Genomic DNA, 461,373 nt, shown 5'->3' with positions numbered 1-461,373 from the left:
TTTGCTCCAAGCGCCCATTGAATGTGGGTTGTTTCGTGCATATTCTTTCACTGAACTTGGTGCACGACGGTCAGAGTTACCCTCACGAAGTACAGGGTTTACTGCACTGCCTTTGATTTTGTCGTAAGCGGCTTGAATTGCTTTTTCTTCATCATTTTTAGGCTCAACAGGGTATTCAGGTAACGCATAACCTTTAGCCTGAAGCTCTTTAATGACTGCGCGAAGTTGTGGCACAGACGCACTAATGTTTGGTAATTTAATAATGTTAGCTTCTGGTGTTTTTGCCATTTCGCCAAGTTCTGCAAGTGCATCATCAATGCGTTGTTCTTCAGTTAGGTAATCAGGGAAGCTTGCAATGACACGACCAGCTAAAGAAATATCGCGTGTTTCAACTTCAACACCTGCCGCGTTTGTGTACGCTTGAATAATTGGTAACAACGAATAAGTTGCGAGTGCCGGAGCTTCGTCCGTTTTTGTATAGATAATTTTTGATGTCATCATCATTCCTAAATAGTGGGCCGCATTGGCCAAATTCAATAATGCAAAGATACATTGCTTAACGCCTCACAAATGAAGCATTAACATATGCAATGAGTAGTCTGTTAGGTGTTGGTACTCGTATAACCTGATGAGGTAAAAATAATCACACCTGACGGACTCGTGTTTTTTGAACTAAAGTCAAACTAGCCATTAGGCTAACGTAAATATGTTTTACATGCTAAAGAGTGTAACAAGCTTGGCTAAAAAGGGCTAGGGTAACAAGCCAAACGCCAACAGTTAAACATCTACTAATGAAATAATTGGGGTAGATAAAATAAAATCAAGGAGAGGGGTTGAATTAACAAACAATGAAACAACTTATAAAGATGAAACGTGTGGTTTTAGGTAGATTAAGCGAGGATCTAAATAGGTCGCTCGCTTTAGTCTCATATTTACAGTCACTCTATAATATCGCCGTTGGGGGCTATATTAGTAGCGTGTAGACCTTTAGGGCCTTGTTGTAATTCGAAGGTAACATCTTGACCAGCTTTAAGTGTCTTGTATCCGTCCATTACAATAGTGGAGTAATGAGCAAAAATGTCGTTCTCGCAACCGTCTTCTACGATGAAACCAAAACCTTTGGCGTTGTTGAACCATTTGACTTTACCACAAGCCATACTTCTACATCCTTCTATAAGTTGACTAATTTAGTTATCCTAAACAGTATTGTTTGCTAGACTGACTAAGGTTTAATCAATCACCATTTGACTGTAGTTTATTTAATCAAGCAGTCAAGTGTTTTGGGTTATTTTTTAACATTTTATTTATTTTTTATTCAAGTTTGCTTGAGTTACTAAGACAAGACTATATTTAATTATGAGTGGTATGAAAGATTCTGGTGTTATAGACACCGTTCGCGATAGTGAAAAGCAAAAGTTGCAGCCACCGCGAAAATACAAAGTTGTGTTAAACAACGATGATTATACGCCGATGGATTTTGTCATAGAGATCTTGATGACGTTTTTTAATATGGATAGCGATAGAGCAACTGATGTGATGCTGCAAATACATCAGCAAGGTAAGGGCATATGCGGTGTTTATAGTGCCGACGTAGCACATACTAAGGCTGAACAAGTTAACCGTTACTCAAGGGATAACGAGCATCCACTGCTATGTAGTTGTGAGCAGGAATAAATACCTCAAAGGTGAACTTTCACCTTTGCTGTGCGGTATAAAATTATTATCTCTGTAAGGGGTTGCCAATGCTAAATAAAGACTTAGAACTAACTTTGAACACCGCGTTTCGTGAAGCGCGTACGCGTCGTCATGAGTTTATGACTGTGGAGCACCTTTTATTGGCTCTACTAGACAATCCATCAGCAGGTGAAGCACTTAATGCGTGTGGTGTTGACGTCTCTGGATTAAAAACAGAGTTACTTGAGTTCATTGATGAAACCACGCCGGTTATTCCCGATTTAGAAGAAGAGCGCGAAACCCAACCAACACTTGGCTTTCAGCGCGTGTTACAACGCGCCGTATTTCATGTGCAGTCATCAGGTAAAAACGAGGTCACTGGTGTGAATGTATTGGTGGCTATTTTTTCTGAGCAAGAAAGCCAAGCGGTTTATTTACTCAAAAAGAATGACATATCTCGTCTTGATATCGTTAACTTTATTTCTCATGGTATTGCTAAGGGCGAGGATGAACTCGGTGATGACACCGACGACATACATGAAGAAGTACAAGAAATATCAAACGAAGAGGCAAGTAAGCTCGACAGCTTTACCACTAATTTAAATGTGCAAGCTAAAGAGGGTAACATTGACCCTCTTGTTGGACGTGACAGTGAAGTTGAGCGCACAGTGCAAGTGTTGTGCCGTCGTAAAAAGAATAACCCATTACTGGTTGGTGAAGCAGGCGTTGGTAAAACGGCCATAGCAGAAGGGTTAGCGTACCGAATTGTTAATGATCAAGTGCCTGAAGTGATTGCCGATGCGGTTGTTTACTCTTTAGATATGGGCGCGTTGTTGGCGGGCACAAAATACCGAGGTGACTTTGAAAAACGCTTTAAAAGCTTATTAAAAGAGCTACAAGCAAAACCTGGGTCAATTTTATTTATTGATGAAATTCATACTATTATTGGTGCAGGTGCGGCATCGGGTGGGGTCATGGATGCCTCAAACTTAATTAAACCGCTACTTTCGAGTGGGCAATTACGGTGTATGGGTTCTACCACTTACGGTGAGTACAAAAACATTTTTGAGAAAGACCGAGCCTTAGTTCGTCGTTTTCAAAAAATTGATGTACTTGAACCGAGTGTTGAAGACACCACTAAAATTCTTAATGGCCTAAAAGAGCGTTATGAAGCACACCATGGTATTCGTTACACGCAAAAAGCGTTAAAGGCCGCTGCTGAATTAAGCGCCAAGTATATTAACGAGCGGCACTTGCCTGATAAAGCAATTGACGTTATTGATGAAGCGGGCGCGAGTCAGCGTTTGTTACCTGTTTCAAAACGTAAGAAAACCATTGGCGTTGCCGACATTGAATTAATTGTTTCTAAAATGGCGCGTATTCCGCCACAAAATGTATCGTCTTCTGACAAAGAAACCTTGAAAAACTTAGACCGCAATTTAAAAATGTTGGTGTTTGGGCAAGATCAATCTATCGATGCACTTACTTCAGCAATACGCTTATCGCGTTCTGGTTTGGCTAATGAGAACAAACCTATTGGTTCGTTCTTGTTTGCAGGGCCAACCGGTGTGGGTAAAACGGAAGTTACTAAGCAGTTAGCTAAGTGTATGGGGGTTGAGTTTATTCGCTTTGATATGTCTGAATATGTAGAGCGTCATGCGGTGAGTCGTTTAATTGGTGCACCGCCTGGTTATGTTGGTTTTGAACAAGGCGGTTTATTAACAGAAGCGGTGATTAAAAACCCTCACGCAGTGGTATTATTGGATGAAATTGAAAAAGCCCATCCTGATATTTACAACATCCTTTTACAAGTTATGGACCACGGTACGCTAACCGACAATAACGGCCGTAAAGCCGACTTTAGAAATGTGGTGGTGGTGATGACCACCAATGCGGGCGTACAAGAAACCACACGTAAGTCGATTGGTTTTAGTGAGCAAGACCATACACACGATGCGATGGGAGAAATTAATAAAGTATTTTCACCTGAATTTAGAAACCGCCTCGATAACATTATCTGGTTTAACCACCTAGATAAAGAGGTTATTTTACAAGTGGTCGATAAATTTGTGGTTGAGCTTCAGGCGCAGCTGGACAAAAAGTCAGTTAACCTTGAGCTTACCTCTAAAGCACGTGAATGGTTGGCTGACAAAGGCTATGACAAAGCAATGGGTGCTCGCCCTATGGCACGCGTTATCCAAGAAGATGTTAAAAAGCAATTGGCTAACGAAATACTGTTTGGCGAGCTAATGTCTGGCGGTACGGTAAAAGTATCGGTTAAAGATAAAAAGCTGCGTTTTGATTTTGAGAGTGATTTAACCCCTGCTTAATGTTTCAAATTTAGGTTAGTCACACAAAAAGCCTGCTTCGCGCAGGCTTTTTTGTTTTCTAATGAAATAGGCAACAAAAAACCCAGCAAAGGCTGGGTTTTTTGTTTATTAAATGTAATTACTGGTAAGTATCCATTAATTACATTTAATAAACGCTTTAAGCTAGTTTGCACTAGCCAAAAACTAAATCTCGTTTACGCACTTACTTAGCGAGCACGGAATACGATACGTCCTTTCGATAAATCGTAAGGGGTCATTTCTACCGTTACTTTATCGCCGGTTAAAATACGGATATAGTTTTTGCGCATTTTACCTGAAATGTGAGCCACTACTACGTGACCATTTTCTAGCTCAACTCGGAACATTGTATTTGGTAAAGTATCAAGGATTGTTCCTTGCATTTCGATTACGTCTTCTTTCGCCATGTTTAGCGTAACACCTCTTTAATAGTTAAACGCTGCAGATTTTGCCCAAAATACGCCAATAAGTAAAGGCGAAGGCGCTATTTTTGTAAATTAAATAGCCACCCACTGGTCATTGAGTTGTTTTTGAGCAGGTAAAAACTGCGTTTTATAGTTCATTTTGTCGCATTCATCTATTTGATACCCTAAATAAACAAACTGCTTATGCTGTTGTTTAGCAAATTTAAGTTGCTGCAAAATCATTACAGTGCCTAAACTAAAGTGTTCATAGTCAGGGTCAAAAAATGTATAAATTGCCGAAATAGCGTTGTCCATACAATCAGTTACGGCAACAGCGACTAAGTTATCTTGATCCCAAAGTTCGATAAAGGTAATGGTTAACCAACTACAAAATAAAAAGCTTTGAAATTGTGATTTATCAGGTGGGTACATAGAACCATCTTGATGGCGTAAACTGATGTACTTGCTGTAAAGCGGGTAGTATTCTTGGCGTTCAACTTGTGAATACTTTACTTCAAAGCGGTTTTTTGCTTTGTTAAGTTTACGTTTTTGCGATTTTGTAGGCATAAATTCATTCGCTAAAACACGCACAGAGCTACATGCGCTACAAATTGGGCAATGCGGGCGGTAAATTTGGTTTCCACTGCGACGAAAGCCTAATCCTAACAATGACTCAAATTTAGCGCTGCTGTAACAACTCGGATCAAGTATTACCAGCAGTTGCTCTTGGCGGTCAGGCAAGTAACTGCATGCAAATGCTTGGCTTAGGCCAATACGGGTTGGCAGTTTTTCATTCATAAATCGCGATTAGCTCCTGTGGTTGCCACATATTTTCAGCAGGGGTATAGCTTTGTGCTTTGTTGAGTTTAGTTAAAAATTTGTCACGCGAAACAACACTGGCACCTAACGACATTAAATAAGGATTTTCTAATTGGCAATCTATAAAATGGGCATTATGGCGTTTAAGCCAATTAACTAACGCCCACATAGCCAGTTTGGAACAATTAGGTTGATGATGAAACATTGATTCGCCACAAAAAACACCGGTTTGCATAATCCCATATAAGCCGCCTGCAAGCTCTCCCTCGCGCCATACCTCCAAACTATGAGCTATTCCATTGTGATGGGCATTTATGTACGCCTGTTGCATTTGTGGGGTGATCCAGGTGCCATCGGTATCAAGACGTTGATCGCGACACGCCTCAATCACTTCTTCAAAGGCATGATTAATGGTTACGGTGACCGGGTGTTTTTTTAAATGCTTACGTAAGCTTTTGCTAATGTGAAAGTCATTAAGCTCAACAATACCGCGCTCACTAGGCGACCACCACATAATCGGCTCGTTTTTACTAAACCACGGAAAAATTCCTTGGCTGTAGGCATTTTTTAATCGCGTTACCGATAAGCATCCACCAATGGCAAGTAAACCATCTGGATCATCCAAGGCATGCTCAGGGTTGGGAAATGTAAAATGGTTTTGAGATAGCTGATAAAGTTGTTTAGTCATAACACCGATTGAATAACTGAATGGTCAAAAGAAAGTGTAACCTGTTGCTTTAAATTCACAAACCACAGATTATAGTGTTATCGCATAGCATTGAATAGGGCTTACATTCTAAAAGTTGTTTTTGTTAGGCAAAAAAAAGCGCGTTTAAAACGCGCTTAACTGAACCATTAACTCATCAAATTAGCTAACCACTTTTACGGGTACTGCTTGGCCCGCGTTGAACTTAGTTGTCATTGCTTCTTCAACAGGTGTAAACGATGTAAGGTCAATACCTTCAACGGCTGACTTATACTCTTCGATAGTCGGGAAACGACCAAGCACAGTAGACAGTACTACAACTGGCGTAGAGCCTAGCAGTGATTCACCTTTTTTCTCAGATGTATCGGCTACTACACGGCCTTGGAACAGACGTGTTGAGGTTGCGATAACGGTGTCACCAGGTTCTGCTTTTTCTTGGTTACCCATACAGAGGTTACAACCAGGGCGTTCTAGGTATAAAATATTTTCATACTTAGTACGTGCCGCTGTTTTTGGTTTTGCATCGTCAAATTCAAAACCGGCGTATTTAGCAAGGATATCCCAATCGCCTTCTGCTTTAAGCTCATCAACAATGTTATATGTTGGTGGCGCAACAACTAAAGGCGCTTTAAATTCAATTGAACCATTTTTCTTCTCAAGGTTACGAAGCATGTGAGCAATAATTTTCATATCGCCTTTATGAACCATACACGAACCAACAAAACCTAAATCAACAGATTTGTCGTTGTAAAAAGACACAGGGCGGATCACATCGTGAGTATAACGCTTAGACACATCGTCGTTATTTACGTCTGGATCGGCAATCATTGGCTCAACGATTTGGTCTAAATCAACCACCACTTCTGCGAAGTATTTGGCGTTGTCATCAGGTGCAAGCGCTGGCTCTTCACCAGATTGAATACCTGCAATACGTTTATCAGCTAAGTCGATTAGACCTTGCAACGTTTGCCCTTCGTTATCCATCCCTTTGTTGATCATGATTTGGATACGGCTCTTAGCAAGCTCAATTGACTTAATTAACGTCTCGTCGTTAGAGATACAGATTGATGCTTTCGCTTTCATCTCTGCAGTCCAGTCAGTGAATGTAAACGCTTGGTCAGCCATTAGTGTGCCAATGTGAACTTCAATAATACGGCCTTGAAATACGTTCTCACCACCAAATTGCTTAAGCATTTGCGCTTGCGTTGCATGTACTACATCACGAAAATCCATGTGCTTAGCCATTGCGCCTTTAAACGTTACTTTAACAGAGTCAGGAATTGGCATCGCTGATTCACCGGTTGCAAGTGCAACTGCAACAGTCCCTGAATCGGCACCAAAGGCAACGCCTTTAGACATACGTGTATGCGAATCACCACCAATAATAAGCGCACGGTCATCCACGGTAATATCGTTCAATACTTTGTGGATTACGTCAGTCATTGCATGGTAAACACCCTTAGGATCGCGTGCTGTGATCAGACCAAACCTATTCATAAACGCCATGAGTTTAGGAATGTTCGCTTGCGCTTTGCTATCCCATACTGACGCGGTATGACAACCAGACTGGTATGCCCCGTCAACAAGTGGTGAGATAATAGATGCAGCCATTGCTTCAAGTTCTTGAGCCGTCATCGGCCCGGTTGTATCTTGTGAACCAACGATATTTACTTTCACGCGAACATTTGAGCCTGCGTGCAGTGGCGTGTCAGACAACACACCTACCGCATTACGATTAAAGATTTTTTCAACCGCTGTTAAGCCTTGTCCTTCATGCGAAATTTCTTTTGAAGGGGCATACACAAGTGGGGTTTCTATGCCAAGTGTTTCAGCAGCAAACGTTTGTAGCTTCTTACCAAATACAACCGCGTAAGAACCGCCAGCTCGCATAAATTCAACTTTTTGTGGCGTAAATGCTGATGAAATATCAGCCAGTTCTTTATCACCGTTATAAAGTTTTTTCTCTTTGGTATTGATTGTTAATACAGTGCCTGTAGCAACTGAATAGGCCTCTTCAAGAACAGCATCACCATTTTTATCAGTGACTGTGTTGCCATTTTCGTCTACTTTTTTCACCCAGTTTTTAAGATCAAGCCCAATACCACCGGTAACATCAACCGTCGTTAAAAAGATTGGTGCAATACCATTGGTACCGGCAACAACCGGTGCAATGTTAATAAAAGGAACATACGGACTTGCTTGTTTACCAGCCCAAAGTGCTACGTTATTTACACCTGACATACGCGATGAGCCAACGCCCATAGTGCCTTTTTCAGCAATCAGCATTACTTTAGCGTGTGGGTGTTTCTTTTGAAGTGCAACAATTTCTTGTTGTGCTTCTTCAGTGATCATGCATTTACCGTGTAATTCACGATCAGCACGTGAGTGTGCTTGATTACCAGGAGAGAGTAAATCAGTTGAAATATCGCCTTCACCGGCAATGTAGGTGACTACGTCGATTTTTTCTTCAATGTCAGGTAATTTTGTAAAGAACTCAGCGTGTGCAAAGCTTTCTAGCAACTCTTTAGCAATAGCGTTACCTGCTTCGTAGGCCGCTTTTATGCGAGCCATGTCAGCTTCGTATAAGTATACTTGTGTTTTAAGAACTTCAGCGGCTTGGGCTGCGATTGCTGCATCATCAGCAAATGCTAAATCAAGTAGCATTTCAATTGACGGGCCGCCTTTCATGTGTGAAAGCAGTTCAAATGCGAAATCTGCATTGATTTCTGCCACAGACTCTTCACCAAGAATGATTTCTTTTAAAAACTGTGCTTTAACGCCTGCAGCACTGGTTGTTCCTGGTAAGGTGTTGAAGATAAAAAAATGCAGTGAATCTTTACGATGCTCGTTATTTGTATCTTTAATTTGAGTAATTATTTCAGATAGTAACTCAGCGCTGTCGATTGGTTGTGGGTTTAATCCAAGTTCCGTTTTACGGGTTTGGATTTCTTCGATATATTGTGTATACAAACTCATAGAAAACTCTCGGTATATTTACTTGATATGAAGTTGAACATTTTAACTGATTTACAGTGTGTAGTAATGTCCAGATGAACAAAGCATTATGCTTTACTGCAATTATAGTTAATTTACTTGCGATATTTTGACGATACCTATTGCACGGTTTTAGATCCTATTGCAATTACACCATTACTTGTATTTATAATATGAATTTTCACTATAAAAGCTATTTATAATGGTGTTGCTCAGAAGTAAAAAGGCTCTGATAACAAAGTATAGATGGCATATTAAAAAAGGGCTGATAAATCAGCCCCACTATTTAATTATAAATTATCGAGGAAGCGCTCAGCGTCTAAGGCAGCCATACAGCCTGTGCCTGCTGAGGTAATAGCTTGACGGTAAATATGATCAGAAACATCGCCGGCGGCAAATACACCGGGTACGCTTGTTTGCGTTGCATTACCATGCAGGCCAGACTCAACCACGAGGTAGCCGTCTTTCATTTCTAGCTGACCTACAAACATATCGGTGTTTGGTTTGTGGCCAATGGCAATAAATACACCGGCTAACTCAAGTTCTTCTGTGGTATTTGACGCAACATCTTTAATACGCACGCCTGTTACACCCATTTCATCGCCAAGCACTTCATCGAGTGTACGGTTGTAGTGCATTACAACGTTACCGTTAGCTGCTTTTTCAGTAAGGCGGTCAGCAAGAATTTTTTCACTACGAAAGCTATCACGACGGTGAATAACATGTACTTCATCCGCAATGTTCGACAGGTATAACGCTTCTTCAACCGCGGTGTTACCACCACCAACAACCGCTACTTTTTGACCTTTATAAAAAAAGCCGTCACAGGTTGCACAAGCAGAAACACCACGACCTTGAAAGTTAGTTTCTGACTCTAAACCTAAATATTTAGCCGACGCGCCCGTTGCAATAATTAAGGCATCACAGGTGTAAGTACCTTGGTCACCGGTTAGTGTGAAAGGGCGCTTTGATACGTCTACTTTATTGATGTGATCAAACACAATTTCAGTTTCAAAGCGCTCTGCATGCTCTTTCATACGATCCATTAATGCAGGGCCTGTTAAACCATGTGCATCACCAGGCCAGTTTTCAACTTCTGTGGTGGTTGTTAGCTGGCCACCTTGTTGAATTCCTGTAATTAATACTGGATTTAAATTTGCACGTGCAGCGTAAACTGCAGCTGTGTAGCCTGCAGGGCCTGAGCCTAAAATAAGTAACTTACAATGTTTTGCTTCAGTCATGGTATTTTCCTAAACGTTTAATACTGTTTTAATGCGCCCGATTCTAAGAAAAACAAGCAAGAAGTAAATAAAAGGTGAGATTATTTTTTTTTACAAATTTTAAAGCTGTTCATTAATGTGTACTAATAACAATGCTCGCTTAATAAGTAGGCTGTTAACCAATAAAACAACGTTAATTCATGACCAGCCTGATTTTTTTTGTTATCTTTTAATTAATTTTGATTTGTCACTGCTTAATTATGTGACCTAAGTGAATAGGCAACTATGTTATTTTGGCAAGAAAAACCCGCATTTGGGTTGACTTCAAAAGACCTTAACGTCTTAACCAATGCGCAACAATACCGTACGCAATTGTTAGATTTAATTGCCAACGCAAAAAAGCGAATTTATATCACCACACTTTATTTACAAGATGATGAAGCGGGTCGTGAGATTTTAGCCGCACTGCATAGTGCCTCTTTAGCTAACCCTGAACTTGAAATAAAAGTATTGGTTGATTTTCATCGTGCGCAGCGCGGTTTAATTGGTGCAAAAAAGTCAGAGGGCAACGCATGCTTATATTGCGATAGCTTAGAGAAGTTTAATTCAAACGTTCAAGTGTATGGTGTACCCGTTAAAGCAAAAGAGCTATTTGGGGTGTTGCATTTAAAAGGCTTTGTTATTGACGATACACTGCTTTACAGCGGGGCCAGTTTAAACAATGTGTACTTACAACATGATGAGCGATACCGACTCGATCGCTACTTTTTAATTAACCAGAGCGAATTATGTGACTCAGTGGTCGATTTTATCGAATCAACTTTATTGAGTTCTGAGGCAGTCCCTCGCCTTGATACGCGTCCGCTTAAGCGCATGGCTGATTTTAAGCTTGAGCAAAAACAATTAATGCGAGAGCTTAAAACGGTAAGTTATAAAAACGCACATCACATTAATACGCAATCGCTGGGTATTCGCTTATTTTTGGGCCTAGGGCGTCGTAACAACGAGCTTAATCGTTTAATTAAAGCGTTATTTGATAACACTGAACGAGAGCTGGTGTTGTACACACCGTATTTTAATTTTCCGGCGCCACTAATGCGCTCATTACGGCGTTTATTAAAGCAAGGTAAACAAGTGACGATTGTGGTGGGTGACAAGACCGCGAACGATTTTTATTTACCGCCCAGTGAGCCGTTCAGTAAAATTGGTGCGCTGCCTTATTTGTATGAAACAATTTTGCATAAGTTTGTAAAATCGCAAAAACGCCATATCGATAACGGTAATTTAAATGTATACCTGTGGAAAGATGGCAGCAACTCGTTTCATTTAAAAGGGATTTGTTGTGACCGTAAGGTACATTTACTCAGTGGCCATAACCTAAACCCGCGGGCATGGGGGCTGGATATCGAAAATGGCATCCTCATAGAAGATCCTGAGCAAACTATAATGCAAGATATTGATAACGAAAGGCAGGAAATTTTAAAACATTGCAGTCGTTTAACTGGGCCTGATGATTTAGAAACCATGGACGATTACCCGCAGCCAGTTAAAAAACTGCTTGGCCAAGCAAAACGCGTAAAAGTGGACTTTATTATTAAACGGTTTATATGATACCTAAACCCGTTTATAAATTTAAAATTTAGATACAAAAAAGCAGCTAATTAGCTGCTTTTTTAATCGCTATACTTAAATAATAACTTAGGTATAAGTGGTAACTATTATCGTTACGCGTTTTCTACCGCAGTACGTGGGTCAACATATTCCATGTTGAACGCTTGTGCTACTTCTTTATAAGTTACTTGGCCTTTAATTACGTTTAAGCCATTTAAGAAGTGCACGTCATCAAGTAGTGCCTTTTTGTAACCTTTGTTTGCAAGATTAATAATGAACGGCAATGTTGCATTGTTAAGTGCAAATGTAGATGTACGTGGTACAGCACCAGGCATGTTGGCAACACAGTAGTGAACAACTTCATCAACGATGAAAGTAGGATCAGCGTGCGTAGTTGCTTTAGAGGTTGCAATACAACCACCTTGGTCAATCGCAACATCAACAATCGCAGCGCCCGGCTTCATTGCTTTAATGTGTTCAGCCGTCACTAGCTTAGGTGCAGCAGCACCTGGGATAAGTACGCCACCAATAACTAAGTCAGCTTCTAGTACGTGCTTTTCTAATGCGTCAGCTGTTGAGTAAATAGCTTTAACTTTGTTACCGAACTGTGCATCTAATGCACGCAGTACGTCGATGTTACGGTCAAGTACTACAACTTCTGCACCTAGGCCAACTGCCATTTGCGCAGCGCTACGACCTACCATGCCGCCGCCAATAACAACCACTTTAGCTGGCTCAACACCCGGAACGCCACCGAGTAACATACCACGGCCGTGGTTTGCTTTTTCTAGCGCTTGCGCACCTGCTTGAATAGACATACGACCCGCTACTTCACTCATTGGTGCCAATAGTGGTAAACCGCCGCGTGCGTCAGTGACTGTTTCATACGCAATACAGATTGCTTTACTTTTAACAAGGTCTTCCGTTTGTGGAAGATCTGGCGCTAGGTGAAGATAAGTGAAAAGAATTTGGTCTTCACGTAACATTGCACGCTCTACCGCTTGTGGCTCTTTTACTTTAATGATCATTTCTGCTTTGGCAAAAACATCAGCAGCCGTTTCTAAAATTTCAGCACCAGCTTGCACATAATCATCGTTAGTAAAACCAATGCCCATACCTGCATTTGTTTCAACACATACTTGGTGGCCATGATTCACAAGCTCGCGAACACTCGCAGGAACCATACCAACACGGTACTCATGGTTTTTAATTTCTTTAGGTACACCAATAATCATAATTTTGCCTTGTTAGAACGGGATAAAATTTTCCACTATTATATTCATGCTAAGGTAGTGTGTCCCACCTTTTTTTAAGTGCTTTATAGTGTTAATATCTGATTAAAGATTTAAAACAGAATAAAAAACTAAAAAGCTATGCATAACTTATTAGACCGTATAGATCGCAAAATTTTAGTGGAATTACAACTCGATGGCCGCTTGTCAAATGTTGAACTGGCCCGACGAGTTGGCCTAAGCGCTACGCCCTGTCTGGAGCGAGTTAAAAAGCTCGAACGAGAAGGGTATATTTTAGGCTATAAAGCAGTGGTCGATCCTGCCAAGCTAGGCCAAGGGCTTTCTGTGTATGTTGAAGTGACGATTACAAAAACATCACCTGACGTATTTGAAGAATTTAGTGCCGCAGTTAGAAAGCATGAAGAAATTATAGAATGCCATTTAGTGTCGGGTAATTTCGATTTTTTATTAAAAACGCGGGTTAATGATATGTCAGAATACCGAGGCGTGCTTGGTGATATATTATTAAAGCTACCCAATGTAAGTGAAAGTCGTACCTATGTGGTAATGGAAGAGGTAAAAGGTGAGGAGGGCGTGGTGATCCGTCCTTTTGTTGCCTAACGATAGAGCAACACTGTGTAAAATGCTTTATTGTTGCAGCAAATTTTGTTTTATTTTAATTAAAAAAATAAAAACCTGTTCATAATCAGGCCATCATAGCTAAGATAAAGTGCATCAAAATACATTTCCTGCTAAGGTATTCTACTGCTTGATATAAGTGTAAAAGTGAGTGTAAAAAATAATAATGAGGGATAGCTAATTATGCGCCTAAACGGTGTACAAAGACTATTAGAAACAGGGCTTATCGTTAGCACCTTTGCAGCGGTATTTATTTTATGTGCGTTAATTAGCTTTCATCCCGCTGATCCTGCTTGGTCGCAAACGGGTGAATTTACCAATGTACAAAATATAACGGGCACCGCAGGCGCGTGGGTCGCCGACATACTGTTGCTTACCTTTGGTTGGCTTGCTTATTTTGTGCCAGTGGCGATTCAGCTGCTTGGTTATTTAGTTTTTAAGCAGCCGCACCGTATTTTGCAACTCGATTACACCACCCTTGGATTACGTATTATTGGTTTTGCGCTGTTTATTACCTCAGCCACCGCGATTAGCAGCATCAATTTCGATGATATTTATAACTTTTCATCAGGTGGGGTGGTGGGCGATGTGATTGCATCGGCGATGATGCCAGCGTTTAATTTTACCGGTACTTCTATTTTACTGCTGTGTTTCTTTTTTGCAGGGTTAACCCTGTTAACGGGTGTGTCTTGGGTGCAATTTGTTGATTACTTAGGTGATTTAATTGTTAGGAGCTATCGCTTTTTGGCTAATTATGCTCGTGGTTGGCTGCAACGCGAACGTATAGCAGGTAAACTGCAAGAAGAGCAAGGCGATGCGTATTTTGACGACGATACTGACGAGAAAGAACCAGAGCTTAACAATAAAAAAGTAGCAACCCCAAAAGCGCTCGATAAACCCGCCACCCAAGTGAACGCACCGCAAGATGATGAGTTTATGCCGTTTGACGAGCTTGACCAAATACTCGATCAAGAAATTAGTTTTAGCGCTATTGATGATGAACCTATGGACACTGAGGCCGCGCTTAATGCGCTTGATCAAAGCCCGGTTGTTGAACCTGAAAAACCAATCACGACGGTGGTCTCCCCCGCAAGGCCGATGAATAAGTCAAAACAGGGATTTCAACCGCCGCCAACAGCAAAGCAAAAGTTTGAACAATTATTAACGCAAGAGCCACCACCCGGGCCATTGCCATCGCTGGATTTACTTGATAGACCAGACAAAGCTAAAAATCCCATTTCGCAAGAAGAGCTCGACAGCGTATCGCGCCTAGTTGAAACAAAACTATTGGACTTTAACGTGCAAGCTAGCGTTGTTGGCGTTTATCCTGGGCCGGTTGTAACGCGGTTTGAACTTGATTTAGCACCGGGTATAAAAGTGTCTAAAATTACCGGCCTTTCAAAAGATTTAGCCCGCTCGCTGTCAGCAATTAGCGTACGCGTGGTTGAAGTTATTCCGGGTAAAACCTTTATCGGGATCGAGCTGCCGAATAAATACCGTGAAATAGTGCGTTTATCAGAAGTAATTAATGCCCCTAAGTTTGAGCAAAATCCATCGCCATTAACTATGGTGCTCGGTAAAGATATCGCAGGGCAACCCGTGTGTGCCGACCTAGGTAAAATGCCACATTTACTCGTTGCTGGTACAACGGGCTCAGGTAAGTCAGTAGGCGTTAATGTCATGATATTAAGCTTACTATATAAGTCGGGCCCTGATGATGTACGCATGATAATGATAGACCCGAAAATGCTTGAACTTTCAGTGTACGAAGGTATTCCGCATTTACTCTGTGAAGTGGTGACCGACATGAAAGAAGCCGCCAACGCACTGCGTTGGTGTGTAGGTGAAATGGAACGTCGTTACAAGTTGATGTCGGCATTAGGTGTGCGTAACTTAAAAGGGTACAACCAAAAAGTATTGGAAGCCAAAGAAGCGGGTTACCCGATTATGGATCCACTGTTTAAAGACACCGATGGCATGCAAGAGGGACCCGATGAGCTTGGTAAGCTTCCTAGCATAGTAGTCGTGATTGATGAATTTGCCGACATGATGATGATTGTAGGTAAAAAAGTAGAAGAGCTTATAGCGCGTATTGCACAAAAAGCCCGTGCGGCAGGTATTCACTTAATTTTGGCAACACAGCGCCCATCGGTTGATGTAATAACCGGTTTAATTAAAGCGAATATTCCTACGCGTATGGCGTTTCAAGTATCAAGTAAAATAGATTCGCGTACCATACTTGACCAACAAGGTGCAGAAAACTTACTCGGTATGGGTGACATGCTTTATTTACCACCAGGCACTAGCGTACCTGAGCGTGTACATGGCGCGTTTGTAGACGACCATGAAGTGCATGCGGTGGTAAATGATTGGAAAGCCCGTGCTAAGCCCAATTATATAGATGAAATTTTAAATGGCGATGCCAGCGAAGATATTCTATTACCAGGGGAAGCGAGTGAAAATGGCGATGAAGAATCCGATCCGTTATACGATGAAGCAGTCAGTTTTGTAATTGAAACTGGAAAAGTATCGGTATCGTCAGTGCAGCGTAAGCTACGTGTAGGTTATAATCGTGCTGCACGACTGGTAGAACAAATGGAAACATCAGGTATCGTAAGTGCCCCAGGTCACAACGGCGCACGCGATGTATTAGTACCTAATGGAGCAAATTAATGAAAAAATTAACAAGTGTATTCGTTGTACTGGGCAGTTTAATTGCTATGCCGAGCTTTGCTGATGATAGCCAAGCATTACAAGATAAGTTATCGACCTTAAAAAGCTTTAAAGCGCAATTTAAGCAACAGGTAACCGATGGAGAAGGCCAAGCAGTAATGCAAGGCGAGGGCAATATTGCGCTGCAACAGCCATTAATGATCCGCTGGCAGCAAACAAAGCCAGAAAACACATTATTTGTATCAAACGGCGATAAAACCTATTACTTTGACAGTTTTGCCGAGCAAGTAACCATTATGAAAACCAGTGGTATAATTGACTCTACACCGTTTATATTGCTTACCTCTAAAGACCCAGCCCAGTGGGAAAAATACAGCGTACTCGCTACCGATTTAGGCTTTAGTATTACCCCAAATAAGGGGGTTGAAAGCCAAGTAGAGCAGCTTGATATTAGCTTTGCCAGCAACGAGCAAGGGCTTGCAAAACTTGTGGTTAAAGATAACTCAGGCCAGCTGTCTGCGTTTACATTTAGCAATGCACAGGTTAATACTGAGCTTGATAAAACAACTTTTGAATTTACCCCGCCAGCGGGCGTAGAAATAGACGATCAGAGTAACGGTGAGTAACTTAGGTTTTAACTTTGGGCCCGATGTACGCCCACTCGCTGCCCGTATGCGCCCTTTATCGCTAAACGATTACATAGGGCAGCAACATTTACTCGGTGCGGATAAACCGCTGCATCAAGCCATTATTGCTGGGCGCTGCCATAGTTTAATTTTATGGGGCCCGCCAGGGGTAGGTAAAACCACGCTGGCGCAAATTATTGCCAACCACGCCGATGCAGAACTGATTCAAATGTCGGCAGTCACCGCAGGGGTAAAAGATATACGCGATAGCGTAATTCAAGCACGCGATAACCTACAAAGCCGTGGCCAACGCACCTTAATGTTTGTTGATGAGGTACACCGTTTTAACAAATCACAGCAAGACGCGTTTTTACCCCACATTGAAGATGGCACTTTTATATTTGTTGGTGCAACCACTGAAAACCCGTCATTTGCATTAAATAACGCAATTTTATCTCGCGCACGGGTGTATGTATTAAAATCTTTGCAGGAAAGCGATTTATACACAGTAATAGAGCGCGCACTTAAACAAGACGAGCAACTAAGCCAAAAACACATCGTGATTGCTAACAACGCCAAACAGGCGCTGTGCCAAGCCAGTGGTGGCGATGCGCGCAAGGTGCTTAATTTATTAGAGCAAGCGGTCGATTTATCCACCGAGCAAAACGGCCAATTTAATGTAGATGAACAAGTACTGAGCCAAGTATTACCGACCCATTTAGCCAAGTACGATAAAGGCGGCGATGAATTTTACGACTTAATCTCGGCGTTTCATAAATCAGTGCGTGGCAGCTCCCCTGATGGCGCGCTTTATTGGTACTGCCGTATTTTAGCCGGTGGCGGCGACCCACTTTATGTTGCAAGGCGCTTACTGGCCATTGCCACCGAAGACATTGGCAACGCCGATCCGCGAGCCATGGAAGTCGCTTTAAACGCGTGGGATATATTCCAACGTGTTGGCCCAAGTGAAGGCGAACGGGCCATTGCACAGGCCACCTTGTATTTAGCCAGCGCGCCTAAAAGCAATGCGGTGTATATGGCGTTTAATCAAGCCAAAGAAGATGCTAAAAACGAGCCAAGCTACCCAGTGCCAGAGCATTTACGCAATGCGCCCACCAATTTAATGAAAGAGTTAGGTTACGGTGCAGAGTATCGTTATGCGCATAACGAAGAGGGTGCGTTTGCTGCCGGTGAAAAATATTTACCACCAGAAATACAGAGTAAACACTATTACCAGCCAAGTGATCGTGGACTTGAGCAAAAAATTAAACAAAAGCTCGATTATTTAAAAGAGCGCGACGCACAAAGCCCAATAAAACGTTATGAGCATGATTAAACTTTACATGATGATTGCCCTCGGTGGAGCTTCTGGAGCCTGTTTACGGTTTTTTATTAGCGAAACCATGCTAAAACTCCTCGGTAGGGGATTCCCTTTTGGCACGTTGGCAGTTAATATTCTGGGTTCATTGTTGATGGGGGTGTTATACGGCCTAATCGAAAAAGAGATAATTGCTGCCAGCCCCGCTAAAACGCTGATCGGAATTGGCTTTATAGGCGCATTAACCACCTTTTCAACATTCTCAATGGATTCGTTGTTGTTATTACAACAAGGTCACTTTTTTAAAATGGCCCTCAATATCATCTTAAACGTGATGGTGTGTATTTTTATGGCTTGGCTGGGCCTTCAGCTAGTAATGCAAAAAGGTTAAAAACTAACATGTTAGATTCTAAATATTTACGTCAAGATGTCGAACAAACTGCCGCACGTTTAGCCGCCCGTGGTTATGAGCTCGATGTGGCACTAGTGACTGAACTTGAAGAAAAACGCAAAACATTACAAGTAAAAACGCAAGAGCTTCAAAGTCAACGTAATGCCAGTGCTAAAGCCATTGGCCAAGCAAAAGCAAAAGGCGAAGACGCACAGCCATTGCTTGATGCCGTTGCAAACCTAGGCAGCGAATTAGACGCTGCTAAAGCTGAGCAAGACCAAGTGTTAGAAGCAATTAAGCAAATTGCTTTAGCGATCCCAAACTTACCGGACGAATCCGTACCAGTCGGCGCTGACGAAGACGACAACGTAGAAATTTTAACGTGGGGCACCCCTAAAAAGTACAATTTTGAAGTAAAAGATCACGTTGATGTAGGGCAAGACCTAAACGGCCTAGACTTTGAAATGGGCGTTAAAATCAGTGGCGCACGTTTTACAGTAATGCGCGGCCAAATTGCGCGCATGCACCGTGCTCTGACGCAATTCATGCTAGACACCCACACAGACAAAAACGGTTACACAGAAATGTATGTACCGTATTTAGTCAATAGTGCAAGCCTATATGGTACTAGCCAATTGCCTAAATTTGCGGGCGATTTATTCCACACATTAGGCCTTGTAAATGACGATGGCGAGCAACAACCAGGCTTTAGCCTTATTCCTACGGCAGAAGTACCGCTTACCAACAGCGCACGTGATGAAATTTACGAGCAAAGCGAGTTACCTATTCGCTTAACAGCGCACACTCCTTGTTTTAGAAGTGAAGCAGGCAGCTATGGTCGCGATACACGCGGTTTAATTCGTCAGCACCAGTTTGATAAAGTAGAGCTTGTACAACTTGTAAAACCTGAAGATTCAATGCAAGCACTCGAAGAGCTAACAGGTCATGCTGAGCAAATCCTGCAAGCGCTTGAACTGCCATACCGCAAAGTAATTTTATGTATGGGCGATATGGGCTTTGGCGCAGCAAAAACATACGATTTAGAAGTATGGTTACCGGCACAAGACACGTATCGCGAAATTTCATCATGTTCAAACATGGGTGATTTTCAAGCGCGCCGTATGCAAGCACGTTTTCGCCGTGAAGGCGCTAAAAAACCAGAGCTTTTACACACCCTAAACGGCTCGGGTTTAGCGGTTGGCCGCACGCTTGTTGCTATACTAGAAAACTATCAACAAGCCGACGGCTCAGTAGTCGTACCAGAAGTACTTCGCCCATACATGGGTGGTTTAGAAGTAATTGGTAAAATGTAAAATAATAGCTGTCAGTTTTTAGCTATAAGCTTTAGAAAGAAAGCCGCTGTTTTAACGAACAGCGGCTTTTTTTTATTGTAGATATAAGAAAAAAGTTACAAGGTTCAATAATGTAAATTTAGCGAAAGCTAAGTTTTGAGCCTATGATTCTTGCAAGCATCATCTAGCGGGCGGCTTTAGCCAGGATTTATCTTACGCTCACATGGATCTTCATTTTGTAACCACTGTCAGCGCAATATTTAATGTAAGACGTGCTTTAGCGCGTTAAATTTAAAAAATAGCTGCCATAAAAAATTACCCACAAATCACGTCCAGCTTACTGTACAAGTATAATTGCAATGGCTATACTTGTTCCATATCACGTACATGTGGAGGTTGTATGAGAATCGTATCTTTTACAGAAGCTAGAAATGGTTTAAAAGCAGTATTAGACGGTGTGGTAAATGATGCTGATACAACGGTAATTACGCGCAGAGACTCAGAAGATGCAGTTGTGATGTCCTTGGACTATTACAATAGTCTGATGGAAACTGTTCACCTACTTCGCTCACCTGAAAATGCAAAGCACTTGAATCGTTCAATCGCACAGTATCGAGCAGGTCAAACAACGGCCCGAGAGCTGATAGATGAGTAGTAGTCAGCGTTTGTTATCCTGGACTGATGAAGCTTGGGGTGATTATTTGTATTGGCAAACCCAAGATAAAAAGACGCTTAAACGTATCAACAAGCTCATTAATGACGTAAAGCGTTCGGCATTCGAAGGTATTGGTAAGCCCGAACCATTAAAAGAAAACTTATCAGGTTTTTGGTCACGTCGAATTGATGACACAAATAGGGTGGTTTATGCGGTTGATAATCAGGCAATTACGATAATTTCATGTCATTACCATTACTAACTTTATCACCTGAGACGGGCAGCTAAAAAGTGATATATGGACTCGCCTTTTTTTCTTTTGAGTCCGTATGTCACACTATTAGTACCTTAGAGGAAGCCGATGAGATTTGAGTTTCAACAAGCAACAAAATCAGATCGCGATTATCTACTAGCTCTGCGCAAGTTAACTATGGTTGAGCATTTAGAAAAATCTGGACAATTCTTGTCTGATAAAGAGCATGAAATTAGGCTTGATGATAAATATCATTGTTCGTATTTGGTGCATTATAAAAACGCATTAGTCGGTACTCTCAAATACGAGTCAACTGAACTCGAAGTTGAGATAATGCAAATTCAAATACACCCTGACCATCAAAATAAAGGTTATGGGCGAGGCATTATTCAGCAAGTATTGAATGGTGCTGAGTCAAAGATCGTGTCACTCACAGTGTTAAAGGATAATCCTGCATTGCAACTATATTTACGATTGGGTTTCATAACTGTCTGTGAGGATATGTATGAGTATCATATGAAAATCAAGCACTAACAAGTTGTTCAAACTGGATTCCATAAACTGTGGCGAGTAGTGTGTAAAAACAAAGATGAGGTTTATTACATTGAGAGAAGTACTTAATTTTTTAACAAAAATATATGCCTGTCCTTTTTCTTTTCTTGTTCAGTTAAAGCTGAAGTACGCACTTTATCTAACGCAGATTTAAAAATACGTAAATCTTCGTCTGTCGCTAAGTTGATATATTGGCTGCCATCAGGAGTAGTTGATATTACTTAAAGCTTCACGTTTAACATTAGTTTTTTCTATATTACTTGATGATTCCGTATATGGAGTAATAGCGAACTGGTCGACAAAGATTGCTTTTTCTTTCATTAATACATCTGCTGCAAATGAGCTTGATGTAGATAATAATAATGCGAAGTAAACCGTTTTATATTTCATTGGTAATCCTTTTTATATTTTATATATATCCTTTCGGTATTGTATGAAAGTGTTGAGTAACATAAACCGTACCGACTTTTAAAAAATATCATCGATATTAAAAATGTTCAACTGCTTATTTTACGCTCTCTTATTTTGATTTTTTGTTGCTATATAGTTACTTTTATGTATGCTTTGGGTTGATTAATTTAAAAGGAGTTTTAATGAAATTTAATAAAAAATTTTTACTTCCACTTTTTCTTGTGGGAATTTATGCCGTTCCATCTCAAGCTGCTGTATCTGCCTTTAGTCGTTCTAATTGCTATGTTCCCATTGCTGAAGTTGGTTGGGAAAGCCTTACGTGGGGCTGGCCTCAATCCTCTAGAGCAACTAGTTCATGGCATTTAAGATTTGGTGAAAATCGAGATAGTGCTCATAATATAATTGCAGGAGATAACTGGGAAGTTCAATGGCACTCCATTGCATCTGATAGTCATGGTGCTTTAGGCTTAACCGGAAAATACGAAGTCAGAGGCAAGCATTGGTGGGGTAAATCACCAGGTCTTTACCACTACAAGAATTCTTACGCGATTGATTGCAATTTAAGTGAATTTTAAAAGGAAGAATAGTAAATGAATACTTCAATAAGAAATATTGTTTTTAGTGGCTTATTTATTAGTAGTGGACTCACTTTTGCTGAACCATCAATTATTGTAGATGAGAATAACCCTTTCCTAAATGAAAAGAGCCAGAAATCAATAAATGAACCCAATGGTGTTTCCATATACTCATTTTCAAAAGAGGAAATGAGTATAGCTAATAAAAATGAAAGTAAGTCTTATTTGAATGATATCGAGAGTACGAATAACTTTGGTTATGTTGAAGTCGACTCTTCAGAAATTAGGGATTTTAACAAATTAATTGCTGAATATATTCAGCATGATTCTGACTTTAAAATTTCTAAAATGAGAAGCCTGCTTTTAAAACAAGCTTTATCGGATAGAGCAACTTTATCAGCCATAGTTCCAAATAAAATATCAAATGTTAACTCATTCAAAAAGGCAGACTTAACCTCGATCATTACTAGTGAAAAGAGTTTGGTTTTAGAGTCCTCTAGTGGTAACTTTATTAAAGGTAAGGGCTGGGACTCTCTGACCCGAATTGTAAAAAATCCAGAGTTTGGTATTTTGGTTATTGATGAATGGGGTTTTTCAGATGAAAGTAGTGGCGTGATAATGGACAGAGATGCTATTAATATTCATATCAATGGTAATCCTGGTATCATTATTGTAAAGCAAGATGAACATGGTAACGCAGAAACCTCTTTATCATGGGTAACTGATAGTAAATCATATTCCATTTTATTAAATAAAAATGTTTATCATGAAGGGTTGATAAATTCTTTGGTTCTATTAGCTGAAAAATTTCCATCAGGGAACGTGAGTTATTAATATCTAAAATAGAGCATGGCTTTAAGTATGCTCATCACATTACTGGAGCAAAGAGTGCCTGGAGATACACAGGGTCAGGTCCTGTGGGAACCCCACATTTTTTATCCAAGCTATAAGCACTCACGGCAATCCTTATTTAGTTGGTTGAGTGCTTTTAAAAACGTTTTCAATTTTATTTTATAGCCAAATTTTTCGAAGTATTGCGTTCCTAAACTAAAACAAGACAGCACGTTTCTATCTTTTATCGTATTCGCCTGAAAGCTTCTATGCACATTCAATATTTTTGCCGTTAAACCTGCTAGCCAAAGGATAAAATTAGCAATTAATGCAATCAATAATGCGACATTCAAGCGGCCTTTTTCATAGCTACGACAATGACGTAAGTTCAAGCCATCACGTGTGTTTTTTAAGTCTCTAAAGGACTCTTCTATCTGTTATTTCGCACCCTAAACTTGAATTAAAATTGTTCGTTAATCGACCACTCAAACTGTTACTGTTAAAAAAATACTTGACGGCGATCCCCATATTTGATCTATTACTCTCTTTTGAGAGCGCGTATTTATGTCTATCCCTTATGCCCAAAAACTCGAACACCACGGCTTAGTTGCTGGATTTTGTCACGATCTAGGTTTTGTCGATATTATTGATAACGCACTCGGTGGCGTGGCGCCTGAGCGCAACATCAGTTGTGGTCAATTAGTGTTGGCTATGGTGCTAAACGGCCTAGGTTTCACTGGCCGCACACTGCATATGTACAGCGAGTATTTTCAAGGCAAGCCGCTTGATAGATTAATTGGTGAAGGCGTATTACCTGAGCACATCAACGACGATGCGCTCGGTCGCTGTTTAGACACCTTATATGAATACGGCGTATCGAAGCTGTATCAGCAATTGGGTGAGGCAGTGGTAGAGAAATTAGGGTTGCAAACCCAAGCCTTACATCTTGATTCGACAAGCTTTCATTACGATGGCAAGGCGACAAGCGAGCCTGATGATGACGAACCAAAACCTATCCGTATCGCGAAAGGTTATTCGCGCGACCATCGCCCTGAGCTCAACCAAGTGATACTCAATCTTATCTGTGAGAACCAATCCGGCATACCGGTTTATATGAAGCCTGCCAGTGGCAACAGTAATGACATGGAAGGCTTTAAACAGATTGTAAAAGCGCATATTGGCAGTTTAAAAGCCGCGCAAGCCAGCCGCTACTTGGTCGCCGATGCCGCCTTGTATGTGCAAGAAACCATTAAAGATTTACATACTCAAGGCCAACTGTTCATTACGCGGGTACCGCAAACCCTCAAAGAAGCCAAAACCCTTGTTAAGCAAGCGCCTAACTTGAATTTCACCCCTATCTCACCTGGCTATGAAGGCGTCAGTTATGACAGTGAATACGGGGGGGTGAAACAAAAATGGCTACTCATTCGCCGTGAGCAGGCGTATAAGCGAGAGCAGCATAACCTGAACAAGCGTATGCTAAAAGCCGGAGAAGTTGCCCGCAAAAGCTTTAAAAAACTGTGCCAACAACGCTTCGCTTGCGAAAAAGACGCACAAAGCGCCCTCATAAAATGGCGAGGTAAACAAGCGGTCTGTGATGTGGATGCACATGTTGTTGAAGTAGCCATTTTTAAGGGAGCAGGACGCCCTAAACTCGGACAATCTCCTGAGCGTATCGAATACCAGATTACGGGTGCATTATGCACACCACTGGCATCCAGAAAAGCCGCTTTACAACAACTGGGTTTGTTCATTATTGCCACCAATGATGTTAGCGACCATCTTGACATGGCAAACTTGCTGAGCAGCTACAAAGCGCAGCAGAATGTAGAAAAAGGCTTTCGATTCTTGAAAAGTCCCGACTTCCTTACGAGCGCTATTTACCTGAAAAAGCCTGAGCGCATTGAAGCGTTACTCATGGTAATGACTTGCTGCCTAATGGTGTACGCGGGGTTAGAGCATCAAATTCGCAAAACCTTGGTCGAGAAAAACTGCTACTTCCCCACAATGAAATACAAGCCGGGCCAACGCCCCACGGCACGCTGGGTGTTCGAGCATATCATCATCATGTACATACCAGATAAACCACCCATAGTGGCGAATATGCAACCGCGCAATCAAACCATTATTGATTGCTTGGGTGAAAAATATCAGCGGATTTATTCTTAAAATGGGTGCGGAAGATCGGGTCAACGTCAATCGGCGAAAAGCGCCTGATTGGCCTGACGATGAAGTCATTAAACGCTGGTATCAACTTTATAATGGCCCATTTTTTAGTTGATCGCTATTTAAGTGGTGAGCGATTAGATGAGGCAAGTTTACTTTTTTTAAATGAGATCATCGCTAAATGGCGAGAAAGGTTATATGACATAAGTTGGTAAAAGTAGTCACAAGCATTATTAAATCAAACCGCCGTGCTTAGTTGCATGGTCTATGTTGATTTGAATCAATTCAACATTTCAGACAGCAGTATTCAAATTTTGCAGGCAGCAAACAACGATTAAAGCAGCACGCCGCCATCAACGATGTAAAATGGTACAAAGGTGCAGGTTAGCAGCATTTTGCATTAGTACATCAGTAATTAAAAAATAGATTCTTCAACAATATTAATCACCTAGCTTTCTTTGGTTTTGCCTAAAACTCTTTTCAAGCAATTAAACTCAACACACTGTGGCGAGTCGTGTGTAAAAACAAAGATGAGGTTTATTACATTGTAAGAGGTACTTAATTTTTTAACAAAAATATATGCCTGTCCTTTTTATTTTTATTTTTAAGATCATTACAAAAAGTAACTTTAGTAGCGCAGTTTTGTTCGTTCAATTAAAATAGCCGTCCGTTTAAATAGGCAATTCGTTCAATAAAGATAACAGGGAGACTGAGTATGATTGAAACGTTAAAGATAAAATTACTTGATGGTATGCACGCTTATAATGAATGGGAATGTGTTTTAGAAATCCCTATTGACTATAGCTTGGATGAATTACACCAGACAATTTTGTGTGCTGTAGGCTTTGATGACGATCATATGTATGATTTTTGTATTGGTAACTCTTATTATTCTAGAAGCGCGCAACATATAGTATGTAATGATGATAATGTAACCCAAGAAACAATTGATAGCATACTCTCACAAGTTAAGGGTAAAAAGCTTTATTATATGTTTGATTATGGTGATAGCTGGTTATTTCAAATAAATAAAAGCAGAAAAAAACGCTTTAGTGAAAAGCCTGATATCTTTTATCCTAGAGTGGTGCTCGAAAGTGGTACAAAACCGAAGCAATACCCTGATTGGGATGAATGATTTTATCGAATCTGGTAGCCCAAGTTCGCAGCGGCCAACTAATATTGACCACTGATTAATATTAAATACGTACCATTACTCAAACATCACTTGATGTTAATAACGGTTATAATTATGGTACTAAACTAATAACACTAATTACATTGGTGTTATTAGTGTTAGTTTTGCCTCTTTGCCATCGGTTAATATCGCTAAATTACCTTCAGTAGTAACAAACACATCTCTTAATCGACCAGACGCCTCTGGGGAAATATGCGATTGGGTGAACTCACCATTCGCTAAATTCACACTGTAGAGCTTTTTATCGACCAGAGTAGTGATTAGCACATGCTGTTGCAAAGAAGGGAAGGCTGCATGCTTAGAGCCATAATACGCCATGCCTGATGGGGCGATTGAAGGCGTCCAATCTACAGTTGGTTTAGCCATTCCGGGGTAGTCTCGAAACGGTGAAATACGTGCTTGCGAGTAGTCATCTCCGTTAGTGATTACCGGCCAACCGTAATTGGTGCCAGCCGTTAAATAATTGAGTTCGTCGCCACCCGCGGGGCCGTGCTCATGGCTAACAATTTGCTGTGTATCGTAATCATAAACCAAACCTTGTAGATTACGATGTCCGAGTGAGTATACAGCATGTGCGTTGAGGTTTTTATGGTTAATAAACGGGTTGTCGGTAGGTATTGTTCCGTTTAAGTTAATCCGTAATACTTTACCCAATTGACTGGTTATAACCTGTGCTTGCTCGCGGTAGTCAAAGCCATCACCACTTGAAAATAATACGCTGTTATCGGGCAGTACAAGCGCGCGGCCAGAGTAATGCTGTGGAGTGTCCTTATCGGTGGTGATCTTGTAAACAACTTTTGGCTTTGAAAAATTTTCCCCATCAAAGGTGGCTTTGGCTATTACCAGTCGGTTAGCATCAAGATTACCTTGGGCATAAGTGAAAATAATTTCTTTTGAGTCATTGTAATTAGGTGCCAATACCACATCGAGCAAACCACCTTGGCCTGCCACGTATAAACCTTCTAAATCTAATTTAACTCTGGTTTGTTGGTTATTTTTAATGATAACGATATCGCCATTACGTTCTGTGATTAACCAGATTTCGTTTGGGAGTTTTACCATGCTCCAAGGTGAATTAAGCCCAGTTGCCAAGGTATTGATAGTGTATTGCTCTTTGGGTAGTGCGGCATGAGCGTGAACAAAAAACGCTAAAAGTGATAATAGCATAATACAATTTATAGATTGTTTACCCTGCAAGCCTTTGCTAGTGTAAAGAAAAAGTTTGATTTTAAGTTGAGATAACCATGTCGTTTTTAACACGTATACTCCCGTCATTTTTAGTTTCTTGGTTACTTACATTTACATTTGCTAGCTTGTTTCATAGTCAATACGTTGTCAATCAATTAGTGAATGTGGGTGTTGTGGTAGGCTTTAATGATCGTGTTAAATTAACCCTTGAGGACTGGTTAGGGTTACTGCCCACCTATGGCGCTATTATTGCCATTGCCCTGATTATCGCTTTTTTAGTCACATGGTTTATTGTTAAAAAGCGGCAAAAACAAGGTACTCAGTTATTTGTTACTGCTGGCATTGTAGCATTTGCGACAGCTTTAATAGCGATTGAGTCGATTATGAATATTACCATTATAGCCGGTGCGAGAGGTTGGGGGTTTTATGCGCAGTTGCTTGCCGGAGCAATTGGCAGTTATACCTTTGCAAAGCTAATAAAAGCCAATAGCGGTAAGGGCGAATGTAACGAGCTTTAAAAAGCTATACACGATATAATAAAAAGCCGCTGTTTGTTCAAAGCAGCGGCTTTTATGTGTTTATCTATTTACTATTGTTGTTAAAAAATTAAGCTTATTAGTTTGTAACCACTTAAGCCAAAAATAAGTATTAACACCGGTAAAATCAGTAAGTTTACTAACAGTGAGTTAGTGTATTTACCCATTACTGAGTTTTGGTTAACTAGCCAAACAAGGTAGGCTGTGACTATGGGCAATAATAAGCCATTAGCCGCTTGGGCAAATATAATTACCGCAACAGGGTCTAAACCGAGTGAGGCGACTGCTGCACCAAACAATAAAATAACAATAGCGACGCTTTTAAAGCGGGTGTTATCCATTTTATTTGACCAACCTAACATACCGCATACGGCATATGCACCCGCAAGTGGTGCTGTAATGGCACTGGTTAAGCCAGCGGCAAATAAACCGATAGCAAAAAAGTAATGAGCAGCATCGCCAAGTAATGGTTCAAGCTGTACGGCCATGTTTGCAGCGCTAATTTGCCCTGCATCAGTGCCATAAAAGGCTACTGAGGCAGTCGATAGTATTGCCAGAGTAATAATACCCCCTAGGGTGATAGAGACACCGGTATCGATATTGGTCTCTCTAATCATTTTTTCCTTATCACTTTTGCTGTCATGGCGAGCAGCCAATATCCCCGAATGCAAAAACAAGTTATACGGCACTATAGTTGTGCCTACTAATGCTAATACGGTGGTAATTGAACCCTCAGGCATACTTGGAATGAATCCCGCTAGTACTTCACTCAGCGATGGTGCCGCCATTACCAAAGTAGAAATAAACACTAGGCTCATTAAAATCACTAGTAGAATAAGCGCGTTTTCAACCACTTTATGTTTACCGCTATACAGTAATACCGCACTTAAAAAGGCAATTAAGGGTGTCCAAAGCTGGGGATTAACGTGAGGGAATATTTCAATTAATCCCATACTGGCACCACTTAAGTTACCAGCTTCGTAGGCAGCGCTACCCACACCAATGGCGCTGATCACTAAGAAAATAGCAAGGGTTTTAAATAAGGGGGTTTCAATGTTAGCTCTGAGTGCTTGCGCTAAATCTTGCCCGGTGGCTACACCAAGGCGCGCCGCCATAGATTGTAATAATATGGTGGCAATAACTGAAAACAGTAATGTCCATATTAATGCAAAACCAAAGTTTGCACCCGCCACGCTGGCGGTCGTTATTGTCCCTGGTCCAATGAAGGCAGCGGTGACGAGTAGTCCTGGTCCTAATCGCATAATTGACCTTAATAGTACTTTTGCATATTGCTATTTAAAGTTACATCTAACGTTTTATAACGCGATGCCTGTATTATTGCTGCCACTTATATTAAGTGCCTTGCAGCGTTAGCCGCCCCTTGGCTTTCGTACCAATTTTATTAAAAAAGGCCGCGTAGCATACCAACTTGTATATAAATTTAAAGGGGAGGTAGTGCGTTTGCATGAAATGTATACAAACATTAAAAATCGTTTAACTAAAAATGCTTTTAAGGGTTTATTTATAGCGTTATTATTAAAAACATTAATTGCTTAGATTTTTGTATACTCATTAGGGCAGCCTTATCAACAACCATGAATCACAAACAACAACACCTTTAAAAGCCACAGTAGACGACTTGAATATTACTAATACAACGCTGAAAATAGCCACATTTAACTTATTTAATTACCTTGAGCCACCCAATGCTTATTATGAGTTTGAGCGTATTTATACCGCAGTGCAATGGGCTAAAAAGCAGCGCTGGATTGTTGATTACCTAACTGAGCATCAGCCTGATGTGGTTGGTTTTCAAGAAGTATTTAGTATTGAATCATTAAAAGAGTTAGTAAAAGCGCAGGGATACAGTCATTTCGCGGTAGTTGATGAACCTGAAGTAATTGACGACTTTATTTACAAACGTCCGGTGGTGGCTCTTGCCTCTAAATATCCTCTTGTCGAGGTTATGAGTGTTGAGCACAATAGCGAGCTTGCAAATACCCTTGGCCTTAATGATTTTACATTTAGCCGCAAGGTACTCAGAGCAACGCTAACTTTGCCTCATATAGGTAATACCGACTGTTACGTCGTGCACTTTAAATCAAAGCGATCGATGATTGAGGTGGATGAGCATAATAAAGATCTCACACCTGAAAAAAACATTATCGAAATACTAAAAGCAAGTGTAGCCGGTAGCTGGGGCTCAACTATTCAGCGTGGCAGTGAAGCTGCGCTATTAATGGTTGAAATAATTGCTCGGCGTGAAACTACGCAACAACCAATGATATTAATGGGGGATTTTAATAATGACTTAGCCGATGGTGTATTAAGCCATTTACTAACGAATACGCTGCGTTTTGCTCCTGCTTATGATTGTAAAAGCTATCTTGCTAAATATTGTTTGAACGATGCATGGCAGTTATTTCAAAAGTTATAACTAAATATACCTGATACAACGCCTGAAACCTCTACTGAAACAACACAGCATACGCACTCACAATCGGATAGCTTGATTCCCCCTGTGCGTAAAGCAACGCATTACTTTGGTGCGAGTAGTTCGGTGCTAGATTATATTTTGTTATCTTGCGAGTTTGACTCGGGCTACGATGACAGCTTTTTTGAAGTCAAAGATTATCATAACTATGATAGGCACCTAATTAACCCAGAGTTTGAACGTGACGACTTAAGTACAGATCATGGCGTTGTTGCTATTACACTTAAACTGCGGGAATAATGATTAATAGTTAACCACTGCTTGGACAAAAGTGCCAAACAGTGGTTAGTTGTTTTACTGACGTGGGTTAATTTCCAAAGGCGATACACTAATGGTGGTATTACTGCTTGCACCTTTGTAATCAATATAGTCTTTATTTTCAAAAAGTGTATAAAAAACATCTATATAATCGTCGTTATTTATAAACCACTTATCTGGCATAGCTTGAAGTAGCTCATTGGTCAGTTTAGGTATAACGGTGTATCCCTGCGCTTGTATGTCAGGAATACTTGCCAAAACATGCTCTGAAATTTCTAATAATTTCATTGCTAAGGTTTTATAGTTGGTGTTGTCATCTTGCTCCATTAAAAGCAAATCAACGGCCTGCCAACGATAACGCTGCCAATGAATTAGCACTTGGTTAGGAGTGTAATCGATGTTGTCATGATCTAAATAAGGTAAATCAACGACATCCAGTATTGGTTCATCTCTGGTAGGGTCGATGCCAGTTACAATGGCGTAAACTTCAGCACTTCCTGAGATCCAAGGTTCTTTGTCATCTTCTAAGCGTATTTTTTTCAACACACTTGTTTGTAATGGCTGCTCATTACGCATCTGATTTAACGAACTCAATGTATCTTTTTTAAACTTTTCGGCAGACAAAATACTTCTCATCACTGCTATACCAGCGTTTTGTACTTTTTGTTGATTTAACTCAATAACAAATACAGGTTGACTCGGCATTTCATCGGCACTGAGGTAATGAACATCACCAAATTGATCGAATGCTTCAATCTCGGCCCATTGTTTATCATCGCCTTTTGGAGCATATGCAAATAAAGGGCTTTCGCCGTGTTGCCAAGCCGCTAACATTTTATCGCTGGCTAAACGAACTTGTAACAAATTGCCTGTATTTTCTGGTAATCCTTTAAGTTGTTGCAGCGCACTATTTGCCATGCGTGAATTATATTTAGAATGCATTCCCAAAGCAGGTAATTGATCAGCATCTAAAGTGAGTTTGTATTGGTTGAGTGTTTGTTTAATATCGTAATTTAATACACTGTAATTTAACGCTACTTCTTTGGCAAAATTACGTTTAATGGTGGTTACGTCTTTATAATTGGGCAATTGCGATAAATTTTCAACTTGCCCTATATGTGGGGGAGCTGCCAACACCGGTGATGATACAAAGCTCACAAGAGCAATACTTGCTAAATAGTTAGCTACTTTATTAGTCATGTTAATTCTACCGTTCAGTTACCAATAGCTATATAAGACAATAATTAGAATAAATACTCAAATAAAATTTTTAAAATACGCTATTAGTATTGGTTTTTAGATTTGAAGCGGTTCATACTTATATCGTAAGTTTTATATCAATAAGTTAAATTTGGCTTAATAATTGCTGAACTAGTTACTCCAATAACAATGAAAAGGAAAAAACCATGACAGATATCGCTCACTCTGCGTTTTTAGCATTTTACCTCTATTTAATTATGATATTAGTTCAATGGGCTGTGGCTACTTTTAGCAAAGCTAAACAGCCAAATGCAGTGCCAGGGAAAATAGATAAAGGCTTATCTCATGAGAGTTTTATATTTAGGGCACATCGTACCTTTCATAACACATTAGAAAATAGTGCGTTATTTATAGGAACGGTTTTATTTGCTTTTGTAATTAATTATCACAGCTCGGTTTTCGCAATCTGTATTTGGGTTTACGTTATTGCACGTTTACTTCATATGGCACTGTATTACGCTATTGCCACTGAGAAAAACCCAAGTCCACGCAGTTATTTCTTTTTAATTGGTGTGATTGTGAATGTTGTTATGCTTGTGATGTTAGGTTTAAGGTTAGTGAGTTAAACGCCTAAAAAGCGAAAAGCCCATTGGCTTTTCGCTTAAACAACACCATAGGTTATCGGCAACCCGAACTATTAAAGTCGACCACTAAACTTGCGCCTTCACTGTTTCCAGATACTTTTAGGTACCCCCAAAACTGTTTTTGATCGCGAATAAAAATACACTCATTATTTGTACTATTTACAGAGTGGGCAATTTCGTTACTGCCATTAGGCCAAGTACTGTTAGCGTAACTTAAATCAATATTACCCGACCCATTAGCTGTGGTAATTGTAATACCCGACTGGCTATTTACATCAGCAATAGCAAACCATCTAGGGCCGCTGTTACTTAAGCATATAACGTCACCATCGTCGAGACGGCCATTGCTTTGCCCTGATGAAGTTGCACAAGCATCGGGCAGAGTGCTTTGAGCTTCTGTATACGATGCGTTGAGCGATACATTGTTATAGTTATTATAACCATTTACCATAACGTGATAGCGTCCAGCACGGGTAGGGTTAAAAATACATTGCTCGTTATTTCCCTCAAGATATGGACGACAGTCATAGTCTGACAATGTTGGCTCAGACCCATAGCTAATGTATAAATCGGCATCGCCAGTACCGTCACTTAAGCTGAACGTTAATTCGCTAGCGCCAATGGGTACATCAAAATCAAAAAGTAATTTTTCGTTTTGCGCTTGAGAAATAGTAATCGTTTGACCATTTATAAGTGTTTGTTTATTCCCTTGAGTATTTTCCTCTACGGTTGCAATAATTGTGGCCATATCAATGTCGCCATCGTTATCGGTGACGGTCAACGATACGCTATATTGGCCAGGCAAAGCGTATGTATGCGTTGGATTTGCAACTGTACTGCTTGTGCCGTCGCCAAAATGCCATAGATAACTAACAATGCTTCCGTCACTATCGTAACTATTCATACTTGAAAATTTAATCGGTAAGTTTTCTAAGCTTGAATATGGCCCGTTTATGTTTGCACTCGGTGCAATATTTAACGGCGTACCATATACTAGCTGATCGCACCATTGCACAAATTCACTTTGGTAGGCATTCGCCCATTGTTGCGTTTTATTTTTATATGTTAGCCAATTGCCTTGGCGTGTATCTGTGAGCATGGTGCTAAGTTGTTCTTTGTGGCGTTCAAACATAAAACGCACCGCTAAGTAGCCCCAACGATAAATTCTATCTTGGTCAAAACCTTCATAGTTGGTGGAAAATATTTGCGTTAGGGTAAAACGTTGTCCGTTTTTAATGGTATTTATTGCCGCTTGGTTGTCACTTTGATTAGCAATGTATTCTGCAACACCCTCAGACCACCATACAATATCTTCGGTTGGCGAATTAAAATTGCTATACAAGTTATAGCGGCCATCTAAATAATGAACGTACTCGTGTTCTAAGTTCCAAACAAAATGATCCGCTTTTGCATAGCTTGCTTCATACGCTACAAAGTTGGCTTGGTTATCGGTATTAGCTGGATCACCTTCTAAATACATACCCCCGTTATTAGTATCAATGCCAAAAATGGCTTTCGCATATTTGCTGTAGTCATTGCTGCTATCAAAAATATTGACGAATAAAAAACGGTTAAAGTCATCGGCTACAGGTATGCGGTTTGTGGCTAACTCATTATGAAAGAGCGTTTCTTCAGCTTGCATTGCATCACATGCCGCTGCGTGTTGATCTGCGCTCATTGCCTGTGAGCGTATTTTTATGGTGCTGCTGCAATTATACTGCTGCGAAAGCACTTGTTGAGTGAGTGTATCGACAAAATTACAAATGCCAAACTTACTGCAATTAGAATAATAATTGACAATATCGGCAGCAGCGAGCCATACGGCATCGCCATACCCAAAACTTTCATAGGTATTAAAAATAGCAATTAGGCCTGCGTCAACATCAGGTTGAATAGCTGCTTGAGAATATTTTTTAAGACGTGCCAGTTCGCTTGCGGCATTCACAATTAAAAACTCACCGTCAGAGTCAATTAACCATTGTTTTTGCGTAAATTCCGTTAATGTTATCGCCAAGGCGCTATCGTTTGCTATTAACATTGTAAATTCATCATTCCACTGACCGCGGTATAATAACGTGAAAAGACCATTAACCGCATTACGCATATTCCAGCTACTGGCATAATGTGTATCAAAACGTGTTAGCCATTGTTTAACAACACTAAGGTAGCGATGTTGTTGCTCGGCGCTGTCCATAGTAATTATAACTTCAGAGAGCGTTTTACCGTGATCATCATTGTTATCGTAAAAGTGTTGATTGTTTACAAACGCATCAATTGCCTCTACGACTGTCGGTGTTACTGAGGCAGGAAAATCAACAGCGTTGTTATAAAACTCTGCATAAAAACCAGCGCGCAAATATAAAAATACCGCCTCTATTCGTTCATCGCCACCACCATTGTACTGTTGTGAAAGTGATTTAGCGTGATTAGCCACCGCCATCATATTATCGGCGGTAAAAATTTGCGGTTGCAGGGCCGTAGCCGAGAACAATTCGTTAATACAGCGAGTGCCTTGATGCTTAACTTCATCAATAATCGTAATGGTGTTTGCCATAGCAAGTGCATTTAAATCACAACTCACAGCCATTATTTGGCTGAGCATTCTTTTCGTTCTAGTGTGTGGCTGTGGTGCTTTATGGGGAAGCTGTTGCGGTTTTTGTAGTGATTTTGCCACCGGTGCGTTGCTATTATTGTATTGGTTTACACCATGATGTTGCACTCGCTCTACAATAGCAGGCTGCGGTTTAAACGTGCGTTCTTGTTGGGGATGCGCAGTTGCAAACGTGGCGACACCTAAGAGCGGTAAAGCCAAAATAAATGTATTTAAATTCATAACGTTCCTTTGATAATGATTATCTCAATTTGAGGTACACAATTGAGGGACAGGTTTATAACATTTATTTCTGTGTGCAATCAATTAGTTTTATATAAAAACTAAATAACAGTACTTTTTAATTATTTTTACGATTAAACAGCTTGGATGAGTTGTAAAAAATTGGTTAAGCCGTTCAAAAAAGAGCCGGTGTTTAAAAAAGATTTAATTGCGAAATGTATTTGAATATGAGGTTTTAAATACAGGTACAAGGTGGGGGTTGTTAGTACCTAATCAGTAACTTAAATAGTTATTTAAAATAAACAAATAATAAAACCTAGTAAACGAGGGCAAGCTATTATTTAATTGCCTGCCCTTTTGACATTTACAGAGAGTCGATATAAAACTCTAATCTACACCAATAAAACCACCGGTTTGATGTGCCCATAATGCTGCATAAATACCGCCTTGAGCAATTAATTCATTATGGCTACCTTGTTCAACAACGCCGCCTTCATCAAGTACAATGAGTCTGTCCATTTGGGCAATGGTTGATAATCGATGTGCAATAGCAATTACGGTTTTACCAGTCATTAAATCATCTAAGCTTGCCTGAATGGCGGCTTCTACTTCAGAGTCTAAGGCGCTGGTGGCTTCGTCAAGAATAAGAATAGGGGCGTTTTTGAGTAACACTCGAGCAATGGCAATCCGTTGGCGCTGCCCACCAGAGAGGGTTACCCCGCGTTCACCTACTTGCGCGTCAAAACCTTTATTACCTTTGCTGTCTTCTAAGTCGTTTATAAAATCGAGGGCTTTGGCTTGTTTAGTGGCATCGAGCATTTCAGCTTCGGTGGCATCAGGCCTGCCGTATAAAATATTATCTTTTACTGAACGATGCAGTAATGAGGTATCTTGAGTGACCATCGCTATATAACGACGCAGACTTTCTTGGCTAACATCGGTTATGTTTTGGCCGTCAATAGTAATACTGCCTTTATCGGTGTCATAAAAGCGCAACAACAAGTTAACCAGGGTTGATTTACCTGCACCAGAGCGACCGACTAAGCCAATTTTTTCACCAGGTTTAATGTTTAAGTTTAAACCGTTTATTACAGGAGTGCGGTTATTTTGATTGGCGGTTTTGCCATAATTAAAATGCACATTAGTAAAGTTTATTGCCCCTTGGGTTACCTTTAACGTACCCGCGCCGGGTTTGTCATCAACAGCAATCGGGTTGGAAAGGGTACGCATACCATCGGCAACGGTCCCAATATTTTCAAATAAGCTGCTTATCTCCCACATTATCCACTGCGCCATGCCATTGAGCCTTAATGATAGGCTCAGTGCCACTGCAATCGCTCCTGCACTTATTGCGCTTAACGACCATAAATACAAAGAAACGGCCGCCACCGAAAATACTAATAAATAGTTTAAACTTTGAATAACCACGTTCAGGCTTGTAACCAAGCGCATTTGTTTGTAAACAGGTTGTAAAAATACATCCATACTTTGTTTGGCATATTGTTCTTCGCGTTGGGTATACGAGAACAATTTAATAGTTGAGATATTTGTATAACTGTCGACGATGCGACCAGTCATTTCTGAACGAGCATCGGCTTGTGAACTAGCGATGCTTTTTAATCGAGGTACAAAGTAAATTTGTACGCATACATACAAGGCTAACCAAACTAATAACGGTAACATTAAACGCCAGTCTGAAGCGGCAACTAAAAATACCATGGAGCCAAAATAAACGCTAATGTACATTAAAACATCGAGTAACTTAGTGACTGACTCACGTACTGCTAAGGAGGTTTGCAAGACTTTAGTGGCTATTCGCCCAGCAAATTCGTTTTGAAAAAAGCTCACGCTCTGACGCAATAAATAACGATGAGCCAGCCAACGAATTGACATGGGGTAATTGCCTAATAGGACTTGGTGTAACAGTACGGATCTAAAAAATACAACTACAGGCAATACAACAAGTAGCATAATTGCCATTTTGATTAGCTCGGATTGTTGTTGTGAAAACAGCGCTTCGGGTGTGTATTCACTAAGCCAATCAACCAATTGACCCATATAACTAAACAGAGACACTTCTAATATAGCCAACAATGCTGCGCTTAACGACATAAGCAGTAACGACACGCCCATTCCTTTGGTGTAATGCCGGCAAAATGCAAATAAAGTATTGGGGGGCTGAGTAGGTGAATGTTCAGGGAATGGATTTGTCATTCGTTCGAATAGTCGATACATATTAACTGCTTAATAATTTATTGTTTATATAGGCTCACTATACCCAAACCACCTTAAAAGGCACAGTGGAGACAAGAAGAGTTTTGTTTATGAAGCATTTTGTACGTTTAATATGTTCAAGGTGATTAATATTATTTTATTAATACTCAAGAGAGATGCCTAATACTGTTAATAATATGTAATTAAGCGTGCGCAGCTTAGCGTTTATCTCAAAAGGTTTGCGGTTAGTACAGTGCACTGGCATGTGGAAAAGATTCATCATGGGAGTCAAACTAATATGCCTAATTTACCTTTAACGTTAACTAATCGATTTATAAAATGTGCTCTGCTCACATCATTATGCTCGGTAACACTCACTAGCGTCGCTGGCGAGTCAACACAACAAGCATCATTGCATAAAATAGCACAAGACATTTCGGCGCAGCGTATTGAAAGTGATATACAAACGCTGGTGGGCTTTGGTACGCGTCATACATTATCAGAGACTCAATCTGACATCCGCGGCATTGGCGCAGCGAGACGCTGGATAAAACAAGAGTTTGAAGCGATTTCTGCACAGTGTGGCGGTTGTTTAGAAATACTAGAGGTAAAAGAAACTATCTCGGGGGAAAAGCGTATTCCTAACCCTGTAGAAGTGGTTAATATAGTCGCGATTCAACGTGGCAATACCGATCCTAATCGCATGGTAATGATGTCAGGGGATATAGATTCGCGGGTAAGCGACGTAATGGACTTTACCAGTGATGCGCCAGGTGCCAACGACAATGCATCTGGTGTTGCTGGGATTATTGAAGCAGCGCGTGTGTTATCACAATACCAATTTAACGGCTCCGTGGTTTATGCTGCACTTTCGGGCGAAGAGCAGGGGTTATTTGGCGGTAAAATTTTAACCGCTTATGCACAAAAAAATGATTGGCAGGTTCATGGTGTTTTAAATAACGACATGATTGGTAACATAATCGGTATTAATGGCGTAACCGATAACACCACTGCGCGTATTTTTTCTGAAGGCACTCGTGTGGTTGAAACCAAAGAGCAAGCACGTACGCGTCGTTTTACTGGTGGTGAGGTAGACTCAGCAAGTCGTAATTTAGCACGATATATTGATACTGTTGCCGACAAATACATTCCTAATTTAGATACTATGCTGGTATACAGACTCGACCGATTTGCTCGAGGCGGACATCATCGTCCATTTAACGACGCGGGTTTTGCTGCAGTGCGTATAATGGAAACAAACGAACATTACGATCGTCAACATCAAGATTTACGCACCGAAAATGGTGTTGTTTATGGTGATACTATTGAAGGTGTTGATTTTGATTATGCAGCAAAACTCACATCATTAAATGCGGTTAGTTTAGCGTCAATGGCGTGGGCACCTGCGCCGCCTAAAGAGGTTAAAATTAGCGGTGCAGTGCGCGCCGATACAACGCTTTCGTGGCAGCCATCAGATGACAAAAATTTAGCGGGATACCGTATTTATTGGCGTTACACCAGTGAGCCACAGTGGCAATACAGTCAATGGGTCGCTAATGTGAATGAATTTACATTAGAGAATGTGGTCATTGACAATTATTACTTTGGTGTTGCCAGTGTGAGTAAAAGCGGTATTGAATCACCGGTGGTGTTCCCGGGTGATGCTGGGTCATTTGATCATAATATTAAATAATCGGTTTGCTTAAAAACACAGCAAATAACTAACATTATGGTGTTAAGCATGTTCTTTATGCTTGCACCTTATTTGTTATGCCCTTAAAGTGTAAAAAAAGAAGTAACAAGGTTATTAATATGCAACAACAAGAACAACAACCATTAACGCCAGAGCAACAAGCTGAGCTACAGCAACAAGAAATTCAATGGCAGCGCGAATGTTTTCAAAATGCGCAAAAGCACCTCGCTGAAAAAGGTATTATGCCAAAAACACTGCTTGAAAAAGAAAGCCGCTTTTTAGCTCCATTGTGCGCACTTTGGAAGTTTAAAGCACAAAATGGTAAAAGCTATTGGGTGATCACCGGCCGTTTACCTACCGATCATGTGGAGGCGTCTGCAGCAAAAGATGCCCGCGATGCAATGCGTTATTTTTCATTGCAGTGGCAGTTAAAAGCCGATCAAATTATCACCGCGGGTGCGCGTGATAAAACCCAAGCTGACTTTGCCAATTTACTGATCAATCGTGCTCATGGCTTATATGAAATGCACGAAAATGAACAGCTTTGGGCAAAACAACCCGCTTAGTAAATACAAATGAGTAGACAAAAAAAACCTAACCGAGTTACCTAAGTTAGGTTTTTGTCTTTAATACGCGCTATCTACGCGCACTGTGTTATTAGTTAAATAAATTAGGCGTACGTTATCGCCTTGATGAAAACGCATCGCGGGATCATGGTCTTGAATCACCATAAATTGTTCACCACTTTCTACTTGTATCAGTAATTCAACGAGTTGGGTCTTTTCATAGCGTTGTGATTGCTGTTGGTTATGCGCAACATTACCACCAATTACCGAACCTAGAATAGTTGCTACCGTGCGGCCGCTGCCGCCACCAAATTGGTTACCAATAACGCCACCTAGTAAGGCACCCCCAAAGGTTTTCCAACCGTTAGTTTTGTCTTGTACCAGTTGTTGCTCACTAATGGTGCGCATCGATTTTACTTTACCAAAAAGTACTTGCTGTACCGGGACTGCTTTATTTCGCTCGTATTTGGCAAAAGTAGGCGCACTAAATATAAATATAGTAAATAAAATTAAGCTGAGCGTTCTCATGATCACTCCTTTTCGTTACCAACCAAAGGTTGATTTTTCACGTGTTTTACGGATTTCGGTTTCGTCAGCCCATTCCACAAGACCGCTTTGCATGTCCATTAAGCGCATTGTAAATTTGTAGTACACATCGGCTTTATCGGCGTTAGATTTAACAATGCTCGATAAGTTGCCGTACAACATATATTGCGCGCCAATTTGTTTACCAAAGGCAACCGCTGTGCTTGGATTGATCAATGCATCTTCGTTTTGAAATGTTAGTTGCTCACGAACCGCTTCTACACGGGTCATATCAACAAATCTAAATTTACCACTGCGAAGTAGTTGAGTCGAAATTGAGTCGGTAATTGATTCTGTGTCTATGTGTTCACTGGTTTTATTTTTAATGCGCTCAACAAATACCACAGGGCGGGTATTGGCAGTCATAGTACCAACCACTGGCGAGCCCAGCAGTGAGTCGGTCATTTGCGAGGCTACTTTTTGTAAGTCAGTAGAACCAAAATTAATGTCGGTGGTTTCTACTGCTTGTGCATCCCCATAACTAACTACGGCTTTATTAGCACAGCCTGAAAGTGCCAGCGCAGCTAAGCTTAAAATTGCATAGCTAGAAAGTGATTTTAATGGTGTATTGATCATTATAGTTTCCTTTAATCTTTAAATTCTTGTGCGTTAGTTGATACTTCTCTTACTGCTAAAGAAAAGCTAACGGCATCAGGAGTAGGCGCAAGTCCTGCGAGTTGCGTTTTAGCAAAGCCAAATAATGTAATAGCTTGCCACGGCGAGTGGTTGCCTTTAATTATAAAGCCATCTTTATCAAACCAGTTAAATTGATACTGCAAATATTGCGACTTTTTATAGTTACTCGCTAAGGTGACAACTACATCCGTTAAGTTGTTTGTTTGACGCGTTTTTACATCACTAATTAATAGTTTTTTAGCTAACTGTGGGTTGTTAACACTGAGTTGCTTTTTGTAGGCGTTGGCAGTTTGCTCAACCCCAATGCCTGATGTCACAGGGCGGGTGGAACATGCACTAAGCATAAGCAACGCAATAAGGGGAAGTATGTATTTCATGATGGCTCCTAAAGCTGCACGACATGGAAGTTAAAATAGTTATTAATAGAGGTTAAGTAAATTAATGTTAACCTTTGCTTACTAACGGTGAAATTTATCGGTGGCTGTGAGCCAATATTTAAAGTATGTTCGCCCGCAGCCACTGCGCTGCGAGCAAGGCTTATTTGGTTGGGTAGGGTAAGCCAACTGCGTGTATCTGCTTGCTCAGAGGCTAAGTTATATAGGTTCGCTAAAATATTTCCTACATCACCGGCACTACGAGCAAGTTCAGCGCGCATTTTTTCTTTCGCCACGAGGCGTAATATTTGCCTCGATAGGCGCCCAGGTACTTGTTGCTCTAATGTTTTAGCGGCCAATGATTCTAGATGTACTAATGGACTTAATGGCAATGATTGCTCATTAATTTTTATGTTGTTAACGGTGCTAGTGTAGGCGTTATTTATATATACTGGCATGGCGAGACTATAAAAGCGTGCATCCCCCTGTGAGGTATAAATGGGCAGCCGTAATTTAAATTCGTGTTGCTTTGGTATCAGGCCTTGCTCAAATAATATAACCACTTCGCCTTGGTTTTTATTTAAGGCGTTAGCCTCATCAAACTGCTGTTTAAATTGGTTATAATCATCAACGAACCCTTGCTTTTTAGCTAAGCGCAGTAAATCTTGCTGTAAATATTGGTTATTCGGCTGTATTTCGAGCGCTTTTTTGTAATCTATGTAGGCATCATCAGCTTGGTTTGCCACTTGGTACAATAATCCTGATAAATAAAACGTAAACGCATTTTGAAAGCCGTTTTTTACCGAGCGAATTAAGTTGTCCATATTAGGGTAATGCTGTTGTGCTTGAGCAACGGTATTATCAAATTCACTTTGATTATCCATAAGGGCATCAACTTGTACTTTATTGGCGCGGCGTACTTCAACCAATGCGCTTTCTACATCGTAGTTATAAACATAATTTAGTGCTTTATAGCTGTGAAGCATACTCATTTCATAGGCGGGTGGTGTGTAGCTAATGGCTGAGTCGTTGGTTAGCAATGCGTTACTTTGCTCAAGCCCAGCACTTAGTTGTATTTTTGCAGCCTGACGCTTAGTTTGCATTTGTTGATAGACAGTTTCAAAATGAGACTGCGCGTTAGCAGAGTTATTTGCTAGGTCAGCGATACGGCCAAGCTCTAGTTGATTTAATAAATAATTACTGTGTGATGAATTATTGTTATTTATTAAGCTGCGCGTACTTTCTAAATCGTTACTGGCTATTGCTTGCCTTATTGGGGTGGTATTAGTGGCGTAATCATTAAATAGATCGTCAAAGCCAATGGTGCTGCAACCACTTGTTAAAAAGCAAAGACTGAAAATTAAAATGTAGCGCACACGGACTCCTTTATTTATATTTTATAAGATTAACACACTACTTATAATTCCAACTGTGAAAGAGTGTAAAAAAGCGTAGTGTATAAAATAAAATGAGATTTTAATTGTATCGTACTTTATTGCGCGACCTATTCATCAATATTACGGGAATTTATTTGAAAGCCACTTTGTTTACTATTATTGCGTTAGTTGCCTTTGCTGCCAACTCGTTATTGTGTCGGTTAGCGTTGGCGCAAGGCTACATTGATGCGTGGAATTTTACCGTTATTAGGTTACTAAGCGGGGCAGTGTGTTTGAGCATTATTATGCTGCTGTATACTAGGCAGTTAAATAAAAAACCGCAGTTAAGTAATCCTATTATTAACGATACAGGTAGTTGGCGTAGCAGTGCTAGCTTATTAGTGTATGCGCTGTGTTTTTCTGTTGCCTATATTGAGCTTGATACCGGCATGGGGGCGCTTATTTTATTCTCGGCGGTGCAATTTACCATGATAGGCTGGGGCATTTATAAGCAAGAGCGCTTAAGTGTCGTGCAATGGCTTGCATTTATAGTAGCGTTTGCGGCATTTGTTTACTTAATGCTGCCCTCGCAAACAGCACCGCCGCTGATGGCTGCATTATTAATGAGTGTAAGTGGCATTGCGTGGGGAATTTACAGTATTCGTGGCAAGGCGTGTGTTTCGCCACTGAGGGAAACTACCTTCAACTTTATCCGCAGTTTATTAGTGCTGCCTATTTTAATCGTGGTAGGAATGAGCCAGCTTAAAAATATACGTATCGAAGGGGCGTTACTTGCAATAGCCTCAGGTGCCATCGCATCTGGCGTAGGTTACAGCATTTGGCATGTGGCTATGCCACTATTAAAGAGCACGCATGCAGCCATAGTGCAGTTATGTGTGCCCGTTTTGGCGGCTATGGCAGGATCGGTGTTTTTATCAGAGACATTAACTGTACAATTTATGCTCCCCAGCAGTATCATTTTACTAGCGGTATTGGTTTTTACGTTAAATAACAAGACTAAAACCGCTTAGCTGGTGGACTTACATTGATCACAAAGCGTTTATACAATGCAGGTAAGTGGGTTAAAATAGCGTCTTTACCTAATAAATCACTGTGCTCAATACAGTTGTGTAACACTTCTGGCGTAAGGTGACCCATTAGCTGCGCTGATTGTGCAATATGGCTAATATGCCAAAGCTCAGGCGCTACCCCACCTAAATCATGTTGGTAAGGTCGATAAAACCCAAATTCAGTTAAGTGAGTATCTAACCACTGACTTAGTTTGGCAAAGGGCCCGCCTTGCTGATACTCACAGGGGCTTAGTTGCAACACATAGTTATCATTCACTGCGCCTTTATCGTAAATATCCAAATCAGTCCCTAAGTGATGGCGACTCGCTCCCGGTAGCGCCGAATACAGCATAATAGCAATGCATTTTTCGATATCACTGAGTGAATTTATATCAACCACTTGTTGCGCTTTGTTTAATACCGGCCGCTTAGCGGAAAATTTAGCATTCCAAATAGCCGATTGGCGGTTAAAATCCCGAAAGCTTGATGCAATACATAAATCAAAGCCTGCTGAGGCCGCAGCCGTTTGCAGTGCAATAAAGTCATTGATAATATTGCCGTGCAAATAGTGATTTTGTAGGGCAACTAAGTGTTCATCACTTTGACCCGTAATGCATTGAGTGAGTTCTATTTTTGCAGTCATTAACTTAACAGTTGCTCTAATATTTGCTCGTAAATATCGGCCAGCGCGATTAAATCGTCAGTGCTGACACATTCGTTTACTTTATGAATTGTGGCATTACGTGGCCCCAGCTCAATTACTTTAGCGCCTGTTTGTGCTATGAAACGCCCATCTGAGGTGCCGCCGGTGGTTTCTAGGTTAGTGGTTAACCCTGTTACCGATTTAATTGCTGCTACTGTGGCATCAACCAACGGACCATGCTCGGTTAAAAAGGGCAGGCCATTTACAATCCAGTTGAGTTCATAATTTAACTTGTGCGTTTGTAAAATCGCATTCACTTTTTGTTGCAGCTGCTGATGAGTCACTTCGGTACTAAATCGAAAGTTGAACTGCACTTCCAGTTCCCCTGGAATAACATTGCCAGCGCCTGTGCCACCATTAATATTAGAGATTTGAAAGCTGGTGGCAGGAAAAAATTCGTTACCTATATCCCACACAGTTTGGCTTAACTGCGTTAAAGCTGGGGTGGCTAAGTGAATCGGGTTTTGCGCTAAATGCGGATACGCTACATGCCCTTGCACCCCGGTTATGGTTAAAAAGCCAGTGAGTGAACCACGACGGCCATTTTTAACCACATCACCAAGCACATCGCGCGATGAAGGCTCGCCAACAAGGCACATATCAATTTTTTCACCGCGCCCTTCTAAGGTGTCTATCACGCGAGTAGTGCCGTTGATAAAAGGGCCTTCTTCATCTGAGGTGATCAAAAACGAAATAGAGCCTTTATGATTAGGATGCTTAGCTACAAAACGCTCGGTGGCCACAACCATAGCTGCGAGTGAGCCTTTCATATCGGCAGCCCCCCGGCCATGTAATAAACCGTCTTCAATGAGCCCTGCAAAAGGTGGGTGCTGCCAGTTTTTTTCAGGTCCGGTGGGCACTACATCGGTATGACCTGCAAAACAAAAGTGCGGTGACTGCGCTCCTTTACGCGCCCATGTATTAAGGGTGTCGGTAAAAAATAGCGATTCTATATCAAAACCAATGGCGCTTAGGCGCTCATTTATCATGTGTTGGCAGCCAGCATCTTCAGGGGTCACCGATTCTCGCTGAATTAAAGCTTGAGCTAGGGTAATTACTGGATGGGTCATTATTTAAAAATCTCATCGTATTGGGCGGCTTTAAAACCTAAATGGTATTGCCCGTTATTTATTAGGACAGGGCGTTTGATCATCGCAGGGTGTTCAACGAGTAAATCTATAGCGGTTTGTTTGGTTAAATTTTGTTTTTGCACCTCAGAAAGTGCTTTGTAGGTTGTACCACGTTTATTAACCAATTGTTCCCAGTCAATATGTTCTGCAAAGTCGCTTACCATATCGTTATTAACGCCGTCTTTGCGATAGTCATGAAAAGTGTATGCAATGTTGTAATCGCTTAAATACTTTTTTGCTTTTTTAATTGTATCGCAGTTGCTAATGCCATAAAGGATGATCATAAATCTACTTCTTTTTAATTATCGTTAATAAGGTATCTACACCCGCTTTAACCAACGGGTGAGAATAATGAAATGTGCCTAGGTCATGGCCATTAAGTAAAATAAGGCTGGCTAAGATAGGCGAGTCGAGCTCACGTAAATCAAAATAAGCAAGCCGCTGACCTTTAGTGATTTTACTGTCGTTAAGCTGTGCAATATGGGTATGCATAATTGTTTGAGATTCAGGAATGGCTAAATTAATTAATACGGTGAGCCCGTTATTAGCCCTTAAAACAAACTCGGTGCCTGCGTTTCTCACTTGTAACAAATTACCATTAAAAGGCGCGAGTATATTATGGCTCGATAATGTCACTGTAACGCCGGGCCCGAGTGTACCATAGCGAAAAAAAGGATCCGGGTGTGCTTTTAATGAGATTACTTGGCCGCTAAATGGGCTAGTTATTTGCATGGCACTACGGCTAATTTTGTTTTTAGTTAAAAAGCTAACATCTTGAGATTTCATTGTTTTGACATTAAGCGCATCGCCAGTAACAAGGTCATGGCTTTATAGTATAGAGTATTGAAACTAAATTAAAGGCTCAAACCTAGCCTCTGCTAATATTTTTATTAGCGTTGGAAAAATTGTCCACAATTTCTGTGGATAAGCTTGGGGGTTGCAAGGTATAAATAGCCTAACTATATAATTAATAATTAAAAAATAGTTAGGCTATAAAAAGGGCATGTTAGTTTTAGGCGTTAATTAAGTGCTTCTGTTTGCGCCGCTTGAATGGCTGTTAGGGCAATGGTATACACAATATCGTCAACTAATGCGCCACGGCTTAAGTCGTTAACCGGTTTTCGCATGCCTTGTAACATAGGACCAATACTGATCAAATCGGCACTTCGTTGTACTGCTTTATAGGTGGTATTACCGGTATTTAAATCGGGAAAAATAAACACCGTTGCTTTACCAGCTACAGGACTGTTTGGTGCTTTTTGAATAGCCACACTTTCCATAATAGCGGCATCGTATTGTAATGGCCCATCGATGATGAGATCAGGGCGTTTTTGCTGGGCAATTTTTGTTGCTTCGCGCACTTTTTCTACATCTGCACCACTGCCTGAGTCTCCGGTGCTGTAACTTATCATGGCCACTCGAGGTTCTATACCAAATGCGGCAGCGGAGTCAGCAGATTGAATGGCAATGTCAGCAAGTTGTTCAGCATTAGGGTCGGGATTAATAGCACAATCACCATATACAAGCACTTGATCTGGCAACAGCATAAAAAACACTGACGACACTAATGACGAGCCGGGCGCGGTTTTAATTAATTGTAATGGTGGGCGAATAGTGTTTGCGGTGGTGTTTACCGCACCCGATACTAGGCCATCTACTTTACCTTGCGCTAGCATCATAGTACCCAGTACTACGTTATCTTGCAGTTGTTCTTGAGCGACGACCTCTGTAAGGCCTTTACTTTTGCGAATTTCAACCATAGGAGCCACGTAGTCAGTAATAATACTACTTGGTTCTATCACGGTCACATGTTCGTTTAGTTCAATGCCTTGCTGCTCTGCAATGCGTAATATTTCTTCACGATCGCCAAGCAGAACGGTTTTAGCTATGCCACGCTGGCCACAAATAGCAGCCGCTTTAATAGTGCGAGGCTCGTTCCCCTCAGGCAGGACAATTGTTTTATCGGCTTTTCGTGCTTTTTCGGTTAATAAATACCTAAAAGCAGGGGGAGATAGCTTACGCATTTTCCCCACACTTTTTGCTAATGTGTCTAACCAATCAGAATCGATATGCGCAGCGTTATGATCTTTTACTTTTTCAATTCGCTGTTCATCATCGCTGGGCACTTCTAGGTTAAAATTATGCAACAATAAAGAGGTACGCCATGTATCCCCCTCAGTTGCTAGGATGGGTAGACCTGTTTGCATTGCTTGTTCGCACAGCGTCATAATTCGAGGCTCAGGCTCAAAACCCCCAGTGAGTAAAATTGCCCCTAGTTTTGTCCCATTCATGGCTGATAAACAAGCCGCTACCAGTATATCTGAGCGATCGCCAGGGGTGACCAACAAAGCACCGGGAGTAAAATAATTTAAAATGTTAGATACCGTGCGCGCACAAAAAGTAATGCGCCTGAGTCGACGGTGCAGCATATCGCCTTCGTTGATTATGGTGGCTTTTAAATAAGCACTTAAATCTTTAACGCGCGGAGCAACCAGTTCAAAATCCCATGGAATAGCGCCAAGTAACATAAATGGATTTTTTCTGAAGATAGGTAAAGAAGCTAATCGGTTTAGCTCGTTATTAAGCGCTTCAGGCTTGTAGGTGTCGACTAAATCAGCACGGGCACGACCCTCTTCATCAAGCGGTGCATTTACTTTATTAAAAATACAGCCCAATACACGAGGGTGATCAATGCCACCGTAGTTACCCGCGGCTATTTCAAGACGATCTTCAATTTGAGTGATACTGTAATTTCCAGGAGTAAGCACAAATACTATCTCGGCCCCTAAAGTTTGGGCTATTTCACGATTTATTCGACCTGCATAAGGTTGGCGACGAGTCGGCACCATACCTTCAATTATAGCCACTTCGTCATCGTTTATTTTGCTTTGAAAACGTTCAACAATTTCTTCTAATAGGTCATCACCTTTGCCATCACCAATCATTTGCTCTGCGTAATCAAGTGCAAACGGCGTTGGTGGATCAATGGGTGAGCCTTGAGTGACTATTTGGGTCGATTTCTCAGGGCCTGTTTCACCAGAGCGAGGTTGAGCGATAGGTTTGAAGAAATTAACTTTAACCGTTTTTTGCTCCAACGCTCTTACCAGTCCAACTGATACAGAAGTTAGACCAACCCCTGTAGATACAGGGACCAACATAATTCGACGAGCCATATTATAACTCCTTGGTAATGTTTGCGGCATCAAGGGCAATAACCCACTCTTCGTTTGTTGGCATAACCACGGCTTTGCTTGTTGAATCAGTCGTCGTGATTAAACCTGATTGACCAAAACGCGCATCTAGGTTGGCTTGAGAGTCTAAACTTAATCCTAAAAAGGTTAATTGCTCGAGTACTTTTTCACGGATAATATCTGAGTTTTCGCCAATGCCGCCAGTGAAAATAAGCGCATCAAGTCGTTGTAGTGGCACCATGTAAGCGGCTATTTGTTTTGCAAGGCGATAACAAAATATATTAAGTGCTAGCATCGCTTGCTGGTTGCCTGCCATAGCGGCTTCTTCTATTGTTCGACAATCGTTAGACAGCTCGCTTATTCCTAGTAAACCACTTTTTTGATTGAGTAAGTCATCAATTTGCTGAGCAGTGTAATCGAGTTGCGTGGTTAAAAAGTTAAACAAACCAGGGTCAATGTCGCCACAGCGCGTACCCATAACAAGCCCTTCAAGCGGAGTTAACCCCATACTGGTATCAACACTTTTGCCATTTTTGATCGCACACACTGAACAGCCGTTGCCCAAGTGGGCGCTAATAAAGTTACTGTTTTCAATAGGAAGTGCCAATAACTTCGCAGTTTGCCCTGCCACATAAAAATGGCTGGTGCCATGAAAACCATAGCGCCTAACACCAAAATATTTATAAAGCTGATACGGAAGTGCATACAGATAAGCCACTTCATCCATGGTTTGATGAAATGCGGTATCAAACACCGCTATTTGCGGTAAGTTTTTAAATGATGCTTGTGCTGAGGATATCCCCAGTAAATTCGCATGACCATGTAACGGTGCTAAGGTCGCGGCTTGAGTAATACCGGCAATAACGTTTTCATCAATTAATACTGATTGGGTAAAGTGCTCGCCACCATGAACAACACGATGACCTACTGCAATTAACTGCTCATCAAGGTTGTGATCTTTTATTAAATTAACCAACGTATCAATTGCGTGACCGTGCGCTTGATTAGGGGCAAGCTCAATGGTGGTCTTGCTTCCCTTAAACTTATACTTTATTAAAGGAGCATCAGCGCCTAGGCGCTCAGCCAAACCTGAGATAATATCGTTTCCTGTATTTGCATCAATAATTGCAAACTTAAGACTTGAGCTTCCACAATTGAGTACCAAAACATGGCTTGGTTTATTAGGGAGTGTTGGCATAGGTTCATTTTCCATTTAAGTTTTAATCAGTACACTTGGATGATATAAGCTTCGATAGCCTAAATGGGTATAGACTAAAGTGTCGTTGACTTTATTGAAAGTGATTTTGCTCGATTGCACTGGTAATTTATGTTTTTATTGTAATTTAGTGGTGAAGTTAAGCATTATTACCGATAAAGTATAAATAGTTTGAATTGTGTTACACTTTTATAAAGACATGAAGGTTATATTTTTTAAAGTATTAATACCGTGACAGTGAGGATTTATAATGCAAAAAAGTGTGATGTCGCAAGTGCAATTAGGGCGTTCTTACGCTAAAACATGGCCAATGCGTAAAGAGACAGCGCCACTCTTTGCAGAATTTAAAGTGATTAAAGCTACTGAGCTTGCTATTACCGTAATGCCAATATTGGCAATGTTGACATTGTTTTTTCAGATTAATTATTTAGGCTCAGATTTTTTACCTCAAGCGATTGCCAGTAGCCTTTTTTTTATTTCGCTACCGTTGCAGGGTTTTTTGTGGCTTGGCAGGCGTGCACAAACAGAACTAGAGCCTGCAATGCTACACTGGTACAACGAGTTGTTTGCAAAAATGGTTGCTAACGGTTACGACGCGCAAATGGGACAAAAAAAGCCCCGTTATTTGGAGCTTGCACAATTGCTTAAAGATATGTTTGATAAAATGGACAAAACGTTCACTCAGGAGCAATTTTTGTAAATTGGGTAATATAAAATGACAAGGTGACAGTATGCTGCTTTTTTTGTTCTAGCATCTGCCAGTGCTTAGCTCTAAATTTCCAAGCAAAGGGTGTCATCATGATCAAGTTTTTTATATCTATAAATGTCAGTTCCACTTGCTCTGTGAGCAACTGTGTTGAGCCCGTTACAAATCCTGTAGGTGCAACGATTTCAGTATGATCATTAACATTATGATAAATATAATTTTTCAACTCTTTTAAGTGGGTAGGACCTGGGCTTGCTACTATTAACTTACCACCATTTTTAACTAGGCGTGCAAGTTCACTGTCAAATAAAGGTGCAAACACGCTAATTAACACATCAGTAAGGTGATCATCAAACGGGGCTTGGCTAATTGACGCTACGCTAAAATGGCATTGTTTATAGCGTTTTGCTGCGTATTTTACTGCCGATTTTGATATATCAACGCCGTATACCGTTGCTTGGCTGCTATTTTCTATTGCCTGAGTGTAAAAACCTTCTCCACAGCCTAAATCAATGATGATGTTTGCATTTAAAGATTTAACAATATTCGCTAAGGCGGTTTGTAAAAAACCATAAAATCCTCGCTCTAAAAAAGCGCGTCTAGCTTGCACCATTTCTAAAGAGTCACCCGGCTGTTTGGAGTTTTTGTTTTGCACTGGCAGTAAGTTTATGTAACCTTCTTTAGCAAAATCGAAGCTGTGATTATTATCACAACATAATGTTTTATCACTAAGCACTAAAGGGTGTTTGCAAATAGGGCAGTGGTAATGAAGACTCATGGGCCTAAATAGTCCTTATCAAAAAAAGTTTTTACCCAGTGCGGGCGATAGGTGATCAGTACTGTTATTGCCATGCCATTTAACATAGCCTCAGGAAAAGCCAAAATAGGACTGAGATAAATATAGTTTTCGGTTAGTTGATGCCAATTATATTCGCCTATTGCATAATAAAAAGTACCGCCGAGTAAAATATTAACGCAGGCAACAACACCCGCCGTTAAAAAACTACAAATAAATATGTATATAAAAAAGTGCCTTGCTAAATAGTGATAACACAGCATAAACACAAAGTAGCTTAATAAAACCGGTATAAATGCACTGATCACTAACTTTAACGCCACTAATTCCAAGGCAATTTGGCCAAAAGCAGTTAATAGTGTTGTTGCTAATAGACAGCTTAAAATAGCAAGACGCCAACCCAATATAAGCGTGACAGCAGTAATACCTAAAATATGTAAATCGAGGCCGGGTAAAATACCGGCCTTGATACGCCATAATAAAGCGAGCACCAGCGCACAAGCAAACACGCCTGTTTGCCTCGCAGGGGTGTTAAATAAATGGCTGTATGTTGTTTTGTTAATGCTCAAAAAGCCAATAACAATGACAACTACCCACAGTAATATTTGTAACTGTGTGCTTAACATAATCGTTAATTAAACTCAGACCAGATGGGTGCATGATCGGACGGTTTTTCGATGGCACGTAATTCGTAATCTATACCTGTGTCGACACAACGCGCTGCTAAATCGTGCGTTGCCAGTACCACATCGATTCGCAGTCCTCGGTTATCAACAAAACCTTTAGAGCGATAGTCAAACCAGGAGTATTGATCATCGGTATCAGGGTTTTTCTCTCTAAAGGTGTCTTTAAATCCCCAGTTTAATAAAGTTGCTAGCCACTCACGCTCAATGGGTTGAAATGAACACTTTCCGGTTTTTAACCAGCGTTTTGCGTTTACATCACCAATACCAATATCTAAGTCGGTTGGGGAGATATTAATATCGCCCATTACAATGACATCTTGTTCAGGGTTAAAATGGCTATTAAGGTGGGTCATTAAGTCTTGATAAAATTGACGCTTATAAGGAAATTTAGTGTCGTGATTAATGTTATCGCCCTGTGGGAAGTAGCCATTTAAGACATGCAGGTCGCGGCCATTATCTTGTTCAACAGTCACGCTGATCATACGCTTTTGCGATTCATCGGTGTCAGTGGTAAACCCTTTCAATACCGACTTTGGCTCTTTTTTGCATAACATTGCCACACCGTAATGCGCTTTTTGGCCATGAAAATAAACGTGATAACCCATTTTTTGCACATCATCTAGCGGGAACGCTTCATCATGCACTTTGATCTCTTGAAGACCAATAATATCTGGCTGGTGTTTATCAATAATAGCTTGTAACTGATGTAGGCGAGCACGCAGGCCATTGATATTAAAAGAAATCACTTTCATAAAGTTTACCTTTAAGTTTATTTTCATTACTGGCTAAATTGTATCAGCATTTAGAGCGACATAACATGACTGAAATGAGAAAATAACTGCACAAATGTTGATCAATAACTGTTTAATGTTTAAACATTGTAAATGCATTATTAAATAATAAAATAAATAAAATATTCAATTGATATGTTAAAAGTTGTCTATATAATGCGCGAAAATCGTTTGTTTAACTCGTTCAAATAGGATTATCTGATGAAAACTCAATTACTTTTAGCTGCCTCTCTTTTTGTTTCTGTAACCGCTACTGCACAAAGCAGTACTTACTTCAGTAAAGACAACAAATTAGAGTCTAACTTGTGCGTAGTGAGCGCCAATGAGGGATTTTCTGCGGCACGTAAAATGGCAGCACAGCATGGTGTAACCTTGTCGCGTTTTTCAAAAAGTATCCTATGTAACGGTCAAGACATTCGTGACATTGCAAAAAAAGAAACCGCAGTGCAACCTGCAGTATCTAAAATTGAAGTGTTTGCAAAAGACTCACATCAAGAAACACAATTATGTATCACTGCATTAAAGCAAGGTTTACAACCCGTACGTAAGCAAATTGGTAACTTAAGCTCGTTAAAATGTAATGGCCAAAACGTCACTGATTTTGTTAAGCGTTACCAAAACGCAGCAATCTAAATTAACGTGTAAAATACCTTATTCTTAAGCCTAGCAATTGCTGGGCTTTTTGTTTTTTAACAGCAAGACGCATTTCATAACCAGTAATATTTAATTCATTATTGAGTTATTTACACAATATGTTTTCCTAGTTTGGTGTTGTTCTGTCATAATAGATGGCTGTGTATTTTTATTAACTTAAGAGTGGGTATGGTCGGTCGGCGAATTAGTGATGAGCAATTAATTGAAATCATTGAAGCGGCGATTTTTGTGGCAGACAAGCCCATCTCGAAACGCCATCTTAAGGACACCGTTTTAAATGATTTAACCATTTCTATGGTGCGAATTAATGAAGCTATAGAGGCAATTCAAATACATTACCAAACGCGTGGCATACGTTTGGTGGAAGTAGGAAGTGGTTATCGATTTCAAGCGTGCAGTAGTTTAAGCCCATGGTTGAGTAATTTATGGCAAGAACGAGCGCCTAAATACTCGCGAGCTTTGCTCGAAACGCTATCGTTAATTGCGTATAAACAACCCATTACCCGCGGCGAAATTGAGCAAGTACGCGGCGTAGCAACTGGCTCAAATATTATTAAAACCCTACTCGAAAGAGAATGGGTTAAAGTAGTAGGGCATAAAGAAGTACCCGGTAAACCGGCACTTTATGCAACGACTAAACAATTTTTAGATTATTTTTCGATAACGGGACTTCATGATTTACCCGCATTGCCAGCGCAACAGCAAAGTAAAATTACCCAGTTATTAAGTGATCCTTCTGTGAGAGAACCATCCAAATGAGTATACAAGGTGAAAAGTTACAAAAAGTCCTAGCCCGTGCAGGCGTGGGCTCACGCCGTGAAATGGAAAAATATATTGACGGTAATCGTGTGAGTGTCAACGGTAAAGTGGCAAAACTAGGTGACAGAGTTGAAGAAACCGATTTAATTCGTGTTGATGGCCATACTGTTAAAATAGAAGAAAAAGCCGACAGAATTTGTCGTGTAATTATGTATAACAAACCTGAGGGTGAATTAAGTACCCGTAAAGATCCAGAAGGGCGCAGAACCGTTTTTGATCGCTTACCACGCATTGATGGCGATCGCTGGATAGCGGTAGGCCGATTAGATGTTAATACCTCAGGATTAATGCTGTTTACTAATGATGGTGAATTAGCAAATCGTTTAATGCACCCAAGTTATGAAGTTGAACGCGAATATTCAGCCCGTGTATTTGGTGAAGTGACTGACGAAACACTAAAAAACTTACTTCGAGGTGTAGAGCTTGAAGATGGCCCCGCTAAGTTTACGGGTATTAAACCTATGGGCGGTGAGGGTATTAACCGTTGGTATAACGTAACGCTTAACGAAGGTCGTAACCGTGAAGTGCGTCGTTTATGGCAATCACAAGATGTGGAAGTATCACGTTTAATTCGTATTCGCTATGGCAAATTAGAACTTGATAAGCGCGTACCACAAGGTGGCTGGATTGAGTACGATTTAGACACGGTTAACTATCTACGTAAAACAGTAAAGCTGGGTAAAGAGACACAAACTAAACTGTCGGTTATGCCTGAAAAGCGTAAAGATAAACGCGCTAAAATAAACCAAATTCGTAAAGCGGTTAAAAAGCACAACCAACGTGTAAAACCGACTAAACGTAAGTAATTACGGTATTAAAACAACAAAGCCGCTTTTTATAGCGGCTGTTTAACATCTTTAAATAACTAAGCGTTATTTTTTAGCTTGTGCATCTAAGGATTGGCCATTGATATTTTGTGAGTCATCACTCATTAAATACAAGTAAGTTGGCATTAAATCTTCCGGTGTTGTAAGTAAATTTCTGTCTTCGCCTGGGAATGCACTTGCTCGCATTGATGTGCGTGTTGCACCTGGATTAATACAATTAACACGGATTGGCGTTTTTTCAACTTCACATGCCCATGTTTGCATCATACCTTCTACCGCAAATTTAGAAATGGCGTAAGGTCCCCAAAATTCTCGTCCTTTTCGCCCTACACCCGATGATGTGAATACCACCGACGCACTTTTAGATTTACGCATTACAGGGAACAACGCTTTGGTGATCATCGCTTGTGCAGTAACGTTGACTTTCATGACATTTTCGAATGTTGATGAACAAAAGTGCTCCAACGGCCCTAAAGTACCTAAAATACCAGCGTTATTTAATAGTCCATCTAGGCGGCCAAATTGGCTTTCGATAGTGGCAGCAAGGTCGCGGTAGTTTTGCTTTGTTGCGCCTTTTAAATCCATAGGCACAATAGCGGGTTGCGGGTAGCCCGCGTTGACTATTTCATCGTACACACATTCTAGCTTATTAGTTGTTTTTCCTAATAAAATAACGGTTGCACCATGTTTAGCATAGGTAATTGCTGCAACACGGCCAATACCATCACCTGCGCCTGTTATTAAAATTACTTTATCTTTAAGTGCGTTTTCAGTTGCTTGATAGGTATGCATAAAAGTACCAATGTTTAGTTTTTTTTAATTTTAACATAGCAAATCAGCAAGTAATCGAATTTATTAAAAATTTAAGTGGCGAAACAAGAAAGTTTACGTTAAGTTTAACTGGTCTAATGTCTCATTAATAAATTAGCTACATTATTTTAACTTGATTACACTGATTATACACACACGATAAAAATAAAATTTGTGCGGAGAACACTATGAAAAAAATGCTACTCTCGCTCTGTATTGCTGCAGCTTTAACTGGCTGTGGCGGCGGAGAAACGTTAGAAGATGTTAAAAATGACTCGGTTACCGTTATTCCCAACGCAACGGTAAAATTTGATCCTGCTAACGGTGTTATTTCGGTCCCTAATGACTTACTAATGAGTGGCACGCGCGACGGCACACTCAATATCCCAGGGGAGCTAAATGACGACAATGTTTCTATCCCGCGTGCAGCTTATGCAAATCCCCAATTAGCAATAGGTGCACTTGATGGCTGGTCTACACAAACGCCTTTTAAAATAGATTTAACATTTCCACCGAATGTAAGTTTAGATGAAACATCTGCGGCTTCACCGGGCTCAGTGCGTATTTTTGAAGTGATCATGGGTGCAAGCCTAACCGATGCCGAATGCTCACAAGCACCTGCCGGTGCTGCTTGTAAATTAGTGGGTGAACTAACCTTTGGTGTTGATTTTATAACCCAGCCTTCTGGTGATGCGGTTGCGGTTATTCCACTTAAGCCATTTAAAGCGGGCAGTTCTTACATTAATGTATTAACGACCGGCTTAAAAGATTCACAGGGGCGTTCAATTAAGCCTTCTTCTACTTACGCCACAGTTAAACAAGAAGCGCCATTAGTGACACCAGCACAATTAGCACTGCAAGGAGCCGTTAATAGCTACGAAAATGTAGTAGTAAGTTCAGGCGATATCACCAAAGAGGATATTATTTTTTCGGCTGCCATGACTATGCAATCGGCAGGGCCGGTACTTGGGACGATAAAAAAAGTACTTGCCGCAAGTTTAACTGAGCCGAGTATTCCAACGCCTGCGTTGCAAATTCCAACTCAGCCTATGTTTAATGTTCAACAGGTTTTTGCATCACAAGGTGTAACCGTACCTGATATTTTTCAAGTGGCACAATATCAAAAAGGTAATATTCAATTACCTATGTATTTAGGCACGCCTACTGGCAAAGAAATAAGTGATTTAAACGACACATACTGGCAAGGTATGTGTGATAACGCAGTGGCAATAATGGGCTACAAAGCACAAGCCGGTGATGCATTTCCAACTGATCCAATCAGTACTAATGATGCAATGTGTGCAGCGTTGAGCAATGGTCAACTTCGTGATTTAGGGCTAGACAGTACTCGTCACTTAACTAAGTACAACGTTATCCCTAAAGTACAAAGCATGGCTAATGTACCGGTGCAAATTACTAAACCTGTTTTACCGGTTGTTAATAATATTAGAACAACACAACTAAATTTACCTGCCATTGAGATGCCTGCAAACGGTTGGCCTGTGGTGATTATGCAACACGGTATTACCACACAAAAAGAAAGCATGCTAACCCTAACTGCGCAGCTTTCACTGCAAGGTTTTGCAACCGTTGCCATTGACCATCCTCGCCACGGTGAACGTGGTGTAGATGTTGACGTTGATGGCACCGATGACTTTAATGCAACCACAGGCTCAGTACTTAGCTACATGAACCTAAGCTCGCTGCTTGTAGCACGTGATAGCTTACGTCAATCAAGTGCCGACCTACTTGGTTTGCGCTTGGGTTTAAACTTTAGTGGCGATAGTGCTCTTAACTCACAAGATGTGACTTACATTGGTCATTCGCTGGGTTCAATTGTAGCACCTGCGTTTATCGCGCAAGCGAATAGCCCATTGGCTGACCAAGTAGACCCACTCTTTAAAGTGAACGCTGTGGCACTGGCTAGTGGCGGCGGTGGTATTGCGAGCTTCTTGTTAGAGTCGGCGGCGTTTGGTCCATTTATTCAAGGCTCTGTACTTTCTCAAGCTGGAACGCCAGAAGCTGACGAGTTTAATGCATTCTTAAATGCTGGTGCGTTATCAAACTGTGGTGCCTTGTTACCAGACATGCAGGACTTCTTAAGCTGTGGCTTTAATGAGTTTGCAACATCACTCACAATGGCGGGAGAAGCTGATAAACTGGCTAACATTAAGGGCGTGATGACCCAGTTTGTATTTGCAGCACAAACGGCATTAGATAGCGGCGATCCAACTAATTATGCAGCTACAGTAAAAGCACTAGAAACACCCGTGTATATGAACGTTGTTGTTGGTGATGGCACAGACAATAATAAGCCCGATCAGGTTATTCCGCCGATGACTGCTAACAATCCATTGGCAGGTACTATTCCATTGGCAAACTTTATGGGTTTAGAAACCGTAAGCACGACACAAGCACCAATAGAGATGGGCGCTAGCTATTTAGTTAAATTTAACACAGGTCATCATGGCTCGGTGCTAACGCCGGCGCAAGATGAAAGACAGTCATCCACAGCAGCAGGTAGTGCTGCTGCCAATGCAGAGATGCAATTGCAAATTGCAACTTACTTAGCATCACGTGGACGTCTCTTGATGGTGAAAGACACTGAGATTGTGACTAATTAACAACCAACCATGCAATTAAGTTTAAAAAGCCACTGTTAAGTGGCTTTTTTTTGCTTTAAAGCATGCTAAATTGACTGAAATTTATAAACGGAGATCACAGTTGGAATTTTTATACGAGTACGGTTTGTTTTTTGCAAAAACCATTACCTTTGTTATTGCTATCGCAGTCATTTTAACCTTAATTGTAAGTGCGGCTGTTAAGCCAAAAGCAAAAAAAGGTGAGATTGAAATCGATGATTTATCAGAGCAACTTACTAATATTAAAGAAAGCTTTTTAAATAATACGCTGGCTAAAAAAGAGTTAAAGGCGTATCAAAAACAACAAAAAGCAGTGCAAAAAAAAGCCCAGCAAGATGCCCCTAAACCACGACTTTACGTTATTGATTTTAATGGCAGTATGGACGCACATGAAGTAGAAAGCTTGCGAGAAGAAGTGACCGCAATCATTTCAATTGCTGAGCCTAACAAAGATAAAGTGCTTGTTCGCCTTGAAAGTGGTGGTGGCGTGGTGCATGGTTATGGGCTTGCTGCATCGCAATTACAGCGCATTAAATCAGCGGGGATTGAACTAACTGTATCAATAGACAAAGTCGCTGCCAGTGGGGGTTACATGATGGCGTGTGTGGCCGATCATATTATTGCCGCACCGTTTGCAATTGTTGGCTCTATTGGCGTGATTGCACAAATTCCAAATTTTAATAAAGTTTTAAAGAAAAATGATGTTGAACTTGAGCAAATTACGGCCGGTGAATTTAAACGCACATTAACCTTATTTGGTGAAAACACTGATAAAGCCCGTGAAAAGTTCAGGCAAGAGATAGAGCAAACCCATGTATTATTCAAAACCTTTGTAAGCACTCAACGCCCCAGTTTAAATATGGATTTAGTGGCTACAGGAGAACATTGGTTTGCAACCCAAGCCATTGAAAAAGGCTTAGTCGATACTATTAAAACCAGTGATGATGCACTACTAGAGCAGCAAAATGAGCGTCAAATTTACAAGGTCCAATACAAGGTTAAAAAAGGCCTAAGCGACAAACTTGCCTTGGGTTTAAGCCATGGGGTAAACAAAGTGGGTGTTAGTTTAATGTCTAAGTTTAAGGCGTTAAATCCATAGCGTAATAATTTCATAGCTTAGCAATAGCTAACAGATGTTATATCCAATAAAAAAGCCTTGTTACTTATAAAGTAGCAAGGCTTTTTTTATGACTATTGTCAGAAACACTAATCAATAGATTTATGGTAGTCTTCTAAATCTTTTGCGGCATTAGGGTCGTTGAAGATGCTTTCATCAAGCTCGCCTTCACTCTTAGCAACAACACAGGTAACCATACAGTCACCCGTTACGTTTACCGCAGTTCGGGTCATATCAAGTAGCCTATCTACACCAATAATAATCGCAATACCTTCAACGGGTAAGCCTACTTGGTTGAGTACCATGGCAAGCATAATGAGGCCTACACCCGGTACACCTGCCGTACCAACCGAGGCAAGTGTTGCCGTTAGTATTACCATTAAGTAATCAGAAATAGTTAAATCTACACTAAATACTTGAGCGATAAATACCGTAGCTACACCTTGCATAATGGCTGTGCCATCCATGTTGATGGTGGCACCTAAAGGAATAGTAAACGAGGCAACAGAATTGTTAGCACCGAGTTTTTTTGTCGCTGTTTCAAGAGTAATAGGCATAGTTGCACTTGAGCTTGAGGTACTAAATGCAAATAAACAAGTGTGTTTCATTTTAGCTAAAAAGGTCAGTGGGTTTAAACCCGTGAGTAATTTTAGCAGCAAGGTATAATTTACAAATGCATGTAATAACAGCGCTAAAACAACCACACCAAAGTATTTAGCTAAGCTAACAATTAAATTAAGCTCAATCGTGGTAAATAATTTAGCCATTAAGAAAAATACACCGTATGGGGCAATATTCATTAATAAAGTAACCAGTTTTAAGATAACCGTGTTTAAGTCTTCAAATACGGCGGCTACGCGTTTACCCGTTTTACCGCTGAGCGCCATTGAAACGCCGAATAATAAAGCGAAAACAATAACTTGAAGCATATTACCTTTAGCCATTGCTTCAAATGGATTGGTAGGGAACATATCAATAATAACCCGCGCTAGGGTAGGCGCTTCTTTTGCATCGAAGCTTGCTTGAGAGGGAAGGTCTATTCCTTCACCTGGGTTAAATAGTAACGCTAGCGTAATGGCTACTGTTATTGCAATTGCTGTAGTTACTAAATATAAACCAATTGATTTACCGCCTAAACGACCCAGCTTTTTAGGATCGCTTAAACTACATGTGCCACAGACAAGTGATACAAATACTAAAGGCACAACGAGCATTTTTAAGCTTGCTATGAATATTTGCCCACCAACATGAAAAAGACCATCTACAAAAAAGGCTTTAATTGGTAAAGAAAATAACCCAAGAGGAATTAGGTAATCGTCTTCACCAGCTAAAATAGCCTGAAACATAAAGCCTACTACTACACCCAGCACCATACCAATCATAATGCGAGTGGTTAAACTCATTGAACGGATTTTAGACATATTTTCAATCTGCTTTTTATAAATTTGGCATAGACTAACAGCATGTAATTTTTTTTACAGAAAAAACGTCAACTTTTTAAAATTATTTACTAAAAAAAAGAGTAAAAAACTGAGATTTTAAACTAGGTTATAGGTTAACATTAAGTAAATAAGTTTAACTTAGTAATAGCGCAATGGAGAAAACTATGCCTCTAACTCGTTTGCTGGTCATTATGTGGCTCAGTACATTCCTCATCGCTTGTGGCGGTGGTGGCTCACTTGAAAAAGAAGGTGGAACTGTTGGTGGTAATACAGGTGGTACCGGCGGGGGCGGGGAACAAGCAATTCAAGTTGAACTTAATTTTGAAGATAGAATTGTTACCGCCGATAACCCGTTAGAAGTGGTTGCAACAGTGACAGGTAGTGATGGACAACCGGTTGTCCGTCAAGAGGTAAGTTTTACTACAACACTTGGCTCTTTTATACCAGCTACAGCAAGCGCATTAACAGATGCTAGTGGTGTTGCGACTATCGAACTTAGTGCCGGCAGCGTTGAAGGAGCAGGAACCATTGTTGCCAGTTATGAAGATGCCACAAGTAAGCTTGGCTTCTACACTGCGGGTGATGAGCCACAATCAAATGACTCTACTGCAAATATTGATATCAAGATTTTACAAAACTGTCCTGATAGCTGGTTAAATATTGACAGAGATTCTATTGAGCTTAATCCTTCAGACTGTTCTCAAAACAGCAATTTACTTGGGCAACAAGCCATTGTTTACGCAAAAATTACAAAACCTGGTAGTAATACTCCAGCCAGTAATGTACTAGTTCAAGCGACAACCACGCTTGGTATTTTATTACCTGAAAGCTTAACGGCGAAAACTGATGCGTTTGGTGTTGCTATTTTGAATTTATTGCCTGGCAGCAGCTCAGGTGTTGGCCAAGTTGAGTTAACCGCACAGGGCGGAGTTTCGAGTGCTTTATTTGAAATTAACGCTGTTCAAGTAAATGTAAATTTAAGCGCAGGTATTGCTACGGGTGATGTGCTATCTGCCGGCTCTACCACTATTATTACAGCTCAGATTGTAGATGGTAGTAATAATGTATTTACTACACCGCTGGAAGTGCAATTCACTTCTGCTTGTGCAGAAGAATCTACTCCTAGGGCTACTATCGATAATGTGGTAACTAGTATTGGTGGTACGGCAAGCGCAACTTATAAAGCTGATGGATGTAATGGTATAGATACGATTACCGCGACTGTGGTTACTGGTGGTAATGTTGCAACAAAAACTATAAACATTAATGTAGCTGCGGCTCAAACAGGTTCAATTGCGTTTATGGGGGTGACTAATCAAGTGTTAGCTATTAAAGGAGCGGGCGGCCAAACCTTGACTGAAAATTCAGAGCTCACCTTCAAGCTCCTTGATGTTAATGGAAATCCGGTGGGTCAAAAGCAAATTGATTTTGCACTTTCACAAAATCCAGGTGGGGCTTTATTAGACAGCGCATTTCAATTTACCAACAATGAAGGATTAGTGACTGTAAACGTCCGCTCGGGAAGAGCAGCAGGTGTTTTATCTGTTGTTGCCTCTCATCAAATTGAGAGTGGTGATACCTCACAAAATAGTGTGATCTCTATTGTGTCTAATGACATAACCATTACTACAGGTGTTCCAGATCAAGACAGTTTTACACTTGCAGTGCAAACGTTTAATACCGAGTCCTTAAACGAAGCCGGAGTAACTACAGACTTAACCGTATTTGCAGCCGATCATTTTAATAATTTTGTACCTGATAACACAGCAATTTATATTGCCAGTGAAGGTGGTGCCGTTGGCACTATTGATGATCAACAATTTACACCTTTATTGCTTTGTCGAACAACTGACGGTGTGTGTAAAGCACAATGGCGTAGCCAAAACCCAATTCCTTATCATTATACAATTTATAAAAATTCAGTTGCTGATAAATGCGATCGTTACTTTGGTGAAGCAGCTCCGTGCTCTTTGGGCATCAGAGAGTCACAACTAGACCCCAACGGTAATTTAGTCACTTATCTTAATAGTAGTGGAACGGCTATATCACTTATTGATGCGCCAAACAATGCGCCAATAGACTATCCATTGGGTGGGCGAGTAAGTTTGCTTGCTTATTCTGTCGGTGAAGAATCATTTAATGATGTATCTGCCAACGGTGAATTTAATCAAAATGAGTTTGACTCAACTTTACAAGATTTATCTGAAGCATTTATAGACTTTAATGAAAATGGAGTGTTTGACGGAAATTTACCCGCACCTGCTAATCCTATAGATTCTAATGGCGGTGAAAATGAGTGGTATGTGGAACGTTCTGGTGCACTCAATAATGGTCAGTTTGATGCTGGCGATGGCATTTACAATGGTTTGTTATGTAGTGACGAGGCGCTTGCTGCAAATGCATGTACCCGTGAAACAGTAAATGTACGCGATCGCTCAGAGTTAGTTATGTCTGGAAGTACACCTTACATTAGAGCTGTAACGGCTTTAAATGACTGTAGTTTAAGTGATGGTATTCGCTTAGAAGCATCTGATATGGCGGGTATGTGTGACATAAACCTAATTGATATCAGTGATTCAACGCCTTACAGCGCGATTTCAGTGACGATTTTCTTCAGTGACATTCATAATAACCCATTACCTGCAGGTACTACTGTTACTGTTACTGCCGACAATGGCGTATTGAGAGGGTTAACAAATTACACTGTGGTTAATACTGCCCAACGAGAACCTATCTCTGTTTCAGTAAATATTACTAAAGAGGCTGAGCCAAATGATGTTGATTCTGGCTTTTTATACATCGAATTTGAGACACCAGGCGGTGTTAAAACACAATACACAGTGATGTCGATATTGGACGAGCCTAAGGTTTAAAATTAACCAAGTATAGAAAATGCCAACCAATAAGGTTGGCATTTTTGTTTCTATTCTATATATTCCACATCAATTATTCAAAAAACGCTGGTTTGTTTAAATTTACAACAGAAATTGTTTGTTTATTCAGTAAATACTGAAAAGTTTGTATTAAAAGCTTGTAAGAACTAGTGTTTGTAGATATACCTATAAATATTCGCGCCGCATGAGTCGGCTAAACACATTTAAAAAACTAGGTTAGAAATAGGCAACTATGGGCAAATCGCTAGTAATTGTAGAGTCACCTGCTAAGGCTAAAACAATTAATAAATACTTAGGTAATGATTTTATCGTTAAGTCCAGCATTGGACACGTACGAGACTTACCTACATCAGGCTCGAGTAAAAATAAAGTACCTGCAAGCAAAACACCTGCTGAGGTTCGTAAAATGCCACCTGATGAGAAAGCAGCTTATAAACAGCAACGTGACTACACTAATTTAGTCGCGCGTATGGGAATCGATCCTGAAAAAGGCTGGGAGCCACATTACGAAGTACTACCAGGTAAAGAAAAGGTTGTTCAAGAGTTACAAAAGCTTGCCCAAAATGCTGATCAAATCTACCTCGCAACGGATTTGGATAGAGAAGGGGAAGCCATTGCTTGGCACCTCCAAGAACTGATTGGTGGCGAGCCAGAAAAATATAAGCGTGTTGTATTTAACGAAATTACTAAAAATGCAATTCAACAAGCGTTTGAAACCCCTGGTGAATTAAACACCGATATGGTTTATGCCCAGCAAACCCGACGTTTTTTAGACCGCGTAGTCGGTTTTATGGTATCTCCATTATTGTGGGCTAAAGTCGCACGTGGTTTATCTGCAGGGCGTGTTCAGTCAGTGGCTGTGCGCTTACTGGTTGAGCGTGAACGTGAAATTAAAGCGTTTATTCCGGAAGAGTTTTGGGATATTCATGCAGATGTTAAAAATAGTGAGTCTGACCTGCGTTTAGAAGTCACTAAACAAGCAGGCAAGCCATTTAAACCTGTAAATGAAGCTCAGGCTAGTGCAGCGGTTAAAAGCCTTGAGAATGCCGAATATAAAGTTATAAGCGTTGAAGAAAAACCAAGTAAAAGCCGCCCAAGTGCGCCATTTATTACCTCAACGATGCAACAAGCCGCCAGTACTCGACTCGGTTATGGCGTTAAAAAGACCATGATGCTTGCTCAGCGCCTGTATGAAGGTGGTTATATTACCTATATGCGTACCGACTCAACTAATCTATCAAAAGATGCGGTTGAGATGTGTCGTGAGTATGTAACCAATGAGTTTGGTGCCAAGTATTTACCTGCTGATCCAATTAACTATAGCTCTAAAGGCAATGCTCAAGAGGCACATGAAGCGATTCGTCCTTCAAGTGTCTCTGTGCTTTCTGGGCATGTTGAAGGCGTTGATGCCGATGCTAAAAAGCTCTATGAACTAATTTGGCGTCAGTTTGTGGCCTGTCAAATGGTGCCTGCTGAATATGATTTAACGACATTAAGTGTAGCTGCCAACGATTTCACATTAAAGGCAAAAGGCCGTGTGCTGCGTTTTGATGGTTGGACCAAAGTACAACCGGCCGTTCGCAAAAAGAATGAAGAAGATCAATCGCTCCCCGCTGTCAAACAAGGTGAAGTACTCACTTTAGTTGAGCTTGATCCAAAGCAGCATTTTACTAAACCACCAGCCCGTTTTAGTGAAGCAAGTCTCGTTAAAGAGCTTGAAAAACGCGGCATTGGTCGCCCATCTACGTATGCCTCTATTATATCAACGATACAAGACCGTGGTTATGTACGCGTAGAAAGTCGTCGCTTTTTTGCTGAAAAAATGGGTGAAATAGTCACCGACCGCCTTGTTGAAAACTTTACCGATTTAATGAACTTTGACTTTACCGCTAAAATGGAAGGCCGCCTAGATGATATCGCTGAGGGTGAGCGTGTTTGGACGCAAGTGCTTGATAAGTTTTATGCGGATTTCTCAACCCAGTTAAATATTGCCAAAGGTGAACCCGATGAAGGCGGTATGCGCCTTAATCAAATGGTAGAAACCGACATTGACTGTCCAACCTGCGGCAGAAAAATGGGGGTTCGCACTGCTTCAACGGGGGTTTTCTTAGGCTGTACCGGCTATAACTTACCACCAAAAGAGCGTTGTACAACCACCATGAATTTAGTGTCAGGTGATGAAGCGGTTGCTGCTGATGTTGAAGACGTTGAAACAGAAACACTCATGCAAATGAAGCGTTGTCCTATTTGTGAAACGGCGATGGACTCCTACCTTATTGACGAAACTCGTAAATTACATGTATGTGGTAATAACCCAGCGTGTCAGGGGCATGTGGTTGAACAGGGCACCTTTAAAATTAAAGGCTACGACGGCCCTATTATCGAATGTGATAAATGTGGCGCTGATATGGAATTAAAATCAGGTCGATTTGGTAAGTACTTTGGCTGTAATAACGAAGACTGTAAAAACACACGTAAGTTACTGAAAAATGGCGAAGCGGCTCCTCCTAAAGAAGACCCAGTTCATATTCCTGAATTAGAATGTGAAAAGTCAGAGGCCTATTTTGTCTTGCGTGATGGCGCGGCGGGTATTTTCTTAGCAGCAAATACTTTTCCTAAATCACGCGAAACACGCGCTCCTAAAGTAGAAGAGTTACAACGCTTTCGAGATCGTATCTCGCCTAAGTTTTACTATTTAGCCGATGCACCACTGCAAGACCCCGATGGTAATCTTGCTGTTGTACGCTATAGTCGCAAAAATAAAGAGCAATACGTGATGACCGAAGTTGACGGTAAAGCGACCGGTTGGACGGCTCATTACGAAGGCGGTAAATGGGTAGAAGAGGCAAAGAAAAAAGCAGCGCCTAAAAAGAAAGCCGCCACTAAAAAAGCGCCCGCTAAAAGTAAAGCGAAAGCAAAACCGAAAGCTAAAAAAGACAATGAATAATTAATTAGTCATTGTTTTAAATAATAAAAAACCGGAACGCACAATCTGTGACAGTTCCGGTTTTTTTAGCAAATTAAACCTCTCGCAATGGCGTTGTTAGAAGGTTCAATTCACTAAATTATTCATTAAATTTTAACAGCAGTGACTTTATTATAGCCTTCAGATGTTAGCTCATCATTTACGCACTTTAAAACGTAGTTATAAAGTTCTTCATTGCTCACGTCGTCTTCTTTAGCCCAACTTACACACATTTCGGTGAACTCTTGAATTGTTTCAGCTGAAGCGTCTGTTGTATCGTTTGCAACTGCATAAGCAGCTGAAAAAACGAAAAACGGTGCAATAATCAACCCTAGTAATGCTTTATTCATTTTTTTATTCCTAAAAATGGAGTAACAATTGAGTTATGCACTTAAATAAATGTTTACATAAAACAACTGTAACCAAGCCAGAACACCTCTGTTGGTGCTTTAATTCTTAATCACAATTGCCACAAATGAAAACAAAATATTTTTATCGTCAGGATGAGCGTATTGAGTAAAAGTGTTTATTAGTTCTGCAAATTATTCTAATGATGAATTACTTTGGAAAGTCCTTATCCACGTTACGTTTGTTGTATCGGGTGTACTGTTTGCATTTACCGATTACTTAAACAGTAAAACAATTAACCATTAAAAAATGCCATAAGAAAACCCGAACAGTGCTCGGGTTTTCTTTTGTAATAATGTAAATATTAACTGCAGCGAGCGTAATAACAGCCAAATGGCTCAACAGTCAGTGTCTCATTATTAAGCTTTGCGTTGTGATGAGAAAGGCCGTTATGCTCTTTTTCAACACTTATATTAATAGCAAGCTCTGCTTGCGAAGCACTCAAATTGAATACGCACAACATTTTTTCACCGTTAAGAGTACGGTAAAACGCTAAGATTGGCTCTTCGGTTTGTAAAAACTCAATGTCACCTTCAAGTAATACCCGCTGCTTTTTACGCCATGCCATAAATTCACGGTACGCGTTTAATATTGAGTTTGAATCATTCTCTTGCTCAGCAACTGCTTGTAGCCTATGTTGTTGATCAACAGGTAGCCACGGTTTTACTTCACTAAAGCCCGCATTGTGAGCATTGGCATGCGAGCTATCAAGGTTTTCCCATGGCATTGGCGTTCGACAGCCATCGCGGCCTTTAAAATTTGGCCAAAAGGTGATGCCGTATGGGTCTTGTAAATCTTCAAAAGCAACAGTTGCTTCACCTAAACCTAGTTCTTCACCTTGGTACATGCACACGCTGCCACGCAATGAGGCAAGTAAAGCGGTCAGCATTTTACATTGCGTAGAGTTTACTTCACCTGTTTTGCTCCAACGGCTGGCAACACGTTCTACATCATGATTACTAAATGCCCAGCAAGGCCAACCTTCAGTCATACGCTGTTCTAATGTTGTTACTGTGTTTCGGATATATTCACTGGAATAATCGTCTGTTAATAGCTCAAAGCTATAACCCATGTGCAGTTTATCGCCGCCCTGAGTGTACTCTGCCATGGTGGCTAATGAATCTTCAGATGAAATTTCACCCAGTGATACGGTACCAGGGTATTTATTGAGTAAGGTGCGAATATCACGCATAAACTCAATGTTTTCTGGCTGGGTGTTGTTGTAATAATGGTATTGAAATGCATACGGGTTATCTTCGCTAAATCCTCGGCCTTGGCGCTTTTCTTTTGGTTTTGCAGGGTTATCACGAAGTTGTGCGTCGTGGTAGCAAAAATTAATAGCATCTAATCTAAAACCATCAACGCCTTTTTTCAGCCAAAATTCAACGTTATCCAATACCGCTTGACGAACATCAGGATTATGAAAGTTAAGGTCGGGTTGTTCAGTAAAAAAGTTATGTAGGTAATATTGCCCACGGCGCGGCTCCCATTGCCATGCACCACCACCAAAAATAGATAACCAGTTGTTTGGCGCTGTACCATCTTCTTTAGCATCGGCCCACACGTACCAATCTGCCTTGTCATTCGTTGTGTTTTCGCGGCTATCAATAAACCATTGATGTTGATCTGAGGTGTGACTAAGCACCTGATCGATGATAATTTTAATGTCGCGTTGATGCGCCTGCTCAATTAACTGATCAAAATCAGCTAAATTACCAAAGAGGGGATCAATATCACGATAATCGCTAATATCGTAACCAAAGTCTTTCATTGGCGATTTAAAAAAAGGCGAGATCCAAATAGCGTCAACCCCTAGGCTTTTAATGTAATCGATACGATTAATTATCCCTTGCAAGTCACCAATACCATCGTTGTTGCTATCTTGAAAGCTGCGCGGATAAACCTGATAAATAACCGCACCTTTATACCATTGCTTTTGGACCATGCCTTTCTCCGTTTTCACACTGTTTTTGTGTTGTTCTTTTTTTAGAGGTAATAATCCTCGATAATTTGAAAAAGCATACTTGAAGCCTGTCATACTGTAAAAAGTCTGCATACGTATGCACACAAAACAGAGCAATCGAGGTAACTAAATAAATTTATTATTGCGTTGATTTTAGGCTTGGTTTAATGGTGTTTTCTTTACCAATTTTAATAATCGGATTGTTAATTTATTGTTTGCTCTATTTGGGTGCATAAAAACAAAGGGGCGCACTAAGTTGGTGAGTTTTAATGTTGGTCTTACCAATTAACAGCTGAGTGTTTATCCTGATCAGCAATAAAACAAAAAATAAAATAGCGGCAAACCACGTTATTAATAATAAGTGACAAGCTTTTTTATAAGAAATAAATAGTGGTTATCTTTAAATCTAAAAAATAACAATTGCACTATAATATATCAAATAAAAACAGCTATTTATAAAAATTGATGTAAATTTAATGTTAAGTTTGTCCTTGTGTCGTTGTTTTGAATACGTATGCATAAAGTTGTTAATAAAATATGTCGAGCGTTAATATCTACCCTGACAACAAAATAAGCTCGCAGGCTTAACTATCACTTAAGCAAGTAAGCGGGTATCACATTATGGGTAACGGGAAAACATTATGGCTATGTTCAAACCAAGTATATTAACGCTAGCATTCACTGCAGCCGGATTATCTAGCTTTGCCACTTCTGCGGCACAAGAACAAACAATAAAAAATGAAGACGTAGAGATCATAGAAGTAAAAGGCTTTCGAGGCAGTGTAGTTGAATCAATTAACACTAAGCGTTTTTCAACTCAGGTTGTTGAGTCAATTTCTGCAGAAGATATTGGTAAACTTCCTGATTCGTCAATTGCTGAATCAATCGCCCGTTTACCTGGTTTAACGGCGCAGCGCTTAGATGGGCGTGCAAGTCGTGTCAGTGTGCGTGGTTTTAGCGAAAATGAGAGTGCAACCACCTTCAATGGTCGTGAGCAAGTGTCTATAGGTGACAACCGCGGGGTAGAGTTTGATCTTTACCCATCAGAAATTATGAGTGGTGTCACTGTTTACAAAACACCGAATGCCAGTATTGAAGCTGAAGGCATTGCCGGTGTTATCGACATGCAAACGGTAAAGCCTTTAAGTAAAAGTGAGCAGGTGATCATGTTTAATGGTCAATTAGAGCAAACGGGTTTTGATAAATTAAACCCTGATGGCGACGATAAAGGCTACCGTGGTACATTTTCATATATTGATCAATTTGCAGATGACACCATAGGCGTGGCATTTGCGTACACGACCATGAGTTCACCAAATCAAGAGAAACGTTGGAATTCTTGGGGCTACCCAGAGTTTACAGAAGACAGTGGTGAGACATACTCTATATTAGGCGGTGCAAAACCATTCGTGCGTTCATCAACCCTTGAGCGTGACTCTGCAATGCTTGTTATAGAAGCTGCGCCAACAGATCGTTTAAATATGACCTTTGACGCACTTTATGTTGATTTTAACGATGAAAAAATCCTCCGTGGTATTGAAGTACCTTTTGCATGGGGGCAAGGGTCAATAGCACCGAGTTCAGTGACCATTGATGAGCAATCAGGCTTTATTACCAGCGCTACAACACAAGGTCAACGTGTTGTTGTACGAAACGATTATGAAGATCGAAAAGCTGAGCTAACGCAGTTTGGCTTTAATACTAAATACGATATAAACGATGAGTGGTCAGTTGAATTTGACGCAAGTCGTGCAGAAGTAGACCGCACTATTTGGAGTATAGAAAGTTATTCTGGCACTGGCCGTGGTGACTCAAACGGTATAGCCGATAACATTGGTTATGCGTTTAACGGTGGGAACACAGGCGCGCAATTTACTCATGAGCTTGATTACAGCGACTATGACTTAATTCAATTAGGTGGCCCATTATCTTGGGGCGCGAGTAAAGCACTTAATAACAAATATGGTTTAAATGACACAGCTTATCAAAATACAGCACAAGACGGCTTCATCAATGCACCAGAGATTAGTGATGAGCTTTCAACGTTTAAGCTAGCGGCAAGTAAAGTGCTTGATAACGAATATGTTAGCCGTATTAATTTTGGTATGTCTTACCGTGACCGAGAGAAAACAAAAACGTCTGAAGGTTACTTTATGACCTTAAAAGATTTCTCTTTAGATAACCCAGGTATGCTATCAGTACCTGAGCAATACCGTTTAGGCTCTGCTAATTTAGACTTTATTGGCATGGGTGACATGATTGCCTATGATACCAATGGCCTAGTAAACGATGGTTACTACGATTTATTACAAGAGAGCCTAACGGATCAAAAACATTTAACGCGCTCGTGGACAGTGCAAGAAGAAGTAACCGCCGCATTTATTCAAGCAGATATTAACGCTGAGATTGGCGGTATACCGGTAACAGGTAATGTGGGTGTACGCTATGTTCGTACAAAGCAATCGTCACAAGGCTTTGAAGCGTCAAATATTAATGATTTAGTCGTTGCATCAACCACCAATATTAGTCATGACTACTCAAACGTATTACCAAGCTTAAACTTATCGTTTGCAATCGATCAAGAACAAACCATTCGTTTTGGTGCGGCTAAAACCATTTCGCGTGCCCGCCTTGATGAAATGCATGCATCGATTGAAACGAGCTACAATACCGAAAAACCCGATGACAGCGGCAATTACTGGTCTATTTCTGGTGGTAATGCCCAGCTTGAACCAAAAGAAGCAACAGGTTTTGATTTAACGTACGAAAATTACTTTAACGTAGAAGGCTATTTTTCAGCGGCACTTTTCTATAAAGACATTAATCAATGGACTTTTGATGAGCGTTACGATGTTGATGTAACAGGTAAAAAAGACCCAGCGACAGGTGAAGTCCCTCCAGCGGATAGAAACACCGCAACCCGTTCAAGTAAAATCAATGGCGGCGATGGTAACTTATGGGGCTATGAGCTGTCATTATCATTCCCGTTTAGTGTATTACATGAGTCTTTAGAAGGCTTTGGTTTAATTGCAAGTCATACAGGGGTTGAACAAGACCTAACAGATCAAAATGGTAATGATTATGAATTACCAGGTCTATCAGACAAAATTGATAGTTTAACTGTTTATTACGAGCGTTACGGCTTTCAAGCACGTACTAGCATGCGTAAGCGCAGTGACTTTAAAGGGGATATATACGGTTCAGGCTTTGCAACACAGCAAGTAGATATCCTAGGAGAAACAATTTGGGATGCACAAGTTGGTTATGACTTTAGTGATGCTGGTATCATTGGCTTAGAAGGGTTATCAGTGCAATTCCAAGTACAGAATATCACTGAAGAACCATTCACATCATTGCAAGGTGATAACGCGCTTCAAGTACGCGACTACCAAGACTATGGCCGTACTTTTTTGTTAGGTTTTAGTTACAAGCTATAACAACTAACGCAATACAACAGCCCTTGTGATTTTTTTACAGGGGCTTTTTTATGATGATATTACCTAATAATTTAAGCACACAGGTTAAAATTGTCCGTGTGGGCGATGAGTTATTTGTCCAAGAGGCATGGCAGCAAGTCATGGTAGGTCAAGGCTTACTGCTCTTATGATGAAAGGAGTAAACGGGCCTCTAAAATGCGGATTAATTGGCACTGAATAGACCTGTGAATACGTATGCAGCAACTGTAACCAAGCGCTACTTAGCTTTAGTATAAACCCATAACAACACTGAAATAAAAATGACACACACAATGAAAAAAAGAGTTTATATACCACTGCTGTTATCTAGCCTATTACTCGTGCAAGGTTGCAATGATGATAAAAGCGCAGCATTAAAACCGGTTGTTAATCAAACTGAGCCGGTAAAACCTGTCGTCTACCAAGTGTTTACCCGATTATTTGGCAATACGCAAACCGCCAATATTCCATGGGGTACTAAAGAGCAAAATGGCGTAGGCAAATTTGCTGACTTTAACGACGCTGCGCTAAGTGGCATTAAAGATCTTGGCACCACTCATATTTGGTACACCGGCGTATTACACCATGCTCTTGTAGGCGATTACACTCAATATGGTATAAAACAAGACGACCCAGATGTAGTAAAAGGCCGCGCAGGCTCGCCTTATGCAATTAAAGATTACTATGATGTAAATCCTGATTTAGCTGTTAATGTGACTAACAGAGTGGAAGAGTTTAGCGCACTTATTGAGCGCACCCATGCTCATGGCATGAAAGTAATTATAGACATTGTACCTAACCATGTTGCACGAAATTATCATTCAGTGGCTAAACCCCACGGTGTAAAAGACTTTGGTGAACAAGATGACACCAATGTAGAGTATGCGCGCGACAATAATTTTTACTACGTTACAGGCCAATCATTTAATGTACCAACGAGCGAAAATTACCAAGTACTTGGTGGTGATTCACATCCACTCGCTGACGGTAAATTTAATGAAACACCGGCCAAATGGACCGGTAACGGTGCTCGCGCTGCTAAGCCCGATATTAACGATTGGTACGAAACAGTTAAAGTAAACTATGGGGTTAAACCCGACGGCAGCTTAGACTTTCCTAGTTTACCAAAAGGGTTAGAAAATCAAGATTACCGTGCGCATTACGCCTTTTGGCAAGGTAAAGAACTGCCTAATAGCTGGTACAAATTTCGAAACATTGCCCTTTATTGGCTAGATAAAGGCGTTGATGGATTTCGTTACGATATGGCCGAAATGGTGCCGGTTGAATTTTGGAGCTTTTTAAATTCATCAATAAAAATGCATAAACCTGATGCATTCTTACTTGCCGAAGTTTACAACCCATTGATGTATAGAACGTATATTCATCAAGGTAAAATGGATTATTTGTACGATAAAGTAGGCTTTTACGATACCTTAAAAGAAATAATGCAAGGCAAACAACCCGCTAAAGCCTTGTTTAGTGCGCAGCAAGCTGTGGCAGATATAGAGCAGCACATGCTGCACTTTTTAGAAAATCATGACGAGCAGCGCATTGCCAGTTCTGACTTTGCGGGTGATGCCGCATGGGGAAAACCTGCCATGGTGGTCTCTAATTTAATCAGTCGTTCGCCAACCTTACTTTATTTTGGTCAAGATGTGGGGGAAGATGGTTCAGAAAACGCGGGCTTTGGTAGCCCAACGCGCACCAGTATTTTCGATTATATAGGTGTGCCTGCACATCAAGCGTGGATGAACAACGGCAAGTTCGATGGTGGACAATTAACGGCTGAACAAAAGCATTTGCGTGAGTATTACATCGCAATTATGGCACTGAATAACTTGCCGGCTATTGTGGCTGGCGATATGGCACCGCTGCTTGTAACAGGAAGTGATAAGGTTGTTGGTTTTGTGCGTACTTTGGGTCAGCAATCACTTTGGGTACTAAGTAACTTTAGCCAACAGGCGCAAACAATTACTGTGACACTTACGCCAAACCAAGCAACCACCTTTCAATCAAATTCAACGTTACACGACCTATTAGAATCACATAATGGTATTTTGGTTAGCACTGATCAACAAAACGCCACCTTTACACTGACCCTTGATGCACTCAGTAGTGCGGTTTTAACTAATAAGGCTGAAAATGAATAATAATAAAAACAAGCCAGATTTAAGTTTTTGGCAAATATGGAACATGTGTTTTGGTTTTTTAGGCATTCAATTTGGTTTTGCATTGCAAAACGGTAATGTAAGCCGAATTTTTCAAACCCTTGGCGCTAATGTCGACGACATCCCCATTTTATGGGTTGCAGCGCCGCTAACCGGTTTAATAGTGCAGCCAATTATTGGTTATTGGAGTGATAAAACATGGGGCAAGTTAGGTCGTCGTCGTCCGTTTTTTTTATATGGCGCAATATTGACCACGCTATCGCTATTTATTATGCCAAATTCTCCTACGCTTTGGATTGCAGCGGGGATGTTGTGGATTATGGATGCTTCAATCAATGTCACTATGGAGCCATTTAGAGCACTTGTAGGTGATAACCTGCCAAAAAAACAGCGTGCTACCGGCTATGCCATGCAAAGCTTTTTTATTGGTGTGGGCGCAGTGGTTGCCTCAGCACTCCCTTGGATGATGACCAATTGGTTTGATATAGCCAATACCGCACCGGCGGGGCAAATTCCTGATTCGGTCAAATATTCGTTTTATTTTGGTGGTGTTATTTTATTCATTGCTGTTGGTTGGACAATATTAACCACCAAAGAATATTCACCAGCGCAACTCGCTGGTTTTAACGAGCAAGACGACCATCAAGCACGCGAAGCTGTAGCCAATAACGTTAATTTTAATAAAGGGGGGGTTATTTTCACCTTTTTAGGTTTAGCAGTATTAGGGCTTGTAACAGGGCTTAATTTTGAAAAAGAACTTTACTTGCTGGCTGGTGGTTTAGTGAGTTTTGGCGTTATTCAATTTATTGCTGGGCTACTTAGGTCAAAGCACGCCACTAGCGGCGGCTTTTACCAAGTTATTAACGATGTATTCACCATGCCTGAGACCATGAAACAACTTGCATGGGTGCAATTTTTTAGTTGGTTTGCGTTGTTTGCTATGTGGATTTATACCACCTCAGCGGTAACCAGTTTTCATTATGGCAGCAGTGATACCAGCTCGTTAGTTTATAACAACGGTGCAGACTGGGTGGGTATTTTATTCGCCGCTTACAACGGTTTTGCTGCATTGGCTGCTTTATGTATTCCGATCATCGTAAAGCGTATTGGTATAAAGTTAGCGCATGCGCTTAACCTAATTTTAGGGGCATTGGGGCTTTTTAGTTTCATGTTTATAAACGATGCCAGTTTACTTATTTGGCCCATGATAGGAGTTGGCTTTGCGTGGGCATCTATTTTATCACTGCCTTATGCCATGTTAAGTACCTCAGTGCCTAGCCATAAAATGGGAGTGTTCATGGGAATATTTAACTTTTTTATCGTTATTCCACAATTATTAGCTGCCAGTGTACTGGGCTTAACATTACGCCATTTCTTCGATAATCAACCTATTTATGCACTGATGTTAGGTGGTGTATCTTTTGTACTGGCTGCGATTGCTGTACTGCGTGTTAAACAATCTTAATTGAGGGTATAAAAATGAAAAAATATAACGTAATCACCGCGACAATCTTGGCAACAGGTTTAGTCGGGTGTGGCGTAAAAAACGCGCAAACCAACACCGCAGTGCAAACACTAATAACTGCCCCAGGTGCACCTGGCACCGAGCCATTTTGGGCATACGCGGGTAAAACGGGGATTGGCACGTCTTTTGAGCAATACCAAAATAACCAATATAGTGAACAAGCGCCAACTGGTAAAGTCTCAAAAGTGTGGTTTTCGATTGCTAAAGGCATGATCACCGAAACCATGTTTGGGCTTATTCACCAAGCGCAAATTAAAGACATGCAATTTGTTGTAGTTGGAAAAGATTTTACCGTCACAGAAACCGATGAGCTCGATGTCACAATCGATTATTTATATAAAGATGAAGCAGGTCGGCCATTATCGCTTGCTTATAAAGTGGTAAGCAAAGATAAGCAAGGTCGCTTTAGCCTCGAAAAACACATATTTACTGATCCAGATGGGCAAAGCTTATTTGTACGCAGCATTTTTAATACCCAGCTTGACGGTGTAAGAGCGTATGTAACAGTTAACCCATATATAAACAACAACGGCTTAGATGACTTTGCAAAAACCACCGAGCAAGGGCTGGTAGCGTGGCAGGGCGATAATTACTTGTCATTGCAAGGTGCACAGCCATTTAAACAAACAAATGTTGGTTTTACAGGCGTAAGCGATGGTTTAAGCCAGCTTAAAACAACTCAGCAGCTTACCCGCGTTTATAAAACTACCGGTGAACAATCGGGGAATGTTCGTTTACTAGCAGAGTTGGGCGAAATTGGTGAAAATAGTCAGTTTGATTTAACCCTTAGCTTTGGCAAAAGCGAGCAAGCCAGCTTTAAAGAAGGCCAAGCAAGTTTAGCGCGAGGGTATCAATCGGTACTTGATAACTACAATGGCAAAGGCGAAGCAATGGGTTGGCAAGATTACTTAACCTCGTTAGCGCCTATTAATAAAATGACAACGCAAACGGCTGACAACGGCAAGTTACTTTATACCAGCGCCATGGTACTCAAAGCCCAAGAAGATAAAACCCATGCCGGTGCGCTTATTGCCTCTTTATCTAACCCATGGGGTGAAACCGTATCAGCTAAATCAGGCTCTACTGGTTACAAAGCGGTATGGGTGCGCGACTTTTATCAAGTTGCCATGGCGTTTATGGCCATGGGCGATAACGCCACAGCTAAAACCGCATTCGAATACCTTGAAAAAGTACAAGTAAACAGTAAAACCCCAGGCAACAACGGCGATACAGGGTGGTTTTTACAAAAAACACACGTTGACGGCGAACTAGAATGGGTAGGCGTACAACTTGATCAAACTGCAATGCCACTCATGCTGGCGTGGAAACTGCACCAAGCGAACGTATTAAGTGATGCCGAATTAACTGATTGGTATACCCGCATGTTAAAACCGGCCGCTGACTTTTTGGTAGACGGTGGGCGCGCTAAAATCCTTTGGAACGATATGCAAATAACCCCACCGGCCACACAACAAGAACGCTGGGAAGAGCAAGAAGGGTATTCGCCATCAACGAGCGCTGCGGTTATAGCAGGATTAATTACCGCCGCTGATATTGCAACACTCGCTGGCGATGATAAAAACGCAAAACGCTACCTTGCAACGGCTAAAAATTACAACAATGATATTGAAAAACTGATGTTTACCACCGCAGGTAATTTAGAATCAAACGCCTCAGATGGTGAATATTTTATTCGCATCGGCCAAGATAAAAACGCCAACTCAAATACCAAAATCAACGCCAATAACGGCCGTGAAGGCTTTAATAAAAAGCAAATACTCGATGGTGGATTTTTAGAGCTGGTACGCTATGGTGTGCGTGATGCACTAGCGCCGAGCATAGTAAAAACCCTCCCCGAATACGATGACGAAAGCTTAATAGATAACCTACAAGTTAAATACAGTTTTGAGTTTAGCGATGGCAGTGGCTCATTCCCGGGCTTTCGCCGCTATGGCAACGATGGTTACGGTGAAGACGAAGTAACCGGCGCAAACTACGCAGAAGGCGAACAAAATACCCCAGGCCAACGTGGTCGTGTATGGCCGTTTTTTACTGGCGAACGGGGCCATTATGAAATAGCCGCAGCAAATGCTACGCAGTCATTAAACGCAGCAAAACAGCAGGCTATTAAAAATAGCTATGTAAAAGGCCTAGAGCAATTTGCTAACCAAGGCATGATGCTACCAGAACAAGTATGGGACGGCGTAGGCAACAATAAAGCAGGGTACACGTTAGGCGAAGGCACTAACTCGGCCACACCGCTGGCGTGGACACACGCAGAATACGTGAAGCTAGTGCGCTCATTAAGCGACAAGCAAGTATGGGATCACTACCCAGTTGTTACCAAAGCACTAAAATAACTGCAAACTAATTATCCGCAGTTCAGGTTAATTAACATAGCCGTAGTGAAATACGGCTATGTTATTTATAACAATAACAAGAGGCTGTAATGAAAACCTTTACCTTGAGCGCGTTGGCACTGGCACTTATGCTAACAGGCTGCCAAAGCGCACCATCATTAAATAACAACACGAATAACACCGAAACATCGCAACTTAACACTGAGCAACACGCAACGCCTTGGTGGCAAAATGCGATATTTTACCAAATTTGGCCACGCAGTTTTTACGACAGCGATGCTGATGGCCATGGCGATTTTAATGGTATGACCCAAAAGCTCCCGTATTTACAACAGCTCGGCGTAAATGCACTGTGGTTAACCCCGATGTTTGAAGCACCGTCGTATCATGGCTATGACTTTACTGAATTTTACCAAGTAGAAAACGACTACGGCAGCATGGCCGAGTTTGAAGCCTTTATACAAGCTGCTGATGCTAAAGGCATGAAAGTTATACTCGATTTAGTGATTAATCATATATCAAGTAACCATGAATGGTTTCAGCGTTCAGCAAAACAACAAGCCCCTTATGCAGATTACTTTATTTGGCGCGACGATATGCCAAAAGCAGGAAGTGGTTGGGGCCACGCATGGAGTAATAACGACCAACCCGATGCGGTATGGCATTGGAATGAAACACGCCAGCAGTATTACTATGGTGCGTTTGGAGCAAGCCAACCTGATTTAAATTTACGCCACCCTGATGTTGTTGCCGAAATGGAAAAAATGGCTAAGTTTTGGCTTGATAAAGGTGTTGCTGGCTTTCGATTAGACGCTGTGCGCTTTGCCATGGAAAGCGGCGGCAATCAACAAGCCGATACTGACGAAACCATAGCATATTGGCAGCACTTTAACCAATACGTAAAAAGCGTTAACCCAGAGGCGTATTTAGTAGGTGAAGCTTGGGCTGACATTCCCGTTGCGGCAAAATACTTTGGCGCAGGCAAAGGGCTCGACCAAGGTTTTGACTTTGAAGTGGGCTATAAAATACTGGGCTTATTAAAACCCGATGCCAGTGGCGAAGCGCAATTTGGCACTATGCAATCTAACCAACAAGCGAGCACCGTTGATGCCAATGTGCTTAAACAAAATTTACAACAGCGTATTGATTCAACGGCGCCGCTTGATTTTTTTGCACCGTTTTTAACTAATCACGACCAAGAGCGTGTGGCTTATCAACTTGCAGAGCACGACGATAAAGCAAAACTGGCCGCCACCATGTTATTTAGCTCCCCAGGCACGCCGTATATTTATTACGGCGAAGAAATAGGCCTAACACAAGGTGGCACAGGTCACGATGTGTATAAACGCGCGCCAATGCAGTGGGACAACAGCAATCAAGCCGGCTTTACCACAGCTAAAACGAGCTGGGTTGAACACAGTGAATTATTTGGTAAAGATTTTGCAAGCTGGTGGCCAGCATTTTTAGCCGAGCAGCTTGATGCAGGTGATCGCAATGTTAAAGTACAGCAAGCACAACCTGACTCACTTTGGCGCTTGTATCAGCACTTAATCGCGCAGAAAAAACAACGTCCAGAGCTCGGCATTAAAGGCAGCTACGCGTTAACTCAACATACCAACGGCCTTGTTGAAATAACCCGCGAGTTAAACGGCAGTAAAAGTGTGTTCGTGCTTAATTTAAGTGCTAACCCTCAAATTGTTGCTAACATCGCTCGTGACGGTTTAACCGCCAGTTGGCAACACGACCTCAATGGCGAACAACTCGCCGCCTATGGTTTGTTGTTACTAAACAACACACTGTAAATAAAATACACACAAAAGGGGCTAACATACGTTAGCCCCTTTTAGTGAATATACTTCGTGTTTTAAAAGAATCACCTCATAGCTACATTCTAGTTAACCACCACTTACTACTTAGTACGGCGTTTTAAATACACACATTAGTTCGGCAATCACAGTTAAAAAAGGTGATTTCATAGGATGAATCTTTAAAAAGAAATTAACTGTACACATAGACAGTTTTTTGGGTTTTGTCCAATATTACTGAGCTCCACTATTTTGGTGTATTTGTACACTTATAAAATATGAGTCGAAGTTTACTAATTGTTTACAGTTGCTTATTTGAGGGCTAATATAAATTCAATGTAATATATGAGCATTCTTCGGTTTATAAAACGACATATGTCGTAGGCAAAATTGTTATATGCCACGGAGGTTTAGACTATTGGATTTAAATTCACATACCTATCAATTAGAAAAGCAAAATAGAAGAATGTTTGGCTCAGTCCACTTTCTTTTATTATGTATTATATTTTCAGCAGTTATTCTGGCTTTACTGATTTACACTGAGCCTGTCATTGCAATTGGTGCTTCTGGCTTTATTGCTTTTCTATTGCACTTTTTTTATGCTCAAATTGCTTTTAAAAAGCTTAATTCACGTATTACATTGCTACAAACAAAAATAGAGCAAAGTGGCTTATAACAAGCTAATAAACAAGGACAAAAAACAGTTTGCTGTTTTCGTCCCTCAACATTTTAGCAAACAATTTTTTTCCCATTATTAGGGCGTTGAGGCTGTAGAATTGCTCTTTTTTAAGAAAAACAGCCTGTTTTATGGGTTCCAAAAATGCATTACCTAATGCTTTAAAAACGCTTAGAGTTAATTACAGGATCTCGTTTTTTAATTGAATTTTTGGCTGTTGGAGTAATCCTACAGTCTCGTTAGGCGAAACATGGAAAAAAATCCAGAAGCATTAACCATAACTGTTGACTACGGCCTTGCCGAGTACAAACAGATAGTTCGTGATTTCACACCAATCCACCTGGAAGCTAAGCATCCGGATCGCAATCCGTACTTTCCTTGGAACTGGGCCATTTCCGAGAAGGTGATATTCGCGGTTTTGCTTCCCCTGGTTTTTAGATGGAAGAAAGCAAAGGTTGGAGTCTGTGAGTTTACGTTCAATAAAGAGGGATTTACGCGCGTCTCTAAGGGCGGTTCAGCCTCGAGCGGCTGGGAAGAGGTCTCGGTAGTACGTCACTTGTCTACTGCATATCTTATAGAACTAGCCGCCGGAGGAGCTATGCCAATTCCCTATCGCGTATTCGATCAGAATCAGCTGAAACTGTTTGAATCCTTTGCCTCGCAAGCGCCTAACAAAGCATTCAACTCGGACGCCGGTAAAACCGGCGCCGGTTAATGCAACGTTAGGAATACCAATGGACTTGGTGAAATATTCACAAGATTTGTCAAGGTGGCTTCATCTGAAGCTAGACGGTTTAACTATTCCCGCTGACGACACTTCACGGGCAGCTGCAGCTTGTTTGGATATGGCGATGGAACATCAACTTGCGGTTTTCATCTTGGTAGATAATAAAGTATATGGTTCGGCTTTTTCGTTAGCTAGATGTGCATTAGAAGCTTATGTTCGAGGAACTTGGCTGAGTAACTGCGCTAACGAAAAACAAACCAGACTTTATTTGAAAGACAAGCTTGACCTCACTTTTCAATCATATATCGATGATATAGAAAAGTTAGATGGATATTCTGGCGGGCTCTTAAGCACTGTAAAGAAAACTAACTGGAAACTTTTTAAGAGCTTAACCCATACAGGGGCTCATCAAGCATTTCGTAGAAATACAGACAAATCAATTGAAGCAAATTATAAACCTGAAGAAATTAAGGAAATTGTGTGGTTTGTTAATGCTATTAGTATCATGGCAGGCTATGAGGTTGCTGGTATGGCAACTGACATGAGCAAAGTAAACGCACAAGACTTTGTTGATAAAATGCAAGAATGTGCAAAGAATTCATAACAAGCTCCGGGTGAGTAGGATCAGGTCTTTCTTTTTGCCTCTTATCGTAAAAGGCAAGATGCAAGACCTGACCCTGCTGGTGTATTTTGTCGGGCTTAGGTGGGATTATCACCATGCCGGTAACGTTACCAGCAAATATAACAAGCGTGCTATATGTGCAAATAAGAATGATCGCTGCTATTGCTCATATGGGCGGGCATGACGTGCAAGACGACCAAGTAAAGTCATTGGTTTATGTGTGCCTCACTGGAAACTCAGCTAAAGATATAATGAAGGGTGCTGGCATTACTATTGGAACTAAGCTTACAACGAATGCGATTAAGTCTATTTCTGGAAAGACTATTACAGCCATCAACCAAAAAGTTGGATTCAGGCTCGTTACTAAGTTCGTAAGCGTCTAGCAAAGTGCACCTGCCAGTCACTCGTCAAACCGATTAAGCTATTTCTGAATATCAATGAGGAGATAGCCATGAGAAAAACACGTAACCTTGAGCAGTGGCGCAGTATTATTGAAGAACAACAAGCCAGCGATTTAACGATTACTGACTATTGCCAGCAACATGCTTTATCAAAAACAAGCTTTTATGCCGCACGAAGTAAGCTTAATGAATCATCAGGCAGCTTTGTTCGCGCTAAAGTAGCTAAACACGTTGACGCCACCGAACAGCAACGGTCGATTACCCTCGAAGTCGGAAAAGTAAATGTCAGTTTGCCTCCCACAACGCCTGCATCTTATCTAGGCCAATTATTACGCGAGCTTGCCTGATGAAAATGTTTGTTGAACCTAAGTGTATTTACTTGCATCGTGACGCCGTGGATTTTCGAAAATCGATTGATGGTCTGGTTGCACTCGTTGAAGGTGAGCTTGAACGTGATGCCTATACTGGCGCTTTATTTTTATTTTGCAACAAAGCGAAGGATAAACTCAAGTTGGTTTATTGGGATAAAACGGGGTTTGCTTTGTGGTACAAGCGGTTAGAAAAACAAAAGTTCAAATGGCCAAACAAAGCCAATCTGCAAGAATTTGAACTCAGTCCTCAGCAACTGAATTGGTTGTTGTCGGGATATGATGTGCTTGGCCATGAAGAACTGCGGTATCAATCAATGATCTAATCGAGCATATTGGCAGTAAATGATCGTTGCCACACCGTTTGTTTTATCTTTGCGCCAAGCAAGAAAACACCGTCAAATTCTGTTAAATTGCGAACATGAAAATTGATGCACACTCACTTCCTGACGACCCAGAACAACTCAAGCGCATGGTGCTTGAGTTGCAACGAGTCGTTGCTGAAAAAGACGCGCACATTCACGAATTGCTACACGCTTATAACGCGAAACTAGCCAAAGAGTACGCCAAGAAATCTGAAAAGATGCCAGGTGCAGGCGAAGTATTCAATGAAGCAGAAGATATTCTCGATGAACATGATAAAGCGCTATTGGCCACATCAGCCTCAGTAAAGAAAGAAAAAGCCAAACCGAAACGCCGGCCACTGCCAGCGCAGTTGCCGCGAATTGAGGTGGTTATTGACCTCGAAGAGGATGAAAAAATGTGTGATTGCTGTCAAAGCCCCCTTCACAAAATGGGTGAAAGCAGCAGTGAAGCACTCGAGTTTGTGCCAGCGCATATCAAAGTCATCAAAACCATTCGCCCAAAATATACGTGCCGTCACTGTGAGCGTGAAGGCATTGAAAGCGTGGTAAAAACTGCCCTTATGCCCGCAACAGCCATCCCAAAAAGTATTGCAACGCCCAGCCTGCTGAGCCAAATAATCATGTGTAAATACCAGTTTGGCTTACCACTTTATCGCCAAGAAACCATGTTAGGCGATATTGGTATTGAGTTGAGCAGACAAACCATGTCGAGCTGGATATTACGCTGCGCAGACCTGTTGTCCCCCTTGTATCAACGCTTAAAAGACGTGTTGCTATCTCAACCGGTTATTCACGGCGATGAAACCCCGTTAAACGTCATTAATGCAGATAAAGCAACCAGCTATATGTGGCTGTATTGTTGCGGCGATGATAAACCAGGTAGAGGCACTAATATTGTCTTGTTTGATTACCATAACAGTCGCGCAGGCCAATGTGCGGTTGATTTCCTTGATGGTTACGAAGGCTACATGCACGTTGACGGTTACAAGGCTTACGAGCAAACGAATGCAACACTGGTTGCGTGCTTAGCCCACATACGTCGTAAATTCATCGAGGCTAAAGGCAATAATAAAAAAACCGTTAAAGCGGATGTAGCACTAAACCTTATTCGTAAGCTCTACGGTATTGAGCAAGCCATCAAAGATAAATCGCACGATGAAAAATTCAAGATTAGGCAGAGAAAAGCCAAACCAATCGTTGATGAATTGTATCAATGGTTACTCAAGCATAAAGATAAAATCCCACCAAAAATGGCGTTAGGTGAAGCAATTACCTATGCGATAAATCAGTTTGATAAATTCAAGCGTTACCTCGATGATGGCAGGCTCAGTATTGATAATAACCGAGCAGAGCGAGCCATAAAACCGTTCGTAATAGGGCGAAAAAACTGGTTGTTCTCAAACACCTGCAATGGCGCTCATGCCAGCGCTATACTCTATAGTCTTGTTGAAACCGCAAAGGTAAATGACCTTGTGGTGCATGACTATATCTCTACTTGCTTACAGCACCTTGCTGAGCAGCCAGGAGACCTTGAATCGCTATTACCTTGGAATATTAAGCAAGGCTAGGTGTCGTTAGCTAGACGCTTACCTAAGTTCGGAGAGAAAGGTGCTATTAACCTTGGTAAAGCGGTCCCTTTAGTTGGGGGTATAATTGGTGGCAGTTTTGACTCGATCACAACAAATACAATCGGAAATGTTGCGAGAGATACATTTATTCAATAAATAAAAGGAGAAGTTAACATGGGATTTTGGGACAAAGTTAAAAGTGTCGCGAATTCGGCGAAGTGCATGACAGGTTGGCATACAGGTGAATATTCACATATACAAGGAAAGCCTGAGTGCCATTTAGAGAAAACATGTCCAGATTGCAATGAGTATGTTACGAAGAAAAGTCATAAGTTTTCAGATTGGAAATATACGAATAACAGCATGAACAATCCTTGTGATTCAGTTCGAAACTGTATTCACTGTGATCATCAAGAGCAAAAAGTTATTCACCAGCATGAGAAGAACGGAAAAGACTCTAGCTGCAGAATGATAGAAAAATGCAAAAGATGCGGGGATGAACAGTTAGGTAGAGAGTCACACAACTGGATAAGCATTATGGGTCATGAAATTAAAACCCAAGGAAAACGCAAGTGTAGAGATTGTGGGGCAGTAGAGTAGATAGCCTAATAAATAAGGATAGGTTGCGCGAAGCCGCAACTTAATCCTATTGTTGGACAAGCCCGTTGCTGATGTTGACACTTATTTATAGTAAATAAATTGATAGAAGCTTTGGGGAACAGCTTGATTATGTTTTTTCAGGCCGAGTGAGCCTAAGGCTGCGTATCGCTTAAAAAATGTTTATAAAAAACCTTAAAACAAACAACGCAGTCTACTTAATTTTGCCGTGTTCTTACTTACCTGTTTTGTAACAAAGCGCTGCTGTCGGACAAATTTTACGCTACGCTTCAAATTTGCCGCAGAGCGCGACGTCAGGGTCAAGCGCGGCGTCAGGGTCAGGTCTATCTTCTTGCCTTTTTGTTGGTTACGGCTAATATTTAGATATTAATTCTCTGTGGCTCGGACAATAATCTAAAATTAGATCTTCACGTTGGTGATGGAGTCCCTTTGAATTTTGATGGCTATCAAGCTTGGAACCGAGAATTGAGGCAAGCACTGAGCAAAGCGTTATGTGCCGTAATGGTATCGCAGCTGTGCGATTGAAATCGTGTCATCTTGTTGTTTATAAACGATCCTATGCTCATCATTTATACGTCGTGACCAATACCCAGATAATCCATGTTTTAAAGGCTCGGGTTTACCAATACCTTCTTGAGGGGTTCTTTGAATATCTTTAATGAGTAAATTAATACGTTTAAGTATTTTTTTATCGGTAGTTTGCCAGTAAAGGTATTGCTCCCAAGCTTTTGTTGAAAATGTTAACTTCATTCAAGAAGTTCTCTTTCAGTACCTTTGCCTGCTTCAAGCTCGGCGATCGATTCTAAAAGGTTTCTAGCATTTGCAGGGGATCTTAGTAAATATGTAGTTTCCTGCATGGCGTTGTAATCTTCTAACGACATCATAACAACAGGCTCTTCACTTTTACGTGTAATAATAATTGGTGCGTGATCATTGCAGACATGCGCCATTGTATTTGCTAAGTTTGCTCTAGCGGCTGTGTAACTTATAGCATCCATAGGTAACTCCAAAGTGTTCATGTACATTAATTGGTACAGTATAGCGCGCTGGCATATAACAAGTCACTCAAAAAGACAAAAAAAAGTTGGCTTTTGCTCCTTCCTCACTTATTTTAGCCAACAATTATTTGCCTCTTGGTGGGGCGCTATATTATCTCGTCTTCCGGTATTTCTCCGTACACATTGAATTGGTTCATTAAGTGCACTATAATCTGTTTATGATTACGGAATGGTTCCGTACATAGGAGGCATTATGGCAACTGCGCGCTTAGATATTCGTCTTGATGAAGAAATTAAGGCAAAAGCAGAAAAGGCATCGGCGTTACTTGGTTTAAAAAGTTTAACTGAATATGTAGTTAGGTTAATGGACGAAGACGCTACGCACGTAATTGAAGAGCATGAGAGTATCGTTGTTAAGGACAGCGTTTTTGATGAATTTATGCATGCGTGTGATAAAGCTAAAGCACCAAATCAGGCTTTGCTTGAAGCGGCGAGATTTACAGATGATAGTAGCATTGAGTGAGTTGGGGTAAAGAGTTCGTTGAACTGAGTAAATCGAAACATGATCGCAACTCTTTTGATTGTGGTGAGCAAGAGTTGAATACGTTTATCAAAACTCAAGCGGCTAAACATATGCAAGCGGGTATTAGCCGAACAATGGTGTTACCTAGTGTTCAGCCATTGCTGAATCAAAAGTATGCGATTTGTGCGTTTTACAGTGTGGCGGCAAGTTCAATTAGCCGCGAAACCTTACCTGTACAACTCGCAAAGAAGCTCCCTCGTTATCCCATACCTATATTCTTACTTGCTCAACTTGCCGTACATAAGGAGTATCACGGTTGTGGTTTGGGAAAGGTTAGCCTAGTTCGGGCACTTAAGTACTTATGGGAAGTGAATCACCACATGAGAGCGTATGCGATTATGGTTGATTGTTTTACTAGCTCTGCTCAAGCCTTTTACAATAAATTTGGCTTTGAAGTTCTATGTGAGCATAACGGTCGAATTCGTATGTTCTTGCCAATGAATACGGTAGAACAGCTTTTTACTCAATAAGTTACGAATATAACAAAGCGTTATAGCTCTGGTCAGATCCGCACTTCAAAATTTAATAAGTGAGTAGGGTCAGGTCCTGAGGGATCCCCACATTTTTTATCCAAGCTACAAGCACTCACGGCAATTCTTATTTAATTGGTTGAGTGCTTCTAAAAACTTTTTAAATTTTATTTTATAGCCAAATTTTTCGAAGTATTGCTCCCCTAAACTAAAACAAGACAGTACGTTTCTATTCTTTGTCGTATTCGCCTGAAAGTGTCTATGCACATTCAAGCGACCTTTTTCATAAAACTTCAAAGCCAACGCCTGATTTAATTGCTTATTGTGTGCTTGCTATATCCCTAGTTAACATTTGATAAATACTTATTAAATAAGTCAAAACGATAACGCAAGAGATAGCTAAAATACTACTGTTAGGGAATAAGTACCAAGCGGCTAAAATTAATATACTTCTTAGTACGGCATGAATTAAGCCAACAGGATGGTTAACGATCCAAGAATATACTATCCAATGAAGCCCTAACCCAACGCCTAAACTCAAAGGAACAAATTCAGGTGCATTTAATAGTAATGGTATATGAACTACCCAAAGTAGATTAACCATTAAAATGCATTGACCCATTAGTTTTGCCAAAGGGTTGGATGAGGAAACTAAGTTCTCTTTCCTAAATTTAGCAATTAATAAAGCTATTGGAAAAATTCCACCTGTTGCAAAAAGCAAAATATATATAGAAATATCTGCGCTAAACTGTGTACTAAAAAGACCAACTAAAGCCCAAATAATGGTTCCAGCAAACGGCATTGAAATAGATCTGTTTGAAGATTGCTCAAATTCTTTTCTGTATTCATCTAGTGTCAAAATACGCTCTCCTTTGCATTAAGTAATGCCCAGACTTGTTGAAATACACAACGGACCTATAGATTAACTCGTTTTTTTTAATAAACAAAGCCTAACTAAGTTCCAAAACAATAAACACACTTTGGGTAACTGCGAGTGTTTAAAGCATCTTGAAATAGCCTTTTATTCACGTGGGGGGAGTTTATATTTTTATAAGTTCGTCTATGTTTATTTAGGGTCTGTTTAGTTATTTAACACACTAATTATGGGTTTAGCTTTAAATGTAGCTAACGCAGTGAGTGATAATTATGCCTATGTAAAATTGATAACAAAACTGGAGAAAGGAATGAAAAAATATGCAGCTGAGTTTGTAGGAACGTTTTGGTTGGTTTTTGGTGGGTGCGGTAGTGCAGTGCTTGCCGCGGGATTCCCTGATGTTGGCATTGGTCTGTTGGGTGTATCGTTGGCTTTTGGCTTAACGGTGTTGACAATGGCTTATGCGATCGGACACATATCAGGTTGTCATTTAAACCCTGCTGTTTCTGTTGGCTTATGGATTGGTGGACGTTTCCCCGCAAAAGAACTCCCTCCTTATATTGCAGCGCAAGTGCTGGGGGGTATCTTTGCTGGGGGCGTATTGTATTTGATTGCAATGGGTCAGGCTGGCTTTGATGTGGCAAGTGGATTTGCATCGAACGGTTATGGTGAGCATTCGCCTGGCGGTTACACCATGCAAGCAGCGTTGATCACTGAGGTTGTAATGACAATGATGTTTATTTTGATAATACTCGGTGCCACTGACAAGCGCGCCCCTACAGGTTTTGCACCGCTTGCGATTGGACTCAGTTTGACGCTGATCCACCTTATTAGTATCCCCGTTACGAATACTTCGGTTAATCCTGCACGAAGCACAGGCGTTGCGCTTTATGTTGGGGACTGGGCCACAGCGCAGTTGTGGCTTTTTTGGTTAGCCCCACTGGTAGGTGCTGCAATTGGTGCGATGCTGTATCGATTTATCGCAAAATCTGAAGACTGAATTAGTTAGGCTTCACTTTTAACTTAGAGCACTTAAGCTGTGTTATATTAATGAATCAATATGATGTATAAAGCAATCAACGAAGGCTTTAATAGTTTAATATTATTTAAAGCCTTTTTTATGCGTCAGTTAATTAATGAGGGCTTATTTTTGACACGAGAGACACTTGAAAAGTATCAAGTATTTTTTTATTTAGCTGGAATTGTTTTAGGCTTAATAGTAGGAATATACGCGCCTTCAGGCGCTCATTTTTTTGATTTGGTTTTATGGCCTTTGCTTGGCATACTTATGTACACAACGTTTACGCAAGTTCCTCTGGCGCAGCTGCGAGAAGCCTTTACTAGTTCGCGCTTTATGTGGGCTGGCGTGATCGGTAATTTTGTTATTCTCCCTTTTATTGTTTGGGGCCTTATGTTTATTGGCCCCGATTTGCCCGCTGTTAAGTTGGGAATACTACTGGTATTACTTGTTCCATGCACCGATTGGTTTATAACCTTCACTCATTTGGGGGGAGGAGACACCAAACGTGCAATCGCTTTTACACCCGTTAGTTTGTTGCTCCAGTTGTTGTTGCTACCAGTATATATATGGCTTTTTCTCGGCTCAGAAATAACAACCAGCCTATTACAACAAGAGCTGATTTTAGCTTTTTTTGGGTTAATTTTATTGCCTTTAATTGCTGCATTTTTAACTGAAAAATGGCTTGAAAACCGAAAAGATAAAAAAGCTGTGTTAAATAGCCTCGGTTGGTTTCCTGTTCCGCTATTAACGCTCGTTGTTTTTTCTATTGCAGCGGCACAAGTAACGCTTATTGGTGATTTTTTGGAGATACTGCCAAGTTTATTTTTAGTATTTTTTGTATTTATTTTAATTTCTAGCTTTTTATCTGTGGCACTTTCTAAACTATTTTCACTGCCCACAACCCAAGGTAGGGTACTTGCTTTTAGTTTGGGCAGTAGAAATTCATTTGTGGTACTGCCTTTAGCACTTGCATTGCCTTCATCATTTGAGCTTGCGGTGGTGGTTATTGTATTTCAATCTTTGGTGGAATTATTTGCAATGGCTATTTACATATGGTGGATCCCTAAAAAATTATTTACTGATACTTGCTTGAAAACCAGCGACACTGCTGGTTAGCGTAAGGTGTAGCTGATGGCGATCGGCAATCGCTTTAACGGTGGCTAAACCCAGACCAAATCCTTCATGTTGTCGAGCCGGATCGCCGCGATAAAAGCGTTTAGTAAGTTGGTTTAAATCGCTTTGTGAAACACCTTTGCCTGTATCGGCAATAATAATGCTGTGTGTGGTGAGGGTGACGGTGATTATTGCCTGACGACCTGCATATTTTATTGCGTTATCGAGTAAGTTAAACAGTGCTTGAAATAGTAAATTTTTATCGCCATGAATTTGCCAATGGCCTTGCAGGTTAAATTGTATACGTTGTTGCTGGGCGTCAGCACTGGGTTGCAGTATTTCAATAACATCATTCAATAAATGCTCGCTATTAATTGCTTCGAGTTGCAATGGAAATTTGCCATGTTCTAAACGGGTTAATTTTAGCATCGCATCAAAGGTATTGATTATTGTATCGAGTTGTTCTATTGCCAGACCAAGCTCTGGCTCGGCTTCAGCGTGGTACTCTAGGCTTAATCGTAAGCGTGTTAACGGTGTTTTTAAATCATGAGCGATATTGTCGGTAATGCCTTGCACAAGAGCAAAGTTTTCTTCTACGGCATCGAGCATAGTATTGATATGGGCAGCAAGGCGATCAAATTCATCGCCTGTTTGACGGTGCGAAAGTCGCGCGCTTAAATTACCGTTTTGTACTTGCTCAGCGGTGTGATTAAAGTAGTTTACTCGGCGTAAATGACGCCGCGCAAATAAGTAACCAAAAAGGCAGGTTAATAGTAGTCCGGCGGCACTTGACCAACTTGCAATGGTTTTAAACTCAGCCATTAAGCGTTGCAACTGCTCGGTGGCGGTGGCGATCACAATATCGCCGTGTGGGGTGCGAATTTTACCGGTGGTGAGTAAGCGTATTTGCCCGCGTTCGGCGTCGAGTACCGGAAATACCACAGTATCGGGTAAATAGGGGATATCGTTGGGTAAAAAGCTCAATTGTTGCGATTGCTGATGATCACTTTGCCAAAAAATAAGGCTGTCGCCTTCGCTGCGAAAAGCCACTAACTGTTGAAAAAAGCTGTGTTTATCAAACTCACTGGCTAGGCCTTCAATACGCATTTGCTCGGCGGCTAAACGCCGATCAACCTGACGGGTTTGCTCGCCTAACAGTAATTGGTAAATAAGCACAACGGTTAATATTAAAGTAATTGAGGTAATGGCTGCAAAGGCAAGCGTTAGACGCCACACTGAGCTTACGCGCGGATCGAGTAAACGCCAGCTGTTTTCGTTAACTTGCATTAGGTTTAACTCGTTGCAGACGATAACCGACACCGCGAATCGTTTCAATTTCTATGGCGGCATGGTGCTCTGCGAGTTTTTTTCTTAGGCGCGCAATATGCACATCAATGACGTTGGTGCCAGGATCAAAATGGTATTCCCACACTGATTCGAACAACAGGGTGCGGGTTACTAATTGGTTTTGATGTTCTAGCAAGTAACGTAACAATTTAAATTCTTTGGGTTGTAGCTGTACCGGGCGGTTTGCAACCTGAGCTTTATGATTACCGTAGTCTAGAGTGAGATTGGCGAGTGTTAACGTGGTGCTTGCCGGTTGTTGCACGATGCCACGTTTTATCAGATTAGCAACTCGAATGGCGAGTTCAGAAAAAGCAAACGGCTTGACTAAGTAATCGTCACCACCAGCTTGTAGCCCACTAACGCGGTCGTCGATTTTATCAAGCGCCGACAAAATTAATACTGGGGTCGTTTTTTTGGTAGCGCGAAGCGCCGCTAATACTTGAATGCCATCGAGTTTTGGCAACATTCGATCAAGTACAATTGCATCGTACTGCTCGCAGGTTGCTAACATAAGTCCTTGCTGGCCGTCGGCGGCAGTATCAACAATGTAACCTTGCTCGGTGAAAGCACGATATAAAAATTCGCGGTTTTGTTGATCGTCTTCCACTAACAAAAGTTTCATTAATTGCCCCAGCGTAGTAATGGTAGGTGTTTACCTGTTTCTAAATCGATGGCTTTCTCGTGCTTACCCTCAGCGGTGACAAAAGTTGCGACCATGTAGCTGATCCCCATATCTTGTTCTAATTGCGCCTCAATTAAATAATGCTGTGGGTTGTTATCGAGTTGCTGCACTAATTGTTGCATGCTGAGTTTTTTTCGTTTCATTATTGCCGCTGCAGCGACTTCTTCTTGTTCGTCAAGTTCTGGGTTTTTATATTCTAGCGTAATAACTTGGCCGTTATGATCCAGTAATAATTCAATAAAGCGCTGTTGAGCAGCTTGATACAGAGTGACTTCGTAGGTAGCTTTACCCTGTTCAATTTCTAATTCAAACTCGACAATAATAGCTTGATCAGCATAACGTTGTTCTATCTGGCTTAACACTTTTCGGGGAGCGGGTGTATCACTTGTGTCAAGCATGCTAAAAATAGCTGAACTGGCGGCTAAACTGATGCTGGAAAAAATAACTAAGCAGATAATAACTAGTTTTTTCATGGTGTTCCTTTAACGCTGCAAACAGCCCTAGTTAAAATAGGGCTGTTAGCTTTTAATTAATTATCTAATTGGCAATTACGCATTTGTTGTGCGGCAACCCATTGACATTCAAGCTCCACATATTGAACACTAAACTTTTCTAAGCTGTTGTCTTCACTGGTATAACCAAATATAGAAGCGGTTTGCTGGCTGTTGTTACTTACCATACCTGTTAAGTTTAACGGCTCGTTGCTGTCCATTAATTCTATTTCATTAATGATGTAGCTACTGTTAACAATGGTGCCTTCAAGTTCAAGCCATAAACCATTTGCTGATGCGACGCTAAGGCCGTCATCAAAAACAGTGTGATTGTTAAGTTTAAATTCTATGTTATTGATGCGCACAATACTATCGTTTATCTCAGCCAAGCCTGAAACCGAAAAGTGCGACTGCGGCAGAGTTCCTGTGTGGCTTTTTTCTAACTCGATTAGCTGTGCTAAAAACCAGCTATTAGCTTGTTGCCACGTGGCATCAACTTCAATAATATCGCCTACTTGTAATTGTGTGCGGGTGATATCTTCAAAACGGGTGCTGTCTGTTATTTTAATTTGCCACTGACTGTTTAACGTCAATAAGCTGGCATCGTTATTAATAAAGGTCACTTTACCAGAGAGTTCAGTATCGATGTTGTCGTCAAATTGAGCATTTGGCTGGGCATCAATTTCGCTTGCCAGTAGTTGCTGGTTGCTCATAAAGCCTTCAACTTCAACAAAGTGACCATTTTTAAGTACACCGTCTAGCTCGGCTTGCTGAAAGTTAACGATAATATCACCGAGTAAAAACGTGTTGTTAGCTGGCTGATAATTGCTGATCACTCCCTCAAGTTCAAGCTCTGTGTTGTCACTCAGTGGTTGTTGGTAAGTGACGGTAAATTCATTATAGGCGCTGTGATAACCGCTTAATTCGAGTAATTGACCGCTGTTAATATTACTTTTATCAAGACCAACCACGCTTACGCCTGCAATACTTGCATTGTTATCACTAAATGTTATTGGGCCTTTAAAACGTGGATCATAATCAATTTCGGTAGCCTCGCGACCATTTGTCTCGACTTCAACCATCATGCCTACTTTAATGGCTGTCAGTGAACTGTTTTGGCCATCTAATTCAATATCGGCATTACGGGCACTTACTAACTGTTGATTGACCATTAAGCTATCGGCTGTCACTTTGGTTACTTGGCCTATTAATACACTTGGTAGAGTGACGGTATTGGCGTCATCTGTTTGCTCAATTGCGTTATTATCGCTGCTACCGCAGGCTGTTAACGACAATGCTAGGGCGCTGGTTGCTACTAATTTATACATAATGATTCCTTAATTGGTTTAGTGGGGATAAGTGTAACTAAACTGACGTATCGAAAAGGTGGAGAGAACATTAATATTTGTTAATGTTATTTTTGAATCAAAATAGTAATTAAGCTAAGGTTGGAACTAAGCTAACCCCGATAACTTTAACAATAAAAGTGTATTTATGAATATTTATTACCAACCCACCACTGATTTAATGGCATCTGCAATGTTAACTTATAATAACATGCGCATTTATTATGATTTTTTTGGTAGGATTGGCAGCCTGCTCAAATATATGAGCAAATTTCAACGCTTGATAATTGGGATATTGTATTAAATGGTGACATTGTTGGCGCAATACGTTTGGCTTTTGATGATGAGGGCTGTTTTATTCGTGATTTACAAGTAAATGCCGTTTTTCAAAATAAAGGGGTTGGTGCTGCGGCAATTGCAGAATGTGAGCGTTTGGCAAAAATTGCTGGCACTAATCAACTTCGGTTACGTGTTTTCAAAATAAGCCCTGCTCATAAATTGTACACACGAACTGGTTTTAATATTTCTCAAGAAGATGACCGATTTTATTACATGGCTAAAAATATAGCCTGATGAGATGCACTTTCATGTTTTAGTTTATTACTTACAAGTATTTTATAGTAGCGCTAAAAAGAGATCTATCATAAGAAAATCATAAGAAAACCACTGTGGTATGTTAATACAAAACAGCTTTTTTATTTAATTATGTGTATCAGTATTTACCGACACACATGATCAACAGGCGCTAGTTCTCACTTTTTAATCTTTCAAATAGCAAACCTTTAGCGGTGCGCTTTTTAAAACCAGGCCAGTAAGTGTGCTCTGTTTTTGGGTTGTTTAATTCATCTATAGCCCATACTGAGTCGTTTGAGTTTGGAATTATATTTAAGTATTTATCCATTTTAATGTTTTGCTTTAAATAGTTGTTTAGCCATGCGCTGACAAAATGTTGTGCAATGTTATTCATACGCGCACTGTCCCAAACGGCATCAAGATAATGCTCACTTATATTAAAGCCAAGTGTTTGGTCAAAGAAATAAGCTTCTTTTGGTGGCGGCATCACAGCCCCTGCATTGTGATTAGCATTAATAAAAGTAAGTAATGCTCGTTCACTGTTAGTTGCCGCTTTGAACATTGCACGCACGCCTGTTTTATACCCTGATACGTCATCTTCAGAGCCACTAATAAAAAATACTGGCATCGTAATTTCTTGCAGTGTTTTTTCATCCCAAAGGCCGTAGTTCATTCCCCAAGGGGCAAAAGCAATGACAGTTTTAATGCGTGTATCTACAGGTGTTTTTTTACCTGATTGATGGCGGCTAAGTGTTGAAAAAGCAGGGCTTTGTTGATTATTGACGGCTTGCGCTGTTACTCCTGCACCGGCATTTATAATTGCACCATACCCGCCCATTGAGTAACCAATTATGGCGGTATTTTTCGCATCAACTAATTTATTTAAGAATGAGTCGGTACGGGTTGACATTTTATCGAGCTGGTCAAGCACAAATAATTGATCAGTGGGCCTATTTACCAGTGTAGATGCAAATGCGGCCTGCGTTCTATAGGTAGAATCAGTGTGGTCAATAGATGCAACAACATAGCCTTTCGATGCTATGTTTTCTGCAAGATGTGCCAGCAGATAGCGATTACCCGGATACCCATGAGATATAATAACAAGCGGGTAAGCCTGCGTTTGTGTAAGCGCAGTAGCGTCTCTTATTGCTTTACCATGTAAGGCAACAGACGTTTTACCATCTCGTATAAAACTGTTCAGTGTTGTTTCACCTTTGCTTGTTGCTTCTGCCGGGTACCAAACTTCAATTGTGAGCGGGCGATTGTAACGGGGTAATTGTTCAGGTTGTGCCAATGTGGGGTTAAGTTTTAAAATATCTATTTGATTAGGGTTAACAACATTTAAAGTGCGCACTCCCGTGGTGTAATTCCCGTATGCTGCAAGCTCTGGGGCATCAGGTCGTTGTGTGTCGATACGATTTTCGGCCCAGGCTATATGACTAGTATTGGCGGTGAGTAAAAGAAATAAAAACGAAAAACTTTTTATGCGCATGGTAACGTCCAATTTTTTTATTAAGTAAGCCGTGCTTGCAAAATAGCGAGTACGGCTTGGTATAAATGGTGAGTTTAGTTTAACCCTAACGCTTTTATCATGCGTTGCGCTATTTCAACGTGATGCGACATAGTAGAAAATTGCTGGGTTATTGCCTCTGGGCCAAATGCGTATACGGGGACAGGTGTCGAAGTGTGGGTGCCTGAGCCCCACACTATATTTTGATCGCCAGCTAAAGCGCGCGCTATTTTTGCACTATGATCATCATCGGCGTAAACGTAAAATTCTTTAAAGTCAGCAAAGTGAGGGACTATTTTTGCATTTTGATAAGGATGATCAGCTATGTAGTATTCGTTTATTTCTCGTTCACCAATTTTGCTTGCTTGAGTAATATCAATTTTATATTGACTGTACTTATTGACAGCTGTCATCCAATCTTTGGGGGTCGTTGTGGTGAAATCTCGTTTTGGGCTGGCGGCATTTATCATATCGAAAAAAGTCCCCGTTTGTGCATACAGCTTGTCTAGGTGTGACAATTCACCAAAATTAAAGTTTGGTTTATGCGCTGTGCCTTGCATACCGCTGCCTTTAAGTAGTTGTGGTTGTGGGATATTTTTGCGTGAATAACTAAAGCCAAAGCTGCCTGTTTCATGATCTGCGGTTATTACAACTAATGTGTCGTTACGCGCTTTAACCCATTCATAAACAGCTTCCACTGCTTCGTCAAATTTAAGAAGTTCACTTAACATCCACCCTGCATCATTCGCATGGCCTGCCCAGTCAATTTGGCCTCCTTCAATCATTAAAAAGAATCCATTTTCGTCTTTTGATAAAATTTCAAGGGCTTTTATTGTCATTTCTTTAAGCGAGGGTTGGCTACAGTTATTATTGGTTTTACAGGTTTTATAGGCTATGCCGTTGTTCATACCTGAGTTAGCAAATAAGCCAAGTAGTTTAGTGGCATGGGTATTTTGCATTTGAGATTTGTTAAAGGCAAGGGAGTAACCATGTTGCTGGTGTGCTTCGATAATAATATTGCGATTATCTTTACGATTTGATTTTTTATAAATATTTGCTGGTGCGCCTAATGTTGCTAGTGCGTGTTGTTCACTAGGATTGGCGGTTATAGATGTAGGTAAAAATTCTCTAGCTCCTCCAGAGAGCATTACGTCAACCATACCCGAGCTAACTAACTCTTCAGCAATTTGCGCTTCTAAAGAGCGATGTGGTTGATGAGATGCAAAAGCAGCCGGCGTTGCATGGGTGATCCGAGTATCTGACACTAGCCCGGTTGCTTTACCTGCTTTTTTTGCTTTTTCTAAAATAGTATCAACAATATTGCCATGTTCATCAAGCCCTATCATTTCAGAACCCGCAGCTTTACCCGTGGCAAGTTGTGTTGCTGAGCATGCTGAATCGTTAACTAATTTACCGTTTTTGCCATAGGGCGCATTAAGCGCCAACCCCATGTGACCTGCTTGGGCAAATTTAGATAATGCGGTTATGTTACCTGTAATATTATAGGTAGAATTAGGGGCGCGGCGGGCATATTCTTCTAATAATCCCACTTGTTGTGGGCCCATGCCATCGCCAATCATTAAAATAACGTTTTTAACGCTCGTATTGCTGGTTGGTGTAGTGGGGGAAATATTGTTTTTTGTGGAATTACAGGCAGTGAGTAAAAGCATTGATATAGTCAAAGCGATGATGTTTTTATTCATTTTTTTGTTATCTCTTAAGCTTAGTAACTTTTAAAAAGTATAAAATTATTAGGTTATAGTAGGCATAAACAATGACCCTAGTATGTCACTCTTGTGACAATTTAGGGACAATGATTATGCTCAATCCATTAGAACACTTGATGAAATTGTGGTTTTGGCTTAAAAACGGCTGCTGTCTGGTTAGAATGCCCCCGTTTTCATTACTGCCTTAGATGATGATTTTTTAGAGAGCCTAGGTTTTGTAGGACTAGATAAACAAGGTGACAACGCGAGTACTTTGTTTAAAAGTATGTTCTTAGCGAAGATGTGTGACATTTTTATACATATTTTAAACCTAGAATATTAAACCGGGTGAATTGTTTTAGGCTGAGCCTCTGGCAATTAAACGTGGAGCGAGTAAGGTGCTTTGCACTTGCTCACCACGGATAAGTTTTAATAGATTATCAACTAGCATTTGCCCTGCAATGGTGGTGTTTTGTTCTATGGTTGTAAGTGGCGGATTGATATAACTTGCAATAGAAATATTATCAAACCCGATGACGGCGACATCTTTTGGCACATTAATATTCGCTTCTTTTAACGCACGTATTGCACCTATTGCAATAAGATCGCTGGCAGCAAAAAGCGCATTAAAGGTGATATTATTAGCGATTAAAGAGCGGGTAGCATGGTAGCCAGATTCTTCAGTGGAGATAGCATTAGCTATTTTACGGTCATTTAATTTTATACCGTTTTGCTGTAACTCATCTTTAAAGCCGTTAAAGCGAGCAAAAAATTCAGGACTATGGTCAGAGGCATCACCAATAAAGGCACAGTCGTTGCGATTATGGGCAATAAAATGTTCAGCTGCTAACTTTCCACCACCATAGTTATCACAACTTATGGTTAAATCAGCACGGTTATCAACACTTGCTCCCCAACACACAAATTTGGTATTTTGCGCTAGTAACGTTTTAAACTTTGGCTGAAAATCAATGTAGTCGCCATAGCCCAATAAGATGATTCCATCTGCACGGTGGCTGTCTTCGTAGTCTGCTTGCCAATCGGCACTTGCTGATTGAAACGACACCAATAAATCGTAGCCTTCTTTAGCGCAGGCGCGAGTAATACTGCCAAGCATAGCTAAAAAGAATGGGTTAATTTGCGATTCATCCGAGGTGGGGTCTTCAAATAATAGTAATGCCAAGGTACAGCTTTGTTGAGTGCGTAAATTGCTGGCGTTTTTATCCACTTTATAGTTTAGCTTTTTGGCAATGTCAAAAACTCGCTTTCGAGTCTCATCATTTACCAGCGGGCTATTTCGTAAAGCGCGAGAAACGGTAGATTGAGATACCCCTGCATAGTGGGCTATATCAAACGAGGTGGCTTTACCTTTCATTATTATTACTTACTTAAGAGGACAATAAGGAGCTATTCTCGTTTATTGATGAATTTTTTCAAGCTTATTTATCAATAAAGGCATTTTTTTATTGATTTTGCTATGACACCGGTGTCACAATATAGACGTTTTATCATTTTGTTGTCAAAACGTATTCGCTCCCTTTACTATTAAAGGGGGCTTTTTTACAGTGATAGCTGCTTTGAGGTGATAGCTCAAAGTATATAAGTATCAATGGATACCCCATTAAAATAATAAGTACTGATTACTTAAACAAAAGAGATAACACTATGGGTTTACATTCTAGCACACATTTTGAGCCTATTTTAGTTGCCGATATTGGTGGCACAAATGCTCGCTTTGCGTTGATCACGGGATTCGATGAATCAAGTAATCAATTTACCATTGAACACAATCATACTTTCCCAAGCGCTAATTATGGCTCGCTCGAAAGTGCTGCCGCGTATTACTTATCAACAGTGCCTCATGTAAACCCTAAGCGCGCATGTCTTGCTGTTGCAGGCCCTATTAATGCCGGGCAAGTTCATTTAACCAATTTAGGTTGGCATTTTAGTGTTAATGATTTTAAACATCATTTCGACCTTGTTCAGTTGAGTGTTATTAATGATTTTGCAGCCTTTGCTTATGCCGCTCCTTATTTAGATCCCTCACAAAACGTCATAGTCAAACCAGGGCAAGCAGATGAATTTGCTAACATTGGTGTAATGGGGCCAGGTACAGGCTTTGGTGCAGCATGTTTAGTAAGAACCCCACATTCGTGTGCAGTAATGAGTTCAGAGGGCGGCCATATTTCGTTAGCAGCGGTGAGTGAGCTAGATACTCAACTTATTCAAGCGCTTAAAAGAGAACACCCTCATGTATCGGTTGAAACTGTATTTTCTGGCCCAGGCATTGCGCATTTATACAAAGCTATGGCGAGCGTTAAAGGAGTTACGGCTAAAAATTTAGATGCGGCACAAATTAGTAGCTTGGCAAACAGCGGTGAATGCGAAGTATGTGAGGCAACGCTCAATCAATTTTGTGACTGGATTGGCAGTGTGGCAGGCGATTTAGCGCTTGCTTATGGTGCCTTAGGCGGCCTTTATATTGGCGGTGGCATATTACCAAGAATGCAGACGCGTTTACTTCAAAGCCGTTTTATTGAACGATTTTCACAAAAAGGCATTATGTCACAGTATACGAATCAAATTCCGGTCACATTAGTAACACAAGACAACATTCCTTTAATTGGTGCTGCCGCGTGTTTGCATACGAGTCAACAGGGTTAATTACGTTGCATACATTTGGAAAATAAATAGATGAAAAAAGTCACTATAAATAGCGTTGCCAGTCATGCAGGCGTATCCAAAAAAACAGTATCGCGGGTTTTAAACAACGAGCCAAATGTGAGTGCAGCAACACGCGAAAAAGTGCTTGCCGTATTTAAAGAACTTGATTACACACCTAATCCTATTGCGCGAGGGTTGGCACAAAATCGAAGTTTTATTATTGGCTGCCTGTACGACAATCCGAGTAAGAGCTACATTACCCGAGTACAAACCGGGGCGCTTGAAGCCTGCCAAGAAAATCACTACAACTTGCTTATTCACCCGTGTGAGCTCAGGGGGGAGGCGTTGATCAACAATATTGAACAGTTATTGCAGTCATCGCGTCTTGATGGATTGGTGCTTACTCCGCCGTTTTGTGACTTTGGTGAATTAGTTGATTTTTTAAAATCAAAAAAAATTCCTTATGCTCGGGTTGCTTCAGCCATTTTAGACGATGATTCTATTTCTGTGACCAGTAATGACGAGCAGGGGGCATTTGAAATTACCGAGCATTTAATTCATCTTGGGCATAAATCGATTGCGTTTATTAAAGGTCACCCCGATCACAGCGCAACAGAGCAGCGTTTTAAAGGCTACAGGCGAGCATTGGCAAGCCATGGAATCGAATTTAACGAGCGTTTAGTTGAAGAGGGTAATTTTAGTTATCATTCAGGGGTTAATAGTGCGCGTAGTATTTTAGATTCATCACCACGTCCTACTGCTGTATTTGCCTCAAATGATTATATGGCCGCGGCTGTGCTTAAACTTGCTACACAGCGAAACCTTCGCGTTCCAGATGATATTTCCATAGCGGGCTTTGATAACGCGCCTATAGCGCGTCATATCTGGCCTGGGCTGACCACCATAGCGCAACCTGTGGAAGAAATGACAAAACAAGCGGTTACGCAATTAATTACCCACATTATTGAACCGCAACAGTCACCTTATAAAGTAATTTTAGAGGCTAAACTAATCACCCGAGAGTCAACCGCCGCTGTAAAATAACTCTACCTTTAGAATAACCCGAGATAACTTGGGTTTTCCCCCTGTATTTTTACTCCTACGGTATTTGTTTGCGGGTATTTTACAAAAAATGAATAGACGTGTTAAAAAAATAGGGGTATTTTTATTTGTCAGGGTTGACACCGGTGTCATTGTCATGCGTTAATACAGTGACACCGGTGTCAAGGTTGTTGTGAGAGGCTCCTTGGTAGCGTACCTTTGAACGGGTAAGTCAAAGATGCTCAGTGCAGTTATTTTCGTGGAGTCTATAATTGTCACTGAGCCTTTATCCTCTAACTAATAGAGATGAGTAAAATTATGTTGCACCCTCGAATTAAAGAAGTCACAGAGCGCGTTATTGAGCGCAGTAAACAAACCCGTCAAGCCTATTTAGATCGTATTTCGCACGCAAAAAAACAAACAAGAGTCCGTGCTGGTTTAGGTTGTGGCAACATTGCCCATGTTATGGCTGCGTGTAGCAGCGACGATAAAGCACGTTTAAAAGCAGATGAAGTGCCAAACCTTGCCATTATCAACGCTTATAATGACATGTTATCTGCGCATGTGCCTTATAAAGAATACCCCGATTTAATTAAAAGTATTGCCACAAAATTTGACGCTACAGCGCAAGTTGCTGGTGGTGTTCCTGCGATGTGTGATGGCGTTACGCAAGGGCGTGATGGTATGGAGCTGTCGCTTTTTTCTCGTGATGTTATTGCTATGTCTACCGCGGTATCACTATCGCATGACGTGTTTGACGGTGTTTTTTGTTTAGGCGTATGTGACAAAATTGTCCCAGGCCTATTAATTGGTGCACTATCGTTTGGCCATTTACCTGTGTATTTTTTACCAGCAGGGCCTATGCAATCAGGTATTCCAAACAAAGACAAAGCACGTGTTCGTCAAAAGTTTGCCCAAGGCTTAGTGTCGCGTGAAGAATTATTAGAGGCAGAGAGTGCGTCTTATCATAGTGCGGGTACATGTACGTTTTATGGTACTGCTAACTCAAATCAAATGTTGATGGAAATAATGGGCTTACACTTACCAGGTAGCTCGTTCATAAACCCATACACAGAGCTGCGTGATGGTTTGACTGCAAACGCAGTGGAAACCATGCTTAAGCAGCTTACTGAAAACAAACATGGCCCGTGTTTAGCGGATGTGATCAGTGAAAAAACCATTATTAATGGCTTGGTTGGCTTGTTATCAACAGGTGGCTCAACCAATCATGCAATTCATATTGTGGCTATTGCAAAGGCTGCGGGTATTCAAGTTACGTGGAAAGATATGTCTGATTTATCGGCAGAAGTTCCGCTACTTACGCGTATTTACCCTAATGGCTCTGCCGATGTTAATCACTTTCAAGCAGCCGGCGGAATGGGGTTTTTAATGCGTGAATTAGCCAGTGCAGGCTACTTACACACAGATGTAACCACTATTTTAGGCGATGGCCTTGCACCTTATATGTGTGAGCCATTGTTAGATAAAGACGACACCCTAATTATGAGTGATGCGAATGGCCCAAGCAAAGTTAAATGGGTAGCGTGTCCAGAAAACTCACATGATGAGGAAGTACTTCGCCCTGTTACTAATCCATTTAGTAAACAAGGTGGTTTACAGTTACTTACGGGTAACCTAGGTAAAGCGGTTATTAAAGTATCAGCGGTGGCAGAGTCTCATCAAGTGGTATCGGCACCGGCTAAAGTATTTAGCTCACAAGGTGAGTTACAAGATGCCTACAGCCGCGGCGAACTTAACCAAGACTTTATTGCTGTACTTAAAGAGCAAGGGCCAAAAGCCAAAGGCATGCCTGAGCTTCATAAGCTCACACCGGTAATGGCCACATTACAAGATCAGGGCTATAAAGTGGCGATTGTTACCGACGGGCGTATGTCGGGTGCGTCAGGTAAAGTACCTGCAGCAATTCACTTAGCGCCAGAAGCGGTTGAAGGTGGCATTATTGCTAAAATTCATGAAGGCGATATTGTTACTTTAGATGCGCCAAATGGTATTTTAAAACTGCATGTGAGCGATGAAGAGCTTGCAGCGCGAGAGCCGCAAATTAGCCAAGCAAGTCAAACGTTTGGTACAGGTCGTGAATTATTTACTGGATTTAGAAATATCGTAAGCAGTGCCGATTTAGGTGCAAGTGCTTTTGGACTTGAATAATAATTAGCCATATTGGGTAATGAGGAACAAGTAATGAGTATTGAAAAAATCTTAGCATCGGCACCGGTTGTGCCAGTGGTGGTGATCGAAAAATTAGAAGATGCGGCACCACTTGCAAGAGCGTTATACAACGGAGGTTTAAAAGCACTTGAAATTACACTGCGTACACCTATTGCGGCAGAAGCTGTAAAGCTAATGAAGGCCGAAGTCCCCGAGGCTTATGTAGGCACTGGCACTGTTATTGATAAAGCAAGCTTTAATGCATCTGTAGAAGCGGGCGCTGATTTTATGGTAAGCCCTGGCGTTAGCGATGAACTTTTAGCGCTGGCAAAAGAGTCGACAATTCCTTTTTTACCCGGTGCAGCGACCCCAAGCGAAGTAATGAACTTAGTTGCGCATGGCTTTAAGTATTTAAAGTTTTTCCCTGCAGAAGCTGCAGGCGGTACTGCCATGCTAAAGGCTATTGGCGGCCCCTTACCCGATATTACTTTTTGCCCAACCGGCGGCATTAGTTTAGCTACAGCGCCTGACTACCTTGCACTTAACAATGTAATTTGTGTGGGTGGTACGTGGATGTTAGACAAACAACTTATTGAAAACAAAGACTGGCAAGCCATTGAAACGCTTGCTCGCCAAGCATGTGAAGTTAACAGGAGTCAAAAATGATTAATGTAGCAATTAATGGCTACGGCCGAATTGGTCGTAATATACTACGCGCACTGTATGAGTCAGCGCAAAATAATGAAATTAAGATTGTGGCTGTTAACGATTTAGCCCCTGCACATGTGAATGTTCACTTAACTCAGTTTGACTCAGTACACGGTCGTTTTTCACACCAAGTCACGCTTAAAGACAATAGCATGTTAATTGGTGATGATGTGATCACACTAACCCAAGAGCGTGACCCTGCTAATTTACCGTGGAAAGCGTTAAATGTAGACATTGTTTTAGAGTGTACGGGGTTATTTACCACACGCGAAGCGGCTAATAAGCACATTGAGGCAGGCGCGAAAAAAGTAGTGGTATCGGCACCGGGTACTGACATGGATGCAACGGTAGTTCATGGTGTAAATAGCGAAGTTATTAATGCCAACACACATATTATTTCAAACGCGTCGTGTACTACAAATTGTTTAGCGCCAGTGGCTAAAGCGATAAATGACACGGTAGGGATTGAACAAGGTAGCATGACCACCATTCACTCTTACACCAACGATCAAAATTTATCTGATGTATACCACCCTGATTTATATCGTGCGCGAAGTGCTACGCAATCTATGATCCCCACTAAAACAGGTGCTGCAAAAGCGGTTGGTTTAGTGTTACCTGAGCTTGCGGGTAAACTAGATGGCATGGCAGTACGCGTACCAACAATTAACGTGTCATTGGTTGATTTAACCTTTATTGCTAAACGCGACACTAGCATTGAAGAGATTAACCAAGTGGTGAAGGCTGCGTCACAAGGCCCAATGAAAGGTATTTTAGAGTATAACGAGCTGCCGCTTGTTTCTATCGACTTTAATCATAATCCTGCCTCATCTATTTTTGATGCAACCCAAACCCGTGCCGATGGTAAACTAGTAAAAGTAATGGCGTGGTACGACAACGAATGGGGTTTCTCAAACCGCATGTTAGATCAAGTTAAAGCGCTGGGTGCTTATTTATAAATTTTCCGTGTAGTTAAATTTTGCTTTATCCAGCCAAGCCACGCACTGCGTGGCTTTTTTGTTTAATTATTAATATTGTATTGGCAGTATGTTTAAGCCGATTAAGTGGTCAAAATATGGGGTTTAGCTTTTCTATAAAAAAAGGCCAACGAGGTTGGCCTTTAAATACTATTAAGCGTTAGAACTTAAAACTGTGCGTTGTGGTATACGTTTTGTACATCGTCACAATCTTCAAGCATGGCTAAAAAACGCTCCATTACTTCAACGTCTTCGCCTTCAATCGGTGCCTCTACTTGGGGTACAAAAGCAATCAAGTCTTCGTCAAATTCGGTCACGCCCATTTCTTCAAGTGCGGTACGGGTGCTGTTATATTCAGTATGTGGAGCAAACACGGTGACTTTGCCGTTTTCTGCTTCTACGTCGGATACATCAACATCCGCCATCATCAATGCCTCAAGTACAGTTTCATCGTCGTCACCATCAAATACAAAAATAGCAAGGTGATCAAACAAATGTGATACTGAGTTTTGTGCGCCAATTTTAGCATTTGCTTTGGTAAAACATACACGTACGTCGGCAAAGGTACGTTTGTTATTGTCGGTTAAACAGTCAACAATAATCATGCAGTTACCTGGGCCGTAACCTTCGTAGCGAGTAGCTGCATAATCTTCGCCGCCGCCGCCTTTCGCTTTATCAATTGCGCGGTCAATTACGTGAGCGGGTACTTGATCTTTTTTAGCGCGTTCAATTAAACGACGCAGTGCTAGGTTACCGTCTGGATCGATTCCGCCGTTCTTAGCACATATATATATTTCTTTACCGTATTTTGAATAAACTTTAGTTTTAGCACCCGCAGTTTTAGCCATTGAATCTTTTTTGTTTTGGTAAGCTCTTCCCATCTGCGTTTCGCCTTAATATCTATAAATAATTGAAAAATTTGCAAGGGCATATTCTAAAGGTAAATGCAGGGCAGGGCTAGTAATACCCATTTTATTAATAGGCAAAAATAAAACAACCCGCCTAAGCGGGTTGTTTAACACGTGACAATCAATGAACGATTGTAACGAAATTACCAGATACGAACGCGTTCGTCTTCTGGTAGGTATAACTCATCCCCTGGTTTTACATCAAAGGCTTTATACCATGCATCGTGGTTGCGTGGAGCTTGCGCTCTAAAGCGACCAGGTGCGTGTGTACCGCCACGTAATTGATTTAACATGCTTTGCTCGGTGCGTTTTTCTTTCCATACTTGGGCCCATGCTAAGAAGAAACGTTGATCGCCGGTTACACCATCAATCACCGGTGCTTCTTTGCCATTTAAGCTTAGTTTGTAGGCATGGTAAGCCATGGCTAAACCACCTACATCACCAATATTTTCACCTAAGCTGTTACGACCATTTACAAAGTTACCTTCAATTGGCTCATATTTGCTGTACTGAGCGGCAAGTTTGTCGGCTTTAGCATCAAAAGCGGCGCGGTCTTCATCAGTCCACCAGTTACGTTGTATACCGTTGGCGTCTGATTTTGAGCCTTGATCATCAAAACCGTGGCCCATTTCGTGGCCAATCACAGCACCAATACCACCGTAGTTTACCGCAGGATCTGCATTAGGATCGAAAAACGGCGGTTGTAAAATAGCGGCAGGGAATACAATTTCGTTAAACGAACTATTGTAATAAGCGTTAACACGTTGTGGTGTCATGCCCCAACGGTTACGGTCGGTTTTCTTAAGCTCTTTTTCAACACTGTCGGCTTGGAAAAACTCACGCATATTTTTTACATTAGCCATTAAGTCATTGTTACTAATGTTTAAGCCTTCATAGCTTTGCCATTCATCGGGGTAACCAATTTTTGGCACAAACGCGGCTAATTTTGCACGCGCATTTACTTTTGTTTCTGCGCCCATCCAATCTAAATTGTCTATACGCTCACCCAGGGCAGTGCGCAGGTTTTCAACTAATTCAGACATTTGTTGTTTAGACGACTCTGGGAAGTAACGCGATACATAAATTTTGCCAATAGCAAAGCCTAATGAACTTGTGCCTGACATTTCGCTAATAGCACGTTTCCAACGAGGGCGCGGTTCTTGCTGACCATTCAACTCTTTACCAAAAAAGGCAAAGCTGGTGTTAAATATATCTTCAGATAACAACCCCGCATTACCATTAATAGCGTGATACGTTAGGTAGTCTTTCCATATGTTTAATTCTTCATTGTTGATTAAGTCAATCATGGCCTTAATAGGTTCAGGTTGCGACATGTTTAACTGTGGCACTTTGTAACCTGTTTGCGCAAAGTATACATCCCAGTTAAACCCGGGGTACTGAGTACTTAACTCATCGCGCTTTATTTGGTTTAGGGTTAAGTCACGATTACGGCGTTTTTCGCGAGGCCAATGCCCCTGTGCAATTTTTGTCTCTAACGCTAAAATTGCTTCAGCGCGCTGTGTGGTGTTTTCAATTCCTGCAAATTTAAGCATATCGGCAATATGTGCAACGTATGCTTGACGGGTTTTTACAAAACGTTCTGCGTCTTCAAGGTAATAAGAGCGATCGGGTAAGCCTAACCCGCCTGCACCAAGTGACATTTCATACTTATTAGGATCTAAGCGGTTAAACCACATACCGCCCCCAATGGGGGCGCGAACACCTGTTAACCATGATTGGCCAAAGATTTTTGCTAAGTCATCAGTTGACGCTACTGCGTTAATGTCGTTAAGCAGTGGCTTAATGGGGGTTACACCGAGTTTATTAAGTGTGTCGGTATCCATGTATGAATTGTAAAAATCGGCGACGAGTTGCTCTTCAGCGTTTAAGTTTTCACGCGCTGCAATCTCTTCAATAATTTCTTTTACACGGTCTTCACTGCGCTCAGCTAAGGCTGAAAATGCACCATAGCGAGTTTTATCTGCTGGCATTTCATAATTGTCGTACCATGAACCACTGGCGTACATAAAGAAATCATCGCCTGGTTTTACTGCTTCGTTACGCGCGCTTAAATCAACCCCAAAGGTGCCAAGCTCTGCTTTCGCAGTTGCGTGTGGTTTTTCAGCTGTTGCTACTTGTTGTGTTTTTGTTGTTTGTGGCTCTGAGCAGCCAGTAATAAACGTGGCAGCGAGTGCGGCTGCAATTAAACTCTTTTTCATTATTGTTTCCTATGTATTCATTGTATTTAATGCGTTATATTTTTGTTATAAAAATAGCCACTCGATTGTATTGATAACTTCACTTCAAAGAAACCTTTTGAGGTGAATAACCGTTCAGATCGATAAAAACCAGTATTTGGCATATCTTTCACCTCAAAAAGCCTGATATGTAGCCTGTTAGTTTACTGGTTTTGATTGTTTTTGTTGTAAGGCCCACATGTGAGCATAGTCACCATGTTGAGCAAGTAATTGGTCATGTTTTCCTTGTTCTACCACTTCGCCCGCTTTAAGTACAATAATGGTATCGGCATCGGTAATGGTTGATAAGCGATGTGCAATAACAAGACTGGTGTGATTGGATGCCACTTCTTGCATGGCTTTTAATATTGCTTGCTCCGATTGCGAGTCGAGGGCAGAGGTTGCCTCGTCAAAAACTAAAATGGGTGATTGTTTTAAAATTGCTCGGGCAATGGCAATGCGCTGCTTTTCTCCACCAGAAACTTTTAAACCGCGCTCGCCTACTAAAGTGCTATCACCTTTATCTAAGGTTTTTATAAAGTCGGTTAAGTGCGCCATTTCAATAGCTTTATTAACTTCATCATCAGTAGCTGAGGGTCTGCCGTAAGCAATGTTTTCTCGTATGGTGGTATTAAACAGCACTGTGTCTTGGGGGACTATCGCAATGGCTTTACGCAGGCTTGAAAGTGTCACAGTATTGATGGCTTGTTTATCTATGCAAATAGATCCGGATGAGAGCTCATAAAAGCGATACAATAATCGGGCTAACGAGCTTTTACCTGCGCCACTGGCGCCGACAATGGCCACTTTTGAACCCGGGGCTACTTCAAAGCTGACGTTTTTTAAAATGGGTCGGGTGTTATCGTAACTAAAACTGACATTTTTAAAGCTAATTGCGCCTTGTTTAATTTTTAATGCTTGTGCATCGGCGTTATCGGCGATTTTTGGCGAGGTGTTTAATAAACCGAGCATGTTTTCAAGGTCGGTAAGGGCACGGCGTATTTCCCGGTACACAAAGCCTAAAAAATTCAGCGGTAAAAATAGTTGAATCATATACGCATTAATCATTACCAACTCACCAATACTGAGGTTGCCCGTGACGACTTCACTTGCACCTAGCCACATTAATGCGGTTATTGCGCTGGCAATTATCAGTGCTTGACCTGAATTAAGTGCTAATAAAGACATCCGATTTTTTAATCTAGCGTGTTCCCATTTAGCTAAAAAAGTATCGTAGGTACTAGCTTCAAACGTTTCATTATTAAAGTATTTAACGGTTTCGTAATTTAATAAGCTATCAATGGCGCGAGTGTTGCTTTGGTTATCAGCAGCATTAGACTCGCGAATAAAGCGGTTTCGCCATTGAGTAACCGTCACAGTAAAAAAGATATAAATAGCCACAGCAAGTAAAGTAATAAGTGCGAACCAAATTGAAAACACAGTACCAAAAATAATCGCGACGGTTATTATTTCAAATAAGGTAGGCACAATGTTAAACATTAAAAAGCGCATTAAAAAACTTAACCCACTCGTACCACGCTCTATATCTCGACTAATGCCCCCAGTTTGCCTATCTAAGTGAAAGGCTAAATCTAGCGAGTGTAAATGCTTAAATACTTTAAGACCAATGTCACGCATGGCATGCTCGGTTACGCGAGAAAATACAGCATCGCGTATTTCACCTAAAAACACGCTGGCAAAACGCAGCGCGCCATACATAACAAGCAACAATGTGGGAATAAGCAACACCGGGTTAATGGATTGATCAACCGAATCGATAATTTCTTTAAGTGCCCATGGCATCAATAATGTTGCACCTTTAGCGCCCACTAATGCACAAACGGCAATAAATACTCGGCCTTTAAATTTAGTGATATAGGGCCAAAGTGTTTTAACACTTTGTTTTAGGTTCATTGCATCGTGGCGTTTTTCAGATGATTGTCTAGCGCGCATCGAGGATCTCAGTATGTGTTTTTGTATAAATGAAATTAGCTTAAGCTATTGTATTTTAATTAGCTGCCCTAATACCGATCTTCCGCACCCATTTTAAGAATAAATCCGCTGATATTTTTCACCCAAGCAATCAACAATGGTTTGATTGCGCGGCTGCATATTCGCCACCATGGGTGGCTTATCAGGCCAATACATTATGATGATATGCTCGAAGCACTGGAACACCCAGCGTGCCGTGGGGCGTTGGCCCGGCTTGTATTTCATTGTGGGGAAGTAGCAGTTTTTCTCGACCAAGGTTTTGCGAATTTGATGCTCTAACCCCGCGTACACCATTAGGCAGCAAGTCATTACCATGAGTAACGCTTCAATGCGCTCAGGCTTTTTCAGGTAAATAGCGCTCGTAAGGAAGTCGGGACTTTTCAAGAATCGAAAGCCTTTTTCTACATTCTGCTGCGCTTTGTAGCTGCTCAGCAAGTTTGCCATGTCAAGATGGTCGCTAACATCATTGGTGGCAATAATGAACAAACCCAGTTGTTGTAAAGCGGCTTTTCTGGATGCCAGAGGTGTGCATAATGCACCCGTAATCTGGTATTCGATACGCTCAGGAGATTGTCCGAGTTTAGGGCGTCCTGCTCCCTTAAAAATGGCTACTTCAACAACATTTGCATCCACATCACATACCGCTTGTTTACCTCGCCATTTTATAAGGGCGCTTTGTGCGTCATTTTGGCAAACGAAGCGTTGTTGGCACAGTTTTTTAAAGCTTTTGCGGGCAACTTCTCCGGCTTTTAGCATACGCTTGTTCAGGTTATGCTGCTCTCGCTTATACGCCTGCTCACTGCGAATGAGTAGCCATTTTTGTTTCACCCCCCCGTATTCACTGTCATAACTCACGCCTTCATAGCCAGGTGAGATAGGGGTGAAATTCAAGTTAGGCGCTTGCTTAACAAGGGTTTTAGCTTCTTTGAGGGTTTGCGGTACCCGCGTAATGAACAGTTGGCCTTGAGTATGTAAATCTTTAATGGTTTCTTGCACATACAAGGCGGCATCGGCCACAAAGTAGCGGCTGGCTTGCGCGGCTTTTAAACTGCCAATATGTGCCTTTACAATCTGTTTAAAGCCTTCCATATCATTGCTGTTGCCACTGGCAGGCTTCATATAAACCGGAATGCCTGACTGGTTCTCACAGATAAGATTGAGTATCACTTGGTTGAGCTCAGGGCGATGGTCGCGCGAATAACCTTTCGCGATACGGATAGGTTTTGGTTCGTCATCATCAGGCTCGCTTGTCGCTTTGCCATCGTAATGAAAGCTTGTTGAATCAAGGTGTAAAGCTTCGGTTTGTAACCCTAATTTCTCTACCACCGCCTCACCCAATTGCTGATACAGCTTCGATACGCCGTATTCATATAAGGTGTCTAAACAGCGACCAAGCGCATCGTCGTTGATGTGCTCGGACTTTACGCCTTCACCAATTAATCTATCAAGCGGCTTGCCTTGAAAATACTCGCTGTACATATGCAGTGTGCGGCCAGTGAAACCTAGGCCGTTTAGCACCATAGCCAACACTAATTGACCACAACTGATGTTGCGCTCAGGCGCCACGCCACCGAGTGCGTTATCAATCATATCGACAAAACCTAGATCGTGACAAAATCCAGCAACTAAGCCGTGGTGTTCGAGTTTTTGGGCATAAGGGATAGACATAAATACGCGCTCTCAAAAGAGAGTAATAGATCAAATATAGGGATCGCCGTCAAGTATTTTTTAACAAAATTCGATCAACCGCTCATTTAATGAACTAATTTAATTCAGATTTAGGGTGCGGAATGACAGCTAATATACTCACTATCCTTTATTTTAGTTTTAAATGACAGATGTTTAAATTTCGCGTTTTTATAGCTACTTGCTTGTTTTTTGTTGCGCTATTTAGTGTGCAAAGCAATGCTGTGGATGTAAAACACAATTTAAACAATAGCGAAGGCATGCATAGCGACGTTATAAATTTAGATCATTTGACTAAAGCCCCTGCACCCGTGCATTTGCCAAAAAGTGTACAACATAAAAATTCGCAACCTGCCGATTTTGATGCCCATCAACCAAGGTTAACAGCCAATAACTCATTTTTATTTTTACACAGTGCGCAGGGCGACCCTGAGTACGATGTAGTGTATGAGTTTTTTGCACTGACTGACTGCAGGCATATTTATCTGCGCCCACAAGCGATAATAATTAGCCAGCCTTGGTATACGTGGGTAACTAAAAGTAAAAAGTCACGCTTAAGTGGCTGGAAAGACGCCAACCTGTTATATACCGCCTTAATTACTTACCACGCTTAATGTTTCTTATTTAAAGTTAATTGGTTTGAACGCCTAGCGTTTTGACTTGTAAATTAATTGTGCCTAATAGGTACGTTACTGGATTGTGTCCGGTAATAAGGAACAACTATGTTAAGTTTAAAAAAACAAAAAAAGCCAGTTATGGCTAAGTTTAAATTGCGCTATGTAGCCATGCTGGTTGTATTGGTTCTACTGGCAATAAGCGCTTTGCCTAATTTATACCCGAATAAGTCGTGGTTGCACATTAGTGCTACGGCTGAGGTTAAAACTCAAGCAATACTCAGTACTCAAACGTTAGTAAACTTTTTAAATAACCAAGGGTTTGAGGTCAGCCAAGGTGTACAAAACCAAGCAACTATTAATGTGCTTTTAAATAAGCCAACGCAAAGTGCGAAGGCTCAAGCAGCAATTAAAGCACATTTTCCAAGTACTCAGGTTAAAATTGTTGAACACGCCACGAGTCCATTGTGGCTTCAAGAGTTTGGCTTATCGCCAATAAAGTTAGGGCTTGATTTAAACGGCGGGGTATTGTTTGTACTCGATGTTGATTTAGACAAAGCCATTGATGAGCAATTACTCAGTGCTTATCAGCAAACCAAAGCCATTATTGTTAAACAAAAAGCCTATGGTGTTAAAGCACAGCAAACCAACCAAGGGTTTGAAATTACCGCTTTAGGAAATGCCACAGATAACCTTCTGCCTGTGATTAGTGAACTTAAAAGCCGTTTTGCAAATTTAGCCACAACAACATCAACCAATGGTAATTTACAGTTAGTGAAAGTGAGTTATTCTGATCAAGGACGCAGCGCATTTGATCAAGAGGTGATGAGTCAAACACTCACTACGCTTCGCTCCCGCATTGAAGAGCTGGGTATTACCGAGGCGGTAACACAGCGCCAAGGTAAGCAGCGTATTCGCATTGAGTTACCCGGCGTGCAAGACCCAGCCGAGGCAAAACGTATTATTGGTGCTACTGCGTCATTGGGGTTTTATCAACTTAAAAATAATGGCGGGCAAACGTTTAATCTGCAATCGGGTGGGACTATTAAGCTCGACCCTGTGCCTATTTTTACCGGTGAACATATTAATAATGCCAATGTTGGCCGTGATGATTGGGGTAAACCATTAGTACAATTGAGCCTTGATAGCCAAGCTGGAGAAGCTATGTCGGCGTTTTCAAAAGCTAACATTGGTAAACCTATGGCAACGCTCTATTCAGAGTATTCGCAAAATGCTAAAGGGGAAGTGGTTAAAAAAAGTGAAGTAATAAATGTTGCTAATATTGCTCAGCATCTAAGTTCGCGCTTTAGTATAACCAATATGCAAAGTCCACAAGCCGCGGCCGATTTAGCATTGTTACTGCGTGCTGGCTCACTCACTGCGCCCGTAACCATAGTACATGAACAAACCATAGGTCCAAGCCTAGGACAAGAAAACATTAATAACGGTTTAGCCGCGTTAATGTTAGGCATGGGCTTAACACTTGCTTTTATGGCGCTGTGGTATCGCCGTTTAGGGTTTATCGCAAATGTGGCATTAATTTTAAATTTAACCTCACTCGTAGGGCTAATGTCACTCCTACCAGGCGTGGTTTTAACGCTTCCTGGTATTGCCGGTTTAGTGCTGACCATAGGTATGGCAGTTGATACTAACGTGATCATATTTGAACGGATAAAAGAGGAACGTCGCAAAGGGCGCCCTCCATATCAAGCGATACAAGAAGGCTATAAGCAGGCGGCTAATACTATATTTGATGCCAATATTACCACCATGATCACCGCGATTATTTTATACGGCATAGGGTATGGGCCGGTTAAAGGCTTTGCCATAACGTTGGCTCTTGGGCTTATTACGTCGGTATTTACTGGTGTGTATGTATCAAAGTATTTAAGTCAAAGCGTATATTTAAAGCTAGGTAAAAAATCAGGAGTAAATGAACATGCTTAACACTTTTTTAAACTGTGAGTCAGGGACGCGTATGCGTTATACCGGTATGTTTATTAGTGCTATGTTAGTGTTGTTATCGGTGTTCACTATTGCACAAAAAGGACTAAATTTTGGCCTTGATTTTACGGGCGGTTATTTAACAGAATTTACCACCAGCCAAGGTGTTGAACTAAAGCAGCTTGAGTTGTTTATTACTAAAAATCATCAGGGTGAGTTTGAACTCACAGCGCTAGGCAATAATCAGTTTCAATTAACGCAAGGTCCAAATAAAGGAGCAAATAATGACAAGTGGAAAACGGCAATTAGCCAAAACCCAACTATAAATGCTGAGATTTTATCATCCGCTTATATTGGATCCCAAGTGGGGGATGAGTTATTTGAGCAAGGCTGCTTAGCATTATTTGCTGCTATGATGGCGGTGATGCTTTATTTAGCGGTTCGTTTTGAATGGCGTTTGGCATTGGGCTCTGTAGTGGCTTTACTGCATGACTTAGTGCTGGTGGTAGGCTTATTTTCATGGTTGCAAATAGAGTTTAATCTAACCGTTTTAGCCAGTTTGTTGGCGATTATTGGTTACTCTCTTAATGACTCAATCATCGTGGGGGATAGAGTACGCGAGCTGTTACGCATACCAACAAACATCACGCTCAAACCAAGCAGTATTATTAATAGCGCGATTAAAAGTACCTTAACGCGTACGCTTATTACCTCAGGGACGACGCTCGCAACAGTAGCCAGTGTTTGGTTGCTAGCCGGCGCACCCCTAGAAGGATTTGCTATTGCCTTGTTTACTGGCATCGTTGTCGGTACGCTTTCCTCTATTTGTATTGCTGTTACCTTACCTGAACTACTTGGGCTAAGTGCTAAAAACTATGATAAGCAGGTTGATGAACAAACACAGGCATTAATGAATATGCCATAAACATGAGAGAGCACAGTTGCCACATTGCAAAGGGATAGTGTTCGATGTGGCAACAATGCTAAAATGGTAAGATTATTTTAGCATTGAGTAAATACCCAAAATGAATAAAAACCATGTAATTGAGCACCTGCGTTTTGCCTTAGAAGCGCAACTTAATACCGCCAAAATAGCAGCAAAAACTGCGCATGACACCGCTACCCACGAACAAAGCGTTGCTGAAACTCAATACGATACTCTTGGACTTGAAGCTGCGTATTTAGCGCAAGGTCACGCAGATCGTGTGAATGAGTGTTACAAACAAATACAACTATTTGAAGCCACATACAACAACACAGTGACAGGTGCAATTGGTGTAAATTCGCTGGTGTGTTTAGCAGATGGCGCTGGCATACAAAAATGGTTTTATTTAGGCCCTGCCGCAGGTGGATTAACGGTTGACGTTAAAGGTATAACTATTCAGGTGGTCACCTCAGCTGCACCACTGGGTAAACAGTTATTAAGTAAATACATTGATGATGAAATTAGCCTAACCATAGGTGATGTTAAGCATAACTACGATGTCGTAAAAGTGCTTTAAATTTAGGTATTAGTTATTTATGAATGTAGTATTGGTTAGTGATATTTTTGGAAAAACCCCCGCTTAATAGAGTTAGCACAAAGGTTAGATGTTCATACCATTGTTGACCCATACAGCGCAGTGGATATGGCATTTAAAAGTGAAGCTCAGGCCTATGCTTACTTTACAGAACAGGTTGGTGTTGATAACTACACATCCATTTTACAGCAGGCAATAGAACCGCTTACTGAAAAGGTTACACTCATTGGGTTTAGTGTTGGGGCATCGGCAATTTGGTCTGTTGCTGCAAAGCCGTTAATAAACAATATAAGTCGTGGAATTTGTTATTATGGTTCGCAAATTAGGCATCATGCTCATTTAAATCCACAGTGTGAGGTAGAACTAATATTTCCTTGCAGTGAAACTCACTTCGATGTGCAAGCATTGAAAAATAGTTTGGCAACAAAGCCTCTCGTTAAAACCAAGCAAGTTGACTACTTGCATGGTTTTATGAATCCGCATTCGAATAATTTTAATCAAGCGGGTTACGACGAAACATTAAACGCATTAGCGAAAAAGTTAACCCTAATACAAGCAATAAAGTAACCCCTTGTTATTTTATGTATTTACTAAAAACAAAGCGTGTCTTGGTCATTTTAGTGTATTAATAATTTTAATTAGAGCTGATTTTTTGCTGTTTTAAAACACAAATTAACGAGGGGGAAGTTAATCAATAATTTTTATCTTGACGCTAAAAATATCTCGTTTGTCACTTTTAATAAAAGGGCATATAAAGCGTATGTCGCTTAAGCAATTTAAGCGCTAACGTTTATAGTAGATACTCGTTAAAGCACCTATCGTATTAAGTGATTTGCTAAATGCTGCACTTAGTGCGATAGGTGTTTCTATTTTGTAGTTTAACTTGCTGATCTCATAAATTATATCAGCACACTTTATATTGACTTAACTAGGAAAAGTCGTGTTTAAAACCTTAATTGTGGTTGATAACAATGAGCAAACCCTTGCTCTTTCATTTGAAAATGTCATTACCTTTAATACCTATCTACGTGATTATCCAAAACGTAACGAGCCAAAAACGCGCATTATTAATTTATGTGACTCTAGTCAGTATTTGAGTAAAGGTTATTATTGTTCGTTGTTAGCTGAGGCACGCAAGCACCAAGTATTACCCAGTGTAAAAACAATAAATGCGCTTCGCAGTCATCAGGCGGCTGTGCAAAATATTGGGCAAATTGAAGGTGCCATTTATTTTGGCCACACCGAGAATGAAACACAAATTAAAGCGGTGAAATCGGTATTTAAACAATACCCAGCGCCCATATTATTTGTTGATGAACAAGGGCTGTTACAGCAAGGTTCATTAGCGTCGTTAAATGAGCAACAATATGCCGACTTTTTATCTAAACTCAGTGAATTTACTCAAACGCAATGGCGAATTGGTAAAGTAGAGCGTCGTTTTCGCTGGGATATGGCCATTTTGGTTGATCATAACGAGAAAGTACCGCCGAGTGATAAAGAGGCCATAGCGCGCTTTATTAAAGCAGCCGCAAAGCATGGTATTAACGCAAAAGCACTCAGCTTTGACGAAATAGATAACATAGCGCAATTTGATGCGCTATTTATTCGTCAAACAACGGCGATAGATCACCCTACGTATCGCCTCGCGAGCAAAGCACAGAATTTAGGGCTGGTGGTGATTGACGATGCAGAGTCTATTTTACGTTGCTGTAATAAAGTGTATTTGCATGATGCCTTTAATTATCAAAAAGTGCCGAGTTTAAAAACTGTGGTAGTGGCTGATCAATCCAGCGACACCATAACGCAATTAGAAGCATCGTTTAGTTATCCGCTGGTATTAAAAATGCCGGAAGGATCATTTTCTAAGGGTGTGTACAAAGTGGTGAACCGTGAAGAGCTTGAAGCTAAACTTGCTGAGTTATTTGCAATAAGTGCATTAGTATTGGCGCAAGAATACATGTACACCGAATACGATTGGCGTGTAGGTGTGCTTAATGGCCGCGCAATTTATGCATGTCGTTATTTAATGGCACGTAATCATTGGCAAATTTATAACCATGACGCTAAACGGTTTTTCTCGGGTGGATTTGAAACATTGCCAACCTTTGAATTACCAAAAGCGGTGTTAGATGCGGCGTTAAAAGCCTGTAAAACAGTAGGTAAAGGCTTATATGGTGTGGATGTCAAGGAACATCAAGGCCGAGCCTATGTATTGGAAGTAAATGACAATCCAAGTATTGACCATAAAGTAGAAGACGGTTATTTAGGTGATGAGCTATACATGATCATCATGGACGAATTTAAGCAACGCCTTGAAGCACGAGGTCGTGGTTAATGTCTAACGCACAAGCTGATAAAAAGGCTTTGATAGAGGCAAGTAAGGTGTTTATTCGCCTTGCAACCATAAGCGACTTAAAAGCGTTAGTGATACTTGAAAACAGCTGTTTTAAAAACGATAAGCTGAGCCCTCGCAGCTTAAAGCGCTGGATAAGTGCCAAACATGGTATTTTGATAGTTGCTCAAAGTAGCTATACAGAACAGCTTTACGGCTACGGGCTAGTGTGGTGCCATAAAGGCACGCGCTTAGCGCGTTTGTATTCGTTGGCAGTCTTACCGGCAATGCAAGGCAAAGGCATTGCTAAAATGTTACTTAATTCGCTTGAAGAGGCGACTTGTGAACGTGGGCGTCTATACCTACGTTTAGAAGTTGCTGTAAATAACGAAAGTGCTATTGGGCTTTATGAGAGGTTGGGTTACAGGGTATTTGGTCAGTATAGTGATTATTACGACGATCACAGTGATGCTTTGCGTATGCAAAAAAATATTCGCCAAAACAGTGAGTTAAAAGTAGCACGATTAACACCTTGGTATCAGCAAACGACAGATTTTACCTGCGGTCCTGCAGCCTTATTAATGGCATTAGCTTCACTTGAGGGCAGCACTGAAATGAGTCAATCACATGAATTGGCACTGTGGCGTGAAGCCACTACTATTTTTATGACCTCTGGGCATGGTGGTTGCCATCCATTTGGACTAGCACTGGCTGCAAATAAACGTGGTTTTAAAAGTGAAGTGATTATTAATACCGCAGCACCATTATTTTTAGATGGGGTACGTAGTGATAACAAAAAATCAGTATTGGCCACGGTACATCAGCAGTTTGTTGAAGGGATCGCTGCGGCAAATATCACAGTCAAACAAAAAGATGTTGAATTAACCGATATAGAAAACTGGTTAAGCCAAGGATTTAGTGTGTTGTTATTAATTAGCACCTATCGGTTTGATGGTAAAAAATCACCGCATTGGGTGTGTGTAACGCATTTAGATGAGCATTGTGTTTATGTTCATGATCCGTTTTGTGAGCCTGTAAATGACAAACAGCTTGCAATAGATTGTCAATATGTACCAATTGCACGCAGTGACTTTAGTAAAATGTCGGCTTTTGGTAGTCAAAGGCTTAGAACAGCAATCGCCATTAGCAAAGTATAACGTAATTATAAACTAGGATAATCAGTGACATTTTTAGATTTTATCGATGTAGCGCCATACTCTTGGGCGGCCATTGGCACCGCCGCTTTTTGTGGTGCTATTATTGGTATTGAGCGCCAGCTTCGTGGTAAGCCCGTGGGTATTCGCACCTCAGCACTTATTACCTTAGGTACTTACTTGTTTTTATCAACCGCGTTTAATTTACAAGGCGATGTAATAGATCATTCTCGTGTAGTTGGACAAATAATTACTGGCATTGGATTTTTAGGTGCCGGTGTTATGCTGGCAAAAGATGGCGCCGTTGTAGGGGTTACCTCTGCTGCCACTATTTGGGTTCTTGCCTCTATTGGCGTGATGATAGCAACTGAAAATTTAGGTGCCGCGATTAAACTTTCAGTACTGGTGGTCGGTATTTTATATGGTGTTGATGTCCTTGAGGCCAAATTTAAGAGCTTAAGTAAAGGCGTGCATGCCAAGGTAAAAAGTTACCATAAACGTTATTATCGAAAAGAGACGATTGATACAGAGCGTCACTAACCTCAGATCACAGGCGTTATGCTGATAATACCCTTTTTTCGAACCCGATTGCCTCATCAATCGGGGCAGGGCGACCAATAAAATAACCTTGTACACTGTCTACATTAAGCTTTCTTAATGCGTTGAGTTCTTCTTGTGTTTCAATCCCCTCTGCAACGATGGTGCAATCAATTGCTTTTGCAAATCCACACAGCGCTTTTGCAAGTAAAAATTTACGTGCGTCGGTGTTTATATTCTGTGTAAGGCTGATGTCTAATTTAATGATATCAGCTTCCAGCTCCAATATGTGTTGGAACGATGAAAAGCCGGCGCCTACATCGTCAATTGCTAAGCGCAGCCCTTTGTTTCTAAGTGGGGTGAGTGCATCGCGCATTTTAGTGTAGTCTGAGATTGGAGAATGTTCGGTTATTTCTAAGACGAGTCTGGTGCAGTCGGCTTTTTGTAACGTGTGTTCAAGCGCCCCACTGATAATGTGTAAAGGCGAGCTTATTATAAATCTATCATTATTTTTGTACGGCAATTTAGCCAAATAACTTTCGTCTCACTACTTTTCTATACTCGCTTGGGGTTTGGCTCAAGACTTTTTTAAACACGCGGGTTAAGTGTCCTTGATCGTTATAGCCAACCTCTAATGCAATCTCTTGAATTGATAAGTTAGAAGAGGCTAATAATTCTTTAGCGCCCTCTACGCGTAATTGTTGCCAATATTCGATTGGACTTTGGTTGGTAGCGTTTTTAAAACGCCGGGTGAAGGTACGATAGCTTAAACTAAATTGGGCGGCGACCGCTTGTAAGTTCAGTTCACTGGCTAAATTCGTTTTTAACCAAAACTGTATTTGTGCTATGAGCTCATCTGGGTGACGGTCAACTGCTCCTTCTAGGTAACGTTGATCTTCGTAAGGTTTTCGTATTTCATGAGAAAAGTTGCGCTCCACATGTTGCGCTGCCTCCTTACCATAATATTGACTAATAATATGCACAATAACATCAGCGAGTGCATTGAGACTGGCTACGGTGTACATTCGTTCTGATTGCGTGATAAAAAAATCGGGTTTTAAACTGACATTGGGATAGTCATGCTTAAATTGTTTAGCATAATGCCAATGGGTAGTCGCAGGGTGGCCATCTAGTAAACCAGCTTCTGCAACAAAACAATTACCTGTGCCTACGCCAATAATATGGCTTCCCATAGTAAAACTTTCAGTTAACCAATTTACTACAGACTGATTAGCAAGAAGCACAGGTCGAGGATTACGCCAAATACCGGGCACAATGACTAAGTCGCAATAAGGTGTGTTTTCACAATCACAATCAGCAACAATTGAAAGCCCCGTACGCGTTTTTATTGGGGTCGTGTCCTTAGCAACTAAATGTATGGTCAGTGGTTTAAACCCACGTTTTTTGTTATGGCCTTTAGCATACGCTTCACCTGCGCGTAACATCTCAATGGGGAGGGTTAAGCTAGTAACCAGCAGGTGCTCAAATACGGCAATACCAATATTAATAGGGTACAGTGGTGATGTATTACTCATTATGAATGCTCCGACCAGTTGTTTTTGGCCTTTTATGCCGCTTATTTGGCTATTAAAGCACAAAGCTGTACTCGTAATCCAATTAAACTGAGGTATATTCTAAACACAGGTATTTCAAAGGTACGTTATGACTGCATTACCCGTCATTGTCGGCATGGGAGGCATTAATGCCGCTGGCCGAACTTCTTTTCACCAAGGCTATCGTCGTATTGTGTTAGACAGTTTAGAGCCACAAGCGCGCCAAGAAACGTTTTTAGGCCTTGCCACATTAATGAACTTAGTGACTAAAGTTAACGGCCAGTTGCAAGATACCCAAGGTAATCATGTTGAGCAAAGCGACATTGAAGCACGTTTTGGTGAGCAAATTATTGCCGGTACATTAATTCGTAAAATAGAAAAACAACACTTTGATGTAGACGCGACACCTTGGCAGCAAAAAATGACGTTAACGGCTTCAGATGATAGCGCAATTATATTTGAAACTCGCCGGCGTGACTTACCCTCACCGTTACCAAGTAATTGGCAAATTGATGAACTCGATAATAAAAAAGTAAAAGTGACGATTACTGCAAAGCTTGATGTAAAACACGATTCAACCCGTGATAATCCGATTAAATCGGCAGGGCAATTTCCTACAGGGTTCGATCCGGCAATAATGTACAACAGTCGCTACCAGCCTCGTGGGTTGCAGGCTACAATTTTTGCTGCCACCGATGCAATTAAATCAACCGGATTCGACTGGCAACAGATCATCAATAGCGTAGAGCCTGACAAAATTGGTACTTATTCAGCGTCTGTTATTGGTCAAATGGATGATAAAGGCTTAGGTGGGTTAGTGAAAGCGCGCCAACAGGGAGAGCGTGTCAGCACTAAACAGTTAGCGCTGGGTTTAAACACCATGTCGACTGATTTTATTAATGCTTATGTTACGGGTAATGTCGGTACTACGTTTTCAACATCGGGTGCGTGTGCTACTTTTTTATATAACCTGCGTGCTGCGGTTAATGATATTCAAGCTGGGCGCACCCGCGTAGCCATTGTTGCCAGTGTAGAATGTGCTATAACCCCTGAAGTTGTTGAAGGCTTTGGTAATATGAGTGCGTTGGCTAACGTTGAAGGGCTGCGTCGTTTAGATAATTTAAGCAATGATGATGAGCCAGATTATCGTAGAAGCAGCCGCCCATTTGGCGAAAACTGTGGTTTCACGCTAGGCGAAGGCGCGCAAGTCGCTATATTAATGGATGATGCGCTGGCACTAGAGCTCGGTGCGGATATTTTGGCGAGTGTTCCCGATGTGTTTGTAAATGCAGATGGAGTTAAAAAGTCAATTACCTCCCCAGGCCCTGGTAATTATATTACGATGGCTAAATCGGTTGCACTTGCCAGTAATTTACTGGGTAAAGAAGCACTGCAACAACGTAGTTTTATTTTAGCCCATGGTTCAAGTACACCGCAAAACCGCGTAACAGAGTCGTTAATTTATCATAAAGTAGCGCAAACATTTGCTATTAATAACTGGAAAGTTACTGCGCCTAAAGCGTTTGTTGGCCACACGATAGCCCCAGCTAGCGGCGACCAACTTGCCATTGCCTTAGGTGTATTTAGTCATAATATTATGCCGGGTATTACTACTATTGATAAAGTGGCTGATGATGTTCACGCTAACTATTTAGATATTCGTAATACTCACTATAACTGTGGCGATATGGATATTGCGTTTATTAATTCAAAAGGCTTTGGTGGTAATAATGCAACCGCTACTGTGCTTAGCGCAAAAGTAACCATGCAAATGCTTGCGAAACGCCATGGCGATGCTGCAATGAATCACTACGCTGAAAAACATAAGCACGTAAAAGCGGCGCAGCATAATTACCAAGCACAAGCTGATTTGGGTGAGTATTCGTTAATTTATCGTTTTGGTGATGGCTTAATTGAAGAAAATGAAATTGTGTTAGATGAGCACAGTATTACGCTGCCAGGCTTTGAGAAATCAATTAGTTTTAATACAACAAACTCCTATCAAGATATGTTCTAAGCACACATACTTGTTAGCAAGGCGCTTTTTAAGCGCCTTTTTTGTTTGCCCAGCGAAGCTGGCAAACCCGTCAGGTTGAAAGAAATCTGAATCACCCCGACTGAGGGGAAGATAATCCGAATCGTAAGGGCGTTGCTGGCCAACGGCAGGGTCTGAAGGAAGCGATAGGAAGTTAACAGTACACAACGCAAGTGAACCTGTTTCGGCAGTGTAGGTGGGTAAGCGTGCAAAATAGCGCAAAGCCCGATACTCAGTCAGACCTATACTGTGTTTGAGGGTGGGATTGTTAACAGGGAGCCAGCACAGTAACTGGGGAAGCCTGGCATCTAAACTTAGTGTAAATAAGTGGCCTAAACTCAAGGGGAAACCCAAGGTTTAACGTCGGTGTGAGGTGGCAGATGAACCCGTAGTAGTGAGTAAGGCTAGGCCGATGAAAGCCAGTAATGGTGTGGAGGGCAAAACCAAGCCGACTATCAGCAGCGTGTCTGATAGGGTCAATTTAAATCAAAAGTTTTAATTGATTGCGAAGGGGGGAAGTATTCTTTAAGAGTATGAAAATCAGGAATATCGACGTATAGGCTCACATGTATTTCGACGGAAATAGGCAAGAGATGACGGCTAAGCAGGAATGTGGACGCTGAGAATTAAAGGCCGAGCACGGGAGTAATGATTGACCACTTAGGCAGATTGCCACTGGGCTAGCACACCTAATGTCATCATGAAGGACACCACTATACATCAATGTGAAACGACAGACATACCGCAAGCAAAGGCAATTGATGACAGTTTACTACAGCTTGTATGGGCAATTATTAGATATTAATAACCTGTACAAGGGATTCAAAAAAGTGAAAGCAGCAAAAGGAGCCGCCGGAATAGATGGGCAGTCCATAGCCGCGTTCGCCTTGAATTTAGAAGAAAACTTGAAACAACTGCAACGAGAACTGCAAAGCAAGCAGTATCGCGCGCAGCCGGTCAAACGGATAGAAATACCGAAAGACGATGGCGGCGTGAGATTGCTGGGCATTCCAACAGTTCGCGATCGCATAGTACAACAAGCGCTATTGAACATTCTCCAACCGATCTTCGACATCGACTTTCACCCATCAAGTTATGGGTACAGGCCGAAACGAAGCTGCCATGATGCCATCAGCAAAGCCACGGTATTTATTCGTAAATATCAGCGTGAGTGGGTGGTTGATATGGATCTGTCGAAGTGCTTTGACCTGTTAGATCACGATTTAATTATTAGCAGCGTCAAACGCAAAGTGACAGACGGTAGCATTTTAAAGCTGCTCAATCAGTTTTTAAAAAGTGGGGTAATGATAGGCAATCACTGGGAAGCGAGTGAGGTAGGGAGTCCACAAGGAGGGGTTATCAGTCCATTGTTGGCGAATATCTACCTAGATGCGTTCGATCAAGAAATGAAAAAGCGAAATCACAGAATAGTGAGGTACGCCGACGACATTTTGATCTTATGCTGCACAGAAAAAGCAGCGAAACATGCACTCACTGTAGCAACTCAGATACTGGAGAAAGACTTGAAGTTAACAGTCAACCAAAAGAAAACCCACATAGCGCATAGCAGTGAAGGGGTAAAATTTTTGGGAGTGGAGATAGGATGTAATTGGACACGGATCCAAGGGTCAAAACTCAAAGGCTTCAAACAAAAAGTTAAACGATTAACAAAACGAAATAGCGGCATGAACTTAGTTGAAATAATAAAAAGACTAAACCCAGTGGTGCGTGGTTTTGTAAATTATTTCAGTATAGCCAATTGTAAACGAGCATTAACTCAGCTGGCGGGGTGGTTAAGACGCCGATTAAGGGCCATTCAGTTAAGGTTGTGGAAAAATCCAGCGAGATTGCATAAACGACTAAAACAATTAGGGAAAAAGCCGCCATTTAAGTTTATAAAAATGAACTCATGGCGAAACTCCCTAAGTCCATTATCGAGTGTAGCAATGCCAAACCAATGGTTTGAAGAGCTAGGTTTATATTCAATGGAAAAAGTAAGTACAGGATGGCTTGCTCAATCGGCGTTTAGTAAATAAGCCGAAGGGATAGAAGAATACAGGAGCCGTATACGAGGTCCGTACGTACGGTTCTGTGAGAGGGATGAGGCAAAAGCCTCACCCTACTCGATAATGCTTTCAGTTTGCAGAGAAGTTTATAGCGTGTACACATTTTTACAGTTTTTACTCTATAAGTGATTAAACTAAGTTTAAGTAAAAAACACACTGGCATATTATGCGCTTCGTTATTATTTTAATTGTTCTTATAAGCTTAACTGGTTGCACTGTGGCAGGGGTTATTTTAGATGGTCAGGCACATTCCGAGATGCTTGAAAAACAAAGTACCAGTAATTTATCTCGCTCTGAACCTTTTAAAGACACATTAACGGCGGGTCCTAAAAACAAAGAGGGATTAAGCTTTTCTAACTTAGGGTTGAAAATAGACACTGCATTGGTAAATCTAGTGAAAGTAGGTATTTCTGATAGTCCGCGACACATATGCCGACAGATCACAAAAAACTTAAAAGAATGTGTAGAAGTAGAAGAGTCTACTCTACACAACAAAGAACCTAAGCAGTTAAAAACTGATGATGAAATAATAAGTGTTGGTCTATAAAACTACTAATGAAATAGTAACTATGATCGTAGCCAGCGTGCATTTCGAGCTGCAGCGGATACGCTTTTTTACTAGCGATATCGACCAAGTTTTGCGGCTTAAGCTGCGCTTCTAGAAAGTTATCAGCATCACCTTGGCTTACCAACATAGGTAAATAGTTTGCTTGCTCGGCTTGTTGCATTAATTCGCAGGTATCGTATTGTACCCACGTTGTTTTGTCGTCACCTAGGTAGCCTGTAAATGCTTTTACACCCCACGGACACGCCATAGGGTTAACAATAGGGCTAAATGCAGTGGCACTGGTGTATGACTTTGGATTTTTAAGTGCAATCATTAATGCACCATGCCCGCCCATAGAGTGCCCAGAAATTGCTTTTTTAGCCGTTACTGGAAAATGCTGCTCTATTAATGCGGGTAGCTCCTTCACCACATAGTCGTACATATTGAAATGAGTATTGTAAGGTGCCTGCGTCGCATTGATGTAAAACCCTGCACCTTGCGCAAAATCGTAGCTATCTTCGTTGGGCACGTTTTCACCACGTGGGCTAGTATCGGGCGCTACAATAGCAATACCTAGCTCCGCTGCTTTTTTAAATGCGCCGGCTTTTTGCATAAAGTTTTCATCGGTACAGGTTAAACCTGACAACCAGTACAGTACCGGTACTTTATTAGTTTCACTGGCACCTGGCGGTAAAAATACCGCAAAACGCATAGTACAACGAGTGCTTGAAGCGCTATGGCTGTATTGCTTATGCCATCCGCCAGCCACTTTTGTTGTTGAGATATTTTCTAACATAACAATCCTTAAAAGCCGTTACTTAATAGCAACGGCTTGTAATGGTAATTTAAATAAATTAGTAATGAATGACAGTACGAATGCTTTTGCCTTCATGCATTAAGTCAAAGGCATTGTTAATTTCTTCTAGGCTCATGGTATGAGTGATAAAGTCGTTTAGCGCAAATTCACCTGCCATATAGCGCTCTACAATCTCAGGTAACTGCGAACGACCTTTAACACCACCAAACGCACTACCACGCCATACGCGACCCGTTACTAATTGAAATGGGCGGGTTGAAATTTCTTGGCCTGCACCTGCAACACCAATAATCACCGACTCTCCCCAGCCTTTATGACAACACTCAAGGGCAGAGCGCATTACATCAACATTACCAATGCATTCAAATGAGTAATCAACACCGCCATCGGTCATTTCAACAATGACGTCTTGAATTGGCTTATCAAAGTCTTTTGGATTAATTAAGTCCGTTGCACCGAGTTTGGTCGCAAGTTCAAACTTAGCAGTATTAATATCAATACCAATAATACGACTCGCACCGGCCATTTTTGCGCCAATAATGGCAGATAAACCAATACCGCCTAGGCCAAATATTGCCACAGTATCGCCCGCTTTTACTTTAGCCGTATTGGTGACAGCGCCCATACCGGTAGTAACACCACAGCCTAATAAACAAATTTCTTCTAACGACGCTTCTTTATTTACTTTAGCCAATGAGATTTCGGGTAGTACTGTGTATTCAGAGAACGTAGAGGTCCCCATGTAATGATAAATTGGCTCACCATCTTTGAAAAAGCGAGTGGTGCCGTCTGGCATTAGGCCTTTACCTTGCGTTTCGCGAACCGCAGAGCATAAGTTGGTTTTACCTGAAGTACACATTTTACATTCACCACATTCTGCGGTGTATAAAGGAATAACATGATCGCCAACTTCTACGCTGGTAACGCCTTCGCCCACAGCGTATACAACACCTGCGCCTTCATGGCCTAAAATAGCGGGGAAAATGCCTTCAGGATCTTCACCCGACAAGGTAAATGCATCAGTATGGCACACACCGGTTGCGGTGATTTTTACCATTACTTCGCCTTTTTTAGGCATCATCACATCCACTTCTTCAACGCTTAACGGTTGATTTGGACCCCAAGCAATTGCAGCTTTCGATTTTATAAATTCAGACATGTGTTTATCCTTTATCGTAATTAGATAATAATTGTAGACCCAATTTATTTGGGCGATGAGGTTATTGTATTTGTTTCTCAGATAATGATAATCTTCAATTTAATAAAACACTTTTACAGTATGGTAATAATTATGCGCTGGGAAGGAATTGATGAGTTTATTGCTGTTGGTGAAGAAGGAAGCTTTACCCAAGCAGCACAGGCGTTAGGTTTATCGGTTGCGCATATTAGCCGCCATGTTACTAAGCTTGAGCAAAGACTAAATACGCAATTATTAACCCGTACCACTCGCAAGGTGGTATTAACTAAAGAGGGTGAGCAGTTTTTACACCAAGTAAAACACTTACAACACGCTATGGATGAAGCCACTCAAGGCTTAGCATCGGTGCAAACCTCACCTAAAGGTAAAATTAAATTAACGGCGCCGGTTATGTATGGTGAAAGTTTTATTATGCCCATTGTGCATTCATTTATGCATGATCACCCAGAGGTAGAAGTAATCGCAACGCTTTCTAACGAGCAAGAAAATCTACTAGAGGGCGGCTTTGATTTAGCCATACGATTAGGCCATTTAAAAGACTCAAGCTTAAAAGCGCGTCGCTTGAGCTCAAGGCGTTTCATTATGTGTGCCGCGCCGAGCTATTTAGCGTGTTTTGGTCAGCCCCATACTTTGGGTGAGCTTAATCAGCACCAATGTTTAATTGGTAACAGTAGTTATTGGCGAGTCAATGAAAATAATCGTGATAAACATATTAAAGTAGCGGGGCGATTGCGTTGCAATAGCGGGTGGGCACTGGTTGATGGTGCTAAAAAAGGCTTAGGTATTGTTCAGTTGCCTGACTATTACATTGAAAATGAGATAAAAACCGGTCAGTTAGTGCCGGTACTAACGCCATACCAACCCCAACAAGAGGGTGTATGGGGGGTTTATCCGCCGCGGCAATTTGTTGCTACTAATGTACGTGTTTTACTTGATTACTTAGTGACAGGGCTAAAAATATAGCAGCACTGCCTGTTTGTTTAAAATATGGGCAAGTATCAGATTTATAAATTATTTCTTACATTTATGGTGATATTCAATTGTGCTAAGTTCATGCTACTATAGCGCCACACTTTTAGCATTAATGTTTTAATCAATATGTTTCAACCTGTTAGCTTGTTTATCGGGCTCAGATATAGCCGATCATCAAAAGGCAATGCGTTTATTTCGTTTATTTCTTTTTTTTCTATTGCAGGTATAGCGATTGGTTTAATGGCGCTATTTACGGTAAGCAGCGTCATGAACGGCTTTGAAAGTAGTTTAAAATCCAACATGCTGGGGCTTATTCCGCACGTTGAAGTGCAAGCCAAAGATCACACTAAAGCGCAAATGAATACCCTTAAATCAGCTCTTGAGCAATCGCCGTATGTTAACCATGTTAGTTTGTACCGCCATGGTGAAGCTATATTGCAAACTAATAAAGATCTTCACGGGGTGTTATTACAAGGGCTGTATGATAACAACGGCTCACTTTACAAAATCACCGACAAAATAGTACAAGGTAATTGGCAAAGCGTATTAAACGATAATTACAACATTGCAATAAGTCGCTATTTAAGCCGAAAACTTGGCGTTGGCTTAAACGATAAATTACGAGTTATTATGCCTAACGCATCTACCTATACACCACTTGGGCGCATGCCAAGCCAACGTTTATTCAAAATTGCGGCTATTTATGAAACTGGCTCTGAAATAGACATGGGGTTGGCTTTTACCAGTGGCGAATCACTGCAACGAGTATTAAAGCAAAGTAGCAATACAGCCCCTAATTTAAGCGTGTCACTGCATGAGCCATTTGCGCTCGATGAGTTTACACAAGACAGCCAACACATACTCAATGATTTTAAATACACCGATTGGCGCAGCAGCCAAGGCACTTTATTTGCCGCCGTTGCAATGGAAAAACGTATTATGTCTATGCTACTGGGTTTAATTGTGCTGGTGGCGGTATTTAATATTGTATCGGCACTCACCATGATGGTCAGTGAAAAACAAAGCGAAGTCGCAATCTTGCAAACATTAGGACTCACACCCAGCCAAGTGCAAACCGTATTTATGGTACAAGGGCTCTATAACGGGGTAATTGGAACGGCAGTCGGTGCCTCGTTAGGTATTTTATTAAGCTTATATATTAATGAACTGTTCGCCTTGGTTGGCTTAAATTTATTATCGGGGATGTCACTGCCGGTCAAATTTGATGTGGTGAGTTTGAGTGTGATTGCTGCTTTGAGCTTAGTAATGAGCTTTATAGCAACTTTATATCCTGCGCGCCAAGCGGCTAAAGTAAATCCAGCAGAGGTATTACGTTATGAATGATTTAGTAATTAGTTGTGAAAAAATAAGTAAAGTGTACCAAGACGGGCAAAATCAGGTTGAGGTATTAAAAGGAGTTGATTTAGCGCTAACCCAAGGTGAAATGCTGGCCATTGTAGGCAGCTCGGGTTCAGGTAAAAGTACGTTATTGCATATTTTGGGCACCTTAGACACGGCCAGTGCCGGTAGTGCAAAAATAAAAAACCAAGACGTGGCTAAGTTATCTCGCTCTCAGCAAGCGATGTTTAGAAATAAAAACTTGGGGTTTATTTATCAATTTCACCACTTATTAATGGAGTTTAGTGCACTTGAAAACGTTGCCATGCCATTACTTATTAAAGGCTTGAGCGCAAAAGAAGCCAATAAAAAAGCACTTAACATGCTAGATAAAGTAGGCCTTGCACACAGAAGTAGCCATAAACCCTCCGCGCTTTCTGGTGGTGAGCGCCAGCGTGTTGCCATTGCGCGTGCTTTGGTGACAGAGCCTGCCTTGGTACTTGCCGATGAGCCAACGGGTAATTTAGACAAACAAAACGCAATTAAAATTTACGATTTAATTAATCAGCTCAATAAAAGCTTAAACACCAGCTTTGTAGTAGTAACGCATGATTTAGAGCTGGCCGATAAGTTAGGTAAAATAGCCTATTTAGATGATGGTAAATTATCAATAAAAGAGTCTAGCCATGTTGCTTAGTGCCTTTATTAGCAAACGTTTTAGAGCCTACTCAGGGCATAAAGATGAAAAAAATGCCTTTGTTAGTTTTATAGCAAAAGCATCAACTATCGGCATTTTACTCGGTGTGGCGGTATTAATTGTGGCGTTGTCAGTGATTAACGGTTTTGAACAACAACTAGTGCACCGCTTATTGAGTGTAGTACCGCAAGTTGAATATGTAGCACCAAGCAGACCGATTGCTGATTGGCCCGCTAAAGTCAAAAAATTAAAACAGCAACCACAGGTAATTGGCGCGGCCCCGTTTATCGCGGTTAATGGTATGGCGCAATTCAAAAGCCAATTAAAAGCGGTTGAAATTCGAGGTGTTGAGCCTTCACTAGAAGGCGATGTCTCAGCTATTAACCAATTTACACAAGGTAAATTAGTCAGTCAGCTAGCAGGTGATGATGTTATTTTAGGCAAGCAAATCGTAAAGCAACTTAATATTGCATTAGGTGATAATGTAACCTTGTTAATTCCACAAATTAGTGAAAATAACCAATCATTACTTGCGCCAAAACGGATAACATTGACGCTTGCAGGTATTATAGAAATGGGTGGGCCACTTGATAGCAGCGCCGCGTTTATCCATCTTAGTAAAGCACAACAAACCTTAGGCTACGATCAAAGCCAAGTAACAGGTTTACGCTTACGTGTTGATGATGTGTTTTCGGCGCATCAAATAGCACTTAATGTTGGGCAAACTATTACCGATTATGTATATATTTCCAGCTGGTTTAGAACCCAAGGTAGCTTGTATCAAGATATTCAAATGGTACGCACTATTGTTTATATTGTGGTGTTTTTAATTATTGCGGTCGCCAGTTTTAATATTGTGTCATCACTGGTGATGGAAGTACGTGAAAAAGAGGGCAATATTGCTATTTTAAAAACCATGGGTGCCAAAGACAGTACCATATTGGCTACTTTTGTAATGCAAGGCTTAACTCAAGCATTTGTCGGTGTACTTTTAGGCTCAATTATTGGCGTTGTATTAGCCATTAACATCAGCGAACTATTTACCTGGTTAAGTATGTTACTCGGGGCTAATCCATTAGAGGGCGTGTATTTTATCGAATTTTTACCCAGTAAATTGGTATGGCAAGATATTGTACTGACTGTAATCGCTACCTTTGTGCTCGCTATATTGGCGACACTATACCCTGCTTGGCAAGCAACGCGTGTTGATCCCGCAAAAGTATTGGGTAATTAAACACAGTATTTAATAGGGCACTTAACCTAGTTCTGATAAACTATCCAGCTATTAATAGCCAACAGTTTTGTTTGCTGAGCATTTATTTACCCTAGGATTTACTTTGACAAATAACGATATTTTACGCCGTATTCGCTATACCTTTGATTTAACTGATTCAGCTATGGTTGACGTTTTCGCCGCGGCAGCGCATACCGTAAGCACTGAGCAGGTAATTGCATGGTTAACTAAAGAGGGTGAGCCTGGGTATACCTCAATAAGTGATACCGAATTTGCTGTGTTTTTAAATGGTTTTATAAACACTAAGCGTGGTAAGCGTGAAGGCGAGCAGCCAATACCTGAAAGCAAATTAAACAACAATATTATTTTTATGAAGCTACGCATTGCTTTAAACATGAAAGCAGAAGATGTAATTGCTACGTTGGCATTGGTTGACTTTGATTTAAGCAAACATGAGCTAAGTGCATTTTCACGTAAAGTTGAAAATAAGCATTACCGTGTGTGTAACGATCAAGTGTTGCGTTTATTTTTAACCGGTGTACAGCGTAACACAGCATAAATTTACAGCTCAGAGGGCGCTATTAACTCTTTGTGCCTACAAATTAGCAGATAAGTGGCGTGAGCATATGCGAACGCTTTGCTTGTCTTACTTAGTCCACCTAAGTTACTCATGTTGCGCTGCGATTTAATCGTCACTAGTGTAAAAGTTAAATAGCTTCCGGTAAAATTGCCTCTAAAATACTGCTTTAAATTTATTTTTATATTTTATGTAAGAATACCTATCACAATTGCGACTAATAAATATCATCATTCATTAAGGCGCAAATTATGTGTTCATCACCTAAATCAAATATGTCAGCTAGGGCCAAACAAGCGCCCACTAAAGGTATTCTTGAAGAGTTGACGATTGAACAAAGACACCATTTTGCTGAAGTAGCAAATCGTGCTGATCAACAAAGACAGCAGAGATTAGCAACGCAGCGCCGTTATGCTCAAAAGCACGGTAATACCACTAGCAAGACTAAAACAGTAAGTTTTTGGCGTTTTCTAACAGGCTATCTATTTTCTTAATGCTACATTTATTTATTATTGTTAAATGTAAATAATTTGTTTGAGTAGTTAGGTTTACTGTTATAGTTAAACAATTAAAATTTAGAGACGCCATACAATGACACAAGATTTGTCTGATCAGTACACGTTTGACGATCCGGCTCTTATTAGCAAAATAAGACAAGAAATGTTGAAATTTGCGATATTGCAGCTTAAAGATAATGGGCTAGCAGAAGATGCTGTGCAAGAGGCGCTTATTGCTGCTCATCAAAATAGCGCATCTTTTGGTAAAAAATCAGCTTTCAAAACGTGGGTATTTGCAATATTAAAAAACAAAATTATTGATATTTTGCGCAAACGTAATCGTGAAACCAATATTAGCGACCTGATGAATGAAGACAATAATGATGTTTCAGATATATTGTTTGATCAACGCGGCTTTTGGCAACAACAAGAGCGACCCGCTGGTTGGAATACACCTATGGAGTCGGTAAAAAATACCCATTTTTGGCGAATATTTGAAACCTGCTTAACGGGATTACCAGAAAATTTAGGTAGAATATTTATGATGCGCGAAATGTTAGAACTTGAGAGCAATGAAATATGCGAAATGTTAAATATTTCTACGAGCAACCTCCATGTTATTTTGTACCGAGCCAGAGTGAGATTGCGAGAGTGCCTAGAGAATAAATGGTTTCAAGAGGCTAATTAAAATGATGAATTGCAAACAGGCAACGCGACTTTTATCAGACGCACAAGAACGTAAGTTAACATTAATGGAAAAAAGCACCCTAAAAATGCACACTGCAATGTGTTCAAGCTGTCGTAACTTTGGCAAACAAATGGGTATTATTCGCAGTTTAAGCCGTGAATATTTAAAAGGCGATCACCGCTCGTAAAGGTTTTTTAAACAGTATATTCAGCCATCCATGATATCAATTTATCAAGCGGCATTGGCTTGGCTATATAAAAGCCTTGTACTTGATCGCACTGCCAAGTTGTTAACTTATTTAAGTGCTCTGCGGTTTCAACGCCTTCAGCGATGACGGTTAATGACAAGGGACCTGCCATGGCAATAATGGTCTCTGTTACATTACACAATTTAGTATCAACCAACATATTACGAATAAAAGACTGATCTATTTTTAGTTTATTTAAAGGTAATTGAGTAATGTAACTAAATGATGAATAGCCAGTACCAAAGTCATCCATAGCAAGGTTTAATCCGTTACTTTGTAACTCGGACATAACAGCAATCGCTAAATCAATGTCATATAAGGCAGCACTTTCTGTTACTTCTAACTCAATAGCCTCTGGCGCGAGTTGATACTCAGCTAATAGCGCTAAAACATGCTGGCAAAATCCAGGACTCAGTAACTGCACGGGAGCAATATTAATAGCCATAACAAAATGCGGCTCCGTAATTTGACTTACTAGCTCTGCCCGTGTTTTTATTGCTTGGCGCAATACCCAGTTACCAATTTCTATAATTAAATCTGACTCTTCAGCAATAGCAATAAAATCGCTTGGGGGATCCAATTACCGTCATCATTTTGCCATCTTAGTAACGCTTCTACCCCTACTATATGTTGATTTTTAAGACTTAATTGTGGTTGAAAATACAATGTTAACTGATTTTTCACGATTGCACTGCGTAGTGCAGTTTCTATTTCCATTTTATGTTTTATTTGTGTTTCTAATTGATCGGTATACAGGCAAGCGCCGCCTTTTTGCGATACTGAGCGTAAAGCAATATTGGCTTGTTTTAATAAAGTATCAAATGAGGTAGGAGTAAAATAATTTGTCGCGCCAATCGCAAGATGTATAAAAAAGTCAAGGCCATTAATAGTGATTGCTTGGTCAAAAGATGTTTTAAGTGCATCTAGCACATAATAAAGAGTATTTTCTTCAGCGGTATCGAGTGTTGCTGCAAAACGTTCATCGCCCAAATGATATAAATAAGCCCCATGTGATTGGCAAACCTCGTTTAATTTTTTGGCACATAATATAATAGCGTCGTCTGTGGCACTGTGGCCAAGCCGTAAAGTGACTTGTGAAAGGGTAGTTATATCGATGAGTAAAATAGCGCCTGTGCATTTTTTTTGCACAGAAAAATCACGATGCAGTGATGCTTTATTATTCAAATTAGTTAATTCATTGTAGTACGCTAAATGCTTGAGGTTATTTTCAGCGACTTTACGTGCGGTTATATCAGATAGGTAAAGTCGATATTCATCAAGATCAGGTAAACGTTGCAAGCCATATTCATAAACATGGTGTTCTAAGTCATACTCACCCTCTAAATAGTTATTTTGTTGTTTGCATTGCTCGAGTAAGCCATCTAATTGAGGAGGAAGTAGCTTATAAAAATCAGCCGAATTAAAGAGTGTTTTACATAATGTTAATGAGGCTGGATTAACGTAATCTATTTTCCCTAATGCTGTTAATGCCATGACCGGTCTAGGATTTCGCTCTGGAAAACCGGCAAAGCGTAATAATTGTTGTTGGGCACGCTTTCTTTTATTATCTAGCCAAAGCAGCATACCCAATACTACAAGCAGTCCAATATTAAGTAGTAAAGTCCAAAATAAACTCTGCTCAATTTGTAATAGGCTCTGTTTAGCTTGCATGATGACTTTATTTTCAATATCAGTGATGAGTGTACCGATGAGTTTGTTGGTTGATGTGGTAATAGACTCAAGTTTAGCTAATACTAACCTTGCACCGTCCCAATCGGTAGGCGCCATCATTTCTGAACTCATTTGCTGTGCAAGGATGGCTATGTGAGTCATCTCCTGTGTTAATTTTTTTAAGTTAGTATTTTCACCAAAATCTTGGTTAATACTATCAATTAACTGAGCTGTTTCGTTGTTATAGTGTGTAAAAGAAGACGTAAATTCAGCGTCGTCGTTAGTTAAGTAATAATTATGAAAGGTCAGGTTTTGCATGGCTAACACTGATCTAAGATGATGTGTTTTTTCAAATAAAGGAAGCTGAAATTGAGCAAGTTGTGCATTGCCTAATTGCACAGCTTGCACACTATAAAAGCTTTTTAAACCAACAAATACACAGCAAGCAATAACCAAAAGAATTAAAACCAAATTAAAAAGCGGTTTTCGTGCCATTATTATTTTTCCTTTGGCTATGATGCTATTATTCGAACGCTTTGAAGGCCTCATCTACAGGTGTGTTAGCAAAGTGATTAATATAGTTACTCATCACTTTTTGAGAAACAAATAAAATAACTTCAAGCACATGTTGTTGACTGTAGCCTATGTTCATAAAGTCATCAAGTTGTTGTTCCACTCTTCCTCTATTTCTGATCACAGCTAAAGTAAACGAGCGTAACGCATTTAATTTTTCGCTCGGTAACTGAGTGCCGTTGATAATTGCATTACTGATCTGGGCAGATACAGCCATTGATTGAGCAATTGCGCTATGTGCAGGAATGCAATAATGACAGTTATGTTCAACGTTAATGGTTTGCCAAATCACGGTTTTTTCGTCATTGTTAAAACTACTTGCAAGGGCTAAATTATGCAGATATTTATAGGCATCTAAAACAATGGGGGCTTGCGCCATTACCCCGTGAAGGTTAGGGAACATCCCAAATGACGCGAGTGATTCTTGCAGTTGTTCAGCCGCTTCTTGGGGAGCGCTTTGTAAAGTGTGAACAGTAAATTTTTGCATTAATTAATTCCTTATTGTGTTGATGTTTTTGGGTGTAAGTACTTTTGAGCTAGCCAGTAATCAATACTGACAAAACGTCCTGCGCCACTTATTAATAGCATTAGCAACATAATTAAATACGTAGCGGCAAATTCAATCCCATTTTTAAGCACCGTAAAATTTCCCGCAGCAGTTAACCAATCGTAATTACCATGTTGTTTAAGGAGTGAAACCGCTGCGGTTTTACGTTGTTGGGCTTCGTCTATTAAGTCTGTTCGCCACTCCCAAGGGACCGTCAGGGTGCTCTCTGGCAGTGCATGCCAACCATTATCCCAATGAGCGGTACCTGCGGCCACAGCCATAGTAAACATCATAGGTATTGCCATAATCCTAAGCGCAACCCCAAATAACAATGATAACCCGCCAATAAACTCGGTGAGGCCTGCAAGTGTTGCCATTAACATCGGCGCAGGCATATTAAGGTATTCGCCAAAATAATAAGCGGTATCTTCAAGGCCTGTTAATTTATTCCAACCGGCAATCATAAATATTGGCGCAAGATAAATTCGCAGCGCTAATGGGCCTAAAAAATCAATTTTTTTAATAGTAGACAAGCCTGTATCTACCATTTGAGAAAGTAATGTTATGGTTTTCATAGAGAGTCCTTGTAATACATAAAGTTAAATATTCCTAAGGTTAAAAGATAAATTAAATAACTACGCTATAGTTATAGTCGTCAGCGCGCTATTTTTCTTACATATTTTTGTAAGAAAAATAGTTTACCTTCGACAAACAAGAATGAAGTTAGTTGTATAGGAAGAAAAATGGATAAATCTAAGCAAGCAAGGCAGCAGCAAATAATCTCTGCTTCGGGTGGTAATAAACCTACAGCTGCAAATACAAAAGTGATGTCATTTTTTGAATTTTGGCCTACCTGGTTAATGTACTTGCCAGTGGGCATTATGTGGTGTGTGTGGGCTATTCGTTATCGTTCTTTTACTTTGCCTTTGATAGCCAATCCTAAAATTTATTTAGCCGGTATGGTGGGTGGTTCAAAAGCTGAGTTAATGTCACAGGCTACAGGTAAATGTAAAAAGGCAATTTTACCTTGGTTAAAAATAACCAAAACCAACGAGAGCATAACAAAGCAAGTCACAGATGCACTGTTACTTTTAGAGCAGCACCGTATTTTATTGCCATTTGTATGTAAACCAGACACGGGATGCCGTGGTGTGGGTGTAAAACTCATTAAAGACGTTATGTCATTTACAAATACCTTATCTCAATACCCGCAGGGTGCAGGTATTATTTTGCAGCAATTATCCCGTTATAGCGATGAAGTAGGTATTTTTTATGTTCGTGATCCGCAATCTAGTAGCGACGAAGTTGTTTCAATGACATTTAAACAGCGGCCTGAAGTAATCGGTGATGGTATACATACAGTGGCCGAATTAGTCCTTAAAGATGCTCGGGCAGCTCGTTTACTGTCGTTATATGCAACGCGAAATCAATCTGTCTGGCACTGTATATTGCCAAAAGGGCATAAACATTCATTGCTATTTTCTGCAAGTCATTGCCGGGGTGCAATTTTTGTTGACGCTAAAGATCACATAACGCCCCAATTGAACCAAGCCATTAAGTTGATTATGCAAGACTTACCTGAGTTTAATTATGGGCGTATGGATGTAAAGTACCGGGATCTTACAGCACTAGAAAATGGTGAACACCTAGAGATTGTTGAAATAAACGGTGCCAGCTCTGAGTCTATCCATATTTGGGATAAAAATGCACGACTGTTCGATGCTTTCAAAGCATTACTTTGGCAGTACAAAACACTATTTGCAATAGGTCATCAAGTTCGAAAAACAGGTAAACGGCCACCCTCCGTCATGTCATTGTTGAAAGCGTGGCGCTACGAAAAAAAATTAAGTGCATCTTACCCGGAGAATGACTAAATGAATTCATACTCACCGTTCGACTTTGCGGCTGTGCCCGTTATATTACGGCCTATTTTGAAGCTAATTATTAATGAACCAAAAATGTCATCTTGGTATTATCTATGGCAACAAACTGATGAACAAACATTAGAAAAGTTTCTTGCTTTTGTGCTTAAAAAGCTAAAAGTAAATGTTAGTTTTATCAATCAAGACAACACCGGCGCTATTGCGCAAACAGGGCCGTTAGTTATTGTGGCAAATCATCCACTCGGTGCTGTAGAGGGGCTTATTTTGTCGCACTATCTGTTGACATTTAGGCCAGATTTAAAAGTGCTGACTAACAAGTTACTATTGTGTTTTCCTGAATTTAAAGAGCTGTTTATTGGTGTTGATATTCTAAGCAAACACCGGCGTAATAAATCGGCAGTGTTAGCTATGAAGCAGCATTTAGCAAATAAAGGCGCACTGCTTATTTTTCCTGCGGGCACTGTTGGTGAATATAATACCAAAACAAACCAAGTAGACGATGCACCTTGGCAACATACGGCTGCTAAACTCGCCCTTAGGTATAATGCACAATGTTTACCGATTTATATTGACGGTTGTAATGATCAACGTTTTTATTTCGCTAAACGTATTCACAAAAGGCTAAGAACGTTATTGCTGCCCCGAGCTATGATGCAAAGCGACAAACACCCCATTTTAGTGCACCTAGGTAAGCCATTCAATTTGTCTGACGTTAAAATTGATAATGTGCAAACGGCAACAGACTATTTAAAAGCAAGTTGTGACATAGTTGGTGCAGTAAAAAATGTGCCAATTACAACAAGAATAGAACAGTCGATTACTGAGGTTGCAGCGCCAGACTCATTAGAATATTTAGCGCAATATGTGTTACTCAAACAAAGAAACGTTACGATATACAGCGTTCCTTTTGCTGCATTGGGGCCCCTAGCTGATCATTTAGCCACAGAACGCGAAAAAACGTTCAGAAAGGCAGGTGAAGGCACCGGAAAATCAATTGATTTTGATGTGTATGATGAACATTATCAGCATATTCTTGCCTGGGACAATGAAAAAAACAGGCTGATTGGCGGTTACCGTGCCTGTCGTGTAAACGGCCCGTCTGATACATTAGCTTCAAAACCTTTATTATATAGCCGTTCTTTATTTTATTATGACGATCGTTTTTTAAACCAATACTCAGGGGCGATTGAGGTCGGTCGTTCATTTATTTGTGAAGAATATCAAGGTGATCCCAGAGCGCTCGATACTTTATGGCAAGGGCTGGGGGCCTATATGTTATTGCATCCCGATTGTCATACATTTATAGGTTGCGTTAGCATTTCACAGAGTTATGCGCCGCTGATCAGAGAGTTATTTTATGACACGCTGCTCGCAGGTTACAGTGTTGATGCGAGTATCAGTGAGGGGGTTTTACCTCACAAGCCATTTAAATCCAAGCAAAGCCAGTGGAGCCACAAGCTTGTAAAGCAGCTCTCTAGTGTGGGGGCAATTAATAAATTATTAGGTTTTTCGGGGCTTGATATACGTGTTCCTGTATTAATTCGCCATTATCTCTCGCTTAACGGTCGTTTTATTGATTTTTCAATTAATGAAGGCTTTAACAACTCACTTGACGGGCTAATAGTTGTTGATTTACGCAATGCCCCAGACCGCTACCTAAAACGTTACTTAGGTAACGAAGGAAAACAGTTATTTTTACAACGATGGAGAAAACACCATGCTGCTTGATTCAACCGGTGTTGCACTGCAGCAGATCACCGCAATTTTAACGTTATTAGCATCGCAGCCTAAAGTGCAGCAACAGCGACTTTTTGTTGAACAGCGCATTGGTGCGCATATCAGGCATGTGCATGATCACTTTAGAAGTCTGTTTATTGGTCTAGATTCAGGCATTATTGACTATAATATAAGAAACCGAGAAAGCTCAGAAGAACGTGAGTTGCAACTATGTGTTTTTGAAAATAACAAAATAATCAATCAGCTAAATACATTAGAGAGCCAATATCCGCAGATTGAAATTGTGTCAGAAATAAACTGCCATGCCACCGAAAACCTGAAAATTAGCTCCAGTGTTGAACGTGAACTGTTGTATTTAATCAATCACACTATTCACCATGCGGCGATAATTAAACATATTATGAAAATGGAGGGCTTAACTTGCGCTGATGAAATTGGCCTAGCACCAAGTACAGCAAGCTATTACAGAGCACTCCCTAAGAAGGTTTTGTCATGTGCACAGTAACCCTTGTTAAAGTCGATCAGCAAACGATTATTACGATGAATCGCGACGAAGCCATTACCCGGTTAGAATCTCAGCCAAGAATGCATGCATTAAGTAATGATGTTTACTGTTGGTATCCGGTTGACGAAGACAGTAATGGCACTTGGTTTGGGGTTAATAATCATGGTTTAGTTTTGTCTATTTTAAATTTTTATCAAGCCCATAATCCAAGTGCTTTTGAGTCAAGGGGTCAGCTGATCCCGCATTTATTAAAATGCACCAATATAGTTGCTGTTATTAGGGCGTTAAAGCACTTACAGCTTGCGCATTTTTCACCTTTTACACTGCTTATTTATCAACATGGTACATTGCATAAATGTTGTTGGAATGGTGCTTACTTACAGCAATGGGATGAGTGCTTGACAACCTCTTATTTTATAACCTCATCCTCTATTGATATTGCTGCTGTAACCGCATGGCGAAGTTGTGCATTCACTGAGCATTTACATAACAATAGCGTATTAAATAGCCAAGCAATGATTGATTTTCATTTTATGGTATGTCAAGAAAACCCATCATTTGGGGTCAATATGACAAGAAAGGGAAGACACACTAAAAGTATATCGCAGCTGGTTCTTGTACCTGAAAAAGTGCAAGTTAGCTATTACACAAGACGACCAGATAAATATCTAGCACAACCCTTTGCTATCCGAGATTCAATTTATTTTGCATTAAATAAGGATGCATTATGTACTTAATTGGTCAATTAGCAAAAGCAGTTGGAATTAATATCGAAACAGTCCGTTACTATCAACGCATTGGATTGATTGCGCAACCAGAAAAACCAGCGGCAGGTTTTCGACGTTATTCAGTTACAGTTTTAAACCAGCTTCACTTTATTAAGCGTGGCAAAGAGCTTGGACTTACGCTGGAGGAAATTGCACATCTTCTTCATCTTGACGATAGTCCTTGTCATCAAGTACAAGATATAGCAGAGCATAAACTCAGTGCCGTAAAAGAAAAAATAGCGGATTTGCGGCGTTTAGAAGCGGCTCTTGAACGGTTATTAACCCAATGTCACAACAACAATAAGGATGATAACCATTGTCCTATCATAGATTCCTTACAACCGTAATCGTTTTATATTTTCTATAAAATCAGCTTGACTCTGTACTTAGGTACGGCATATATAGTTGCTTTATTAATATTATTTTAATGGAGTGAGTATGCCTGTAGAAGATAAGTTCAAAGCAAATTCAGCTGATAGCTATTCGTTCACCGCCCTGAAAACACGGCATAATATTCGCCCCGATAATAAAAAAATACCTGGTTTCAGAATGTCTATTATCGGTGGCGTTGTTGCAAGTTTAGGCGCTGGTATTTGCTGTGCTGGGCCTTTAGTGTTGTTGTTACTCGGCATCAGTGGTTCATGGATTGGTAGCTTAACCTTGCTAGAGCCGTACCGCCCCATTTTTATGCTGCTAGTATTTGCTTTGTTTGCGGTTACTGGTTGGCGGATTTATCGCCCTATTGAGGTCTGTGAACCAGGCTCTAACTGTGCCATAGCGCAAGTGCGTAAAAGGCGGCAGGTTATTTTTTGGTTAGCTGTACTAATGGCACTCCTGTTAGTTACCAGTAATTATTGGATTATTTGGCTCATTGAATAATATAAACTTATACCCCTACAAATTAAATCACGATTATTGTAAACCATGGAGAAAATTATGAAAAAATTGATCTTTGCAGGTCTTTTAGCGCTGGCAAGTATGGGAGCATTAGCTGAGCAGCAAACAATAACGCTACAAATTCCAAGCATGAACTGTGTAACTTGCCCAATTACGGTAAAAAAGGCCTTACGAAATATTGATGGTGTCAGTGAGGCGGAAGTCATTTTTGATACAAAATTGGCACTAGTGACCTTTGATGATAAAAAAACTAACATCAAAGTACTCACAGACGCCACCACGAATGCCGGTTACCCATCTACGATTAAGGAATAAAACATGGCCATGCTAGTAAGTTTACTAACTCGATTTGGTGATAAAATTGGCTCATTGGGTGCGCTGGTTTCGGCCATGGGCTGTGCAATGTGTTTTCCGGCTATTGCTAGTTTAGGAGCAGCCTTAGGATTAGGTTTTCTCAGTCAGTGGGAAGGGCTGTTTGTTAATACTTTGCTTCCCGTATTTGCTTGGTTAGCACTAATACTCAACACATTAGGCTGGTTTAGTCACAAGCAATGGCTGCGAAGTGTGTTTGGTATAATAGGCCCAATATTGTTGCTGTTATCGCTTTACCCTTGGTTTCAATATGGCTGGAGCACATATGTTACTTATTCTGCATTAGGCTTGATGGTTATTGTATCACTTTGGGATATATTTTCTCCTGCCAACAAACGCTGCGATGATGACAGTTGTGCTGTTTAACATTATCAATTACCAGACTTAATTTGAGGAAAAAAATATGATTTTACTATCGATAACAGGAATGACCTGTGCAAGTTGTGTCTCCCATATAAAACAAGCGCTTGATTCAGTCGAAGGTGTTATTAAGTCAGAAGTATCGTATGAAAACGCCAGTGCATTGATCACTACAAGTGATGACGTTAGTGCGGCAGTTCTTATTGATAAAGTTATAAAACTGGGCTATGCCGCGAAAGAGGACCCTATACCTAACGCCCGCTATAACAAGGAAGATACAAACAGTAAGAAAAATAGCAGCGCTCAACATGTAGTGATTATTGGCACTGGTTCCGGAGCGTTTGCCTGTGCTATAAAAGCTGCTGAAGGCGGCGCCAAAGTGACGCTTATCGAAGGCGCTGATGTGATTGGTGGCTGTTGCGTTAATGTTGGCTGCGTGCCCTCAAAAATTCTTATTCGTGCTGCGCAATTGGCCGAGCAGCAACGCAATAATCCTTTCACTGGTCTGGAAAATCATTCGCCGGTGCTTAGCCGAAAACTACTGGCGCAACAGCAAGCTGAAAGGGTTGCGGAGCTTAGAGCGGCAAAATACCAGCATATTCTAGCGACAAACCCAGCGCTTAGTTTGCTCAATGGCTGGGCACAATTTAAAAATGCCAACACGTTGATCGTTAAAAATAATGATGGTACTGAGCGAGAAGTACATGCGGATAAAATCTTAATTGCCACAGGATCTACACCAACTATTCCTACCTTAGCTGGATTGATTAAAACGCCTTATTGGGACTCTACCAAAGCGCTATTCGCCACAGAGCTTCCGCAGCATTTGTTAGTGATTGGTTCATCTGTCGTTGCGCTAGAAATTGCCCAAGCGTATCGCCGCTTAGGCAGCGAAGTTACATTGCTAGCCCGTAACACCTTGTTATATCGCGAAGATCCGCTGATAGGTGAGAAACTGACGGAATACTTTGAAAAAGAAGGGATCCGTGTACTTAATCATACTCAAGCGAGCAGGGTGAGCCTCGATGGCAAGCAATTTACTTTGCAGACAAACGTAGGAGAGCTGCAAGGTGATCAACTATTAGTAAGTACCGGGCGCCATGCAAATACTGCACGGCTGAATTTAACAGCTGTTGGTGTAGAGACAGATAAAAATGGCGCGATAGTCGTCAATGAAAAGATGGAAACTAATGTATCCGGTATTTATGCTGCTGGTGACTGTTCCACTATGGCACAATTTGTTTATGTTGCAGCAGCGGCTGGTAGTCGTGCGGGGATCAATATGACTGGCGGGGATGCCAAGCTGGATCTGTCTTGCATGCCTGCGGTGATTTTTACTGATCCGCAAGTGGCAACCGTCGGATTAACTGAGCAACAGGCTATAGCTCAAGGGATAGCAATAAATAGCCGCGTGTTGGGAATGGAAAACGTACCGCGAGCGCTGGCTAACTTTGCAACCGATGGTTTTATTAAGTTGGTTGCGGAACAACAGACAGAAAAATTAATTGGTGTTCAAATTTTGGCTCATGAAGGTGGAGAAATTATTCAAACAGCGGCACTGGCTATCAGCAATCAGATGACAATAACTGCGCTGGCCGAGCAGCTATTTCCGTATTTAACTATGGTGGAAAGCTTGAAAATTTGTGCTCAAACGTTTAATGCAGATGTGTCACAATTGTCGTGTTGTGCTGGTTAGTGCTATTCATCTAAATTTAATAAGGCATGTAAAAGGTTATCTTGAAAGCTAGGATTGCTGGGTAATTTGTCATGGCGTTCACACAAAAAGAGTGAATAGTCTATGGCAAAGTAACTAAACTTATGCCTAGGTACTGACGGGTTAAGCGCTTCACGAGCCAATAATGATGCTTTAGTGACGGTGCCATCGCCCGGCTCTAGCATCAACTGTTGATAATCTATATTTGTTAATGGATAGCGAATATCGCTTGGGAATAGGCGTACTTTTGATTCGTTATTGACTTCTTCAACCACTAGTCGAGCGGGTGTCATATGACAACTACCACCAAATACGATGAGTTGGTAACTGTCTTGTGGTAGCGGTACAGTTAATGACCAAACGAATCGCCGAGCTCGCTCTAAATGTTTAGCAAAATAGCGCTCTAGTATAGCAAATTCTTTATGTGCTTGCTCTAAGGAAGGCGCCTTACTAAAAATAGCTTGTTTAATTTCAGGGTTAAAAATAGACCACTGAAATTGCCGCCAAATATTGATATCAAATAAGTCGCGTTGTAATGGGCGGCCATCAATGGTTACAATCCAATCATTAAGCGCATGAGGAAAAAGCTGGTACAGGCTCGGAAAAGTTGCTAATGTTTCTGGCGCAATGGTTTTCATACCCACTGAAATGCCTTTCATAAAAGCATGTAAAGACGTGATTGAACCCAGATTAGGCGTGCCTAACAAAATGCTGCGGCGCACACTTTTAGTTCCTTGTAAATTGACTGGAAAGTTATTGCTATTTAGTACATCACTATCACCATAACGTAAAAAGTAGCGAGTGAGTAAGCCCCCCATACTATGGGCAACAATATCTACTTTTAACGCAGGGTTTGCATGGTCTTTTCGGATCTGTGCAATAAACTTTTTTAATTTACCTGCGCTGACAACATTGTCTTGACGCCAGTCATAGTAAAAAATGTAAAGATTACGAGTGCCTATTTGTTGAGGTTGCCCTAATTTAGCTAGCTGATAGCGTCCAGCGACAGTTAGTGTAGTAATTATCTCTTCGTAGTAATCAACGCCTAACACTTTGCGGGTAACATCTACGGCTACCAGATCATCAGACATAGGCAATAGTGTAGTAGGGTCAATCTTCAGCGCTAAGTCTTGATAATCAGATGAGATGATTTTGATTAAGTCACCAGGCCATGCTTCTTCTTTTGTAGCACTATTGTGTAAACGTGCCCCCATAACACCATGGATCAACACAACAGGTGGTTGCTCTAGATTATTACTGTGTGAATAGAGCCTTTTAAGATCGGGCTTGACAACTACTTCGCACGCGCTGAGCAATAGTAATACGCACAAAATTAAACTTAGTCGAGTCGAGTTTTGCATGCAAATTACCTTTAGATTGATTTTGCTATTAAATAAGCACTGATTGCTGTGTTAAATCCTTTACAATTGCTTCGCAAAACCCTTTAAATTGACTGTTTAATGGGCGTTTTAGCGCAGCGGCTAAGTGTGCATACAGTGTGTCTTTTGCCAAAGGTTGCTTTTTTAACATCTGTAGTAACAAAATGGTTGCTGGATTTGTTTCAATAAAATTAACCTGATTGTCACTATTTCGATAAACAATAATGCAGCTTTGTTGAGGCGTGTTTGGTTGATACTCTTGGCAAATTTGGTGTACTGGCCATTGATAAATAAGCGCAAGCAGCGGTTGGTTAAGTGTTACCTTTGTCGCTTGGGGTAGCGGTATTTTTACATCGGCTGTATCGATGTAAAGTTCAACCCACTCATAATGCGCTAATTCAAGAAACCAAGGGGGGAGTTGTTCAAGTGCAGCGCTTTGTTGCAAATATTGTAAAAACTCTTCGGGAATGTCTTTAAACAGTGGCGATGTGGCTCGCCATTGTTTAAAAAAGTCACGAATTAGATTGTTCCAGTCGGTGGCCTTCGTTAGGCTCTTTAACACAGGAAAACAGCTATTAATAAAGCCACTGACGTTTTTGAACAATAATTCTTCGTATACTCTGGCGCGCCTAGCGTCAATACCCAAGGGCAGGTTTTCGGTGCTGGGTGAACGTAAATACTTGCCTAATGTTAATTGAAATGCTCTAAGCTCGTTTGGCGCAATCATAATCACTCCTACTTTGCTTATTAATCATTTGTATTTTTTTGATCATCGCAACTTCTTTCATTAATGCTGTTATACCAGGGTAATTAAAATCGCGCTCTAGGCAAGTGGCTATTTTAGGTTCAGCAAGCAAGGTATAGCTGTGTTTTAGCAATGCCCATACAGGGTCAATTACCTCAGCGCCATGACTATCTATGATCAGCCCATCGGGTTCGGTATAGTGCCCGGCAACGTGCATATAAGCTGTTTTATCAAGTGGCAATGCGCCCATATATTGATAGGGATCAAAATCAAAGTTTTGGCTATTAACATAAATATTATTAACATCGAGGTGTAAAAAACACCCTGAGCGCTTAACTATTTCAGTAATAAATTGTGTTTCTGACATTTCACCATTGGGTGGATTAATATAATAAGAGGCATTTTCAATGCCAATTTGCATGCCTAATAACTCTTGCGTTTGCTGAATACGACTAACAACCCATTCAATAGCTTGCTCGGTAAACGGAATAGGCAGTAAATCATATAAGTGACCATCATCGGTACACCAAGATAAATGTTCTGTATATAAGGCAATATTGTGCGTATTTATAAAGTCTTTAATATTATGTAATAGGCGGGTATCTAGCGGCTCAGTACCCCCCAGAGAAAGCGATAAACCATGGCAGGTAAAGGGGTACTTTTCAGTAAATGCACGTAAATCACTTTGGTATTGGCCACCTATATTTAGCCAGTTTTCAGGGGCGACTTCAAAAAAATCCACATCCAGTGTGTCGAGTTGTTTTAAGTCCTCTAGCATTTCTCGGCGAAAGCCTAAGCCTGCTCCGAATAGTTTTTTCATAAGGTTACTCTATTTATATAGTGTGGGCGTGCCGCAGAATATGACCTGTTATTCTGCGGAACCAATTAAACAATTAATAATTTTTTAGCTACCGCATTTACCCTCGCCACATTTACCTTCTTTGGCTTTTTTCTGCTCGCCTTTGGCACCGCATTTGCCCTCACCACATTTACCTTCTTTGGCTTTTTTCTGCTCGCCTTTGGCACCGCATTTGCCCTCGCCACATTTACCTTCTTTGGCTTTTTTCTGCTCACCTTTGGCACCGCACTTGCCTTCGCCACATTTACCTTCTTTGGCTTTTTTCTGCTCACCTTTGGCACCGCATTTGCCTTCGCCACATTTACCCTCTTTGGCTTTGCTATCTGCTTGAAAAAGCTGATAACCAGAGTCTAACGCGTTTGCAGAAAATGGATTGTCATTTGCCATGGCGGCACCTGACGCTAATGCAATAGATGAACTTAACGCCAAACTTGTAATTAATGAAGTTTTCATAATGTATTCCTTAAAAGTGATTAAATATTAAAAGTGATTAAATAAAATAGCAGGTTAGTGTTAACACTGCATTTATTAAGTAGTCGTTTAAGTATAGTGATTTCTTACAATTAATTTAAAATTATTTTTATTAGCTATTTTTATCAATAAGCATTGGTAAAAATTAAATTTCATAAAAGTAGGCTAAACTATGTAAGAGTTTTAGCCAAACGAGCGACTAAAGTGGCTAAGTGAAAGTGTTTAAAATAAATTTAATATACTTTAATAGTGATGCTAAGGAGATAAATAAATGATTGGTGACTCAATCAGTAAAAAGGTGATGGCGGGTTATGTTGTTATATTACTGGCGGTGTTAGTGGCTGGCCTATTTATGTTTCAAAAAAGCAGTTACATTGGAAAAACTAATCGGGTATTTACAAATGAATTGCTACCTGAACTTCAATCTATCGAATTTATTAGCAAAGAGGTAAGTGAGTTACAGCTTTTTGCATACGCGCTTTACGGCACAACAATTTCAACCAAGCAGTTTGCACAACATTACAAAAACTCGAAAGCTAAACTCACTAAAGAGTTGCCTCAACTTGGCACAAGTGTATTGTCAGTCGATTCTTTGTTTGTTGAGCTTTTTCAAGTGATCGATTCACTTAATACAGCAATGCAAAATAATCAAGTTGATTGGGATGAAGCCAGAGAACACCTTGAAGTACTGCAATCCATTAAAAACAAGCTTGATACACAGCTCACTGAGGTGGAAAATAAAATACAGAAAAAGGCACTGAATGATTCAAATTATATTCAACAACAAATAGTAGGAATGCACCGTTCTATTGTGTTAGTTGGTATATTTATTTTGTTTATTATTGTGGTAGCTTTTTATATTTCGCGTCGTGGGATTGTCATCCCCGCCAGGGATTTGTCACAGCAATTGGCAGCTATTACATCTTCAATGGATTTGACCAAGCAGGTTAATATTTTTAGTAAAGATGAATTATTAGACATTGCTAATGCATTAAATATTTTAATTGTTACATTTAAATCTAATACTCAAACAAGTAAACACTCAGCAAAAGCATTAGCAGTTGCTGCCGAGTCTTTAGAACAATTATCCAGCACAGTTAAACAAGAAATAGCAAATTTTACAAATGATATAAACGTACTTAATCAACAGGTTAATTCGGTTGAAAGTAGTATACTAGCAGCATCAGAAAAATCTCAAGCAGCATCCGATATTGCCTTAACAGGCGCAGAGCAAGCTCAATCAAGTGCCCAACGAGTTAATCATGCCGCGCGTGGAATTGATGAGCTCAGTCAAGACCTTCAGCTTTCAAGTGATATGTTAACAGCATTAAAGGTGTCGGGAGATCAAGTCGGTGCGGTTGTAAAAACAATTGCAGATATTGCAGAGCAAACGAATCTATTGGCACTTAACGCAGCAATTGAGGCTGCACGAGCAGGTGAGTCAGGTCGTGGCTTTGCTGTTGTAGCTGATGAAGTTCGCTTATTAGCAACACGTACTTATGAGTCGACGCATAAAATAAATGAAATTTTGGCAACGATCGTACAATCAATTACCGAAGCGGTAAGTTCAATGACTTCAAATCAAGACAAGGCAAAAAGAACGGTTGACGCTGTACATCTTAGCGTTGAGTCTTTGCAGACTTTGCAGCGTACAATTTTGAAATTGAGCGACGATAATCAAGACTTAGCGCACTTAACACACAGTAATGAGGCCGTTATTATTCAGATGCGAGATAATATTGCAAAGGTTGTGTCATCAAATCAAACTGTAGCAAATAGCGGTGATGAACTTCATGAAGCATCCAATCAATTAATGAATTTAGCGGGTTCTTTGCAAGCTGATGCAAATAAATTTACTACATAAATTTTAATGATTGAAATTTATGTAGTAAAAAATGTATTTTTTTTGTACGGCAATAAAGACACTTACTAAGGGGATTAATAGTGCGACTCTTACCCTCACAGTTTTACTTTTCACGTGCTATAGAACATGACTTTCAATACCAATTAAATAAAAGTACGCTTCATATTGCTAATGTAACACTTTATTTAGTTACGCTATTTTTGCTGTCCTTTATTTTTGTATCTTGGTTTGACGATGAAAAAGACAGCAGCTCTATTATAAATATTCTGCGTTTTATAATGATTTGCTTATCAGTGGTTTTAATTTATATAAACAAAAAATTAAAACCAAAAGAATTGCATACGCGCTATTTTTTTTACGGTATTTTGTTTTGCTTTTTATTTGGTTATTTTTTTTGGTCATATGTAAAGCTTTACGGTGAGCTAAATGAGGGCGGGCCAATGTTAGTGGTTGCGGCATTTATGGCTATCCCAATGCTGCATTTAGGCCACAAACTTGTTTTATCGGTCATTATAGGTATTGCACTTGTGTTGATTGAGTTTTTTTCCTCAACTTCAATTATATGGACGCTTTATTTTTATTTCAGTATGGTTATTGTAATGGGCATTGTGCAATATCAATTGGATATTTTATTAAGAAAACAATACAAAGCTGAGTTATTTGAAACAGAAAAAGCGAATATTGATCAGTTAACGGGTATGCATAATAGGCGCAGTTTTGACAGGCATTGCAAAGCATTAATAAATAAATTGAAACCCTCTCAATATTTAACCCTAGCAATGATAGATATTGACTACTTTAAAAAATATAACGATAACTATGGTCATTTAGAAGGGGATATTGTTCTTGTTGAAGTCGCAAATCGACTTAAAAGTTGTGGAGCCGATATTGCTGTTCGCTTTGGAGGGGAAGAATTTGTTTTAGTAAAAACAGTCGAAGAAAATGAACTAAATTGGTTAAGTGATTTACCCGATAGGTTTGCGAATACGCCTATTCCTCACGCGTATTCTCCGTTTAACCAAATAACGCTTTCAGCAGGGGTGGCTTATGATCAATTTTGCCAACAACGCTCGTCGATTAAGGCCTTATTAGCGACGGCTGACGCAGCAATGTATGAATCAAAGGCAGCAGGAAGAAATAAGCTCACGTTCAAAATAGTTGATCTTAAGTCTATTGTTGAAAAGCACTAAATACAATGCAACGCTCAACAGTTGCATTGTACTAAAAGAAACGTTAATTATTACGAAAATGCAGACTCGGCGAGTTCTTCTTGCATTTGTTCACGCATTTTAAATTTTTGCAATTTGCCGGTTACCGTCATCGGGTAATTTTCAACAAAGCGGATATATTTAGGCTGTTTAAAGTAGGCGAGTTTGTCTTTCAAGAACAGCCGAATTGCATGCTCATCAAGTACTTCACCTTCTTTAGGTTGGATCCAAGCACACACTTCTTCGCCAAATTTTTCATCACTGATACCGAAAATAGCCGCATCTTGTATGCCAGGGTAAGTGTAAAGCATTTCTTCAATTTCACGTGGATAAATGTTCTCCCCACCACGAATGATCATGTCTTTAATTCTGCCAACAATACTGACAAAGCCTTCGCTGTCCATCACCCCTAAATCGCCTGAGTGCAACCAGCCTTTATTATCAATAGTGGCTTTGGTTTTCTCTTCATCGTTCCAGTAGCAACGCATTATGCCCGCACCACGGCTGCATACCTCGCCAGGTTGGCCTATTTGTTGAATTTCACCCACCTCATTAATAATTTTCACCTCAGTATGTGCAAGTGCTCTACCAACGGTGGTCACTTGTCGGTCAATCGATGAGTCGGTTTCGGTAATATTATTGATTGGGCTGCATTCTGTTTGGCCATAGCCAATCACAATTTCTTTCATATGCATTAGCGTTTGAACTTTGCGCATCACTTGCTCTGGGCAAGTTGAACCTGCCATAACGCCCGTTCGCAGTGTACTTAGGTCATAATCATTAAAATTATTAAGTTCTAATTCGCTTATAAACATAGTAGGCACACCATGAAGCCCTGTGCATTTTTCTTGCTGCACAACCGCCAATGTGGTTTTGGGATCAAATGAATCACTTGGATAAATAGCAGCAGCCCCTTTACTAACACATAATAAACTACCTAATACCATGCCAAAACAGTGATATAACGGTACAGGAATACAGAGCTTATCGTTATGAGTAAAATGTATAGCGTGTGCTACAAGTAGGGCATTATTAAGAATATTTTTATGGGTTAGTGTTGCCCCTTTGGGATTACCTGTGGTGCCAGAAGTAAATTGAATATTAATATCTTGATTGCAATCGAGCGTTTTCGCCACCGCTTGAAGTTCGAGTTCATGTGCATCTGATGGCATATTTAAAATGTCATTAAATGAGAACATGCCATCGACGGGCTCGTCACCTATACAAATTATATTTTTTAATGAGGGTAATTTAGCGGCCTTTAAATTGCCTTTGCTACCATTATTAAGCTCAGGGGCTAAACTTTGCAGCATCTTAATATAGTGGCTGCCTTTAAATTCAGTGGCGGTAATAAGCGTAGAACATTCAACACTATTAAGTGCATATAGTAGTTCACTTGGTCGATAAGCTGGATTAATACACACCATGATTGCCCCTATTTTAGCTGTTGCAAATTGGGTCAAACACCACTGTATGTTATTCGGTGACCAAATACCGACCCGTTCACCGGGTTTGATCCCAAGCGCCAATAGCCCCATGGCGAGTTGGTTAACCTGTTGCTGAAATTGCTTGTAGCTTAAGCGAATATTTTGGTGAGTAACAACGACTGCAAGCGCCTCGGGGTTATTGTCGACAATTGAGTCAAAATAATCCCCAATAGTTTGCTCCACCAGTGGTGTACTCTGAATCCCTTTAAAATCTGACGAATCCCCACAAAATAAAAATTAATGGTAGACTCTCATGATTATTTGTGATCAAATTTTTTCACTATAAAAAAACTCACTCATAATCATGAAAGCCACCGAAATATTACACAAAGATATTGCCATTGCCTACCCTGAAATTCATAAAACACGTTTAAATACAGTCTTTACGTTTGTTAACTCAGGCTTGCGTGACCAGCGCGTTACTGTCACTTACCTAGGCCGCGGATTAAAATCATTTTCTAATACCGATAAAAAACATGATATTAAACGCGCAGACCGTTTGATTGGTAATGCTAACCTGCATCAAGAACGTCTTTGTTTCTATGAACATATGACCGAATGCTTAGTAGGCCAGCAACAACACCCACTTATTATCGTTGACTGGTCACCTATTAATGGCGGCGAAATATTTCAAGTGCTCAGGGCAAGCATACCAATGGGGGGAAGAGCGTTAACGCTCTATGAAAAAGTGTATCCTGAAAGCGAATTAAATACCGAAGCGGCTCATCAACACTTACTCGATAGCTTGGCACAGTGTTTACCTGCAGATTGTCAGCCTATTATTTTATCTGATGCTATTTTTAGAACGCCATGGTTTAAAGCCATAGAAGATAAAGGCTGGTATTGGCTTGGGCGCGTCAGAGGCAATGTGACCTTATCTAGCGACCTTGAGACATGGCGAAATTGTAAATCATGGTTTGAGCAAGCAACAGATAAACCACACCTTCTGACACAGATTTACTACGGAAAAACAGTTCGTTTCGCGTGCCAAGGTGTTTTGTTTAGAGGGAAAAACAAGGGACGTAAAAAAATCAAAAAACGGGGTGGGCAATCTCAATGTACAACGGTTAAATACCAACAACAAAAGGCCAAAGAGCCTTGGCTACTTGTGTTTAATTTACCTACACAATTTACAGATAAGCCTCAACGGATTGTGACTTTATATAAACAACGTATGCAAATAGAAGAAAGTTTCAGAGACACTAAGAATGCAAAACTTGGCATTAGTTTAGCCTTTGCAAATTCAAGAAGCGCAGAAAGGTTTGATAATTTATTGCTCATAGCGGCGTTAATGTTGTTTGTCTTATGGTGCATAGGGTACACCGTGTCGGCACAACAAGGGGATGCGGCATTACAAGCGAATACAGAGAAAAAACGACGAGTATTGTCCTATATTTATCTTGGCAAAGAAGTGGTTGATGATCCTAGGTATGAGCCTGATGGGCAGTTCATTATTTATGTGTATAGCCAGTTGTCACTTCTGACTATACAAATTGATAATTTAGGCTAAATTCGTGGGGATCTCTCAGCTTTAAAATAACTATTTGATAGCGGTATAGTGTTTATTTTTTCTATTTCGGTTAGCACTTTTTGTGTCGCTTTCATGACATTCTCCGTGTTTTTATCAATCCAAGGCCTGTTGATTAAATAAACACAAATTGTCGACAAAAGGAAGTGGGGTAGACTAATGTAGTATAATTTTTTGAGTAAAAATTGAAAAATTCAGGCATAAAAAAACGCGTGATATCGTACCTGCACGCGTTTTTATAAACAGACGATTCAATTACAGCTCGTCGCTGCGGTAGGTTTTTTTCATTATGTAAACATACGCATTAACGAACGCATTTTCTTGATATTTTTTAAGACCGGTATCTTCGAACGCAATAGGGATCGGGTTACGCTTTACCTGTTCTTTAATTTCACTGGTTGAAAACACACGTACATCAAGGTTGTCGATTAACTGAATAGCCGTTTCCATTTTGAACCCTTTAGCGCTGCCTGCAAATTTACCTTTAGGTTGGCGTTCACGAATAGCTACCGAATCAATTTGATAATCTTGCATTAGTTTTGCAAAATCAAATTGAAACTTACGCATTACTTCAGTGTCGTTACCATTACCTAAGGTAAAGCGTGTTTGGCGCACGTCACGAATATCAAAAACGTCATTATCTTTACTTAAAATACAAAGTAGTACATCACTACCGGTAATTTCTACACCACATGTTCTCATTGCTAATCTCTACTATAACCTAATTACTGGTTATTATACGCAACACGCATTAAAATGCGAGCTTAAGCGCCTTGAGTACGGCTTTAACAGGGTGCTAGGGTTAATTTTTTATTGTGATAATTTAAAACAAGCCACTAAAAATTATTAATCTGTCATTCCGCACCCTAAATCTGAATTAAATTAGTTCATTAAATGAGCGGTTGATCGAATTTTGTTAAAAAATACTTGACGGCGATCCCCATATTTGATCTATTACTCTCTTTTGAGAGCGCGTATTTATGTCTATCCCTTATGCCCAAAAACTCGAACACCACGGCTTAGTTGCTGGATTTTGTCACGATCTAGGTTTTGTCGATATTATTGATAACGCACTCGGTGGCGTGGCGCCTGAGCGCAACATCAGTTGTGGTCAATTAGTGTTGGCTATGGTGCTAAACGGCCTAGGTTTCACTGGCCGCACACTGCATATGTACAGCGAGTATTTTCAAGGCAAGCCGCTTGATAGATTAATTGGTGAAGGCGTATTACCTGAGCACATCAACGACGATGCGCTCGGTCGCTGTTTAGACACCTTATATGAATACGGCGTATCGAAGCTGTATCAGCAATTGGGTGAGGCGGTGGTAGAGAAATTAGGGTTACAAACCGAAGCTTTACACCTTGATTCAACAAGCTTTCATTACGATGGCAAAGCGACAAGCGAGCCTGATGATGACGAACCAAAACCTATCCGTATCGCGAAAGGTTATTCGCGCGACCATCGCCCTGAGCTCAACCAAGTGATACTCAATCTTATCTGTGAGAACCAGTCAGGCATTCCGGTTTATATGAAGCCTGCCAGTGGCAACAGCAATGATATGGAAGGCTTTAAACAGATTGTAAAGGCACATATTGGCAGTTTAAAAGCCGCGCAAGCCAGCCGCTACTTTGTGGCCGATGCCGCCTTGTATGTGCAAGAAACCATTAAAGATTTACATACTCAAGGCCAACTGTTCATTACGCGGGTACCGCAAACCCTCAAAGAAGCTAAAACCCTTGTTAAGCAAGCGCCTAACTTGAATTTCACCCCTATCTCACCTGGCTATGAAGGCGTGAGTTATGACAGTGAATACGGGGGGGTGAAACAAAAATGGCTACTCATTCGCCGTGAGCAGGCGTATAAGCGAGAGCAGCATAACCTGAACAAGCGTATGCTAAAAGCCGGAGAAGTTGCCCGCAAAAGCTTTAAAAAACTGTGTCAACAACGCTTCGCTTGCGAAAAAGATGCTCAAGCAGCCCTTGTCAAATGGCGTGGCAAACAAACGGTCTGTGATGTGGATGCACATGTTGTTGAAGTAGCCATTTTTAAGGGAGCAGGACGCCCTAAACTCGGACAATCTCCTGAGCGTATCGAATACCAGATTACGGGTGCATTATGCACACCACTGGCATCCAGAAAAGCCGCTTTACAACAACTGGGTTTGTTCATTATTGCCACCAATGATGTTAGCGACCATCTTGACATGGCAAACTTGCTGAGCAGCTACAAAGCGCAGCAGAATGTAGAAAAAGGCTTTCGATTCTTGAAAAGTCCCGACTTCCTTACGAGCGCTATTTACCTGAAAAAGCCTGAGCGCATTGAAGCGTTACTCATGGTAATGACTTGCTGCCTAATGGTGTACGCGGGGTTAGAGCATCAAATTCGCAAAACCTTGGTCGAGAAAAACTGCTACTTCCCCACAATGAAATACAAGCCGGGCCAACGCCCCACGGCACGCTGGGTGTTCCAGTGCTTCGAGCATATCATCATAATGTATTGGCCTGATAAGCCACCCATGGTGGCGAATATGCAGCCGCGCAATCAAACCATTGTTGATTGCTTGGGTGAAAAATATCAGCGGATTTATTCTTAAAATGGGTGCGGAAGATCGGATTAATTACTCATTTAAGCTAAAATTACGTGGTTTTTAATAGCTTAAAACTTGTAATTAGCGCTGCAGCACGCGACAATAACTTTTTTGTAGTTGAGCAGACTCAACATCTACATTAGCCATCTATGGCGAAAAATAGTCAATGCTTATTCGTAAAAGCGTTGTCGAGTCATTCTCATTTAATTAATTAAAAATACACGTGATACATTGTAGGTGTCACCACTGTATGTAAGGATTTATAATGCCAGTTATTACCCTCCCTGACGGTAGTCAGCGTAGTTTTGAAAACCCGGTAAGCACACTTGATGTTGCCAACGATATTGGTCCTGGTCTTGCTAAGGCAACCATCGCCGGTCGTGTTAATGGTGAACGGGTGGATGCATGTGATTTAATTTCAGTTGATTCTCGTCTTGAGATCATTACTGTAAAAGACGACGATGGTTTAGAAATTATTCGCCACTCTTGTGCACACTTAATTGGTCATGCCGTTAAGCAACTGTTCCCAGAGGCTAAAATGGCGATTGGTCCGACTATCGATAACGGATTTTATTACGATATTGATATGGAACATTCGTTATCTCAAGATGATCTTGATGCCATTGAAAAGCGTATGCTTGAACTTGCAAAAACAAACTACGATGTAGTGAAAAAAACCGTTAGCTGGCAAGAAGCACGTGACACATTTGCTGCACGTGGCGAAACATACAAAATTGAAATCCTGGATGAAAATATTGCTCAGGATGACCGTCCGGGGTTATACCACCACGAAGAATATGTAGATATGTGTCGTGGCCCACACGTTCCGAACATGAAGTTTTGTCAAAACTTTAAAATTATGAAGGTGGCAGGTGCGTACTGGCGCGGTGATTCAGACAATAAAATGTTGCAACGCGTTTATGGCACAGCATGGGGTGATAAAAAGCAACTCAAAGCGTACTTAAAGCGTTTAGAAGAGGCTGAAAAGCGCGATCACCGTCGTATTGGTAAAGCACTTGATTTATGGCACTGGCAAGAAGAAGCGCCAGGCATGGTGTTTTGGCACAACGATGGGTGGAGCATTTACCGCGAATTAGAAGAGTTTGTCCGTGAAAAACTCCGTGAGTACCAATACGAAGAAGTAAAAGGTCCAATGATGATGGACCGTTCGTTATGGGAAAAATCAGGTCACTGGGAAAAGTATTCAGAGGCGATGTTTACCACTGAATCGGAAAAGCGTGAATACGCAATTAAACCAATGAACTGCCCAGGTCACGTACAAATATTTAACCAAGGTTTAAAATCGTACCGTGATTTACCACTGCGTATGGCTGAGTTTGGTTGCTGTCATCGCAATGAGCCATCAGGTGCGCTTCATGGCTTAATGCGTGTGCGTGGTTTTACTCAAGATGATGCGCATGTATTCTGTACCGAAGAGCAGATCATGGATGAAGTATCGGCCTGTATTAAAATGGTTTACGATACATACGAAACATTTGGTTTTGAAAAGATTGTAGTTAAACTTTCAACTCGCCCAGAGCAACGTATTGGCGAAGATGAAATGTGGGATAAAGCAGAGCTTGCACTTGCTGATGCACTTAAAGCAAATGACATTGAATTTGATTACCTACCAGGTGAAGGGGCGTTTTATGGTCCTAAAATTGAATTTACTTTGTACGATTGCTTAGACAGAGCGTGGCAATGTGGTACAGTGCAGTTAGATTTTGCATTACCTGGTCGTTTGGGCGCAACATATGTTGCTGAAAATAACGAACGTCGTACACCTGTTATGATACACCGTGCTATATTAGGCTCTATTGAGCGTTTTATCGGTATTTTAACAGAAGAGTATGCTGGTTTATTCCCAACGTGGCTTGCACCTAAGCAAGTGGTGATTATGAATATCACCGATAAACAAGCGCCCTATGTGCAGGAAATAGTACAAAAATTAAATAAACTTGGAATTAGAGCCGCTGCTGACTTGAGAAATGAAAAGATTGGCTTTAAAATCCGAGAGCATACACTTAAGCGTATTCCCTACTTATTGGTTGTTGGCGATAAAGAAGTTGAACAACAAGAAGTGGCAGTACGAACTCGTACAGGCGAGGATTTAGGCAAATTTAATGTCGATGATTTTATAGCTAAAATTAGCGAAGAAATCAAAAGTCGACAGTAAAAATCGAGCGTGTAGAGCATATTAAATTAGCTAACTACACGCTTATATTATTGATATTCTTGGAGGAACGTACTATTAGAGGCGGCAAGAAAGGGCAACAAACAGCTCAAAAAAATCGTATTAACGAAGAAATTACAGCGCAAGAAGTTCGTTTAATCGACATCGACGGCGAACAGGCTGGAATTCAGACATTAAAAGACGCGCAAGCCATGGCTGATGCGGCGGGTGTTGATCTTGTAGAGATCAGTCCAAATGCTGAGCCGCCTGTTTGTAAAGTTATGGATTACGGTAAGTTCATCTTTGAAAAAAGCAAAGAACTAAAAGAGCAGAAGAAGAAGCAAAAGCAGATCCAGATTAAAGAAATCAAATTCCGTCCGGGAACGGATGAAGGCGATTATCAGGTCAAGTTGCGCAACTTACGTAAGTTCTTAGAAGCTGGCGATAAAGCGAAGATAACTATCCGCTTCCGTGGTCGTGAAATGGCTCACCAAGAAATTGGTATCGAATTATTAAACCGCATTAAAACCGATTTAGAAGAGTTAGCAGTTGTTGAGTCTTTCCCAAATCGTGTTGAAGGCCGTCAAATGGTTATGATGATGGCGCCGGTTGCTAAAAAGTAATAATTAGGCGATAATGCGCACCGAATTTAGCTCAGGTTTGCAAGTGGTGTGAAAGTACCCACCTGAGTTAACCGGTTTTAAAGTAAAACTGCGGTATTTATACTGGGTTTTCACCGGAACATAGCAGTAAGTTAGGCCTTTAAAGTGGAGCTATAGCAATATATCTCACGCCTGCTCACTAATTTTTAAGCAATACAATTGGAGTTATTGCAATGGCTTACAAGCTAAAAAGTCACAGAGGCGCAGCTAAGCGTTTCAAAAAGACTGCTTCTGGCGGTTTCAAGCGTAAACAAGCGCATCTTCGTCACATTCTGACCAAGAAAACTTCTAAGCGTAAGTTACACCTACGTCCTAAGATGATGGTTCATAAAAATGACCATGGTCTAGTTTCACGTATGTTACCGTTCGCTTAATAGGGGTTTTTAGAAATGGCAAGAGTTAAACGCGGCGTTGTCGCACGTGCACGTCACAAAAAAGTTTTAAAACAAGCGAAAGGTTACTACGGAGCACGTTCACGTGTTTACCGCGTAGCTTTCCAGGCTGTTACTAAAGCGGGTCAATACGCTTACCGTGACCGCCGTGCGAAAAAACGTACTTTCCGTCAATTATGGATTGCACGTATTAATGCAGCTTCACGTCAAAATGGTCTGTCTTACAGCCGTTTTATTAATGGTCTTAAAAAGACATCGGTAGAAATCGATCGTAAGATCCTTGCAGATATCGCTGTTTATGACCAAGTTGCATTTGCAGCGCTTGTAGCAAAAGCGAAAGAAGGCCTAGCGGCAGCTTAAGTTTTTGTATAAGTATTGAAAAGGAGCCGATGGCTCCTTTTTTTGTGCCTGTAATTTGAGTTTCAATAATTTATATCGAGCTTAAACGAATCGGTCGTTGAGGGGATTTTTTTGTTGAATCACCGCAGTTTTGGCAACTAAAAATGTTTAATTGCTATAATTTTCTTATTAATGCGTTTGTTAGAGAAGTATATGTTTATAAGTTTATTGGTTTTATCTGCAAGTATGGCAAATAGTAATTATTTACCGCCATTATTACCATGGGAAGGTAGTAGTACCTCATTACTGCAACAACAAGGACCCTTAACCACAGACTTTGAAATTTCAGCTGGGACATCATCACCTAATTATGCCGATACCATGGCTTTTGTCGATAGGTTAGTTGCAGCGAATCCTACGCAATTTAAATCTAAAACAATAGGCTACAGTAACAGTAAACGCGCTATAAAAATGTTGATTGCCAGTGAACAAGGCTTTTTTGATGCGGGTCAAATGGCCAATAGCACCAAGCCTACCGTACTTATTCAGGCGGGGATTCACGCAGGTGAAATTGATGGAAAAGATGCGATGTTTATGCTGCTTAGAGATATTGCTACAGGTAAGCGTCGAGATATTTTAAAAAGGGTGAATATATTATTTATCCCAATTTTAAACGTTGATGGGCACGAACGTAGTAGTGCGTTTAATCGTATTAATCAGCGTGGTCCGGTAAAAATGGGTTTTAGAACAAATGCCAATAACCTTAATTTAAATCGTGATTTCACCAAACTTGATACTCCCGAGGTTAAAAGTGTACTGGCAGTTATCAACAATTATAATCCGAACTTATACATAGACGTGCATGTTACTGATGGGGCTGACTATCAATACGATGTGACCTATGGTTACAACCCAGTATTTGCTAGTGAGTCGCCGGCTATTTCAGATACGCTCAATCGTTATTTTAAACCGCTAATTGATAAAGCGTTAACTAAACACGGGCATATACCAGGACCTTTAATTTTTGTTAAGGATAAGCAAGAATTTAAATCAGGGCTGGCTGGCTGGGTTGCAACACCGCGTTTTTCAAACGGGTGGGGGGATTTAAGATCATTGCCTACCATTTTAGTTGAAAATCATTCTTTAAAGCCATACAAGCAACGCGTGTTAGGGACCTATGTGTTTATTGATGGTGCTATTGAGGCTTTGGCATCACACAAAGACACACTTGCTAACGCTGTTAAAAAAGAACAGCAATTTGTTCCTCAGCATTTAGTAGTAAAACGTAGTTACTCGCAGCAAGCTGATCATATTGAATTTAAAGGTATTGCCTACTCTAAAACCTTAAATAAGTTATCAAATCAGCAAGAAGTAAGTTATTTAGGTAAAAAACAGAATTATGACAACCTCCCCATTTTTTGGCAAAAAGAGGTACAACATACAGTTAAAGTACCTAAATCATTTTTTATTCCGCCAGTTTACACGCATATAATTGAAAAATTAGCTTTGCATGGGGTGTCAATTAATAAGTTAACTGGTGCTAATACCCAGCCTTTAAAAATGGCTAAAGTAGCGCAGTATAGTTTTGACAAAGCACCGTTTGAAGGACGCTTTAGGGTCTCTGCCAGTTTTGAGTACGTCCCTGCTACGAATGTAGATTTAGACGGTTGGTTTGAAGTGAGTACGCAACAAAAATCAGGTGAACTTGCCGTGCATTTACTGCACCCTGAAGCACCGGACTCTTTTTTTGCATGGGGTGAGTTTAATACTATTTTTCAGCGTACTGAGTACATGGAGAATTACGCCTTGCTCCCGTTTGCTGAAACAATGCTCGCCAATAATCCAAAACTGGCGGAAGCTTTTAATAACAAAATTAAGCAAGATAAAGCGTTTGCTGATAATTCAGACGCGCGTTTAAATTGGTTATATGAGCACAGTCCATTTTATGACCATGCTTATCTGAAATACCCAATTTTAATGTCATATGAAGAGAATATAGTTATTCCAGCGCAAAAAGATAAAGAAATTTAAAATGAAAATAATCACTATTCCCGTAACCCCGTTTATGCAAAACTGCCGCATTATAATATGTGAACAAACCCAGCACGCTGTGGTGGTTGACCCCGGTGGTGATGCTGACAAAATTAATGCAGCGCTTAAACATCATAACTTAACCTTGTCGGCAATTTGGTTAACCCATGGGCATTTAGATCATGTGGGCGCTGCAGATAAACTGCGCGAGCAACACAAAACTAAAATAATTGGTCCACATCAAGACGAACGTTTTTGGTTCGATAACATACCAATGCAAGCCACTATGTTTGGTTTTGAGCCGATTAATGCTTTTTATCCAGATACATGGTTAGCGCATGGTGATAGCATAAAAGTTGGGCTGCTTGAATTCAAAGTGCTCCATTGCCCAGGGCATACGCCAGGCCATGTGGTGTTTTATCAACAAGCACACAGCACCGTTATTGTAGGCGATGTTATATTTAAAGGCTCAGTAGGGCGCACGGATTTCCCTAAAGGCGATAGTAAACAGCTTATTAACTCGATACAACGACATATAATGACGTTACCACAAAGCACCGCAATTTTGAGTGGCCATGGTGAAGACACTAATGTCGCCCATGAACAGGCAACTAATCCCTTTGTAAGTAGTCAGTTTGGCTGATGCGTATATTTGTTAAAAATAAGCAGACGGCTTTTTAAAAAAGCTGTATAATTTAACCAATTTATTAGATAAATAAGAAATAAAATGTCTCTAAATAACGTAGATCGCCAAATATTGGCACTTTTACAACAAGACGCAAGTTTATCAACCGCTGAAATTGCAGACAAAGTCGGTCTATCTCAATCTCCTTGTTGGCGTCGGATTGCCAAATTAGAACAAGATGGTTACATCAAAAGCAAAGTTGCTTTACTTGATGAAAAAAAGCTTGGTTTTGACATGTTAGTTTATGCCCATGTTCGCTTATCGAACCACGGTAAAAAGAATTTAGCTGAGTTTGAAAAGCTGATACTTAGTTATGATGAAGTAACTGAATGCTATACGATGGCGGGCACCATGGATTTTATGTTGCGTATTATTTCTAAAGGGATTGAAGGTTATGAACATTTTGTACGCGACAACCTGCTTAGCCTAGAGTATGTACAAGAGGTGCATTCTAATGTCACCATGACTTGCGTTAAACGCAGCACATCACTGCCACTTTAAATAGATAAAATCAAAACTATATCGTCATCAATGTACTGTTAGAGTAAAAATGAATAAGCGAAAGGTAGATACTTTCGCTTTTTTTATGCGCAATGTTGCGATAGGGACATAAAAAAGTAAGACAGTCGGTAGTGATATGATTGATGATAAATCGATATAATAGTAACAAATTTACAAGGTAATGATTAATTTTGAATTGGCAGTCTTTAATTGATAACAGGCAACGTTTTTTTTGGCTTTTGCAAATTGCTGGCTGGATAGGGTATGCGCTAGTTAACTATATTGGTTCTAAAGTATTTGAAATGCGGGATATTTACGTATTTGTTATTTTACTCAATGCGTATGCAGGTTGTTTAATGACCGTCCCATTGCGTTATATCTATCGTAAGATTTGGAATGCTTCGCCTTGGGTATTAATCATTGTTGTATTTGGGGCATCGTATGTCACAGGTACACTGTGGGCTGTGGTACAAAAATTTAATCTGTGGGAAATTTATCGCCATGGATATCGTCCTGAAGAATGGTTTTATTATTTTCAACAAGGCCTCGATTCGGTTTATATTATTTTATGCTGGAGTGGTTTGTATTTTGGCGTTAAATATTACCAATTATTGCAAAGTGAACGGCAAAAAGCATTAAAAGCAACCACAATGGCACACGAAGCCCAGTTGAAAATGCTTAGATACCAGTTAAACCCGCATTTTCTATTTAATACGCTTAATGCTATTTCAACCTTAATTTTGGTTAAAGAAAATAAAGATGCTAACCTAATGGTCTCTAAATTGAGTGACTTTTTGCGCTATACGCTCAATACTGATCCAATTAAAAAAGTGCCGTTGGAGCAAGAGCTACATGCACTAATGCTGTATTTAGAAATTGAACGTGTGCGCTTTGACGAGCGTTTACAAGTTAATGTCGATGTGAGTGAGCAGGCTCAACAAGCGTTAGTACCGAGCTTAATATTACAACCGATCATCGAAAATGCGATAAAATATGCCATTGCCCATATGGCTGAAGGTGGCGTTATTGATATTAAAGCGCAAGTATTTGCGAATGAACTATTGCTTGAAGTGGGTGATAATGGCCCAGGCACCGACATTATAAATGGCCAGTTAGTTAATGCACAAGGCGTCGGGGTAGCAAACACCCAAGACAGATTAAAAACGCTCTATGAAAATAATTACTCGTTTGTATTATCACATAATACGCCAAGTGGATTGAAAGTTAATTTGCGAGTCCCGTTTGAGAAGGCTGTGAAGAAATGACAAGAATAAAAACGCTTATTGTTGATGATGAACCATTAGCACGAAAAGGGCTGGCCGTCAGGCTTGAAGAGTTTTCTGATATTGAAGTGATCAAGTTATGTAGTTCAGGTTTTGATGCAATTGAGAGCTGCAAAAATGAAAAAATTGACCTTGTATTTCTAGATATTCAAATGCCGGGGATGAATGGCTTTGAAGTAGCACGTGCATTGAGTGAAAGCAGTAAAGATTTACCCGCCATTGTGTTTGTAACTGCGTTTGATCACTTTGCTGTTAAAGCATTTGAAATTCATGCCTTAGATTACATTTTAAAACCCGTTGATGATAACAGATTAAAACAGGCGGTAGAAAAAGTGCATACTTATTTAAAAACTCAGCAAGATAATATTCATAAGAAAAAACTAGCGAGCTTCGTAGCAGGGATAACAGGTAATAACTGCGAAGAAATTTTAAAGAAGTTAGCTACGGGTGATACCTTTAGCGATCGCCGTTACCCTGAGTCACTTGCAGTAAAAGAGCAGGGTGAAATTGTAAGAGTACCGGTTGCCACTATTCAGTGGGTAGATGCCGCAGGTGATTACATGTGTTTGCATTGCCAAGACGGGCAAACGCATATATTACGTAAAACCATGAAAGAGCTGGAACAGGAACTCGACCCAAGTTTATTTGTTCGGGTGCACCGTAGTGCAATAGTTAATACTAAACAAATTAGTAAACTGGTTACCCAAGTCAGTGGTGAATATTTATTAGTGTTGGATAACGGACAAGAACTTAAAGTAAGCCGCAGTTACCGCGATAAAGTAAAAGCAGCACTGGCCAGCTAGGTTTTGTGTACCTTTTGAGTTAAATTTAATTAATAAAAAACGCGAACTTAACGGCTCGCGTTTTTTATGGTCATTACTTTTAAGAGATAGTCACTTTTAAGAAACAGTCACTATCTTCATCGTATTAGTCGCGCCGATAGTTTCCATTGCATCACCGTGAGTAATAATCACAGTATCGCCTGCTTGTAGAGAGCCCGCAGCCACTAAAGTACTCAATGCATCTTTAATCATGCTATCTTTTTCACATTGTGTAGAGTCAAAAAATACCGGATAAACACCACGATATAGTGCCGTTTGACCTAGTGTACTAGCATGGCGTGAAAGTGAGTAAATAGGCAAGCCAGAGCTAATACGCGACATCAGTTTTGCAGTGCTACCTGATTCAGTCAGGGTGATAATCGCTTTTACTGAGTCCAAGTGATTAGCAGCATACATCGCTGATAAAGCAATTGACTCGGCATTAGAGGCAAAGCGACTGTCTAAACGATGTTTAGAGACATGGGTTTCTTTTTGCGACTCTGCACCTAAACAAACACGTGCCATAGTTGCCACCGTTTCTTCTGGGTAATCGCCTGCAGCTGTTTCGGCAGAAAGCATTACTGCATCGGTACCGTCAAGCACAGCATTGGCAACATCCATAACCTCTGCGCGTGTAGGCATAGGGTTATCGATCATCGATTCCATCATTTGTGTGGCTGTTATAACGGTACGATTAAGTGAGCGAGCACGACGAATGATGAGTTTTTGTTTACCCATCAGTGCAGCATCACCAATTTCAACACCTAAGTCACCACGTGCTACCATGACGGCATCAGACGCTAAAATAATATCATCAACTGCTTCTTGTGTTTCTACCGCTTCAGCACGTTCAATTTTAGCTAAAAGCTGGGCATTGGAGCCTGCTGCCTCTGCAAGTGAACGTACATAACGCATATCATCGCCACTGCGTGGAAAAGAAACCGCTATGTAATCAACACCAATGTCAGCGGCGGTGATTAAATCTTGTTTGTCTTTGTCAGTAAATGCTGGAGCGGTTAACCCCCCACCCAAACGGTTAATCCCTTTATTGTTAGATAGCACGCCCCCTACAGTGACCACTGTGTGTACTAAATGACCTTCTACGCTTTCTACTGTGAGTTGAATTAAACCATCATTTAACAGCAGTAAATCACCAGAGGAGACATCTTGTGGCAGCTCTTTGTAATCAATACCAACGGCGTTAATATCGCCTTGGCCTTTTTCCATTTTGGCATCAAGTATGAATTTAGCGCCGACGACTAAAGATACTTTGCCTTCTTTAAAAGTTGAAACGCGGATTTTAGGGCCTTGCAAATCAGCAAGAATGGCAATGTGCTTACCGAGTCTACTCGCTATATCTCGAACGGCTTGAGCACGGTCTTTGTGATCTTGTGCAACACCATGTGAGAAATTTAATCGAACCACATTAGCGCCTGCACGAATGATTTTTTCTAAGTTATTATCTCTGTCTGTTGCAGGTCCAAGTGTCGCGACTATTTTTGTACGTCTTAACATTAAATTCTCCTGTGCACGTATTTATATACAAAATGAATATCTAACCATTATGACACCGGTGTCAAAAGGCGTCAATGATCTAAAAATTTAAATAGTACTGCTATTTCTTCCCCTGTGGCCGCGGTTGTTTGATATAATTATCACGTTCATTTTAATTTACTAACCAAATAGTTGTTACCGAGGAGGGCACTAAATGCAAGTTGCATTAGTAGGGTTAGGCGTTATGGGAAAAAATCTCGCCCTGAACTTGATAGAAAAAGGGATAACGCTGGTCGCTTATGATAAAAACCCAAATGCGGGTGAAGAGTTACTAAGTTGTGCTAAATCACAAGGCATGGCTGATAAGCTTCACATTGTTGCTGATCTTGGGGATATGGTTAGGCGTTTAGAAGCACCGCGTTCTATTTTATTGCTTGTGCCGGCGGGTGAGTTGGTTGATACGGTTTGCAACGAGCTAATTGAGGCGGGTGTACAATGTAGTGACATTATTGTTGATTGTGGCAACAGTAATTACAAAGATGGTATTAATCGTAAGCTAAAATACCAAGATAAATTTGAATTTGCCACTATGGGCATTTCAGGGGGGGCCGAGGGTGCACGTCACGGACCTGCAATGATGGCCAGTGGCTCTGAAGGTGGTTGGGAGCGTGTTGAGCCATGGTTTACAAAAGTTGCTGCAAGCTACCAGGGTGAATCGTGTTTTGCACGTGTAGGTCAGTCAGCCAGCGGTCATTTTGTAAAAATGGTGCATAATGGAATTGAGTATGCCCTGATGCAGCTTATTGCAGAAATGTATCAGTTGCTTCGCCATGGTACTAACCGCTCACCAAAAGACATTGCAGAGATATTTGACCAATGGTCACAAGGCCAGTTGAATAGCTATTTACTGTCAATTACGAGCCATATTTTATCGCTTGAAAATGCGCAAAATGTACCGCTTGTTGATTTAATTGACAACAAAGTAGGCGCAAAAGGCACCGGTTTGTGGACAGCACAAAATGCACTGGAATTAGGCATCGCGGTACCGTCTTTAGTGGCTGCTGTACAAGCGCGTCATTTAACCAATGCGTGCAATACCACAGCTGCGCAAGAAATGAGCTACAGTGCACAAGATACATCGCAAGCTGATATTGATCTAGACGAGCTAAAAGATGCGTTTACTCTTGCAAGTTTACTGGCTTATCGCCAAGGACTTGCATTAATTAAAGGGGCTTCTCGTACTCATCAATGGAAAGTTGATTTAGCTAAAACACTACAAACATGGCGTGCAGGGTGTATTATTCGCGCCGATTACTTAGACAGTGTAGCGCAAGGCGTTGAATTTATTGATACGCTTGAAAAAGAGTCGCGGGCACTGCGTAAAGTAACGGGTCAAGCGGTTATGACTGGTTTGGCGTTTCCTGTGCTTAGTGCAACACAAACCTATTTAGCAACGTTAACAACACCGAGTAATGGGCATTTAGTGCAAGCCCAGCGTGATTATTTTGGTGAGCATGGCATTAAAACTCACAGTGGTGAAACGTGTCATTTGACAGATCTCGTAGATATTGACGCAAAGGTGCGTTAATAAAATTTGAGTAAACTAGGGTCTGTTGATCTTTCAAGGTTAAATTTGCAGCAGTCTGTTTGGTATTTAGGCAAGGCAGAGCCTATGTAAGGCAGAGCCTATGTAATGTGGTTATTCCCCATAAATAGGCGATAACGCAGCATCAATGCCAAACAGGCGCTGCCCTTCGGGTTCTGCCTAGGGGCGATTTACTCTTTGTTGCTCGGTTTTTACTTAGCCCACTAGGTTACAAACCTCGCGCCGCGATTAAATCGCCCCTAGTTTGAACAAATTGTAATCCGCAAAGGTCAACAGACCCTAAAAAGGACGCTAAATAGTGTCCTTTTTTGTTATTCATCTAACTCATTATTTAACGGGTCAATTCACCACGCAAATTATCTTGCATTAAATGACGAATAGTCTCGACTTCAAGATTTTGACTGAACAAGTAATGAAGTTTAGTCAAACAGGCTTCTAGGGTCATATCAAATCCGCTGATCACCCCTATGTTTAATAACGCGTTACCTGTTGCATAGCCGCCCATATTTACTTGGCCTTTTAAACACTGGGTCAGGTTGGTGATCACCACGCCGCGTTTACTTGCTTCATCTAAAATATTTAAAAATTCAGGATCTTGTGGTGCATTACCTACACCAAAGCTCAATAAAACAAGCGCTTTGATATTGCCATTGACTAAACTTTTTACCACGTCTTTGCTGATCCCAGGGTATAAATACAGTACACCAATAGCTTGAGGTGTAATGGGAGTAACTTGTAATTCATTTTCAACATACGGACTCAACTGACCTTTGATCAACTGAATATTAATCCCTGATAACGCGAGTGGCTCTAAATTAGGTGAAGCGAATGCATCAAATCCATCAGCATGGGCTTTGGTTGCGCGGTTACCTCTAAATAATTGATTGTTAAAAAACAAGCTGACCTCGGCTATGGGGTAGTTAGCCGCCAAATACATAGCATTAAGTAGATTTACTTGACCATCTGAGCGCAATTGAGACAGCGGGATTTGTGAACCGGTGACAATGATAGGTTTAGTTAAATTTTCAAACATAAACGACAGAGCGGATGCCGTATAGGCCATAGTATCTGTCCCATGTAAGACCACAAACCCATCGTAATCTTGGTACTTACTTTTTATGTCATTTGCGATAAGTTGCCAATGCGCAGGAGACATATCTGAAGAATCAATAAGCGGGCAGTATTCATGAATATCAAATAATGGCATTTCTTCACGATTAAATTCTGCGTTGTTTACCACAGTGTCAGTTAAAAACCCTTCGGCAGGAATGTAGCCGCGAATTGATTTTTTCATTCCTATGGTACCGCCAGTGTAAGCGATATAAATGCGTTTACGTTTCATAAAAAAAGCCCAGTAAAAAAACTGGGCTTAGTATACCCAAACCAACTCAAGATGCGAGCGTCGTTGGAGCTAAAAGCGATTTAGCAGGTATTATTGTGCAATGGTACACGCTAAACAGCGCGCATAAACACCTTGTGGATCGTTATAGTCTTTCAAGTTTTCTACTTCGCTACTTAACCGCTTAATAACACTTTGCAGGTTAGCTTGTCTAGCTAATACAGCTGAGCTTTGAGTATCAACCCCAAAAACTGATTTAACCGCGTTGCTGCCGAAAATTTCTTGGAGCATTTGTTCTTGCGGGCTCAGTGACTGCTTAATGGTTGTCACTTCATAAAAATTCAGTTTAGCCAGCTCTGCAGCTGCTTTTATTGCGTCTTGTTTATTACCTAGTTTATCGATTAGGCCAAGCTCTTGAGCTTGAGAGGCAATCCAAACACGCCCTTGTGCAATGTTATCTACTTGCTCTGGGGTCATATTACGGGCATCAGCAACGACCTCTAAAAAGCGTTTATACGCTTGTTCAACACTCATTTGGATGATTTTTGCCATTTTTTCATTGAGTGGGCGAGTGATAGAGAAACCGGCCATTTCTGTTGTGGCAACGCCATCAGAATAAACACCGATTTTAGCTAAGGTATCTTCAAAAGTCATAAAAGTACCAAATACGCCAATAGAGCCGGTAATAGTGCTTGGCGCGGCCCAAATTTCATTAGCTGCTGATGCAATCCAATAACCACCTGATGCAGCTACTGAACTCATTGAGGCAATAACAGGCTTGCCCGCAGCTTTGAGAGCCAGTACTTCAGCACGGATTACTTCAGAGGCAAACATACTGCCGCCACCAGAATCAATACGTAACACCACCGCCTTTACTTTTTCATCAAGACGCGCTTTACGAAGTAGCGCAGCTGTTGAATCGCCCCCAATCTCACCAGCGCGACGTTCACCGTCAACAATAGTGCCTCTAGCAACGACCACTGCTACCTTTTCAGTCATTGGATTATCAAATTGTATCGGCGGTTTTACTAGGCTTAGGTATTGACGAAAAGAAACCTGCTTAAATGTTTTACCCTCTTCTTCGGCACCGACCAAGTCAATTAACTGCTGGCGCATTTGTTGGTTGGTTTTTAGTGAATCAACCCATTGATTATCAAGGGCATATTTACCAGCGTCGCCATCAGCTGCTTGCATTTTAGCTAAATATGCATCCATAGTTTCATCAAAGTTTGATTCGTCAAATGGGCGTACTGCACTAACATCTTGCTTGTACTCATTCCACAAAGCGCTTAACCAAACTCGGTTCGCTTCTTTTGCAGCCTCTGACATATCGTTTCTGATAAACGGTTCAACCGCTGATTTAAACGTTCCTACACGGAATATATGTTGAGTGACTTCCAGTTTTTCTAACGCTTCTTTAAAGTAAAGCGGGTACATACCGTAGCCTTCAATTAGCACACTACCATAAGGATGCATGGCAATTTCATCTGCATGGGCAGCAATGTAGTATTGAGCTTGAGTGTAGTAATAACCTGAAGCAATGATTTTTTTACCCGCTGCTTTAAATGTTTCCAGCGCTTGGGTAATTTGCTTGAGCTTATTTAAATGTGCTGTTGGCATTTCTTGCAAGTCAAGCAAAATAGCACTGATGCGTGAGTCTTGTGCCGCTTCATTTATTACTTTTACAATATCATCGAGTAATATTTCTGTTGGCGTGTCGGCACTGGCGGTTGCATCGTTAATAGCGGCTTCAATTGGGTCTATGTAGGTTTTTTCTTCTACAATGGGGCCATTTAGGTTGAGTCGCAGCACTGAGCCGTCTGCGACAGTGATTTTATCACCATCGCTGGATATCGAAACAATAAAAATAATAACCAAAAATAAAAATAATAAGTTGAGTATTAAACGACGAGAAAAGTTAATTCCCGTCCAAATACCTTTAAAGATCTTTGCTATCAAAATAGCTCCTCAAATTGGTACAGCTAAAACGTTATTGCCATAGTAGCTTAGAATAAAAATAATTTTAACTGCTAAATCGTAACGAAACATTTATAAATTCAATTACTCTGATGTTTAAACAAATATTTATGTCACTTTTAGCCACTTAGTATTGTTAACAGTTATACCTAAATTGACCGCATTTAGGTTATTTTAAATTAAAAAATTCAAGTTTAAACTGCTCTTATATTGCTTATTGTTCGTCATTAAAGCAAAATTGATTAAACACACAGGTTAGACCAGTCATTGGGGCACAGGATGTTAGAACAAAAATTAGAACTAAAACACACACAACTTCGCAACCGTTTAGTAATGGGATCAATGCACACTGGCCTTGAGGAAGGGTGGCACAATCGCAAACGCCTTCGCGCTTTTTATGAAGCGCGTGCAAAGGGGGGCACTGCCATGCTGATCACCGGAGGTTACAGCCCAAACCTTCGCGGTAAGTTAACGCCTATCTCATCATCATTTAATAGTTATTACGATGTTTTTAAACACCGTGCTTATACGCAGGCTGTTCATCAACATGGTGGTAAAATTTGTTTGCAGCTATTGCATGCAGGGCGCTATGCGTATCATCCGTTTAATCAAGCACCGAGTGCTATAAAAGCACCAATAAACCCTTACAAACCCAAGGCGATGTCATTAAGTTCAATCAAAAAAACCATTAAAGATTTTGCCCACTCTGCTTATTTAGCACAAAAAGCGGGTTACGATGGTGTTGAAGTGATGGGCTCAGAGGGCTATTTGATCAATGAATTTATGGCACCGCATACCAATAAACGAGATGATGACTTTGGGGGAAGCCTTGAAAATAGAATGCGTTTAGCCGTTGAGATTGTCAAAGCGGTAAGAGCCAAAGTGTCAGATAAATTTTTAATTATTTTTAGACTCTCTGTGATTGATTTAATCCCTAATGGTTCAACACCTGATGAGGTAACACAACAAGCAATTGCACTTGAAAAAGCAGGGGTTGATATTTTTAATACTGGCATTGGTTGGCATGAAGCGCGCGTACCAACAATAGCCAGTATGGTTCCACCAGGTGCATTTAAAGAAGCATCTAAACGTTTAAAAGAGGTCATTAATGTGCCTGTTATTGCGGTCAATCGGATCAACACGCCACAGATTGCCAATGACATTTTAACAGCCGGTGAGGCTGATTTAATTTCCATGGCGCGCCCTCTACTTGCTGATCCTGAATTTTTTAATAAATATCAAGCTAAGCGCTCTGAACATATTAATATTTGTATTGGCTGTAATCAGGGCTGTTTAGATCACGTTTTTAAAGGGAAACGTGCCACTTGTTTAGTTAACCCACAAGCGGGTTTTGAACTTGATTACCCGTTAGAAAAAGCAGCAAAAGCTAAAAATGTATTAGTCGTGGGTGCAGGCCCCGCGGGATTATCATCTAGTTGCTACTTAGCGCAAAAAGGCCACAATGTAACGCTTATTGATAAAAAACAGCACATGGGTGGGCAGTTCAATTTAGCCATGCAAATACCCGGTAAAGAAGACTTTAACCATACCTTGGCGTACTTTACCAAGGAGTTAGAACGTTTAAACGTAACTATTGAATTAGGTAAAGTATTTGATGACAGCATGCTGAGCCAGTTTGATGATGTGGTATTTGCCACAGGTGTCAGACCACGTGAAGCCACTATTAAGTGCAGCGATGAAAAACGTGTATTTGCTTATGATGAAGTTATACGTGGCGAAGTAGAGTTAGGTAATTCAATTGCTATTTTAGGGGCAGGTGGTATTGGTTTTGATATGGTGGCATTTCTAAGTGAGCATAAATCGCAAAGTATTAGCGATTTTAAAACTCAGTGGGGTATAGAATGTGAACCCCAGCCTCATAAAGACGAGCGCCAACTTTATATGCTTAAACGCAGTGAAGGACGTTTTGGTAGTGACTTAGGTAAAACAACGGGGTGGATCCACCGTCAAGTTGCAAAACAACATGGTGTTAAGCAAATTGCCAATTGCCAATACCATAGTTTTGATAAAAATGGTTTAACCATCAGTGTGGCAGGTGAAACACAAGTATTGCCAGTTGATACGGTTATAGCGTGTATTGGCCAAGTGTCGAATGACGAACCATTTAAAGCGCAATCAGATAACGCTAAGGTGCATGTCATAGGGGGGGCTAAATTGGCCGCCGCCATTGATGCCAAACGTGCAATTTTTGAAGCGTTGCAAGTGGCACGCAGTATTTAATAGGCAATTTAATTAAGTGCACATTATATAGCTAATCAAAATAGGGCGGCGCTGCTTACCATGTTAGTAGCAAAGCCAGTCCATTATATTTTAACCTAAGGGTTTCAATGCTATGCTGTCGTTTTTGTTTTTTGAGTAATTGTAATGGATGCTATTGAGCTATTATTAACCCGTCAATCAGATGCCAAACTGACTGAGCCAGGCCCGAATGAAGAACAACTAACCATTATTCAGCAGGCGGGCCTTAGAGTCCCTGATCATGGCTGTATTGCACCGTGGCAATATATTATTGTTCAAGGAGAGGCTCGTTATAAGTTGGGTGAAATTTATTATCAAAGTGCGTTAGCTGAGCAGCAAGCTGAAAAAGTAATTAATCGTGCTAAAGAATTACCCTTTAGAGCGCCGGTAATTATTATTGCCATTGCAAAATATCAACAACACCCCAAAGTGCCAAGAATAGAACAAGTGCAAAGTGCAGGCTGTGGGGTTTTTGCTATGCAACAAGCCGCTTTTGCACAAGGTCTAGGGGGTGTTTGGCGTACAGGTTACTTTGCACAAAGCCCAAGTGTTAAACAAGCGCTTAATTTAAACGAACACGATGAAATTGTCGGTTATTTGTATTTAGGGACGCCTGCAATTGAGTGTAAAAAGTCAGCGCGACATAAACCAGAAAACTTTTTTAGTTTTTTATAAAAGCAGTATGAACTTTTTACATTCAATGTAATCATAATTCATTAAGTTAATCGTGTTACACTATAACGGTTAATATTGTAGCTGCGAGAAGCGCATGGAAGCATCATACGCAATAAATCTTCTTCAGTTTGTTTTTTAATCGGTTGTTTTTTGGTAGTGTATGGAAAGTCTTACTAATAATAACGATAAAGAAGACGAAAATGATGGGAAATTTATTTTTACGCGAGAAAGAAAACTGGTTTGCTTGGTCAATTTGGGGCGTTGTTGGCGCATTGGCAACATTTTATGTTGCAATGAATACCCAAGCCGCCCATTTTATTGCTGCAACAGCAATGGGGGTATTGGTTCTACTAACATGGTGGATGCAACGCGCTAAACGATTTGATTTTGGCAGAGCTTTTAAAATATGTTGTTATGTTTTGCTCATTGCTTTGTTACCTTCGTTTGTGTTGGTTGTGATCCCAAGTGATGATTTAAACCGCTTCGATTTGATATTCCAAAGTATTGCATTTTTAACTGCCAGCCTATTAGTATGTTTAGTTTGCTCTTGGATTGCTCGAAGGCCTAAACAATACTATTAGCGTTTAGTCTATAACCAGAGCGGTTGATATTTAGCTTGTAACGCCCTATTTATTAAATTAAGGCTTTACAAGCTAAACGTATAATCTTATTATGCGCGCCTTACGGAGAGATGGCAGAGTGGTCGAATGCACCGGTCTTGAAAACCGGCAGGGGTTTATAGCCCCTCTAGGGTTCAAATCCCTATCTCTCCACCATTATTTAAAAAACCGCCTCGTGGGCGGTTTTTTGCTATCTGGAGCTTTATTATGTCACAGTCCCCGGAGTTATCCTTTGCTAAACGTTTACTTAAGCACATTCTATTATGGACTGTATTTGGTTATTGTTACCAAAGTGTCGTAAGCCTATTAGAAAAAATGGCTCTAGATGCTTATCCAGAGAATGCCCTGCTAATGACTCTTTTATATGGCATCGGGTTTAATCTTTTATCGGGGCATTTAATTACAAAGTACGATCACTATTGGCCTGTATGGGGTGCATTTTACATTGGCCTTGTTGGTTTAGTGGCAGTGCCACTTTTATTAACCGGTATGGCTGGCTTGTTATCAATGGGCTTGCTTGCTGGAATTTTGCTCAGTTTACCTGTTTGTACCTTTGCTATTGGTTTAATTAAAGAAAAACTCAATCAAAACTAGCCCCAAACAGCTTTTATTTTGTGATAGCATATACGCGTCTTTTAACTAACAAAACGTGAATAACACATTATGTCAGATAATTTTACTACAGATGCTGAAAAAGCAAGTTACGGTATTGGCTTACAAATGGGTGAGCAACTTAAAGCTAACCCTTTTGAAGGTTTAAACTTAAATTCAGTATTTGAAGGCATGAAAGATGCGTATGCAGGCAGTGCTTTTCAAGTAGAGATCCCTGAGATCCAAGCTGCGTTTGAGAAAATTAACGAAGAGATCCAAGCTCGTCGTGAAGAAGAAGCTAAAGTATTGGCAGCTGAAGGTATTGCGTTCTTAGAAGAAAATGCAAAACGTCCTGAAATCACAGTCACTGAGTCAGGTCTTCAGTACGAAGTACTCGCTACCGGTGAGGGCGATAAGCCAACTGCAGAGTCTACAGTACGTGTTGATTACCACGGTACTTTAGTTAACGGTACTGTTTTTGATAGTTCATACGAGCGCGGTCAACCAGCTGAATTTCCAGTGGGTGGCGTGATCAAAGGTTGGACTGAAGCATTACAAATGATGCCAGTAGGCACTAAATGGCGTTTATACGTTCCTCATGAGCTTGCTTACGGTGAACGTGGTGCCGGTGCTGCAATTGCACCTTACTCAACACTTGTATTTGACGTTGAGTTACACGCAATTCTTTAATTAGAACGCGCATAACATTTTAGTTATAAAAAAACCGCGTTCATTTTTATGAATGCGGTTTTTTATAATCTTATTTAAAGTGAGTAACGTTTAAAAGTAACCTCTAACCCCAAATTGAAAATTACGCCCAGGAAGAGGAGCAATATCTTTAATAAATGAGCTATGCACAAAGCCAAGCTCATCGGTAATGTTATCAACACTTAAGTAAAGTTGAGTATCAACAGCGCCTAAATCAAGCTGATAATTAGCTTGTAAATCAACCAATGTATAGCCATCCATTGAGTTTTCGTAAGCACTAATATCATTTTGCTCAAAATAATGCGTTCCTGTTAAGGTAAATTGCGCATTACCTAAGGTGTATTGTAGTTCTGAGCCTAATTTATTAGCAGGGATACGCGGTAAGTTACCCTCATTATCTTTTAGCTTAGCACGAGTAGAATCACCAAATACTTTTATCATGGCACTGGGATTTATTTGATAATGTACATCAAATTCAAACCCATACAGCTGGGCATCTTTGCTGGTAAATTGATAAACATCAATTGCTTCATCGTGTGCACCTACAGCAGACTCAAAACCATCTAGCTCATCAAACACTAACCCGGTGTTTTGTTGATAATAAAAGTTTTTAATATCGTTATAGAAAAAGTTGATTGTGTAACCTAAGTCACCACTAAAACGACGCAAACTGATATCAAAGTTAGTTGAGGTTTCTTGTTTTATCTCCTCAGGTTTGAAATGTGCTTCATTGTCTTCAATATGATAGCCAAGCCCAAGTTCGTAAGTGCCTGTAGCAATATGGACTCCATTAGAGAGTAACTCTGCTGAAAGTGGTGCGCGCTCTGAATGAGATAGGCTAACGGCTAAGTTATGGCTTGGTATGTACTCCCAAATCGCACCTACTGAGGCGCTCAGATTAGTAAAGCGTTGCGCATAATCAATCGTCTCATCTGCTGATAAAGGCTCATCATCATGGCTATGATGGTGTGTATCTACATTACTTTTAATATCATAATCTTCCACACGGGCGCCAAGTTCTAAAGTAATATCGCCAAATGTGCGCTCTTCAAGTAAATATAAAGCGTGGGTGGTGGTTATGCTTGCAGGTGTAAACGCTTCTTCGCCAATGGCATCATAATCAGATTCACTATAGTGATAGCCAATCATGCCATGCCATTGGCCTAACTGGTGCTCTAGGTTTAAACGTGCTTCAGTGGTTTCATTACTAAATGTGGTGCCAATCGCGCCATCTTCTATTTCACTGTGAGTATAATCGGTATAACCAAGGCGCAAATTAATCGATTCAATCCAGTTGTCATGAAACGCGTAACTCACAAGTCCTTGCCAACGATCTTGCTTTAAATGAGCATAAACGGGTGTTTCTGCATGTTCTTCACCAGCGTGCTCTTCATGCTCATCCTCTTCTTCATGGTCATGCCCGTGATCATGTGAATGGCCAGGAATACCATACTTGGTTTCAATATTACCGTATGAAAAGCCAACCGTTAAATGCTCACTGACATAGCTAGTACCAAAGTTCACTGTTTCACTGTCGATAAAGGTATTTTCAACTGAAGTGGCCGTTTCTTCATCGCCCTTAATGTGTACTTCACCTTCTTCATGTTCATCGGGTAGGTTAAAGCGAGGCGTTTGATAGTCGTCACCACTGCGCTTGGTACCATCAAAATGGAAGTTAAAATTGTTACTGCCTGTTTCTAACTTTGCCGCATAGGTATTCGCATTTGAAACAGTATCATGAGTGTACTGTACGGCCCCTGATAGTGCGTCAAGATTATTGGTTGGAATACGGTTATCTACCACATTTACCACACCACCTATTGCACCAGAGCCAAAAAGTAGGGTGCTTGGGCCGCGAAGTACTTCAATTTGCTCTGCAGCTAAGCTATCGCTTGAAGTCGCGTGATCTGGGCCAATGCGTGATGCATCGCTGCTATCTAAACCGTTTTGAGTAATTTTAACGCGGGGACCCCCTAAGCCGCGAATAATTGGGCTTGAAGACACAGGGCCGAAGTAACTGGCATTAACACCGGGTATGCCTTTAAGTGTTTCACCGAGCGTCGGTTTCGCTTTATTTTTAAGCTCATCCCCTGACAATACACTCACCGGTGAAATCATTTCTAAATTATTTTTATGCAGTGCTGATGCATATACAACAACGGTTTCAACCGAAGACGGCGTTAATGTCACGTTGATTGTATCGTCTACATTTTCAAGCGATATACGTGAATCTAGGTAGTTATCTTTACTAATATGTAGTTGGCTTTTAGCATCTATATCAATACTAAATTTGCCTTGTTGATTACTTTGTACGCTTTGTGATTTACCATGAACATGGATTGTTGCATTGGCAATAGGTTGCTTGTTTGCATCTGTTATAGTGCCATTAATAGTTGCTGCCAGTGCAGAATGAGAATATAAAACAGACAATAGTGCTGATGATATGAGTGTTAACTTGGTCATAATTACTTTAATTCGTGGTTGTTATGTTGTGATATAATATAACACCACAAAGTAATGCCATCAATGATGTTATACTATAACTTTGTACATTTGCGTTGAATAACAAAAATAGCGCGTTTATTAGTTTAAGAACGGCTGTCTATCATTAGCAGGTTTAACTGTTTTTGTGCTTTAAAAGGATTTTGCTTATCGCTTGGTTCAAGCATTTCACAGTTATCGTTTATCATTTCCGAAACTAAACTTGGATAATGCCGGCAATCTTGCGGGCGGTCATGGTAAATACTGCAGGTATATTTATCTTTTTCTTGCGCGTTTTTTTTACTGGCCATTGCCAAAAATGGGCATTGTGTTAATTGTTCGCCCGATTTTGGGTCAAACCATAACTGATTGTTTTTAACATATTGAAATATTTCAGGGTTGAATAATGCCCACATGTCAATTTCATCTTGGTTTGCATCTAAATCTGCTGCGCCATATTTAGTGCAGCACTTACCGCATTGATTGCAATTTTGCATAGGATGGATATTTATTTTAGTTATTTAAATTAGGTGTCAAGTGTATCACCCTAATATCGGCGTCATTAAATTAAACAGCTCTTTTTATCACTTATTATACTTTTGTAACACCGCAGTACTTGATAATAATGTACTATAAGAAAATATATGTTGAATACGATGCCCTTAATAAATTAAAAAGGGCGTGTTAATAAGGTAACAAGTAATTATGAATACTAAACTATACAAAGCGGTACATGATTTAGCGGAAAAGCTGATGGCAGCGGCTAATAAAAATGACACGACACAGTTTGAATCTTTATATGCAGAGCTTAAAGCCATTTGTATTGAAAACGAAAATACAACTAAAGATCACCCTGTACAGTGGGAAACACTGGCTGATTTTACCGAAGAGTTAGAAGAAGCGATTGAGACCTATGAAAAAGCACTGCAGAAGTCGATTGAAATTAACAACAAAGATCATATGTCATCAGTTGCATTTTCTATGGCTACTTTACAGCTTGAGCTAGGTGATAAAGAAGCGGCAATTAAAAACCTGCAAGATGCCAAAATCAGTGCTAATAAAATTGAAGATAAAGAGTTAAAGTCTGAAATCCATGAGTTATTAGAATCACTGGTTGAAGAAGAGGGATAACGAGTAAAACCAAAAGCGCGGTAATACAGAATATCTGTGTATTTTATTGCTGCGCCATAAGCTTGCTGTTCACTTTAAATTTATACTAATATCACCATTGGGCTTGCAGCAACACAATAGTATTTCACCATCACGCACAAATGCCAGTGGTTCTTCATTGTAATTCACTTGGCCAGAGATAAGCGTTGCACGACATGCACCACAATATCCTTCGCGACATTGGTAAGCAGCGTCAATGTTATTTGATTCTAGGCAATGTAAAAGAGAAGGGCAGCCAGCGGTAAAGTCTAACCGTTGGCTGTTATCTGCAAGCGTGACACTTGCAGTGGCTCTGTCAGTCATTATAAATCAAAGTCACCAAATTCATCAGCATCAACTTGCGAATCAATTTGACCTACAAGGTATGAGCTTATCTCTGCCTCTTGTGGCGCAACTTGCACGTTATCAGAGACTAACCATGAGTTAATCCATGGAATAGGGTTACTGTTATTTTCAAATTGTGCAGGTAGGCCAATTGCTGTCATGCGTGCATTAGTAATATATTCAACATATTGACATAAAATATGTTTATTTAGGCCAATCATTGACCCATCCTTAAATAGATACTCTGCCCATTCTTTTTCTTGCTCAGCGGCTTCAACAAACATTTTAATCGCCTCTTCACGGCACTGAGCTGCAACAATAGCCATTTCTGGATCGTCTTTGCCATCTTGCATAATATTCAAAATATGCTGTGTACCTGATAAGTGAAGTGCTTCATCACGGGCAATAAGCTTGATAATTTTAGCATTACCTTCCATCAGTTCACGCTCGGCAAACGCAAACGAACATGCAAAGCTGACATAAAAGCGAATAGCCTCTAAAATATTCACCGACATCATTGCCAGATACAATTTCTTTTTCAGCTCAAATAAGTTTACCACAACGGTTTGACCGTTAATTTCATGTTTGCCTTCACCGTACAGGTTGTAAAGTGACACAGAATTAATTAAATCATCGTAATACGTGGTTACCGCATCGGCACGTTCACTAATTTTGTCATTACTAACAATGTCATCAAAAATGAGTTCAGGGGCTTGGGTTACGTTACGTATAATGTGAGTGTATGAGCGGCTGTGAATAGTTTCACTAAATGCCCATGTTTCTATCCAGGTTTCTAGCTCAGGAATAGACACGATAGGCAGTAATGCAACGTTAGGTGAGCGGCCCTGAACACTATCAAGTAACGTTTGATATTTTAAATTACTTAAAAATATGTGCTTTTCGTGATCGGGAAGTGCTTGAAAGTCTAAACGGTCTTTACTTACGTCAACTTCTTCAGGGCGCCAAAAGAACGACAACTGTTTTTCAATCAGCTTTTCAAAAATAGGGTATTTTTGTTGATCGTAACGCGATACGTTAACGGTTTGACCAAAAAACATTGGCTCTTTCATTTGATTATTATGATTTCTGCTAAAAGTAGTATAAGACATGTTTATCACTCAAAAAACTATCACTAAAACTATCAGGATAAAACGGGCACAGTGCCCGTTCTAAGTTTAATTATTAAATTTTACACGCGCCGCCTGCACAATCATCATCTTCCACTTCAGGTGCGTCTTCTTGTACATCTGATGCGCCATCGCGGGTGTTGTGGTAGTACAGCGTTTTAATACCTAGCTTGTAGGCACTGAGTAAGTCTTTTAATAAGACTTTCATAGGTACTCTACCGCCTTCGTATTTATTTGGATCATAATTAGTATTCGCTGAAATCGTTTGATCGATAAATTTCTGCATTATACCCACTAATTGTAAGTAACCATCGTTTGATGGAATATCCCACAGTAACTCATAACTATCTTTAAGGCGTTCATACTCAGGAACTACTTGCTTTAAAATACCGTCTTTACTTGCTTTAACACTAATGTGGCCACGCGGTGGTTCAATACCATTGGTCGCATTTGATATTTGCGATGACGTCTCTGATGGCATTAATGCGCTCAGTGTTGAGTTACGCATACCGTACTCTTTAATGTTGGCACGTAATGTATCCCAATCAAGGTGAAGGGGTTCATCACACACTTTATCTAGATCACGTTTGTAGGTATCGGTAGGCATGATCCCTTGTGAATACGTGGTTTCGTTAAATTTAGGACATGCACCACGCTCTTTAGCCAGCTCGTTTGACGCTTTCATCAAGTAATACTGAATCGCTTCAAATGTTTTATGAGTCAGTGCATTGGCACTGCCATCTGAGTAACGTTTGCCGTTTTTAGCTAAGTAGTAAGCATAGTTAATAACGCCTATACCTAGAGTACGACGTCCCATGGTGGCATTTTTAGCCGCAGGGACAGGGTAGTCTTGAAAATCAAGTAAGTTATCTAGTGCGCGAACGGCAAGCTCAGCTAACTCTTCTAATTCATCCAAAGACTCAATGGCACCTAAGTTAAATGCTGATAACGTACATAAGGCAATTTCACCTTCTTCGTCATTCACATTACTAAGTGGTTTAGTCGGTAACGCAATTTCTAAACATAAGTTAGATTGGCGAATAGGCGCAACTTTAGAAATAAACGGGCTGTGCGTATTACAGTGGTCAACATTTTGTAAGTAAATACGCCCCGTACTCGCACGCTCTTGAGCAAACATAGAAAATAGCTCAATCGCCTTGATACGTTTTTTACGGATTGACTCATCTTGTTCATACTGTGTGTACAGCGCGTCAAATTCATCTTGGTCTTCAAAAAATGCATCATAAAGGCCAGGGACATCTGATGGACTGAATAATGTAATGTAATCGTCTTTAATTAAGCGTGAATACATTAACTTATTGAACTGCACACCGTAATCTAAATGACGTACGCGGTTATCATCAACACCACGGTTGTTTTTAAGTACCAGTAGGTTTTCTACTTCTAAGTGCCAAAGCGGGTAGAACAAAGTAGCTGCGCCACCGCGTACGCCGCCTTGCGAACAGCTTTTTACCGCTGTTTGAAAGTGCTTATAAAACGGAATACAGCCAGTGTGATAAGCCTCGCCATTACGAATAGGACTTCCTAATGCACGAATGCGACCAGCATTAATACCAATACCAGCACGCTGAGAAACGTACTTAACAATAGCTGATGACGTCGCATTAATTGAATCTAAGCTGTCGCCACACTCTATAAGTACACACGAGCTAAACTGACGGGTAGGCGTACGAACACCTGACATAATTGGCGTAGGTAAAGAAATTTTAAATAATGAAACGGCATCGTAAAAGCGTTTGATATAGTCAATTCGGGTTTCGCGAGGATAATCAGAGAATAAGCTCGCTGCGACTAAAATATATAAAAATTGGGCACTTTCGTAAATTTCACCAGTAACACGGTTTTGAACCAAGTATTTACCTTCAAGTTGCTTAACGGCTGCGTAGCTAAAGTTAAGGTCGCGGCCATGATCAAGATAAGCATCTAGTTCATCAAGTTCTTGTTCCGTGTAATCAGCCAATAAGTGGGCATCATAGCGTTTTTGTTCTACCATTTTTGTAACATGATCAAACAAACGTGGCGGCTCAAACTGACCATACGCTTTTTTACGTAGATGGAATACAGCTAATCTAGCGGCTAGATACTGATAATCGGGTGATTCTTTAGATATCTGATCGGCAGCGGCCTTGATAATCGTTTCGTGAATGTCTTTGGTACGAATACCGTCATAAAATTGAATATGTGATTTAAGTTCAACTTGTGAAACCGAAACGTTATTTAAACCTTCGGCGGCCCATTCAATAACGCGATGGATCTTATCAAGATCAAGTGGCTCTTTACGGCCGTCACGTTTGCTTACAGATAACAGTTGGTTCATAGCTTTGCCTGTATTCCTTGGGAATTAAATATTTTTGACCAATGCGTGCACTTAAAAGCCGAGCACCTATTTTTTTATTGTTATTTCACCCGTTGGATGAATTTGATTGAATAACATTTAGCCACAATATCTGGTGTTGTTTAAATTAGAGATCACAAGATAGTGTGGTCTGGTAACTTTTGCAAGGGATAGAAATCGCCCTCATTGTGGATAACGTTGGGATAAGGCAATTGTGTTAGTAGGCATTAACCTTTGATCATTCGGTTAAGTTGAAATTTGTAAAAATCAACTGAGGAAAGATTAAATTTACGCTTTTTAAAAATAAATTTTGTCTGCTTTTTTTATCATCAAGCTTTGCGTAAAAACTAACACAATCACAATATGTAGTGTTTATTAATTAACATGGCACTATATATGGTTAAATGCATCTATAGGACTATGCCAATTAAAATCCGCATTCCAAGCCAATGCTTCGTCATTACTAGGGATATATCCCCACAATGCAGTTGCAGTGTGCATATTAGCTGCTTTACCAGCTTGAATATCACGCTGTGCATCACCTATGTACAAGCAACGTGAAGGGTCTACATTCATCTGCTCAGCACAATACAATAAAGGTAAAGGGGAGGGCTTTGACTCTGCTAAGGTATCACCACTGACCACAATACGGGCATTTTTTAATACAGGAATGGCTTTAATTAATGGCTCGGTTAGAAAACTGGGCTTATTAGTCATAATGCCCCAAGGGATTTCTTTATTGTCAAGCGTAATAAGTAATTGCTCAACGCCCAAAAAACACCGAGTATGCGTGGCTATATTAGCTGCATATTGAGTAACTAGCTCGTTTAATAGCTGCTGTTGAGGCTGTTTTTCCCAGTATTCTTTAAAACCGGCAGCCAATAATGCTGCAGCTCCATTTGAGGCCGCTGGGCGATATATATCACTGCTTACTTCTGGCTGTTTATGATTGCGCAGCACCGTATTGAGTGCTGCGCCCAAATCATCAGCGGTATCAAGTAAAGTGCCGTCTAAGTCAAACAGCAATGCTTGATATTCAACCGCAGCAGTGGGTGTTTGAGAGCGTGCCACTACGCTAACTTCTCAAAATGCAGCATATAATTTACGCTTACATCATCATTAAGCGTATATTGTTTTGAAAGCGGGTTGTAACTTAACCCCGCACTGGCACGTACTTTTAAGCCTGCTTGTTCTGCCCATGCAATCAATTGCGCTGGTTTAATAAACTTCTTATGATCATGAGTACCTTCTGGCACCATTTTTAACAGTTTTTCAGCGCCTACAATGGCGTATAAATAAGCTTTTGGGGTTTTATTGAGGGTAGAGAAAAATACCTCGGCCCCAGGTTTTGCCAATTTAGCCACCGCATGAATAATAGAAGCAGGGTCGGGGACATGTTCTAGCATCTCCATACAGGTGATCACGTCAAAGCGTTCTGGGTGCTCATCGGCAAATTGCTCTGCGGGTACTTTTATATATTCAACCGGTACATCGGTTTCTAAACTATGTAACTTGGCAACGGTTAAAGGCTCTTGGCCCATATCGATACCGGTTACTTTTGCGCCCATTCGCGCCATACTATGGCTCAAAATACCGCCACCACAGCCTACATCGAGGGTTTCTTTGTCAAATAATCCTTTGGTTTTGTCTGCGATGAAATCTAATCGTAATGGATTAATTTCGTGAAGCGGCTTAAATTCACCTTCTAAATCCCACCAGTGCTCTGCGATGGCTTCAAACTTTGCTATTTCTGCGTTATCTACATTTTGATGTTCGGTCATAAAATACTTCCTCGTCAATCTGAGGCCATTATATAGGCCTAAATTGATAAATCGCAAAGTTTTGCGCCTGTAAATTAAAATTAATTGTGATAGCATAGCTGCTTAGAAATAATAACAAACACTCTTACTACCTAATACTGGGTTGTTGAGAGCTGATACTGAAGGAATGTGATATCAAATGACTGATCTCGCCAATGAAATTCTGCCAGTCAATATTGAAGACGAGTTAAAAAACTCCTACCTAGATTACGCCATGAGCGTAATTGTAGGACGTGCATTACCAGACGTACGTGACGGCTTAAAACCTGTTCACCGCCGCGTTTTGTTTGCAATGAACGAGCTTAGTAATGACTGGAACAAGCCTTACAAAAAATCGGCCCGTGTGGTCGGTGACGTAATCGGTAAATACCACCCACACGGCGACAGTGCAGTTTATGACACTATCGTACGTATGGCTCAGCCATTCTCACTGCGTTATATGCTGGTAGATGGTCAGGGTAACTTTGGTTCGGTTGATGGTGATTCAGCAGCGGCAATGCGTTATACAGAAGTCCGTATGGCAAAAATGTCGCATGAATTACTAGCCGATCTTGAAAAAGAAACGGTTGATTTTGTGCCTAACTATGACGGCACAGAGCAAATTCCTGATGTGTTACCGACTAAAATACCCAATTTATTAGTGAATGGGTCGTCAGGTATTGCCGTTGGTATGGCAACAAATATTCCGCCACATAACCTAACAGAAGTTGTGAATGGCTGTTTGGCGCTGATTCAAAACCCTGAATTAACCATAACAGAGTTAATGGATTACATTCCTGGTCCAGACTTTCCAACTGCGGCCATTATTAACGGTAAAAAAGGCATTGAACAGGCCTATCAAACCGGGCGTGGTAAAGTGTACATGCGTGCACGTGCTGATGTTGAAACCGATGAAAAAACCGGCCGCGAAACCATTATTGTTCATGAAATCCCTTACCAAGTTAACAAAGCGCGGCTGATTGAAAAAATCGCTGAGCTAGTTAAAGATAAAAAAATTGAAGGGATCAGCGCATTACGTGATGAATCAGATAAAGACGGTATGCGTATCGTTATCGAGATCAAACGCGGTGATGTCGGTGAAGTTATTTTAAACAATCTTTATGCACAAACTCAGTTACAAACTGTGTTTGGTATGAATATGGTTGCATTAATTAATAACCAACCTAAGTGTTTCAACTTAAAAGAAATGCTTGAAGAGTTTATTATTCACCGTCGTGAAGTTGTTACTCGTCGTACCGTGTTTGATTTACGCAAAGCTCGCGACCGTGCACACACGTTAGAAGGCTTAGCGATTGCACTGGCAAACATTGACCCAATTATCGAACTTATTCGTAAGTCGCCAACGCCTGCTGAGGCAAAAATTGCACTAACAGCACGTCCGTGGGAATTAGGTAATGTTAAAGCCATGCTTGATAAAGCAGGCGAAGATAACGTTGCACGCCCAGATTGGTTAGCAAGCGATCTGGGTATTCGTGATGGTCAATACTATATTTCCGAGCAACAAGCCCAAGCAATATTAGATTTACGTTTACATAAACTAACCGGTCTTGAGCACGAAAAAATTCTTACTGAATATCAAACGTTACTTGATTTGATTGCCGAGTTATTATTTATTTTGGCAAATCCATATCGCTTAATGGAAGTTATTCGTGATGAACTGGTTGAAATTAAAGAGCAATATGGTGATGAGCGTCGCACGGAAATAAATGCTGCAGCACACGATATTAGCCTTGAAGATTTAATTAACGAAGAAAACGTCGTTGTTACGCTGTCACACGAAGGCTATGTTAAGTACCAAGCATTAACTGATTACGAAGCGCAGCGACGCGGTGGTAAAGGTAAATCAGCAACCAAGATGAAAGATGAAGACTTCATTGAACGTCTGCTTGTTGCTAATACCCACGATACCATTTTATGTTTCTCTACAGCGGGTCGTTTATATTGGCTTAAAGTATACCAGTTGCCACTTGCCAGTCGTGCAGCGCGTGGTAAGCCAATTGTTAACCTATTACCACTTGAAGCCGATGAGCGTATTACTGCAATCTTGCCAGTACGCGATTATGAAGATGATAAATATATCTTTATGGCAACGGCCTTTGGTACGGTTAAGAAAACGCCACTAACAGCATACAGCCGCCAACGTGCTAGCGGTATTATTGCAGTTAACTTAAACGAAGGTGATAGCTTAATCGGTGTTGATATTACCGATGGTAGCAACGAAATTATGTTGTTCACTGATGCGGGTAAAGTTGTTCGCTTTAAAGAAGCTGAAGAAACCACCGTTGTTGATGAAAATGGTAACCCAGTACTAGATGAAGCTGGCAAACCTGAGATCCGTTTCAAAGGTGTACGTCCTATGGGCCGAACTGCAACGGGTGTTCGTGGTATTAAGATGCCAGACAATCAACGTGTTGTATCGCTTATTGTGCCAAAGAATGATGGTGCAATATTAACGGTGACAGAGAATGGATATGGTAAGCGTACTCAACTTGAAGATTACCCATCGAAGAGTCGTGCTACACAAGGGGTTGTATCGATTAAGGTGAGTGAACGTAATGGTGCTGTTGTTGGCGCTGTTCAGGTTGATGATAACGACGAGATAATGATCATTTCGAATCGTGGAACCTTAGTACGTACTCGCGTTAATGAAGTTTCTACTGTTGGACGTAACACCCAAGGTGTTATTTTGATCAGAACTATTGACGAAGAGCAAGTAGTTGGTTTACAACGTATAGAAGAAATTGAAGTGACTGAAAGTGACTTGATTGATATCGAAGACGTTGAAACAGTAGAGTCGGTTATTGAAGAAGTGGCGGATGATAATCCTCCTTCAGAATAATTGATATTGAAAAAAGCGGCCTTGGCCGCTTTTTTTATATGATAAAAAACAAAGTTTTGTTTAAGTTAAATTACTGGAATGAGGAAAAGGTAATGAGTATATATAATTTTTGTGCAGGTCCCGCCATGTTACCACCGGCCGTTATGCAAAAAGCCCAGCAAGAATTTTTAGACTGGCAAGGTATGGGCGTTTCAGTCATGGAAATAAGCCACCGCAGCAAAGAGTTTTTAGCCTTAACCGCAAAATGTGAAGCCAGCTTACGACGCTTAATGAATATTAGTGACGAGTTTGAGGTGTTGTTTATGCACGGTGGGGGTCGAGGTCAGTTCAGTGCTGTCCCTTTAAACCTTCATGTTGATGGCAAAAAAGCGGTGTATTGTGAAAATGGCGTTTGGTCAAAAAGTGCAACCAGCGAAGCCGATAAGTTTACGCAAACTCACGCTATTGACGTGCGTAACGATGATAACGGGCAGTTCTCTGTTAAGCAAGTAGCCGATTGGGTGCTACCTTTTGATGCATCTTACATTCACTATTGCCCGAATGAAACCGTAGACGGGTTAGAAATTTTTGATGTACCAAGTCATCCCACAGCGCCGATTGTGGCCGATATGTCATCAACTATTTTATCGCGCGAAATTGACGTTAATCAATTTGATTTAATTTATGCTGGCGCACAAAAAAATATCGGCCCATCGGGCATAGCGATTATTATTGTGCGTAAAACGCTTTTGGAGCTTGAAGGACTTGCCAAGCCGGGTATTTTAGATTACGCCCTTGAAGCAAAACAAGGTAGCATGTTTAATACTCCCCCTACTTTTGCTTGGTACTTAGCCGCTGAAGTATTTGCATGGCTTGAACAAACTGGCGGGGTAAAAGCCATGCAAGCACAGAACATTGCTAAAGCGCAGCTGCTTTATGACTTTATAGATAATTCAGATTTTTATACTAATAAAGTGGCTCAGCATTGTCGTTCACGCATGAACGTGCCTTTTTGGCTGGTTGATGAAAGCTTAAATGATAAGTTTGTTAAAGAGTCAAAAGCCGCGGGGTTATTAGCACTTGAAGGTCACCGTATTGTGGGCGGAATGCGCGCCAGTATTTATAATGCGATGCCACTTGAAGGTGTTCAGGCCTTAGTTGACTTTATGGCTCGCTTTGCCAAGGAGAACGGTTAATGGAGCAACTTTTTTTAGCCCCTATTTCACAAGTTAATGGCAGTGTGACGTTGCCAGGTTCGAAAAGTCTGTCAAATCGCATTTTATTATTAGCAGCATTATCTAACGGCACCACAATTGTTGAAAACTTGCTCGACAGCGACGATATTCGCCATATGTTGGGCGCATTAGCGCAGCTAGGCGTAAATGTTACACTTAATGATGAGCGCACCATCGCGACTGTAGAGGGCGTAGGTGGGGTATTTAATACCCCGAGTGAGCCATTGTTTTTAGGTAACGCAGGTACAGCGTATCGGCCATTAACGGCCGTATTAGCAGCCATTGTTGGTGAGTACGAGTTAATTGGTGAGCCGCGTATGGAAGAGCGCCCAATTGGCCACTTAGTAGATGCCTTACAAGCGCTCGGTGGTAATGTGAGTTATTTAAAAAATAAAGATTACCCACCGCTTAAAATCATTGGTGGGCAAATAAAAGGTGGTGAGGTAGAAATTGACGGCAGTATTTCAAGTCAATTTTTAACGGCACTGCTCATGGCCGCACCGTTATTTAAAGGCGATACCAAAATAAAAATCAAAGGCACTTTAGTGTCAAAGCCGTACATTGATATTACGCTTGATGCTATGGCGCGCTTTGGTGTGAGTGTTGAGCATGATAATTACAATACCTTTGTTGTAAAAGGCGCTCAGCAATACCAGGCAGTTAAGCGCATAATGGTTGAAGGCGATGCCTCATCCGCTTCTTATTTTATTGCCGCAGCCGCGATTGCTGGCGGTGAAATAGAAATCAAAGGAGTAGGGGCAAAATCAGTTCAAGGCGATATTGGTTTTGCTAAAGTAATGGAGCAAGTGGGTGCCAAAATAGATTGGTATGATGAGCGTTTAGTTGTTCGTAAAGGCGAGCTTAATGGCATAGATATCGATGCTAACGCAATACCTGATGCTGCAATGACATTGGCTACCGTTGCCTTGTTCGCAAAGGGGCCAACCGCTATTCGCAACATTTATAACTGGCGCGTAAAAGAGACTGACCGTTTACATGCAATGGCAACTGAGCTTAAAAAAGTAGGCGCTGAAGTCGTTGAAGGGCACGACTTTATTGAAATTACACCACCAAAACAATTTAATAATGTGACTGTAGATACCTACGACGATCACCGTATTGCCATGTGCTTTGCGCTTGTTGCAGTAGGGGGCAAACCGATAACGATTAACGATCCGGCCTGTACCTACAAGACATTCCCAAAATTTTTCAAAGTGTTAGCATCCGTTAGTCAGTGATGATTTTTTAATTTTTTATAAAAAGTTATCTACTAAAAGCAGATAATTTTTATTAGTTGGCTTATAATATGGCGGTTTATTTTGGTGTGCATTGAAGGAGGTTTTAAATGCCGGCGTTATTAATGCCCGTAATCACCGTAGATGGCCCAAGTGGTTCTGGTAAAGGAACTATTTGTCGCTTATTGGCTGAAAAATTAGGCTGGGATGTGTTAGACAGCGGGGCAATTTACCGCGTATTATCACTGGCAGCACTTCATCACCAAATTGCGTTAGACAACGAAGAAGCACTGGTTCCATTAGCTGCCAACTTAGATGTACAGTTTCTGATAGACAGCGGCACTAATGCAGCAAAGATAATTTTAGAAGGTGAAGACGTATCGACCACTATTCGTAATGAAGAAGTGGGTGCTGCAGCGTCTAAAGTGGCCGCATTGCCGCGTGTTCGTGAAGCACTGCTTCGTCGTCAGCGTGCGTTTAGAACTGAAAATGGCTTAATTGCCGATGGTCGTGACATGGGGACTGTGGTATTTCCTGATGCGCCATTAAAAATATTTCTAACCGCTAGCGCAGAAGAACGTGCTCGCAGGCGCTTTGTTGAGTTGAATGAGCGCGGGCTTGATGTTACACTAAGTGGTCTATTACAAGACATTAAAGCACGTGATGATCGCGATATGAATCGTGCCGTTGCGCCGCTTGTGCCTGCAAAGGATGCGATTGAGATTGATACTAGCGAACTCAACGCGCAGCAAGTGTTTGATAAAGTTATAACTTTATTAGATGCCAGCCTCTTTGAAGGTAAGCTTCCTAAACGAAGCTAAACACATTTTATGCACCAACAGGATGTCAGTGCTATTTTAACAACCCCATGCAGCATGGTTGCTTATTGGTATTAATATATGAGACGTATATTCGTATGTCAGAAAATTTTGCGCAGTTATTTGAAGAAAGCTTAAAGGGTTTTGAAGCAGAGCAAGGCTCTATCGTTAAAGGTACAGTCATCTCAATCGAGAACAACATTGTACTTGTAGATGCGGGTCTTAAATCAGAAAGTGCTATCCCTGCAGAGCAGTTCAAAAATGCTGCTGGTGAACTAGAAGTTGCTGTTGGCGACGTAGTAGATGTTGCACTTGATGCAATGGAAGACGGTTTTGGTGAAACTATCCTTTCTCGTGAGAAAGCGAAGCGTCACGAAGCATGGATCCGTCTTGAGAAAGCATGTGAAGAGCAAGAAACTGTTACTGGTATCATCAACGGTAAAGTTAAAGGCGGTTTCACAGTTGAAGTTGATTCAATCCGTGCTTTCCTACCTGGTTCACTTGTTGATGTTCGTCCAGTACGTGACACAACTCACCTTGAAGGCAAAGAGCTTGAATTTAAAGTTATCAAGCTTGATCAAAAACGTAACAACGTTGTTGTTTCACGTCGTGCAGTTATCGAATCAGAGAACTCACATGAACGTGAAGAGCTGCTTGCTAACCTTGTTGAAGGTCAAGAAGTTAAAGGTATCGTTAAGAACCTTACTGACTACGGTGCATTCGTTGACCTTGGTGGTGTTGATGGTCTACTACACATTACTGATATGGCGTGGAAGCGTGTTAAGCACCCTTCAGAAATCGTTAATGTTGGCGACGAAATCGCAGTTAAAGTTCTTAAATTCGACAAAGATAAAACGCGTGTATCTTTAGGCCTTAAACAGCTTGGCGAAGATCCATGGGCAGCTATCGCTGGTCGTTACCCAGAAGGTTCTAAACTTTCTGGTCGTGTAACAAATCTTACTGATTACGGTTGCTTCGTAGAAATCGAAGAAGGCGTTGAAGGTTTAGTACACGTTTCTGAAATGGATTGGACTAACAAGAACATCCATCCTTCAAAAGTTGTTTCACTAGGTGACACTGTTGAAGTTATGGTGCTTGAAATTGACGAAGAACGTCGTCGTATTTCTCTTGGTCTTAAGCAATGTATTGCTAATCCTTGGCAGGAATTTGCTCGTCTACAAAACAAAGGCGACCAAGTTACTGGTAAGATCAAATCAATCACTGATTTTGGTATCTTTATCGGTCTTGACGGTGGTATTGATGGTCTTGTACACCTTTCAGATATTTCTTGGAACACACCTGGCGAAGAAGCTGTACGTGAATTCAAGAAAGGCGACGAAATCACTGCTATCGTATTGCAAGTTGACCCAGAGCGTGAACGTATCTCTCTAGGTGTTAAGCAAATCGAAGCTGACCCATTCAATAACTACCTTGATGCAAACAAAAAAGGTGCTATTGTTAAAGGTAAAGTGACTGAAGTTGATGCGAAAGGCGCAACGGTTGAACTTATCGAAGGCGTTGAAGGTTACATCCGTGTAGCTGATATCGCTCAAGAGCGCGTTGAAGATGCAACCACTGTTGTTTCTGTAGGCGACGAAATTGAAGTTAAATACGTTGGTGTTGATCGTAAGAACCGCACTTTAAGCTTATCTGTTAAAGCTCTTTTCGAAGCAGAAGAGAAAGAAGTACTAGAGAAGCTTAAGAAAGAAGAGCCAGTGTTTGAAAACGCAATGGCAGCTGCTTTCGCAAATGCACAAAAAGACTAATTAACTCTAGTCTTTTAATTGGAGGGGCAGTTTATGCCCTTCCATTATTTCTTCTAAGGAAACGCTATGACTAAGTCAGAACTGATAGAAATACTTGCTGAACAACACGCACATATCCCTATGAAAGATGTTGAGAATGCTGTTAAAGAAATTCTTGAACAAATGGCCGGCTCATTATCTTCTTCAGATCGTATTGAGATCCGAGGTTTTGGAAGTTTCTCTTTGCATTACCGAGCACCTCGCACAGGGCGTAACCCTAAAACGGGCGAAACTGTTGAGTTAGATGGTAAGCATGTACCTCATTTTAAACCAGGCAAAGAATTACGTGATCGTGTAAACGAGAGCATTGCTTAGTAAACTAATTGGAGTGGTTACTTGTTTAAGGTATTTAAAATTATTCTGGCGGCACTTTTTTTTATTGGTGCATTTGTACTGGGTTCTCAAAACCCACAACTAACACAAATTAACTACATAATAGCCAGTAATACGTTACCTTTAGCCGTTATAATAAGTATCTGCTTTTTACTGGGTGTTGTCGTGGGCTGTTTTGTAAGTTTTAAATTGTTCACACAATTAAAGTGGCAAAATTACCGTTTAAAAAAGCAATTAACGCCTGATAAAGACAATAAAAAGCGCATTGTCAATAAAGACACCTAATTATGATTGAGCTGTTATTTTTACTGCTTCCTGTTGCTGCCGGCTATGGTTGGATAATGGGGAAAAACAGTGCTAAAAATCAAGCTCATCAATTTAATCGACAAATTACCTCTGAATACAGTAAAGGATTAAAATTTTTACTAGACAGAGAGGAAGATCAAGGGCTCGAGCATTTAATAAATTTGCTTGAAGTTGCCGCTGATTCTGTTGAACATTACTCTACATTGGCGAGTATGTTCCGCCGCCGTGGTGAATTAGACCGCGCGATAAAAATCCACGAATTACTATTAAAACACCCAAGCCTTAACGAAAAACAAGCTGCTAATAGTCGTCTGGAATTAGCCGAAGACTATATAATGGCTGGTTTACTCGATAGCGCAGAGGAGCATTTAATCTGGCTGGTTAAGAATAACCATGTTGAGGCACTCGATCCAATTATTTCTTTGTATTCACAAACCCGTGAATGGCAAAAAGGCATTAATATGTTTGCAGCTCACAGTGAGCTTTTTTCAAAAGAACAACATTTTAAAGCCATCGCTAATTTTTACTGTGAATATGCCATCGCTAGCAATGACTCACAACTTATGCGCAAAGCCATTGGTTTAAACGTTAAAACAATCAGGCCCTTATACGAGCTAGGGCTGAGGGCTTATACTAAAGAAGATTACGTAAAAGCAATTTATTATTGGCGGGAGTTGATCTGCCAATTTACCTTTTTTGCCCCCCTATTTATTGATAAGTTAGCGCACAGTTACAAGCAACTTAAATTAACTCACCAATTTCATGAACTCATTACTGAGTTACTCGAAAAGGGGGGGGTGATGATAAAAATACAACATTGCCAAGCTTTACTTGAACAAGGACACACTAAACAGGCATTTGAGTTTTTAACTGATAATTTAAAACGTCAACCCACTATACGTGGTTTTAGCTTTTTACTTCAGTTAATGAGCGCTGAAAATAAAGATACTAAAGATGTGCTTAATCAAATAGATAAATTAGTTACCTCATACATTGCCACTAAACCCGATTTTCAATGTCAGCATTGCGGCTTTACAAGTTATACCATTTACTGGAATTGCCCTTCGTGTAAACACTGGGAAACCATTGTGCCTAGCAGAGGCTTAGACGGATTTTAATCTCTTAGCATTAAATTATACTTTTCGCTCACTAGTAGGATAGTTATGTCTTTCGAACAATCAAAAAAAATTCTTATCGCCCTTGATTATGATGATCAGCAAACTGCTTTAGCATTTGTTAAACAGTTATCACCAGATACCTGTCGATTAAAAGTGGGCAAAGAAATGTTTACTTATTTTGGTCCTGCATTTGTTAAAGAACTGGTCGATTTAGGCTTTGATGTATTTTTAGATTTAAAATTTCACGATATTCCAAACACGGTGGCGAAAGCAGTGATCGCGGCTGCCAAAATGGGCGTTTGGATGGTTAATGTTCACGCCAGTGGCGGTGTTGAAATGATGATTAAAGCCAAACAGGCGCTTGAGCAATTTGGTGATAAAGCGCCATTATTAATTGCCGTTACCGTTTTAACCAGTATGGATGAAATTGAGCTTAAGCGTTTGGGTATAAACAAATCAGCTCAAGAACAAGTAATGCATTTAGCAAAACTTGCAAAAGAATCAGGCCTTGACGGTGTGGTGTGTTCGGCGCAAGAAGCGCAAAGTTTAAAAGCGGCTTTAGGTAACGATTTTAAACTAGTGACCCCAGGTATTCGCCCAGCGGGCAGTGATGTTGGCGACCAAAAACGTATTATGACACCTAAACAAGCCGTAGAAGCTGGCAGTGACTACTTAGTAATAGGTCGTCCTATCACTGAGGCACAAAATCCTATTGAAGTATTAGCTGATGTGAATAAATCAATAGCTTAAATTTTAAATTAGCATAATGTGAAAGAGTTTCTATAACTAATTTTCTTTGTGCTACATTTAAATCATGGGTGTACAGTGGAGAACTAACTTTGCGAATAATCTTTTTTTTAGTTGTTATCATTTTTAGTGGTTTTGCAGTTAATAAATATGTGTTGTCTAGCAAGATGTATCAGGGTGTTTCAAATGTTACAGATTTAGTATCTGAATATCCCGTTGATTTATTTAAGTTTAAAAAAATGGCTCAAAATTATGCCCAACATTTATGTTATAAAAATGAAGCCGCTTTAGAGGATAAAAATGTCAGTGCAAGTGATTGCGTTGCAGCTCACGATGAAATGCAAAAAGAATGTACAGACAAGGTATTTAGGTTAGCACCGCTAAATATCAACTCTAAAAAAGAATTGATTGAATACTCAAACCACTATTCACGTTGTGCTTTACCTTATAAAAATATTAGCTTATAAATATCAGATACTAAAAAGCCACTAAAATTTAAATTCTAGTGGCTTTTTATATTTAATTATTTTAAACGAATAGCCTTAGCTTCAATATCAATTAAGCCTTGCTTAAACAAGCCGCCAATGGCTTTTTTGTAGTTTGCTTTGCTGGTAGAAAATACTTTTTTAATCAGCTCAGGATCTGATTTATCACCTATGGCTAATATGCCACCTTCATCTTTTAGTTTTGTCATAATTTTTTCACCCAGTTCGCTCACTTTTCCCATACCTGGTTTTTCTAGGATAACGTCAATCTTGCTGTCTTCGCGTACTTTTTGAACATAACCAGTTAAGCGCTGGCCAACAAACAGGTTTTTAAATACCATGTTATAAAAGATCACCCCAAAGTGCGCTTCTTCAATAATAACTTTGTAACCAATGTCTGTTTTTCCTGCCACAATAAGTTGCACTTCTTGCAGTGGTGCATACTCAGGCTCTGCTTTATTCAGGAAGCGATTAAAGTTAGTAGATGCACAAATACGGCCGCTGGCATTATCTAAATATAAACGCACGAGGTAAGAATACCCTTCCTGCATTCTTGGTTTTTGTTCGTTAAATGGGGCAAGCACGTCTTTTTCTAAGCCCCAATCTAAAAAAGCACCAATACTGTTTATTTCTTTAACACGAAGTAGGGCGTATTCACCCACTTGAGCTAACGGCTTTTTCGTTGTGGCAGTGGCGAGATTAGCGTTATCTAAAAAGATAAATACGCTGACACTGTCACCCGCTTCAAGCTCATGTTTTATTTCTTTTTTAGGTAAAAAAACTTCACCTAAGTCATGGCCATCTAAATAGGCACCTTCGTTGCTGACTTCTTTTACAAATAGGGTTTGGGTCGTTCCTAGGTAACTCATAATTATTCCTGCTCAGGCTTTTTTTTACGACGCATCGGGGTGTCACCATCAATATTAAGGGGTGCTTTAATGGGGACTGATGGCTTTTTAGGTTTCGCTTTGCGTTTTTGCTGTGGTTTTTTATCAGCCACTACTTTTTTAATCGGTTTAACTGGCATCATTTTTTTCTCTTTGATGCCTTTAAATTTTGCTTTTAAACCGTCAACAGAAGCAAACGATAACTCATCATTTAAAAATGATTTTATAGCTAGGTAGCTTGCCCAATCTTTTGGACCAACCAGTGATAGCGCATTACCTTTAAAACCAGCACGACCAGTGCGACCAATACGGTGAACGTATTCTTCTGCGTGTTTTGGTAAATCAAAATTAATAACATGGGTTACGCTGAGTAAATCTAAACCGCGCGATGCCACATCAGTGGTAATTAATATTTTGAAATTTTCGCGGCTGAATGCATCCATAATATCAAGACGCTTAGTTTGGGTTAAATCGCCTGCTAATGCGACAGATTTAAAGCCCTTGCTATTTAATGCTTCACTTAAACGACTCGTATCAGCACGCGTTGCAGTAAATATAATGCACTGACCAACATTATCTTGCTTTAAAAAGTGTTCAAGCAGTGCTTCTTTATGATCAAGGTGATCAGCTAAATACAATGTTTGTTTAATGTCACTGTGTTGCTCATTAGCAGCACTTAGCATAATTTTTTTCGGTTTTTTTAATAAATTACGTGAAAGCGCATCGACTTGAGCATGATCAAGTGTTGCTGAAAACAATAAGGTTTGACGTAAACGATGATCGGCCAGTTCATTAATTAACTTCAGCTGCTGAGTAAAACCTAAATCTAAAATACGGTCGGCTTCGTCAAATATAAGCAGTTCTAGACCACTTAACTGTAATGACCGTTGATTTAAATGATCCGCTAAACGCCCTGGTGTCGCCACCAAAAAGTGGGGGTCGTTACGCAAAGCTTTAATTTGGTCATTAAAGTTTTCACCACCGAGAATTTTTACTGCCTTGATATTTGTACCGGCAATAAGTAAGCGTAGTTGGGTAAACACTTGGGTTGCAAGTTCACGAGTAGGAGCAACAATAAGTACACGAGGGTCACGTTTACTGAGGGCTTTTTGTTTCATCACACGTTGTACAGCGGGTAATAAAAACGCTAAAGTTTTGCCTGACCCCGTTTTTGACTGAGCAAAAATGTCATGTCCAGCAAGTGCCGTTGGCACAGCGTGAGCTTGAATATCGGTAGGCTGGGTGATCCCTTGGTGCGCTAATTGTGTTTCTAGGCGAGTATCAATCCCAAGATCAGTAAAGTGCAATGTTTGTTTCTCCATATGAGCAAGTCTTAATTTATCCGCCATTATAGCCCACTGAGCGACTGCGCTAACAGCAAAAAGCGCATTATCAGCCATTTTTTTGCATTTAAACAAAAAAAGCGTAAAATAAGCGCCCCACATGCGCCGGATTTACGATTCGGTAAACGCCCTTACGGGTTTTAAAAGCAAAATAGGAATACCATATGACTACTGTCCATAAAGATAATGCAACCAGCGAACACTTTGTTGTGTGCGCGCTGTATAAATTTGTTTCTTTACCTGATTTTGAAGCACTTCGCCAACCTTTACTCAATGTCATGGAGAAAAACGAGGTACGTGGTACTTTGTTAATTGCCGCAGAGGGGATTAATGGTACTGTCTCTGCAAAACGTGAAGGCATAGATAATTTACTTGCGTGGTTAGATACCCAGCCAAATTTAGACAATATTGTTACCAAAGAATCATTTGATGATGAATGTCCGTTTTATCGCACCAAAGTAAAACTTAAAAAAGAAATTGTGACTATGGGTGTTGAAGGCGTTGATCCATTAAAAGTGGTGGGCAGCTATGTTAAACCTTCACAGTGGAATGCATTAATCTCTGATCCAGAAGTCATCCTTGTGGATACCCGTAATGATTACGAAATTGAAATTGGTACGTTTCAAAACGCAGTTGATCCAAACACTAAAACGTTCCGTGAATTCCCGCAATGGGCTAAAGAAAACCTAGATCCGGCCAAGCATAAAAAAGTAGCTATGTTTTGTACAGGTGGTATTCGCTGTGAAAAATCAACAGCTTACATGAAAGAGCAAGGCTTTGATGAGGTTTACCATTTAGAAGGTGGTATCTTAAAATACTTAGAAGAAGTACCAAAAGAAGAAACCATGTGGGAGGGTGAGTGCTTTGTATTTGATAATCGAGTAGCGGTCAATCACGATTTACAAAAAGGCTCATACGATCAGTGTCATGCGTGTCGTATGCCAATCACAGAACAAGAAAAGCAAAAACCAGAATATATGGAAGGCGTATCGTGTCACCACTGTATTGATGAGGTCACTGATGAACAACGCGCTCGCTTTGCCGAGCGCCAAAAGCAAATAGAGCTTGCTCAAGCGCGCGGTGAAGGACACATTGGTAACGAAGCTCAGACTGTTTTAAAACAACGTAAAGAAGCTAAAAAAGCACAAAAAGACGCGCAACGAAGTAAATAATTAGCCAGTGCCAATAATAAATAAAACCTCAGTGATCACTGAGGTTTTGTTATTGTATCTCATCTCACCTAATTTCATCTTATAGTTTTACCACCTTATCGTACTAAGCTACTTATTGATCACAGAGCTGTTAAACTACGTACTTAATGGAAATAATAATTAATTAGGATATTTTTTTGAAATCGAAAATTCTTTTAATAGGCGTTATCGCTTTATTTTTATCAATGAGTTTGCCAGTTAATAGCGCCAATGTTGTCGTTGAAAAAATAACCATGGAAAGAGCACAACAGCAAGTTCAAGCTGTTGGTAACGCGGAGGCTATTCGCTCAGTTATCTTATATCCCGCAGTTGGTGATAAAGTTGTTGCAGTGCATTTTAAGCCAGGCGATCGCGTGCAAGCGGGTGATATTTTACTCGAACTTGATTCACGCCGGCAAAAAGCGGCCCTTGATGAGGCAAAAATTAAACTTGCTGATAGTCAAAGGACACTTACACGTTTAAAACAAAGCCAAGCAAAGGGCGCTGTTGCACAAAGTGATGTTGATGATGCAAAAACAATAGTTGAACTTGCTAAAGTTACTTTAACGCAAGCAGAAAATGAATTTGAAGACAGACAAGTCCGTGCGCCTTTTAATGGCACTATGGGACTGACCGACGTCGAAGTGGGTGACAGAATAACAACGCAAACAACAATAGCCAGTATTGATGATACCAGTGAGCTATACATTAATTTTAATGCACCTGAATCCGCCATCGATATGCTTCGAAATAAAGGCAATATTAAAGTTATTCCTTGGCAATCACAAACGCCAGTAACTGCAGAAACGGCCTATTTAGATTCGCGAATAGATCCTCAAACGCGCACTTTGCGCGTAAAAGCAAAAATAAACAATGATAAGCAACAATTCTTACCAGGCATGAGCTTTCGAGTTTACGTAGAAGTACTTGGTCAGCCTTATGTAGCTATACCAGAGGCGGCTTTGCTATGGGGAGCAACTGGCCCATATGTGTGGATGAGTGTTGATAAAAAAGCAACCCGTGTTGATGTGAAAATAGAGCAGCGTTTGGCAGGGCGTTTATTAGTGTCGGGGGCGTTAAATTTAAACGACACACTGGTGGTTGAAGGTGTACAAAGGTTGCGGGCAAATCAAGATTTAAGCTTTTCTACGCCAATAGCAAGTTCGCAGGAGTCGCCATGAAACAGCAACCTATGATGCAAGACTTGCCATCAATGGCTATCCGTCGGCCCGTGTTAATTGTGGTGCTTAATTTACTGATCATTATAGCGGGTATCGCAGCTATTGCGGGCATTGAGGTTCGTGAGTTACCGGATGTAGACAGACCGCGAATTACTGTTTCTGCATCTTTTCCAGGTGGTTCACCTGAAACAGTCGATACCGAGGTAACCAGTAAGTTAGAGGGCGCTGTAGCCCGTGTTAGTGGTGTTAAATCTATTCAAGCACAAAGTGAAGAGGGCAGTTCACGAATTGTGGTTGAATTTAGGCCTGGGATTAACCTTGACGATGCGGCAAATGAAACGCGTGAGTCAGTTGCACGGGTGCAAAGAGAGTTACCAGAAGAGGTTGAGCGCGTTTCAATAATTAAAGCCGATAACGACGCCGAAGCGGTGGTGTCTTTAACAGTATCAAGTGAAAGCTTGTCGTTAGAGGCATTAACTGAACGGGTTGATGTTGATTTAGCCCCGCAGTTTTTAACCATTCCCGGTGTTGCCGATGTGCGATTAAACGGTGACAGAGAGCGGGTACTTAGAGTACGCATCGACCCATTAAGGCTTAGTAGTTTTAACTTAACTATTCCTGATGTGGCTAATGTACTTAAACAAGCGCCATTTGATGTACCAGCAGGCAGCTTAAAATCTAATGATCAGCAAATTATTGTTCGTGCTGATGCCACCTCAGTTTCACCTGAACAAGTAGGTGATATTATTATTCGTGGTGACACCCGAGTGAGTGATATTGCCGCGGTGTATTTTGGACCCGCTGATCCTCGTTCTATGGTAAGACTTAACGGCAAACCTGTTATTGGCATGGAAATTATTCGCCAGGCACAATCCAACACCATAGAAATTTCCGATGAAGTGCTAACCCTCATAGAAAATATGCGTGAGCGCTTTCCTGAAATGGAATTTACGCTTACTTCAGACGATGCACAGTTTATTAGAAGCTCTGTTGATGAAGTTATTAACTCTTTACTGCTTACGGTACTGTTAGTTGTAATTACTTTGTGGGTATTTATTGGCTCATGGCGAGCGACCCTAGTGCCTGCATTTGCAATTCCTGTTGCATTAATTGGTTCATTAGCGCTTATATGGGCACTGGGGTTTTCAATCAATATTTTGACCTTATTAGCGTTGGTTCTTGCTACAGGTTTAATTGTTGATGATGCCATTGTGGTCAGTGAAAATATTCAGCGTCAGCGTGGATTAGGACTTGGCAGGCGCGCTGCTGCAGTAATTGGAACTCGAGAAGTGTTTTTTGCGGTTATAGCGACTACAGCAGTATTAGCGGCTGTGTTTGTACCCATTGCGTTTTTACCCTCAACGGCTGGGCGGTTATTTAGGGAATTTGGTGGTGTACTTGCAGGTGCTGTGATCATATCAAGTTTTGTGGCTTTATCTTTGGTTCCAGCATTAACTTCAAAATTAAAACTAAAACCAGGGGGCTTTCACCCATTCGCTAAGTTTGGCCATGCACTTGCTAGGTTTTACACTAAGACAATTCATAAAGTACTCGATCACGCCTGGCTTACTTTTGTTGCTTGTTTATTGGTAGCCGCAGGCTCTGGTGCCTTGTACATGAACTTAAATAATGAGCTATTACCAACAGAAGACCGCGGTAAAATTAGAATTTTTGCCAGTGGCCCCGATGGCGCTGGCTTAAACTTTATGAATAGACAAGCCATTAAAATGGAAGATACATTACTTCCTTTTGTAGAAAGTGGTGAAATTGAATCTATTTACACCGTCGTTGGCCAATGGGACCCAAATATTGTATTTATTACAGTGCCATTAAAACATTGGGATGAGCGAAATTTTAGCCAACAAGAAATAATTGATAAAATTCGTGAGCCGTTAGGTAATATTCCAGGTGCACCCGCTTATCCTGGAGGGGCGAACAGTCTAAATTTACGCGGCCAAGGGGGCGGCATAGAAATCGCTTTATTGGGGCAAGATTACCTTGAAATATTTAAAGCGGCGCAGCTGTTTTCAGCAGCCTTGGAAAAGGCGGTACCGGAGGTTGCACCAGTCCGAGTGTCTTATCAGCCTTCACAGCCCCAATTGCGGGTTAATATTGATAGACGTCGTGCTGAAGAGCTGGGTGTGTCGTTAAGTGATATTGCAATTACCCTAAGAGCCGCAATTAATGGCGATGATATTGCTGATTTAAATATTGGCGATCAGTCGATTCCGATTATAGTGCAAGCACAAAATCAGACGATTAACGATCCCAGCGATTTAGCAAACTTATACGTTAGTGCGCGTGGAGGTCAATTAGTTCCACTTAGCAGTGTTTCAACTATTTCTGAGGAGGGGGTAGCCGCTGAGCTTGAACGCCATGCTCAACGCCGTGCCATTGAATTAAGTATGGAATTACCTCAAGGGTTAACCATTGCCGACTTAGTAGAGCAAATAAAGCAAGTGTCTGAACAGACACTGCCAGCAGGTATTACTTTAGCGTTCAAAGGGGAAGCACTGACATTTGAAGAAACGTCAAATGAGGTATTCATGACTTACATATTGGCATTTTTAATCGTGTTTTTAGTGCTGGCTGCACAGTTTGAAAACGTCAATAGCGCCATTGTGGTAATGATCACTGTACCATTTGGTATCACATCCGCTATTTTAGCACTGTATCTAACCGGCACATCGCTAAATATTTATTCGCAAATAGGCCTAGTGATGTTAATTGGTTTAATCGCTAAAAATGCGATATTACTGGTTGAATTTGCTGATCAATTAAGAGATCAGGGCTTAGCTGTTCGTGAAGCAGTTGAGCAAGCAGCATTGGTGCGTTTAAGACCTATTACCATGACTTTAATATCCACTTTATTGGGGGCGTTACCCCTTATTATTTCTACTGGTGCAGGTGCAGAAGCAAGAAACGCGATTGGTTGGGTTGTTTTTGGTGGTTTAGCCTTAGCAGTATTGTTTACTTTGTATTTAACCCCGGTGATTTATTTAGGATTAGCGCGTTTTACTAGCCCTCGAGGTGATGAGTCAAAGCAATTAGCACAGGAGTTAGCACAGCTAGAGTAAATAAATTGCTTAAATGGCTATTTTTCTTTGAAAAAATAGCCATTTAAGCTCACAATTGTATCTAATTGATGCAATTAGGAATAACCATGCAGGCCGAGCAAGTTGAAATAGCACAATTTTTAGTTGAACACCCCCCTTTTAATTCTCTTCCTACAGACGCATTGAACCAATTAGCCATACAGATTGAGGTTAGTTATTTTCGTGCGCAAACAGATATTTTAAATGCAGGGGAAGATATAAGCGACTTATACATAATTAGAAGCGGTTCGGTAGAAATATCAAGGCGTAATGGTGAATTATATAATCGACTTGCAATAGGAGGCATTTTTGGTCAAATGGGCTTATTAATGAACCGTAAAGTTCGCTTTCCTGCCCGTGCACTTGAAGATACGCTGGCCTATTGCATTAATGTTGAAATTTTTAACGATTATTGTGATAAGTATGAATCCTTTGCTGATTTTTTTGAAGTTGATGGCAACGTACGCTTACACCAAGCCATTGTGGAGCAAGCTGATAGTAACGATTTAACCACAGCGAAAGTAAAATCATTATTGCACAGAGATGTCGTGACGGTTACTACACAAACAACCATTCAAGAAGTCGCGTTTCTAATGAGCGAAGAATCCGTGTCTTCGGTGTTAGTGACTGACATAGAAAAACAAATCAGTGATGATCCAGAAGAAGATGACGGCCAAGTAGTAGGTATTATAACCGACAGAGATATCCGCACCAAGGTAGTCGCTCATGGCTTAGCCTTTGATACGCCAGCGGCAGAAGTCATGACATCTAGTTTAGTATTACTCGATAGTAACGCTTATGTGTTTGAAGCCGTATTAGCCATGCTAAGAGATAACTTACATCACCTTCCCGTGGTTCACAAAAAGCGCCCAATTGGGGTAATATCCTTGTCCGATATTTTACGTTATGAATCGCAAAGTAGCCTATTACTGGTACGAGGTATTTTAGCGCAGCAATCGGTTGATGATTTAGTTCATTATGCACGCCAACTCCCTAACGTATTTGTGCGCATGGTTAACGAAGATGCAAATTCACACATGATAGGCACAGCCATGGCAGTAATAGGGCGTACCTTTAAACAGCGCCTGCTGGTATTAGCTGAAGAGAAATTTGGTGAACCGCCAATTCCTTATTGTTTTATTGCTTTGGGCTCTATGGCACGCGACGAGCAACTGATTGTTACCGATCAAGATAACGCACTCATTTTAGATAATAGTTTTGATGATGCATTGCATGACGAGTATTTTCAAAACCTATCCGATTTTGTTTGTGATGGCCTTGCAAAGTGTGGTTATACCTATTGCGATGGTGAAATTATGGCATCGTTTAAAAAATGGCGTATGACACGCAAACAGTGGAAAGAAAAATTTGCCAGTTGGATGGCGGAACCTAAACCGCAAGCGTTATTAGATAGCTCAATATTTTTTGACCTAGATGGCGTGTGGGGCAGGCTAAAATGGGCAGACGAACTGAAAACGCTAGTAGCAAAAGAGAGCAAATTAAATAAGCGATTTTTAGCCAACCTGGCCGCCAATGCGCGTAACAGAACACCGCCATTAGGGTTTTTTAATGGTTTTGTACTTGAGCATAATGGCCAACATAAGCGTTCAATGAACTTAAAGCGTCGAGGAACAGCGCCTTTATCTGACGTAGTGCGTGTTCATGCCTTAGCCGTTGGTTCACGTAAACAAAACACATTTGAACGCCTAGAAGACATAATAGAGGCAAAATTACTGCCTAAAGGCAAAGCACAAGATTTGCGGGATGCTTTTGAGTACATTGCTACCATGCGTATTCGTCACCAAGCGTGGCAAATAGAGCAAGGCGAAGCCCCTGATAACGACTTAGATCCGCATTTACTGTCGCCATTTGAACAAAGTAATCTCAAAGATGCGTTTGCTATTTTAGAAAAAGCGCAGAGCTTTTTAAAATTTAGTTATTCTGCGCACTCAGGTGTTAAATAAGTTATGCTTAAATCACCATTAGATTGGCAACAACGTTACCAGCAGTTATTACAAAGTGTTAAAAGCCCTTTGTTAAAAGGCTACTATCAACAGGCATTTACAGATAAGCTAACACCGTTAAAAGACGTACCCTTTGTTGCACTCGATTTTGAAACAACCGGCTTAGATGCCAATACGGATGATATTGTGAGTGTGGGTTTAGTGCCTTTTAATGTAAACCGTATTTACTGCAAGGATAGCCGTCACTGGATAGTGCAACCACGGCATGATTTAAGCGAAGAGTCGATTGTTTTCCATGGAATTACGCACTCAGAAATAAACGAAGCCCCAGATCTCAATCACATTTTAGCGCCATTACTCGATGCGCTTAAAGGTAAAGTGGTGGTGGTACATTACGCAGCAATTGAGCGTCACTTTTTTTATAACGCACTTATTTTGCGAATAAAAGAGGGAATTGAGTTTGCGTTAGTTGATACCATGGAACTGGAAAGGCGGGCGCTCAAAGCGCGTCAGGGTCTGCTTGGTAGGCTGTTTAATTCAAAACTAGGGTCGCTCAGACTCAGTGATACAAGGGAGCGTTATTCGTTGCCACTGTATCAAAACCATAATGCACTCACTGACGCCTTAGCCACCGCTGAACTACTGCAAGCACAACTACGTTATCATTATCGATTAGACACACCAGTAAGCGAAATTTGGCTTTAGTTATATAAAACCTGCTTAAGTAAAAATAGAGTATAAAAAACGCCGCAATTTGCGGCGTTTTTATTATTTTATACGTGTTATTTCACTGGGCGAGGCTCAGTTCGTAAGCCTAAAATTAAGCTTACACACATCAATAATAATACAATAGTAAATGGCAAGCCGGTTGAAATAGCCCCTGCTTGCAGTGCTTCAATTGCTTGTGTGCCACCAATCCAAAGTAGTGCAGCCGCAATAGCGCCCTCAACAGTGGCCCAAAATATACGTTGCGGTACAGGCGCATCGATTTTACCACCCGCTGTGATTGAATCGATTACCAGCGACCCAGAATCAGAAGAGGTAATAAAAAATACTAACACTAGAACAATGGCGATAAAAGACAGCACACTTGCCATCGGTAATTCATCAAACATTTGGAACATCGCCAAAGGCACACTGGTTAAACCGTCGGTGCCGAGTGCGCCAACACCTTGCACTACTTGATCAATTGCAATTCCACCATAAATTGACATCCATAAAATAGTCACTGCCGTAGGAATAAGTAATACGGCCGTTAAAAACTCACGAATAGTACGACCACGTGAAACACGGGCAATAAACATACCTACAAACGGTGACCACGATATCCACCAAGCCCAGTAGAATACGGTCCAACCGTGCATCCATGTTTCATCTTCACGGCCATGCGGGTTACTCAACGGAATAATATTTTCTACATACCCCATCACCGTGTTAGGAATATTACCTAAAGCAACAGCAAATCCAACTAAACATACAAATACTAATAAAACTAACGCTATTAACATGTTTACATTACTGAGTAATTTAACACCGCCATCAATACCTCTAATTACAGAGACGATAGCGAGTAAAGTAACACCTGCGATAACTAATATTTGTGAACCAATACCTCCTTCAAGTCCAAATACGTGGTTAATACCCGCTGAAGCTTGTTGTGCACCTAATCCTAGCGAGGTCGCTAAACCAAATAAGGTAGCCAGAACCGCTAAAATATCGATAATATGACCCGGCCAGCCCCATGCTTTATCACCTAAAATAGGGTAAAAAATTGAGCGCATAGAAAGCGGTAAGCCTTTGTTATAAGTAAAAAATGCTAATGAAAGCGCAACAACGGCATAGATAGCCCAAGGATGAAGGCCCCAATGAAACATGGTTGCTCCCATCGCCATCTTTGCAGCTTCAGGTGTGTTGGCAGCCACATTGAGTGGCGTTTCATACCAGCCAGTGTAATACGCAACCGGTTCAGCAACTCCCCAAAACATAAGGCCAATGCCCATGCCAGCTGCAAATAACATTGCCAGCCAAGAAATTCGAGAATGTGATGGTTTCGCATCATCGCCACCTAAGCGGATATTGCCATAGGGCGAAAAAATTAATACTAAACAAAAAATAACAAAGAAGTTGGCAGCCCACATAAACAGGCCATCAAAATTATTAATAATATCGGTTTTAATGCCATCAAGTGTGGATTTTGCCACTTCGGCATCTGATACTAATACGGCAATTAAAAAAAGTGCGATTAACCCTGCACTTATGCCAAATACAGGGTTATGTATATCAAACCCCCATTTTTGTACGTTGTCTTGACCTACGGTGTAATCCGTATTGTCAATACTGTACTTGTCATGATTCTCGCTCATGCAATACCTCATTGGTTAATGAAACAGGCTGGTTTAATACCCGTTTGTTATAGTTCACTGCATTCGTCTTATTAGATTTTTAACTAAAGCTAATAACACGAATAATTAGAAGACTAACTAATTTAATTGCCCATCATACCTTTACTCATAGAGGAGTTAAATATTAAATGCAAAAGAATTAACACTTTGGCAAAATTTTAAGCTGCTTTTGTTGTTTTATCGTACCAGCATTTAGGCTCACTAATTAATTGTAAACACATTAGTCATTTAGTTTTATAGCCTTAAACAGGAATGAATGCAAAGCGAATGAATATTCAACTAAATAGAGTGTGGTAAATAAATTAATAACATTCACGTTATAAGGCGATTATGTACAAAGAGAGTCAATAGATGCTGCAGTTTTTAAGCTGCAGCGTAGAAAACAATTTAACTATTTTTTATAGGCCTCGTTGTGAACGCCTGCCGCGCGACCTGATGGATCGGCATTATTTTGAAATGATGCATCCCATGCTAGGGCTTCAGGGGTTGAGCAGGCAACCGATTTACCATGCGGTACACACTTAGCCGAGGCATCGCCTGGGAAGTGCGACTCAAAAATACGGCGGTAAAAATACGCTTCTTTAGAGTCTGGCGTGTTAATTGGGTATTTAAATTTGGCATTCGCCAATTCGTTATCGGTTACTTGCTCATTAACAAATTCTTTTAAGGTATCTATCCAGCTGTAGCCAACGCCATCAGAGAATTGCTCTTTTTGACGCCACAATACTTCATCGGGAAGGTAGCCGTCGAAGCCGGCACGTAAAATGTGTTTTTCAATTTTGCCGTCTTTACACATTTTAGCTTCAGGGTTGATGCGCATTGCCACATCAACAAACGCTTTATCTAAAAATGGCACGCGTGCTTCAACCCCCCAGGCAGCCATTGATTTATTAGCACGTAAACAGTCAAACATATGCAGTTTTGATACTTTGCGGTTCAGCTCTTCATGAAATTCTTGTGCATTTGGCGCTTTATGAAAATATAAATAACCGCCAAATAATTCATCAGCACCTTCACCCGAGAGCACCATTTTAATTCCCATGGCTTTAATTTGACGCGCCATTAAATACATGGGGGTTGATGCGCGAATGGTGGTTACATCGTAGGTTTCTATGTGGTAAATCACTTCTTTTAGCGCATCAATACCTTGTTGAATAGTAAAGATAATAGGGTGGTGAATGGTCCCTATCATATCCGCCACTTTTTGTGCGGCTGCTAAATCGGGTGAGCCTGCTAAACCCACCGAGAAGGAATGCAGTTTAGGCCACCATGCATCACTTTCATCGTTATCTTCAACACGTTTTGCAGCAAAGCGCTGGGTAATAGCGGAAATAACCGATGAATCTAAGCCACCCGATAGCAATACGCCATAGGGTACGTCACACATAAGCTGGCGCTTAACCGCTGCTTCTAAGGCATCTTTTACATCTTCAGCTTTAGCGTCGTTGTTTTTAACCGCGTCGAAGCTTTGCCAATCACGTTGATAGTAAGGGGTTAATTTGCCGTCTTTGCTGTAAAGGTAATGCCCTGGCGGAAACTCTTCAATGTGCTTACAAATAGGCGAGAGTGCTTTGAGCTCGGACGCTAGATAAAAGTTACCATGCTCATCGTGACCTGTGTATAGCGGAATAATTCCAATATGGTCGCGACCAATTAAGTAGGCATCTTGTTCTTCATCGTATAAACAAAAAGCAAAAATACCATTTAAATCATCTAAAAAAGCCGGCCCTTTTTGCTTATACAGGGCTAAAATTACTTCACAATCTGACTGAGTTTGAAAATCAAAGTCGACCTCTAAATTAGCGGCTAACTCTTTGTGGTTATAAATTTCACCATTAACCGCTAAAATATGGGTTTTTTCTGGATTGTAAAGAGGTTGAGCACCGCTTGATACGCCAACAATGGCTAAGCGCTCATGCACTAAAATTGCTTTATCAGATGAATACACACCAGACCAATCTGGCCCGCGATGGCGTAACAGTTTAGACATTTCGATTGCCTGAGTGCGTAACTGGCTGGGGTCCGATTTAATATCGAGTACGCCGAATATTGAACACATAATTTTTCCTCATTCCTATTAAGTGTTTGCAATAGCGAATTTGCTAAAGACTAACCTTGTTTTATCAGAAATAAATACCTAAGTCACACGGCTTTTATAAAATAATAAGAATAATTTATGCAACAAGTGGAGCAAATACAATCGTTAAGTAAACAAAATTTTTATGTTACTTAGCCCAATAGCGGTTTAAACTCAGTTTAAGCTGAGCTAGATGCGCATCGAGTTTAGCTTTTGCTGCGCTTGCTTGTTCAAGCGTTACAAATTCAAAGGTAATAGAATCGGCGGTTCTAAATTGCGCAAATTGATGTAAGTCGGCTTCTATTACATGCGCGATTAAAGGGTAACCGCCGGTTGTTTGCCCGTCATTTAATAGCACAATAGGATTGCCGTCGGGTGGAAGCTGTACGCTCCCCGGTGCGACCGCTACTGAGGGCAGCGAAAGCGTGTGTTGCATAATATCAGTGTTTTTATGATCTAAGCGCACGCCCATTCGATTACTATTGGGGTTAATACTAAATGAGGTATCACAAAGCGCATTGATACACTCAGGTGTGAGCAGCTGATGATGCGGGCCTTGATGTAGCCGAATTACTTTTCGTTTAGGCGGTGTTAATGCGCCTTTATTACATAGCCAAGGCTGAGTATATGGGGTTATTTTTATAATATCGTCGCTTTGCAGAGCTCGGCCATTAAAACCGCCAATGGCTGCCCCTAAATCAGTTGATTTAGATCCCATCACTTCAGGGCATTCAATACCACCCTTTATGGCTATGTAAGCTCTAGAGCCACCGCGGCCTGTACTAAATTTAAGTGTTTGTTTTGCTTTTACAGGGTAGCTCCAGCCTGGGTAAAGCGGGTGTTCGTCTAGTTTTGCTTTTAGGTCGGCACCATGAAGGGCAATAACCGTATCACACTGAAATTGTAATTCGCATAAGCCAACGGTTAACTCTAGCAGTGCAGCATTATCATGATTATTTACTAAGCGGTTGGCAATAATGTGCGCATACGTGTCTAAGCTACCAGAGCGGCTAACCCCTAAATGGCGAAAACCGACACGACCTAAATCTTGAATGGTGAGCTGTATACCGGCTTTGATTACTTTAATCATTGTTCACTCCTTTAACAGGCATAAATTCAAGGGTGTCACCGGGTTTAAATAAACAAGGGTTTGAGGCGGTTGCATCGAATAAGCAGGCATCAGTATGAGCAATAATATGCCAACCACCGGGTGAGCCTTCAGGGTAAATGCCAGTTTGCTCTGACCCAATCGCAATCGAGCCTTTAGGCACACTGACTCGCGGGTTGTCTCGCCGTGGGGTAAACAGCTGGGGATTAAGCCCATGTAAATAAGCAAAGCCGGGCACAAAACCCAAAAATAACACATGGTAAATTTCTTTACTGTGCAAATTAATCACCTCATCAATCGTCAGCTGATGATAATTAGCCACGTAGTCTAAATCTTCACCCTGATAATAGGTGTTAATTTGATGATGCTGACTTTCAAATGGGTAATCATTAACCTCACCCCATAACTTGGCCAACGTATTGTGCCATTTATGTAAATTATTGGCTGATTTTAAATATAAGGTTAATGAATTCATCCCTGGTACTAAATCTATAAATTCATTGGTGTTTTTACAATACTGTGACAGTGCCCAGAGTTTTTTTTGGGTAGCAAGTGTGTGTTGTTCGCTGTAGTGAGAAACATCAAAAAGCAGACTAGAATTTGTTAATATTTTTATACTTGGCAAAGTGCTCATACAGATAACTTATTAATATTGTTTGTATTAAAGCTATCACAGTCATTGTGCTATTACGATAATAATAGACAAACTTGGATCGATAAGATTAACGTAGCCGTAAACTTTAAACGTGAATGAAATTTATTTTCGCGTTTAAAGGTCTGCTGTAATTAATATAAAGAGGTCATCGTATGTTTAAGCGGGTAATACTATCGGCGTTTGCCATTTTAGGCTTGTTGAGTGCAATGGGTGCCATATCGTCAGATGAAATAATTAAACCAGCTGATTTAGATGCCACCATGCATGTTGAAAAAATAGTGCTGGGATCAGGCTGTTTTTGGGGCGCAGAAAAACGCTACGAAGCCCTTAATGGTGTGCTAGACGCTGAATCGGGTTACGCCGATGGCCAAGGATTTAAGCCAACCTACAGAAATATTACCAAGTTATCCCGTCGCTTTGATGAAGATAATTACGCCGAAGTGGTGCAGGTTACCTTTAATAGTAATATTATTTCGGCAAAAGAGCTGTTGCAAAATTACTACGAGAGCCACGATCCAACGCAAAAAAATCGTCAGGGTAATGATGTAGGCACGCAATATCGCTCTATTATTTTAACCACTACCGATCAGCAAGCGAGTATCGCAAAAGCGGTCACGAGTGAGTATCAGCAATTATTAAGTAAAGCCGATTATGGAAAAATAGTGACGCAAATAAAGCCACTTGAGGGTTTTTATTCGGCTGAAGAGTATCATCAAGATTATCTTGAAAAAAATCCAAACGGCTATTGCCCTGATCATTCTACCGGCGTTGTATTTACTCAAAGTGAAAAACAACAGGTAGATAACACGGCATTATTAAATGGCAAGCAGATTGTCATTTTAGACTCGCAAAATTATTGCCCTTACTGCGAAAAGTTTAAAGCGGCCGTTGCCAATGACTATAAAGGCACCATTCCCATGACATTTCGCCATGCAGATCAACTTAATGGGTTAACGATTAAATCGGCGACATGGGCAACGCCGACCATATTATTTTTAGAAAATGGGGTTGAGGTTTATTCTCGTCAAGGCTACATGGACGCAGCGCAATTTTATAAAGCATTAGGCGCGTTTAAGCTTGGCAACAGTGAAGCTTATAAAGTGGCATTTAATGCTAAAACCGACAGCCCATACTGTAAAGAATATGCTATTTTTAAAAACACTCCCGATGGCATTTTTATTGATAAACTCAGTGGTGAGCCATTATTTGACACTAAAGATAGATTTAACTCTGGCACTGGCTGGCTTTCGTTTACCCACCCAGTAAAAGATAGTGTTACCCAGCATGAAGATAACAGCTGGGGAATGCAGCGCATTGAGCTCAAATCTAAAAGTACCGGTATTCATTTAGGGCATTTATTTCCTGGTGAGGGACCAAAAGGGCAAGATAGATACTGTATTAATGCCACTGTTTTAGAATTTGTAGCCAGAAAACAGTAAATTCAAGCAAAAAAAAGCAGCGAAACTTAAGTAGATACTTAACGGTCGCTGCATTTCAATTGACAACATCTTCACACAATAAAGATTCGGGGGGTGTATTAGTACAAAACTAATTCTGGGTTATTGTTGCTGATGAAAATGTAAATAAAAACAACTCAAGCTCAGTCACCACCGGACTTGAGTTGTTTTTTACACTGACAACATCTTCACACACAATAAAGATTCTTTTTTACTAGCTCGTTGTTACAAACTAATGAAATCTGATTTAAGTAACACGTTTTATAATTTTTAGCGTGTTGCCTTTTGGTTGGGTTAACTTTAGAGCTTTTACTCAATTTCGACAAGCGATAAAAACGAAACTAATAAGTGAAAAAAACTAATCTATGGGGTTTTAGATTTTTATAACAAATAAAGTGCTGATAAATATGCGATTTTTATTTTATTGCGGTAGGGGAATATTTAATATATAAAAGTTGCACACTTTAAATTTAGCTAAAAAGCGCCCAATAAGGAGCGCTTAATTAAAGGTGCTATTTAGTTTGCCTAAAGGTGTTAATCACCCATTTTGCAAATAAATCGAGCGGGTGATTGGTGGTACTTGAGCCATGCTGCACTAAATAATATTTATCTTTGGTAGTGAGTGGTTGTTCAAACAGTTTATAAAGCCATCGCTCATCCAGCCAGCTTTGGCTTATTGGTAAAGGAATAAGTGCAATGCCCATTCCTTGCTGCGCAGCCCGTGCTACGCCAAACATGCTGTCTATTTGAATAATTTGCGCAGGAGAAAAGTCAGCAATACCGACTTTTTCAGCCCACTGGTGCCACGCCCAAGGGCGTGCTTTGTGTACAATAAGCGGCACTTGGTTCAGTGCCTTACAGTGATCGTTTTGCCATTGGTCAAGCAATTTTTTATTACACGCCGGAATATACTCTAAGTTAAATAACTCAGTGGCGAGCCCATCAAGCGGTTTGCTTGAAGATAAAATAATAGATAAATCACTTTGACGAGTTAGCTCTTTGCGCGTTTTAAGGGTATCCATATGTAAATTTATATTAGGGTGCTCGCTGGTCCACTCACTCAGTTTTGGCATTAATAATTCACTGGCAAAAAATTCAGGTAAGGTAATAGTTAAGTTTACATTTTGCTGTAATTGGCTGAATTCGTTAATAGTGCTTTCTAGCATATTAATGATAGGGTAAATCGCTTCAAAAAAATTTTTACCGGCAGGGGTTAAGCTAATGGAACGGGTTTGCCGTTGAAATAAATCAATACCCAGCTGCTCTTCTAGCTGTTTAATTTGATGGCTGACCGCCGAAGGGGTCAAATACAGTTCTTTAGCGGCATGTTTGAAACTGAGACTTTTTGCGGCAAAACAAAAAGATCGAAGGCCGCGAATAGGTGTTTGCATGGTATCCAATATAAAGTTATTTCAATCGCCTTATAACAGGCAAAATTTAAACCAAAAATAAACGTTAACTATATCAGTTATTTACTTTTTTAATTAGGCAAAATTCACCTAAATGGTGCGTTAAATTGTCACTATAGTGCAAAAGCTTAAAGAAAGGCAAAAAAAATCCCTCTTGCGAGGGATTTTGGGTAACTCAGCGCCATTGGCACTGGGAATGAGGTCGGTACAGGGTGAAATAATGAGTGGTTTAAAAAACCATTTCAGGAATATCACCATCAACAAGTAATTTACCTGCTGTTTTACTAATAATTTCATCAACAGACACGCCCGGGGCACGTTCTAGCAAATGAAAGGCACCGTCTTTAACTTCAAGAACAGCTAAATCGGTGACTATTTTTTTAACACAGTTAACGCCGGTAAGCGGTAACGTACAGTTTTCTAATAACTTAGAATCGCCGTGTTTGCTGGCATGGGTCATGGTAACAATAATGTTTTTTGCACCCGCGACTAAGTCCATCGCGCCGCCCATCCCTTTAATTAACTTTTTAGGGATCATCCATGAAGCGATAGAGCCGTTTTGGTCTACCTCAAACGCACCCAGAACAGTTAAGTCTACATGACCACCGCGTATCATGGCAAAACTATCTGCACTATTAAATATAGCGGCCCCAGTAGCTGCGGTCACGGTTTCTTTACCCGCGTTGATCATATCCGCATCAACAGTGTCTTTAGTTGGGTACTCGCCCATACCTAAAAGGCCATTTTCGGACTGTAACATAACTTCTATGTCATCGGGTACATAGTTTGCGACGAGTGTCGGAATACCTATGCCTAAATTAACGTAGTAACCATCTTGTAGCTCTTGAGCTACGCGCATTGCGACTTGTTCACGTGATAATGCCATTTTAGTGCTCCTGCTTAATCTCGTGTGGTAACACGTTCAATGCGTTTTTCAAAGTGACCTTTAATAACGCGGTTAACAAAAATACCAGGGGTATGAATTTGGCTTGGCTCTAGTTCGCCGGGTTCAACAATTTCTTCCACTTCGGCAACGGTAATTTTACCTGCTGTTGCGGCCATGGGGTTAAAGTTCATCGCGGTGTGGCGAAATACTAAGTTACCATAGCGATCAGCTTTCCACGCTTTTACAATAGCAAACTCACCCGTAATTGACTCTTCTAAAATATAAGGGCGGCCATTAAACTCTTTTACTTCTTTCCCCTCAGCCACTGGGGTGCCGTAACCTGTGGCAGTATAAAAAGCAGGTATACCCGCACCACCGGCACGCATTTTTTCGGCTAATGTACCTTGCGGGGTAAGTTCTACATCAATTTCGCCACTGAGTAATTGCTGTTCAAATAAGGCATTTTCGCCAACGTAAGAGGCAACTACTTTTTTAATTTGTTTGTCTTGTAATAACAGCCCTAAACCAAAGTCATCAACACCGCAGTTGTTCGATACAACTGTTAACTCTTTGGTCTGCATTTTTTTAATTTGAGCAATTAATCCCTCTGGAATACCACATAAACCAAACCCTCCGGCTATTATAGTATCGCCATCCTTTAAACCTTCCATTGCAGCTTCGTAACTCGAAACTACCTTATCAAAACCGGCCATGAGTGACTCCTCATTCTGTGCGATTGCAATTATTGTGTGTGTAATGCCACTGATACTTTACTAACAGGCTGTTTATTGAGCGCATTAGTGATTTGCCAACCTGCTTGCGCAAGCCTTTTTAAATCAATTCCATGCTCAATGCCAAGCCCTTGCAGTAAGTAAACAACATCTTCGGTGGCAACATTTCCTGACGCACCCTTAGCATAAGGGCAGCCACCAAGGCCTGCAACAGCAGCGTCAACCGTTGAAATACCTAGGCTTAAGGCAGCGTAAATATTTGTTAGCGCCTGACCATAGGTATCATGAAAGTGCACTGCAAGCTTATTTTTATCAATATGCTTAAGTAGCAATGTCAGCAGTTCAGTTACTTTACCGGCAGTGCCAACGCCTATGGTATCGCCAAGGCTAATTTCATAGCAGCCCATTTTTAATAGCTTTGCAGCAACAGCTAAAACGGTATGAGGGTCAACATCGCCCTCATAGGGGCAACCTAGCACGCAGCTAACATAGCCGCGTACACGAATGTTATGTGCTTTAGCATAGTCCATAACGTCACTAAAACGTTCAAGGCTTTGTGCAATAGAGCAGTTTATATTTTTTTGGCAAAACGCTTCGCTGGCTGCGGTAAAAATAGCAAACTCTTTAATACCTGCCGCATGGGCGGCCTCAGCCCCTTTTAAATTAGGGATGAGGGCACTTAAATTAACATCGGGTAACTCAAGAGCACTAATTACCTCACTTGAGTCTGCCATTTGTGGCACCCATTTAGGGGATACAAACGCACCCGCTTCTATGTTTTTTAATCCTGCTGCGGCGAGCGCATTGATCAGAGTTATTTTATCTTTAGTGCTCACCGTTTTTTCGTTTTGTAAGCCATCGCGGGCACCGACTTCAACAATGCGTACTTTTTTTGCAAAGGCATTCATTACGCAACGTCCTCGGCAGTCGTGTCTTCAACAATGGCTAATAGCGCGCCATGTGAGACTAGTTCACCTTCCGCAAAACAGTAGCTTTGTAAAATACCATCATGCGGTGCATTCAGTGTGTATTCCATTTTCATGGCTTCAATAATGATCACCGCATCGCCTTTGTTAATCGTGCTACCTACTTCAATTAAATGTTTTACTACAGTGCCATTGAGGGGGGCGGCAAGCGGCAGGGCGTCACTTTCGTGAGAGCTAATAAAATGCTTATCAACACGTTCAAACTTAGTTTGCAGTGCTTTATTCATTACCGTAATTGCATTTTCGCAAATGCTGACATGCACACTGTGTTTTTCACCATCAATAAATACACTATACACACCGTTATTTAACGTCCCTTGTAAACTGTATTCGCCGGTGCTGTGTATCACATTATAGCCCTGCGCTGTTTTAATAGCGCTTAGCTGTAAATCTACAAATGGGATTTTAATTGCGTGCGGTGCATTTAACATAAAGCCGCTAAGCTGTTGCCAAGGGCTGGCACTATCAATCTGTGCTTGCTGCGCGTTTAACGACTCTAAATAAGCAAAGGCGGCAATAAGCTGACTTGATTGTAATAATGACTCATTGATTGAAGCTAACGCTTCACCTTGCTCAGCAATAAAGTGGGTACTTGGCGCGCCTTGTTTAAAACGTGGATGCGTGGCTAAATTATATAAAAAACCTACATTAGTACTAAAACCGGCTAAATGAAACTGCTCAAGCGCTTGCTGTAAACGGCAAAGTGCTTGGTCACGGTTATCATCATGAACAATTAACTTTGCGATCATGGGGTCGTAAAATGGGCTTATTTCATCCCCTGATGCAATGCCAGTATCAATTCGCACATATTCACTGTTAGTCGGGGTGTAAAGGGCTTCAATGGTGCCAGAACAGGGAATGAAGTCATTAGCGGGGTCTTCGGCGTAAATACGCGCTTCAAAGCTGTGACCTTGCAGTTGAATATCCGATTGCTGTAATGGCAGTGTTTGCCCACCCACTATATTAATTTGCCAATTCACTAAATCTACCCCAGTCACCATTTCGGTTACTGGGTGCTCTACTTGCAGGCGAGTATTCATTTCCATAAAGAAAAACTCATTATCGCACAGTAAAAACTCAACGGTACCGGCACCACGGTAGTTAATAGCTAATGCACAGCGTACCGCAGCTTCACCCATTTCTTTACGTAGTTCGTCAGATAAACCTGGAGCAGGGGCCTCTTCAATCACTTTTTGGTGTCGGCGTTGCAATGAGCAATCACGGTCGCCTAAATAAACACAGTTACCGTGATTATCTGCAAATATTTGTACTTCAACATGGCGAGGTTGGTTAACGTAGCGCTCAAGCAGCACTAAATCGTTACCAAATCCGGCGATGGCTTCACGTTGTGCGCCCTCAAGTGCGCTTATAAAATTTTTTGCTTTTTCTACAACGCGCATTCCTTTACCGCCGCCGCCAAAGGCTGCTTTGATAAGCACAGGGTAACCAATTTTTTCGGCCTCAGAGTGTAAAAATGCAGGCTCTTGCTTATCACCGTAGTAACCCGGCACTAAAGGCACGTTAGCCGCCGCCATTATTTCTTTAGCACGGGTTTTTGAGCCCATGGCTTCGATACTACTGGCTGGTGGGCCAATAAACGCAATGCTATTGGCTTCACAAGCTTTGGCAAATTCACTGTTTTCAGATAAAAAACCATAACCTGGGTGAATACAATCGGCGCCACTGGCTTTAGCAACCTGCAAAATTTTATCTGCGACTAGGTAGGAGTCTTTACTTGGCGCAGGTCCAATATGATAGGCTTCATCAGCCATTTTTACATGTTGTGCGTTTTTATCTGCATCTGAATAAACGGCAACCGTGGTTAAGCCCATTTGCTTTGCGGTGCGCATAATGCGACAGGCAATTTCGCCTCGGTTAGCAATCAGAATTTTTTGTAATTGTACTGTGTTCATAATGCGTCCTAGAGTTGCCATTGGGGAGGGCGTTTATCAAAAAAGGCACTCAGTCCTTCTTGGCCTTCAGCTGATACACGAATTTTGGCAATACGCTCTGCGGTTAGTGCTATTAGCTCATCGTTTATCTCTTTATTGACAACCTCGTTAATAAGTGCTTTTGCGGCTTTAACTGCTACAGGGCCATTATCAATCAATGTTTGCAGCAAGTTATCAAGGGCACAGTCTAAGTTACCGGTAATTTGATGGACTAAACCCAATTGCTTTGCCGTGTGGGCATCAAAAATTTCAGCGGTTAAAAAGTATCTGCGTGCCGCACGTTCACCAATAGCCTTAATCACATAAGGGCTGATCACAGCAGGTATAAGCCCTAATTTAACTTCACTTAGGCAAAATTGCGCATCGTCTTTACACAGTGCAATATCACAGCAGGCAATTAATCCTAGTGCCCCCCCAAAGGCAGCACCTTGTACCGCACAAATAGTAGGGTGCGGGCTTTGTGCTAATACCTGCATGAGCTTAGCCAGTTGCATTGAATCAGCCAGGTTATCGTTATAATTGTTATCCGCCATCGACTTCATCCAGGCTAAATCGGCACCGGCTGAAAAATGCTTACCTTCTGTTTTTAATACTAAAGCACGAATATCGAGCGTATTAGCATGCTCAATACATTGAATAAGCTCATGAATAACGTCGCTATCGAATGCATTGCGTTTTTCTGGGCGACTTAAAACAAGTACAGCCACATTAGATTTTGATATGTGTAGTGTTACTGACATTTTAAACTCCCATTACATTCTAAATACGCCAAATTTTGATTCACGCTGTGGTGCATTTTTAGCTGCAGTTAATGCAAGCCCTAATACATTACGTGTATCGACGGGGTCTATAATGCCATCGTCCCATAAGCGGGCACTGGCATAATATGGATGACCTTGTTGTTCGTATTGACTAATAATGGGCTGTTTAAAATCGCTAACTTCTTGCTCGCTCATGCTTTCGCCTTTACGGGCTAATCCATCTTGTTTAACTTGTGCCATAACACCGGCCGCTTGCTCACCCCCCATGACTGAAATGCGGGCATTGGGCCACATCCACATCATGGTCGGTTCAAACGCACGGCCACACATACCATAGTTACCTGCGCCGTATGAGCCACCAATTAAAACAGTAAATTTTGGCACATCGGCACACGATACGGCCATCACCATTTTAGCGCCATGTTTAGCAATACCTTCGGCTTCGTATTTTTTTCCGACCATAAAGCCGGTAATGTTTTGTAAAAATACCAATGGAATGTTGCGCTGGGCACACAGTTGTATAAAGTGCGCGCCTTTTTGCGCCGACTCGCTAAATAAAATGCCGTTGTTAGCCACAATACCCACCGGATTGCCATAAATGCTGGCAAAACCTGTTACCAGTGTTTCACCAAAGTAACGTTTAAATTCATCAAACGATGAATCATCGACAGTGCGGGCTATTACTTCACGTACATCAAATGGCTTTTTAAGATCAGTCCCCACAATGCCGTAAAGCTCGTTAATATCATAACGAGGGGCTTTTACGTCATCTAACATGGGGGCGGTAGGACGTGTGTAATTAATTCGCTCAATACATTGGCGAGCAATCGATAACGCATGGGCATCATTTTCAGCGTAATGATCGGCCACACCCGATGTTTTACAGTGAACATCGGCACCACCAAGCTCTTCGGCGGTAACTTCTTCGCCAGTTGCTGCTTTTACCAGCGGGGGGCCGGCTAAAAATATAGTGCCTTGCTCTTTTACAATAATGCTTTCATCGGCCATGGCGGGTACATACGCACCGCCTGCGGTACATAAGCCCATTACCACTGCAATTTGTGGAATGCCTTTACCCGACATTCGCGCTTGATTGTAAAAAATACGCCCAAAATGTAGTTTATCTGGAAATACATCGTCTTGCTCTGGTAAGTTGGCTCCACCAGAATCAACTAAATAAATACACGGTAAATGGCAACGTTCAGCAATATCTTGTGCGCGTAAATGCTTTTTAACGGTGAGCGGAAAATATGTCCCGCCTTTTACGGTTGCATCGTTTGCAATCACCATACATTCAACGCCTTTTACGCGGCCAATACCGGCAACCACACCGGCACAAGGTATCTCTTGTTCATACACACCAAATGCCGCAAATTGCGATATTTCTAAAAAGGGTGAGCCTTCGTCTAACAATGTGGTAATGCGGTCACGAACAAATAATTTACCGCGACCTTCATGGCGCTCTTTAAGTGCAGCGCCACCGCCTAAACTAATGTTGGCAACTTTATCGCGTAAATCGTCCACTAGCGCCGACATATTCTTATGATTTTGCACAAAACTAGGGTCGTGGGGATTAACGCTCGATTTTAAAATCGTCATAACTAATCCTTAACGGCTTTCAGTAAATAATTCACGGCCAATCAGCATGCGACGAATTTCAGAAGTGCCTGCACCAATTTCATACAATTTAGCATCACGCAATAAACGACCCGTTGCATATTCGTTGATGTAACCATTGCCGCCTAAAATTTGAATGGCATCAAGCGCCATTTTTGTTGCCAGTTCTGCAGCATATAAAATGGCACCTGCAGCGTCTTTACGGGTTGTTTCACCGCGGTCACACGCTTTTGCAACGGTGTATACATAAGAGCGGGCTGCATTCATTTGCGTATACATATCGGCAATTTTGCCTTGAATTAGCTGAAACTGACCAATCGGGCTATCAAATTGTTTACGCTCATGAATGTAAGGCACCACAATGTCCATACACGCTTGCATTATGCCAAGAGGGCCTGCAGCTAACACAACTCGCTCGTAATCAAGGCCGCTCATCAATACCTTAACGCCTTCGTTTAAGTTACCTAAAATGTTTTCTTCGGGTACTTCGCAGTTTTCAAATACCAGTTCACAGGTGTTTGATCCGCGCATACCAAGTTTGTCGAGCTTTTGCGCGGTAGAAAAACCAGGAAACGTTTTTTCTACAATAAAGGCTGTGATCCCTTTCGCGCCGGCGTTTAAATCTGTTTTTGCATAAATAATAAGCGCATCTGCATCAGGGCCGTTAGTGATCCACATTTTATTACCATTTAAAATGTACTTATTGCCTTGTTTTTCTGCTTTGAGTTTCATTGATACAACATCAGAGCCCGCGTTAGGTTCGCTCATTGCAAGTGCACCAATGTGCTGGCCACTAATAAGTTTAGGTAAGTATTTTTCTTTTTGTGCTTGCGTCCCGTTACGGTTTATTTGATTAACACACAGGTTTGAGTGGGCACCGTAGCTTAAACCGATGGATGCACTGGCACGGCTAATTTCTTCCATGGCAATAACGTGCTCTAAATAGCCTAAACCGGCACCGCCAAATTCTTCATCAACGGTCATGCCAAGCACGCCCATTTCACCCATTTGCGGCCAAAGTTGATTGGGAAATGCATTATCAAGGTCTGTTTTTTCAGCTAGAGGGGCAATTTCTTGACTGGCAAAACTGTTCACGTGATTACGGATCATATCCGCTGTTTCGCCAAGGCCAAAGTTCATTTCTTTATATAGTGAAATAGTGCTCATGATTAATTCCTGTGTGTTGATGATATTATTATGTGTTATTCATCTATTTTGTTAAGCGTGTCACGACAGCGACGTTCAGCGGTGACCAGTTCCATAAGAACTACTTTAATGTCATCCATCTGTTGTGAAAGGTCGGCTTTTTTCTCACTAATAAGATCAAGCATGGTAACTAATTGCTTAGCACTTGATTTATCAGCGTCATACAGTTCAAACAAACGGCCTGTTTCAGCCAAGGTAAAACCTAAACGTTTACCGCGCAGTATTAGCTTAAGGCGCACTTTGTCACGCTTTGAGTAAATACGTGTTTGGCCATTACGATCAGGCGATATAAGCCCTTGGTCTTCGTAAAAGCGGATTGAGCGGGTAGTAATATCAAATTCTTTAGCCAGTTCGCTAATGCTAAACGTTTGTTCATTTTTAACCGGCTCATTGCCCGAGTTTGCAAAGTTTGTTTGATTATCTGATTTCATTGTCATGTTTACCTCATTCGAATAACCCCAATATAAGTGAAGTTTACGTAAAGGTAAAGTGCGATCTGGTTGTTATACTTTAGACGTATAAAATTAAGGCGCATTTACAGCGGAAGTTGAGTGTTTATAAACGTTATAAGCCATTTTTGCAGTAATAAATAATTTTTTATCAAGCCAGCTTTACAGTTTTTACACTAATTATAAAGTTGATTTTAGATTAACGTTGGCGTAAACGTAAATTTTATGTATGCTCGTATTTATCAAAACAGATTAATCATTAAGCTAAACATAATAAAACATGTTGGCGTTAATTGAAAATGGAGCCTTTTATGTCTTTAGAAAGTGTTGTAATTGTAGCGGCAAAACGTACCCCAATGGGTGGCTTTATGGGCGCACTAAGTGATGCGCAGTCTACCGAGTTAGGTGCAACGGCCATAGCAGGTGCGCTTGCTCAAACGGGTTTAAGTAATAATGCAATTGATGAAGTAATTATGGGGTGTGTATTGCCAGCCGGCTTAGGTCAAGCGCCTGCGCGTCAAGCTATGCTCAAAGCCGGGCTTGCACTGAGCACCGGCGCTACCACTATTAATAAAGTTTGCGGCTCGGGTTTAAAAGCGGCGATGCTGGCGCATGATCTTATTAAGGCAGGCTCTATTAATTCTGCGATTGCTGGTGGCATGGAAAGCATGACCAATGCACCGTATTTTATCCCTAAAGCGCGCGGCGGCATGCGAATGGGCCATGGCGAAATTAAAGATCATATGATGAGTGACGGTCTTGAAGATGCTTACGATAATAAAGCCATGGGTTGTTTTGCTCAAGACACAGCCGATGAATACGGCATTGGCCGCGAGCAAATGGACGCGTTTGCATTGGGTTCGTTAAGTAAAGCAAATGCAGCTATAGAAAATGGAAGCTTTGACAACGAAATCGCCCCTCATACTATTAAAACCCGCAAAGGCGATGTAACAGTTTCAATTGATGAGCAACCTGGCAACGCACGCCCTGAAAAAATCCCAAGCTTACGTGCAGCATTTAAAAAAGACGGCACTATTACCGCTGCTAACTCATCGTCTATTTCAGATGGTGGTGCTGCGCTAATACTTATGAGCGAATCAAAAGCAAAAGCAGAGGGCTTAACACCGCTGTGCAAAATTGTGGCGCACAGTACCCACTCGCAAAAACCCAGTGAATTTACCGTAGCCCCAGTGGGCGCAATGAACAGCGTTCTCGAAAAAGCTGGCTGGACAACCGCTGATGTTGACTTATGGGAAATTAACGAAGCGTTTGCCATGGTGACCATGCTGGCAATAAACGAATTAAAGCTTGATGAAAGCAAAGTAAACGTTAATGGTGGTGCGTGTGCACTAGGCCACCCAATTGGTGCCAGTGGTGCGCGTATTTTAGTAACACTTATCCATGCGCTTAAGAATCGTGGCCTTAAAAAAGGGGTGGCGTCTTTATGTATTGGTGGCGGTGAAGCGGTTGCTATGGCCATAGAAGCACTTTAACTAATAACAAAGCCGCAGCAATTATAACAATCACAGCGCTGCGGCAATTAAATTAATCAATAGGATTTTATTATGCACCAAGTACCCTTACTCATAAACGGCGAGTTTGTTCAATCAACCTCAAATGAATTAATTGATGTAGTAAACCCCGCTAATCAAGAAATACTCGCGCAAGTACCCTGTGCGACAGATGCTGAAATGGATGCTGCGATTGCCTCAGCCAGTGAAACATTTAAAACCTGGAAAGACGTACCAATCACTGAACGTGCGCGTATTATGATGAAATACGCCGCACTGTTAAAAGAGCACCATGATGAACTTGCTACCATTATTTGCCACGAGTTAGGTAAAACCTTTGAAGATGCTAAAGGCGATGTGTGGCGTGGTATTGAGGTAGTTGAACAAGCCGCGAATGCGCCGTCGTTAATGATGGGTGAAACCATTGAAAACGTAGCGCGCAAAATCGATACGTATTCTTACATGCAACCACTTGGTGTGTGTGCGGGGATTACCCCGTTTAACTTTCCGGCCATGATCCCGCTTTGGATGTTTCCATTGGCAATTGTATGCGGTAACACCTTCATTTTAAAGCCATCAGAGCAAGATCCGCTCACGCCAATGCGTTTAGCCGAACTATTTATAGAAGCCGGTGCACCAAAAGGGGTGTTACAAGTCGTGCATGGCACAAAACCACAAGTAGACCGCTTACTGGAAGATAAAGCCGTTCGTGCTATTTCGTTTGTTGGCTCATGTGGTGTGGGTGCCTATATTTATTCTAAAGGCACACAACACTTAAAACGTGTGCAAGCCTGTGTGGGCGCTAAAAACCACATGGTGATTATGCCTGATGCGAGTAAATCGCATGTTGTTAATAACCTGGTAGGTGCCTCTGTAGGTGCGGCGGGTCAGCGCTGTATGGGTATTTCAGTGGCGGTATTTGTTGGTCAAGCCAAAGACTGGGTTGATGAAATTAAAGCTGGCTTTGAAGGTGTACGCCCGGGTGTGTGGGATGATGCAGATGCTGCTTATGGCCCGCAAACATCACCTGCTGCAAAAGCACGTATCTTATCACTAATTGCCGATGGCAAAGCCCAAGGGGCGACCTGTTTAATTGATGGCTCTGACTTTACAGTAAAAGGCTTTGAGCAAGGTAACTGGGTAGGTCCTACGTTATTTACGGATGTAACCAAAGAAATGAACCTGTACAAAGAAGAGATTTTTGGCCCAGTACTGGCGTGTATGTTTGTCGATACCCTTGAAGAAGCTATTGCCCTTATTAATGAAAGCCCTTACGGCAATGGCACCTCGCTATTTACCTCAAGTGGTGCGGCTGCGCGTAAGTTCCAACATGAAATTGAAGTGGGTCAAGTAGGGATTAACGTACCAATTCCTGTGCCGCTGCCGTTTTTCTCGTTTACTGGATGGAAAGGCTCATTTTATGGCGATACTCACACCTATGGTAAGCAAGGTATACGTTTTTATACAGAAACTAAAACCATTACCTCACGTTGGTTTGAAGATGACATTGCCTCAGGCCCTAATATGAGCATTAATCTTAAATAACATGTGCACCAAATAATTAATAAAAAAGAGGGGCACAGCATACTGTGTTGTCGCTCCTCACTAACAGTTCCCTCTAGGGATGCTCTGACAACATACAAACACACTTAAAGAGGTCTACCATGGACTTTAACTTATCTGAAGATCAACAAGCCTTTGCGCAAACGGCGCGCCAATTTGCAGAGTCTGAACTCGCCCCTCATGCAGCAAAATGGGATCGTGAACATATTTTTCCTAAAGACACCATTAAAGCCGCGGGTGAGCTTGGTTTTTGTGGTTTATACACGCCAGAAGAAGCGGGTGGTTTAGGGCTATCCCGCCTTGATTCAAGCATTATTTTTGAACAGCTTGCGATGGGCTGTACGGCCACCACAGCCATGTTGACCATTCATAATATGGCAACATGGATGATCGCAAGCTTTGCTACCGATGTTGTTAAAAACAAATACGTTGAACAGCTAGTAATGGGTGAATTACTGGCATCATATTGTTTAACTGAGCCAGGCTCTGGCTCTGATGCCGCTGCATTAAAAACGAAGGCAGTGCGCGATGGTGATGAGTATGTCATTAACGGCTCAAAAATGTTTATTTCGGGCGCCGGCGAAACAGAAATTTTAGTGGTTATGGCACGCACCGGTGAAGATGGCCCTAGTGGCATTTCAGCGTTTGTTGTTCCTGCAGATGCTAAAGGTGTCGAATACGGCAAAGCAGAAGAAAAAATGGGGTGGAACGCTCAACCTACACGTTTAATTAGCTTTGAAGATGTGCGTATTCCTGCTGCAAATTTATTAGGCCAAGAAGGTGAAGGCTTCAAGTTTGCCATGCAAGGCTTAGATGGCGGGCGTATTAATATTGCCACTTGTTCTATTGGTACAGCGCAAGCGGCGCTTAATACTGCCCGTGATTATTTAAAAGAACGTACCCAGTTTGGTAAGCCTTTGGCTGCTTTTCAGGCATTGCAGTTTAAAATTGCTGATATGAACACCGAATTAGTTGCTGCCCGCCAAATGGTGCGCTTAGCGGCCTTTAAACTTGATACTAACGACAGTGAAAAAACCACTTATTGCGCCATGGCTAAACGCTTTGCTACCGATGTTGGGTTTACTGTGTGTAATGAGGCACTGCAAATTCATGGTGGCTACGGTTACATAAAAGAATACCCACTTGAGCGTTATGTGCGCGATGTTCGTGTTCATCAAATTTTAGAGGGCACAAACGAAATTATGCGTGTCATTATTGCGCGTCGTATTTTAGCCGAATCAGCCAGTGACGTTTTATAAGGAGAGTGTTATGTCTAATCCTAGCATTGAATTAACTATTGAAGGCCATGTAGCCATTTTAACTATGTCGAATCCGCCAGCGAATACTTGGACCAAAGACACTTTAGTGGCACTTAAAGACACCGTTAATCAACTAAACAGCAATAAAAATATATATGCGTTAGTACTGACTGGACAAGGCGAAAAGTTTTTTAGCGCCGGTGCCGACTTAAATGTATTTGCCAGTGGCGATAAAGGCGTAGCCGCAGACATGTCGCGAGTATTTGGTGAAGCGTTTGAAGCGTTAACTAATTTTAGAGGCGTATCGGTTGCGGCCATTAACGGTTATGCAATGGGTGGCGGCCTTGAAGTAGCGCTTGCCTGCGATATTCGAATTGCCGAGGCGCAAGCACAAATGGCATTGCCTGAGGCAAAAGTGGGTTTATTACCGTGCGCGGGTGGCACACAAAATTTAGCATGGCTTGTTGGTGAAGGCTGGGCAAAGCGCATGATTTTATGCGGTGAGCGCTTAAAAGCCGATAAAGCCCTACAAATTGGCTTAGTTGAAGAAGTAGTTGCACAAGGTGAAAGCTTTGCAGCAGCATTAAAATTAGCTAATCAAGTAGCAGAGCAAAGCCCATCGTCGGTTGCTGCGTGTAAAACTTTAATTCAAAAAGGGCGTCATCAACCAATGGCGACCACATTACCCCTTGAGCGTGAACTGTTTGTTGGTTTATTTGATACCGAAGATCAGCAAGAGGGCGTGAACGCCTTTTTAGAAAAACGCTCTGCAAATTGGGTGAACCGCTAATGAGTGAATTAACATCTTTAAACTCAAGCGATGCCCCTGTTGTATTTGAAACCGCAACAGCGCACAACGGCAAACTGATTGGTTTTGCTACCCTAAATGCCCCTAAGTCGTTAAATGCCCTTAATTTTGAGATGATCAAATTGCTAGAACCACAACTACAGCAATGGGACAAAGACGAAGACATAGCACTAGTGGTACTTAAAGGCGCAGGCGATAAAGCATTTTGCGCTGGTGGCGATGTAGTGAGCTTACACAAAGCCATGAGCGAAGGTAAACCAAGCTCATTGGTTGAAACATTTTTTACTCAAGAGTATCAACTTGATTACCTTATTCACTGCTACAACAAACCCATTTTAGTGTGGGGTAACGGGATTGTAATGGGCGGCGGATTAGGTTTAATGGCCGGTGCGAGTCATCGCGTGGTTACCGAAACATCACGCATTGCCATGCCTGAGCAAACCATTGGTTTATACCCTGATGTGGGCGGCAGTTATTTTCTACACAAAATGCCATCAAGCGTTGGCTTATTTCTAGGGTTAACATCGGCCTCTATTAATTGTGAAGATGCCAAGCTTGTATCGCTTGCTGATCATTTTGTTAATGCGGATAAATACCCAGAGCTTGTTGAATCATTACTCAATACTAAATGGGGAAAAACAGCAAGTTTAAACCACGACAAGCTCAGCTCAGTGCTTATTGAGTTAGACAATAATTCAACCCGTATGCCCAAAGGTAATTTAAAAGCGAATTTACCGCTCATTCAAAAACTAGCTGAGTTTGATACGCTACAGCAGCAGGTTGACTACATTTTAAATTTAAACACAGACGATAAGTGGCTACAACGTGCACAAAAATCATTGGCGCATGGTTGCCCGTTAAGTTGGGCGTTAGTCAGTGAGCAACTTACGCATAGCAAAGGCAAAACGTTGGCAGCGTGTTTTAAAATGGAACTAGGCATGTCAGTTCGTGCTGGTGAAGTAGGCGAGTTTCAAGAAGGTGTACGCGCCTTACTAATCGATAAAGACGGTGCGCCACAATGGCAGTTTAAAACGTTAGCAGATGTACCAAACGAAGTAGTAGAGAGTTTTTTTGCTAATAGATTTGGCGAAAATCATCCGCTAGAGTCGTATTTTTCACAACTAAATTTACAAGGGTAAAGCGATGAGTAAACTAAATATAGGATTTATTGGTTTAGGCAATATGGGCGGCCCAATGGCAGCTAATCTTGTTAACGCAGGTCATCAAGTTAAAGTATTTGATTTAAACCAGTCGGTCGTAAATGATTTGGCGAGCAAAGGTGCAATTGCAGCTACGGATGCCAAACACTGTGCAACCGATATTGATGTGTTGATCAGCATGTTACCTGCCAGTAAGCATGTTAAATCGCTTTACCTTGGTGATACTGGCCTTGTTAATGTATTAGCTAAAACCACACTGGTTATTGATTGCTCGACTATTGACGCTGCATCGGCACGTGAAGTGGGAGCAGAGCTAAGTGAACACGGCATTGCCTTTGTTGATGCACCGGTATCGGGTGGTGTAGCAGGCGCAACCGCGGGCACATTAACTTTTATTGTTGGCGGCGAAAAAGCCGCGTTTGATAAAGCGCATAACGTATTAGTTGGTATGGGAAAAAACATATTCCATGCCGGTGATGTAGGGGCCGGGCAGGTCGCTAAAATATGTAACAATATGCTGTTGAGTATTTTAATGGCAGGGACCAGTGAAGCGCTGCAAATGGGGATTAATAACGGCCTCGACGCAAAAGTACTCAGCGACATTATGAGCGCAAGTTCGGGTCGTAACTGGACGTTAGAGCTTTATAATCCCTGCCCAGGTGTTATGGATACTGCGCCTGCAAGTAACGATTACAAGCCCGGTTTTATGGTTGATTTAATGGCCAAAGACTTAGGCCTTGCGATGGAAGCGGCGCAACAAAGTAATTCTTTAACCCCAATGGGCTCAATGGCTAAAAATTTATACACTATGATGCAGCACCAAGGTGCAGGCAGTGATGATTTTAGTGCCATTTTTAAATTGTTTTCGAAGTAGGAAAGTATCGTGGAAATAAAAAATAATACCGTAGTGATTACCGGTGGCGCACAAGGCTTAGGTTTTGCAATGGCGCAAAAGTTTGCCTTAATGGGCGCTAACATTGCATTAATTGATATGGCGCAAGCACAGTTAAATGACGCAACCGAGCAGCTATCCGCATTAGCAGGCGTAACAGGCACTATTAAAGGCTACAGCGCCAACGTAACCGTTGAGAGCGAAGTAGAAAGTGTATTTAATACCATTAACAGTGACTTTGGCCATATTGGGGTATTAATTAACAACGCCGGCATTTTACGCGATGGCATGTTTATAAAAGCCAAAGACGGTAAAGTGGTTAAAAAAATGTCGCTGGAACAATTTCAATCAGTGATTGACGTTAACCTAACCGGCGTATTTTTAGCAGGGCGCGAAGCGGCAAGCCACATGATTGAATCCGGCAAAGGCGGCGTAATTGTAAATATGTCAAGCGTAGCGCGCGCGGGTAATATTGGCCAAACAAATTACGCCGCCTCTAAAGCCGGTGTTGTGGCATTAACCACCACATGGGCCAAAGAGCTTGGCCGTTTTGGTATCCGCGTTGGCGCCATTGCCCCAGGCGTTATTAGCACAGCCATGACCGATGTAATGAAGCCAGAAGCCAAACAGCGCATGCTAGCTGTAACACCCGTAGGGCGCTTAGGTGAAACCACTGAAATAGCGCATACTGCACAATATATTATCGAAAACGACTTTTTCACTGGCCGTGTAGTAGAGATTGACGGCGGTATACGTTTGTAAAACGAACTGAATTAAGGTTTATTTAAAAAGCATGGCTACTTTAGCTGTGCTTTTTTTTGTTTTAAATCGGGAAGTTTATAATCTTGAAAAAGGTCTGATAACGGCGTTGGCGCCTTGCTGTAAAACATGCGTAGGATACCCGCTGAATCAAAACGTTGAACATTTTAGCGTTCTAAATAACTCATTAACTGCGTTAAAAACTTCTCATATAGACAAACAATATAACTAAATTTTTGCCTTGTTACTGAGATATTTATCTGTTGCTATAATTGCTCACTAATTCAATACAGAGGGTATTATTTGTGTAGTCCGAATATCACTATGACCTAGCTGTGTTTGTACTGTGCGGATATCAGCGCCGCTTTGCAGCAAATGCGTAGCGAAAGAGTGACGCAAAGTATGTGGTGTAACGTGTTTATTAATTTCAGCTTTTGTTGAAGACAGTTTAACTGCCTTTCTTACCCCTGAATGATCTAAGTGGTGACGTCTTATTTCTCCTGTTTCAGGGTCTGTACTTAATTTATGTGATGGGAACAAAAACTGCCATTGTAAAGACTTATTAGCGCTTGGGTATTTTTTACTAAGTCGATGAGGCATCCATACACCGGCGTACGCATCATTTTTTAAATCTAACTGTAAATATTCATCAACTTGAATTATTTGATTTCTTAGCATTGGTATTAATTCTTCAGCAAATGTCACAATACGATTTTTATTACCCTTACCGTTCCAAATGCGTATGTTTTTATAGTCGAAGTCAATATCTTGAACTCTTATTTTTACTGCTTCCATCAGCCGTAAACCACTTCCATATAGCAGGCTTGCTATCAAATAATGTCGTTTATTTATATTTCTAAAAAATAGCAATACCTCAGTTTGTGTAAGTACGACAGGAAGTTTCTGTTGGCGGTTACTTTTAACGAAATTTAAATCTAATGAGAGCTCATTCTTAATAATATGTTTATATAAAAAAGCAAGCGCATTTAAAGCGGTTGCTTGGGTTCTCGCTGCCACTTTTTTAGTGACTGTTAAGTGATTTAAAAATATTTCTACTTCATTATTGCCCATACTGGTAGGGTGCCGCTTATTATGAAAATGGATATAGGCAGTAATCCAAAATACATAAGTTTCGATAGATTTTTTAGCATAGTGATGGCTATACATATAGTTGATAATACTATTAAGAAAAGGGGATTTAGTTTTCATTTTAAATCTCAATTAACTGTATTTATATACAGTATTGTCGTTTTTCCTCCTAAGTCAAGAAATGAGGACATTTTCCTCTTTTCTGCATTTTAATAAAAGAACAGCCTGACTTAAAGTTTAAAGCTGGTAATGTGTTACAGGATTTGTTATTAATATTAAAAATAATTAAGAGGACATACATTGCTCATAAAAAGAGGAAAGTGTCCTCTGATAAAGCTGTTAGTTTTACTAGGAGGTATCGTGCAAGATGACATTAAGCGAGCAGCTCAGTCTTTTAAAGATCAAACAAGTTCTCTCACGCATGAAGAGTTGGCGGCGCACTTCGAACAACAAAGAGAAAACTATGAGAAAGAATACTCAGCTTTCATAGAAAGCTACAATTCTGATGAGTGTTACCTTTGTGGAAAGTCATTTAAAACGATAAGTAAATCTGAACCATGTGTTCACTGGTTATTAAGGCGGGGGAAATTCAAAAAGAAAGACTTCAGTAAAATTACTGACAAATTTGATTTCTACAATATATCTGCATTTTTGAGATGGGTTGCCAATGCTGAGGCTGGCGTGAGAAATATAAACAACCTTAAAGAAGAAAGCTGTGATAGGAAGTTGTTTGAAACAACTATAAAGTGGAAAAATATTGAATGGACATTAGATTGCTCGAAAAACGATTTTGAGGGGCATGCGGGTAGTAAAACGGATTTTCCACATTGGCACTTTCAAATGAGAATAGATGGCAATCAATTTATTAATTTCAATGATTATCACGTCCCCTTCTCAAAAGATGATCAGCTAAAAATTACATTAGAGAACGATCCAGAATCAGGGTTCTTGCACACTTTTGGTCCAGGAGGGCAAGGTATGCAGGAGCATATGGGTCGTTTGGCAGATGACCCAGATGAATTCATCGAAAATGTATTAACAACTGACAATCCTGAAAAAGGCACCGTTCATATGCAGTCCATCGTGAGAGGGCCCGAAGGTGGTATTTCTGGCGAAAAAATCAATGAAGCACTAGAAATGGCCAGAAATACAGGAAAATCACTTGCCCATTGCTTTAGAGAGACCTTATCAGATGACGAAGGTGTATCAATATCAACCATTGCAAGCCCTGCTGAAAGTGTTCCAGAGATCGCTAAACGTTCAGAGCGCAAGAGAAGATAAAACTAACAAGGCGCTGCTACGGAAAATTTACTCGCTGGCGCTCCCAAATTTCCGCAGAGCGCGGCGTTAGTTTTTAAAGGAGTCGAGTGCCCATTAAAATCTTAGGGTGGTTATCAATAATCATAGCAACTCTTGCTCTTGCACCAAGTGTTGTTCCAGGATCTATGTCAATCTTGGCTTTTTATCTGTCTTTGGGCGTTTTAGTTATTTCTATTACAACTATAAAGGCGACAGGGGTTTTCTACTTCAAAACTACTGCAATTATTGTTTGTGTGGGAATGTTAATTATTAATGATTATCTTCGCTTTTATGGTTTACTTCCACAAGCTACGTGGGGTGAAAAAATAGGACTATATGTTTTTTATATAGTAATTTGTATTACAGGATTTTTTAAAACTAAAAAGTATGTCAAATAATAAAAACTAACAAGTTGCCTAAGTTCGCCGCAAAAAGCGCGGCTGGGACAAATACTCACTGGGCTTCGCCAACAACGTTCGCATTTGCCCCTTGGCAAAGCGTTATATGTTTTTATCAATTTAGGAGTTATTTCAATGTCTTATTCTGAGGCTAGCTGCCTTTGTGGTTCTGTAAAAATTACGGCAGAAAACATCAATCCCAAGTTTACAGTTTGTCATTGTCAATCATGCCGAACTTGGGGCGGAGCTCCTTTCTTTGCGGTGAAATGTGGCACTCAAGTGAAACTAGAGGGGGAAGATAAAGTAAAAATGTACAAGTCATCTTCTTGGGCATCACGAGGCTTCTGTATAGAGTGTGGAACGCATCTATTTTATAAATTCAAAGAAACAGGTGAGTACAATATGCCGGTAGGTTTATTTCCAAACCTAGAGGGGTTAGAAATGGATATGCAGTATTTTAGTGACATGCGACCGAGCTATTATTGCTTTGCCAACGAGACTAAGGAGATGACTACAGAAGAGATCATGGCCTATTTTGCGGACAAGGTGTAACCAAACATATAATAAATAAGGATAGGTTGCGCGAAGCCGCAACTTAATCCTATTGTTGGACAAGCCCTTTGCTGATGTTGACACTTATTTATAGTAAATAAATTGATAGAAGCTTTGGGGGACAGCTTGATTATGTTTTTTCAGGCCGAGTGAGGTTAAGGCTGCGTATCGCTTAAAAAAAGTTTACAAAAAATCTTAAAACAAACAACGCAGTCTACTTAATTTCGCCGTGTTCTTACTTACCTGTTTTGTGCGTATTTACCTTTCTTTGATGGCTTTAATTCACGCATCAGCTTTTGCTGTTACGTCGACTCCTGCTCCTTAGAATAAGATCACATCCGTGTTTTATATCGTCAGCCCGACAACCTGATTTTGCCCAATAATATGACCGCCAATACGCGCGAGATACAACGTCATGTGCGCTTTGCAGTGCGGGCAGCACACGGGCGCTTTGGCTGTACTTATTAATGGCGGTAGCTGCATCTTAAGGGGGATCCCTCAGGGTCAGGTCCTGAGGGATCCCCACATTTTTTATCCAAGCTACAAGCACTCACGGCAATCCTTATTTAATTGATTGAGTGCTTCTAAAAACGTTTTCAATTTTATTTTATAGCCAAATTTTTCGAAGTATTGCGTTCCTAAACTAAAACAAGACAGCACGTTTCTATCCTTTATCGTATTCGCCTGAAAGCTTCTATGCACATTCAATATTTTTGCCGTTAAACCTGCTAGCCAAAGGATAAAATTAGCAATTAATGCAATCAATAATGCGACATTCAAGCGGCCTTTTTCATAGCTACGACAATGACGTAAGTTCAAGCCATTACTTGTGTTTTTTAAGTCTCTAAAGGACTCTTCTATTTGCATTCGTTGACTGTAAATTTTAACAATATCTTGTGCTGAATAATTAATATTGCACAATGAGGTAAATAATAACCATGGCTCCGTCGCACCTTTAGCATGTTTCAAGCTTACGCTGCTGCGAATAGTTTTTCCTCGAAGATTTTTCTTCTTTCTTTGTTTAGGTTTTGATTTAAATAAGTAAAAGTGACCACTCAATGAATTGGCTTTAGCGAGTTGTGTTTCAAATAAATAAGCGGGTCTTGCAGTTGCTTTTGAGTAAAGTGTTTTGACTGGTGACCAACATGTATCATCTTCTGGCTTTTGATATTGTGTTTGATGCCTCACTCTGCCTACAAAATCCCAACCAAATTTAAGCACTAACTTAAACCAAGGATTGCGAAATCCTGCATCGGTAACGATGATCGGCTTGCACTCAGAAGGCAATATTGATTTAAGTGTTTTGAGGAAATCCTTATGCACGCTTTGCTTCATGTATTCACATTCACGAAAACTTTGCTCATAGATTGTCATTGCTCGACCTTTAACTGGGACTGCTGCTCGTAATAAATGAAACTCGCCACAGGGTGTTAACCCAGACCAATCAATCGTCACGCATGGACGTCTAATTTGACCAATCACGCGGCGAGTGATTTCTTGGTAATAGTGGTAGCGGGCGTGCTGGACGCGGGGGTTGCCAAATAACCTATCCATTCGTTTAATAGTGTGTTTAACCTTCGCGTTGCTCTTTAGTTTTCGCCCTAAAGCAGCAATGGATAAGAACTTATGTTGGCAGAGTGTTTCTACCGCTTTCATTAATGTGCAGTGGTTACGCTTATCAATAATACCCGCTGTATTAGAAAATGTTTTATGTAATAATTTACTCAAGTGCATAGTCGATTTACTTTGTAATTTCTTTGGTCGGAAAAAACATATAAGATCAAAATTGGCTGTGCACTTCAACTATTTTTTACATTATCTTATTGATTTATATTATCAAATTGTGGGGATTCGTCAGGGTCAGGTCTTTCTTTTTGCTTCTTATCGTAAAAGGCAAGATGCAAGACCTGACCCTGCTGGTTCTTCTGGACCCTGCTGGTTCTTCTGCTGGTTCTTCTGCTGGTTCTTTCCGAAGATTATTATGAACTTAGAGAGCAGGATGATAAGCGTTTACTCGTTCCTGTCAGTATTTACCGGGGTGAGCGAGCGCCTTTAGTTAGAGTGGAAATATAACAATCGCCACCAAAGACGCGCCCGTTGGGCGCTCGGCTCGCAACAAGTTGCTCGCGTTTGTGGCGGGCGGTATAGTCAATTAATCTGGGAATGGTCTTCAGATGTGGTCAATTAACCTACAACATTTTCTCGATGAGAAAGGCAGCACAAGCTCTACGCCGCCCGAAGCAAGAGAATTAGCCGATTATTTCGGCGCAATTGTTGCCACGGTGACACTCGACTTTTCAGGCCTGGAAACCGTTGTGCCTACCCTTGCATGTCGTGATCATCAATTTTGCGGTTGCAATGGCGCGATAACCGGTTATATGGCTGCCCGCGAAGAACTGGATGCAGTTGAATGGTATTGCACTGAGTGCGACAACAGAGGGGTGATCACAGGATGGGAAGGAACGATTTGGGATTGTACGGACCAAGCGCTGGCGAACCTTTAAACTATAACAAGGCCAGTTACGGCGATGTCTACTTCATTGCGGCTTCGCCTTTATTCCGAAGCCGCGCCTGCTGGCAGCGTTATATTTTTCTAGAGTGCGGAGTTAACATCCATACTTTTATGTAATATTCTCACGATAAATATTTGACTGTTTTTATACTCTTTGTAATAGATAACATGGCTAGCTTGTGGGTATTTGCTGTAACCCTCTCTTATATAATCACAGTTAATACCTAGCTCGTAGTCACCAGCTAATAAATGGAACGTGTTATCTAATACTTTTAGGTAATCATTCCGTTGAGCTAGTCCCCAAGTTTTTTGGGTATATTTAGCTATTTTAATTAAGTCTGTTTTGGCTTTCGAAGATAATACAAACTTATTCATTAATGGTTATCTTTATCTAATTCAGTCAATAAGCTTTCATAGCTGTACTCGGCAACACCGCTTTGTTCGCCTTGGATTAACATATTACGTAAATTTAAAAGCTTAGCTTCTTGATCTTCTAAGGCTCTTAATCCTGCTCTAACGACTTCACTTGCTGAGCCATAACGACCAGTGTTAAGTTGTTGGTTTATAAACTGATCAAAATGATCGCCTAGTGTAACGCTTGTATTTTTAGCCATGATGTAAAACCTCATAAGTACCTATATATAATATATTATGGTACAAAAAATATATCAAGTCACTCAAAAGGACAAATAACAGTTGGTTTTTGCTCCTTCGTTGCTTATTTTAACCAACTATTATTTGCCTCTTAGAAACCAATGATTATCAGATCTTGACTTCAGACATCAAATTTACAAAAGAACCTTATGAACCGCTTTTAAAATGCTGGTGGCTTACACGTTATTAACTTATATAGTAATTTAAAGAAAAGAAAGTATTTATGTAAGGTATTAAAGGTATTTGATTTACGCGTAATTTTTAGTATTGATTTGAGTGTGTATAAAACCGGTTTTTAAATATTAAACCAAGCTTCAGTTGTGACTAATACCAAGTGAGGGTCATTTATGCCCGCTGATTAAAACACAATCAATATTTCGTTGCGATGGCCGCTAATGTTGTGGCCAAATTACTCTCTATCCAGAGACGTTATTTTTCATTTAACTTTACCAAATGTGTAATGGTCTAATGAAACTGGAGAGAGATAAAGATAGCGGACCCTGTGAGCGGCAGGTTGGGAATAGGTAGTTATTTTCATCTATACCCAGCCTAATATAAAATTGCTGTTACAAACTTTGCGCTAAAGCGCTTCAAATATAGCTGCAATGCCTTGCCCGCCGCCGATACACATTGTGACTAGCCCATATTTGCCATTAATTCGTTTGAGTTCGTACAAGCATTTGGTGGTTAGTATAGCGCCCGTTGCGCCAACAGGGTGGCCTAAGGCAATGGCACCGCCATTGGGGTTTACTTTATGCGCAGGAAAGTTTAACTCGTTAGCAACGCACAGTGCTTGTACTGCAAAGGCCTCGTTAGACTCAATCACATCTATATCGTCAATAGTTAAACCCGTATTTTCAAAAACCTGCTTTACTGCAGGGATAGGGCCGATACCCATTAAAGTAGGATCAACGCCCGCTCTGGCATAGCCCACTAAACGAGCGAACGGTTTTAAGCCTTGCTCATTGGCTTTTTCTTCTGACATAAGTACCAACATGGCTGCACCATCGTTTATACCTGATGAGCTTGCAGCGGTAACGGTGCCATCTTTTTTAAAGTAGGGCTTTAGTGTAGCGAGCTTCTCGGCTGTAGTATCGGCGCGAACATGTTCGTCAGTATCAAAAATATGGCTGCCACTTTTTGATTTGATTTCAATAGGGAGTATTTGCTGTTTAAAATGGCCTGCAGCAATGGCTTTTGCTGCTTTATGGTGGCTTTTTGCTGCATAGGCGTCTTGCTGCTCGCGGCTAATAGAGTAGTTGCTTGCGATGTTTTCAGCGGTTATTCCCATTGGATTACCATCCCATGGGTCTTGTAAGGTAGTTGTGAGTTCATCGACCATGGTGCTGTCACCCATTTTTTGCCCCCAGCGGTTACTTTCGAGGGTATAGGCTGAGCTACTCATGCACTCTGCGCCGCCAGCAAGCGCTGCGTTTACATCACCTAATTGAATTTGTTGTGCTGCTTGTATGATTGCTTCAAGGCCCGAGCCACATAATCGGTTGAGTGTAACTGCGTGGCTGCTAATTGGTAGGCCTGCGTCTAAGCCGATGACTCTTGAAAGGTAAGCGTCTTTAGGGCCGTTATGTATTACTTTACCAACAACACAGGAGCCAACTTGATCGGGTGATAGTTTAGCCCTAGCTAGTGCTTCTTTTGCACATAATGTGCCTAGTTCAGCAGGGCTGAAATTTTTAAGGCTGCCCCCAAAGCCGCCAATGGCGGTACGTACAGCACTGAGTATTACTACGCTGTTATTATTATTTTTTGTCATTATTTTCTCTAATTATTTATTGTGTGTTATCAAAACATGATTTTTAAATAAACAAAAGGCGCAGCGTTCATTTGCTCTATTTGTACACAGTTTACTTGAAACAATCAGTAACATTTTACTGCAATGGTACAATAGACACACAACAGGCTAGTTATTAAGATGAAGCATTAAAATTATTCTTTAAACAAAAACTAAAAAAATGGAGACTTATTATGGACAATAAATTAGCACAGAAGAGTGTGTTTAGTTCTTTTTTTGGCGAATATTCATGGATGTTTAAGGCTTGTAGCATTGTTGCTTTTGTAATGTGTGTGTACATTAGCTTTAATGCTAAAGAGCATATATGGACGCTACTTATTGACGGTGGTTTTAATTCTGCGATGCTGGTTATGGTACTTGGTTATTTATCTGAATTTAGGTATCGCTTTATTAAAGAATCACGAAATAACTAATTGACGCTAATTATTTAGGAGAGAGTATGAATCAGTTAACCGAAAAATCGATTAGTTGCCCTTATTGCGGTGAAACCATTGAGGTGTTAATTGATTTAGCCGATATAGGTGAGCAATACATAGAAGATTGCCAAGTGTGCTGTAAACCTATTAATTTTTTGGTGTTTGGCGATGAAGACGAGCTTAATGTAAATGTATATAGCGAGGATGATTCCTTTTAAAAGGAGTCTATGAGGCAAATAACATTACAGCCACTAAATAAAGCACACATAACCGAACTAATGAGTTGGTTTAATAATAAACAAGTTTGTTTATAAAGATAACTTACCAGCCTTATCCGCTTATAAAAAACTAGGTTTTACTGTTGAAAACACCTCAGCGAGTCAAGACACTAACCCGCTAATAGCTAACTGTGCGTATATGGTTAAGAAAGCTATATAAAATTTACTTTAAGCGCTTTTATAACCAAAGCAGAAATTATTAGTAGTTATTTATCTTGTTGCTCACGGGCTAATTGATTAGGTAATAACTGCTCTATAATTTCACGTGCTGGCAAAGTGTAACGCACGCCATCAAACATAACCGAAGTAAACTCGTTAATATTTGTAATACCAGTTAAGGTCCAACCCTCGCCACGTTTTGGGCAGTAAACGGTTGTAGTAGGCTGTATTACTTTAAAATTGTCGCTCATGGCTGTACTCAATTAATGCTTGTGAATGCGATATGGTATGTTAATAATAGCGTTATATAAAGTGCTATTTAAAGCGCAGTCGTTATTTATAGAACTGCAGCAGTAAAGCGCGTTTACTTTGTTTGGTATGGGCATGTTTAAAACTATAAAATTACCGCGTGTTACTTTGCGTTTAATTACCCACAAACATGGGGCTGCGCTTTTAACTATTCTAAATAATCCTCTCGTGTATGAATTTAACGATTACCAAACGCCGCTTAATAAAGAGCATATTAAACAATTAATTCAAGATGATATAAACGGATATTATGAGGGCGAAGTGATTAGATTAGCCATTGAACATAATTTATCAGGTAACTTAATTGGTACTTGCGGTTTGTATAATATTAAAAAACAAACAAAAAGTGCGTATTTGGGCTTTGAATTAGACCCACTATATTGGCAGCAAGGTTTAATGCAAGAAGTGCTGCATGGTTTGATGAGTCAAATGCCTAATACATTAAATATTGAGCAATTATATGCTGAGATTCACGGACATAACGTTCGTAGTTATAACTTACTTACTAAGCTTGGGTTTGTGTTTAATAAACAATTAAACAATGGTATTTGGCACAAGTACTTGATACGCAAAAGCCCATTATAATATTTGCAGCGCTTATATTTCCACCCAAAAGAACACATCATACTCAATTTTGATGAAAAATAAACTTAACAACAGCATAAAACACAACATAAGTTTGACAAATAAATGTTAATGGTGAGTTTGTTGCTTTTGGTTATCTGGGGGAGTTAAATGAAAGATTTAAATAACAAAACTAAAAAGGTGGGCGCTTTTATCAATATCAGTGCCGCTTTATACACTTTTGGCTTAAAATTACAAAAGCGCTATTTTGTTACTTAACTGCCTCAGCATGTTATCGGCGTTTGGGAGTTTCTCGTTTAAGCCTGATATAAGGGTCATAAAATAGCAGTCCATCATCACACTAGCTTTTGTTTCATCAAATTCTGGTTGCTCGCTAAAAAGCAGCTTTTTAAATTCACCTGTTTGCGCGTTAAAAAAGTCCGCCCGCCAAATAATGTCGCTAATTAAAAGCTTACTAAATTCACTATTTTCACAATAAAAAGAATAAAGTGGATGAGCATAGTGACGTAGCTTTAATCGAGGAGAGTGTTGCGTATCTAATTGCTTAGCTTGGTCAATTATAACCGCTATTTGTTGCTGCATACCGGCCATTAATAAATCAATTTTATTTTCGAAATGGCTGAATACAGTGCCAACAGCAACATTCGCTGTAACGGCTATTTCTCTAGTAGATGTATGATCGTAGCCTTGTAGTAAAAACAGTTCCCAGGCTGAAGCTAAAATTTTATCCCGTGTTTTTTCTTTTTTACTCATTATATTCAATGCTTTATAGTTTAGTTGGACGTTGGGCTTAAATCAGCGCTTGATTGGTTGAGCGCGCTCAATCAAATTTATGAGCATGCTCAATTAATTAAAAGGTGTTAGATGGAGTTTATCAAACGTGTTATTGGTTATGTACTTTTTATTCCACTTATTTATTTTTATTCTTATATTCTCGGGCCAATACTTAAAGCCGTTTTAGTCTCAGATGGGTTGCCTTTTTGTGGCTTATTTTAGGGCCAAAAAAGGGGACTCGTGCGTTAAAAAAAGCATTTAAGAAAAAGTAGTTAAATCTTCAGCAAGACAAATAAAAAGCCCTGCTATTTTGCAGGGCTTAAGTACTAAGCTATATTAAAGTACGTATCTAAAACCAAATGCGATACCGTCATCTTCTGATTGTTCCATTTGTGCTTGTTGCTGCTTATTATTACTTTCAAAATCACCAAAGTCTTTACGTGCTTCTACGTAAAGTTGGCTGTTTTGATCAATTAAGTAATGCACACCAATTACAGCAAATTGACGTTTAAATACGTCATTAGGATCAGCGTTAAAGTTTGGCTGAATAACATAGTCATCACCGGCGTCAAATAAATTGTAAGCAAAAAATGGTCTAAAATCGTTTTCAAAACGGTAAGAAACAAATGTTTCAATACCAATGGCATCTTTAATTAAACGACCAATATTATCGGTATCGTGGTTTTCGTTTTTATTTATATTTGCAGCTACGTATAAACCGGGGGCATCAATGTTGCCCCAAATAATACCCGCGCCATAAATTAAATCGTCAACTGAACGCATTGTACCGTCGCCAAAGGTTAACTCGAACTCGCCACGGTTAACACCGGCGGTAAGTTTTAGCTTATTGGTTACATTGTAAGTTATTGCGCCGCCGAAGGTGTAATTAAACTCAACTTGTTGTGCATCTACATTGCCTGATTCAAAATTTGCTCGACACTGTGATTCTGTAATATCACTAACGTCACAGGTGTAAAAGGCACTATTTTTTAACTGTGTTTGTACGCTAAAGTCAAAGTCGTTATAGCTATTACGGTATTGTAGTGTTTTATCACCACGGCCAGTCCCATTGACCGCACCGTCGTCTTTATTATAAGTGTAAACACCTGCGGCGTTACCATCCCACACATAGCTGTAATTAGTTGCATATACTACGTCAAACCATGCACCCCATTGTTTACCAATAGTGATTTGGCCGTATTTATCGTGTTTGAGACCTACGTAACCTAATCGATTGTATAAAAACTCATCTTGAATAGATTCAAAGCGGTTGTTGTATACAATGTCGCTGCTGCCAACAGGGTTTACGCCCCATTCAATTAGAGCCATTGCCTGCCAATCTTTTTTTAGTTGACGTTTAAAGTCAAAATTAATTCGTGAGGCACCATTAACTATTTCATTTTGACCTTGAGTATTAATTACTCGCGCATCTATATAACCGCCAATTGCGACTGTGTTTTTTTCATCCTTAAAAACTTCAATTGCTGAAACACTTGGAGCAGCTAAAATCCCCGCAATTGCTAGCGATACTAATTTTCTTTTCATTGTGTGTGCCTTGCCTAAATTAAAGACGTTTTTTAAGTTACTAAATTCGAAGTGGTGCAGACTAGCAAAGCAACAAAAGGCTCAAAAGTGAAAAATTATCAATACAAAATTGAAACAAAAGCTAAGTTTGTTCATTTTAAGTTAATGCTGTTTTTAATTTGTATGGGTATTTGTTGATGTCAAATTTTTAAATTAGACATAAGGCTTAAATAGAGAGGTTGTTGTGATGAGTTTTTTTCATAGTTGCCAGTGTCGGCATAGGTAGAGCTAAAACTCTAACAGCATAAAAAACGTTAATATATCCAGATTAAATGTTAATAAAAGTAAAATGCGACCAATTAGCGTTTTAACACGTTTAATTTAGTTTTTGGTGTGTAATGCCGTTTTTTGTAAATTATATTTTTACTGTGCACTAATTATGGGGGTGTTTACGCTTTTTTAAACTGGTTATATCCACTTTTAAATCCGCTATTTGGTTGTGCTAGCCCCTTAAACTTTCATAGAAAAAATCGCTTATTTGGTTTAAACTGCACGCAATTTAAATACTTCAGTCTCCCTTGGAGGGTAGCGCTATTATTAGTACAGCTAACATCACCATGCAATTTGGTGCTAAACCGTTATTTGAAAATATCTCAGCTAAATTTGGCGAATCAAACCGTTATGGTTTAATTGGTGCCAATGGGTGTGGTAAATCAACGTTTATGAAAATCTTAAGTGGTGAGCTTGAACCATCTTCGGGTAATGTAAGCACGGATCCTAATGAGCGTGTTGCTAAACTAAATCAAGATCAGTTCGCCTACGAAGAATACTCTGTGATTGACACGGTTATTATGGGTCATAAAGAGCTTTGGGATATAAAACAAGAGCGTGATCGTATTTATAGCTTACCAGAAATGAGTGAAGAGGACGGCATGAAAGTGGCCGACCTTGAAACTGAGTTTGCTGAAATGGATGGTTACTCGGCTGAGTCTAAAGCCGGTGAGTTATTGTTAGGTGTAGGTATTGCTACCGAGCAACACTACGGCCCTATGTCAGAAATTGCACCGGGTTTTAAACTGCGCGTGCTATTAGCTCAAGTGTTGTTTTCAGACCCTGATATCATGCTGCTCGATGAGCCAACTAATAACTTGGACATTTACACCATTAAATGGCTTGAAGATGTATTAAATCAGCGTGACTGTACTATGATCATTATCTCGCATGACCGTCACTTTTTAAACTCTGTATGTACACACATGGCCGATATTGACTACGGTGAGCTACGTATTTACCCGGGTAACTACGATGAATACATGTTTGCAGCTACTCAAGCACGCGAACGTTTATTAAGTGAAAACGCGAAAAAGAAAAGCCAAATTGCAGAGCTTCAACAGTTTGTATCGCGCTTTTCTGCCAATGCGTCAAAAGCCAAACAAGCAACCTCTCGTGCCAAACGTATTGATAAGATTCAGTTAGATGAAGTAAAAGCGTCATCTCGCCAGTCGCCGTTTATTCGCTTTGAGCAAGAAAAACAGTTGTTCCGTAATGCACTTGAAATGACCAGTTTATCGCAGGGCTTTGAGCAAACGTTATTTTCAGGCCTAGAAGGTTTAGTAGAAGTAGGTGAGCGTATTGCTATTATTGGTGAAAATGGTGTGGGTAAAACCACACTATTAAACACCTTAGCAGGGCGTTTAGCACCAAAAAGCGGTGAATTTAAATGGTCAGAAAATGCGAATATTGGTTACTACGCACAAGATCACGCTGATGAGTTTGCTACCGATATGAACCTGTTTCAGTGGATGGAGCAATGGCAACAAGAGGGCGATGACGAGCAAGTTGTGCGCAGCTTCTTGGGCCGTATGTTGTTTTCTCAAAATGATATTAAAAAATCAGTGAAAGTGATCTCAGGTGGTGAACAAGGGCGAATGTTGTTTGGCAAAATTATGATGCACAAGCCTAATATCTTGTTAATGGATGAACCGACAAACCATATGGACATGGAGTCTATCGAGGCGCTTAACTTAGCACTTGAAGCGTACGAAGGGACTTTACTGTTTGTTTCTCACGATCGTCAGTTTGTATCATCGGTTGCTACCCGTATTTGGGAAATTAAAGACGGTAATATTATCGATTTTAGAGGAAATTACTCAGAATACTTGGCAAGTAAAGAAGCATAATCGCGAGTATTTTCTACTGTTTTAAAAAGCCATATTTAACATGGCTTTTTTATTGCCTGCTGGTCGCATTATTGCGGTGTTTAAGTATATAATACCCGCCATAAAACCGGACATAAGTCCGCTATTTTAAAATACATTACTGAGGAGTATTTATGACTGTTGGCATTATTATGGGTTCTAAATCAGATTGGCCAACCATGGAACACGCTGCGTTGATGCTAGAAAAATTTGGCATTGCCTACGAAACTAAAGTGGTTTCTGCACACCGCACTCCTCAATTACTTGCCGATTATGCAAGTTCAGCTAGTGACCGTGGTATTAAAGTAATTATTGCAGGCGCCGGTGGCGCGGCGCACTTACCGGGTATGGCTGCAGCATTTACCTCTTTGCCTGTTTTAGGTGTTCCTGTTAAGTCAAAAGCATTAAATGGCGTTGATTCATTGCTGTCTATTTGCCAAATGCCAAAAGGTGTTGCAGTAGGCACACTTGCTATTGGTGAGCCTGGCGCTGCCAATGCGGGTTTATTGGCGGCACAAATATTAGGCTGTCAAAACCCTGAAATTTTCGCCAAAATTGAAGCGTTCCGCAAAGAACAAACTGAGACTATTTTAGCTAACCCAAATCCTGCAGAGTGATCATGACTATTTTAATTTTAGGGGCTGGGCAGCTAGCGCGAATGATGAGTCTAGCTGGTGCACCGCTTAATTTAAATGTGGTGGCCTATGATGTAGGCAGTAAAAAAATGGTACATCCGCTGACCAATGAAGTGTATTCAACCACATTAGAACAAGCGATTAATGATGCTGATGCGATTACCGCTGAGTTTGAACATATCTCAGATGATGTATTAACACTTTGCTGTAATAGCAATAAGTTTTATCCGGGTAAACAAGCCATTAGAATCGGTGGCGACCGTGCGCTTGAAAAAGCGCTCCTAGATAAAACCGACGTGGCTTGTGCGCCATATCAGTTAATTACAGAAAAAGCGCAGCTTGAACTTGCAGTCCAAACACTCGGTAAGCCATTAGTCATTAAAACATGCCAAGCGGGTTACGATGGTAAAGGCCAATGGCGTTTAAAATCAGACGATCAAATTGAGCAAATTTGGGCTGAAATGGCCGATTTTTTAGCATTGGGCACCGAACAAGCACCGCATACTATTATCGCGGAAAAAATGATCCCGTTTGATCGTGAGGTCTCAATCATTGGCGCGCGTGATATACAGGGTAATATTGCTATTTATCCACTCACTGAAAATCAACACACCCAGGGTGTATTAACTCTTTCGCTTGCAGGTAAAAACAATAGCCAAGTAGAGAGCCAAGCAACTACGGCGTTTACCCGCATTGCTAATGAGCTTAACTATGTTGGTGTACTCGCCATTGAGTTTTTTGATGTACAAGGTACGTTATTAGTTAACGAAATAGCACCTCGCGTTCATAATTCAGGCCATTGGACACAACAAGGCACTCATTGTTCACAATTTGAAAATCATATGCGCGCTGTTGCTGGCTTACCACTTGGTAACACGCAAATGAAGCAACCCACGGCTATGATCAACGTATTAGGCCAAGCGAATATACCCACTGATGTGCTTAAAACAGCCGATGTAACCAGCCACTGGTACGGTAAAAGTGTAAAACCAGGTCGTAAAATGGGGCATATCAATGTATCGGGCGATAATTTACAGCAATTAGGTGAGCGTCTTGGCGAGCTTGTAATGTGTTTGTCAGAGCAAGATTATCCGGGCGTGTTAGCTACCAGTAAGTCGCTATTATAATTTAAACAACATATTGTTGATAATATTGTACCTGTATATAAGGCTTAGGCATGATGTTGACTAAATTTCATAAACCTTTATTTATTGTATTACTTGCTTTGTGTGCTACCCCATTTATAGGCTCTGGGAGTGCCTTAGTTATGGGGACAGTGTTTACCATCATATTAGGTAATCCGTTTGCTGATTTCTCACAAAAAGCCAGTAAATGGATGCTAAAACTGGCTGTGGTAGGCTTAGGTTTTGCGGTTGATTTTAATCAGGTAATTGAGGTTGGTCGCAGCTCCTTAGTACTAACAGTTATAAGCATCACTGCTATAATTGGCCTTGGTGAAATTTTAACTCAAGTGTTTAAGCTTAATCGTAATACGGGCGTGTTAATTTCTTTTGGGACTGCTATTTGTGGTGGCAGTGCTATTGCTGCTATGGCACCCGTTATAAAGGCAAAAGATCATGAAGTGGCTGTTGCCTTAGGGATTGTATTTTTACTCAATGGCGTAGGATTATTACTATTTCCCGCAATTGGGCATTATTTTGAGTTAACCCAACAACAGTTTGGATTATGGGCAGCATTAGCTATTCATGATACTAGCAGTGTGGTGGGAGCGTCTGCTACCTATGGTGCGCTAGCGCTAAGTATAGCTACAACAGTTAAGCTTACGCGGGCAATGTGGATTATTCCTTATACGGCTGTAGCCGGTGTGTTTATGCACTCTGATGAAAAGGCGACGATCCCTTTATTTATTGTTGGCTTTTTATTAGCCGCATTAATTAATACCTACATACCGTCATTTTCAGCCGCATGGGAATTTATTAATAGTGCAGCTAAGCAATTATTAGTAATGACGTTGTTTTTAATTGGCAGTGGTTTGTCGTTATCAGTGCTTAAACAAGCCGGTATAAAGCCGTTTTTGATGGCTATTATTTTGTGGGTTATTGTTAGCAGCACTCTTTTATTATTAATTTTAGATGGATTCATATAATGAAACGTAATCTGAGTATTACAACTATCAGCTGTGTATTATTTGCTGTTTTTTGTACCAGCCCTGTACTGGCTGAATCGCTCCGCGTAGCAACCTTTAATGTCAGCATGGACGCCACTAACTACACCGCTAAAAGTGAGAAAGTAAAAAGTGATGCACTGGTGAATGCGCTTCGCTCTAACCACCAGCAAATCAAAAATATTGCTGAAATAATTCAACGCGTTCGCCCAGATGTGGTGCTTTTAAACGAATTTGATTTTGTGCCAAAATCTCAGGGCATTGAATATTTTAAAAAACATTACTTAAATGTAGAGCAAAATAATCAAGCGGCGATTGACTATCCGTATGTGTATATTGCACCGGTTAATACAGGCTTAGCGACTGAATTTGATTTAGATAATGATGGCAAAAAAACTAAAATAATGGGTGACGCACACGGTTTTGGTTTTTTTGAAGGTCATTACGCCATGGCGTTTTTATCTCGTTACCCAATTGATTTTGACAATATAAGAACATTGCAAACCTTTAAATACAAAGACATGCCTAATGCACACATGCCAATTCATCCTTCCTCTGGTGAAAATTGGTACAACGATCAAGAGTGGGAGATGTTAAGGCTGAGCTCAAAATCTTTCTGGGATATACCTGTAAAAGTAAATGGCAAAGTAGTGCATATGTTAGCATCGCACCCTACGCCGCCTGTGTTTGATGGTGATGAAGATAGAAATGGAAAGCGTAATCATGATGAAATTAGGCTTATTGCCGATTACGTTAATAACGAAAGTTACCTGTATGACGATAATGGTAAAAAAGGTGGACTTATTGGGCAATCACGCTTTGTGATTTTAGGTGATTTAAATGCCGCGCCTGAGGGCGATAAAAAAGAGAAAATACAACGGATCAGTTACTTAAAAGCCCGATGATTAATGCCGGTTTTATTCCAACCAGTGAGGGCGCTAAAGAGCAATACCCGCAAGCTTATGCTAAAAATTATACCGCTAATTGGCAGGCACGCGTTGATTACGTTTTGCCTTCAAACTATGGGTTAACCATTAAAGATGGCGGCGTATTTTGGCCGAAAAAACAAAGCGAGTTATATCGTTTAATTAAAGATAGAAACGCATCAAGTGATCATCGTTTAGTGTGGTTAGATTTAACGGTCGATTAAACAAGGCGACTTAACTTAATATCAGCGTTGTTTATCTTAAATAATTGCATTTATAAAGGTGTTTTTGCTTAAATGAGGTTAATTATAATAACCGCCAAGAAGCACTATGATTTTTAAATTTTCATCTTCTAAAACACTTATCGCAATGGCCGTTGCCTCAAGTGTTATGTTAGCGGGCTGCACAGCCACCGGTACAACGTTTACTGACTCATCTAGTCAAACAAATAATTCTACTGTTGCAAGTGTTGTTAACACACCTGCAGACATGGGCGTGTCAAAAATCACCCTTGAACAAGCAATGGCGCACCCTGATTGGATTGGCCGCCAACCGCAAAACGCTTTTTGGAGTGCGGATTCAAGCTCGGTTATTTATGCACGCAAGCAACAAGGTAGTGAGTTAAGAGATTTATTTACTCAGGCTTTAAATGCGCAAACAGCAGAGCAAGTAGCGCTTGAAAAATTACACCGTGTTGGTTCAAGCAAAGCGGTATTTTCTAACGATAAATCACTTCAAGCTTATGTGTTTGAGGGCAACGTATTTATTAAAAACGTAAAATCAGGCGTAATTAAGCAAATAACGCAAAGCTCAGCCACTGAATCAAAACCACAGTTTTTAAACAATGGTGACTTAGCGTATCGCCAAGGGAATATCTTTTTTAGCGTTGATTTAAGCACAGGCTTAACCCGTGAAATTGCTAATTTAAAACTCGCTGACAAACCACAAGGCGTGAAAGAGCCATCAACGTATATTGCAAAAGAGCAACATAAGCTGATTGATTACATTGCACTGCAGCATAAAAACAAACAAGACAAATATGCGCGACATGAGCAAGTAAAAACGCTAAATAGCTCAATTGCTAACACGCATTACTATTTAGGCGATGGCAACAGCGTTGATGAAGCCCAGCTTTCTCCTAATGGTGATGCGTTAATAGTGGTTGTGCAAGAAAAAAGTTCATGGCGTGATGAAGGCGATATTATGCCTAATTACATCACAGATGATGCCACCATTGAGCCTAAAAAAGTTCGCCGCCGTGTGGCTGACTCAAAAGAACAAACCTCTGAAATTGTTTATATTAACCTTGCAGATCAGAGCCAAACCACGTTAGGGTTTAATACCTTGCCTGGTTTTGATGACGATGTACTCGCTGAAGTTAAAAAAGAAAACTACGCCCGTGAAGGCAAAACGTATAAATCAAAAAAACAACCGCGTGGCATTAACGTTATTTCAGACTGGGGTTGGGATCAATCGCCTATCAGCTGGAACAGTGACGGTAGCCAAGTGGCAATAATGCTTGAAGCGTGGGATAACAAAGATCGTTGGTTAGCCACGGTTGATTTTGAAAATAACACACTCGTCTCTGAGCATCGTTTACATGACGATGCGTGGATTGCTTACACATTTAACGATTTTGGATGGTTAAATAATTCAAACACCTTGTATTATTTATCGGAAGAGTCGGGCTACAGCCAGCTTTATAAAAAACCATTGAATGGTAAAGCAACTGCGCTTACCAAGGGTAAGTTTGAAGTGTCGAATTTAACCCTAACTGATGACAACAGCGCAATATACTATAAAGCCAATGTTCAGCATCCGGGGCTTTACGACATATATCGGGTTGATCCACAAACAGTTGTTAGCGAGCAAGTAACCGATTTAAAGGGGATGACGGATTACACTTTAAGCCCTGATCAGTCTAAGTTATTACTTAGACATTCTAAAATAACCATGCCAACAGAGCTTTATGTAGCCGATGCCAAAGCAAACACAACCGCAACGCGTTTAACTCATACGGTATCTGAGGCGTTTTTAGCTAAAAAACTAACCGCACCTAACATTGTTGCTGTGCCTTCAAGTTATACAGATCAGCCAATATACGCAAAAGTATATTACCCCGCTGATTATCAAGAGGGTGAAACAGGCAAAACTCGCAAAGCGGTTATTTTTAACCACGGCGCTGGTTACCTGCAAAATTCACACATGGGTTGGTCTGTTTATTTCCGTGAGTTTATGTTTCATTCATTACTAGCTGATGAAGGGTATGTAGTAATGGATATGGATTACCGTGCATCTAAAGGCTATGGTCGTGATTGGCGTACTGCTATTTACCGCCAAATGGGAACACCTGAGACACAAGATTTAGCCGACGGCGTAAAATGGATGGCGGATAATGCCAATGTAAATACTCAGGCAGTGGGAACGTACGGTGGCTCTTACGGTGGCTTTATGACTTTTATGGCGTTATTTACCGCGCCAGACTTGTTTCAATCGGGTGCGGCGCTTCGCCCAGTGACTGATTGGGCACATTACAACACCGGTTATACGGCTAATATTCTAAACCATCCTGATGTTGACCCGATAGCCTATGAGCGTAGTTCACCTATTTATTATGCTCAAGGGCTTAAAAAGCATTTATTAATAAATGCACCTATGGTTGATGATAATGTATTTTTTCAAGATTCAGTGCGTTTAGTACAGCGTTTAATCGAGCTTGAGAAAGAAAATTTTGAGACAGCAATCTTCCCCGTTGAACCACATGGTTTTGTGCAGCCTTCGAGCTGGTTAGATGAATACCGTCGTATTTATAAATTGTTCAAAGAAACACTTTAACTCGCTGCTAACTAAACATATAAAAACGCCACAATGTGGCGTTTTGTTATTGTTTGGTTTTTTTAAGCACTTTATCAATTAAAGGGATAGCTAACAGCGTACCGCCAATTGCACCAATCAAATGCGCATCAATAGCGACCGTTGATTGAATAAATTGACCAATTTCTGCGCTTGGACCATTAATTTGCTCAAAAATTAATTTTACCCACACGCCAATAAATAAGATATAACCTGATTTAAGCCCATTAGTAACATCTTTTACTGCGCCCCAGATGATCACGCCATGCAATAGTGCACTCAGCCCTGTATAAACAGTAATTGTTGGGCAAAACCAATAAACTCCCAAACCGCACCAAAGCGCAAGTACAACAATATTAAAGTTGTATTGTTTAGGCGTTGTATATTCACCATGCAGTAACCAAATAAGCACAATACCGGCACAGTTTAAACCTAAATGCGCCCAATTTGCATGTACAAATTGGCTAGTAAATATTCGCCACGGCTGGCCTTGCTCAATGAGTTGACGATGAAACTCCAACTGTTCATTAATATTAAGCCACGCTAAAATCGTACTTAATAAAATTAAACACAAGGGGGGTAAAACATAGCGCGGCTGAAGGGGTAAATTAAGCATTTGATGATCTTTTTTTATATTTATTTTTGCATATTGTGCCCGTTTAACTTTAAGATGCCAATTATCTTCAATGCAATTTAAGTTTTATCACTAATTATGAATTTTAAGCTCAACTATTTATTCTCGCTGACCCTAAGTGCACTGTCTTTTTCTTTGTTTGCACAAAGCGCTACAGAAATTGAAACCCGAGAACCAGAGGCGGCTACTGGAGTAATACAAAAACAATTAGTTTCTGGTAATAAATACATGGTGGCTGCGGCAAACCCGTATGCCTCACAAGCAGGAGAAGCCATTTTAGCCCAAGGCGGAAGCGCTGTTGATGCTGCCATTGCTACCCAATTGGTGCTTACACTGGTCGAGCCGCAATCATCAGGCATTGGTGGTGGTACATTCATGATGTATTACAACAAAGCCAATAATAAACTCACTAGCTTTGATGGCCGCGAAACAGCCCCCAATAATGCCGATGAAAACTTGTTTTTAAATGAACATGGCAAAGCTGTTAAGTGGATTGAAGCCGTTGTAGGTGGGCGCTCTGTTGGTGTACCTGGTATTTTACATGCGTTTGCCAGTGCCCATAAACAGTATGGTAATTTACCATGGGAAACGTTATTTAAACCTGCTATTGCGCTTGCTGAACAGGGCTTTGAAGTATCGCCGCGATTACATGGTTTACTCGTTAGGCAGTTAAACCCTGGCGTGATGAAGTTGCCGGTGATCAATGAATACTTTTTCCCAAACGGTAAAGTGATTGAAGTAGGCAGTATTAAAAAGAATCAGCCACTGGCTAATTTATATAAAGACATTGCCGCAAAGGGAATAGATGCCTTTTACAAAGGCGATAACGCTAAAGCAATGGTAAAGGCCGTGCAGCAATCGAAAATTGCCCCAGGTACATTATCTGAGCAAGATCTTGCTAACTATACCAGTAAGGAGCGCGCGCCGGTGTGTATTAAATATCGAGTGTATAACGTGTGCTCCATGGCCCCACCGAGTAGTGGCGGGATCGCGGTGCTGCAAATTTTAGGCTTACTTGAACACAAAGACATGGCAAATTTCAAAGCCAACAGCGCAGAGGCTATTCATTACTTTAGCCAAGCAGCGCGCATTGCGTTTGCCGATCGTAATAGGTACATTGGCGACCCAGACTTTACCCAAGTACCCACTCAACAACTGTTAAACAAAGGCTATATTGCCACCCGCGCTAAATTAATTACTGAAAAGGATCAAAAAGCCATACCGGGTGATCCAGTTGATTACTTAAGCTATGCAAATGATGACTCTTTTGAACTTCCGTCTACTTCGCATGTGTCGATTGTTGATAGCAGCGGCAATGCGGTATCAATGACCAGCTCAATAGAAATGGCATTTGGCTCAACAGTCATGGTTAATGGTTATATTTTGAATAATCAGCTTACCGACTTTTCACTTTCACCGCAAAAAAATGGCAAGTTAGTGGCTAACAGAGTTGAAGCACATAAACGCCCACGCAGCTCTATGTCACCGGTGATGGTGTTTAACCAAGATGGAAGTTTACGTTTGGTGGTAGGCTCTCCCGGTGGTAGCCGCATTATTAATTATGTAGCGCAAGTTGTTATTGGCGTTTTAGATTGGGATTTGAGCGCGCAGCAGGCCATTAATTTACCGCGTACCACTAACCGTAATGACTACACTAGCATTGAAAAAGGCACTGAACTTGAAGCAATCGTCCCTATGCTTGAAAAACGCGGTCACACTGTGCGTGTAATTGATTTAAACTCAGGATTACATGCTGTTGAGGTTAAAAACAATGCTCTTTATGGTGCAGCTGATCCACGCAGAGAAGGGCTCGCTTTATCTGATTTGAGTAGCAATAAAGCCTCATTTAAATTTTAAACCATGTATAATTATAAATTAGATTTCTGTTATTTGTTGTCATAATGTATATAACAACAAATAACAACAAATAAATTCGGTTAATACACGCGATTATTTTTTAATAACCACGTGTATTTAAACATTCTCAATGGTCTGACGAGCTGAAATGTCATTGCAATTTAGTTCTTAACAACCATAATGGCAGATCATTATTTAAGATTAGGTAACGCTTGGAAATATGACTACAAATACCGATCCAAATTATCTTTACATTCCTTATTCTGGCCCTGGCCTTATTGAAACCCCGCTATTGAATAAAGGAAGCGCATTTAGTCACAAAGAACGTGAAAGCTTTAACCTTGCTGGTTTACTTCCTCCTCGTTACGAAACAATAGAAGAACAAGTTGAGCGTTGCTACCAACAATATTCGAGCTTTAATGACAACTTGAATAAACATATTTACTTACGCGCCATTCAAGACAATAACGAAACGCTTTACTACCGCTTAGTGCGCGATCATATTGAAGAAATGATGCCAATTATTTACACCCCAACTGTAGGGGATGCCTGTGAGAGGTTTTCTGATATTTACCGCAGTGCCCGTGGCTTATTTATTTCTTATGAAGATCGCTTTCAAATTGACGATATTTTGCGTAATGCCACAAAAGGCAAAGTTAAAGTTATTGTCGTTACCGATGGCGAACGCATTTTAGGCCTTGGCGACCAAGGTATTGGTGGCATGGGGATTCCAATTGGTAAGCTTTCTTTGTATACCGCCTGTGGTGGCATTAGCCCAGCGTATACATTACCGGTTATGCTCGATGTTGGCACTAATAACGAAAAATTATTAAACGACCCTATGTACATGGGGGCACGTCATAAACGTATCGCTCAAGATGAATATGATGAGTTTTTAGATTTATTTATCAAAGCCGTTAAACGTCGTTGGCCAACTGTATTACTTCAATTTGAAGATTTTGCACAGCCTAACGCAATGCCGTTATTAAAACGTTACCGCAACGAAATTTGTAGTTTTAACGATGATATTCAAGGCACGGCATCAGTGACTGTAGGGTCCTTATTAGCGGCGTGTCGTGTTAAAGGCGCTAAATTATCTACTCAAAAAGTGGTGTTTGTCGGTGCAGGCTCAGCAGGATGTGGTATTGCAGAACAAATCGTGAGTACTATGGTTGCTGAGGGCATTAGTGAAGCACAAGCACGTAGCCAAGTATTTATGGTTGATCGTTTTGGCTTGTTAACTGATGGCATGCAAGGCTTGCGCGATTTCCAACAAATGTTGGCACAACCTACAAATTGCTTAGCTGAATGGACTTACAGCGGCGAATACGCATCATTATTAGATGTAATGCATTGCGCTGAACCTGATATTTTAATTGGTGTTTCAGGCCAACCAGGGTTATTCACTGAGCAAGTTATTCGCGCTATGCACGCTAACTGTGAGACACCTATTATTTTTCCATTAAGTAATCCATCTAAACAGGTAGAAGCGTACCCAGAAGATGTTATTACATGGACTGATGGTAAAGCGATTGTTGCTACCGGTAGCCCATTTGAGCCGGTTGTTTACAATGGGGTGATTTACCCAATTCCTCAGTGTAATAACAGCTATATTTTCCCGGGCATTGGTCTAGGTGTTATTGCCTCTAAAGCAACGCGTATTACCGATGCAATGCTCATTATGTCGAGCGAAATGTTGGCTGAGTCATCACCATTAGCCAACACGGGTAAAGGTAGCTTGTTACCGGCATTAACTGAAATTGAAACCTTGAGTAAGCGTATTGCTTTTGCAGTAGCTAAGAAGGCAATTGAAGAGGGCGTAGCCCTTGATATATCAGACGATGCCCTATGGGCTGCAATCGATAAGAACTATTGGTTACCAAAATACCGTAACTATAAGCGTTGTAGTATTTAGTAACTGTAGAGAGTGAAAAAACAGGCTTTTGCCTGTTTTTTTATGCTTGTTCATCTTTAATTAACCCCGTAGGGTGTTAACTGAGTTTAATTAATTTAAAAGGATAGACTTATGAAAACATTTTCAATTTTAGCAGCCGCTTTACTCAGTACATCTGCATATGCCAGCAATGCACCTAAAGAGCCCCATATTTATGTTAAAGGTGAAGCATCGGTAACGACTATGCCCGATCATGTTTTATTAACGGTGGGCATTACTGAAATAGATAAAGACTTAATTGCTGCAAAAAAACAAACCGACACTACAATGGCAAACGCAATAAGTTTAGTAAAAAAAATAGGCGTGACGGATGCGGACATTAATGCGGGTCAAATTTCTATTTCTCGTGATAACCAATATAACCGTGAAACAGGCAAGCAAGAGTTTAGTGGATTTAAAGTATCAAGAACGCTAACTATTAAACTCTCGGCAATTAATAAGTACCCAGAGTTACTACAAAGCTTAGTTAATAATGGCATTAATGAAATCAGGCAAACACAATTTTTAGCCAGCAATTACGATGAGCTACATAAAAAAGTACAAAAATTAGCAATTAAGCAAGCTAAGGACGCGGCAAAAGAATTAAGTAACGATTTTGATGTAGAACTAAAAGGGCTTTACAGCGCATCATTAAGCCCACTTGATATGCCATCAACACCCTACATGCGAAGTGAAAAAGTGATGATGGCTGATAGCTCACCAAGTAATTATGTCCCCGATGCCTATCATGCTGGAGAAATTACTATTAGTGCTTCAAGCTACGCAATTTATTTTATAGACTAGGCCTGACGGTGGTGGCGCTCAAAACGTGCCACCAGTTTCTTTCCTTGTGACTCACTAATACGCACTATCGCGTGTAACATATTACTGATCTCTCGGCGGTCATATTCATTAACTATGTGCTGATTAATATCATCAACAATGGCGTTTAAATAATTAAATACACTATTACGTGCATCGACATCGTCGTTTGCAATAAATAAAATATTTTTAAACGCTTCAATAACGTTAGTCATTACATACGCATCAGCTTTAGCATAATTACGCAAAGGGGTAAAATTGTCATGCAGCAGCTCATCAAAGCTGGTTTCATGAAAATAAAGCAGTGGAGGGCCTTCTGATTGATAGCACGAATAATTGATAGCTTTAATTTTTAGTCGTTCAATGAGCAACATACTCAGCATATCGATAGATTTTACCGCCGTACCCGGATCGTTAATTCCCGGGCTCATCGCTTTTACTGCAATTTCTGATATTTGCGTTAAACCATAGCGGTAATGATCGCTAATATATTCTTCTATATAAAAAATAAAGCAATCTAAAATCCTCGCTAGTAACTCATCTTTCTGTGATATGTCTTTACTACATTTTAAAAATGGGTAACCCTTAACGGTAAAGTAACCTTGCTTAATCGTAATAAGCAGCTCGATTTTCTCCTTAGCTAACAGCGCACAAAGTTTATTTGTGTGAACACCTTTGTAGTAACCTCCAGTAATACTATTTATTGAATACCAATTTGAAAATTCTGGAAAGTTATCAACGGGGTTTTCATCTTGTTTGCTGATGATGTCTTGGATTTCTTTTTTAGTTTGCCTAAATAAACCATTTAGCACGTTATCAACTTGAATAGCTTTTGAAATAGAGTGAATAAAAAAAACAAAAAAACCTAATGAGATCAAGCCAAAAATTAAAGCAAATAGTACTCCCAAGGAAGGAATAGCGGTATTACCATAAGCAAGCTTGTTGATATTAATCAACATAATAATGGAGTAAATTATACTGCCTAAATAAAACCCCAATACCATTTGATTTGATTTACGAGTGATCAGCCCAGGGACAACTCTCGGTGATAAACTGGCGCTAGCCGAATTTAATACTACCATCACCATTGAAAAGCTAAATACCGTTAAAGAAATAATACTACCAGCAAGAATACTTAAAATGGTACGTGCGTTTTCTGCGCTATCAACAAGTATAAACGAAATTAATGCTTTAAATTCCTCAATAGGTGATAAGTACTCAACAGACATGGTTAGTATGGCAAAAACTAAAAAAGCGAGAGATAAGAGTGAAGGGTAAAATCCAATACTGTTAATTATTTCTCTATAAATATTAGTTATTTTTGTTCTTAAATACATATTATTTTTACTTACTACAATTCCAATTTATAAAGCACTCTAGCATAGTTGATAATAAAGTAAGTGATTTTACCGCTTGAGTTATGTGTTATTATTATTAAAAAATTAACTGGACCATACTGTGATTATATCGAGCTATGCCGCCTTACTGGCACTGTATTATATTTACTTGAGCGTTAATGTTATAAAAATACGCAAGGCTGAAGGCATTTCATTAGGTAATGGTAATAACTCTGCGCTTGAACGAGCTACTCGTGCCCATGGTAATTTTATTGAATACGTGCCAATCAGCTTAATTTTGCTGTTTTTATTAGAGTACCAGGGATTAGCGAGTCATTATGTGCATGCACTAGGTGGTTTATTATTTATCAGCCGCGTGTTTCATGGTTCGGCTATAAGTACTAACAATTTAAAGACGCGCATGCTAAGCATGATAATAACCTTTGCTATTGTGTTTATTAGCGCATTGTTATTACTGTTAGGCCGATAAACTACAATGAAATCAGCTGTTGCTTTTATTCTTCTTTATTTTGCCAGCTGTTGGGAAGGTTCTGTATTGGCAATAGAAAATAATAGTAAAATAGACATGCGTACTTTAAAAGTTGTTTATCCAAAAACAATGCGCAGTGATGAAAATGAAATACTCTACCCACTCGTTTTATTAAAAACTGCATTACAACACAGTGGTGAAAAATTCACATTGAACGCTTCAACTGTTTCTATGGCACAAAGCCGTTCATTAAAGCAAATTATGAATAATGATGAAATAAACGTTGCCTGGACAATGACCTCAAAAGAGCGCGAACAAGAATTACTGCCTGTAAGGGTACCAATATTTAAAGGTCTATATGGTTGGCGTGTATTGGTGACCACGCAAAATAAGGTAAACGGTTTATCATTCATTAATACCCTTGCTGATTTTAAAGGTGTACATTTTATTCAAGGTCACGATTGGCCTGATACGCAAATACTCATCGACAGTGGTTTAGCAGTTTCCACATCGATTGAATACAGTTCACTATTTAATATGTTGGCAAAAGATCGAGGAGATGTGTTTCCTCGCTCCGTGTTAGAGGTTGAAACTGAGCTAAATACCTTTAAAGACGACGCAGATGCTAATCTAGCTAAAGTGCCACATTTAATCTTGCAATACCCAAGTGCAATCTACTTCTTTTTTAATAAAGAAAAGCCCGAAATAGCGCAAGCGGTTGAGAAAGGCTTAGCTATTATGCGTAAAAACGGTGAGTTTGATCGTTTGTTTAAGGCTTATAATCGCAGTGCGATTGAGCATGCAGATATAAAAAATAAAATCATTATTAAATTAAAAAATAATCAGTTACCCGCATTAACACCCCTTAATGATGTATCACTTTGGTTTTCAGAAAAAGACATTTAAAACGCCATGACACAAAAAATATTTATAATTGGTTTGCCACGCACCGGCACCACCAGTGTATGTAATGCATTTTTAGAGTTTGGTATAGCCACTGCCCATACTGCTTATACTACCGCCTGTTTTGAAAGCGCTGTTGCAATAGCAGATACGCCCATATTTAACGATTATCAAGCATTAGATAAACACTACCCACGTGCTAAGTTTATTTATTTAGAGCGAGAACTTAGTGCCTGGCTACCATCAATAAGGCAGCTTTTGCAGCGCATGCACACTAACTTAACCCGTGTAGATGGTGGCTTTAACATCCATTTAAAGCGGTGTTATTTGAATACGTTTAAAGACTTTTCACTCGAAAATATAAATAATGATGAATACTTAATTGATTGTTATAAAAAGCATATTAGTACCGCTAAGGCTTATTTTAATAGTCGAAAAAATGACTTTTTAGTGATAGATATAGCAAATCCTAACAGTTTTAATCAGCTTTGTGAGTTTTTAAATATCACGAGCCCCTCAACTGGCTTTGAAAAAATGAACATGGGCGGTAAAGTCACAGCATGGAATGATATAAAACACCCATTAAAAGTTGAGTCGACCGCGAAAGGGCGGATTGATAAATTTTTACCTTATGAGGATTAAATTTAAAACCCGAACAAAGATTTTTATTTTTAAATACGTTAAAATCCACGCATTATTTTATAAGTTGTATCTTTATGTTTGAATTAAAATACCACACCCCATTTGAATGGACTGAAGCGGTATTAGCCGACTTTGAAACCTTTTTACAAGACCACGCGGCCGCTGAAAAAAAAGCATCTGGCATGGCTATGTCTATGCTTTCACATTACCCCGATAAGCGTAAGTTAGTTAAAGCGATGACTGATTTAGCCCTTGAAGAGTTAATTCATTTTAAACAAGTGCTCAAGCTATTAATGGAACGCGACACTAATTTAGGTGACGATAAAAAAGATCCTTACATTAAACAAATTCGTGCACACTTTAGGCATGGTCGTGACGGTTTTTTAATGGACAGATTATTAGTCGGTGGTGTAATTGAGGCGAGGGGACATGAACGTTTTTCTTTAGTTGCCGAAGCGTTACCTGAAGGCAAAGAAAAAGATTTTTATGTTGCTATTGCAAAATCTGAAGAAAAGCATAAAAATTTATTTGTAGAGCTTGCGTACGAATACTTTGATAAACAAGAAGTTGACGAACGCTTAGACGAGTTACTTACAATAGAAGCTGAAATTTGTAAAAATATTCCATTTACAGCGGCCCTTCATTAAAAAGTGGGTATGTTGTTTGAAAAACAAAAGCAACATACCTTATTTTTTAAGTTATTACCGCTCCTTTTTACTGATCAGATAATCAATTAAACCCAAGGGTCTGTTTACCTTTGCGGATTATAATTTGTTCAAACTAGGGGCGATTTAATCGCGGCGCGAGGTTTGTAACCTAGTGGGCTAAGTAAAAACCGAGCAACAAAGAGTAAATCGCCCCTAGGCAGAACCCTTCGGGCAGCGCCTGTTTGGTATTGATGCTGCGTTATCGCCTATTTATGGGGAACAACCACACCACATAGGCGCTGCCTTGCCTAAATGCCAAACAGACTGCTGCAAATTTAACCTTGAAAGGTAAACAGACCCTAAGTAGATCAATTTTTCTGCGCTTACTTTACACAGCAAACTAATAAACAGCTATTATGAATTACTCAATTTAGCTTATCGAATAAAGTGAATCTATGACAGACATTGATCAGACCCCTATACCACTTTTTCTATTTTATATAAATGCATAGCGTGACCGCCAATGAATCTTATTATTTTTTCTCGTAGCTCATTAAACCCATCTAAGTAGGTTTTATCTCCATGCTGAACTAAATTGATACCTTCAAAACATTGAAATATCCACCTTAATGTGGGTCTTTCTATTGGCTGATTAATTTGGTTTGGAATGGTTGCTTTTACTTTCTCCATGTTCGCCCTTAATCGTCTTTGAGCTATTGAATATACTAATAAAGAGAGTGTCATTATCATCAACAGTGCATCTATTCGGCTTGGCTTTTTTATAAATAATGATGAGACAAAAAATAACGGATCTTTTAAAAATCTAAAGCCTTTTTCTACTTCAGACTGTGCTTTGTAATGTGTGAGTAAATCTTCTGGACTTAGGTCTTTTTCATCTGCATTTGTTGCTAATACAAAGCATGACTTTTGCTCTATTGCCTTTTTAATTGCAGTGCCATTCTCTTCAATCTCTGCGCTTATTTGCCATTCTATACATTTCACTGGCGCACCTTTTTTAGGTCGGCCTTTCCCTTCGTATACTTTATGTTCATTGAACTGCATCGTTGCCACTTTATGATATTTAAATTTTTTCGTTAACTTATTAAGTTCACGTTGTGCATCGGTTTGACATGCAAACCGCTGTGCTTGTAGGTGATAAAGGGCTTTTTTAATCTGGGTATGCGCACGCTCGACTTGTCGAGCGATGCTTTTTACTGCACGGTTATTTGCTGCATTTGAGTAAACAACCATCCATCGCTGATTTATTCCCATGTGCTCAACATTATTAACAACATAGTGATAGTTATCATCAATTTTTATCCAACTGTTATTTTTAATAGCGGTTGAGATGGAGGATTTCTCGAGCGAAATTGTCGAAGGAATGAGTGTTATAAATTGAATCTTAGATAAAAACTCGGCGTTATTTTGATGATATAATTTACAATCAGCGACAAGAAATTTCGGGGTCTTGCTTTTCTTGAACTCATTAACAAGGGCTTTGCTGCGTGCTTCAAAAATAGCGGTATCAGCACTATTGCCATCCCAGTTTTTACACGCAAGTGGCACACCACCATCTTGGCTAACGATAATTTCTTGTACTACTTGTTTCAAATCAGGACGATGAGCTTTGCTATAGCCGTGCGTGATTCTTATTATATTTTCATCGGTATTTTCTTCGTCAACGGCATATTCACCAGTAAGAGAATGACTCGTTGTATCTAATGATTCAAATGTACGATCAACCTGTTCAAGTTGACATGCTTGCTCTGAGACGAGTGAAAATAAGCTTTCACAACCAAAATCAAAGCATTGGTCGAGGGTTCTTCCCAATTTATGACGATTAAAATGCGATGCTTGAACACCTTTACGGAACAAATGTTCAAGAGGCAAATTAGTAAAAAACTGAGGACTGAGAGATAAAGGACGATTGGCAAACCCAAGGCCGTTCATAATCATGCCTTTAACCGCTTCACCTGGGGTAATTTCTTGCTTTTCATCTTGAGGTAAATATTGGTCTAAAAGGGACACTATTTTTAAGTCTGCAATGACACCTGAAACAATACCATGATGATCTAACCGTTTGATTTTTAAGTTCATAAACACCTCGAAGTTGAGGTGTTATTGTATCAAATTACAGCAAACTTAGGATTTTTTTAACCTAACATTAAATAAAAGTTTATGAATTTGGTCTAATCAATGTCTGCTATGAAACCAATTAATCATATTGCCGTGCTAACCTCAGGGGGCGATGCGCCAGGAATGAATGCCGCATTATTTGCTATAGCCAAAACCGCTCAGCAACAGGGTATAAAAGTGTCTGGCGTTCGTAAAGGGTTTTGAGGGCTTAATTGATAATGATTTAGTGACACTTGATTGCAAAAGCCTACAACAAACTATGCACTTAGGTGGTACTGTGTTAAAAACAGCGCGCAGTGATGAGGCGGGTAGAGAACAAGCTTTAGCGACAATTGAACATAATAATGTAGATGCATTAATTGTGATTGGTGGTGATGGCTCTTTTAGAGGCTGTTTATGGTTATCACAAATTACCGACATACCATACATAGGTATTCCAGGCACCATAGATAACGATATTGCAGGTACGGACTATACATTGGGGTTTGATACAGCCGTTAATACATCAATGCAATGTATTGATAATATTAGAGATACGGCAGAATCACATAATAGGGTGTTTGTTATTGAAGTGATGGGCCGTGACTCTGGTTATATTGGTACTTATGCAGGATTAACCTCTGACGCCGACTCAATATTGATCCCTGAAAATGACAAAGACATTGATGATTTGCTAAATAAAATTAGCGATTATCACAGTGAGCATGCTTTTATTGTGGTGGTATCTGAAGGTGATGAAATTGGCGTTGAACATGTATGCGAAAAAATAAGCGCGGTTAACCCGAATATTGATTTACGCATCACTAAGCTAGGACACCTGCAGCGCGGCGGAAACCCATCTGCAGCGGATCGTATGTTAGCAATAAGATTAGGCGTACACAGTGTTAAGGCTTTATGTGCTGGAGAAAGCGCTAAAATGGTGGGTATTTTAAACAACAAAGTATCAAATACTGCTATGCAAGATGTTGTAAAACAACACGTTATTAGTGAAGAGCTACAAGGGTTGCTATCTGTATTTTGCCGATAGCGACTACTAAATAGGAGTAAAAATGAATGCGAGATAATATGAACTATAAATTGACAGTTATTAAAAGCATCGCAATAAGTGTGCTATTAACTGTTTCAACAGCCGTATTGGCTAAAGATGATTGTGCAGATTTAACGGGGTGTGCGAAAAAAGCCTGCAACGTTAAAAGCGAGTTACTAGTTGCAAAACAGCAAGGCGATTCACACAAAGCTAAAGGTCTTAATAGATGGATTAAAAGCAGAGTTACAACAAAAAATAGATGATGCAAATTTAGAAATTGAAGAATATAAAACCGATCTTAAAAAAGCTAAGCGCCAAGGTAAGCATGACAATGTTGAAAAGTATCAGCAAAAACTAAATGAAGAGGTTGAACAACTTAAGCAATTAACCGACGAGCTAAATAGTTTGGTTGATTAAAATGTCATTACAGCGTTTTTATATTTAATAAAGTAGAGCATTTTATTAAATATAAATATTATGCGATAAAAGGGCTAAAATACCGTGTTTATAAGTGACGTAATTGCCGATAGTTAGTTTGATTAAGTACACATTTAGCCTATTTAACATAATATAAATTATAGGCTATCAATTTAAGGGATATTAAAAAGGCTTGTTAAGTCCAATACTGAATAGTATCGGACTTAAGTTATTGTTTTTATTGTGGTTTTAGAATTGAGCTAAGTATATATTTTTACCTGAATATTTAAGAATTGGCAAATTTTCATTAAGGTAAATGTAATAACCTAACTTTTCTAAGTAATTTGAGCTTAGCAATATTGTTTCAGGTTCTTTAAATTTCTCTTGGCGTTCTTGGGGGTTTTCATCATCACCACTGAGGATCGTTTTTTGTTTCTCTACCTCTTTACCAGTAACACAATTTATATAGTGCTCAACAGTAACAACGCCGTTTTTCTTTTTAAGCTCATAACCACCGTACTCATAATCTTTGCAAATGTCATTTAAGGGATGCTCGAATTTCTCTGGTTTATAAGTTAAGTCAAGATCCTTTTTAACCGGCTCACTTTTGGTTTGTTTAGTTTCCTTAATTTCTGTCTTAGTTTCTGATTTAAGCTCAGGTTCGTCGGTGCCAACAAGGCCAAGGCTAACCAGTAACGAATAAAAAACATAAATGCACAGTGGTATAGCAAGTAAAAACAAAAGTGCTTTTGGTGGTAATTTAAATTTGGCGGTATGGTCATCGGCAGACCAATAAACACCATAAAAATTAGTATCTCGTTTTAATGTAGATGTTGCGCATTTTTCTAAGTCACCAGAATAGTCTGTGCTGAATTGTTTATCACGTTGAAAGCGTGTGATAACCGCCCCACCCATTGGCCTAAAATAATGAACGTGCATACCCGTACATTTTTGAATGACGTTATCCAAAAAAGTGTAATGCTGAGTAACTAAATGAATATCAACACCGCTGTGTCTGTGCTTTTGAAATTGAGTGTAATGGTATGGCCGTTTTGCACTATTGGCCATTGGCGGAAAATAGTCTTGGCACTCATCAAATAAAGCTATTGAGCCATTAGGTAAATTAGGCCAGTCGGTTGGGTCGTTTGTATGCGTCCAGTGATAATTTAATAGCTTAATAGATTCAATTGTTGGATTGTCTGATTCTTCTAAAAATACATCTAAGCCTTTTAAGTTGGCTTTTGGGTAACACTTGCGGCACCACTTAACAAACAAATCAATTACAGCCTGTTCGTCATAAAGTTTATAGTTAGGTGCTAACCAAGGCACGTCCCCTATTTCAATTAATCGATTTTGAGCATGAACCTCTTTAATAATTTTAGAATAGCGCCCTACTTTATTGGTAGTTTGTATTGATGGGTAGTACTGGCCGTAAAAGAAACCCTGAAAACTATTACAAAAATCTAAATCTAAAAGGAACGCTTTTATATTACTATAAAATTTAGTTTTTTGGGTAACCGCTGGGTCATTACAAATTTCCTTTAAAGAATTTAACGTTTTTCCCGCGCCTGGTACTCCAGTTCGTAAATAAATCATGGTGCAGACCTCAAACCTAATTTAGTGACTGAACCCGCACTTGTTAAACCACGGATTGTTAAAGCAGCAGCATAAGAACCAAGCATAATGCCGAAAGCGACATCAGTTTTAGCATATTTTAAAACGGCAATTATTTCAGTCGGTAAACCTGCTGCATTAGATGCAATTTGTTGGTACAGATAATCAATACCAAAAGAACCTAATTCATAAGTGACATACCCAAAGCCCAAACCGACAAGAACCTTAGATACTAACGTAGGCAGCAAAGCAGCTAAACCCATAAAAAACGCTTGTATTAGTGCTGGCATATTATATTGCTCCTGTAATTATTCTTGCGCTGTGCATTAGAGATGCGATTACCATTAAACCCGAAACGGCTTGGAAAAATAAAATAAAGGCTTCAAAGCTTAAACAAAGGGATTTACCCGTAGTTATAACAATACATTTTTCAGAGGGTAATTCGGCATTAGGTAACCAATCATCATATTTATCTGCGTATTGGTCTAGGTTAATGGTTTCTTTTGGTATGTCAGCGCCAGCTATAGGAACACAATCGGCAGCACTACCCTCACAATCGCCAGCACCAGAACCGTCACCACCGGAACCACCACCACCAGAACCGCCCGTTTCAATACCGTTGACAGCATCAACTAATTCATTAAATTTTGAGATTGTTATAGCGTGTAAGCGGTCATCTTGTTGAGTTTGCAACAAAATAGATGTATCAATACTGTCTAACAGACATTGATCAGACCCCTATACCACTTTTTCTATTTTATATAAATGCATAGCGTGACCGCCAATGAATCTTATTATTTTTTCTCGTAGCTCATTAAACCCATCTAAGTAGGTTTTATCTCCATGCTGAACTAAATTGATACCTTCAAAACATTGAAATATCCACCTTAATGTGGGTCTTTCTATTGGCTGATTAATTTGGTTTGGAATGGTTGCTTTTACTTTCTCCATGTTCGCCCTTAATCGTCTTTGAGCTATTGAATATACTAATAAAGAGAGTGTCATTATCATCAACAGTGCATCTATTCGGCTTGGCTTTTTTATAAATAATGATGAGACAAAAAATAACGGATCTTTTAAAAATCTAAAGCCTTTTTCTACTTCAGACTGTGCTTTGTAATGTGTGAGTAAATCTTCTGGACTTAGGTCTTTTTCATCTGCATTTGTTGCTAATACAAAGCATGACTTTTGCTCTATTGCCTTTTTAATTGCAGTGCCATTCTCTTCAATCTCTGCGCTTATTTGCCATTCTATACATTTCACTGGCGCACCTTTTTTAGGTCGGCCTTTCCCTTCGTATACTTTATGTTCATTGAACTGCATCGTTGCCACTTTATGATATTTAAATTTTTTCGTTAACTTATTAAGTTCACGTTGTGCATCGGTTTGACATGCAAACCGCTGTGCTTGTAGGTGATAAAGGGCTTTTTTAATCTGGGTATGCGCACGCTCGACTTGTCGAGCGATGCTTTTTACTGCACGGTTATTTGCTGCATTTGAGTAAACAACCATCCATCGCTGATTTATTCCCATGTGCTCAACATTATTAACAACATAGTGATAGTTATCATCAATTTTTATCCAACTGTTATTTTTAATAGCGGTTGAGATGGAGGATTTCTCGAGCGAAATTGTCGAAGGAATGAGTGTTATAAATTGAATCTTAGATAAAAACTCGGCGTTATTTTGATGATATAATTTACAATCAGCGACAAGAAATTTCGGGGTCTTGCTTTTCTTGAACTCATTAACAAGGGCTTTGCTGCGTGCTTCAAAAATAGCGGTATCAGCACTATTGCCATCCCAGTTTTTACACGCAAGTGGCACACCACCATCTTGGCTAACGATAATTTCTTGTACTACTTGTTTCAAATCAGGACGATGAGCTTTGCTATAGCCGTGCGTGATTCTTATTATATTTTCATCGGTATTTTCTTCGTCAACGGCATATTCACCAGTAAGAGAATGACTCGTTGTATCTAATGATTCAAATGTACGATCAACCTGTTCAAGTTGACATGCTTGCTCTGAGACGAGTGAAAATAAGCTTTCACAACCAAAATCAAAGCATTGGTCGAGGGTTCTTCCCAATTTATGACGATTAAAATGCGATGCTTGAACACCTTTACGGAACAAATGTTCAAGAGGCAAATTAGTAAAAAACTGAGGACTGAGAGATAAAGGACGATTGGCAAACCCAAGGCCGTTCATAATCATGCCTTTAACCGCTTCACCTGGGGTAATTTCTTGCTTTTCATCTTGAGGTAAATATTGGTCTAAAAGGGACACTATTTTTAAGTCTGCAATGACACCTGAAACAATACCATGATGATCTAACCGTTTGATTTTTAAGTTCATAAACACCTCGAAGTTGAGGTGTTATTGTATCAAATTACAGCAAACTTAGGATTTTTTTAACCTAACATTAAATAAAAGTTTATGAATTTGGTCTAATCAATGTCTGGTCTAAAGCATTTAAGAGTGCATTCGTGTTTTTTGTTTCAGCATCAACTTTTTTGTTATGCAGTTTGTTGTCATTATCAATCTGCTTGTTAGTACTATTTTCGATTTCAGTTTCAACATTTTTTAAATTACAGGCAGCATCACCTTCGGCACATGTTTCTTTTGGTTTTTCTGGTGTTTCATCTTCTGGTGTTTTTGAATCGTCGTTGTCATGTGGGTCTTTTTCAGGTGTTGTTGGGTTTGCATTAGGGCAAGTTAACAAAGGAACATCACCAGAACTTACAGAGCATTCACCAGTATCACCCTCATCAGCTAATTTTTTATTATCGTAAGGTTTATCACCACAGGCCGAACCTTGAGAAGTACCAACCGCGAATTTTTCAGAGCTTATTTGTTCAGAGTTAACAGAATAAGCACAACCATCATTGCAATACATACCGCCGCCTGAAAACGGAACACCTAGATTAGGGCTGGTATATAAATTTGAACCAGAACCAGATGGAGGGCATTCTTTAGGTAAACAGCCAGATGAACCCATAGCCTTAGAAACTGCTTTACTATGATAGCCAGCAGGACAGTCTGCAAGTTTTGGCTTTGCACACTGCGAATCACCAACCTTTATAATGTGCTCAGGAAAACCAGAGGGTGGACACTGATAAATATCCTTTATGCCATTCTTATGTACTGTAAATTGGATTGGTTGTGTTTGATTAAATGGATGGGGTACATCAGGGTCATCAGTAGTATAGCGAACAGAACCAATAATATAATTAGAATCATCCTGAGTGATTAAAGGTTCAGGGTTTGAATAGAGAGTACCCGAATAACCGCCCATAACAGAAGTGTAAGTATCAGAATAACAAGATGAATAATCAGTACCGGAAACATAAGTAGTTTTGTATGTAGCATTAGACTGTACTGTTCTGCATTGAACGTAACCCTCAGAGGGTTTTAATTCGGCAGGGATTAGAGTGTCAGGGTCATATTCTTGTTGTGCAGAAACAAAAAAAGCGCTCATAAGCGCCAATAAAAATATTAGTAATCGCATGGGAGCGCCTTATTTTAATCATCGAAAAGGATATAAAGTGCTAAAAGTCCGGAGACAATTAGCACTGTGTCTAATGTGATGAACATTAGCCGAACAACATACCCTTAAGCCATTTCCAACCAATAGCCACAAAGCCAGCAGTTAAGAAAACGCCACCAAGTAGATTAGCGTTAGCAGTAAAAAAAGCCGTAAAGGCAGTAGTAGCAGCAGTTACACCAGCATCAGGTTCAGCATGTGCAATACCCGAAAATAAAGCAACAGAAAAAACTAAAGCCGCTTTGCTTAAGTTACCTTTTAAATTTTTCATTTGTTTATTCCTTATTTAAAAAACCATTTTTCTTAATTTTTTCCACCCGTAACATAAGAGCAGAACACCAATGATTGACGGGAGCACTTCATTTTGAAATGTCTCGTAATCGAGCGGAACTGGTAGAGGGTTTTGCACCACTTCCAATTCCACAGGACACTGTTTTTCGACAGGTTCAACAGGGCAAATTACGATGTATTCGTAACTGGCCATGTGACTACCCGCCTAAGCTTGTTTTAAAATGCGCTTTTAAATCTGAATCAACTGGGATTATTTCAACAACTTCATTATCAAAAGTTTGGTCATTGAAAGAGAACTTGAGTTCATAAGCCTTATCAGCAACAAAAGCTTTAGAATCAATTAAGGCATGAGCATATTTTGTATTAATAACAATTGGCTCTTTACCAAAAGGTGTTGAAGTCGTTTTTCCGATTGCTTTACGTTGAAATTTAGGTGAGTTCACAGACTCATAAGGATATAAAACTTCAAGCGTAGCTTTTTCAGCATCAGGATTTTTAGATTCTGGGTAACGGTTAATGCCAATACCAGCAATAATAATAGCCATGTTAATAATTCCTTAATTGTTCAGTTAATAGTTGTTTGTAGGTGTTAGGTATATCCAAAGATTTACCCGTTATATATTGGTCAGGAACTAGCAAACCTAAAAGCGTTTGAATGTCCCCCTCAGTAATTTCAAAAATATCTGATAGTGCTTTACCACACATACGCCTAACCCATTTGACTCTACTGGCTAAATCGGTAGCGGCCGTTGTCACTCTTGGAGAACTTGAAGTATGAACACCATCTGTATTAATCATTTGTTGTGAAAAATCACAAATACCCGCAAAGGTAGAATCAGGGTCTAAAAGTGAATCAACAGTCCATTTCTTTAATTCAACTTCATTGCGATACCAAATAAGGTCAGGTTCTTGAATGCCTTGTTCTAATTTTTTGTTATAGATGCGCCAATAAACTGGACTAGTACGTTTACCAATAGTGGTCATCTCAACATCGTAAACACCATCAACAGTAAAAGAATGGCGAGGTGACATTGTTGGATTAGGGCCACCCTTTTTGCGAGCAAACGCACGTTGAAAGAAATTAGTTTCAGCAGTTTTGCAGTTAAAAACATCATCATAACAATCGCGAGCAATATCAATACGCGATAAAAAACTGATACTTAGAACCTTAGAAAGCCAGTGGTGAAGAATAAACGGTGTTGTATGAGACCATAAGTGTTTACAGCCCTCACCCGATATTTGAAAATAAACAGTATTGCGTTGACCACCAATACCAACAAACCCTACTTGAGTACCCTCACTAGTCACTAAATTCATTGAATTGGTATATCCGTGAAAGCCTTTATCTCTTGGAGTAGAGAGATTGAAGCCGAGAACGTAGCGAGAAAATACCTTTAAGGTATCAATATAAAAATCAGCCATACGCTCGTTAACTTTAGATTTTTGTTCTTCTAATGCAACTAAAAACTCATGCTCTTCTAAACCCTCAGTATTAAATTCATAATTTATTTCAGGTAGTTTAGGGAATAAAGTTTGAGTATCAGGTGTATAACCAATAACCCCTGCACGCTTACAATGACGTAAGTCAGCAAGGGCAAAACTAAACGAAAGGTGGTCAATAATTGTTTGGTTATCTTCATGTTTTTTAAAACGCTCAAGACGGTTATTAATTAATTGTGTTGCACGGTCAGTATATTGGTAATTCATATAACCCCCTGCTCAACTAACTGGCAATAATTTGAATCAGTAATTTCTACCGTTTCACAATCATATTCATGAGCAACCCAGCAACGAAAACGATACATATTATCGAAATAATCGTACATGCGAACACCGTTCAAATCGTATATAACTTGAACGCCTGCTTGTTTGTTATTTTCGAAATATATCTTCATTTCTAAGTTTCTAAATATTTATTTAATGAGCGTAGATTAGTTTCTAAGATTCTAATTGCCAACATTTATAAGTTTATGAGTTTATAATTACTGATAACTTTAGAAACGGGAAAGACAATGCCTACAAAACATATTGATGATGTAACGTGGAGGAAAGTGGAAAAGGAACACGTAAAAGCCGTGATAGCCACTCAAAAATCGCTAAAGGATACTGATATTTTAAGAGTACTTATAAACAAAGGTTTAGAGGTAATTACTGAAGAAGACTACGAAAAGCTTATAAAGAAAAAATAAAAAAAAGCATGATGCTATAGGTTTAGATAAGAGTTATACCCCGTAATACCCCGTAATACAATTACGGGGTTTTTTTTGAATCATTCCCAGCAAAGACAGTGAGGGTCTCGGAACTCGCCCTTCTCTCTGCCTTTTGCTGCTGGGGAATAGTTAAAGATGGTTTAGGTTTATCAGGGGCGCATGCTGCGCGGGTTGGATTTTTCAAACTTATATGGTTTATGGATGCGGCCGACTGGATTCAGGCTTTCAAATTAAATTAAGAATGCGGCCTTACATGAAGCAAAGCTTCATAGGTTCTTAAGCTCAACCCTCCAGTGGTACATAATAATTGCATTAAATTATTACGTAACCTTACTTTTTGTATGGTCATTGATGAGCCTATAATTGCCATTATGTTACGTGCCATATCGGGTCGGCCTGTGCTGCGCTATTTTACAGGCCGCAAACACTCAACATAACGCCTCGTACAAATTATAGGTAGTTAAGTATCTATTTCTAAACATCACTACATCGCTATATTTTAATAAACACACAACCACTAAGTCCAATACTAGACGGTATCGGACATTAAGTGGGTTGAAACGGCTATTATGGTTATTCATAGTTATCTTCTTGAGGTTCTTTAATGCTTAGCTTAATATTAAAACACAAGCCGTAAATAATATTGAAGTATTCATATGGAATTTGTACGTCCGCTCGAACCCATTTTAATTATTGATGATGTTAAACAAACCCGTGCTGATTTAAGTCACGTATTAGAAGGCTTAGGTTTTGATGATATTATTGAGTGCGAAAATTTTAATTGTGCTAAACCTCTGCTTATCGATAAATCACCCAATGTGATATTTTTAGATGTTGATTTACCCGACTCTGAAAGCATTGAAATTTTAGCCTCAATAAATAATCAACATCCGCATGCTCATGTTGTGATGTGTTCGGGCCACAATAGTTTTGAAACGGTGCAAAATACCTGGGAGCTAGGCGCAAAAGAATTTATTGCTAAGCCCTTTAATACGCAAAAAGTTGATGCGGTAATGAAACGTTTAGAGCTTATAGATTAAAGGACATTATGCAGCACCTTGTTAGCACAATAATTGAAGACCTCTCAGGCGTTATATTTGGTAAGCAACAAAAAATAAAATTAGCGTTAGCCTGTTTATTTAGTGAAGGCCATTTACTCATTGAAGACTTACCCGGTATGGGAAAAACCACTTTGTCGCATGCCTTAGCTGCAGTACTGGGGTTATCGTACCAACGGATTCAATTTACTAGCGATTTGTTACCCGCTGATATTATTGGCACCAATATTTTTAATAACAAAGATCATAGTTTTTCATTTCATAAAGGCCCAATTTTTAGCCAAGTCGTACTCGCGGATGAAATAAATCGTGCGGGTCCTAAAACTCAAAGTGCTTTATTAGAAGCGATGGAAGAACAACAAGTAACAGTAGATGGAGAAAAGTATCTGCTCCCTACTCCATTTTTTGTTATTGCGACTCAAAATCCATTATATCAAGCAGGTACATACTCGTTACCAGAATCACAACTAGATCGTTTTTTAATGCGGATTAGTTTAGGGTTTCCACCGAAAGATGCAGAAAAACGGTTACTGTTAAATAATCAAAAACGTGACTATTCGCAGTTACCGCAGCGAATTGAACAACATCAACTTAAACAAATTCAAGACGCTATATCAAATATCACGCTAAGTTCGCCGGTGGTTGATTATATAATTGAGTTAGTCACTTATACGCGTGAGTCTCAAACATTAACGACTTCGCTTTCCCCAAGAGCCAGTATGGCACTGGCTAAATCAGCCAAAGCGTGGGCCTATATAGATGGCCGCGATTATGTATTACCCGAAGATGTGCAAGCTGTTTTTTCAAGTGTGTGTCAGCATCGATTAGGTTTACATAGTGATGCCGGGGACACTCAAATAGCGGCCATTTTAAAACATGTTTTAGTGCCCGTTTAGGTAAATGCGTATTTATAAATTTAAGCGCCCTACTTTTATTCACACTATAAAAAGCGCGATTTTAACGACCTTATTAAAAAATAAGCACAAAAAAAATAGCATCACCTTAAAGCATAATACTATTTATGTTTTACCCTCCACGCTTGGCGTTTACTTTAGCGTTGTTGCATCATTAAATTTTGTAATGGGCATTAATTATCAAAATAATTTAATTCTGTTTATGGCTTATTTAATGTTTGTAATTATAATTTTTGCCTTGTTATTAGGTTACAGTAATGCCAGAGGTTTAACTGTCAGCTTTAAATACGCCATTGAAAGTTTTGCGCCTCAGGCACCCCAGCTAGTGTGGCAAATAAAAGCAGCTGATCCTTGCCAATCCATTACATTAAGTTACCCCTATGATTTAAAAAATGCGTGTTACATTACACGTGTTAATAATGAAGCAATAAAATGCCAATTATCATTACCTTATACCAAGCGAGGCTATTATCAGTTACAGCCAATAAAAATTGCCAGTAATTACCCCTTTGGTTTAGTTAGTGTGTGGAGTTATGTTCAACCCGATAAAGTGGTGTATGTTTATCCGTCAATTATTAAAACAACAAATCAAAAACACCAAAACCTAGTTGCAAATAATACCGATGAAGGCACTGAAAAACATAAAGGTGATGATGAATTTGAGCATTTAATTACTCATTTGCCAGAAATGGGGTTACAGCGAATATCGTGGAAGCATTATGCAAAAACACAGCAACTGCTCGTAAAACAATTTAGTGATTTTATATCGGCCGATGCGCAATTTGATTTTAATTTATTGACCGGTGATACTGAACAACGTTTAGGGCAACTCTGTTTTTTAGTTTGCCAAGCATTTGAAAACGACATTAATTATTCTTTAAAACTTCCCAATAATTTAATCGCCAGCAATTCAGGCAAGCTGCATCATCAGCGCTGTTTACAAGCGTTAAGCCAAGTCGGTAATGATAATGAATGAGATTAAAAACCATCGCGTTATTAACTTTGCACTATCGTTTATTTACTTAGGGCTAGTCAGCTTTTTTACAGAGCACTTACCCCTGCCCTTTATTGCAATGCTTAGTGTGTTATGTGGCTGGAATATTTATTTAACAGGTAAGCAAAAGCAAAAACCTAACGCTTGGTTTGCTAATGGATTGGCCGCCATTGCATTAATTATTATGCTAAGCAGCATAGGCTTTAAAGATACCGTGGTATTGTTTGTAGCCATGCTTTTATTGTCGTGTGTTTTTAAATTATTGCAGGCAAAATCAAAACAGCATTACCAATTGATCATTACCCTTACGTTCTTTTCACTCTCAGCGGTGTATTTGTTTAGCCAAACCATTTTTACTACTTTAGTTATAAGCATCTTATATATTTTAAATTTTGCAGTACTGGGATTATTAGAATCGAGTCACAGTTTAAAACTCTCTTCAAAACAAAGTGCTAAAATTATGCTACTGGCTTTTCCTTTAGCGGTCATACTCTTATTATTTTTACCTAAACTTCCGGCATTTTGGCAACTACCTGGGCCCAAAATGGCACAAACAGGGTTATCTGAACAAGTCGATCCGTTTGATATAGCTAAGTTATCAAATTCAGATGAACTGGTATTTAGAGCCAAATTTAATGGCGCACCACCTTCTATGCCCTATTATTGGCGCGCTATTGTACATGATGAATTTGATGGCGCAGCGTGGAAAACATCCTCCTTTTTAAAGCAAGCATTGATGTTACCCGCTAAAAAAAGTACGAGCGATGAGGCTCAGTATACGGTTATAGCTGAGCCTGCTATTTCAGATTGGCTATATGGGCTTGGTTTTTCAAGCAGTGAAACCCCCAATATTATTGCCAATGCTTTAGGTTTATTACGTAAACAACACTATAAATCCAAGGTTTTACAATATGCAGTTAATAGTGAACCGTTATCTAGTACATCGCTTAGTAAATCCCAACAGCGGTTTTATAGCCAATTAACCGTTAGTAATAATCAAAAATCTCATCAGTTGGCGCAACAATTAAAAAATAATAGCGAAAATGCCGATGAATTTTTTAATCAACTTTTAAGCTATTTTTCACAAAATGAATTTAGCTATACACTAACACCCACCCCCATGCGCGGCGAAAATACGCTCGATCAGTTTATGTTTAATAATAAGCGCGGCTTTTGCGGGCATTATGCCAGTGCCGCTGCCTTTATTTTTAGAAGTGCAGGTATTCCTGCGCGGGTTGTCAGTGGCTATTTAGGAGGCGAGCTAAATAAAAACAGTGATTACATGACTATTCGCCAATACGATGCACATGCTTGGGTTGAAGTGTATACCGATGCGGGTTGGAAAATATTTGATGCCACGGCGGTGGTGGCACCTGAGCGGTTAAACGGCTCTTTGTCACAAAGTACCACCCTTAATAACGAATTTAAAAATAATATTAACTTTGGACTGGTTAGTTTAAGTAACTATGCCGTTATTAATTGGCTTAGACTTGAATTAGAAAATTTAGATTATCAGTGGTCTAGCTGGGTACTTGGGTTTGATAAAGACAAGCAACAGGATTTATTTGCAGCCTTATTTGGTAATAAATTCATTTGGCTAGTCCCGCTTGGGGCTATTATTATTTTAGTTTTGAGTTTTACGGCTTACTTTATTTACTTAAACCGCCCTAAAGCTTTAACAAAACAACCGCCACTGGTAAATGAGTATTATGAAATTATTCGTTGGGCTAATAAACACGCGATTAGCTATCCTGAAAATGCCACGCCAACCCAAACTTTAGAACACATTAGCAATCAAGCTCCCCATGCAGGGCAACAAATAACCGCTTTTTGTGAGTTATTTAAGCAAGTGCGCTATGCAAGGCATCCATTCACTAAAGAACGTAAAAATCAGGCTAAAGATCTGATAAAATTAATTAAATCTATAAAACAGAGAAACCTATGAACGCAGTTATTATCGGCGTTATTTTAATGCTGGGACTCACTTTAGTCCGTGTGAATGTGATTGTTGCAATGACCATAAGTGCACTGGTTGCCGGATTAACCGCTGGCATGGGGTTGAAAGAAAGCATCGATGCATTTAATTCAGGATTATCGTCTGGCGCAGAAATAGCTTTAAGTTATGCGATGTTGGGTGCATTTGCCGTGGCAATTTCCAAGTCAGGCCTAACTCGCATTTTAGCTGCGAAGTTATTGGCAAAAGTTAACGCGCAAACAGGCTCAAGCGAAACTCTACTTAGTTACTTTATATTATTTATTATTTTGATCTGTGCTATTTCTTCACAAAACTTAGTCCCTGTCCATATTGCATTTATTCCTATTTTAATTCCGCCGCTATTAGTGGTGTTTAACAAATTGCGATTAGACAGACGCGCTATTGCTTGTATTTTAACCTTTGGTTTAGCCACCTCGTATATGGTACTCCCTTATGGGTTTGGTGGAATTTATTTATACTCAATATTACATAAAAACCTAGTCGATAATGGCCTTGAAATTGTAAACACCAGCGTACCTTTGGCGATGATTATTCCTGCTATTGGCATGTTTGTGGGGTTGTTAATTGCGCTGTTTATTACTTATAGAAAACGCCGTGAATATTCGAATACCGCCCTTACCGTTGAGAGTAAACAAACAGAGGTTGATAACCCAAAAAAAGTAATGATGGTTGGTTTATTTGCGGTTGTTGCGTCGTTAATTGCTCAAAATGCCAGTGGCTCTATGATATTAGGCGGCCTAGTTGGCGTGGTTATATTTAGTGTATTTGGTGTGGTTAAGTGGGAAGAAAACGGCGACGTATTTAGTAAAGGCGTGGCTATGATGGCCATGATTGGCTTTATTATGATCTCAGCACAAGGCTTTGCCGCGGTCATGAAAGAAACCGGACACGTAGCCAGCTTAGTTCACAGTAGCGCCGCTATTTTTGATGGTAATAAGCCGATGGCTGCGGCTGTAATTTTATTAGTCGGCTTATTTATAACGATGGGAATTGGCAGCTCGTTTTCAACGGTGCCTATTATTGCCACCTTGTTTGTGCCTTTATGTTTAGAATTAAACTTTTCGGTTATGGCAACCGCTGCACTAGTAGGAACAGCCGGTGCGCTAGGTGATGCAGGCTCCCCGGCCTCTGACTCTACGTTAGGGCCAACGTCGGGCCTTAATGCTGATGGTCAGCACGATCATATTTGGGATTCAGTGGTACCAACCTTTATTCACTTTAATTTACCGCTATTGGTATTTGGCTGGATAGCCGCCATGGTACTTTAATTTTTAAAAGGTGAGCTTGGTGCACGCCTTTTTTAAAATACTTACCTATCTTTTTGATTAATCTTACAAATAAGCACGTTTGTTAAGACTATAATAAGAATATATATAGTATGATGTGTTCTTTATGGTTTTCAATATAAGCACCAAACTAGGTGCTTATATTTATTTACTATTTGGCGTTATAACTCAAAGCCATGTAGCATTTTATCGCATACTACCGGTGTTGGTCTGTGGTTATCATCCACAGCAACAAAAGTAAAACTCCCTGTAATGGCAGAATGCTTATTATCTTTGTGCATGGTTTCTAGGAATATTTCCACATCCACTTTTAAACTAGTATTACCCACATACGACACTTTTGAGATTAATTCAGCAAATGAACCTGCCGGAATAGCCTCCTTAAAATCTACTCTGTCAGATGAAATAGTCACTAATGGCTTACGGCAAAAACGGGTAGCCGCTATAAAAGCAACCTCATCCATCCACGCTAATGCATCACCACCAAATAGCGTATTGTGATGATTAGTACGCCCTGGAAATACCGCTTTTGTAACCGATGTGGTCGAATCTTTTATACGCTGCGCAATAATTGCTTCGCGCTCTTCTTGAATCATAATCTCTACTTTTTATTTGCTAATGTGTCTTGCATCAATAATGCAGGGTCAAGGCGTTCACCTTGCCAATTAAATCGCCAATCCAAATGCGGACCAGTTACTCGCCCTGTCGCCCCAATTTCAGCCACTTTCATACCTTGTGTAATTTTATCCCCTACTTTTACATCTAATTTACTTAAATGAATATAAGTAGAAGTTACACCATAGCCATGATCTAAAATTAATGTCCCCCCTGAGTAATATAAATCAGGCTCGGCAAATACCACGGTACCACTAATGGGCGCATACACAGGAGAACCCGTTTTATTGGCAATATCTAAACCAAAGTGTGGTCTGCGTGGTTCACCATTAAAGTAACGCTGGCTGCCATAAACACCTGAAATACGGCCCTCGGCAGGCCTAAGCACAGGCTGTAAAAAGTACTCTAAGTCAGAATTTACAGCGCGCGCTTTTCTTACCGCGACCGCTTCACGGCTAATACGCTCACTGAGAGCTTTTGGTGGCGACACATATTTTTTTGCAACACCGGTTATTTTATCGATGTTGTAGTCACGTTCTGTGATAACTAAATCTTGGCTGTGGCTTTTTCCACTGTTGTCAACCCACGATAGTGTGTGATTTGGTTTTGCATCACGGCCAAAACCAAATACAAATAAGCCAGTATCAGATAATTTTAACGGCTTATCATTTAAACTAACCGACTTTACGTTATTTAATTGCCCTGTAACCAAGCCGCCTTGAGTTAAATGCCCTTTTAGTTCAACTGCTGCCAAAGCACTAAAACTAAATGATGCAATTAACGCTGATACTAATAAGGATTTAAGCATAACTAATTGACCCCTTACCAACCCCTTCATAAGCGGTAATTTTTACGTCTTTTTCTGGGTGCTGCAGTTTTACTTGGCCGGCAATATAGTCAGCTATACATTCTACTGTGGTATCTATTGGTAAAATGTCGCAACGCGATTCACTAATGGCCATTTCAAAATAACCTTGCGCGGCTGTATATGCAAAACACACGTCATCCTCTTTGGCGCTAATATGTTTTAATTGCGAGGCGTTTATTTGATCTTCGCTGGTCGCTAAGTAAATATCTTGCCATTTGTCAGCCCACTGTTTTTGTAAACGAGGCATAGACATACCGCTCAAACTAATCCCTATTTGTGAACGATGGCCATGAATAATGCGCTGGCAATTACCATCATGCCTTTTAAGGCCATGGCTGTAATGGTAGTAAAAGCTTTGATTGTGCTCAGGCTTTAATACCAGTTCAATTTTTTCAATATTATCAGGAAGCTGTGGCAAAATTGTAGCAACTAAATACTCTGTAACCGACTCAATGGTTATTTCGTCGGTATCTATCAGGCAAAAAGCTTGATGAGGCGCACTCATTGCTAAGTGCTTATTATCGGCAAATGTGCAGTCTACTGTTTTATGATCAGCAAACTCAGTAACCTGTCCATTGATAGTGGTTGGCACGGCTAAACGGTGATCAATACATTCATCAATAATGCCTTTTATTTGCTTTTTAACTAAGCCAAAGTCTAGCACCATAGACTCTTCATTTAGTTTGCCATGTAAAGTCAAATCAACAATCCAACTTTCGCCAACTGCACCGCGTTTATTGCATAAGTAAGAAAAATCAATCACAGTGAGTGAGTTAACAAAAAGGGTCATAAATTTCCTTTAAAACTGATTAAAAGTCAGCCCTAATTATAATGATTTCTGTTAGTAATTGCGCGGTTTAATCATACTAAAATCAGTTGCATTGACTGATTGGTGATAATTAAACCATTTTTTAACTGCTCCGAGTTGTTTAGCGTACAAGTGTACGCTAAAATACGGGGCAATTTCTAAGCAAAGATAAAGTGTTATGGAACCTAAAAATAGCTATACAAAAGAAGATTTGATCCTTTGTGGTCAAGGTGACATGTTTGGTGAAGGCAATTGTCGTCTACCAAGTGACAACATGTTAATGATGGATCGTATCATCTCTATCACCGATGACGGTGGTGAGCACGGTAAAGGCCAAATTATTGCTGAGCTAGATATTGACCCTAGCCTTTGGTTTTTTGACTGCCACTTTAAAGGTGACCCTGTAATGCCAGGTTGTTTAGGTTTAGATGCCATGTGGCAACTGGTTGGGTTTTTCTTAGGGTGGTCGGGAGGCCCTGGCCTTGGTCGCGCACTGGGTGTAGGCGAAGTAAAATTTACTGGCCAAATTCTACCAACGGCTAAAAAAGTAACCTACCGTTTAGACATGAAGCGCGTTATTAAACGTAAATTGTTTATGGGTATGGCTGATGGCACTGTTGAAGTAGATGGCCGCGTTATCTACGAAGCAAAAGATTTAAAAGTGGGATTATTTCAAGACACTAGCGCTTTTTAATTTTAACGCATACAACAAAAAAGCCTCTAATAAGAGGCTTTTTTGCTTAAATTCGTTGAGAGTTTATGTTTTATACATATTGCGATTTTCTATTGCCTCGCGCCAACCACCAAGCCACTGTGACTTAGGATCAACTTGTTGATAAGGGCAGTGCTCTTTTGAGCGACCAGCTAAACCCGCTTTAAAACCTTGAGAATGAGCTCTTTCTAGACGATCTCTTTTCTGTCTCTTCATCGGTAAAATCCTCACCTTTATATTTATATTTTTGTAGCATTAAGTTCATCTACATTTAATAAATAGCCAACAAAAATGTTTAATTCAAACACAAAATACAATTAATTTGTTTGACTTTAACTAAGCTGCTGATGCAATGATAAATTAATTTAAAAATAAATTTATTGCTCACATCTAGTAAACTTTAACCTATTTAACTTTATTAAAATGTGCCGATACATCGGTTCAAAAACACATAAGTGTCATATTTGTGACTAACAATATACCCTTAAGTTCCCAATTAATTTGTAATCGAAAAATGAACGTTATAGCTGTTTTAAAAACATTCCAAATAAAGGCTTGATTAATTAAAACCGATCGGTCTAATATAAGGCGTGAACAAAATAGCAGCAGTTACAATCAGGCGTGGCCGCCCACCTAAAATAGCCAGAGACAACGCAGACACAAAAGCGTTGCTTATTCGTGTGGGATTAGAAACCCTCACTGAGTTTGGTTTTAGTGCCACAGGGCTCGACACCATCTTAAAAAAAGCCAAAGTCCCTAAGGGCTCCTTTTATCATTACTTTAAAAGTAAAGAAGCCTATGGCTTGGCTCTTGTTGATGCCTACGACGATTTCTTTATAGCTAAACTTAAGTTTTATTTAGAACAACCTGAAGTACCTCCGCTAGAACGCATTGTTAACTTTACCCAAAGCGCGATTGCTGGAATGCAAAAGTATGATTACAAACGCGGGTGTTTGGTGGGTAACTTAAATCAAGAGCTTAATCATTTAAGTGACGATTTTAAAGCTCGTTTAATGCAAAGCTACACGGCTTGGCAAGCACAGTTAAAACAGTGTTTAGATTTAGCCCAACAACAGCAAACCATTAACCCGCGTATTAATACTACGCAAATGAGTGAATATTTTTGGGTGGGCTGGGAAGGCGCAGTAATGCGAGCTAAACTACCCCAATCAAGTAAGCCACTTACTTTATACACAGAAATGTTTTTACGCGCATTACTAACCTAATGCGTTGTTAAGCGTTTATATTTTATTATTAATTTAAAAACGATCGGTCTAAAAGGAAATCTAATGAGCAATTCTATCAAAGCTATTGTTATAGATAAGCAAGACGACAGCTACACTGCCGCGCTAAGCACCATAAACAGTGACGATCTGCCAAACGAAAATGTATTAATTGATGCGCTTTACAGTAGCTTAAATTATAAAGATGGCTTAGCAATCACGAGGAAAGGCCCTGTTGTACGTAGCTTTCCTATGGTGCCGGGTATTGATTTAGTGGGTACAGTTACCAGCAGCGACAGTGCTGAATTTAAACGTGGCGACAACGTTATTTTAAATGGTTTTGGTGTTGGCGAAAAACACTGGGGAGGCTTATCTCAAAAAGCGGCGCTGAGCAGTGATTGGTTAATTCCCCTACCCGCTAATTTATCACCTAAACAGGCTATGCAAATTGGTACTGCCGGTTATACGGCCATGCTCAGTGTTATTGCACTAGAAAAGCTAGGAATTACTCCCGAGTCAGGTGAAATGTTAGTGACCGGTGCTAATGGTGGCGTAGGCAGTTTTGCCATTTATTTATTAAGCCAGCTAGGTTATCAAGTCACCGCTGCAACAGGTCGAATGGAGCAAACTGACTATTTAAAATCATTAGGTGCAGCTAATGTAATTGATAGAAATGAGTTTTCTAACCCAGGTAAACCCCTGCAAAAAGAACGCTTTGCTGCTGCTATTGATTCTGTAGGTAGCCACACACTTGCTAATATTTGTGCATCATTAAAATATGGCGGGGTCGTTACTGCTTGCGGTTTAGCACAAGGGATGGACTTACCGGCCTCGGTCGCCCCCTTTATTTTACGCGGGATTTCATTAATAGGTATTGATAGCGTTATGCGCCCTAAAGCGGATCGGATTGAAGCATGGGATCGTTTAGCTTCATTAGTTAATGCCGATTACTTGGATAAAATTTCAACTGAAATAAATCTTGATCAAGTTATTGAAAGCGCCGAGCAACTAATGCAAGGCCAAATTCGCGGTCGTGTAGTGGTTAATTGCCAAAGTTAAGCATTTTTGCTACTAAACTCTCGTTATTAAATTTATAATGTTCGCTGATTTTTTAATAACGAGAGAACACCTATGAGCAACCAAGAACTTTTCAGTAATAACCCACTGCAAGGCGTTAAATTAGAGCAAGTGGTTGAAGAACTGGTTGAGCAATATGGGTGGGAACTCCTGCATGCCTACTTACAACTCAATTGCTTTAAAAATAATCCAGACATTAAATCTGCAGTTAAATTTTTGCGTAAAACCGAGTGGGCTCAACAAAAAGTAGATAATTTCTATTTATATCGCCTTAAAAACTTACCTCGCCCTGATGATGTGCAATACGAGTTACCACCACGCGACCGCATTATTCCTGAAGGCGATAAACCAGGTGAGCCATGCGAGTTAAGCTTTTCTGATGCTAAGCGTATTCAAGCTAAAAAAGAAGCCAAAGATCGAGCGCGTACTCGTAAACAACGTTCAAATTCAAGTAACCCTTGGGGTAACTAACTCATCTTTGTACCAGAGCTAACTTTATTGTTAGCTCTTTTATTACTTGATGAGGAAATTAATATCCTCGGTGTTTCCAAAAATTATTTTCCGTTCTAGTCTGTTCATCGGTTAGGTTAAATGTTTTATCAGTAATTATTTTTCCTGCTAATGATAAGGTCATGCGCCAGTCACCTATTTTATCCTCAATAGGCTCCCATACCGTATCGCCTAAATAAAACGACCAGTCGTTATCTTTAACATACACAGTTCCTTCAAAAGGCTGCATCACTTCGCCATCGGTATCTATAATACCGGGGTGATAAATACAATAATGTAGTTTTTCGCCCTTGGCTTTTTTAATGTTCACTATCAGACCAAATTCTACATCAATACACGCAGTTATTTCTGTGGTGAACTGCGTGATTTGTGGTAATGATTTACTGGCTTTGTCCCAGTGACTATATAGTCCGTAACTTTGTAATGTAATTTGTGGTTTAGATTTTGCCATTGAACTTTCTATTTTTTATTTTCAATTTTTAAGCCACCTGCTTATGCGAGTGATTTATTAATTAAGTAATAGTTTTGGATTTTTAGGGTAATAATTGCTGGGTTGCTGCTCACATAAACTAAATTCACGCGTATTTTTATACGGTAACTTCATAAAACCAGCGACCCCTACATCGGTGATATTTACCGCGTATTGCATCAGTTTATTCAGCAAACGTTTAAATTCAACTTCTTTGCTAGCATCAAGTAATCTGTAGTAATGGTGAATTTTCATCCTATCTGGCAACGCTTCAAAAATAATACAACCCGTATGATGTATCTGGTTTAGCTCAAATACACATTTAATGACTTTTTTAGGCAGTTGCAGTTGCTCATCCGGGTCTTTACCATCTTCAAAATATGAATGCGGGCGAGTTACATCGCTGGCTTTTACATTAACCACTTCATAATCAAGCTCAGGTAACTGATTAAATTTAAATGCCCCTGTGCCATCGCGTTCCAATTGAATGGTTTTACGGGCATCAAATAAACAACACTTAAATAGGCCTTTTTGGCTAATAGCCTGCGCTAGCATCACTGTGTTATTAACCGCATCAGTAAACGCTGTGGCGAGGGTTTCGTTATGCATAATCAGTGATGATTCAACATATAAAGAATCATCTTTCCAATGAAAGCTCAAGCCCCCTACTACTGGGTACTTCGCCAAACGACTAATTGAGGCTAAAAACGCTTTTTCGGTATCCCCCGTATCAAACAAAAACTCTTTATAATACCTATCTAGCTGGGCATCGTTAACATCTAATAATTGCTGTTTATGATCGGCTTGGCGTAAAAATTGTTTTCGGGAACTATATACAACGGTTTCGGGCTCGGGATCTTGGCTGAACCAAAAAGGAATACTGGCTTTGATTTCTTTTTTGGGTAGTTGTGGTAAATACGCCTTTACCATGGTTTCTATGTTACGCATAAAATAGTCACCCGCTTTGTCTCTGATCAATCGCTCTTTTGAAAGCATGCCGTCAATAACGTTTGCCAGCTCCTTAGGTAACATTAAACTACTGGCGGGTATAGCCTGAGCGCCAAATCGACACGACTGCGCCGATGCAAGTGCATATAGCGTTGATGCAACCCCTTGCTCATCAAACCGAGGGGATGATTTTTCGCCCGACATTTGCGCATCACCAATAAAATACACATCGCCCATACGCGCATTAGTAGTACTTAAGTCACCCGACATTAAATCCATAAAATTACTCGTAATTGGGTTTCCTTGTTCATCAACCTGAGCATATACAGAGCTTCCCCAGTCAACCAAGGAAAGCTGCTTGCTAGTCTCATCCCACACTAAATTAGAGGGTTTAATATCGCCATGCACAATAGGTTGTGGGCTTAATCCATTTTTATGATGGCGTAAATCCATGAGTACATTTCTTAATTTAACCGCTAAGTTCATTATTTTTGCAGCAGGTAATCGCCCTTGTTTTAAGGATACTTTTTCAAGATCTTCACCTACTGCACGGGCCATCATTAAAATGCCCTGTTTTTTAATCCGCTCAAAACCGTAAAATTGTGGCACTAACGGATTATCAATTTGAGACAGCATATAGGCTTCATCCTCAAGGCGATCACGGACACTTTGCGCCAACGTTATCCTTGAAAACTTAAACACCCAGGGCAGTTGATTCTCGTCATCTGCAGCAAATACAAACCCAAAGGCGCCTGAGCCAATCATCTCTGCATTTTTATAACCAAGTAAGGTAAGTTGTTTAATACAAATATTGAGCCATTGGCGATGTTTTTTGGCATCACGATGCGATAACAAATAAACAGACTGTTCTTCGTTAATGTAAAAATTGCGAATTTCTTTTGCTTTCAAAGTAAGTGCTCAAATTTGAACATAATTAATTTATCTCATAAAATTCAACTAATTTAAAAGTTAGCTTACATATATTTAAGCTATTAACAATATGCTTAAATATAATCATTTAAAATTTTTTAACAGGACTAAAAGGAAATAAAATGAAACAAAAAATATTAGCTGGTCTAATCATTACTTTATTTAGCACAGCATCATATGCAGATTATAAAGAAGAGATAGCTAAGTTATCAAAAATACAAATTCCAACTATAATACTCCACGATTAGCTCAACTCTGATAATCAAAGTCTGTTGTTTAATATAATTTAAGCTATTAGCGATGATTTAGACATATATCGCTGTTATTTGCAGTTTCATCGTATCTTACTTACCTAAAATACTAAAAATTACGCGTAAACCAAATACCTTTAATGCCTTTGTAAAGACTTCCTTTAAATTCTGACGAATCCCCACAAAATAAAAATTAATGGTAGACTCTCATGATTATTTGTGATCAAATTTTTTCACTATAAAAAAACTCACTCATAATCATGAAAGCCACCGAAATATTACACAAAGATATTGCCATTGCCTACCCTGAAATTCATAAAACACGTTTAAATACAGTCTTTACGTTTGTTAACTCAGGCTTGCGTGACCAGCGCGTTACTGTCACTTACCTAGGCCGCGGATTAAAATCATTTTCTAATACCGATAAAAAACATGATATTAAACGCGCAGACCGTTTGATTGGTAATGCTAACCTGCATCAAGAACGTCTTTGTTTCTATGAACATATGACCGAATGCTTAGTAGGCCAGCAACAACACCCACTTATTATCGTTGACTGGTCACCTATTAATGGCGGCGAAATATTTCAAGTGCTCAGGGCAAGCATACCAATGGGGGGAAGAGCGTTAACGCTCTATGAAAAAGTGTATCCTGAAAGCGAATTAAATACCGAAGCGGCTCATCAACACTTACTCGATAGCTTGGCACAGTGTTTACCTGCAGATTGTCAGCCTATTATTTTATCTGATGCTATTTTTAGAACGCCATGGTTTAAAGCCATAGAAGATAAAGGCTGGTATTGGCTTGGGCGCGTCAGAGGCAATGTGACCTTATCTAGCGACCTTGAGACATGGCGAAATTGTAAATCATGGTTTGAGCAAGCAACAGATAAACCACACCTTCTGACACAGATTTACTACGGAAAAACAGTTCGTTTCGCGTGCCAAGGTGTTTTGTTTAGAGGGAAAAACAAGGGACGTAAAAAAATCAAAAAACGGGGTGGGCAATCTCAATGTACAACGGTTAAATACCAACAACAAAAGGCCAAAGAGCCTTGGCTACTTGTGTTTAATTTACCTACACAATTTACAGATAAGCCTCAACGGATTGTGACTTTATATAAACAACGTATGCAAATAGAAGAAAGTTTCAGAGACACTAAGAATGCAAAACTTGGCATTAGTTTAGCCTTTGCAAATTCAAGAAGCGCAGAAAGGTTTGATAATTTATTGCTCATAGCGGCGTTAATGTTGTTTGTCTTATGGTGCATAGGGTACACCGTGTCGGCACAACAAGGGGATGCGGCATTACAAGCGAATACAGAGAAAAAACGACGAGTATTGTCCTATATTTATCTTGGCAAAGAAGTGGTTGATGATCCTAGGTATGAGCCTGATGGGCAGTTCATTATTTATGTGTATAGCCAGTTGTCACTTCTGACTATACAAATTGATAATTTAGGCTAAATTCGTGGGGATCTCTCAGCTTTAAATTACTAAATAAGTTAATAACTTGTAAGCCACCAGCATTTTAAAAGCGGTTCATAAGGTTCTTTTATAAATTAGATGTCTGAAGTCAAGACCTGTCGCCCCTTGGTTTCCTCAGGTTTTCGGGCTTGTTCAACACTTGGGATAAAGACGCGGCTTCGCGCGGCCTATCCTTATTAGTTAGTTGCCCTTGCTCGACTCTAGTGCTAACATTTGTACACACGAAAACTTAGGGAGCTACTCATGGACACTAGAATTCAATTTCGTGTTGATGACGAAATTAAACGTTTAGCCCAACAAATGGCTGAGAGCCAAGGTCGCACACTCAGCGATGCTTGTCGTGAACTTACTGAACAAATGGCTGCGCAACAAAGAAAAACATTATCTCATGACGCTTGGTTAACTGAACAAATAAACCTAGCATTTGAGAAGTTTGACTCAGGAAAATCTTCATTTGTTGAACATAATTCAGCTAAAGCACGAATGGCTGAACGAAAGGCCAAAATTCGTAATCGTGGTCAGCAATGATTTTATGGGAAGAAGAATCGCTAAATGATCGTGAGAAGATCTTTGAGATTCTTTATGACTTTAACCCTGATGCGGCTGAAAAAACTGATGAAATTATTGAGGCTAAAGTAGAAAAATTACTCGAACAACCATTGATGGGTGTTCAACGGGATGGAATACGAGGACGATTACTCATTGTTCCTGAAATTTCAATGATCGTTTCGTACTCGGTAGAAGGTTCAATTATTCGCATAATGCGAGTTCTACACCAGAAGCAGAAATTCCCTACCGATTGATTGTATTTTGGATGGCGGTTTTTTTCGTCTTTTTGCAAAAAAAAGTCGTCAAGATCAGGCCTTGCATCTTGCCTTTTACGATAAGAGGCAAAAAGAAAGACCTGACCCTGCTCTTTCTCTGACCCTACTCTTTCTGTAATTGAATACCTGTTGACCCTCTTATTAAGTCGGCAATAACTTGCCAACTTGAAATTATACAGCGCCCCTTATTTGCCGTTTTTATTGACCAAGATTACTGATATTTCTACTTTAGGGTGTGCTTTCATACTTAATGATTTAAAAATAGTAGATAATATTTTTGGTATGTTACTTGCTTTATGATATGGATAAGTATTGATGTTTACATTACTAAAAAATGTAGTTTTTTATTAAAAAAATTAAGGATAATGACATGATAAATTCTATTGGTTCACAGAGCTATGCTGTACAACAAATCCGTTCTAATGTTGGTAAAGTTGAACAGACAGCGATAACCACATCAAAATCGTCGGAAAATACAAATAATCTTGATACACGACAAAATGCTCTTTCTTTTATTGAAAACGCTACTCCAGAAGAGCTTGAAGCAAAAGTTAATTCATTAGTCGGAAGGGAGCCATCAATGGCTAGCATTAATTTAAGAGAAATTATGAACTCTGACAATGAGGATGAACTAGTTGGAAGAATAGGTCGTTTAAAGGGTCAAATAGAACAAGAAAGTCGTAGTGTTTTGAATCAAGAACAAGATTTAATTAGTCTGGGGCGAGCCGAAGGGAAAAGCGCTAAAGATATTTTAATAAGTATTGCAAACATGCAAGACGAACAATCAGATCTTTATAAGATGTCGATGAACTGGGGAAATAAGGGACTTAGCTCTCCTGAAAATTATGAAAAATTAGTGAAATTAACCCCTAGTTATGTAAATTATTATGCTTGATAAATAGCGGTTTCGGGTTGAATTTAAAACCGCTAAAATAATGTTTTCTTTTTATTGATATGTTACAGCGATAGAGCCATTTTGTCCGAGTAATGCCGGGCTAACACTACCGCTGCCTGCGTAATAAAAAGCATATCTCCAAGATTGGTTGGCTGGTATATTATAAGAACTTGTATTACCTCCTGCACCAAAATTACCACTTATATCAAAACAGACATTTAATGTGCTCTCACATAAATAAGTTGTTAAATTAGTGTTGTAATTCCATATATTCCATTGCCAAGTAATATTTTGAACTGTAGCAGTGGAAGATGTTCCTGAAGGCGCGTCCATCAACGGACCAAATACCCATTGTCCAGCTGTGGTAATATTGGGATTATAGACAACGTCAGTCCATGCTCCAGCAGAAGCGAAAGCATCGATACCGCCTTCTGAATTTAAAGCACGGGGTGTATCCAGCTGATTTAGATCGATTATTTTTGCTTTGTTTAGATCAAACACTAGCTCTGCATTTTGTTCTTCTACAGCCATTGCATTCATAGTGAAAGCGCTAGTGATAACACCTAAAGCTAATAACGTTTTATTCATTTTCATAACAAACATCCTTTTATCCATGTTAAATTACTCCCTTAGATATTTAAGGGAAAGTATCTTGAGATATGAGGTCAATATCTCAAGTTTTATCAAAGCAGAAAAACCTTTTCACTTAAACTGTTATTTTATGATTGTCGAGGGGATAAGCAACAACCCCCTTGATGTGCTTTATTTTGATTAATCATAAGTAACTATAAATTCAAATTTGGTTAAAAAACAAGCTTAAGGTTCATTTCGAGGGGATGGGCACAAAACCCCTAAAAGAAAATGCCAAATAAAGTCATCACGTTTGAATTCATTATGCCCCCGTGTTTTCAACTTCTTAATATAACCAGCATGTTGTTCATAAATATCTCTAGCTATCACAGCCAATTTTAAAATTTGATCTTGATATGTCATGTCATCCTCGAATGGCCTAACGCCGCGTTAAGGGGTGAGCAACGCGACTACCAACTAACCGCATTGCACTAAAAACTAATAAAATCAACGCATAACGAAAATGCCACGCGTTGCGAATCCCTCTTTAACGCTTTGTTAGCTGAATTTCTCCATGACAAAGTTGCACAGCTTTTGGCCGCGAACTTTTATGGTTTGTTCTTGTATCACATTGAAACCAAATCTCTCGTAAAACGGACGAGCTGTAATACTCACCTCAGAATAAAACCTAGTAATTCCTTGTAACTCACCCATTCTGAGTGCATGTTCCATTAACTGTCGTCCGACTCCTTGGCCTTGATGTTCATGGTGACAAAAGAAATGATCAATTAATCCATTTTCTTGAAGATCACTATAACCAACAATTTTCCCGTCAATTTCAGCAACAAAAGGTGACAACGAGTTCATTTTTCGTTGCCAAATCTCAGAAGGAAAACCATCTGGAGCCCATGCTTCAACTTGGGCTTGCGAATAATCACGTAAGTTCACATTACGAACCGTATGATAAAAAATAGCCCATAAATCAATCGCATCTGATTCTTGATACTTTTTAATTTCGATCATGCTGATATTTACCACCATTCAGCTAACAGCTTATTGAACACCACTTTGGGGGGTTATAACACCCCAAAACGGCGTATATTACATTGCTTAATAATTCCACTAAACAACTTCAATGTAAACAAGTAATTACGTAAGCTGTAAAACACCCGTTGTTAAAATACACCAAAACGACTTTTAATAACGTTATTGGCCAAACCTAAAGCACTGTGCAAATAAACAGTATCGCTAAATATGCCATTTTTTGCTTATAAAACACCCAACTCACTGGCTAGTAATTTAGCTTGATGGTTTTAATTTTTGCTGCTGTTGATTATGATGAGAGTACACCCTGCCTTTTTAAATCCATTAAGGTTTTTTCAGTCATTTTATTAAGGAGTATTATGTCTAGTTATAACGAAACGCCAGAGCAAATTGTACAGGCCACCGAGGGCTATGTGATGCAGCAAACCATGTTGCGTATTAAAGATCCCAAGCCGTCGCTGGCATTTTATGAAAACGTATTAGGCATGAAGTTGTTAGGAAAGTACGACTTTCCTAACATGGAGTTTACTTTGTACTTTTTAGGCTACGAGCAAGACATGCCTAAAGGCGATGATAAAGAAAAAACACAATGGGTGTTTCGCCGCCCTGCGCTCATTGAACTTACCCATAACTGGGGTACTGAAAACGACGACAGCTTTAGCGGTTATCACAGTGGTAATGAAGAACCAAAAGGCTTTGGCCATATTGGGATTAGCGTACCGGATGTATACGCAGCGTGTGAGCGCTTTGCTAAATACGATGTTGAGTTTGTGAAAAAGCCAGATGATGGCTCAATGAAAGGCCTCGCCTTTATAAAAGACCCCGACGGTTACTGGATTGAAATACTCTCGCCGGAGGGCATTACAGAGATTATTCAATCGCAATAAAAACCATTAAACATAAAAAAGCCTGCAAATGCAGGCTTTTTGTTTACAAGTACTGTGAAAAACTTGAATTTAATTTAACGACGTAGTGCGTCTATACGTGCGTCAAGCGGTGGGTGAGATGAAAACAACTCAGCCATGCCTTTGCCACTGGCAATACCAAACGCCATCATTGAGCCTTGTAATTGCGATGGGTGGTTTTGCTTTAATCGCTCAAGGGCTGAACGCATTTTGTCTGCGCCTACCAACTGCGCTGCGCCGTTATCGGCTGCAAACTCACGTTTGCGGCTGTAATGGGCAACCACTACACTTGCCAATACACCAAATAATACTTGGAATAACATATCGAATAAGAAGTAAGTCCAGCTGCCGCCTTCTTCTTCATCGCTATTTATAAAGTTATCAACAATGCCTGCCAATACTTTTGCGGCAAAAATAACAAAGGTATTCACCACGCCTTGAATAAGTGTCAGTGTGACCATGTCGCCATTGGCCACATGCGATACTTCGTGCGCCAGCACGGCTTCGGCTTGATCTTTGCTCATGTTGTGTAATAAACCCGTGCTTACCGCCACCAGCGAATTATTTTTACTCGGGCCGGTTGCAAAGGCGTTCATTTCAGGGCTGTCGTAAATAGCCACTTCTGGCATATTAATACCGGCTTTTTTAACTTGCGTGGCAACGGTGTTTATTAACCATTGCTCGGTTTCGTTACTTGGTTTAGTAATAACCTGTGCGCCGGTTGATTTTTTTGCCATCCATTTCGACATATACAACGAAATAAACGAGCCACCAAAACCAAATACCAACGCAATCATTAATATTCCGCCAAGGCTACGATGACTTAAGCCCAACGCACTCATTATTATTGAAAGCACCACACCTAATACCAACATAACCGCGAGGTTAGTTAATAAAAACAAAAATACCCGTTTCATACATGTTCTCCAAAAATAACAATTATTGCTGAGCGATTTATTTATTGTTGATCGGCCATCGCAATATCTGCGTTATGACACACTATGTCATAACGGCAGTGCCATTTTGTGACAAACTATGTCACAACACAAGGGTTATTTATGGATTTAATGATAATTTTTCAAGCAATATTTTATAAATTTGTAATTTAGGCGTTTGCTCGGTATATGGGCTTATCGCAAGTAGTGGCATGGGTAGGCGCGCTTTTAAAGAATCAAGATTAGCTTGGTACTCATCCATACTGGCATCAACTTGGTTAGCAATCCAGCCAATGCAATTAACCCCCATACTTTGCATATGTGCTGCAGTGAGTAAAGCATGATTTATACAGCCTAGTTTCATCCCTACCACTAAAATAACTGGCAGTTGTTCTGCTTTTACCCAGTCGTATAAATACTCGTTACTATTAATAGGTAATGCCCAACCGCCCGCGCCTTCTGTTAGCAGGTAGTCGGCGCCCTGTTGCTTGATATTTTTATATGCGCTGCTGAGCTTATTTACTGTTATGTCTATACCCGCTTGCTCTGCGGCTATATGGGGGGCAATGGGCGGCGCAAACGCATACGGATTAATAATGTCGTATTTAGCGCTTACGGTGGCACTTTCCATCAGCATCAGCGCATCGGCATTTACAAGCTGCTCAAACGCCAGTTCAGAGCCTGATGCAATGGGTTTAAACCCTATTGCACGCTTTTTATGCTGCGCGAGTAACTTTAACAGCAAACTGGTTACATGGGTTTTACCAGCGTCGGTGTCTGTACCGGTAATAAAAAATTGATGCATGGCTTTGCCTTCATAGTTTTGCTTTTTCTAATGATAACAATACCACATGGTAAGATACATGGGCGTGATTGTTTATTAGCGGATACGCAGTACACACTTTTTGCAGCGCCGATTTAGTTAATAAACCAGGGCGTTGGCTTGTTTGATTTTTTGATGTTGCGCCAATGGTTTTAATTGAATTAATTGCTTTAAGCGGACTTGTAAACGCATCGGTATATATAACCTCTGTTGCGCTATTAATAGTAAACCCCGCCTTTTTGACCGATTGGTTTATAGTGTGGCTACTGTGAAAATGATTAATATGGCTATGTGAATCAAGCACCGCAAACGCGGTTTTTATTTCATTCAGTGAGCCTTCAACCACCGTACTTATATACGCCTGCCCGCCTGGTTTTAATGCTGTATACAAAGAGTACATTAACGCTTGAAAATTAGCCGACCACTGGAGCGCAAAATTACTAAATACCACATCAATGCTATTTTCTTGTAACGGTAAATTATCCATATCAGCGCAAATACGTGGTGCATTTACCGCACTATTTTTAAGCATATTTAGGCTTAAATCCATGGCAATTACCTGTTTGTATATTCCTTGTAACGCTTGAGTATTCATTAACGGTCCCGCGCCTAAATCAACACAGTGTTTGTGCTTTGTGCTCGCATCAAGCTTAATGAGTTTAATTAAATCGATTGCGGCTTTTTTTTGTACATGTGCGTGGGCTACATATTGGTTTGCCGCTGTTGAAAACTTGCGTTGCGTTACCTGCTTTAAACTATTAACAGCTAAACAAGCTAACGGTGGCTTTATGCGTGAGTTCGTATTTGTAGCTTGTGCGTTTATCATGCAATGGCCTTTTTTAAACAATTTACCAATGTTGTTATGTCTTGCTCGGTGTGTGCAGCGGTTAACGTAACCCGAAGCCGTGAAGTATTATAGTGAACTGTAGGCGGGCGGATAGCGGTTAGCCAAATACCCTGCTGCTTTAGTTGCTCACTGGCTTTTAACGTTTGCTCAGCGCAGCCTAAAACGATGGGTTGAATCGCGGTATTGGAGTCCATTAAGGCTATGTGCTGCTCATTAGCTAAACGTTTAAATAAAGCAATGTTCGCGTTTAATTTTGCACGCTTGTGGTTAGCATCACGTATGCTTTTAATTCGCGATAATGTATGCGAGGCAATAAACGGCGACATAGCGGTTGAATAAGTGTAATCGCGGTTAAACTGCAGCATGTAATCAATAAATTCGCTTGAACCTAATACACACGCCCCGCTACTGGCGACCGCTTTACCAAAGGTGATCACTAAAATATTAGGCAAGTTATCTGCTGCTATTAGTGGCTCACAGCTTCCCAAGCCAGACTTACCCAGCACACCAAAACCGTGGGCATCGTCTATCATTAACCATGCGCTATGTGCTTTAGCTAAACTCAGTAACTCATGCAATGGCGCTTGATCGCCATCCATCGAGAATACACCCTCACTAACAATCAGTTTATACTTAGCATTGGACTTTTCAAGCCGAGAGCGTAAATGGTTTATATCGTTATGATTAAAGCGATGCAAAGCTGCGTTTGCATGCAGTGCACCATCAATTAAACTGGCATGATTGAGTTTATCCTGAAATATCGCACTTTGCTGAGCAACCGCTTTATCCTGAAATAATGCTTTAATAACACTGCTATTGGCACTAAAGCCCGAATTAAACAACATACCTGCTTCATAACCCAAAGCACTACATAAAGCTTGCTCAAGCGCTTGCTGTGGCTGTTGATAACCCGTCACTAGTGCTGAACTGTGGCTACCTAGTGATGGCGCACTGGTTAATTCCACCGCCGAATCGCCAAACCCTAAATAATCGTTACTCGCAAAGTTAAGGTAGGTTTTATCATTAACCGTAATAGTGCGCGCTGTTGCGCTTTGTACTACATAGCGTTTACGCAAGAGCTGCTGTGCTTTGCGCTCATCTAAATGGGTATTTATAAATTCAAATGACATAAATGCTTTAACCTTCAACGCAATACTTTAAACCATTAGCATAGTACTGAGCACTTTACGCTTCGTAAAACAATTCTGCGGTTGCTTTATCGGCGACTTTAGATGACAACGACGCCGCAACGGCTTCATCTGAAAAGTCTTCTGCCGTTTCTGGGTTCATACCGAGTTTTTTAATTAATTGCATGTCGGCATCGGCTTCTGGGTTTTCGGTAGTGAGGAGTTTATCACCATAAAATATGGAATTAGCACCGGCAAAAAAACACATTGATTGCATTTGCTCGTTCATGGCGCTTCGCCCTGCCGATAAACGTACATAGCTGTGCGGCATCATAATACGCGCGGTGGCAATAGTACGAATAAACTCAAACTGATCTAAGTCGTCAACATTCTCAAGCGGTGTGCCTTTTACTTTTACCAGCATATTAATTGGCACACTTTCGGGCTGCTGGGGTAAATTAGCTAATTGCATTAATAACCCATAACGATCACTTGGTTGCTCGCCCATACCGACAATACCGCCCGAGCACACTTTCATGCCGGCATCGCGAACATGGTCGATAGTGTTTAGCCTATCTTCAAAACTACGGGTTGATATGATTTGTTCGTAATATTCAGGTGAGGTATCAAGGTTATGGTTGTAATAATCAAGCCCTGCATCGCTTAGTGCATGGGCTTTTTCATTGGTAAGCTTACCCAGCGTCATACAGGTTTCAAGGCCAAGGGCTTTTACTTCTTTTACCATTTGTGAAATGTACGGCATGTCTCTGTCTTTTGGATCTGACCAAGCTGCGCCCATACAAAAACGCGTTGCGCCTTTTTGTTTTGCAAGGCGTGCCTGCTCTACCACTTTTTCTACTTCTAGTAGGCGTTCGCGCTCTAAATCAGTTTTATAATGGCCCGACTGCGGGCAATATTTGCAATCTTCAGGGCAAGCACCTGTTTTTATTGATAACAAGGTGGAAATTTGCACTTGATTAGGATTGAAATTCGCCCGATGTACGGTCGCGGCTTTAAACAGCAAATCGTTAAACGGCATTTCAAATAAGGCTTTAACCTCGCTGTGGGTCCAATCGTGGCGAATTGTTGCAAGCTCCATAATACTCTCTTTTATTTTTTGCTCTTGGGGTTATTGGTTTAGAATACGTATTGCCGTACCATTGTCAATAAAGCAAACCTTAGTAGAGTTTACATATGCTTAAAAAGCAATCAATAGACCTTGATTTTGACCGTAATCACATTTGGCACCCTTATACATCAATGACTCAGCCTATTCCGGTTTACCCCGTTACGCATGCAAGTCACAACCTTATTCACTTAGAAACGGGCGAACAACTGATTGACGGCATGGCCTCATGGTGGAGTGCTATTCACGGCTATAACCATCCGGTTTTAAATGAAGCGATGCACGTACAAATAAATAAAATGAGCCATGTAATGTTTGGTGGTATCACTCATTACAGTGCGGTAGCGCTTTGCAAAAAATTGGTGGCGATCACGCCCAATAATTTAAACAAAGTATTTTTAGCCGACAGTGGCTCGGTAAGCGTTGAAGTAGCGATTAAAATGGCGCTGCAATACTGGTTAAGTCAGGGCATTACCACTAAACAAAAGCTTATGACACCGTTTAAGGGCTACCATGGCGATACCTTTGCAGCGATGAGTGTATGCGATCCGGTTAATTCTATGCATAGCTTGTACTCTGGCTTTTTACCTGAGCATGTATTTGTACCTGCACCTAAAAGCCAATTTAACGATAAGTTTAATCAAGCCGAGGCCGATGAACTAAAACAGTATTTTTTAAAACACCACCAGCAAGTTGCGGCGTTTATTATTGAGCCCATAGTTCAAAACGCAGGGGGGATGAACTTTTATCACCCTGAATATTTAGCTTGTGTACGCAAATTATGTACTCAATACAATGTACTGCTAATTTGTGATGAAATTGCCACCGGGTTTGGCCGCACTGGTAAACTGTTCGCTGTAGAGCATGCCAATGTTCAGCCCGATATACTTTGTATTGGCAAGGCACTCACCGGCGGCACCATGACCTTATCAGCCACGTTAACGACCGATAAAATAGCCACAGGCATTAGTGAAGGTAAAGCAGGTGTTTTGATGCACGGTCCTACTTTTATGGGCAATCCACTCGCCTGCGCCGTTGCCTCTGCCAGTATTGATATATTGCTTGCGCAAGATTGGCAACAACAAATTACCGACATTAATAACGCGTTGCAACAATTACATCAATGCAGTGAACTTAGTGACGTTGCTAATGTGCGCACTTTAGGTGCAATTGGTGTGGTAGAACTTACAGAGAATGCCGGTAACATTGATGTTGCTAAAATTCAGGCTTATTTTGTTAGCCAAGGGGTGTGGATACGCCCTTTTGGTAGGCTTATTTATTTAATGCCACCGTATATAAGTGACGATACCAGTATAAAACACCTCTGTGATGCAATATTTAGTGCGATAGAGGGTAAACATTACGTTTAGATAGTTAATTATTTTTGAGACTTTAGTTAAAGTTTATCTAATTTTTCCGTTTAATTATTATTCGTCTGAAAACTTTAGTAAATTAAGGCTCTGCCTTGATTTACTGTGTTGATCTGAGTGATTTTTAGGGATATGATAATGACTATCATTTACAATAATATTATGGACTCACTTGCTATGAAAATATTACTTAAGCCTGCCAAAACATTAAGTGCAACTTTTTTACTCGCCTCTGCGATTTTTGCACAACCGGCACTTGCTAACGGCCCCATAGGTGAGCACGTTAATCACCTGCAAGCTAATTTAAAAACCTACAATGAAGATGTTGAGTGGATGGTTTCTAAGATTGATACCATGGTAAGCGATTACGAGAAAAAAGGCGCAAAAGCGGTTAATAGTGATGATTTAATTGAGTATTGGGAATCAGTTAAATTTCACAGTGCCATAGAAACAAACTACGTCCCCGTGTATGCCTCTATTTGGCAAGGCTTGTATGGCATTAAAATGGCTATCGACAACAAAAAACCAGCGTCAGAAGTACGTATACAGCAACAAGCAATGAACAACGCATTATGGCAAGGTTTAGGTGCAGTCAAACTTGCGGCTCAGTTTCAACAAAAAGGCTTATTAAAAAGTGTTAAAGCCACTGCCACAAAAGAAATGACCCAAAGTGCGACCATTGACGAAATTAAACACAAATTAGACCGAGTAGTCGCTAAATATGCAGAGCGCTTAAGCGATGAAGCCACCAGCATAGTGCACGACACTTATCTACATTTATTTGAAGGCGTTGAAGGCACATTGATTGAGCAAGACGCAAAATTAGTAGAAGTGCTCGAGAAAGACTTTAACGTAACCCTACCGCAAGCTATTTCAGGTAATAAAACGGTTGATGCAGTGCGTGATGTAGTTACTGATATGCAAACTAAATTAAGCCGTGCGCAAGCACTGATTGAAAAAGCTGAAAAATCACGTAAGGATGTATTTTAAGTGAAACGCAGAACCTTTATTCAAGGCTTAGCTGCGCTTGGGGTAGCGGGTGCTTTGCCGCTATCGCTTACACGTGCTTTTGCCGCTGATATTGCCAACCCCGTGTCGGTTGATACATTACCTAAACTTAAAGGCGCATTGACCCTTTATTTAGGGCGTGGTGAAGGTGGCTTATACGAAAATGTATTACAAGCCATTCAAAAAAAGAACCCTGATTTAGACCTTGCTATTCGACGCGGCCCCACTGCGGCATTGGCTAACACCATTGTTGCCGAAGCCAAAGCGGGTGTTAAACGTGCTGACTTATTTTGGGCTGTCGACTCGGGTGCCATTGGCTTAGTGACCGATGCTGGCCTTGCCAAACCTATGCCAAGTGATTTATCAGCGCAGCTACAGCCACAATTTAGATACGATGAGTGGGCACCTGTAACTGGTCGTATACGTACTTTGCCTTTTAATACTGAGCGTTTAACCAAAGAGCAAATTCCAAAAAGCATTATGGAAATTGCCGACAGTGATTTAAGTATTGGTTGGGCACCAGCTTACGCTTCTTTTCAATCGTTTGTTACCGCTATGCGAATTTTAGAAGGTGATGACAAAACCGCTAAATGGCTTAAAAAAGTGCAAAAACGTTCTAAAACCTACGCCGGTGAACTCGGTGTAGTTATGGGTGTTGAGCGCGGTGAAGTCGATATTGGTTTTGCCAATCACTACTACACATTGCGTTTAAAGTCTGGCAAGCCCGATGCCAAACTTGATTTAGCCTTTACGCAAAATGATGCTGGCTGTTTAGTTAACGCTTCGGGTATTTTATCGTTATCTGACGACCCACTGGCAATGAACTTTATGCGTTATTTACTCAGCGTTGAAGTACAAAGTTATTTAGCAACCGAAGCCTATGAAATCCCTCTGGTTAATGGCGTTACTCAACCCGATGGTTTACCTAAGTTAACCAGTATTTCGCCCCCTAAAATTGATTTAACTCAGTTGGCTGATTTACGTCCAACTATTGACTTAATGCGCAGCAGCGGCGTTTTATAATGCGAATACCATCATCTTACCCTTTGGCGCTGCTTGCAGCGCTTGTTACCCTTACCCCTATTTTTATTTTAATAACGCTTGCCAGTGACGCAAGCGCTTTTTTTGATAGCCATAATTTAACCATTTTAGGCAATACCCTGTCGTTAATGGGATTAACCGTACTTGGCTCTATTTTAATTGGTGTGCCACTGGCATTTATTAGTGCCTATGTGCAGCTACCATTTAAAAAGTGTTGGCTGGTAGTGTTTGCCGCCCCTTTGGCTATTCCCAGTTATATTGGTGCATTTACCCTTTATGCTGCATTTGGCCCAGGTGGTGAAATAAACACCGTACTTGGTTTTGAAACCCCTTCCATGTATGGCTTACCGGGAGCTGCCATTGTAATGACCTTGTATACTTTTCCGTTTGTGATGATGACCACTCGTTCTTCCTTACTCAGCCTTGATGCCAGCATGGTCAACGCCGCTCGTACGCTAGGTATGTCGATGACGCAAAGCGTGTTTAAAGTTATTTTACCCCGTGTTGTAAACGGAATAGCCGCAGGGTCGTTATTAGTTGCGCTGTATACGCTGTCTGATTTTGGTACACCGGCGATGATGCGCTTAGATACCTTCACTCGGGTTATTTATGTTGAATATAACGCCTTTGAACTAAGCCGTGCGGCTATGTTGTCAATGCAATTGATGGTCATCGTTGGCTTTTTATTAATGATTGAATCACAAATTAAAACCGCGTCTGAGCGCCACGGTAGGCCACTTATTTTATTTCCAAAAAAATGGCAATTAGGCGTGATGTTTGCCGCCTTTGCCCCCATTTTATTACTCGCTATTGGCTTACCACTCGCGGTATTTACGCTGTGGCTAGTGCGTGATGGCTTTAGTTCGTTTGATTTTAGTATTGCATGGCATTCTACTTACGCTTCAGCTATTGCGGCTATTGTGACTGTTATTGTGGCTATTCCTGTGGCACACGCCGCCCTCACCGGTAAAGCGGGTAAAGTGATGGAGCGTGTTACTTATTTTGGCTTTGGTATTCCGGGTATAGTAATGGGAACTGCGCTTGTGTATGGCGGTTTACAACTGCCGTTTTTATATCAAACGCTGGGATTACTAATTGTAGCTTACATGTTGCGCTTTTTACCGCTTGCCGTAGGCTCTGTGCGAACCAGCACTGAACACCTCGACCCAAGCTTAGTAAAATCAGCCCGCGTGTTGGGCGCAAGCCCGCGTGAGGCATTTACGCGTATCACTTTACCCTTAACCATGCGTGGTATTATTGCAGGTGCCGCTTTAGTATTTTTAGAGTCAATGCGTGAACTAGAAGCCACACTGTTATTGGGTCCGACTGGTTTTGAAACCCTATCAACATATTTATGGCGTGTTTACGAAGCGGGTTACTTTGGCCGCGCTGCAATACCTGGGTTATTGTTAGTGGTGATTTCAGCCGCTGCTTTAGCTATTATGATGTCGGGCGAGAAACGCAACCAGTTTGAACATTAAGGATTTATAAAAAATGCTATCTGTAAGTCAGTTGTCTATAGATTATGGCAGTAACCGTGTTGTAAGTGACTTAAATTTCACCTTAGGTGAAAGCGAAATTTTAATGCTTGTTGGCCCAACCGGTTGTGGTAAAAGTACTATTTTACAAGCCTTAGCTGGGCTTTTACCCATCAGCGACGGTGAAATTAAAGTGGCTAAATGGACCGCAACACCAAAGCATACCGTGGCCCCTGAAAAGCGCAGCGTGGGTATGGTGTTTCAAGATTTTGCGTTATTTCCCCATTTAACGGTTGAGCAAAATGTGTGCTTTAAACTAAAAGACACAAACCCGGCCGATCACTGGATAAAACTACTCGGTTTAGAGGCGTTTAGAAATAAAAAACCCGCTACGCTTTCAGGGGGGCAAAAACAGCGTGTTGCATTAGCTCGCACCCTTGCCCACCAACCAGACTTTGTATTACTTGATGAGCCGCTATCTAACCTCGATGCCGCTTTAAAAGATATGCTACGTTGGGATATACGAAATGCGCTTAAAAAGGCGGGCGTACCTGCTATTTGGGTAACGCACGACCAAGAAGAAGCGCTGTCGGTTGGCGATCGTGTGGGTGTGTTAAAAGAGGGTGAAATACAACAAATTGATACCCCAGAGCAATGCTTTAGTAAACCAAACAATCGTTTTGTAGCACGTTTTTTAGGTGAAGCCAGCTTTATTAAAGGCACCCTTAATAACGGCCAAGCCCTAACTGATATCGGCAATGTGCCTGCTCATGGTGTTGACTGTGCAAACGCTGAGGTAGAGGTTTTACTTCGCCCAGATGATGTATTATTAGTACAAAGCAGCGTAGGTACTAATGGCGAAGTTATTTGGGTACGCTTTGAAGGCGGAAGCCGCTTATGCGCAGTAGAGCTTGCTTGTGGTACTGTGGTAACAAGCCGCGTGAGTCATGAATTGGTTGTAGAGCCCGGTGACAAGGTGCATGTTTCGCTCAGTACGTCTCACCCATTGGCGGCATTTAAAAGCTAGCGTGTAATAACACGAGTAGTTTTATGAAAAAGCCCTAATTTTGGGCTTTTCTTATAATTACCACTCAAACATGTAGGCCATTTTGCTAATGGTTTTAAGCGGTATGTTATGGCTATTGCGTTTGGCGTATAAGTGCTGCATTGATTTGTCTTTTACTTCACCGACAATCACTTCTTTTACTTGATACCCTAAAGCAATCGCTGCTTGTGAATAAGCAATAAATTCCCACTTTTTAATATTGGTGTTATCCACTATCACCAGTTTAATGCCTTGCGCTAACGCGTTAATAAAGCGGGCTAAGTTTAAATTGTGGTATTGCGATAATTTAAACTTGTCAAAATGATACTCACCCTGCTCGTTTACAAAGTAATCATCTGTTGAGCAAATAAAATAGTGGCTTTCATCTGCGCCGGAAAGTTCGTCAGCGAGATTTTGCGCATAATATGACTTACCACTGCCTGGCAGTCCTCGTAAAATAAAAACTTGTTTCATAGCATCCATTTTTTATTAATACGTCAATTCGGTTTATTTGCTAATAATGCCACAAATTGATGAAATTTCAGAGTAACAAATAGCAATAGTGGTTATTTAGCACTAAAAACCGATTAAAAAAACGACGCATCACTAAAAACTTTTAAAGAGTTGCCTACAACAGTTTTTTTATTTTACTTTACTAGGTATTATACAAGGTTCAAGTGTGGTGAGCTTAATTGCCAAGACGCAAAAGCAACGCACAATTAATTTATATAGTTAGGCAACTTATATCATTGGAGTGAAAATGAGCCATTTAGCGATTTCAGAGCTATTAAAAGGCAATGTTGCGGTAGACAGCCAAGTAACCATTAAAGGCTGGATCCGCACGCGCCGCGATTCAAAAGCAGGAATATCATTTTTAGCCGTTCATGACGGTTCGTGTTTTGATCCTATTCAAGCGGTAGTTCCTAATTCACTGAATAATTATGATGAAGTTACAAGCTTAACAGCAGGCTGCTCTGTGTCGGTTACTGGCGTACTAGTACAATCTGCAGGACAAGGGCAATCTTTCGAAATTCAAGCTAACTCTGTCACTGTATTAGGTTGGGTTGAAAATCCAGATACTTACCCTATGTCGGCTAAGCGCCACAGCATTGAGTATTTACGTGAGCACGCTCACCTTCGCCCGCGTACCAACATGATTGGCGCAGTAACACGCGTACGTAACTGTTTAGCGCAAGCGATTCACCGCTTTTACCATGAGCAAGGTTTTTACTGGATCAGCACGCCTATTATTACTGCCAGTGACTGTGAAGGTGCGGGTGAAATGTTCCGCGTATCAACCCTTGATATGCAAAACCTGCCAATGACAGATAAAGGCGAAATTGATTACAGCGAAGACTTTTTTGGTAAAGAAGCCTTCTTAACCGTATCTGGCCAGTTAAATGGTGAAACGTACGCCTCTGCCATGTCAAAAATTTACACCTTTGGCCCAACGTTCCGTGCAGAAAACTCTAATACTTCACGCCACCTTGCTGAATTTTGGATGGTAGAGCCGGAAGTCGCCTTTGCTGATTTAGAAGATATCGCAAAACTTGCTGAAAACATGCTTAAGTATGTATTTAAAGCCGTATTAGAAGAACGCCGTGACGACATGGAGTTTTTCGCATTACGTGTTGAAAAAACAGCGATTACTCGTTTAGAAGAATTTGTAGAAAAAGACTTTGCACAAGTTGATTACACAGATGCTGTAGAAATTCTAAAAGCGTGTGGCAAGAAATTTGAGTACGCGGTTGAATGGGGTGTAGATTTACAGTCTGAGCACGAGCGTTACTTAGCTGAAGAGCACTTTAAGGCACCGGTTGTTATTAAAAACTACCCACGTGACATTAAAGCATTTTATATGCGTCAAAATGAAGACGGTAAAACCGTTGCAGCAATGGACGTAGTAGCACCTGGCATTGGTGAGATCATTGGTGGTTCACAACGTGAAGAGCGCCTTGATGTATTAGATGCACGTCTTGAAGAAATGGGCTTAAATAAAGAAGACTACAGCTGGTACCGCGACCTACGTAAATACGGCAGCGTGCCACACTCTGGCTTTGGTTTAGGGTTTGAGCGCTTAGTGGCCTATGTTACCGGTATGGCTAACGTACGTGATGTAATTGCGTTCCCGCGTACTAAAGGCAGCGCAACGTACTAAGCAAGGCAGCGCAACGTACTAAGCCAGGCTTTGTACCGTTAAATAAAAAACCAACCTACGGGTTTAATGCCGTTCACTTAAGGTGAGCGGCTTTTTTATTTCTAGCGTACCGCTGCGGTCTTGGCTTGACTGAGCGAGGGAAACTTCGCTCCCTTCGAGGCTCTAGAATTAGGCTTTCTGCCATCGTATAAAAGTATTTTAACTGACGTGGTATGGCCCCTGGGGTTGAATAAGGTAATCCAACAAGCAACCTCATTATTTGAGCTAAACTACCATTGAAACTCAGTTGGTACGGTAAATAATCACCTTTTAATGTGTGGCACATTTTTACCATCTGATATCGCACCATATTATAAGTAAGCAACACTCCCCACAGCTCTTGCTTTACAAGCGCTGGTAAGCGACTTCTTAATGTTAATCGATTACCCAGCATATATTGCTTTTGTTCGCGATAACCAAGCTCTATCTCCCAGCGGTGACTGTATATATCGCCTATATCGGCTGATGGATATCGCATCGGATCTGTCATCGATGTCATCACACTGTATGATTTCCCCTTTATTTTTCGAGTCACTAACCTCGCTATTAAGGTGTCAGGCAGCGTTGGCCACATTTTGCTTGCTCTTGGGTTACTGCTAAGTTGGACTAATTTATCATTACGCCCTAATGTTTGAATAACGTTATATTGCACATTTTTTTTCAGGGGGATTAGCCAATGGCGTTCACTGCCAGTCGTTTGCCATTTATGTAAAAGCCCTAAAGAATAGAAGCCTTTGTCGAATAAAGTGAGACTGTTATCGGGTGTGGTTTCTATAAGCTTTTCAGCCAGCACCATTTCATTGACCTTGTAATCATCAAAAGCGCTCCCCGTTATTAAATGGCTGCTCAGCTCCATTTGACACACCATTCTGACCTGTGGGTATTGTGTATTGGCCGGTTTTGTAAAGGCCTCATTATTTTGGGGGGAGTCATCCGTACGCCAAACAACACCATCGACACCAAGCAAAGTAAGCCCATTCCAATGAGGGTGATTAGCGTCATCATTCCAATGTCTTTGGGTGCATTCAAATAAGGCTTTCATGGCGGCTTCACCTAGATTTTTACGACGCTGAGTTAAAGCACTTGGCGCAACAAATGGCTTTCCTTCTCGGTCAATAATGTCGAGCATATTAACGACATCGGCCATGGATTTATCATTATAAATAACCATACCGATCAACAACCAAGCCATCGATTCTAGGGTTAGTTTTCTTTTTCGTAGTGTAACGGTTTCGGTCAGCGCATAGGCCTCTTCGATAAGGGATAAAGGGAGTAAATCTGCGAGTGTTTCAACTTCATTAGGTTTGATGTTGTTGATAATATCGAGAGCATTAGAAAGTTGCATAAAAAAATCCGAATTCTACAAAAGAATTCGGATTCTTACATACCTAGAAGATCGTTCAAGTGCTATTAACTATTTCTTAAATGATCGGCATTAAACCTACGGGTTGGTTTTTTATTGCCTTTATCTAAATCTTTATAAATATTTTTCGTTTATAAAGCATATTAGAAATAACCCAAAAGCCAATAACATGTAATAAAGCAAAGGTGAACGATGCTAATTTAGCACTCATTACTAGGGCTAACTGTTGATATATCCAATCACCTAAATTAACCTCGCCAATATTAATCAGTGAATAGCTCAGTACCCACACACCCGATAACACATAAATAAACAATGGATTCGAGCCATACACAATTAAAGGATTAACAAGGCGTTCGGGTTTTACTATGTCGCACAGCCACACAAAAAAGGCCAGTACAATACAGGCAATCCCTGAGGTGTAAATAACAAAGGTACTACTCCAAAGCGATTTATTAATTGGCATGATCAGCGAGCCTAATTGCCCTAAAGCGATACCAACAACCCCAATGAACAACAAACGTTGTATACTTGTCCATTGACTGCTAGAGCGGGTGAGTAAGCGAGTGACTTCAAAACCAAATAAAACACTCACTACACTAGGTAAGGTACTCAAAAGCCCTTCTGGATCAAACGCTAATCCTTTACCTTGCCACAAATGCGACTCACCTAACACCGCCATATCAACCGATCTAACTAGGTTATTCTCTAGTGTATACGCGTTATTAGTGCCAACACTTAAAAGCAGTAACCAATATGCAACTAAAATAATAACCGATAGCGTTAACACCCCTCGCCTATTTAGTAGCAATACACAGATAGACGCTAAAATATAGGCAATGCCTATTCGCTGTAATACGCCCAGTATTCTTAAATTTTCAATACTGGTGGTAAAGGGATAAATATTTAATGCTAAACCAATAGCAAATATAATGGCTCCACGTTTAACTAGCCTTAATATTTGGCTAGCACTGGCTGTACTGTTGGTTTTTTTAAATGAAAAAAACATCGCAGAGCCAATAATAAACATAAAAAACGGAAAAATTACATCTGTGGGTGTACAGCCATGCCAATCAGCATGAAGTAAAGGGGCATACACGTGGGACCACGACCCTGGGGTATTTACCAGTATCATTAATGCGATGGTTAACCCCCGCATAGCATCAAGCGCTTTATACCTTGTCATTTTGGCTCCTATTTAATAATTTGCATTTCTACAAATGACAACGCTGTCACTTTGTTATAAAAAAAAGCCAAGCGCAAGTATTTTAGACAAGTAGAAAAGTTGAAATAAAAAAGCCGCAGAATCAATAACGACACGGCGGCTTTAAATCAGAATAGTTAACTTACTATAATGCTGTGGTTATTTAGCTTTATAAAGCTTGTTCAAGCTCGGGTAATACATCAAATAAATCAGCAACTAAACCGTAGTCCGCCACTTGGAAAATAGGCGCATCTGGATCTTTATTGATGGCAACTATCACTTTTGAATCTTTCATGCCTGCTAAATGCTGAATAGCACCACTTATACCCACGGCAATATATAAATTAGGCGCGACAATTTTACCTGTTTGACCTACTTGCATGTCGTTAGGCACAAAGCCTGCGTCAACCGCTGCACGTGAGGCCCCAATTGCAGCCCCCAGTTTATCGGCAATACCATTTAATAATGCAAAGTTTTCACCATTTTGCATGCCCCGACCACCCGAAATAACCACATCTGCAGCCGTTAGCTCTGGGCGTTCAGATTCGGTTTGCTCAACACTAACAAAACTGCTTAGCTGTGAGTCAGAGACCGCATCTAAGGTTGTGACATTCGCTGGCGCTTGTTCGCCTTGTAAATCAAAGCTGCTTGCACGCACGGTGATCACTTTTTTACTATCGAGTGATTTAACCGTTGCAATGGCATTACCCGCATAGATTGGGCGTTTAAATGTGTCGGCGTCAATAACATCAATAATTTCTGAAATTTGCGCTACATCTAATAATGCGGCCACGCGTGGCATAAAGTTTTTACCAGTGGTGGTGGCACTTGCCACAATATGGCTGTACTCATCTGCAAGCGATAACACTAAATCTGTCATGCTTTCAGCAAGTTGATGCTCGTAAACACCGTTATCGGCAAGTAATACATTGGCTACACCGTCAATGCTCGCAACTGATTCACTTATAGCCCCTAAGTTTAAGCCAGCTAGTAATACATCGACATCAAAGCCTAATTTTTTAGCTGCATTAATCGTTTTTGAGGTTTCTGGTTTTAAGGCACCGTTATCGTGCTCTGCAATTACAAGAGTTTTCATTTAAATCACCTTTGCCTCTGTTTTAAGTTTTTCTATAAGCTGTGCAACGTCATCTACAATAATACCGCCGCTGCGTTTTGCAGGCTCTTCTACACGAACGACTTCAATACGCGGTGTTAAGTCGATACCTAGCGAATCAGCGGCAATCACCTCTAAAGGCTTACGTTTTGCTTTCATAATGTTAGGTAGCGATGCATAACGTGGCTCATTAAGTCGTAAATCGGTGGTGACTATCGCGGGTAAATTAAGTGCAACAGTTTGTAAGCCGCCATCCACTTCACGTGTTACATTCACTTTGCCATTTTCAATAACGACTTTTGAAGCAAATGTACCTTGGCCGCGATTAGTTAATGCCGCTAACATTTGGCCGGTTTGATTATTATCAGAATCGATAGATTGCTTGCCTAAAATAACCAGCTCAGGAGATTCTTGCTCAACAATTTTTGCAAGTAACTTTGCTATGTGCAAAGACTCTAAATTTTGTTCAGTTTCAACATGAATGGCTCTATCAGCACCTAATGCCAGTGCTGTGCGTAATTGTTCCTGTGATGCTTTAGCACCAATGGTAACGACAACCACTTCGGTTGCCGTACCCGCTTCTTTTAAACGAATCGCTTCTTCTACAGCAATTTCACAAAAAGGGTTCATTGCCATTTTAACGTTTGTTAAATCAACACCACTGTTATCAGGTTTGACCCGAGCTTTTACGTTGTAATCAATCACTCTTTTAATTGGTACGAGAACTTTCATAGGGACTCCATAATTATTTAAACCTATAAGTTAACGTAGTCGTCAACCTATTTATTTTATGAAATCAGACTACTTCCTGTTGACGTAAACGTCAACCTAAAATAACCTTAAACTATTCACAACCTGTAACGATTAATTTGCATAACAAAGAAACAGGTTGCTTAGCTTAGTTTTTGCTTAAAAAAGTAAAGGTAAGTCCGTCATAGATAAAGAGGTTAATATGATTGAACGCGAAACCATGGAATTTGACGTTGTTGTTGTAGGGGCAGGCCCTGCGGGGCTTTCAACAGCAATTAGACTCGCGCAGCAAGCACAAGAAAAACAACAAGAATGCATGATTTGTGTGGTTGAAAAAGGCTCAGAAGTGGGCGCACATGTATTATCGGGCGCTGTTTTTGAAACCAAAGCACTGGATGAACTACTGCCAAACTGGCAAGAATTGGGCGCGCCTGTGACGACTAAAGTTCAACGCGATGAAATTTACTGGTTTAACAATGAAACAAAAGCAACCTCAATCCCGCATTTTGCAACCCCAAACACATTTCATAATAACGGTAACTACATTGTTTCTATGGGGAACGTATGTCGTTGGCTTGCTGAGCAAGCTGAAAGCTTAGGCGTTGAAATATTCCCCGGCTTTAGTGCGCATTCAGTTATCATTGAAGATGATGTTGTTAAAGGCATTATTACCGGTGATATGGGGCTTGATAAAAACGGCGATGAAAAAGACGGATACATGCCAGGCATGGAGTTACGTGCCAAATACACGGTATTTGCCGAAGGCTGTCGCGGTCATTTAGGTAAACAGCTAATTAATAAATTTGCTCTAGACGATGAATGCTCGCCACAGCATTATGGTTTAGGCTTTAAAGAAATTTGGCAAGTGGATGAATCTAAGCATCAATTAGGTAAAGTAGTTCACGGAACCGGTTGGCCATTAAATGGTGATACTGGCGGGGGTGCCTTTATGTATCACAGTGAAAATAACCAAGTGGTTGTCGGATTAATTGTGGATTTAAATTATTCCAATCCGCATTTAAGCCCGTTTGATGAGTTTCAGCGTTTAAAACATCACCCGGTATTTAAAAACACTCTTGAAGGGGGTGAACGCATTGCCTATGGCGCGCGTGCCATTGCCAAAGGCGGCTTACATTCATTACCTAAAATGCACTTCCCTGGCGGTTTATTAGTGGGCTGTGATGCAGGCACACTCAATTTTGCAAAAATTAAAGGCAACCACACGGCAATGAAGTCAGGCATGATAGCCGCACAGGTCATTTTTAATGCGCTACAAAACGATTTGGCTAACACCGATTTAACCCAATACACCAGTGAATTTAAAAAATCATGGGCGTACAAAGAGCTGTATCAATCTCGTAACTTTGGCCCCGCAATGCATACCTTAGGTAAATTTGCAGGCGGCGCATACAACACCCTTGATCAAAATATATTTAAAGGTGCCCTACCGTTTAGCTTTAAAGATAATGTACCTGACCACGCGACTTTAAAGAATGCTGATCACGCTGAAAAAATTGCCTATCCAAAGCCTGATGGCAAACTCAGTTTTGATAAACTTTCTTCAGTGTTTTTATCAAACACAAATCATGAAGAGTCGCAGCCATGCCATTTACAACTTAAAGATGCATCCATCCCAATTAAGGTTAATTTAGTTAAATTTGATGAGCCTGCGCAGCGATACTGCCCTGCTGGTGTGTATGAAGTGCAAGAAATAGAGGGACAAAATGAATTTGTGATAAATGCACAAAACTGTGTCCATTGTAAAACCTGTGATATTAAAGATCCGAGCCAAAACATTACTTGGGTAACACCCGAAGGCGCCGGTGGTCCAAATTACCCCAACATGTAACACGCTTACTATAATAATTATAAACTTATCCTAAATTGCAGGGGCTTCGGCCCCTTTTTTACGCTATGCTATTAAGTAATATAAATATATGAGAGTGTTTTATGGCGTCGTCGAGTGTGATTTTTCGTTTTTTAGCAGAGCCTACCGATGTAAATTTTGGGGGGAAGGTGCATGGTGGTGTGGTTATGAAGTGGATTGACCAAGCCGGTTATGCTTGTGCCGCGGGCTGGAGTGGCCATTACTGTGTGACTGTGTCGGTTGCAGGTGTTAAATTTAGACGCCCTATTTTGGTTGGCCAAATTGTTGAAGTGGAAGCAAAAATAGCGCACACCGGTAAAACCAGTATGCAGATTTTTATTCAGGTTCGCTGTGGTGACCCAAAAACACAAAACTTAGTTGAAACCAATCACTGTGTTATTAGCTTTGTTGCCATGGATGAAACAGGATACCCAGTGGCGGTGCCAGAATTTAAATCGGTTACCGACGAAGATAAAAAGCTTGAAAACTACGCCATTAAAATGAAACAAATAGCCATAGAAACCGAAAACTTATTAGATAACGTTTAACTTAGTGCCTTTTTGCAGGTTTGTATAAGCTACAACAAATTGTAAAATATACAATTTTTATTTTTTTTAAAATTAACAGTGCGCTTAACAGTTGAATGTTTTGCGTACTAAAACTACCAAAAAAAGTTCAATAAACACACTTTATGGATAAATGTTAGGCAGAATGATTGTTGGCACGCTCACTGCAATGAGTAAATCGACGTTTGATAAATAAATCGAACATATCGTTAAAGGAGCTATACAATGATTAAAATACTTTCCCTTTCTGCACTTGCTTTAGCAACACTGGGTTTTAATTCAGCAGTACAGGCTGATATTACCAACATGGACTCTCCACGTATTTATACCGGTATTGGTTATGGCCAGTATTCATTTCAATTTGAAGATAGCGAAAACGACACTGATTTTGATGACGATGCGCAAATGCTAAAAGGTTATATTGGTACTCAATTTAATGAATATTTAAGCCTTGAACTTGCGTATCAAAATTTTGATGATGTGAGTGATATAGACAGTAAAGCAGAAATTGATGGGGTATCGTTAGCAGCGCGTTTTTCAGCCCCTATCACTGAAGATTTTTCTGTTTATGCAAAAGGCGGTTGGTTTGAGTGGGATGCTGATTTAACTCAAAAACTACCAGTAGGCAGCGTTAGCGTATCACAAGACGGTGGTGACGTATTTTACGGTGCAGGTATTGAATATGCTTTCTCAACCAATATGCAAGTGCGTTTAGAGTATGAGCGTTACGAATTAGATGATGATATTGATCCAGAAATGGACGTTGCGTCAGTATCATTCCAATATATGTTTTAATAACAACTTAACCGTTGAAATATATGGGTAAGGCTACGTTTAGCCTTACCCTTTTTTATTTTATATTTAGACCAATCAGTTTAAACTCTCTTTGTGCTGATTATATTAAGCTAATGCCACCCATGGCAATTACAGGTAGAATACTCCCCTATTTTATTTGTTAGCGAGCATTATGAGCGATTATCAAATTTCGGCGATTGGCCATATCCAATCACCGTATAAACAAAAATTTGCCATTCCTAGACAACCTCGATTAGTACCCGAAGCAAAAGCCAAACTCATTTTTGCTAAGGAGTTTAATCGCGAAGAGTTTGTGCGCGGATTAGATGATTTTACGCATATTTGGTTGTTGTTTCGATTTCATGAAACCGCAGATAAAGGTTATTCAGCCATGGTGCGCCCGCCTCGGTTGGGTGGGAACGAACGCAAGGGCGTATTTGCCACCCGTGCTACTTTTCGCCCTAATGCCATTGGTATGAGCGCTGTAAAGTTAGAGGGAATTGAATACCAGAACTGCCAGCTTGCGTTATTGCTCGCCGGTATTGATTTACTTGATGGCACACCCATTGTAGATATAAAACCTTATTTACCTTATTCAGACGCATTACCCGATGCCAGTGCTGGCTTTGCCGATACGCGCCCTGAAACTCATATGAGTGTTGAATTTAGTCAGCAAGCGCTCGATTTTATTGCTAATCAACCGCATTATCCTGACTTAAAAGCCTTTATCAGTAATGTACTCAAACAAGACCCACGCCCTGCTTACAAAAAGCAAAAACAAGGGATGCAAAGTTATGGAATGAATTTGTATGAATACAATATTACTTGGCAAGTAACCGATTCACATCATTTAGTTACCCAGATAGAAAATTGTTAAATCGCGTTTAATTTAAGCGAGCTATCGCTATAAAATACGATAAAAAATCACTTAGCGCTTTAGTGTCCATGCAACCGCTGGTAAACTGAAACCCTTAACTAAAAGAACACATTACTTTATTTCGGAAAAAACATGCGTACTAGTCAATATATACTCGCTACACTCAAAGAAACGCCAGCTGATGCTGAAATTGTATCGCACCAGTTAATGCTTAGAGCCGGTATGATCCGTCGTGTTGCTTCGGGCTTATACACTTGGCTGCCCTCTGGTTTACGCGTGCTTAGAAAAGTAGAAAACATAGTACGCGAAGAAATGGATAAAGCAGGCGCTATTGAAATGTTAATGCCTGTTATTCAACCAGCTGATTTATGGGAAGAGTCTGGTCGATGGAGTGAGTTTGGTCCAGAGCTAATGCGCTTTACCGACCGTCATAATCGTGAATTTGCTATGGGTCCTACCCATGAAGAAGTGATCACCGATTTTGTTCGTAAAGAAATTAACAGCTACAAACAGCTGCCTATTACGTTATACCAAGTACAAACCAAAGTACGTGATGAACGTCGTCCTCGCTTTGGGGTGATGCGTGCCCGTGAATTCACCATGAAAGACGCCTATTCATTCCATTTAACCGATGAATGTTTAGCTGCAACTTATCAAGTTATGCACAAAGCCTACTGTAATATTTTTGAACGTTTAGGTCTTGATTACCGCCCTGTTATTGCTGATACCGGCTCTATCGGCGGTAGCGTATCCCATGAGTTTCATGTACTTGCTGAGTCAGGTGAAGATGCAATCGCCTTTAGTGATGCCAGCGATTATGCAGCTAACATTGAAAAAGCAGAAGCATTAGCACCCAATGAGCCGCGTCCTGAGGCTACAAAAGAGCTAAAAGCATTCCCAACGCCTGATGCAAAAACAATTAATGAGCTTAAAAAGCATTATGGTGTAAAACCACATCGCGGTGTTAAAACATTGATTGTTTATGGCGCCCCTAATGAAGACGGAAAACGTGGCTTAGTTGCACTAGTACTGCGTGGCGATCACGAACTCAATGAACTTAAAGCTGAAAAGCATCCACTTGTTGATTCACCACTTGAAATGGCCACAGAGGCTGATATTGTTGCAGCCATTGGCGCAAAACCAGGCTCTTTAGGCCCTGTAGGCTTAAACATGCCTATTATTGTTGATAGAACAGCAAATGTATTGGCTGACTTTGTTGCAGGTGCCAACAAAGATGATGAGCATTTTAGTGGCATTAATTGGGATCGCGATGTAACAAACTACCACGTGGCAGATATTCGCAATATTGTTGAAGGCGATCCTAGCCCATGTGGACAAGGGACGTTACAAATTAAGCGCGGTATTGAAGTTGGTCATATTTTCCAACTAGGTACTAAATACTCACAAGCGATGAAAGCAGGTGTACTAAGCGAAGCTGGTAAAAATCAAATAATGACCATGGGTTGTTATGGTATTGGTGTATCACGTATTGTTGCCGCTGCTATTGAACAGAATAACGATCAATACGGTATTACATGGCCTAAAACCATCGCCCCTTTCGATTTAGCGATTGTGCCAATGAATATGCATAAATCGCATCGTATTCCTGATATTGCGAATACTCTATACCAAGGGTTAAAAGAGGCTGGTCTAGACGTGTTATTTGATGATCGTAAAGAGCGCCCTGGTGTTATGTTTAACGACATGGAATTACTCGGTGTACCTTACACCTTGGTAATTGGTGAGCGTAACCTAGATGAAAACAAAGTAGAACTTAAAAACCGCCGCACTGGTGAAAAGCTAATGATAGATATTGATAGCGCCATTGAGACAATCAAAAATCAATTTAACGCCTAAGCCTTGAGTTAATTAAAAAAACCGCTGTATAATTTTTATACAGCGGTTTTTTATCAGCACTAATAAGAGGACGACTATTTATCCCTATTTCAAGTATAAGTATAAAAAACTAAAAAACGTTCACGTGTCGCTAAATAAACTGACAGTTGTCAGTTATGTTTATTCTAGTCGAATATCAGCACACGTGATCCCAACTTTACTTGTTGAGTTATAAATTCACAATCTAATTCCCAAAAAGTTTTAATTAATTCATCACATTATTTATTTCAACTTGTATTTTTTTATTAAGCAGCAAAGTAAACGAAATTAAATCTTTAATGCGTGACTGTTCTTTTTCTAATAGCGACCCACTTTCAATATCATCACAAATTACCAACATCTCATTACAACCAATTATACTTGCACCACTTTTCATTTTGTGTGCTACAGATTTACACTTGACAAAATCTTTTTCAGTTAAAGCACTTTCTAACTCTTGAATATCGTCTATGTTGACACTTAATATCTGTTCTAGGATTTTTTTATTGAGCTCGGGATTACCAGCTGTTAATCCATTTACCATTTCTATATTAAATAACTGACTTTGATTCGAAGAAAAGTTATCTTCAACTATGCTTTCTTTAGCTAGAGAACTGTTTACAGTGTTATTTAAATCTTCAATATTGATCGGCTTAAATAAACAATCATCCATACCAGAATCTAAGCACTTATCTATAATTTCTTTTTGGGCATTAGCAGTATAGCCTATAATGTATACTGGTTGAATATTGTGTTCATTTTCATAACTTCTGATTCTTTTTGCTAACTCATAACCATCCATTTCAGGCATGTTACAATCTGTAATGATCAGATCAAATTTATCTGAAATGTAAATATCTAAAGCTTCATTACCATTACTCGATTGTACGACATGATGGCTTAAATATTTTAGTTGTTCAGAAAGCAACAGTCTATTAGGTGCATAATCATCAACTATTAAAATTTTAAAAACTTTCTTTTCATTTTCATCCCTATTTATTAGACTCTCAGGGTTAATATTTTCACTCTCAATATATAAATCGAAATTTAAAATAATAGTTATTTTTGTACCTATATTTACTGAGCTTTCAATGTTAAAACTAGCATCCATCAAATCACATATTGCTTTAGATATCATTAAACCAAGGCCAGTTCCTCCTTTTCCGTTGTGGTTGTTAGCTTGATTAAAAGCTTGAAACATACTAACCATATCATGCTCAGGTATACCTATACCTTGGTCTTTTAAAGTAACTTTAACCTTACAGGTATCATTATTTTTTTCCAATAAAACAACCTGTAAATCAATATTTCCGTTTTCAGTAAATTTTATAGCGTTGGATACAATATTAACTAAGACTTGTTTCATTCTCGATTCATCATAGAACAACTCGTCGTTTATATTTTCATCAAAATCAAGATTGAAATTTATTTCTTTTTGTTGGGCTAAGTGGGAGTATATTTTGTATATGGAAAAGATTGTTCTTTTAAAATTATTTTTTTCTGGCGTTAAAGATAACTTTCCTGATTCAATTTTTGAAATATCAAGAATATCTCCGATTAAATTCAGTAAATCATTTGCCGCTTGATAGGCTATATCTATAGATTGGATATCAAACTCATTATTTTCATGTTTTTTGATTACCAGCTCTAGTAATCCAAGAATAGCATTTATTGGTGTACGAATCTCGTGGCTCATGGTAGCTAAAAATCTACTTTTAGCTACATTAGCTGAATCAGCTAACTCTTTAGCATTAGATAACTGTTCAAGGAGGCTAACGCGATCACTTACATCAATCCATCCGCATATAATACCGTCTACTGGATTATCACTTTTTAAACTAAAAGGCTGAATCCAATGATAGAAATTGTATTTTTTATCATCAATAACAACAGCCCTGTCCTTAAATACGGTTATGTTATCATTTAAGGCTTTTTGATTATCTAATTTAATATTTTGAACAAATTGCTCATAAGTCAAATCATCAAAACTCATTTTTCCAGACAACGACTTTTTATTAGTCTCTGTAAAATCTAAGTAACATTTATTTTTTAAAATATATTTTAATTCATTATTCATGGCAAATATTGGGTGAGGTATGCTGTCTATAATTATTTGGATAAAGTTAAGTTGCTCTATTAGCTTTTCTTTGAAAGATAACCTTTTTTTATAATTTGAAATAACAATTAAACTACTAAAAAAAACTATCAAAATAATAATAATTCCAGAAAAGATCAGTGTATACACTGTGTATTGATAATCTTTCCAGTTTTGATGTGTTGGTAGAGCATTTTTTTGCCACCTATTAGTAATGATCTTGACATCCTGAGCCGGTACATAATCAATAAACTCTGAGAAAAGATTAGCTAAATTTTGGTTATTATTTAGCATTGCAAGATTTAAAGTAGCAGCAGGTATATCGGTGATTATTTTTTTTATATACAAATCATCTTTAAAAAAGTGGTTTATATAATAATTTGCAAGTAATAAAGGCGCTAATGTCACAGCATCGCCATTAGAATTTACCACATCATTTAAAGCATCTATATAAGACTTTGATTCAACAACTCTAAAATCATTATTTGCTAGTTTAATATCATTGGTCAGCAAGTGTCCTTTTGGTAGAAAAATTGTAGATGAATTATTTGATTTTTCATTTAATTTTGCAATAACAACATATGGAGAGTTTGCAAAACTTTTAGTAAAATAAAAATCCCTTTCCCCAGAACGTGAAAATGCACTGATGTCTGCCTCTCCTGTTTCTAGTGCCTCAATTTGCTCCTCCAGGGTATTTTTGAAAATATATTTAAAGTTTACACCGGTGTATAATTTCATTAAATCTAACCACTCAATTAGAATACCTTGTGGGCTGTCATTTATTCCTGGGTAACTAATAGGCGCAGAGTACTTAGCAAGAGCAACTTTAATCTCTTTATTATTTTCGACATACTTACTAGCCATAAATCGTGCGCTTTCTAAAGTCGATTTAGTCGGTACAGATATCCCACCACCGTTCCAATTTATCTTTAACAGTTTTTTTAAATTATTATCAACCGAATGTAAGATTTTATTTAATATTTTTAACAGTATTTTATTATTTTTATTAAGAGCAAATGAAAATCCTATGGAATCAAATTCAAGAAGCTCCTTAAAAGAAATATTGTCAACAAACTCACTGTTTATCTGATAATTTGCAGAAAATAAATCGAGGACAATGGCATCTACGCTACCGTTTATTAAAGAAGAGACAAGCTCTTGAGGAGATGAAAACTTTACTAGCTGAGCATTAGTGTAACGATCAAGTACAACTTGATCAGGTAAATACTCATAAAATATACCAATTTTTCTTATATTTTCTATATTATTGTAACTATTTATAAAAACAGCGGGTATATCACTTTGATAAGGCTGTGTTAAGGTTAGTCCCAAAAGGTTTTCGTAGTCATTTGACGATGTCAAAAGATCAATTTCATTGTTGTTTATCGCATTTATTGCATCTTTCCTAGTTTTAAAACTAGTCAGTTGAGTTTTGGTACCTAGCAATAATTCAACCAACTTTAAATAATCAGCTGTGATCCCTTCGTAATATAATGACGCTCCATTATTAGAAATATCATATGGAGGAAAATCTTTCTTTACGAAACCAACTCTGATTATTCTATTGTTAAGCCATATTTTTTCTTTCTCAGAAAGTTCAATTTTTGGTAAATCGAGCTCATTATGTTGCAATGTACTATATAGTTCAATGCTGTATGCTTTAGAAAATATTTGACTAAAAACAAGAATTATAAAAAAAAGAATGTTCCTAATCATAAAATACCATTTTTTCTAGCTACATCTATTATTTCTACAATATTTTTTATATTTAGTTTTTCAAAGATCCTAGTTTTGTAAGTACTAATTGTCTTGCTACTTAGCAACATCTGTTCAGCAATCTGTTTATTGGTTAGTCCTGAGGCTAAAAATTTAAAAACCATCATTTCTCTTGCAGAAAGGACAGATAATGCATCAGAGCTTTCTTCTTTGTCTTTTGAGTTATTATATGAAACTGAAGTATCAGGAAAAAACTTATACCCAGATCGTATAGAGCGAATTGCTGTTAACACTTCTTCTATACCTTCTGTCTTAGATAAATAACCAGATGCACCAGCTTGCATACAAAGATGGATAAAATGCTCAGAGGATTGCGACGTTAACACTAAAAAACGTGTTTTTAAGTTTAAAGCTTTGCAACGTTTAATTACTTCCATACCATCTAGTGAAGGAATATTTAAGTCAATTATAGCTATATCAGGACTTAGTTTTTTGATTAGCTGTAATGCATCTATACCATTTGAGGCTTCGCCAATAACTTTAAACTGATGCTGCTCTAATAACATTTTTGTTGCCAAAAGCACAACAGGATGGTCATCAACTAATAAAATATTACTCATAAGGTTATCTCTATTGCTTGGTGGTTAATGATGCAATTAAATTTCTATAAATCTATGAATAATAAAATAGCATACTTACATTAGTATATAACTAGTTCACGTTCTTTGCAGGAAAAGGCCTACAACAATATAAGAAAACTGAAAATGTGACGAGTGAAATCATTACAGATAAAAATCAAAAAACTTACAAAAAGCGAGTGAGTATCTTGTTATTACGTAAGAAATATCTCATGTTAAGGTTTTCCTTAGAGGTTTAAAACTTAACACAGTATTATTACTTTTTTATAACTGATGGAAATATATATGGAAATTAAAAAAGTAAAATTTATAACTATTTATTTACTGATTGGAAGTACAAATACCTACGCTAATACATTAGAGTTTAATGGAAAAATTAAACATCCTACTTGTCAGGTAAAAGTCAATAACATGATTCAATCTCCAGCCATAACACTTCCTACTATTAATATTCAACAGTTAAAAAATAGCGAAGATTCTGCTGGTGAAACACCGTTTGTGATCACTATCTATGATTGCTTAAGAAGTATGACTTTAGAACAAAACTGGGATGTCAGATTTTCGCCATGGGGAATAGATAAAAACAGAGATTTACTTATTCCGGGCTTTATTCCCATGATGTTTGGCACAGCAAAAGGAATAGGATTACAAATATTAGATGCTCAGTCAGGTACACCGATTAATAACGAGTTTCGAGAAGATCTACTAATTGGCTATCGTGCTAAAAATGCAATAAAAATTCAACCGGGAGAGTCTCAAGGATCACACAATTTTGCCGTACGTTACTTATCTGTTAGCGATAATGCTTTACCAGGAAGCATAATAAGTTATGTGCAGTATGCTGTGGGATACTTTTAAAAGCTTAAAGACCACGCCGTTTATGGCGTGGATTTTCAATTAAATTTCTTTACTCTTCAATTGATAATGTAACACGTCTATTTATTGCTCGTCCTTCAACAGTGGTATTGTCTCCTTTAGGGTTTTCTGCGGCATAAGCGTAGACCAATAAACGATTACCATCAATATTATACTCCAGTTTTAATTTGTTCATTATAAAGTTTGCTCTTCTTTCAGATAACAACTTATTGTAATGTTGATTACCAATATCATCAGTATATCCCGAGATTATGATGGATTTTTTATGACTCAGTGCATAGCTTAAAAAAGAACTTAATTTATTATTGTCAACTGCAGTTGGTTTTGATGAATCAAAGGGAAAATAAAAAGAGACAGTAGGTGTTTCTAAAGGCACTTTTTCAACAGATTTTTTTGTTAAAACGTTGGCTTCTGGAGCTGGAACATTATTGCTAGCAATAGCTATTTTTGGTCTTTGCTTGTTAAACCTATAACCTAAAGTTAACAAACTCATCGCATCTTGATTGTAAGATTTTTCAGAAAAAACCTTTCTTATTTCAGCGGTTAAGTAAAAGTTACTATTGATAATATAGTTTATGCCAATACCTAAATGAAGTTGATTTTCTTCATATTGTGAGTAAAACACTCTTGCTATATCTCCAGATAAAAATAATGACGTATTTTTATTTCCATCGAAATAATAGCGACTACCCAATAAAAAGCTCTCATAGTCTAATTCAGAGAGTTGTTTGGAGTTTAAATAATTAAATTGACTACTCCACTTTTCTGTTATGAAGTACTCACCACCAATACCAATAAACGTCTCATCGTCTATTTGCCTAGTGTTATCATTCCACAGTTCACCAAATGAAGCATGAAATTTAAAATCTGTAAGATTCTGTGAATATGCGGCATGCGAAAATACCACACACGAAAAAAATAGAGTAATTAATATTTTCATATTATATCTTATAAAGTTAAATTTTTAGAGGCATTAAAAATAAACCCTGAGTCATTAATAATATTAAATTTAATAACTTCATCTTTCGGTTTATTTAATAAAGGGATTGTATTAACGCTATTTGGTTTGAGGACGCTAGAAAAATCGGATAATGGTAGATCATCAATAAAGATACCAGCAATGTTAACATGAATAGATGCTTTGTTTTTCACCTTTAATAAGTATTTCCGCTCTTCAGAGCTCCCATCCAAAACAACAGAAAAGTTAACGGATTCAATAATTTCTGAATTTGATTTGCTCATTGATGGGGCACGATAAAATAATTTATATTGTTTTTGCATAGTTAAAATAATCTTATCATTTGAAACTCTATTTTTAGGTGGAATTTCATATAAGTTTAACCAATACAACTTCTCACTCTCATGTTTTTTATTTGAGATATTAATTAGTTGGATAACCTGAGTAGCTCCAGGTTTAAGAGTAAAAAGAGCTGGATTAGTAATAACTGGAGCTATTGCAGTGTTGGGCTTATTATTTAAGTTTCCATCATCAACCCAAGATTGCACAACAACATCATACTCATTCGTGTTCATAACTATCACCGATTGCGATAACTGTGTAGAGTCAAAAATAACTCTTGTACCTTGCATCGTAACTCCAGCTAAAACTGGGTTTGCGATAAATAGTCCCACGAGCAAAAAAATAGTAATACGCATATGTTAATTAACCCTCATCACTACACGTGCAGTGGCATGGTATTTACCAGGTGTGACGCTAATATCACTCTTGTTTGGCAATTTACCTAATTTAGCCTCAAAGCTCATAGTGTATGTATTATTACCAACAGGAGAACCAATAGGCGTTATTTTGCCCGGGTTATATAGTGTCGAAAAATAATTATCTGGGTTTGCAAAGTTTAGCTGCCTACCCGACTGATCAAAAAACATAACAGCAACCCCTTTTGCTGTGCTTTGGCCATCATAGTTCTCACTCAACAAATAGGGAGTTGACATGCCATTTTCAGCAAGTAATAGCTCTTGTGCTTTTTTAAAATTAGCAGCCGTAGGCAAAAAAAACATACTAACCTGATCGTGTCCTGACCCAACTACAGAGCCAGATTGACAGTTATACGATACAGAGAAACTGGCATTACTATAGGAGCCTTTATTTAGCTCTGACGCACTAATTTTTGAAAATGTGACTGTTGGTGTAACAAAATTTATTTTACATGTTGGTAGTCTGCGTGTATTGAAACTTTTATATAACCCAATTGTTGCTGGCCAGTATTGGTACCAACCTGGATAATGATTTTTATGATTTAACCCCGGTGTTGGTCCTTCCAAATAATTAAAGTTTGTTGATAGAGGCAACCGAATGGCAAAATAACCTATAGGTTGAGGGTCATTAAATTGTTCTGATACATCAAAGCCGCTCCAATTAGGATGACTATTACCATTAGGGTGAGTATCTGGAATTCTGATCAGCTCAATTTTAATATTACTAAAATTTTTTGCTTTGACTAAAATATTACCATATTGATCTCTATCCAAGGCGTTTAATGGCCTAGCCTTCCAATTATGAGAAAAATACTCCCCAGTAGTGAGATTAGTAATACGAAATCCTAATCCTTTTACTCTTGTAGCGTAAACCCCTGGCATGCCAAAATATTGTCCAACTTCCATGTCATCATAACCACCATAACGATAGTCACCATTTGTCGAGTACATTTCAGAAATAACACTTTCTGTCCCCGCTGGACATTTATACAGAACTTGTTCTGGTGAATATTTAGCAGATTCAGCGAACTCTAAAAAACTTTTAACGGAAGAGCTTAGTACTGTTCCAACTGGCTGAAAGCTAGTGTCAGTTATATTAGGATCAGGAATTCTCATATTGGTATAGTTAGTATCTGCCGCTCCAGACCAAAATGCTGTTGTGCCATATTCCGCTTGTACACCAAATATATTACCGGAGTTAAGATTATTTGCTGGATGGCTTGCTGCGTGGGCTACTCTAACACAATTAGGGATCGGTCCATAAAAAGCAGCTTGGGCATCATTCAAAATAAAACACATTAACAAGCCTAAAATATACTTTATAGAAGCGTGTTTATTTAATAAATACATTATTTGCATGTGGTAGATAACCTTAATAAATTTATATCACTACTTAATTTATCAGCAATATCATAGTCAAATATGCATTGCTGATCTGCTGATTCTCCCCAACGGATATACAAAGAACCAAAAGGTTTAGATACTCTAATATACGCAAGGCCGCTTTGTGAGACCATACCTATACTGTTGTTATCTTCATCTTTAATCTCAGCCCCTAATGGAGGAAGTTTTTCGCCATATATTTGAATTAACAGTGCTTTACCTAGACGAGTTGTAACATCGTAGCTTAAAATTGCCCCAGCCGTCGGTATTAATCTAAACTGTGTTTCTGACAACTCCACATCTTTGTTACCTATAGTAGATGGATCAAGTGATATTTGATTAATACTATAAGGTGACAAATTACTAATGATTCCATAACCGTTCCCTGCTATTGCTGCACCTCTTGTATTTCGGATAGCTACGCCTTTAGCATCTTTCGCTTTAACGATTGCAAATGAATCACCTAAACTTTGGCTAAGGTTAACGCCCCCTGAATGTATAACCGCTCCACCGCGAATATTTGCCCCCCACTGTTTATAGTTTTCACTTTGACTATATGTGGTGCCAAAAGAAGCCTTTTCAGCTAATTGGTTTAAGCTCACAGAATATGTCGAATTATCATCTAAAGAATAATTCAATCCATAGGTTGTATTTTCCAAATCTGCTAGTTGGCCAGATAATCCCGCTTGATAGCTTGTTATATTGTCATTTCGAGTTACACCCAATGACATCAATGCTGGATAAGTGCTCTTTCCTAACGGAATAGAAATACCAAGGCTTACTACATCATCTGAACCGATTCTATCCTCCTGATATATTTTAGAATAATTAAGATTTAATGTTGCATTTCCTATCCGCGATGAATAACCAAGCTGAGCTTGAGTTACCGCCTCCTTTTCACCGCGATAGCTAGTGTGGGAGCCAGAAAAGTAAAGTTGTCCCATATCTGAAAATGACTGATTAATATTTAGGCTCAGTAGAGAACGTTCTGACTGACTAAAAGGTATTTGTGTATCAATATTAGGCTGAGAATTAATAGCCACAACGTCATTTAATGTACGATAACCCGATGTAGAATAACGATATCCGGCTAGAGTTAAAGTTGTACCTGTGTCAAAACCTACAGAATAATCAGCTCCGGCACGCCAACCTTTATATAACTCTCCGTGCACATCTGCATGTGAATATATTGAACGCAAACCTAAAGCACCGACAGGTGTGCCTAAAACAACACCTAACGCAGATGACAGATAATTTTCTGCCACCCGCACTCCAATGTTTGCAGTTAAACTGTTGGTAATTCCCTTTTCATATACGCCTTGTAAAAAATAAGACTCATCAATTATTTCCCTTAAACGTACTTTACCAGCAGAAATACTGTAGTTATATTGACCAGGACGAATAGAGCCTGATACCGCATTAAAAGGAACAATAAAATTAACAACCTTACCATTTGCCTCTTCTACCGATACATTTAAATCACCTTGATAATAAGTAGAATAGAGATCTTTAATCTCAAATGGACCTGGCGATACAGTCGTCTGATAAATTTGTCTTCCTTGTTGAGATACGGTTACAGTTGCGACTGTATTTGCTATACCAGTTATTGTTGGCGCAAAACCACGTTTAGAAAGCGGTCTCATCCTAATATCTGATTTCAATTCAATTCCATTAAAACCTAAGCTATCAAAAACAGTATCTGAGGTAAAAGTTTGACCTACGGTTAACTCACTATGCCATGAAGGTATTGCTGTTTGCGCATAAGTGCGCACATGATTTAAATCACTTTGTGTTCTTGATCCTGAATCTGTATGGCTATAACTGAGCTGACTACGTAAACGCCAGCCACCGAGGTTTCCACCAACCCGCATACTCGTAAATAAACTGCTATTTTCATTATTATTTTGAGTAGACTTTTGTTTTGAATGAAAATAATTTGCATCATAGTTAATAAAAAACGCAGGTTTTCCAAAATCCCATTGCCCAGGATTAATATATCCTCGAGGTAAAGAAACCATATAAGCTTGCGGTACAAATAGAGAAAGTCTTAAATTTGAGCGATTAAGGTCAAAAGTTAAACCTTGAACACTTGCACAATCATCCTCTTCAATTGTCAAAATATATTCGGCACTTACTCCGAGTTCTTTCCAATAGTTATCAGAGAAACAGGGAGCAACTTCATTATTTTTATCAATCATGCTAACTAGTTCACGACGGTGAAACTGATTATTTATATATATATCTAGGCTATATTGCCCTTCTTGTGGCAATGAATCATTTAACAAACCATCAACAACATCACTCAAGTTGTTAGCATCATTAGAGCCTAATAACAATGAGCTATCGAATGAAAACTGACTGTCCGTTGCATGTACTTTTATTGATAATAAAAAAAACAAAGTTAAATTAATTTTTATAAAGTTAGGAAACATCAATACTAATTCCCAGTTAAATTATCAATCGTAGAAGTAGCAGAAACATGAGCGCCATAGTCGTTAACATACGCAAAGCTTAGAATTGCTGTGTTTATTTCAGTGGGCTCTTGTATTGCGATAGTTTCTTTGCGTAATATATTGTCAACCGTTAAAGTACTGTAAGGTGCTATCATCGTTGGACCAAAATTATAACGATTCGTCCCTTTATCAACATTTAAGTTTGACAAACTTATATAGTAACCAGAATCATTTTTAAGGGTTAGCTTTTGGGGTTCGCCATATTTGTTGTAAGCTAAACTGGCTGACATTTTTGTAACCGACTGCCCTGAGGAGTCTTTAATTCCTGCTGGACGGTAAAATATCTTCACACGATTACGTAACACAATTAATAACTGATTTTGATCCTGGTTGTCTTCCATTTTTGGTGGAATCACTAAAAAGTTTAAATAGAAAATGCTTTCTCTATCTTGGGGTAAACCCTCACCGGTATGAATCATGCGTACAGACTGGCCACTTTCTGGGTTTACCTTAAAAATTGGAGGTAAAATAATAAAAGGGCCATCAGCAGTCTCTGGAGTAGATTGAGCATCCCCAGTATCAGTCCAAAGCTGAACAATATTTGGAAAGTCATCGGTATTCATAAATTGAATCGTATGCTCTGCACTGTTTGCCGGGTAAATAACACGTGTATTTGTGAGCACAACTGAAGCTGAAGCTGAGGCTATAAAAAACAAATATAAACATGCCGTAAATATAATTTTTCTCACATTTTTCATTATAAAGATCATTCTTTTTTCCTATACTTACCAAGCAGAAGCAGTTAGTTGGTATTAAAAAAACAGATAATAATGATCAACACTATTATTTTTGAGTTATAATAAGTTTAGCTCCACACTAAAAATATGCATGGTGAATCGTATGAAAGCTTTAAAAACTTTATTTTTATCTATTATAACAATAGGTTACCTTTTTAGTACAAATGTCTACTCATCTACTCCTGTAGGTAATGGTTCAATAACATTTATTGGCAGTGTAGTAGAAAGCACTTGCAATGCTAATAAAAAAGGCTTGGTTTGTGGTAATAATCAAGTATTGAATTACGCAAATTTAACCTCTTCTACCGCTGCAGGTGTTATCGAAACGACATCTACAAAAATAAAAGTTGTTAATAAGGTTAAAGTAAATGATAGAACCTTACTGGCAACTATTCAGTACCACTAGGCCACTGCTCTAATTATAAGTTACCAAATACTGTAAATTTGATACTACACTCCCTGCGGTTGCGTTACCCTCCTCGGAAAAATAACGCACCCCAAGTTTTAATTGTCCATTATCAGCCCCTGTTGGCATGTCTATTTCTAAAACTGTTGGCTGATAAAGGTCAATGGTCTCTTCTTTACTATTTAGTAGTTGCAAAACAACATTTTTAGCATTACCAGCGGCATTGGTTAAATTACCTTGTTGCGTAGCATTGCCTATTAATCTAGTAAAATAAACGTCATCAACCTGTAATGGAATGCAATCTCTTAATGATAATTCAAACCATTTTTCACCAGCATAAGAGGAAGGTAATACCAAATCATCCACCGTCACCGTTTTCAATAAAACCACAGGGTTACTACTAGAACCATTAACTTCAATTGCACATGTTTGATTACTTGTTGCGCCAAGAAATTGCAGTACGTTTACTTCAGCCGTAACAGAATACGAACACAAGTAAAAATAAATAAATAGTAACTTCTTCAATTTAAGACCTTAGCAATATTTAATTGGTTAATAACACTGGAACAAAGTAATGAATTAATAATAAGTTTCATTTAAAATGAATAACTAATTATAACTCACAGCATATTGAACAGCGCCAATCACGCTACCCGGAGCAGCGTTACCTTGCTTAGAAATATACTCAACTCCATAATCTGTAGAACCAGAAGTTTCACCTTTATCTAAAGAAATAAAACTACTAAGGTCTGTATATGTATCCCCTGCAAATTTTAAAGGCGTACCATAGTTACCTAGTATCTGTAAATCTACATTTTTAGCAGTTCCTGCATTGCCAATAATTGATGTAGTCCCACCCTCTTCATAATCACCTTCATTATAAGGATAGAATTTCACAAATAAGGATCTACTTTCTGTACTTGCTACACAGCCCGTTACTCCAATAGAGAAATTCGTTCTACCTGCCGTTGAACCTGCATCTTTTAGATTTGAAGCATGCACAGGATCTAATGTTATAACTGGGTTTTTATTACTACTGCCGTTAACCAGCAAGCTACATGTTTGATCAGTTAGTTCGCCATTAATAACCAGATCATTCATAGCAGCTAGCGAGGAAAATGAACTTAAAGAGAATAAAGATATTAAGGTTAGTTTTACAAAAGATGACTTATTCATTATATTTTTACCGTTTCTAATATGAAGATGATTTAATTTATATGTAATGTTTAAAACAAAAGTTAATTGTAAGAAACCGAATACTGTAATGCACCCGTTACACTTCCTGGTGTAGCATTACCACTTTCAGAAGTATAAGCGACACCAAACTCAGCTGATGCTGACGTGGAACCTACTTCTAATACAAGCCCACTTAAGTTAGCCTGCGAGGTCAAATCAACAGGGTTACCATCTGTATCCATAATTTGTAATGCTACATTTTTAGCATCACCTGTATTAAGTAAATTACCTTTATCAGTAACACCGTTAGCTACAAACACTGTAGTGACATCTACTTGCGCTTGTGGAGCAGTACAGCCTGTGATACCCACACTGAACGTTTTAGCACCCGCAGTAGAACCGGCTTCTTTTAACAGCGCAGCAGATACTGTTTCAAGTAATACAACTGGGTCAGCATTGTTACCATTAACGGTTACTGAACATGTTTGATCTGTAACTTCACCATTAAAGGTTATCGTGTTGTTAGCTGATGCCGAAGCAGATGCAAGCAAAGCAGCAGATGCTAGTAGAGCACCAGCAGATGACAAAACTAAAGAAGCAGCTACAGAAATCATTGATTTTTTCATTATTTAACCCATTTTGTTTCATTATTAAATAAGCATTACTATGCTTTAACTTGAGTTAATTATGCATTATTTGTAAAACCCTAAATATAGGACTAGACCTTAAGCCTTGTAGGGTATTCCTTACAATAGAATCGCTATTAAGGTTTGGCTCCATCCACTGTTTTACAATTGAGCTTAAATATATTTTCTTCATCTTTAACATTTTTGAACTACATAAAAGATAAAAGCAGCGCCCCAAAATGGGTAAACGCTGCTTTATTAACTTTTCATGTTGATCTCTATAAGTGTTTTAATCTACCAAGCGCCAGACACATTATTTAAGTGAGATAATTTCTTCTGGCTTAAAATACTTAATTAGTTATAAACCACAGAGTATTGTAGTGCACCAGTTACACTACCTGGTGTAGCATCACCATTTTCAGAAATATAAGCGACACCAAACTCTGCTGATGCTGAAGTTGAATCGGCTTCTAATACAAGACCACTTAGGTTAGCCTGTGAGGTTAAATCAACAGGGTTACCATCCGTATCCATAATTTGTAATGCTACATTTTTAGCATCACCTGTATTAAGTAAGTTGCCTTTATCAGTAACACCGTTAGCTACAAACACTGTAGTAACATCAACTTGTGCCTGTGGAGCAGTACAACCTGTGATACCTACACTGAACGTTTTAGCACCCGCTGTAGAACCGGCTTCTTTAAGCAGCGCAGCAGATACTGTTTCAAGTAATACAACTGGGTTTGCATCGTTACCATTAACGGTTACTGAACATGTTTGATCTGTAACTTCACCATTAAAGGTTATAGTGTTGTTAGCTGATGCAGAAGCAGATGCAAGCAAAGTAGTTGAGAAAACTAAAGAAGCGGCTACAGAAATCATTGATTTTTTCATTTTTATACCTATGAAGTTTAAGTTGATAATTTGCAAGAAACATCTTGCTTGTGTACCCAGCTATTATCTATAAATCATAAATATATCGGTATAGGCCTACACCCTAAGTCATGTAGGTCGTTTCCTACCAACGTAGAGTTGTTTTATGAGCGGCTTTGATTTGGGATACGTCTTATTACCTTAATTTATAAGGTAAACAACTGAGTTTAATAATATTAAACACAGTAAAAATAATAATGTCATGATAGATATTGATAGCGCCATTGAGACAATCAAAAATCAATTTAACGCCTAAGCCTTGAGTTAATTTAAAAAAACCGCTGTATGATTTTTTATACAGCGGTTTTTTATGATCATGAATCACTGAATAATTATTTGCGCATTTTAAATACCTGAGTAATACAAAACACGAAAAAAATAGCCCGAGAAATGAATGTGTCTATTTGACTAAGTTCAAAAAAAGCATCAAAAATACTATTTATCGTCCTTCTCTATTAGGCCTTTAGCAATAGCTATGTCTTTAAGCACATTTAAAAGTTCCCATACTTCTAACGTAACATCTTTACTAATTATGCCTTGATCAACACGAAGTGCTTGCTCGTTAATTTTTGAATCGTGAACACTTTCGAGTCGTAAAATTAAATCATCATATGTAATTTCAACAGGTAATGATTCTGATTGATAATGAAACTTGCGAATAAATTCTATTGGTGGTTCTTCAAGTACCTCAACATAAGCTTTACCAAAATGAGTGTCTTGCTTAGCACGTGTAAGCAACCAGTTATATTGTTCCTGAGATAAAAATTTATTTGGGATGGGTAATACTTTAACCGTTTGAACATATTCACCATCAAAAAAACCTCTAAAGGTATTTTTTGCAGAGGCTTGATAATCAATATAATAATCGGGATCATTTTCTGGGTTTATACTCATTTCATAAATTTGTTCTTCAGAAAGCCCTGGCATGTGCGCTGCCATTTTTTTTAGCGCCGCATTAGCTTTATTTTTCAGCACATGGTAATCGAGAAAGTAAGCGCTGTGTTTATTATGCATAAGCACATACTGACCTTCATCCATAATAGTTAACTCAGAGAGCTTTACAGTATAAGAATTATTAGTAAGCAAATTATAATCTGTTCGTAAATGAGTATCGCTTATTTTAACTTGCACATCTGCTATACGTCCTGACTTATGGTTGAATACAGCATAATTTAAGGTTAAGAAATTCTCTGCCAAGGCATTGCTTGTTAATAATGTTCCAAATATTAGCGTTAATAAATTAAGGTGTTTTTTCATTTTAAATCCTTTTAAATTTAAATGGAATCAGGGTAGTTAAGTATACAAATTAAACAGTAAACGCTGAAATAGCGTTGTTTACAAGATCCCATCCTTGTTGGTTAGTCCGTTAATACACGGCAAGAACATTATAAATCGAACTTATAGATCAAGTCGTGATCAGATCAAGGTATGATTTTAACCTTGGTAAAAAAATGAAGACTACTTTTCTGAAACATTTTAATTCAATTACAGATCCTCGCATTTAACGTTGTAAAAAGCATAAACTCATCGATATTTTTTATTAGCGATTAGTGCAGTAATCTCTGGCGCGCAAAGATGGGAAGACATTGAAGGCTTACCACCAAAGATAAAAAAGTGCATTATATTACAGCTAGTGCATGGAATTGCCAACACCAATTAGTGCTAGGGCAAACGGCTGTTGATAGTAAAACAAATGAAATTACCGCAATACCAGAGTTACTCACCATGCTTGATAGGGCCCTTCAAGTTTATAATTATTTGTTTAACAGGGGTATTGCAAAAGAAAGGCTAATAGTAATTTCTTTAGGTAAAAAAGCACAGGTCAGTTTCTTGGAAACAAAAGAAGCTGTTGAGTTAAATCAAAGTGTTGAAATTATTGAAGGTTAAAGCTTAGGATGAGGGCATTCAAAATTTTGAACGCCCTTTTCTGTGTCAACCCTTTAACGTTTAGGGTTAAAACATGGTCAACGATTTAGTACGATAACTTTACAAGCTAAAGTCGTATAACAGGTACCAACCGCTCACCATATGGGCAATTACCTTACAACAACTGAAGCCAAAACCGCATTTTTTAACTCCCAGTAACAAAAAAAATCATCCTAAATTAGTTGGTCTGTTTAAAAGAAGCCAAGCGGATCTTCACTGTAGCTGACTAATAAGTTTTTAGTTTGTTGGTAATGATCAAGCGCGAGCTTATGTGTTTCGCGGCCTATGCCTGACTTTTTATAGCCACCAAATGCGGCATGAGCTGGGTACATATGGTAACAGTTGGTCCAAACGCGGCCTGCCTCTATTTTACGGCCAAAGTGGTAAGCGCGGTTCATGTTACGGCTCCACACACCGGCACCTAAACCAAATTCTGAGCTGTTAGCAAGCTCAAGCGCTTCGGCTTCATCTTTAAAAGTCGACATGGAAATAACAGGGCCAAAAATTTCTTCTTGGAAAACGCGCATGTCGTTGGTGCCTTTTAACAGCGTTGGCTGAATGTAATACCCGCCGTTTAACTCATCGCTTAATTGTTCAACATTACCGCCGGTGAGAACTTCAGCACCTTCTTTTTTACCAATTTCAATGTAACTTAAAATTTTATCGAACTGCGCTTTTGAGGCTTGTGCGCCCACCATGGTTTCACTATCAAGTGGATTACCGCGTTTAATTTGTTTAGTACGTTTTAGCATGCGCTCTATAAATTGCTCATAGATATCTTCTTGAATAAACAAGCGTGATGGGCAAGTACATACTTCACCTTGGTTAAAGTAGGCAAGGATAGCGCCTTCAATGGCCTTATCTAAAAAAGCATCGTCTTTTTCCATTACGTCGCTGAAGAAAATATTTGGTGATTTTCCCCCCAGCTCTACCGTAGAAGGAATAATATTCTCAGCTGCACATTTTAAAATATGCGATCCTACAGGCGTTGAACCTGTAAAGGCAATTTTGGCGATACGCGTATTCGTCGCCAGTGCCTCACCGGCTTCTTTACCAAAACCGTTTACTATATTTAATACACCTGCGGGCAATAAATCACCAATAATTTCCATTAACACCAATATTGAAGCGGGGGTTTGCTCAGCGGGTTTAAGTACCACACAGTTACCTGCTGCAAGCGCAGGAGCCAGTTTCCAAGCAGCCATTAAAATAGGGAAATTCCATGGAATAATTTGCCCAACTACACCCAATGGCTCATGAAAATGATACGCCACCGTGGTTTCATCTATTTCACCAATGCTACCTTCTTGAGCACGCAGGCAACCGGCAAAGTAACGAAAATGATCCGCAGCCAAAGGAATATCGGCAGCCAGTGTTTCGCGAATAGCTTTGCCGTTATCCCATGTTTCGGCAACGGCAAGTAGTTCCAAGTTTTGTTCAATACGGTCGGCAATTTTTAATAGTATATTGCTGCGCTCGGCAACTGAGGTGGTGCCCCACTGCGTTTTTACGGCATGCGCTTTATCAAGCGCAAGGTTTATGTCGTCTTTGTCTGAGCGAGGAATTTTACAAAATACTTTGCCATTTACAGGGCTAATATTTTCAAAGTATTGGCCATTTATAGGGGCTACCCACTCGCCACCAATATAGTTACCATATTGCTGCTTAAATGTAATGAGTGCGCCTGCTGAACCGGGGTTTGCGTAAATCATGTGTGTGCTCTCTTGTTGTTAGCTAAAAGTCTAAGCCGAAATGTAAGCAAGTTTATTAGAGTAATGGTGCAACATGCTTTATATTTAATCGGTACTGATTGACATTAGCCTATTAAGTACTTAAAAACATGATTAGCTGTCCAAAAAAGTGGCCTGTGAGTCCATACATAAAATGATTTTAAAAGGCTGAATATGCATATACCCCAGTTAAATAAAAAACGTCAACAACTAGATGTGCTCATTGAAAATAAAGTGACCTTTGCTGCCGATAACTCCGAGCTAAGTATTTACGATACCTATAAAAGCGCACAAAAAGTGGCACTGCATTCAAACGAATTACTGTTTTGTGCCATGCTCAGTGGTAAAAAAATAATGCATGTTGAGAGCAGTCAATACCACAAAGCGTTTTTGCCCCACGAATCGTTTGTATTAGCACCAGAGCAAGGGGTACTCATTGATTTTCCGCAAGCTTCTATAAACTCACCAACAACTTGCCTAGCGATTGAAATTAGCACGGATAAAATAACGCACGTTGCCAATTCGCTAAATATTCAGCAACACTTTGCAAATGATGCCTTATTTGAATACACGCCTAATTTAGTGCACACCCAACACAATACTCAAACGCAGCAATTATTAGAACGTATGGTACAACTCTTTAGTGAGCAAAGCGCTGAACGCCATTATTTAATTGATTTGTCGTTAAATGAATTGATCACTCGCTTATTGCAGCAACAAAGCCGTGATCTATTATTGGCAAATTGTGACAAACTGCGTCTAAAAACTAAAGTTAGCGATGCGATACACTATATTGAGGAACACCTCTGCGACAGTCTCGATATAGATACATTATGTAAAATAACCTGTATGAGTCGCAGTAAATTTTATCAACAATTTAAATTGGCGTTTGGTACTAGCCCTGCACTTTGGCAACAGCAGTTGAGATTAAAAAAAGCCCGTAACCTACTGTTACAAGGCCAAGCGATAAGCAAGGTGTGTTATGACTTAGGTTTTACTAGCGCCAGTCATTTTAGCCGCTTGTTTAAGCAAACCTTTGGTATTTCACCAAAAGCGTGTCGGCATTAACGCCAATATAGCAGTTTTTGTTATACTGCCCTGCCGAATATGTTAATTTATTGCCACTGAGCTAAGTAGTAAGAGTGACTGATGAGTAAACCTACCCGCTGGACCCTAAAAAGCATCGCCAATGAATTAGGCGTGTCTAATGCAACGGTATCAAACGCGTTCAATCGCCCTGATCAACTTTCGGCTAAACGTCGTGAAGTCATTTTAAATGCTTGCAAAGAGCTGGGGTATTACGGTCCTAATAAAGCGGCACAGTCACTTCGAAGTGGCACCTTTAATATTGTTGCATTAGTTCTTCCTGATAGCGTTGAGTACATGGTATCAGACCCTGTTGCCAATAGTTTTATGCGCGGTGTTAGCTCGGTACTTGAAAAAAATAACATCAATATTTTACTGTTTTCAGGTAACAGCGACAATCTCAACAGCGTTGTCGATTTTGTCGATGGTTTTATTTGTTACGGTCGCCCACGAAACAAAGCACTGGTTGAGCAATTAAAAACAGTGTCAAAACATGTCGTTACGGTTGATTTTGATATTGCCCGAAATGCCTCAATTAACATCAATAATGAGCAGGCCAGTTACGAAATAGCCAAACATGTTTTACACAACAATAACGACAAAGTTGCCATATTAGGATTAAGATTACTTGATGAAAACGTATTATGTCGTGTGTATGAGCATCATGAATTTGAAACGGGTCAATCTATTTCGCATCAACGTTTACGAGGCTATCAACGCGCCTTAAATGAAATTAATATAACGGTTGCCGACGACCGCATTTGGAATATTCCTGAAAGCAGCGAACGCTTTGCGAGCATCGCTGCAAAAGAAGTATTAACAGCCTCTCCTCGCCCTAACGTGATTATATGTATGAGTGATTTAATTGCCCTTGCCACAATGCGGGAGGCTATAAAACAAGGAATAAAAGTAGGTAAAGCGCTGCGTATTGTCGGCTTTGACGGTATAGAAGAAGCTGCCCGCTTTGTTCCTCGCCTCACAACTATTCATCAAAACAGCCAAGAAAAAGGCGTTATAGCTGCTAATTTATTTATTTCTAGAGAAGAAAAACAATGTGAAGTCGGTTACCAGCTAGAAATTGGCGCCAGTAGTTAAAATACCAATAATAAAAAATGCCACGTTAATTAACATGGCATTTTTGCTTTAAACTTTATCAAACTTAGTTAGCTAAAAACGTGTTTAAATTAACGCTAATTTCTTGCTCCCCTTTAATTTGGGTAATGATCGCTTGGAGCAGTTCAAAGTCGATTGATAATGAAATTGACTCATCAGCTAATTGCCATGCTAAACAGCAAATATTTCCGCCGCCTTGAGCAGAAAACTCGCCAGAAAATGCATTGTGTTCGTTACGGATTTTAATTAACTCAATAAGCCCTTTTACTACCGGCTTATTGAGTGCTTCATTTATTTTAGCCGCGTTCAAATATGGCCGGTTTATATCACGGCCTACATTAGTTTTTGCTAACAATGCCATATCGTTTTCACACGCAAATAAGCCGACATAATAGACTTGCGGTACACCTGGTGCAAAAAATTGAATCGCCCGCGATAATAAATAATCAAAATCGTTAGCGCCTAATGCATTGTAATAAGTACAGTTAACTTGATATAAATCGACATTACTGGCTGCCGCGCCTGTTGCTTGGCGGCTTTGATTATTGCTATTTGCATGCATGGTTTCTACTAGGTTATCAATTTGCTCTGCATTTAATAAGCCTGGTTTATTACCCATTGGACCTGCATCAATAATGCCTATGCCATCATGGGTATCAAGAACTGTTAAGCAGTTACGCGGCGAAATTTTTAACCATTTAAGTAGTGCATCAGCATTGTTATTAAACAAACTATGTAGAATCAGTGGCGGCAGCGCAAAGTCGTAAACCATATTAACGCGTTTAGCTATATCTACCTGTGTTTGATAATGACTATGAATTTCTGCAATGGTTTCCATGCCTAAATCGTTAGCTTGTTTTGATAAGTTATCTAAGTAGCCAAACGTTTCATCTAACATAAAGCAATTTGTTCCTGCTTGCTTAATTGCGTAACCTGCAGCATCTAAACGTATAATATTAACGTTGTTTGCAGAGAATTTAGTCAATACGTTATTTAGATACGCAATGCCCGCCTCTACTTTTACGTTTATATCAATTTGATTATCGGTAAAGGTGGTCCAAAAATCATACGTTTGACCATCACCGCATTGCATTGGCGTAAAACAACTCCCCGGACGCGGGCGGTAAATAGCTTGCTGCTCAGAGTCGCTCATGCCATTGGGGAACACGTCTTCTTTGGTTAAAAATAAATCCCAAAATGCTGACGCTTTACCTTTGGCAAGCACATCCTGAAACTGAAAAGATTGTGCCGATACATGATTGACTATTAAGTCGGCCATTAAATCATGGTCTTTACCGAGTGCCTGTATATCGTTCCAAGTACCGATTCGAGAATCAACTTCACTATGATCAATCGGGTCAAAGCCTGCATCGCTGCCATCAATTGGGTTATAAAATGGCAATAAGTGTACACCACCAAAAACGCCCTCTAATGGGCCATGTAAAAGAGTGGTAAGTGCATTTATATCTTGGCCAGTAATTCGATCAGCATATGTGATCAATTGAACTTTATTCTTCATCATTGTGTGATTACCATGTTGAAACTTAATCGATTAAGTTATATCTTTAACTAGCACGTACGAATTTACAAGTTATTTTTATAAATTTTACATACAAATATCGTGGCGACATTAATACTATAATCAGTAACTGACTGACTTACTGAGTGTTAAGAACGCATTTAACGAGGAAAATCACATGACAAAATCACACACACACGTAAGCAGCGATCCGTTGCAACAAATTCGCTGGCTCACATATATGATGTTTTTTATGTTCGCCATGACCTCCGATGCCGTCGGCATGATCATTCCCGAGCTCATTAGCGACTTTGGTTTAAGTATGACCCAAGCGAGTGCATTTCACTATGCGCCTATGGCTATGATTGCTTTTAGTGGATTGTTTTTAGGCTTTTTGGCCGATAGTTTGGGGCGTAAAAAAACGATTATGCTCGGCCTTTTAATATTTTCCGCAAGCAGTTTTTTGTTTGCTGTTAGCAGCAGCTTTATATTTTTTGTTTTTTTGCTTTGCTGTATTGGCTTAGCTATTGGGTTATTTAAAACCGGCGCTTTGGCGTTATTAGGCGATATTTCTCATAGCAACGCAGAGCACACCAAAACCATGAACAAAGTAGAAGGCTTTTTTGGTATTGGTGCCATTGTAGGCCCTGCTCTAGTCGGTGTGCTACTGGTACAAAATGTAAGTTGGACTTATTTATATATTATTGCCGGCATTATGTGCTTAATTTTAGCGTTTTTAGCGTGGCGTGCAGAGTATCCAAGCGTTGTTAAAAACACTGAAAAACCTGCCTCACTTGCTACCACCATGAAAATGATTAAAGACCCTTATGCGCTAGGCTTTTCGCTCGCCATTGCGCTTTATGTTGCAACCGAGGTTGCCATTTACGTATGGATGCCGACATTGCTAAAAGACTACACGGGCTCTTGGCCTCTTTTGGCAACCTATGCACTCACCATATTTTTTATACTGCGTGCCGCAGGGCGTTTTATTGCTGTGTGGTTATTAAACCGCTATAGCTGGCAAGGTGTTATGGCTTACTTAAGTTTAGGTATTGCATTGTGTTATGTGGGTACTTTAGTCGGTGGCGTTGATTGGGCTGTTGGTTTATTGCCGCTTTCAGGGTTATTTATGTCGATGGTTTACCCTACTTTAAATTCTAAAGGAATATCGTGTTTTCCTGTACACCAACACGGCGCAGTAGCCGGGGTTATATTATTTTTCACTGCACTTTCAGCCGCCTTAGCGCCTTTATTTATGGGTATGATCAGCGATTATTTTGGTCATGTACGTTATGGTTTTTATCTTGCAACCGGCTTTGCCATTATTTTATTTTTAGCGATGCTGTTTAACTATTTCCGTGACCCATCAGCCAATGCTTTACAAGAGAGCAACCGGATAGCTGATTAAATAAAAAATTAATGCTATAAAAATACCATAAAAATCAATACCTGAGAAAAAAAGCAGCGAACTATTAACAAAACAATTTGCTTATTGTAAAAACTTTGTTATTTTTACTTAATCGATTAAGTAAAGATAACATTCCCTTCGGGCATATAAAACGAGGCGTACACATGACAACACACAACACACCTTTATATTTAATGAGTGCTATAGCACTGGCTGTTAGCCAAGGCGCTTATGCACAACAAGAAGAGCAAAACACACAAGCGCAAGCTAACAAAGGGCTTGAGACTATTGTTGTAACCGGTGTACCCCGCCGTACAACCATTATGGCATCAAGCTCATCAGTGAGCAGTTTATCGCTTGCGCAAGTTGAAGTATCGACACCGCGTTCAACTGCTGAAGCGTTTAGAATTATTCCGGGCGTACGCTCAGAATCAACCGGCGGTGAAGGTAACGCAAACATTGCTGTGCGCGGCTTACCTGTAGCCTCTGGTGGTGCTAAGTTTTTACAATTACAAGAAGACGGCTTACCCGTTATGCAATACGGTGATATTGCTTTTGGTAACGCTGATATATTTATGCGCCTAGATAATACCGTACAAACTATCGAATCAATTCGTGGTGGTTCGGCCTCGACTGCAGCAAGTAATGCTCCGGGCGGCATAATTAACTTTATTTCTAAAAATGGTGAAAACGAATCAGGCAGTGTCTCTACAACACTGGGCCTTGATTACGACACTATTCGTACAGACTTTGAATACGGCACATATTTAAATGACACTGTACGCTTTCATGTTGGTGGTTTTGTGCGCCAAGGTGAAGGTCCGCGTGAAACAGGTTACACATCAAATAAAGGTGGGCAAATTAAAGCCAACCTTACCAAAGACTTTGACAATGGTTACGTGCGTCTTTATTACAAACATTTAGATGACAAAAGCGTGGGCTACTTACCGATGCCAATGTATGCAAATGGTGACTCAATCCCAGGGTTTGACGCACAATCTGACACCCCGCATTCGGCATTATTTACTAAAACAGTGCGTTTAAATGGCGAAAATCAAATTAGTAGCGGCGATATTCGCGATGGCATGAACCCGCAAGTTGACTCAGTGGGTTTTGAAGCCGTATTTGACTTAGATAACGACTGGCGTATTGAAAACCGTTTTCGTAAATCATCTGTAAGCGGTAATTTTAATTCGTTGATCCCAGCTGAAGTTGGCGATGCATCAGCTATTGCACAAAGTATTGGCGGCGCAGGTGCAACGCTTAGTAATGCAAATACCGGGGCTGCATTTAATGACGATTTAGCCATGCGTATTCATACGTTTGACGTCACAATGAACGACTTTGACTCTATTGTGAACGACTTCAAACTAACTAAGTCACTAAGCGATGATACAAGCGTTACGTTTGGTTACTATGCTTCAACGCAAAATATTGCCATGTCGTGGTTATGGAACTCTTACCTAATGGAGCTTAAGGGCGATAATGCTGCGCTACTAAATGTAACAGCTGCCGATGGTACAGAGTTTTCTGAAAATGGGCTATATGCATACGGAACGCCTTTTTAGGGTAACTGTTGTCAGCGTGATTACGATACAGAATACGATACCCGCGCCCCATACGTTTCATTTTCAACAAAAGTGGGTGATGTAAGTATTGATGCAAGTGCTCGTTACGATAGTGGTGAAGCACGCGGCAACTATGCAGGTGCCGTTACCTCAACAGTCGATATGAATCGCGACGGAGTGATTTCAGTTCCTGAGCAAAATGTAGCAGGCATTGATACCGCAAATGCTAGCCCAGTAAATTACGATTGGGATTATGCATCCTATTCAATTGGGGCTAACTACCAAATAGATTCAAGCCTTGCTACATTTGCACGATTGAGTAAAGGTGGCCGCGCAAATGCTGACCGACTTCTATTTGGTAAAGTACGCGCTGACGGTTCGGTTGCTGATGAAGATGCCGTTGATGAAGTAAACCAGTATGAGTTTGGTGTTAAAAAACGTTTTGATTCACTCTCAGTTTTTGCAACAGCGTTTTATGCAGAAACAGAAGAGCAAAACTTTGAAGCCACATCGCAAACCTTTTTCGACCGTGAGTACGAAGCAAAAGGGATTGAAATTGAATCAACTTACTTCATCGATGCATGGGATTTTCGTGGTAACTTAACATGGACAGATGCAGAAATTGCTAAAGATGCACTTACCCCTGAAGTGGTAGGTAATACGCCACGCCGCCAAGCTGATTTAATCTACTCTTTAATGGCGCGTTATAGCTTTAATAAAGGTGCTGCCGGTGTCAACTTTATTGGTACTACTGATGCTTACGCTCAAGACAATAACGACCTTAAATTTGACGGTTACACTCAAGTAAATGGCTTTGTAAGTTACGATTTATCTGAAAACCTCAATATTGCACTTAATGTAAATAACTTATTCGATACGGTAGGTATTACAGAAGCTGAAGAAGGCTCAATTCCAGATAATAACATTATTCGCGCCCGTACTATTAATGGCCGCACAACATCAATAACGCTTAAATACGCGTTTAACTAACCATTTTTAGTGTAACAATTGCTGAAGCTTTGTTTGTTCAGCGATTGTTACACTAATTAGTTTTAATAATTCTCCCTTGAATTTTGACCTAGCTCTGCTAGGTTTTTTAGGATTTACACTATGACCAAATTACTTAGCCTCGGCGAGCTGCTTATTGATATGCTGCCACAAGATTCTCAAAACAGTGCTTATTTGCCCATTGCAGGAGGTGCCTCTGCCAATGTAGCGGTAGGTTATGCAAAGTTAGGCGGCAAGGCTGCTTTTTGTGGCGGTATCGGCGATGACTATTTCGCTAAACAATTAAGCAATGCGCTTGCACAATATAAGGTAAGTACAGAATACTTATTTACGATTAAAGGCTCTCAAACGGCTATGGTTATTGTGAGTTTAGATGAAAAAGGTGAACGCAGCTTTAATTTTTATCGTCACAATACCGCCGACTTACTGTTAACGAGCGAACATTTAAACCATATCAAATGGGATGAATTGAGTACCCTACACTTTTGTTCAAACACGTTAACCAATCCAGCCATTGCAAACACCACCGTGTGTGCTTTAAAGCTGGCTAAAAATAACCATAAACTCGTTAGCTTTGATGTAAATTTACGCTATAGCTTGTGGCAAAATAGCAATGACATTGAACACAATGTACATGCGTGTTATGCCTATTGCGATATTGTTAAGCTATCGCGTGATGAGCTGAACTTTTTAGCTGAGCAAACACAGCAAGCACCTGATGATTACTTACAATCTATTTTCGATACAGGTGTTAAATTGGTATTTTTAACCGATGGCCCTGCACCTGCAACGGTTTACCATAAGGCGTTATATTAAACGAATCGGCGCCAATCATTAATGCTGTGGATACTACCAGTGCTGGTGATGCGTTTATTGCAGGCGTGTTATATTATTTAAATCACATCGATGAAAATAGCCCGCTCATCGAAAAAATTAATAATGAGCATCTAGTAAAACACGCTTTAAGTTTTGGTTTGCGCTGTGGCTCTAAAGCCTGCTTAGCCAAGGGGGCTTTTCCGGCATTACCTACACTTCAAGAGGTATAAAATACTTTAAAAATAAAGGCCGATTATGGCCTTTATTTAAGCATCCGCTTGTTCATCATTACTTTTTAACCATTCTAAAGCCGCAGTGGCGTTCTCAAAATATTGAATTTCACCTGATACAAACCAACTGCCTAATTTAGCGATGGTTGATTGCCAGTCTTTGTTGCCGTATATGGCTATTTTTTTAAACTCTTTATTGTGTTTTAAGCCGTGCTATTTGATTTTCAACATCTGTTAAATGACCGATTTTAAGCCAAACTCTGGCTCCTTCACTGCCTGCTGTTGCTTTAATTTCGCTGTTAGGCGGCACTCTTAACCAGCTGTGCTTTACTAATGTATCGCCCTGCTCTTCAAGCGAGCCCTCAAGTACTAAAAGCTCGCCTCCACCAATGGCGTTTAACGCTATTTCACTGTTAGCTGAAAATGCTAAAATACTCACCTCTTCAAAGGCGTCTTTATAAAGAGAAGCTACATTTACATTGCTAAACTCAGGGTGAGGAACACCGCGCATTGTATTAGTTTGCAAGCGAACATGCTCTGTGTCCTCTGGCTGAAACTGCCATAATTTTACAAATATAACGCACCCGTTTTCAGAGCTTGGTGTATGTTTTGACTCAGGCGGATTACGAATATAAGCGCCCTTGGGGAAATCACCATGTTCATCTTGAAAGACACCTTCAAGCACAATAAATTCTTCACCGCCGGTATGTGTATGGGCAGAAAAATGGCTATTTGGCGCATAACGTACAATGCTGGTTGCGCGTGCAACCTCATCGCCCACTCTATCAAGTGGACGCCTATCAACACCCGCCATCGGTGAGGCAATCCATTCTAACGATTCGCTATGTACAACAACACGTTCGCTAAAATCAGCTGCAATTTTCATATTTGGCTCCATACCTAAACAGCAATACTTGGACGCTGAGCGACCTTTTCTTGCCATGCTATTAAATGTGATAGCTCACTAGGAATAGCTATTTTTGCAAAGTCTGCAAACACCAGACCGGCGTACAAAGTAATATCTGCAACACTGAAATTCTCACCGGCAACATAAGCAGAGTTGGCTAATACGCTATTAAAATAAACAAAGCCTTGGCGCGCTTTTTCACCTTGCTTTTCTCCCCAAGCAACATTTTGATAGGTTTCAAGCGCTGGGCCTAAACCATCCGTTGCATGATGAAAGTAAGTGGCGACAGCATCAAGTACCATTGACTCCGCACGCTTTTGCATCATATTAATCACCGCGCGTTCTTTTGCCTCAACACCGGTTAATGAAGGGCCAGCAAAAACGGTATCAATATATTCAGTAATCGCCGTGCATTCTGCTATGAACGTTCCATCATCTAGCTCTAAAACAGGTACGCCTGCTAAGGGGTTTTTAGCTAAAAAAGCCTTAGTGCGGTGCTCACCATTTAATAAATCGACAGCAACAAACTCTACTTTATCAGTCGCTTTTTTTTCAGCAAGCGCAATACATACCCGCAATGGATTAGGAAAGTTTTCTACATCATAAATTTTCATAATTATCTCTTTATATTTTTAATCACAGTTTGAGTTAATACTGGCAAGAACAAATTACCTACCTACTGATAGGTAATTTATATTAAGATCTCGATCTTTGCAAACTAAAAATAAAAGAGCTTGAAAATAACTACCTACTGGTTGATAATTTTTTGCAGCGATATGAAGGAAATTTTAAAATGACAAAAAAAGCAGCGTTGTTAAAAGCAGCAGAAAATAAGGTTAGACTTGGTGGCTATAGCAATTTTAGCTTTAGAGAGTTGGCGAATGAAATTGGTATTAAAAGTGCGAGTGTGCATTATCATTTTCCGACTAAAGCTGATTTAGGTGCAGAGCTTGCGCATCAATACACTGATGCCTTTATCACTGTGCTTGGCGAACCGGAGGTACATAAAGCAAACGGTAAAAATCCTATTGATATTTATACTCAATTATTTAGAAACGCGTTGATCATAGATAAAAAGATGTGTTTGTGTGGTTTACTTGGCGCACAAAGTGATAGTCTACCCGATAAGGTACGTGTTGAAGTAAAACGTTTTTTCACAAAAAACATAGCGTGGTTAATTCAAGCACACAAAATAAATGCAGAACCAAACCCTGAACGAGCCGCTATTCAAACAATAAGCTTATTAGAAGGCGCAATGATGATCAGCAAAACCCTTGACGATATGCGCTATTTTGAGCAAGCTACCTTTTAGTTAGTCTGAGCATTTTATGACGTTACTTCCCTAAGTTTACAACTGAATTAAACGTAAAAAAAGCGAGCCTACATCAAGCTCGCTTTTATATTATTAGTATTACTATTTATTAAGCTGCACGCGTTTTGTGCTTTGAATGCACAAAAGCTAACATAATAAACCCTATGACCGCCACTACTACCCCAATAGGTTTACCTAAATCACTCGATAGATTTAATCCTATAGCCGCAGTCATGATATACGATAAAGTAACCGCTGTAGCAATAACCGCAGGGACACTGGCAATCCAGTGAAATGTACCACGGTCAAATAAGTACTTAGTTGCAAGCCATAACACACTGGTAGAAAGCAGCATGTTTGAAAATGCAAAATAACGCCAAATAACAGAGAAGTCGAGCTTAGTCATAAAGTAGGCAATGGTTAAAATAGGGATTGCTAACAATAAACGATTACGCAAACTTTGCGGAATACTAAACGCATCAACCACGGTTAAACGCAATGATCGAAACGCGGTATCACCAGAGGTAATTGGGAACACAGCCACAGCAATAATCGCCATAATGCCACCAAAAACACCTAAATAACTATTTGCTATGTGATTAACCACCAAGCCTGGGCCACCTAAATCTAGCATAGATTTCAAACCTGCATAGCCCTCTGGGAACGCTGCTATGCCCGCTAAAGCCCATACACAACCTACAATGCCTTCACACATCATTGCGCCGTAATACACTGGGCGTACATATTTTTCATTAGTTAAACAGCGGGCAATAATAGGTGCTTGGGTAGAGTGAAAACCACTAATTGCACCGCAAGTAATGGTGATGAACAATAACGGCCAAGTAGGTAATCCATCTGGATTTGGGGTCAAAAAGTCGTGAGCATGATCGGCTTCAAAATACGCTAAAAAGTCACCTGCTACTGGTAAGTGTGGTGCGTTAATTAGCAGTGAGATAGCAATAGCCACGGTCATTACTATCATCAACAGACCAAAAATCGGGTAAAAACGAGTTATAATTTTATCAATAGGAAGTAGTGTAGCTAAGAAATAGTAGGCTAGTATAGCTAAAACCCAAAAAGTGTTATTTGCTAAAATAGTCCCTTCAAAAAAATCTAAGTTGCTGAGTAATCCAGCAGGGCTCATAATAAATACCACACCGACAAAAAATAACAGCATGGCTGTGAATATAAGCATAAATCCTTTGAAGACTACATTGTAATAGTGCCCAGCAATTTCAGGGAGGCTTTTACCATCTTCTTTTATACTCATTACACCTGAGAAAAAGTCATGTACGGCACCGCCTAAAACGTTACCTAACACAATCCAAACCAGTGCTACAGGGCCATATAACGCCCCCAAAATAGGCCCGAATATAGGCCCTACCCCAGCAATATTCAGAAACTGAATTAAAAATGCACGAACAGGATGAATAGCAACATAGTCAACACCTTCGCTAAAACGCTTTTGTGGTGTTTCGACGGTTGAGTCCATACCCGCTTGCTTTTCAACAAACGGGCTGTAAAACTTATAGCCTAATATTAAAATGGTAAGGCAAATAAAAAAGATAATCATAAAGCACGCTTCTCTTTTTGTATGAGTGTTACAGAGCGCAATTTTGCAGCCCCACTTCTTAAAATAACAGTTGAAAGTAGCATATGAAAAAGTAGTCAACAATAAGACGTTTGGCTAACACTCTTGGCTTTTAATTTATAAAAGTATAAAAAAAGCAGCTTATTAGCTGCTTTTCCCCTCAAGAATAAACAATACTTAACGTGCTTGCCATACATCTGCTACGCCGGGCTCATTACCTTGAGTCCACCATTTAGCTTGATATTTATTACCTTGGTGTAAAACTTCATCACCCGCATTATATACGGCACTTGCCTGCCAAACGACTAAGTCTGTATCATCGCCGGGCTCTGTTGTTGCTTCCCATACACCGCCTAAGTCTGGACGGTCACCTTGTGTCCACCACTTTGCTTTGTATGTAACGCCGTTATAAACAACTGTATCGCCACCAACATATACTTGGCCCGCATCCCATATGCCTGTAGGAGGCGTTGTAGTATCAGTGTTAGTCACAGTAACCGTAAAGCTTTGTGTGGTTGCAAGTTGACCATCACTTACCACAACAGAGACAGTCACGTTAGTATTCACATCAACTGCGTCAGCTGTTAGGCTCACATTTGCACCACTGCCTGTTAATGTAAGCCCAGCAGGTACATTCCACGTGTAAATTAATGCATCATTTTGTGCATCAGCAGTAATAACAGCGACGCTTGCAGAAGCACCTTCTTCGATTGTGATATCAGCAATTGCATCAACAACAGGAGCCGTGTTGTCGCCACCAGATGTAGGAGCAATAACATTAACTACCACATTTTGGCTTACTGTCGCTTTACCATCAGTAACACTAACTGTTGCCGTAAACTGGCTGTCTTGGGTTACGTTAGGTGCTGTAATTGCCAATGTATTTGTTGCACTACCAGATACCGTTAATTCAGGTGATACAGTCCAACTAAACGTCAGTGGGTCATTATCGGCATCTGTTGCTGAAGCACTGACAGACACACTTTCGCCAGCGTTAACGGTTACAGAGCTTGATACTGATAACACAGGTTTTTTATTACTTGGCGGTGTAACAACTCCACCTAAACCATCATGCATTGCATTTAAGATATCACCGTTGTCAGCGTCAATTTCCCAAGCAAATAAACCACCTAAGTTATGCTGATTAACGTAAGCACCTTTAGCAAGTACTGATTCACGGCTATCGTATGTGATTAGTTTACCGGTTGAGCGGTTCCATACATAAGCTGCTTGCGCTTGATTATCGTAACCAACTTCAAAACCATTTACGCCGGTGCCTGCAGCACCAATCATATGCGTTTTAATACCTTTATAATCAATAACACCGTCTTCCCACACGCCTTGTGCTGTTGACCCTTTTAACGGGCCTGAGCCGGTTGCTGTCATTGGGTTGCCATCAATGGTGGTGCCTGTCGGATAAACACCTTCCCAACCACGGCCATACATAGCAGTACCAACAACGATCTTCTTAGAGGGTACATTTTGCGCTAGTAGTAGCTGAACAGCATTATCTGTCGTGTATGCTGGGCCTTTACGTGGCTCACCATTTTCATCAAGGCCAGTACCATTACATTGGCCTGCGCTCATGTGCTCACCGCAGTATAGTGCCGTTTGATGCCCCGTTACGCCGCTCCATGCACCGTAAAAATCATAAGTCATGGCGAAGATGTAATCCATATATTGGCTAGCCGCTTGGTAGTCAACATCTTCAATTTTATCGTAACCTGCACCAATCGCTGATGTTAGCTCATAAGTACGGCCAGTTTCAGCTTCAAGCTTATCAAGCATAACGCGCAGCTCTTGCATTAATGCCACATAAGCTGGGCCATCGTTGATTGGATCGCCAATATCAGGGTTAGGGCCATCACCACCGGGAAATTCCCAGTCAATATCAACACCATCGTAAAATTTCCAGGTTCTTAAAAACTCTTCCATTGACGCTACAAAGGTGTCGCGGTTAGCTTTATTAGTAAAACCACCGAATGGGTCTGATAATGTCCAACCGCCCACTGATGGTAAGATTTTCAGGTCGGGATAACGCTGTTTCAGCGCCATTAATTGTGAGTACGTACCACGGATTGGATCGGTCGCGTCCACACCTGGTAATGCTTTTTGTACCGCCGCCCACGGATCGTGAATAACCACTTCATAATCAGCAGAGCCCGCACAGGCTGTATCTAGTGCTTGCTTAGGACCACCCGTTAATGATGCATTTTCACCACAAATTGGAATAAAGCCATATAAAATGTGGCTTAAGTTTTGAGCTGGGATATTTGTCACATCATAATCACGTCCGTAAATACCCCACTCAACAAAATACGCACCGGTTACTAAGCCTTGCTTAATGCCAATATCACGGTTATTAGGGTCAACATCCATAGGCAATGGCGCTAAATGGCCGCCGTCGGTATCAGCAATTACAATGGGTTTACCAGCACTACGCGCGCAGGTAGTACCGCCTTCACATAGTTCTACATATAATGTATGGCGACCCGCTTTATCATACGGGAAAGAAATAGTCCCGCTCTTAGAACCTGCTGCAAGTGTGCCTTCATTTACCAACATATCATCAAAGTAAACTTTGTAGCTGTCACCACCGTCGCCACTCCACGCACTCCATTGAATGTTGATAGCAACTTGCTCAACTCGGGTAACAAGTTGTTTATAAGAACCGTTTCCTTCTAAGTCCACTTCAACAAACGAATATTGTTGTGGCTCCCAGTTGATGCTTGGTGTAGATGGCGCAGCAGACACTGTGCCTGCAAATAAAGCAACACCAATGGCTGCGGTTAACTGTTTGATATTCATATTTCTCTCTTATCCATTATTAATGTAATTATTTAATAAGTTTGAACTACAAAACTTAGGCTTTTATTTAAAGTTGAGTCCATACATTGGCTTGTCCAGGTGTATCACCTTGAGTCCACCACTTAGCGCTATAGCGCTGTCCTTGATACGTTACTTCGGCACCAGCTTGATACGCTTTGCCTTGACTCCAGTCACGGTTTACGTCTGAAGTAGATGCTCTTTGCCACGCATTGGAGATGTCAGGTTGCTCGCCTTGACTCCACCATTTAGCGGTATAAACAACACCTTGAAAACTTGCTTGATCACCGGCTTGATAAACCGCACTACTGCTCCATGGCGCCGCATCAGGATCAGTGATAACGCTGTCATTTACGGTGACGGTAAAATTGGTTGCGGTGCTTAACTGACCATCAGATACCGACACTGAAACGGTGTGATCTGTAGTTGCCGATACCTCAGGTGCAGTAATTACAATATTTGCGTCCCCTCCAGTGAAGCTCAGTGGCGCAGGCACTGACCAGCTGTAAGTCAATTGTGTTTGCTCATCATCAAAAGCATGTAGATGCAAGGTTGTACAGCTGTTTTCAGCTACCACTAAATCATACGGAGTGTGGACAATTGGCGCCGTATTACTCGGCGCACTTTGCACGCTTAATGTGTAGGTGTAGTTTGCGTTACTGCTATAAACTTGATTGGTGAGTACATCATTGCCATTAAATACCACCTCACCAGCTTGATTTTGTACACCAACTTGCACTAAATGGGCGTAATCTAAATTCAACTGTGCAGCGAGTGCTTGCTGCCAATTTGCTTGGTTTTCAGCGGTGACTTTTAACTGCTGATTAATCACTTCTTGGCCATTTTCATCAAACAAACGTACCCAAACGCTCTCCCCTGCAATGGCATCTTGTCCTTGACGAACAAAATAACCCACGCTTGTCCAAACACTGGGATCAGCGGGGCCTGCATCGGTGACAATGGTAATATCGCTACAGTTGTAAAAACCCTCGCCAACAACATCGTTACGTTGCCAACGGCTATACAAAATGGCATCACCGCTGCGCCCTTGTGGAATGGCCACACTCATTTGATAATAACGTTCACCATTGGTGTCTTTAACCACGTCAACATTTTGATGTTGCTGAACCAGCTCTAAGTCTTGCCATGTCAATATATCGGTGGCAGCGTTAAAACTAGGTTTAGTTAAGTAAAACTGCCAAAAGCTGGGGTTATGTGGCGTTGATGCAAGGTAACGAACTTGAATTTCACCATTGCTATTGGGTACTACGTCACTACGTTGCCAATGTGGTGAGAATAAATCCATACCGCGTTTGGCTGTATCGCCACCAGCACATAAAGTACCGTTTGGTACACTGGCCTCAACTGCGGTTTGATTTAAGTAGTCAGGCGTATTAACTGAAAATTCAATCGCCTGCACAAACTGCACCGTGCCGGATTCTAGATAAGCTGCTCGACATGCAAGGTTAGGAATATTTGTGCCATCTTCTGGCCACCAATATCCACCATCGGCTTGGCAAAAAGCTTGGCGCGCTTTGGGACTATCCATATAACCGTGTGCGCGAACATCCGTAGGCATTAACGTTAGTAACACGCTACTTGCGAGCGCTGATAGCGACAAGGTTTTTAATTTAATTGATGTCATTGTGTTGTCCTTAAAAAGATGCAAATTTAGGGGTAAATAGTTACCCCTATTTTGTTAATTACTTACAGGCTACAGCTTTTAGTCCAGTCAGCCGTTGCTCCAGGCTCAGAACTTGTCCACCACTTCGCTTTATAAACCGCACTGTTATGAGACATTAAGTCACCGCCTGCGGCATGGCTTGGATTGCCAGCCCAGTCTTTTTGAGGGAAGTTTGGATATACAGGGATTGAGCTCACAGCCACACCTTCACACATACCAGATGTATCGCCATTACCTGGATCCGTTGTGTCGCCGCCACCTGTAGTCCCATCAGGCAATTGTGGATATTCAAATTTGAACGCGTAAACTTTGCCATCTTTTTCGATAGTGAAGTTACTAGGTCCAGTAATAGGCATGTAGTACATCACCTGCGCATTCACGGTTGCACCGGCGCTGAAGTCTTTGGGCTGGCCACCCCATTCGTTGTTAAGCGTGATTGAAAAACGGTGAAACTCGTTCTCGTAACCGCCCACATTATTACCCGCAGCGTTAGAGCCATTTAATTCAACTGCCATGCCCAGTTTTTCTTGTGCATTCCAGTTAGATTTGAAAATAGCCGAAGTAGATACTGGCACATCAAATGAGATTTTCGCACCACTTAAATCAAGGCTAGAGTTATTGGTAAACGCAAATGTTGGGCTGATTGGGTAGTTATCATCACCGACAGGGAAGTCTTTTGCTTCAAATGTGATATCTACTGCTTCAGCAGGCACTGTAAAATTAGGGTTACCCGCGTGAACATCATAAGCAACACCACTTTGATTAAACTTGTCATAAGCTAGCGTCGTTAAAGTAGAGCCCATAAAGTATTCACCTTTTGCTGCGTCAAACTCATAATCACCAGCAAGTTCCCAAAACATAATACCGCCAAGGCCATTATTAATAACGTAATCAACTTTAGTGGCCATAGACTGCTCATCTTCGATAGATAGGAATACTTTTTTATCAGCGTTCCATAACCACGGTGCAACAGCAACACTGTCGTAATAACGTGTATAAGTACCCGTTAATTGATCATCAGCATCCGTATCTGGTGTTAAACCATAAACACCTAAGTACGAACCAACAATGCCATTTTCAAGATTTTTAACGTGCCATAACGGGTTTGAACCTGCTGGCATTTCTTGTCCTGCATCGTTTTTATCGTGCCAAAGATTATCAATGCCTAATGCGCCATTGCCACACTTGTTCTTTTCGCCAACGCCGGTACCTGTTGCGCAATCAGCTTGGTTTGGTAAAGCCGCTTGCCCCCACAAACCATTATTACCGCCAGTTACATCTTTAAAACCACGGGTATAGTAAGGAATACCAATATTAATACGCCCTGCTACCATTGCACCACGAAAATAGCGCACAGCCCAATCGGTATTTAAATAGCCAATGCCTTCAAATTCTTTAGTGCCATATACGTTCCACTGCGTAAGCTCAGAATCTAGACCTGTATCAAATAATGCTGCGTTATGACCCACATGCGAGTTCCATGCACCGTGCAAGTCGTATGACATGATATTGACATAATCTAGATACTTAACTGTTTGGAATGTTTCCATACCGCGTAATAAATAACCTGAAGAAGGCGATGCAATAGTGAGTAAATAATGTTTACCAGCAATTTCACCTGCACGGTCTAACTCTTCACGTAGTTTCTTCATCAACACTTGATAAGACGCATTTAAACCAGCGCGGCGTGCATTTGAAATTGGGAAATCATCAGGATGGCCTGAGTCTTTCATTGATGAAGGGTATTCATAATCGATATCAACACCGTCAAAACCATATTTTTCAATGAATTCAACTGAGCTTTTTGCAAATGCCTCAATGCCCGCTTGATTCACTGAACCATCTGCATTGGTCGTCATGGTATAAAAACCACCACTTTCAACACGGCCCGTTTCATCAAAGTAACCACCGGTTTCAGCCCAGCCGCCAACAGAAACGAGTGTTTTTACATGAGGGTGTTGTTTTTTAAATTTATTTAATAGATTGAAGTGACCTTTATACGAGAAGCTAGGGTCCATTTCTGCGCCCGCGATACCTGGCCATTCCATATTGGTAGCTGGGTTGCCTGCGGCATTTGGATCACCAATTGACACTTTATTATTGGCATCAACGTGAGCAAAGGCATAGTTGATATGGGTAATTTTATCCCATGGTATATCGTTCACTAAGTAGCTAGGTTGACCATTTGCGCCATTGCGCCAACTGGTAAAGTAACCAATTACACGGCGCGGATGATCAGCTCCCATGATCTCGCGACCACCAGCATCATACACAGTACAATACGGTGTATTGACACCCGGTGTTTGATATAAACCTTGTGGGCGACAATCAGTGCCAGGTACTGGCCCGGTGTTTTCTTCAACAACAGTAAGCACCTTAGTTACTTGAGCTGTTGCGCCTTCGTTATCGGTTACCGTTAACGTAAACGTGACTTGGCCAAGTGCTGTTGCTTGCCATGCATAACTGCTAGCTGGCGTACTTGCTTGATGTACGTCAGTGCCATTAGCAGCAAAGCTTAATCCCGTTACTTGACCATCACTGTCAGTACCTGATAGCGCAAACACCACTTGAGAACCAACAATCAGTTGCTCAGGTAAAGTACTAAATGAAATAGACGCAACAGGTGCTTGGTTAACAGGATCAACCTCAGTCACGCTGATCGTATTGATCACTGGTGTTGATGTAGCGCCTTTATCATCCATTGCTACTGCACTTACTTGATGAGTGCCGACAACGCCAAGCCAATTAGTACTAAACGGTACGCTTCTATCAGTTGCGATTAATTCACCATCAACAAAAAACTCAACTTTTGTTACAGTGCCATCGTCGTCGATTGCTTGCGCACTGATGACAACGCTGTCTTTATCAGAAAATTGAGAATTATTTTCAGGAGTCAACGCTGTGATCGTAGGTGCTTGATTATCTATGACAACGCTGTCACACAAGCCCAAAAATAACCATTCTTGCCACGGGCCTGCGTTCTCAACAGGGTTTGACTGTGTCCACCACTTTGCCTCATAGGCACTATTTTGCGCACGTACTTGACTGCCGCCGCTGTGAGTTTGCCCTGTCTGCCATTGTGTTAAAGTACTGCAGTCAACGGCTGCATGCGCGCTGAATCCTAAGAAACTAAGTGATACCACACTTAATTTAAACGCATTTATTATTGTCCTTTGTGAGCTCATAGCTCCTCCGCCCAAAGTTATAAAGTTACAAAAATTTTACAAATCACTTTATAAATTAGCATAGTTTACATAAACGTCAACTTAATTGGGGAATATTAAGTATACTAAAGAGTCAAAAAACAGTACAAAAAAAAGCCCAGTAGTACTGGGCTTTGCTATTTTAGGGGGTGTAACTATTAATCAGAAAATGAAACCGTAATAGTGTTAGAACATACGTTTTCAGACACACACAGTTTATAATCATACGATGGTAAAGTTGCGCCTCGAACTGACTCACGGTAACGGCCATTATCAGAAGTAGTATTAACTAACTCGTTATTACGATATACATTTAACGATTCAGCGCCTACTTGCTCCCAACTTAATTCTACTCGCATAGTATCAAGACGCGACTTATTAGCGCGTTTAAGGCTCAGCTCAATTTCTACATCACTGACGATTACTGTTTGAGTAAAGGTATCGGTATTACCTTCACCATCAGTAACTGTTAACTCAACATTGTAGTTGCCTGCTTGTGAATACGCATGCACTGGATTTGGATTTGTTGAACTTGCACCATCACCAAAGTCCCAGCTCCACTGTGTAATATCATTATTTACATCGCTACTTGTATCGGTAAATGTTGCTGTAAGCCCTTGGGTTTCAACATTAAAACCTGCTTGCGGTGGCTGCGGACTCACCTCACCGATGGCACTTAATGTAAGTGACCAGCCATTAATGTTACCTGTATCAGCTGCTGCTGTATCAACAACACTTAACGTCCAATCACCTGTAGCAACCTCACCATTGAATGCTGAAGTGGTAAATGTTTTAACAATATCATCTTCATTGCCACCTTGGTTACTTTGCAATGTTACTTCTGTACCTTGCGCAGATGTTAAAGTAAGTACCAAATCACCAGACCAAGTGTGAGTAATATTTACATCTGTAGCAGTACCAAAAACAGTCAAATCATCTGCTATGTTAATAACAGAATACGCACCTAAGGGATCATTATCCGGAATAGCAACGTTTTCATCGCTACTGTAAATAAAGTCATTTAACCCTGCAGGTTGTAACATTAAACCCACTGATTTTTCTTTTATTAATTCACCAGATGTGGCAGTAACAGTAAACTGGTAATTACCCCACATTTCATCGGTAGTATCAACACTTAATGTAACAGCATCGCCGGGACGAGCAGTTGTTTGCGATAATACCGCTGAACTTAACGGACTGGTTAAGGCAAGCGTTACTTCTTCATCCCACTGTGCAATAGAGCCAATCTCAAAAGTGTAGTTGGCAGTTTCACCCACCGTCAGCTGTTGAGAAGAAGGCGTAACTGATAACTTAAACCCAGGAGTCGGATCCGCTTGCTCTAATGCTTGGTTAACATTTAAACGCTTGCCAGAAACCGTTTTACCTTGCAATTGAGTATTATCATCACCGCTTTGCATTAATAGCTGCTTAAGCTCATCAGTTGAAAGTTCTGGGTTAATCGACAACACAAGCGCAGCGGCCCCTGCAACATGGGGAGCGGCCATTGAGGTACCTGAATAAGTTGCGTAACCATTACCAGGTACAGTTGATAGAATAGCACTGCCTGGTGCGCCTAAATCAACGGTTGTTAAGCCCCACTGTGAAAAACTAGACATCTGATCACGACTGTCTGTACTTGCAACAGAAACAACACTGTTATTTTCATAATTTGCTGGATAACTAGGGTTTTGGTCGTTATCAACCGCATCATTACCTGCCGCTGCAACAAAAAGAATATCAGCCTGCTCACTGGCCGTAATTGCATCTGCAAGTGCTTGGCTGAAACCACCACCGCCCCAGCTATTATTTAATACCCGCAGGTTCACACCCGAATTTTTTAAACCTACCATGTAATCAATACATGTTATTGCATCAGAGGTTGAGCCGCTACCTTGTGCATCTAAAAACTTACACCCAACGATTGAGGTTTCGTGATTGACACCCACAACACCCGTACTGTTATTACCCGATGCGCCAATCGTACCTGATACATGCGTTCCATGGCCTTGATCGTCCATAGGATCGCCACTCCCTGTAATAGCATTAATACCATATATATCATCAACGTAACCGTTACCGTCGTTATCAACACCGTCACCTGCAATTTCACCTGGGTTAACCCACATATTTGCAGTTAAATCGCTGTGACTGTGATCAACGCCAGTATCAATAACACCGACTACAACATCTTTACTGCCCGTTGAAATTGACCACGCTTCTAACGCATCAATGTCGGCATCAATTGTGCCACCTGTTTGTCCTTCGTTGTGTAGTCCCCACAATTTAGTAAAATCAGGATCGTTTGGCGCAGTTGCAATACTAACGCGATAATCGGGCTCTGCATATTCAACAGCTTGGTGTGTTTCTAATAATTCAATCGCCGCTTTAACACTAATACCGGAGAGTTTAAATTTAGCTAACTGCCCAGACATGATTGAAGAAAAATGGTCATCAACTTCGTTTTTATTAAAATCAGAAATTTTTGCTTTAACTAAGCCTCTTACTTGCTTTCGCATCTCAGGACTAACATTTTTTTTGTACTTTACAATAACAGCGTCATCACTAAATGAAACTGAATGCTTAAGTTGGGTATCAGACACATTTGCCGTTGCTAAACAAGGCAATAAAGCAAGCGTTAAAACAGATAATTTAGTTTTCATTATTCTATCCATAGTTTGGTTAAAAATGCTTAAACTACTAAGCGCTTATCTTCACTAAAATTTGTGTTCAGGCAGAACACTTGGCATTGAGCATTAAAACGATGAATTAAAATAACATTCAAGTTAAATTAATGTTAACTATGTAAATACCCGCTTTTTTTACTTTATTTTTAACCAAAAAAACAACCAACTCATATTATTTAATGATAAAAAATAGCCTTACTCTTTTTTATCAACCTCATTACTTATGACTGCTTTTAGAAAATATAAATACTAAACTCAGGAAATAATAAGTAATACACTGAAATATATAATTAAATTAATTGGTAAAAAATAATGATTTAAATAATCCAGACTAAAGAATAAAGTGGCTTGGCAATTATTTATTTAACAAATATTAAACTTAAGATCGCAATAAAAGATGAGTTTAATTAGTTAATATTAATTGCATTAATCCGCTTCACTAAAGCATTCAGGTAGACACAATACTTTTTTCGGTAAGGCATACCGAGACGATGAGTACTTTTTAAAAAATATAAAATTAAGTATTTACTCACATAATTCATGGAGAAAAAAATGAAATTAAATAAATCAATTTTAAGCTGTGCTATTGCCATTGCAATGAGTGCAAGTTTTGCTGCTCATGCAGAAACAAAACCGGGTTCAACTTCTGAGCTTGCAACTAAAGTGTCTGTAAGCAGTGTTGAAAATGCCGTAACAGTTAACCAAACACTTTCTAATAATACAGCATTAGTATCTCAAGAAGGCGATGGTAATACAGCATTGGTCACTGAAGTCGGTAACAATAACGATGTTAAAATAGCGCAATTACAAAATGGTAATTACGGTGAAGTTGAAACAGCCGGTGATAATAACCAACAAACTTATGCACAAGATGGTGTTGCTAATGGATTTATTACCCGTATAGCGGGTGATCATAACGGCGTTTTTGTTTCTCAAGCAGGTGAAGGATTATTTCAAAACAACGAAGCAATTAATATTATCACCGGAAACGACAATAATATTGATGTAGAGCAAGGCAATGGTGGCCACTGGTTCTACAACATGGACATGCGAGGTAATGGAAATGAAATTATTTCATCTCAGTCTGGTATGTGGCAAGAATTTGAAGTGCTTAGTTTGTCGGGTGATGAAAACATCATTGAAATTGAACAAACCGATACTTGGAATGAATTTAAAATAGAGTCATTACGCGGTAACGAAAATGAATTAGACGTTGAGCAAGATGGTTCACGAAATATTATTACCTTTAGCGATATTGCTGGTGATAATAATGAAGTTAAACTTGACCAAGAAGGCGCAAATAATGCTATTGATTCTGGGCTTTTCGAAGGTGCAGATAACGAAGTAGCCGTTTCACAAGTCGGTGATGAAAACCAAGCCACCGCCGAGTTGATGGGCGATGGCAACGAGCTTACAGCAATGCAAATTGGTAACGCTAATGAAGTTTACATGGGTGTAATTGGCTCAGATAACGAGTTTACAGTAACTCAAATGGGTGATTTAGGTTCGGTACATTTAGCCAATTTTAATGGCAGTGGTAATGATGTAGACCTTAGTCAAGCAGGTAATGAAAATGCAATTTTAGTGCAATCTTCTTATCCTGATGTGTCACTTACCTCAAACGATAATAATATTGATGTTAATCAAGTAGGTAATCAAAACGAAGCAATTGTAACGCTTGCCGGTATTCTTGATAGTAATGCAAACCAAATTGATATTGCCCAAAATGGCGACATTAACGTTATTGATTTAATGGTTGAAGGCAGTAACCATTCGATTGATATTGCACAAACTGGTGAAGGTAACTGGGTAGGTGGAGTTGAAGATTCAGCGTTTTTAGTGGGCGGTGAAAACGTTTCATTCTCTGTAACCCAAACTGGTAACGATAATATGGTCGAAGGTAGCGTAATTGGTTTTAATAGCACGTTTTCTGTGACCCAAATCGGTGATGGTAATACAGCAACCATTACCCAAATGTAATTAATGAGATAGGGAGAGCAGCCCTCTCCCTTACTTTAACTATGAAAAATAAAAAATATAACCCCCTTTTTATACTGTTAATTTTTTTTACTTCTTTAAGTAATGCCGGTGATGATTTAGAAATTGACGGGTTATTACTAAACAAAAGCATTAGTCGCTTTGGGTATCAATTTTACAGTGAGTTTTCAAATTACTGGCGCGAACTCCCCTCTACAACGGGCTTTAATGTCGAAGTAAAAGAGACCGTCATACCTCGTGCTGGCACAAAATTAGTTTTGATCATGAATAATAAGGTTATTTATGCAACCCACTTAGGACGAAAATTAGAGCCTCTCGATGAACGAGTCGAACACGCTGTGCATGCTGTTATGGATGCGATGGCACGTTCAAATATGCAAACCGCGTCTCCAGATATGGCATTAAATGGATGGTAATTATGAAAAAAATAGTTTTAACAATAATAACAACATTAAGTTTTTCAGCAACGGCGACTGAGCTTGTTTACACCCCAATTAACCCAAGCTTTGGCGGTAACCCATTAAATGCAAACATGTTACTTAGTAAGGCACAAGCACAAAACAAACACAAAGCGCCGGTGATTGAAAAAGGCTATGCAGAACAATTTCAAACCTCATTAGAGCGCACATATTTAAATAGAATGGTGCGAGAGATAACTGATTTAGCGTTTGGCGAAAATATTGAAGACAGTATTTTTAATCAAGACTCAATGTTTATGAGCGGCGATCATCAAATTGAAGTGATCACCAGTACGACAGACACAATAACAGTTAAAATAACAAACATAATCGACGGCTCAATCGTGATTATTGAAGTTCCGAGGTTTGGGTAATGCGCAAAATTATAATAATAACTGTACTTCTCTGCCTTAGTGGTTGCTCTACAATAGGAAACTTAATTCCACCATCAAAACAAACTGCCGTTGCATTGGCACCAACAGAGGTTTTTTCTGATTTAAAAGGTTTACCAAAACCAGTAGGCAGTATTCCGGTATCCGTTTATTCGTTTCGCGATCAAACTGGACAGTATAAACCACAAACTAATGTTAGTTCATTTTCAACAGCGGTTACTCAAGGAGCCAATTCAATACTTATTCAAGCATTGTATGAATCAGATTGGTTTACACCCGTTGAACGTGAAGGCTTACAGAACATATTAACTGAAAGGAAAATTATACGCGCGGGCCAAGCTAATAACGCAAACGAGTTACCTCCTCTTACTACAGCTAAAATTATATTAGAGGGCGGGATCATAAGTTACGATACCAACGTAAAAACCGGTGGTTTAGGTATGGAATACTTTGGTATCGGCGCATCAGAACTATACCGTGAAGATGCAATCTCAATATATTTGCGTGCAGTTGATGTTCGAACTGGGCAAGTACTATTATCAGTTGCAAGTAGTAAAAAAGTGCTCAGCCAAGAAGTACGAGCAGGCTTTTTTAGATACATAAGTTATAAACGCTTAGCCGAAGCAGAAGCAGGATACAGTGATAATGAACCTATGAGTATTTGCGTAACCCAAGCAATAGAAAAAGCACTTACGGATCTTATTAATAAAGGTATCGATAAAGGCTTATGGGCCAAACAAGCCGCTTAACTATCTGGCCACGTGTAACAACGTGGCCAATCAAGTAAATATTAACTCTCTGCAGGCAATAAAACAGCAATATAGCGCTGCGCCCAGTTTGCCAACTCAACTCTATTGCGTGAATTAGTTTTTTTAAAAGCGCTATACAAATGTGTTTTAACCGTATGATCGCTAATATTGAGTTTATCGGCTATTTTGTTATTACTCGCACCTTGTGCTATTAAATGTATAACCGACTTTTCTCGCTTAGTTAGTTGTTTATAATCTTTGTCATTTAATACAATATCTTCACTTAATGAGTTAAACGACGTGGCCATTTTTAAAATATCATTAAAGGTTTTAGATATCACTTTGCGCGTAAACCACAACTCACCCGAGTTAATTCTCACTAACCCTTTAAATATATCTTCTGGCGCTGCAGATTTGTAAAATACACCATTGAAATGATTAAGTAATAAGTTTTTCTCGCAGACTTGTTCTGCCTCAACATTAAAAAGTACAACCTTATGTTGTTTAGCCAAACTAATTAGATCAGTAGGTATTAAATCTTGCCAATCATTTTTAGACCCATCAATTAAAAAAATATCATAAAAACCACGCTGCTCAATACTTGGAAGCGCATTATCCATTTTAATATCAGCAACCGTGGCTTGTAGCGTTCTTAAAATAACGGTGTAATTTTGTGAATGAAAAGACGATTGAAACGTCGTTTTTATAAAAGCCGCATTTTTATTTAGCATAGAGCCCATCCTTGAAACTTTATATTTACAATGTAATTACTTTACCTAATACAACTACAAAGTACAATAATCCTTTGCTACAGGAATGTTTGCAATACACAATATACTAACTATTAATAAGTGTATAAAACCGTGATGTAACACCGTTAGTCCAACCAAATCCTTGCTGTACCTGATATTCCCCCCCGCTGGCTTTTTGTTGTGGCGTGCATACGTTATATTTTTCGAGTAAGCATTTATTTTCAACAAAATCTTGTTCAACCATTGTTAACCAGCTTTTCATTATGCATGTAGCTAATTGATCAATACCATAATTACGCAAGCCTTTTACCGCAAACCATTGTAATGGAGCCCAGCCATTCGGGCTGTCCCATTGCTGTGGAGTGTGAACGACTGTAGTTACGATGCCGCCTACTTTTAAAAACCGCTCGCTCAAAACCTTAGCAACCAGCTCCGCTTGCTGCTGCGAGGCTAAGTTAACAAAAAGCGCTGTAGTTGCTGCTGCACTTAAAATAGCAGATTGCTTAGGGAGCTTATGATTATAGTCAACAAAAAATTGATGCTTATCACTCCAAAGATACTGATTAATAAGTGACTTTCTTTTTAAGGCATAGCCATTGTAAGTTTGTGATTGTTTATCATCGCCAAGTAATTTTAAACATTCACTAAGCTGATTTTCTAAATTGTAGAGCAGGCAATTTAAATCTATGGGCACAATATCAGTTGTTTGAATTGAACTCAGTAAATTTGGCTTTGCTAACCAACGCGAACTAAAATCCCAACCAGATTCACAGGCTGCACGAATATGACGATAAAAATCAGCTTTTTTATCATCAGCAAGCTCAGATGCAAGTGCTAAGTCCTCTCTTAATGACTCTGCACGAGGAGTGGCCTCATCATCCCAGTACCGATTTAATACTCCACCACATGGCATTGTTACCACGCGCTTCACACGTGTTTGCGTATCACTAAGTGTACCTGCGCCTTGCATCCAAAATGCGTATTCTTTCATTAGCGCCTGAGCACATTGCTTGAGCCAAGCTAAATTATGCGTTTTACTATGAGTGTGCTGCCATAAAAGCTCCACCATCAATGCTAAAATAGGCGGCTGAGAACGCGATAAGTAATAACTACGGTTACCATTAGGTATACAGCCATAATCATTAATTAAATCTATAAAATTCTGTAGCATATCCTCTACTACATCACTTTTATCAGCATCAATTAAACCCAGCGCAGTGAAGTAACTATCCCAATAATATATTTCTTGAAAACGTCCACCAGGTACAATATAGCTGTGCTTTAACGCTAATAAAGAGTTGGCCCTAGGTGTATCGGCTTCACGTCGAAGGCCACTCCAAAGTGAGTTTATGTAGCTCTTCACACTTGAAGTATTTACTGCTCCTTTCATGGTTAATAAAGGCGTTGTTACAAAATGGGTATCAACAAAGTCACTCAATTGCGTTTTATTAAGAGGTGCTACTTGCTCATACTGTTTACAAGCACGTTGCCAATCAACACGTGCGGTTGCATCAGTAAATGTTTTACAATCGCTAAATATATGCTGCGACTGTACATCTTTAAATAATTGGCTATTAAAAAAACTCATAACTGTCCTGATCTATTAAGTATTAACTGCATCTTGTGAAATGGCATGGGTGCGTTTTTTAAAAATAATCACGCTAATAAAAATTAAACTAATGGGTACAAGTGAAAGATAAAAAGCATGTTGGCCACTAAAGTGCTCAAATACATACCCGGTTATCACCGAGCCAGTAGTACCACCAAGCGCTGAAAATACAACGATTAACCCTGTCATTGCAGCATGCTGATGCTTTTCAAGCGCGCTGAGCATTACAGAGTTGAGTACTGGATAAATAGGCGCCATAAAAAAGCCAATTAATGGCAAAACAAATGCCGCTAGAGGCGCATCAAATAAGCTATTTACCTCGCTTTTAGGTAAGTTTTCTGTAAGCGGTAAGGTAATAATAATCAATGCAGCCATAGCAACTAGACAGCTACTAAGTACAACAAACCAATGAACATGCTTTAACACTTGGCCTGCTACTAAACGCCCTAGCGCCAAGGCCGCAGCAAAAATGCTCGCTAATTGAATACTGATAGCTACTGGTAATTGCAACACTTGATTATTAAAAGTAGGCAACCAAGTCCCTACCCCTTGCTCTATTAATACATATAAAAATGCACTAATAATAAAAATCAACACTAATGGTTGATAGGTAAGTTTGAGCATAGCAATAAAATCATACCAACCAGCGTTGCTTTTTTGAGCTTTAATAGCGGGTTTTATAGGGGCTATTACAACACTAACAATCACTAAAAGCGTAAGCGCTGCTAATAGGTAATAAACACTCAACCACGCATTACTATTAACTGGGTCTATAAATGCGGTGAATATCCAATAGCCACTTAATACACCCACCATAAAGATGCCTTCTATTGTGTTTAGTAATGAAGAGTGACTATTTGCATCCTCCGTCACTTGGCCAATAATTGAATAAACAGAAACCTTAACGACCGCAAAGCCACACCCTACAGCAGCAAATAACACTTTAAACACTGAGAGATCCCCACGAATTTAGCCTAAATTATCAATTTGTATAGTCAGAAGTGACAACTGGCTATACACATAAATAATGAACTGCCCATCAGGCTCATACCTAGGATCATCAACCACTTCTTTGCCAAGATAAATATAGGACAATACTCGTCGTTTTTTCTCTGTATTCGCTTGTAATGCCGCATCCCCTTGTTGTGCCGACACGGCGTACCCTATGCACCATAAGACAAACAACATTAACGCCGCTATGAGCAATAAATTATCAAACCTTTCTGCGCTTCTTGAATTTGCAAAGGCTAAACTAATGCCAAGTTTTGCATTCTTAGTGTCTCTGAAACTTTCTTCTATTTGCATACGTTGTTTATATAAAGTCACAATCCGTTGAGGCTTATCTGTAAATTGTGTAGGTAAATTAAACACAAGTAGCCAAGGCTCTTTGGCCTTTTGTTGTTGGTATTTAACCGTTGTACATTGAGATTGCCCACCCCGTTTTTTGATTTTTTTACGTCCCTTGTTTTTCCCTCTAAACAAAACACCTTGGCACGCGAAACGAACTGTTTTTCCGTAGTAAATCTGTGTCAGAAGGTGTGGTTTACCTGTTGCTTGCTCAAACCATGATTTACAATTTCGCCATGTCTCAAGGTCGCTAGATAAGGTCACATTGCCTCTGACGCGCCCAAGCCAATACCAGCCTTTATCTTCTATGGCTTTAAACCATGGCGTTCTAAAAATAGCATCAGATAAAATAATAGGCTGACAATCTGCAGGTAAACACTGTGCCAAGCTATCGAGTAAGTGTTGATGAGCCGCTTCGGTATTTAATTCGCTTTCAGGATACACTTTTTCATAGAGCGTTAACGCTCTTCCCCCCATTGGTATGCTTGCCCTGAGCACTTGAAATATTTCGCCGCCATTAATAGGTGACCAGTCAACGATAATAAGTGGGTGTTGTTGCTGGCCTACTAAGCATTCGGTCATATGTTCATAGAAACAAAGACGTTCTTGATGCAGGTTAGCATTACCAATCAAACGGTCTGCGCGTTTAATATCATGTTTTTTATCGGTATTAGAAAATGATTTTAATCCGCGGCCTAGGTAAGTGACAGTAACGCGCTGGTCACGCAAGCCTGAGTTAACAAACGTAAAGACTGTATTTAAACGTGTTTTATGAATTTCAGGGTAGGCAATGGCAATATCTTTGTGTAATATTTCGGTGGCTTTCATGATTATGAGTGAGTTTTTTTATAGTGAAAAAATTTGATCACAAATAATCATGAGAGTCTACCATTAATTTTTATTTTGTGGGGATTCGTCAGCTTTAAACATGTAAAAGTCACTAATGACAGCTGTACCCAAACACGCAATAGCAACAACTATAAGTGCTAGCAGCATGGCAAGCTTATAGCCTAAACGCGGTATTAATGAAGCAACAACAAATGACATTATGGCAATTGATAAATCTTTAAACCCCTCTAAAACCGACGCTTCTGTTTTGCTTACTCCTAGCGTGTTTATAGCCTGCAAAATAACGGTACCTACGCTATTTAATAATATTGCGAAAATAAAGTAGCTTGCAGCTGTCATTCCGCACCCTAAATCTGAATTAAATTAGTTCATTAAATGAGCGGTTGATCGAATTTTGTTAAAAAACACTTGACGGCGATCCCCATATTTGATCTATTACTCTCTTTTGAGAGCGCGTATTTATGTCTATCCCTTATGCCCAAAAACTCGAACACCACGGCTTAGTTGCTGGATTTTGTCACGATCTAGGTTTTGTCGATATTATTGATAACGCACTCGGTGGCGTGGCGCCTGAGCGCAACATCAGTTGTGGTCAATTAGTGTTGGCTATGGTGCTAAACGGCCTAGGTTTCACTGGTCGCACACTGCATATGTACAGCGAGTATTTTCAAGGCAAGCCGCTTGATAGATTAATTGGTGAAGGCGTAAAGTCCGAGCACATCAACGACGATGCGCTTGGTCGCTGTTTAGACACCTTATATGAATACGGCGTATCGAAGCTGTATCAACAATTGGGCGAGGCGGTGGTAGAGAAATTAGGGTTACAAACCCAAGCCTTACACCTTGATTCGACAAGCTTTCATTATGATGGCAAAGCGACAAACGAGCCCGATGATGGTGAACCAAAACCTATCCGTATCGCTAAAGGTTATTCGCGCGACCATCGCCCTGAGCTCAACCAAGTGATACTCAATCTTATCTGTGAGAACCAATCTGGCATTCCGGTTTATATGAAGCCTGCCAGTGGCAACAGCAATGATATGGAAGGCTTTAAACAGATTGTAAAGGCGCATATTGGCAGTTTAAAAGCCGCGCAAGCCAGCCGCTATTTGGTGGCCGATGCCGCCTTGTATGTGCAAGAAACGATTGTAGATTTACATACTCAAGGCCAACTGTTCATTACGCGGGTACCGCAAACCCTCAAAGAAGCTAAAACCCTTGTTAAGCAAGCGCCTAACTTGAATTTCACCCCTATCTCACCTGGCTATGAAGGCGTGAGTTATGACAGTGAATACGGGGGGGTGAAACAAAAATGGCTACTCATTCGCAGTGAGCAGGCGTATAAGCGAGAGCAGCATAACCTGAACAAGCGTATGCTAAAAGCCGGAGAAGTTGCCCGCAAAAGCTTTAAAAAACTGTGCCAACAACGCTTCGCTTGCCAAAATGACGCACAAAGCGCCCTTATAAAATGGCGAGGTAAACAAGCGGTATGTGATGTGGATGCAAATGTTGTTGAAGTAGCCATTTTTAAGGGAGCAGGACGCCCTAAAGCAGGGCAGTTACCTGAGCGTATCGAGTATCAGATAACAGGCGTGTTGTGCACACTGTTAGCGGCACGGGAGAGTGCGTTGCAACAATTAGGGTTATTTATTATTGCCACCAATGATGTGAGCGAGCACCTTGATATGGCCAGCTTGTTGAGCAGTTACAAAGCGCAGCAAAACGTGGAAAAAGGCTTTCGCTTTTTAAAAAGTCCCGACTTCTTAACCAGCGCCATTTACCTTAAAAAGCCTGAACGCATTGAAGCCTTACTCATGGTGATGACCTGCTGCTTAATGGTGTATGCAGGGCTGGAGCACCAAATCCGTAAAACCTTGGTGGAGAAAGACTGCTACTTCCCCACGATGAAATACAAGCCGGGCCAACGCCCCACGGCACGCTGGGTGTTCCAGTGCTTCGAGCATATCATCATCATGTACATACCAGATAAACCACCCATAGTGGCGAATATGCAACCGCGCAATCAAACCATTGTTGATTGCTTGGGTGAAAAATATCAGCGGATTTATTCTTAAAATGGGTGCGGAAGATCGGTTGCAGCAATTGCCAGTGTGATTTTTATTTTACTCATTGCGTGCCTCGTTTATAGCGATATAAGCCATAACGTTTATAAAGCAAATTACCAGTAGCTGGTAAATTACCGTGTATGTTGGTCAGTGAAGCCTGAGTTTAGAGCAGAATAAATAACATTGCAATCGTTTGCATTTTGAGTTTAACAATTAATATACATAAATACTAAGTTAACGTTTGCTTGACTGGCGAATAATTAATTCTATATCAATGACTTGTGATTCGACTTTTTCACCTAAAAACTGTTGTATTAACTTTTTAACTAACAAAGTCGCTGCAAATTGGGTGTTTTGTTTAATTGTAGAAAGTGAAGGATGGCTAATATCAGCCATAGCAATGTCATCAAATCCAACCAGTGCCACATCGTTCGGAATACTTACATAGCGCTCTTTTAGCGCTTTCATCGCCCCCAGTGCAACCATGTCGCTACAGGCCATTATTGCGTCAAAATATAAACCTTTATCACGTAATAACTGGTTAATTGCTTGATACGCAGCGCGACTGGTAATATTAATAGATATGACATGTTGTTCAAGTTTATGGTTAAAAAGTGCAGCAGCGTAACCACGATGCCTTTCACTGATTTCACCATGCTCTGGATCGCCTAAAAATAAAATGTTTTTAGCCCCGTGTTCTATTAAATGAGTACTCGCTTGCAATCCTCCTAAATAGTTATCGCTGCCAACGACAAGATAGTTGCTTTGTGTTTTTGGATCTCCCCATACCACTAAAGGAATACCCGCATCGGCAGCGGCTTCTATATTAGTTTGGTTTTTTCCTTGCCCTACAACAATAATGCCATCTGCTCTGCGGCTATTAATAAAGTAATTAGCCCAGTCATCTTGCGCCATTATAGAGTTCGATAACAACAACTCTAAACCTTGCTGGTTAAGCGCTAGGTTAATTTCGCTCACTACTTTTAGTAAAAATGGATCGCTGATTGATTGCTCGGTTTGCTCATCAAGATTAATAATAACAGCAACCACATTGGTTTTTTGCGTTCGCAATCGGCTAGCCGCCGTGTTAAGACTAAAATTATGTTTTTTTGCAAGTAGCTGGAGCTTGTCACGGGTTTCTTGTTTAATTAGCGGGTTATTATTCAGCGCGCGCGAAACCGTAGAGGTCGACACCCCTGCAAGTTTTGCTAAATCAGCTAATTTAATCTTTTTATTATTCATAAAACCCTAAACACTCCACTGCGGCTGATGTTATATCTAACTTACTGACAATATAGCATTATTATTTTTTACTGGCTTGCTCATTAACTTAAAAATTATGCGCTTGTGCAATTACGCTCAATAAAACAGCACCCTTATTAATAACTAATTTACAAATATATATTGCAAACGTTTGCATTTATCTCTAGAGTTTCAATTTATACAGCCTGTTTACATTAAAATTTAATCAATCTCGCTGTAGTACACACTGTTTAACACACTATAAAACGGGATCTCACACATGAAATTCAATAAAGCAAAAAGCCTGTTAGCCTGTGCGGTAACTTTAGCGCTGAGCACACACACCACCCATGCAACAGAACAAGCAAATGAAAAAAAAGTTGAGCGAATTGTCGTCTCTGGAACACCCGCAGGTGTTGGCGTAAGAAAAATTGATGCCAGCTACGCAGTGACAAATATTGATTCATCACAGATCATAAAGTTATCCCCCAAAAGCACTGCCGACTTATTTAAAGCGGTTCCCGGTGTGTGGGTTGAAAGCTCTGGCGGTGAGTCTGGTGCCAACGTATTTGTGCGTGGTTTTCCAGGCGGTGGGGACGCACTATTTTTAACGCTAAGTATTGAAGGCTCGCCAGTTTACCCTGCCTCTACTCTTTCATTTTTAGAAAACTCATCGTTATTTAGAATCGATGAAACGATTGAAACAATGGAGGCATTGCGTGGTGGCCCTAATCCTGTGCTGTCCAATGGTCAGCCTGGTTTAACAACCAACTTCAGATTAAAGCGTGGCAGTGAAGACACCCAAGGTTTATTTAAATACACCACCTCTGATTACGATTTACAACGTGTTGATGCCGTTGTCAGCGGTGAAATATCAGATGACCTTTACTTTATGGTAGGCGGCTATGTAAAAAGCTCACCGGGGATTCGTGATGCAGGCTTTACCTCTGAAAAAGGCAATCAATTCACCATTAATATCACTAAGGTGCTTGATAACGGTGAAATGAATTTTTATACCCGCCAAACCGACGATCATGGTGCATGGTACTTACCAACCCCACTGAATGTGGACGGCATTGACGCACAATACACTCAATTAGGCACACTTAACCGCCAAGCAACAATTTTTACCGGCCCAAATGCGCAAGCACATGACATTGACTTAGGTGATGGCCGAGGCTGGGATGGCCATGTCTCTGGCGGTAGCATTAAACTTGAGTTTGATAATGGCTGGCAATTTATCGATCGCTTTAATATTACCAAAGGCGATGCCAATACATTTGGTCTAGTACCCAATGGCTCTGCAACGACGGTTGGTGAAGTGGCTGATAATAGTCAATCGGCAACAGGCGCTGCAACAGGCACAACGTATGATAGCGATACCCCTGTACAACAACTGGGCCGTTGGGTAGTACTCAAAGAAATAAGCTCATTTACTAACGACTTAGCATTTTCAAAACAATTTGATGATTTATCTATTGCGCTAGGCTATTACACGGCAAGTACCTCAGCCAACGATTGGTGGAGCTTAGGTAATACCGCCTATCACGTGCTGGAAGCTGGTGGTGAATTATTAACTGGTATTGAATGTAACCAAAGTACTGACGGGTGCGGTTTTAATTACGATATTAGTGCAACAGGCGATGCGCGTACCAATGCTTTTTACTTTACAGGCCAATACAAATTTGCAGATGCATTTACACTTGATTTAGGTGTACGTAAAGAAAACCATGACGTGCAGTACAGCGTAGATGAAGACCTTGATGGTATTATCACTCAAACCATTGATTACGATGAAAGTAAAACCTCATGGACAACAGGTTTAAACTATTCAATTAATGATGACATGGGCGTGTTTGCACGTGTTAACCGTGGTTATAAAATGCCCTACTTTGATGACTTTAGAGATAACTTTGGCGCATACCAAGGCGGTGAAAAACTCATTAAAGAAGTAACGCAGGGGGAGCTAGGTTACAAGCTTATTTCTGACTCTACCGACTTCTACGCCACCTTTTTTGTTAACGAAGTAAAAGGCGATACCTTTGTAAGTCGCCCAGGAGTGCCGGCTGAAATTTTAACCAACGAAGCGTATGGTGTTGAACTTGATTACAACTTTAATCATGAATCTGGCTTTTCTGTTAATTTAAATACCACATTACAACAAACCGAGATCACTGAAAGTCCAGAAAATAAGGGTAACGACGCACAGCGCCAACCGAAATGGCAAGTACGTGTAACACCAAGCTATGACTTTGAAGTGGACGGCATGTATGCCACGTTATACGGCACGTTGTCAGCGGTTGATGACCGCTTTGGTAATAACGAAAACACCGTAACACTCGATGGCTACGAAAAAGTAGACTTAGGTTTAATTGTTGAACCAATGGAAGGCATTAAACTGCAATTAGCCATAGATAACCTAACCGACGAGCAAGGTATCACTGAAGGCGACCCACGTAATGCCGACGCCCCCAATGGCCGTTATATTATGCCACGTACAACACGCTTAAGTGTTAGTTACGCATTTTAATACTCTCCCTGTATCAAAACCAAAGCCGCTGTAATTAATACACAGCGGTTTTTTTATTATATCTGTCAACCTATGAGCAAGCTCTTTATGCCCACTAACAGGTAAGTGTATGCCTTCTTTATCACAGGACTTTATAAGCGGATAACAATCCAAAAATACACACGTGTGACGATCAGCGGCTGCTTTGAACTCAATGGATAATTGTTTAGCTTTTTTACTTGCACCTGCGTAAATGCTTTTATAACTTCCAACCTCATGAACCTTTGACGGACTCAAGATGATTATTATTGGCCGTGCTTTACCACGATAAAACGCTTTAATGGCTAAAATCAACTCCTCAAGCGCTTTACCAATATCGATAGCAGACAGTGCAAAACGTGCTTTTAAGTCATTGGTGCCAAGCTGAATAATAACAACGTCAACGGTGTGCACTTCAAGATAAGGTTTTAAATATTTAATCCCTGACTTATCACCATCAAAAGGCGGATCGTTCACTAAGGTTCTATTCGGTTGCCCTGCTTCAATCACTTCAAAGCCGATGCCCAACTGCTGCTTTAATAAAGTAGACCAGCGTTCAGTTTCGCTCAGCCGTTTTCCATCAATAGGAGAAATACCAAAGGTATTGGAATCACCAAAACATAATATATTCATTAAAACGGATTCAATGTATAGCCTTGTTGTTGTAACTGCGCATGCGCGGTCATTGCAGAAAGCGCCATTTTCACCCCTGGTATTAACTGCTCAGCCGAGACTTTCATATGCATTGCCGACTGTCCGCACACATACACTTGCGTGTTATTAGCAAGTAACTGCTTGAGCAAGGATTGGTTTTTATTATCGTTTTCAAAGCGGGCTTTATAAACGCTGTTTTGAAGTACATCAACACTGGCTCCACCATGTACCACTAGCGCCAGCTGAATGTTTTCTGGTTTTACGCCGTGAGCCACATGCATATTGATAAAGCGCGCTAGCGAATTAATATGATTATTTTGCTCCCCCTTTTCAGCGCCTTTACCTACATCAAAAGCTATCTTGAACTGTGCTTGGCTTAAATCAGACACATGCTCGATCTTATAAAAATAACCATAGTCTTTAATAACAGGCGCAGGCTCTGCAGCAAGAGTGCTAAAGCTTGCTAGAACTAAGCCTGAGCCTATAAGTAACGTTTTCATATATCATCCTTTTTACTTTTTTGTTTAGCCTAACTCTATTACCATTATTTAACTAGCCTGAACATGAGAATGTGCTTTAAAAGTCATTCCTAAATAATTAAAGGTATGTTTAAACATATCGATAAATGCGTCTGGTGCAGAGGAAGATACGGCATTAGACAACAGTGAAAACTGTTTTTGTCGTAAGGTTCTAAGTTTGGGTTTTAACGCCTCATCATCCATGTAATCGGTGATCCTATCCATAAACGCCTTCATTTGTGGCGTAGTGTTATACCAGTACACAGGGGATGCAATAACCCAATGTTCGTAACGTAATAGCACTTCAAACAAATTGTAAAAATCATCATTCTGATATTGCTTGTCATAACGATAAGGTGAAATCACATAGTCATCTAAACAAAAAACAATACCACTTTGTTGTTTGCTATACGCATTCACTTGCGCGGTAGTATTGCCGTTTTTACGGCCACTTGAATAAATAATTGCAGTGTTATGTGCTGATTTTTCTTGCATTGGGTTAGCTCCTTTTTTTATGATGGAGCAAAGCTTAAAACCTCAAGCTAGCTTAAGGTCAACAAGTAATCTGGAAATTTTAAAAAAAAGAAGAAAAACTATGACCGTTCAACAAAAAAAACTCATCGATGCAAATTTAACTGTGGGCTTTGTAGCGAAACGCAGCGGCGTAAAAGTATCAACACTGCACTTTTACGAAACCAAAGGCTTGATCCGCAGCTGGCGAAACAACGGCAACCAACGCCGCTATAAACCCGATGTACTGCGCCGTGTTGCAGTAATTAAAGCCGCCCAAGCAATGGGGATAACGCTTGAAGAAATAAAACAAACTCTAGCAACTTTACCAGAGCAGCGCACACCAACCCAAAAAGACTGGTCTGCACTTTCAAAACAATGGCAATCACAGCTTGATAAACGCATTGCTTATATGCAACGTTTACGCCAGCGGGTTGATGGCTGTATTGGCTGTGGCTGTTTATCAATGAGCAAATGCCCTATTTATAACAAAGACGACCACTTGGGTGAAACCCAAAGTGGCGCCATTTTATTAGAGCAAGATTAGACTGCTAATAGCCTTAATCTTGGCCATTTAACCTTTCTTCCACTAAATTAGTAAACTGTATCTAATGTTGTTGATAAAAAGTCATAATTTAACTTATAGCTAATGCTTTAAAAGTCTAAAAATTGAGTTATGTGTCGCTTTTGTATTATTGATGGTACTGAAGTACACCGGTATCTATAAACGAGTGCGCGACACACAATTTTATTTAGTTTTACGATTTAGCGCTCTTATCGAAATAGAACATCTTCGCGGTTAAACCACTTAACACAAAATGCCAGTAGCGCACCAGCTATGAGTGCAGTGGCTACAAATATTAATCCCACCAACGTGTAGTCTACCGTGCCTTTAACTATTTCTTTAATCGCTAAGGCAACATTGGTTACTGGAATAAACGCCGTTTTAGCAGTGAGTTCCATATTAGGCATAATTGAAATAATAATTGGGAAAAATACCCCCATGGATATAGGGGTCATGTAGTTTTGCGCTTCTTTAAACGAGCGTGCATAGATTGAAATTGCTAAGGCGAGTGCTGAAAATATAGCAGCAACCGGTAATAACAAAACAAAAATCATCAGTAAATCACTTACGCTAAGCGTACTAAAAGCGGCTTTAATAAATTCAAGATCAGCAAAAGCCAGCGCTAAGGCTATCCAACACCCCATACTAATGACGGTGATGGTGGTTGATGCAATTGAAGTGGTTAATAAAGTAATAAATTTACCCAATACAAGCTCGGTACGGGTAATAGGGGTAAGTAATAAGGTTTCTAAAGTACCTCGTTCTTTTTCGCCAGCACCTAAGTCAATAGCAGGATACGTTGCCCCTACTAATACCAATGGAATAAGCAAATAAGGTAAAAAACCCCCTATTTTCTCACCTAAGTTTTCGCGTTTATCGGCGGTATCAACTTTGGTAACTTTAACTGGCTTTAAAATAGATGCTTGTGCGCTTTTATCGATACCAAAGCTCAGTAGTTTACTTTCTTGCAGAGTATCGCTGTACTCTTTAGCAAGCTCTTTCACACGCTCAAATAAGAAGTTAATTGATTTTGAGTCGTTAAACACTACTTGCCATTCGCTTTGCTTTTGCTCATTTAATGTTTGCACGGCATCGCTTGGCAGGTACATTCCCATGTCGATATCGCCAGCGTTTACACCTGCTTTTAGCTCCTCAACACTATTAAAGGTTTTATCGCCTTTATAGAGTTTAAAGCTTTTGTGGTAAAACACTTTATCAGTAAATTCTGGTGCATAGTCGCCATTGATAATCACATAGGTATTTATTTTTTGTTCAGCATCGAGCGCAGCTTGCGAGGATATAAACGCAACCACAGCAAATAACACCGGAAAAACCACAATCGGAAATACCACCACAAACAATAAGGTTTTTTTATCGCGTAGTAGCTCTTTTAATTCCTTTTTAAATACTTCAAACATTATGTTTCTCCGTTAAAATGTTCATAAACGCTTGGTTTAATTCGTCACTGTTGCCTGCTTGTTTAAATTCAGCGAGCGTGCCATCAAAACAACTAACCCCTTCATTAATCACCGCTACACGGTCGCATAAAAGGGCTACTTCATCTAAGTGGTGAGTAGAAAAAATCACCGGAGTACCTCGTGCTTTTAAACCTTTAATAAAGTTAATCACCGTTTGGGTAGTCATAATATCAAGGCCAGTAGTGGGCTCATCAAGAATTACCACTTCAGGGTGATGCACCACAGCTCTTGCAATGTTGGCTTTTTGTTTCATGCCGGTTGATAGGTTTTCAGCGCGCTTATCAATAAATTTATGCATATCGAGTAAGGTAAATAGCTCTTCACAACGATCCTTGATTGCTTGCTTGCCCATACCATGAAGCTTTGCAAAGTACTCAATATTTTCTTTTACTGTTAAACGACCATATAATCCCGTTGAACCCGATAAAAAGCCAATTGATTTACGCCCAATCAGTGGTTTTTTAATTATATCGTGACCGGCTATGGTAATACTGCCATCATCCGGCTTTAAAGCGGTAGAGAGCATTCTTAATGTGGTTGTTTTACCTGCGCCATTAGGCCCTAATAGTCCCAGCACTTCGCCTTTAGCACAGCTAAAGCTGACATTTTTAACCGAGTGAAAATAATCTTTATCTTCGCGTGGGTCTATATCATCTACTTTATTTTTTTTATGATCTTTGGTGAGCTTAAACTTCTTTTTAAGCGCGGTTACTTCTATCATCTTCGTGTCCTTCGTTTCGGTCTAAAATAATCCGTGTTATCGTAAAACGATGGATTGTTATTCTCATCACACCAACCAGGTACACCTAATAACGGTAAAGGTGAAAGCTGTTTGTTATCTGCTAAACAATCATCAGTTTTTATCATCTCATAAAGTCGTTGATCTAGGTACTGGTACTGAGTTACTAAATCTTTACAAAATATTTCATCCGGCACATTTACAAATAAGGCTTTACCAGTAAGCCCTATATAAGGTTTGGTCAACATTTCGTAATTAGCATGGCCGAACATAAAAGGCGCAATGGTTTTACCCCACTGCGCTTTATGTTCTTTGAAGGCTGTTTTCCATTGGTGATCTCTTAACCACTCCTTCCACTGCGATTCGCTGATTGCTAGCACAACCCCGCACTCATCAAACAAAGTTAGTGCATTTCGATGTTTACCGCGTTGTTTTAAACCATGCAATGCTATTTCATCTACATGGCGCTGATTTATCAAGGCTTTTGTTTTTGGAAATAAACACCAAATAAAACCACCAAACAAATCATGCCAGTTTTGTTGGCGGGTGGGCACGTCCCCTGTTTCGAAAATAACTTGTTCATAATAGCGCTCAGCAAAATCAACCTTGGCATCATCAACAAAACGAATGGGAAGATTATTTGCGTTTATGGCATGTAAGTAAGGTTGAAAATACGCGGGCTCTGGCCAATCTGTTTGCTGATGAATGTTAAACAACTGACGAAGATGCGCAAATGCCCCGCTGCTTAGGCTCGTTGCTTGAAATTGTTCTGGGGGAGTAAAACGCTTCATTGTTACCTTTAGTGTACATTTTTATCAGCAACAGTTTACCGCAAAAACTGGTTCTAATTAATAGAAGTTCATATACTAATGCCACTTAGAACAAAAAAAGAGCCAATATGAAACGTTATTTTTCTTTGACCTTAATTACAACTGCTATTTTAGCTGGCTGTGCAACAACAAGTATTACCTCTGACGATGTCGCTAACGGCTATAACAGCATTCAAGCCGATGAAATTGCTAAACATGTAAAAATACTCGCCTCAGATGAATTTGGTGGTCGCGCGCCTTCATCTGAAGGCGAAAAGTTAACACTTGATTACCTAACTAAAGAATTTACTGCTTTAGGCTTTGAACCGGGTAACGGTGATAGTTTTTTTCAAGAAGTACCGCTTGTTTCACTCGAAGCAGATTCAAACATGGTGCTTAGTATTGGTGGAAAAGACTATGAATATAAAAAAGACATGGTGATGGGCAGTAGTCGTATTAGTGTGCAAGAAGGCATAGAAAATTCAGAGCTGGTATTTGTGGGCTACGGTGTTAACGCCCCTGAATATAACTGGAATGACTACGAAGGTCTCGATGTAAAAGGTAAAACAGTGGTCATGTTAGTAAACGATCCAGGTTTTGCGACTAAAGATCCCGCGTTATTTACCGGTGATGCCATGACCTATTACGGACGCTGGACTTACAAATACGAAGAAGCAAGCCGTCAAGGTGCTGCGGGCGCTATAATTATTCATGAAACAGCGCCAGCGTCTTATCCGTGGTCTGTGGTTGAGAACTCATGGAGTGGCGAGCAATTTGGTTTTGTAAAAGACAATAACAATATGGACCGCGTTGCCGTTGAGGGTTGGGTAACCGCTGATGTAGCAAAAGAGTTATTTACTAAAGCAGGGCTTGATTTTGAAACCGCTAAAGCCAATGCTGCTAAAGGTGCTTATCATGTAGACATGAGTGACTTAGATGCTACCGTTGAAGTTAACAACACCATCAAAAAATCAGTATCGTATAACTTTATTGCCACCCTTGCAGGCAGTAAAAAACCAGATGAACATATTATTTACTCTGCGCATTGGGATCATTTAGGCACAGATAAAAACCGAAAAGGCGATCAAATTTACAACGGTGCGCACGATAACGCCACAGGTATTGCTGGTATGTTTGAAGTAGCCGAAGCCTTCACTAAACTCGGTAAACGCCCTGACCGTTCAATAACTTTTTTAGCGGTCACCGCTGAAGAGCAAGGTTTACTTGGCTCTAAGTATTATGCGGCTAACCCGGTTATTCCTGCTAATAAAACCGTTGCTAATATTAATATGGATAGCTTAAACCTGTTAGGTAAAGTAAAAGACATTAGCGTGGTGGGTATTGGTAAATCACAGATGGATGATTTATTGGCAAATGCTGCTAAACAGCAAGGCAGAACAGTATCGGGCGATCCTAAGCCATCGTCAGGTGGTTATTATCGCTCAGATCACTTTGCCTTTGCCAATATGGGCGTTCCAGCCATGTATGCCGGTGGCGGTTCACAAGCGTTTGATGAAGAAACTGAAAATTACCGTAAACGTATGAGCCTAGTACTGCGTGGTTGTTATCATCAGCCGTGTGATAGATACCGTAATGAGTGGGATTTATCGGGCGCGGCTGAAGACCTACAATTATTTTATAAAGTAGGCTTTGATATTTCGCAGCAAACTCAGTGGCCTACGTGGAACGAAAATTCAGAATTTCAACGTAAATAATCATATTTACCTGAACACCTAAATGATATTGATTATCATTTAATAAAATAGTACAGTGTGATCTCATTCTTTAATTAGGTCGTACTGTATGTTTTTAACACCTCATTTAGGCGCTATTTCGCCAGCTGCAAAACGTGTTTTTCACCAAAATAAACGCCTAATTTTACCATTGCTAATTTTAGTCTGTTTAGCCCTGCCCAGTTTACGCACCATAACAATTACTGCACTCAGTGATGCTTTTTTTCAAGTAAGTGTGTTTGTTGCTGCCACTTTGTTTATTTATTACTACGTTGTAGATAATTTACCTCAGTTAGAACTTCGCTATTTAAATGCAAAATCACCGGTGTTGGAAGTCAGCTTTGCTGCTTTTTTAGGCATGTTACCAGGCTGTGGTGGCGCTATTATTGTGGTGACTCAATTTACAAAAGGCCAAGCAAGCTTTGGCGCTATTGTTGCCGTATTAACGGCCACTATGGGTGATGCTGCGTTTTTATTATTAGCTACTCGCCCTACCGAGGGTTTAACAATCATGGCAATAGGGTTTGTGGTTGGTTCTGTAACGGGTTTAATCGTCAACACACTTCATAAAACAGGCTATTTATGCCCAACTGATCAAAAGCACACACAACAGGTTACCCTTTTACCGACGAAAATAATTACGCTCAGTAAACCTATTTGGTTTATCGCTATTATTCCGGGGTTGCTTATTGCCTTTTTACTCGCTTTTAATGTTGATTTGAGCCAATTTGGCGAATACAGCAATGCCTTTATTAGTAGCTTCGGTGCATTAATGGCTTTGTTTGTCGTATTTATGTGGGCGCTATCTTCAAAAGGTGAAAGCTATCAAGAAGTAACCTCAGAAGATGATATATGCAGTCCACCTTCAAAAATTACCAAGGTGTTGCAAGATACCCATTTTGTGACCGCGTGGGTGGTTGCTTCCTTTGTATTATTTGAACTACTGGTAACAGTGTTTGGTCTTGACTTAAAAACATGGTTTTTAAATTATGCTTATATGGCCCCGCTAATAGCGGTTTTAATTGGTTTTTTACCTGGCTGTGGCCCACAAATAATTGTCACCACCTTATATATACAAGGTGTTATTCCATTTAGCGCATTAGCGGCCAATGCCATTTCCAACGATGGAGATGCGCTCTTTCCTGCCATTGCAATGACACCCAAAGCCGCCATCATAGCCACGTTCTATACAGCCATCCCCGCGTTAATAGTTGGCTATGGTTTATATTTTTTTGCACTTTAGGGCCTGCATTAAATTTAACCTTTAAAGCTCAACAGACCCTAATATATTTACATAAAAAAAGCTCAGCAACGGCTGAGCCCTGAGTGTAAGCTAATTACTCAATTAAGCTGTTTGTAATTCAACTTCTTTAGGGTTTATGCCATGGTCGTTCTCACCCTCTTGCGAGTCTTGCGCTAAGAAGATAATTAAAATAATCCAACCTATTACCGGTACTAGCCACAGTAATTGCCACCAGCCTGAGCGATTAGTATCGTGAAGGCGGCGCGCTCCAGCACTTAGCTGAGGGATCAATAAAGCGAGGCTGTAAATAGTCCCGATTATTGCTGTACCTGTAACATAGTCAATTGCAGAAGTTACAAGCGAAAATATGACGTTAAATAAAATAAACATCCAATAGGCTTTGCGACGACTACGACCTGAAAAATCTGCGTAGCTACGCAATGCATTGATATAATGTTCCATAAAATATCCTTAGTGTTATTGTTTATATTCCCTAAAGGGCGTGTAGTGTTACCATTTTTATTACACGCATATCTTAATTAAAAATATAAATTTATAAAAGTAAAAAACCAGCTAGTTAGCTGGTTTTTTGAAATTTTTTAACTATTTAATTAAAAAAGATTAGCGCATTGCCATCATCATTTTAGCAGGCTGCTCTAAGTATTCTTTCCATAAATTATTAAAACGGGCTATCGTGCCGCCATCAATTACACGGTGATCCCCAGACCAACTTACTTGCATAATTGCACGCGAAACCACCTGCCCTTGCTGATCAAAACGTGGAAGGTGCTGTAATTTACCTAAGGCGACAATGGCCACTTCTGGTTTGTTAATAATCGGCGTAGCTATAGTGCCACCAATTGCACCAATATTAGAAATGCTAATAGTGCCACCTTTTAAATCATCAGGCGAAACACGGCCTTCGCGCGCAGAATCAGTAAGCTGAGTTAAGTTGTTCGCCACCTCTACAATGCTTTTAGTTTGGCAAGCTTTAATATTAGGCACCAGTAAACCCACTTTAGCATCTACTGCAACGCCAATATTATGATCGTCATAGTAAGTAATTTCACTGCAATCATCATTTACTTTTGAGTTAAGTACTGGAAATTGACTCATTGCCAACGATAACGCCTTAATAAAAAACGGCATCATAGTCAGCTTAACGCCTTGCGTTTTATACAGCTCTTTAAGGTCAGTACGCAGTGCAATTAAATCAGTTAAGTCAATTTCATCGCTGTAAGTAAAATGTGGAATAGTGGAAACAGACGCCACCATTTGTTTTGCCATGGCCGCTTTAATGCCTTTAATCGCTTCTGTCCGCGTGCCCCCTGGGCTAGTTGCGTTCTCAGCGCTATGAGTGGCTTTACTCTGAGTAGTTTGTGGCTTGTTAAGCTCAGAAGTATCCATACCAGATGGCACTTCATTTTTTATAAATGCTTCAATATCTTGTTTATAAATACGGCCATTTTTACCACTGCCTGGTACGCAAGTTAAATCAACATCAAGCTCTCGCGCTTTACGTCTAACCGCAGGTGAGGCAACTGCTTTTTCGTTAACAATCGGTTGCGTTTGCTTAGCGGGTACATCAGAGGTTGCATTGCTTTGTGCTTTCACGACCGCTTGATTAACATCAACGTCTTCTTTTGCAACTTGACCTGCTATGGTCATTTGAAACAACGGGCTGTGTACTTTGGCAATTTCACCTTTTTGATAATATAGCTTTTGTACAGTACCGGTATATTTAGCCGGTATTTGTACTAACGCTTTATCGGTCATTACATCACAAACGGCTTGATCTTCTTGTATTTCATCGCCCTCTGCCACTAACCAGTCAACAATTTCACACTCTACAATACCCTCACCGATATCCGGTAGAATAAAGTCTTCTAGCTGCTCTGTTACTTTAGTGGGTACATCACGTGTATCATTCGCATCACTAACGCCATCACCTGCAACATCCATTGCAAATAACGGCGCATGAACTTTAGCAATATCACCTTTTTTACAATATAACTTAGTGATCACGCCATCGTGCACTGCTGGAATTTGCACTAAGGCTTTGTCGGTCATTACGTCACAAATAGGCTGATCTTCTTTTACTGTGTCACCCTCTGCTACCAGCCATTCAACAACTTCGCATTCAACAATGCCTTCACCAATATCGGGTAATATAAAATCTTTAGCCATGGAAACCCCTAAAAGTTCACTGATTGTTTAATTGCAGCCATTACTTTCAATGCATCTGGAACATATTCTTTTTCAAGTGCCAGTGGATAAGGCGTATCTAAACCACAGACACGTAAAATAGGCGACTCTAAATGTAAGAAGCACTCTTGAGCGATGGTTGCCGCTATTTCTGCACCAAAACCATTGGTGATAGGTGCTTCGTGACTAACAATAAGTCGTCCTGTTTTAGTCACTGATTTAGCAATGGTTTCAACGTCCCACGGTAAAATACTACGAAGATCAATCACCTCACAGCTAATGCCTTGTTCAGCTGCGTGTTTAGCCGCGGCTTCCACGATTTCCATTTGTGCGCCCCACGCCAATAAAGTCACGTCTGTGCCCTGTTGAATTATTTCAGCTTTACCGAGTTCAATACTGTAATCTTCCTCTGGTACTTCACCGGTTGAGGCACGGTATAAACGTTTGGGCTCAAAGAATATTACGGGGTTGTCGTCTTTAATGCAGGCTCGCAGTAAGCCTTTCGCTTGATAAGGATTACGAGGAACCACTATTTTTAATCCCGGCGTATGGGCAAAATAAGCTTCTGGCGATTGTGAATGATATAAACCGCCGGCAATACCGCCGCCGTAAGGTGTACGTATTGTCAAGTTACCCACATTAAATTCGTTACCACTACGATAGCGAAACTTAGCGGATTCATTCACAATTTGGTCAAACGCGGGGAAAATATAATCAGCAAATTGAATTTCAGCCAGTGCCGGTGCACCAAACGCTGCTAAACCATTGGCAAAGCCTAAAATACCTTGCTCTGTGAGCGGGGTATTGAATACGCGATGCTTGCCGTATTTTTCTTGTAAGCCAGATGTTGCTCTAAATACACCACCAAAATAGCCAACATCTTCACCAAAAATACATGCTTGAGGGTGTTCATTCATGGTGATATCTAAGGCAGAATTAATTGCATGTAGCATGTTCATTTTAGCCATTACTTAATTCTCCCTGCTGTTGTTGGGTAGGCGTCTGGATGCGCTTTAATGTGAGTTTTAAGTTCATCATATTGACGTTGTAAAGAGGGAATTGGCGTGTCGTACACATCGGTAATTAGCTCTTCTAACGCCGGCTTATCAATTACTTCAGCGCGTTTTAGTGCCGCTAAAATATCATCACGAATGGTTTCTTTCGCTTTAGCATCGTCGTTTTCATCTAACCAATTTTGTTTTACTAACCATTTTCTAAAGCGCTCAATTGGGCATGTTTTATAATTGGCTTCTTCATCTTTAGAACGATAGCCACTGGGATCATCTGATGTTGAATGCGCACCTAAACGATAGGCTATCGATTCAATTAATACGGGTTCACCCTGCGTTGCTGCAATTTCACGGGCTTTTTTAGTTGCGGCATAAACAGCAAGTGCATCGCTGCCATCAACGCGAATCGTTTTTATGCCGTAACCTACGCCGCGACAAGCAATACCATCACCTTTAAATTGCTCATCGGCTGGGGTTGAAATAGCATAGCCATTATTACGAGCAAAAAAGATAACCGGTGCTTTATGCACTGCAGCCATGTTTAAGCCTGCATGAAAATCACCTTCTGAAGCCGCCCCTTCACCAAAATAACAAATGGTGACGTTATCAATGGTGCTTGCCAACTCCCCAGTTTTAGCATCAATGTGTTTTAATTTTTGAGCGTATGCGTAACCCGTAGCCTGTGGAATTTGTGTTCCCAAAGGCGATGAAATGGTCATGTAATTAAGTGCTTTAGAACCATAATGAATTGGCATTTGGCGGCCTTTACCTAAATCTAATTCATTAGAAAACATCTGGTTCATAAATTGATCAAGGGTAAAACCACGATAATGCAGCGCCGCTTGCTCACGGTATTGCGCCATGATCATGTCATCTTGATCAAGCGCTGCGGCAGAAGCCGTTACCGCGGCTTCTTCGCCTAAACATTGCATGTAAAAACTAACGCGGCCTTGGCGTTGAGCCCCCTGCATACGTTCATCGAGTAAACGAATAAAACGCATGGTTTCGTATAATTTGATAGCGGTTTGCTTTGAAATATCAGGTGCTGGAGCACTAGGATGAATGTCGCCGTCCTCAGTTAAAATACTAAGGGTTGGAATATTAAGTGCGTGGCCATCAATAAACTCAAGCTCATGATTAATATTCAGCGATACGTTATTAGGATTACTCATAACCTACCTTATTTTGTTGTCAGTATCACAGCGCCCCTTAGGATTATTATTATGGGTGATTGTTGCTGAATAAACTTTGCAACATCTGCACTGTATTTAATTAAAGCTGCCAACACTTTACGTTAACGTAAAGTGTTATTCAACAAAACTGTGACAAAACAAAAGTAAATAATGAACAAAAAACTGGCAAGTTAGCCATACAAATAATTAACCACTTATTAATCAGTTGGTTAAACTTTCATAACAAGTGGTCTGATGTGTTGATCAGCTAAAACGGTTGTCAACGTGCAGAGGCACAACGGTAAGTAATGCACGCTGCCCGATGGCAACTTGTGCGTTTGGAAAAATAATCGCTTCTCCTTCTACATCGGCATAAATCGCCTTATCGCCGTCAGTGGCTAAGAGTTCGCCCTTTGCAAAACCAGTAAAGTTCTCGGCATCATCAGAAAACGGGAAACTAAATTCTTGCTCTGTGCGATTTATAGTACGATGGACAGAAAACAACTCAAAGTCTTTTGCATTAAATTCTTGGTATTTTACTTCTTTTTGGCTAATTAATGCAGTTAGAGTTTGTTTTGTTTTTGCAAAGCGTAACATGTCGTTTTCACCAAAGGGTTTCACTTGTCCAAGCTCTACAGTAAATGAGTCGGCACCATGGACAAACGACGAATAGTAACTAAATGTTGTGGCTGGTGATTTCATCATCAGCACCGTATTTACCCCACAACTTAATAAAAACTGCAATTGCGACTTTTTCCAAGGTTTGCCATGCAAAAATGGATAAACAGCAAATTTTTCGTTTTTAGAGCCGCGAATAGCGGTATGTAAGTCATAATGACACCGATAAGTACCCTGCTGTGAACGCGTATAAAAATCGCTAACATACTGCTCAAGTTTTGCAGCTCTTATGCGCTCATCGTTCATCGCGATACCATCAACAGTGTGGTGGCCGTTAAACAAGCGGTTTAAGTTCTCTTCTACAAATCGTTTACCAATATTAATTGACTGAGGGTTACCAAAAATAAACAAAACACGCTGTTGTAATTTAAGCTCACCGCTAATGATTTGTTTAATAAGCTCATCGCAAATTTCAATCGGTGCTGTTTCGTTGCCATGAATCGCGCTTGATAACACCACATTTTTTGAAGTAACGTCATCCGGTTGAAATTCAATCACACCGGTGTCATGTACTATAACCTGAGTGTTGTTATTAAGGGTAAATTGACCTGCGTCTAAATGCCATTCATGCTTTCGCGAAAGCGTTAAAAAATCACCATCTTGTTTTAATTGATTAATGTATTCAGGGGTGGCAGACATAACGATAAAGCCCTTTTTTGTTTTATAAATAGTAGATACAAAAACGGCTGAATAAATCAGCCGTTTTTAAGTGTAATTGCAAATTAGCTAATCACTGAATCAACCAGTTTTTTAGCTTCTTTTTCTAATAAGGCTAAGTGTTCTTCGCCTTTAAATGATTCTAAATATATTTTATAAATATCTTCCGTACCTGACGGACGCGCTGCAAACCAGCCGCTTTTGGTAACTACTTTTAAGCCACCAATTGCTGCATTATTACCTGGCGCATGCGTTAGCTTTTGTAAAATAGGCTCACCTGCTAAGGTATCTGCTTTTACATCGTCAGCACTGAGTGCTTTTAATCGCGACTTTTGTTCAGGCGTTGCGGGGGCATCTAAGCGTTTATAAAGTGGTGCACCAAACTCTTGCTCTAGCTCTTTATATAGCGCAGACGGTGTTTTACCAGTAACAGCTAATATTTCAGCAGCAAGTAGCCCCATAATAAAACCGTCTTTATCTGTACACCATACGCTGCCATCAAACCGTAAAAAGGCCGCGCCAGCACTTTCTTCACCACCAAAGGCCAATTTGCCTTTATTTAAACCTTCAACAAACCATTTAAAACCCACAGGGACTTCTTTTACTTTACGGTTATTGCGCTCAGTCACTTTGTCAATCATTGAGCTAGAAACGAGTGTTTTACCGATTTGTACATTAGCATCCCAATCACGATGCGTTAGTAAATAGTCAATCGCTACCGCTAAAAAGTGATTTGGGTTCATTAACCCATCAGGTGTTACTATGCCATGGCGATCGTAATCGGGGTCGTTACCAATCGATAAATCAAAGTCATCTTTTAGGGCAATTAAATTAGCCATTGAATACGGTGATGAACAATCCATCCGAATTTTGCCATCTTTATCAAGCGGCATAAATGCAAATCGCGGATCGACGTTATTATTAACAACGGTTAAATCTAAATTATATTTTTTCGCGATCACTGGCCAAAAGTTAATGCCTGAACCACCTAAAGGATCAATACCAATTTTAATACCGGCGTCACTAATGGCTTTTAAATTAACAATGTTTTCAAGGTCATTAATGTATGGTGTCATTAAGTCTTCATAACGAATAAAACCAGAATGCGACGCTTTAGCAAAAGGAAACAGTTCAACCTCAACTAAATCTTCAAGTAGAAGTTGATTAGCTCTGTCTTCAATCCATTTTGTTACGTCTGTATCTGCAGGGCCGCCATTAGGAGGATTATACTTAAATCCGCCATCTTCAGGTGGATTATGAGATGGGGTAACCACAATGCCGTCGGCAAGTTCATTGGGGTGATTTTTATTATAGCTAACAATAGCGTGACTAATGACGGGTGTGGGGGTAAAGTCACCGTTTTCTTGAGTTATTACTTGTACTTCGTTAGCAACCAGTACTTCTATGGCTGAGTTAAAGGCCGCTTCGCTCAAAGCATGCGTGTCTTTACCTAAAAATAACGGGCCAAATATATCATTTTGTTTTCTGTAATCACAAATGGCTTGGGTGATTGATAATATATGGGATTCGTTAAATTTTACATCATACGCACAACCACGATGCCCTGAAGTGCCAAATGCAACACAATGCTCAGGGTTTTGCTCTAAATCAGGTTCATTTAAATAATACGCAGACACTAACTTAGGTACATTGACTAAAATTGATTGTGGTGCAATTTTACCTGCGCCGGGATGAATTGCCATGGTATTTCCTTAAAGATAATCACGAATTTTTTCAGCTTGCTCATTGCTGTAGCCTAAGCTAAGTGCAACTTCATGCAGCATCATTTTTTTGCGTGTAGTATTTGAATTAGTCATCACCCAATATTCACTGTCGGTAATATTTTTAGGATTCATACTACTGCCGCTATTAACTAAGTCTTCTTTGCTAGTAGCAAAATATACTCGATCACGACCTTTTATATCCAGCACCGCTGAAAAATCAGTTTTATGCGTTCGATAAAATGCACTTAAAATAAATAAAAAACGACCAACAACGCCTTTTTGCATTGCCAGCTCTTCTTTATTTAAAACATTAAAAACATTGGCATTTTTTTTGTTTACCGGTGGTTTTGCCACTGGTACTTGCTGCACAACAGCTGATAGTGGTTGTTCTTGCGATGAATTAGACACACTAACAGTTTCATTTTTATGATCGGTGTCTGATTTTGTGGTGTGAATTTTTCCGCCGTTGAGATTTAATAAACGACGTAAAATAGTCGATGCACTCTCACCAATACTTTGAGTATTGCTTGCAATGTACTGATATAACTCGTCGTCTATGTCGATTTGTTTCATGGTCTTCCTGTCATTACGGGTCACATTTTTCTTTCGATATGATTATACCCAATCCAGTTAGAAATGCGAGTTACAACCTCCAATGCACTGAACATTAAAACAATGATTAATGAATCAAGGAACTAATTTAACAATAGCGCTGTAATAAGTAAGCCTGTAATAATGGCTGTATTTTTTGCTTTTTTTTAAAATGCTCGGCACACTATGCACAAAATTAAAGGAGTGCGTTATGCAGTTAAATTACAAACAAACTGGTCAGGGTGCTGATGTTATTTTACTCCATGGCTTGTTTGGTTCTTTAGAAAACCTCAATGTGATTGCAAAACCATTAAGTGAGCATTTTTGTGTAACCAATGTCGATTTACGTAACCATGGCCTTTCGCCCCACAGCGATGAAATGGATTACTTAGTCATGGCAGAAGACATTATAAAATTAATGGCAACACTCAATATACAAAAAGCGCACCTTATTGGGCATTCAATGGGCGGTAAAGTCGCCATGCAGGTGGCCCTGACACATAACGAACTAGTCGATAAATTAGTGGTACTTGATATCGCACCCGTTAGCTATCCTGCTCGGCATACTCAGATACTTGAGGCATTAAATGCAGTAAAAAATACGGATATTAGTGATAGAAAGCAAGCTGATTTGATAATGCAGCCGTATATAAAAGAGCTGGGTGTTCGTCAGTTTTTATTAAAGAGTTTATACAAAAACGATAAAGGCAAATTTGTTTGGCGGTTTAATTTATCAGTCATTGATAAAAATTATTCGACAATTACCGCTAATGTTAATGCAAATAATTCTTGTTTGTGCGACACTTTGTTTATTAAAGGTAATGACTCTGACTATATTTTAGCCAAACACCGAGAAGCAATTAATGCAGTGTTTAAAAACGTGAGTGCAAAAATCATACATGGCGCGGGCCATTGGTTGCATGCTCAAAAACCACAGGCAGTAAACAAAGCAATTAATGAATTTTTAACCGCAGTTTAATGGTATTTTTGTGGCGTATTTTTGATTTGTCGCACTAAATAATTAAAGATTTATGTGCTATAGTACGCGCCGTTTAATTTAAAGGTTATACGTCGATGGTCAGTCAGTTTATTAACGAATTTGATACCTTAGGGTTGTATTTTGGCTTAGCTGGTATACTTATTTTTATCGGCTTGGCAATAAAAGATGTACTGAAAAGCGGCAATGTGCCTAAATTTGGTCGTTATATTGTCTGGTTGGTACTCTTTTTAGGTTGCTCTGGCTTTATTGCTAAAGGACTTATTCAGGTGTTTTGGCAAGGTGCAGGTGTAAGTTAAGCATGGCCAAGTCAGAAACAGATAGAACAACGCTTGATTTATTTGAATACGAGAAACGCCCAGGTAGACCTAAAACAAATCCCCTTCCGCGGGATATGCAGTTAAAGGTCAATAAACGTAATCAAATAAAAAGAGACAAAGCGCGCGGTTTAAAGCGTGTTGAATTTAAAGTTTCGTCACAGCTGTATCAAGCACTGAGTGATATGGCAGATGCACAAAATATTAGCCGCAGTGCGTTGATCGAAACAATTTTACAAGAAAGATTGGCTATTGATAGATAAAAGGTTTAAATCCATGGCAAGTGTAGGCATTTTTTTCGGAAGTGACACAGGTAACACAGAGCACGTAGCAAAAATGATCCAAAAAGAATTGGGGAAAAAGCTCGTTGCTGTGCATGACATTGCAAAAAGCTCTAAAGAAGAGATTGCTGAGTTTGATCTGATCTTATTCGGTATTCCTACTTGGTATTATGGTGAAGCGCAATGTGATTGGGACGATTTTTTTCCTGAACTTGAAGAAGTAAGTTTTGAAGGTAAGCTGGTTGCTATTTTTGGTTGTGGCGACCAAGAAGACTATGCAGAATACTTCTTAGACGCTATGGGCATGATCAACGATATTGTAACTGAACGAGGCGCTATTGTTGTTGGCCATTGGCCTAGTGACAGTTATGATTTTGAAGCATCTAAAGGCATGGCAGATGACAAGCATTTTGTTGGTCTTGGCATTGATGAAGACCGCCAACCAGAGCTTACTGAGCAGCGCGTTAAACAATGGTGTGCTCAAGTATATGATGAAATGTGCTTAGCTGAGTTAGCCGATTAGTCTTCCCTTTTTTGTGCTAACTGTTTAAATTATTCTCAAGCAGTTAGCACTATCATCACTAATTTTGATATAGATCAATTGTTCTTTGCACTTACTACCAAGGCACGTTATCCTATTATTGTGACGAATACATCTTGCAGATGTCTATTATAACTAAACAAAATTGAGACAGATTTAATGACTGATCATAACTTGGAACTTAAAAAAGCCGGGCTAAAGGTAACTTTACCGCGTATTAAAATTTTAGAGATCCTTCAATCTCCAGATAACCAACACATAAGCGCTGAAGATGTTTACAAGGTTTTATTAGATCTGGGCGAAGAAATTGGTCTTGCTACTGTATACCGCGTTTTAAATCAATTTGATGATGCCGGAATTGTAAGCCGTCACCATTTTGAAGGTGGAAAATCTGTATTTGAACTCTCTGGTAGCACTCATCATGATCATTTAGTCTGTTTAAAGTGCGGCATAGTTATTGAGTTTGAAGATGATTTAATTGAGCGTAGGCAACTTGAAATTGCTGAAGAAAACGGCATTAAATTAACCAACCATTCGCTTTATCTTTACGGCGAATGTGAAGATAAAGCTGCATGTAAAACCTTTTCAGAAAACAATAGCTAATAGTCTTAGTTGCATAAAAAAACCTGCTTTTGCAGGTTTTTTTATGCATAAAATAGAGCCTATTATTTATGCTCTATTTTAGCCCATGAGTCACGTAAACCCACAGTTTGGTTAAATACCACGTTTTCAGTTTTACTGTCACGAGAAAAATAACCGGTACGCTCAAACTGAAAACCTTGGCCAGGTAATGAATTAGCCAGTGAAGGTTCAAGCTTAGCGTTGTTGATTATGACTAATGACTCTGGATTTAGGGTACTTTCAAAATCATCAGCAGCGCCAGGGTTGGGCACATTAAATAGACGCTCATATAAACGTACTTCTGCTGTCACTGACTCAGGCGCCGACACCCAATGAATAACCCCTTTTACTTTACGACCATCACTTGGGTTTTTACCCAGTGTTTGAGGATCGTAACTACAATAAATAGTGGTTATTTCACCGTTATCGTCTTTTTCAACGCGCTGTGCTTTAATCACATAAGCTCCGCGTAAACGCACTTCTTTATCAAGCACTAAGCGTTTAAACTTATTATTGGCTTCTTCACGAAAATCTTCACGTTCAATGTAAATTTCGCGTGTAAACGGCACATCACGACGGCCCATTTCTTCTTTATTTGGGTGATTAGCAACCGATAACACTTCAACTTTTTCTGCTTCGTAGTTTTCAATCACAATTTTAACCGGATCGAGTACGGCCATAGCCCGTGGTGCGTTTTCATTTAAGTCATCACGGATACAGGCTTCTAGCACACCCATTTCAACCATATTTTCTTGTTTAGTAACACCAATACGTTGACAAAATTCACGAACAGATGCCGGTGTATAACCACGGCGGCGCAGACCTGCAATGGTTGGCATACGTGGGTCGTCCCACCCTTCTACATGGTTGTTTACCACTAGTTCATTAAGTTTACGCTTTGACATTATGGTGTATTCAAGATTTAAACGCGAAAACTCAATTTGTTGTGGATGACACTCTAGACTTATGTTATCAAGCACCCAGTCGTATAAACGTCGGTTATCTTGAAACTCAAGTGTACACAATGAATGAGTAATGCCCTCTAGTGCATCAGAAATACAATGAGTAAAGTCATACATCGGGTATATACACCACGTATCACCGGTTTGGTGGTGATGAGCAAAACGCACACGGTATATAATAGGATCGCGAAGCACAATAAATGAGCTTGCCATATCTATTTTCGCACGCAATACACACTCACCCTCTTTGAACTCACCGTTGCGCATTTTTTCAAACAGGGCTAGGTTTTCAGAAGGACTGGTATCACGGTATGGGCTATTTTTACCTGGCTCTTTTAACGTACCCCGGTATTCGCGCGCTTGATCGGCGGTTAAAAAACAAACATACGCTAAGCCTTTATTAATAAGTTCAACTGCATAGCCGTAAAGCACATCAAAATAATTTGATGAATATTTTATCTCACCATCCCAATTAAAACCTAACCACTGTACATCTTCTTTAATTGAGTTAACGTAGTTAATATCTTCTTTTTCTGGGTTAGTATCGTCAAAACGAAGGTTACATAAACCATTATAGTCTTTGGCAATACCAAAATTTAAACAAATTGATTTTGCATGACCAATATGTAAAAAGCCATTAGGTTCTGGTGGAAAACGGGTATGTGTTGTAGCGTGTTTCCCACTTGCTAAATCTTCATCGATGCGCGTTCTAATAAAGTTGCTTGGGCGATTCTCAATTTCCGCCATAGGAGTATAAACCTCTGTATATTGAGTGATAACAAAACTAATGCATTATTACAAAAACAAACCTTAACATACAGTAATAGATGTGGGTTTATGCTTGTTATTAACAAAGTTTATTTGATAAAGGATAGTTTATGAACAAAATTTGTTTTAGCGCAATATTTAAGTCATCAAAGGAATTTATAGTATAAAGATAAACCCACTTACAGGAACGAAAGATGGCTTCATTAAATCAAAACCGCGTTTATATACCAAGTAATGCACGCGCAAATCATTACTTATTAGCTGAAATTACACCAAACGATAATTTTTATACAAACTTTAGTGGCATTAATGCATGTTATCAGCGCATTGCGCGACAATTATTTGCATCATGTGATGAATATGAACTGCATAATGTACATTTACTTGCAAATGATAAATTGCCCGTTGTACGCTTTAATGAGGAGTCATATCAACTTGAAACCGATAAGCAAATGTTATTTTTTTATAACCCTCGCTACCATGAAGCCCATAAGTTGCACTGTACAGCGAATATTCAAAGTAAAAAAATACGTTTATTATTTTTAGCAACGGGTGAAGATATTCGCGCACACTCAGCACAATTTCATACCAAGGTACAAAAGGTATTAACGTATTTGCAACAACAGCTATTTTTAGATCAACCTAGTTTTACGCTAAGAGATCATCAACACTTAACCTACGACTTATTTGCTAAAGAAAAAGGCAATAAAGAAAGCTATGGCTATAAATTGAGAAGCTTATACCCTCGCTATCAATCAAGACAATGTGCAATACCTAACACACACGCTGAAATGACATATGTGACTTTTTCTATTCCCGTATCACGTAATATTAAAACGCAATTTCAAACACAAATTAATAGCCACACTTATGAGCCGTTTTATAACCACTTTGCAAAATTATTTACGCAATTGTGTGAAAGCAATAAGCTTACCCACGTTGCTATGATTGCTAATGGGGCAATGCCAATAATTCGTAACAGTGAAGTGGATAGAAATGAGGGAAATGGGGAATTACAAAAAATCAGTTTTGATATAGAGGACTCAAGTCAGCAAGTAAAAATCTTTTATGAAGCCGAAAAACTAGTAGAAACACTGCATTTTGTCGTTGTAGCTGCCCAGCACAATAAACATGAAATTGGCTATGGTCGCTTTTTGAATCAAGTAGAAAAAACTATTCATAGTTTTTGTGATGAACTCGCCATTAATAAGCAACGCCAAGATTTATCGGTTCGCTTTTTTCAGCATATCAGTTACTCATATTAACAACATAACAAAAAGGCTCGCAATTGCGAGCCTTTTTTAAAGATAAACAGCTGATTACCAGCCAGTTTTCTCTTTAAGTGCATTACCGATTTCAGCTAATGAACGTACAGTTTTTACGCCCGCAGCTTCTAATGCAGCAAATTTCTCATCAGCAGTACCTTTACCGCCAGCGATAATTGCGCCAGCGTGACCCATACGCTTACCTTCTGGTGCAGTCACACCAGCAATGTAAGACACAACAGGTTTGGTAACGTGTGCTTTGATGTACTCTGCAGCTTCTTCTTCTGCAGTACCACCAATTTCACCAATCATTACAATTGCTTCAGTTTGGGTGTCTTTTTCGAACATTTCTAAAACGTCGATAAAGTTAGTACCAGGAATTGGGTCGCCACCAATACCAACACAGGTAGACTGGCCAAAACCAGCATCAGTAGTTTGTTTAACTGCTTCATACGTTAAAGTACCAGAGCGAGAAACAATTCCTACTTTACCAGGCTTGTGGATGTGACCAGGCATGATACCAATCTTAGTCTCACCAGGGGTAATAACACCTGGGCAGTTAGGACCGATCATACGAGTACCTGTTTGATCTAGTTTAACTTTAACGTCAACCATATCAAGCGTTGGAATACCTTCAGTGATACAAACGATTAGCTCAATACCTGCATCGATTGCTTCTAAGATGGCATCTTTACAAAAAGGTGCTGGTACGTAGATAACTGATGCCGTTGCGCCAGTGGCTTCTACCGCATCACGTACTGTGTTAAATACTGGTAGACCAAGGTGCGTTTGACCGCCTTTACCTGGGCTTACACCACCAACCATTTGTGTACCGTACTCAAGCGCTTGCTCTGAGTGGAAAGTACCTTGGCCACCGGTGAAACCTTGACAGATAACTTTTGTATCTTTATTGATTAATACAGACATTATTTGCCCTCCGCAGCAGCAACAACTTTTTCAGCCGCGTCTGTTAGTGATTCAGCAGCAATGATATCTAGACCAGAGTTCTTAAGAACCTCACGACCTAGTTCAGCGTTAGTCCCTTCTAAACGTACAACTACAGGTACGTTTACGCCAACTTCTTTAACTGCACCAATGATGCCTTCAGCGATCATGTCACAACGAACGATACCACCAAAGATGTTAACTAAAACAGCTTTAACGTTGTCATCAGAAAGAATGATTTTAAATGCTTCAGATACACGTTCTTTGGTTGCACCGCCGCCAACATCTAGGAAGTTTGCAGGCTTGCCACCGTGTAGGTTTACAATGTCCATAGTACCCATCGCAAGGCCTGCACCGTTAACCATACAACCAACGTTACCGTCTAATGCAACGTAGTTAAGTTCAAAGCTTGCTGCATGTGCTTCACGTGCATCTTCTTGAGATGGATCATGGAAATCGCGCATTTTAGGTTGACGGTAAAGTGCATTACCATCGATACCAATTTTGCCATCTAGACAGTGAAGGTTACCTTCATCTGTAATAACAAGCGGGTTGATTTCAAGTAGTGCGAAATCAAAATCAGTGAACATTTTACCAAGACCCATAAAGATCTGTACGAACTGTTTCATTTGCACTGGGTTAAGACCCAATTTAAAACCTAGTTCACGTGCTTGGTAAGCTTGAGGACCGACTAATGGGTCAATCTCTGCTTTATGGATAAGCTCTGGAGTTTCTTCAGCAACCGTTTCAATTTCAACACCGCCTTCAGTAGACGCCATGAACACAACTTTGCGAGAAGCACGATCAACAACGGCACCTAAGTACAATTCGTTGGCGATATCAGTACAGCTTTCAACTAAAATTTTAGTAACTGGCTGACCATTCTCGTCTGTTTGGTAAGTAACTAGATTTTTGCCTAGCCAGTTAGCTGCAAACGCTTTAACTTCGTCGATAGTTTTAACTAGCTTTACACCGCCCGCTTTACCACGTCCACCGGCGTGAACCTGAGTTTTAACAACCCACATATCGCCGCCAATTTTTTCAGCAGCGGCTGCAGCTTCTTCCGGTGTATCGCAAGCGAAACCCTGAGAAGCTGGTAAACCATATTCGGCAAAAAGTTGTTTTGCCTGATACTCATGCAAATTCATGATACTTTATCCAATTTTTTATATTAAAAGAGCTGAATATTTATGCAAATAAACAACTATCCCAAATTGCGTGCCTAGTATAGATCTCATGACGCTACATGAAAACCCCAGTATGACCATAGGCACAAAAAAAAAGCTGTGATAGTTACTCACAGCTTATATTGTGTACTACTTAATTAAACATCCAGCAGTAAACGTGTTGGATCTTCAAGTAACTCTTTAATTGTTACTAAGAAACCAACTGATTCCTTACCATCTATTTGGCGATGATCATACGATAACGCTAAATACATCATAGGTAGAATCTCGACTTTACCATTAACAGCCATTGGACGATCTTGGATTTTATGCATACCCAAAATTGAAGACTGCGGTAAGTTGATGATAGGTGTTGATAATAACGAACCGAACACACCACCATTGGTGATAGTGAAGTTACCACCGGTCATATCGTCAAGTGTTAACTTGCCATCACGACCTTTAAGTGCTAATTCACGAATACCTTTTTCAATTTCTGCAACAGAAAGCTTATCGCAATCTTTCAATACTGGTGTTACTAGTCCACGCGGTGTAGAAACAGCAATACTAATATCGAAATAATTATGATAAACGATATCATCGCCGTCAATTGAAGCGTTTACATCAGGGAAACGTTTTAACGCTTCAGTGACTGCTTTGACGTAAAAAGACATAAAGCCTAGACGAATACCGTGACGTTTCTCAAACACTTCTTGATACTGTTTACGCAAGTCCATAATTGGCTTCATGTTAACTTCGTTGAATGTGGTTAACATTGCCGTTGAATTTTTCGCTTCAAGTAGGCGGTTTGCAATAGTTTTACGCAAACGTGTCATAGGCACACGTTTTTGTGTACGGTCACCCACTGGCGCTGCTGCTGGCGCTGCTTCAGCTTTTGTTGCAGGAGCTGGTGATTTTAAGAATTGCTCAACATCTTCTTTAGTCACACGACCATTTTTACCAGAACCTTTAATTTTAGAAGCATCAAGGCCTTTTTCAGCAATTAGACGACGCACCGATGGTGTTAACGCATCTGAACTATCGCTTGAACTATCACTTGCGCTTTCATCTTTAGCTGCAGGTGTATCCGCTTTAGCGTCAGATTTAGCAACTGCTGCACCGGCTTTTACTTTACCAATTACTTGCTCACCCAGCACAGTATCGCCTTCAGCATGGATAATGTCACCCATAACGCCGTCTTCTTGAGCAACGACTTCAAGTACAACTTTATCTGTTTCAATATCTACCAAATTTTGATCGCGTGTTACCGCGTCACCTGATTGAACATGCCAAGTAGCAATTGTTGCATCTGCAACTGATTCTGGAAGTACAGGTACTTTAATATCCACTTCTTTACCTTCTGATGCTGGTGCTGATTGCGCCGCTGGCGCGTCGTCTTTTGTTTTTTCTGGTGCTGAGCTATCTTCTTTAGGCTCTTTACTTGCTTTAGACTCTTTGCTTGGCGATGCTGCTTGTGCATCACCAATTAAGCCAATTACTTGGTCGCCAAGTACCGTCGCACCTTCTTCTTGTGAAATTTCAGTGATCACGCCGTCATTTTGTGCAACCACTTCTAAAACCACTTTGTCTGTTTCAATGTCTACTAAGTTTTGATCACGGCTTACTTTGTCGCCAACACTTACATGCCATGTAGCAACGGAAGCATCTGCAACCGACTCAGGAAGAACAGGAACTTTAATTTCTGTGCTCATTGCTTATCCTTTTTTTCTATAGTTAGCGCGTCGGCAACGAGCGCTTGTTGTTCTTTAGTGTGTACTGACATATACCCACATGCAGGAGATGCTGACGCTTTACGGCCGGCATATTTTAGTTTCGCACCTTGTGGAATTGCATCAACAAAATGATGTTGTGAACAGTACCAAGCGCCTTGGTTTTGTGGCTCTTCTTGACACCATACAAAATCTTTAACATGTTGGTAGCGTTCAATAATCGTTTTCATTTCATCATGTGGGAACGGGTAAAGTTGCTCAACACGCACAATAGCGATGTTGTCTTGCTCAAGTTTACGGCGTTCTTGCAATAATTCGTAATAAACCTTGCCACTACAAAATACAACGCGGTCTACTTTCTTTACATCAATATCATCGATTTCATCGATCATGTTGTAGAACACACCTTCAGAGAGCTCTTCTAGTGTTGATGTTGCAAGTGGATGGCGCAGTAATGATTTAGGGGTCATAACAATCAGCGGGCGGCGAAGCGGTCTAACTGATTGACGACGTAACATAGCATAAACTTGCGCAGGCGTAGAAGGTACACATACTTGCATATTGTGATCGGCACACAATTGCAGAAAACGCTCTAAACGCGCTGAGCTGTGCTCTGGGCCTTGGCCTTCATAACCATGAGGTAGTAAACACGTTAAACCACATAAGCGGCCCCACTTTTGTTCACCTGAACTTAAAAATTGGTCAAATACAACTTGCGCACCATTGGCGAAATCACCAAATTGCGCTTCCCATAATACCAGTGAGGTCGGCTCTGCCGTTGCATAGCCATATTCAAATGCCAACACGGCTTCTTCAGAAAGAACTGAATCAAATACTTCGAATGTACCTTGCTCTTCACTAATATTTTGCAGTGGTAAATAAGTTGCACCATCTGTTTGGCTGTGAACAACCGCATGACGATGGAAAAAAGTGCCACGACCAGAATCTTGTCCTGTTAAACGAATATCAGTGCCTTCAGCTGCAATAGTTGCATACGCTAAAGTTTCAGCCATGCCCCAATCAAGTGGTTTTTCACCGGCTGCCATTGCTTTACGATCATCGTATATTTTCTTAACACGAGACTGTGCTTTATAGTTTTCTGGGTAACTTGCAACAATATTACCAAGCTCTTTAAGCTTTTCTACAGAGACACTCGCATCATACTCGACATTCCAATCATGGCCTACATATTTAGCCCAATCAGATGAGTGAGATGTTTCTGGTTGAATTTCTTCAACAACACAGTTACCACCGTCTAAACCATCACGATAATCATCAACAAGTGCCTTTACTTCGCTTTCAGTAAAAGAGCCTTCAGAGATGAGTTGATCTGCATAAATTAAGCGCGGAACTGGGTGCTTTTTAATTTTTTGATACATAATTGGCTGTGTAGCGTTTGGCTCATCAGCTTCGTTATGACCATGGCGGCGATAACAAACTAAGTCTATTACCACATCACGTTTAAACTGATTTCTAAAATCAAGCGCCAGTTGTGTTACAAATGCAACCGCTTCAGGATCATCAGAGTTAACATGGAATATTGGTGACTGCACCATCTTAGCTATGTCGGTACAGTAATCAGTAGAGCGTACATCGGTTTGTTTACTTGTTGTAAAACCAACTTGGTTATTCACTACAATACGAATACTACCACCACAACTAAACGCATTAGTTTGCGATAAGTTAAATGTTTCTTGTACAACGCCTTGACCAGCAACTGCTGAGTCGCCATGGATGGTTACTGGCAGTGCTTTACTGCCCGTTTTGTCATTTAAACGGTCAAGACGAGCACGCACAGAACCCATTACTACAGGATTTACAATCTCTAAATGCGATGGGTTGAATGAAAGTGCCATGTGCACGTTGCCACCCTTGGTGGCGAAATCAGATGAGTAGCCCATGTGATATTTAACGTCACCTGAACTTAGCGTTTCTTTATGTTTGCCGGCAAACTCGTCAAATAGTTCTGATGGGTTTTTACCGAGTACATTAACTAAAACGTTTAAGCGACCCCGGTGGGCCATACCAATGACAACTTCTTTTTGACCGCTTTCACCCGCACGGTGAATCAGCTCTTTTAACATGGGTACTAACGCATCACCGCCTTCGAGTGAGAAGCGCTTAGCCCCTGGGAACTTAGCCCCTAAATACTTTTCAAGCCCATCTACAGCTGTTAGCCCCTTTAAAATACGAAGCTTTTCATCTTTATTGAACTTTGGCCTAGACTGAACAGACTCTAAACGTTGTTGTAACCAACGTTTCTCCTCTGTTGATGTGATGTGCATATATTCAGCGCCAATGGAACCACAGTATGTGGTTTTTAGTGCCTGATATAACTCACCTAAAGGCATAGTATCGCGGCCTACGGCAAACGATCCTACGTTAAACTCGCGGTCAAAGTCAGCGTCTGACAAGTCGTGGTATTCTAGCTCTAAATCTCGTACGCGTTCACGTTGCCAAATACCTAACGGATCTAAGTTAGCGTTTTGATGCCCACGAAAACGAAAAGCATTAATAAGCTGCAGTACTTTGACTTGTTTAAGGTCACTACTACTGCCCTCTGCTACCACCACTTCTCTATGCTTGTTTTTAGCAAGCGCCGCAAATTGTGAACGAACTTCAGAATGTTTTACTTCAACATCCACACCATCTACTTTTGGTAATTGTTCGAACACTTCTCGCCATTCTTCTGGCACCGAAGTCGCATCGTCTAAATACGCTTCATAAAGCTCTTCAACATAAGCAACGTTACCGCCGTTTAAATGCGAAGATTCTAGCCATGCCTTCATCACACCTTCGTGCATTTATAAGCCCTTTTTTTTAGCGCAGAAATTAATAGTTATATAACAAGATGGCTAATAATATTAGCCATCTTTCGTCTACTAAAATTATTAAACCGAACGATTTAATAACATAGATTTTATTTGCCCAATAGCTTTAGTCGGGTTTAAACCTTTAGGACAAACGCTAACACAGTTCATGATACTGTGGCAACGGAACACACTGAATGCATCATCTAAATCAGCTAAACGCTCTTCTGTTGCAGTATCTCGGCTATCAGCCAAGAAACGGTAAGCATGAAGAAGGCCAGCTGGCCCTATAAACTTATCTGGATTCCACCAAAAAGAAGGGCACGATGTAGAACAACATGCACATAAAATACACTCATAAAGCCCATCTAGTTTATCACGTTCTTCTATTGACTGAAGACGCTCACCTGCAGCAGGTGTATCGTTAATTAGATAAGGTTTTACTTTTTCGTATTGAGTGTAGAACTGACTCATGTCAATAACAAGGTCGCGAACAACAGGCAGCCCTGGTAATGGACGTACTACAATTTTACCTTTACCACCTTTTAGTAGTGTAGATAATGGGGTAATACATGCTAAACCATTCTTACCATTCATGTTTACACCGTCAGAACCGCACACACCTTCACGGCATGAACGACGAAACGACAATGTTGGATCTTGCTGTTTTAATAATAACAAGGCATCCAATACCATCATGTCTTGACCTTCCTCTGTTTGCAAAGTGTATTCTTGCATACGAGGTGCGTTATCAACATCCGGATTGTAACGATAAACTGAAAATTGTACTTGTGCCATCGTCTCGCTCCTAGTAGGTACGTGCTTTAGGTGGGAAAGCTTCACGAAGCTTAGGCGCGTAGTTAACTTTACGCTTGCTCATTTCATCCGTTGCCGGATTGTGAATTGAGTGACATAACCAGTTTTCGTCATCACGATCTGGGAAGTCAAAGCGAGAATGTGCGCCACGGCTTTCAGTACGGAAGTTTGCAGTTACTGCTGTAGAGTAAGCTGTTTCCATTAAGTTATCTAGTTCTAAACATTCAATACGCATGGTGTTGAAATCTGATGATTTATCATCAAGACGGGCATGCTGCAAACGTTCACGAATTTCTTTAAGTTCAGCAAGGCCCGATGCCATAGAGTCACCTTCACGGAATACCGAGAAGTTGAGTTGCATACATTGTTGTAAATCTTTCTTAATTTGAACCGGATCTTCACCTTGTCCAACTTTAGAGTTTTCCCAACGATTGTAGCGAACAAGAGACGCTTCTAAATTAGACTCAGAAGCCGGTTTAGAAATCTCAACATCATTTAGGTATTTGCCTAAGAAATTACCCGCAGCACGGCCGAATACAACTAAATCCAGTAGTGAGTTACCGCCTAAGCGGTTTGCACCGTGAACAGATACACAGGCTATTTCACCAACAGCAAATAAACCTTGTACTACTTTCTCGTTGCCCGCGGCATCGATATTAAGTACTTGACCATTTACGTTAGTCGGCACACCACCCATCATGTAGTGACAAGTAGGTATAACGGGAATGGGTTCTTTTGCAGGGTCAACGTGAGCGAATGTTTTTGCAAGATCGCAAACACCTGGTAAACGTAAGTTAAGCGTTTCTTCACCTAAATGGTCAAGTTTAAGCTTAAGGTGTGGACCCCAAGGACCATCACAACCACGTCCTTCACGGATTTCAGTCATCATTGAACGGGCAACAACATCACGCGATGCTAAATCTTTTGCATTAGGTGCATAACGTTCCATAAAACGTTCGCCATCTTTATTTAAAAGATAACCCCCTTCACCACGACAACCTTCTGTCACTAGCGTGCCAGCACCAGCAATACCGGTTGGATGGAACTGCCACATTTCCATATCTTGCATAGAAATACCAGCACGGGTTGCCATACCAATGCCATCACCGGTATTAATGTGAGCGTTGGTTGTAGAAGCATAAATACGACCAGCACCACCGGTAGCAAGTACGACTGCTTTTGACTTGAAGAAGGTAATTTCACCTGTTTCAATTTCAATTGCAGTACACCCAACAATATCACCATTGTCGTTTTTAACTAAATCAAGTGCATACCACTCTGAGAATACATTGGTTTTATTTTTAACATTTTGTTGATACAAAAGATGTAATAACGCATGACCTGTGCGGTCAGCTGCCGCTGCTGTGCGTGCAGCTTGTTCACCACCAAAGTTCTTCGATTGACCACCAAAAGGACGTTGGTAAACACGGCCATTTTCAAAGCGAGAAAATGGTAAACCCATGTTTTCTAATTCAGTTATAGCTTCTGGTCCTGTATTACACATATATTCAATAGCATCTTGGTCTCCAATAAAATCTGAGCCCTTAACAGTATCGTACATATGCCATTCCCAGTTATCTTCATGAGAATTACCTAGCGCTACTGTAATGCCGCCTTGGGCAGATACAGTGTGTGAGCGCGTAGGAAAAACTTTAGAGATTAGCGCACATGTTTTGCCGGATTCAGTAATAGCAAGGGCAGCGCGCATTCCAGCACCACCAGCACCAATTACAACGGCGTCAAATTCACGAACAGAATATTTCACTTAAACACCCCATAAAACGATTAAACCCACAGCTACATAAGCAACAGCCATTAGGTTTAGTACAAAGCCTAGGAAAGCACGCAATTTAGCGCCCTTTACATAGTCGGTTAAAACCTGCCATAGGCCAATACGGGTATGAACCATAATACAGATCAGAGTGATTAACGTCGCTCCTTTCATAATTAGGTTAGAGAACAGGCCTGTCCAGGCATCATAGGTGACTTCAGGCACAGCTAAAAAATAGCCAATAATAAAAATAGCATACGCGCCAATAATTAGTGCCGTTGCGCGCAGGGATACATAATCTTGTACACCATCACGCTTGAGAGTTGCTTGATTTAAGACCATATCCACACTCCTGCCAATACAGCAAAAATAACGCCAAGTGCCATAGCAATCTTAGCGCTAGTGTTGCCTGATTCAAGTTCTTCCCAATGTCCCATATCCATAATAATATGACGAATACCACCGATGAGGTGATAACCTAATACAGACAGGGTGCCCCAAGCTATAAATTTGGCGATGAATCCGTTGAACAGACTCTTAACCAATTCAAAACCTTCGGCAGAAGAGAGAGACTCTGACCAGGCCCAAATGACAAACGTCAAAGCAAAAAACATTGCCACACCGGTGACGCGGTGAGCAATTGAAGCTTTAGCCGTTGCCGGCATGGATATAGTTGTTAGATCTAGATTTACAGGTCTTTGCTTTTTCACAGTTACTTGCCCATCTTGCCCGCTACGGGGCTCATCTACTTGCTTTTCTAAAACCCACCAAATATTTCTGGTGGAACTATTAAAATAAACGTATTAATACTAATAAAGTTCACTTTTTAATGAAAATTAATATGTAAGAATAAGTTTACCCAAATACAAATCGGTTTAAAACCTCCCACAGTATATATAGCCGAAGCCTCTTTTACAATTCTTGTTTACTTTGAGAGGTTTGCGAATTAGCCAATGGTATAATATTCAATCTACAGCGAATATTTATTATACATACGTGCATAATAGTTATAAAAATTGACTTTAACCCCCTCTTTCACGTTAGAATGTGGAAATGTGCTTAGAACAGATTTTAGAATATAAAAATCAGAATAGTTATCTTAATAGGAGATACATAGATGGCAGATAAAAAAGCCACGGTCCATATTGATGGACTAGATCCAATCGAACTTCCAATATATCAAGGTACTGCTGGCCAAGATGTAATTGATGTACGCACTCTCGGCTCACATGGTCATTTTACTTATGACCCAGGATTCATGTCGACTGGTTCTTGTGAATCTACCATTACTTACATCGATGGTGGCAAAGGTGTTTTATTACACCGCGGTTACCCGATTGAGCAATTAGCAGAGAGCTCTAATTACATCGAGCTTTGTTACTTACTGCTTAATGGTGAATTACCAACAAAAGAGCAATACGATGATTTTGCAACAAAAATCACTCGTAGTACTATGCTAGATGAAAAAATTGCAAACTTTTTCCAAGGCTTTCGTTTTGACGCTCACCCTATGGCAATGCTTTGTGGTGTTGTGGGTGCTTTATCTTCTTTTTACCATGAAGATCTTGATGTTAACGATCCGGCTCAGCGAAAAATTAGCGCTATCAAACTGGTTGCAAAATTACCAACAATTGCAGCAATGGCATACAAAACAAACATCGGTCAACCTTTTGTGTACCCACGCAATGACCTAAGCTATGCAGAAAACTTTTTACATATGATGTTTTCTGTCCCTGCTGAAGAATACAAAGTTAACCCAGTAACCGCTAAAGCTATGGATAAAATATTCATGCTTCACGCTGACCATGAACAAAATGCTTCAACGTCAACAGTGCGTTTAGCTGGCTCTTCGGGTGCAAATCCTTATGCGTGTATTGCTGCAGGTATTGCATCGCTTTGGGGCCCTTCACACGGTGGCGCTAATGAAGCCTGTTTAAACATGCTAGAAGAAATTGGTTCAGTTGATCGTATTGATGAATTTGTGGCAAAAGCCAAAGATAAGTCTGATCCGTTTCGTCTTATGGGCTTTGGTCACCGTGTTTACAAAAACTTCGACCCGCGTGCAACCGTAATGCGTGAAACATGTCATGAAGTATTAGCTGAGCTTAATATTCAAGATCCATTACTTGATATTGCAATGAAGCTTGAGCAAATTGCCCTAGAAGACCCGTACTTTGTTGAGAAAAAACTCTACCCTAACGTCGATTTTTACTCAGGTATAATTTTAAAAGCAATCGGTATTCCTACCAGCATGTTTACTGTAATTTTTGCTATGGCACGTACTGTAGGTTGGATTTCACACTGGGATGAGATGCTTTCTCAACCTGGTCACAAAATCAGCCGCCCACGTCAGCTTTACACAGGTGAAACAGCCCGTGATTACAAAGCAACTGACAAGCGCTAAGCTGTAAAGTTAGTTTTAAAAGGCCGCTTTCGCGGCCTTTTTTATTCCATGCTACTTGAGAATTATCTTAAACCGATTACAATCCCTGCCCGAATTGATTAACTTTATGAGCCTATGTCTGTGTCCTTGTTTGACTTCAATAAAATCCGCGATGATTTTCCTACCCTAAAACAAACAATCAATGGCACCCCTTTGGTTTATTTAGACTCGGCAGCAACAACGCAAAAACCCCAATGCGTGATTGACGCTACCCGTGCGTTTTACACGGCGCAAAATGCAAATGTTCATCGCGGCCGTCACACCCTTAGCGAGCAAGCTACAACAGCCTATGAGCAAGTACGCCACGTTATTGCTGATTATTTTAAAGTGACCAGTAACGAAATTGTCTGGACTAAAGGAGCCACTGAAGCTATTAACTTGGTTGCCCATGGCTTGAGAAATAAATTAACAGCCAAAGACACGATTTTGATCAGCCCAATTGAACATCACGCTAATATCGTGCCTTGGCAAGCGCTTGCAGCACTAACTGGTGCAAGCTTAAAGATTCTGCCTCTCAATGATGATGCGACCTTTGATATAGCGCATTGCTGTGATGTGATTAAACACACCAAACCGGCATTACTGGCTATTACCCAGGCCTCTAATACGCTTGGCAACATTACCGATTTAAACCCCTTAATAACCGCGGCTAAGTCTGTAAGCGCCCTCACCTTGGTAGATGGTGCTCAAGGGGCCTTACATTTAAAACCGAATTTAACTGAACTTAATTGTGATTTTTATGTGTTTTCGGCCCATAAGATGCTGGGGCCAACTGGCCTTGGCGGTTTATATGGTCGCTATTGCACTCTTAATGCACTCGCTCCTTATCAAACTGGCGGCGAGATGATTGAAACAGTCACCTTAACGCATAGCACTTATCGTGATGCACCGGCTAAATTTGAAGCCGGAACGCCGAATATAGCCGGTGTTTTAGGCTTTGGTGCTGCACTTGAATATTTAATGGCACTTGATCTGCAATCATTACAGCAACATGAACAACAGTTGTTTATTTATGCAGCCAATGAATTGCGTAAAATAGACGGAATTATTATCTATAGTGACCTTAAATCAAACATTGGCACGCTTTGCTTTAATTATAAAAATGAACACCCTTACGATCTGGCAACTTTACTTGACAGCTTTGGTATTGCAGTGCGCAGTGGTCATCATTGTACTCAACCATTAATGAGCCACTTAAAGCTCAATGGCTCACTCAGAGCCAGTTTTGCGTTTTATAATACCACTAAAGATGTAGATCAATTTATTGCCGCTGTAAAAGAATGCATCGCTTTATTAGACTAATTTGGATAAACAATGACACACACATATCAACTTGTAAGCAAAAGCATTGAAAATAGCCAAGGCTGGCAGCAAAAATACCGTGAAATTATGTTACTGGGTAAAACACTTCCACCGTTAGCTGATGTATTAAAAACTGACGATGCGCTTGTTCGTGGCTGTGAAAGTAAGGTATGGATGTTTGTCGAGTTTGATTTATCAGAAAATGCACTTGTTGTGGTTGGTGATTCAGATACACGGATAGTAAAAGGCTTACTTGCGTTAATTTTAGCGCTGTATAATGGTTTAACACCCGAGGAAGTATTAGCAGTAAATGCGTATAACGAATTTGAAAAGCTGGGTTTAATAAGCCATTTAAGTGCCTCAAGAGGCAATGGAGTAAAGGCTATGGTTGACAAAATACAAACCATAGCCAAACAAAAAGCGCTTTAAGCAGCGCTTTTTATAAGCCAAGTTCAAATAATTGAATGGTTTGAACGCGCTCGCTTATCTAAGTATTTTCGAACGGCTTTGGCGGCAACAAAAAATCCAAAACTGCCAGTGATCATTGTCACTGAACCAAAGCCATTGTTGCAATCCATATTCATGCTACCATCAGCATTTTGTTTAGCATGACACACACTGCCATCGCTGCCCGGATAAACAAGCTGCTCTGTTGAATAGACACAATCCACATTAAATTTACGTTTTGGATTTGAGCTAAAGTTATATTGCTTACGCAAAATGTAACGTACTTTTGCAAGTAATGGGTCTTGCGTTGTTTTTGCCACATCACCAAAACAAATTTGGCTTGGATCGGTTTGTCCACCCGCGCCTCCGGTGGTAATAATGGGCAGTTTATTACGTTTACAATGGGCGATTAACGCCGCTTTTTCTTTTACCGCGTCAATACAATCTATTACATAATCAAAATCTTGAATATGTTCTTGAATATTATCAAGGGTAATAAAGTCATCTATTACGTTGATCACACATTTAGGATTGATCAGCTCGCAGCGTGCTTTCATCGCCTCCACTTTAGCTTCCCCGATTGTACCTGTTAAAGCATGAATTTGACGATTTACATTGGTTGCGCAAATATCATCTAAATCTATTAAGGTAATTTTACCCACCCCAGTGCGCGCTAACGCTTCAGCAGCCCAGCTGCCAACCCCACCAATACCAACCACACAAAAATGGGCTTGTTGTAACCATTCAAACTGCTGTTGGCCATAGAGTCGTTTAATACCACCAAAGCGGATATCTGTTACTTGTTCACTCATTTACCAATCCAATTTCCACGGCGTTTGCCACGCATCAAAATCTTGATGATTTATTAATTGTTTATATTTGTCTTCACAATCTGGCAGCAGAGTGTGTTGTATTGTTTGCTCACCCCATACAAAATCCAACGCAAATGCATGTAAATAGGTACGCTCGGCAGGGCTACCAGCGTAACTGGTATCACCTAATATTGGGGCACCTAAACTTTTTAGTGCCACTCTAAGCTGATGAGTTTTACCTGAGTAGGGTTTTAATAAGTAAGCTCTAAAACCGCTTTTAAAACTAAATGAGTAAAAACGGGTAATGGCTGGGTTTATTTGCGAGTTCAATAACTTAAACGTGCCACGGCGAGATTTTGCCATATCCCCTTTAACCCAGCCTTGCTTTTTTTTAGGCTTAGCATCACTTATCGCTAAGTAAAACTTATTAATGGCATGCTCAGTAAACAACTGAGTAAGCTTTGCCGCTGCACGTTTGTGTCGCGCTAAAATAATAAGCCCAGAAGTGACTTTATCTAATCTGTGTACTGCAAATAATTTTTCATTAAGCTGTTGCTCAACAAGCACCACAAAACCTGGGCCTTGCTCAGAGTGAAAATTAAGCCCTGCAGGTTTATTTACGATATAAAAATCATCGTGGGCATATAACACCATGAGCAAATCTGTACAGGCTAATTTCACAGGTTGTTACTTTGAATATATGCTACCACTTTAGCTAAGTCCTCTGGTGTATCAACCCCAGCATGCGGAGCAACCACGGCTTGCTCTATTTTAATCGCATAGCCATGGTAAAGCACCCTTAGCTGTTCCAAAGATTCAAGCAACTCCAATGGTGACACACTTAACCTTATATATTGCTTTATAAAGCCAGCACGGTATGCATAAATTCCTACATGGCGTTGAAAAGATGTTAAGTCCAGCGGTTGGTGTTGCTCCATCATGGTATTTCTATCAAAGGGAATACTGGCCCTTGAAAAATATAAGGCATTTTTATTTATATCACTGACTACTTTAACCGCATTTGGGTTAAACACTTCATCATGCTCTTCAATGGCAACGCTCAGTGTGGCCATTGGCGCGCTTGATTGGGCTAACAATGAAGCCACTTGTGATACGTTGTCAGGCGATAATAACGGCTCATCACCTTGTACATTTACCACGATGGTGTCATCTGCTAAATCTAACAAGTCAACCACTTCAGCAAGACGTTCAGTACCTGATTGATGATCTTCTCGTGTCATCAATACATCGTTGGTAAAGCGTTTAGCTGCATCAAATACTTTTTGATGGTCGGTGGCAATAACCACGTTGCTTGCGCCTGATGAACAAGCTTTTTCATACACATGCTGGATCATTGGCTTACCACAAATATCAGCAAGCGGTTTACCTGGCAAACGGGTAGAAGCGAAACGCGCAGGAATAACGACTACGAATTCCACTTGTCTACCTCTTGTTGAGACAGCTCTCGGGCCTCATTCTCTAGCAACACCGGAATATCATCACGTACAGGGTAAGCAAGCTTTGCAGCCGTGCTGATCAGCTCTTGATTGTCTTTATCAAAGCGCAACTTGCCTTTACACACAGGGCAAGCAATAATCTCGAGTAATTTTGTATCAAAGGCCATGGTGGATCCCTTTTTCTTTTAATAGTAAATTTAAAGTATTTATTACTGCTGTTGTTGGTTTCGCATCAACTGGCAAGTAATACCAGTTAGGTTTTGCAAAATCACGACACTTTACAGCGTCTTTTTCAGTCATGAGTACACAGTCATCACCAAATTGAGCAAAATCAGCAGCGCTGTAGGCATGATGATCACGAAAGTGATGTGTAGACAATAACGCAATACCCTGCGCTTTTAATGATGCCTCAAAACGCTGCGGGTTTCCGATTGCACTGACCGCGTGCGCTGATTTTATTACAGCTGTTATATCGCTATTATCTCTCACATGTTTTATAGCTGATGGTTGCAAGCGATAACTAAATTCATGCTCAGAGCCATTTTCAATCACTACGTCGACACTTTTTAAACGAACGACTGTTTCGCGCAGAGGCCCTGCGGGTATTAAAAAGCCATTCCCAAATCGTCTTTGGCTATCAACAATACAACATTCTATGCTGCGTGCCATTTTGTAATGCTGCATACCATCATCTGAAATAATCACATCAAGTTTAAAGTGCGCGTTGAGCTTTTCTATGTTGTGCTGCCGATTTGGGCCAACCACTAACGGGCATTGCAGGCGATTAAATAAAAGTACCGGCTCATCACCAGCTTCTAGCGCACTCGTTTGTAAAGTAACTAATAATGGGTAATGCGTTGCTTGCCCACCGTAACCTCGGCTAATAATACCAACCGCTAAGCCTTGCGCGGTTAAATAATCATATAGCCACAACACAAATGGCGTTTTGCCATTACCACCAACACTGATATTACCAACCACAATCACTGGCGTATCACTGATAAATGGTTTTAAAATACCCATTTGGTAACAGTACTTACGAACTTTAGCCACAAAACCAAAAATAACAGATAGTGGCAATAATAATAATGTAATTAAGCTAAAGGGTTTGTACCAGCTTTGCTCTATTTTACTCACACTTGATCACCAAACTGCATTTTGCACAATGCTGAATAAGTCCCGTTTTTAGCTAGCAAATCGGTGTGCGTACCACTTTCAACCACTTTACCACTATCTATCACGTAAATGCGGTCGCTATTTTCTATGGTTGATAATCTATGTGCAATAACAATAGAGGTTTTATCTTTCATTAATGTATCGAGCGCATGTTGAATTAATTTCTCTGATTCTGTGTCAAGCGCAGACGTCGCCTCATCTAAAATTAAAATCGGCGCATCTTTTAATATTGCACGAGCTATTGCTATACGTTGACGCTGTCCACCTGAGAGCATCACCCCATTTTCACCCACCATAGTATCAAGTTGCTCTGGTAGGTCTTTAACAAATTCCCAAACATGGGCTTGTTTAGCCACAGCATGAAGCTCTTCAACAGACACATTGTGCTGAAGGCCATAACAAATATTATTGGCAATCGTGTCATTAAATAACACCACTTGTTGTGATACTAACGCAAATTGGCGACGTAAATCTGTGAGCTTATATTGATTAAGCGCCACCCCATCAAGGCGTATTTCACTGGGCGCTTCTAAATCATAATAACGCGGTAATAAATTAGAAATGGTCGATTTTCCCGAACCAGAGCGACCAACAAGGGCAATGCTCTCACCGGCTTTAATGCTCATGGATAAATTGTTTAATACCGCTTCGTCTTTAGTAGGGTATTTAAAGGTGACATTATTTACCTCAATATGCCCTTTCACTTTATCAACCGATAAGGTGCCCGTGTCTTTTTCTATTTCTTCATCTAGCACTAAAAAAACACTTTGCGCCGCGGAAATACCGCGTTGTAAATCACTGTTAACGTTTGCTAGTTGTTTTAAAGGGCGCAGTAGCATCATCATTGATGAAATAAGTACGACAAAGTCTCCAGAGCTAATACTGTCTATCATAGAGGGCATAGACACCACCCATAAAATAACTGCCATGGCACTGGCAGCCAAAATTTGAATGACCGACACACTCAGCGCCCTAGTGGCGTCCATTTTAATACGCTGCTGGCGATTATGATTATTAATTTTTGAAAATTGATCAATCTCTTGGGTTTGGCCACCAAAGCCGTGGATCACTTTATGGCCGCTGAGCATTTGCTCTGAGCTGCGGGTAACTTGTCCCATCGCAGACTGAATATTTTTCGATATATGACGAAAACGTTTCGATACAACAGCCACAATAACGGCTACAAGTGGAATGATAACTAAAAAGATGAGTGATAATTGCCAACTGGTATAAAACATCAAAGCCAGTAAAAACACCACAAAAGCGCCTTCTCTGACCAAAATAAGCATCGCCTTGGTGATCGCTTGCTGCACTTGTTCGGTGTCGAAAGTAATTTTTGAAATCAGATCGCCCGTTGAGTTTTTATCATGAAATGATACCGGTAAATGCAATATGTGCACAAAAAGCTCTTGACGAAGCGCACGCACAACTTGGGAGCCTACGTAGCTCAAACAGTACGATGACATAAAGTTAAATAAGCCGCGCCCTATAACTAAAGCAATAACCACAAATGGCGCATAAGTGAGTACTTGACTATTGCGCTCATTTAAACCCTCATCAATAAACGGCTTCATTAGTTGAATGAATAATGCATCCATGGCTGAATACCCTATCATGCCAATGATCGCGACGATAGCAACCGACTTATAGGCACCCACATAAGAAACAAGCCGTTTATAAATTTGTGTTGTACTTTGATCCATAACACTCTCTAATACCAGTGATGGCCCCTATTGTATCCTTAGCCACAACAAAACTAAACGTCAATCTTTGATAAACCAATAACTTTCCTGCGCCCTTGCAGTTTCTATTTGTAATTGTTTAGCATAAAATTTTATTCTGATCTGACCAACATCACCTGTTATGTATTGCCCAGCATTTATTTTATCGTAACGTTTTACCACCTCTTTACTTGGAAATTGCCACTGCCCTTGAAAAGCACTTGAATGAATGACCCATTGTGGACTAACAGCCTTAATAAACGCTTCACTTGAGGAGCTATCACTGCCATGGTGTGGACTGAGCAATACCGTGCTTTTTAAATTATGTCCTTTGTCAATTAAATTGCGCTCACGTGACTTTGAAATATCCCCGGTAAGTAATACGCTAAAGTGGGTATCGGACACCTTCACAACACATGAATTATCATTGCTATTATTAAATTCATGGGTAACAAATGTATCAATACGTAAGCCATGAAAGTCAGTTTGCGTCGCTTTGCACTGACTATTAATACCGTTTGGGTGAAAATAGGCAAAACTCGATGCATAACCCGCCGCTTTAAAATGCGTAACACCCCCGGCATGATCGTTGTCATGATGGCTTATAATTGCGGTTTCAATCGTTAAATTATGGGCATTTATATAAGGTAATAAAACACTAGGCACGCGACTAAAACGATTAAAATAACTCGGTCCAAAATCATAAATAAAAGCGTGTTTATCTTTTTCAATCAGCACCATTAAACCATGGCCTACATCAAATACATTTAACTGCCAAAGACTCGGTTGAGTGAAATAATAATTGCTCAATAAACTTAAAATAGGGATGCTCGCCAGTAAACGAAGCTCAATAAAATAAAGTAGCGGGACAACACTGTATAAGCACACAACAGCAGTAATACTTATTTTCCCAACATTAAGCCAGCCCATCGGTTCGGGGATTGCTTGCAGCAGCTGATAAATATAGGCAAATGGCAAGTCGTACAACACAATAAAAGCATGCCAATCAGTCAATAACCCTAACAACAAGCTAATAAATAAAGCAGGCATCAGCACACAGGATAAAATAGGAATAGCGAGCAAGTTTAACACCAGTCCGGCTAAACTCACGCCATTGAAAAAGTATAAAGACAGCGGTAATAAGCCTATAAATAAACCAATTTGAATAACAAACAAGGTGCGAATATTGGCCAAAAATGAACGGCCATGTAATGGGAGCTGTTTTAATACTATAAAAATAATACACACGGCTAAAAATGAAAAATACAAGCCTGGGTTAAGTAAATTAAAAGGATTAACGGCTAAAATAATAACTAAGGCATATAAAATACTGCGCCATCTTAGTGACTGTTTTGCTAAATAATAAAGCAGTAAATAGCATCCCAGCATCACCAGAGCTCGGGTTGCGGAGATAATAAAATCACTCAAATAAACATAAATAAAAGCCGCTATAAAGCCGCAAGTGCTATATAAAATAGAAATATTGAATGATTGATTCAGCTCAAGCCTAACAAGCTTAAATAGAAACCGGATGACTATATAACCAAAGCCGAACACCAAAGAAATATGCAATCCCGAAATTGCAAGTAAATGACTTAGCCCAAGGCTTTGCATTAGCCGCTTGTGTTCAAAAGTCATCATCGATTTATCACCCGTTAGCAACACATAATACAACCAATTCAATTGGGCATTGCTGACTAACCTTTTTACATACCCCCGATATAAATTAATGTGATCATTTTGTGCGCCACTTTGAATAGTTAACTGTTTATTTAGTACAGAGCCTTTAAACGCTATATTTTGTGAAAATGCATAAACTTGGCTATCAAAAACAGAAAAATTTTTGATGCTTCTAAATTTTTTTAATCTCACTTTTGCAGCAAACACATCGTTGGGCTTAATTTGCTCAGTTGAGTTAATGCTTAATAAAGCTCTGGGGGCCCTAAATGCACTATAGGAAGTCTCTTCTAAGCGATTAATTCTAACTTTTAAATATTGCGGGGCTGTCGAGGATATTACCTCTTCAACCACTACATTAACCGAATATGCATATTTTTCGAGCTGATCAGGCAATTCAAATAAATAAAACAAGGTAAAATGCATCGCGACGCAGCAAATACCACAAATAAAACCTAACAATACAGTTAAAAACGGCTTAAAATACCAACTCGCGATGAGGATTGAAATTGTGATAACTGCAAACTTAAAGGTTTGATAATAAAATACAGTAACAACAATGCCGATAACAAATCCAAGACTAATCCACACAGATGTAAATGGTTGCTTTAAATGGCTAAAAAGACGATCCAACGGTTTTTACCCGATCCAGAAAAAATTAGACATCACAAATCACTAAAAATTTTTGGTAGGCTTTTACATGCTGCTAATCTTTGGCATTTAAATAGGCGCTCAGCAAGAGGCGCATTTGCCATTGGGCTTTTTTTTGCTTTCATCCCTGTTCCTTTTCAAATGGTATTCGCAGCAGCCGCTGCCATAATATTTAGAGTTAACTTACCAATTTCCGTTGCCCTAGTGTGGATCACCAATCCATTGACCATGCCCCCTATATTTTACGCCTCATACTTAGTGGGTACATTAGTGCTTAATCAGCCTGCACAACACTTTGCATTTGAACCCAGCTGGGCATGGTTTATAGAAAGCTTAACTACCATAGGCCCCGCATTTTTAGTGGGCTCTTTAGTCTGTGCGTCAATAGCCAGTATCATAGCTTACGTCGCTATTGATTTTATTTGGTGCCGCTCTGTAAAACGTGCTTGGACTAAACGCAATGATTAACGCACATTATTTATTTTTATAAGCTGATATTAATATAGACAAAAAAAACCCAACTTAACAAGTTGGGTTTTTTCGTTGTTCTATTTTATAACTCAGTTCACTTAAAACCTAAACACGCGCCTTAAGCCAACCAGCGGAAGTAGTAATAAACCAAACCAAGAAAAACTCGCGGAGCTACGCTCATAAAATTCTGCATCTGGCGCTTTACAGTTTTCAACTTCACCGTTGGTAATGGGTGATAGTTTTACCGCAACGGCGACACTTTCATACTCAATGTTACCATTAACATCTTTAACGACCTCACCAAGAGAGTTACGTTTTTCTACTGTTTTAGTCGCCACACCAAACACTTCGTTATTTTCATTGATAGCTTTAGCTTCAACCATTTTATAGCTGTAGCTAGTTTCACCATCACTGTCATAACAAGGCAGCAATTTATTTAGATTAGTGATTTTCTCGTCGCCAATTTTATAAATAAAGGCTTCTGAACGTCGGGTGTTTTCAGACTCACCAATCTCGCCTTCACCAACCATGTAACCTTGGTTGTTAATGTCGTTAGCGTATGAACTTGAACTTAAAAAATAATCCTCAGGAAACACGGTCGTATTAGTATTTATATCGTGATAGAAAAGTTTATTTCTTAGCTTACCTTCAATCCCTTTGGTGGCATACCCAACAACAATATCATTATCGTTAATAGCCAATGCTTTACCACCTTGCCAATCATCACGTTGCTCAATAAAGTCAACCACTTCACCCTGTTTAAAGTAAGCTGGCATGGTTAGGATTGTAGAATCTCTATCAAAGTACCGCGTGTTAGAGTAACCGGCTGCAATACCGTTATTATTCACCGCTAACGCATTACTGATGAATGGGTTTGTATCTTCATCTTCTTTTGGCGTGAGTGCTAAACCTAATAACTCTGTTGAAGTGACATTAAACGCATTGTCTACTGTCCACTTAACCGCCGTTTTATTAAACACTCCACGGTTATTACGCGTATTCGTATTGTAAGGTTCAACACAAGCCATTATGGGCTCATCAAGGCCATCACAGTTTTCAGTGATTGTAGTTTGTCTCTGTGTAGGAATACTCACCGACACATTACCCACAACAACATAACCAGTGTCAGTGGCAACAATATCAGTGGCTTGGCTAGTACCACCGTATTCATTAAACTCTGGCACAAGCGGTACTTCAATCCCACCTTCAGAAATTAAAATACCGCGCTCTATAAATTCGCGGGTAAACCACGTTTCTTCTTCAGTTTTACCATCAGGTGTGAAGCTAATTTTTTCATAGGGCGCACTGCCCCACCCTATTGTTGTACCATCCTGTGCAACGCCATTATAAAAATTACTGACTGAGCGCGTTACACCAGCATAATCAACTGAAGCAATATCGAATAAAAATCGCTCTACTGCGACTGTGTCTGTGAAGTTTACAGCGGCTAAAGAACTTAATTTTTGATACTCAAAATTACCAGACACACTGGACAAAAAACTAACCATAAACCGGTGGGCATCTGCATTGGTAAACACCGCGTCATTATTTTTAATATCATCTAAGGTAAATGTAATTTCTTTGTCGCTTAGTTTGAAATTGCTAACTTCTCTGTCGTACGCTTGACGTATTTCGCTACTCGAAAAATCAATATAACTAGTATCAACAGGCAGGCTGTATAAACCATTTGCTTGACCAATTACATGCCCGCTTTCACTCACATCAGTAACGTAAGTATGTTTTGCTCCCTCAAGATGACCTAATTCAGTTAACTGATACGTTGCACTTAACGCCGATGTGCTCAGTGTGGCTAAAATACTGGCCGTGAGTAATTTATATTTCATTTTATTCCTTACTACTGATTCTTTAATTCTTCAAGTTCTTCCCAACGCGCAAAAGCGGCTTCAAGGTCAGACTCAAGTTGGGCTAAATGGTTCAATTGCTTTGCTGTTACATCACTGTCTTGCTTGAAAAAATCTTCATGACTGACTACTTGTTGTTGTTTTTCTAGCTCAGCTTCAAGTTGTTCCATTTTATTAGGTAGTTGCTCTAGTTCAAGTTTTAATTTGTAAGAGAGTTTATTTGCTTTGTTATTACTTTTAGCTGGTGCAGGTTCAGATTTTCCAACTTTTTTAACTGCCTGCTGTGGCTGCTTTTTATCTTGCTCAGCTACATAACGAGTATAGGCTTCATAGTCACTGTAACCGCCGACTATATCGGTTACCTTGCCATTACCTTCAAATGCCCACACACTCGAACAGGTATTATCAATAAACTCACGGTCATGGCTCACTATTAGCACTGTGCCTTGATATTGATTAATAATATCTTCAAGTAACTCTAACGTCTCAATATCCAAATCATTAGTTGGCTCATCAAGTACCAGTATATTTGAAGGCTTTAAAAATAATTTAGCCAGTAATAATCTATTTTTTTCACCACCTGACAGTGCTTTTACAGGCGTACGAGCACGTGCTGGTGGAAATAAAAAGTCTTGTAAATAACCTAATACATGACGAGAACGCCCACCCATCATCACTTCTTGCTTACCCTCGGCTACGTTATCTTGAACGGTCGCCTCTTCATCAAGCTTTTCACGGTATTGGTCAAAATAGGCAAACTCTAAATTAACGCCTTGTTTTACTTCACCACTGTCTGCTTTTAAATCACCAAACAGTAATTTTAGTAACGTGGTTTTACCAATTCCGTTAGGACCAACCAACCCAATTCGATCGCCACGCATCACTAAGGTAGAAAAATCATCCGCTATTACTTTGTCTTTAAATGCGTGACTCAAGTGTTTCGCTTCAAATACCAACTTACCTGAACGGTCTGCTGTTTCAATGTTAAAATCAGTTTTACCAACTTGATCAACACGCTGTTTGCGCTCATTACGCAATTGCTTAAGCTCACGAACACGTCCTTCATTACGAGTACGACGTGCTTTAACACCTTGGCGGATCCACGCTTCTTCTTCTGCTAAACGTTTATCAAAGAGTGCATTTTGTGTCTCTTCTACTTTTAAATCATGCGCTTTTTGTTCTAAGTAAGTGGCATAATTACCAGGGTATGAGATTAACTTACCACGGTCTAAATCTAAAATACGTGTTGCAACGCCGCGGATAAACGCACGGTCATGGGATATAAAGACAATGCCGCCTTTAAACTCTTTTAAAAATTGCTCTAACCACATTACACTGGCCATATCTAAATGGTTGGTAGGCTCATCGAGCAATAATAGATCAGGCTCACTCACCAGTGCACGCGCCAGTGCCACTTTACGTAACCAACCGCCCGATAATGACTCTAGTTTTGCATCAGGGGTTAATTCTAGCTGGGTTAATACCAGTTGAATACGGCTATCAAAACGCCAGCCATCAGCTGCTTCTAACTGATTTGATAGACGTTCTAATTTATTTAAAAGTTGGTCGGTACACTCTGTTTGTAGCTGAGTACTTACATGGTGATAATCAATGAGTAAGTTGGCAATTTCAGGCATACCTTGCGCAACATAGTCAAATACCGTGCCATTAGCCCCTTTTGGTGGATCTTGTTCTAAACGCGATATTTTTAAGCTACCGACTTGGTTTATTTCACCGTCATCAAGTATAACTTGGCCATCAAGTACCTTTAACAGTGTTGATTTGCCCGCCCCGTTACGACCTACAATACACACACGTTCGCCACTTTCTATTACTGCATCCGCATTATCTAATAATGGGTGTGTACCGTAAGCGAGTTGTGCTTTTGAAATTCTAATTAAATCCATAGTTAATCTTTACTCTTATTCTGCTTGCGCTAAAAACTGCTGCGCCTGAGGTGCAGTAAATGGCCAAAACAATTGTTGGCCTTGTTGATTTTTTAAAACCGGAATACTAATTTGATATTTTAAAATCAATGCATCATCGCTCATAATATCAATAAGTTGTAACTCATCAGCAGATGAAAGTAACGGTTTTAATAGTTGCTCAGCTTGCTCACATAAGTGGCAACCATCGGTATGATATAAAGTCCACTTAGCCATGTTTAATTAACCAGCTGTTGTGAATTTTTTTATTACGTTTAAAGTCAGGTGATAAGGTTTTTTCAGATATATTTTCCGCTTTTAAGCCTAAGCCCATCAAGCCCACTTCATCCATTATAAAACCGCGTTTATTGTTAGAAAATAGCAGTGTACCCGATGGGCTTAATATATTTTTAACCCATGTTAGTAGCTTAATGTGATCATTTTGCACATCAAACGCATCTTTCATGCGTTTAGAATTTGAAAATGTTGGAGGATCTAAAAAGATCAAGTCATATTGCCCTTGTGCATACTCTAACCACTTTAAACAGTCTGCTTGCTCAAACCGATAGCGTGTATTGCTAATATCGTTAAGTGCAAAGTTATCTTGGCCCCATTTTAAATAGGTTTTAGATAAATCAACAGTAGTAATGGCTTTTGCGCCACCAATCGCTGCATGCACAGAGGCTGTTCCTGTGTAGGCAAACAAATTTAAAAAGCGCTTATCTTTGGCGTTTTCTTGAATGTAACGACGTGCAAGGCGATGATCTAAAAACAGCCCCGTGTCTAGGTAGTCAAATAGGTTAACTTTAAACTTGGCACCAAACTCTTCTACCACCATGGTTCTGTTTTGCTTAGCCATGGGAGTATATTGCTCTTCGCCTTTTTGCTTTTTACGTACTTTTACAGCAATATTTTCAGGTAAAATCTTAAGCTGCTGCGCTGTTAAACTGATGACGTCTTGCAAGCGTTTCTCTGAAGTTTTTTCATCAATTTCTTTTGGCGCTGCATACTCAAAAATGACTGCACAGTCACCATAAATATCTACAGCAACGTTGTATTCAGGAATATCTGCATCATAAACGCGATATGCATGCACTTGGTTTTGCTTAAGCCAATTTTTTAAGCCTTGTTTATTCTTTTTCAAACGATTAGCAAACGCCATCGAGCCTTCAAAATTCAAAGCCGGTTTATCATCGCTAGTAAGGCTTACTTGTTTATCATCCAACTGATACAGATTTAATTCTACATCCAGTGGGCCGTTTTTGAATTTATAGCGCTTTAGCCTCACCAACTTAAGCAGTTTAAACAGGCTTTCATCCATGCCTAGTAAAGCAAGTTTCCAGTGATTAAAATGCTTTTTAAAGCCAACGCCTAAATTACGATGTAAATCAACAAGCTCAGCCATCGAGCCTATACGCTCACCATAAGGTAAGTTAGAAATAACAACGCCCGGTAATTTAGCAACGGCCGTTAATTTAGTGGCATCACTTTGCTTAAATTTAATCACTGTATCAAGCTCAGCGCGCTGCGCGTTAGCTATCGCCTTATCAAGAACGTGTGCATCGTAGTCATGGCCAATTAACCACAACGTAGGATCGGTAATATTGGCTAAAAGCTGCTCTTTAAGCTCGTTAAATTTTGCCACTCGAAAGCTCGGTAAACGCTCAAACGCAAAGCCTTCACGAAACAAGCCCGGTGCCTCATTACGCGCCATACCCGCCGCTTCAATTAAAATTGTACCGGCACCACAACAGGGATCAAATAATGGTTGATTAACATTGTCAAGCCAGCCACTGCGCTTGATAATTGCGGCGGCTAAATGTTCTTTTATGGGGGCTTTACCTTGACCTTGGCGGTAACCTCGCTCTGATAAACGTGGGCCCGAGTAATCAATATAAAGTGACACACCATGGCGATTTAAACGCGCAACTATACGTACATTGGCATCTTGCTTATCTACGTTTGGACGCTGTTCATATAAGTCATTAAAATAATCAACAATCGCATCTTTAATTACTAAGCCAGAGAACTGGGTATTTTTTAGTGAGTCGTTTGTACCATTAAAGTCAACAGCAAAGGTTTGAGTTGGGCCAAACCACTCTTGCCAAGGTTGCAAGCGTGCAAATTGATACAAGCTATCTTTGTCATTTACGCCTTCTTTTTCTTCAATAAGCATAAGAACACGTGTAGCAAAACGTGTTGATAAACACACCTTTTGCGCTAGCAATGAGTCAGCCTCAAAGCGAACAGAACCCACCGTTTGCTTTGACACAGCTGCGCCAAGTTCAGTAAGTTCATCAACCAATAAATTTTCGATTCCAATAGAAGTAAGTGCGATAAATTGCAAAGTAAAAACCCTTAATAGCTAATTGCGCGGGATTATAACATAAGTTTACGTACAAATACGCCATAAACACGGTGGGGAAACTAAATTAGGCTAAGCGGTTTGACTATCGAACTGGGTGGTAATAAGCGGGTGTACACGGTTGTTTAACACACGGATCACTTCAAACTGTGATAGCGCTAAATTATCGTTAAGTGCAAAGGTTTCACTTAAATTTATACATACACAGGCATCAGGGCAATGCTCAACAATTAAAAACTCACCGGTTTGAGACTCAGAGCTTAGATTTATAACCGCTTCAGTACTGGGTGTTGCGCCGGTATAAGGTCTAAAAAACCAGCTTTTTGCAAGCACTGGCTTTAATTGAAACTTAACGGCGGTTGCATTAAGCGAAATTTGACATAACTGGGCAGGATTCCATAAATTAAACTGCCCGAGGTAATAATATACCTGCTCATAAAAAGCGGCATCCTCTACACTAAAATAAGGATTTTTATTTGCACAATCAGTAAGTTGTCTTAATTTATATGGGGTACACAGCTGCATATCGTCATTTAAATCAAGCAGTAAGCGATTTTTTTTAGCACACGCTATCCACTGCCATTGCTTTGACGCTTGTAACATATGCTCCTCCCTTCCTAGTACTTAATATGTAAATAAGACAATAAGCTTAGAGTATAGCTGCTTTTGAGTATTTTTAAAACATGTATTTAGAACATTTATCGAACGATCAAAAGCTTAGATAACAATTCATTATAAGCCGTTAATAATCGACTTGACCAATCGCGGTCCTTTGTAAATAAAACCGGTATAAACTTGAACTAAATCTGCACCGGCATTTAATTTCTCTTTAGCCGATTGAGCATCCTCAATACCACCCACGCCAATGATAGGTAATTGATTATTAGTTAATCGTTTTAGTTCTGAAACAACATGAGTTGAACGCTCTCTAACCGGCGCACCTGATAATCCCCCCGCTTCATCCGCATACTGTTGACCTTGCACTAAACTACGTTCAAGGGTGGTATTGGTCGCAATCACACCATCAATTTTATTGTTTAACAGTGATTCGCTCACTTGTGCAATTTGAATAGCATCAAGATCGGGGGCAATTTTTACCAACATAGGGACATTTTTATTGTGCTGAGCAATTAAATCCAACTGTTCATTTTTCAAGCTTTGCAACAAATCATCTAATGCCGCACCGTATTGTAAGTCGCGAAGCCCGGGCGTATTAGGTGATGAAATATTAACGGTTATGTATGATGCATGCGCAAACACTTTTCGCATACAATGAATGTAGTCATCTTTACCTTGTTGATTAGGCGTGTCTTTATTCTTACCAATATTAATACCTAAAATGCCGTTATATTTTGCTGCTTTTACATTGTTAACTAAATTATCAACGCCTTTATTATTAAAACCCATACGATTAATAATTGCATTTGACTGCGGTAATCTAAACATACGAGGCTTATCGTTACCCGCTTGAGGACGCGGTGTCACGGTACCTACTTCAACAAAACCAAATCCCATTTGGGCAAAAGCATCTATACATTCAGCATTTTTATCAAGACCGGCTGCAAGCCCTACTGGGTTTTTAAATTCCAGACCTAAAAAATTCACCGGTTTATTGGCAATATTTTGTGTCCATGCCGCACTTAAAGGAGAGTGAGCAAAACGACGTAAATTATTAAGAGCAAAATCATGTGCCCACTCCGCATCTCGGGTAAACATAAAACGGCGAGCTAAATCATAGAACATCAACATAATCCTCTTAAAATAATAGACAAAAAAATACCTCAGGCTAGGCTGAGGTATTATATAACAAAAAACTGTTTAACGATTGATTTTAATCATTCACTATTTTCCTGTTGTATCACAGTTATGACCTAGCAACATAAGTTCTCTAAGTGCTACTGAGAATTTTGCAAAATCATGACTTTGCGATGTTTTAAACTCAGTTAACATGTGCTTCCAACGTTGAAGTAGCAACTCTTGGCTTTGCATCCACTGTTCAATTTGAGCATCAACATCACTGCTATCACCTTCAAAGCTATTAAGAACCACTTCAGATAGCGTTCGTTGTTGCCAATCTAACTCTTCACGATAAGAAGCCCTTGCAAGTGCTTGCCAGTGATTAGAAACAGGCTGATTGGTAATTTGATCTAAGAACCAATGTAAGCCCATTTTCGCACCGAGTTTAAAGTAAGTATGTGACACCATATCAATACTACGCTGTGAATTTTGCGCAATCTGCGTTAAATCCATCACTGAGAATAAGCTTGATAATGACACAATACGTTGTGCAATAGCATCTGGTACACCGTTTTGTGTGAGTTGTTCACGTTCGCTTACAATACGCTCGTTTTCATTTTCCACGATGTATTTACTTAAGTTTTCACTTAAATCTGCAAATGTAGGTGCAAACATGTCAATCGCTTGTTCAATCGTTTGCGCTTTTGTACGATGACGCAAGAACCAACGTGTTGCCCGACGAACAGTACGACGTAATTGATACAACATTTCTGTTTGTACGCTTGCCGGTATCTTATTGTCTAAGTCACTAATAGATAACCATGTTTCACGCATTTGGAAAATTTCACTGGCAATTGAATAACATAATGCAATTTCAGCCTCATTTGCACCAGTTTCTTCATTCATACGCACCATGAAATTCAAACCCATATCGTTAACAATATTGTTTGCTAATTTGGTAGCGATAATTTCTTTGCGCAGTGGGTGGTGATTCATTGCATCGTTAAACTTCTCACGCAGTGGACGTGGGAATGATTTAACTAACAACTGACGATAATACGGATTTTCGGTAATTTCGTCAGTAACAAGTGACTCTTTAAGCACCATTTTGGCATAAGAGACCAGCACAGAAAGCTCAGGACGCGTTAAGTCTTTACCCGCAGCTGCGCGCTCTGCTAATTCTTCATCGGTAGGGATAAACTCAATAGCACGGTCCAACTTGCCCTCTTTTTCAAGCGCATGAATAAAGCGCACTTTTTCTTTAAGCGTAGACGTACCTTTTGATTGAGTAATTGAAAGAGTATGAGTCTGACGGTAACAATCTTTAAGTACTAATTCAGACACTTCATCGGTCATAGAGTAAAGTAACTCATCGCGTTGTTTACGGGTTAAATCCCCTTCAGCAACTAAGCCATTAAGTAAAATTTTAATGTTAACTTCGTTATCTGAACACGCAACACCACCTACGTTATCGATAAAGTCAGTGTTTACACGACCACCTTTAGTCGCAAATTCAATACGACCAAGTTGCGTTGTACCTAAATTACCCCCTTCGCCAAATACTTTAGCACCTAGGTCTTTACCATTTATGCGCAGCGCATCGTTTGCACGATCGCCTACATCGGCGTCTGTCTCTTTAGAGTGTTTAATGTAAGTACCAATACCACCATTCCAAAGCAAATCACAATCCATCATCAGTGATGCTTTGATTAACTCATTAGGTGTCATGCTGGCTTTTTTAGTACCTAACATTTTTTTCATTTCTGGAGTCAGGGAAATCGATTTTGCTGCACGTGAGAACACCCCACCGCCACTAGAAATTAATTCTTTGTTATAATCTTCCCACGATGAGCGTGGTAAGTTAAATAACCGCTCACGTTCTGGGTAAGAAACGGCTGCATCTGGGTTTGGATCGACAAATATATGCATGTGGTTAAATGCGACTTGCAAACGAATATGCTTTGATAACAACATACCATTACCAAATACATCGCCCGCCATATCGCCAATGCCAACAACAGTGAAATCTGTGGTTTGACAGTTAATATCCATTTCTCGGAAATGGCGTTTTACTGACTCCCATGCACCACGCGCAGTGATCCCCATCTTCTTATGGTCATAGCCAACCGACCCACCTGATGCGAATGCATCACCAAGCCAGAAGTTATATTCGTTTGCTATGCCATTAGCTATATCAGAGAATGTCGCTGTGCCTTTATCCGCTGCAACCACTAAATAAGCATCATCTTCATCGTGGCGAGTAACATTAATGGCAGGCACAACTTCACCGCGTTCAATGTTATCGGTGATATCAAGTAAACCACGAATGAAAATTTTATAACATTCTTGGCCTTCTTTAATAAACGCCTCACGTTCGCTCGGTAGTTGTTTACATACAAAGCCACCTTTTGAGCCTACCGGTACAATCACGGTATTTTTAACTTGCTGCGCTTTTACTAAGCCAAGTACTTCAGTGCGGAAATCTTCACGACGGTCTGACCAACGAAGACCACCACGCGCTACTTTACCAAAACGTAAATGCACACCTTCAACGCGTGGAGAATATACAAATATCTCAAATGCAGGCACTGGTAATGGCACGTCTGGAATTAAGCTTGGTTGTATTTTTAATGAAATATATGACTTAAGTTTACCCTCAGCATCCTTTTGGAAGTAGTTAGTACGCAGCGTTGCCACTATCATATCAACGTATAAACGGATAATACGGTCATCATCCAGATTGGCGACGTTTTCAAGCTCTAAATAAATTTCAGCCCCAAGTTTTGTCAGGGTTTTTTCACTGGCTGGGTTTTTAAGTGAGAATTTTTTAGCAAATAAATTAACAATTTTAGCGGCAATGTGCGGATAATTTGCAAATGTGCTTTCAATATATGTTTGTGAAAAGGTTACCCCAATTTGACGCATATATTTAGCATAGGCACGTAAAACAGATGCTTCACGGCCAGTTAATCCACCCATTAATACTAATCGGTTAAAGCCATCATTTTCTAAACGATTTGCCCATACACTGGTTAGTGCGGCACGAAAACGCGCTGAAATTTTATCAAAGTCAGCCATCCCTTTGCTATCAATGAGCATTGAGAAATCCATGATCCAATTAATGCTACCATCGCTGGTTTCAACTGAATAAGGTGTTTCACCAATTACTCGCAGGCCAAAGTTTTCAAGCATCGGCATAACATCAGATAAGTGAATTGGCTCATCTTTATGAAATAAGCTTAAACGAACAATATTACTGTTTGCTTCTTCTTGCGGACGGTAAAACAACATTTCCAGCTTGTTGTCATTATTAAGTAATTCAAGTTTTTCAATATCAACTACTGCGGCACTAGGTAGTACTTCTTCTTTATATGAGCGTGCAAACGCGTTGCAGTATTTACGATTTAGTTCATTTCCACGTACCTCACCCGCCGATTCAAGTAAGGCTGATTGTAGTTTGTCTTCCCAAGTACGAGCAGCTTCGATTAGGTTATTCTCTATGTCTTTCACGTTATATTCAATATTGTTGTCGGTCACACGAACGGTATAATGGGTACGCGCCAGTGTTGACTCAGAAAAATAAGTAGTAAATTCAACTTGCGCGTCAGAGTTAAACGCATTAGCTAAAATTGTCTGTGTTTCACGACGCAGCGCCGTGTTGTAACGTTCGCGCGGCACATACACCATGCATGATAAGAAACGGCCGTATGCATCTTTGCGCACAAATAAGCGACACATATCACGTTCTTGAATTTGTAATACGCCCATGGCAACGTCAAGTAGCTCGCGTTCACTAGCTTGCACAAGTTCATCACGCGGATAGGTCTCTAGGATATTTAATACAGCTTTGTAAGCATGTGTACCCTTAGCAAAATCACACATATCCATGATGCGATTAATTTTACTCTTAAGTACAGGCACATCAGCGGCGCTATTGTTATAAAAGTTTGATGAGAACAAGCCAATAAAACGATCTTCACCGATAACATTGCCTTTGTCGTCAAAACGCTTCACACCCACATAATCTATATAAGCAGGGCGATGCACACGAGACAGTGAATTTGTTTTAGTTAAAATCAGTAAATTACTGCTGCGCGCTTCTCTTTGCGCGACTTCAGGTAACTCAGAAAGTAAACGTGTGTGTTCAGTATCAGCGTTTTTCATTAATCCTAAGCTGGTATCCATTTTACCTTTTAACTGATAATCGCCTTGAACTGGCGATAGTTCATATTGACGATACCCCATCAAAGTAAAATTATCTTTTACCAACCAATCTAAAAACTCAACGGTTTCATTAACCTCGTTGTCATCTTTATCTTTGTGGTTTTTAGGTAAGCTTTTGCTAACCGCTATCAGTTTTTCGCGAATAGGCTGCCAATCTTCAACAGCCACCGAAACATCAACCAGTACAGATTCAAGTTCTTTTTTAAAAGATTCAATAACAGCAGTGTCTGTTTGACGGTCAATTTCGATAAAAAACACTGTTTTTGTAGAGGTTGATTCTTGTTCTGCTTTTAAACTTGATAATCCAGATATTTTTTCGTTTTTATCACGTTGAATTTTAAGTGGACTATGAAGAAGTAAGTGAGAGGCTATGTTTTCTCTGGTCATGGCCATACGCACAGAATCAACTAAAAATGGCATATCTTTAGCAATAATCTCTACAATAGTATGTGATGACTGCCAGCCATCTTTTGCCACTTCAGGATTAAAAACGCGAATAACGGCGTCATCTGATGTATTTTTTTCTAGCGAATTCCAAAGACTGAGTGCGGCACCATATAAATCACTGTCAATACGATTTGCCAAATCCTCTCTAGACATATTGCTGTACAAGGTTTTGGCGAATTTTTCAACGAGTAACACATTATCAGCGTGGACTTTTTTCTGGATGAGCTTGCAGACGTTATCTAAAATAACCGAGGCTTGGCCTTCTTTTCGTGTCATTGTATGTTCCTTAATCTATTACTACTAGTTAGTAGAATATTTGTACAGCCATTTATTAGCGTGGAGTCAGTTAAATTCTAACCCTTTTGAAACTAATAAACAGCCTTTTCGATGAAAACATTTTAAGCATTTCAGCTATTTGGTCATCTATTCACAAAATATAGATATAAATGGCCATTACTGGCCATTTTGGAGCAAATTTATTCACCTTCTTTTTTCTGGTCAGTCCAGAGTAAGCTGCCAATTGCGGGTAAAAGTAACACCGCCCCCAGCATATTTACTAAAAACATGAAGGTAAGCAGAATTCCCATATCTACTTGAAACTTCAAATCAGAAAAAATCCACGTACTTACACCTATTGCCAGTGTAATACCGGTAAATAATACAGCGCTTCCTCGTTCAATGAGTGCATTACGATATGCAATACTCAGAGGCACATTTTGTTTAAGCTGTCCCATCATAGATGACAAAATATAAATACCGTAATCAACACCAATACCCACACCTAATGCAATAACAGGCAAGGTAGAAACTGTTAAACCTATTTCAAGCTGCACCATTAGCGCTTGAGCAAGTGTTGATACAATATATAACGGAAGTACAACGGCAATCGTTGCCTTAACGCTCTTAAAACTCAACAAACAAAGCACAATAACTGCACCATAAACATAAAGCATCATGGGTATTTGTGCAGCCGATACTGACTCATTGGTTGCTGCCATAACACCCACAGGACCAGACGCCAATTTAAAAGCGAGCTTATCTGTCCCTTCTTCAGTTGCAAATTGTTTAACGTTTTTAATTACGTTATCAATCGTTTGCGCCTTATGATCATCTAAAAATATGATCACTGGCATCACAGAGCAATCCCCATTGAGTAAACCGGTACTGGTTTCAACACGTGAGGTGGCTTGTACTAAACTTGCGGAATTACGCGGCAAACTTTGCCACTTTAGATTTCCCTCGTTGTAACCGGCATTCACTGATTGTGCAACAGAGCTTAAACTTACCGCAGATTGAACCCCAGGTAAATTTTCAACTTTATATTGAAAACGTGATATTCGCTCCATCACATCATGCTCTGTACAAGCCGCTGGGTAAGCCTCAACAATAACTTTTAGAATATCCGAAGAAATGGTGTATTTATCTGATATTAAAAACGTATCTTGGTTATACCGTGCATCTTGATGCAATGACGGCGCGCCTGCGTGCAAATCACCAATACGCATTTTATCTGCTTGCCAATAACCCAATGCAAATAATACAAGCGTAAAGCCAATAATTATTTTTGCTGTTTTAGGATCTGTTGCTTTAACCAACAAATCACGCATGGCATCGAGTATATTTGGCTTATTTGCATCGCCCGATTGAATATGAATACTATTTTCAAAACGCATATACGATGCCCAAACAGGCAGTAAAATTAGGTTGGTAAATATAATAACCGCCACCCCTAAACTTGCGGTAATAGCAAGTTCACGAATAATACCAATATCAATCGTTAATAATGTTAAAAAGCCAACCGTGTCGGATAACAACGCAATACCGCCAGGAACCAATAAAGATCTGAAGCTTGACTGGCAACACACAGGAGTCGATTTACCCTCACCCACTTTTTTGCCTATTGCGTTAATCATTTGCACGCCATGGCTTACACCAATAGCAAACACTAAAAATGGCACTAAAATTGACATGGGATCAAGGCCAAAACCTAAGCTAGATAACAAGCCCAGTTGCCAAATAACAGCAATAATAGAGCACACAATAGGTAAAATAGTCAGTTTTATGCTGCCACAAAACAACCATACCATCACAAAAGTAAACGCGATGGCAATGGCAAAAAATAGCACCACCCCTTTAGCACCCTCTGCAATATCCCCGGCCATTTTTGCAAAACCAATAATATGGATACTTATATCATCAGTGCTGAGCGGTTCACGAACTTCGCTTTCTAGTTTTTTGGCAAAAGCAAGGGTGTCTAATTTTTCCTGAGTTTGCGGGTCAGTTTCTAATAGTTGCGCAGATACCATGGCACACGAATAATCGCTTGCTATCATCCGACCCACTACTTTAGCTTTTTCTATATTTTCTTTTACAACGCCCAAACCCTGCTTATCTGCTTTAAAATTGGCTGGAATAATGGGGCCACCGGCAAATCCATCTTCAACAACTTCAACAAAGCGCGCACTGGGTGAAAAAATTGAATTTACTAAAGGACGATTTATACCAGGAATAAAATAAAGCTGATCGTGTACGGCTTTTAACTGGGTGAAAAACTCAGGATTAAAAATATCGCCGCTGTCATCACATACTGAAATTAAAATACTATTTGCACCACCAAACTGCCTTTCGTGTTTGGTGTAAACCTTCATATACTCATGATTGAGCGGAATATTTTTGTTAAATGATGCATCAAGTTGAATCTGTGTTGCTTTAAAAACCAATAAACACGTGATCAACACAAAACTAACCAATACTATTAAGCGATGCCTAAAAATCGCTTTTTCTAAAAAATCTAAAATTGCTTGCATTAAGGGGTCAACTCCTTCACTTTAATGCCGTTTTCTGTCGCCATGATAAGTTTATCTTTAACAATCACGCCATCAAGAATCGCTTTACCATCCGCCATTTGCTCATACGACAGCGCATCGTCTTTTAGGTGAAAAATAACACCACTGTTAGCCAATAGCAGCCACTGTTTATTGTTATAGTTAATAATGCTATTAATAGTGGCGGTTTTGTCATTGTCTAATTGCTGCCACTGTGTAGTGTCGGTTTTTTTTATAAAAATATTACCGCGAAGCCCTGCAACAATCTGCTTTGATGTATCAGCTGCAAAACCAAAAAATGAACCAGGATAAATTTCATCTAAACGCTGCCATGTTTGGCCATCGTCATCACTTTTTGCCAACAGGCCCATTTCACCCACAAGTATCAATCCTGTGTTTGTCGGTTCTATACGATTAAAATGAGGCAAAATAGAAGAGGTCTCTATTTCATATCCTTGCGGGTCCGTTTCTTTCAAATCGTTTAAATAGTCTCTATCTTCACTAAATAATAATGAATCTAAAAAACGCTTTTGCCAGTTTTTACCACCGTCGCTAGTTTGATAAAACATGCCATAAGCACCCACTGCGTAACCATTTAAGTCATCTTTAAAATAAATATCTAAGCAAGGTTTATCTAAGGCTGAGTTGGCTTGTTGTAATTGCCAGTTATCACCGCCGTCTGTGGTATTGATAATAGTAGCATCATGTCCACATGCCCAACCATTAGCACTGTTTGTAAAGTCAACCGCTGTTAATAATACTTGCGTAGGCACCGACTGTGCTTGTTGCCAATCTTTACCATCTACACTTTTAATAACTGTGCCATGTTTACCAACAGCAATGAGCCCTGCAGACGTTTTTATAATGTCTGTAAGGAGTGTTTTATTTGCATTAATCGCGCTAATAGCATCTTGAGGCGCGCTATTTGCAAAACTTGCACTAGTTAAAAACAGGCTGGCATAGAGCAAATACTTCATAATATAAATTCGCCTTGAACTGAGGATTTGTTTGTCTGATATTAAGAGGAAAACCTGTGCGTTAAAAGACAAACGCGATGTGAAAGAAAAAAGGCACCTAGATAGCTAAGTGCCTGCTTTTATACTATCTACCAGCGCGACGTAAAGCACCTGATGTAAACTCATTGTCGTTAAACGATTGAGAAAAATCGTACATCTTTTGTTGGTTATCTAAACCAATGGCTAAATAACGTCGTGAATTTAAATCGTGATAAACTTCAAGCGTGCTCCAGTGTGTAGGAACCTCATAGTAATTAATACCATAAGCCATGGCTACACGATAAAGTTGGTCGCGGTTATCATAAATATCGGTAACATGTACTTGCCAACTGTCTTCATCTATATAAAACACACGTTTTTTATAAATGTGACGCGTATCGCCTTTTAAATTTGCTTCTACAACCCACACACGGTGTTTTTCATAACGCGTATGCTCAGGATTGATGTGGCCTGGTTTTAAAATATCATCATAGGATAGCTTATCACTGTGAAGCTTGTAACTATTGTAAGGAATATATAGCTCTTGCTTACCTTTTAACGTCCAGTCATAACGATTTGGCGAGCCGTTAAACATATCAAAGTCATCGGTTGTGCGCAGGCTATCTGCTGCTGTGCCCGGTGCATCATAAGCAACATTTGGCGCACGGCGCACACGACGCTGGCCTGAATTGTACGTCCACGCTTGACGAGGAGTTAATATTTGATCCATGGTTTCATGAACTAATAACGCCGTACCTGCCAAACGAGCAGGCTCAGTGACTTGCTGTTTAAACTTAAACAAAATATTAGAATCTTTTAGCTCAGCGGGTGTTGCATTTGGATCTGAGTATTTAACTAACAACTGCTCGTCAAAGCCGACATAGCTATACGAACCTGATGCGGTAGGTGCAGCTTGGCCACCAAAACGTTCAATTGACTGGCCACGATAGCGAAGTAAATGGTTCCAAATTGCCTCTAAACCCGTTTTAGGAATTGGAAATGGAATACCAATCGCTGTGCTCTTAATACCATTACCGCCCTCTACTAACTCAGCTGTTGTAGCAAACTGTTTAGTCGCATCGTATACATACTGAGGGAAAGACGCTGAACGACGGGTTTTGTAAATTGGCATTTTAAATGTATCAGGGTACGCGTCAAATAATGCTATTTGCCCTGGACTTAGGTTTTCTTTGTATTTATCAATATTGCTTTTATCAATAGTGAATAAAACGTCATCAGTTGCATAAGGGTCTAAGTGGTGCATACCTGGCTCATAACCAGCTGGTACTTGTGTAATACCGCCGTTCCAAGCAGGTATTGAACCATCAGCATTCGCTGCTATTTCTGCACCCAGTGGACTCAAATCTTTACCAAGACGAGCTGCCTCTTCTGGGCTAATTTTAGCCAATGCGCCGTGACTTGCAAACAAACTACAAAACGCTGTAGCAATGAGGGTAGGTTTTTTAATCATAATAATGTTACCCCTAAATAGAATATTTTAAGTTAAAAGAAACGTAATCTCGGTCAGAGAAAGTGTTGATGTCGCCACCCCCCCAAAATGCGTTGTAACTAACATCTAAAGACCATGCATTTTGATAGTTAAAGCTCATAGTTGCACCTAATGATTTACGATCTTCAATGAATAAGAACATGGGATCCGGTGTATTACCATTTACATCATGCGAAAACACAAAGCGAGGTGAGAAATTAACACCATCATAAATATTATAATAATCACCTTTAGCAATCAGGCGGTAGCCCCATGATGAAGCACTAGCAAACGATTTTTGTTCAGGGCCATTTGATAACGCCATCTGAAGTGCAGAATAATCTGAGCTCCCTGGACCTTGAATAACACCGCTTCGACCAGTACCTGAAACATTTAAACGCATTTCATCGTATTTGGGCATATTATTAATACGTACACCACCAATTTCACCTACAACCGCCCAGCTATCAGCACCTAGTGACGGGCCAAATAAATGCGTTGCTGTAAACTGCAGTTGTGCAGTATTGCGTTCAATATAGCCCTTAGCAAGTTCACCTGGGCCTACTACACTTAAAGCATCCCCTTTACTCATTTGCGAAATACCCGCAAATTCAGGGCGTAAACCAGCAATAGCTAATTGTTCAGGCATAGCAGCATAAAGTAATTCTACATCGTCAATTTGCAACGGTTCGTCTTCACGAAAGGTAAATTCACCCGCAAACGCGGTCCCGCCAAGCGGAGTATTAAAACTTAAGCCATATAGTTTAATGTCTTCAGGGTATTCGTTTGTCGCTTTGGCAAATGCTTTTAAGTCGGAGACATTATCAGAAGTGATTTCTGTTGTGGCAATCATCGCTAAATCTTGCTGGATTGATGCCTGCGTAAAATTAGACACGCGCCCCGATATAAGTGGACGACGACTGTGGTAATTAACGTGGTAAAGTGCCACTTCAGTATCGTTCCACTGTGGTAAAAACATGCCTAAGCGCAAACCGTATTGGCCACCATCGTCAGGTTCTGTTTTACCGTCATACCCTTTGCCTTTGAGGGCAACCTTGGTGGGGTGCGCTAAATACATATTTGCCAGTAACTGTTTGCCAGCCGCGCTTGATGGGTCAATACCTTGACTTGCAGCCACTTGACCATAAGTGCTCATTAGGTTATTTAAACTATCTGTTAAGAACGCTAAATCAATGTCAGGGTTTGAAGTAAAGCCCAGTTGCACATTTTGCTGATAACCGTTTTCAGCGGCAAAGTCATTGGTAGAGAAATAAGTTCCCGCCGCAGGTAGGCGTGTTTCATGCCATTGGTACTGATAAAAGCCCTCTAACGTCATGTTTTCTGTCAGCCCTAATGAGGCCCACAGCATTCCCACCGGAATAAATGCTTCTTTTAGTTCAGCACCGGGGGCTTTTAATCTGTCTATATCGACCGGGTTTACGTTAATACCGTGAGAAATTAACGTACTTTCCCCCCAGTTAACCACTTGCTGACCAAGCCGAATTGAAAGCGGGTTTTTACCCTCATTTAAATCAAAGTTTGCCCACACATAAGCATCAAGTAAACGAATGTCAGCACAGCTTTGTTCTTTCGTATCATCGTCATCACATGGGTCAACTCCACCACCTGATGTGGGGTTAACATAGGCACGGTTGCCATCCATCAATTCAAAATCATAAAAATACATAAAACGGGTAAATAACCCGTAGTTATCTTTACTTATTGATAAATCATGGGTGCCCTTTAATAGTTTTGAGAAAGACTCACCGCTATCAAAGTTTAAACCACCCGCATCGCCGTTATTCGAGTAAGAGCCCGGCTGTGCCCACACGTCTTGAGAAGAGTAAATCGTGTTGATTGCAGGGTTATAACCCGTCCAATCAAACGATGGGTTATTACTTTTACCAATGAGATTAAAGTCACGGTCTTCAACGCGAACGCTCTGCCCATAAGAAAAAGTAGAATCAAAGGTGATATCAAAACCACCGGCCTCAAATGTTGCAGCCTGTGTCTGTGCTGCTGATAAACCTATAGCCGCAGCTGTTAAGCCAAGTACTATTTTATTTTTAACAAAAAGCGATCTTCTTATCATTTTGGTTCCCCCCTGTCGCGGGTATTTTGTGTGATCAAGTTATTGTTTTTAGTATAATCGTAACGATAGAAGCGAATTAAACAAATTACAAATGGTCGCCTTCAATCAGTTATAAATTTTTTACTTGTTTGACGTTTACGTATTGGTAAGACGTCCTACCAGATAATTTATACACGTAAATTAACAATAGAACAAATCGAAATTAACAAAAAGGCAATATTTGTAGGTATTTATATCACAAAAAAATATAACTAAGCTACTCGTTCAAGACGGATGAACTTGTTTTCATTGCTTAAAATAAGTCTAAATCGGCCTCGAATACCCAAACTAGAGATAAACGGACGAAGGTGATGGGCAGAAAAACGAATGGTTTTGCCATTATCGGCTGTCACTTGAATTGAGCTATACCGGCCATGGTAATAGTCCATGCACTCGGTATAGCTCAAATGTATACTAAAATAATATTCTATCATGATTTATTGTAAGGCTTTTTCAACCTTTTCAAATAAATCGTCACTCAATCCGACTAAGTTTGCTAAGCGCTCTAGCTGGGCCTTCATTGCACTAGCGCGAGTCTCATCATATCGACGCCATGACATAAACGGGGTTAACATGCGTGATGCGTTTTGTGGGTTAATGTCATTAAGCTTAATCAACAAATCGCCAAGTAACTCATAACCTTTACCATCTAAGCGGTGAAACTGCGCTGTATTAAAATGAGAGAAACTTCCTACTAACGCGCGCACACGATTTGGGTTTGAAAAATCAAAACAAGGATGGGTATACAATCCCTTAATTTTTTCAATCGCATCATCGCCACTGTTCATCGCTTGCAGCGCAAACCATTTATCCATTACTAGCACGTCATGACGCCACTGACTGTCAAAATGCCCGAGTAATTGATTGGATAATGGATGTACCGCTTTAACAACACTGCTAAGCGCGCCTAGCACGTTGGTCATATTGGTCGATGACGCGGCTTGTTCAATTAAACTTACAGCTTTAGCACTGTCGGTTTTTGCTAAGTAGTGTAAACAAAGCTGCTTAAGGGCGCGAATAGCCACCGCTTGGGCACTTACGCTGCCATCATCGGTGATTGCTTGGTAACAGCTTAAAAATTCAGCTTGAAGTTGCGTGGCGATTTGCTGTTCGAACAACTCAATATTACTGGTAATATCATCAACCGGTATTACGTCAAACTCAGCAGCTAAGGTATCAAAACTCGGCAGCTTTAAAAGTTCAGCAATTAGCGCTAAATCACCCTCACGCTGAGAAATTAATGTTCGTAACGCACCAATTACATCACCGCTCAATGGTAAATTACTTGCTGAAACAACGTTTGCTTTGAGCGCATTAATAAACAGTTGTTGTTGTGCATCCCAACGTGAAAAATCACTGCGTGCAAAACGCATAATATGTAACAAATCAGCCTCAGTCACATGCTGATTTAAAATACACGGTGCTGAAAAATCTTCCAGTAACACGGCGATTGGGTTACTTTTTATCGTATCAAAATAAAACGTTTGCTTAGCTTGAGTTACATTTAATACATGATCAAGCTGTTTACCTTGGTATTGCAAGGCAATACTCTGGCCTTGTGAATCTAAAAGTTCAATCGCAAAAGGGATATGCAACATTGCATTTTCAGGCTGATTTAGTGGCGCTAGTTGCTCAATGGTGAGAGTGAATATTTGTGCGCTTTCATCATAGGCTTTCGTCACATTTAAACGCGGTGTACCACAGTGATTATACCAACGCTTAAATTGTGATAAATCAATTGAAGATGCATCACTCATAGCAGCAACAAAGTCATCACAGGTGACCGCTTGACCATCATGACGCTCAAAATACAATGTCATACCTTTTTGAAAGTTTTTCTCACCTAACAGAGTGTGCATCATACGAATAACTTCAGCCCCTTTGTCATACACTGTCACAGTGTAAAAGTTATTCATTTCAATCACTTTTTCTGGACGTATAGGATGAGCCATTGGGCCTGCATCTTCACTAAATTGATGAGTACGCATTACTTTTACTGCATCAATTCTATTGAGCGCGCGCGAACCCAGGTCACTACTAAATTCTTGATCTCTAAATACCGTTAAGCCTTCTTTTAAAGACAATTGAAACCAATCACGACACGTAACACGGTTACCTGTCCAATTATGAAAGTACTCATGTCCGACAATAGACTCAATGGTATGAAAATCTTTATCAGTTGCGGTCTGTTGATTTGCTAACACGCATTTGCTGTTAAATATATTTAACCCTTTATTTTCCATTGCTCCCATATTGAAAAAATCAACGGCAACAATCATATAAATATCAAGGTCGTATTCTAAATTAAAACGTGACTCATCCCATGCCATCGCTTTTTTAAGCGAGGTCATGGCATGCGCTGTTTTAGGTAAGTTTCCTTTATCAACAAATAACGCTAGGGTGACGTCTTTACCACTGCGGGTTGTGTATTTATCGTGTAAAACATCAAAGTCCCCTGCCACTAAAGCAAACAAATAACTCGGCTTTTTGAACGGGTCTTGCCATTTTACAAAATGACGCCCATCGTGTGTTTCGCCACTGTCCACTTGGTTACCATTAGAAAGTAAATGTGGGAATGTCGTATCGGCAATTATCGTTACATCAAACGTTGAAAGTACATCAGGGCGGTCCATATAATAAGTTATTTTTCTGAACCCTTGCGCTTCGCATTGAGTACAGTAGGCCCCACCCGATAAATACAAGCCCTCAAGTGAGGTGTTTGTTTGCGGTGATGTTTGCGTCACTATGCTTAGCTGGCATTGTTCAGGCAGATTATTAATAATTAATTGCTCATTTATAATACTGTAATCTGTCAGCTCTGTGCCTTCAATTGACAAAGAGATCAAGGTTAAGTCAATGCCATCTAATACCAGAGGAGCATTTGCATCACCCACGCGGTTAAGCGTCAACAAAGCATTGACTTGAGTTGTTAACGGCTGCAAGTCGAAAGTCAGCTCTGTATGTTCAATTGAAAAATCAGGGGCTTTGTAGTCTTTTAAATATTCTGCTTGCGGTTTTTGTAGTTCAGTCATGATCACTCCAAAAAAATAGCTCCTTTTAATAATAAAAAGGAGCTACTTAAATTAAGCCATTTGTTTAGGTTTGATACGCAGTATCTTAATACCTAAGTAAGCGTAAATAACGGCTAAGAAAGGATTTATAAGGTTAAAGAAGGCATAAAGTGCATAATCAAAAGGATTGATTAATAGAACACTTTGCATATACGCACCACAAGTATTCCATGGTATGAGCGGGCTGGTTATGGTGCCACCATCTTCTAGCGTACGTGACAAGTTAACGGGCTTTAAGCCGCGTTTTTTGTATTCTTCTTTAAACATACGCCCAGGTACAACTATAGCAATATACTGATCGGCCGCGATAATATTAGTACCAATACAGGTTGCAATTGTAGAGGCTATCAGTGAGCCGGTGCTTTTAGCGACTTTAAGGATACTTTTAACGAATATATCAAGCAGCCCCGTTTTTTCCATAATTGCACCGAACATCAGTGCCGTCATAATCAGCCAAGTGGTTGTTAACATAGCTGACATACCGCCGCCACTGAGTAACGAGTCCATTTTTTCATCACCCGTGTTAATGGTAAAACCATCAAAAAATGTCGTCCAAACAAGTTTAAAGTAACCAACAAATTCGCCCTGACTGATATCAATTTGACTAGCAATTAAATCGGATTGAAATAACATTGCCCACACGGCACCTATCACAGCACCGATTGAAATAGCCGGAAAGGCTGGCATTTTTCTGATGGCTAGCACGAGTAACACGATTAAAGGCACTAACATCTCTAAACCAATATTAAAGTTTTGTTGAAGAATCGATGTTATATGGTTTATTTGACCTGCTTCGCCTGCAACCGTGGCGTTAAAGCCCATAAATACAAAGATAATTAATGCAATCACAAAGCTCGGAACAGTCGTCCATAGCATGTGGTGTATATGTTCAAATAAATCGGCTCCAGCAACGGCAGGTGCCAAATTAGTTGTTTCTGATAATGGACTTAGTTTATCGCCAAAATAAGCGCCTGATATAACGGCACCGGCGGTTACTGTAGGCTCAAGTCCAAGTCCAGAAGCAACGCCTAGTAAAGCAACACCAATCGTCGCAGCCGTTGTCCATGAACTACCAATACTCATGGCAACAATGCCACAAATTAAACAACTCGCCGCATAAAACCAGCTAGGGTTGATAATTTGTAGGCCGTAATAAATTAAGGTTGGTACAGTTCCAGATAATAACCAAGTGCCAATTAAGGCCCCCACCATAAGTAAGATTAAAATAGCGCTGAGCGATAAGGTGATCCCCTCAATCATTGCATCTTCTAATTTTTTCCATGTGTAGCCATTTTTTAAACCAATCAAGGCAGCTGCAAATGTTGCAAACAACAAGGCAATTTGATTTGGCCCCGATGATGAGTCATCACCAAATAGGTACACAGCGGCACCTAATAAGCAAATCAATACTGCGATTGGGATAAGTGCATCAAATAACGAGGCACTTTTTAATGGTTTTTCTTCAATGGGCTTCAAAATATAGACTCCTACACACATCCAGTGCATGTTGATTATTTTTATTAGCACGTACGCGCATTTATTGAGCAACCTTGATCTAGCTCAACTTTTAGTAGTCGGCGATTATAACAATTTAGTAAATTATCGATAGTAAAAAAGGCGCTTTAGCGCCTTTTTATAGAATATAGCTTTTTTACTGCTTAGCTACACGACCATAGTTAATATAATCTTGGGTGATAAGTGCGGCTTCTTCTAGGAATGGATCCAACTTTTCAATGACCTCGGGTACATCATCAAGGTTTTCTACAGCCGATTTGCCTAAACGTTTTAGACGCTCATTAGTGCGCGCTAGTGCTCGGGCTTCATTCTCATCTTTTTCTTTAATACGTATTTTTTCAACTAAAGAAATAGTTTTACGATCTTTCTCTTCGTTGTAACGTGCAATATCTTCAAATACATAATTAAATTCAGGCTCTGATTTAATTCGTTCACTATGTTGTTTTTCAAGCACACTAATAACCGGAGTTAAACGCCCTATTTGCTTATATTGTGCTGCTACTATGCTATCCCAAGGAAGCGCATTATCTTGTTTACTTTCGCCCCATTCTGCGGGGTCAATCGCTGAGGGAAAAGTAATATCTGGGATCACGCCTTTGTGCTGCGTACTGCCACCATTGATTCGGTAAAATTTAGCAATGGTATATTGCACGCTTCCTAATGGGTTATCATACAAATCATAAGCGCGAGCCAGGCCTTTGTGCTGCTGCACAGTGCCTTTACCAAAGGTTTGCTCGCCTATAATCACTGCACGACCATAGTCTTGCATTGCGGCGGCAAAGATTTCAGACGCAGATGCACTGTATCTATCTACCAGTACGGTAAGTGGGCCGTCATAATAAGTAATGCCATCCCGATCTTTTTGCTCTTCAATGCGATTATTTAATGTATGAATTTGTACCACTGGGCCTTGATCAAAAAACAGCCCTGATAGTTGGGTTGCTTCATACAATGACCCTCCACCATTTTGACGTAAATCTATAATAATACCGTCAACTTTTTGCTCTTTGAGTTTTGCCAATTCAACTTTAACGTCTTTAGACAAATTATTGTAAAAACCAGGAATTTCAATTACCCCAATTTTACTAGTAAGATCTGAGTAACTCGCTTCAAATACCTCTGATTTTGCCGCTCTATCTTCTAAACGGATTTTATCACGAACAATCTCAACTATTTTTGGTGTTCCGTGAGCATCGACCCCTTTTAAATACTGCAGGCGTACTTTTGTGCCTTTAGGGCCTTTGATAAGGTCGACTACGTCATCTAAACGCCAGCCAATAACATCAACAAATTCTTCGCCATCTTGAGCAACACCAATAATGCGGTCATCGGCCTTGATTTGATCTGTTTTATCAGCAGGGCCACCTGGTACTAAACTGCGAATAACGGTGTAATCTTCATCTGGTGTTAAAACAGCGCCAATCCCTTCAAGCTCTAAGTCCATGTCCATTTTAAATTGTTCAGCACGACGCGGTGACAAATAGGATGTATGTGCTTCAATACTGCGTGCCAGTGAATTCATCAAAATTTGGAAGGCATCTTCTGACTTTGATTGTACAAGGCGTTTCTCAGCGTTTTTGTATCGCTTGGTCAACACCTCTTTTATGTCAGTCCACTCTTTGCCGGTCATTTTTAAACGCAGCGCATCGTATTTTACTCGCTCACGCCAAATTTCATCTAACTGTGCTTGTGAAGTCGCCCATGGCACCTCTTCACGATCGTAAAAGTAGTCATCATCTTCGTCAAACGTCATTTCATTTTCAAGTAACGAAAGCGAAAATTCATATCGCTCAAAACGACGTTTAAGGCTTAAATTGAAAATATCAAATGTGAACCCTAGCTTGCCGCTGATAAGCGCATTATCAAAAAGAGAACGATATTGCTCAAATGAATCAATATCGCTTTTTAAAAACACACTTTTATTAAAATCAAGGGATTCGATATAACGGTCAAACACTTTACTGGAAAGCTCATCATTAAATCGAACCGGTGTGTAGTGTGAACGAGTAAATAGATTAGCCACTCGCTTGCTAGCTGTAGCGTGCTGACTTTCTTGTTTTAACAAAGGTAAGTCTTCTACTGTTACCTGCTCTACTGCAGCAAATAAAGAACCTGAAAACAGTGCAGCAACTAACGGAATGAGTCTAAACTTTTTACTCATACACAACTCCTTAATTTTTTTCGCAACTTAAATAATGTATAAGCTATCGGCTTTGGTTTTTACTTGCATACCGGTCACTAGTTCAACGTGAACATCGTCTTTGTTTACTTCAGTGATTACTGCATTAACAAGTGCTTGGCCAAGTTTAACTTTAACCTTGTTGTTAACCTTGACCTCACCTGCAGGTAAAGGTTCAACTTTTCCTGAACGCTTAGGCGCAGCGGCTTTGGCAGGTTTTGCTGCAGGTGATGGATTTTTAGCCGCATTTGCTGGTTTCTTTTTGAGAGTTTTTGCATCTGAGTCTTGGCGTGGGCGTTGCTGCTTTTTGCGTTTTGCCATTTTAGCACGGCTTTCTTCCAACGCTTTTTGTGCGTGGTCTATATGCTCTTGCTCAACTTTTTCGCCTTGATTTCCGTCAAGATCAATACGGAATTCAGATTTAGTAACCGCTTCAAGATAGCGCCAGTTAGAAGTGTACTTTCTAAGTGCTTGGCGTACTTGAGTCTTACTTACTTTTTCAGAGCCTTCAATACGCTCAGCGATATCTTTAAAAATACCGACTTTCAGCGGCTGAATGCCTTCTTTTTGTTTAAAACATTGTGGGAATTCTTGGTACAAGAACGCCAATACTTCATTAATATCTTTTAGCTTGTTTGTGGTTTCCATTTTAGAACCTATTTAATCACATCTTTTCATCAAGGGCAGAATCAACATAGTGAATGCTCCAATCCGCTAACTCTTCAAAGTCAGTTTCGATCACAGCCATATCACCACGTAAATGTTCCCAAATACCATTTATAATTTCATCAATTGATTCACAGTCTAAATCATCGGGTAGACGATCCCATGCCATATGAATCAAATCATTGAGCGTTTGCGCTACTAGTTCTTCGTCACCTTCCCAATCACCAACATCTTGAACGGCAAAAAGGTAGTCTTGAACATTTAGCAAATCTTTCATTACAAGCTAGCCTCTAAGCATTTTACAAGTGCTTCAAGCCCTGCTTGGTCATCAGTATCAAATCGGCCAATACTTGGGCTGTCTATATCAAGTACTGCAAATACAGAGCCGTTTTTCATGATAGGAACAACTATCTCAGAATTTGACGCTGCATCACAGGCTATATGACCGTCAAACGCATGCACATCTGAAACTAACTGGGTTTGCTCAGTTTCTGCAGCAGTCCCACATACGCCTTTTCCTACCGGAATTCGAATGCACGCTGGATTGCCTTGAAATGGGCCAAGTACCAATTCAGTCGGTGAATCCATAAAATAAAAGCCCGCCCAATTTACATCCTCTAAAGAAGTAAATAACAGCGCGCTAATGTTTGCCATATTGGCAATTATGTTTGATTCACCGCCTATCAGCGATTCAGTTTGCTTAACTAATGACTGGTAAAAATCGTGCTTTTGCATACCAAACTACTTCTTATTAAACATACAGTAGCTAAAGGTACTCTTTGTCACTAAAAATTGAAACCTTTTACGGGCAAAAAAAATGAAATTACATGGTTTTACAATGCACTTGGTTAAATAATCTGCAATTAACTTTGTACCGATTTACGTAAGCCAAATAAAAACAGTCCCGCAGCAAGTCCAGACATGACACTATTTATTAAAAATATCTCACCCGAAGTCGCACTCAGCAGATAACTAAAAATAGCACCACCGAGTAAGCCAAGCGTTAATACCCCAGAGTAATTAACCTTAGAATACTTAAACATCAGCAGGTAACCGGGCACAACAAAAGCTGCCATGGTCAAACCCACAATATGGGCATTGGCAATGGCCGTCATTAACAGCCCAAGAAAAATTGAAACGGCGTCACCACGTATTGTCACAGCGTAATAAATTCCTAATATGCCTCCAATAATAACAGGCGACAGGAGAGAAAGTGCGACGCTTTTAGCAAGTTGATGTTTCATATAAGTTCCTAAAAATACTCACCAAACGGTTAATTTAGCATGCACCAAGATCTTCGATATAGAAATAGAGACTATGGTCGTAATTACAATGAACGATGTTAGCTAAAAGGCAAAGTATGATAGGAAGATAAATGAAAAAGCCCGCTAAAAGCGGGCTTTAATATAATGGTGGAGAGATAGGGATTTGAACCCTAGAGGGGCTATAAACCCCTGCCGGTTTTCAAGACCGGTGCATTCGACCACTCTGCCATCTCTCCGAAAGTGCATAAATTACAAGTAAGCGAGTACTTATAATTATTTTAATAAGGTGGTGGAGAGATAGGGATTTGAACCCTAGAGGGGCTATAAACCCCTGCCGGTTTTCAAGACCGGTGCATTCGACCACTCTGCCATCTCTCCTCACGGCCTGAATAATAGGGAAACCCTGTGACTTTGTGAAGCTTTTTTTTCAATTATTTATTCAAGTGATTAAAAAACAACTAATTTGTTTAAACAAAAAGCAAAAAGAGCGGTTCCTGTACGGCGAGTGAACTTTTATTTAAATTTAGTTGTCTATTGTTCTACAAAGGTTTGCCCAAACATATAAGAGTTGGTAATCTAACTGAAGTTAAATTATAGGAACTATCTAGTTTCATTTACAGGAGCTCTACAATGGCATTTAATCAATCGTACAGTACTGCTAAACCGGTAACGTCGACCATTGAAACAAACAAAGTGCTTAAAAACACTTATTTTCTACTTGCAATGACACTTGCATTTAGTGCCGTCACTGCCGGCATTTCAATGGCCCTACAATTACCTTATTTCATGGGACTGGTATTTACGCTGGTTTCGTTTGGTCTGCTTTTTGTAGTTAACAAAAAAGCGGATACAGCGTCTGGTGTATTTTGGGTGTTTGCGTTTACAGGATTAATGGGCGCTGGTTTAGGACCTTTGCTGAACCACTACGCAGCTATGCCTAATGGCCCTATGCTAATTATGCAAGCCCTTGGCTCAACAGCGTTAATTTTTTTAGGTTTGTCTGCTTATGCACTTAACACTAAAAAAGACTTCTCTTTCATGGGTGGTTTTTTAACTGTAGGCTTAATTGTTGTTATCGTGGCAAGTATTGTAAATATTTTCATAGGTAGCTCTTTGATGTTTATGGTGCTTAATGCAGCGGTAGTGTTAATTATGTCTGGCCTGATATTATTCGACACAAGCCGTATAATTAATGGTGGCGAAACCAATTATATCCGCGCAACAGTTTCTTTATACTTAAGCGTATACAATCTATTTACGTCGTTACTTGCGTTACTTGGCGCAAATAATGACTAATTAAATAGTTCTGTTAAAATAGCCCCTTTATTGGGGCTTTTTTATTGGATTAGTTTTGGCACGTTTTGTACTTTCTTTACATACTCCACCATCAGATCACGATACCACACAGCGTATTGTTAAGTTTGCTCATGCTTGTTTGGCGCAGGGACATAGCGTTGATGCAATCTTTTTGTACCAAGGTGGTATTTACCATGCTTCACCTCATTTTGAGCTTGCCTCAGATGAGTTAAACTCCTCGTCACTTTGGCAACAGCTAGCAGATAAAGACATTGAACTTATGCTGTGTGTTACCGCCGCTGAGAAACGAGGCCTAAATACACAAAGTACTGGCGTATTTGCTGTGGCCGGTTTAGCTGAGTTCGCTATGCTCGCCAGTGAAGCAGACAAATGGATACAATTTAAATGATTAACGTACTTGTTATTAGCCAATCAAGTCCATTTGATGACATGCATATTCGCGATGCGCTTGATATGACACTTATTTTTGCCGCTGTTGATCAAAATATTAGTTGGTTATTTAGTGGCCCTGCGGTGTTAGCACTAAAAAAAAATCAAACCCCAAATAGCCTGGGAATAAAAGATTTTTTTAAAAATATTAAAACCTTAGAAATATACGATGTTGACAATATTTACGTCTGCGAAAAGTCACTTATTGACTTTGGTTTAAGTAAAAATGAGCTACTTATTGAAGCTAAAACCGTTAACTTTAACGCCCAAAAACAGTTAATTAAAAACCAGCAGCATGTGGTGACCCTATGAGCACTTTGCATATTTTCTCAAAACCACTGAACTATTACAGTGCAAACACGCTCGACAATCTTATTATGCTCACAGATAGTATTTTATTAGTGAGTGATGCCTGCTTTGCTAAAGAACAATACAAACAATTTGCTGATTCACTTTATATCTTAAAAGATGATGCACAGGCACGTGGTATATCACTAAATCTAAGTGACAAGCCGATCAGCTATGAAGAATTTGTTGCACTTAGTTTATCTACAAAACAATCAATCACGTGGTGAGTCATGCTGAAATTTAATAATCAAACAATAGACACAGATAAACAAGGTTATTTACTGGACCATACTATTTGGTCAAAAGAGTTGGCCGATATTATTGCTCAACAAGAGAGCATCATATTAACTGAGCAGCATTGGGAGGTTATTCACTTTGTCCGCGAATTTTATCTTGAGTACAATACCAGCCCAGCAATCAGAATGTTAGTCAAAGCCATGGCTAAAGCACTTGGTGAAGATAAAGGTAATAGTATGTACCTGTATAAACTTTTCCCTAAAGGGCCGGCTAAACAAGCAACTAAAATTGCAGGCTTACCAAAACCTGCACGGTGTATTTAATGAAAAATAAAGCCGAACATTCGCCATCTTCAGCGGCCAAACGCAACACTAGTCGAACTTATTCGCGCAGTAGTGTAAAAAAAAGCCCTGCAAGAAGAGCAATTAAGCCACAGATAGCACAAAACGATAGAAAAATTATCCTCTTTAATAAGCCTTATGATGTTCTTTGCCAATTTACAGACCAGCAAAATAGACAAACACTGGCTGATTTCATTTCCATTAAAGATATTTACGCTGCAGGTCGCTTAGACAGAGACAGTGAAGGCTTGTTATTATTAACAAACTGCGGGAAGTTACAAAACACCCTCACGGCACCAGGAAAAAAAACCAATAAAACCTACTGGGTTCAAGTGGAGGGAATACCAACACACGCCTCCATTGCTACGCTAAGTAAGGGAGTGGAACTTAAAGATGGATTAACCTTACCCGCTCAGGTGAGGCTAATTGACGAGCCTGTGCTTTGGCCACGCACACCGCCTGTGCGCGAGCGTAAATCAATCCCCACTTCATGGTTAAGCATAACCATAAATGAAGGAAAAAATCGACAAGTCAGACGAATGACCGCCCATATTGGTCACCCGACGCTACGTTTAATTCGCTATAGTATTGGTGAATACACCCTCGATGGAATTGAAACAGGCCAATACAAAACCAGTGGGCCATTAATAAACAGTTGACATTGTGGCCTTTTTTATCTGTCACAGGTAGCAAAGCTGACGCATTATGTTTTACCGTATGCACGCCCATACTTACACCGAAAATACGTAAGCAATGCTGTTCTAACCTTGCGCCACATAAAAACAACAACAAAAATCTATTCAATCCCTATCCTCTCTTTAAGCACCTGCAAAATACATGCTATAATCGCAACCTTTCCTAGTTAACAGTAATCTGTATAAGCGAAATTATTCATGAGCGAAAATAGTCACATTAAAGTCATCGTTGGTATGTCCGGCGGTGTTGATTCTTCTGTATCCGCCTATTTGTTAAAACAACAAGGTTACCAGGTGGAAGGCCTGTTTATGAAAAATTGGGAAGAAGATGACAATGATGAATATTGTGCAGCTGCTGAAGATTTAAAAGACGCGCAAGTAGTGTGCGACAAGCTGGGTATAGAGCTACACACTGTTAATTTTGCAGCTGAATACTGGGACAACGTATTTGAATACTTTTTAGCAGAGTACAAAGCAGGCCGTACACCTAACCCAGATATAATGTGTAATAAAGAAATTAAATTTAAAGCCTTTTTAGAGTTTGCAGCGCAAGCATTAGGCGCTGATTTTATAGCAACAGGCCACTATGTACGCCGTGAGTTACGTGATGATAAATACGTGATGTGCCGTGGCCTAGATGATAATAAAGATCAAAGCTACTTTTTATACGCATTAAGCCATGAACATATCGCGCAGACTCTTTTCCCCGTCGGCGACATTGCCAAACCTGAAGTGCGCCGAATTGCTCAAGAACAAGATTTAATTACCCATGACAAAAAAGACAGTACCGGTATTTGTTTTATTGGCGAGCGAAAATTTAAAGATTTCCTACAAAAGTTTTTACCAGCGCAACCTGGCGTAATTGAAGACACCGAAGGCAATAATGTTGGTGAACATGAGGGCCTGATGTACCACACTTTAGGCCAACGAAAAGGCTTATTAATTGGCGGCATGAAAGAAGGCTCAGGTGAGCCTTGGTATGTGGTCGATAAAGACTTAGAACGTAATGTATTAATTGTTGGCCAAGGTAAAAATCATCCACGGTTATACAGTAATGGCCTTAATGCCAACCAATTACATTGGGTAGACAGAATTGGCCCTCAAGGTACCACGCGCTGCACTGTAAAAACCCGTTACCGCCAAGAGGACTTAAACTGTACATTGCTGGTTGGTGAAGATGGTATGGCACGTGTGCTATTTGATGAACCACAAAAAGCGGTAACCCCTGGACAATCTGCTGTATTTTACGCTGATGAAGTGTGTTTGGGCGGTGGTATCATTGATTCGGTGATTAAATAATGAATGAACATCAAGTCATGGCGCTTGCTGCCATGTGCCAAGTAGCGAAACAAGTTCAAAAGGTAGCCCAATACGGTCGCTGTGATGAACAAGACTTATCAACTTTGTTATCGAGTATTGTACAAACCTCACCTAATTCGCCTGACGATGTCTATCAGGGGACACAAAACTTGCGTGATGGTTACAAAATATTAATAGCACAACTGAGCGCTGGTGCTCAAAAAGATGTCGAAATTGTTAAATATGTAGGCGGCTTGATGCAGCTAGAGCGTGCTCTTAACGCCAACAGTAAACGCCTTAATGAATTGGCTAAGCGCATAGATGATATTCATCGTCGTTTAGACCACTTTGCCATCACCGATGACAGTGTTGTTGCCGGTTTAGCAGATATATACTCGTCGGTGCTGAGCCCCCTTGGGCACCGAATTCAGGTTTATGGTAAACCCGAGTTATTAAAACAGCAGCTCACTCAAAATAAAATCCGTGCGTTACTTTTAGCCGGTATCCGTAGTGCAGTATTGTGGCGTCAAATGGGCGGCAAACGTCGTCATTTCTTTTTTGCAAAAAGAAAAATTCTCGCTATAGCTAAAACAAAAATTTAATTATCGTTCAAACTAAAATTAGGAGTTATTATGGAGCTTTCAGCGTTAACGGCTATCTCTCCGGTGGATGGTCGCTACGGCAGCAAAACCACTGAATTACGCAGTATTTTTAGCGAATTTGGATTAATCAAATACCGCGTAATTGTTGAAGTGCGTTGGTTGCAAGCGCTAGCTGCAGCAAGCGATATAAAAGAAGTCCCTGCTTTGAGTGAACAAGCCAATGGACTGTTAAATGCTATCGTCGATAACTTCTGTGAAGCCGATGCTCAGCGCGTAAAAGATATTGAACGCACTACTAATCACGATGTGAAAGCCGTTGAATACTTATTAAAAGAAAAAGTAGCCAATAACGCTGAATTACATGCCATTAATGAATTTATTCACTTTGCCTGCACCTCAGAAGATATTAATAACCTCTCTCATGGTTTAATGTTAAGTGAAGCGCGTAATAATATTATATTACCCTATTGCGACGAGCTATTAAACGCCATTAAAGATAAAGCCATTGAATATAAAGCTATTCCTATGATGACCCGCACCCATGGACAGCCTGCTACGCCATCAACCATGGGTAAAGAGTTTGCAAATGTTTACATGCGTTTAAAGCGTCAACGTGACCAAATTGCACAGGTAGAAATGTTAGGTAAAATAAATGGCGCTGTAGGGAACTACAATGCACACCTAAGTGCATACCCTGACTACGACTGGCACACCCATGCTGATAAGTTTGTAACTAGCCTAGGTTTAACTCTAAACCCGTTTACCACACAAATTGAACCGCATGATTACATTGCTGAGCTTTTTGATGCAATTGCACGCTTTAATACTATTTTGCTCGATTTTGACCGCGACATGTGGGGCTACATCGCACTTAATCATTTTAAGCAAAAAACCATTGCCGGTGAAATTGGTTCATCAACTATGCCCCACAAAGTTAACCCAATTGATTTTGAAAACTCTGAAGGTAACCTAGGCTTAGCCAATGCGATATTTAATCATTTAGCACAAAAACTACCGGTATCTCGCTGGCAACGTGATTTAACCGATTCAACCGTATTACGTAACTTAGGTGTAGGTATGGGTTATGCGGTAATTGCATACCAATCAACCCTTAAAGGTGTAAGCAAGCTTGAAGTGAACGCGCAACGTTTAGCGGATGAGCTTGACCAAAACTGGGAGCTGCTAGCTGAGCCCATTCAAACCGTTATGCGTAAATACGGTATTGAAAAGCCCTATGAAAAGCTAAAAGATTTAACCCGTGGTAAACGTGTAAATCAAGAAATTATGGCTGATTTCATCGATGGTTTAACATTACCAGAGGCTGCAAAAGCAGAAATGAAAAAACTGACACCGGCTAATTATATTGGCCGTGCTGTTGAGTTTATTGATGATTTAGTTTAATCAATCAAATCTACTAATAAAAAGCGAAAGGTATCTGCCTTTCGCTTTTTTTGTCATTAACGTTATAGGCATTCTATGTATCAATTAAAAATAAATGAATTATCTGAGCAAGCGTTCTTAAATCAATATTGGCAAAAAAAACCATTATTGATCAAGGGGGGATTTAGTAACTTTCAAGACCCACTTGATGCGAATGAATTGGCAGGTCTTGCTATGGAAGACAGCATAGAGTCGCGTATAATAACCAACCACAATCAACAATGGAAATCGTATCAAGGGCCATTTGACGATTTTGAGATACTCACTGATGAGCATTCGACGCTACTCGTGCAGGCCGTTGATCATTGGCTTCCAGAAGCAGCTCAACTACTTGAGCCATTTCGCTTTATACCTAATTGGCGAATAGATGATTTGATGATCAGCTACTCGACCCCCGGTGGCGGCGTTGGTCCACATTTGGATCAATATGACGTATTTATTATTCAAGGTGAAGGCAAACGCCACTGGCGAGTGGGCTTACCCGATCCGACACTAAAACAATTTGCCCAAAACAAAACTTTATTACAAGTTGAAGCCTTTGCAGCGGTTATTGACTGTATTTTAGAGCCCGGTGATATTTTATACATACCACCAGGTTGCCCGCATGAAGGCTATGCAGTTGAAAATGCATTAAACTATTCAGTCGGATTCAGAGCACCCAATCAACACGATTTACTTTCTAGTTTTGCAGATTATATTATCGACACAGAAAGTGGCCAAAAAAGGTATACCGACCATACCCTCGCCCTTCGTGACTCTAAAGGTGAACTAACCCAAAGCGAAGTCGATAAAGTAAAAACACTAATGCAAGCATTACTTGAAGACGATAGCTTATTTAAACACTGGTTAGGAAATACCCTTAGCCAACCTAAGCATGATATGGACTTAGCCCCTGAAGAAAACCCATACAGTGTTGTACAAATACAACAATTACTCGAAAACCAAGTAACATTTGAGCGATTAGGCGGCACCCGTGCAATTTATCAATGCATGGATACAGCGCTACTTTTAAGTATCAATGGCGAAAACTATTCTTTACCTTTATCTGATTTGGAAGCGGTAAAACAGCTAACTGATCAAATTAAATTTAATAGCGATGAGCTAAATTCGACCACTCCTAGCCTAGATTTTATCAAAACGTTTACTATACTGGTTAATGAGGGTATTTGGTTTAGTTAGGGAGAGATCATGGTTTACAGTGTTGGCAAGGTTGATTGGCAAAATGAAAGAAGTCAACTTCAACAAATACGAGAACGTGTATTTGTTTATGAGTTACATATTCCAAAGAATATTGAATTTGATAATCTAGATGCACTCGCCCAACATATTTTAGTGACCGATAATATGCACTCAGCGGTTGCCACAGGTCGATTATGTAATGATGGCTTAATTGGTAGAATCGCTGTATTACCTCAGCATCGCAACCGCAATGTTTATAAGTCACTGCTTAATTTCATTGTCAAGCTAGCTGCGGAGCAAGGTATTGAAGCAATCAGCATTAATTGTGTTTTAAATGAAGTAGAACGATTCAAAAACCATGGGTTTACTGTGCAAGGATTCGTTTTTATGGAAGCTGGAATACCGAGACAACGCATGCAATGCCCTATCACATGTTTTAAAACGCGCCCATTTACACTAATTCATTAAACGAGCCATTTGGCTCGTTTCTTTCGTCTATTCTTGTCGGTAATCTTTGAAAAAACGCTGCATTTTCATCATCGCGCTGCTCAAATCATCTTTATTAGGTAAAAACACTAACCTAAAATGATCCGGCTCTGGCCAATTAAACGCACGACCATGCACTAATAATATTTTTTCTGCTTTTAACAGATCAAACATCATTTGCTCATCGTTTTTAATGTTAAAGTGTGCAATATCGACTTTTGGAAAGGCGTAAAGTGCCCCTTTTGGCTTTTTACAGCTGATCCCCTCAATTGCATTTAACCCACGCCAAGCAATATCTCGCTGCACATATAAGCGCCCACCTGGGTCAATTAAGCTATCTATAGATTGTACCCCACCCAGCGCTTGCTGAATTGCATATTGCGCGGGCACGTTTGCGCATAGTCGCATTGAGGCAAGAATGTCTAAGCCTTTAATTAAATCACTCATTAATGCGGTACGACCACTTAGCACCATCCAACCCATTCTAAGCCCAGCTGCACGATAGGTTTTAGCTAAGCCATTAAAAGTAATCACTGGAATATCGTCGCACAATGCACCAATAGAAGTATGGCTAATACCATCGTATAAAATTTTCTCGTATATTTCATCACTCAACAGTAACAGTTTGTGCTCTCGGGCAATACTGATCAACTCTTCAAGCAAGGCGTCACTGTACACAGCCCCTGTTGGGTTGTTTGGATTTATGAGTACCAGAGCTTTGGTTTTAGATGTAATTTTGCTTTTAATGTCTGCAATGTCGGGAAACCAATCTTGTTCTTCATCACATAAATAGTGAACAGGATTACCACCCGCTAACTTTACCGACGCAGTCCAAAGAGGGTAATCAGGCGCAGGAATTAACACTTCATCGTCATTGTTCAACAGCGCTTGGGTGACCATTTGAATAAGCTCGCTTACGCCATTACCAATATAAATATTATCTACATCTAAATTAAATAAACCACGTTGTTGATAATGCTGATAAATAGCAACACGAGCAGAATAAAGCCCTTTAGAGTCACAGTATCCTTGCGCCGAATATAAATTACGAATTATATCGCGATGCATATCCTCTGGCATATCGAAACCAAATGCTGCGGGGTTGCCTATATTAAGCTTGAGTACTTTTTGGCCTTCGTCTTCCATTTTTTTAGCTTGTACTAAAACAGGACCACGGATGTCATAACAGACGCCGTCTAGTTTATGACTCTTTTTTATTTCTGACATTGTTACCTCTAAAGAGCGGGTTAATCATTAGACTAACTTAATAAATCCGTGAATTACTAGAAAAAATAAGCGCTTAAAACTGAAAAAAATTCACGTTAACACTCTTTTTGTTATCTACATTTAGCGCTGTGCTAACCATGCATTGAGTTTTGCTTGTGAGCCAGTAACTTGCGCCATCAACCTATTTACTGCATCAACCGCTTGCTGCTCGTTAGCATTATTTAAATTATATTCAACCAAGCGAGCAACTTCGGCTAAACTTATCGCACCAAATTGAGCCGCATTAGATTTTAAACTATGAGCATTGCGAATAGCGGCTTCTTTATCTTGGCCGAGGTTAGCAATAACTTCGCTAGCCAATCGTTCAAGTTCCGCACAACAAAACGCCAGTGTCTCTGGGAATTGTTCACCTAACAGCGATTCCATATTCTTTAAAGCGGACTCGTCGATACTAATATCAGTCATGTCAATGCCTTTTGATCCGGTTAGTCGATTGAATTCATCCCCTAATACTCTATATCGAAGCACAAAAAAAACCAACTTTATTAATGCAAAAATGTATAATTGCGTCAAATCCATTAACCGCAAGGTTAACTTATGGCTCGCGCCCTTTGTCAACACTGTCATTTTTCGCTAAGAACCTGTATCTGTAGCGCAATTATAAATGTTAATAACCGTACTCAGGTTATTGTTTTACAGCACCCAAGTGAAGTAAAAGTTAGCAAAAATACCGCACAGCTATTAGCATTGAGTTTAAAACGCTGCACTATCATCATAGGCGAAAATAATCAGGATTTCGCCTGTTTACAAACCTTGCCATTAAGTACAACCGTTTTACTCTACCCCAACGAGCGCGCTATTGAGTTAGATATACCCAATAAGAGTGAAAATTTGCAGCCCATTACACACTTAATTGTCATTGATGGGACATGGAGTAAAGCCTTTAAAATTTTACAATTAACGCCGTTATTACAACAGTTTAAAACAATAAGTTTTAAACATGTTCCAACTAACCGTTACGCTATTCGTAAAGCCCCAAGAGCAGATAGCTTATCGACCCTTGAAGCGGTAGCGCATAGCTTATTGTTTATCGAAGCACTCAATCCAACGCCACTTTATAATTTATTATATGAATTAATAGAAAAACAAACCCAACACATGCCTGCTCACGTAAAAGCACGTTACTTATGATGTATAAACAGCAATAACATAACCAATGCGTAATACCACCTCTCGATTAAAGCGCGGATTTACTCGCCAAGGCCCCGACTATCGTTTTGACGACCAAGTTGATTTTAGTGATATAAGAACCACGTTTGGTTTTCGCTCTATGGTAGTTGGTAAGTGGGTGACCAAAGAAGAGCGTTTTATTAGTGCCAACTTAATTTATGATGCGCTAGCAGATTTAGCGCAAATTTTGCATTTACCACCCACTGCTATTGGCCTGCGTGGCAAACTTAATTTTGCTTTTGGCCACGGTGGGCAAAAAGGCGTGCAAGCACATTATAATGCGTATGATCAAACCCTTGCACTTGCTAAAAATGCAGGCGGTGGCGCTTTAGCCCATGAATGGTTTCATGCTTTTGATCATCATATTAGTGAGCATTTATTTAAATCAAAAACTCGGTTTGGTTTCGCTTCTAAATTATGGTTATCAAATACTCCCGACTTAAGCCACCCGCTTAACGATGCATTAAATCAATTTTATAAGCAGGTGTTTTTAGAGCAAAACGGCGAGCATGCCAATGAATTTGTAAACAAATGTATTGCGTTCGATAAAGCGCATAATCAACACTATATGAGTATGCCTGAGGAATTGGCTGCTCGCTGTTTTGAAGCCTGTATCAATGAGCATAAAACAATCAAAAACAGTTTCTTAGTCGGCGGGTTAAGTAATAATAATTTAATTTATCCTGAGCTAAAACACACGTTACACGCCAATGAAGCGCTTAACCATTATTTTCAACTGTTAGGTTATGCGCTTCATCAATTAGAAAAATAAGCGATTGTTTAGCTTAGTTATTTATCGTCACTTATACGACTCGCCACAGCACTATTTTGATCTTTGTATTTTGCATCGATGCGAGTGTTATAAGGGTTTTCACACGGGCCTGTAAGGGTTTCAAAGCTCATTGCACCTATTTTCATCATAGGTCTAAGCGCCAGTGGAAGTTTTCCGGAGTTATAAAATTCTAAAACAATATTACCACTCCAGCCAGGATCAATTCGGTGCGCCGTTACATGCACCATTAAACCTAAACGTGCCAACGATGAACGGCCATCTAACCAACCAACAATATCTGCAGGTAGGGTTACTTTTTCATAGGTAATTGCTAGCGCAAGCTCGCCTGGATGCAAAAAGAACGCCTCACCTTCAGCTAATACAATCTCGTCACTCATAATTGATTCAAGTGCTTTATTAAGCTGATCTTTTGGGCCACTTAAATCAACATAAGCGGCGTTATGCGCATGAAATGTTCTAAATTTATTTCCTAAACGAAGATCCGCAGTCACCCCGGAAATCATTTCACTGGTAGGCGCCGGCTCAATGATAATGCGCCCGTCGTTCAAGTATTCTTTAATATGTGTATCTGAAAGTCTCATTTTAATCTTCCGTTATCACAACTTCAATCGCGTTGTGATGGTGTTGATAGTAAAGCGTGCTGGCAATCAATCGTGCGGCCGCGCTGTAAGTTTTGCTAATAGCTGCACTTGCATCATTGGCAATCAACTTACCTTGCTCAGAGTATTCTCTGATATCAATCGCAAGCGGAATATGGCAAAGCACCGGCACACCATGCTTCATGGCTAACTTTTGCGCCCCATCTTTACCAAATACATGATTGGCTTCGCCGCAATGCCCACAAATATAATGGCTCATATTTTCAATTAAACCGAGCACGGGCACATTTACTTTGTTAAACATAGCAATGCCTTTTTGCGCATCAGCAAGGGCTAAATCTTGCGGTGTGGTCACAATGACTGTGCCGCTAGCAGGCACTTTTTGACTCATAGTTAATTGAATATCGCCTGTGCCTGGCGGCATATCGACAATTAAGTAGTCAAGTTCACCCCAATCAGTTTCATTTAATAACTGACTAAGCGCGCCTGAAGCCATAGGCCCGCGCCAAACAGTGGCATCGTCGCTAGGGACTAAAAAGCCGATTGATTGCGCTTTAATGCCGTTAGCGTCAAACGGTTGTAATTGTTTATTGTCTTTAGTGACAGGTTCACTGCCCACTAATCCCAATAACATTGGAATTGACGGGCCATAAATATCAGCATCCAGTATGCCTACTTTAGCGCCTTCATTTTTAAGCGAACCCGCAAGGTTAACTGCGGTGGTGGATTTACCCACTCCTCCTTTACCTGAGGCCACTAAAACAATATGTTTAATGGCTTTAAATTTTGCAGCCTCTTTGAGGTGAACACTGGCCGTTACGTTTACATCAACCTTTAAACGCTCAGTCAAAAATTGAGCCACGTACGGCATTTCAGATTGCGCCGCAAAAGGAAGAATGAGTTTAACTGTAATCGATTTATCGGTGTGTTGAGTGATATCAGTAATAAAATCTTGCTCAATACCCACCGCGAAAGCAGCACTGCGATAGGCCGCAAGAGCAGAAATAATCGGCTGTTTTTGCACCGATTTTGTAGAGAATAGTTTCGACAGTCCAAAC

404 protein-coding genes, 3 tRNA genes and 16 pseudogenes (2 of these 423 cut by a window edge) are annotated in these 461,373 nt (G+C 40.2%); 217 read left to right on the top strand and 206 right to left on the bottom strand.

Features of this window, described 5'->3' with window-relative positions:
- Positions 1-498 carry the 5' end (the start) of an NADP-dependent isocitrate dehydrogenase gene (locus tag AC6H44_RS08670; RefSeq protein WP_500735088.1) on the bottom strand. Its footprint begins 1,725 nt before the window's first position, so 498 of the gene's 2,223 nt are visible here — the first part of the coding sequence; it begins with the start codon at positions 496-498; its stop codon lies off the left edge, out of view.
- A gap of 440 nt (positions 499-938) precedes the next feature.
- Positions 939-1,157: a cold shock domain-containing protein CspD gene (gene cspD, locus AC6H44_RS08665; protein ID WP_008110104.1), complete on the bottom strand. Its 219-nt coding sequence runs from the start codon at positions 1,155-1,157 to the stop codon at positions 939-941.
- Between the two features lie 208 nt (positions 1,158-1,365).
- Between cspD and clpS the strand changes: the two genes are divergently transcribed.
- Both clpS and clpA read left to right on the top strand, forming a co-directional pair.
- Positions 1,366-1,674: an ATP-dependent Clp protease adapter ClpS gene (gene clpS, locus AC6H44_RS08660; RefSeq protein ID WP_008110102.1), complete on the top strand. Its 309-nt coding sequence runs from the start codon at positions 1,366-1,368 to the stop codon at positions 1,672-1,674.
- Positions 1,675-1,742: 68 nt separating this feature from the next.
- Positions 1,743-4,004 carry an ATP-dependent Clp protease ATP-binding subunit ClpA gene (gene clpA / locus AC6H44_RS08655; protein ID WP_500735087.1) on the top strand — a complete coding sequence of 754 codons (2,262 nt, stop codon included), beginning with the start codon at positions 1,743-1,745 and terminating at the stop codon, positions 4,002-4,004.
- Between the two features lie 206 nt (positions 4,005-4,210).
- Here clpA and infA read toward each other — a convergent pair whose 3' ends face one another.
- The 5 genes from infA to trxB all read right to left on the bottom strand — a co-directional run bounded on the left by infA (position 4,211) and on the right by trxB (position 10,186).
- Entirely contained in the window at positions 4,211-4,429 is a 219-nt protein-coding gene (gene infA / locus AC6H44_RS08650; protein WP_500735086.1) for a translation initiation factor IF-1, read from the bottom strand.
- A gap of 90 nt (positions 4,430-4,519) precedes the next feature.
- Positions 4,520-5,224, bottom strand: a complete 705-nt coding sequence (locus tag AC6H44_RS08645; protein ID WP_500735085.1) for an arginyltransferase — start codon at positions 5,222-5,224, stop codon at positions 4,520-4,522.
- Complete coding sequence (aat, locus tag AC6H44_RS08640; RefSeq protein WP_500735084.1) at positions 5,217-5,933, bottom strand: leucyl/phenylalanyl-tRNA--protein transferase; 717 nt, start codon at positions 5,931-5,933, stop codon at positions 5,217-5,219. Before aat ends, AC6H44_RS08645 begins: the two co-directional genes overlap by 8 nt.
- Before the next feature lie 180 nt (positions 5,934-6,113).
- The gene (locus tag AC6H44_RS08635) at positions 6,114-8,927 is read right to left on the bottom strand and encodes a bifunctional aconitate hydratase 2/2-methylisocitrate dehydratase (protein ID WP_500735083.1); all 2,814 of its coding nucleotides are present in this window, start codon (positions 8,925-8,927) and stop codon (positions 6,114-6,116) included.
- Positions 8,928-9,235: 308 nt separating this feature from the next.
- Positions 9,236-10,186 carry a thioredoxin-disulfide reductase gene (trxB, locus tag AC6H44_RS08630; RefSeq protein WP_500735082.1) on the bottom strand — a complete coding sequence of 317 codons (951 nt, stop codon included), beginning with the start codon at positions 10,184-10,186 and terminating at the stop codon, positions 9,236-9,238.
- A gap of 264 nt (positions 10,187-10,450) precedes the next feature.
- Between trxB and pssA the strand changes: the two genes are divergently transcribed.
- Positions 10,451-11,776 (top strand): CDP-diacylglycerol--serine O-phosphatidyltransferase, encoded by a 1,326-nt coding sequence (gene pssA, locus AC6H44_RS08625; RefSeq protein WP_500735081.1) that lies wholly within the window; start codon positions 10,451-10,453, stop codon positions 11,774-11,776.
- Between the two features lie 113 nt (positions 11,777-11,889).
- Here pssA and ald read toward each other — a convergent pair whose 3' ends face one another.
- Positions 11,890-13,011 (bottom strand): alanine dehydrogenase, encoded by a 1,122-nt coding sequence (gene ald, locus AC6H44_RS08620; protein WP_500735080.1) that lies wholly within the window; start codon positions 13,009-13,011, stop codon positions 11,890-11,892.
- 138 nt (positions 13,012-13,149) lie between these two features.
- On the opposite strand from ald, the gene lrp reads away from it, so the two are divergent.
- The 9 genes from lrp (at position 13,150) to AC6H44_RS08575 (ending at position 21,389) form a co-directional block, all read left to right on the top strand.
- The gene (gene lrp, locus AC6H44_RS08615) at positions 13,150-13,629 is read left to right on the top strand and encodes a leucine-responsive transcriptional regulator Lrp (RefSeq protein WP_008110073.1); all 480 of its coding nucleotides are present in this window, start codon (positions 13,150-13,152) and stop codon (positions 13,627-13,629) included.
- 201 nt (positions 13,630-13,830) lie between these two features.
- Positions 13,831-16,320, top strand: a complete 2,490-nt coding sequence (locus AC6H44_RS08610) for a DNA translocase FtsK (RefSeq protein WP_500735079.1) — start codon at positions 13,831-13,833, stop codon at positions 16,318-16,320.
- On the top strand, positions 16,320-16,946 hold the full coding sequence (gene lolA / locus AC6H44_RS08605) for an outer membrane lipoprotein periplasmic chaperone LolA (RefSeq protein WP_500735078.1): 627 nt from the start codon (positions 16,320-16,322) through the stop codon (positions 16,944-16,946). Before AC6H44_RS08610 ends, lolA begins: the two co-directional genes overlap by 1 nt.
- The gene (locus AC6H44_RS08600; RefSeq protein ID WP_500735077.1) at positions 16,939-18,282 is read left to right on the top strand and encodes a replication-associated recombination protein A; all 1,344 of its coding nucleotides are present in this window, start codon (positions 16,939-16,941) and stop codon (positions 18,280-18,282) included. The genes lolA and AC6H44_RS08600 overlap by 8 nt, the downstream gene beginning before the upstream one ends.
- A complete protein-coding gene (gene crcB / locus AC6H44_RS08595; protein ID WP_500735076.1) occupies positions 18,275-18,655 on the top strand; it encodes a fluoride efflux transporter CrcB in 381 nt (126 codons plus the stop codon). Before AC6H44_RS08600 ends, crcB begins: the two co-directional genes overlap by 8 nt.
- Before the next feature lie 8 nt (positions 18,656-18,663).
- Positions 18,664-19,968 carry a serine--tRNA ligase gene (gene serS / locus AC6H44_RS08590; protein ID WP_500735075.1) on the top strand — a complete coding sequence of 435 codons (1,305 nt, stop codon included), beginning with the start codon at positions 18,664-18,666 and terminating at the stop codon, positions 19,966-19,968.
- Between the two features lie 379 nt (positions 19,969-20,347).
- Complete coding sequence (locus tag AC6H44_RS08585) at positions 20,348-20,602, top strand: type II toxin-antitoxin system Phd/YefM family antitoxin (protein WP_500735074.1); 255 nt, start codon at positions 20,348-20,350, stop codon at positions 20,600-20,602.
- The gene (locus AC6H44_RS08580) at positions 20,595-20,864 is read left to right on the top strand and encodes a Txe/YoeB family addiction module toxin (protein WP_500735073.1); all 270 of its coding nucleotides are present in this window, start codon (positions 20,595-20,597) and stop codon (positions 20,862-20,864) included. Before AC6H44_RS08585 ends, AC6H44_RS08580 begins: the two co-directional genes overlap by 8 nt.
- Before the next feature lie 99 nt (positions 20,865-20,963).
- Positions 20,964-21,389 (top strand): GNAT family N-acetyltransferase, encoded by a 426-nt coding sequence (locus tag AC6H44_RS08575; protein ID WP_500735072.1) that lies wholly within the window; start codon positions 20,964-20,966, stop codon positions 21,387-21,389.
- Between the two features lie 219 nt (positions 21,390-21,608).
- Here AC6H44_RS08575 and AC6H44_RS08570 read toward each other — a convergent pair whose 3' ends face one another.
- Positions 21,609-21,797: a hypothetical protein gene (locus tag AC6H44_RS08570; RefSeq protein WP_500735071.1), complete on the bottom strand. Its 189-nt coding sequence runs from the start codon at positions 21,795-21,797 to the stop codon at positions 21,609-21,611.
- 203 nt (positions 21,798-22,000) lie between these two features.
- Here AC6H44_RS08570 and AC6H44_RS08565 point away from each other — a divergent pair, with 203 nt between their 5' ends.
- Positions 22,001-22,393 (top strand): hypothetical protein, encoded by a 393-nt coding sequence (locus tag AC6H44_RS08565; RefSeq protein ID WP_500735070.1) that lies wholly within the window; start codon positions 22,001-22,003, stop codon positions 22,391-22,393.
- Positions 22,394-22,408: 15 nt separating this feature from the next.
- Complete coding sequence (locus tag AC6H44_RS08560) at positions 22,409-23,227, top strand: hypothetical protein (protein WP_500735069.1); 819 nt, start codon at positions 22,409-22,411, stop codon at positions 23,225-23,227.
- Positions 23,228-23,337: 110 nt separating this feature from the next.
- Here AC6H44_RS08560 and AC6H44_RS08555 read toward each other — a convergent pair.
- A pseudogene (locus AC6H44_RS08555) lies at positions 23,338-23,661 on the bottom strand (IS4-like element ISPtu1 family transposase); the annotation flags it as partial.
- A 127-nt stretch (positions 23,662-23,788) separates the two neighbouring features.
- On the opposite strand from AC6H44_RS08555, the gene AC6H44_RS08550 reads away from it, so the two are divergent.
- The 3 genes from AC6H44_RS08550 to AC6H44_RS08540 all read left to right on the top strand — a co-directional run bounded on the left by AC6H44_RS08550 (position 23,789) and on the right by AC6H44_RS08540 (position 26,525).
- Positions 23,789-25,393 carry an IS1634 family transposase gene (locus AC6H44_RS08550; protein ID WP_500735068.1) on the top strand — a complete coding sequence of 535 codons (1,605 nt, stop codon included), beginning with the start codon at positions 23,789-23,791 and terminating at the stop codon, positions 25,391-25,393.
- A 59-nt stretch (positions 25,394-25,452) separates the two neighbouring features.
- The gene (locus tag AC6H44_RS08545) at positions 25,453-25,605 is read left to right on the top strand and encodes a hypothetical protein (RefSeq protein WP_500735067.1); all 153 of its coding nucleotides are present in this window, start codon (positions 25,453-25,455) and stop codon (positions 25,603-25,605) included.
- Between the two features lie 500 nt (positions 25,606-26,105).
- Positions 26,106-26,525: an IS1096 element passenger TnpR family protein gene (locus AC6H44_RS08540; protein ID WP_500735066.1), complete on the top strand. Its 420-nt coding sequence runs from the start codon at positions 26,106-26,108 to the stop codon at positions 26,523-26,525.
- A gap of 138 nt (positions 26,526-26,663) precedes the next feature.
- Here the strand turns inward: AC6H44_RS08540 and AC6H44_RS08535 are convergent, their stop codons facing one another.
- Positions 26,664-27,845, bottom strand: a complete 1,182-nt coding sequence (locus tag AC6H44_RS08535) for a PQQ-dependent sugar dehydrogenase (protein WP_500735065.1) — start codon at positions 27,843-27,845, stop codon at positions 26,664-26,666.
- On the opposite strand from AC6H44_RS08535, the gene AC6H44_RS08530 reads away from it, so the two are divergent.
- Positions 27,830-28,291, top strand: coding sequence for a hypothetical protein (locus AC6H44_RS08530; protein ID WP_500735064.1), 462 nt, complete (start codon positions 27,830-27,832; stop codon positions 28,289-28,291). The two genes, AC6H44_RS08535 and AC6H44_RS08530, sit on opposite strands and share 16 nt — an antisense overlap.
- Before the next feature lie 80 nt (positions 28,292-28,371).
- On the opposite strand, the gene AC6H44_RS08525 is transcribed toward AC6H44_RS08530, so the two are convergent.
- Complete coding sequence (locus AC6H44_RS08525) at positions 28,372-29,571, bottom strand: Nramp family divalent metal transporter (RefSeq protein WP_500735063.1); 1,200 nt, start codon at positions 29,569-29,571, stop codon at positions 28,372-28,374.
- A 404-nt stretch (positions 29,572-29,975) separates the two neighbouring features.
- On the opposite strand from AC6H44_RS08525, the pseudogene AC6H44_RS08520 reads away from it, so the two are divergent.
- Positions 29,976-30,743, top strand: a pseudogene (locus tag AC6H44_RS08520) (endonuclease/exonuclease/phosphatase family protein); the annotation flags it as partial.
- 84 nt (positions 30,744-30,827) lie between these two features.
- Positions 30,828-31,043: pseudogene (locus AC6H44_RS08515) on the top strand (endonuclease/exonuclease/phosphatase family protein); the annotation flags it as partial.
- A gap of 54 nt (positions 31,044-31,097) precedes the next feature.
- On the opposite strand, the gene AC6H44_RS08510 reads toward AC6H44_RS08515, so the two are convergent.
- Positions 31,098-32,261 carry a DUF3103 family protein gene (locus AC6H44_RS08510; protein WP_500735062.1) on the bottom strand — a complete coding sequence of 388 codons (1,164 nt, stop codon included), beginning with the start codon at positions 32,259-32,261 and terminating at the stop codon, positions 31,098-31,100.
- Positions 32,262-32,467: 206 nt separating this feature from the next.
- Between AC6H44_RS08510 and AC6H44_RS08505 the strand changes: the two genes are divergently transcribed.
- Entirely contained in the window at positions 32,468-32,887 is a 420-nt protein-coding gene (locus AC6H44_RS08505) for an MAPEG family protein (protein ID WP_500735061.1), read from the top strand.
- A 52-nt stretch (positions 32,888-32,939) separates the two neighbouring features.
- Here AC6H44_RS08505 and AC6H44_RS08500 read toward each other — a convergent pair whose 3' ends face one another.
- Complete coding sequence (locus tag AC6H44_RS08500; RefSeq protein WP_500735060.1) at positions 32,940-35,738, bottom strand: collagenase; 2,799 nt, start codon at positions 35,736-35,738, stop codon at positions 32,940-32,942.
- Between the two features lie 387 nt (positions 35,739-36,125).
- Complete coding sequence (locus tag AC6H44_RS08495) at positions 36,126-37,973, bottom strand: ABC transporter ATP-binding protein (RefSeq protein ID WP_500735059.1); 1,848 nt, start codon at positions 37,971-37,973, stop codon at positions 36,126-36,128.
- 277 nt (positions 37,974-38,250) lie between these two features.
- On the opposite strand from AC6H44_RS08495, the gene AC6H44_RS08490 reads away from it, so the two are divergent.
- Together AC6H44_RS08490 and AC6H44_RS08485 are read left to right on the top strand one after the other, a co-directional pair.
- On the top strand, positions 38,251-39,645 hold the full coding sequence (locus tag AC6H44_RS08490) for a M28 family peptidase (protein ID WP_500735058.1): 1,395 nt from the start codon (positions 38,251-38,253) through the stop codon (positions 39,643-39,645).
- A gap of 119 nt (positions 39,646-39,764) precedes the next feature.
- Positions 39,765-40,211, top strand: coding sequence for a DUF4826 family protein (locus AC6H44_RS08485; protein WP_500735057.1), 447 nt, complete (start codon positions 39,765-39,767; stop codon positions 40,209-40,211).
- Positions 40,212-40,271: 60 nt separating this feature from the next.
- On the opposite strand, the gene AC6H44_RS08480 is transcribed toward AC6H44_RS08485, so the two are convergent.
- From AC6H44_RS08480 to AC6H44_RS08465, 4 genes are read right to left on the bottom strand one after another with little or no spacing between them, the layout of a single operon-like run.
- Complete coding sequence (locus AC6H44_RS08480; RefSeq protein ID WP_500735056.1) at positions 40,272-40,739, bottom strand: outer membrane lipoprotein; 468 nt, start codon at positions 40,737-40,739, stop codon at positions 40,272-40,274.
- A 15-nt stretch (positions 40,740-40,754) separates the two neighbouring features.
- On the bottom strand, positions 40,755-41,372 hold the full coding sequence (gene lpoB / locus AC6H44_RS08475; RefSeq protein ID WP_500735055.1) for a penicillin-binding protein activator LpoB: 618 nt from the start codon (positions 41,370-41,372) through the stop codon (positions 40,755-40,757).
- Between the two features lie 11 nt (positions 41,373-41,383).
- Positions 41,384-41,809, bottom strand: a complete 426-nt coding sequence (locus tag AC6H44_RS08470) for a YcfL family putative periplasmic lipoprotein (RefSeq protein ID WP_500735054.1) — start codon at positions 41,807-41,809, stop codon at positions 41,384-41,386.
- Positions 41,810-41,817: 8 nt separating this feature from the next.
- Positions 41,818-43,182 carry a COG3014 family protein gene (locus tag AC6H44_RS08465; RefSeq protein WP_500735053.1) on the bottom strand — a complete coding sequence of 455 codons (1,365 nt, stop codon included), beginning with the start codon at positions 43,180-43,182 and terminating at the stop codon, positions 41,818-41,820.
- Positions 43,183-43,337: 155 nt separating this feature from the next.
- Between AC6H44_RS08465 and AC6H44_RS08460 the strand changes: the two genes are divergently transcribed.
- Positions 43,338-44,213 carry a DMT family transporter gene (locus AC6H44_RS08460; RefSeq protein WP_500735052.1) on the top strand — a complete coding sequence of 292 codons (876 nt, stop codon included), beginning with the start codon at positions 43,338-43,340 and terminating at the stop codon, positions 44,211-44,213.
- Here the strand turns inward: AC6H44_RS08460 and AC6H44_RS08455 are convergent.
- The 6 genes from AC6H44_RS08455 to AC6H44_RS08430 form a co-directional block, all read right to left on the bottom strand.
- Positions 44,200-44,895, bottom strand: coding sequence for a M15 family metallopeptidase (locus AC6H44_RS08455; RefSeq protein WP_500735051.1), 696 nt, complete (start codon positions 44,893-44,895; stop codon positions 44,200-44,202). The genes AC6H44_RS08460 and AC6H44_RS08455 overlap by 14 nt on opposite strands.
- Positions 44,895-46,025 carry a succinyl-diaminopimelate desuccinylase gene (gene dapE, locus AC6H44_RS08450; protein WP_500735050.1) on the bottom strand — a complete coding sequence of 377 codons (1,131 nt, stop codon included), beginning with the start codon at positions 46,023-46,025 and terminating at the stop codon, positions 44,895-44,897. The genes AC6H44_RS08455 and dapE overlap by 1 nt, the downstream gene beginning before the upstream one ends.
- Positions 46,025-46,369 (bottom strand): ArsC family reductase, encoded by a 345-nt coding sequence (locus AC6H44_RS08445; protein WP_500735049.1) that lies wholly within the window; start codon positions 46,367-46,369, stop codon positions 46,025-46,027. Before AC6H44_RS08445 ends, dapE begins: the two co-directional genes overlap by 1 nt.
- 4 nt (positions 46,370-46,373) lie before the next feature.
- A complete protein-coding gene (locus AC6H44_RS08440; protein WP_500735048.1) occupies positions 46,374-46,871 on the bottom strand; it encodes a PTS glucose transporter subunit IIA in 498 nt (165 codons plus the stop codon).
- Between the two features lie 233 nt (positions 46,872-47,104).
- Positions 47,105-49,258, bottom strand: coding sequence for a phosphate acetyltransferase (pta, locus tag AC6H44_RS08435; RefSeq protein ID WP_500735047.1), 2,154 nt, complete (start codon positions 49,256-49,258; stop codon positions 47,105-47,107).
- A gap of 1 nt (position 49,259) precedes the next feature.
- Positions 49,260-50,474: an acetate kinase gene (locus tag AC6H44_RS08430; RefSeq protein WP_500735046.1), complete on the bottom strand. Its 1,215-nt coding sequence runs from the start codon at positions 50,472-50,474 to the stop codon at positions 49,260-49,262.
- A 268-nt stretch (positions 50,475-50,742) separates the two neighbouring features.
- Here AC6H44_RS08430 and yfbV point away from each other — a divergent pair, with 268 nt between their 5' ends.
- The gene (yfbV, locus tag AC6H44_RS08425) at positions 50,743-51,192 is read left to right on the top strand and encodes a terminus macrodomain insulation protein YfbV (protein ID WP_500735045.1); all 450 of its coding nucleotides are present in this window, start codon (positions 50,743-50,745) and stop codon (positions 51,190-51,192) included.
- Here yfbV and AC6H44_RS08420 read toward each other — a convergent pair.
- Genes AC6H44_RS08420 through xthA form a run of 3 tightly spaced genes read right to left on the bottom strand, consistent with a single transcriptional unit; the run spans position 51,170 to position 53,432 of the window.
- Positions 51,170-51,976: a putative RNA methyltransferase gene (locus AC6H44_RS08420; protein WP_500735044.1), complete on the bottom strand. Its 807-nt coding sequence runs from the start codon at positions 51,974-51,976 to the stop codon at positions 51,170-51,172. The two genes, yfbV and AC6H44_RS08420, sit on opposite strands and share 23 nt — an antisense overlap.
- Entirely contained in the window at positions 51,973-52,620 is a 648-nt protein-coding gene (locus AC6H44_RS08415) for an energy-coupling factor ABC transporter permease (RefSeq protein ID WP_500735043.1), read from the bottom strand. Before AC6H44_RS08415 ends, AC6H44_RS08420 begins: the two co-directional genes overlap by 4 nt.
- Before the next feature lie 5 nt (positions 52,621-52,625).
- Positions 52,626-53,432, bottom strand: a complete 807-nt coding sequence (xthA, locus tag AC6H44_RS08410; RefSeq protein ID WP_500735042.1) for an exodeoxyribonuclease III — start codon at positions 53,430-53,432, stop codon at positions 52,626-52,628.
- Positions 53,433-53,672: 240 nt separating this feature from the next.
- Between xthA and AC6H44_RS08405 the strand changes: the two genes are divergently transcribed.
- The 3 genes from AC6H44_RS08405 to rluB all read left to right on the top strand — a co-directional run bounded on the left by AC6H44_RS08405 (position 53,673) and on the right by rluB (position 55,750).
- The gene (locus AC6H44_RS08405; RefSeq protein ID WP_500735041.1) at positions 53,673-54,104 is read left to right on the top strand and encodes an exonuclease III; all 432 of its coding nucleotides are present in this window, start codon (positions 53,673-53,675) and stop codon (positions 54,102-54,104) included.
- 189 nt (positions 54,105-54,293) lie between these two features.
- A complete protein-coding gene (gene scpB, locus AC6H44_RS08400; protein ID WP_500735040.1) occupies positions 54,294-54,884 on the top strand; it encodes an SMC-Scp complex subunit ScpB in 591 nt (196 codons plus the stop codon).
- Positions 54,881-55,750: a 23S rRNA pseudouridine(2605) synthase RluB gene (gene rluB / locus AC6H44_RS08395; RefSeq protein ID WP_500735039.1), complete on the top strand. Its 870-nt coding sequence runs from the start codon at positions 54,881-54,883 to the stop codon at positions 55,748-55,750. The genes scpB and rluB overlap by 4 nt, the downstream gene beginning before the upstream one ends.
- Before the next feature lie 66 nt (positions 55,751-55,816).
- On the opposite strand, the gene AC6H44_RS08390 is transcribed toward rluB, so the two are convergent.
- A complete protein-coding gene (locus AC6H44_RS08390; RefSeq protein ID WP_500735038.1) occupies positions 55,817-56,563 on the bottom strand; it encodes a YciK family oxidoreductase in 747 nt (248 codons plus the stop codon).
- Positions 56,564-56,769: 206 nt separating this feature from the next.
- Between AC6H44_RS08390 and AC6H44_RS08385 the strand changes: the two genes are divergently transcribed.
- Together AC6H44_RS08385 and sohB are read left to right on the top strand one after the other, a co-directional pair.
- A complete protein-coding gene (locus AC6H44_RS08385; protein ID WP_500735037.1) occupies positions 56,770-59,205 on the top strand; it encodes a VolA/Pla-1 family phospholipase in 2,436 nt (811 codons plus the stop codon).
- A gap of 100 nt (positions 59,206-59,305) precedes the next feature.
- Positions 59,306-60,322 (top strand): protease SohB, encoded by a 1,017-nt coding sequence (sohB, locus tag AC6H44_RS08380; protein ID WP_500735036.1) that lies wholly within the window; start codon positions 59,306-59,308, stop codon positions 60,320-60,322.
- A gap of 107 nt (positions 60,323-60,429) precedes the next feature.
- Here sohB and AC6H44_RS08375 read toward each other — a convergent pair whose 3' ends face one another.
- Positions 60,430-61,761, bottom strand: coding sequence for a dicarboxylate/amino acid:cation symporter (locus AC6H44_RS08375; RefSeq protein WP_500735035.1), 1,332 nt, complete (start codon positions 61,759-61,761; stop codon positions 60,430-60,432).
- Between the two features lie 185 nt (positions 61,762-61,946).
- On the opposite strand from AC6H44_RS08375, the gene AC6H44_RS08370 reads away from it, so the two are divergent.
- Together AC6H44_RS08370 and topA are read left to right on the top strand one after the other, a co-directional pair.
- Positions 61,947-64,655, top strand: a complete 2,709-nt coding sequence (locus tag AC6H44_RS08370) for an Ig-like domain-containing protein (protein WP_500735034.1) — start codon at positions 61,947-61,949, stop codon at positions 64,653-64,655.
- A 253-nt stretch (positions 64,656-64,908) separates the two neighbouring features.
- A complete protein-coding gene (topA, locus tag AC6H44_RS08365; RefSeq protein WP_500735033.1) occupies positions 64,909-67,623 on the top strand; it encodes a type I DNA topoisomerase in 2,715 nt (904 codons plus the stop codon).
- Positions 67,624-67,748: 125 nt separating this feature from the next.
- Here topA and AC6H44_RS08360 read toward each other — a convergent pair whose 3' ends face one another.
- Positions 67,749-67,991: a hypothetical protein gene (locus AC6H44_RS08360; protein ID WP_500735032.1), complete on the bottom strand. Its 243-nt coding sequence runs from the start codon at positions 67,989-67,991 to the stop codon at positions 67,749-67,751.
- 166 nt (positions 67,992-68,157) lie between these two features.
- Here AC6H44_RS08360 and AC6H44_RS08355 point away from each other — a divergent pair.
- Positions 68,158-68,295 (top strand): annotated as a pseudogene (locus AC6H44_RS08355) (TIGR00645 family protein); the annotation flags it as partial.
- Between the two features lie 58 nt (positions 68,296-68,353).
- On the opposite strand, the gene AC6H44_RS08350 reads toward AC6H44_RS08355, so the two are convergent.
- Complete coding sequence (locus tag AC6H44_RS08350) at positions 68,354-69,994, bottom strand: alpha-glucosidase family protein (protein ID WP_500735031.1); 1,641 nt, start codon at positions 69,992-69,994, stop codon at positions 68,354-68,356.
- A gap of 659 nt (positions 69,995-70,653) precedes the next feature.
- Between AC6H44_RS08350 and AC6H44_RS08345 the strand changes: the two genes are divergently transcribed.
- The 11 genes from AC6H44_RS08345 (at position 70,654) to tnpC (ending at position 86,052) form a co-directional block, all read left to right on the top strand.
- Positions 70,654-73,449, top strand: a complete 2,796-nt coding sequence (locus tag AC6H44_RS08345) for a TonB-dependent receptor (protein WP_500735030.1) — start codon at positions 70,654-70,656, stop codon at positions 73,447-73,449.
- Between the two features lie 311 nt (positions 73,450-73,760).
- Complete coding sequence (locus AC6H44_RS08340) at positions 73,761-75,617, top strand: alpha-amylase family protein (RefSeq protein WP_500735029.1); 1,857 nt, start codon at positions 73,761-73,763, stop codon at positions 75,615-75,617.
- A complete protein-coding gene (locus tag AC6H44_RS08335; RefSeq protein ID WP_500735028.1) occupies positions 75,610-77,100 on the top strand; it encodes an MFS transporter in 1,491 nt (496 codons plus the stop codon). Before AC6H44_RS08340 ends, AC6H44_RS08335 begins: the two co-directional genes overlap by 8 nt.
- Positions 77,101-77,114: 14 nt before the next feature.
- Complete coding sequence (locus AC6H44_RS08330; protein WP_500735027.1) at positions 77,115-79,520, top strand: glycoside hydrolase family 15 protein; 2,406 nt, start codon at positions 77,115-77,117, stop codon at positions 79,518-79,520.
- Positions 79,521-79,609: 89 nt separating this feature from the next.
- Positions 79,610-81,322, top strand: a complete 1,713-nt coding sequence (locus AC6H44_RS08325) for an alpha-amylase family glycosyl hydrolase (RefSeq protein ID WP_500735026.1) — start codon at positions 79,610-79,612, stop codon at positions 81,320-81,322.
- 421 nt (positions 81,323-81,743) lie between these two features.
- Positions 81,744-82,001 (top strand): hypothetical protein, encoded by a 258-nt coding sequence (locus tag AC6H44_RS08320; RefSeq protein ID WP_500735025.1) that lies wholly within the window; start codon positions 81,744-81,746, stop codon positions 81,999-82,001.
- A gap of 250 nt (positions 82,002-82,251) precedes the next feature.
- Positions 82,252-82,716 carry a YcxB family protein gene (locus AC6H44_RS08315; RefSeq protein ID WP_500735024.1) on the top strand — a complete coding sequence of 155 codons (465 nt, stop codon included), beginning with the start codon at positions 82,252-82,254 and terminating at the stop codon, positions 82,714-82,716.
- Positions 82,717-82,735: 19 nt separating this feature from the next.
- On the top strand, positions 82,736-83,332 hold the full coding sequence (locus AC6H44_RS08310) for a DUF6988 family protein (protein WP_500735023.1): 597 nt from the start codon (positions 82,736-82,738) through the stop codon (positions 83,330-83,332).
- A gap of 469 nt (positions 83,333-83,801) precedes the next feature.
- Positions 83,802-84,098, top strand: a complete 297-nt coding sequence (tnpA, locus tag AC6H44_RS08305) for an IS66 family insertion sequence element accessory protein TnpA (RefSeq protein ID WP_500735022.1) — start codon at positions 83,802-83,804, stop codon at positions 84,096-84,098.
- A complete protein-coding gene (gene tnpB / locus AC6H44_RS08300; RefSeq protein WP_500735021.1) occupies positions 84,098-84,445 on the top strand; it encodes an IS66 family insertion sequence element accessory protein TnpB in 348 nt (115 codons plus the stop codon). Before tnpA ends, tnpB begins: the two co-directional genes overlap by 1 nt.
- A gap of 95 nt (positions 84,446-84,540) precedes the next feature.
- Entirely contained in the window at positions 84,541-86,052 is a 1,512-nt protein-coding gene (gene tnpC, locus AC6H44_RS08295; RefSeq protein WP_500735020.1) for an IS66 family transposase, read from the top strand.
- Between the two features lie 1,107 nt (positions 86,053-87,159).
- Here tnpC and AC6H44_RS08290 read toward each other — a convergent pair.
- Together AC6H44_RS08290 and AC6H44_RS08285 are read right to left on the bottom strand one after the other, a co-directional pair.
- A complete protein-coding gene (locus AC6H44_RS08290; RefSeq protein ID WP_500735019.1) occupies positions 87,160-87,420 on the bottom strand; it encodes a Txe/YoeB family addiction module toxin in 261 nt (86 codons plus the stop codon).
- Positions 87,417-87,668 carry a type II toxin-antitoxin system Phd/YefM family antitoxin gene (locus tag AC6H44_RS08285; RefSeq protein ID WP_500735018.1) on the bottom strand — a complete coding sequence of 84 codons (252 nt, stop codon included), beginning with the start codon at positions 87,666-87,668 and terminating at the stop codon, positions 87,417-87,419. The genes AC6H44_RS08290 and AC6H44_RS08285 overlap by 4 nt, the downstream gene beginning before the upstream one ends.
- A gap of 253 nt (positions 87,669-87,921) precedes the next feature.
- Here AC6H44_RS08285 and AC6H44_RS08280 point away from each other — a divergent pair, with 253 nt between their 5' ends.
- Positions 87,922-88,191, top strand: coding sequence for a type II toxin-antitoxin system TacA family antitoxin (locus AC6H44_RS08280; protein ID WP_500735017.1), 270 nt, complete (start codon positions 87,922-87,924; stop codon positions 88,189-88,191).
- Positions 88,188-88,721, top strand: coding sequence for a GNAT family N-acetyltransferase (locus tag AC6H44_RS08275; protein WP_500735016.1), 534 nt, complete (start codon positions 88,188-88,190; stop codon positions 88,719-88,721). Before AC6H44_RS08280 ends, AC6H44_RS08275 begins: the two co-directional genes overlap by 4 nt.
- 105 nt (positions 88,722-88,826) lie before the next feature.
- Here the strand turns inward: AC6H44_RS08275 and AC6H44_RS08270 are convergent.
- Positions 88,827-88,994, bottom strand: a pseudogene (locus AC6H44_RS08270) (IS4-like element ISPtu1 family transposase); the annotation flags it as partial.
- A gap of 46 nt (positions 88,995-89,040) precedes the next feature.
- Complete coding sequence (locus AC6H44_RS08265) at positions 89,041-89,580, bottom strand: DUF7010 family protein (protein ID WP_500735015.1); 540 nt, start codon at positions 89,578-89,580, stop codon at positions 89,041-89,043.
- A gap of 325 nt (positions 89,581-89,905) precedes the next feature.
- Between AC6H44_RS08265 and aqpZ the strand changes: the two genes are divergently transcribed.
- Both aqpZ and AC6H44_RS08255 read left to right on the top strand, forming a co-directional pair.
- Complete coding sequence (gene aqpZ / locus AC6H44_RS08260; protein WP_500735014.1) at positions 89,906-90,595, top strand: aquaporin Z; 690 nt, start codon at positions 89,906-89,908, stop codon at positions 90,593-90,595.
- A gap of 60 nt (positions 90,596-90,655) precedes the next feature.
- Positions 90,656-91,732, top strand: a complete 1,077-nt coding sequence (locus tag AC6H44_RS08255) for an arsenic resistance protein (protein ID WP_500735013.1) — start codon at positions 90,656-90,658, stop codon at positions 91,730-91,732.
- On the opposite strand, the gene AC6H44_RS08250 is transcribed toward AC6H44_RS08255, so the two are convergent.
- From AC6H44_RS08250 to AC6H44_RS08235, 4 genes are read right to left on the bottom strand one after another with little or no spacing between them, the layout of a single operon-like run.
- Entirely contained in the window at positions 91,688-93,016 is a 1,329-nt protein-coding gene (locus tag AC6H44_RS08250) for a sensor histidine kinase (RefSeq protein WP_500735012.1), read from the bottom strand. The genes AC6H44_RS08255 and AC6H44_RS08250 overlap by 45 nt on opposite strands.
- Complete coding sequence (locus tag AC6H44_RS08245) at positions 93,006-93,698, bottom strand: response regulator transcription factor (RefSeq protein ID WP_500735011.1); 693 nt, start codon at positions 93,696-93,698, stop codon at positions 93,006-93,008. The genes AC6H44_RS08250 and AC6H44_RS08245 overlap by 11 nt, the downstream gene beginning before the upstream one ends.
- Entirely contained in the window at positions 93,698-94,231 is a 534-nt protein-coding gene (locus AC6H44_RS08240) for a hypothetical protein (RefSeq protein WP_500735010.1), read from the bottom strand. The genes AC6H44_RS08245 and AC6H44_RS08240 overlap by 1 nt, the downstream gene beginning before the upstream one ends.
- Positions 94,232-94,287: 56 nt before the next feature.
- Positions 94,288-95,577 (bottom strand): DUF5666 domain-containing protein, encoded by a 1,290-nt coding sequence (locus AC6H44_RS08235; protein WP_500735009.1) that lies wholly within the window; start codon positions 95,575-95,577, stop codon positions 94,288-94,290.
- Between the two features lie 276 nt (positions 95,578-95,853).
- On the opposite strand from AC6H44_RS08235, the gene AC6H44_RS08230 reads away from it, so the two are divergent.
- Positions 95,854-96,168 (top strand): GNAT family N-acetyltransferase, encoded by a 315-nt coding sequence (locus AC6H44_RS08230; RefSeq protein WP_500738409.1) that lies wholly within the window; start codon positions 95,854-95,856, stop codon positions 96,166-96,168.
- Positions 96,169-96,340: 172 nt separating this feature from the next.
- Here the strand turns inward: AC6H44_RS08230 and AC6H44_RS08225 are convergent, their stop codons facing one another.
- The 3 genes from AC6H44_RS08225 to AC6H44_RS08215 form a co-directional block, all read right to left on the bottom strand.
- Complete coding sequence (locus tag AC6H44_RS08225; protein WP_500735008.1) at positions 96,341-97,660, bottom strand: alpha/beta hydrolase family protein; 1,320 nt, start codon at positions 97,658-97,660, stop codon at positions 96,341-96,343.
- Positions 97,661-97,734: 74 nt separating this feature from the next.
- Positions 97,735-99,381, bottom strand: a complete 1,647-nt coding sequence (locus AC6H44_RS08220) for an alkaline phosphatase (protein WP_500735007.1) — start codon at positions 99,379-99,381, stop codon at positions 97,735-97,737.
- Positions 99,382-99,742: 361 nt separating this feature from the next.
- The gene (locus tag AC6H44_RS08215) at positions 99,743-100,759 is read right to left on the bottom strand and encodes a LacI family DNA-binding transcriptional regulator (RefSeq protein WP_500735006.1); all 1,017 of its coding nucleotides are present in this window, start codon (positions 100,757-100,759) and stop codon (positions 99,743-99,745) included.
- Positions 100,760-101,049: 290 nt separating this feature from the next.
- Here AC6H44_RS08215 and glk point away from each other — a divergent pair, with 290 nt between their 5' ends.
- From glk to gap, 5 genes are all read left to right on the top strand, one after another.
- Positions 101,050-102,048 (top strand): glucokinase, encoded by a 999-nt coding sequence (gene glk / locus AC6H44_RS08210; RefSeq protein WP_500735005.1) that lies wholly within the window; start codon positions 101,050-101,052, stop codon positions 102,046-102,048.
- A gap of 30 nt (positions 102,049-102,078) precedes the next feature.
- The gene (locus AC6H44_RS08205) at positions 102,079-103,092 is read left to right on the top strand and encodes a LacI family DNA-binding transcriptional regulator (RefSeq protein WP_500735004.1); all 1,014 of its coding nucleotides are present in this window, start codon (positions 102,079-102,081) and stop codon (positions 103,090-103,092) included.
- Between the two features lie 315 nt (positions 103,093-103,407).
- A complete protein-coding gene (edd, locus tag AC6H44_RS08200; protein WP_500735003.1) occupies positions 103,408-105,258 on the top strand; it encodes a phosphogluconate dehydratase in 1,851 nt (616 codons plus the stop codon).
- Between the two features lie 33 nt (positions 105,259-105,291).
- The gene (locus AC6H44_RS08195; RefSeq protein WP_500735002.1) at positions 105,292-105,924 is read left to right on the top strand and encodes a bifunctional 4-hydroxy-2-oxoglutarate aldolase/2-dehydro-3-deoxy-phosphogluconate aldolase; all 633 of its coding nucleotides are present in this window, start codon (positions 105,292-105,294) and stop codon (positions 105,922-105,924) included.
- Positions 105,921-106,925, top strand: coding sequence for a type I glyceraldehyde-3-phosphate dehydrogenase (gene gap / locus AC6H44_RS08190; protein ID WP_500735001.1), 1,005 nt, complete (start codon positions 105,921-105,923; stop codon positions 106,923-106,925). The genes AC6H44_RS08195 and gap overlap by 4 nt, the downstream gene beginning before the upstream one ends.
- A 185-nt stretch (positions 106,926-107,110) precedes the next feature.
- On the opposite strand, the gene AC6H44_RS08185 is transcribed toward gap, so the two are convergent.
- The 4 genes from AC6H44_RS08185 to AC6H44_RS08170 all read right to left on the bottom strand — a co-directional run bounded on the left by AC6H44_RS08185 (position 107,111) and on the right by AC6H44_RS08170 (position 113,748).
- Positions 107,111-107,824, bottom strand: a complete 714-nt coding sequence (locus AC6H44_RS08185) for a YebC/PmpR family DNA-binding transcriptional regulator (protein WP_500735000.1) — start codon at positions 107,822-107,824, stop codon at positions 107,111-107,113.
- 170 nt (positions 107,825-107,994) lie between these two features.
- A complete protein-coding gene (locus tag AC6H44_RS08180; RefSeq protein ID WP_500734999.1) occupies positions 107,995-110,070 on the bottom strand; it encodes a M13 family metallopeptidase in 2,076 nt (691 codons plus the stop codon).
- A 177-nt stretch (positions 110,071-110,247) separates the two neighbouring features.
- Entirely contained in the window at positions 110,248-112,041 is a 1,794-nt protein-coding gene (locus AC6H44_RS08175; RefSeq protein ID WP_500734998.1) for an ABCB family ABC transporter ATP-binding protein/permease, read from the bottom strand.
- 93 nt (positions 112,042-112,134) lie between these two features.
- Positions 112,135-113,748 carry an IS1634 family transposase gene (locus AC6H44_RS08170; RefSeq protein ID WP_500734997.1) on the bottom strand — a complete coding sequence of 538 codons (1,614 nt, stop codon included), beginning with the start codon at positions 113,746-113,748 and terminating at the stop codon, positions 112,135-112,137.
- 170 nt (positions 113,749-113,918) lie between these two features.
- On the opposite strand from AC6H44_RS08170, the gene AC6H44_RS08165 reads away from it, so the two are divergent.
- The 8 genes from AC6H44_RS08165 to AC6H44_RS08130 all read left to right on the top strand — a co-directional run bounded on the left by AC6H44_RS08165 (position 113,919) and on the right by AC6H44_RS08130 (position 121,870).
- Positions 113,919-114,380 carry a hypothetical protein gene (locus AC6H44_RS08165; protein WP_500734996.1) on the top strand — a complete coding sequence of 154 codons (462 nt, stop codon included), beginning with the start codon at positions 113,919-113,921 and terminating at the stop codon, positions 114,378-114,380.
- A gap of 108 nt (positions 114,381-114,488) precedes the next feature.
- Positions 114,489-116,327 carry a protein translocase subunit SecD gene (secD, locus tag AC6H44_RS08160; RefSeq protein WP_500734995.1) on the top strand — a complete coding sequence of 613 codons (1,839 nt, stop codon included), beginning with the start codon at positions 114,489-114,491 and terminating at the stop codon, positions 116,325-116,327.
- A complete protein-coding gene (gene secF, locus AC6H44_RS08155; protein ID WP_500734994.1) occupies positions 116,320-117,249 on the top strand; it encodes a protein translocase subunit SecF in 930 nt (309 codons plus the stop codon). Before secD ends, secF begins: the two co-directional genes overlap by 8 nt.
- A 100-nt stretch (positions 117,250-117,349) precedes the next feature.
- On the top strand, positions 117,350-117,826 hold the full coding sequence (locus tag AC6H44_RS08150; protein WP_500734993.1) for a transcription elongation factor GreAB: 477 nt from the start codon (positions 117,350-117,352) through the stop codon (positions 117,824-117,826).
- Positions 117,827-117,952: 126 nt separating this feature from the next.
- Positions 117,953-118,411 (top strand): dienelactone hydrolase family protein, encoded by a 459-nt coding sequence (locus AC6H44_RS08145; RefSeq protein ID WP_500734992.1) that lies wholly within the window; start codon positions 117,953-117,955, stop codon positions 118,409-118,411.
- 373 nt (positions 118,412-118,784) lie between these two features.
- Complete coding sequence (locus AC6H44_RS08140; RefSeq protein WP_500734991.1) at positions 118,785-120,179, top strand: RimK family ATP-grasp domain-containing protein; 1,395 nt, start codon at positions 118,785-118,787, stop codon at positions 120,177-120,179.
- Positions 120,179-121,333, top strand: coding sequence for a peptidase C39 family protein (locus tag AC6H44_RS08135; RefSeq protein WP_500734990.1), 1,155 nt, complete (start codon positions 120,179-120,181; stop codon positions 121,331-121,333). The genes AC6H44_RS08140 and AC6H44_RS08135 overlap by 1 nt, the downstream gene beginning before the upstream one ends.
- Before the next feature lie 24 nt (positions 121,334-121,357).
- Entirely contained in the window at positions 121,358-121,870 is a 513-nt protein-coding gene (locus tag AC6H44_RS08130) for an MgtC/SapB family protein (protein ID WP_500734989.1), read from the top strand.
- Between the two features lie 16 nt (positions 121,871-121,886).
- Here AC6H44_RS08130 and AC6H44_RS08125 read toward each other — a convergent pair whose 3' ends face one another.
- Positions 121,887-122,399 (bottom strand): EAL domain-containing protein, encoded by a 513-nt coding sequence (locus AC6H44_RS08125; RefSeq protein WP_500734988.1) that lies wholly within the window; start codon positions 122,397-122,399, stop codon positions 121,887-121,889.
- Positions 122,392-123,402: a GlxA family transcriptional regulator gene (locus AC6H44_RS08120; protein WP_500734987.1), complete on the bottom strand. Its 1,011-nt coding sequence runs from the start codon at positions 123,400-123,402 to the stop codon at positions 122,392-122,394. The genes AC6H44_RS08125 and AC6H44_RS08120 overlap by 8 nt, the downstream gene beginning before the upstream one ends.
- 127 nt (positions 123,403-123,529) lie before the next feature.
- Between AC6H44_RS08120 and AC6H44_RS08115 the strand changes: the two genes are divergently transcribed.
- The 3 genes from AC6H44_RS08115 to AC6H44_RS08105 all read left to right on the top strand — a co-directional run bounded on the left by AC6H44_RS08115 (position 123,530) and on the right by AC6H44_RS08105 (position 128,068).
- The gene (locus AC6H44_RS08115) at positions 123,530-125,437 is read left to right on the top strand and encodes a beta-ketoacyl synthase (protein ID WP_500734986.1); all 1,908 of its coding nucleotides are present in this window, start codon (positions 123,530-123,532) and stop codon (positions 125,435-125,437) included.
- A 779-nt stretch (positions 125,438-126,216) separates the two neighbouring features.
- Positions 126,217-127,491 (top strand): group II intron reverse transcriptase/maturase, encoded by a 1,275-nt coding sequence (gene ltrA, locus AC6H44_RS08110; RefSeq protein WP_500734985.1) that lies wholly within the window; start codon positions 126,217-126,219, stop codon positions 127,489-127,491.
- A 196-nt stretch (positions 127,492-127,687) separates the two neighbouring features.
- Positions 127,688-128,068, top strand: a complete 381-nt coding sequence (locus AC6H44_RS08105; protein WP_500734984.1) for a hypothetical protein — start codon at positions 127,688-127,690, stop codon at positions 128,066-128,068.
- Here AC6H44_RS08105 and fghA read toward each other — a convergent pair.
- A complete protein-coding gene (gene fghA, locus AC6H44_RS08100) occupies positions 128,022-128,864 on the bottom strand; it encodes an S-formylglutathione hydrolase (RefSeq protein WP_500734983.1) in 843 nt (280 codons plus the stop codon). The genes AC6H44_RS08105 and fghA overlap by 47 nt on opposite strands.
- 58 nt (positions 128,865-128,922) lie before the next feature.
- Positions 128,923-130,044, bottom strand: a complete 1,122-nt coding sequence (locus AC6H44_RS08095; RefSeq protein ID WP_500734982.1) for an S-(hydroxymethyl)glutathione dehydrogenase/class III alcohol dehydrogenase — start codon at positions 130,042-130,044, stop codon at positions 128,923-128,925.
- A gap of 129 nt (positions 130,045-130,173) precedes the next feature.
- Between AC6H44_RS08095 and AC6H44_RS08090 the strand changes: the two genes are divergently transcribed.
- The 8 genes from AC6H44_RS08090 (at position 130,174) to AC6H44_RS08055 (ending at position 136,273) form a co-directional block, all read left to right on the top strand.
- A complete protein-coding gene (locus tag AC6H44_RS08090; protein WP_500738407.1) occupies positions 130,174-131,046 on the top strand; it encodes a LysR family transcriptional regulator in 873 nt (290 codons plus the stop codon).
- 135 nt (positions 131,047-131,181) lie between these two features.
- On the top strand, positions 131,182-132,399 hold the full coding sequence (locus AC6H44_RS08085) for a lipoprotein-releasing ABC transporter permease subunit (protein ID WP_500734981.1): 1,218 nt from the start codon (positions 131,182-131,184) through the stop codon (positions 132,397-132,399).
- Positions 132,392-133,090 carry a lipoprotein-releasing ABC transporter ATP-binding protein LolD gene (gene lolD / locus AC6H44_RS08080; RefSeq protein ID WP_500734980.1) on the top strand — a complete coding sequence of 233 codons (699 nt, stop codon included), beginning with the start codon at positions 132,392-132,394 and terminating at the stop codon, positions 133,088-133,090. The genes AC6H44_RS08085 and lolD overlap by 8 nt, the downstream gene beginning before the upstream one ends.
- Positions 133,080-134,324: a lipoprotein-releasing ABC transporter permease subunit gene (locus AC6H44_RS08075; RefSeq protein ID WP_500734979.1), complete on the top strand. Its 1,245-nt coding sequence runs from the start codon at positions 133,080-133,082 to the stop codon at positions 134,322-134,324. Before lolD ends, AC6H44_RS08075 begins: the two co-directional genes overlap by 11 nt.
- A gap of 103 nt (positions 134,325-134,427) precedes the next feature.
- A complete protein-coding gene (locus tag AC6H44_RS08070) occupies positions 134,428-134,883 on the top strand; it encodes a YehS family protein (protein ID WP_500734978.1) in 456 nt (151 codons plus the stop codon).
- 269 nt (positions 134,884-135,152) lie between these two features.
- Positions 135,153-135,395: a hypothetical protein gene (locus AC6H44_RS08065; protein ID WP_500734977.1), complete on the top strand. Its 243-nt coding sequence runs from the start codon at positions 135,153-135,155 to the stop codon at positions 135,393-135,395.
- A gap of 97 nt (positions 135,396-135,492) precedes the next feature.
- A complete protein-coding gene (locus AC6H44_RS08060) occupies positions 135,493-136,086 on the top strand; it encodes a sigma-70 family RNA polymerase sigma factor (RefSeq protein ID WP_500734976.1) in 594 nt (197 codons plus the stop codon).
- Position 136,087: 1 nt separating this feature from the next.
- Complete coding sequence (locus AC6H44_RS08055) at positions 136,088-136,273, top strand: zf-HC2 domain-containing protein (protein WP_500734975.1); 186 nt, start codon at positions 136,088-136,090, stop codon at positions 136,271-136,273.
- A gap of 7 nt (positions 136,274-136,280) precedes the next feature.
- On the opposite strand, the pseudogene AC6H44_RS08050 reads toward AC6H44_RS08055, so the two are convergent.
- From AC6H44_RS08050 to AC6H44_RS08040, 3 genes and pseudogenes are all read right to left on the bottom strand, one after another.
- Positions 136,281-137,827 (bottom strand): annotated as a pseudogene (locus tag AC6H44_RS08050) (putative bifunctional diguanylate cyclase/phosphodiesterase).
- A 700-nt stretch (positions 137,828-138,527) separates the two neighbouring features.
- Positions 138,528-139,064 (bottom strand): carboxymuconolactone decarboxylase family protein, encoded by a 537-nt coding sequence (locus AC6H44_RS08045; RefSeq protein ID WP_500734974.1) that lies wholly within the window; start codon positions 139,062-139,064, stop codon positions 138,528-138,530.
- An 11-nt stretch (positions 139,065-139,075) separates the two neighbouring features.
- Positions 139,076-139,699 (bottom strand): HvfX family Cu-binding RiPP maturation protein, encoded by a 624-nt coding sequence (locus AC6H44_RS08040; protein ID WP_500738341.1) that lies wholly within the window; start codon positions 139,697-139,699, stop codon positions 139,076-139,078.
- A gap of 168 nt (positions 139,700-139,867) precedes the next feature.
- Between AC6H44_RS08040 and AC6H44_RS08035 the strand changes: the two genes are divergently transcribed.
- From AC6H44_RS08035 to merA, 9 genes are all read left to right on the top strand, one after another.
- A complete protein-coding gene (locus tag AC6H44_RS08035) occupies positions 139,868-140,998 on the top strand; it encodes a D-alanine--D-alanine ligase (RefSeq protein ID WP_500738340.1) in 1,131 nt (376 codons plus the stop codon).
- The gene (locus tag AC6H44_RS08030; protein WP_500738339.1) at positions 140,999-142,735 is read left to right on the top strand and encodes a bifunctional lysophospholipid acyltransferase family protein/GNAT family N-acetyltransferase; all 1,737 of its coding nucleotides are present in this window, start codon (positions 140,999-141,001) and stop codon (positions 142,733-142,735) included.
- Positions 142,725-143,249, top strand: coding sequence for a hypothetical protein (locus AC6H44_RS08025; protein ID WP_500738338.1), 525 nt, complete (start codon positions 142,725-142,727; stop codon positions 143,247-143,249). Before AC6H44_RS08030 ends, AC6H44_RS08025 begins: the two co-directional genes overlap by 11 nt.
- Positions 143,237-143,986 (top strand): NRDE family protein, encoded by a 750-nt coding sequence (locus AC6H44_RS08020; RefSeq protein ID WP_500738337.1) that lies wholly within the window; start codon positions 143,237-143,239, stop codon positions 143,984-143,986. The genes AC6H44_RS08025 and AC6H44_RS08020 overlap by 13 nt, the downstream gene beginning before the upstream one ends.
- Positions 143,977-144,363: a mercury resistance transcriptional regulator MerR gene (merR, locus tag AC6H44_RS08015; RefSeq protein ID WP_500738336.1), complete on the top strand. Its 387-nt coding sequence runs from the start codon at positions 143,977-143,979 to the stop codon at positions 144,361-144,363. The genes AC6H44_RS08020 and merR overlap by 10 nt, the downstream gene beginning before the upstream one ends.
- 202 nt (positions 144,364-144,565) lie before the next feature.
- Entirely contained in the window at positions 144,566-144,895 is a 330-nt protein-coding gene (locus tag AC6H44_RS08010) for a mercuric transporter MerT family protein (RefSeq protein ID WP_500738405.1), read from the top strand.
- 57 nt (positions 144,896-144,952) lie between these two features.
- Positions 144,953-145,228, top strand: coding sequence for a mercury resistance system periplasmic binding protein MerP (gene merP / locus AC6H44_RS08005; RefSeq protein ID WP_500738335.1), 276 nt, complete (start codon positions 144,953-144,955; stop codon positions 145,226-145,228).
- 3 nt (positions 145,229-145,231) lie between these two features.
- Positions 145,232-145,651, top strand: coding sequence for an organomercurial transporter MerC (gene merC / locus AC6H44_RS08000; RefSeq protein WP_500738334.1), 420 nt, complete (start codon positions 145,232-145,234; stop codon positions 145,649-145,651).
- Between the two features lie 37 nt (positions 145,652-145,688).
- Complete coding sequence (merA, locus tag AC6H44_RS07995; protein WP_500738333.1) at positions 145,689-147,341, top strand: mercury(II) reductase; 1,653 nt, start codon at positions 145,689-145,691, stop codon at positions 147,339-147,341.
- A gap of 2 nt (positions 147,342-147,343) precedes the next feature.
- Here merA and AC6H44_RS07990 read toward each other — a convergent pair whose 3' ends face one another.
- The 4 genes from AC6H44_RS07990 to AC6H44_RS07975 form a co-directional block, all read right to left on the bottom strand.
- Positions 147,344-148,720, bottom strand: coding sequence for a lipase family alpha/beta hydrolase (locus AC6H44_RS07990; RefSeq protein WP_500738332.1), 1,377 nt, complete (start codon positions 148,718-148,720; stop codon positions 147,344-147,346).
- 28 nt (positions 148,721-148,748) lie between these two features.
- Positions 148,749-149,465, bottom strand: coding sequence for an HvfC family RiPP maturation protein (locus AC6H44_RS07985; RefSeq protein ID WP_500738331.1), 717 nt, complete (start codon positions 149,463-149,465; stop codon positions 148,749-148,751).
- A complete protein-coding gene (locus AC6H44_RS07980) occupies positions 149,443-150,303 on the bottom strand; it encodes an HvfB family MNIO-type RiPP peptide maturase (protein ID WP_500738330.1) in 861 nt (286 codons plus the stop codon). The genes AC6H44_RS07985 and AC6H44_RS07980 overlap by 23 nt, the downstream gene beginning before the upstream one ends.
- 84 nt (positions 150,304-150,387) lie before the next feature.
- Positions 150,388-150,795: an HvfA family oxazolone/thioamide-modified RiPP metallophore gene (locus AC6H44_RS07975; protein WP_500738329.1), complete on the bottom strand. Its 408-nt coding sequence runs from the start codon at positions 150,793-150,795 to the stop codon at positions 150,388-150,390.
- Positions 150,796-151,084: 289 nt separating this feature from the next.
- On the opposite strand from AC6H44_RS07975, the gene AC6H44_RS07970 reads away from it, so the two are divergent.
- Positions 151,085-152,677 (top strand): methyl-accepting chemotaxis protein, encoded by a 1,593-nt coding sequence (locus AC6H44_RS07970; protein ID WP_500738328.1) that lies wholly within the window; start codon positions 151,085-151,087, stop codon positions 152,675-152,677.
- A gap of 80 nt (positions 152,678-152,757) precedes the next feature.
- Positions 152,758-153,867 (top strand): GGDEF domain-containing protein, encoded by a 1,110-nt coding sequence (locus AC6H44_RS07965; protein ID WP_500738327.1) that lies wholly within the window; start codon positions 152,758-152,760, stop codon positions 153,865-153,867.
- 50 nt (positions 153,868-153,917) lie between these two features.
- On the opposite strand, the pseudogene AC6H44_RS07960 reads toward AC6H44_RS07965, so the two are convergent.
- Positions 153,918-155,588, bottom strand: a pseudogene (locus tag AC6H44_RS07960) (AMP-binding protein); the annotation flags it as partial.
- 88 nt (positions 155,589-155,676) lie between these two features.
- Between AC6H44_RS07960 and AC6H44_RS07955 the strand changes: the two are divergent.
- Positions 155,677-156,882: an IS4 family transposase gene (locus tag AC6H44_RS07955; protein WP_500735106.1), complete on the top strand. Its 1,206-nt coding sequence runs from the start codon at positions 155,677-155,679 to the stop codon at positions 156,880-156,882.
- 273 nt (positions 156,883-157,155) lie between these two features.
- Here the strand turns inward: AC6H44_RS07955 and AC6H44_RS07950 are convergent, their stop codons facing one another.
- Entirely contained in the window at positions 157,156-157,602 is a 447-nt protein-coding gene (locus AC6H44_RS07950) for a DUF3010 family protein (protein ID WP_500738326.1), read from the bottom strand.
- 278 nt (positions 157,603-157,880) lie between these two features.
- Between AC6H44_RS07950 and AC6H44_RS07945 the strand changes: the two genes are divergently transcribed.
- The 10 genes from AC6H44_RS07945 (at position 157,881) to AC6H44_RS07900 (ending at position 168,357) form a co-directional block, all read left to right on the top strand.
- Positions 157,881-159,494 carry an IS1634 family transposase gene (locus tag AC6H44_RS07945; protein ID WP_500736251.1) on the top strand — a complete coding sequence of 538 codons (1,614 nt, stop codon included), beginning with the start codon at positions 157,881-157,883 and terminating at the stop codon, positions 159,492-159,494.
- A 259-nt stretch (positions 159,495-159,753) separates the two neighbouring features.
- Positions 159,754-161,664 carry a threonine--tRNA ligase gene (gene thrS, locus AC6H44_RS07940; RefSeq protein ID WP_500738325.1) on the top strand — a complete coding sequence of 637 codons (1,911 nt, stop codon included), beginning with the start codon at positions 159,754-159,756 and terminating at the stop codon, positions 161,662-161,664.
- Positions 161,665-161,723: 59 nt separating this feature from the next.
- Entirely contained in the window at positions 161,724-162,284 is a 561-nt protein-coding gene (gene infC / locus AC6H44_RS07935; protein ID WP_500738324.1) for a translation initiation factor IF-3, read from the top strand.
- A 212-nt stretch (positions 162,285-162,496) separates the two neighbouring features.
- Positions 162,497-162,697, top strand: coding sequence for a 50S ribosomal protein L35 (gene rpmI / locus AC6H44_RS07930; protein ID WP_004587840.1), 201 nt, complete (start codon positions 162,497-162,499; stop codon positions 162,695-162,697).
- Positions 162,698-162,712: 15 nt separating this feature from the next.
- Complete coding sequence (gene rplT / locus AC6H44_RS07925; protein ID WP_008110477.1) at positions 162,713-163,075, top strand: 50S ribosomal protein L20; 363 nt, start codon at positions 162,713-162,715, stop codon at positions 163,073-163,075.
- A gap of 192 nt (positions 163,076-163,267) precedes the next feature.
- Positions 163,268-165,085 carry a M14 family metallopeptidase gene (locus AC6H44_RS07920; RefSeq protein WP_500738323.1) on the top strand — a complete coding sequence of 606 codons (1,818 nt, stop codon included), beginning with the start codon at positions 163,268-163,270 and terminating at the stop codon, positions 165,083-165,085.
- 1 nt (position 165,086) lies between these two features.
- On the top strand, positions 165,087-165,728 hold the full coding sequence (locus AC6H44_RS07915; protein WP_500738322.1) for an MBL fold metallo-hydrolase: 642 nt from the start codon (positions 165,087-165,089) through the stop codon (positions 165,726-165,728).
- A gap of 84 nt (positions 165,729-165,812) precedes the next feature.
- Positions 165,813-166,271, top strand: a complete 459-nt coding sequence (locus tag AC6H44_RS07910) for an Lrp/AsnC family transcriptional regulator (RefSeq protein WP_500738321.1) — start codon at positions 165,813-165,815, stop codon at positions 166,269-166,271.
- A gap of 191 nt (positions 166,272-166,462) precedes the next feature.
- Positions 166,463-167,536 carry a sensor histidine kinase gene (locus AC6H44_RS07905; RefSeq protein ID WP_500738320.1) on the top strand — a complete coding sequence of 358 codons (1,074 nt, stop codon included), beginning with the start codon at positions 166,463-166,465 and terminating at the stop codon, positions 167,534-167,536.
- Positions 167,533-168,357 carry a LytR/AlgR family response regulator transcription factor gene (locus tag AC6H44_RS07900; RefSeq protein WP_500738319.1) on the top strand — a complete coding sequence of 275 codons (825 nt, stop codon included), beginning with the start codon at positions 167,533-167,535 and terminating at the stop codon, positions 168,355-168,357. Before AC6H44_RS07905 ends, AC6H44_RS07900 begins: the two co-directional genes overlap by 4 nt.
- A gap of 96 nt (positions 168,358-168,453) precedes the next feature.
- Here the strand turns inward: AC6H44_RS07900 and pyk are convergent, their stop codons facing one another.
- Positions 168,454-169,890: a pyruvate kinase gene (pyk, locus tag AC6H44_RS07895; RefSeq protein WP_500738318.1), complete on the bottom strand. Its 1,437-nt coding sequence runs from the start codon at positions 169,888-169,890 to the stop codon at positions 168,454-168,456.
- A gap of 193 nt (positions 169,891-170,083) precedes the next feature.
- Between pyk and gnd the strand changes: the two genes are divergently transcribed.
- A complete protein-coding gene (gene gnd, locus AC6H44_RS07890; RefSeq protein ID WP_500738317.1) occupies positions 170,084-171,457 on the top strand; it encodes an NADP-dependent phosphogluconate dehydrogenase in 1,374 nt (457 codons plus the stop codon).
- Positions 171,458-171,806: 349 nt separating this feature from the next.
- Here the strand turns inward: gnd and ansA are convergent, their stop codons facing one another.
- A complete protein-coding gene (gene ansA, locus AC6H44_RS07885; protein WP_500738316.1) occupies positions 171,807-172,817 on the bottom strand; it encodes an asparaginase in 1,011 nt (336 codons plus the stop codon).
- Between the two features lie 90 nt (positions 172,818-172,907).
- Complete coding sequence (gene sppA, locus AC6H44_RS07880) at positions 172,908-174,773, bottom strand: signal peptide peptidase SppA (protein ID WP_500738315.1); 1,866 nt, start codon at positions 174,771-174,773, stop codon at positions 172,908-172,910.
- 297 nt (positions 174,774-175,070) lie between these two features.
- Here sppA and AC6H44_RS07875 point away from each other — a divergent pair, with 297 nt between their 5' ends.
- The 6 genes from AC6H44_RS07875 (at position 175,071) to bamJ (ending at position 179,626) form a co-directional block, all read left to right on the top strand.
- The gene (locus AC6H44_RS07875; RefSeq protein WP_500738314.1) at positions 175,071-177,032 is read left to right on the top strand and encodes an oxidoreductase; all 1,962 of its coding nucleotides are present in this window, start codon (positions 175,071-175,073) and stop codon (positions 177,030-177,032) included.
- Between the two features lie 144 nt (positions 177,033-177,176).
- A complete protein-coding gene (locus tag AC6H44_RS07870) occupies positions 177,177-177,725 on the top strand; it encodes an NAD(P)H nitroreductase (protein ID WP_500738313.1) in 549 nt (182 codons plus the stop codon).
- 203 nt (positions 177,726-177,928) lie between these two features.
- Positions 177,929-178,306 (top strand): hypothetical protein, encoded by a 378-nt coding sequence (locus tag AC6H44_RS07865; RefSeq protein ID WP_500738404.1) that lies wholly within the window; start codon positions 177,929-177,931, stop codon positions 178,304-178,306.
- 104 nt (positions 178,307-178,410) lie between these two features.
- Positions 178,411-178,501 (top strand) — tRNA-Ser (locus tag AC6H44_RS07860).
- 51 nt (positions 178,502-178,552) lie between these two features.
- Positions 178,553-178,939, top strand: a complete 387-nt coding sequence (locus AC6H44_RS07855) for a hypothetical protein (RefSeq protein ID WP_500738312.1) — start codon at positions 178,553-178,555, stop codon at positions 178,937-178,939.
- Between the two features lie 69 nt (positions 178,940-179,008).
- Positions 179,009-179,626, top strand: a complete 618-nt coding sequence (gene bamJ, locus AC6H44_RS07850) for a BamJ family beta-barrel-assembly machinery protein (protein WP_500738311.1) — start codon at positions 179,009-179,011, stop codon at positions 179,624-179,626.
- A 90-nt stretch (positions 179,627-179,716) separates the two neighbouring features.
- Here bamJ and AC6H44_RS07845 read toward each other — a convergent pair whose 3' ends face one another.
- Positions 179,717-182,107, bottom strand: a complete 2,391-nt coding sequence (locus AC6H44_RS07845; RefSeq protein ID WP_500738310.1) for a TonB-dependent receptor — start codon at positions 182,105-182,107, stop codon at positions 179,717-179,719.
- A gap of 125 nt (positions 182,108-182,232) precedes the next feature.
- Complete coding sequence (locus tag AC6H44_RS07840; RefSeq protein WP_500738309.1) at positions 182,233-182,622, bottom strand: YkgJ family cysteine cluster protein; 390 nt, start codon at positions 182,620-182,622, stop codon at positions 182,233-182,235.
- 208 nt (positions 182,623-182,830) lie between these two features.
- Between AC6H44_RS07840 and AC6H44_RS07835 the strand changes: the two genes are divergently transcribed.
- Positions 182,831-183,256, top strand: coding sequence for a tetratricopeptide repeat protein (locus tag AC6H44_RS07835; protein ID WP_500738308.1), 426 nt, complete (start codon positions 182,831-182,833; stop codon positions 183,254-183,256).
- A 69-nt stretch (positions 183,257-183,325) separates the two neighbouring features.
- Here the strand turns inward: AC6H44_RS07835 and yfaE are convergent, their stop codons facing one another.
- The 5 genes from yfaE to ubiG form a co-directional block, all read right to left on the bottom strand.
- Entirely contained in the window at positions 183,326-183,598 is a 273-nt protein-coding gene (gene yfaE, locus AC6H44_RS07830) for a class I ribonucleotide reductase maintenance protein YfaE (protein ID WP_500738307.1), read from the bottom strand.
- Positions 183,598-184,728 carry a class Ia ribonucleoside-diphosphate reductase subunit beta gene (gene nrdB, locus AC6H44_RS07825; RefSeq protein ID WP_500738306.1) on the bottom strand — a complete coding sequence of 377 codons (1,131 nt, stop codon included), beginning with the start codon at positions 184,726-184,728 and terminating at the stop codon, positions 183,598-183,600. Before nrdB ends, yfaE begins: the two co-directional genes overlap by 1 nt.
- 73 nt (positions 184,729-184,801) lie before the next feature.
- A complete protein-coding gene (nrdA, locus tag AC6H44_RS07820) occupies positions 184,802-187,084 on the bottom strand; it encodes a class 1a ribonucleoside-diphosphate reductase subunit alpha (protein WP_500738305.1) in 2,283 nt (760 codons plus the stop codon).
- A 408-nt stretch (positions 187,085-187,492) separates the two neighbouring features.
- Positions 187,493-188,173, bottom strand: a complete 681-nt coding sequence (locus AC6H44_RS07815) for an HAD family hydrolase (protein WP_500738304.1) — start codon at positions 188,171-188,173, stop codon at positions 187,493-187,495.
- Positions 188,173-188,883, bottom strand: a complete 711-nt coding sequence (gene ubiG, locus AC6H44_RS07810) for a bifunctional 2-polyprenyl-6-hydroxyphenol methylase/3-demethylubiquinol 3-O-methyltransferase UbiG (protein ID WP_500738303.1) — start codon at positions 188,881-188,883, stop codon at positions 188,173-188,175. The genes AC6H44_RS07815 and ubiG overlap by 1 nt, the downstream gene beginning before the upstream one ends.
- A gap of 178 nt (positions 188,884-189,061) precedes the next feature.
- Here ubiG and gyrA point away from each other — a divergent pair, with 178 nt between their 5' ends.
- From gyrA to AC6H44_RS07760, 10 genes are all read left to right on the top strand, one after another.
- Complete coding sequence (gene gyrA / locus AC6H44_RS07805) at positions 189,062-191,761, top strand: DNA topoisomerase (ATP-hydrolyzing) subunit A (protein ID WP_500738302.1); 2,700 nt, start codon at positions 189,062-189,064, stop codon at positions 191,759-191,761.
- Between the two features lie 92 nt (positions 191,762-191,853).
- Positions 191,854-192,936: a 3-phosphoserine/phosphohydroxythreonine transaminase gene (gene serC, locus AC6H44_RS07800; RefSeq protein ID WP_500738301.1), complete on the top strand. Its 1,083-nt coding sequence runs from the start codon at positions 191,854-191,856 to the stop codon at positions 192,934-192,936.
- Positions 192,936-194,213, top strand: a complete 1,278-nt coding sequence (aroA, locus tag AC6H44_RS07795) for a 3-phosphoshikimate 1-carboxyvinyltransferase (protein ID WP_500738300.1) — start codon at positions 192,936-192,938, stop codon at positions 194,211-194,213. Before serC ends, aroA begins: the two co-directional genes overlap by 1 nt.
- A gap of 107 nt (positions 194,214-194,320) precedes the next feature.
- Positions 194,321-195,031, top strand: coding sequence for a (d)CMP kinase (gene cmk / locus AC6H44_RS07790; RefSeq protein ID WP_500738299.1), 711 nt, complete (start codon positions 194,321-194,323; stop codon positions 195,029-195,031).
- A 95-nt stretch (positions 195,032-195,126) separates the two neighbouring features.
- A complete protein-coding gene (rpsA, locus tag AC6H44_RS07785) occupies positions 195,127-196,794 on the top strand; it encodes a 30S ribosomal protein S1 (protein ID WP_500738403.1) in 1,668 nt (555 codons plus the stop codon).
- Positions 196,795-196,860: 66 nt separating this feature from the next.
- Entirely contained in the window at positions 196,861-197,148 is a 288-nt protein-coding gene (ihfB, locus tag AC6H44_RS07780) for an integration host factor subunit beta (RefSeq protein ID WP_500738298.1), read from the top strand.
- 21 nt (positions 197,149-197,169) lie between these two features.
- Positions 197,170-197,451: a lipopolysaccharide assembly protein LapA domain-containing protein gene (locus AC6H44_RS07775; RefSeq protein ID WP_500738297.1), complete on the top strand. Its 282-nt coding sequence runs from the start codon at positions 197,170-197,172 to the stop codon at positions 197,449-197,451.
- Positions 197,452-197,453: 2 nt separating this feature from the next.
- Positions 197,454-198,590, top strand: coding sequence for a lipopolysaccharide assembly protein LapB (lapB, locus tag AC6H44_RS07770; protein ID WP_500738296.1), 1,137 nt, complete (start codon positions 197,454-197,456; stop codon positions 198,588-198,590).
- A 45-nt stretch (positions 198,591-198,635) separates the two neighbouring features.
- Positions 198,636-199,340 carry an orotidine-5'-phosphate decarboxylase gene (gene pyrF, locus AC6H44_RS07765; protein WP_500738295.1) on the top strand — a complete coding sequence of 235 codons (705 nt, stop codon included), beginning with the start codon at positions 198,636-198,638 and terminating at the stop codon, positions 199,338-199,340.
- 89 nt (positions 199,341-199,429) lie between these two features.
- A complete protein-coding gene (locus AC6H44_RS07760; protein WP_500738294.1) occupies positions 199,430-199,804 on the top strand; it encodes a hypothetical protein in 375 nt (124 codons plus the stop codon).
- Between the two features lie 56 nt (positions 199,805-199,860).
- Here the strand turns inward: AC6H44_RS07760 and AC6H44_RS07755 are convergent, their stop codons facing one another.
- A complete protein-coding gene (locus tag AC6H44_RS07755) occupies positions 199,861-200,691 on the bottom strand; it encodes a CvfB family protein (RefSeq protein WP_500738293.1) in 831 nt (276 codons plus the stop codon).
- Between the two features lie 2 nt (positions 200,692-200,693).
- Positions 200,694-202,016, bottom strand: a complete 1,323-nt coding sequence (locus AC6H44_RS07750) for a DEAD/DEAH box helicase (protein WP_500738401.1) — start codon at positions 202,014-202,016, stop codon at positions 200,694-200,696.
- Between the two features lie 200 nt (positions 202,017-202,216).
- Between AC6H44_RS07750 and trhO the strand changes: the two genes are divergently transcribed.
- From trhO to AC6H44_RS07725, 5 genes are all read left to right on the top strand, one after another.
- Positions 202,217-203,224 (top strand): oxygen-dependent tRNA uridine(34) hydroxylase TrhO, encoded by a 1,008-nt coding sequence (trhO, locus tag AC6H44_RS07745; protein ID WP_500738292.1) that lies wholly within the window; start codon positions 202,217-202,219, stop codon positions 203,222-203,224.
- Between the two features lie 176 nt (positions 203,225-203,400).
- Positions 203,401-204,423: an efflux RND transporter periplasmic adaptor subunit gene (locus AC6H44_RS07740; RefSeq protein ID WP_500738291.1), complete on the top strand. Its 1,023-nt coding sequence runs from the start codon at positions 203,401-203,403 to the stop codon at positions 204,421-204,423.
- On the top strand, positions 204,420-207,500 hold the full coding sequence (locus AC6H44_RS07735; RefSeq protein WP_500738290.1) for an efflux RND transporter permease subunit: 3,081 nt from the start codon (positions 204,420-204,422) through the stop codon (positions 207,498-207,500). Before AC6H44_RS07740 ends, AC6H44_RS07735 begins: the two co-directional genes overlap by 4 nt.
- Before the next feature lie 86 nt (positions 207,501-207,586).
- Positions 207,587-209,482 carry a putative nucleotidyltransferase substrate binding domain-containing protein gene (locus AC6H44_RS07730; protein WP_500738289.1) on the top strand — a complete coding sequence of 632 codons (1,896 nt, stop codon included), beginning with the start codon at positions 207,587-207,589 and terminating at the stop codon, positions 209,480-209,482.
- Positions 209,483-209,485: 3 nt separating this feature from the next.
- Positions 209,486-210,187 carry a 3'-5' exonuclease gene (locus AC6H44_RS07725; protein WP_500738288.1) on the top strand — a complete coding sequence of 234 codons (702 nt, stop codon included), beginning with the start codon at positions 209,486-209,488 and terminating at the stop codon, positions 210,185-210,187.
- 77 nt (positions 210,188-210,264) lie between these two features.
- Here AC6H44_RS07725 and AC6H44_RS07720 read toward each other — a convergent pair whose 3' ends face one another.
- From AC6H44_RS07720 to pxpB, 4 genes are all read right to left on the bottom strand, one after another.
- Complete coding sequence (locus tag AC6H44_RS07720) at positions 210,265-211,845, bottom strand: BCCT family transporter (protein ID WP_500738287.1); 1,581 nt, start codon at positions 211,843-211,845, stop codon at positions 210,265-210,267.
- Between the two features lie 430 nt (positions 211,846-212,275).
- Complete coding sequence (asnB, locus tag AC6H44_RS07715) at positions 212,276-213,943, bottom strand: asparagine synthase B (protein ID WP_500738286.1); 1,668 nt, start codon at positions 213,941-213,943, stop codon at positions 212,276-212,278.
- A 166-nt stretch (positions 213,944-214,109) separates the two neighbouring features.
- Positions 214,110-215,051 (bottom strand): 5-oxoprolinase subunit C family protein, encoded by a 942-nt coding sequence (locus tag AC6H44_RS07710; protein WP_500738285.1) that lies wholly within the window; start codon positions 215,049-215,051, stop codon positions 214,110-214,112.
- Positions 215,044-215,703 (bottom strand): 5-oxoprolinase subunit PxpB, encoded by a 660-nt coding sequence (pxpB, locus tag AC6H44_RS07705; protein WP_500738284.1) that lies wholly within the window; start codon positions 215,701-215,703, stop codon positions 215,044-215,046. Before pxpB ends, AC6H44_RS07710 begins: the two co-directional genes overlap by 8 nt.
- Before the next feature lie 173 nt (positions 215,704-215,876).
- Here pxpB and msrA point away from each other — a divergent pair, with 173 nt between their 5' ends.
- Entirely contained in the window at positions 215,877-217,163 is a 1,287-nt protein-coding gene (msrA, locus tag AC6H44_RS07700; RefSeq protein ID WP_500738283.1) for a peptide-methionine (S)-S-oxide reductase MsrA, read from the top strand.
- A 530-nt stretch (positions 217,164-217,693) separates the two neighbouring features.
- Here msrA and AC6H44_RS07695 read toward each other — a convergent pair.
- From AC6H44_RS07695 to AC6H44_RS07655, 9 genes are all read right to left on the bottom strand, one after another.
- The gene (locus tag AC6H44_RS07695; protein WP_500738282.1) at positions 217,694-218,572 is read right to left on the bottom strand and encodes a LysR family transcriptional regulator; all 879 of its coding nucleotides are present in this window, start codon (positions 218,570-218,572) and stop codon (positions 217,694-217,696) included.
- Positions 218,573-218,819: 247 nt separating this feature from the next.
- Entirely contained in the window at positions 218,820-219,476 is a 657-nt protein-coding gene (locus AC6H44_RS07690) for a 3-oxoacid CoA-transferase subunit B (RefSeq protein WP_500738281.1), read from the bottom strand.
- Between the two features lie 14 nt (positions 219,477-219,490).
- On the bottom strand, positions 219,491-220,189 hold the full coding sequence (locus AC6H44_RS07685) for a CoA transferase subunit A (protein WP_500738280.1): 699 nt from the start codon (positions 220,187-220,189) through the stop codon (positions 219,491-219,493).
- 29 nt (positions 220,190-220,218) lie between these two features.
- Positions 220,219-221,115, bottom strand: coding sequence for a hydroxymethylglutaryl-CoA lyase (locus AC6H44_RS07680; protein ID WP_500738279.1), 897 nt, complete (start codon positions 221,113-221,115; stop codon positions 220,219-220,221).
- Positions 221,115-223,106, bottom strand: coding sequence for an acetyl/propionyl/methylcrotonyl-CoA carboxylase subunit alpha (locus tag AC6H44_RS07675; protein WP_500738278.1), 1,992 nt, complete (start codon positions 223,104-223,106; stop codon positions 221,115-221,117). Before AC6H44_RS07675 ends, AC6H44_RS07680 begins: the two co-directional genes overlap by 1 nt.
- A gap of 8 nt (positions 223,107-223,114) precedes the next feature.
- A complete protein-coding gene (locus tag AC6H44_RS07670) occupies positions 223,115-223,885 on the bottom strand; it encodes an enoyl-CoA hydratase-related protein (RefSeq protein WP_500738277.1) in 771 nt (256 codons plus the stop codon).
- A gap of 12 nt (positions 223,886-223,897) precedes the next feature.
- Complete coding sequence (locus AC6H44_RS07665) at positions 223,898-225,505, bottom strand: carboxyl transferase domain-containing protein (protein ID WP_500738276.1); 1,608 nt, start codon at positions 225,503-225,505, stop codon at positions 223,898-223,900.
- 9 nt (positions 225,506-225,514) lie between these two features.
- Entirely contained in the window at positions 225,515-226,690 is a 1,176-nt protein-coding gene (locus AC6H44_RS07660) for an isovaleryl-CoA dehydrogenase (protein ID WP_500738275.1), read from the bottom strand.
- Positions 226,691-226,725: 35 nt separating this feature from the next.
- Positions 226,726-227,160: a MerR family transcriptional regulator gene (locus AC6H44_RS07655; RefSeq protein WP_500738400.1), complete on the bottom strand. Its 435-nt coding sequence runs from the start codon at positions 227,158-227,160 to the stop codon at positions 226,726-226,728.
- Between the two features lie 329 nt (positions 227,161-227,489).
- On the opposite strand from AC6H44_RS07655, the gene AC6H44_RS07650 reads away from it, so the two are divergent.
- The 7 genes from AC6H44_RS07650 (at position 227,490) to AC6H44_RS07620 (ending at position 235,133) form a co-directional block, all read left to right on the top strand.
- Positions 227,490-228,671, top strand: coding sequence for a thiolase family protein (locus tag AC6H44_RS07650; protein WP_500738274.1), 1,182 nt, complete (start codon positions 227,490-227,492; stop codon positions 228,669-228,671).
- 72 nt (positions 228,672-228,743) lie between these two features.
- Complete coding sequence (locus AC6H44_RS07645) at positions 228,744-230,234, top strand: CoA-acylating methylmalonate-semialdehyde dehydrogenase (RefSeq protein ID WP_500738273.1); 1,491 nt, start codon at positions 228,744-228,746, stop codon at positions 230,232-230,234.
- Between the two features lie 119 nt (positions 230,235-230,353).
- On the top strand, positions 230,354-231,511 hold the full coding sequence (locus AC6H44_RS07640; protein WP_500738272.1) for an acyl-CoA dehydrogenase family protein: 1,158 nt from the start codon (positions 230,354-230,356) through the stop codon (positions 231,509-231,511).
- Between the two features lie 10 nt (positions 231,512-231,521).
- Complete coding sequence (locus AC6H44_RS07635) at positions 231,522-232,301, top strand: enoyl-CoA hydratase (protein WP_500738271.1); 780 nt, start codon at positions 231,522-231,524, stop codon at positions 232,299-232,301.
- Entirely contained in the window at positions 232,301-233,458 is a 1,158-nt protein-coding gene (locus tag AC6H44_RS07630) for an enoyl-CoA hydratase/isomerase family protein (protein WP_500738270.1), read from the top strand. The genes AC6H44_RS07635 and AC6H44_RS07630 overlap by 1 nt, the downstream gene beginning before the upstream one ends.
- 4 nt (positions 233,459-233,462) lie before the next feature.
- Positions 233,463-234,353, top strand: a complete 891-nt coding sequence (gene mmsB / locus AC6H44_RS07625; protein ID WP_500738269.1) for a 3-hydroxyisobutyrate dehydrogenase — start codon at positions 233,463-233,465, stop codon at positions 234,351-234,353.
- A 9-nt stretch (positions 234,354-234,362) separates the two neighbouring features.
- Entirely contained in the window at positions 234,363-235,133 is a 771-nt protein-coding gene (locus AC6H44_RS07620) for an SDR family oxidoreductase (RefSeq protein WP_500738268.1), read from the top strand.
- 276 nt (positions 235,134-235,409) lie between these two features.
- On the opposite strand, the gene AC6H44_RS07615 is transcribed toward AC6H44_RS07620, so the two are convergent.
- The gene (locus AC6H44_RS07615; protein WP_500738267.1) at positions 235,410-236,339 is read right to left on the bottom strand and encodes an integron integrase; all 930 of its coding nucleotides are present in this window, start codon (positions 236,337-236,339) and stop codon (positions 235,410-235,412) included.
- Positions 236,340-236,579: 240 nt separating this feature from the next.
- Here AC6H44_RS07615 and AC6H44_RS07610 point away from each other — a divergent pair, with 240 nt between their 5' ends.
- The 3 genes from AC6H44_RS07610 (at position 236,580) to AC6H44_RS07600 (ending at position 238,468) form a co-directional block, all read left to right on the top strand.
- Positions 236,580-237,500 carry a hypothetical protein gene (locus AC6H44_RS07610; protein WP_500738266.1) on the top strand — a complete coding sequence of 307 codons (921 nt, stop codon included), beginning with the start codon at positions 236,580-236,582 and terminating at the stop codon, positions 237,498-237,500.
- Between the two features lie 86 nt (positions 237,501-237,586).
- Complete coding sequence (locus tag AC6H44_RS07605) at positions 237,587-237,916, top strand: hypothetical protein (protein ID WP_500738265.1); 330 nt, start codon at positions 237,587-237,589, stop codon at positions 237,914-237,916.
- Positions 237,917-238,051: 135 nt separating this feature from the next.
- Positions 238,052-238,468, top strand: coding sequence for a GFA family protein (locus AC6H44_RS07600; protein ID WP_258640261.1), 417 nt, complete (start codon positions 238,052-238,054; stop codon positions 238,466-238,468).
- A 540-nt stretch (positions 238,469-239,008) separates the two neighbouring features.
- Here AC6H44_RS07600 and AC6H44_RS07595 read toward each other — a convergent pair.
- The gene (locus tag AC6H44_RS07595) at positions 239,009-240,202 is read right to left on the bottom strand and encodes an IS4 family transposase (protein ID WP_500738264.1); all 1,194 of its coding nucleotides are present in this window, start codon (positions 240,200-240,202) and stop codon (positions 239,009-239,011) included.
- Positions 240,203-240,642: 440 nt separating this feature from the next.
- Here AC6H44_RS07595 and AC6H44_RS07590 point away from each other — a divergent pair, with 440 nt between their 5' ends.
- Entirely contained in the window at positions 240,643-240,972 is a 330-nt protein-coding gene (locus AC6H44_RS07590; protein WP_500738263.1) for a hypothetical protein, read from the top strand.
- Positions 240,973-241,061: 89 nt separating this feature from the next.
- Here the strand turns inward: AC6H44_RS07590 and AC6H44_RS07585 are convergent, their stop codons facing one another.
- From AC6H44_RS07585 to bktB, 3 genes are all read right to left on the bottom strand, one after another.
- Entirely contained in the window at positions 241,062-241,355 is a 294-nt protein-coding gene (locus tag AC6H44_RS07585) for a type II toxin-antitoxin system RelE/ParE family toxin (protein WP_500738262.1), read from the bottom strand.
- Positions 241,355-241,594, bottom strand: coding sequence for a type II toxin-antitoxin system ParD family antitoxin (locus tag AC6H44_RS07580; RefSeq protein WP_500738261.1), 240 nt, complete (start codon positions 241,592-241,594; stop codon positions 241,355-241,357). The genes AC6H44_RS07585 and AC6H44_RS07580 overlap by 1 nt, the downstream gene beginning before the upstream one ends.
- 620 nt (positions 241,595-242,214) lie before the next feature.
- Positions 242,215-243,408 carry a beta-ketothiolase BktB gene (gene bktB / locus AC6H44_RS07575; protein ID WP_500738260.1) on the bottom strand — a complete coding sequence of 398 codons (1,194 nt, stop codon included), beginning with the start codon at positions 243,406-243,408 and terminating at the stop codon, positions 242,215-242,217.
- A 212-nt stretch (positions 243,409-243,620) separates the two neighbouring features.
- On the opposite strand from bktB, the gene AC6H44_RS07570 reads away from it, so the two are divergent.
- A complete protein-coding gene (locus tag AC6H44_RS07570; protein WP_500738259.1) occupies positions 243,621-243,860 on the top strand; it encodes a hypothetical protein in 240 nt (79 codons plus the stop codon).
- Between the two features lie 26 nt (positions 243,861-243,886).
- On the top strand, positions 243,887-244,081 hold the full coding sequence (locus AC6H44_RS07565) for a CPXCG motif-containing cysteine-rich protein (protein WP_500738258.1): 195 nt from the start codon (positions 243,887-243,889) through the stop codon (positions 244,079-244,081).
- Between the two features lie 266 nt (positions 244,082-244,347).
- Here AC6H44_RS07565 and AC6H44_RS07560 read toward each other — a convergent pair whose 3' ends face one another.
- A complete protein-coding gene (locus tag AC6H44_RS07560; RefSeq protein WP_500738257.1) occupies positions 244,348-244,551 on the bottom strand; it encodes a hypothetical protein in 204 nt (67 codons plus the stop codon).
- A 133-nt stretch (positions 244,552-244,684) separates the two neighbouring features.
- Here AC6H44_RS07560 and AC6H44_RS07555 point away from each other — a divergent pair, with 133 nt between their 5' ends.
- Positions 244,685-245,194, top strand: a complete 510-nt coding sequence (locus AC6H44_RS07555) for a GNAT family N-acetyltransferase (protein WP_500738256.1) — start codon at positions 244,685-244,687, stop codon at positions 245,192-245,194.
- Between the two features lie 231 nt (positions 245,195-245,425).
- Here the strand turns inward: AC6H44_RS07555 and AC6H44_RS07550 are convergent, their stop codons facing one another.
- Complete coding sequence (locus AC6H44_RS07550) at positions 245,426-245,947, bottom strand: TetR/AcrR family transcriptional regulator (protein WP_500738255.1); 522 nt, start codon at positions 245,945-245,947, stop codon at positions 245,426-245,428.
- A gap of 111 nt (positions 245,948-246,058) precedes the next feature.
- Here AC6H44_RS07550 and AC6H44_RS07545 point away from each other — a divergent pair.
- Positions 246,059-246,240 (top strand): annotated as a pseudogene (locus AC6H44_RS07545) (hypothetical protein).
- Positions 246,241-246,304: 64 nt separating this feature from the next.
- On the opposite strand, the gene AC6H44_RS07540 reads toward AC6H44_RS07545, so the two are convergent.
- Positions 246,305-247,513 (bottom strand): porin, encoded by a 1,209-nt coding sequence (locus tag AC6H44_RS07540; protein WP_500738254.1) that lies wholly within the window; start codon positions 247,511-247,513, stop codon positions 246,305-246,307.
- A 572-nt stretch (positions 247,514-248,085) separates the two neighbouring features.
- On the opposite strand from AC6H44_RS07540, the gene AC6H44_RS07535 reads away from it, so the two are divergent.
- From AC6H44_RS07535 to AC6H44_RS07510, 6 genes and pseudogenes are all read left to right on the top strand, one after another.
- Positions 248,086-249,672, top strand: a complete 1,587-nt coding sequence (locus AC6H44_RS07535; RefSeq protein WP_500738399.1) for an ABC-F family ATPase — start codon at positions 248,086-248,088, stop codon at positions 249,670-249,672.
- A gap of 152 nt (positions 249,673-249,824) precedes the next feature.
- Positions 249,825-250,307, top strand: a complete 483-nt coding sequence (purE, locus tag AC6H44_RS07530) for a 5-(carboxyamino)imidazole ribonucleotide mutase (protein WP_500738253.1) — start codon at positions 249,825-249,827, stop codon at positions 250,305-250,307.
- Positions 250,308-250,309: 2 nt separating this feature from the next.
- Positions 250,310-251,452 (top strand): 5-(carboxyamino)imidazole ribonucleotide synthase, encoded by a 1,143-nt coding sequence (locus AC6H44_RS07525; RefSeq protein WP_500738252.1) that lies wholly within the window; start codon positions 250,310-250,312, stop codon positions 251,450-251,452.
- A 50-nt stretch (positions 251,453-251,502) separates the two neighbouring features.
- Positions 251,503-252,432, top strand: a complete 930-nt coding sequence (locus AC6H44_RS07520; RefSeq protein WP_500738251.1) for a YeiH family protein — start codon at positions 251,503-251,505, stop codon at positions 252,430-252,432.
- Positions 252,432-253,600: pseudogene (locus tag AC6H44_RS07515) on the top strand (endonuclease/exonuclease/phosphatase family protein). The gene AC6H44_RS07520 and the pseudogene AC6H44_RS07515 overlap by 1 nt, the downstream one beginning before the upstream one ends.
- Positions 253,601-253,706: 106 nt before the next feature.
- On the top strand, positions 253,707-256,211 hold the full coding sequence (locus AC6H44_RS07510; RefSeq protein ID WP_500738250.1) for a S9 family peptidase: 2,505 nt from the start codon (positions 253,707-253,709) through the stop codon (positions 256,209-256,211).
- A 46-nt stretch (positions 256,212-256,257) separates the two neighbouring features.
- Here AC6H44_RS07510 and rrtA read toward each other — a convergent pair whose 3' ends face one another.
- Positions 256,258-256,845 carry a rhombosortase gene (gene rrtA / locus AC6H44_RS07505; protein WP_500738249.1) on the bottom strand — a complete coding sequence of 196 codons (588 nt, stop codon included), beginning with the start codon at positions 256,843-256,845 and terminating at the stop codon, positions 256,258-256,260.
- 96 nt (positions 256,846-256,941) lie between these two features.
- Between rrtA and ggt the strand changes: the two genes are divergently transcribed.
- From ggt to AC6H44_RS07490, 3 genes are all read left to right on the top strand, one after another.
- Entirely contained in the window at positions 256,942-258,720 is a 1,779-nt protein-coding gene (gene ggt, locus AC6H44_RS07500) for a gamma-glutamyltransferase (protein ID WP_500738248.1), read from the top strand.
- Between the two features lie 220 nt (positions 258,721-258,940).
- Complete coding sequence (locus AC6H44_RS07495) at positions 258,941-260,635, top strand: NAD-dependent malic enzyme (protein WP_500738247.1); 1,695 nt, start codon at positions 258,941-258,943, stop codon at positions 260,633-260,635.
- A 111-nt stretch (positions 260,636-260,746) separates the two neighbouring features.
- On the top strand, positions 260,747-261,457 hold the full coding sequence (locus AC6H44_RS07490; protein WP_500738246.1) for an SIMPL domain-containing protein: 711 nt from the start codon (positions 260,747-260,749) through the stop codon (positions 261,455-261,457).
- On the opposite strand, the gene AC6H44_RS07485 is transcribed toward AC6H44_RS07490, so the two are convergent.
- Complete coding sequence (locus AC6H44_RS07485; protein WP_500738245.1) at positions 261,454-262,812, bottom strand: DUF2254 domain-containing protein; 1,359 nt, start codon at positions 262,810-262,812, stop codon at positions 261,454-261,456. The two genes, AC6H44_RS07490 and AC6H44_RS07485, sit on opposite strands and share 4 nt — an antisense overlap.
- 121 nt (positions 262,813-262,933) lie before the next feature.
- On the opposite strand from AC6H44_RS07485, the gene AC6H44_RS07480 reads away from it, so the two are divergent.
- The 4 genes from AC6H44_RS07480 (at position 262,934) to AC6H44_RS07465 (ending at position 265,494) form a co-directional block, all read left to right on the top strand.
- Positions 262,934-263,302 carry an MAPEG family protein gene (locus AC6H44_RS07480; RefSeq protein WP_500738244.1) on the top strand — a complete coding sequence of 123 codons (369 nt, stop codon included), beginning with the start codon at positions 262,934-262,936 and terminating at the stop codon, positions 263,300-263,302.
- A 6-nt stretch (positions 263,303-263,308) separates the two neighbouring features.
- Positions 263,309-264,208: a transporter substrate-binding domain-containing protein gene (locus AC6H44_RS07475; protein ID WP_500738243.1), complete on the top strand. Its 900-nt coding sequence runs from the start codon at positions 263,309-263,311 to the stop codon at positions 264,206-264,208.
- 6 nt (positions 264,209-264,214) lie between these two features.
- Positions 264,215-264,847, top strand: a complete 633-nt coding sequence (locus tag AC6H44_RS07470; RefSeq protein WP_500738242.1) for a sulfotransferase — start codon at positions 264,215-264,217, stop codon at positions 264,845-264,847.
- 74 nt (positions 264,848-264,921) lie between these two features.
- Positions 264,922-265,494, top strand: coding sequence for a MiaE family protein (locus AC6H44_RS07465; RefSeq protein WP_500738241.1), 573 nt, complete (start codon positions 264,922-264,924; stop codon positions 265,492-265,494).
- 477 nt (positions 265,495-265,971) lie between these two features.
- On the opposite strand, the gene AC6H44_RS07460 is transcribed toward AC6H44_RS07465, so the two are convergent.
- Entirely contained in the window at positions 265,972-267,591 is a 1,620-nt protein-coding gene (locus AC6H44_RS07460) for an IS1634 family transposase (RefSeq protein WP_500735278.1), read from the bottom strand.
- Between the two features lie 108 nt (positions 267,592-267,699).
- Between AC6H44_RS07460 and AC6H44_RS07455 the strand changes: the two are divergent.
- Positions 267,700-268,657, top strand: a pseudogene (locus AC6H44_RS07455) (ATP-dependent 6-phosphofructokinase).
- A 26-nt stretch (positions 268,658-268,683) separates the two neighbouring features.
- Positions 268,684-269,074, top strand: a pseudogene (locus tag AC6H44_RS07450) (DUF1090 domain-containing protein).
- 249 nt (positions 269,075-269,323) lie between these two features.
- Here the strand turns inward: AC6H44_RS07450 and AC6H44_RS07445 are convergent.
- The 9 genes from AC6H44_RS07445 to AC6H44_RS07405 form a co-directional block, all read right to left on the bottom strand.
- On the bottom strand, positions 269,324-270,670 hold the full coding sequence (locus tag AC6H44_RS07445; protein WP_500738240.1) for a zonular occludens toxin domain-containing protein: 1,347 nt from the start codon (positions 270,668-270,670) through the stop codon (positions 269,324-269,326).
- A complete protein-coding gene (locus AC6H44_RS07440) occupies positions 270,667-270,978 on the bottom strand; it encodes a DUF2523 family protein (RefSeq protein ID WP_500738239.1) in 312 nt (103 codons plus the stop codon). The genes AC6H44_RS07445 and AC6H44_RS07440 overlap by 4 nt, the downstream gene beginning before the upstream one ends.
- A 1-nt stretch (position 270,979) precedes the next feature.
- The gene (locus tag AC6H44_RS07435; RefSeq protein WP_500738238.1) at positions 270,980-271,384 is read right to left on the bottom strand and encodes a hypothetical protein; all 405 of its coding nucleotides are present in this window, start codon (positions 271,382-271,384) and stop codon (positions 270,980-270,982) included.
- Between the two features lie 42 nt (positions 271,385-271,426).
- Complete coding sequence (locus AC6H44_RS07430; protein WP_500735278.1) at positions 271,427-273,046, bottom strand: IS1634 family transposase; 1,620 nt, start codon at positions 273,044-273,046, stop codon at positions 271,427-271,429.
- 79 nt (positions 273,047-273,125) lie between these two features.
- Positions 273,126-274,199: a hypothetical protein gene (locus AC6H44_RS07425; protein ID WP_500738237.1), complete on the bottom strand. Its 1,074-nt coding sequence runs from the start codon at positions 274,197-274,199 to the stop codon at positions 273,126-273,128.
- Positions 274,200-274,284: 85 nt separating this feature from the next.
- Positions 274,285-274,506, bottom strand: a complete 222-nt coding sequence (locus AC6H44_RS07420; RefSeq protein WP_500738236.1) for a hypothetical protein — start codon at positions 274,504-274,506, stop codon at positions 274,285-274,287.
- Positions 274,507-274,723: 217 nt separating this feature from the next.
- The gene (locus AC6H44_RS07415; protein ID WP_500738235.1) at positions 274,724-275,071 is read right to left on the bottom strand and encodes a DUF1293 family protein; all 348 of its coding nucleotides are present in this window, start codon (positions 275,069-275,071) and stop codon (positions 274,724-274,726) included.
- A gap of 1 nt (position 275,072) precedes the next feature.
- Positions 275,073-276,233: a replication initiation factor domain-containing protein gene (locus tag AC6H44_RS07410; protein WP_500738234.1), complete on the bottom strand. Its 1,161-nt coding sequence runs from the start codon at positions 276,231-276,233 to the stop codon at positions 275,073-275,075.
- Positions 276,230-276,421 (bottom strand): hypothetical protein, encoded by a 192-nt coding sequence (locus AC6H44_RS07405; protein WP_500738233.1) that lies wholly within the window; start codon positions 276,419-276,421, stop codon positions 276,230-276,232. Before AC6H44_RS07405 ends, AC6H44_RS07410 begins: the two co-directional genes overlap by 4 nt.
- Before the next feature lie 117 nt (positions 276,422-276,538).
- Between AC6H44_RS07405 and AC6H44_RS07400 the strand changes: the two genes are divergently transcribed.
- The 6 genes from AC6H44_RS07400 (at position 276,539) to AC6H44_RS07375 (ending at position 282,966) form a co-directional block, all read left to right on the top strand.
- The gene (locus AC6H44_RS07400) at positions 276,539-276,715 is read left to right on the top strand and encodes a hypothetical protein (RefSeq protein ID WP_500738232.1); all 177 of its coding nucleotides are present in this window, start codon (positions 276,539-276,541) and stop codon (positions 276,713-276,715) included.
- A 677-nt stretch (positions 276,716-277,392) separates the two neighbouring features.
- Positions 277,393-277,776, top strand: a complete 384-nt coding sequence (locus AC6H44_RS07395; RefSeq protein WP_500738231.1) for a response regulator — start codon at positions 277,393-277,395, stop codon at positions 277,774-277,776.
- Between the two features lie 8 nt (positions 277,777-277,784).
- A complete protein-coding gene (locus tag AC6H44_RS07390) occupies positions 277,785-278,690 on the top strand; it encodes an AAA family ATPase (protein WP_500738230.1) in 906 nt (301 codons plus the stop codon).
- A 4-nt stretch (positions 278,691-278,694) separates the two neighbouring features.
- Positions 278,695-279,684 carry a DUF58 domain-containing protein gene (locus AC6H44_RS07385; RefSeq protein WP_500738229.1) on the top strand — a complete coding sequence of 330 codons (990 nt, stop codon included), beginning with the start codon at positions 278,695-278,697 and terminating at the stop codon, positions 279,682-279,684.
- On the top strand, positions 279,677-281,647 hold the full coding sequence (locus AC6H44_RS07380) for a transglutaminase TgpA family protein (protein WP_500738228.1): 1,971 nt from the start codon (positions 279,677-279,679) through the stop codon (positions 281,645-281,647). The genes AC6H44_RS07385 and AC6H44_RS07380 overlap by 8 nt, the downstream gene beginning before the upstream one ends.
- Positions 281,644-282,966: a Na+/H+ antiporter family protein gene (locus AC6H44_RS07375; RefSeq protein WP_500738227.1), complete on the top strand. Its 1,323-nt coding sequence runs from the start codon at positions 281,644-281,646 to the stop codon at positions 282,964-282,966. Before AC6H44_RS07380 ends, AC6H44_RS07375 begins: the two co-directional genes overlap by 4 nt.
- A 179-nt stretch (positions 282,967-283,145) precedes the next feature.
- On the opposite strand, the gene AC6H44_RS07370 is transcribed toward AC6H44_RS07375, so the two are convergent.
- Genes AC6H44_RS07370 through AC6H44_RS07360 form a run of 3 tightly spaced genes read right to left on the bottom strand, consistent with a single transcriptional unit; the run spans position 283,146 to position 285,257 of the window.
- Positions 283,146-283,580, bottom strand: a complete 435-nt coding sequence (locus AC6H44_RS07370) for an acyl-CoA thioesterase (protein ID WP_500738226.1) — start codon at positions 283,578-283,580, stop codon at positions 283,146-283,148.
- A gap of 5 nt (positions 283,581-283,585) precedes the next feature.
- Positions 283,586-284,407, bottom strand: a complete 822-nt coding sequence (locus tag AC6H44_RS07365; RefSeq protein WP_500738225.1) for a M23 family metallopeptidase — start codon at positions 284,405-284,407, stop codon at positions 283,586-283,588.
- Positions 284,400-285,257: a 6-carboxytetrahydropterin synthase gene (locus tag AC6H44_RS07360; RefSeq protein ID WP_500738224.1), complete on the bottom strand. Its 858-nt coding sequence runs from the start codon at positions 285,255-285,257 to the stop codon at positions 284,400-284,402. Before AC6H44_RS07360 ends, AC6H44_RS07365 begins: the two co-directional genes overlap by 8 nt.
- Positions 285,258-285,453: 196 nt before the next feature.
- Between AC6H44_RS07360 and fabA the strand changes: the two genes are divergently transcribed.
- Positions 285,454-285,969, top strand: coding sequence for a bifunctional 3-hydroxydecanoyl-ACP dehydratase/trans-2-decenoyl-ACP isomerase (gene fabA / locus AC6H44_RS07355; RefSeq protein WP_500738223.1), 516 nt, complete (start codon positions 285,454-285,456; stop codon positions 285,967-285,969).
- Positions 285,970-286,032: 63 nt separating this feature from the next.
- Here fabA and rmf read toward each other — a convergent pair whose 3' ends face one another.
- Positions 286,033-286,203, bottom strand: coding sequence for a ribosome modulation factor (rmf, locus tag AC6H44_RS07350; protein ID WP_500738222.1), 171 nt, complete (start codon positions 286,201-286,203; stop codon positions 286,033-286,035).
- A gap of 374 nt (positions 286,204-286,577) precedes the next feature.
- Between rmf and acuR the strand changes: the two genes are divergently transcribed.
- The 3 genes from acuR to AC6H44_RS07335 all read left to right on the top strand — a co-directional run bounded on the left by acuR (position 286,578) and on the right by AC6H44_RS07335 (position 288,758).
- Positions 286,578-287,213: an acrylate utilization transcriptional regulator AcuR gene (gene acuR / locus AC6H44_RS07345; protein WP_500738221.1), complete on the top strand. Its 636-nt coding sequence runs from the start codon at positions 286,578-286,580 to the stop codon at positions 287,211-287,213.
- 63 nt (positions 287,214-287,276) lie between these two features.
- Positions 287,277-288,269 (top strand): acrylyl-CoA reductase (NADPH), encoded by a 993-nt coding sequence (acuI, locus tag AC6H44_RS07340; protein WP_500738220.1) that lies wholly within the window; start codon positions 287,277-287,279, stop codon positions 288,267-288,269.
- 72 nt (positions 288,270-288,341) lie between these two features.
- Positions 288,342-288,758, top strand: coding sequence for a VF530 family protein (locus tag AC6H44_RS07335; protein ID WP_500738219.1), 417 nt, complete (start codon positions 288,342-288,344; stop codon positions 288,756-288,758).
- 58 nt (positions 288,759-288,816) lie between these two features.
- On the opposite strand, the gene AC6H44_RS07330 is transcribed toward AC6H44_RS07335, so the two are convergent.
- Both AC6H44_RS07330 and AC6H44_RS07325 read right to left on the bottom strand, forming a co-directional pair.
- Positions 288,817-289,248, bottom strand: a complete 432-nt coding sequence (locus AC6H44_RS07330; protein WP_500738218.1) for a DUF3859 domain-containing protein — start codon at positions 289,246-289,248, stop codon at positions 288,817-288,819.
- A gap of 57 nt (positions 289,249-289,305) precedes the next feature.
- Positions 289,306-291,123 carry a protein kinase domain-containing protein gene (locus tag AC6H44_RS07325; RefSeq protein WP_500738217.1) on the bottom strand — a complete coding sequence of 606 codons (1,818 nt, stop codon included), beginning with the start codon at positions 291,121-291,123 and terminating at the stop codon, positions 289,306-289,308.
- A gap of 143 nt (positions 291,124-291,266) precedes the next feature.
- Here AC6H44_RS07325 and AC6H44_RS07320 point away from each other — a divergent pair, with 143 nt between their 5' ends.
- The 5 genes from AC6H44_RS07320 to AC6H44_RS07300 all read left to right on the top strand — a co-directional run bounded on the left by AC6H44_RS07320 (position 291,267) and on the right by AC6H44_RS07300 (position 294,601).
- Positions 291,267-291,392 (top strand): hypothetical protein, encoded by a 126-nt coding sequence (locus AC6H44_RS07320; protein WP_500738216.1) that lies wholly within the window; start codon positions 291,267-291,269, stop codon positions 291,390-291,392.
- 263 nt (positions 291,393-291,655) lie between these two features.
- Positions 291,656-292,861, top strand: a complete 1,206-nt coding sequence (locus AC6H44_RS07315; RefSeq protein WP_500735106.1) for an IS4 family transposase — start codon at positions 291,656-291,658, stop codon at positions 292,859-292,861.
- 264 nt (positions 292,862-293,125) lie between these two features.
- On the top strand, positions 293,126-293,410 hold the full coding sequence (locus AC6H44_RS07310; RefSeq protein WP_500738215.1) for a damage-inducible protein J: 285 nt from the start codon (positions 293,126-293,128) through the stop codon (positions 293,408-293,410).
- Positions 293,407-293,685 (top strand): type II toxin-antitoxin system RelE/ParE family toxin, encoded by a 279-nt coding sequence (locus tag AC6H44_RS07305; RefSeq protein ID WP_500738214.1) that lies wholly within the window; start codon positions 293,407-293,409, stop codon positions 293,683-293,685. The genes AC6H44_RS07310 and AC6H44_RS07305 overlap by 4 nt, the downstream gene beginning before the upstream one ends.
- 391 nt (positions 293,686-294,076) lie before the next feature.
- Positions 294,077-294,601: a hypothetical protein gene (locus AC6H44_RS07300; protein WP_500738213.1), complete on the top strand. Its 525-nt coding sequence runs from the start codon at positions 294,077-294,079 to the stop codon at positions 294,599-294,601.
- Between the two features lie 51 nt (positions 294,602-294,652).
- On the opposite strand, the gene AC6H44_RS07295 is transcribed toward AC6H44_RS07300, so the two are convergent.
- The 3 genes from AC6H44_RS07295 to AC6H44_RS07285 all read right to left on the bottom strand — a co-directional run bounded on the left by AC6H44_RS07295 (position 294,653) and on the right by AC6H44_RS07285 (position 296,194).
- Positions 294,653-295,195 carry a flagellar protein FlhE gene (locus AC6H44_RS07295; RefSeq protein ID WP_500738212.1) on the bottom strand — a complete coding sequence of 181 codons (543 nt, stop codon included), beginning with the start codon at positions 295,193-295,195 and terminating at the stop codon, positions 294,653-294,655.
- Positions 295,196-295,417: 222 nt separating this feature from the next.
- Positions 295,418-295,594: a hypothetical protein gene (locus AC6H44_RS07290; protein ID WP_500738211.1), complete on the bottom strand. Its 177-nt coding sequence runs from the start codon at positions 295,592-295,594 to the stop codon at positions 295,418-295,420.
- Between the two features lie 135 nt (positions 295,595-295,729).
- Entirely contained in the window at positions 295,730-296,194 is a 465-nt protein-coding gene (locus AC6H44_RS07285; RefSeq protein WP_500738210.1) for a GNAT family N-acetyltransferase, read from the bottom strand.
- A 380-nt stretch (positions 296,195-296,574) separates the two neighbouring features.
- Between AC6H44_RS07285 and gloA the strand changes: the two genes are divergently transcribed.
- The gene (gloA, locus tag AC6H44_RS07280) at positions 296,575-297,102 is read left to right on the top strand and encodes a lactoylglutathione lyase (protein ID WP_500738209.1); all 528 of its coding nucleotides are present in this window, start codon (positions 296,575-296,577) and stop codon (positions 297,100-297,102) included.
- Between the two features lie 74 nt (positions 297,103-297,176).
- On the opposite strand, the gene htpX is transcribed toward gloA, so the two are convergent.
- The 5 genes from htpX to bioB form a co-directional block, all read right to left on the bottom strand.
- A complete protein-coding gene (gene htpX / locus AC6H44_RS07275; RefSeq protein ID WP_500738208.1) occupies positions 297,177-298,037 on the bottom strand; it encodes a protease HtpX in 861 nt (286 codons plus the stop codon).
- A 139-nt stretch (positions 298,038-298,176) separates the two neighbouring features.
- Positions 298,177-298,860: a dethiobiotin synthase gene (bioD, locus tag AC6H44_RS07270; RefSeq protein WP_500738207.1), complete on the bottom strand. Its 684-nt coding sequence runs from the start codon at positions 298,858-298,860 to the stop codon at positions 298,177-298,179.
- 10 nt (positions 298,861-298,870) lie between these two features.
- A complete protein-coding gene (locus tag AC6H44_RS07265; protein ID WP_500738206.1) occupies positions 298,871-299,704 on the bottom strand; it encodes a methyltransferase domain-containing protein in 834 nt (277 codons plus the stop codon).
- On the bottom strand, positions 299,701-300,855 hold the full coding sequence (locus AC6H44_RS07260) for an aminotransferase class I/II-fold pyridoxal phosphate-dependent enzyme (protein ID WP_500738205.1): 1,155 nt from the start codon (positions 300,853-300,855) through the stop codon (positions 299,701-299,703). The genes AC6H44_RS07265 and AC6H44_RS07260 overlap by 4 nt, the downstream gene beginning before the upstream one ends.
- Before the next feature lie 55 nt (positions 300,856-300,910).
- A complete protein-coding gene (gene bioB, locus AC6H44_RS07255; protein WP_500738204.1) occupies positions 300,911-301,951 on the bottom strand; it encodes a biotin synthase BioB in 1,041 nt (346 codons plus the stop codon).
- Positions 301,952-302,046: 95 nt separating this feature from the next.
- Here bioB and bioA point away from each other — a divergent pair, with 95 nt between their 5' ends.
- From bioA to AC6H44_RS07230, 5 genes are all read left to right on the top strand, one after another.
- Entirely contained in the window at positions 302,047-303,348 is a 1,302-nt protein-coding gene (gene bioA / locus AC6H44_RS07250) for an adenosylmethionine--8-amino-7-oxononanoate transaminase (RefSeq protein ID WP_500738203.1), read from the top strand.
- Positions 303,349-303,525: 177 nt separating this feature from the next.
- Positions 303,526-304,338, top strand: a complete 813-nt coding sequence (locus tag AC6H44_RS07245; protein ID WP_500738398.1) for a hypothetical protein — start codon at positions 303,526-303,528, stop codon at positions 304,336-304,338.
- Positions 304,339-305,379, top strand: a complete 1,041-nt coding sequence (locus AC6H44_RS07240; RefSeq protein ID WP_500738202.1) for an extracellular solute-binding protein — start codon at positions 304,339-304,341, stop codon at positions 305,377-305,379. It begins immediately after the preceding gene.
- Positions 305,379-306,878, top strand: coding sequence for an ABC transporter permease (locus tag AC6H44_RS07235; protein ID WP_500738201.1), 1,500 nt, complete (start codon positions 305,379-305,381; stop codon positions 306,876-306,878). The genes AC6H44_RS07240 and AC6H44_RS07235 overlap by 1 nt, the downstream gene beginning before the upstream one ends.
- A 13-nt stretch (positions 306,879-306,891) precedes the next feature.
- Positions 306,892-307,902 carry an ABC transporter ATP-binding protein gene (locus AC6H44_RS07230; RefSeq protein WP_500738200.1) on the top strand — a complete coding sequence of 337 codons (1,011 nt, stop codon included), beginning with the start codon at positions 306,892-306,894 and terminating at the stop codon, positions 307,900-307,902.
- Positions 307,903-307,959: 57 nt separating this feature from the next.
- Here the strand turns inward: AC6H44_RS07230 and AC6H44_RS07225 are convergent, their stop codons facing one another.
- The gene (locus AC6H44_RS07225) at positions 307,960-308,394 is read right to left on the bottom strand and encodes an ATP-binding protein (protein ID WP_500738199.1); all 435 of its coding nucleotides are present in this window, start codon (positions 308,392-308,394) and stop codon (positions 307,960-307,962) included.
- A gap of 286 nt (positions 308,395-308,680) precedes the next feature.
- Between AC6H44_RS07225 and asnS the strand changes: the two genes are divergently transcribed.
- Positions 308,681-310,078 carry an asparagine--tRNA ligase gene (gene asnS / locus AC6H44_RS07220; protein WP_500738198.1) on the top strand — a complete coding sequence of 466 codons (1,398 nt, stop codon included), beginning with the start codon at positions 308,681-308,683 and terminating at the stop codon, positions 310,076-310,078.
- Between the two features lie 73 nt (positions 310,079-310,151).
- Here asnS and AC6H44_RS07215 read toward each other — a convergent pair whose 3' ends face one another.
- The 4 genes from AC6H44_RS07215 to AC6H44_RS07200 form a co-directional block, all read right to left on the bottom strand.
- A complete protein-coding gene (locus tag AC6H44_RS07215; protein WP_500737435.1) occupies positions 310,152-311,462 on the bottom strand; it encodes an IS4 family transposase in 1,311 nt (436 codons plus the stop codon).
- Between the two features lie 124 nt (positions 311,463-311,586).
- Positions 311,587-312,666 (bottom strand): acyltransferase family protein, encoded by a 1,080-nt coding sequence (locus tag AC6H44_RS07210; protein ID WP_500738197.1) that lies wholly within the window; start codon positions 312,664-312,666, stop codon positions 311,587-311,589.
- Positions 312,667-312,853: 187 nt separating this feature from the next.
- A complete protein-coding gene (locus tag AC6H44_RS07205; protein ID WP_500738196.1) occupies positions 312,854-313,780 on the bottom strand; it encodes an electron transfer flavoprotein subunit alpha/FixB family protein in 927 nt (308 codons plus the stop codon).
- Complete coding sequence (locus AC6H44_RS07200) at positions 313,781-314,530, bottom strand: electron transfer flavoprotein subunit beta/FixA family protein (RefSeq protein ID WP_500738195.1); 750 nt, start codon at positions 314,528-314,530, stop codon at positions 313,781-313,783.
- Between the two features lie 220 nt (positions 314,531-314,750).
- Between AC6H44_RS07200 and AC6H44_RS07195 the strand changes: the two genes are divergently transcribed.
- From AC6H44_RS07195 to AC6H44_RS07175, 5 genes are all read left to right on the top strand, one after another.
- Positions 314,751-316,397, top strand: a complete 1,647-nt coding sequence (locus tag AC6H44_RS07195; RefSeq protein ID WP_500738194.1) for an electron transfer flavoprotein-ubiquinone oxidoreductase — start codon at positions 314,751-314,753, stop codon at positions 316,395-316,397.
- Positions 316,398-316,498: 101 nt separating this feature from the next.
- Positions 316,499-316,963 (top strand): acyl-CoA thioesterase, encoded by a 465-nt coding sequence (locus AC6H44_RS07190; RefSeq protein WP_500738193.1) that lies wholly within the window; start codon positions 316,499-316,501, stop codon positions 316,961-316,963.
- Between the two features lie 243 nt (positions 316,964-317,206).
- Positions 317,207-317,776: an outer membrane beta-barrel protein gene (locus AC6H44_RS07185; RefSeq protein WP_500738192.1), complete on the top strand. Its 570-nt coding sequence runs from the start codon at positions 317,207-317,209 to the stop codon at positions 317,774-317,776.
- A gap of 172 nt (positions 317,777-317,948) precedes the next feature.
- The gene (gene tsaA / locus AC6H44_RS07180; RefSeq protein ID WP_500738191.1) at positions 317,949-318,653 is read left to right on the top strand and encodes a tRNA (N6-threonylcarbamoyladenosine(37)-N6)-methyltransferase TrmO; all 705 of its coding nucleotides are present in this window, start codon (positions 317,949-317,951) and stop codon (positions 318,651-318,653) included.
- A gap of 132 nt (positions 318,654-318,785) precedes the next feature.
- Complete coding sequence (locus AC6H44_RS07175; RefSeq protein WP_500738190.1) at positions 318,786-320,510, top strand: proline--tRNA ligase; 1,725 nt, start codon at positions 318,786-318,788, stop codon at positions 320,508-320,510.
- 244 nt (positions 320,511-320,754) lie between these two features.
- Here AC6H44_RS07175 and AC6H44_RS07170 read toward each other — a convergent pair whose 3' ends face one another.
- Together AC6H44_RS07170 and AC6H44_RS07165 are read right to left on the bottom strand one after the other, a co-directional pair.
- Positions 320,755-324,339, bottom strand: a complete 3,585-nt coding sequence (locus AC6H44_RS07170) for a response regulator (RefSeq protein ID WP_500738189.1) — start codon at positions 324,337-324,339, stop codon at positions 320,755-320,757.
- Entirely contained in the window at positions 324,336-324,959 is a 624-nt protein-coding gene (locus AC6H44_RS07165) for a response regulator (RefSeq protein WP_500738188.1), read from the bottom strand. Before AC6H44_RS07165 ends, AC6H44_RS07170 begins: the two co-directional genes overlap by 4 nt.
- A gap of 303 nt (positions 324,960-325,262) precedes the next feature.
- Here AC6H44_RS07165 and AC6H44_RS07160 point away from each other — a divergent pair, with 303 nt between their 5' ends.
- Positions 325,263-325,835 (top strand): fimbrial protein, encoded by a 573-nt coding sequence (locus tag AC6H44_RS07160; RefSeq protein ID WP_500738187.1) that lies wholly within the window; start codon positions 325,263-325,265, stop codon positions 325,833-325,835.
- Positions 325,836-325,884: 49 nt separating this feature from the next.
- On the opposite strand, the gene AC6H44_RS07155 is transcribed toward AC6H44_RS07160, so the two are convergent.
- Genes AC6H44_RS07155 through AC6H44_RS07135 form a run of 5 tightly spaced genes read right to left on the bottom strand, consistent with a single transcriptional unit; the run spans position 325,885 to position 332,175 of the window.
- On the bottom strand, positions 325,885-326,793 hold the full coding sequence (locus tag AC6H44_RS07155; protein ID WP_500738186.1) for an OmpA family protein: 909 nt from the start codon (positions 326,791-326,793) through the stop codon (positions 325,885-325,887).
- Positions 326,794-326,801: 8 nt separating this feature from the next.
- Positions 326,802-327,509, bottom strand: a complete 708-nt coding sequence (locus AC6H44_RS07150; protein ID WP_500738185.1) for a fimbrial biogenesis chaperone — start codon at positions 327,507-327,509, stop codon at positions 326,802-326,804.
- A gap of 3 nt (positions 327,510-327,512) precedes the next feature.
- Entirely contained in the window at positions 327,513-328,928 is a 1,416-nt protein-coding gene (locus tag AC6H44_RS07145) for a fimbrial protein (protein ID WP_500738184.1), read from the bottom strand.
- Positions 328,919-331,384 (bottom strand): fimbria/pilus outer membrane usher protein, encoded by a 2,466-nt coding sequence (locus tag AC6H44_RS07140; RefSeq protein ID WP_500738397.1) that lies wholly within the window; start codon positions 331,382-331,384, stop codon positions 328,919-328,921. The genes AC6H44_RS07145 and AC6H44_RS07140 overlap by 10 nt, the downstream gene beginning before the upstream one ends.
- A 5-nt stretch (positions 331,385-331,389) precedes the next feature.
- The gene (locus AC6H44_RS07135; protein ID WP_500738183.1) at positions 331,390-332,175 is read right to left on the bottom strand and encodes a fimbrial biogenesis chaperone; all 786 of its coding nucleotides are present in this window, start codon (positions 332,173-332,175) and stop codon (positions 331,390-331,392) included.
- A gap of 130 nt (positions 332,176-332,305) precedes the next feature.
- On the opposite strand from AC6H44_RS07135, the gene AC6H44_RS07130 reads away from it, so the two are divergent.
- The gene (locus tag AC6H44_RS07130) at positions 332,306-332,608 is read left to right on the top strand and encodes a hypothetical protein (RefSeq protein ID WP_500738182.1); all 303 of its coding nucleotides are present in this window, start codon (positions 332,306-332,308) and stop codon (positions 332,606-332,608) included.
- Between the two features lie 9 nt (positions 332,609-332,617).
- Here AC6H44_RS07130 and AC6H44_RS07125 read toward each other — a convergent pair whose 3' ends face one another.
- From AC6H44_RS07125 to AC6H44_RS07105, 5 genes are all read right to left on the bottom strand, one after another.
- Positions 332,618-333,133 carry a fimbrial protein gene (locus AC6H44_RS07125; RefSeq protein WP_500738181.1) on the bottom strand — a complete coding sequence of 172 codons (516 nt, stop codon included), beginning with the start codon at positions 333,131-333,133 and terminating at the stop codon, positions 332,618-332,620.
- Between the two features lie 84 nt (positions 333,134-333,217).
- Positions 333,218-333,784 carry a fimbrial protein gene (locus AC6H44_RS07120; RefSeq protein WP_500738180.1) on the bottom strand — a complete coding sequence of 189 codons (567 nt, stop codon included), beginning with the start codon at positions 333,782-333,784 and terminating at the stop codon, positions 333,218-333,220.
- 62 nt (positions 333,785-333,846) lie between these two features.
- Entirely contained in the window at positions 333,847-334,410 is a 564-nt protein-coding gene (locus AC6H44_RS07115; protein ID WP_500738179.1) for a fimbrial protein, read from the bottom strand.
- Between the two features lie 354 nt (positions 334,411-334,764).
- Complete coding sequence (locus AC6H44_RS07110) at positions 334,765-335,304, bottom strand: fimbrial protein (protein WP_500738178.1); 540 nt, start codon at positions 335,302-335,304, stop codon at positions 334,765-334,767.
- Positions 335,305-335,778: 474 nt separating this feature from the next.
- Positions 335,779-336,600: a hypothetical protein gene (locus AC6H44_RS07105; protein WP_500738177.1), complete on the bottom strand. Its 822-nt coding sequence runs from the start codon at positions 336,598-336,600 to the stop codon at positions 335,779-335,781.
- 357 nt (positions 336,601-336,957) lie between these two features.
- Between AC6H44_RS07105 and AC6H44_RS07100 the strand changes: the two genes are divergently transcribed.
- Positions 336,958-337,230, top strand: coding sequence for a hypothetical protein (locus AC6H44_RS07100; protein ID WP_500738455.1), 273 nt, complete (start codon positions 336,958-336,960; stop codon positions 337,228-337,230).
- Positions 337,231-337,460: 230 nt separating this feature from the next.
- Here the strand turns inward: AC6H44_RS07100 and exaC are convergent, their stop codons facing one another.
- On the bottom strand, positions 337,461-338,981 hold the full coding sequence (gene exaC, locus AC6H44_RS07095; RefSeq protein WP_500738176.1) for an acetaldehyde dehydrogenase ExaC: 1,521 nt from the start codon (positions 338,979-338,981) through the stop codon (positions 337,461-337,463).
- 192 nt (positions 338,982-339,173) lie between these two features.
- Here exaC and AC6H44_RS07090 point away from each other — a divergent pair, with 192 nt between their 5' ends.
- Positions 339,174-340,067 carry an AraC family transcriptional regulator gene (locus AC6H44_RS07090; protein WP_500738175.1) on the top strand — a complete coding sequence of 298 codons (894 nt, stop codon included), beginning with the start codon at positions 339,174-339,176 and terminating at the stop codon, positions 340,065-340,067.
- An 81-nt stretch (positions 340,068-340,148) separates the two neighbouring features.
- Positions 340,149-341,180, top strand: coding sequence for a LacI family DNA-binding transcriptional regulator (locus tag AC6H44_RS07085; RefSeq protein WP_500738174.1), 1,032 nt, complete (start codon positions 340,149-340,151; stop codon positions 341,178-341,180).
- A 64-nt stretch (positions 341,181-341,244) separates the two neighbouring features.
- Here the strand turns inward: AC6H44_RS07085 and gtfA are convergent, their stop codons facing one another.
- Positions 341,245-342,720 carry a sucrose phosphorylase gene (gtfA, locus tag AC6H44_RS07080; RefSeq protein ID WP_500738173.1) on the bottom strand — a complete coding sequence of 492 codons (1,476 nt, stop codon included), beginning with the start codon at positions 342,718-342,720 and terminating at the stop codon, positions 341,245-341,247.
- A 175-nt stretch (positions 342,721-342,895) separates the two neighbouring features.
- Between gtfA and AC6H44_RS07075 the strand changes: the two genes are divergently transcribed.
- From AC6H44_RS07075 to AC6H44_RS07065, 3 genes and pseudogenes are all read left to right on the top strand, one after another.
- Positions 342,896-344,125 carry an MFS transporter gene (locus AC6H44_RS07075; RefSeq protein WP_500738172.1) on the top strand — a complete coding sequence of 410 codons (1,230 nt, stop codon included), beginning with the start codon at positions 342,896-342,898 and terminating at the stop codon, positions 344,123-344,125.
- A 164-nt stretch (positions 344,126-344,289) separates the two neighbouring features.
- Positions 344,290-346,683, top strand: a pseudogene (locus AC6H44_RS07070) (TonB-dependent siderophore receptor).
- Between the two features lie 120 nt (positions 346,684-346,803).
- Positions 346,804-347,747 (top strand): annotated as a pseudogene (locus AC6H44_RS07065) (carbohydrate kinase family protein).
- A 36-nt stretch (positions 347,748-347,783) separates the two neighbouring features.
- Here the strand turns inward: AC6H44_RS07065 and AC6H44_RS07060 are convergent.
- From AC6H44_RS07060 to AC6H44_RS07050, 3 genes and pseudogenes are all read right to left on the bottom strand, one after another.
- A pseudogene (locus tag AC6H44_RS07060) lies at positions 347,784-347,957 on the bottom strand (SpoIIAA family protein); the annotation flags it as partial.
- Positions 347,941-348,633, bottom strand: coding sequence for a cupin domain-containing protein (locus AC6H44_RS07055; protein WP_500738171.1), 693 nt, complete (start codon positions 348,631-348,633; stop codon positions 347,941-347,943). The pseudogene AC6H44_RS07060 and the gene AC6H44_RS07055, both read right to left, overlap by 17 nt.
- Before the next feature lie 14 nt (positions 348,634-348,647).
- Positions 348,648-349,268, bottom strand: a complete 621-nt coding sequence (locus tag AC6H44_RS07050) for a glutathione S-transferase (RefSeq protein WP_500738170.1) — start codon at positions 349,266-349,268, stop codon at positions 348,648-348,650.
- 179 nt (positions 349,269-349,447) lie between these two features.
- Between AC6H44_RS07050 and AC6H44_RS07045 the strand changes: the two genes are divergently transcribed.
- Positions 349,448-349,966, top strand: a complete 519-nt coding sequence (locus AC6H44_RS07045) for a TetR/AcrR family transcriptional regulator (protein ID WP_500738169.1) — start codon at positions 349,448-349,450, stop codon at positions 349,964-349,966.
- A gap of 109 nt (positions 349,967-350,075) precedes the next feature.
- Here AC6H44_RS07045 and AC6H44_RS07040 read toward each other — a convergent pair whose 3' ends face one another.
- From AC6H44_RS07040 to AC6H44_RS07020, 5 genes are all read right to left on the bottom strand, one after another.
- Entirely contained in the window at positions 350,076-351,539 is a 1,464-nt protein-coding gene (locus AC6H44_RS07040) for a carbon starvation CstA family protein (RefSeq protein ID WP_500738168.1), read from the bottom strand.
- Positions 351,540-351,734: 195 nt separating this feature from the next.
- Positions 351,735-354,365, bottom strand: a complete 2,631-nt coding sequence (locus tag AC6H44_RS07035; RefSeq protein WP_500738167.1) for a glycosyl hydrolase family 18 protein — start codon at positions 354,363-354,365, stop codon at positions 351,735-351,737.
- Between the two features lie 67 nt (positions 354,366-354,432).
- A complete protein-coding gene (locus AC6H44_RS07030; RefSeq protein WP_500738166.1) occupies positions 354,433-356,028 on the bottom strand; it encodes a lytic polysaccharide monooxygenase in 1,596 nt (531 codons plus the stop codon).
- 62 nt (positions 356,029-356,090) lie between these two features.
- Entirely contained in the window at positions 356,091-359,252 is a 3,162-nt protein-coding gene (locus AC6H44_RS07025; protein WP_500738165.1) for a glycosyl hydrolase family 18 protein, read from the bottom strand.
- Positions 359,253-359,428: 176 nt separating this feature from the next.
- Positions 359,429-361,930, bottom strand: coding sequence for a S8 family serine peptidase (locus AC6H44_RS07020; protein WP_500738164.1), 2,502 nt, complete (start codon positions 361,928-361,930; stop codon positions 359,429-359,431).
- 576 nt (positions 361,931-362,506) lie between these two features.
- Here AC6H44_RS07020 and AC6H44_RS07015 point away from each other — a divergent pair.
- The 4 genes from AC6H44_RS07015 to AC6H44_RS07000 are packed head-to-tail and all read left to right on the top strand — an operon-like array spanning position 362,507 to position 365,551.
- Positions 362,507-363,934 carry an autotransporter outer membrane beta-barrel domain-containing protein gene (locus AC6H44_RS07015; protein WP_500738163.1) on the top strand — a complete coding sequence of 476 codons (1,428 nt, stop codon included), beginning with the start codon at positions 362,507-362,509 and terminating at the stop codon, positions 363,932-363,934.
- Positions 363,935-363,975: 41 nt separating this feature from the next.
- On the top strand, positions 363,976-364,368 hold the full coding sequence (locus AC6H44_RS07010) for a curli production assembly/transport protein CsgE (RefSeq protein ID WP_500738162.1): 393 nt from the start codon (positions 363,976-363,978) through the stop codon (positions 364,366-364,368).
- Entirely contained in the window at positions 364,362-364,784 is a 423-nt protein-coding gene (locus AC6H44_RS07005; protein ID WP_500738161.1) for a curli assembly protein CsgF, read from the top strand. The genes AC6H44_RS07010 and AC6H44_RS07005 overlap by 7 nt, the downstream gene beginning before the upstream one ends.
- On the top strand, positions 364,784-365,551 hold the full coding sequence (locus AC6H44_RS07000; protein WP_500738160.1) for a CsgG/HfaB family protein: 768 nt from the start codon (positions 364,784-364,786) through the stop codon (positions 365,549-365,551). The genes AC6H44_RS07005 and AC6H44_RS07000 overlap by 1 nt, the downstream gene beginning before the upstream one ends.
- A gap of 41 nt (positions 365,552-365,592) precedes the next feature.
- Here the strand turns inward: AC6H44_RS07000 and AC6H44_RS06995 are convergent, their stop codons facing one another.
- The 5 genes and pseudogenes from AC6H44_RS06995 to AC6H44_RS06975 form a co-directional block, all read right to left on the bottom strand.
- Positions 365,593-366,282 carry a response regulator transcription factor gene (locus tag AC6H44_RS06995; RefSeq protein ID WP_500738159.1) on the bottom strand — a complete coding sequence of 230 codons (690 nt, stop codon included), beginning with the start codon at positions 366,280-366,282 and terminating at the stop codon, positions 365,593-365,595.
- Positions 366,283-366,388: 106 nt separating this feature from the next.
- Positions 366,389-367,891 carry an alpha,alpha-trehalase TreF gene (treF, locus tag AC6H44_RS06990; protein WP_500738158.1) on the bottom strand — a complete coding sequence of 501 codons (1,503 nt, stop codon included), beginning with the start codon at positions 367,889-367,891 and terminating at the stop codon, positions 366,389-366,391.
- A gap of 15 nt (positions 367,892-367,906) precedes the next feature.
- A pseudogene (locus AC6H44_RS06985) lies at positions 367,907-368,872 on the bottom strand (MFS transporter); the annotation flags it as partial.
- Positions 368,873-368,881: 9 nt separating this feature from the next.
- On the bottom strand, positions 368,882-370,087 hold the full coding sequence (locus AC6H44_RS06980) for an IS4 family transposase (protein ID WP_500738157.1): 1,206 nt from the start codon (positions 370,085-370,087) through the stop codon (positions 368,882-368,884).
- 93 nt (positions 370,088-370,180) lie between these two features.
- Positions 370,181-370,447 (bottom strand): annotated as a pseudogene (locus AC6H44_RS06975) (MFS transporter); the annotation flags it as partial.
- A 122-nt stretch (positions 370,448-370,569) separates the two neighbouring features.
- Here AC6H44_RS06975 and AC6H44_RS06970 point away from each other — a divergent pair.
- Positions 370,570-372,183, top strand: a complete 1,614-nt coding sequence (locus tag AC6H44_RS06970) for an IS1634 family transposase (RefSeq protein WP_500738156.1) — start codon at positions 370,570-370,572, stop codon at positions 372,181-372,183.
- A gap of 225 nt (positions 372,184-372,408) precedes the next feature.
- Here AC6H44_RS06970 and AC6H44_RS06965 read toward each other — a convergent pair whose 3' ends face one another.
- Entirely contained in the window at positions 372,409-373,416 is a 1,008-nt protein-coding gene (locus AC6H44_RS06965) for a LacI family DNA-binding transcriptional regulator (protein ID WP_500738155.1), read from the bottom strand.
- 280 nt (positions 373,417-373,696) lie between these two features.
- Here AC6H44_RS06965 and AC6H44_RS06960 point away from each other — a divergent pair, with 280 nt between their 5' ends.
- Positions 373,697-375,946, top strand: coding sequence for a TonB-dependent receptor (locus AC6H44_RS06960; protein WP_500738154.1), 2,250 nt, complete (start codon positions 373,697-373,699; stop codon positions 375,944-375,946).
- Here the strand turns inward: AC6H44_RS06960 and AC6H44_RS06955 are convergent.
- Genes AC6H44_RS06955 through AC6H44_RS06945 form a run of 3 tightly spaced genes read right to left on the bottom strand, consistent with a single transcriptional unit; the run spans position 375,923 to position 377,631 of the window.
- Positions 375,923-376,597, bottom strand: a complete 675-nt coding sequence (locus tag AC6H44_RS06955) for a GDSL-type esterase/lipase family protein (RefSeq protein ID WP_500738153.1) — start codon at positions 376,595-376,597, stop codon at positions 375,923-375,925. The two genes, AC6H44_RS06960 and AC6H44_RS06955, sit on opposite strands and share 24 nt — an antisense overlap.
- Positions 376,597-377,118, bottom strand: coding sequence for a DsrE family protein (locus tag AC6H44_RS06950; protein WP_500738152.1), 522 nt, complete (start codon positions 377,116-377,118; stop codon positions 376,597-376,599). The genes AC6H44_RS06955 and AC6H44_RS06950 overlap by 1 nt, the downstream gene beginning before the upstream one ends.
- Positions 377,119-377,166: 48 nt before the next feature.
- The gene (locus tag AC6H44_RS06945; protein ID WP_500738151.1) at positions 377,167-377,631 is read right to left on the bottom strand and encodes a flavodoxin family protein; all 465 of its coding nucleotides are present in this window, start codon (positions 377,629-377,631) and stop codon (positions 377,167-377,169) included.
- A 100-nt stretch (positions 377,632-377,731) separates the two neighbouring features.
- Between AC6H44_RS06945 and soxR the strand changes: the two genes are divergently transcribed.
- Positions 377,732-378,193 carry a redox-sensitive transcriptional activator SoxR gene (soxR, locus tag AC6H44_RS06940; protein WP_500738150.1) on the top strand — a complete coding sequence of 154 codons (462 nt, stop codon included), beginning with the start codon at positions 377,732-377,734 and terminating at the stop codon, positions 378,191-378,193.
- A 227-nt stretch (positions 378,194-378,420) separates the two neighbouring features.
- Here the strand turns inward: soxR and AC6H44_RS06935 are convergent, their stop codons facing one another.
- From AC6H44_RS06935 to AC6H44_RS06925, 3 genes are read right to left on the bottom strand one after another with little or no spacing between them, the layout of a single operon-like run.
- A complete protein-coding gene (locus tag AC6H44_RS06935; RefSeq protein WP_500738149.1) occupies positions 378,421-379,629 on the bottom strand; it encodes an ABC transporter permease in 1,209 nt (402 codons plus the stop codon).
- Positions 379,622-380,410, bottom strand: a complete 789-nt coding sequence (locus AC6H44_RS06930; RefSeq protein ID WP_500738148.1) for an ABC transporter ATP-binding protein — start codon at positions 380,408-380,410, stop codon at positions 379,622-379,624. Before AC6H44_RS06930 ends, AC6H44_RS06935 begins: the two co-directional genes overlap by 8 nt.
- Positions 380,407-381,219, bottom strand: coding sequence for a DUF3025 domain-containing protein (locus AC6H44_RS06925; RefSeq protein WP_500738147.1), 813 nt, complete (start codon positions 381,217-381,219; stop codon positions 380,407-380,409). Before AC6H44_RS06925 ends, AC6H44_RS06930 begins: the two co-directional genes overlap by 4 nt.
- A 107-nt stretch (positions 381,220-381,326) precedes the next feature.
- On the opposite strand from AC6H44_RS06925, the gene AC6H44_RS06920 reads away from it, so the two are divergent.
- Complete coding sequence (locus AC6H44_RS06920) at positions 381,327-382,952, top strand: M28 family metallopeptidase (protein ID WP_500738146.1); 1,626 nt, start codon at positions 381,327-381,329, stop codon at positions 382,950-382,952.
- Between the two features lie 88 nt (positions 382,953-383,040).
- On the top strand, positions 383,041-384,213 hold the full coding sequence (locus AC6H44_RS06915; protein WP_500738145.1) for a putative manganese transporter: 1,173 nt from the start codon (positions 383,041-383,043) through the stop codon (positions 384,211-384,213).
- A gap of 102 nt (positions 384,214-384,315) precedes the next feature.
- Here AC6H44_RS06915 and AC6H44_RS06910 read toward each other — a convergent pair whose 3' ends face one another.
- From AC6H44_RS06910 to seqA, 7 genes are all read right to left on the bottom strand, one after another.
- Positions 384,316-384,675: a DUF805 domain-containing protein gene (locus tag AC6H44_RS06910; RefSeq protein ID WP_500738144.1), complete on the bottom strand. Its 360-nt coding sequence runs from the start codon at positions 384,673-384,675 to the stop codon at positions 384,316-384,318.
- Between the two features lie 159 nt (positions 384,676-384,834).
- Positions 384,835-386,400 (bottom strand): dihydrolipoyllysine-residue acetyltransferase, encoded by a 1,566-nt coding sequence (locus tag AC6H44_RS06905; RefSeq protein WP_500738143.1) that lies wholly within the window; start codon positions 386,398-386,400, stop codon positions 384,835-384,837.
- 8 nt (positions 386,401-386,408) lie between these two features.
- Positions 386,409-387,386: an alpha-ketoacid dehydrogenase subunit beta gene (locus AC6H44_RS06900; protein WP_500738142.1), complete on the bottom strand. Its 978-nt coding sequence runs from the start codon at positions 387,384-387,386 to the stop codon at positions 386,409-386,411.
- Positions 387,386-388,600 (bottom strand): thiamine pyrophosphate-dependent dehydrogenase E1 component subunit alpha, encoded by a 1,215-nt coding sequence (locus AC6H44_RS06895; RefSeq protein ID WP_500738141.1) that lies wholly within the window; start codon positions 388,598-388,600, stop codon positions 387,386-387,388. Before AC6H44_RS06895 ends, AC6H44_RS06900 begins: the two co-directional genes overlap by 1 nt.
- Before the next feature lie 264 nt (positions 388,601-388,864).
- On the bottom strand, positions 388,865-389,917 hold the full coding sequence (gene astE / locus AC6H44_RS06890; RefSeq protein ID WP_500738140.1) for a succinylglutamate desuccinylase: 1,053 nt from the start codon (positions 389,915-389,917) through the stop codon (positions 388,865-388,867).
- 83 nt (positions 389,918-390,000) lie between these two features.
- Complete coding sequence (pgm, locus tag AC6H44_RS06885) at positions 390,001-391,638, bottom strand: phosphoglucomutase (alpha-D-glucose-1,6-bisphosphate-dependent) (RefSeq protein ID WP_500738139.1); 1,638 nt, start codon at positions 391,636-391,638, stop codon at positions 390,001-390,003.
- A gap of 9 nt (positions 391,639-391,647) precedes the next feature.
- The gene (gene seqA, locus AC6H44_RS06880) at positions 391,648-392,232 is read right to left on the bottom strand and encodes a replication initiation negative regulator SeqA (protein WP_500738138.1); all 585 of its coding nucleotides are present in this window, start codon (positions 392,230-392,232) and stop codon (positions 391,648-391,650) included.
- A gap of 229 nt (positions 392,233-392,461) precedes the next feature.
- Here seqA and AC6H44_RS06875 point away from each other — a divergent pair, with 229 nt between their 5' ends.
- From AC6H44_RS06875 to fur, 5 genes are all read left to right on the top strand, one after another.
- Positions 392,462-393,229, top strand: coding sequence for an alpha/beta fold hydrolase (locus AC6H44_RS06875; protein ID WP_500738137.1), 768 nt, complete (start codon positions 392,462-392,464; stop codon positions 393,227-393,229).
- A gap of 95 nt (positions 393,230-393,324) precedes the next feature.
- Positions 393,325-393,546 (top strand): DUF2788 domain-containing protein, encoded by a 222-nt coding sequence (locus AC6H44_RS06870; RefSeq protein WP_500738136.1) that lies wholly within the window; start codon positions 393,325-393,327, stop codon positions 393,544-393,546.
- A 2-nt stretch (positions 393,547-393,548) separates the two neighbouring features.
- On the top strand, positions 393,549-393,827 hold the full coding sequence (gene ybfE, locus AC6H44_RS06865) for a LexA regulated protein (protein ID WP_008113775.1): 279 nt from the start codon (positions 393,549-393,551) through the stop codon (positions 393,825-393,827).
- Positions 393,828-393,840: 13 nt separating this feature from the next.
- Complete coding sequence (fldA, locus tag AC6H44_RS06860; RefSeq protein ID WP_500738135.1) at positions 393,841-394,368, top strand: flavodoxin FldA; 528 nt, start codon at positions 393,841-393,843, stop codon at positions 394,366-394,368.
- A gap of 177 nt (positions 394,369-394,545) precedes the next feature.
- On the top strand, positions 394,546-394,989 hold the full coding sequence (gene fur, locus AC6H44_RS06855) for a ferric iron uptake transcriptional regulator (RefSeq protein WP_500738134.1): 444 nt from the start codon (positions 394,546-394,548) through the stop codon (positions 394,987-394,989).
- A gap of 62 nt (positions 394,990-395,051) precedes the next feature.
- Here fur and glnS read toward each other — a convergent pair whose 3' ends face one another.
- Positions 395,052-396,716, bottom strand: coding sequence for a glutamine--tRNA ligase (gene glnS, locus AC6H44_RS06850; RefSeq protein WP_500738133.1), 1,665 nt, complete (start codon positions 396,714-396,716; stop codon positions 395,052-395,054).
- 215 nt (positions 396,717-396,931) lie between these two features.
- On the opposite strand from glnS, the gene AC6H44_RS06845 reads away from it, so the two are divergent.
- A complete protein-coding gene (locus tag AC6H44_RS06845; RefSeq protein WP_500738132.1) occupies positions 396,932-398,002 on the top strand; it encodes a DUF3083 family protein in 1,071 nt (356 codons plus the stop codon).
- Positions 398,003-398,056: 54 nt separating this feature from the next.
- Here the strand turns inward: AC6H44_RS06845 and sucD are convergent, their stop codons facing one another.
- The 8 genes from sucD to sdhC form a co-directional block, all read right to left on the bottom strand.
- Entirely contained in the window at positions 398,057-398,929 is an 873-nt protein-coding gene (gene sucD, locus AC6H44_RS06840; protein ID WP_500738131.1) for a succinate--CoA ligase subunit alpha, read from the bottom strand.
- Positions 398,929-400,095, bottom strand: coding sequence for an ADP-forming succinate--CoA ligase subunit beta (gene sucC, locus AC6H44_RS06835; protein WP_500738130.1), 1,167 nt, complete (start codon positions 400,093-400,095; stop codon positions 398,929-398,931). The genes sucD and sucC overlap by 1 nt, the downstream gene beginning before the upstream one ends.
- A gap of 176 nt (positions 400,096-400,271) precedes the next feature.
- Complete coding sequence (odhB, locus tag AC6H44_RS06830; RefSeq protein ID WP_500738129.1) at positions 400,272-401,825, bottom strand: 2-oxoglutarate dehydrogenase complex dihydrolipoyllysine-residue succinyltransferase; 1,554 nt, start codon at positions 401,823-401,825, stop codon at positions 400,272-400,274.
- Complete coding sequence (sucA, locus tag AC6H44_RS06825; RefSeq protein WP_500738128.1) at positions 401,822-404,647, bottom strand: 2-oxoglutarate dehydrogenase E1 component; 2,826 nt, start codon at positions 404,645-404,647, stop codon at positions 401,822-401,824. The genes odhB and sucA overlap by 4 nt, the downstream gene beginning before the upstream one ends.
- Before the next feature lie 87 nt (positions 404,648-404,734).
- Complete coding sequence (locus AC6H44_RS06820; RefSeq protein ID WP_500738127.1) at positions 404,735-405,451, bottom strand: succinate dehydrogenase iron-sulfur subunit; 717 nt, start codon at positions 405,449-405,451, stop codon at positions 404,735-404,737.
- A 10-nt stretch (positions 405,452-405,461) separates the two neighbouring features.
- On the bottom strand, positions 405,462-407,234 hold the full coding sequence (gene sdhA / locus AC6H44_RS06815) for a succinate dehydrogenase flavoprotein subunit (RefSeq protein WP_500738126.1): 1,773 nt from the start codon (positions 407,232-407,234) through the stop codon (positions 405,462-405,464).
- Complete coding sequence (gene sdhD, locus AC6H44_RS06810) at positions 407,235-407,582, bottom strand: succinate dehydrogenase, hydrophobic membrane anchor protein (protein WP_500738125.1); 348 nt, start codon at positions 407,580-407,582, stop codon at positions 407,235-407,237.
- Entirely contained in the window at positions 407,573-407,950 is a 378-nt protein-coding gene (sdhC, locus tag AC6H44_RS06805; RefSeq protein ID WP_500738124.1) for a succinate dehydrogenase, cytochrome b556 subunit, read from the bottom strand. Before sdhC ends, sdhD begins: the two co-directional genes overlap by 10 nt.
- Before the next feature lie 407 nt (positions 407,951-408,357).
- Here sdhC and AC6H44_RS06800 point away from each other — a divergent pair, with 407 nt between their 5' ends.
- The 3 genes from AC6H44_RS06800 to AC6H44_RS06790 all read left to right on the top strand — a co-directional run bounded on the left by AC6H44_RS06800 (position 408,358) and on the right by AC6H44_RS06790 (position 411,414).
- Positions 408,358-409,644, top strand: a complete 1,287-nt coding sequence (locus AC6H44_RS06800; protein ID WP_500738123.1) for a citrate synthase — start codon at positions 408,358-408,360, stop codon at positions 409,642-409,644.
- A gap of 114 nt (positions 409,645-409,758) precedes the next feature.
- On the top strand, positions 409,759-410,985 hold the full coding sequence (locus tag AC6H44_RS06795; protein WP_500738122.1) for an aminotransferase class V-fold PLP-dependent enzyme: 1,227 nt from the start codon (positions 409,759-409,761) through the stop codon (positions 410,983-410,985).
- A 12-nt stretch (positions 410,986-410,997) separates the two neighbouring features.
- Positions 410,998-411,414 carry a SufE family protein gene (locus AC6H44_RS06790; protein ID WP_500738121.1) on the top strand — a complete coding sequence of 139 codons (417 nt, stop codon included), beginning with the start codon at positions 410,998-411,000 and terminating at the stop codon, positions 411,412-411,414.
- Positions 411,415-411,437: 23 nt separating this feature from the next.
- On the opposite strand, the gene tcdA is transcribed toward AC6H44_RS06790, so the two are convergent.
- From tcdA to AC6H44_RS06755, 7 genes are read right to left on the bottom strand one after another with little or no spacing between them, the layout of a single operon-like run.
- The gene (tcdA, locus tag AC6H44_RS06785) at positions 411,438-412,244 is read right to left on the bottom strand and encodes a tRNA cyclic N6-threonylcarbamoyladenosine(37) synthase TcdA (RefSeq protein ID WP_500738120.1); all 807 of its coding nucleotides are present in this window, start codon (positions 412,242-412,244) and stop codon (positions 411,438-411,440) included.
- Positions 412,245-412,898, bottom strand: coding sequence for a TIGR01621 family pseudouridine synthase (locus AC6H44_RS06780; protein ID WP_500738395.1), 654 nt, complete (start codon positions 412,896-412,898; stop codon positions 412,245-412,247).
- A 23-nt stretch (positions 412,899-412,921) separates the two neighbouring features.
- Positions 412,922-413,683 carry a 3-deoxy-manno-octulosonate cytidylyltransferase gene (gene kdsB, locus AC6H44_RS06775; RefSeq protein ID WP_500738119.1) on the bottom strand — a complete coding sequence of 254 codons (762 nt, stop codon included), beginning with the start codon at positions 413,681-413,683 and terminating at the stop codon, positions 412,922-412,924.
- Entirely contained in the window at positions 413,671-413,868 is a 198-nt protein-coding gene (locus AC6H44_RS06770) for a Trm112 family protein (RefSeq protein WP_500738118.1), read from the bottom strand. Before AC6H44_RS06770 ends, kdsB begins: the two co-directional genes overlap by 13 nt.
- Positions 413,858-414,838, bottom strand: coding sequence for a tetraacyldisaccharide 4'-kinase (gene lpxK, locus AC6H44_RS06765; protein ID WP_500738117.1), 981 nt, complete (start codon positions 414,836-414,838; stop codon positions 413,858-413,860). Before lpxK ends, AC6H44_RS06770 begins: the two co-directional genes overlap by 11 nt.
- A complete protein-coding gene (gene msbA, locus AC6H44_RS06760) occupies positions 414,835-416,580 on the bottom strand; it encodes a lipid A export permease/ATP-binding protein MsbA (protein ID WP_500738116.1) in 1,746 nt (581 codons plus the stop codon). The genes lpxK and msbA overlap by 4 nt, the downstream gene beginning before the upstream one ends.
- 60 nt (positions 416,581-416,640) lie before the next feature.
- The gene (locus AC6H44_RS06755; RefSeq protein ID WP_500738115.1) at positions 416,641-418,908 is read right to left on the bottom strand and encodes a DNA internalization-related competence protein ComEC/Rec2; all 2,268 of its coding nucleotides are present in this window, start codon (positions 418,906-418,908) and stop codon (positions 416,641-416,643) included.
- Here AC6H44_RS06755 and AC6H44_RS06750 point away from each other — a divergent pair.
- The gene (locus AC6H44_RS06750; protein ID WP_500738114.1) at positions 418,888-419,394 is read left to right on the top strand and encodes a DUF2062 domain-containing protein; all 507 of its coding nucleotides are present in this window, start codon (positions 418,888-418,890) and stop codon (positions 419,392-419,394) included. The two genes, AC6H44_RS06755 and AC6H44_RS06750, sit on opposite strands and share 21 nt — an antisense overlap.
- 101 nt (positions 419,395-419,495) lie before the next feature.
- Here AC6H44_RS06750 and AC6H44_RS06745 read toward each other — a convergent pair whose 3' ends face one another.
- The 21 genes from AC6H44_RS06745 to AC6H44_RS06645 all read right to left on the bottom strand — a co-directional run bounded on the left by AC6H44_RS06745 (position 419,496) and on the right by AC6H44_RS06645 (position 448,471).
- Positions 419,496-421,241, bottom strand: coding sequence for a DUF3466 family protein (locus AC6H44_RS06745; RefSeq protein ID WP_500738113.1), 1,746 nt, complete (start codon positions 421,239-421,241; stop codon positions 419,496-419,498).
- An 11-nt stretch (positions 421,242-421,252) separates the two neighbouring features.
- On the bottom strand, positions 421,253-423,166 hold the full coding sequence (gene uup / locus AC6H44_RS06740; RefSeq protein ID WP_500738112.1) for an ATP-binding cassette ATPase Uup: 1,914 nt from the start codon (positions 423,164-423,166) through the stop codon (positions 421,253-421,255).
- 15 nt (positions 423,167-423,181) lie between these two features.
- Complete coding sequence (locus tag AC6H44_RS06735) at positions 423,182-423,421, bottom strand: glutaredoxin family protein (protein WP_500738111.1); 240 nt, start codon at positions 423,419-423,421, stop codon at positions 423,182-423,184.
- Entirely contained in the window at positions 423,414-425,531 is a 2,118-nt protein-coding gene (gene rlmKL / locus AC6H44_RS06730; RefSeq protein ID WP_500738110.1) for a bifunctional 23S rRNA (guanine(2069)-N(7))-methyltransferase RlmK/23S rRNA (guanine(2445)-N(2))-methyltransferase RlmL, read from the bottom strand. Before rlmKL ends, AC6H44_RS06735 begins: the two co-directional genes overlap by 8 nt.
- 90 nt (positions 425,532-425,621) lie before the next feature.
- Entirely contained in the window at positions 425,622-426,152 is a 531-nt protein-coding gene (locus AC6H44_RS06725) for a cell division protein ZapC (RefSeq protein WP_500738109.1), read from the bottom strand.
- 129 nt (positions 426,153-426,281) lie between these two features.
- Complete coding sequence (gene pyrD / locus AC6H44_RS06720; protein ID WP_500738393.1) at positions 426,282-427,292, bottom strand: quinone-dependent dihydroorotate dehydrogenase; 1,011 nt, start codon at positions 427,290-427,292, stop codon at positions 426,282-426,284.
- Positions 427,293-427,391: 99 nt separating this feature from the next.
- Positions 427,392-432,233, bottom strand: a complete 4,842-nt coding sequence (locus AC6H44_RS06715; RefSeq protein WP_500738108.1) for an NAD-glutamate dehydrogenase — start codon at positions 432,231-432,233, stop codon at positions 427,392-427,394.
- Positions 432,234-432,433: 200 nt separating this feature from the next.
- The gene (locus AC6H44_RS06710; RefSeq protein ID WP_500738107.1) at positions 432,434-434,764 is read right to left on the bottom strand and encodes an efflux RND transporter permease subunit; all 2,331 of its coding nucleotides are present in this window, start codon (positions 434,762-434,764) and stop codon (positions 432,434-432,436) included.
- On the bottom strand, positions 434,764-435,759 hold the full coding sequence (locus AC6H44_RS06705) for a WD40/YVTN/BNR-like repeat-containing protein (RefSeq protein ID WP_500738106.1): 996 nt from the start codon (positions 435,757-435,759) through the stop codon (positions 434,764-434,766). Before AC6H44_RS06705 ends, AC6H44_RS06710 begins: the two co-directional genes overlap by 1 nt.
- Positions 435,760-435,883: 124 nt before the next feature.
- Complete coding sequence (locus AC6H44_RS06700; protein ID WP_500738105.1) at positions 435,884-437,248, bottom strand: DUF1329 domain-containing protein; 1,365 nt, start codon at positions 437,246-437,248, stop codon at positions 435,884-435,886.
- 13 nt (positions 437,249-437,261) lie between these two features.
- Positions 437,262-439,358, bottom strand: coding sequence for a DUF1302 domain-containing protein (locus AC6H44_RS06695; protein ID WP_500738104.1), 2,097 nt, complete (start codon positions 439,356-439,358; stop codon positions 437,262-437,264).
- A gap of 251 nt (positions 439,359-439,609) precedes the next feature.
- The gene (locus AC6H44_RS06690; protein WP_500738103.1) at positions 439,610-439,831 is read right to left on the bottom strand and encodes a DUF2835 domain-containing protein; all 222 of its coding nucleotides are present in this window, start codon (positions 439,829-439,831) and stop codon (positions 439,610-439,612) included.
- 3 nt (positions 439,832-439,834) lie between these two features.
- Positions 439,835-442,429 (bottom strand): aminopeptidase N, encoded by a 2,595-nt coding sequence (pepN, locus tag AC6H44_RS06685; protein WP_500738102.1) that lies wholly within the window; start codon positions 442,427-442,429, stop codon positions 439,835-439,837.
- Between the two features lie 51 nt (positions 442,430-442,480).
- Positions 442,481-443,965: a Na+/H+ antiporter NhaC gene (gene nhaC / locus AC6H44_RS06680; protein WP_500738391.1), complete on the bottom strand. Its 1,485-nt coding sequence runs from the start codon at positions 443,963-443,965 to the stop codon at positions 442,481-442,483.
- A 154-nt stretch (positions 443,966-444,119) separates the two neighbouring features.
- Positions 444,120-446,144 carry a carboxy terminal-processing peptidase gene (gene prc / locus AC6H44_RS06675; protein WP_500738101.1) on the bottom strand — a complete coding sequence of 675 codons (2,025 nt, stop codon included), beginning with the start codon at positions 446,142-446,144 and terminating at the stop codon, positions 444,120-444,122.
- A 27-nt stretch (positions 446,145-446,171) separates the two neighbouring features.
- Positions 446,172-446,810, bottom strand: a complete 639-nt coding sequence (gene proQ / locus AC6H44_RS06670; RefSeq protein WP_500738100.1) for an RNA chaperone ProQ — start codon at positions 446,808-446,810, stop codon at positions 446,172-446,174.
- 16 nt (positions 446,811-446,826) lie between these two features.
- The gene (locus tag AC6H44_RS06665) at positions 446,827-447,105 is read right to left on the bottom strand and encodes a hypothetical protein (protein ID WP_500738099.1); all 279 of its coding nucleotides are present in this window, start codon (positions 447,103-447,105) and stop codon (positions 446,827-446,829) included.
- Entirely contained in the window at positions 447,105-447,563 is a 459-nt protein-coding gene (locus AC6H44_RS06660) for a GAF domain-containing protein (RefSeq protein ID WP_500738098.1), read from the bottom strand. Before AC6H44_RS06660 ends, AC6H44_RS06665 begins: the two co-directional genes overlap by 1 nt.
- Before the next feature lie 128 nt (positions 447,564-447,691).
- Positions 447,692-448,072, bottom strand: coding sequence for a hypothetical protein (locus AC6H44_RS06655; RefSeq protein WP_500738097.1), 381 nt, complete (start codon positions 448,070-448,072; stop codon positions 447,692-447,694).
- Positions 448,073-448,238: 166 nt separating this feature from the next.
- A tRNA-Ser gene (locus AC6H44_RS06650) sits at positions 448,239-448,329 on the bottom strand.
- A 51-nt stretch (positions 448,330-448,380) separates the two neighbouring features.
- Positions 448,381-448,471: transfer RNA gene (locus AC6H44_RS06645), tRNA-Ser, on the bottom strand.
- 252 nt (positions 448,472-448,723) lie between these two features.
- On the opposite strand from AC6H44_RS06645, the gene AC6H44_RS06640 reads away from it, so the two are divergent.
- The 11 genes from AC6H44_RS06640 (at position 448,724) to AC6H44_RS06590 (ending at position 456,448) form a co-directional block, all read left to right on the top strand.
- Positions 448,724-449,389: a Bax inhibitor-1/YccA family protein gene (locus tag AC6H44_RS06640; protein WP_500738096.1), complete on the top strand. Its 666-nt coding sequence runs from the start codon at positions 448,724-448,726 to the stop codon at positions 449,387-449,389.
- Positions 449,390-449,444: 55 nt separating this feature from the next.
- Positions 449,445-449,798 carry a sulfurtransferase complex subunit TusD gene (gene tusD, locus AC6H44_RS06635; RefSeq protein ID WP_500738095.1) on the top strand — a complete coding sequence of 118 codons (354 nt, stop codon included), beginning with the start codon at positions 449,445-449,447 and terminating at the stop codon, positions 449,796-449,798.
- Positions 449,795-450,151 (top strand): sulfurtransferase complex subunit TusC, encoded by a 357-nt coding sequence (gene tusC / locus AC6H44_RS06630; protein WP_500738094.1) that lies wholly within the window; start codon positions 449,795-449,797, stop codon positions 450,149-450,151. Before tusD ends, tusC begins: the two co-directional genes overlap by 4 nt.
- Positions 450,148-450,414, top strand: coding sequence for a DsrH/TusB family sulfur relay protein (locus AC6H44_RS06625; RefSeq protein ID WP_500738093.1), 267 nt, complete (start codon positions 450,148-450,150; stop codon positions 450,412-450,414). Before tusC ends, AC6H44_RS06625 begins: the two co-directional genes overlap by 4 nt.
- 3 nt (positions 450,415-450,417) lie before the next feature.
- Complete coding sequence (locus tag AC6H44_RS06620) at positions 450,418-450,747, top strand: TusE/DsrC/DsvC family sulfur relay protein (RefSeq protein WP_500738092.1); 330 nt, start codon at positions 450,418-450,420, stop codon at positions 450,745-450,747.
- Positions 450,747-451,424 (top strand): pseudouridine synthase, encoded by a 678-nt coding sequence (locus AC6H44_RS06615; RefSeq protein WP_500738091.1) that lies wholly within the window; start codon positions 450,747-450,749, stop codon positions 451,422-451,424. The genes AC6H44_RS06620 and AC6H44_RS06615 overlap by 1 nt, the downstream gene beginning before the upstream one ends.
- A 234-nt stretch (positions 451,425-451,658) precedes the next feature.
- Entirely contained in the window at positions 451,659-452,759 is a 1,101-nt protein-coding gene (gene mnmA / locus AC6H44_RS06610; protein ID WP_500738090.1) for a tRNA 2-thiouridine(34) synthase MnmA, read from the top strand.
- Complete coding sequence (hflD, locus tag AC6H44_RS06605) at positions 452,759-453,361, top strand: high frequency lysogenization protein HflD (RefSeq protein ID WP_500738089.1); 603 nt, start codon at positions 452,759-452,761, stop codon at positions 453,359-453,361. The genes mnmA and hflD overlap by 1 nt, the downstream gene beginning before the upstream one ends.
- A 30-nt stretch (positions 453,362-453,391) precedes the next feature.
- On the top strand, positions 453,392-454,762 hold the full coding sequence (gene purB / locus AC6H44_RS06600; protein WP_500738088.1) for an adenylosuccinate lyase: 1,371 nt from the start codon (positions 453,392-453,394) through the stop codon (positions 454,760-454,762).
- A 75-nt stretch (positions 454,763-454,837) separates the two neighbouring features.
- A complete protein-coding gene (locus AC6H44_RS06595) occupies positions 454,838-455,980 on the top strand; it encodes a ribosomal protein uL16 3-hydroxylase (RefSeq protein ID WP_500738087.1) in 1,143 nt (380 codons plus the stop codon).
- A gap of 9 nt (positions 455,981-455,989) precedes the next feature.
- Positions 455,990-456,448, top strand: a complete 459-nt coding sequence (locus AC6H44_RS06590) for a GNAT family N-acetyltransferase (protein ID WP_500738086.1) — start codon at positions 455,990-455,992, stop codon at positions 456,446-456,448.
- Positions 456,449-456,475: 27 nt separating this feature from the next.
- Here AC6H44_RS06590 and AC6H44_RS06585 read toward each other — a convergent pair whose 3' ends face one another.
- Both AC6H44_RS06585 and AC6H44_RS06580 read right to left on the bottom strand, forming a co-directional pair.
- Positions 456,476-457,693: a pyridoxal phosphate-dependent aminotransferase gene (locus AC6H44_RS06585; protein ID WP_500738085.1), complete on the bottom strand. Its 1,218-nt coding sequence runs from the start codon at positions 457,691-457,693 to the stop codon at positions 456,476-456,478.
- A gap of 120 nt (positions 457,694-457,813) precedes the next feature.
- Complete coding sequence (locus tag AC6H44_RS06580) at positions 457,814-458,158, bottom strand: Hpt domain-containing protein (RefSeq protein WP_500738084.1); 345 nt, start codon at positions 458,156-458,158, stop codon at positions 457,814-457,816.
- A 132-nt stretch (positions 458,159-458,290) separates the two neighbouring features.
- Here AC6H44_RS06580 and AC6H44_RS06575 point away from each other — a divergent pair, with 132 nt between their 5' ends.
- Together AC6H44_RS06575 and AC6H44_RS06570 are read left to right on the top strand one after the other, a co-directional pair.
- Positions 458,291-458,884 (top strand): tRNA-uridine aminocarboxypropyltransferase, encoded by a 594-nt coding sequence (locus tag AC6H44_RS06575; protein ID WP_500738083.1) that lies wholly within the window; start codon positions 458,291-458,293, stop codon positions 458,882-458,884.
- 25 nt (positions 458,885-458,909) lie between these two features.
- Positions 458,910-459,695, top strand: coding sequence for a CLCA_X family protein (locus AC6H44_RS06570; protein ID WP_500738082.1), 786 nt, complete (start codon positions 458,910-458,912; stop codon positions 459,693-459,695).
- A gap of 17 nt (positions 459,696-459,712) precedes the next feature.
- Here AC6H44_RS06570 and dcd read toward each other — a convergent pair whose 3' ends face one another.
- Positions 459,713-460,297 (bottom strand): dCTP deaminase, encoded by a 585-nt coding sequence (gene dcd / locus AC6H44_RS06565; RefSeq protein ID WP_500738081.1) that lies wholly within the window; start codon positions 460,295-460,297, stop codon positions 459,713-459,715.
- Between the two features lies 1 nt (position 460,298).
- A protein-coding gene (apbC, locus tag AC6H44_RS06560; RefSeq protein ID WP_500738080.1) for an iron-sulfur cluster carrier protein ApbC crosses the window boundary here: on the bottom strand, positions 460,299-461,373 show its 3' portion. Its footprint extends 2 nt past the window's final position; the window shows 1,075 of its 1,077 coding nt (coding positions 3-1,077); the start codon is cut by the window's right edge — 1 of its three bases falls inside, at position 461,373; the stop codon is at positions 460,299-460,301.

The sequence above is a fragment of the Pseudoalteromonas sp. TAP-3C genome (assembly GCF_059888565.1).
The sequence above is the reverse complement of the archived record's forward strand: the minus strand, read 5'-3'. Positions and strand labels throughout refer to the sequence as shown.

Bases quoted from the DNA above. Each gene is read 5' to 3' on its own strand.
- AC6H44_RS07215 (WP_500737435.1), bottom strand. From the start codon at position 311,462: ATGCAACTTTCTAATGCTCTCGATATTATCAACAACATCAAACCTAAT.
- AC6H44_RS06595 (WP_500738087.1), top strand. From the start codon at position 454,838: ATGTATCAATTAAAAATAAATGAATTATCTGAGCAAGCGTTCTTAAAT.
- AC6H44_RS07295 (WP_500738212.1), bottom strand. From the start codon at position 295,195: ATGAAAATGAATAAAACGTTATTAGCTTTAGGTGTTATCACTAGCGCT.
- tusC (WP_500738094.1), top strand. From the start codon at position 449,795: ATGATTAACGTACTTGTTATTAGCCAATCAAGTCCATTTGATGACATG.
- AC6H44_RS06795 (WP_500738122.1), top strand. From the start codon at position 409,759: ATGTCTGTGTCCTTGTTTGACTTCAATAAAATCCGCGATGATTTTCCT.
- AC6H44_RS06655 (WP_500738097.1), bottom strand. From the start codon at position 448,072: ATGAAACATCAACTTGCTAAAAGCGTCGCACTTTCTCTCCTGTCGCCT.
- AC6H44_RS07595 (WP_500738264.1), bottom strand. From the start codon at position 240,202: ATGCACTTGAGTAAATTATTACATAAAACATTTTCTAATACAGCGGGT.
- merP (WP_500738335.1), top strand. From the start codon at position 144,953: ATGAAAAAATTGATCTTTGCAGGTCTTTTAGCGCTGGCAAGTATGGGA.
- AC6H44_RS07475 (WP_500738243.1), top strand. From the start codon at position 263,309: ATGAAATCAGCTGTTGCTTTTATTCTTCTTTATTTTGCCAGCTGTTGG.
- AC6H44_RS07985 (WP_500738331.1), bottom strand. From the start codon at position 149,465: ATGATTGCGCCAAACGAGCTTAGAGCATTTCAATTAACATTAGGCAAG.
- merR (WP_500738336.1), top strand. From the start codon at position 143,977: ATGTACTTAATTGGTCAATTAGCAAAAGCAGTTGGAATTAATATCGAA.
- AC6H44_RS07055 (WP_500738171.1), bottom strand. From the start codon at position 348,633: ATGAAAATTGCAGCTGATTTTAGCGAACGTGTTGTTGTACATAGCGAA.
- AC6H44_RS06820 (WP_500738127.1), bottom strand. From the start codon at position 405,451: ATGGCACAAGTACAATTTTCAGTTTATCGTTACAATCCGGATGTTGAT.
- AC6H44_RS07390 (WP_500738230.1), top strand. From the start codon at position 277,785: ATGCAGCACCTTGTTAGCACAATAATTGAAGACCTCTCAGGCGTTATA.
- AC6H44_RS07115 (WP_500738179.1), bottom strand. From the start codon at position 334,410: ATGAAAAAATCAATGATTTCTGTAGCTGCTTCTTTAGTTTTGTCATCT.
- AC6H44_RS06935 (WP_500738149.1), bottom strand. From the start codon at position 379,629: ATGTTTGAAGTATTTAAAAAGGAATTAAAAGAGCTACTACGCGATAAA.
- topA (WP_500735033.1), top strand. From the start codon at position 64,909: ATGGGCAAATCGCTAGTAATTGTAGAGTCACCTGCTAAGGCTAAAACA.
- pxpB (WP_500738284.1), bottom strand. From the start codon at position 215,703: ATGAGCACTTTGCCAAGTATAAAAATATTAACAAATTCTAGTCTGCTT.
- AC6H44_RS06895 (WP_500738141.1), bottom strand. From the start codon at position 388,600: ATGAGTAATCCTAATAACGTATCGCTGAATATTAATCATGAGCTTGAG.
- dcd (WP_500738081.1), bottom strand. From the start codon at position 460,297: ATGAGACTTTCAGATACACATATTAAAGAATACTTGAACGACGGGCGC.
- AC6H44_RS07490 (WP_500738246.1), top strand. From the start codon at position 260,747: ATGAAAACATTTTCAATTTTAGCAGCCGCTTTACTCAGTACATCTGCA.
- AC6H44_RS07630 (WP_500738270.1), top strand. From the start codon at position 232,301: ATGAGTGAATTAACATCTTTAAACTCAAGCGATGCCCCTGTTGTATTT.
- AC6H44_RS08550 (WP_500735068.1), top strand. From the start codon at position 23,789: ATGTCTATCCCTTATGCCCAAAAACTCGAACACCACGGCTTAGTTGCT.
- AC6H44_RS07300 (WP_500738213.1), top strand. From the start codon at position 294,077: ATGATAAATTCTATTGGTTCACAGAGCTATGCTGTACAACAAATCCGT.
- AC6H44_RS07265 (WP_500738206.1), bottom strand. From the start codon at position 299,704: ATGATAAACGCACAAGCTACAAATACGAACTCACGCATAAAGCCACCG.
- AC6H44_RS08255 (WP_500735013.1), top strand. From the start codon at position 90,656: ATGATGTATAAAGCAATCAACGAAGGCTTTAATAGTTTAATATTATTT.
- treF (WP_500738158.1), bottom strand. From the start codon at position 367,891: ATGAGTTTTTTTAATAGCCAATTATTTAAAGATGTACAGTCGCAGCAT.
- AC6H44_RS07585 (WP_500738262.1), bottom strand. From the start codon at position 241,355: ATGAATAAGTTTGTATTATCTTCGAAAGCCAAAACAGACTTAATTAAA.
- AC6H44_RS07045 (WP_500738169.1), top strand. From the start codon at position 349,448: ATGACAAAAAAAGCAGCGTTGTTAAAAGCAGCAGAAAATAAGGTTAGA.
- AC6H44_RS08315 (WP_500735024.1), top strand. From the start codon at position 82,252: ATGGAAAAAAATCCAGAAGCATTAACCATAACTGTTGACTACGGCCTT.
- AC6H44_RS07920 (WP_500738323.1), top strand. From the start codon at position 163,268: ATGTTTATAAGTTTATTGGTTTTATCTGCAAGTATGGCAAATAGTAAT.
- AC6H44_RS08105 (WP_500734984.1), top strand. From the start codon at position 127,688: ATGCGCTTCGTTATTATTTTAATTGTTCTTATAAGCTTAACTGGTTGC.
- AC6H44_RS07385 (WP_500738229.1), top strand. From the start codon at position 278,695: ATGCGTATTTATAAATTTAAGCGCCCTACTTTTATTCACACTATAAAA.
- AC6H44_RS07835 (WP_500738308.1), top strand. From the start codon at position 182,831: ATGAATACTAAACTATACAAAGCGGTACATGATTTAGCGGAAAAGCTG.
- rrtA (WP_500738249.1), bottom strand. From the start codon at position 256,845: ATGCTTAATTTACCCCTTCAGCCGCGCTATGTTTTACCCCCCTTGTGT.
- AC6H44_RS07520 (WP_500738251.1), top strand. From the start codon at position 251,503: ATGATGTTGACTAAATTTCATAAACCTTTATTTATTGTATTACTTGCT.
- AC6H44_RS07400 (WP_500738232.1), top strand. From the start codon at position 276,539: ATGCCTACAAAACATATTGATGATGTAACGTGGAGGAAAGTGGAAAAG.
- AC6H44_RS08240 (WP_500735010.1), bottom strand. From the start codon at position 94,231: ATGAAAAAACTAGTTATTATCTGCTTAGTTATTTTTTCCAGCATCAGT.
- AC6H44_RS08645 (WP_500735085.1), bottom strand. From the start codon at position 5,224: ATGAATGAAAAACTGCCAACCCGTATTGGCCTAAGCCAAGCATTTGCA.
- AC6H44_RS07950 (WP_500738326.1), bottom strand. From the start codon at position 157,602: ATGAGAACATGTGGTGTAGAAATTACCGGTAGTGATGTACTACTTTGT.
- AC6H44_RS08045 (WP_500734974.1), bottom strand. From the start codon at position 139,064: ATGCAAAAATTTACTGTTCACACTTTACAAAGCGCTCCCCAAGAAGCG.
- AC6H44_RS07555 (WP_500738256.1), top strand. From the start codon at position 244,685: ATGTTTAAAACTATAAAATTACCGCGTGTTACTTTGCGTTTAATTACC.
- AC6H44_RS07855 (WP_500738312.1), top strand. From the start codon at position 178,553: ATGTCACAGTCCCCGGAGTTATCCTTTGCTAAACGTTTACTTAAGCAC.
- AC6H44_RS07650 (WP_500738274.1), top strand. From the start codon at position 227,490: ATGTCTTTAGAAAGTGTTGTAATTGTAGCGGCAAAACGTACCCCAATG.
- AC6H44_RS07560 (WP_500738257.1), bottom strand. From the start codon at position 244,551: ATGAGCGACAATTTTAAAGTAATACAGCCTACTACAACCGTTTACTGC.
- AC6H44_RS08345 (WP_500735030.1), top strand. From the start codon at position 70,654: ATGGCTATGTTCAAACCAAGTATATTAACGCTAGCATTCACTGCAGCC.
- AC6H44_RS08405 (WP_500735041.1), top strand. From the start codon at position 53,673: ATGAAAACTCAATTACTTTTAGCTGCCTCTCTTTTTGTTTCTGTAACC.
- AC6H44_RS08245 (WP_500735011.1), bottom strand. From the start codon at position 93,698: ATGAAACTTTTGTTAGTGGAAGACGATCAACAAAACCGCGAATTTTTA.
- AC6H44_RS07330 (WP_500738218.1), bottom strand. From the start codon at position 289,248: ATGGCAAAATCTAAACCACAAATTACATTACAAAGTTACGGACTATAT.
- AC6H44_RS07030 (WP_500738166.1), bottom strand. From the start codon at position 356,028: ATGACATCAATTAAATTAAAAACCTTGTCGCTATCAGCGCTCGCAAGT.
- AC6H44_RS06615 (WP_500738091.1), top strand. From the start codon at position 450,747: ATGAAAAATAAAGCCGAACATTCGCCATCTTCAGCGGCCAAACGCAAC.
- AC6H44_RS06910 (WP_500738144.1), bottom strand. From the start codon at position 384,675: ATGGAACATTATATCAATGCATTGCGTAGCTACGCAGATTTTTCAGGT.
- fldA (WP_500738135.1), top strand. From the start codon at position 393,841: ATGGCAAGTGTAGGCATTTTTTTCGGAAGTGACACAGGTAACACAGAG.
- AC6H44_RS06660 (WP_500738098.1), bottom strand. From the start codon at position 447,563: ATGCAAAAGCACGATTTTTACCAGTCATTAGTTAAGCAAACTGAATCG.
- AC6H44_RS08170 (WP_500734997.1), bottom strand. From the start codon at position 113,748: ATGTCTATCCCTTATGCCCAAAAACTCGAACACCACGGCTTAGTTGCT.
- AC6H44_RS06995 (WP_500738159.1), bottom strand. From the start codon at position 366,282: ATGCTAAATAAAAATGCGGCTTTTATAAAAACGACGTTTCAATCGTCT.
- AC6H44_RS07090 (WP_500738175.1), top strand. From the start codon at position 339,174: ATGCATATACCCCAGTTAAATAAAAAACGTCAACAACTAGATGTGCTC.
- AC6H44_RS08225 (WP_500735008.1), bottom strand. From the start codon at position 97,660: ATGCGCATAAAAAGTTTTTCGTTTTTATTTCTTTTACTCACCGCCAAT.
- asnB (WP_500738286.1), bottom strand. From the start codon at position 213,943: ATGTGTTCAATATTCGGCGTACTCGATATTAAATCGGACCCCAGCCAG.
- AC6H44_RS08025 (WP_500738338.1), top strand. From the start codon at position 142,725: ATGCTGCTTGATTCAACCGGTGTTGCACTGCAGCAGATCACCGCAATT.
- AC6H44_RS07315 (WP_500735106.1), top strand. From the start codon at position 291,656: ATGAAAGCCACCGAAATATTACACAAAGATATTGCCATTGCCTACCCT.
- AC6H44_RS06915 (WP_500738145.1), top strand. From the start codon at position 383,041: ATGTTTTTAACACCTCATTTAGGCGCTATTTCGCCAGCTGCAAAACGT.
- AC6H44_RS07730 (WP_500738289.1), top strand. From the start codon at position 207,587: ATGCAGGCCGAGCAAGTTGAAATAGCACAATTTTTAGTTGAACACCCC.
- aroA (WP_500738300.1), top strand. From the start codon at position 192,936: ATGGAGCAACTTTTTTTAGCCCCTATTTCACAAGTTAATGGCAGTGTG.
- AC6H44_RS07710 (WP_500738285.1), bottom strand. From the start codon at position 215,051: ATGATTAAAGTAATCAAAGCCGGTATACAGCTCACCATTCAAGATTTA.
- AC6H44_RS07865 (WP_500738404.1), top strand. From the start codon at position 177,929: ATGGGAAATTTATTTTTACGCGAGAAAGAAAACTGGTTTGCTTGGTCA.
- AC6H44_RS08580 (WP_500735073.1), top strand. From the start codon at position 20,595: ATGAGTAGTAGTCAGCGTTTGTTATCCTGGACTGATGAAGCTTGGGGT.
- bktB (WP_500738260.1), bottom strand. From the start codon at position 243,408: ATGACAAAAAATAATAATAACAGCGTAGTAATACTCAGTGCTGTACGT.
- rpsA (WP_500738403.1), top strand. From the start codon at position 195,127: ATGTCAGAAAATTTTGCGCAGTTATTTGAAGAAAGCTTAAAGGGTTTT.
- AC6H44_RS07235 (WP_500738201.1), top strand. From the start codon at position 305,379: ATGCGAATACCATCATCTTACCCTTTGGCGCTGCTTGCAGCGCTTGTT.
- AC6H44_RS08335 (WP_500735028.1), top strand. From the start codon at position 75,610: ATGAATAATAATAAAAACAAGCCAGATTTAAGTTTTTGGCAAATATGG.
- AC6H44_RS06955 (WP_500738153.1), bottom strand. From the start codon at position 376,597: ATGAATATATTATGTTTTGGTGATTCCAATACCTTTGGTATTTCTCCT.
- sucA (WP_500738128.1), bottom strand. From the start codon at position 404,647: ATGCACGAAGGTGTGATGAAGGCATGGCTAGAATCTTCGCATTTAAAC.
- AC6H44_RS08565 (WP_500735070.1), top strand. From the start codon at position 22,001: ATGAAATTTAATAAAAAATTTTTACTTCCACTTTTTCTTGTGGGAATT.
- AC6H44_RS06745 (WP_500738113.1), bottom strand. From the start codon at position 421,241: ATGAAATATAAATTACTCACGGCCAGTATTTTAGCCACACTGAGCACA.
- tsaA (WP_500738191.1), top strand. From the start codon at position 317,949: ATGAGCGATTATCAAATTTCGGCGATTGGCCATATCCAATCACCGTAT.
- lolD (WP_500734980.1), top strand. From the start codon at position 132,392: ATGAATGATTTAGTAATTAGTTGTGAAAAAATAAGTAAAGTGTACCAA.
- AC6H44_RS07025 (WP_500738165.1), bottom strand. From the start codon at position 359,252: ATGAGCTCACAAAGGACAATAATAAATGCGTTTAAATTAAGTGTGGTA.
- AC6H44_RS07755 (WP_500738293.1), bottom strand. From the start codon at position 200,691: ATGAGTTACCTAGGAACGACCCAAACCCTATTTGTAAAAGAAGTCAGC.
- AC6H44_RS07675 (WP_500738278.1), bottom strand. From the start codon at position 223,106: ATGAACACAGTACAATTACAAAAAATTCTGATTGCTAACCGAGGCGAA.
- merC (WP_500738334.1), top strand. From the start codon at position 145,232: ATGGCCATGCTAGTAAGTTTACTAACTCGATTTGGTGATAAAATTGGC.
- AC6H44_RS07190 (WP_500738193.1), top strand. From the start codon at position 316,499: ATGGCGTCGTCGAGTGTGATTTTTCGTTTTTTAGCAGAGCCTACCGAT.
- AC6H44_RS08065 (WP_500734977.1), top strand. From the start codon at position 135,153: ATGTGTTCATCACCTAAATCAAATATGTCAGCTAGGGCCAAACAAGCG.
- AC6H44_RS06970 (WP_500738156.1), top strand. From the start codon at position 370,570: ATGTCTATCCCTTATGCCCAAAAACTCGAACACCACGGCTTAGTTGCT.
- pepN (WP_500738102.1), bottom strand. From the start codon at position 442,429: ATGACTGAACTACAAAAACCGCAAGCAGAATATTTAAAAGACTACAAA.
- AC6H44_RS07050 (WP_500738170.1), bottom strand. From the start codon at position 349,268: ATGAAAATTTATGATGTAGAAAACTTTCCTAATCCATTGCGGGTATGT.
- AC6H44_RS07430 (WP_500735278.1), bottom strand. From the start codon at position 273,046: ATGAACTTAAAAATCAAACGGTTAGATCATCATGGTATTGTTTCAGGT.
- AC6H44_RS07725 (WP_500738288.1), top strand. From the start codon at position 209,486: ATGCTTAAATCACCATTAGATTGGCAACAACGTTACCAGCAGTTATTA.
- AC6H44_RS07260 (WP_500738205.1), bottom strand. From the start codon at position 300,855: ATGTCATTTGAATTTATAAATACCCATTTAGATGAGCGCAAAGCACAG.
- AC6H44_RS08115 (WP_500734986.1), top strand. From the start codon at position 123,530: ATGACTGCATTACCCGTCATTGTCGGCATGGGAGGCATTAATGCCGCT.
- htpX (WP_500738208.1), bottom strand. From the start codon at position 298,037: ATGAAACGGGTATTTTTGTTTTTATTAACTAACCTCGCGGTTATGTTG.
- cspD (WP_008110104.1), bottom strand. From the start codon at position 1,157: ATGGCTTGTGGTAAAGTCAAATGGTTCAACAACGCCAAAGGTTTTGGT.
- AC6H44_RS08310 (WP_500735023.1), top strand. From the start codon at position 82,736: ATGGACTTGGTGAAATATTCACAAGATTTGTCAAGGTGGCTTCATCTG.
- AC6H44_RS06585 (WP_500738085.1), bottom strand. From the start codon at position 457,693: ATGTCAGAAATAAAAAAGAGTCATAAACTAGACGGCGTCTGTTATGAC.
- AC6H44_RS08235 (WP_500735009.1), bottom strand. From the start codon at position 95,577: ATGTATAAATTAGTAGCAACCAGCGCCCTAGCATTGTCGTTAACAGCC.
- AC6H44_RS08350 (WP_500735031.1), bottom strand. From the start codon at position 69,994: ATGGTCCAAAAGCAATGGTATAAAGGTGCGGTTATTTATCAGGTTTAT.
- AC6H44_RS08180 (WP_500734999.1), bottom strand. From the start codon at position 110,070: ATGAAAAAGAGTTTAATTGCAGCCGCACTCGCTGCCACGTTTATTACT.
- AC6H44_RS08560 (WP_500735069.1), top strand. From the start codon at position 22,409: ATGAATACTTCAATAAGAAATATTGTTTTTAGTGGCTTATTTATTAGT.
- AC6H44_RS08165 (WP_500734996.1), top strand. From the start codon at position 113,919: ATGTTTAAATTTCGCGTTTTTATAGCTACTTGCTTGTTTTTTGTTGCG.
- AC6H44_RS07370 (WP_500738226.1), bottom strand. From the start codon at position 283,580: ATGATTCAAGAAGAGCGCGAAGCAATTATTGCGCAGCGTATAAAAGAT.
- uup (WP_500738112.1), bottom strand. From the start codon at position 423,166: ATGGATTTAATTAGAATTTCAAAAGCACAACTCGCTTACGGTACACAC.
- AC6H44_RS07310 (WP_500738215.1), top strand. From the start codon at position 293,126: ATGGACACTAGAATTCAATTTCGTGTTGATGACGAAATTAAACGTTTA.
- edd (WP_500735003.1), top strand. From the start codon at position 103,408: ATGTTGCACCCTCGAATTAAAGAAGTCACAGAGCGCGTTATTGAGCGC.
- AC6H44_RS07640 (WP_500738272.1), top strand. From the start codon at position 230,354: ATGGACTTTAACTTATCTGAAGATCAACAAGCCTTTGCGCAAACGGCG.
- AC6H44_RS08325 (WP_500735026.1), top strand. From the start codon at position 79,610: ATGAAAACCTTTACCTTGAGCGCGTTGGCACTGGCACTTATGCTAACA.
- AC6H44_RS08575 (WP_500735072.1), top strand. From the start codon at position 20,964: ATGAGATTTGAGTTTCAACAAGCAACAAAATCAGATCGCGATTATCTA.
- AC6H44_RS07210 (WP_500738197.1), bottom strand. From the start codon at position 312,666: ATGACAAGGTATAAAGCGCTTGATGCTATGCGGGGGTTAACCATCGCA.
- secF (WP_500734994.1), top strand. From the start codon at position 116,320: ATGCTTAACACTTTTTTAAACTGTGAGTCAGGGACGCGTATGCGTTAT.
- AC6H44_RS08420 (WP_500735044.1), bottom strand. From the start codon at position 51,976: ATGAGTCTTCATTACCACTGCCCTATTTGCAAACACCCTTTAGTGCTT.
- AC6H44_RS08220 (WP_500735007.1), bottom strand. From the start codon at position 99,381: ATGAATAAAAACATCATCGCTTTGACTATATCAATGCTTTTACTCACT.
- AC6H44_RS07510 (WP_500738250.1), top strand. From the start codon at position 253,707: ATGATTTTTAAATTTTCATCTTCTAAAACACTTATCGCAATGGCCGTT.
- AC6H44_RS07845 (WP_500738310.1), bottom strand. From the start codon at position 182,107: ATGACCAAGTTAACACTCATATCATCAGCACTATTGTCTGTTTTATAT.
- AC6H44_RS08470 (WP_500735054.1), bottom strand. From the start codon at position 41,809: ATGAAATACATACTTCCCCTTATTGCGTTGCTTATGCTTAGTGCATGT.
- pta (WP_500735047.1), bottom strand. From the start codon at position 49,258: ATGGCTCGTCGAATTATGTTGGTCCCTGTATCTACAGGGGTTGGTCTA.
- AC6H44_RS08500 (WP_500735060.1), bottom strand. From the start codon at position 35,738: ATGAATTTAAATACATTTATTTTGGCTTTACCGCTCTTAGGTGTCGCC.
- pyk (WP_500738318.1), bottom strand. From the start codon at position 169,890: ATGTTAAGACGTACAAAAATAGTCGCGACACTTGGACCTGCAACAGAC.
- AC6H44_RS07035 (WP_500738167.1), bottom strand. From the start codon at position 354,365: ATGAATATCAAACAGTTAACCGCAGCCATTGGTGTTGCTTTATTTGCA.
- AC6H44_RS06575 (WP_500738083.1), top strand. From the start codon at position 458,291: ATGGCTCGCGCCCTTTGTCAACACTGTCATTTTTCGCTAAGAACCTGT.
- infA (WP_500735086.1), bottom strand. From the start codon at position 4,429: ATGGCGAAAGAAGACGTAATCGAAATGCAAGGAACAATCCTTGATACT.
- trxB (WP_500735082.1), bottom strand. From the start codon at position 10,186: ATGACTGAAGCAAAACATTGTAAGTTACTTATTTTAGGCTCAGGCCCT.
- AC6H44_RS07945 (WP_500736251.1), top strand. From the start codon at position 157,881: ATGTCTATCCCTTATGCCCAAAAACTCGAACACCACGGCTTAGTTGCT.
- gloA (WP_500738209.1), top strand. From the start codon at position 296,575: ATGTCTAGTTATAACGAAACGCCAGAGCAAATTGTACAGGCCACCGAG.
- AC6H44_RS07375 (WP_500738227.1), top strand. From the start codon at position 281,644: ATGAACGCAGTTATTATCGGCGTTATTTTAATGCTGGGACTCACTTTA.
- pssA (WP_500735081.1), top strand. From the start codon at position 10,451: ATGTTATTTTGGCAAGAAAAACCCGCATTTGGGTTGACTTCAAAAGAC.
- AC6H44_RS06590 (WP_500738086.1), top strand. From the start codon at position 455,990: ATGGTTTACAGTGTTGGCAAGGTTGATTGGCAAAATGAAAGAAGTCAA.
- AC6H44_RS07570 (WP_500738259.1), top strand. From the start codon at position 243,621: ATGGACAATAAATTAGCACAGAAGAGTGTGTTTAGTTCTTTTTTTGGC.
- AC6H44_RS07230 (WP_500738200.1), top strand. From the start codon at position 306,892: ATGCTATCTGTAAGTCAGTTGTCTATAGATTATGGCAGTAACCGTGTT.
- AC6H44_RS07145 (WP_500738184.1), bottom strand. From the start codon at position 328,928: ATGCAAATAATGTATTTATTAAATAAACACGCTTCTATAAAGTATATT.
- AC6H44_RS06665 (WP_500738099.1), bottom strand. From the start codon at position 447,105: ATGAAAGATTTGCTAAATGTTCAAGACTACCTTTTTGCCGTTCAAGAT.
- AC6H44_RS07615 (WP_500738267.1), bottom strand. From the start codon at position 236,339: ATGAAAACTAAATCCCCTTTTCTTAATAGTATTATCAACTATATGTAT.
- AC6H44_RS06960 (WP_500738154.1), top strand. From the start codon at position 373,697: ATGAAATTCAATAAAGCAAAAAGCCTGTTAGCCTGTGCGGTAACTTTA.
- AC6H44_RS07695 (WP_500738282.1), bottom strand. From the start codon at position 218,572: ATGCAAACACCTATTCGCGGCCTTCGATCTTTTTGTTTTGCCGCAAAA.
- AC6H44_RS07195 (WP_500738194.1), top strand. From the start codon at position 314,751: ATGATTGAACGCGAAACCATGGAATTTGACGTTGTTGTTGTAGGGGCA.
- purB (WP_500738088.1), top strand. From the start codon at position 453,392: ATGGAGCTTTCAGCGTTAACGGCTATCTCTCCGGTGGATGGTCGCTAC.
- aqpZ (WP_500735014.1), top strand. From the start codon at position 89,906: ATGAAAAAATATGCAGCTGAGTTTGTAGGAACGTTTTGGTTGGTTTTT.
- aat (WP_500735084.1), bottom strand. From the start codon at position 5,933: ATGACTAAACAACTTTATCAGCTATCTCAAAACCATTTTACATTTCCC.
- AC6H44_RS08490 (WP_500735058.1), top strand. From the start codon at position 38,251: ATGCCTAATTTACCTTTAACGTTAACTAATCGATTTATAAAATGTGCT.
- lrp (WP_008110073.1), top strand. From the start codon at position 13,150: ATGCATAACTTATTAGACCGTATAGATCGCAAAATTTTAGTGGAATTA.
- rmf (WP_500738222.1), bottom strand. From the start codon at position 286,203: ATGAAGAGACAGAAAAGAGATCGTCTAGAAAGAGCTCATTCTCAAGGT.
- AC6H44_RS06705 (WP_500738106.1), bottom strand. From the start codon at position 435,759: ATGAAGTATTTGCTCTATGCCAGCCTGTTTTTAACTAGTGCAAGTTTT.
- AC6H44_RS07020 (WP_500738164.1), bottom strand. From the start codon at position 361,930: ATGAAAACTAAATTATCTGTTTTAACGCTTGCTTTATTGCCTTGTTTA.
- AC6H44_RS08195 (WP_500735002.1), top strand. From the start codon at position 105,292: ATGAGTATTGAAAAAATCTTAGCATCGGCACCGGTTGTGCCAGTGGTG.
- astE (WP_500738140.1), bottom strand. From the start codon at position 389,917: ATGTCTGCCACCCCTGAATACATTAATCAATTAAAACAAGATGGTGAT.
- bamJ (WP_500738311.1), top strand. From the start codon at position 179,009: ATGTCAGATAATTTTACTACAGATGCTGAAAAAGCAAGTTACGGTATT.
- AC6H44_RS06710 (WP_500738107.1), bottom strand. From the start codon at position 434,764: ATGCAAGCAATTTTAGATTTTTTAGAAAAAGCGATTTTTAGGCATCGC.
- AC6H44_RS08135 (WP_500734990.1), top strand. From the start codon at position 120,179: ATGTCTAACGCACAAGCTGATAAAAAGGCTTTGATAGAGGCAAGTAAG.
- AC6H44_RS08525 (WP_500735063.1), bottom strand. From the start codon at position 29,571: ATGCGATTAGGACCAGGACTACTCGTCACCGCTGCCTTCATTGGACCA.
- dapE (WP_500735050.1), bottom strand. From the start codon at position 46,025: ATGACCCATCCAGTAATTACCCTAGCTCAAGCTTTAATTCAGCGAGAA.
- thrS (WP_500738325.1), top strand. From the start codon at position 159,754: ATGCCAGTTATTACCCTCCCTGACGGTAGTCAGCGTAGTTTTGAAAAC.
- cmk (WP_500738299.1), top strand. From the start codon at position 194,321: ATGCCGGCGTTATTAATGCCCGTAATCACCGTAGATGGCCCAAGTGGT.
- AC6H44_RS07460 (WP_500735278.1), bottom strand. From the start codon at position 267,591: ATGAACTTAAAAATCAAACGGTTAGATCATCATGGTATTGTTTCAGGT.
- nrdA (WP_500738305.1), bottom strand. From the start codon at position 187,084: ATGAACCAACTGTTATCTGTAAGCAAACGTGACGGCCGTAAAGAGCCA.
- msrA (WP_500738283.1), top strand. From the start codon at position 215,877: ATGTTTAAGCGGGTAATACTATCGGCGTTTGCCATTTTAGGCTTGTTG.
- AC6H44_RS07645 (WP_500738273.1), top strand. From the start codon at position 228,744: ATGCACCAAGTACCCTTACTCATAAACGGCGAGTTTGTTCAATCAACC.
- AC6H44_RS07135 (WP_500738183.1), bottom strand. From the start codon at position 332,175: ATGATCTTTATAATGAAAAATGTGAGAAAAATTATATTTACGGCATGT.
- glk (WP_500735005.1), top strand. From the start codon at position 101,050: ATGGGTTTACATTCTAGCACACATTTTGAGCCTATTTTAGTTGCCGAT.
- msbA (WP_500738116.1), bottom strand. From the start codon at position 416,580: ATGGATCAAAGTACAACACAAATTTATAAACGGCTTGTTTCTTATGTG.
- AC6H44_RS07470 (WP_500738242.1), top strand. From the start codon at position 264,215: ATGACACAAAAAATATTTATAATTGGTTTGCCACGCACCGGCACCACC.
- AC6H44_RS06750 (WP_500738114.1), top strand. From the start codon at position 418,888: ATGGCTAAAAAGACGATCCAACGGTTTTTACCCGATCCAGAAAAAATT.
- AC6H44_RS08145 (WP_500734992.1), top strand. From the start codon at position 117,953: ATGGCATTTAAAAGTGAAGCTCAGGCCTATGCTTACTTTACAGAACAG.
- AC6H44_RS08175 (WP_500734998.1), bottom strand. From the start codon at position 112,041: ATGCGCGCTAGACAATCATCTGAAAAACGCCACGATGCAATGAACCTA.
- AC6H44_RS07395 (WP_500738231.1), top strand. From the start codon at position 277,393: ATGGAATTTGTACGTCCGCTCGAACCCATTTTAATTATTGATGATGTT.
- AC6H44_RS06735 (WP_500738111.1), bottom strand. From the start codon at position 423,421: ATGGCTAAGTGGACTTTATATCATACCGATGGTTGCCACTTATGTGAG.
- AC6H44_RS08585 (WP_500735074.1), top strand. From the start codon at position 20,348: ATGAGAATCGTATCTTTTACAGAAGCTAGAAATGGTTTAAAAGCAGTA.
- AC6H44_RS07160 (WP_500738187.1), top strand. From the start codon at position 325,263: ATGGAAATTAAAAAAGTAAAATTTATAACTATTTATTTACTGATTGGA.
- hflD (WP_500738089.1), top strand. From the start codon at position 452,759: ATGAATGAACATCAAGTCATGGCGCTTGCTGCCATGTGCCAAGTAGCG.
- AC6H44_RS08495 (WP_500735059.1), bottom strand. From the start codon at position 37,973: ATGTATCGACTATTCGAACGAATGACAAATCCATTCCCTGAACATTCA.
- AC6H44_RS07980 (WP_500738330.1), bottom strand. From the start codon at position 150,303: ATGAAAAAACTATTCGGAGCAGGCTTAGGCTTTCGCCGAGAAATGCTA.
- AC6H44_RS07040 (WP_500738168.1), bottom strand. From the start codon at position 351,539: ATGATTATCTTTTTTATTTGCCTTACCATTTTAATATTAGGCTATAAG.
- AC6H44_RS08285 (WP_500735018.1), bottom strand. From the start codon at position 87,668: ATGGATGCTATAAGTTACACAGCCGCTAGAGCAAACTTAGCAAATACA.
- AC6H44_RS06900 (WP_500738142.1), bottom strand. From the start codon at position 387,386: ATGGCTAAAATGAACATGCTACATGCAATTAATTCTGCCTTAGATATC.
- fur (WP_500738134.1), top strand. From the start codon at position 394,546: ATGACTGATCATAACTTGGAACTTAAAAAAGCCGGGCTAAAGGTAACT.
- AC6H44_RS08610 (WP_500735079.1), top strand. From the start codon at position 13,831: ATGCGCCTAAACGGTGTACAAAGACTATTAGAAACAGGGCTTATCGTT.
- gtfA (WP_500738173.1), bottom strand. From the start codon at position 342,720: ATGATGAAGAATAAAGTTCAATTGATCACATATGCTGATCGAATTACT.
- nrdB (WP_500738306.1), bottom strand. From the start codon at position 184,728: ATGTCTTATACTACTTTTAGCAGAAATCATAATAATCAAATGAAAGAG.
- AC6H44_RS07910 (WP_500738321.1), top strand. From the start codon at position 165,813: ATGTCTCTAAATAACGTAGATCGCCAAATATTGGCACTTTTACAACAA.
- AC6H44_RS07900 (WP_500738319.1), top strand. From the start codon at position 167,533: ATGACAAGAATAAAAACGCTTATTGTTGATGATGAACCATTAGCACGA.
- AC6H44_RS08635 (WP_500735083.1), bottom strand. From the start codon at position 8,927: ATGAGTTTGTATACACAATATATCGAAGAAATCCAAACCCGTAAAACG.
- trhO (WP_500738292.1), top strand. From the start codon at position 202,217: ATGACTACTGTCCATAAAGATAATGCAACCAGCGAACACTTTGTTGTG.
- ihfB (WP_500738298.1), top strand. From the start codon at position 196,861: ATGACTAAGTCAGAACTGATAGAAATACTTGCTGAACAACACGCACAT.
- AC6H44_RS07405 (WP_500738233.1), bottom strand. From the start codon at position 276,421: ATGAAGATATATTTCGAAAATAACAAACAAGCAGGCGTTCAAGTTATA.
- AC6H44_RS07655 (WP_500738400.1), bottom strand. From the start codon at position 227,160: ATGAAATCAGATAATCAAACAAACTTTGCAAACTCGGGCAATGAGCCG.
- AC6H44_RS07205 (WP_500738196.1), bottom strand. From the start codon at position 313,780: ATGAAAACTCTTGTAATTGCAGAGCACGATAACGGTGCCTTAAAACCA.
- AC6H44_RS08385 (WP_500735037.1), top strand. From the start codon at position 56,770: ATGAAAAAAATGCTACTCTCGCTCTGTATTGCTGCAGCTTTAACTGGC.
- mnmA (WP_500738090.1), top strand. From the start codon at position 451,659: ATGAGCGAAAATAGTCACATTAAAGTCATCGTTGGTATGTCCGGCGGT.
- bioB (WP_500738204.1), bottom strand. From the start codon at position 301,951: ATGGAGCTTGCAACAATTCGCCACGATTGGACCCACAGCGAGGTTAAA.
- lpoB (WP_500735055.1), bottom strand. From the start codon at position 41,372: ATGATCAATACACCATTAAAATCACTTTCTAGCTATGCAATTTTAAGC.
- serC (WP_500738301.1), top strand. From the start codon at position 191,854: ATGAGTATATATAATTTTTGTGCAGGTCCCGCCATGTTACCACCGGCC.
- AC6H44_RS06715 (WP_500738108.1), bottom strand. From the start codon at position 432,233: ATGACACGAAAAGAAGGCCAAGCCTCGGTTATTTTAGATAACGTCTGC.
- AC6H44_RS08120 (WP_500734987.1), bottom strand. From the start codon at position 123,402: ATGAGTAATACATCACCACTGTACCCTATTAATATTGGTATTGCCGTA.
- AC6H44_RS07875 (WP_500738314.1), top strand. From the start codon at position 175,071: ATGTTAGAACAAAAATTAGAACTAAAACACACACAACTTCGCAACCGT.
- AC6H44_RS07970 (WP_500738328.1), top strand. From the start codon at position 151,085: ATGATTGGTGACTCAATCAGTAAAAAGGTGATGGCGGGTTATGTTGTT.
- yfaE (WP_500738307.1), bottom strand. From the start codon at position 183,598: ATGACTGACAGAGCCACTGCAAGTGTCACGCTTGCAGATAACAGCCAA.
- AC6H44_RS08570 (WP_500735071.1), bottom strand. From the start codon at position 21,797: ATGAAATATAAAACGGTTTACTTCGCATTATTATTATCTACATCAAGC.
- AC6H44_RS07540 (WP_500738254.1), bottom strand. From the start codon at position 247,513: ATGAAAAGAAAATTAGTATCGCTAGCAATTGCGGGGATTTTAGCTGCT.
- AC6H44_RS07550 (WP_500738255.1), bottom strand. From the start codon at position 245,947: ATGAGTAAAAAAGAAAAAACACGGGATAAAATTTTAGCTTCAGCCTGG.
- AC6H44_RS06800 (WP_500738123.1), top strand. From the start codon at position 408,358: ATGGCAGATAAAAAAGCCACGGTCCATATTGATGGACTAGATCCAATC.
- AC6H44_RS07175 (WP_500738190.1), top strand. From the start codon at position 318,786: ATGCGTACTAGTCAATATATACTCGCTACACTCAAAGAAACGCCAGCT.
- clpS (WP_008110102.1), top strand. From the start codon at position 1,366: ATGAAAGATTCTGGTGTTATAGACACCGTTCGCGATAGTGAAAAGCAA.
- AC6H44_RS08440 (WP_500735048.1), bottom strand. From the start codon at position 46,871: ATGAAATCTCAAGATGTTAGCTTTTTAACTAAAAACAAAATTAGCCGT.
- ltrA (WP_500734985.1), top strand. From the start codon at position 126,217: ATGACAGTTTACTACAGCTTGTATGGGCAATTATTAGATATTAATAAC.
- AC6H44_RS08205 (WP_500735004.1), top strand. From the start codon at position 102,079: ATGAAAAAAGTCACTATAAATAGCGTTGCCAGTCATGCAGGCGTATCC.
- AC6H44_RS07200 (WP_500738195.1), bottom strand. From the start codon at position 314,530: ATGAAAGTTCTCGTACCAATTAAAAGAGTGATTGATTACAACGTAAAA.
- tnpB (WP_500735021.1), top strand. From the start codon at position 84,098: ATGAAAATGTTTGTTGAACCTAAGTGTATTTACTTGCATCGTGACGCC.
- tnpC (WP_500735020.1), top strand. From the start codon at position 84,541: ATGAAAATTGATGCACACTCACTTCCTGACGACCCAGAACAACTCAAG.
- AC6H44_RS06930 (WP_500738148.1), bottom strand. From the start codon at position 380,410: ATGATAGAAGTAACCGCGCTTAAAAAGAAGTTTAAGCTCACCAAAGAT.
- AC6H44_RS08095 (WP_500734982.1), bottom strand. From the start codon at position 130,044: ATGTCTGAATTTATAAAATCGAAAGCTGCAATTGCTTGGGGTCCAAAT.
- AC6H44_RS07445 (WP_500738240.1), bottom strand. From the start codon at position 270,670: ATGATTTATTTACGAACTGGAGTACCAGGCGCGGGAAAAACGTTAAAT.
- AC6H44_RS07170 (WP_500738189.1), bottom strand. From the start codon at position 324,339: ATGATTAGGAACATTCTTTTTTTTATAATTCTTGTTTTTAGTCAAATA.
- AC6H44_RS07635 (WP_500738271.1), top strand. From the start codon at position 231,522: ATGTCTAATCCTAGCATTGAATTAACTATTGAAGGCCATGTAGCCATT.
- sucC (WP_500738130.1), bottom strand. From the start codon at position 400,095: ATGAATTTGCATGAGTATCAGGCAAAACAACTTTTTGCCGAATATGGT.
- acuI (WP_500738220.1), top strand. From the start codon at position 287,277: ATGAGCAATTCTATCAAAGCTATTGTTATAGATAAGCAAGACGACAGC.
- tnpA (WP_500735022.1), top strand. From the start codon at position 83,802: ATGAGAAAAACACGTAACCTTGAGCAGTGGCGCAGTATTATTGAAGAA.
- AC6H44_RS08040 (WP_500738341.1), bottom strand. From the start codon at position 139,699: ATGAAAACCATAACATTACTTTCTCAAATGGTAGATACAGGCTTGTCT.
- ald (WP_500735080.1), bottom strand. From the start codon at position 13,011: ATGATTATTGGTGTACCTAAAGAAATTAAAAACCATGAGTACCGTGTT.
- mmsB (WP_500738269.1), top strand. From the start codon at position 233,463: ATGAGTAAACTAAATATAGGATTTATTGGTTTAGGCAATATGGGCGGC.
- AC6H44_RS07580 (WP_500738261.1), bottom strand. From the start codon at position 241,594: ATGGCTAAAAATACAAGCGTTACACTAGGCGATCATTTTGATCAGTTT.
- AC6H44_RS07915 (WP_500738322.1), top strand. From the start codon at position 165,087: ATGAAAATAATCACTATTCCCGTAACCCCGTTTATGCAAAACTGCCGC.
- AC6H44_RS07600 (WP_258640261.1), top strand. From the start codon at position 238,052: ATGTCTTATTCTGAGGCTAGCTGCCTTTGTGGTTCTGTAAAAATTACG.
- AC6H44_RS07085 (WP_500738174.1), top strand. From the start codon at position 340,149: ATGAGTAAACCTACCCGCTGGACCCTAAAAAGCATCGCCAATGAATTA.
- AC6H44_RS07670 (WP_500738277.1), bottom strand. From the start codon at position 223,885: ATGTCAGTAACACTACACATATCAAAATCTAATGTGGCTGTACTTGTT.
- AC6H44_RS08030 (WP_500738339.1), top strand. From the start codon at position 140,999: ATGAATTCATACTCACCGTTCGACTTTGCGGCTGTGCCCGTTATATTA.
- AC6H44_RS06700 (WP_500738105.1), bottom strand. From the start codon at position 437,248: ATGATTAAAAAACCTACCCTCATTGCTACAGCGTTTTGTAGTTTGTTT.
- ansA (WP_500738316.1), bottom strand. From the start codon at position 172,817: ATGAAACGTAAACGCATTTATATCGCTTACACTGGCGGTACCATAGGA.
- AC6H44_RS07335 (WP_500738219.1), top strand. From the start codon at position 288,342: ATGAGCAACCAAGAACTTTTCAGTAATAACCCACTGCAAGGCGTTAAA.
- clpA (WP_500735087.1), top strand. From the start codon at position 1,743: ATGCTAAATAAAGACTTAGAACTAACTTTGAACACCGCGTTTCGTGAA.
- AC6H44_RS07165 (WP_500738188.1), bottom strand. From the start codon at position 324,959: ATGAGTAATATTTTATTAGTTGATGACCATCCTGTTGTGCTTTTGGCA.
- AC6H44_RS07440 (WP_500738239.1), bottom strand. From the start codon at position 270,978: ATGCCAGCACTAATACAAGCGTTTTTTATGGGTTTAGCTGCTTTGCTG.
- AC6H44_RS07000 (WP_500738160.1), top strand. From the start codon at position 364,784: ATGCGCAAAATTATAATAATAACTGTACTTCTCTGCCTTAGTGGTTGC.
- AC6H44_RS07290 (WP_500738211.1), bottom strand. From the start codon at position 295,594: ATGACATATCAAGATCAAATTTTAAAATTGGCTGTGATAGCTAGAGAT.
- AC6H44_RS06845 (WP_500738132.1), top strand. From the start codon at position 396,932: ATGGCTTCATTAAATCAAAACCGCGTTTATATACCAAGTAATGCACGC.
- xthA (WP_500735042.1), bottom strand. From the start codon at position 53,432: ATGAAAGTGATTTCTTTTAATATCAATGGCCTGCGTGCTCGCCTACAT.
- AC6H44_RS07465 (WP_500738241.1), top strand. From the start codon at position 264,922: ATGTTTGAATTAAAATACCACACCCCATTTGAATGGACTGAAGCGGTA.
- AC6H44_RS07015 (WP_500738163.1), top strand. From the start codon at position 362,507: ATGAAATTAAATAAATCAATTTTAAGCTGTGCTATTGCCATTGCAATG.
- AC6H44_RS08360 (WP_500735032.1), bottom strand. From the start codon at position 67,991: ATGAATAAAGCATTACTAGGGTTGATTATTGCACCGTTTTTCGTTTTT.
- AC6H44_RS07245 (WP_500738398.1), top strand. From the start codon at position 303,526: ATGAAAATATTACTTAAGCCTGCCAAAACATTAAGTGCAACTTTTTTA.
- AC6H44_RS06580 (WP_500738084.1), bottom strand. From the start codon at position 458,158: ATGACTGATATTAGTATCGACGAGTCCGCTTTAAAGAATATGGAATCG.
- AC6H44_RS06725 (WP_500738109.1), bottom strand. From the start codon at position 426,152: ATGTTACAAGCGTCAAAGCAATGGCAGTGGATAGCGTGTGCTAAAAAA.
- AC6H44_RS08505 (WP_500735061.1), top strand. From the start codon at position 32,468: ATGACAGATATCGCTCACTCTGCGTTTTTAGCATTTTACCTCTATTTA.
- AC6H44_RS07565 (WP_500738258.1), top strand. From the start codon at position 243,887: ATGAATCAGTTAACCGAAAAATCGATTAGTTGCCCTTATTGCGGTGAA.
- AC6H44_RS08545 (WP_500735067.1), top strand. From the start codon at position 25,453: ATGAAGTCATTAAACGCTGGTATCAACTTTATAATGGCCCATTTTTTA.
- AC6H44_RS07840 (WP_500738309.1), bottom strand. From the start codon at position 182,622: ATGCAAAATTGCAATCAATGCGGTAAGTGCTGCACTAAATATGGCGCA.
- AC6H44_RS07690 (WP_500738281.1), bottom strand. From the start codon at position 219,476: ATGGCATTATCACGTGAACAAGTCGCAATGCGCGTAGCTCAAGAGCTA.
- bioD (WP_500738207.1), bottom strand. From the start codon at position 298,860: ATGCATCAATTTTTTATTACCGGTACAGACACCGACGCTGGTAAAACC.
- AC6H44_RS07720 (WP_500738287.1), bottom strand. From the start codon at position 211,845: ATGAGCGAGAATCATGACAAGTACAGTATTGACAATACGGATTACACC.
- ggt (WP_500738248.1), top strand. From the start codon at position 256,942: ATGAATTTTAAGCTCAACTATTTATTCTCGCTGACCCTAAGTGCACTG.
- AC6H44_RS06945 (WP_500738151.1), bottom strand. From the start codon at position 377,631: ATGCAAGAAAAATCAGCACATAACACTGCAATTATTTATTCAAGTGGC.
- AC6H44_RS06690 (WP_500738103.1), bottom strand. From the start codon at position 439,831: ATGATAGAATATTATTTTAGTATACATTTGAGCTATACCGAGTGCATG.
- seqA (WP_500738138.1), bottom strand. From the start codon at position 392,232: ATGAAACAAATCGACATAGACGACGAGTTATATCAGTACATTGCAAGC.
- lapB (WP_500738296.1), top strand. From the start codon at position 197,454: ATGATTGAGCTGTTATTTTTACTGCTTCCTGTTGCTGCCGGCTATGGT.
- AC6H44_RS07680 (WP_500738279.1), bottom strand. From the start codon at position 221,115: ATGAATGCCTTTGCAAAAAAAGTACGCATTGTTGAAGTCGGTGCCCGC.
- AC6H44_RS08455 (WP_500735051.1), bottom strand. From the start codon at position 44,895: ATGACTGCAAAAATAGAACTCACTCAATGCATTACGGGTCAAAGTGAT.
- crcB (WP_500735076.1), top strand. From the start codon at position 18,275: ATGATTAAACTTTACATGATGATTGCCCTCGGTGGAGCTTCTGGAGCC.
- gyrA (WP_500738302.1), top strand. From the start codon at position 189,062: ATGACTGATCTCGCCAATGAAATTCTGCCAGTCAATATTGAAGACGAG.
- AC6H44_RS08510 (WP_500735062.1), bottom strand. From the start codon at position 32,261: ATGACTAATAAAGTAGCTAACTATTTAGCAAGTATTGCTCTTGTGAGC.
- bioA (WP_500738203.1), top strand. From the start codon at position 302,047: ATGCTTAAAAAGCAATCAATAGACCTTGATTTTGACCGTAATCACATT.
- yfbV (WP_500735045.1), top strand. From the start codon at position 50,743: ATGCAAAAAAGTGTGATGTCGCAAGTGCAATTAGGGCGTTCTTACGCT.
- AC6H44_RS07185 (WP_500738192.1), top strand. From the start codon at position 317,207: ATGATTAAAATACTTTCCCTTTCTGCACTTGCTTTAGCAACACTGGGT.
- pyrF (WP_500738295.1), top strand. From the start codon at position 198,636: ATGTCTTTCGAACAATCAAAAAAAATTCTTATCGCCCTTGATTATGAT.
- AC6H44_RS08330 (WP_500735027.1), top strand. From the start codon at position 77,115: ATGAAAAAATATAACGTAATCACCGCGACAATCTTGGCAACAGGTTTA.
- AC6H44_RS07380 (WP_500738228.1), top strand. From the start codon at position 279,677: ATGAATGAGATTAAAAACCATCGCGTTATTAACTTTGCACTATCGTTT.
- AC6H44_RS07365 (WP_500738225.1), bottom strand. From the start codon at position 284,407: ATGCTTAAATCCTTATTAGTATCAGCGTTAATTGCATCATTTAGTTTT.
- sucD (WP_500738131.1), bottom strand. From the start codon at position 398,929: ATGTCTGTATTAATCAATAAAGATACAAAAGTTATCTGTCAAGGTTTC.
- AC6H44_RS08290 (WP_500735019.1), bottom strand. From the start codon at position 87,420: ATGAAGTTAACATTTTCAACAAAAGCTTGGGAGCAATACCTTTACTGG.
- AC6H44_RS07110 (WP_500738178.1), bottom strand. From the start codon at position 335,304: ATGAAAAAATCAATGATTTCTGTAGCCGCTTCTTTAGTTTTCTCAACT.
- sdhD (WP_500738125.1), bottom strand. From the start codon at position 407,582: ATGGTCTTAAATCAAGCAACTCTCAAGCGTGATGGTGTACAAGATTAT.
- AC6H44_RS07665 (WP_500738276.1), bottom strand. From the start codon at position 225,505: ATGACGATTTTAAAATCGAGCGTTAATCCCCACGACCCTAGTTTTGTG.
- AC6H44_RS07130 (WP_500738182.1), top strand. From the start codon at position 332,306: ATGAAAGCTTTAAAAACTTTATTTTTATCTATTATAACAATAGGTTAC.
- AC6H44_RS08370 (WP_500735034.1), top strand. From the start codon at position 61,947: ATGCCTCTAACTCGTTTGCTGGTCATTATGTGGCTCAGTACATTCCTC.
- AC6H44_RS08185 (WP_500735000.1), bottom strand. From the start codon at position 107,824: ATGGGAAGAGCTTACCAAAACAAAAAAGATTCAATGGCTAAAACTGCG.
- AC6H44_RS08430 (WP_500735046.1), bottom strand. From the start codon at position 50,474: ATGCCAACACTCCCTAATAAACCAAGCCATGTTTTGGTACTCAATTGT.
- pgm (WP_500738139.1), bottom strand. From the start codon at position 391,638: ATGGCAATTCATCCCGGCGCAGGTAAAATTGCACCACAATCAATTTTA.
- AC6H44_RS06620 (WP_500738092.1), top strand. From the start codon at position 450,418: ATGCTGAAATTTAATAATCAAACAATAGACACAGATAAACAAGGTTAT.
- prc (WP_500738101.1), bottom strand. From the start codon at position 446,144: ATGAGTAAAAAGTTTAGACTCATTCCGTTAGTTGCTGCACTGTTTTCA.
- AC6H44_RS07990 (WP_500738332.1), bottom strand. From the start codon at position 148,720: ATGCAAAACTCGACTCGACTAAGTTTAATTTTGTGCGTATTACTATTG.
- asnS (WP_500738198.1), top strand. From the start codon at position 308,681: ATGAGCCATTTAGCGATTTCAGAGCTATTAAAAGGCAATGTTGCGGTA.
- AC6H44_RS07525 (WP_500738252.1), top strand. From the start codon at position 250,310: ATGACTATTTTAATTTTAGGGGCTGGGCAGCTAGCGCGAATGATGAGT.
- AC6H44_RS08480 (WP_500735056.1), bottom strand. From the start codon at position 40,739: ATGAGAACGCTCAGCTTAATTTTATTTACTATATTTATATTTAGTGCG.
- AC6H44_RS07225 (WP_500738199.1), bottom strand. From the start codon at position 308,394: ATGAAACAAGTTTTTATTTTACGAGGACTGCCAGGCAGTGGTAAGTCA.
- merA (WP_500738333.1), top strand. From the start codon at position 145,689: ATGATTTTACTATCGATAACAGGAATGACCTGTGCAAGTTGTGTCTCC.
- AC6H44_RS08215 (WP_500735006.1), bottom strand. From the start codon at position 100,759: ATGAAAGGTAAAGCCACCTCGTTTGATATAGCCCACTATGCAGGGGTA.
- AC6H44_RS08250 (WP_500735012.1), bottom strand. From the start codon at position 93,016: ATGCAAGTTAACGAAAACAGCTGGCGTTTACTCGATCCGCGCGTAAGC.
- scpB (WP_500735040.1), top strand. From the start codon at position 54,294: ATGGTCGGTCGGCGAATTAGTGATGAGCAATTAATTGAAATCATTGAA.
- secD (WP_500734995.1), top strand. From the start codon at position 114,489: ATGTTAAGTTTAAAAAAACAAAAAAAGCCAGTTATGGCTAAGTTTAAA.
- AC6H44_RS08390 (WP_500735038.1), bottom strand. From the start codon at position 56,563: ATGCATACCTATCAAGCAACTGAAAACGCACTTAAAGATAAAGTAATT.
- AC6H44_RS07005 (WP_500738161.1), top strand. From the start codon at position 364,362: ATGGTAATTATGAAAAAAATAGTTTTAACAATAATAACAACATTAAGT.
- pyrD (WP_500738393.1), bottom strand. From the start codon at position 427,292: ATGTTCTATGATTTAGCTCGCCGTTTTATGTTTACCCGAGATGCGGAG.
- ybfE (WP_008113775.1), top strand. From the start codon at position 393,549: ATGGCCAAGTCAGAAACAGATAGAACAACGCTTGATTTATTTGAATAC.
- serS (WP_500735075.1), top strand. From the start codon at position 18,664: ATGTTAGATTCTAAATATTTACGTCAAGATGTCGAACAAACTGCCGCA.
- AC6H44_RS08150 (WP_500734993.1), top strand. From the start codon at position 117,350: ATGAATAAAAACCATGTAATTGAGCACCTGCGTTTTGCCTTAGAAGCG.
- AC6H44_RS08020 (WP_500738337.1), top strand. From the start codon at position 143,237: ATGTGCACAGTAACCCTTGTTAAAGTCGATCAGCAAACGATTATTACG.
- AC6H44_RS06770 (WP_500738118.1), bottom strand. From the start codon at position 413,868: ATGGCCTTTGATACAAAATTACTCGAGATTATTGCTTGCCCTGTGTGT.
- AC6H44_RS08010 (WP_500738405.1), top strand. From the start codon at position 144,566: ATGTCTATTATCGGTGGCGTTGTTGCAAGTTTAGGCGCTGGTATTTGC.
- rplT (WP_008110477.1), top strand. From the start codon at position 162,713: ATGGCAAGAGTTAAACGCGGCGTTGTCGCACGTGCACGTCACAAAAAA.
- AC6H44_RS07105 (WP_500738177.1), bottom strand. From the start codon at position 336,600: ATGAAAAAACACCTTAATTTATTAACGCTAATATTTGGAACATTATTA.
- fghA (WP_500734983.1), bottom strand. From the start codon at position 128,864: ATGTTAGAAAATATCTCAACAACAAAAGTGGCTGGCGGATGGCATAAG.
- AC6H44_RS06695 (WP_500738104.1), bottom strand. From the start codon at position 439,358: ATGATAAGAAGATCGCTTTTTGTTAAAAATAAAATAGTACTTGGCTTA.
- AC6H44_RS06965 (WP_500738155.1), bottom strand. From the start codon at position 373,416: ATGAATAATAAAAAGATTAAATTAGCTGATTTAGCAAAACTTGCAGGG.
- AC6H44_RS07415 (WP_500738235.1), bottom strand. From the start codon at position 275,071: ATGGCTATTATTATTGCTGGTATTGGCATTAACCGTTACCCAGAATCT.
- AC6H44_RS08415 (WP_500735043.1), bottom strand. From the start codon at position 52,620: ATGTTAAGCACACAGTTACAAATATTACTGTGGGTAGTTGTCATTGTT.
- AC6H44_RS07870 (WP_500738313.1), top strand. From the start codon at position 177,177: ATGGATGCTATTGAGCTATTATTAACCCGTCAATCAGATGCCAAACTG.
- AC6H44_RS06625 (WP_500738093.1), top strand. From the start codon at position 450,148: ATGAGCACTTTGCATATTTTCTCAAAACCACTGAACTATTACAGTGCA.
- AC6H44_RS08375 (WP_500735035.1), bottom strand. From the start codon at position 61,761: ATGTCTAAAATCCGTTCAATGAGTTTAACCACTCGCATTATGATTGGT.
- odhB (WP_500738129.1), bottom strand. From the start codon at position 401,825: ATGAGCACAGAAATTAAAGTTCCTGTTCTTCCTGAGTCGGTTGCAGAT.
- AC6H44_RS07155 (WP_500738186.1), bottom strand. From the start codon at position 326,793: ATGAAAATATTAATTACTCTATTTTTTTCGTGTGTGGTATTTTCGCAT.
- AC6H44_RS08530 (WP_500735064.1), top strand. From the start codon at position 27,830: ATGTCGTTTTTAACACGTATACTCCCGTCATTTTTAGTTTCTTGGTTA.
- gnd (WP_500738317.1), top strand. From the start codon at position 170,084: ATGCAAGTTGCATTAGTAGGGTTAGGCGTTATGGGAAAAAATCTCGCC.
- AC6H44_RS06870 (WP_500738136.1), top strand. From the start codon at position 393,325: ATGGTCAGTCAGTTTATTAACGAATTTGATACCTTAGGGTTGTATTTT.
- AC6H44_RS07410 (WP_500738234.1), bottom strand. From the start codon at position 276,233: ATGAATTACCAATATACTGACCGTGCAACACAATTAATTAATAACCGT.
- AC6H44_RS06925 (WP_500738147.1), bottom strand. From the start codon at position 381,219: ATGAAGCGTTTTACTCCCCCAGAACAATTTCAAGCAACGAGCCTAAGC.
- AC6H44_RS06780 (WP_500738395.1), bottom strand. From the start codon at position 412,898: ATGGTGTTATATGCCCACGATGATTTTTATATCGTAAATAAACCTGCA.
- purE (WP_500738253.1), top strand. From the start codon at position 249,825: ATGACTGTTGGCATTATTATGGGTTCTAAATCAGATTGGCCAACCATG.
- AC6H44_RS06980 (WP_500738157.1), bottom strand. From the start codon at position 370,087: ATGAAAGCCACCGAAATATTACACAAAGATATTGCCATTGCCTACCCT.
- AC6H44_RS07320 (WP_500738216.1), top strand. From the start codon at position 291,267: ATGAAACAAAAAATATTAGCTGGTCTAATCATTACTTTATTTAGCACA.
- AC6H44_RS07010 (WP_500738162.1), top strand. From the start codon at position 363,976: ATGAAAAATAAAAAATATAACCCCCTTTTTATACTGTTAATTTTTTTT.
- fabA (WP_500738223.1), top strand. From the start codon at position 285,454: ATGGAACCTAAAAATAGCTATACAAAAGAAGATTTGATCCTTTGTGGT.
- AC6H44_RS07485 (WP_500738245.1), bottom strand. From the start codon at position 262,812: ATGTATTTAAGAACAAAAATAACTAATATTTATAGAGAAATAATTAAC.
- tcdA (WP_500738120.1), bottom strand. From the start codon at position 412,244: ATGAGTGAACAAGTAACAGATATCCGCTTTGGTGGTATTAAACGACTC.
- AC6H44_RS07685 (WP_500738280.1), bottom strand. From the start codon at position 220,189: ATGGCCGGTTTTGATAAGGTAGTTTCGAGTTACGAAGCTGCAATGGAA.
- AC6H44_RS07590 (WP_500738263.1), top strand. From the start codon at position 240,643: ATGTGGTCAATTAACCTACAACATTTTCTCGATGAGAAAGGCAGCACA.
- AC6H44_RS07735 (WP_500738290.1), top strand. From the start codon at position 204,420: ATGAAACAGCAACCTATGATGCAAGACTTGCCATCAATGGCTATCCGT.
- AC6H44_RS06640 (WP_500738096.1), top strand. From the start codon at position 448,724: ATGGCATTTAATCAATCGTACAGTACTGCTAAACCGGTAACGTCGACC.
- ubiG (WP_500738303.1), bottom strand. From the start codon at position 188,883: ATGACCGAACATCAAAATGTAGATAACGCAGAAATAGCAAAGTTTGAA.
- AC6H44_RS08035 (WP_500738340.1), top strand. From the start codon at position 139,868: ATGGATAAATCTAAGCAAGCAAGGCAGCAGCAAATAATCTCTGCTTCG.
- AC6H44_RS07150 (WP_500738185.1), bottom strand. From the start codon at position 327,509: ATGCGTATTACTATTTTTTTGCTCGTGGGACTATTTATCGCAAACCCA.
- AC6H44_RS07140 (WP_500738397.1), bottom strand. From the start codon at position 331,384: ATGTTTCCTAACTTTATAAAAATTAATTTAACTTTGTTTTTTTTATTA.
- AC6H44_RS06875 (WP_500738137.1), top strand. From the start codon at position 392,462: ATGCAGTTAAATTACAAACAAACTGGTCAGGGTGCTGATGTTATTTTA.
- exaC (WP_500738176.1), bottom strand. From the start codon at position 338,981: ATGATTTACGCAAACCCCGGTTCAGCAGGCGCACTCATTACATTTAAG.
- rpmI (WP_004587840.1), top strand. From the start codon at position 162,497: ATGGCTTACAAGCTAAAAAGTCACAGAGGCGCAGCTAAGCGTTTCAAA.
- AC6H44_RS07660 (WP_500738275.1), bottom strand. From the start codon at position 226,690: ATGAGCACTATTTCACTATATAAAGAAATGAACTTTGGCCTTGGCGAA.
- AC6H44_RS07285 (WP_500738210.1), bottom strand. From the start codon at position 296,194: ATGATCGAAATTAAAAAGTATCAAGAATCAGATGCGATTGATTTATGG.
- AC6H44_RS08060 (WP_500734976.1), top strand. From the start codon at position 135,493: ATGACACAAGATTTGTCTGATCAGTACACGTTTGACGATCCGGCTCTT.
- AC6H44_RS07495 (WP_500738247.1), top strand. From the start codon at position 258,941: ATGACTACAAATACCGATCCAAATTATCTTTACATTCCTTATTCTGGC.
- AC6H44_RS08340 (WP_500735029.1), top strand. From the start codon at position 73,761: ATGAAAAAAAGAGTTTATATACCACTGCTGTTATCTAGCCTATTACTC.
- rluB (WP_500735039.1), top strand. From the start codon at position 54,881: ATGAGTATACAAGGTGAAAAGTTACAAAAAGTCCTAGCCCGTGCAGGC.
- lolA (WP_500735078.1), top strand. From the start codon at position 16,320: ATGAAAAAATTAACAAGTGTATTCGTTGTACTGGGCAGTTTAATTGCT.
- AC6H44_RS06950 (WP_500738152.1), bottom strand. From the start codon at position 377,118: ATGAAAACGTTACTTATAGGCTCAGGCTTAGTTCTAGCAAGCTTTAGC.
- AC6H44_RS08075 (WP_500734979.1), top strand. From the start codon at position 133,080: ATGTTGCTTAGTGCCTTTATTAGCAAACGTTTTAGAGCCTACTCAGGG.
- AC6H44_RS06920 (WP_500738146.1), top strand. From the start codon at position 381,327: ATGAAACGTTATTTTTCTTTGACCTTAATTACAACTGCTATTTTAGCT.
- AC6H44_RS07955 (WP_500735106.1), top strand. From the start codon at position 155,677: ATGAAAGCCACCGAAATATTACACAAAGATATTGCCATTGCCTACCCT.
- nhaC (WP_500738391.1), bottom strand. From the start codon at position 443,965: ATGTGTGTAGGAGTCTATATTTTGAAGCCCATTGAAGAAAAACCATTA.
- AC6H44_RS08485 (WP_500735057.1), top strand. From the start codon at position 39,765: ATGCAACAACAAGAACAACAACCATTAACGCCAGAGCAACAAGCTGAG.
- soxR (WP_500738150.1), top strand. From the start codon at position 377,732: ATGACCGTTCAACAAAAAAAACTCATCGATGCAAATTTAACTGTGGGC.
- AC6H44_RS07075 (WP_500738172.1), top strand. From the start codon at position 342,896: ATGACAAAATCACACACACACGTAAGCAGCGATCCGTTGCAACAAATT.
- AC6H44_RS08540 (WP_500735066.1), top strand. From the start codon at position 26,106: ATGATTGAAACGTTAAAGATAAAATTACTTGATGGTATGCACGCTTAT.
- AC6H44_RS08055 (WP_500734975.1), top strand. From the start codon at position 136,088: ATGATGAATTGCAAACAGGCAACGCGACTTTTATCAGACGCACAAGAA.
- AC6H44_RS08085 (WP_500734981.1), top strand. From the start codon at position 131,182: ATGTTTCAACCTGTTAGCTTGTTTATCGGGCTCAGATATAGCCGATCA.
- AC6H44_RS07120 (WP_500738180.1), bottom strand. From the start codon at position 333,784: ATGAATAAGTCATCTTTTGTAAAACTAACCTTAATATCTTTATTCTCT.
- AC6H44_RS07425 (WP_500738237.1), bottom strand. From the start codon at position 274,199: ATGCGATTACTAATATTTTTATTGGCGCTTATGAGCGCTTTTTTTGTT.
- AC6H44_RS06570 (WP_500738082.1), top strand. From the start codon at position 458,910: ATGCGTAATACCACCTCTCGATTAAAGCGCGGATTTACTCGCCAAGGC.
- glnS (WP_500738133.1), bottom strand. From the start codon at position 396,716: ATGGCGGAAATTGAGAATCGCCCAAGCAACTTTATTAGAACGCGCATC.
- AC6H44_RS06790 (WP_500738121.1), top strand. From the start codon at position 410,998: ATGACACACACATATCAACTTGTAAGCAAAAGCATTGAAAATAGCCAA.
- AC6H44_RS08445 (WP_500735049.1), bottom strand. From the start codon at position 46,369: ATGATCATCCTTTATGGCATTAGCAACTGCGATACAATTAAAAAAGCA.
- AC6H44_RS07360 (WP_500738224.1), bottom strand. From the start codon at position 285,257: ATGACCCTTTTTGTTAACTCACTCACTGTGATTGATTTTTCTTACTTA.
- AC6H44_RS06905 (WP_500738143.1), bottom strand. From the start codon at position 386,400: ATGGCTAAAGATTTTATATTACCCGATATTGGTGAAGGCATTGTTGAA.
- proQ (WP_500738100.1), bottom strand. From the start codon at position 446,810: ATGGAAACCACAAACAAGCTAAAAGATATTAATGAAGTATTGGCGTTC.
- gap (WP_500735001.1), top strand. From the start codon at position 105,921: ATGATTAATGTAGCAATTAATGGCTACGGCCGAATTGGTCGTAATATA.
- AC6H44_RS07305 (WP_500738214.1), top strand. From the start codon at position 293,407: ATGATTTTATGGGAAGAAGAATCGCTAAATGATCGTGAGAAGATCTTT.
- AC6H44_RS08280 (WP_500735017.1), top strand. From the start codon at position 87,922: ATGGCAACTGCGCGCTTAGATATTCGTCTTGATGAAGAAATTAAGGCA.
- AC6H44_RS07975 (WP_500738329.1), bottom strand. From the start codon at position 150,795: ATGAAAACTTCATTAATTACAAGTTTGGCGTTAAGTTCATCTATTGCA.
- AC6H44_RS07420 (WP_500738236.1), bottom strand. From the start codon at position 274,506: ATGAAAAATTTAAAAGGTAACTTAAGCAAAGCGGCTTTAGTTTTTTCT.